We start from the raw sequence: 453793 nt of genomic DNA, 5'->3' as shown, positions 1-453793 counted from the left end.
GACGGCCTTCGAGGCCTCGGTGCCGGTCTTGCCGCCGCCCCCGGCGTTGTCGCTGCCGCTGCCGTTGCTGTTGCCGCCGCCACCGCCGCCGCAGGCGGTGGTGAACAGCAGGGCCGCTCCCAGCAGAAGGGCCGGCAGGCCGGTGCGGGCGCGGCCGCGTATCGGCTGCAGGTTCACTCGTGTTCTCCCCATGTCCCCCGCGCGCGGACAGTCGCGCGCATGTCGACAGGAAATCACACGGGAGGATCACGATGAGCCACGGTCTTGTCACCGTTCCGTCCCAACTGCCGCGAAGGGGCCGTGGCGGCTTGCGGGTCAGTCCTCCGTGCCCGGCTTGACGCCCCAGACGTAGACGGCGTCGCCCTCGGTGAGCAGGTCCCACAGGCGCTTCGCGTCCGGTTCGGTGAGGTTGACGCAGCCTGCGGAACCGCCGGTTCCGTAGAGGGAACCGGGGGAACCGTGCAAGGCCTGGCCGCCGTCGAAGAACTGGGCGTGCGGCATGCGCGTGCCGTACAGCGTGGAGACGTGGTCCTTGTTGCGCCAGTACACGTCGTGCCAGCCGGTCCGGGTCTCCTGGTAGTCGCGGCCGGTGCGGATGGGCACGGGCGGGAAGACGACCCGGCTCCCCCGCTGCACCCACAGCAGCTGGCGGTCGAGGTCGATGCATGTGACGCGGTGGTCGCGCTCGGGGCAGTCGCCCGCGGCGTTGGGGTCGGGGCGGGCCTGGACGACGAGCATCGTGCGGTAGGTGGCGACGCCCGGGTAGCCGTCGGCGGGGCTGACGCCGTTCGCGCGCTGGAAGGCGCGGACCGCGTAGCAGTCCGCGGCGGACTGCACCCCGTCGACCGGCCGGCCCACGTGGTCCTCCAGCTCCCGCTGGTAGGGGCCGGTGCCCGCCACGCAGGCGCTCTCCGGTTCCGCCGGCGCGGCCACCGCCGGGGACGGGTGGGTGCCCGCCAGTGCGAGCAGGGCGCCGAGTACGGCCACCCGCGCTATCGGGCCGGTCCCCTGACGTACGGCCATGCCGGCCTCCTCGGGTCTGTGAGCACAACGGTCACAGCCCAGCCAACCCGTGCGGCCGGGGTACGGCTCGCGCTGCTGCGCCGCCGGGGTGAGGAGGTCACTCCGGCGGCGCACCGGCGCGGGCGGACCGGGGCCCGCGACCGTCGCGGCGGCCCTGGTCCCCGCCCACCTCGGGGATCCGCTCGGCACGTCGGGTGGGGACGGTGAGCAGGAGCCGGCGCCCGGACGCGGCGTCCAGCCGCCAGGGGCCGGCCACCGGCTGCTTCGGCATCACGTAGCCCTCGGGGACGTCCTTGGTGACCAGGAAGTACGCGCCGTCGGCGAGCCCTTCGAAGTCGCAAGTGCCGTCGGCGTCGGTGGCACAGCCGGGCCGGACACGCTGGTCGGCGGCGGTGCCCGCGGTCTGCAGGCCGGTGATGCCGTCGGTCTCCCGCCACAGTTCGAACACCGCGCCGGGCAGCGGGGCACCGGTCTTCCCGTCCTTCGACCGGACCCGGACCCCGCCGCCGTACGCCGCGTCCCGGCGCCGGTTCGGGACGTTGACGACGAGCCCCTTCCGGGCGGCGTCCTCGCCGAAGTCGAAACCGGTGAAGGGTTCGTCCGGCGGTTCGTAGCCGGCCGGGACGGCGACCTGCACCGCGTAGTACGTCTCGCCGGTCGGCGGCGCCATGGTGCACAGGCCCTTCGCGTCGGTCACGCAGCCGTGCGCCACCTTCCGGTCGGCGCCCTGACCGGTGCTCTGGAGCCCGGCCAGGTCGTTGGTCTCGCGCCACAGCTCGAACCGGGCCCCGGAGAGGGGTGCCCCGGTGTCCAGATCGGTGCTGCGCAGCACCACCTCGGCGGTGCCGGCCGGTGCCGCGGGCGGCGCGGCAAGGGCCGGGGCCGCCGTGGCGAGCACCGCCGCGGCGGCGGGGCCGATGAGCCACGCCGTGGTCGTCCTGGCTTTCATGCCGCTCCGTCCGTCGTTTTTGGGCCAGGGGTCAGGCCCGGGGTCCCCGGGCGTCCTTCGGGTGCCCGGGGTGCTTCGGCTTCTGGTGGTGCCCGCCGTCGCCCTTGCCGTGGCCGTGGTCGCCCTTTCCGTGGTCGCCCTTGCCCTTGCCGTGGCTGTCGCGCTCGTTCCGGAGCGTGACCACGAGCCGGCGGTCCGGGGTGGTGGCGTCCAGCACCAGTGGTCCGGTGACCCGGTCCGCGGGCAGCACGTAGCCTTCGGGCACGGCCGTCTCGACCAGGTAGTACGAGCCCACGGGGAACGGGCCGAAGTCGCAGACCCCGCCGCGGTCGGTGGCGCAGCCGTCGGCGGCCCTGCGGTCGGCGTTGATGCCGCGCGTCTGCAGGCCCGCGGTGCCGTTGGTCTCCTGCCATGCCTCGAACACCGCGCCGCGCAGCGGCCGCCCGGTCTTGGCGTCCTGCTTCAGGACCCGGATGAAGCCCTCGTACCGCTCGCTGCTCGTGTTCGGAACGGTGACGACGATGCCGTCCGTCACGTCGCCCCGGATCAGGTCGAAGCGCGTGACCGGGTCGGCCGGCGGTTCGTATCCGGCCGGGACCGCGGTCTCCCGCCAGTAGTACGTCTGTCCGACCGGGAGTTCCACCGTGCAGGTGCCCCGGGCGTCGGTGACGCAGGCGCCGTCCAGCCGGGTGTCAGCGCCCGGGGTGGCGGTCTGGAGGCCGGGGGTGCCGTTGCTCTCCCGCCACAGTTCGAACTCCGCGCCGGGCAGTGCCGCGCCGGTCGCCGCGTCCGTCTTGCGCAGCACCACCCGGGCGCCTTCCGGCGGTTCGGGGCTGCGCCGGTTGTCCGCCTCGTACCGGACTCCGGTCTGCGCGTTCCGGGCGGTCAGGGTCAGCTCGCGCACGGGCTGGGCGGGCAGCTCGTACCCGGGGGGCGCCTGGGTCTCGCGCCAGTAGTACGTGCCGAGCCCGGTGGTCTCCTCGCACAGGCCGCTCGCCGGTGTGGTGCACCGGCTGACCAGGGTGTCGGCATCCGGGCCGGTGGGCTGGAGGCCCGCCGTGCCGTTGCTCTCCCGCCACAGCTCGAACCGGGCTCCCGCGAGCGGCGCGCCCGTCCCGGCGTCCCGCTTGAGGACGGATACCGAGCCCGTCACCGGGGCCGGGCCGGCGCAGTCGGGCAGGTCGCCGTTGAAGGGGTAGGCGTGGAATTCCTGGCCGCCGCCCCCGACGGTCTCGCTGCCGTGGGTGACGGAGCCGGTGGTGAAGAAACGGCCGTTGATGCCGGGCAGGGTGATGGTGGTCTCGGAGCTCTGCTGCCCCATCAGGAAGCTGCCCTGAAACTGGCCGCCTCCGGTCAGCCGTACGGTGGTGGCGTCGGGGAAGTTCCACAGCAGCCGGTCGCGGTAGGCGTTCAGCGGGTCGGTGTCCTGGAGGCCGCCGCTGTAGGTGTTGATGGTGCGGTCGGTGCCCAGGACGTTGACCAGGACGGTGGCCCCGGCCGGGATCCGGTCGAAGCGGATGCCCTGCATGCCGCCGCCGTTGCCGACCATGTCCGCGTCCACGTTGAAGACCTGGAGCTCGGAGGTGCCGTCGCCGGTGAAGAGGGTCTCGTAGCCCCGGTCGGCGACGGTGCCGGTGGCCGGGCGGAGCTGTCCGCCGACCCGGGCGTAGCACTGGCTGGCGGCGCTGAGCCGGTCGCGCAGTCCGGCGTACGGGGTCACGGCGGCGGGGTCGGGGACCAGGCGGCCGGAGACCGTCCCGGTGACGCTGCCCGCGTGCCGGACCACGCCGCCGTCGGCGAGCAGCCGTTCTCCGGGGGCGACGGTGACGTCAGCGCCGGTGGTGACGAAATCGGCCCCGTCGGGCGGCGGTACGAGCGATCCGGCACCGACGATCCCGACGTTGTAGCGGCTGTCGCCGCCGGCCGCCTTGTCCTGGTCGAAGTCGCCGAGGACGACGAGGCGGCCCTCGGCCTCGGAGGCCCGTCCGCGGACCCGGAAGTCGCCGCCGGCGAAGATGTTGATGCCGTTGTCCCGGCCGCGCAGCACGCCGTCGCTGTTGACCGGCGGGTACGGGTCCGGGCAGCGGCCCGGAACGCAGGGACCCAGCCCGTCGGGCAGCGGCGCCCGGGCCGCCGCCACCGGCCGGTCGGCGCCGGGACCGGCGGCGACGGCCGTGGGGGCCGCGGCGGCCAGCACGGCGCCGACCGCGAGCCCGAGGGTCCAGTTCCTTGCTGCCATGACGCTCCGTCCGCTTCCCCTGCTGCCCGATGTGCCCTGGTGCGCGCTGTTGTGCTCCGATGCGCTCTGACAGGCTGGGGGCAGGGGTCGGCGGTGCGGTGCGCGGACACTCTCCGCTACGGCATTCCGATCACACGAATCACTCTTGTGGGGGGCTCGTGGGCCGTTCAGGCGAGGGCGGAGCCGGCCACCCAGTCCGCCCAGGACATGTTCCAGCCGCCGAGCCCGTTGTCCGCGGCGACCACCTTGTCCTGCGAGTTGACGACCTCGATCACGTCGCCGATCAGGGTCCGGTCGAAGAACCAGCCCGCCGGGGTGTCGGAGCCGCCGCCCTTGTCGTCGCGCAGGCCCACGCAGCCGTGGCTCACGTTGGTGCTGCCGAAGGTGTCGGGGCTGGACCAGTAGTTCCCGTGCAGGAAGGTCCCGGAGGAGGTCAGCCGCATGGCGTGGGGGACGTCGGGGATGTCGTACTCGCCGCCGAAGCCCACGGTCTGGCCGTTCATCCGGGTGACGTCGAAGAGCTCCATCACCACCATCTTCCCGTTGTAGGTGGTGGTCTTGGGCGCTCCGGCGCTGATCGGCACGGTCGACAGCAGTTCCCCGTCCCGGCGGACCTCCATGGTGTGGGCGGCCGCGTCCACGGTGGAGATCTGGGAGCGCCCGACGGTGAAGGTGACGGTCTTGGACTGGATCCCGTACGAGCCGGGCGCGCCCTCGACGTCGCGCAGGGCCATCCGCACGGTGACCTTGGTCCCGGGCTTCCAGTACTGCTTGGGCCGGAAGTCGAGGCGTTCCTTGCCGAACCAGTGGGCGGCGATCTCCACCGCCGGCTCCGCGGTGATCCGGATGGCGCGCTCCACGTCGGCGCGGCGTTCGATGGCGCGGCTGAACCTGAAGGAGACGATCATGCCGGTGCCGACGGTGGAGCGGTTCTCGGGCTTGAAGTAGCCGATGAACCGCTCTTCGGGGACGTAGGTGGTGAAGGTGGTGCGGCGGGCCTGGCGGCGGTTGTGCCCGTCGAGGGCGACGGCGTCCACGGTGTACCTGGCGGCGAGGGCGAGCCGGCCCGCCTGCGGGGTGGGACTCCAGCTGAGCCCGTCGGGGGCGATGGCGCCGGGGACCTCCTCCGCTTGCGCGTCCTCGACCTTGGTCACCACGACCCGTTCCAGCCGCCCTTCGGGCACGGTGACCGTCAGCCGCCCGTCGGCCGGGACGTCCTTGGCGTTGTCGTCGGGGGTGATGCGGATGGCCTCGTCCGGCGAGCGGACTCTGCCGGGGAGCTGGATCTCGACGGGCGACTTGCCGTCCTGGGTGCAGCCGGCCAGCCCGCCCAGCAGGCCCGCCCACACCGCCACGGCGGCCAGACCCGCCCCTGCCCGCCTCGTCAGAAGTGTCACGATCCCTCCAACGACCGGGCCCCTCCGGGGGAAACGTGAGCGCGGGCCACGTTCCGGGCAGAACTGTCCGGGCAGAACAGTGGGAAGGACCAGACGGGGGCGGGCCCGGGCCGGGACGCCGGGGCCAGACACTCCCCTTCCCCCGCCGGTACCGAGGAGCCGTGGAGGCGGGCAGTGTCGAGCGCAGCCGAGCAGGAGGCGGTGGAAGCCGTCAGCGACGTCGTCGCGGTGGTACGGAGCGGGCAGGCCGCGCCCGTACCGCACGTCGACGGCCAACCGGGCGGCCCACTGGGCCGTCAGCCGAACGGGCGGCCGGACGGCCGGACGAACGGCCAGGTCAATGGGCAGGCCGCACGGGCGCACACACGCCCGGCCCCGGCGGTGTGGCCGGGGTCCTCGCACCCTCTGGGGGCCCGCTTCCACCACGGTCCGGACGGGACCGCGGGCACGAACTTCGCCGTGTGGGCGCAGGGCGCGGAGGCGGTGGAGGTGTGCCTCTTCGACGAGGGCGGGGCCGAGACGGCTTGCGTGCTCACGGAGCTCACGCACGAGATCTGGCACGGTTTCGTGCCGGGCGTGCGCCCGGGGCAGCGGTACGGCTTCCGGGTGCACGGCCGCTGGGATCCCTGGACGGGGGTCCGGCACAATCCGGCGAAGCTGCTCCTGGACCCGTACGCACGGGCCGTCGACGGGGACTTCACGCTGCCGCCGGAGGTGTACGGGCACGTGCGGGACTGGCCGCAGCAGTACATCGCGGACACCGTGCGCGACGACCGGGACTCCGCTCCGTATGTGCCCAAGGGCGTGGTCGTGCACGATGACGACGACTGGGCGGACGACGTCCGGCCGAAGACCCCCTGGGCCGATTCGGTGATCTACGAGCTGCACGTGCGCGGTTTCACGATGCGCCATCCGGGTGTTCCCGAGGAGCTGCGCGGGACCTATGCGGGCCTGGCCCATCCGGCGGCGGTCGAGCACCTGGTGAAGCTGGGCGTGACGGCGGTCGAGCTGCTGCCGGTGCACCAGTTCGCGCATGAGGACCATCTGCTGCGCAAGGGGCTGCGCAACTACTGGGGCTACAACTCGGTGGGCTATTTCGCCCCGCACGCGGGGTACTCGTCGAGCGGTACGGCCGGGCAGCAGGTCGGCGAGTTCAAGCGGATGGTCCGGGCGCTGCACGCGGCCGGGATCGAGGTGATCCTCGACGTGGTCTACAACCACACGGCGGAGGCCGGTGAGCTGGGGCCCACGCTGTCGCTGCGTGGCTTCGACAACCGGGGCTACTACCGGCTCCAGTCCGACCAGCGGCGGTACGCCGACTACACGGGCTGCGGGAACACCCTGCACGCCGGGCGGCCGCACGTGCTGCGGCTCATCACGGACTCGCTGCGCTACTGGGTCACCGAGATGGGGGTGGACGGCTTCCGCTTCGACCTGGCGGCGGCGCTGGCCCGCTCGATGCACGACGTGGACATGCTGTCGCCGTTCCTGGCGGTGATCGCGCAGGACCCGGTGCTGCGGCGGGTGAAGCTGATCGCCGAGCCGTGGGACGTGGGTTCGGGCGGCTACCAGGTGGGGGCGTTCCCGCCGCTGTGGACGGAGTGGAACGACCGTTACCGGGACGCCGTGCGGGACTTCTGGCGGGGCGCGCTGCCCGACGTACGGGACCTCGGCTACCGGCTGTCGGGGTCGAGCGACCTGTACGCGTGGGGCGGGCGGCGCCCGTACGCCTCGGTGAACTTCGTGACCGCGCACGACGGTTTCACCCTGCGGGACCTGGTGTCCTACGAGCGCAAGCACAACGACGCGAACGGGGAGGCGGGCCGCGACGGGACCAACGACAACCGTTCGTGGAACTGCGGGACGGAGGGGGAGACGGACGACGCCGGCATCGGGGCGCTCCGGCGCCGGCAGCTGCGCAACCTGCTGACCACCCTGCTGCTGTCGACCGGGGTGCCGATGCTGGTGGCGGGCGACGAGTTCGGGCGCACGCAGGGCGGCAACAACAACGCCTACTGCCAGGACAACGAGACGGGGTGGGTGGACTGGTCGCTGCTGGAGGATCCGGCGTGGCAGTCGCTGTTCGCCCTGACGGCCCGGCTGATCTCGCTGCGCCACGCCCATCCGGTGCTGCGCCGGCGGGCGTTCTTCTCGGGGCGGCCGCAGGGCGCGGACGGGCTGCGGGACCTGGCCTGGTTCACGCCGGCGGGCGTGGAGATGACGGAGCGGGACTGGTACGCCCCGGCGGCAGCGCTGGGAATGTACCTGTCGGGGCGGGACATCCCGGGCCGTGACGAGCGGGGCCGGCAGGTGACGGACGACAGCTTCCTCGTGCTGCTGCACACCGGTGACCGGCCGGCGGCGTGGGTGCTGCCGGGGGCGCCGTGGGCCGAGGGGTACGAACTGGTCCTGGACACCTCTCTGGAGGAGCAGGCCGCCGTCCCGGGCACCCGGCACGGCGCCGGTGAGACCCTGACCGTGCCGGCCCGCTCGGTGCTGCTGCTGAGGGTCAGCGGGTCTCGACCGCCAGGAGCATCCGCTTGAGGAGCGCGGCGAGCGCGGCGCGGTCGGCGTCGTCGAGGGGCTCGATCATCCCGGCTTCGGCGATGCCGCGCCGGCGCATGGCCTCGGTCCACCGCCGGTGGCCCTCCCCGGTGAGCTCCACGTCGACCCGGCGGCGGTCGGCGGCGGCGCGCAGCCGGCGGACCAGGCCCGACTTCTCCAGGGTGTCGAGGCGGCCGGTCATCCCGGCCGGGGAGAGGAGCAGTTCGGCGGCGAGTTCGGCGGAGGGGGCCCGCCAGGGTGCGCCGCGGGAGGCGAGCCGGTGCATCGTGTCGAACTCGAAGGCCTGGAGCCCGGTCTCGGCGAGGGCCCGCTCCTTGGCGTGCGACACGTGCTTGGCGAGGAGCTGGATACGGGTGATGACGGCTTCGGTGGGCACGTCGAAGGGCACTTTGCCGGTCCACCGGGCGATGTGCCGGTCGACGGAGTCCGCGGGGTCCTCCACGGGTGCTGTTTCCGACGCCCGTGCCCGGCCCTCGGCCGCCTCTCTGCCCATGCCCGCATTATGTCCCGTTCCCCACCGAACTCCGGGCCAATATTTCGTTGACGAATGATTCGTCGGCGAAATAACGTGCCCGCATGATCACGCCGATACGGCGGCTGGTCGCCGGCCGCACCTTCGCCGCGTTCGCCTCCGCCCTCGTCCCCACCACCCTCACCCTGGCCCTGCTGCAGGCGGGCTCCGCCGGCGACCTGGGCCTCGTACTCTCCAGTGAGCTGCTTCCGATGCTGCTCCTGCTGCCCGTCGCCGGGGTGGCCGCCGACCGGTTCCGGGCGCGGCGGGTGGTGCTGGTGGCCGACCTGGTCCGGGCGGCGGCCCAGCTGGCGACCGGGGCCCTGCTCCTGACCGGGCTCGACGGCCGCGTGCCCGAGCTGGCCGCGCTCGCCGCCGTGACCGGAGCCGCGGTGGCCTTCGGCACGCCCGCCGTCCGCACGCTCGTCGCGGCCGCGGTTCCCGAGGAGGGCCGACTGCGGGTCAACGCCCGGCTCGGGGTGGCCACCGGGCTCGCGAACGTCGCGGCCCCGGCCGCCGCCGGATCGCTGGCGCTGACCGTGGGCGGGGGCTGGGCCTCCCTGCTCACCGCGGGGCTCTTCGTCCTCTCCGCGCTCACCCTCGGCGGCCTGCGCACCACCGCGGCCCCGCGGACCGCGCCGCGCGCCGCCTTCGGCGCGGAGCTGCGCGCGGGCTGGGCCGAGACCCGGCGCCATCCGTGGTTCCTCGCCAACGTGCTGGCCCACGGGGTCTGGCACCTGGCGGCCGGACTGCTCCTCACCCTCGGCCCGGTGATCGCCGCGGAGAGCCTGGGCGGCGAGGGCTCATGGGTGGTCGTCGCCCAGACCGGCACGGTCGGCATGCTCGCCGGGGTCTGGGCGGCGGGGCGCCTGCCGCTGCGCCGGCCGCTGTTCGGCGTGGCCTTCGGGGCGGCCGCCCAGGCCCTGCCCCTCACCGCCTTCGCGCTGCGCCTGCCCCTGCCCGCGACGGCGGCCGCGTTCGGCTGCGCCATGTTCGGCCTGGGGGTGCTGAGTCCGCTGTGGGAGACGGAGATGCAGCGCCGCATCCCGCTGGAGACCCTGGGCCGGGTCGGCTCCTTCGACACCCTCATCTCGTTCGCCGCGCGCCCGTTGGGGCTGGCGGTGGCCGCCCCGCTGGCCGCCGCCGTCGGGGCCACGGTTCCGCTGCTGGTCGCGGCCGCGCTCAGCGCGGCGGCGAACCTGTCCGTACTGCTGCTTCCGGACGTCCGCAGACATCCGGAACGGAACCGCTCAACTGTGCTGCGATGATGTGTTCGACATCGTCGCTGAGGGGAGCCGCTGCATGGGCAGAGTCGGGACCGCGCTGCGGGAACTGCGCGGGGCGCAGAAGTCGGCGAAGGGGGTGTCGCTCTATTCGCGGTTCGTGAACCGGCCCGCCGGGCGCTACCTGGCCGCCGGTTCGTACGCCCTCGGGCTCACCCCGAACCAGGTGACGCTGATCAGCGCCGCCTTCAGCTTCGCCGCGGTGGCCGCGGTCGCGCTGACCGGGCCCTCGTGGGCGTTGGGGCTCGCGGTGTGGGCCGCGCTCGCGGTCGGTTTCGCCTTCGACTCGGCCGACGGACAGCTGGCCCGGCTGCGCGGCGGCGGCAGCGCCGCCGGCGAGTGGCTGGACCACGTCGTGGACGCCGCGAAGCTCACGGCGCTCCACTCGTGCGTGCTGATCGCGTTCTACCGGTTCCCCGAGGAGTACGGCACGACGGCCGACGGCTGGCTCCTGGTGCCGCTCGGCTTCCAGTTCGCCGCCGTCGTCACCTTCTTCGGCGGCCTGCTGACCGAGAAGCTCAAGCCCGGGCCCGCTCCGGGAAGCCCCGCCGCCGCGCCGTCGACGCTGCGCGCGGTGGCGCTGCTGCCCGTGGACTACGGGGTGTTCTGCCTGGTCTTCCTGCTGCTCGGCGGCGGAAGGCTGTTCGCCTGGGCGTACGCCGGACTGGGCGTGGTCGCCGCGCTGTTCCTGCTGGCCTTCCTCGCCAAGTGGTTCCGGGAGCTCAGCGCCGTTCGCCGGTGACCTGCCCCGGCGCCGGGGCGGGTTCGGCGAGCGCGTCCAGCGCCCGGCGCAGCTGGGTGCTGGAGGTGTGGACGGTGTAGGGGAAGTAGACGACGTCGACGCCGTGGGCGGCGAAATCCTTCTCCAGCTTGTCCCCCTTGGGGGTGCCGCGCCAGTCGTCGCCCTTGAAGATGACGTCGAAGCGGACCTGCTTCCAGGTCTCCACCTTGTCCGGGACCGTCTCGACGAAGGCGGCGTCCACGTACTTGACGCTGCGCACGATCTCCAGGCGCTCGACGAGCGGGATCATCGGGCGGCGGCCCTTGGCGAGTTCGGCCATCTCGTCGGAGACCACTCCGGCGACCAGGTAGTCGCACTGACTCCGGGCGTGCCGAAGGATGTTGAGATGCCCGATATGGAACAGGTCGTAGGCGCCCGGCGCGTAGCCGACTCGATACGGTCGGCGCGCAGGCGCTCCAATGTCGGACATGTACCGCCCCGTCATCTCTTCATCCCCAGCGGCCACACCCCCCGGTGCAGCGGATTAGCAGACAATAGCGTGCACGTTCCGCATCACGCGGGTGAACGAATAGGGTGACGTGCGCATCATCCAGGGGAAGAGGGGACGCACGGTGTCCAGATCCGGTCAGCGGCGCATGCTGCTGGTTTCCACCAATTACGCTCCGGAGCACGCGGGCATCGGCCCGTATGCGACGCAGATCGCGGAGCACTGGGCGGATCTCGGCCACGAGACGCACGTCCTCGCCGGCATGCCGCACTACCCGGCGTGGTCGCTCGAGCCGGAGTACAAGGGGGCGCTCCAGCGCACGGAACAGCGCGCGGGAGTCACCGTGCACCGGCGTGCGCACACCGTGCCGCCCCGCCAGACCGCCGTGAAGCGGGCCCTGTTCGAAGGATCGATTCTCCTGCACGGCGCCGTGGCGCCGCCGCGGATGCCCAGGCCCGACGCGGTGCTCGCCCAGATGCCCAGCCTGGCCGGCGGCGTGCTCGCCGCCCGGCTCGCGGCGCGCTGGAAGGTCCCCTACGTCCCCGTGGTCCAGGACCTCATGGGCGCCGCCGCCGCGCAGAGCGGCATCAGTGGCGGCGACAAGGCGGCCGCGATCGCCGGCCGGGCCGAGGCATACGCCCTCAAGCGGGCCACCCTCGTCGGCGTCATCCACGAGACCTTCGTGGAACGGGTCGTCGGCATGGGCGTGGACCCCGGCCGGATCCGCCTGGTCCCCAACTGGTCCCACGTGCCCAGGCCGACCAGGCCGCGCGGCGAGACCCGCCGCCACCTGGGCTGGGGCCCCGGCGAGACCGTCGTCCTGCACTCCGGGAACATGGGCCTCAAGCAGGGACTCGAAGTCCTCGTGGGCGCCGCCAGGCTGGACCCGCAGGTCCGTTTCGTCCTGATGGGCGACGGCAGTCAGCGCTCCGCCCTCGCGGACCTCTCCGCGGACGTGCCGAATCTGGACATCATCCCCCCTGCCGCTGACGGCGAGTTCCCGGATATCCTCGCGGCGGCGGACGTACTCGCGGTCACACAGCACGCCGCCGTGCTGGACATGAGCGTCCCGTCGAAGCTGACCTCCTACTTCCAGACCGGCCGGCCCGTCGTCGCCTCCGTGGCGGCGGAGGGCGGGACCGCCCAGGAGGTGGAGCGCTCGGGCGCAGGGGTGCTCGTACCGCCGGAGGACCCCGAGGCCCTGCTGAAGGCCGTACGGGCCCTGGCGGAGGACCCCGAGGGCGCGGACGCACTGGGAGCGGCCGGACCCCGCCATGTGGCGGCCCACCTGAGCCGTGAAGCGGGCCTGGCCCGCATCGACGCACTGATGGACGAAGCACTTGGGGGAACCCGGCCGTGATCGAGACGAACCGCCCGGCAGCGGCACCGGCCGACGACGAACCCGACCTTCTCAGGGACCAGTTCCGGCAGCTCCTGCGCTACCGCAGGCTGATCGGCGGGGGGATCGCGGTCGGCCTGCTGGGCGGCGTCTACCTCGGCATATCCACCGCCGACACCTACGTCGCCACCGCGGACGTGGTGCTGCGCGCGCCCACCGACGACCCGTTCAACCCGAGCCTCGCCCCGGACAAGGCGATCAACATCGGCTCCGAACGCCAGGTCGCGCTCAGCTCCTCCATCGCCAACGAGGCGGCGAAGAAGCTCGGGGTGTCCGCCAAGGACTTCGCCGCCCTGCGCTCCGGCCTCCAGGTGACCAACCCGCCGCAGACGATGGTGCTGCGCTTCACCTACACCGCGGACTCCCCCAAGGAGGCCGCCAAGCGCGCCAACGCGATGACCGAGGCCTACCTGCTCAAGCGGCAGGAGTCCCTCGACGCCACCCGCGACAAGATGGTCAAGGGCTACAAGGACCAGCGCGACCCGATCGCCAAGCAGCTCGACGAGACGTCCAAGGAGATCGCCCGGATGCCCGCGGGCGCCGGACGCGACGCGGCCAGCTCAGCCAAGACCGACCTGCAGAGCGAGGTCGGCAGCTACAACACCAAGATCACCAAGCTCGAGGCCCTCGACATGACCCCGGGCCGCGTCACCAGCGCCGCGACCGCGCCCACCGCCACCGACGGCCCCGGCATCCTCATGTCCCTCGCGCTCGGCGCGGCCGTGGGCCTCGCGCTCGGCCTGCTGGCCGCCTGGGTCCGGCTGGTCTTCGACCCTGCTCCGCGCTCCGAGGGCGACGTGGCCCGCGCCCTGCGCGCCCCCGTACTGGGCTACCTGCCGCGGGACCGGACGGGCGGCGGACCGCTGCTCGCCGCCGGTGAGGCCGACCCACGGCTCGCCGAGGAGTACCGCTCGGTGGCCTTCCGCCTCGCCTACGACTCCCGCTTCGCCGACCGGCGCCGGCTCCTCGTCGTCGCGCCGCGCGGCAGCAGCGAGACCGCGGCCGCGGTGGCCGTCAACCTCGCCGCCTCCTTCGCGGAGACCGGCAAGGACGTCCTGCTCATCGAGGCCGACCTGCGCACCCCGGTGCTGGCCAGCCAGCTGCCGACCGACGCCGGCGGCCGCCCCCGCTGGAGCCAGGGCCAGGGCGGCGCGCCCGCGCCCGGCCGGCACTCCGACTCCGAGTGGCCCGACGGCCGCCAGCTCGTCGTGGACGCCGGCGAGTCCGGCTCCTTCGACCTCATCCCCGGCGACCGGGCGCGCAACGTGCCGCGTGCGCTGACCTCCGCCCGCGCCACCCGGCTGATCTCCGAGGCCGACGCCCCCAACTCCACCGTCGTCGTGCTGGCGCCGCCCGTGCTCTCGTACGCCGACGCCCTCGCCCTCGTCGACCGTGTCGACGGCGTCCTGGTCGTCAGCGACCCGCGCGCCATACACCGCACCGACCTCATCCGGATCCGCGAACTCATCAGCGGCGCCGGCGGCACCGTGCTCGGTGCGGTGCTGCACGCGCCGCTGCCGGGTGAGAAGCGTGGCAAGGGCAAGAGCGGCAAGGGCAAGGGCGGACCGGCCGCCGCCGGACCGGCGGCCCCCGCGAAGCCGGGGAACTCCGCGCCGCAGCCCCAGCCGATCCCCTACGAGGTGGCCGAGCCCGAGCAGCACATCCCCGGTGACGGCACCGACACCGTCGCGCTGCGCACCGTGCGCATGGGCCGCAGGTGAGCCGACGCGGCCTCGCCGCCGTCGCCTCGGTCCTGGACCAGGCCGCCTCCAGCGCCACCAACATCCTGGTGCTGGTGCTGGCCGCACGACTGTCGTCGGCCTCCGCCTTCGCCGATTTCTCCATGGTGTACGTGGCCTTCAGCGTGCTCCTCGGGCTGAACATGGCCTACGTCGGCCAGAGCCTCGTCCTGGAGAAGGGCGAGGGGCTCGCCGGGGCCTGCCGTTCGGCCGCCGGCTTCACGGCGGCCGTGTCGGCCGCCGCGGGCGCGCTGCTCGCCGCGGTGGGCCTGATGCTCCCCGGGGCCACCGGGCGGGCCTTCCTCGCGCTGGGCCTCGTCCTGCCGCTGGTGCTCCTCCAGGACGGGCTGCGCTACTGCTTCTCCGCGCTGCGGGCCCCCGAGCGGGCGCTGGCCGCGGACGCGCTGCGGCTGGTGTGCGTGGTCGCGGCGCTGGCCCTGCAGCCCGAAGGGGCCTCGGCCGGACGGCTGGTGCTGGCGTGGGGCCTCTCCGCGCTGCCGGCGCTGGGGCTCGGCCTGTGGCTGCTGCGGCCGTACGTACGCGGCTCCCGCACGGACCTGCGTCCGTACCTGCGGCGCGGTCATCTCGGGCAGCGGTTCGTGGTCGAGTTCGCGGTGGGCAACGGCTCCAGCCAGCTCGCCGTGCTGGGGCTCGGCGTCTTCGCCACACCGCTGGCCGTCGGTGCGCTGCGGGGTGCGACCACCCTGTTCGGGCCGCTGAACGTGCTGTTCAACTCGGCGAACGCGTTCGGGCCGCCGGTGCTCGGGCGGCTCGGCGGCAGGCGCGCCACGGTCCGGGCGACGGCGGCGCTGGGCCTGGTCCTCGCCGCGGTCGGCGCGGGCTGGGCGACCGCCCTGTACCTGCTGCCGGACCGGCTGGGCCGGGAACTGCTCGGCGACACCTGGGCGTCGGCGTCCGCACTGCTGCCGGCCACGGGGGCGCAGTACGCGGTGATGGGGCTGGGGACGTGTGCGCTGCTGACCCTGCGGGTGCTCGCCCCGAAGGCGACGCTCTCGCTGCAGGTGGTCTTCTCGCTGCTGTCCGTGGGGCTGCTGCTGGGCGGGTACGCGGTGTGGGGTGTGGCGGGCGCCGCGTGGGCCTTGGCGGCCGGCTCCGCGCTCAAGGCCCTGGCCGCCTGGTGGCGGGTGGCCCGTCTGTCGGCTGCCGTCCCGGCGCCGGCAGAACCCGCTCCGACGCCTGCGGCCTGACCCGCTGCGCGGAGCCTCTCCCCGCCCCGCCCTTTCTCCGTTTCCCGGGCTCTGCCCGGACCCGGTCCTCAAACGCCGGACGGGCTGAAAGCATCGGGCTCCGCCCGGACCCGCGCCTCGAACGCCGGACGGGCTGAAAGGGCTGCGCGTCAGCGGAGGGTGGTGGACTTGTCCGTGCGGTGGGTTGCGACCAGCGCGAGGCAGAGGGCGGCGATCGCCACGCGTCCGGACGCCTGGAGCAGCGGTCCGCGCAGCAGGATGAAGGAGTAGCCCGCGACCAGCGGGACGACCACCGAGATGAGGCTGCCCGGCGGTGACCGCCGCGTGGCCCGTTTCGCGTACCGCCGGTCGACCCGCGCGGCGGCGTAGCCCATGCCCAGCAGACCGGCTCCCATGCCCAGCGGCCCGAAGTCCAGCCACAGCTCCGCCCAGATCGGCGAGGAGAGGTTGGTGTTGACGGTGCCCATCCACTGGCCGACCATCACGCCGGTGTCCCTCGGCTTGCCCTCCCACACCGACCGCGGCACCGCGAAGAAGATCGATCCGGCCAGCTGGCGGCCGTAGAAGTGCCCGGGGCCCGACTCCGAGAAGGTGATGGTGTTCGCGAACATGCCGATCTGGTCGTAGTCCTTGAGCGCCATCGGCTCCAGGAAGGACGTGGTCTCGACCGGCCGGTAGTTCTTCTCGTCGTAGCGGAAGCGGTCCGCGAACGGGAAGATCAGGAGGGCGACGACCACCGCCATCGACAGCGCCACCCGGTACATCGCCGCGCTCACCGGGAAGACGGTGAACAGCAGCGCGAACATGACCGTCAGGAACCAGTACCGCGGGTTCGAGATCGGGTTGTTGACGACCAGGTTGAGTCCGGCGAGCGCCGCCCACGTGACGATGATCGACACCTTGCGGCGGGCGAACTTCGACGTGATCAGCCAGCGGGTGTAGAGGAGCAGCGAGAGCAGGGCCGGCACGGTGCCGAAGCCGCGCAGCAGGGCCTGGCCGGCCTGGCCGTCGCCGTTGGAGACGCCCGCCTCCTGGATGCCGGCGATGATCTCCTGACGGCTGGAGAAGAAGACCGCCGGGCCGCCCAGCTTCATGACGAAGGCGGCGCTGCACAGGAACGACAGGACCGTCAGCACCTGGAGCCGGCGCCGGTGCGCCATGACGGGCCGCGACGCCTTCTGCGAGCCGCCCGCGCGCCCGGCCGGCCGGTGCCGGGCCAGCAGCACGCCGACGTCGAAGGCCGTGCAGCCGAGCAGCACCAGCCCGATGGCGACGGTCAGGTCGGAACGCGGTCCGACGACCGGCGTCGGGACCTGGCCGAGGACGGCCTGTGCGAGCGGGGCCACGCCCATGGCCATGTAGACGAAGAGCCAGAACGAGCCCTGCAGGAGCTTGCGGCGGCTGGTGAGCACCATCGCCGAGAGCCGGGCGCCCGCGTACATGGTGAGCAGGAGCTGGAGCCAGAAGGCCGCGTCGCGGACGCCCGCGCCGGTCTGGACGGCGACGAAGAGCGGCAGGAAGACGGTGAATCCGAGGGCGAGCGGTACGGACAGCGCCCGGGAGAGCAGGGTGCGCGGGAGGGTCTCCCGGCCCCACGTGCTCTCGTCCTCGAAGGGGGACGGGACGACCGGCCGGGGGGGCGCTGCGGAGGGCTTGCGTATGTCCGTCGTCACTGCCGCCCCCACCCGATGTGCCTGGTCCGCGCGCAGTCTAGTCTGAGCGGGCCGCGCCCGGGGAGGCCGCGGCCGAGAGCACGATGGGGGCATCTGTTGCGTGATCTTCCTTCCTTCACGCTGGCCGGGTACGACAAGGGGCGCGGACTGCTGACGCAGGCGCTCTGGTTCGCCGTGATGAACACGGTGTTCATGGCCTGGTTCTGTCCGGCCCGGCTGCGCGTCTCGCTGCTGCGGGCCTTCGGGGCGAAGATCGGCGAGGGGGTGCTGATCCGGCACAAGGTCCGTGTGCTGTGGCCGTGGAAGCTCACCGTCGGGGACCACGCGTGGATCGGCGAGGGTGTCTGGGTGCTCAACCTGGAGCCGGTGACCATCGGTTCGCACGTGTGCCTCTCGCAGGAAGCCATGCTGTGCACCGGCTCGCACGACCACCGGGCCGCCGACTTCCGCTACCGCAACGCGCCGATCACCGTCGAGGACGGCGCCTGGGTGGCGGTACGGGCGACCGTGCTGGCCGGGGTGACCGTCGGCCGGTGCGCCGTCGCGGGCGCGGGGGCCGTGGTCCACCAGGACCTGCCGGAACTGACGCTGCAGACCCAGGACGGGCGGCGCCGCCCGGTGGAGGAGCCCAAGTGAGTGCCGCGATGAGAGTCCTGCACGCCGTCACCCTGCACTCCCCCTCGCACGCCTTCGGCGGCCCGGTGCGGGTCGCGCTGAACCTGTCGAAGGGGCTGCGGGCCCGCGGCCACGAGGCGCGGCTGCTGGCGCTGGGCGACGGCTTCGAGAAGTGGCCCACCGCCGTGGAGGGCGTGCCGGCGAAGCTGTTCCCGGCCCGCCGGCTGCTCCCCCTCGGCTTCAGCGGCATGACCTCGCCGGCGCTGGTGGCCTCGGCCGGCCGCCTGGTGCGCGACGCCGACGTGGTCCATGTCCACCTGGCGCGCGACCTGGTGACCCTGCCGGTGGCGCTGGCGGCGCTGCGCGCGGGCAAGCCGCTGGTGCTCCAGACCCACGGGATGGTGGACCCGAGCGAGAAGCTCCTGGCGAAGGTGCTGGACGCGGTGGCGGTACGCCGGCTGCTGCGCGGCGCGGACACCGTGCTGTACCTGACCCCGCACGAGCGGGAGGGTCTGGACGCGGTGGTCGGCGCGCCGCTGGCGAACACGGTCCGGCTGGTCAACGGGACCCCGGCGCAGGAGGAGCGGCCCGCGCCGCAGGGGGCGCCGCGCATCCTGTACTCCGCGCGCCTGCAGGCCCGTAAGCGGCCGGTGGACTTCGTGGACGCCGCCCCGGCGGTCCTCGCGGAGCATCCGGACGCGCACTTCGTGGTCGCGGGTCCGGACGAGGGCGAACTGGGGGCCGTACGCGCCCGGATCGGGTCGCTGGGTCTGACGGACCGGTTCACGGTCCCCGGGGCGCTGTCCGGCGAGCAGGTGCTCGCGGAACTGCGCCGGGCCCACGTCTACGTCCTGCCCTCGGTGGACGAGCCGTTCCCGATGTCCGTCCTGGAGGCCCTCGCGGTGGGCGTGCCGTCGGTGGTGACCCACTCCAACGGCCTGGCCCGGGACATCGCCCGGGCGGGAGCCGGCCGCGCGATCGAGCCCGGCCCGGAGGGTGTGGCCGCCGCGGTCCTGGACCTGCTGGACCCGGCGGCGAACCGCGGGGCCTCGCTGGCGGCGCGTGAGCTGGCCGACGGGTCGTTCTCCATGGACGCGGTCCTCGACACGCTGCTGCCGGTGTACGGGGCCGCGCTGCGCAGCTGAGGCCCCGCGTCAGATGACGTCCCGGCGGTGCTCCTCCACCACGGGGATCGCGCCGGTGGCCCGGCGCCGCTTGTAGATGCTGGTGTAGACGGCGAGGCCGATCCCGCCCACCGCCATCATGATCAGGCCGACCAGGTCGAGGTTGACGCTCTCCATCTCCCAGTCGCTGGCGAAGGTGAGGATGGCGCCCACCACGATCAGGCCTATGCATCCGCCGATGCCCATGGGTCCGCCTTCCGGTGTGGTGACTGTGTCCGCGCGGCTACCCGGCGATCGGGTACGAAAACGCCCCGCAGGGCCGGAAGTCCGGTCCTGCGGGGCGTTTCGCGACTGCGGCGGTGCGGCGGTGCGGTGGTACGCCGCTGTTACGCGGGGATGGTCACGCGGGGATCCAGGCGTAGCAGCCGGAGGAGTTGAACTCCGCGGTGTTGGCCGGGATGGTGGCCGTGACCTTGTCGCCGGCCTTGGGCGGGGTCTCGGGGCCCGAGGCGAGGACGGAACCGTCCTTGCCCTTGGCCTCCCAGGTGCAGTTCGTGGCCTGGGTCAGCGCGCGGTAGTTGCCGGCCGCGGGAGAGGTGCGGGGCCCCTCGGGGAAGCCCTTCTCCGCCGCGGCGAGGATCGGCTTCTGGTCCGGGCACAGGTGCGTGATCGCGTCCTTGGCGCCCTGGATCTCACCGGTGATGACGGCGCCGGTCGCCGCGTCCTTGTCGCGCTTGGCGGTGCGCGCCACCCGCTGGCAGGCCTCCTGGCCGGTCTGCAGGACGGCCGCCGGGTCCATCTTCTCCGGGACCCGGCCGCTCAGGTACTTCTTCTCCTCCGCCGTGAAACTGCCCGTCTTCGGGGTCAGCTTGGCGTCGGGCAGGACGGGGCCGGTCGGCTTCGCGTCGGGGGCGGGTGCCGACGGGGCCGGGGTGTCCGCCGGATCGGGGGCCGCCGACGAGGCCGGGGGCTTCGGCTTCGCCTGGGCGTCGGCCTCGTCCCCGCCCGAACTGCAGGCGGTCAGCGTCAGGGCGGCGGCGAGCAGGACAGCGGCCGCTGCGGAGCGTCGGTACATCGGGTGGCTCCCGTACTCAAGGGGGTGTGCGGTGGACCGGGGCCGGATCAAGCGGTCCGGCCGTGATCCGTGTGCCCACCCCCGAGGGGGTGTGCACAGGAATGCGGGGCCCGGCCACGCAGCCGGGCCCCGCATTGGCGTCAGGCGGTGCTTCGTACTACTTGGCGCCGAAGGTCAGCACCAGCTGCGGAGTGCCCTCCGCGGCCGTGGACTCCGAGGCCCAGAGCCACAGCGGGTCGCTGCCGTTGCTCGTCAGGCCCAGGCTGTAGCTGCTGCCCAGGACCGCGGTGACCGCGGCGGTGTCCAGTTCGACGTTGTGCACGGCCGAGCCGTCCGGCACGCCCGCGATGCTGCCGAGCGGGGTGGCGCCGAGGGCCGGCTTGGTGTTGAACGACGTGCTCGCGCCGCTCCAGGTACCGGTGACCGGGACCACGGAGACGGTGTCGGCGGTACCGGCGCTCGCCTGGGTGCTCGTCTTGAACTGCAGCGCGGCGGACTTCAGGACCTGGCCGGCCGGGGCGGCCGGCAGGTCGAAGCGCATGTACGCCTGGTACAGCGAGCCGCTGCCGCGGACGGCGAGCGAGGTGGCGGTGCCGTAGGTGGTGCTGGGGGCGCCCTGGTTGATGTAGGTGTCCTCGGTCGTCTTGACCGTGGAGACCGTGTCGGTGGGAGCCTTGGCCAGATCGAAGTGGTTCTTGACCTGGGCCTGGGTGAGCGTCGTCGGGTAGACGGCGGTCTCGTCGAGCTGACCGGCGAAGAAGTTGCTCGTCGGACGGGTCGGCCAGCCGGAGAGGTTGTCACCGCCGGCGTGCCAGTAGCCCGCGTAGTTGCTGGTGCTGGTGGCGTTCAGGGTGCCCTTGCTCTGGCCGTCCACGTACAGCGTGATGCCGCCGGGGCCCTGGGTGCCGACCACGTGGTGCCACTTGTTGTCGTTGTACGTCTCGAACAGGCCGGTGGAGACCGTCCGGGTCGAGCCGTTGTAGACGCCGAACACCAGGCGACCGGTGTTCGTCATGTAGATGTGGCGGTCGTTCGAGCCGCTGTTGCGCGTGGTGTTGTTGCCGAAGCCGATCAGCTTGCCACCGCGCGTGGTGTTGGTCTTGAACCAGGTCTCGATGGTGAAGGTGTTGCCGACCGTCTGGCGGCGGTCGCTGTGCACCTTCTGGCTGGTCCCGTTGAAGCCCATCGCCGTGCTGCCGGGGACGGCACCGGGCGACTGCTTCAGGGCGGGGGCGTTGACCTGGACACCGCTGCGGTTGCCGGACACCGAGGTGTCGGCGACGTAGGGGCTGACCGAGTCGTCGTAGCGCCAGTACAGCTCGGCGCCGTCGGTGCGGACCTGGTTCGGGTAGGACTGGACCGAGGTCGGGACGGTCACCGAGGTGGTGGCCGACAGCGCGCTGGTGTTGCCGGCGGCGTCGGTCGCGGTCACCCGGTAGGTGTACGACTGTCCGGCCTTGACCGTGGTGTCGTTCCAGGAGGCCTGCGGGCGCTCCCACTCCAGCGAGCTCGCGGTGACGGTGGCGGCCGGGGTGGCCGAGCCGTTGCGGTAGATGCGGTACGTCAGCTTGCTGTCGTCCGCGTCGTAGCTGGTCCGCCAGCGGACCTGGGCCTCGCCGGGCTTGACGCTGGAGGCGCTGACCACCGGGGCGGTCGGGGCGCCGACGTCGCCGGTGGAGGAGAAGCGGGTCAGAGCCTGCTGGGCCTTGCCGTTGATGAGGGTGAACTCACCGCCGACCCACATGTACTTCACGTCGTTCTTCTCGGCCACGGCCATCACGCGCGGGCCGATGCCCTCGCCGAGACCGTCGTTGGCCGTGGGGTGCCAGCCGAGCTTGGCCGGGCCGCGTACGAACCCGTCCACGGGCGCGGGGGCGGCACCTTCGTGGTTGGTCGGCTGGGCCAGCAGGAAGTGCCGCTTGCCGTCGGGGAACTCCTGCTCGGTGGAGCAGTCGTGCGCGTGCGAGGAGCTGTAGAGGACGCCCTCGTACGGCAGGACGAACTGCGTGGCGCCGAGGCAGCGGTCGCGCCACTTCTCGGTGAAGTCGCTCAGGCGCAGGCCGATGCGGCCGTCGAAGACACCGCCGCCGGAGCCCTCGTTGCCCGTGTAGAAGCCGGTGTCGTCGGTGGAGATGTCCTTGACGACCGAGTTCGACGGGATGTTGGTGTAGGTCTTCTTCACGGCGCCGGACGTGGCGTCGACGACCGCCAGCGCGTGGCTGCTGGCGTTGTTGACCGTGAAGAAGTCGCCGCCGAGCAGCACGTTCTTGCCGTCGGGGGTGACCTCGACGGCGCGGCCCGGCTCGTCGACGTTGGCGACGAAGGGCTTGAGCGCACCGGAGGCGGCGTCCACGGCGGCGAACCGCTCGCGGGTCTGGCCCTCGACGGTGGTGAAGTCACCGGCCACGTACAGGGTGTCGTCCGTGACGGCGAGTCCGCGCACAGTGGCGGGGAAGCCGGGGTGGAAGGCGGCCTTGGGGGTGCAGCTCGCGATGTCGATGGCCGCGACACTGGAGACCGGGGTGCCGTTGACGGCCCCGAAGTAGCCACCCGCGTAGAGGGTCTTCTTGTCCTTCGAGACGACCAGCGTGCGCACCGTCGCGGTGCCGTCGCCGACGGTGAAGGCCAGCTTGCAGGAGGTGGGGTTGCCCGTCGCGGCGTCGAGCGCGACGAAGTTCACGGCCTCCTGCTGGGCACCCGCCACACCCTCGGGCGGGCGGACGGCGGAGAAGGTGCCGCCGGCGAAGACGGTGCCTTCGGCCTGGGCCATCGCCCAGACGATGCCGTCCGGCTGCCACGTCGGCAGTTCGTCGGCGGTGAATGCCACTGGAGCCGTGATGGCGGACGCCTGCGGCATCAGCACCAGGCCTATACCGGTGCCCGCACCGGCCAGTGACAGTACGAGGGCGGCAGTCAGCCCTCTTGATCTACGCATGAGCCCCCCAGGGCAATCGCCCGGTTTGATGGCTGGAACTATCCGAACAGCCATATGTATCTGGCGCAGACTAGGGCTCACGCGGGGGCCTGGTCACCTCCCTTGACCCATTGCATACCAACTTGGAATCAAAGGTTCAGCGTGGAGGGTGCACTAGGGACATACGGCACGTTTGCACCGGTCACCCTGGCGTGGAACCGCCCGCGTGACCGGAACACGGCAAATCGTAGGGGAAATATAAGCCCTCAGCGGTCGATACGGACCGTCACACCCGCCAGTTGGTCCTCGACTTGGCGAATGTCGGCGTCCACCATGATCTGAGCAAGTTCGGCCACCAGGACCGACGGCTTCCAGCCAAGCAGCTCCTGGGCCTTGGAAGCGTCGCCGATGAGGGCGTCGACCTCGCTGGGGCGCTCGTACTTGGCGTCGTAGCGCACGTGCTCGGTCCAGTCGAGACCGGCGTGCGAGAAGGACGACTCGACGAACTCGCGGACGGTGGCGGCCACACCGGTGGCGACGACGTAGTCGGTGGGCTCGTCCTGCTGCAGCATCCGCCACATGGCGTCGACGTACTCGGGGGCGTAGCCCCAGTCGCGGACGGCGTCGAGGTTGCCGAGGTAGAGGTGGTCCTGCAGACCGGCCTTGATACGGGCGACCGCGCGGGTGATCTTGCGGGTCACGAAGGTCTCGCCGCGGCGCGGGGACTCGTGGTTGAAGAGGATGCCGTTGACGGCGAACATGTCGTACGCCTCGCGGTAGTTCACCGTGGTCCAGTACGCGAAGACCTTCGCGGCGCCGTAGGGGCTGCGCGGGTGGAACGGGGTCTGCTCGTTCTGCGGCGGCGGGGTGGATCCGAACATCTCCGAGGACGAGGCCTGGTAGATGCGGGTGTCGACGCCGCTGGCCCGGATGGCCTCCAGCAGCCGCAGCGCGCCGAGGCCGGTCACGTCGCCCGTGTAGAGCGGGGCGTCGAAGGAGACGCGGACGTGGGACTGGGCGCCGAGGTTGTAGACCTCGTCGGGGCGTATGTCGCGGAGCAGGTTCACCAGCGCGACGCCGTCGGAGAGGTCGGCGTGGTGCAGGACGAAGGACCGGTTGGCCGTCTGCGGGTCCTGGTAGATGTGGTCGACCCGCTCCGTGTTGAAGCTGGAGGACCGCCGCACGAGACCGTGCACCGTGTAGCCCTTGGAGAGCAGGAGCTCGGCGAGGTACGAGCCGTCCTGTCCGGTGACTCCGGTGATCAGTGCGGTCTTGCCCATGGGGTCCCCTTGTTGGTGGTTGCTGTGTGTCGTTGTGTTGCGTCGCCTCGCGGCGGGTGCGCAGCGGGCCCTGCGGAGGCGGCGCACCGAGTGGTCGGGCCGCGGTCGGGCGGCTGGATGCGTACCGTACACGGCTGTTCGCCGGCGCCCCCTGCGGGGCGTCCGCCGCTCTGTGCTCCGGACGCCGCCCGATACGCCCCCGGTTCCGAAGCCGACTGCCGCCCCGGCGCGGCCGGTGGCCGTGTACCGCCCGCCGGGCGGCGCCGGCTCTCCCCGGGCCCGGCCGACGGAGGGCGCCGGGCGCGGACCGGACCCCAGGGCCGGGGCCCCGCGGCCGGGGCGCCGGCCGCGGACCACTGCGCCCCCCGCGGGAGCGGACTGGCATCATCGGCGGTATGACAAGTTCGCAGCCGCTCCTCCCCCCGAACGCCCGCGTCTTCGTCGCGGGCCACCGCGGCCTCGTGGGGTCCGCGGTCGCCCGGCGGCTCACCGCCGACGGCCATGAGGTGCTCACCCGGGGCCGGGCCGACCTCGACCTGCGCGACGCCGCCGCCACCGGTGCGTACCTGAAGGACGTCCGTCCGGACGCCGTCGTGCTGGCCGCCGCCAAGGTCGGCGGCATCATGGCCAACAGCACGTACCCGGTGCAGTTCCTGGAGGAGAACCTGCAGATCCAGCTCAGCGTGATCGGCGGCGCCCACGCCGCCGGTGTGGGCCGGCTGCTGTTCCTCGGATCGTCCTGCATCTACCCGAAGCTCGCGCCGCAGCCGATTCACGAGGACGCCCTGCTGACCGGCCCGCTGGAGCCGACCAACGAGGCCTACGCCCTCGCGAAGATCGCCGGCATCGTCCAGGTGCAGTCGTACCGCAAGCAGTACGGGGCCTCGTACATCTCGGCGATGCCGACGAATCTCTACGGGCCCGGTGACAACTTCGACCTGGAGACCTCGCACGTCCTGCCCGCGCTCATCCGGCGCTTCCACGAGGCCGCCGCCGAGGGCCGCGAGGAGGTCACCCTGTGGGGATCCGGCACCCCCCGGCGGGAGTTCCTGCATGTGGACGACCTGGCCGCGGCCTGCGCCGTGCTGCTGGAGAGCTACGACGGCGACGAGCCCGTCAACATCGGCTGCGGCGAGGACCTCACCATCCGCGAACTGGCCGAGACGGTCGCCGAGGTGACCGGCTTCCGGGGCCGGCTCGCGTGGGACACCTCCAAGCCGGACGGGACGCCCCGCAAGCTGCTGGACGTCGGCCGCCTGACCTCGCTCGGCTGGAAGCCCGGCATCCCGCTGCGGGACGGCATCGCCTCCACGTACAAGTGGTGGCGCGAGCAGAGCTGATCGCACCGGCGGCCTCGGCCCCTCAGTAGGCTCCGCGACCGTCGACGACGGCGCGGAGCGTACGGCCCATCACGTCGACGTCACTGGTGAAGGACCAGTTGTCGACGTACTGCAGGTCCAGCTGGATCGTCTCGTCCCAGGACAGGTCCGACCTGCCGCTGATCTGCCACAGTCCCGTCATCCCGGGCCGCACGGTGAGCCGGCGCAGCTCGACCTCGTCGTACTGGGCCACCTCCTCCGGCAGCGGCGGGCGCGGGCCGACCAGCGACATGTCGCCGATGAGCACGTTGACGAGCTGCGGCAGCTCGTCCAGGGACGTACGGCGCAGGAGCCGGCCCACCCGGGTCACCCGGGGGTCGCGCCGCATCTTGAACATCAGGCCGTCGTTCTCGTTGGACCCGGCCAGTTCGGCCTTGCGGGCGTCGGCGTCCACCACCATCGTGCGGAACTTCCACATGACGAAGGGCACCCCGTCGCGGCCGATGCGCCGCTGCCGGTAAAAGGCCGGGCCGCGCGAGCCGAAGCGGATCGCGAGGACGATCCCGAGGAAGAACGGGGAAAGCAGCAGCAGGCCGGCCGCGGCACCCACCCGGTCCAGCACCGACTTGAGCAGCGTCTGCACGCCGCGGCTGACCGGCGGCGCGACGCGCAGCACGGCGAGTCCGCCCGCGGAGAGGGTCTCCAGACGCTTGACGGAGACCTCCACCAGGCCCGGGAAGACGGCGAGTTCGAGGCCGGCGTCGTGCAGGGCCCAGGCGACGCGGCGCAGCCGTTCCCCCGTGATGCGCACGCCGGGGGCGACCAGCACCAGGTCGGCGTGGTGGCTGAGGACCGCGCCGAGCACGGCCGCGGAGTCGACACCGGGGGCCTCGGGCGCGTCGGCGTCGAGCCGGGCCGCCACGGGGACCCCGCTGGCGAGCGGACCGGTGCCGACCGGGACGACACCGACGACGACGTACGGGTGGTCGGTTCGGGCGGCGAGGTGCGCGATGACGTCCTCGGCCGCGTCGGGCTCCCCTATCACCAGTACGCGGCTCACGGCCTGGGCCTCGCGGCGGGCGGCCGAGAGGTGGCGGTAGGTCAGCTTGTGGCAGGCGACGGTGATCAGGAGCGCGGGCAGCAGCGCCCCGAGGGCGGACAGCCGGGGCGTGTCCTCCTCCGTCACCACGCGCGCCACGGCCAGGACACCGATCAGAATCAGCCAGTCGTGGAGGACCGGAAGCACTCCGCGGGACTCACCGAGCGCCCGGGTGGCGTACCGGCGCCGCAGCGCCTGGATGCCGGTCCACGCCACGGCGGCGGCCAGCGCGCAGTAGACGGGCCGGACCTGCTGGGCGGCGTCGAAGACGAGCCCCACGGGGACGGCCGCGCCGAAGAAGTCGGCGGCTATCGCGGCCGGACGGTACCAGCGGGCCTTGTCCCCGATGCGCCGCGCGGGCACCAGGGTTTCATGGGCCGCCCTGGCCACTCGTTGCGCAGGAAAATGAACATGCCTCATGGGCCCCCCTGGCACGTGGTCTATGTCAGTGGCAAGTGTCCATGGCTTCCCCTGGCGATGAACATCTGCCGCACCGGCAAACAGTACGACAAACACCCGTACGGTAAACGCCGTTTCGGTCAACCCAGTCCCATGTTGCGCAAGTGTTAGCAACCGGTAGCAGGCGTTCCGCATCCCGAAGACCCTGCGTGCACACGAAGGTGAATGGTCCGGATACCGGATACGTATCTTCGGACAACGAACCGTTTCCGGCCAACCTTTTGACGCGGCCCTGACATTCGGCGCGCCAAGTGGCAACCTTCGACCGTTCATCGCACCGCACCTGCTCTGCCCGGAGGCCCACCCAGCCATCCGGAACCCCCCTTGCAGAAGGAGTCTGCGTTGAGGTCCACCCCCCAGAGGCGTGCCACCGCGGCGGGCGCGCTCGTTGCCGCGGCAGCCCTGCTCGCCGTAGGTATACAGACCGGAACCGCCACCGCCGACGCCACCGCGTCACAGGCACCCAAGGCCGCCCAGTCCAACCCGGGCGCGGCCAACCGCGTACTCAGCGCATCGGAGCGTGCGACGCTCCTCGCCGAGGCGAACTCGACCACCGCGCAGGCGGCCAAGGCGCTCGGCCTCGGCAGTGGCGAGAAGCTCGTCGTGCGTGACGTCGTCCAGGATGCGGACGGCACCACGCACACCACGTACGAGCGGACCTACGACGGCCTGCCCGTCCTCGGCGGCGACCTCACCGTTCACGCCAAGAACGGCGTCACCAAGAGCGTGACGAAGGCCACCCACCACGAGATCAAGGTCGCGACCACCGAGGCCTCGGTCACCCCGGCGGCCGCCGAGAGCCAGGCGGTCTCCGCCGCCAACGCCGAGGGCTCCAAGGAGGCCAAGGCCTCCAAGAACGCCCGCAAGGTGATCTGGGCGGCCGAGGGCGCTCCGCGGCTGGCGTTCGAGACGGTCGTCGGCGGACTCCAGCACGACGGCACGCCGAACGAGCTGCACGTGGTGACCGACGCCAGGACCGGCGCCAAGATCACCGAGTGGCAGGCCGTCGAGACCGGCACCGGCAACACGATGTACAGCGGCCAGGTGACCCTGGGCACCACGCAGTCGGGCAGCACCTGGAACCTGACCGACGCCGCGCGCGGCAGCCACAAGACCTACAACCTCAACCGCGGCACGTCGGGGACCGGCACGCTCTTCTCCGGCCCGGACGACATCTGGGGCAACAACCTGCCGTCCAACCTGGAGACGGCCGGCGCCGACGCGCACTACGGCGCCGCGGTCACGTGGGACTACTTCAAGAACGTGCACGGCCGCAACGGCCTGCGCAACGACGGCGTCGCCCCGTACAGCCGGGTCCACTACGGCAACAACTACGTGAACGCCTTCTGGCAGGACTCCTGCTTCTGCATGACCTACGGCGACGGTGACGGCAACGCCAAGCCGCTCACCTCCACCGACGTGGCCGCGCACGAGATGACCCACGGCCTGACCTCGGTCACCGGCAACATGACCTACAGCGGTGAGCCCGGCGGCCTGAACGAGGCCACCTCCGACATCATGGCGGCGGCGGTCGAGTTCTACGCCGACAACCCGCAGGACGTCGGCGACTACCTGGTCGGCGAGAAGATCGACATCCGCGGCAACGGCACCCCGCTGCGTTACATGGACAAGCCCAGCAAGGACGGCTCGTCCAAGGACGCCTGGTACTCGGGCATCGGCTCGATCGACGTCCACTACTCCTCGGGCCCGGCCAACCACTGGTACTACCTGGCCTCCGAGGGCTCCGGCGCCAAGGTCGTCAACGGCGTGAGCTACGACTCGCCGACCTCCGACGGCCTCCCGGTCACCGCGATCGGCCGCGACGCCGCCTCGAAGATCTGGTTCCGCGCGCTGACCACCGGTCTGTTCAAGTCGAACACCAACTACGCGGCCGCCCGTACGGCGACCCTGCAGGCGGCGGCCGACCTGTACGGCGCCGGCTCGACCACCTACAACAACGCGGCGAACGCCTGGGCGGCCATCAACGTCGGCCCGCGCATCGTGAGCGGCGTCTCGGTCACCCCGATCGCCAACCAGAACACCCAGATCAACACCGCGGTGAGCCTGCAGGTCCAGGCCACCAGCACCAACCCGGGTGCGCTGAGCTACGCGGCGACCGGCCTGCCGGCCGGCCTGTCGATCAACGCCTCCACCGGCCTCATCTCCGGTACGGCCACCACCGCGGGCACGTCCAACGTGACCGTCACCGTGACGGACTCGCAGAGCAAGACCGGCACCGCGTCCTTCACCTGGACCGTCGGCAGCGGCGAGCAGAACGTCTTCGAGAACACGGCCGACTACCAGATCAGGGACAACTCCACGGTCGAGTCCCCGATCAACGTGACCCGGTCGGGCAACGCCCCGAGCACGCTGAAGGTGGACGTGAACATCGTCCACACCTACGTCGGTGACCTGGTGGTCGACCTGGTCGCCCCCGACGGCAGCGTGTACAACCTGCGCAACCGCTCCGGCGGCAGCGCGGACAACATCGTCCAGACCTTCACCGTGAACGCCTCGTCCGAGGTCGCGAACGGCAGCTGGAAGCTCCGCGTCCGCGACGCCGCCAGCCTGGACACCGGCTACATCAACAGCTGGAAGCTCACCTTCTGACCCTCCGGGGCATGAGCCACAGCTGAGCCGCAGATGACACGGGGCCGCCCGGGAGAAGACCTCCCCGGGCGGCCCTGTCCCATGAGGGGCGGGCGGCGGTCGGCCGCCGCCCGCTCTCCCCCGCTCACGCCCGCATCGGCGTCAGCGGCGACACGTCAGCGCAGCAGCACCCCGCCCCCGGTGTCCGTGCCCGCCGGAACCGCGACCAGGCCCAGTTCGGCCGGGGTCGCCAGCAGCGGATGCGTCGGCAGGATGCGGACCGTGTAGCCGAAGGGCCCGGTGCGGTCGAGGGCGAGCGGGCCCTCATACACCCAGCGGCCGTCCATGTCGGGGCCGGCGGCCGGCTTGAGCGGGAAGGTCCGCCCGTCCCGGATCACGTCCTGCGGGTCCACCCGGCCCGCGACCGCCTGGACCTCCACGTCCTCGGGCGCCAGCGTGTCCAGCGACACCTGCACCCGCAGCGTCAGGGTGGCCCCGAGTTCCGCCGTGCCGTTCACCGGAGCCGCGGCCAGCGCCTCCACGTGCTCGACGCCCACCCGCGGCCACGACGCCCGGACCCGGCCCTTCCACCAGGCGAGGTCCCGCGCCGCGTCGGCGGTCAGGGAGCGGTGGGCGAGCGCGGCCGGCGCGTACAGCCGCTCCACGTACTCACGCACCATCCGCCCGGCGAGGACCTTCGGCCCCAGCGACACGAGCGTGCGCCGGACCATCTCGATCCACCGCACGGGGAGCCCGGCGCGCCCGGCCCGGTCGTAGAACCGCGGCGCGACCCGGCCCTCGATCAACTCGTAGAGGGCGCTCGCCTCCAGGTGGTCCCGGCGGTCCTCGTCCGCGCCGAGCCCGTCGGCGGTCGGGATGGCCCAGCCGAAGTCCGGCTCGAACCACTCGTCCCACCACCCGTCCAGAACCGACAGGTTGAGACAGCCGTTCAGCGCGGCCTTCATCCCGCTGGTGCCGCACGCCTCCAGCGGGCGCAGCGGGTTGTTCAGCCAGACATCGCAGCCCGGGTAGAGCTTCTGCGCCATGGCCATGCCGTAGTCGGGCAGGAAGACGATCCGGTGCCGCACCCGCGGGTCGTCCGCGAAGCGCACCAGCTCCTGCACGAGCCGCTTGCCTCCGTCGTCGGCCGGGTGCGCCTTGCCCGCGACGACGATCTGCACCGGCCGTTCCGGGTCCAGCAGCAGCCTGCGCAGCCGGTCCGGGTCGCGCAGCATCAGGGTCAGCCGCTTGTACGAGGGCACGCGCCGGGCGAAGCCGATGGTCAGCACGTCGGGGTCGAGTACGGAGTCCACCCAGCCCAGTTCGGCGGCGGCGGCCCCGCGCTGGAGCCACGAGGCCCGCAGCCGGTCCCGTACCTCCTGCACCAGCTGCTCGCGCAGCACCCGGCGCAGGTCCCACACGTCCTGGTCGGGGATGTCGGCGACGGCGTCCCAGCGCCGGGAGCCGCCGACCGACAGGGCGTCCTCGGTACGGCCCGGGCCGATCTGGCGGGCGCCGAGCCGGACGACCTCGGGGGCCACCCAGGTCGGGGCGTGGACCCCGTTGGTCACGGAGGTGATGGGCACGTCGGCCGGGTCGAAGCCGGGCCACAGGCCGGCGAACATCTCCCGGCTGACCGCGCCGTGCAGGGTGGACACGCCGTTGGCCCGCTGGGCCAGCCGCAGCCCCATCACCGCCATGTTGAACACGCCGGGGTCGCCGCCGGGGAAGGACTCGGCGCCCAGTTCCAGGATCCGTTCGACCGGTACGCCGGCCAGTTCCCCGCCGTCGCCGAAGTGCCGGGCGACCAGGCTCCGCTCGAAGCGGTCGATCCCGGCCGGGACGGGGGTGTGCGTGGTGAACACGGTCCCGGCGCGCACCGCCTCGACGGCGGCGTCGAAGCCGAGGCCCTGCTCCCGTTCCAGTTCCCTTATGCGTTCGAGTCCGAGGAACCCGGCGTGGCCCTCGTTGGTGTGGAAGACCTCGGGCGCGGGGTGGCCGCTGATCCCGCAGTACGTGCGCACCGCGCGCACGCCGCCGATGCCCAGCAGCATCTCCTGGAGCAGCCGGTGGTCGCTGCCGCCGCCGTAGAGCCGGTCGGTCACCTCACGGGCCGCGGCGTCGTTGTCCTCGACGTCGGAGTCGAGGAGCAGCAGCGGTACTCGTCCGACGCGTGCCTGCCAGATGTGGGCGTGCAGGGCGCGGCCGCCGGGCAGGGTCAGCGAGACGCGGGCGGGGGTGCCGTCGTCCTGGCGGAGCAGGCCGAGCGGGAGTTCGTTGGGGTCGAGGACGGGATAGTGCTCCTGCTGCCAGCCGTCGCGGGAGAGCGACTGGCGGAAGTAGCCGTGCCGGTAGAGGAGTCCCACGCCGATGAGCGGGACTCCGAGGTCGCTGGCGGCCTTCAGATGGTCCCCGGCGAGGATGCCGAGGCCGCCGGAGTACTGGGGCAGGGCGGCGGTGATCCCGAACTCGGGGGAGAAATAGGCGATGGCGGCGGGCAGTTCCGCGCCGTTCTCGCGGCTCTGGTACCACCTCCCGCCGTTGACGTAGTCATCGAGGTCGGCGGCGGCGACGGCGAGGCGCCGCAGGAAGCGGCGGTCGGCCGCCAGTTCCTCGAGCCTGGCGGCGGAGACGGTGCCGAGCAGCCGGACGGGATCGCCGCCGGCGGCCTGCCAGCCCTCGGGGTCGACGGATTGGAAGAGTTCGCGGGTCTCGGTATGCCACGACCAGCGCAGATTGCGCGCGAGGCCGGTGAGCGGCAGCAGGGACTCCGGGAGGACGGGGCGCACGGTGAATCGACGGATAGCCTTCACACGTTCCACCTTCGCAGGGGATTGCGGATCGGAGCGGCCGCACCACGCTGTGCACCCGCGCATCACCCCGGGAAGGCTAGCGACGCCCCCGCGTTCCGGCCATGGCGCCCGTGGCGGGCACCGCGACGGCGGGCGGCCGGCGAGTGGTGGGGCGCGGACGGCCTCGCGCGGACCGTCGGGGGACCATCTTCGGCCAGATCTCCCAAGCCGCCCTGCATCAGCGGCCACTCCCGCCCCGCGACGGCGCCGCACGTCGTTGACCGTACCCCCGCGCGGGTGGTTCCCCAGGGGCTCCGGAGGCCGGTGTGGCGGGTGTTCCGGGCACCTACCTCACCTGGTCCCGGCCGACTTGACGGAGCCTCGCCGGATGTCGAGCGGGGCCTTGGTATTGCCCGTGCGACTACGTACGAGTAGTTAACCAAGTGCGCGGATTGGGCTGAGGGAGAGTGGGAAGGGCTCCCCGGGTACACGTGGTACACGCACGGCGCACCCGCCCACAAACCCTCTCCCCGCCACCCGAGTGAACGCGGACAGGAGCGGCCATGCCCGCAGCCCAGCCGTCTCTTGAGCGGCTAGAAACAGAGCGAACAGAGCGTGCACTACCAGTCGTGACACCGGCTGGCCTGTTGTCACCGAGCCCTGCGAACTGCCCCCAGGTGATCCCATCATGATCGGTCGCATTCCCGTGCTGGACGTCCGCCCCGCCGTCGACTGCGGCGCCAGACCCGCCAAGGCGGTGGTGGACGAGGTTTTCGAGATCTCCGCCACCGTGTTCCGCGAGGGGCACGACGCCGTCGCCGCCCACCTCGTCCTGCGTGATCCGAAGGGGCGGCTGCGGCCCCCCGTGCCGCTGAGCGAACTCGCTCCCGGCACCGACCGGTGGGGTGCCCGGGTCTCCGCCGATGTCGAGGGGAGGTGGACGTACACCGTCGAGGCGTGGAGCGACCCGGTGGGCACCTGGCGGGCCCATGCCGCGATCAAGATCCCCGCCGGGATCGACACCGGGCTCGTGCTGCTGGAGGGCGCGGAGCTCTACGAGCGGGCCGGCGCCCGGATCCCCAAGCGCGACGGCCGCGAGGCCGTCCTGGCCGCCGCCGCGATCATGCGGGACGAGGACCGCCCGGCCGCCGAGCGGTACGAGGCCGCGCTGGCCCCCGCCGTGGACGCCGCGCTCGCCAGGCGCCCCTACCGGGAGCTGGTCACCGCCTCCAAGCCGCTGCCGCTGCTGGTCGAGCGCAAGCGGGCCCTCTTCGGCTCCTGGTACGAGATGTTCCCGCGCTCCGAGGGAGCGGTGCTGGAACCGGGCGAGGCCCCGGTCAGCGGCACCTTCCGGACCGCTGCGGAGCGGCTGCCCGCGATCGCCGCGATGGGCTTCGACGTGGTCTACCTGCCGCCCATCCACCCTATCGGCAGCACCTACCGCAAGGGCCCCAACAACACCCTGTCCGCGGGGAGTTGGGACCCGGGTGTGCCGTGGGCCATCGGCTCCACCGAGGGCGGCCACGAGGCGGTCCACCCGGAACTCGGCACCATCGAGGACTTCGACGCCTTCGTCGCGCGCGCCCGCGATCTGCACCTGGAGATCGCCCTCGACTTCGCCCTCCAGTGCTCCCCCGACCACCCCTGGGTGGAGAAGCACCCGGAGTGGTTCCGCCACCGGGCCGACGGCACGATCGCGTACGCCGAGAACCCCCCGAAGAAGTACCAGGACATCTACCCGGTCCACTTCGACACCGACATGGCCGGCATCGTCGAGGAGACCTGCCGGATCCTGCGGCACTGGATGGACCACGGGGTGCGGATCTTCCGGGTCGACAACCCGCACACCAAGCCCGTCGTCTTCTGGCAGAAGGTGATCGCGGACATCAACAAGTCCGATCCGGACGTGATCTTCCTGGCGGAGGCCTTCACCCGGCCCGCGATGATGCGCGCGCTCGCCGCCGTCGGCTTCCAGCAGTCGTACACGTACTTCACCTGGCGCAACACCAAGGCCGAGCTGACCGAGTACGTGACCGAGCTCTCCGCCACCCCGTCCGCCTCGGTGATGCGGCCGAATTTCTTCGTCAATACGCCCGACATCCTGCACGAGTACCTCCAGAAGGGCGGCCGCCCCGCCTTCGAGGTGCGCGCGGTCCTCGCCGCGACCCTGTCCCCCACCTGGGGGATCTACGCCGGCTACGAGCTCTGCGAGAACACCCCGGTGCGCGAGGGCAGCGAGGAGTACCTGAACTCCGAGAAGTACGAGTTCCGGCCGCGCGACTGGGCCGCCGCCGACCGCGAGGGCCGCACGATCGCCCCGCTGATCACCGCCCTGAACCGGCTGCGCCGGCGCAACCCGGCGCTCCAGCAGCTGCGCGACATCCACTTCCACTCGACCGACAACGAACAGGTGATCGCCTATTCGAAGCACGCGGGCGCCAATTCCGTACTGGTGGTCGTCAACCTCGATCCGCACCACACCCAGGAGGCGACGGTCTCGTTGGACATGCCGGTACTCGGCCTCGACTGGCACGGGTCCCTCGCGGTGCGCGACGAGCTCACCGGCGAGACCTATCACTGGGGCAGGGCGAACTACGTGCGCCTAGAGCCGGGCCGCACGCCCGCGCACGTTCTGGCCGCTCTGCGACCGTCCCCGCCCACCGGAGGGTCACCCACCACATGATGATCAACGACCCCGTCCACGACACCTTCGAGGACACCCCCGCCAAGGACCGCGATCCCGACTGGTTCAAGCGGGCCGTCTTCTACGAGGTCCTCGTCCGCTCCTTCCACGACAGCAACGGCGACGGCGTCGGGGACCTCAAGGGCCTCACCGCCAAACTGGACTACCTCCAGTGGCTCGGCGTCGACTGTCTCTGGCTGCCGCCGTTCTTCGCCTCGCCCCTGCGCGACGGGGGCTACGACGTCTCCGACTACACCTCCGTGCTCCCCGAGTTCGGCGACCTCGCCGACTTCGTGGAGTTCGTGGACGCCGCGCACACCCGCGGGATGCGGGTGATCATCGACTTCGTCATGAACCACACCAGCGACCAGCACGAGTGGTTCCAGCAGTCGCGCAAGGACCCGGACGGCCCCTACGGCGACTACTACATGTGGGCCGACAACGACAAGCAGTACCAGGACGCCCGGATCATCTTCGTCGACACCGAGACCTCGAACTGGACGTACGACCCGGTCCGCAAGCAGTACTACTGGCACCGCTTCTTCTCCCACCAGCCGGACCTCAACTTCGAGAACCCGGCCGTCCAGGAGGAGATCGTCTCCGCCCTCCGCTTCTGGCTGGACCTCGGCATCGACGGCTTCCGCCTCGACGCCGTGCCCTACCTGTACGCCGAGGAGGGCACCAACTGCGAGAACCTGCCGCGCACCCACCAGCTGCTGAAGAGGGTCCGGGCCGAGATCGACGCCCACTACCCGGACACGGTGCTGCTCGCCGAGGCGAACCAGTGGCCCGAGGACGTCGTCGACTACTTCGGGGACTTCGCCAAGGGCGGGGACGAGTGCCACATGGCCTTCCACTTCCCCGTGATGCCGCGCATCTTCATGGCGGTGCGAAGAGAGTCGCGCTACCCCGTCTCCGAGATCCTGGCCAAGACCCCGGCCATCCCGAAGAACTGCCAGTGGGGCATCTTCCTGCGCAACCACGACGAGCTCACTCTCGAAATGGTCACGGACGAAGAGCGCGACTACATGTACGCCGAGTACGCCAAGGACCCGCGCATGCGGGCCAACATCGGCATCCGGCGCCGGCTCGCCCCGCTCCTGGACAACGACCGCAAGCAGATGGAGCTGTTCACGGCCCTGCTGCTGTCGCTGCCCGGTTCACCGGTGCTCTACTACGGCGACGAGATCGGCATGGGCGACAACATCTGGCTGGGCGACCGCGACGGCGTCCGCACCCCGATGCAGTGGACCCCGGACCGCAACGCCGGTTTCTCCTCGTGCGATCCGGGCAGGCTGAATCTGCCGGTCATCATGGACCCCGTCTACGGGTACCGGGTCACCAACGTCGAGGCCGCGATGTCCTCGCCCTCCTCGCTGCTGCACTGGACCCGCCGGCTGATCGAGGTCCGCAAGGCGAACCCCGCCTTCGGCCTCGGCTCGTACACCGAACTGCAGTCGTCCAACCCGGCGGTGCTCGCGTTCCTGCGCGAGTACGGGGACGACCTGGTGCTGTGCGTGCACAACTTCTCGCGCTTCGCGCAGCCCACCGAGCTGGACCTGCAGTCGTTCGACGGGCGGGTCCCGGTGGAGCTCACGGGCGACGTGCGCTTCCCGCCGATCGGCCAGTGGCCGTACCTGCTGACCCTGGCGGGACACGGCTTCTACTGGTTCCGGCTGCGTGCCGAACAGCGCGGTGACCGCCGCGCCGATTAGCCGGCACGGCCACAGGCGGGACCACGCCTGAACCAGGGGGCGGGCAGCTCGAACGGGTCAATCGCCCGCCCCTGTACGGATCATCCTGACCCGACACTCGCACATGCCGGAGAAGCAACTGCCGCGCATCCGGGACACTCTGCGCATTCTGTGACGGCCCGGGGAAAGGACGCGACGCCATGTCGGAGGCTGCATCCGCCCGGAGCCGGCTCACTGCCGACCGAGCCGCCGGGATCGCCCCACTGGAACCGATACTGCGGGCCTGGCTGCCCGCACAGCGCTGGTTCGCGGGCAAGGGCCGGGCCATCAGCAGACTCACGACCGTCTCGGCGGCCGACCTGCTGCCCCCCGGCTCCACCCCCGGACTGCTGCACGTGCTCCTGGACGTGGACGGGGACTGCTACCAGCTGCTGCTGGGCCTCCGCCCGTCCCTGCCGCCCGCCCTCGCACCCGCCCTGATCGGCCACGCCGAGAACGGGCCGTACGCGGGCCGGGCGGTCTACGAGGCGCTGGGCGACCCACGGCTCGCGGCGATGCTGCTGGAACGGCTGCGCTCCCCCGGCGTGCTCGGCCCACTGCGCTTCGACCGGGACCCCGCCACCCCGGTCCCGGCCGGGCTCACGCCCCGGCCGCTGTCCGGGGAGCAGACGAACTCCTCCCTGATCTACGGAGATTCGTTCATCCTGAAGGTATTCCGCCGGGTCGGTCCCGGGGTCAACCCCGACCTGGAGCTGCCCAGAGCGCTGGCCGCCGCCGGCTGCACACGGGTGCCGGCGCCCGTCGCCTGGTACGAGGCCGAGCCGCCCGGCGGCGAACCGCTGACCCTGGGCGTGCTCCAGCCGTACCTGCGCGGCTCCGACGACGGCTGGCAGCTCGCGCTGCGCCGGCTCGGTGCCGGGGAGGACTTCACCGCCGAGGCGCACGCGCTCGGCCGGGCCACCGCCGAGGTGCACAGCGCGCTCGCCGCGGCCCTGCCCACCGTCGGCCTCGGCCCGGAGCAGACCGCCCGGCTGGCCGCGGGGATGACCGCGCGGCTGGCCGCCACCGCCCGGGAGGTGCCGGCACTGCGGCCCTACGAGGCCGGACTGCGGGGGGCCTTCGACGCCCTGGCCGCGTCCCGGGGGACGGGGGTGGCCGCACAGCGGATCCACGGTGACCTCCATCTGGGGCAGACCCTGCGCACCCTCGACGGCAGCTGGTCGTTGATCGACTTCGAGGGCGAGCCGGCCCGGCCCCTGGCCGACCGGCGCCGCCCCGAACCGGCGGTGCGCGACATCGCCGGGATACTGCGTTCCTTCGACTACGCCGCCCGCTCGCACCGGCCGTTCGCACCGGCCTGGGCGGACGACTGCCGGGCCGCCTTCTGCGAGGGCTACGCCCGCACCACCGGCCGGGACCCGCGCGAGGATCCCGTGCTGCTGCGGGCGTACGAGACCGACAAGGCGGTGTACGAGGCCCGGTACGAGTCCCGGCACCGCCCCGACTGGCTGCACGTCCCGATGGCCGCGATCCGGCGGCTCTCGGAGCCCGCACGGCCCGCCCACCGCGTGCCGCCGACCCTGCCCGCCCCGGGCGCCCTCTCCCCTCACCCCCACCCCCACCCGAAGCCCCCGAGGAGGCCGCTCGCGTGAGCGCCGCACGACAGCCGTCACCGACCGTCCGCGACGAAGCCGTACCCGCCGCCGCCCCGGCGGCGGCCAAGAAGCCCCGCACTCCCCGGGCCCGCCGCGCCGCGCCTCCGCGCGGGGTCCGGCCGGCGCCGGCGCTCGGCGCCGAGGAACGGGCCCGGCTGCTGGAGGGCCGCCATCACGACCCGCACGCGGTACTGGGCGCGCGCACGCAGCGCGGCGGGGTGGCCTTCCGGATGCTGCGACCGTACGCCAGGGCGGTCACGGTCGTCGCCAAGGGGCTGCGGGCCGAGCTCCACGACGACGGCGACGGGCTGTTCTCCGGCCTGCTGCCGCTGACCGCGGTGCCCGACTACCGGCTGCTGGTGGCGTACGACAACGACGAGATCGAGGTCCACGACCCCTACCGGTTCCTGCCCGCCCTCGGCGAGCTGGACCTGCACCTGATCGGCGAGGGCCGCCACGAGCAGCTGTGGACGGCGCTGGGCGCGCAGCCGATGGAGCACCAGGGGGTGGCCGGGACCCGGTTCACGGTGTGGGCGCCGAACGCGCAGGGGGTCCGGGTCACCGGGGACTTCTCGTACTGGGACCGCGTCGCCCACCCGATGCGCTCGCTCGGCGCGAGCGGCGTCTGGGAGCTCTTCCTGCCCGGGGTGGGCGCCGGGGCGCTCTACAAGTACGACATCACGCGCCCGGACGGCAGCCACACGCTGCGGGCCGACCCGATGGCCCGGTCCGCCGAGGTCCCCCCGGCGAACGCCTCGGTGGTCACGGCCTCGGAGTACGAGTGGCAGGACGCGGACTGGATGGCGCGGCGCGGCGCACGCGCCCCGCACCAGGCACCCTTCTCGGTGTACGAGGTGCACCTGGCGTCCTGGCGGCCCGGCCTGTCCTACCGGCAGCTCGCCGAGCAGCTCCCCGCGTACGTCAAGGAGCTGGGCTTCACGCACGTGGAGATGATGCCGGTCGCCGAGCATCCCTTCGGCGGCTCGTGGGGGTACCAGGTCACCGGCTTCTACGCGCCGACCTCGCGGATGGGCACCCCGGACGACTTCCGCTTCCTGGTGGACTCGCTGCACCGGGCCGGGATCGGCGTGATCGTCGACTGGGTGCCGGCGCACTTCCCGCGGGACGACTGGGCGCTCGCGGAGTTCGACGGGCGGCCGCTGTACGAGCACCAGGACCCGCGGCGGGCGGCGCACCCGGACTGGGGGACGCTGGAGTTCGACTACGGGCGCAAGGAGGTCCGCAACTTCCTCGTCGCCAACGCCGTCTACTGGTGCGAGGAGTTCCACGTGGACGGGCTGCGCGTGGACGCGGTGGCCTCGATGCTCTACCTGGACTACTCGCGCAGCGAGGGCGAGTGGACGCCGAACGAGCACGGCGGCCGGGAGAACCTGGACGCGGTGGCGTTCCTGCAGGAGATGAACGCCACCGTGTACCGGCGCTGCCCGGGCGTGGTGACCATCGCGGAGGAGTCCACCGCCTGGAACGGCGTGACCCGGCCGACGGACGGCGGCGGGCTGGGCTTCGGCCTGAAGTGGAACATGGGCTGGATGCACGACACCCTGCGCTACATGTCGAAGGAGTCGGTGCACCGCAAGTACCACCACCACGACATGACCTTCGGGATGATCTACGCCTTCAGCGAGAACTACGTGCTGCCGATCTCGCACGACGAGGTGGTGCACGGCAAGCGCTCGCTGGTGTCGAAGATGCCCGGGGGCGACTGGTGGCAGCAGCGGGCCGCGCACCGGGCGTACCTGGGCTTCATGTGGGCCCACCCGGGCAAGCAACTGCTCTTCATGGGGCAGGAGTTCGCCCAGGGCTCGGAGTGGTCGGAGAGCCACGGGCCGGACTGGTGGCTGCTGGACTCCTCCTACGCGGCGGCCGGCGACCACCGGGGCGTGCGCGAGCTGGTGCGGGACCTGAACCGCGCGTACACCGTGACACCGGCGCTGTGGGAGCGCGACACCGTGCCGGAGGGCTTCGCCTGGGTGGAGGCCGACGCGGCGGAGGACAACGTCTTCGCCTTCCTGCGGTACGCCCAGGACGGTTCGCAGCTGCTGGCGGTGTCCAACTTCTCGCCGGTGGTCCGGCACGGCTACCGGCTCGGGGTGCCGGAGGAGGTCCCGCTGTGGCGTGAGGTCCTCAACACCGACCTGGAGGCGTACGGCGGCAGCGGGGTGCACCATGCCCGGCCGCTGCGGTCCGAGCCGGTGCCGGCCCAGGGCCGCCCGGCGAGCCTGCGGCTGACGCTGCCGCCGCTGGCGACGATCTGGCTCAGGCCGTAGCAGCCGCGGGGACGTGGTGGCGGGGGCGGGGTGGCGGGGGCGGGGCCCTCGCCACCCCCGTATGCGAGGGCCCCACAGGAACCACGTACGGGAAGGGGTTCCGGTTCACATTCCGTGGAGGCCGTGTGAGGGGTATTGCGCGGCGTGGAGTTGGCTGGAACCTTATGCATTACTGGATCTTCAAGTGCACCGATTACCGGACAGTCGCCGGAAAACCCGCCAAAAGACCCCTACTTCATAGGACGTTCCTACGAGGTATGGGCTTGTTTGTTTGGTCTGTAGGCGGCGCAGCCCGGCCACTTCTACGGTGTGCGGTGTGCACTCCAGCCCACCATTCAATGCCCCCGCCGCGCGGCGCCTGCGCGCGGCCCTGGGCATGGCTCCCGGACATGTCGCCTACGGCCTGCGTGCCCAGTACGGACTCGTCGTCGCGCCCGAGACGGTGATGGCCTGGGAGCGTGGCGAGATATCGCCGTCATCCGCCGAGCTCACGGCGCTCGCGGGCGTCCTGTGGTGTTCGCCGGGTGAACTGCTCGCCGAACCGGTCACGTTGCGGGAGCACCGGATGGCCCGCGGGCTGGCCGCGGACGAACTGGCCCGGCGGATCGGCCTGGAGACGAGCTCGTACCAGAGGATGGAGGACACCGGGCGCTGGAAGGGCAACGAGCGGCAGTCCGCCGCCCTGGCCACGGTCCTCGGCCTGACCCTGGCCCAGTTCGTGACGGCGACGGGGAAGCACGAGGAACTGGCCGAGCTGCTGCGCAGCGCGGTCACCACGCGTTGGCAGGCGTACGTGAAGCCGCTCGGCAAGCTGCTGCCGATCCCCAGGCAGCACCTGGAGCGGGTGCTGGAGCAGCTGCACGGGGAGTACCAGTCGCGGATGGTGGCGACGCTCAGCTGGGGCGGCGGCCAGGGCGACGCCGGCAGCGGGGACGCGGGCCGGGAGTTCCTCACCGGCATCGTCGGCCACTTCTGGCAGCTCGCGGGCGGCGCGGGCACTCCTTAGGGGGTGCCGTGCCCGGCCGGGCGGTCAGAAGACCGACTCGGCCTCGTACATGCGGTTCTCGGGGACGGTCTTCAGCTCGGTGACCGCGTGGGCGAGCGGGGCCATCACGATGTCGGTGCCGCGCAGGGCGGTCATGTTGCCGAAGTCGCCGCGGTGGACGGCCTCCACCGCGTGCCAGCCGAAGCGGGTCGCGAGGACGCGGTCGTAGGCGGTGGGGGTGCCGCCGCGCTGGACGTGGCCCAGGATGACCGGCCGGGCCTCCTTGCCCAGGCGGTGCTCCAGTTCGATGGCCAGGCGGTTGCCGATGCCGGCGAAGCGTTCGTGGCCGTAGGCGTCGATCGCGCCCTTCTCGTAGGGCATGGAGCCCTCGGCCGGGTGCGCGCCCTCGGCGACGCAGACGACGGCGAACTTCTTGCCGCGGGCGAAGCGTTCCTCGACCATCTTGACCAGCGCGTCCACCTCGAATCGGCGCTCCGGGAGACAGATCCCGTGGGCTCCGCCGGCCATGCCGGACTCCAGGGCGATCCAGCCCGCGTGGCGGCCCATCACCTCGACGACCATCACGCGCTGGTGCGACTCGGCGGTGGTCTTGAGCCGGTCGATGGCCTCGGTGGCGACCATGACGGCGGTGTCGAAGCCGAAGGTGCGGTCGGTGGAGGAGATGTCGTTGTCGATGGTCTTCGGCACGCCGACGACCGGCATCCCGGCGTCGGACAGCATGCGGGAGGCGGTCAGGGTGCCTTCGCCGCCGATCGGGATGAGGGCGTCGATGCCGTAGCGGGTGGCCAGCTCCTGCGCGTTCTCGGCGGCCTCGTGGAGGCGGGCCCGTTCCATGCGGGCCGAGCCGAGGATCGTGCCGCCGCGGGCCAGGATGCCGCTGACGGCGTTGATGTCGAGGGGGCGGAAGTGACCGTCGAGGAGACCCTTGAAGCCGTCCTCGAAGCCGATGACCTCGTCCCCGTGGCCGACCACGGCCCGGTGTACGACCGACCGGATGACAGCGTTGAGGCCCGGACAGTCGCCGCCCGCGGTGAGAACTCCGATACGCATCGTGCTGTGTCTCCTGCTCCTGGTCGTACCTGGCCGTGCCCGAGGACACCTGCGGCCCGCCGGCCGCACCTCCGAAGGACGCATTTGGTGCCGCCTGTCCGATTGTTCCATGGTCCCGGAGTGGGGCGCGCTGCGCATCACCCGTCCCGGAGCGCCTTGGGATCCCGGACCAGGCCTTTGTTCCGGCGGGCGCCCTACCCATTGGCGGAGGTATTGTCAAGAGGGCAAGCCATCCCAACCGGGTCGACCGACCACACGAAGAGACGGAGAGCACGCGTGACGCGCAGCGTGTACGTGACCGGCATCGAGCGGGGGGACGGCCGGCAGGTCGTCGAACTCGGGATCATGGAGCTCCTGACCCGGCAGACGGGACGGGTCGGCGTCTACCGCCCGTTGCTCCACGACGCACCCGACCGCCTCTTCGATCTGCTCAAGGCCCGCTACCGGATCGACCAGGACGCCTCGACGGCCTACGGGATGGAGTACCGCGAGGCTTCGGCGATCCTGGCCGAGAAGGGCACCGACGAGCTGGTCTCGCAGCTGGTCGACCGCTACCACCGGCTGGCCCGCGACTACGAGGTCGTACTCGTCCTCGGCACCGACTACGCGGAGACCAACCTCCCCGACGAGCTGGCTCTCAACGCCCGCCTCGCCAACGAGCTGGGCGCGGTCGTCGTGCCCGTCGTGGGCGGCACCAAGCACCCCGCCGAGTCCGTCCGCGCCGAGGCCCGCAACGCCTACCGCGCGTACGAGAGCCTGGGCTGCCACGTGGTCGCGATGGTCGTCAACCGGGTGGCCGCGGAGGACCGCGACCTCATAGCCGAGCGGCTCGCCGCCCGCCTCCCCGTGCCCTGCTACGTACTGCCCGACGACAAGTCGCTGTCCGCCCCGACCGTCGCCCAGATCACCCGGGCGCTCGGCGGCGAGGTGCTCCTCGGCGACGAGGCGGGCCTGGCCCGCGACGCCCTGGACTTCGTCTTCGGCGGCGCCATGCTGCCGAACTTCCTGAACGCCCTGACCCCCGGCTGCCTGGTCGTGACCCCCGGAGACCGCGCCGACCTCGTCGTCGGCGCGCTGGCCGCGCACACCTCGGGCACCCCGCCGATCGCCGGCGTCCTGCTCACCCTGAACGAACGCCCGAGCGAGGAGGTCCTGACGCTGGCCTCGAAGCTGGCGCCCGGCACGCCCGTGGTGTCGGTGGCCGGCAACAGCTTCCCGACCGCCGCCGAACTGTTCTCGCTGCAGAGCCGGTTGAACTCGGCGACCCCGCGCAAGCTGGAGACCGCGCTCGGCCTCTTCGAGCGGCACGTGAACACCGGGGAGCTGCGCGGCCTGCTCTCGGTGGCCCGCTCGGAGCGCGTCACCCCGATGATGTTCGAGCACGAGCTGCTGGAGCGGGCCCGCTCCGACCGCCGCCGCGTCGTACTGCCCGAGGGCGCCGAGGAGCGCGTGCTGCGCGCGGCGGACGTGGTGCTGCGCCGGGGCGTCTGCGACCTGACTCTGCTGGGCGACGAGCAGACGATCCTGAAGAAGGCCGGCGACCTCGGCGTCGACATCTCGGGCGCCCAGATCATCGACCCGGCGACCTCGCCGCTGCGGGACGGCTTCTCCGAGTACTACGCGCAGGTCCGCGCGCACAAGGGCATGACCGTCGAGCTGGCGCACGACGTGGTCACCGACGTCAACTACTTCGGCACCCTGATGGTCCAGCGGGGTCTGGCCGACGGCATGGTCTCCGGTTCGGTGCACTCCACCGCGGCCACCATCCGCCCGGCCTTCGAGATCATCAAGACGAAGCCCGACGCCTTCATCGTCTCGTCCGTCTTCTTCATGTGCCTGGCCGACCGGGTCCTCGTGTACGGCGACTGCGCGGTCAACCCGGACCCGAACGCCGAGCAACTCGCGGACATCGCGGTCCAGTCCGCGGCGACCGCGGCCGCATTCGGGGTGGAGCCGCGGATCGCGATGCTCTCGTACTCGACGGGCACCTCGGGCAGCGGCGCCGACGTCGACAAGGTGCGCAAGGCCACCGAGACCGTCCGCGAGCAGCGCCCCGACCTGGCCGTCGAGGGCCCGATCCAGTACGACGCGGCCGTGGAGCCCTCGGTCGCCGCGACCAAGCTGCCCGGGTCCGAGGTGGCCGGCCGCGCGACGGTGCTGATCTTCCCCGACCTCAACACCGGCAACAACACGTACAAGGCCGTGCAGCGTTCGGCGGGCGCGGTCGCGGTCGGTCCGGTGCTCCAGGGTCTGCGCAAGCCGGTCAACGATCTCTCGCGCGGCGCGCTCGTCCAGGACATCGTCACCACCGTGGCCATCACGGCGATCCAGGCGCAGGGCGCTCCGGGCCCCGCCACCGGCGCCTGACCACCCGTCCTCCCTCCCTGCTTCCCGCCCCTCCGCCCCCTCCGCCCCTCCGCCCCTCCGCCCGCGACAAGGAAAGACCCGCACCGTGACCGCATCGCGCGTACTCGTCCTCAACTCCGGCTCCTCGTCCGTCAAGTACCAGCTCCTCGACATGGCCGACCGCTCGCGCCTGGCCACCGGCCTGGTCGAGCGCATCGGCGAGGAGACCTCCCGGCTGGTGCACGAGCCGCTCACCGGGCCCGCCGCGGCCGGCGGCAAGCGCGAGCAGGTCGGCCCGATCGCGGACCACGAGGCCGCGCTGAAGGCCGTGGCGGCCGAGCTCGCCGCCGACGGGACGGGCCTGGACTCTCCCGAGCTGGCCGCGGTGGGGCACCGGGTGGTGCACGGCGGGACGAGGTTCACCCGGCCGACGGTGATCGACGACGAGGTGCTGGCGGAGATCCGGAAGCTGATCCCCCTGGCGCCGCTGCACAACCCGGCGAACGTCACGGGCATCGAGGTGGCGCGCTCGCTGCGCCCGGACATCCCGCAGGTCGCCGTCTTCGACACCGCCTTCCACTCGACGATGCCGGAGCACGTGGCGCGGTACGCGATCGACGCCGGGACCGCCGACGCGTACTCCATCCGGCGGTACGGCTTCCACGGCACCTCCCACGCCTACGTGTCGCGGGCGACGGCCGCGCTGCTCGGCCGGCCGGTGGAGGACGTGAACGTGATCGTGCTGCACCTGGGCAACGGCGCGTCCGCCTCGGCGGTGCGGGGCGGGGTCTGCGTGGAGACGTCGATGGGCATGACCCCGCTGGAGGGTCTGGTCATGGGCACCCGCTCGGGCGATCTGGACCCGGCGGTCGTCTTCCACCTCGCGCGGGTGGGCGGCCTCTCGGTGGACGAGATCGATTCGCTCCTGAACAAGAAGAGCGGTCTGCTGGGCATGTGCGGCGACAACGACATGCGCGAGGTGCTGCGGCGGGCGGGCGAGGGCGACGAGACGGCGCGCCTGGCCTTCGAGGCGTACGTCCACCGGCTGAAGAAGTACATCGGGGCCTACTCGGCGGTGCTCGGGCGGGTGGACGCGGTGGCGTTCACGGCCGGGGTCGGCGAGAACGCCCACCAGGTGCGGGAGGCCGCGCTGGACGGCCTGACCGAACTGGGCCTGGCGCTGGATCTCGAAGCCAACGCGGCGCGTTCCCCGCAGCCGCGCCTGATTTCGGCGGATCATGCCCGTGTGGCCGTGGCGGTCGTCCCGACGGACGAGGAACTGGAGATCGCCACCCAGACGTATGCGCTGGTTACTCGATAGTCACTTGGACTTTCCACCAGCCGGAATATTCCGCTGCGAAACAAACCGATAGGATCCAGTCATGCGCCGTTCCAAAATCGTCTGCACGCTGGGCCCCGCCGTCGACTCGTATGAGCAGCTGAAAGCGCTCATCGAGGCAGGTATGAACGTGGCCCGATTCAACTTCAGCCACGGGTCCCAGGCAGAACACCAGGAGCGGTACGACCGCGTCCGGCAGGTCTCCGAGGACACCGGGCGCGCCGTCGGCGTCCTCGCCGACCTCCAGGGCCCCAAGATCCGGCTGGAGACCTTCGCCGAGGGCCCGGTCGAGCTGGTGCGCGGTGACGAGTTCACCATCACCACCGAGGACGTCCCGGGTGACAAGTCCATCTGCGGCACCACGTACAAGGGTCTCCCCGGTGACGTCGCCAAGGGCGACCAGGTCCTGATCAACGACGGCAACGTCGAGCTCCGCGTGACGGAGGTCGACGGCCCGCGGGTGCGGACCATCGTCATCGAGGGCGGTGTCATCTCGGACCACAAGGGCATCAACCTGCCGGGTGCCGCGGTGAACGTTCCGGCCCTGTCGGAGAAGGACGTCGACGACCTCCGCTTCGCCCTGCGGATGGGCTGCGACATGGTCGCCCTGTCCTTCGTCCGTGACGCCAACGACGTCAAGGACGTCCACCGGGTCATGGACGAGGAGGGCCGCCGGGTCCCCGTCATCGCCAAGGTGGAGAAGCCGCAGGCCGTCGAGAACATGGAGGCCGTGGTCGCCGCCTTCGACGCGGTCATGGTGGCCCGTGGCGACCTGGCCGTCGAGTACCCGCTCGAGAAGGTCCCGATGGTCCAGAAGCGGCTCATCGAGATGTGCCGCCGCAACGCCAAGCCGGTGATCGTCGCGACCCAGATGATGGAGTCGATGATCACCAACTCCCGCCCGACGCGCGCGGAGGCGTCCGACGTCGCCAACGCGATCCTCGACGGCGCGGACGCGGTCATGCTGTCGGCCGAGTCCTCGGTCGGCGCCTACCCGATCGAGACCGTCAAGACGATGTCGAAGATCGTCGCGGCGGCCGAGGAGGAGCTCCTCTCCAAGGGCCTCCAGCCGCTGGTCCCGGGCAAGAAGCCGCGCACCCAGGGCGGCTCCGTGGCCCGTGCGGCGTGCGAGATCGCCGACTTCCTGAACGGCCAGGCGCTCATCGCCTTCACCCAGTCCGGGGACACCGCCCGCCGCCTGTCGCGCTATCGCGCCACGCAGCAGATCCTGGCGTTCACCACGGACGTCAACACCCGCAACCAGCTCACGCTGAGCTGGGGCGTCGAGTCGTACATCGTCCCGCACGTGGACACCACCGACGCGATGGTCGACCTGGTGGACGGCGAGCTGCTGAAGCTGGGCCGCTACAACGAGGGCGACACCATGATCATCACCGCCGGCTCGCCCCCCGGCGTCCCGGGCACCACCAACATGGTCCGGGTGCACCACCTGGGCGGCGTCGACCGCGCCTGACGCCGTCGCACCGCGAAACTCTGCCGCACAGAGACCGAGGGCGGCACCCCGCAGTGATGCGGGGTGCCGCCCTCGGTGCGTGCGGACCGCGTGTGCGGACCGCGTGCGCCTGCTACTCCGGCGGGCCCATGTAGTTCTTCAGGCCCGGGACCGTCAGGGTGCCGCCGAACTGCGCCGCCTGGACGACCTTGACGTCCGTGAAGAACGCGAACGGGACGTTCAGGGGCGGCGGGCTGTTCGGGGTGAACTCGATCGGGATCAGACCGAACAGGTTCCCCTTGAGGCTCTCGGTGTACATCGTCACCGTGCCTCCGCGGATCTTGGAGGTGGAGCCCGGACGGGACTTCAGGTGGGCGACGTTCCCGCCCTTGCCGACCGTCTGGTAGAGGTCCTTGATGTCCAGCGAGTCCGCCGTGAACTTCAGGACCTTCTTGATCTTGCCGCTGCCGGTCTTCACCTCGACGATGCCGTGGTAGTCCAGGCCGTAGAGGGTCAGCAGCGAGCTGTCGAGGTACCAGGGCTCGTCGGGCAGGAGCGGGATGCCCTGCTCCAGGTCGGCGTTGGCCAGGGCCTCGGCGTCGTAGGTCGGGCAGGGAAAGGGTTCCTTCCCGTCCGGGTCCTTCTTCGCCCCGTCCTTGTCCTTGTCGTCCTTGTCCTCGCCCTTGTCCTCGTCGCCCGTGTCCTTGGGCGTCTCGTCCTTGGGCTTGTCGACGGTGTCCTTGACCTCGTCGGGCAGCTCCTCGACCGTGGCACCCGCCTTCTCGGCGGCGTCCCGGATCGCGTCCGCGGCCGGGTCCGGCGCCGGGGCCGGCTTCTCGGTGGTGGACGGCGTGGGCGTCGGGGTCGCCTTGGGCTGCCCCAGCGGCCGGCCGAGCCCGTCGACGAGGTCCTTCAGCTTGTCGCCGACGCCCAGCGGGTCCAGGGGGTTCGTGGACTTGGCCGGATCCGGCGCCGGTGTGGTGGCCGGGGCCGGGGCGTTCGCCGACGGGGACGTGCTCGGCGACGCAGAGGCGCTCGCCTTCGGCTTGGCAGCCGTCGACGGTGCGGGTGACGCACTGGGCGAGGCGCTCGGCGAGGCCGTCTTCGACGGCGTGGGGGACGGGGACTTCGACTCGGTCTCCGCCGGCTCGTCGGACCGCGTCACGCACGGCCCGGGGGCGAAGGGGATCTCCTTGTCGTCGGCGACGGCGAGCTTGGGCGCCATGCCCATCCCGACGAGGACGGCCGTCGGCATCGCCGCCAGCGCCATCGTCTTGCCGACGGGTATCTGGATCTTGTTCAGCAGCGACTTCCTGGGCGCCGCGTGGCGCGGGCCCCTTCTCTCACGGGACTCTGCGCCCGGGGCCACGGCCCGCTGCGTCTCGTCACCCCGCACTGTTCCTCCCGCCATCGGCGTGGGCAGTCGTCTCGGTCGCGTGTGCCGTCTCCGTCTCGCGGGGCGCCGGGATGCCCTGGACGCCCATCACCGCCTCCGCCTTGGTCGGACCGGCGGCGGCCTGCGGCTGACCCGCCGGCTCCTCGTCCGCCGGCTGTCCGGGCGCCCACGACAGCGCGAGGGCGCCGCCGATGAGGGAGAGGATGAAGCCCATCCCGAATCCACCCAGGTTGGACACCGGCAGGGACACCAGGGCCAACAGGATCGAGGCGACTCCGGCGAAGACGCGGATGGTCTGCTGGAACCAGAGGGCGAGGCCCAGCGTGATCAGCAGTACACCGATGATCAGTGCGCCGGCGCCGCCCGTGGTGGCCATCGCGAGACTGACATTGCCCAACCGGAGGTCCGCATAAGGGAAGTACGCGATCGGGAAGCCGCCGAGGAGCGTGAACAGCCCGGCCCAGAAGGGACGGCGACCGCTCCAGGCATGGAAGTGGTAGTACACCACGGTGAGCCAGGCGTCGTCTTCTGCGCGAACGTAAACCGGGGCCTGGGGGTTCATGGACAACAGCTCCCTGGAAACGGTGGTACGGAGAACTCTGTGGAGCCCGGACGGGCGGGCGGGGACGGCCGTCGCCACCCGCCCGTCCGGTCATTCACCGGGACGGACTCAGTCCTTGGAGTCCTGGTAGCACGGCTGGTCGCCGCCCATCAGACGCAGCTTCAGGTCGGGCAGCTTGAACGTGCCGGCGGTGGTCGCCCACGCCTTCTGGCGCACGTTCGTCAGGATCGCCTTGTCCGCGCGCTGCGAGAACGCGTACGGGCTGGTGACCGTGCCGGCCTGCGGCTTCGTCTTGTGGCCCGGGTCGCCGACCGCGACACCGATGTCCAGGTTCTTGAACTCGGCGTCGGTGTCGAGCTCCGCAACATCCAGGTAGATGTTGTCGGCGACGGCCGGCTTGCCCTTGTGGCCGGTGCGCAGCTGCAGCGTGATGTTGCCCAGCGGCGTCGGGGTCACCAGCGACTGGCACATGTTGGTGATCTCGGCGTGGCTGAACCCGGAGATGGTCACCGGGTGGTGCTGCGCGTTGCCCTTGAGGTCGTGCCCCTCGGCGATGCCGCCGTACTGGATGAGGTTGTCACCGTCGAGCTTGTCGGCCGAGACCTTGAAGTCCTGGCCGGAGACGCTGAAGGACGCCGCGAGGGCACCCTGCGCCAGACCCACACCGACCGCGGCGGTGGCCGCGATGCTCGGCACCATGACGAGCGCGAAGCGCTTCCATCTGGTCCCGCCACGAACCTGAGAACTCATTTCGTTCCTCCTTCTCGGACGTACATCTCCGGTCCGGGCCGAGCCCGTCCTGGGATGGGAGAAGTGCTACGTCCTCGGGAAGGAGCGCAGGCGGCCGGGCCGCGGCCGTGCCACGTCCGATTCACCGGCGTTCACCCCCGAGCGACAACCACTGGGCCACGCGTTCGCGCAACCTGAGGACAGGCCCCGCCGGTGCGGCAGAGACCCCCCTGTCCCACGGCCGGTGCCACTGCCACCGGCCGGCCCGGTGGGGACCCTCCACCGCGGCTCCGAGCGAGCGGCTCTGCGGGAAGGACCGAGCGTCGCCGATCGTGGTCCATTCCCGGCCGGGGCACAAGGGGGTTCGTTACTGGCGGGTAACGGCCAGATAACCTGGATGCTGCCTGTAACCGTCCGTCGGCAACGCAGGGTGCCACTCAGGGCCACGACAAAACGGCGAACCGGTGAACACACCGGACAGTTCGCAAGGTTCGATTTACTGCGAGTAACAGCGGCCGCAATTGCCAAGCTTTGGCAAAGTGCGGCCGCTGTTTATCTACGTGTCAACAAATCGGCGGCGACCCGCCGACGTCCGGAAGGCCACGGGGAGCGGGCTCCCGGCGGCCCGGAGCGGGGGCGCGGGGCCCGCCTAGAAGAGCACCCGCGCGAGCGCCGTGCGCGCCGCCGTCACTCTCGGGTCGTCCGCGCCGGTCACTTCGAACAGCTCCAGCAGACGCAGCCGTACGGCATCCCTGTCGTCACCGAACGTGACCTTCACGGTGTCCACCAGGCGCCCGAAGGCGTCCTCCACGTGTCCGCCGACCAGGTCGAGGTCGGCCGCGGCGATCTGCGCCGCCGGATCGCGCGGGTTCTCGGCCGCGGCGGTGCGGACCTGCTGCGGGTTCATGTGCTGGACCCTGGCGAGCAGTTCGGCCTGGGCCAGGCCCAGCTTGGCCTCGGTGTTGCCCGGGTCGTCCGCGAGTACGTTCTTGTACGCCTGCACCGCGCCGCCCAGGTCACCGGCGTCGAGCGCGACGACGGCCGCCTCCAGCAGTGCGTCGTGCGGACCGGCCGGGGCCTCGGCCGGGGCGGACTCGGCGGCACCCTCGGCGTTCGGGTCCACCTCGATGCCGATGATCCCGAACCGCTCCTCGGCGACCTGGACCAGCTGGGCGAGGGTCTCGCGGATCTGCTGCTCGGGGGCGACGCCCTGGAAGAGCGGCAGCACCTGACCGGCGACCACGGCGAAGACCGCCGGGATGCCCTGGATCTGGAACTGCTGCATCAGCATCTGGTTGGCGTCGACGTCCACCTTGGCCAGCACGAGGCGGCCGTTCGCCTCGACGGTCAGGCGTTCCAGGAGGGGGCTGAGCTGCTTGCACGGCTGGCACCACTCGGCCCAGAAGTCCAGGACGACCGGGACTTCCGCGGAGAGCTGGAGCACATCACGTTCGAAGCCGGCCTCGTCTACGTCGATGACGAGCGCGGACGGCGGCACGGCGCCGGCGGACGGGGCGGCCCCGCCGCCCTGGCTCGCCTGGCGGGCCGCCTCGGCGCGGGCCTGCTCGGCCTTGGCCCTGGCCTCGCCGGCCGCCTTCACCGCGGCGAGGTCGACGACGCCGCTCATGGACATGTTTCTGGGCTGCATGCGTACATCCTCCCCCGTGTGCGCGCGCCGACGAAAAAGATCGCGCGAATTGGCCGTACGGTCGTCACCGCCCGGCCGTGCCATCGCATCCGTCGCGATCGTGTTGCTGTGCGGCGCCGGGTCCCCACCTGGCGCCTGTAGCCCTTCGCGTGGTTGTCGCTCTTACGCTACGAGCCGTAGCGTAACTCCCCCGGAGGCCCTCCGCGCCCCTGCGGCGCCCGTGATCTGAACCACAGCCGCCCGTTCGGCTACCGACGGGTATGGTCTCGGCCATGCGCAACGCCAGCCCCGGCCGCACCGGTCGCCCCCGCAGCGCGTCCGCGGACGCCGCCATCCTCGCCGCCACCCGGGACGCGCTGGTCGAACTGGGCTGGTCGAAGCTGACGATGAGCGACGTCTCGGCCCGCGCGGGCGTCGCCAAGACCACCCTCTACCGGCGCTGGGCGGGCAAGAGCGAGCTGGTCGTGGACGCGGTCGCGGAGCTCTTCGACTCGCTCGAACTGCCGGACCGGGGCTCCCTGGAAGCCGACATCGAGTACGTGGTCCTGCGCTTCGCCGAGCTGCTGCGGCGGCCGGAGGCCCGTACCGCCCTGATGGCGGTCGTCTCCGAGTCCACCCGGGACGAGGCCCTGCGTGACCGGATCCGGTCGGCGATCGTGGACCGGCAGAAACGCCTCGTCGTCCTGGGCCGCGAGCGGGCCCAGGCACGCGGCGAACTCCCTTATGAGGAGGACGAGTTCCTCGCGGGCAGCACCACCGACCTGATCTTCGACGTGATCGCGGGCACCGTCGTGCACCGTGCCCTGGTGAGTTCCGAGCCGGTGGACGAGCTCTGGGTGGCCGCCTTCACCGCCCTCCTGATGCACGGCCTGCGCGGTGCGACCGCCGCCTGACCGCGCCCCGGCCCACCCGGCCGCCGCCGCGGTCACAGCCCGCTCGCCGGCTTCGGCCGGGGCTTGCCGGGCCAGTCCACCCTGATCTGCCGGCCCCGGTCCTCGGGCGGCTCCCCCAGGCCGGCGGCCGCCAGCGCCGCAAGCCCCGCGTACCGGCCGGCGACGCCCCGTACGGGCACAGGAAGGCCGGTCATGTCCCCACCGTACGGGGGGCACGACCGGCCGTTCCGGGCCGTGCGGGCCCGAAAAGCGCGGGCTAGAAGCCCGGGGGCTCGGTGTAGGTGCCCCATTCGTCGCGCAGGGTGTTGCAGATCTCGCCCATCGTGGCCTCGGCACGCACCGCGTCCAGCATGGCGGGGATCATGTTCGACCCGTCCCGGGCGGCGTCCAGCATGGCCTTCAGGGACGCGGCGACCTTGGCGTCGTCGCGGCCGGCCTTGCGGTCGGCGAGGACGCGGACCTGCTCGCGCTCCACCTCGTGGCTGACCCGCAGGATCTCCAGGTCACCGGTCACCGACCCGTGGTGGACGTTGACGCCGACGACCCGCTTGTCACCCTTCTCCAGGGAGCGCTGGTACTGGAAGGCCGACTCGGCGATCTCGCCGGTGAACCAGCCGTCCTCGATGCCGCGCAGGATGCCCGAGGTGATCGGCCCGATCGGGTGCTGCCCGTCGGGGTGGGCGCGCAGGCCGCGCTCCTTGATCTGCTCGAAGATCCGCTCGGCGTCGGCCTCGATGCGGTCGGTGAGCTGCTCCACGAACCAGGAGCCGCCCAGCGGGTCCGCCACATTGGCGACGCCGGTCTCCTCCATCAGCACCTGCTGGGTGCGCAGGGCGATCTCGGCGGCCTGCTCGCTGGGCAGCGCGAGGGTCTCGTCGAGGGCGTTGGTGTGCAGGGAGTTGGTGCCGCCGAGGACGGCCGCGAGGGCCTCGACGGCGGTGCGCACGACGTTGTTGTAGGGCTGCTGGGCGGTCAGGGAGACACCGGCGGTCTGCGTGTGGAAGCGCAGCCACATCGACTTCTCGCTCTTGGCCCCGTAGACCTCCTTCATCCAGCGCGCCCAGATCCGGCGGGCGGCGCGGAACTTGGCGATCTCCTCGAAGAAGTCGAGGTGCGCGTCGAAGAAGAAGGAGAGACCGGAGGCGAAGTGGTCCACGTCCAGGCCGCGGGAGAGCCCGAGCTCCACATAGCCGAAGCCGTCGGCGAGGGTGTAGGCGAGCTCCTGCGCGGCCGTGGCCCCGGCCTCGCGGATGTGGTAGCCGGAGACGGAGAGGGGCTTGTAGGCGGGGATGCCCTTCGCGCAGTACTCCATGAGGTCGCCGATGAGGCGCAGGTGCGGCTCCGGTTCGAAGAGCCACTCCTTCTGGGCGATGTACTCCTTGAAGATGTCCGTCTGCAGCGTGCCGTTCAGGACGGCGGGGTCCACGCCCTGGCGCTCGGCGGCGACCAGGTACATGCAGAAGGCGGGCACGGCGGGGCCCGAGATCGTCATGGAGGTGGTGACGTCGCCGAGGGGGATGTCCTTGAAGAGGACCTCCATGTCGGCGGCGGAGTCGATGGCGACGCCGCAGTGGCCCACCTCGCCGAGCGCGCGGGGGTCGTCGGAGTCGCGCCCCATGAGGGTGGGCATGTCGAAGGCGACGGAGAGCCCGCCGCCGCCGGCGGCCAGGATCATCTTGTACCGCTCGTTCGTCTGCTCGGCGTTGCCGAAGCCGGCGAACTGGCGGATGGTCCAGGTCCGGCCGCGGTAGCCGGTGGCGTGCAGGCCGCGCGTGTAGGGGTACTCCCCCGGCCAGCCGATCCGCTCGAAGCCCTCGTAGGTGTCGCCGGGGCGGGGTCCGTAGACCGGTTCGACCTCGTCGCCGGAGAGCGTGGTGAAGTCCGCCTCGCGCTTGCGGGCCTTGTCATAACGGGCCTGCCAGCGGCGGCGGCCCTCCTCGATGGCGTCAGCGTCCATACCCACGAATTTACTAGGACGTCCTAGTAAATGTCGATGGGAAACCCCCGGGAGTCGTCCCGGGGGTGGGTGACGCTCGCCTCTTCGTCAGGCCTTCGCGGTCGCGAGCGGGTCGCTGACCAGCGGTTCCACCTCGGCGCGGATCCCCCGCTCGACGAAGAAGGCCGCCAGCGGAATCGTGCCCGACACGAGCACCCAGAGCAGCTTGCCGAAGGGCCACTTCGCCTTGGAGCCCAGGTCGAAGGCGAAGACGAGGTAGATCATGAAGAGCACACCGTGCGTCTGCGACACCACGAAGGTGAGATCGGCACCGGTGTCGAAGCCGTACTTCGCCACCATGCAGGCGCAGAGGATCAGGAGCATGACCGCGGTCACGTAGGCCATGACGCGGTAGCGGGTCAGCACGCTTCGTTTCATGCGGACGAGCCTAACCGTCCGTTTTGCTCGATCTTGACGCGGCCCCGTGATCGCGGAACGGGTGGGCGGGGCCCTCAGGACTCGTCGAAGTCCGCGGCGGCCACCCGCAGCGGCCGGAGCAGGGCGAAGATCTCCGCGCACTCCTCGGCGTCGTACGCGCCGAGTCCGAAGTCGATCGCCATCAGGTCCTTGGTGGCGGCCTCGACGACCTCCCGGCCCTTCTCCGTGATGGAGGCGAGGGTGCCGCGGCCGTCGTTGGGGTTGGGCCGCTTGGCGACCAGCCCGGACCGCACCAGCCGGTCCACGGTGTTGGTCACCGAGGTGGGGTGGACCATCAGCCTCTCGCCGATCTTCGACATCGGCAGTTCGCCCGCCTTGGAGAAGGTGAGCAGCACCAGAGCCTCGTAGCGCGCGAAGGTCAGCCCGTACGGCTTGACGACCGCGTCGACCTCGCCGAGCAGGATCTGGTGGGCGCGCATGATCGAGGTGATCGCGGCCATCGAGGGCACGGGACCCCAGCGCTGCTGCCAGAGCTCGTCGGCGCGGGCGATGGGGTCGAAGGGAAGGCTGAGCGGCTTGGGCACGCTTCCGACCCTACCGGGAGGTCACTTCCCGGCGGGGGCCGTCTCATCCCTCAGTCGCTCCTCCTGCCGGACGGCGGACCGCAGTTCGGCCAGGAGCGCCAGGACGACGGCGGTGCCGAGCACCCCGGCCCCGGTGACGACCACGTGCACCGGGAGGAATTCGGCGGCGAGACCGGCCAGGGCCATGCCGGCTCCCTGGAGGGTCATCAGACCGGTGCCGAGCAGGGTCATCGCCCGGCCGCGCAGTTCCTCGGGGACGGCGTCCACGTACCACTGGTCCAGCCCCAGGGTGTACGCGTGGGCCAGCCCGGCGAGCAGCAGCGCGCACAGGGCCAGGGGCACGCCCGGCCGGCCGGCGTAGAGGAGGAAGGGCAGCAGTCCGGCGGCGGCCAGCGGGGCCACGATCCGCGAACGGGTCCGCGCGCTGAGCGCGGAGCCCGCCCAGAGCTCCCCGGCGATGGTGCCGACGGGCATGGCGCACATCATCAGCCCGAGGGCGGCGGTCCCCGCGCCGATGCCGTCGGCGTACGCGGCGAGCAGCGCCTCCGGGACGACGAGGAAGACGGGCGGCAGCCAGAACAGGAGGGTGAGCGCCCGCAGCCGGCGCCGGCCCAGGACGGCCCGCATCCCGGCGAGCGGGGAGGTGCGGACGGTCGTCCGCGCGGGACGGGCACGGGTGCCCAGCCGCAGCAGCAGGGCCGAGCCGAGGAATCCGGCGGCCGTCAGCGCGATGGCGCCGCGCGGGGCGAGCACCGTGAGCAGCAGCCCGCCGAGGCCGAAGCCGATGAGCTGGGCGCTCTGGGCGACCATGCGCAGCAGCGACCGGCCCAGGACATAGGCGTCGCCGGAGCCGAGGATGTCGGGGAGGGAGGCGTTGCGCGTGCCCTGGAAGAGGGGGGCTACGAAGGCCAGGGCGCAGCGCAGGACGAGGAGCACCGCGACGGGGGTGCCGGGCAGCACCATGGCCGCCGCGCAGGCCGCGCAGACGAGGTCGCAGGTGACGAGCACCCGCCGGGCGGGGTGGCGGTCGGCGATCCCGGCGAGCAGGGTGCCGCCGAGGGCGTAGGGGAGGAAGCCGAGGGCGAAGGTGAGCGCGCTCATCAGCGGCGAGCCGGTGAGGCGGTAGACGAGGACGGAGAGGGAGATCTCGGCGACGACCAGGCCGAGTACGGACATCAGGTGTGCGGCGAAGACGGCGGGGAACTCCGGTGTCCGCAGCACGGTGCGGTAGCCGGCGGAGCCCGCTTCGGCCGGGGCCGGGGTGAGGGTTGCCATGACGGCAGCGTCGGGGGCCTAGGCTGGCCTGCGTAGAGATTCGGCCTGGGGCGAATGTCGGACGGATGCCGGGCGGATGCCGGGCGGACCGGTCCGGGGAGCGGGAGGGTGCGGCATGGGGTTGCACCATCGTTTCGGGCACGAGGACCTGCTGCGGTGCCGGTTCGCGCTGTCGCCGGCGTGGGAGACGCAGGAGGCGATCCGCACCCTGAGCCGCCCGGACCGGCAGGGCTACCACCTGCCGTGGCTCCGGCGGATCCGGGCCGCCGCCGACGGGCTGGACCTGCGGCCGCTGTGGCTGCTGATGCCGCGCCGGGGGCACAGCACCGACTTCATCAGCCCGCCGCCGAGCGGGCCGGGCGGCTCCTTCGAGGAGGAGCTCGCGGTGATCCGCGCGGCCGACCCGGACGCGGCGCGCGAGGACATGCGCAGGGCGCTGGCCTGTACGCCGGGTGCGCTCGACAGCGATCTGGGCCGGTACCTGCTGGCCGATCCGGCGCGGTCGGTGCGGGAGCTGGCCGATCTGCTGGAACGGGCCTGGGGTGTGCTGGTCGAGCCGCACTGGCCCCGGCTGCGGGCGCTGCTGGAGGCCGACGTCCTCTTCCACACGCGCCGCCTCGCCGCCGGCGGGCTGGAGTCGCTCTTCGACGGCCTGCACCCCGACCTGTCCTGGGACGCCGCCTCGCTCACCCTGACCATCGAGCGGCCCAGCCACCACGACCGCGTCCTGGGCGGCCAGGGGCTGCTGCTGATGCCGAGCGCCTTCGTCTGGCCGGGTATCGCGGGCGGCTTCGACCCGCCCTGGCAGCCGACGGTCGTCTACCCGGCGCGGGGCATCGGCGCCCTGTGGACCCCGGCGGGTGCGGACACGCCGACCGCGCTGGCCCGGCTGCTGGGCCGGGCCCGGGCGGACGTGCTGTGCGCGCTGGACGAGCCGGCGTCCACCACGGCCCTGGCGCACCGCCTGGGGCTGGCCCCGTCCACGGTCTCGGCCCACCTGGGGGTGCTGCACGCGGCGGGCCTGCTGATCTCCGCCCGGCGGGGGCACCAGGTGCTCTACGAACGCACCCCGCTGGCCATCGCCCTCACCACGGGGGACGCCACGGGCTGACCGGTACGGGCCGACAAGGCGCGGGCGGAGCCGCGCGGGCGGCGGGCGGTGTCGCGCGGCCGGGCCGGTTGTCCGCCATGTCACCATATTCCGGTCATGCGGCGTCATGGTCCGCCGCCCGGCCCTTCGCCCCGAGGAAACCGGATGCCACCCGTCGCCGCCCGGCCCGCAGCAGCCCTCGGTCTCGTCCTGCTCCTCGCGGCGGCCACCGCCTGCGGCTCGGCACCGCAGCCCGGTCCCGCCGGCCCCGCCGCGGCTCCCGGGGCCCCCGCCCCGGCCGCCACCGACGGTGCGTCCCCGTTCTGGGTGGACCCGGGCAGCGAAGCCGCCCGGCAGGTCACGGCGTGGGAGGCGACGGGCCGCTACGACGACGCCCAGGTGCTGCGCCGGATCGCCGAGCGCCCGGTCGCGCTGTGGGGGCGGCCGGGCGATCCCGGCCCGGGGATCCGCCGGGCCCGCGCGGCGGCGAAGGCGGCCGGGCGGACCCTGCTGCTCGCCGCGCACAACCTCCCGGGCCGCGACTGCGGGAAGCAGCCGGCCGGGGGCGCCGCCGACGCCCGGGCCTACGGCCGCTGGATCGGCGCCTTCGCCGATGCCATCGGGGACGCCCGGGCCCTCGTCGTCCTGGAACCGCACGCCGTCGCGCACGCCGTCGACGGCTGCGTGCGCGCCGAGCAGCGCGCCGAGCGCTACCGGCTGCTCTCCGAGGCCGTCGACCGGCTGAAGAAGAACCGCAACACGAAGGTCTACCTGGACGCGGGCGATCCGGCGTGGATCCGGGACCCGTCCGACCTCGCCGGCCCCCTCCGCGAGGCGGGCCTCGACCGCGCCGACGGCTTCGCCCTCAACGTCTCCGGTTTCCAGCCGGACGCGGCCGTCCGGGCCTACGGCGCCGAGCTCTCCCGGGCGGTCGGCGGCAGGCACTTCGTCGTCGACACCGGCCGCAACGGCGCGGGGCCGCTGCCCGGCGAACGCACCCCGGCCTCGTGCAACCCTCCGGGCCGCGCCCTCGGCACCCCGCCGACCGACCGGACCGACGACCCGCTCGTCGACGCGTACCTCTGGGTGAAGCGGCCCGGCGAGTCCGACGGGACCTGCCGCGGTGGCCCGCCGGCCGGCACCTGGTGGCCCGAGCAGGCCCTGGGCCTGGCCCGCCGCGCCCACGACTGACCCGCCCCGGAGCCCACGAGGCCCTGGCCGGCCCTCCGGGTCAGGTACGGGTGCCGCGGCGGAGACCGTGGCGGACCGCGCGCTGGCTCAGCGGGCCCAGGCCCTCCAGCAGCGCGGCCAGTCCGGCGAGCTGCTCCAGGGCGTCGAACGCGCGGCCGGCGCCGTGCGGGTCCACCACCTCGTACAGCTCGATGCCGACGAAAGAGGCGGCGGTGGCCCGGGCGAGCCCCGCGGGGTCGGCGAACCCGTCCAGCGGGGTCGCCGCGAGCAGCCGGGTGAGCACCGCCTCCAGCTCCGCGATCCACAGGCCGAGTCCGTCGGCGGTGGCGGCCGCGAGGGCGGGCGAGTTCTGCCCGGCGGCCAGCAGCTGACCGAGCACGGCGACGTGCCCGGCCTCCCGCTCCTCGGCGTGCATCGCGCGGGCGAACTCCACCAGTTCGCCGAGGCCGCCCAGTGCGGCGAGCCGGTCGCGGTAGCGGGCCACCCGCTGCTCGGCCCCGTACCGGCAGGCGGCGGCGAGCAGGTCGTCGACGGAGCCGAAGTGGTAGAAGATCAGGCCCTGGCCGACGCCGGCGGTGGCCGCGATGGTGCGGGCCGAGGCCTTGGCGATCCCCTGCTCGACGAGCGTGCGCAGGGCCCCTTCGAGGAGCTTCTCCTTGGTGGCCGCACTGGCCGCGCTCACGCCCGGACCTCCTCGCGGACCGGCCGCAGGTCGCCGCGGACCCCGTGCGTGCGGACGTCCACGTACTGGGCGGTGAAGGAGCCCTCGTAGCCGAAGAGCGGTCCGAAGCGGCGGTTGACCACCCGCACCCGGATCCGGAACCGGCCGGTGGCGTCGTCGAAGGACTCACGCACCTCGGCGTCGCCGCCGATGAGGTCGGGGACGCGGACGTCGACGGGCCCCTCACGGAAGCGGTGTTCACCGGAGCGGATGAGCAGCGAGCCGTCCGGTTCGGCGCTCATGTGCAGGTCGCTGGCGAGGTGCTGGTGCGTGCCCAGGTAGTCCAGGACGCAGTCGCGTTCGGGGCTGTGGACCATCGTGGCGTCGAACCGGTGCGGCCCGCCGGGCAGCCGGAAGGTCCGCACGAAGGTGACGGTCTCGCGCCCGAAGGAGTCGAGGTACGGGAGGTTCTCGATGACGAAGGGGACGTCGCGGCCCTCGCGCGGCACCAGGATGTTGCGCATCCCGCCGAGCCGGAGGAAGGGCTTCACGAAACTGCCGCCGTGCCAGATCCGGTCCATGGTCCCGCGGCCGACGCAGCCCTCCCCGCTCTCCAGCCCGACCGAGAACCGGCGCTGGATCTGCGGGTGCAAACGGTCGAAGCCGGCGCCCATGTGGGCCCGGAAGATGGAGGTCATGACGGCTCCAGGGTGCTGAGCAGACGGGGGGCCGCGACCGGGGTGCGGCCGGGCGGGGTGCGCAGGCAGCGGCGGGCGGCCGGGGTGCCGGGCAGGGGCGGCAGCAGTACCGCCGCGGCCAGGACGAGCAGGGCCACGGCCGTGGGGGCGTACAGCAGGGCGGCCGCGGACAGCAGGGCGCGCAATGCGCTCTCGCCCGCCGCCCGGGCGAGGGCGAGGCCCGGCGGGGTGCCGCGTTCGCACCACAGCCTCAGCCGGTCGAAGGACCAGGCGGTGGCCCAGCCCATGAGCGGCCGCAGGACGAACCGGTCGGCGAGCGCCCCGAAGCGGCCCCAGCGGGGCCGGTAGTCGTAGCCGGTGAGGAAGCGGATGCCGTCGCCGTCCGGGACGTAGCGCCAGTAGCCGCTGCCCTCGGCGAGCAGCGAGAGCGGGTGGTCCGAGGCGAACCGCAGGGCCGACACCCTCGTCCCGTCCGGCCGGCGGCGCTCCCCCGCGGAGACGCCGGTCCCGTCGACGGAGACGAAGGGCAGCACGCGGGTCGCGTACCGGAACCGCTGCGGCTCGCCCTCGGACCGCGGGAGGTAGTGGATGGAGGTGAACCTCAGGTCCCACCGCTGGTGCCGGTCCGGATCCTGGCTGCGTTCCCACAGCTCGTCCATCCCGGCCCGGACGAACGTCTCGACGTACAGGCCCACGGCCACCCCCCGTTCCCGCGTTTTGAGCGATCGCTCAACCGGGACTGTAGGCGAGTTTGAGCGATCGCTCAACCCTGCCCCTGCGGGGTTGCCCGGCAGTCCGGCTCCGCCCGGGCCGCGCCCTGCGGTGACCCAGCGGTCCGGCTCGGGCCCCTGGCCGGGCGGGGGTGGTCGGGGTCGGGGAGCGGGGCCGGTCCGGGGTGTCTCCTCGGCTCGGCGCGCGCGGGTACGCCCCGGCCAGGCGGCCCTGGTCGCGCGCTCGTCCTGCGGGGACACCCCGCACCGTCCCCCCTCCCCTCGGCCGTGGCTCGCCGGAGCGCTGCCGTGGGGTGGGGACACGCAGGAGGGTCCCCGCAGGACGAGGCGGCACCCGGGCCGCACGGCCGTGACAGGCAGCACGCGCCGAGCCGAGGAGACCCTCGTGCGGGGCACCACCCCACACCACACACCCCCGCCCCACCACACCACCGAACAGCACACCGCCGAGCAACCCCGCAGGGCCACGGCCGAGGAGACCCTCGTGCGGGGCACCACCCCACACCACACACCCCCGCCCCACCACACCACCGAACAGCACACCGCCGAGCAACCCCGCAGGGGAAGGGCACCGGGCCCGGCGAAGCCAGAGCCGGACCGTCGAGCAACCCCGCAGGGGGAACGCGGAAGCGCCCCCGGCCGGGTCGGCCGGGGGCGCTTCGGGCGTACGGGGCGGCCGGTTCAGGCCTGCCCGAGGTGGCGTTCCACCGTCTCCACCTTGGAGGTGATCCCGTCGGTGACGCCGGGGCGGATGTCGGCCTTGAGGATGAAGGAGACGCGCGGCGCCCGCTCCTCGACGGCGGCGACCGCACGCCGGATCACGTCCATCACTTCGTCCCACTCACCCTCGACGGTGGTGAACATGGCGTCGGTGCGGTTCGGCAGCCCGGACTCGCGGACCACGCGGACCGCGTCGGCGACGTACTCGCCCACCTCTTCACCGACCCCCAGCGGGGTCACCGAGAACGCGACGATCACGCCTGGGCCGCCTCACGGGCACGGGCGGCGACCACGCTGTCGGCCTCTTCGCGCTTGAGCAGCTTGTCGCCGTAGAGGCCGCCCAGGGGGACCACCGAGAGGACGAAGAAGAACAGGACCTTCTTGAAGGGCCACTTCGCCTTGTACCACACGTCCAGCAGCAGCACCGAGTAGACCATGAACAGGAACGCGTGCAGGAGACCCAGCGGCAGCAGCAGGTAGTCGATGTCCGAGATCCGGCTGAGCAGCGAGCCGAAGATCAGCAGGGCCGGGAACGACAGCGCCTCCGGCACGGAGACGAGGCGCAGACGGTGCAGGGCGGAGGCGGTCTTGATGTCCACGTGGAACCTTCGGGGTGGAGGCCAGGGTCGCCTCCAGTGTCTCAGCCGCTTTACGGGATCTTGACCCGGCCCCCGCCTCCGGGCCCGCGCCGGGAGGGACCGGGAACGCTCCCAAACGCCCGGGTGTGTCATATATCCGGCCACGGGACTCTGTTCGGGTCCGCCCGCTGCCGATAACGTCTCCCCGTGGCTCAGTTCCGACTCCAAGGCAGCAAGGTGCTGGCCGTCGACCTGACCGGGGACGCCGTGAAAGCGAAGAACGGCTCCATGGTCGCGTACGACGGGCAGATGGCCTTCAAGAAGATGAGCGGCGGCGGCGAAGGCCTCCGCGGCATGGTGACCCGCCGGCTGACCGGCGAACAGATGACGGTGATGGAGGTTCAGGGACACGGCACCTGCTTCTTCGCCGACCGTGCAAGTGAGATCAATCTGGTCAATCTGCACGGCGAGAAGCTCTACGTCGAGTCCAGCAACCTGCTGTGCACCGACGCCGGACTGCGCACCGGCACCACCTTCACCGGGCTGAGGGGCGCCTCGACGGGCAACGGTCTCTTCACCACGACGGTCGAGGGATCGGGCCAGGCCGCGATCATCTCCGACGGCCCGGCCGTGGTGCTGCGCGTGAGCGCCCAGTACCCGCTGTCCGTCGACCCGGGGGCGTACATCGCGCACACCGGCAACCTCCAGCAGTCCTTCCAGTCCGGTGTGACGTTCCGCACGCTCATGGGCGAGGGCTCGGGCGAGGCGTTCCAGATCCGCTTCGAGGGCGAGGGCCTGGTCTACGTGCAGCCCAGCGAGCGCAACACCGTCGGGGGCGACATCTGATGCCGTTCCGCGAGATCAACTCGAAGATGGTCGAGGCCCAGGTCGTCCCGGGCCAGAAGATGTTCAGCCAGCGTGGAGCGATGCTCGCCTACCGCGGCGACGTCTCCTTCACTCCGAGCCTGACGGGCGGTCAGGGCGGGGTGATGGGCATGATCGGGCGCCGCGTGGCGAACGAGCAGACCCCGCTGATGACGGTCGAGGGCAGCGGCACCGTGATGTTCGGCCACGGCGGCCACCACATCCAGGTGATCAACCTGACCGGCGAGACCCTCTACGTCGAGGCCGACCGGCTGCTCGCCTTCGACGGGACCCTCCAGCAGGGCACGATGTTCATGGGCTCGCAGGGCGGGGTCATGGGCATGGTCCGCGGCCAGGTGACCGGCCAGGGCCTGTTCACCACCACCCTGAAGGGCCATGGCTCGGTCGCCGTGATGGCCCACGGCGGGGTCATCGAACTCCCCATCACCCCGAACCGGCCCGTCCACGTGGACCCCCAGGCCTACGTGGCCCACCACGGGGACGTCAGGAACAAGCTCTCCACCGCCCTCGGCTGGCGGGACATGGTGGGACGCGGCTCGGGCGAGGCGTTCCAGCTGGAACTGTCCGGTCAGGGCGCGGTGTACGTACAGGCCTCCGAGGAGAAGCTGTGAACTTTGGCCCCGTGATGGGCGGACCGGGCGGCCCGACGGTCTTCGACCCGTACACCCTGCCCTCCGACGACAACGTGAACGCGTACACCTTCTGCGTGGAGCTCAAGGGGAGCCAGTGGTTCCTGCAGAAGGGCAAGATGATCTCGTACTACGGGCACATCGAGTTCAACGGCATCGGCAACGGCCGCTTCGACCGTCTGCTGCGCACCAGCTTCCACTCGCCGCTGCACGCCAGTGACTGGGTGGTGGCCGAGGGCCAGGGCAAGATGCTGCTGGCCGACCGGGCCTTCGACGTGAACTCGTACGACCTGGACAACGGCAACCTGACGATCCGGTCGGGAAACCTGCTGGCGTACCAGCCCTCGCTGGCCCTGAAGCAGTCGATCGTCCCGGGCTTCCTGACGCTGATCGGCACCGGCAAGTTCGTGGCGGCCTCCAACGGGCCGGTGGTGTTCATGGAGCCGCCGCTGCGGGTGGACCCGCAGGCGCTGGTCGGCTGGGCGGACTGCCCGTCTCCCTGTCACCATTACGATCACGGCTACATGTCCGGCGTGATGGGCGGACTGCGCTCGCTGGCCGGCATCGGGGGCACCTCGGGCGAGGAGCACCAGTTCGAGTTCGTCGGAGCCGGAACCGTGCTCCTGCAGTCCTCGGAGATGCTGATGGCGGAGCAGTCGGTCGGCACGGTGGGCGCCGGGGCGGCCACGGGCAACGCGCAGGGCGTGCCGGGAGCCGGCCAGGGGCCGCTGGGGCAGATCGGTGTGCCGCGGATGCCCGGGCAGCTGGGTGACCTCCAGCGCCGCTTCGGACTGTGACAGCCGGGACCTCCGACCTTTGTACGCAATTCAACTTTTTAGGTAGAGTTCATTCATGGAGACCATGGAGACCGAGACGGCCACGCGCTGGCTGACCGACGCGGAGCAGTGCGCCTGGCGCACCCACCTGGACGTCAGCCGGCTCCTCATGCACCAGCTGGAAAAGGATCTCCAGCCCTTCGGGCTCACCAACAACGACTACGAGATCCTCGTGAACCTCTCGGAGTCGCAGGACCACCGGATGCGCATGAGCGACCTCGCGACCGCCACCCTGCAGTCGAAGAGCCGGCTGTCGCACCAGATCACGCGGATGGAGACGGCGGGCCTGGTCCGCCGGGTCAACTGCGAGTCCGACCGCCGCGGCCTGTACGCGGTGCTCACGGACGAGGGCATGGAGACCATGCGGAAGGTCGCCCCGCACCACGTGGCGTCCGTCCGACGGCACTTCATCGACCTGCTGTCGCCGGAGGCCCTGGCGGCGCTGCGCGCCTCGCTGACCCCGGTCGCGGAGCACCTGCGCGGCACCCGCGGCAAGGTCTGAGCCGGGCGCTCCGCGCGCCCCTCGGGGCGGCGGGCCGGACAGGGGGTGGTGTCCGCCCGCGGACGGCCGCTGCCGAGCACCCGTGAGCGCGGCTCCGGCGCCCGGCCCGTACGGCGTGCCGTACGGGCCTGCGGTGTGCCCCGGCAGGCTCGGCCGGAGGCGGGGACCGGGGGCTCTCAGGCCTCCGTGAGGGTCGCCAGGAGGGCGTCGGCGGCCGCGTACGGGTCCAGGTCGCCCTCGGCGACCCTGGCGGCCAGCGCGCCGAGGTGGGCGTCACCGTGGACGTCCGCCATCCGTGCCCGCAGCGCCGTCACGGCGATCGTCTCGACCTCCCGCGCGGCTCGGGCCGCGCGCCGCTCGGCCAGTACCCCGCGCTCGTCCATCCACGCCCGGTGCTTCTCCAGCGCCTCGACGACCTCGTCGATGCCCTGGCCGCGGGCGGCGACCGTCTTCACGATCGGCGGCCGCCAGTCGTCCCTGCCGCGCGCCTCGCCCAGCCCCAGCATGTGGTTCAGCTCCCGGGCGGTCGCGTCCGCGCCGTCCCGGTCGGCCTTGTTGACCACGTACACGTCGCCGATCTCCAGGATTCCCGCCTTCGCGGCCTGGATCCCGTCGCCCATCCCGGGCGCCAGCAGCACCACCGAGGTGTCGGCCTGCGAGGCGATCTCCACCTCCGACTGCCCGACCCCGACCGTCTCGACGAGGATCACGTCGCAGCCGGCCGCGTCCAGGACCCGGATCGCCTGCGGCGCGGCCCACGCGAGCCCGCCCAGGTGGCCGCGGGTGGCCATGGATCGGATGTAGACCCCCGGGTCGGAGGCGTGGTCCGACATCCGTACGCGGTCGCCGAGCAGCGCCCCGCCCGAGAAGGGCGAGGACGGGTCGACGGCGAGGACGCCCACGCGCTTGCCGGCCCGTCGGTAGGCGGACACCAGCGCCGAGGTCGACGTCGACTTGCCGACGCCCGGCGACCCGGTCAGGCCCACCACGTACGCCCCGCCCGTCAGCGGGGCCAGCGCGGCCATCACCTCGCGCAGCTGCGGGGACGCCCCCTCGACCAGCGAGATCAGCCGGGCCACCGCCCTCGGCCTGCCCTCACGCGCCTGGGCCACCAGCTGGGGGACGTCCACCGCCGTCATACGTGCTGCGCTCCTCGGTTCTCGTACGGGATACGTGGGGGCCGCCGGGCCGGTTGCGGGCCCGGCGGCCGGGCCGCCTACTTGGCGACGCGGACGATCAGCGCGTCGCCCTGGCCGCCGCCGCCGCACAGCGCGGCCGCGCCGACCCCGCCGCCGCGGCGCTTGAGCTCCAGCGCCAGGTGCAGCACCACGCGGGCGCCGGACATGCCGATCGGGTGGCCCAGGGCGATGGCGCCACCGTTGACGTTCACCTTTTCCGGGGTCACGCCCAGGTCCTTCATTGACTGCACGGCGACGGCGGCGAAAGCCTCGTTGATCTCGATGAGGTCCAGGTCGGACACCTCCAGGCCCTCCTTCTTCAGGGCGTGCAGGATCGCGTTCGACGGCTGCGACTGGAGGGAGTTGTCCGGGCCGGCCACGTTGCCGTGGGCGCCGATCTCCGCGATCCACTCCAGGCCGAGCTCCTCGGCCTTGGCCTTGCTCATCACGACCACGGCGGCCGCGCCGTCGCTGATCTGCGAGGAGGTGCCGGCGGTGATCGTGCCGTCCTTGGCGAAGGCGGGACGCAGCTTGCCCAGGGACTCCACCGTGGTCTCGGGGCGGATGCCCTCGTCGGTGGAGAAGATCACCGGGTCGCCCTTGCGCTGCGGGATCTCCACCGGGGTGATCTCGGCCTCGAAGACGCCGTTCTTCCGGGCGGCGGCCGCGCGCTGGTGGGAGGCCGCCGCGAACTCGTCCTGCGGGGCGCGCTCGATGCCCAGGCGGGTGTTGTGCTTCTCGGTGGACTCGCCCATCGCGATGTTCTCGAAGGCGTCCGTGAGGCCGTCGTAGGCCATCGCGTCCAGCATCTCCACCGCGCCGTACTTGTAGCCGTCGCGGGACTTCGGCAGCAGGTGCGGGGCGTTGGTCATCGACTCCTGCCCGCCCGCGACCACGATGTCGAACTCACCGGCGCGGATCAGCTGGTCGGCCAGCGCGATCGCATCCAGGCCCGAGAGGCACACCTTGTTGATGGTCAGGGCGGGCACGTTCATCGGGATGCCGGCCTTGACCGCCGCCTGGCGGGCCGGGATCTGGCCCGCGCCGGCCTGGAGCACCTGGCCCATGATCACGTACTGGACCTGGTCGCCGGAGATCCCGGCCCGCTCCAGCGCGGACTTGATGGCGAAGCCGCCGAGGTCGGCACCCGAGAAGGACTTCAGCGAGCCGAGCAGCCGCCCCATGGGCGTGCGGGCCCCGGCGACGATCACGGAAGTGGTGTTGTTCGATCCGGACATGAGGCACAGCCCCTTGGATGAGGAGTGAACGAGGGTTTACGTGAATGTACTGGGCGGTACCGCAGCGGTCACCGGGCAGCCGGTGTGATCGCGCGCACGTTGCGTGACGACCCCCTTCGGCGGTGCACTGTCCCCATGCTGACAAGAATCGACCACATCGGGATCGCCTGCTTCGACCTGGACAAGACTGTCGAGTTCTACCGTGCCACGTACGGCTTCGAGGTGTTCCACTCCGAGGTCAACGAGGAGCAGGGCGTCCGCGAAGCCATGTTGAAGATCAACGAAACCTCCGACGGCGGCGCCTCCTACATCCAGCTCCTGGAGCCCACCCGCGAGGACTCCGCGGTCGGCAAGTGGCTCGCCAAGAACGGCGAGGGCGTGCACCACATCGCCTTCGGCACCGAGGACGTCCGGGGCGACTCGGAGGCCATCCGCGGCAAGGGCGTCCGCGTGCTCTACGACCAGCCCCGCACCGGTTCGATGGGCTCCTCGATCACCTTCCTGCACCCCAAGGACTGCCACGGAGTCCTGACCGAACTGGTCACCTCGAACCCCGACCATTGATGGACCACTGATGGCCCGATTCCCCGGCCGGTAGAGTGGCCATGGCTCGGCCGGGGTTCGGTGCGGAGAGGGTCGGGGCCTGTGACCCCTGCCCCGGTATCTGACACCATTCCCCCGGGGGCGTCGTTCAGCGGGCGAGCGATGCTCATTGGAGTGAGCTTGCGACCAGGGGACGGATGGGACCGCGCTGTGCGGGGCTACGAAAGCCAGGAGAGCCATCAGGCCGAGGCCGACCATCTCTCGCGCTTCGAGGCCGAGATGGAGCGGCTGAAGAAGGAACGCGGGAAGGCCGTCCAGCACGCTGAGGACCTGGGTTACCAGGTCGAGGTGCTGCGCGCCAAGCTCCACGAGGTACGCCGGGCCCTCGCGTCCCGTCCTGCCTACGACGGCGCGGACATGGGCTACCAGGCGGAGCAGCTGCTCCGCAACGCCCAGATCCAGGCCGACCAGATGCGCTCCGACGCCGAGCGCGAGCTGCGCGACGCCCGGGCGCAGACCCAGCGCATCCTGCAGGAGCACGCCGAGCACCAGGCGCGCCTGCAGGCCGAGCTGCACAGCGAGGCCGTCAACCGGCGCCAGCGGCTGGACCAGGAGCTCAACGAGCGCCGCCAGACCGTCGAGGCGCACGTGAACGAGAACGTGGCCTGGGCCGAGCAGCTGCGCGCCCGTACCGAGGCCCAGGCGCGCCGCCTCATGGAGGAGTCCCGCGCCGAGGCCGAGCAGTCCCTGAACGCGGCCCGCGCCGAGGCCGCCCGGGTCGCCGAGGAGACCCGGCGCCGGATGGCCTCCGACGCCGAGGCCGCCCGCGCGGAGGCCGAGGCCACGCTGCTGCGCGCCCGCAAGGAGGCCGAGCGGCTGCTGACCGCCGCCTCCACGCAGGCGCAGGAGGCCACCCAGCACGCCGAACGGCTGCGTTCCACCACCTCCGCCGAGGCCGAGCAGACCCGGCAGCAGACCCTCGACCTCGGCCGGATCGCCGAATCCCGCGCGCAGGAGGCCGAGTCCGCGCTGCGCGAGGCCCGCGCCGAGGCCGAGAAGGTCCTCGCGGAGGCCAAGGAGAGCGCCGCGCGGCAGCTGGCGTCGGCGGAATCCGTCAACGAGCAGCGCACCCGCACCGCCAAGGAGCAGGTCGCCCGGCTGGTCGGCGAGGCCACCAAGGAGGCCGAACTCCTCAAGGCCGAGGCCGAGCAGACCCTGGCCGACGCCCGCGCGGACGCCGAACGGCAGCGCGCGGAGGCCGGCCAGCAGGCCCGTACCGCCGCGGCCGAGGACATGGCGGCGCAGCTGGCGAAGGCCGCCCGTACCGCCGAGGACGTACTGAACAAGGCCTCGGAGGACGCCCGGGCCACCACCCGGGCAGCGTCCGAGGAGGCCGAGCGGATCCGCCGCGAGGCCGAGTCCGAGGCCGACCGGCTGCGCCTGCAGGCCGCGGCCACGGCCGACGAGCTCAAGGGCGCCGCGAAGGACGACACCGAGGAGTACCGGGCCCGTACGGTCGAGCTCCAGGAGGAGGCCCGGCGGCTGCGCGGCGAGGCCGAGCAGCTGCGTGCGGAGGCCGTCGCCGAGGGCGAACGGATCCGCGGCGAGGCCCGCCGCGAGGCGGTCCAGCAGATCGAGGAGGCGGCCAAGACCGCCGAGGAACTGCTCGGCAAGGCCAAGTCGGACGCGGACGAGCTGCGCGCCGGGGCGACCGCCGAGAGCGAGCGGGTCCGTGCCGAGGCCGTCGAGCGGGCCGGCACCCTGCGCAAGCAGGCCGAGGAGACCCTGGAGCGGACCCGCGCCGAGGCCGAGCGGCTGCGCGGCGAGGCCGAGGAGCAGGCCGAGTCGGTCCGCGCCGAGGCGGACGCGGCGGCGCTCGCACGGCGCGAGGAGACCGAGCAGGCACTGGCCGCGAAGCGCGCCGAGGCCGACGAGGAACTGGTACGGCTGCACACGGAGGCCGAGGGCCGGCTGGCCACGGCCGAGCAGACGCTGCGCGACGCCCGTACCGCCGCGGAGAACATCCGCCGCGAGACGACCGAGGAGAACGACCGGCTGCGCGCCGAGTCGGCGGAACGCATCCGCACGCTCCGGACACAGTCCGAGGCCGAGGCCGACCAGCTGCGCACCGAGGCGGCGCAGGACGCCGGCCGGGTGCGCGCCGAGGCCGAGCAGGTGGCCGTACGGCTGCGCGGCGAGGCCGAGGCCGAGGCGGAGCGCGTGCGCTCCGAGGCCCAGGAGACCGCGGACCGGCTGCGCGCGGAGGCGAAGGCGGCGGCCGAGCGGGTCGCCGCCGAGGCCGCCGAGGCGCTGGCCGCCGCGCAGGAGGAGGCCACCCGGCGCCGCCGGGAGTCCGAGGAGACCCTGGCGTCGGCCCGTACCGACGCCGACCAGGAGCGGGCGCAGGCCCGCGAGCAGAGCGAGGAGCTGCTGGCCGCGGCCCGCCGCCGCTCGGAGGAGGCGCAGGCCGAGGCGGCCCGCCTGACCGAGGAGGCCGAGAGCCGCGCCTCGGAGCTGGTGTCGGCGGCCGAGGCCACCGCCCAGCAGGTGCGCGACGCCGTGGCCGGGCTGCACGAGCAGGCCGAGGAGGAGATCTCCGGGCTGCGCAGCGCCGCCGAGCACGTGGCGGAGCGGACGAAGACGGAGGCCGAGGAAGAGGCCGCCCGGGTCCGCGCCGACGCCCACGCGGAGCGGGAGCGGGCCACCGAGGACGCGGCCCGCATCCGTACCGAGGCGCGCGCCGAGACGGACGCGGCGAAGGCGCTGGCGGAGCGGACCGTCGGCGAGGCGATCGCCGAGGCGGAGCAGCTGCGCGCCGACACCGCCGAGTACGCCCAGCGGCTGCGGACCGAGGCCACGGACGCGCTGGCCGCCTCCGAGCGGGACGCCGCCCGTACCCGGGCCGACGCCCGCAACGACGCGAACCGTATCCGCGGCGAGGCGGCGGAGTCCCTGGAGGCCGCCCGCACCGAGGGTGCCCGGATCACGGCCGAGGCCTCGGCGGAGGCCGAGCGGCTGACCGAGGAGACCCGCGCGGCGAACGCGGCCACGGTCGCCGACGCCGAGGCGGAGGCGGAGCGGATCACCGCGGAGGCGGCGGAGGTCGCCGAGGCCACCCGCACCGCGGCCGCGGCCACGCTGGACGAGGCGCGCGCCGAGGCCAACCGGCTGCGCACCGAGGCCGCGGAGCAGGTCGACCGGCTCATCACCGAGGCCTCGGCGGAGGCGGACCGCCTCATCGAGGAGACCCGCGCGGCGAACGCGGCCACCGTGGGCGAGGCGGCGGCCGAGGCCGAGCGCCTCACCACCCAGGCGGCCCGGCTGAAGTCGCAGGCGGCCGAGACGCTGGCGGGCGCCGAACGCGACGCCGCGAAGATCATGGTCGACTCGCGTGCCGAGGGCGACCGGCTCATCGACGAGACCCGGGTGGCCAACGAGGCCACGGTCGGCGAGGCCGCGGCGGAGGCCGCGCGGCTGCGTGCGGACGCGGACCGGGTCCTGGAGGACGCCCGCGCGGAGGGCGGCCGGATCATCGGCGAGGCCACCGCGGAGGCGGACCGCGTCACGGCCGCGGCGGGCGAGACCCTCGCCGGCGCCGAGCGCGACGCCGAACAGACGCTGGACGAGGCGCGCGCAGAGGCGAACCGGCTGCGCGCCGAGGCGGCCGAGCAGGCGGACCGGCTCATCACGGAGGCGGCGTCCGAGGCGGACAAGCTCACGGAGCAGACCCGCAAGGACAACGAGCGCACGCTCGGCGAGGCGGCGACCGAGGCGGAGCGGCTGCGTGCCGACGCCTCCGAGGCGCTGTCCTCGGCGCAGGAGCACGCGACCCGTACCCGGTCGGAGGCCGAGCGGGTCAAGGCGGAGGCCGCGGCCGCGGCGGAACGTACCCGCGCGGAGGCCCGCAAGGAGTCCGAGCGGCTGCTGGACGAGGCCCGCGAGGAGGCGAACAAGCGCCGCAGCGAGGCGGCGGAGCAGGTCGACCGGCTCATCACCGAGGCGGCGACGGAGGCCGACAACCTCACCGTCGAGGCGCAGAAGCAGGCCCTCGCCGCCACCACGGCGGCCGAGGAGCAGGCCGACGCCATGGTCGACGCGGCCCGCAAGGAGGCGGCGCGGATCACCTCGGAGGCCACCGTCGAGGGCAACTCCCTGGTGGAGAAGGCCCGTACGGACGCCAACGAGCTGCTGGTCGGCGCGCGCACGGACGCCGCCGCCATAAGGGAACGGGCGGAGGAGCTGCGCGGCCGTGTCGAGGGCGAGGTCGAGGAGCTGCACGAGCGGGCCCGCCGGGAGTCGGCCGAGCAGATGAAGTCGGCCGGCGAGCGCGTGGACAAGCTGGTGCGCGCGGCGACCGAGCAGAGCGTCGAGGCCGAGGCGAAGGCCAAGGAGCTGCTGTCGGACGCGAGCAGCGAGGCGAGCAAGGTGCGCATCGCCGCCGTCCGCAAGGCGGAGGCGCTGCTCAAGGAGGCCGAGCAGAAGAAGGCGGAGCTGGCCCGGGAGGCCGAGAGCGCGCTGGCGGAGGCCAAGGCGGAGGCCGAGCGCCTCGTCGAGGAGGGCCGCCGTGAGCTGGAGGTCCTGGTCCGCAGGCGGCAGGACATTCAGGGAGAGATCTCCCGTGTCCAGGACGTTCTTGAGGCGTTGGAATCATTCGAGGCGCCTTCGGGCGGCGGGAAGCCGACGGTCGGCGGGCAGGGCGCGGGGGGCGCCAAGGCCGGAGTGACAGCGGGATCCACTCGTTCGGGTGGCAAGTCGTCGGAGGGCTAGCCAAGGGGACCTGGATGTGTGCACCTGATGAAGGTTCAGGCGAACGGGTGACAAGCATTCCGCCGCCTTGCCACTCAAAAGGGGTGTCATTGTCCAGATCAAACGCGGATTGACTCGATGACACGCCGTCTGGGCGCCTAGGATTCCCCTTAACACCTCACGTAGCACCTCATCGGTCTCATTCGACAGGAACCCCATGAGCGACACTTCCTCCCCCTTCGGCTTCGAGCTCGTGCGGCGTGGTTATGACCGCGGTCAGGTGGACGACCGCATTACCAAGCTGGTCTCCGACCGCGACAGCGCCCTTGGACGTATCAACTCTCTGGAAAAGCGGATCGAGGAGCTGCACCTCGAGACGCAGAACGCCCAGGCCCAGGTGAACGACGCGGAGCCGTCGTACGCGGGTCTCGGCGCCCGGGTCGAGAAGATCCTGCGGCTGGCCGAGGAGGAGGCGAAGGACCTGCGCGAGGAGGCCCGTCGCGCGGCCGAGCAGCACCGTGAGCTCGCCGAGTCGGCCGCCCAGCAGGTGCGCAACGACGCCGAGTCGTTCGCGGCCGACCGGAAGTCGAAGGCGGAGGACGAGGGCGTCCGCATCGTCGAGAAGGCCAAGGGCGACGCCGCCACCCTGCGCGCCGAGGCCCAGAAGGACGCGGCCTCCAAGCGCGAGGAGGCCGACGCGCTGTTCGAGGAGACCCGCGCCAAGGCCGCCCAGGCCGCCGCGGACTTCGAGACCAACCTGGCCAAGCGCCGTGAGCAGTCGGAGCGCGACCTGGCCTCCCGTCAGGCCAAGGCCGAGAAGCGCCTCGCGGAGATCGAGCACCGCGCCGAGCAGCTGCGCCTGGAGGCCGAGAAGCTGCGTACGGACGCCGAGCGCCGGGCCCGCCAGACCGTGGAGACCGCGCAGCGCCAGGCCGAGGACATCGTGGCCGACGCGAACGCCAAGGCGGACCGCATCCGCAGCGAGTCCGAGCGCGAGCTGGCGGCGCTCACCAACCGCCGCGACTCGATCAACGCGCAGCTGACCAACGTCCGCGAGATGCTGGCGACGCTCACCGGTGCGGCCGTCGCGGCGGCCAACCCGATCGCGGACGACGAGCCCGTCACCCGCGGCGTGCCGGCACAGCAGAGCCGCTAGCGCGCAGGCACTACCTGCCGGTAGCGAAAGAGCCTGATCGAGGGCCCTATGTCACCCGTTCGAGGTGGCGTAGGGCCCTCGGGCGTTCTAGCGTGTCGGCATGATCGAGCTCGAGGGACTCACGAAACGATTCGGCGCCAAGACCGCCGTCAACAACCTCAGCTTCCAGGTCAGACCGGGGGTGGTGACCGGCTTCCTCGGCCCCAACGGGGCGGGCAAGTCCACGACCATGCGCATGATGCTCGACCTCGACAATCCGACGAGTGGTCAGGTCCGGATCTACGGGAAGCGCTACCGGGAACTCCAGGAACCGCTGAAGCACGTAGGAGCACTGCTGGACGCGAAGGCCATGCACGGCGGCCGCAGCGCGTACAACAACCTGCTCTGCCTGGCCCAGTCGAACGGCATCCCCGAGCGCCGGGTCGGCGAGGTGCTGGACCTGGTCGGCCTGACCCCCGTGGCCAGGAAGAAGTCCAAAGGATTTTCACTCGGCATGGGACAACGGCTGGGAATCGCCTCCGCTTTGCTGGGCGATCCGCAGATCCTCATGTTCGACGAACCCGTCAACGGTCTGGACCCCGAGGGAATTCTCTGGATCCGCAATCTGATGAAGGGCCTGGCGGCGGAGGGTCGCACGATCTTCGTCTCCTCCCACCTGATGAGCGAAATGGCCCTGACCGCGGACCATTTGATCGTGATCGGTCAAGGAAGGCTGTTGGCCGATACCTCTATGGCTGATTTCATTCACCAGAACTCCCGCAGTTACGTCCGCATGCGTTCACCGCAGCAGGAGCGGCTCAAGGACGTCCTGCACGAGGCCGGGATCGACGCCGTCGGCGTCCCCGCCACCGGCACGCTGGAGATCGACGGCGTGGGCGCCGAGCAGCTCGGCGAGCTGGCCGCCCGGCACCGGATCGTGCTGCACGAACTCAGCCCGCAACGGGCTTCACTGGAGGAAGCGTTCATGCGCATGACGGCGGACTCCGTCGAGTACCACTCCCACGCACCGGGCGCACCCGGTGCGGCGGGCGACAACCCGGCCCGGCCGGCCGACGTCCCCGCCGGGGGCGCCGGCTTCGGCTCCGCCGACGCCGCGCGCAAGGGCGGGCGGTGACCATGGCCTTCACCGCCGTCCTCACTTCCGAGTGGACCAAGATCCGCACCGTCGCCTCCACCAGCTGGACACTCGCCGTGGCCATGATCGTCACCGTCGGCTTCGGCGCCCTGATCTCCGTCGCGGCCGCGTCCGGCCTCGACAGGATGAGCGCGCTCGAACGGGCCACCTTCGACCCGACCCTGGTGAGCTTCACCGGGATGCAGTTCGGCCAGCTGGCGATGATCGTCTTCGGTGTCATGGTGGTCAGCACCGAATACAGCACGGGCATGATCCGCACCTCGCTGGCCGCCGTGCCCGCCCGGGCCGGCTTCCTGTTCGGCAAGCTCACCGTGGCCACGGCCCTGGCCCTGCTGGTCGGACTGCTGACCAGCTTCGTGTCCTTCTTCGTCGGGCAGGCGATCCTGGGCGACCACGGCACCGGCCTCGGTGCGGAGAACGTCCTGCGTGCGGTGATCGGCGCCGGCGTGTACATGGCGCTGCTGGCGCTGTTCTCCATGGGCGTGGCCGCCATGCTGCGCAGCTCGGTCGCCTCGATCAGCATCCTGATCCCGTTCTTCCTGATCGTCTCCAACGCCCTCAACGCCTTCGAGGCGACCCGCACATACGGCCAGTACCTGCCGGACGCGGCCGGATCGAAGATCGTTCAGGTCGTGCCGGACGCCTTCGGCGGGACCGATGCCCCCTACGGTCCGTGGGGCGGACTCGGGATCATGCTCCTGTGGGTGGCCGCCTCGGTACTCGGGGGCTACCTCGTCCTCAGGAAGAGGGACGCCTGACGGCCCGCCCCCTCCGGAAGGACTACGGGTCATGCCAGGGTCGGCCTCGGGGACGGGTCAGGGATCCGGCCCGGGACGGAACCGGAGGATCCTCGTTATCCTCTTAACCCTTACGCGGGCGAGAGTCGTCCCGGCCTGGTAAGGGGCAGCAAGATGATCGAGGCAGTCGGCCTGACCAAGCGCTACGGCGCCAAGACCGCCGTCGACCAGTTGTCCTTCCAGGTCAAGCCGGGTCACGTGACGGGCTTCCTGGGGCCCAACGGCTCCGGGAAGTCCACGACCATGCGCATGATCCTCGGGCTCGACCGGCCCACTTCCGGTCAGGTCACGATCAACGGCCGGCCCTTCCGGGAGCTGCCGAACGCCCAGCGGCACGTCGGGGCCCTGCTCGACGCCAAGGCCGTGCACGGCGGCCGCCGGGCCCGTACCCACCTGCTGTCCATCGCCCAGCTCTCCGGGATCCCGGAGAAGCGGGTGGACGAGGTGCTGGCCGTGGTCGGCCTCCAGGACGCCGCCCGGCAGCGCACGAAGGGCTTCTCGCTCGGCATGGGCCAGCGCCTCGGCATCGCCACGGCGCTGCTCGGCGACCCCCAGGTGCTGCTGTTCGACGAGCCGGTCAACGGGCTCGACCCGGAGGGCATCCTCTGGGTCCGCAACCTCATGCGCCGGCTCGCCGCCGAGGGCCGTACCGTCTTCGTCTCCTCCCACCTGATGAGCGAGATGGCGCTGACCGCCGACCACCTGATCGTCATCGGCCGCGGACGGCTGCTGGCCGACATGGGGACGCAGGAGTTCATCGCGCACAATTCGGCCGGATTCGCTCGGGTGCGTGCGGCCGACACCGATCCCGATGGCCGGGACACGTTGGGCAAGGCCCTCGCCGGTGCGGGCGGCCGGGTCCTCCAGGAGCCCGACGGGGCACTGCGCGTGACCGGGCTGGAGCTCCCCCGCATCTCGGACCTCGCGCACGGGGTGGGCGTACGGCTGTGGGAGCTGTCCCCGCACCGGGCCTCGCTGGAGGAGGCGTACATGCGGATGACCCAGTCCGCCGTCGAGTACACCTCCACCGAGGACCCGCGGGCCGAGCTGTGGGAGCAGGACCCGCTGGCCCTCCCGGCCTGGGAGGACGAGCCGGCCGCCCCCGAGGTCCCGCAGGCGGGCTTCTTCGCCCCGCCCCCGCCCGGAGCGGGCGGGAAGCCCTTCCTGATGCCCAGCAATCCCGGCGAGCTCGCGAGCACCGCCAAGGACTCCACCGAGGACCCCCGATGACCGTGACCCCGACGACCACGACGCCGGACCGGCCGCGGAGCTACACCTCCCCGCTGCCCTCGCCGCGGCCGCACCTGGGACACGCCCTCGCCTCGGAGTGGACCAAGCTGATCTCGATCCGCTCCACCCTGTGGACGCTGGGCTCGCTCGTGGTGACCGTCGTCGGTGTCGGGATGCTCTTCGTCTCGCAGACCACGGACCGGGACTACGAGTCCATCTCCTTCACCACGCCCGCCCTCTTCGGCCTGATGGTCGGCCAGGTCGCGGTGATGGTCCTCGGTGTGCTGACGATCGCCTCGGAGCACGCCACCGGCCTGGTGCGGACCACGTTCACCGCCGCCCCGGACCGCTTCCGTGTGCTGACCGCGAAGTACCTGGTCTTCAGCGTCACGGCCTTCGTCGCCACCGCGCTGTCCGTCTTCGTGGTCGGGATCGCCGCCTCCCTCGCCCACGGCGGGGCGGCTTCCGGTCCGCACACGGCCGACGAGTGGCTGGGCGCCGTGGCCGGCTGCCTCTACGTCACCCTGCTCGGCGTGCTCGCCCTCGCGATCGGCGCACTGGTGCGGCATTCCGCGGGGGCGATCGCCGTCATGCTGGGCGTGGTCACCCTGCCGCCGGTGCTGGGGGCCATGCTCATCGTCTGGGAGGCCGTCGCCCCCATCGGGCGGGAGATCCTCCAGCGCAACGTGCCCGTCGCGCTGAGCCAGCTGTTCGGCATGCGGGAGGGCGGCGACCTGGGCGCGGCGCCCAGCAACTTCTCCAACGTGCTGATCATCCTGTTGATCACGGGAGCGACCGTGGCCGCCTCGTACGTCGTCGTCGGCCGCCGCGACGTCTAGGGGGTGTCCGGCGGGATCCGTCGCCGGGGGTCAGTACTTCGGCGCGTTGCGGGACCGCTGCACCTTCGTGGTGCGGCGGTCCTTCGCGTTCCAGCAGGACTTGTGCCAGTGCCGCCGGTCGTCCACGCCGCCGTACTCCGGCCACGCCACCAGGTGCGGGGTGCCGGAGGGGATCTCCTGGTCGCAGCCGGGGCAGCGGTAGCGCTTGCCGGCCGCGCTCGCGCCCGCGACGTGTCTGACCTTCCAGTCCTCGCCCTGGTACTCCTCGGTGCGCTCCAGCCCGAAGCGGTCCAGACCGATGCCGGGGCGGTCTTCCGGGTTCTCGCCGCCCCTGGGGCGGTTGTTGCGCGGTGACACGTATACCTCACGGATGGGCCGACGGCAGTGACTTTCTTCCAGACTACGCGCAGCGAGGCCGGGTACCCGCAGGGTGTCTACGGGGTGGACGGGCCGATGGCCGGGACTGGCCCGACAATCCCAATAACTTTCCTGTCAGCCCGTGCCTTTGGCACGTGTCAGACGTTGTTGCCATAGGAAGAACCGGCTCACCTGGGGGAGGCCGCGTCAGCCGCGAGGAGGCAAAAGGCGATGCGCGTAGGAGCGTTTGTACTGGCGGCCCAGTTCCCGGGCCAGGGACAGGGCGAGGCACTGCACCGGGCGGTGCGTACCGCGGAGGTGGCCGAGGAGGCCGGGCTCGACTCGGTCTGGCTGGCCGAGCACCACTTCGTGCCGTACGGGGTCTGCCCGTCGGCGGTGACCCTGGCGGGCCTGATGCTGGGCCGGACCCGCCGGCTGCGGGTGGGCACGGCGGTGAGCGTGCTGCCGAGCACGCATCCGGTGGCCCTCGGGGAGCAGGCGGCCCTGCTGCACATGGCCTCGGGCGGCCGTTTCACCCTCGGCGTGGGCCGCGGCGGGCCGTGGGTCGACCTGGAGGTGTTCGGGGGCGGCCTGGACGCCTACGAGAACGGCTTCCCGGAGGCCCTGGACCTGCTGCGGCGATGGCTCACCGAGGCGCGGGTGGGCGCCGACGGCGAGCGGTACTCCTTCCGCGAGGTGGCCGTCGTACCGCAGCCGTCGGAAGCACTGGACGGGGACGGATCGGCCCCGGAGGTCATCGTGGCCTGCACCTCGCCGTCGTCGGTGCGGATGGCCGCGCGGCGGGGGCTGCCGATGCTGCTGGGCATGCACTGCGGCGACGAGAACAAGGCCGAGATGGTGGCGCTGTGGCGCAGCACGGCGCTCGCGGCGGGCCACTCCCCCGAGCACGTGGCCGCGGCCGGGCACGTCTCCGCGGGCGTGTGCCAGATCGCGGACAGCGCCGCGGACGCGCGCGAGACCCTGCTGAAGGCCATGCCGGGCTGGCTCCGGCTGGGCCTGGACGCGCACGTGACCGTGGACGGCCGCGTACGCGCGATGCGGGATCCGGTCGCATACACGGAACTGCTCTGCGACCTGCACCCGGTGGGCACCCCGGAGCTTGCGGCGGACCGTCTGGAGGCGACCTCCGCACGCACCGGGATCACTCGCTTCGCCCTCCTGACGGAGGGCTCCGGAGACCTCGCCGCGACGGAGGAGAACGTACGACGACTGGGCGTCGAGGTCCTGCCCCGTCTCGGCTGAGATCTACCGGCTGCGGCCCTGCTCAGCAGTCGCGCAGTTCCGGCGACTGGTTGAGCAGCTGGCCGCGGATCGAAGTGAACTTGGCCAGCCTGTCGTCCACCGAGGGATCCAGCGGGAAGACCGCCACCCGGTGACAGTTCTGGAACGCCAGGCGCACTCCGAAGTGCCGCTGCAGCGCACCGCGTATCGCGTCACTCGCGAGTGCGCGCAACAGCTGCCCGCGCGCCTGCTCGTCGGGCGGCGGCGTCTGGTTGTCGGCGAACTGTCCGCCGTCCACCTTCAGCTGGGCCACCAGCGAGCTGATCATCTCCCATGCGTAGGGCAGGGAGGTCCGGACGCAGTCGACGAAAGCGGCTTCGTCGACCTCGCCTCGCTCGGCCTGTTCGAGTAGGGCCGGTGAGACGTCGAGCGACATGGGTTCTCCTCTCGCGACCCCGGCTGACTGGTTGCCGGAGTCTTACGGGCAGGGAAGGAGATCGCGACGCAGAGTGCACGCTCGACGACCTCCCGCTCACCACGGTAGGCGCCCCATGGGTGACGCACCAGGAGAATGCGCATACAACGCGCCATCGGCGAACGGGGCTTTCAGGGGCGAATCGCGTGGAGGGCCCTGGGTCGAGTAGCGTTGCCGACCATGCGTCTCGTGATTGCCCGCTGCTCCGTCGACTATGCGGGCCGGCTCACCGCCCATCTGCCCTCGGCACCCCGTCTGATCCTCGTGAAGGCCGACGGCAGTGTCTCGATCCACGCGGACGACCGGGCGTACAAACCGCTCAACTGGATGTCGCCTCCGTGCACCCTCAAAGAGGGGAGCGGTGACGACGCCGGTGTGTGGACGGTCGTCAACAAGGCGGGCGAGAAGCTCATCATCACCATGGAAGAAGTGCTCCACGACTCCTCCCACGAGCTCGGCACCGACCCGGGGCTCATCAAGGACGGCGTCGAGGCACACCTCCAGGAGCTGCTCGCCGACCGCATCGAAACGCTGGGCGAGGGCTACAGCCTGATCCGGCGCGAGTACATGACGGCGATCGGCCCGGTCGACATCCTGTGCCGGGACGCCTCGGGCGCCACGGTGGCCGTGGAGATCAAGCGCCGCGGCGAGATCGACGGAGTGGAGCAGCTGACCCGCTACCTGGAGCTGCTCAACCGCGACCCGCACCTGGCCCCGGTCCGGGGCGTCTTCGCCGCGCAGGAGATCAAGCCGCAGGCGAAGGTGCTGGCGACGGACCGCGGGATGGACTGTGTGGTCCTGGACTACGACGCGCTGCGCGGCATCGAGGACGACAAGCTCCGCCTGTTCTGACCGGTACCGGCCCGCAAGACGCAACGGCTCCGTCCTCGCGGACGGAGCCGTTGCGCGTTCAGGGGCTGGTGACCGGCGAGGTGGCGGTGGCCGTGCCCGTCCCGGTCCCGGTACCGGTCTCCGTGGGCGACGGCGCGACGGTCTCCGTGGGCTGCTGGGTCGGCGCCTGGGAGGTCGCCGAGGGCGAAGAGGACGTCGGCGCCTGGGAGTTCGGGGCCGTCGTGGACGGGCGCTTGGACGGGGTCCGGCCGGGCGTGCGGCCGGGGGCCGGGGAGGCGCTCACGCCCGCGGCCGGGACCGTGGCGTCCTGCGAGGGCGCCGTCGCGGGAGGCTCCGGCGCAGGACCCGTCCCTCCGGTCTGCCGGGCCGTCGTGGGCGTCCCCGGGGTGTCCGGCGTCGAGGACACGGCCGGCCCCTGCGCGGGCGGCTCGGCGTCCGAGGAGCTCATCGCGAGGCTCACGACGGTGCCCAGTGCCACCACCGTCAGCGCTCCCGCCGCGACCAGCAGGACGCGCTTGCGGCGGCCGGCGTCCCGGCCGGGCGGCGCGGCCGGGGCGGGCAACGGGCCGGCCGCCGTGGGCCCGTCCTGCTTCGGCGACAGCGGGAAGGCGTCCTCGAACACCGCCGAGAGCGTCGTGGGCGGCTCCGTGCCCCGGGTCACCGGCACCACCGGGGTCATCCGCGTGACCGCCTCGGCGGAGACGGGCACCGCCGGGCCGGCGGGGGCCGCGGGCGCCGCAGAGGCCGGCGCCGAGGGCGCGACGGCCGGTGCCGGCCGGGCGGCGGGCATCTTGCGGGTGGCGGGCACGGCCGGCGTCGTCCGGGTGGCGGTGGTCTTACGGGCGGCCGGGGTCGCCACGGTCGCCGCCTCGGTCGCCGGCGTCACCGCCTCGGTCGCCGGCGTCGCCGACCCGGCGGCCGGGGTCGCCACGGTCACGGCCTCCGAGGCCGCCGAGGGCGTTCCGGGCGCCTCCAGCCGCAGCGGCGGCGACGCGGCCCCCGCCGCCTCGCGGTCCACGACCAGTGCCAGTGCCCGCCGGCCCGCCACGGTGCCCCGCTTGTCGGCGAGCGCGCCCCGCAGTCCGATCGAGGTCTCCAGCTCGGCGCGGGCCCGGTCCAGGCGCCCCTCGCACAGGGCGAGCACCCCGAGTTCGTGGTGGAAGTACGCCTGCTCGGCGACCTCGCCCGCCTTGCGCGCGGCCTCGGCTCCCGAGCGCAGCACCCGCTCCCAGGCCTCCCAGTGCAGCGAGGCCGCGAAGGCGGGAGCGGCCGTACGCGCCAGCACGGCCGCGGCCACCACGTCCGCGCCGGCCAGCGCCGCGAGCACGGCGTCCGCCTCCGCCGCCACCCGCTCCGGTACCACCGAGGCGTGCCCGGTCCACCAGGCGTAGTGCCGGGCGGCCGTACGGGCCTCCTCCGACACGGTCTCCGCGTAGCCGACGTCCTCCAGCTGGCGTGCGACGCCGGTGGCGAGCCGGTAGCGGCTTCCGACGGGCGTCAGCAGCCCGCAGGCCAGCAGTTCCGCAACCGCCGTGTCGGCGTGGGTGTCGCCCACGAGCGCCGGCAGGTGGGTGTGGTGCGGCAGCTCGCCGCCCAGCGCGCACGCGATCCGCAGGGCCGCTCGCGCCGACTCGCTGACCCGCGAGGCCAGCAGCTCCGCCGGGGCCGCGCCCTCGGCGAGCGTCGGCAGCGGCACCACTGCGTTGTCGCGCGGGCGCTCCTCGAAGACCCCGGGCTCCTCCTCGTCGTCGTCCTCGTCGCCGTGGTTGAGCTCGTCCCGCTGCCGCAGCATGGCGGCGGCCTGTACGAAGCGCAGCGCGAGCCCCTCGGAGGCGAACCGCAGGTCTTCCGCCCAGGCGGTCTCCTCGTCCGTCAGGGGGCGTCCCACGCCCGCCTCCAGCAGGGCCACGCAGTCGGCCCGTCCGAGGCCGGTGAGGAAGACCTCCTCGATGTGGGAGTCGTCGGAGGGGGCCTTGGTGTCGGGGGTGGCCGCCAGCAGGTAGGCGCATTCGGGGGTCGCGCGCAGCAGCTCGTCGAGGGCGCTCCCGCCCATCTCCAGGTCGTCGAGGAGGACGACGGCCCCGATGTCGCGCACGCGGGCGAGCAGCACGTCCTGTTCGGGACGTTCCCGCGGGGCCTCGTAGACGGCCGCGTAGAGCGCGTGGAGCAGTTCCCCGGGCTGCTGGTGTCCGTAGCCGCTGAGGCGGACGATGCCGTCGGGCGCGAGGCCCGTGCAGCGGGTGGCGACCGCGTCGAGCAGTGCGCTGCGTCCGGATCCGGAGGGCCCGGTCAGGCGTACGGAGCGGCCGCGGCCCAGGAGCCGGACGAGCCGCTCCAGCTCCTCGTCCCGTGCGAGCAGGGGCCGGGCGGATATCGCGGGGCCCGGCAGTACGGGCGGGCGGGCGGCCATGTCCCGGGCCGCGCGGGCGGCGGCGTCGCGCTTGGCGGGGCGCCCGCGTTCGGTACCGGGCCGCAGCGGTTCGATCTCGCTGCCGTCGACGGGGTTGACGGTCAGGGTGAAGTCTCCGGCGGTCAGGGTGACCACCCGCGCGGGACCGGCGGAGGCGGGCGACGTCGGCCGGGGGGACCCGGCTGCGGAGGCGGGAGCCGGCGACGCGGGGCCGCCCCTGGCCTGCTCGCCCTGCCCGTTCTGCCCCTGTGTACGGTCCATGACCCACTCCCCCGATCGCGGGCCGCGCGCCTCGCCGTCGTGCCTCCCGGCCGTCGCGCTCCCGCTGTCGCCACTGGTCCGGTTTCCGCCCGAACCCTAGACCGTGGCCGGGCGTGCGGGAAACCGCAGGGGCACGATCACCACCGGACCGTTACTTTCTGCAGGAAATGCAAAGGTCAGCGGCTTGCGGATCGGACCTTGTGTCAGACGCGGGGCAGGGACTCGGCCTCCAGGCCGCCCTCGATCGCGAGGATCCGGTGCAGCCGGGTCGCCACGAGCAGCCGCTGCATCTGCGGCGGCACCCCGCGCAGGACGAGCCGGCGTCCGGTCCGGCCGGCCCTCCGGTGCGCGCCCATGATCACGCCGAGGCCGGTCGCGTCCCAGGAGTCGAGCCCGGTGAGGTCGAGCACGAGGTCGCCCTGCCCGTCGTCGAGGGCGGTGTGGAGGGCCGTACGGGCGTCCGCCGCGCTGCGCACGTCGAGGCGGCCCCCGACAGCGAGTTCGGCGTGGTCGCCCCTGATGTGCATGTGTACTCCCGGCAGTACTGCGTACGTATCAACTGGTCCGTGGTCGGCAACTCTCACTGCAACTGACTGCCGCGCGGGCAGCGAAGTTGCCGACCGTGAGCGAACCGATACCTAATTCACCCTGACGGGTGAAGGCATTCGAACGATGGCGCTCGGTGGCTGAACCGTTCTCAGTGCTTGTAGAAGCCCTGGCCGCTCTTGCGGCCGATGTCCCCGGCGTCGACCATGCGGCGCATGAGCTCCGGCGGCGCGAACTTCTCGTCCTGGGACTCGGTGTAGATGTTGCTGGTGGCGTGCAGCAGGATGTCGACGCCCGTGAGGTCGGCGGTGGCCAGCGGCCCCATGGCGTGCCCGAAGCCGAGCTTGCAGGCGATGTCGATGTCCTCGGCGGAGGCCACGCCCGATTCGTACAGCTTGGCGGCCTCGACGACCAGCGCGGAGATCAGACGGGTCGTCACGAAGCCCGCGACGTCGCGGTTGACGACGATGCAGGTCTTGCCGACGGACTCGGCGAACGCGCGGGTGGCGGCGAGGGTCTCGTCGCTCGTCTTGTAGCCGCGGACGAGCTCGCACAGCTGCATCATCGGGACGGGCGAGAAGAAGTGCGCGCCGACGACCCGCTCCGGACGCTCCGTCACGGCCGCGATCTTGGTGATCGGGATGGCGGAGGTGTTGGAGGCCAGGATGGTGTCCTCGCGCACGATCTTGTCGAGGGCGCGGAAGATCTCGTGCTTGATCTCGATCTTCTCGAAGGCCGCTTCCACCACGATGTCGACGTCGGCGGCCGCGTCCAGGTCCGTGGTGGTCGTGATGCGCGCGAGCGCCGCCTCGGCGTCCTCGGCCGTCAGCCTGCCCTTGGAGACGAACTTGTCGTACGAGGCCTTGATCCCGTCCGTGCCCCGAGTCAGCGCGGCGTCGGTGACATCGCGCAGCACGACGTCCCATCCCGCCTGAGCCGAGACCTGAGCGATCCCGGAACCCATCAGTCCCGCACCGATGACGGCGAGCTTCCCAGCCACTGCACACCCCTCGTTGTTCTCAAATACGGCACGGCTTCGTAGCCACTCCGGCGGAGACTAGCGAACGGGGGGTGCGGTGTGACCGCGAAGTAACACGCGTCACGTCTCAGATGACGGACATCACACCGGTACGGCCCAGCAGCCCTGCCCCGCCGCCCAGTTCATGTGACGTGGGTCCCCACGCACCGTCCGGCCAGTGCGCGCAGCCGGCGCAGCTGCCCGCGCGCGACGCCCGGGCGGCCGAGTTCGACGGCCATGACACCGCGGCCCGCGAGGTAGTGGGCGTCCGCCCTGACCTGCGCGTCCGCCTGGGGCAGCGCACAGATCTGCCGCTGCAGGAAGCGGAGCTGCTGCAGGAGGTCGCGGGCCGTGGTGACGTGCGCCGACCCGGGCCCGTGCTCCGCGCGCAGCGCGTCCTTGGCGTAGTCCCAGACCCGTGCGTCGTGCTCGGCCGCGCCCGGTTCCCCCGGATGGTGCGGGTGCCCGGCCCACCGGGCGGCGTGCTCGCGCAGGTCGTCGACATGGCCGAGGGCCTCCCCCAGGCGCCCGGCGGCCACCGCCGCCCGCCCGGCCGCGGCGCACTCGGCCGGTTCGGCGAGGTGGTCCGGGCCCGGCGCGTGCCGGGTGGCGAGGAAGCCCGCCAGGAGGTCGATCTGCTGGGCGGCCTCGGCCAGCCGCCACAGGTAGTACGTCTCGGCCACGCGGCCCCTTTCCGGCTCCCGGGGCTCCTGCGACCCCATCGGACAGTACGCGGGCAGCGCCGACCGCACCCGGAATTTCCCCGGCGGGCCCGTCTACCCTGGCCGCATGGTGAACCTCACGCGCATCTACACCCGTACCGGCGACAAGGGCACGACCGCCCTGGGCGACATGAGCCGCACGGCCAAGACCGATCTGCGGATCTCCGCGTACGCCGACGCCAACGAGGCCAACGCGGCCATCGGGACGGCCATCGCCCTCGGCGCCCTGCCCGCGGAGGTCGTGAAGGTCCTGGTCCGGGTGCAGAACGACCTCTTCGACGTCGGTGCGGACCTGTGCACCCCGGTGGTCGAGAACCCGGAGTACCCGCCGCTGCGCGTGGAGCAGTTCTACGTCGACAAGCTGGAGGCCGACTGCGACGTGTTCCTGGAGCAGGTGGAGAAGCTGCGCAGCTTCATCCTGCCGGGAGGCGCCCCCGGCGCGGCCCTGCTGCACCAGGCGTGCACGGTGGTCCGGCGTGCCGAGCGGTCGACGTGGGCGGCGCTGGAGGTGCACGGCGAGACGATGAACCCACTCACCGCCACATACCTCAACCGCCTCTCCGACCTCCTGTTCATCCTGGCCCGGGTGGCCAACAAGGAGGTCGGGGACGTGCTGTGGGTGCCGGGCGGCGAGCGGTAGCCCGCACGGGGCGCGGCGGCCGTCAGCGAGATTCAACCGGCGAGCGCCGGTCCTCCTCCGCGTCGGCCGGAGCCTTGCTCGGCCACACCGTGTAGGCGACGGCGACGAGGGCGTGGATGCCGACCACGCGCAGGGCGCCGGCCTGCCAGGCGCGGAGCGAGCTGATGTCGCCCGCATCTCCGACGTACCAGATCGCCGCCTGGAGCAGGACGAGGGCGACGGCGGCGCCGAGGACGGTGCGGGCCCACAGCTTCCACTCGTGGACGGCCCGCGCCTTCCCGTATCCGGCGCCGGCCGGCTTGGGCCCGCCGGCCAGGCGGTGGGCGGCGTGCCCGTCGAGCCACTTGACCGTGTAGTGCCCGAAGGCGACGGTGTAGCCGATGTAGAGCGCGGCGAGTCCGTGCTTCCAGTCCGGTTCGGCGCCGTTCTTGAGGTCGATCGTGGTGACGATCAGCAGGATCAGCTCCATCAGCGGCTCGCACAGCAGGACCGCGGCCCCCAGGCGGGGCATCTTCGCGAGGTAGCGAAGGCCCAGCCCCGCCGCCAGCAGGACCCAGAAGCCGACCTCGCAGGCGATGATCAGAGCGACGATCACGGGATTCTCCGTCCGCTCGGGTGCGTCGTTCCCCCTCAGCCTCCCGTCCGCCGGCGGCCGATACGTCGTCGCCATTGACCATGTGTGCCTGCATCCTTCGATGTAGCCGCGGCTCGGCCGCTCCGCCGACGTGCGGGGGCCGTGCACCCTGTTGGATGGGACCGTGATCGAGAAGAGCCTGCGCCCCCACCGTGACGACGTCCTCCTCGCGGCCGTCAGCGTGGCCGCGGGCCTGGCGTTCTGGTCGCTCGGGGTCTACAGCAGCCCCGGGCGCGGCTCCCTGCCTGCCTGGGCCGCCCTGGTGCCCCTCGTGGCGCTCGGTGCGATGGAGCTGCTGCGGCGCACCGCCCCGCGGGTGACCCTGATCGTCGGCACCGTGGGGGTGATCGCCGACCAGTTCACCGTCGGCAGCCTCGCCACCGTCGTGATCTTCACCGACCTGATGTACGCCGCCGTCGTCTACGGAAAACCGGCCATGGCCCGGCGGCTCCCAGTCACCACCGGCCTGATCACCGTCGTCATCACGATCGCCTCGCTGGCCTGGCTGCGCACCCCGCAGGCCCTGCTGATCGGCGCGGTCACCGGCATCGTGAGCTTCGCCCCGGCCCTGACGGGGGCCACTTTGCGCAACCACCGCGAGGCCGCCGAGGCCGCCCGGCTGCGCGCCGAGCAGACGGCGCTGCTGGCCGAGATGGACCGCAGCCAGGCCGTGGCCGCCGAGCGCGCCCGGATGGCCCGCGAGTTGCACGACATGGTGGCCAACCACCTCTCCGCCATCGCCATCCACTCCACCGCCGCGCTCTCCATCGGCACGGCCGAGACCAGTCGGGAGGCGCTCGGGGTGATCCGCGAGAACAGCGTGCAGGGGCTGGCCGAGATGCGCCGCCTGATCGGGCTGCTGCGCGATGCCGGGGGCGACCAGGAGCCGGTGGCGGTGCCCTCGCTGGACGGCCTCGACGCCCTGATCGGGCAGGCCGGGACCAACGGCTCGGCGAGCGGGCTGACCTTCGTCCTGCACGACGACCGGCGCTCCGGGGAGCCGGCGGCGGCCCCGGTGGAGCTGGCGGCGTACCGGATCGTCCAGGAGTCCCTGACCAACGCCCTCAAGCACGCCGCCCCGGGCACGGTCACGGTCCGTGTGGCGCATGAGGACGGGCTGCTGAGCGTGGTGGTGGATTCGCCCTACGGGGACCGCCCCGGCCCCCGCGCGCCCGGTTCGGGCGCCGGCCTGATCGGCATGAGGGAGCGGACGGAACTGCTGGGCGGGGAGTTCACGGCGGGCCGGGCCGGCACCGTCTGGCACGTGCGGGCGATCCTGCCCGCCGAGGAGAAAGCGGTGGAGATGTGACCATCCGGGTGGTGGTGGCCGAGGACCAGGCCGCGGTGCGGGCCGGGCTGGTGCTCATCCTGCGCAGTGCGGGCGACATCGAGGTGGCGGGCGAGGCGGGCGACGGTGAGGAGGCGGTGCGCCTGGCCCGCGAGCTGCGGCCGGATCTCGTCCTCATGGACGTGCAGATGCCCCGGCTCGACGGGGTGTCCGCGACCCGCCAGGTCGTCGAGGAGGGCCTGGCGGACGTGCTGGTGCTGACCACCTTCGACCTCGACGAGTACGTCTTCGGGGCGCTGCGGGCGGGCGCCGCGGGCTTCCTGCTGAAGAACGCGGACGCGGCCGAGCTGATCGAGGCGGTACGGACCGTCGCGCGCGGGGAGGGGCTGATCGCCCCGGCGGTGACCAGGCGGCTGATCGCCGAGTTCGCCGCGCCGCGCCCGGCGCGGACCGCCCCTGCACCCGAGCGGGCGGCGGCGGTCGCCTCCCTCACGCGGCGCGAGCGGGAGGTGCTGGGCGCACTGGGCGAGGGCCTGTCGAACGCCGAGATCGCCGAACGCCTGGGCATGGCGGAGGCGACGGCGAAGACGCACGTCAGCCGCCTGCTGGGCAAGCTGGAACTGCGCAGCAGGCTCCAAGCGGCGGTGCTGGCCCAGGAGTTGGGGATCTGACGGACGACGGGCGGCACCGGTCTGGACCTCTTGACGGTTGGTCCAGACCTTTCTACTCTCACGGCAACACTGTGGTGAGCGTGCCATGACAAAGCGTGCTCACGGGCGGCGCAGGTCCCACCCCCATGTCGCAGCCGGCCCCACGGCCGCGACGGACCTACGGAGGAGCACCCTTGAGCACAGCATCCCCACCCCCCACCAGGCGCACCCGGTTCTTCACCAGGGTCGCGGCGGTCGTCGCCGCGCTCGCCCTCCCCGTCACCGGGCTCGTGGCCCTGGCCGGCCCGGCCCAGGCCGCCGCCGCGGCGACCGCGACGTACACCAAGGTCTCCGACTGGGGTTCCGGCTTCGAGGGCAAGTGGGTGGTGAAGAACACCGGCACCACCACCCTCAGCAGCTGGACCGTGGAGTGGGACTACCCGGCGGGCACCTCGGTCACCTCGGCCTGGGACGCCACCGTGACCGGCTCGGGCACCCACTGGACCGCCAAGAACGTCGGCTGGAACGGCACCCTCGCCCCCGGGGCCACCGCCAGCTTCGGCTTCAACGGTTCCGGCTCCGGCGCCCCCAGCGGCTGCAGGATCAACGGAGCCTCCTGCGACGGCGGCACCCAGCCCGGCGACACTCCCCCCACCGCTCCCGGCGCCCCCGCCGCGAGCAACGTCGCCGACACCTCGCTGACCCTGACCTGGACCCCGGCCACCGACGACAAGGGCGTCAAGAACTACGACGTCTACCGCGGCTCCGCAAAGGTCGCCACGGTCACCGGCACCAGCTACGCGGACTCGGGCCTGACCAAGGGCACGACGTACACCTACAGCGTCACCGCCCGCGACACCGTCGACCAGACCGGCCCCTCCTCCGGCTCCACCACGGTCACCACGACCGGCGGGGTCATCCCCCCGGACCCGGGCGACAAGGTCAAGCTCGGCTACTTCACCAACTGGGGCGTCTACGGACGTAACTACCACGTGAAGAACCTGGTCACCTCGGGTACCGCCGGCCGGATCACGCACATCAACTACGCCTTCGGCAACGTCCAGAACGGCCAGTGCACGATCGGTGACGCCTACGCCGACTACGACAAGGCCTACACCGCCGACCAGAGCGTCGACGGCGTCGCCGACACCTGGGACCAGCCGCTGCGGGGCAACTTCAACCAGCTGCGCAAGCTGAAGAAGGCGTACCCGAACATCAAGATCCTGTGGTCCTTCGGCGGCTGGACCTGGTCCGGCGGCTTCCCGCAGGCCGCCGCCAACCCGGCCGCCTTCGCCCAGTCCTGCTACAACCTGGTCGAGGACCCGCGCTGGGCCGACGTCTTCGACGGCATCGACCTGGACTGGGAGTACCCGAACGCCTGCGGCCTGTCCTGCGACACCAGCGGCCCGGCGGCCTTCAAGAACCTGATGCAGGCCGTGAAGACCCGCTTCGGCGCGAACAACCTGGTCACCGCCGCCATCACCGCCGACGCCTCGGACGGCGGCAAGATCGACAAGGCGGACTACGCGGGCGCCGCGCAGTACACCGACTTCTACAACGTCATGACCTACGACTTCTTCGGCGCCTGGGCGGCCCAGGGCCCGACCGCCCCGCACTCCCCGCTCACCTCGTACGCCGGCATCCCGCAGGCCGGCTTCAACTCGGCCGACGCCATCGTCAAGCTCAAGGCCAAGGGCGTGCCGGGCTCCAAGCTCAACCTGGGCATCGGCTTCTACGGCCGCGGCTGGACCGGCGTCACCCAGGCGGCCCCCGGCGGCACCGCCACCGGACCGGCCCCGGGCACGTACGAGCAGGGCATCGAGGACTACAAGGTGCTCAAGAACAGCTGCCCGGCCACCGGCACCGTCGCCGGCACGGCCTACGCCAAGTGCGGCAGCAACTGGTGGAGCTACGACACACCCGCCACCATCGCCGGGAAGATGACCTGGGCCAAGCAGCAGGGCCTCAGGGGAGCCTTCTACTGGGAGTTCAGCGGCGACACCGCGAACGGCGAGCTCGCCAACGCCGTCCACACCGGGCTCCGGTAACGGACGGAAGCCGGGGAGACGGGTCCGCCCCCGTCTCCCCGGCTTCTTCATGCCCTCACGTACCCCTCCGGGGTAACGGGCCCGTTCTAGGCGACGTTCACCCGCTGGCCGGGCGGCGCCGCCTCCAGCCATGCCAGGAAGCCCGTCAGCGCGTCCTCGCTCATCGCCAGCTCCAGGCGCGTCCCCCGGTGGAGACAGCCGAGCACGACGGCGTCGGACAGCAGGGCCAGCTCCTCCTCGCCCTCCGGGGCGCGGCGGGCCAGGACCTCGATGGAGGAACGCTCCAGCAGCCGGCGCGGGCGCGGGGAGTACGAGAACACCCGGAACCACTCGATCCGGTCACCGCTGTAGCGGGCGACCCCGTACACCCACCCCTTGCCGGAGATGTCGGGCTCTTCGGCGACACCCCAGCGCATGCTGCAGTCGAAGGTGCCGCCGGACCGCTGGATCAGTCTGCGTCGCAGTCCGAAGACGAACAGCCCGATCACCACCAGGGCTACGACCAGGCCGCTCACAAGCAGAGCGAGGAGCATCTTCACCGACCTCCTCGCTCATCGAATACGCATGAGAAAAAACAGACCTGCATCGCCTCAGCCGCGACCCGGTCTGGAAAATTCCAGAACGGACCGCGGCTGAGGTCTGCCGGGCCCCGGAGGTCGCCCTCCGGGGCCCGGCGGTTGAAACTCCGACGGGCGTTCAGCCCGTTACGGCGCGCAGCCGGACATCCGCGCGACGCTCGGCGGCCGCGTCGGCCTCCGCCTTCGCGCGCTCCAGTGCCCGCTCCGCACGCTGGACATCGATCTCGTCCGCGAGCTCGGCGATCTCGGCCAGCAGCGACAGCTTGTTGTCCGCGAACGAGATGAATCCGCCGTGCACCGCGGCGATGACAGTGCTGCCCTCGCTGGTGCGGATGGTCACCGGGCCCGATTCCAGCACACCGAGAAGCGGCTGGTGACCGGGCATGACGCCGATGTCGCCGGACGTGGTGCGGGCGACAACAAGGGTGGCCTCGCCGGACCAGACATTGCGGTCCGCCGCGACCAGCTCGACGTGCAGCTCAGCAGCCAAGGTGGCTCCTCGGGTCACCACCCGGCGGGTCGGCCGGGTGTTGGGTCAAATTCTAATGGGCGTGGGGAGAGGGACGGGACACACCCGCCCCTCTCCGTCGAACCTGCGAACCGGATGCGCCCCTCGCGGAGCGCGCCGGATCAGGAGACGCCCAGCTCCTTGGCGTTGGCCTTCAGGTCCTCGATGCCACCGCACATGAAGAACGCCTGCTCGGGGAAGTGGTCGTACTCGCCGTCGCAGATCGCGTTGAACGCGGTGATCGACTCGTCGAGCGGAACGTCCGAACCGTCCACGCCGGTGAACTGCTTCGCCACGTGGGTGTTCTGCGACAGGAAGCGCTCGACACGACGGGCACGGTGGACAACGAGCTTGTCCTCCTCGCCCAGCTCGTCGATACCGAGGATCGCGATGATGTCCTGGAGGTCCTTGTACTTCTGCAGGATCCCCTTGACACGCATGGCGGCCGCGTAGTGGTCCGCCGCGATGTACCGCGGGTCGAGGATGCGGGACGTCGAGTCCAGCGGGTCCACGGCCGGGTAGATGCCCTTCTCGGAGATCGGACGGGAGAGAACCGTCGTCGCGTCGAGGTGGGCGAAGGTGGTCGCCGGCGCCGGGTCGGTCAGGTCGTCCGCGGGGACGTAGATCGCCTGCATCGAGGTGATCGAGTGACCACGGGTCGAGGTGATGCGCTCCTGGAGGAGACCCATCTCGTCGGCCAGGTTCGGCTGGTAACCCACCGCGGAGGGCATACGGCCGAGCAGGGTCGACACCTCGGAACCCGCCTGGGTGTACCGGAAGATGTTGTCGATGAAGAAGAGCACGTCCTGCTTCTGAACATCGCGGAAGTACTCCGCCATGGTCAGACCGGCCAGGGCGACGCGCAGACGGGTGCCCGGGGGCTCGTCCATCTGGCCGAAGACAAGGGCGGTCTTGTCGATGACGCCCGAGTCACCCATCTCCTCGATGAGGTCGTTGCCCTCACGGGTACGCTCACCGACGCCCGCGAACACCGACACACCGTCGTGGTTGTTGGCGACGCGGTAGATCATTTCCTGGATCAGAACGGTCTTGCCGACACCGGCACCACCGAACAGACCGATCTTTCCACCCTTGACGTACGGGGTGAGAAGGTCGATGACCTTGACGCCGGTCTCGAACATCTCCGTCTTGGACTCGAGCTCGTCGAAGCTCGGGGCCTTGCGGTGGATGGGCCAGCGCTCGGTGACCTCGGCGTTCGCCTCGGGGTAGTTGAGCACCTCACCCAGGGTGTTGAACACCTTGCCCTTGGTGAAGTCGCCGACGGGGACGGTGATGCCCTCGCCCGTGTCGGTCACCGGGGCCTGGCGGACCAGACCGTCGGTGGGCTGCATCGAGATCGTGCGGACCAGGCCGTCACCCAGGTGCTGGGCGACCTCAAGGGTCAGCGTCTTGAGCGCGCCGTCCTCGGCCGGGTCGGCGACCTGGACCTTCAGCGCGTTGTAGATGTCGGGCATCGCGTCGACGGGGAACTCCACGTCGACGACCGGGCCGATGACCCGGGCGATGCGGCCCGTGGCAGCGGCCGTCTCAACAGAGGTCGTCATTACTTGTCACTCCCCGCGGTCGCGTCGGCCATGGCGCTGGCGCCACCGACGATCTCGCTGATTTCCTGGGTGATTTCGGCCTGGCGGGCCGCGTTGGCAAGCCGGGAGAGGCTCTTGATGAGGTCCCCGGCGTTGTCGGTCGCCGACTTCATCGCGCGGCGGCGGGCGGCGTGCTCGGAAGCGGCCGACTGCAGCAGTGCGTTGTAGATCCGGCTCTCGACGTAGCGCGGCAGAAGGGCGTCGAGGACGTCCTCCGCCGACGGCTCGAACTCGAACAGCGGAAGGATCTCGCCCTTCGCACCGTCCTCCTCCGCAGCCTTGTCGAGGCTGAGCGGCAGCATCCGGCCGTCGACCGCGTTCTGCGTCATCATCGACACGAATTCCGTGTAGACGATGTGCAGCTCGTCGACGCCGCCCTCGGCCGTTTCCAGCTGGATGGCCTCGATCAGCGGACCCGCGACGCGCTTGGCGTCGGCGTAGGCCGGGCTGTCGGTGAAGCCGGTCCACGAGTCCGTGACCTTGCGCTCACGGAAGCCGTAGTAGGCGACACCCTTACGGCCGACGATGTAGCTGTCGACCTCCTTGCCCTCGCCGCGCAGCCGCTCGGTGAGCCGCTCCGCCTGCTTGATGGCGTTCGAGGAGTAGCCGCCGGCCAGACCGCGGTCGCTCGTGATGAGCAGGACCGCGGCGCGGGTCGGCGTCTCCACCTCGGTGGTCAGGGCGTGCTTGTTGTTCGAGCCGGTCGCCACCGCCGTCACCGCACGGGTGAGCTCGGTCGCGTACGGCATCGACGCCGCCACCTTGCGCTGCGCCTTGACGATGCGCGAGGCGGCGATCATCTCCATCGCCTTGGTGATCTTCTTGGTCGCCGTGATGGCACGGATGCGACGCTTGTAGACCCGGAGCTGCGCTCCCATGAGTCAGGTCCCTTCCGTCGTCACTTGGAGACGTTGACGGCCGGCACGTCCTCGCCCAGGAGCTTGCCGTCCGAGGTCTCGAACTGGCGCTTGAAGGCCGCGATGGCGTCGGCGATCGAGCCGAGGGTGTCGTCCGACATCTTGCCGCCGTCGGCGATGGAGGTGAGGAGGTCCTTGCGCTCGCGGCGCAGGTGCTCCAGCAGCTCCGACTCGAAGCGACGGATGTCGGCGACCGGGACGTCGTCCATCTTGCCGGTGGTGCCGGCCCAGACGGAGACGACCTGCTCCTCGACGGGCATCGGCTGGTACTGGCCCTGCTTCAGCAGCTCGACCATGCGCTTGCCGCGCTCCAGCGAGGCCTTCGACGCGGCGTCCAGGTCGGAACCGAAGGCGGCGAACGCCTCCAGCTCGCGGTACTGGGCCAGGTCGACGCGGAGACGACCCGAAACCTGCTTCATGGCCTTGTGCTGGGCGGAGCCACCGACGCGGGAGACGGAGATACCGACGTTCAGCGCCGGGCGCTGGCCCGCGTTGAACAGGTCGGACTCCAGGAAGCACTGGCCGTCGGTGATGGAGATGACGTTGGTCGGGATGAACGCCGACACGTCGTTCGCCTTGGTCTCGACGATCGGCAGACCGGTCATCGAACCGGCGCCCATCTCGTCGGACAGCTTCGCGCAGCGCTCCAGCAGACGGGAGTGCAGGTAGAAGACGTCACCCGGGTAGGCCTCACGGCCCGGCGGGCGGCGCAGCAGCAGCGACACGGCGCGGTAGGCGTCGGCCTGCTTCGACAGGTCGTCGAAGATGATCAGGACGTGCTTGCCGGCGTACATCCAGTGCTGGCCGATGGCGGAACCGGTGTACGGCGCCAGGTACTTGAAGCCGGCCGGGTCGGACGCCGGGGCGGCGACGATCGTCGTGTACTCGAGCGCGCCGGCCTCTTCCAGGGCGCCGCGAACGGACGCGATGGTCGAGCCCTTCTGGCCGATGGCGACGTAGATGCAGCGGACCTGCTTGTTCACGTCGCCGGAGCGCCAGTTGTCGCGCTGGTTGATGATCGTGTCGACGGCCAGAGCGGTCTTGCCGGTCTGACGGTCACCAATGATCAGCTGACGCTGGCCACGGCCGATCGGCACCATCGCGTCGACGGCCTTGTAGCCGGTCTGCATGGGCTCGTGCACCGACTTACGGACCATGACGCCCGGGGCCTGCAGCTCGAGGGCGCGGCGGCCCTCGGTCGCGATCTCGCCGAGGCCGTCGATCGGGTTGCCGAGCGGGTCGACGACACGGCCGAGGTAGCCCTCGCCGACACCTACGGAGAGAACCTCACCGGTGCGCTGCACCGGCTGGCCCTCCTCGATACCGCTGAACTCGCCGAGGACGATCGCACCGATCTCGCGCTCCTCGAGGTTGAGGGCGAGACCGAGGGTGCCGTCCTCGAACTTCAGCAGCTCGTTCGCCATGGCGGAGGGCAGGCCCTCCACCTTCGCGATGCCGTCGCCGGCAACGCTGACCGTTCCGACCTCCTCGCGCGAGGCCGCGTCCGGCTGGTACGACTGGACAAAGTTCTCCAGTGCGTCCCGGATCTCCTCCGGCCGGATCGTGAGCTCCGCCATCTGGGTTCCCTGCTCTCCTTGTTGGGCCTGAAGCTTCTTAGGGGTCTGGGGGCGACCCCCAGGAATCTTCTGCAAGTTCTGCACGGCCCAACCGGGCCGCTAGGAATGCTTTGTACTTTTGGTGGCTGGTCAGCCGGCCATGCGGCGGGACGCCTCTGCGAGGCGGTCCGCGATGGTGCCGTCGATGACCTCGTCGCCGACTCGCACCGAGATCCCGCCGAGGACCTCGGGGTCCACGTCGAGGTTCAGGTGCATCTGGCGGCCGTACAGCTTGGCCAGCACCGCGCCGAGACGCTGCTTCTGCACGTCGCTGAGCGGAACCGCGCTGGTCACGGTGGCGACCATGCGGTCACGGCGCTCGGCGGCGAGCTTGGAAAGGGACTCGAGTCCCGCTTCCAGGCTACGTCCACGCGGGTGGGTGACAAGACGGATCACCAGGCGCTCGGTGACGGCGCTCACCTTGCCGTTGAGCAGGCTGCGCAGCAGCTGGCTCTTGGCGGAGGCGGTCGCCGCGCGGTCGGTCAGCGCGGCACGCAGCTCGGTGTTCGAGGACACGATCCGGCCGAAGCGGAAGATCTCGTCCTCGACGTCGTCGAGCACCTCGGCCTGCTGGGCCGCCGTGAGGTCGGCGGTGGCCGCCAGCTCCTCCAGCGAGTCCACCAGGTCGCGGGACTGCGACCAGCGGGACCGGGCCATGCCGGACACCAGGTCGAGGGCCTCCCCGCCGACCTGACCGCCGAGCAGCCGAGCGACGAGCTCGGCCTTGGCCTCGCCGGACTGCGCCGGGTCCGTGATGACCCGACGCAGCGAGACCTCACGGTCGAGCAGCGCGGTGACAGCGGCCAGCTCACCGGCGAGCTTCGCCGCGTCGACGGACGTGTTGTCCGTCAGCGCGTCGAGACGCTCGCGCGCGGAGGCCAGCGCCTCGCGGCTCGCTCCGTTCATCGGGCCGCCTCGGCCTTCTCCTCAAGCTCGCTGAGGAAGCGGTCGATGGTGCGGCTCTGCCGGGCGTGGTCCTCGAGGGACTCGCCGACGAGCTTGCCGGCCAGGTCGGTGGCGAGCTTGCCGACGTCCTGACGCAGCGCCTGAGAGGCGGCCTTGCGGTCTGCCGCGATCTGGGCGTGGCCGGCAGCGATGATCTCCTCACGCTGCCGCTGGCCCTCTGCGCGCAGTTCTTCCTTCAGCGCAGTGCCCTGCTCCAGCGCTTCCTGGCGCAGGCGCGCGGCCTCGTGCCGGGCTTCGGCGAGCTGGGCCTTGTACTGCTCCAGGACGCTCTGGGCCTCGGTCTGAGCGGCTTCCGCCTTCTCGATACCGCCCTCGATGGCCTCGCGGCGCTCTTCCAGAACCTTGTTGATGTTCGGGAGGAGCTTCTTCGCGAGGAAACCGAAGACGATGACGAAGGCGATCAGACCGATGACGAGCTCGGGGATCGGCGGAACGAGGGGGTTTTGAGGCTCCTCGGCCGCGAGAACCAGGAGGTTCACATCAGTGCCTTTCGTCGATTCGGACTAGTCGTGTTCGTCAGGCGTAGACGAACGGCATGACCAGACCGATGAGGGCGAGCGCCTCACAGAAGGCGAAGCCGAGGATCTGGTTGGCGCGGATCAGACCGGCAGCTTCGGGCTGACGGGCGAGCGCCTGGGTGCCGTTACCGAAGATGATGCCGACGCCGACGCCGGGGCCGATCGCCGCGAGGCCGTAGCCAACGGAGCTGAGGGAACCGGTGACGGCAGCAAGGGTCTGGGACATGCCAGTTCTTCCTTCTCTTTCACGGACCGGTGGGGGTTGGCCACCGGACGACTGGGGGGATTGCTTGGAGCGGGCCGCGCTCAGTGGTGCTCGGCGAGCGCGCCCTGCAGGAAGCTGCAAGCCAGCAGCACGAAGACGTAGGCCTGGACGGCCTGGATGAAGAGCTCGAAGGCGGTCATCACGATGACCATGACGAACGAGACGCCCGCGTAGGCGATGCCGATCCCGTTCAGCAGGTACCAGCTGGCGATCGTGAAGAGCAGCAGCAGGGTGTGACCGGCGAACATGTTCGCGAACAGTCGGACCGCGTGGGTGAAGGGGCGGACCAGGACGTTCGAGAAGAACTCGATCACCATGACCATCGGCAGAACCGGGCCGAGCGTCTTGTCGTAGCCCGTGATGTTCTTGAAGCCGCCGACGAAACCGTGGCGCTTGAAGGTCACCGACATCCACATGACGTAGATGACAAGGGCGAGCCCGGCCGGGTACGCGATGACCGCGGTCACCGGGAACTGGGCGAGCGGGACGATGGACCAGAGGTTCATCATCCAGACGAAGAAGAACGTCGCGACCATGAAGGGGACGTACTTCTCGCCCTCCTTCTTGCCCAGCGTTTCGTAGACGATGCCGCGGCGCACGAAGTCGTAGCCGGCCTCGGCGACCATCTGCAGCTTGCCCGGGACGACCTTCGGCTTCCGGAACGCGGCCCAGAAGAAGGCAACGATGATGACCGAGCCCAGCAGGGCCAGGAGCATCGTCTTGTTGAAGTACAGGCCGTCCGCATCGCCGAACATCGGCTTGAACAGGAACGAGTACAGGGTCGGGCCCGGGAAGCCGCAGCCAGTGCCGTCTTCGAAATGACAATTGATCTCGAAGGCGAGCGTCATGTCAGCAGCACTCACCGCAGGGCTCCTTCAGCGTGGCGCATAGGTACGGCAACCTCGTTGTGTCGGCGCGGCGCGCAGCCGCGGTTCGGCACTGGACTGGTGTAACGGATGGTGGGGCGGCAGTCAGGCATCGAGCCTCGCGATGGAACAGGCGTCAGCTCAGATGCCCGCGCCCGCAGTGCCGCAGTTGGCACCGGACGATAGCAGGATCTCGAACGCCCACTTATCCCGGCCCTACCCTTCACGACTTCGGCCCCGGATTTTCGGGCTTGTCGCCCTTCACCGAGTCCGGTTCGACGTAAAGGATCTTGGCCTTCATGTGGGCACGCGTCTGCGCGGCGATCCACACCAGGGTGGTGGCGACGAGCGTGATGGCGAAGGCCTTGGGGTTGAACAGCGTCGTGTTCTTGAACGCTGCGACAAAGACGAAAAGCAGCAGGATCTGGGCCGTGTAGAGCATGAGCCCCATGGCCTGGAAGAGGTGCGGAAGCGATTTCGCCGTGCGCTGCAGAACGACGAATCCGATGCCCATGAACAGGATCACGACCAGCGTCGCGACGACGGCTCCGACCGCGCCCTTGCCGCCGACGACAAGCCCACTGATCAACGCGGCGAGTGCGCCGGCGATGGCCGTGGGCACGGCGGCTTGCAGAAGGGATCGGACGTCATCTGACCGCATGGCGGTTTGCTCCGCGTGGTGGTGGGGGCACTGGACTCGTACGGGACGAGCGTAAGCCCGGTCCGAGAGAGAACCTCGGGCCAAGGGACCGTCGCACTACGGTCCTTCGGCTCTGTCGCCGGGTTTAGTGAACGGTATCACAAACTATTTGATGAGAGCTTTACCTGCCGGGTGTGCCGACTGTCACACATGAGAGTGACCCTGCGCGTGTGTGCGCGACAGGAGGGTCGACTGTCTGCTAATGGGCGGCGATGTCGGACATGTGCCATGGCCGTCAGCGAGTGGATTCAGCCTTACGCCGCTCGGGGAAGCGCGAACGGGGGCCCACGGCGGTCGCTCCGTTGACGCCCGAGACGCCCGCGGTGATCGGCCTGGCGGGCTGCGGCTCGGCGCCCGAGGCGTCCTGCGCGGCCGCCTCCGCGGCCGCTTCCGCCGCCCGTGTGGCGTGCCGGTAGCGCGGCGGGACCAGGCGCTCGGCCCAGGCCGGGGTGCGCGGTGTGAAGCGCGGCAGGAGGAGCAGGAAGAGGCCCACCGCGCTGAGCACGGCGATCACCAGCACGATCCACATCGCGGCGGAGTGCACGGAGTAGGCCACGGTGCCGAAGGCGATCAGGCCCGACCAGAAGTACATGATCAGGACCGCGCGGCTGTGCGAGTGGCCGAGTTCCAGCAGCCGGTGGTGCAGGTGCCCGCGGTCGGCCGCGAACGGCGACTGGCCCTTCCACGTACGGCGCACGATGGCCAGCACCAGGTCCGCCATCGGGATGGCGATCACCGTCAGCGGCAGGATCAGCGGGATGTACGCGGGGAGCATCGCGTGCGTCGCGTTGCGCTCACCGCCGGCGAACAGGGCCAGCGCGTCCGGGTCCACCTGGCCCGTCAGCGAGATCGCCGCGGCGGCCAGCACCAGCCCGATGAGCATCGAGCCGGAGTCGCCCATGAAGATCCTGGCGGGGTGCATGTTGTGCGGCAGGAAGCCCAGGCACATGCCCATCAGGATGGCCGCGAAGAGGGTGGCGGGCGCCGCGGACTCGATGCCGTAGCCGAACCAGATCCGGTAGGCGTACAGGAAGAGCGCCGCGGCGGCGATGCAGACCATGCCGGCGGCGAGGCCGTCGAGGCCGTCCACGAAGTTCACCGCGTTGATGGTGATGACCACGAGGGCCACGGTGAGCAGGTTGCCCTGCCACTGGGTGAGCGGGACCGTACCGATGAAGGGCACCGGGATCCACAGGATGGTCAGGCCCTGCATGACCATCACACCGGCGGAGATCATCTGCGCGCCGAGCTTGATCAGGGCGTCGATCTCGAACTTGTCGTCCAGGACGCCGATCAGCCAGATCAGGGCGGCTCCGGAGAGCAGTGCGCGCGGTTCGTTCGACTTCTCGAAGACCGCGTTGAGGTTCTGCAGGTGGTCGGCGACCAGCAGCCCCGCGCACAGGCCGCCGAACATCGCGATCCCGCCGAGGCGCGGCGTCGGCTCGCGGTGCACGTCGCGGGCACGGATCTCCGGCATGGCCCCGGCCGCGATCGCGAACTTCCGCACGGGCCCGGTCAGCAGGTAGGTCACCGCGACCGTGACGCAAAGCGTCAGCAGATATTCACGCACTGGCTGCCCCAGATGTATCGCCGGCCATCTCAGCCCCACACATTAGCTGCGATGTCCCCTCTCCCGAGGACGCGAGGGGGCGGTATACCGGTTCCACTACACCCCTCTTGCCCCATTTACTCCCCGTAAGGGGGAAATCCCTCCGTGAGCTCGCCGACCTCCGTACGTGTCTTCGCGGCTTCCCCGCGCAGCGCGGCCGCGAACAACTCCGCGATCCGGTGCATCTGCTCCTCCCGCATGCCCTGGGTGGTCACGGCGGCCGTTCCCAGACGGACGCCCCGCTGGTCCCCGTACGGCAGGACGCAGGTGTCCAGCACCATCCCGGCGGCGGCCAGCCGGCCGCGGGCGGTCGGGCCGTCCACGCCCAGCGGCGCCGGGTCCGCGGTGATCATGTGTGTGTCGGTGCCGCCGGTGGTGACCGTGAAGCCGCGCTCCTCCAGGGCGCCCGCGAGCACCCGGGCATTGGCGACCACACGGTGGGCGTAGGTGGCGAAGGCCGGCCGGGACGCCTCGCCGAAGGCGACGGCCTTGGCGGCGATGGTGTGCATCTGGGCCCCGCCCTGGGTGAAGGGGAACACCGCCCGGTCGATGCGCTCGGCGAACTCGGCGCCGCACAGGATCATCCCGCCGCGCGGCCCGCGCAGCACCTTGTGGGTCGTCGCGCACACGACGTCGGCGTACGGCACCGGACTCGGCGCGGCCCCGCCCGCCACCAGCCCGATGGGATGGGCGGCGTCGGCGATCAGATACGCCCCGACCTCGTCGGCGATCTCCCGGAACGCGGAGTACTCGGGATGGCGGGGGTAGGAGATGGACCCGCACACGATGGCTTTCGGCCGGTGCGCCCGGGCGAGATCCTGCACCTGCCGGTAGTCGATGAGGCCGGTTGCGGCGTCGACCCCGTAGCCGACGAAGGTGAACCACTGCCCGGAGAAGTTGGCGGGCGAGCCGTGGGTGAGGTGTCCCCCGTACGGGAGTCCCATCGCCAGCACGGTGTCCCCCGGCCGCAGCAGCGCCGCGTAGGCGGCCAGGACGGCCGAGGAACCGGAGTGCGGCTGCACGTTCGCGTGCTCGGCCCCGAACAGTGCCGTGGCCCGCTCGATCGCCGCGTTTTCGGCAAGGTCCGCGTACTCGCACCCGCCGTGGTAGCGGGCGCCGGGGTAGCCCTCGGCGTACTTGTTCGCGAGCGGGGACCCCAGCGTCGCCAGTACGGCCGTCGAGGTGAAGTTCTCCGCCGCGCTCAGCTGCAGCGTGCCGGCCTGCCTGCGGGCCTCCCCGTCGAGCACGTCGGCCATCTGCGGGTCCTGTCGGCGCAGCAGGTCCGTGGGCTGGGTGATGACGCTCATGGCGCGACTCCAGGGGGTACCGGGTTACCAGCCACTGTAGGCCCGCACCCCCCGCGACGCCCTGCCGACGCCTCCCGCCGGCCTCCGGCCGCCGGGGTCAGCGGCGGGCGGCCACGCCCGTCAGGGCCGTCACCACGGGGTCCAGCGCCTGGTTGATCTCGTCGCCGATGGAGCGGAAGAAGGTGATCGGCGCGCCGTACGGGTCGTACACCTCGTCCGCGTCGGGCGACGGCGCCAGCAGCCATCCGCGCAGCGCCGCGGCGGCCCGTACGAGCGCCCGCGCCCGCTCCGCCATGCCGTCGTCCAGCGGCGGCAGCGTGGCCGGATCTATGGCCCGGACCAGCCGGGTGAACTCCTTGAGCGTGAAGGTGCGCAGCCCCGCCGAATGCCCCATCGAGATGACCTGCGCACGGTGGTCGCGCGTGGCGGTCAGCACCAGGTCGGCGCGTATGACGTGCTCGTCGAGCAGCTCGCGGCCGGTGAACCCGGTCGTGTCGGCCCCGAAGTCCTCCAGCACGGCCGCCGCGTTCGCCTCCATCGGGGCGCCCTCGTGGCCCCACGTACCGGCGCTCTCCACGATGAGGTCGCCGCCGACGGGGCCGCCGAGGCGGTGCGAGAGGGCGTGCCGGGTGAGCCGCTCGGTGATGGGCGAGCGGCACACGTTGCCCGTGCTGACGTGGAGTATGCGGAAAGTGCTTCCCCCTGCTATGCCACGCCCCTCAGGGCTCACGGGGCCACCTCGAGGTCGGGTACGACCTCCCGCAGCTGGTCGGCGCTGAGCGCCCCCTCGCGCAGCAGCACGGGAACCTTCCCCGTGACGTCGACGATCGACGACGGCTCGATGCCGGGCGTCGGACCGCCGTCCAGGTAGACGGACACCGAGTCGCCGAGCATCTCGCGGGCCGCGTCGCAGTCCTCGGGGGCCGGGTGCCCGGAGAGGTTGGCCGAGGACACCGCCATCGGGCCGACCTCCGTCAGCAGCTCGATGGCGACCGGGTGCAGCGGCATGCGGACGGCGACGGTGCCGTGGGTGTCGCCGAGATCCCACGCCAGGGACGGCTGGTGCTTGGCGACCAGCGTGAGCGCGCCGGGCCAGAAGGCGTCGACGAGCTCCCAGGCCTGCTCGGAGAAGTCCGTGACGAGGCCGTGCAGGGTGTTCGGGGAACCGATGAGCACCGGGGTGGGCATGCCGCGGCCGCGGCCCTTGGCGGCGAGGAGGTCGTGCACGGCCTCCGGGCTGAAGGCGTCCGCGCCGATCCCGTACAGGGTGTCGGTGGGCAGCACGACGAGCTCGCCGCGGCGCACGGCGGATGCGGCTTCACGCAGGCCCGTCTTGCGGTCCGTCGCGTCGTTGCAGTCGTATCGCCGGGCCATCAGCGGGCCTCCTCGTGCAGCAGGGGGGTGGCGGGGTTCGTCGCGCCGGTCACGGCAGCGCCTTACGGGCCGTGGCGAAGCGCGGGCGGTTGTTGAGGTCGGGGTGGTCGGCCGCGTCGGCCCAGCCCTGTTCCTCGGCGAAGATCCACGGGACCTGGCCGCCCTGGGTGTCGGCGTGCTCGACGACGACGATGCCGCCGGGTCGCAGCAGCCGGTGGGCGGTGCGCTCGAGGCCCCGGATGGTGTCGAGTCCGTCCTCGCCGGAGAAAAGCGCCATCTCCGGGTCGTGGTCGCGGGCCTCGGGCGCCACGTACTCCCACTCGGTGAGCGGGATGTACGGCGGGTTGGAGATGACCAGGTCGACCTGGCCGTCGAGCTCGGGCAGCGCGGTCAGGGCGTCGCCCTGGTGGACGGTGACCCGGGAGCCCTCGGCGTTCTTGCGGGTCCAGCGCAGCGCGTCCTCGGACAGCTCGACCGCGTGCACGCGCGAGCGCGGCACCTCCTGCGCCATGGCCAGCGCGATCGCGCCGGACCCGGTGCACAGGTCGACGATCAGCGGCTCGACGACGTCCATCGCCCGGACGGCCTGTATGGCCCAGTCCACGACCGACTCGGTCTCGGGCCGGGGCACGAACACCCCGGGCCCGACCTGGAGCTCCAGGTAGCGGAAGAAGGCGCGGCCGGTGATGTGCTGGAGCGGCTCGCGGGCCTCGCGGCGGGCGACGGCCTCCCAGTAGCGGGCGTCGAAGTCCGCGTCCTTGACGTGGTGCAGTTCCCCCCGTTTGACGCCGTGCACGAAGGCGGCGAGCTCCTCCGCGTCGAAGCGCGGTGAGGGCACGCCGGCGGCGGCCAGCCGCTGGGTGGCCTGGGCCACCTCGGCAAGCAGCAAGTTCACGCTGGTCCTCCGGGCTGCTGTCGTACGGGGGGTGGTGCGGTGTTCGGTCAGTTCGCGGCGGCGAGCTTGGCCGCGGAGTCCGTGTCCACGCAGGCCTGGATGACCGCGTCGAGGTCACCGTCGAGCACCTGGTCCAAGTTGTACGCCTTGAAGCCGGTGCGGTGGTCCGAGATCCGGTTTTCCGGGAAGTTGTACGTACGGATCTTCTCGGACCGGTCGACGGAGCGGACCTGGCTGCGGCGCACGTCCGAGGCCTCCTGCTCGGCGGCCTCCTGGGCGGCGGCCAGCAGGCGCGACCGCAGGATGCGCATGGCCTGCTCCTTGTTCTGGAGCTGGCTCTTCTCGTTCTGGCAGGAGGCGACCACACCGGTCGGGATGTGCGTGATGCGCACGGCCGAGTCGGTGGTGTTGACGGACTGGCCGCCGGGGCCGGAGGAGCGGTACACGTCGATGCGGAGGTCGTTGGCGTTGATCTCGACCTCGACCTCCTCGGCCTCCGGGGTGACGAGCACGCCGGCGGCGGAGGTGTGGATGCGGCCCTGGGACTCGGTGGCGGGAACGCGCTGGACGCGGTGCACGCCGCCCTCGTACTTCAGGCGGGCCCAGACGCCCTGGCCGGGCTCGGTGGCGCCGTTGCCGCCCTTGGTGCGGACGGAGACCTGGACGTCCTTGTAACCGCCGAGCTCGGACTCGGTGGCGTCGATGATCTCGGTCTTCCAGCCCACGCGCTCGGCGTAGCGCAGGTACATGCGCAGCAGGTCGCCGGCGAACAGGGCGGACTCGTCGCCGCCCGCGCCCGCCTTGACCTCCAGGAGCACGTCCTTGTCGTCGCTGGGGTCGCGCGGGACGAGCAGCAGGCGGAGCTTCTCGGTGAGCTCCTCGCGCGCCTGCGTCAGCTCCTTGACCTCGGCGGCGAAGTCCGGGTCGTCGGCCGCGAGCTCCTTCGCCGTCTCGATGTCGTCGCCCGTCTGCTTCCAGGCACGGAAGGTCGCGATGATCGGGGTCAGCTCCGCGTAGCGCTTGTTCAGCTTGCGCGCGTTGGCCTGATCGGAGTGGACCGAAGGGTCGGCGAGCTGCTTCTCGAGGTCGGCATGTTCGCCGACCAGTTCCTCGACCGCCTCGAACATCGGGGGACTCCTGTGGTGAAAGTGCGGGGGGGACTGCACGGGTGACGGGCTTGAACGACGACAAAGGCGCCGGTCCGGCCGCCCCCGAGTGGACAGGGGGCGGCCGGAGACCGGCGCCTGGGTCGCGCTACTTCTTGGCCGCGCCCTTGCCGAAGCGCGCCTCGAAGCGGGCCACACGGCCACCGGTGTCGAGGATCTTCTGCTTGCCCGTGTAGAACGGGTGGCACTCGGAGCAGACCTCGGCACGGATGGTGCCCTCGGTCAGGGTGCTACGGGTCGTGAACGACGCGCCGCAGGTGCAGCTGACCGCGGTCTCGACGTACTCGGGGTGAACATCGCGCTTCAAGGTGTCTCCTAGATTCGGGAGGGCGCCGGGTCGCAGGAGCCGAATTGCTGCTTGCGTGAACCGGGGCCGACAGACCAGTCTGCCAGGACCGGGCCGCCTGTCAAAATTCTGAGGACGCCTCCTTCAACGGGAAGGGGTCCCGGTCTATTCCGGGGTCCGTCCCGGGGCTGTTCCGGGGGTCCGTCCCGGGTCCGTTCCGGGGGTCCGTTCCGGGTCCGTTCCGCCGGTGGGCCTATTGGACGACGGTCCCCGCGGCGCTCTTGTCGCCGGTGGAGTTCACGGTGGCCTCGGCGGGGATCGGCCGGTCGGCCAGCAGGGCGTCCCAGACCATCTTCGACTCCTTCTGCAGGGGTGTGACGCGGTTCGCGTCGAGCGCGTCCGTGGTCACGGGCAGGGTGATCATCTGCAGGTCACCGGCGTCGATGCCCTGGAGGCTCTGGGCGAATCCGGCGAGGGACTTCACGTCGCCGAGCGCCTTGTCGGTGGTGAGAGCCTTGGTGCCGGCGTCGGCGAGGTCGAACAGCTTCTTGGGGTTGTCGAACACCCCGACGCCCTTGACCTGCTTGATCAGCGCCTTGATGAAGGCCTGCTGCAGCTGTATTCGGCCGAGGTCGCCGCCGTCCCCGACGCCGTGGCGGGTCCGGACCAGACCGAGGGCCTGCTCGCCGTTCAGCTTGTTCGGGCCGGCCGGGAGATCGAGGTGGCTGTAGGCGTCCTTGATCGGCTTGGTGGTGGTGACCTCGACGCCGCCGAGGGTGTCGATGATCTTCTTGAAGCCGGTGAAGTCGACCTCGATGTAGTGGTCCATGCGGATCCCCGACATCTTCTCGACGGCCTTGACCGCGCAGGCGGCGCCGCCGACGGTGTAGGCCTCGTTGAACTGCCGGCGCTTGCCGCCGGGGTCGGTCTTCCCCCTGCCCGTGGGGCACTCGGGCCGGGAGGTCATGGTGTCGCGGGGTATGGACACCACACTGGCCCTCTCGTGGCCCTCGTACAGGTGGACGATCATCGCGGTGTCGGAGCGGGCGGAGCCGCCGTCGTCCTGGCCGTACGCGCCGTTGGCTCCGCCGCGGGAGTCGGAGCCGAGGACGAGTATGTCCATCGATCCGTTGTCGACGTCGGCGGGGCGGTCGGTACCCAGCGCCTGGTCGATGTCGACGGTCTTCAGGTTTCCGTTGAGCGTGAAGTAGAAGTAGCCGGCGCCCGCCCCGCCCAGCAGGACCACCCCGGCGGCGCTCCACGCGGCGATGACGAGAGCCCTGCGGCGCGTCGCCGGTTTGCGCCGGCGGCCCGCGGCCCGCCGGCCCCGGCCCTTGCTGTCCTCGGTCATGCGCTCTTCACTCCAGAGTCCGGTCCCCGGGTCCGTACCGGCCCGCCGTCCGCCCCGCGGGTCCTCTGACACAGACGGGCGAATGCCATGAAGAGTTCCATGCCGTACGCAACCCCCGAGCGGCCAGCACTTGCGTACGAACCGGGACAAACTCCGAGTAGCCCGTTCTTCACCTGCGGTTTCGGGGTGCGTGCCCGGGAGCCGCGCGGCGGGTGTGATGTGGCGAAGCTCGCACGGGGCCCGGAGGGCTCCCCAAAGGCCCTCCAGGGGCCGTCCGGAAGCACTCCAGGGCCACTCCGGGACGCGCCGGGGCGTTCCCGCCCGCCGCCGGACGCACGGCAGCCCCCGCCGCGCGGTGCGGACGGGGGCTGCCGTGGCGATGCCTCACCACCGGCGCGGGGCGCCGGACGGGGGACCTCAGTCGTCGTTCTTGCCCGACGGGGTCGTCTTCGCGATCTGCATCAGGAACTCGGCGTTCGACTTCGTCTGCTTCATCTTGTCGAGGAGCAGTTCGATCGCCTGCTGCGAGTCGAGCGCGTGCAGCACCCGGCGCAGCTTCCAGACGATGGCGAGCTCCTCCGCGTTGAGGAGGATCTCCTCCTTGCGGGTGCCCGACGGGTCCACGTCGACGGCCGGGAAGATGCGCTTGTCGGCGAGCTTCCGGTCGAGCTTGAGCTCCATGTTGCCGGTGCCCTTGAACTCCTCGAAGATCACCTCGTCCATGCGCGAGCCGGTGTCGACCAGCGCGGTGGCCAGGATGGTCAGCGAGCCGCCGTCCTCGATGTTGCGCGCGGCACCGAAGAAGCGCTTCGGCGGGTACAGCGCGGTCGAGTCGACACCACCGGACAGGATGCGGCCGGAGGCGGGCGCCGCGAGGTTGTACGCGCGGCCCAGACGGGTGATGGAGTCCAGCAGGACGACCACGTCGTGACCCAGCTCGACGAGACGCTTGGCGCGCTCGATGGCCAGCTCGGCGACAGTGGTGTGGTCCTCGGCCGGGCGGTCGAAGGTCGAGGAGATGACCTCGCCCTTGACCGACCGCTGCATGTCGGTGACCTCTTCCGGACGCTCGTCGACCAGGACGACCATCAGGTGGCACTCGGGGTTGTTGGTGGTGATCGCGTTGGCGATCGCCTGCATGATCATGGTCTTGCCGGTCTTCGGCGGGGCCACGATCAGACCGCGCTGGCCCTTACCGATCGGCGACACGAGGTCGATGATGCGGGTGGTCAGCACGCCCGGGTCGGTCTCCAGGCGCAGCCGGTCCTGCGGGTACAGGGGCGTCAGCTTCTGGAACTCCGGTCGGCCGCGGCCGGATTCGGGCGCCATGCCGTTCACCGAGTCGAGGCGCACCAGGGCGTTGAACTTCTCGCGGCGCTCGCCGTCCTTGGGCTGGCGCACGGCACCCGTGGTGTGGTCGCCCTTGCGCAGACCCGCCTTGCGTACCTGGGCGAGGGAGACGTACACGTCGTTGGGGCCGGGCAGGTAGCCCGAGGTCCGGATGAACGCGTAGTTGTCGAGGATGTCGAGGATGCCCGCGACGGGGATCAGCACGTCGTCGTCGGCGACCTGCGGCTCGTTCGGCGCGAACTCGTCGCGGCCGCGACGGCCACGGCGGTCGCGGTAGCGGCCGCGACGGCCACGGCGGCCGCCCTCGTCGTCGAAGTCGTCCTGCGGGCCGCCGTCCTGGCGGCCCTGCTGGCCCTGGCCCTGACCGCGGCCGCCCTGCTGCTGGCGGTCCTGACGGTCGGCGCGGTCCTGCCGGCCGCCGCCCTGGCCGCCCTGCGCGGGCTGGCCCTGACCCTGGCCGCCCTGGCCCTGGTCGTCGGCCTTGGCGCCGCGCTCACGGCGGTCGCGCTGGCGGTCGCCGCGCTCACGACGGTCGCGGCGGCCGCGGCCCTCGCCGTCCTGGCCCTGGGCCTGGCCCGCGGAGACCGCGGTGGCGGCCTCCGCCTTGGTCTCGGCGGGCGCGGTGGCGGTGGCCGTGTCGGCCTTCTGCTCGACCTGTACGGAGACGGGGGCCGAGCCCTCCGGGCTGCCGGAGGGGGCCGTGGCACGGCGGCGGCGACGCTCGCCGGCCGGCGCGTCGTCGCTGGCGGGCTGGCCCGGGATCTCGATCTGCGCCTGCGCGGCGACGGCGGGCTTCTCGGCGGGGGCCGCGGGGGCCTCCGCCGGTGCGGCGTCGGCGGCGGCCGTACGGGCCTTGCTGGTGGCGCGGCGCTTCGGCTTGGCCTCGGCGGTGTCCGCGGCGGAGGCGGCGGCCTTGGGGGCACCGCTGCCCGCCTGCGCCTCCTTGATGACCTCGATCAGCTGGCTCTTGCGCATCCGCGCGGTGCCCCTGATACCGAGGCCCGACGCGACCTGCTGCAGCTCGGCGAGGACCATGCCGTCAAGGCCGGTGCCGGTGCGACGACGCTTGGGCGCGGCGCCCGCGGCGGGAGCACTGGTGTCGACAGAGGTGTCGGCAGCGCCCATCAGATCGGTGGTGTCGCTCACGAAGGGTCCTTCCCTGGAGCGGACGTCGGCCTGTCTGGCTCGGCGACCGGTTGTGCTGTCCGACGACGGTCCTAGGTGTGGACCGTGCCGGGGCGGTGGTCCGCCGATAAGAGATACGGCGGAGAGAAACGTGCGTGGGTTCCGGCGAGAAGCCCCCGAGCTGAAAGCGTGGGAAAATCACGCCGATTCCGGAGCGTGCTCGAAACTGCTGGAAGTGATCAAAGCAGTCGGGGAGGCTCCCGGAAGAAATGTGGTCCCGGATGGGGACACTGAGCACCGAGCCATGGCGGCTTCCGATGCGCACTTGAGACTAACACTACCGGATCCAATAGATATTCCCCCTCTCAATCACCGGCAACCGCGCACTTCCGCGCGGGCGGCCTGCCCCGGCCGCCCGCCCTGAACCGGCCGGACCTGTCGAAGTACAGGCCTAGCCGCCCTGGGTACCCAGCGGAAGTACGCTCGCGCCCGCGGCGTCGAGGGCGAGCCGGTTGGCCGCCCACCCCTCGCCGGCGAGCTGCGCGACCTTGTCGGCCGCGTCGTTGTCGACCAGCGCGAGGACCGTGGGGCCCGCGCCGGAGATGACCGCGGGGATGCCGTCCGCCCGCAGTCGGTTGACGAGTGCCACGCTCTCGGGCATCGCCGGGGACCGGTACTCCTGGTGGAGCCGGTCTTCGGTGGCCGGCAGCAGCAGCTCGGGACGCCTGGTCAGGGCTTCCACGAGCAGGCCCGCACGGCCCGCGTTGACGGCCGCGTCCACGTGCGGCACGGTGCGCGGCAGCAGGCCGCGCGCCGTCTCCGTGAGGACCGGCCGGGAAGGTACGAAGACCACCGGAACGATGGAGTCGGCGGGCTCCATCCGGATCGCCCGGGCGCTGCCCCCGTCCATCCACGCCAGCGTGAACCCGCCCAGCAGGCAGGCGGCGACGTTGTCGGGGTGGCCCTCGATCTCGGTGGCGAGCTCCAGGAGCGCCGCGTCGTCGAGCTTCGCCTCGCCGCCTATGGTGACGGCGCGGGCGGCGACGATGCCGGCGCAGATGGCTGCGGAGGAGGACCCGAGGCCGCGGCCGTGCGGGATCCGGTTGGCGCAGACGACCTCCAGGCCGCGCGGCTGTCCGCCCAGCAGGTCGAAGGCGGTGCGCATGGAGCGTACGAGCAGGTGGCTCTCGTCCCGCGGGAGGGTGTCGGCGCCCTCTCCCGCGATGTCGATGTTCAGGCCGGAGTCGGCCACCCGGACGACGACGTCGTCGTAGAGCCCCAGGGCCAGGCCCAGAGCGTCGAACCCGGGGCCGAGGTTGGCACTGCTGGCGGGGACGCGCACCCGTACGGCGGCGGCGCGGAACGCTGGACCGGCCATCGTCCGATGACACTCCTTGTGACTGTGCGAGGACTTCGCTCTTCGCTGGCTCGCTGTGAATGTACTGGAGAACGTACGACACCCGAAGGCCCTCGGGGCAGCACCGCAGTCATATGCGCGGTGGCGGATGTAAGTACAGCCTATCGAAGGAAGGTTCTCTCGCGACATAGGGCGCACAGGAGGCGCACGGTGCGTGTCGCGGGCTTCGAGCGGGCTGGACCCGCTTCGGCTGCACTTTTGTCGTCGTACGAGGTGAGTTGCCGGGTTCCGGAGGGCCCCGGGGAGTGCCGTCGGGGCACTCGGAAACCTCCGGAACCCGGCTCACACGATCGTGTGGTCGGACCTGTCGGACCTGTCGGACCTGCCGGACCCGTCAGACCAGGCCGAGGCGCACGGCGGCGGCTTCGGCGTCCACCGGAACGGTGACCGGCTGCGGAGCGCCGGCGACCGCCCAGTCGGGGTCCTTGAGGCCGTTGCCCGTGACGGTGCACACGATCCGCTGGCCCGGGTCCACCAGGCCCAGCTCGGCGGCCTTGAGCAGACCGGCCACGGAGGCGGCCGAGGCGGGCTCGACGAAGACGCCCTCCTGAGCGGCCAACAGCCGGTAGGCGGCCAGGATCTGGCGGTCCGTCACCTCGTCGATGAAGCCGCCCGACTCGTCACGCGCGGCCAGCGCGTGGTCCCAGGAGGCCGGGTTGCCGATACGGATCGCGGTGGCCACGGTGTGCGGCTCCTTGACGACCTCGCCGCGCACGATGGGCGCGGAACCGGAGGCCTGGAAGCCCCACACACGGGGCGTACGGGAGGCCAGGCCGTCGGCCTTGTACTCCTTGAACCCCTTCCAGTACGCGGTGATGTTGCCCGCGTTGCCCACCGGCAGCACGTGCACGTCCGGGGCGTCGCCGAGCGCGTCGACGATCTCGAACGCGGCCGTCTTCTGGCCCTCGATGCGCACCGGGTTGACCGAATTGACCAGCGCCACCGGGTAGTTGTCGGACAGCGCGCGGGCGAGGTCCAGGCAGTCGTCGAAGTTGCCGTCCACCTGCAGGATCTTGGCGCCGTGCACGAGGGCCTGGCCCATCTTGCCGAGCGCGATCTTGCCGCGGGGCACGAGCACCGCGGACACCATCCCGGCGCGCACCGCGTACGCGGCGGCCGAGGCCGAGGTGTTGCCGGTGGAGGCGCAGATGACGGCCTTGGCGCCCTCCTCCTTGGCCTTCGTGATCGCCATGGTCATGCCGCGGTCCTTGAAGGACCCGGTGGGGTTCGCCCCCTCGACCTTGAGGTGCACCTCGCAGCCGGTGCGCTCGGACAGCACCTGCGCGGGGACGAGGGGGGTGCCACCCTCGCGGAGCGTCACCACGGGAGTCGCGTCCGTCACCGGCAGGCGGTCCCGGTACTCCTCGATGATGCCGCGCCACTGGTGGGTGCGATTGCTGCTCATGGGTCCCTACTCCCCTTCAACACGCATGATGCTGGCGACACCGCGCACGGTGTCCAGCTTCCGCAGCGCTTCGACGGTCCCCGAGAGGGCGGCGTCGGCGGCGCGGTGGGTGACGACGACGAGGGAGGCCTCCTTGCCGACCCCGTCCGGACGACCTTGCTGCCGGACGGTGTCGATCGAGACACCGTGCTCCGCGAACGTGGTCGCCACCTGGGCGAGGACGCCCGGCTTGTCCGCCACATCGAGGCTGATGTGGTAGCGGGTGACGACGTCGCCCATGGGGCTGACCGGCAGCTGGGTGTACGCCGACTCGCCGGGCCCCGTTGCCTCGGCGAGCTTGTTGCGGGCGACGGCGACGAGGTCGCCGAGGACCGCGGACGCGGTCGGGGCGCCGCCCGCGCCGGGCCCGTAGAACATGAGCCGCCCGGCGGCCTCCGCCTCGACGAAGACGGCGTTGTACGCCTCGCGGACGGAGGCGAGCGGGTGGCTCAGCGGGATCATCGCCGGGTGGACGCGGGCGGTGACGGACTCGCCGTCCGCGGCGCGCTCCAGGATGGCGAGGAGCTTGATGGTGCAGCCCATCCGCTTGGCGGAGGCGAAGTCGGCGGCGCTGACCTCGGTCATGCCCTCGCGGTAGACGTCGTCGAGGCGCACGCGGGTGTGGAAGGCGATGCCGGCCAGGATCGCGGCCTTGGCGGCGGCGTCGTAGCCCTCGACGTCGGCGGTCGGGTCGGCCTCGGCGTACCCGAGGGCCGTGGCCTCGTCGAGCGCCTCCTGGTAGCCGGCGCCGGTCGAGTCCATCTTGTCGAGGATGAAGTTCGTCGTGCCGTTGACGATGCCCATCACGCGGTTGATCTTGTCGCCGGCGAGGGACTCGCGCATCGGGCGGACCAGCGGGATGGCGCCGGCGACGGCGGCCTCGTAGTACAGGTCGCGCCCCTGCTGCTCGGCGGCGGCGTGCAGCGCGGCGCCGTCCTGGGCGAGCAGTGCCTTGTTCGCGGAGACCACGGAGATGCCGTGCTCGAAAGCGGTGGTGATCAGCGTGCGGGCCGGCTCGATGCCGCCGATGACCTCGATGGCGATGTCGATGTCACCGCGTTTGAGGAGGGCGGTGGCATCGGTGGTGATCAGCGACGGATCGATGCCCTCACGGACCTTGGAGGGGCGGCGCACGGCCACGCCGGCGAGCTCGACGGGCGCGCCGATCCTCTGCGTGAGGTCGTCGGCGTGCGTCGTCATGATGCGAGCCACCTCTGAGCCGACCACTCCACAGCCCAGCAGCGCCACCTTCAGCGGACGCGTACGCATCATTCGACCTACGCCTTTCGATCTTCCATCAATACCCCGCGCGCGGTTTTGCGCGCGGGGTGTGAACCAGTCTCACTCAATGGACAGCACTTTCCATCTTCGGTCCATTTCGTGAGACACCTATTTCATCATCCGAGGTCGAGTCGCAGGAGATCTTCCTCCGTCTCGCGGCGAACGATCACTCGGGCCTGTCCGTCACGCACGGCGACGACCGGCGGGCGGAGCGCGTGGTTGTAGTTGCTGGCCATGGAGCGGCAGTACGCACCGGTCGCGGGCACGGCGAGGAGGTCGCCGGGCGCCAGGTCGGCCGGCAGGAACGCGTCCTTCACGACGATGTCACCGCTCTCGCAGTGCTTGCCGACGACGCGCACGAGCATGGGCTCGGCGTCGGAGGTGCGGGAGACGAGGGCGATGGAGTATTCGGCGTCGTAGAGGGCCGTACGGATGTTGTCGGACATCCCGCCGTCGACGCTGACGTACGTACGCAGCCCCTCCAGCGGCTTGATCGTCCCCACCTCGTACAGCGTGAACGCGGTCGGGCCGACGATGGCGCGGCCGGGCTCGACGGAGATCCGGGGGGCGCGCAGCCCGGCGCTCTCGCACTCGCGGGCCACGATCTCGGTGAGCGCCTTCGCGATCTCGTGCGGCTCGCGGGGGTCGTCGCCGGAGGTGTAGGCGATGCCGAGGCCGCCGCCGAGGTCGATCTCGGGCAGTTCGACGCCGTGCTCGTCGCGGACGGCGGCGAGCAGCCGCACGACGCGCTTGGCGGAGACCTCGAAGCCGGCCATGTCGAAGATCTGCGAGCCGATGTGGGAGTGGACGCCCAGCAGCTCCAGCGAGTCGTGGCCGAGGGCGCGGCGCACGGCCTCGGCGGCGGACCCGTCCGCGACGGCGATGCCGAACTTCTGGTCCTCGTGGGCGGTGGCGATGAACTCGTGCGTGTGCGCCTCGACGCCGACGGTCGCCCGGATCTGCACCGGCTGCCGTACGCCCAGCTCACGGGCGATGTGCGCGACGCGGGCGATCTCCTGGAAGGAGTCCAGGACGATGCGACCGACGCCGGCCCCGACGGCCCGCCGGATCTCGCCCTCGGACTTGTTGTTGCCGTGGAAGGCGATCCGGTCGGCCGGCATCCCGGCGGCGAGGGCGGTCGACAGCTCCCCGCCGGAGCACACGTCGACGTTCAGCCCCTCTTCCTTCAGCCACTTCACGACGGCCTTGGACAGGAACGCCTTCCCGGCGTAGAAGACGTCGGCGTCCTTGCCGAAGGCGTGCGCCCAGGCCCGGCACCGGGCCCGGAAGTCCTCCTCGTCGAGGAAGTAGGCGGGCGTCCCGAACTCCTCGGCGAGCCGGGTGACTTCGATGCCGCCGACGGAGACGACGCCGTCGTCCCCGCGCCGCACGGTGTGGGACCAGACCTTCTCGTCGAGCGCGTTCAGGTCGGCGGGCGGCGGGGAGTAGTGCCCTTCGGGCAGGACGTCGGCGTGGCGGGGCCCGGCGGGGTGCGCGGAACGGCTCATCGGCTTCTCTCTTCGCGGGTCATAGGCGTTCGGGTGCGTCCATGCCGAGCAGGGTCAGGCCGCCGGCCAGCACCGTCCCGGCGGCTTCGGCGAGTGCCAGCCGGGCGCGGTGGGCGGCCGAGGGTTTCTCGTCCCCCTGGGGCAGTACGCGGTACTGGAAGTCGAGCAGCGCGTCGGCCAGCTCGACGAGGTGCCGGGTGAGCCGCTCGGGGGCGCGGTGGTGCGCGGCGGCTTCGAGTACGAGGGGGTGGTCTGCGAGGAGGCGCAGCAGGGCGGGGGCGTCGTCGACGTGGCCGGGCTCGGGACGGAAGCCCAGCTGGGCCGCGTTGCGCAGGAGCGCCCGGCTGCGGGCGTGGGCGTACCGGACGCGGAAGACCTCGCTGGCCTCGCCCTGTACGAGCAGGACGTCGGAGAAGGACGGGGTCTCGCGGGCGGGTACGGCGAGCATCGCCCAGCGGGCGGCGTCGGCGCCGTAGCGGGCGACGACGTCGCCGTCGCGCCTGGCGACGGGGGCAACGGGCAGGTCGGCGACCGTGGCGGCGGCAGGGGCGGCGGGCGGGGCGGCCGCGGCGGCGGTGTGCGGGACGGCGGCAGGAGCGGTGGGCGGAGCGGTGGGCGGGACGGCGAGCGGAGCGGCGGCCGCGGCGGTGGGCGGGACGGCGGCAGGGGCGGCGGGCGGGGCGGCCGCGGCGGTGGGCGGGACGGCGGGCGGAGCGGTGGGCGGGGCGGCCGCGGCGGCGGTGTGCGGGACGGCGGCAGGAGCGGTGGGCGGAGCGGCGGCCGCGGCGGCGGGCGGGGCGGCGGCCGCGGCGATGGGCGGGTCGCCGACCGGGGCGGCGGGCGTGGCGGCGGCCGCAGACAGGGCGACGGGCGGAGCAGTGGCCGGGACGGCGGGCAGGGCGCACTCACTGACGCCGCCCTGGACGTGCAGGAGCCGCAGAATACTCTGGCGCACGACCCGCTCCCGCAGCCGGCGCTCACCCGGCCCGGACCGGCTCTCGTCGGCGGTGAGGGCCCGGCCGGCACCCCGGCACACGTCCCGGATGACGAGGTCGCGCATGACCGCGTCGGCTATGACCGCGGGCGCGGAGGGGGCGGGAAGCACGAAGTTGAGGAATCCTGCCCCGGTGACCTCGACGCGCTCGATGCCGGGCTCCGCGCTGAGCCGGCGGGCCAGTACGCCGGCCACGTCCCGCGGCGGGCACCCGGCGGCCTTGGCGACCTGGAAGGCGACGGGGGTGGCGTAGTCCCCCACCCCGCCGGGCCGGGTCCGCTCGACGACGACCCGCTCGGGCGCGGCCGCGCCGGCGGCCAGCTCCCCGTCCGCGACGGCGCAGCGCACGGCGCGTACGACGCAACGGGAGAGGTCTGCGGGGGTCACGGGACCAGCCTAGGGGAGACGCCCCGTCATCCCGCGAAGGGTTTCGCCATGTGAACAGCGGGCTGAGAAAGAGGCCGCGGCCGGAGAGCCGGAAAGGACGTCACGCGCCGTCAGCCACGCCCTCTCCCGGCGGGAGCCCCTCTCCTCCCGTCGCGCCGGTCCTTGCCCTCGGCCAGCCGCCGCACGATCCGTACCAGCTCGGTGGGCTCGAAGGGCTTGGCCAGGAAGGCATCCACCCCGGCGGCGATGCCGGACTCGACCTCCTGCTGCGTACAGGCGCTGACGATGGCGACGGGCACGTCCCGGGTCCGCGGATCGGCCCGCAACTGCGCGGCGGCCCCGAACCCGTCCAGCCGGGGCATGACCACATCAAGGGTGATCACGTCGGGACACACCCGGTGCACCATGTCCAGGCACTCGGCACCATCGTTCGCGGTCACGACCTCGAAGCCCTCCAGCTCGAGATTGACCTTGATCAGCTGCCGGATGACCTTGTTGTCGTCGACAACGAGGACCCGGCCCGAGACGCCTGGCACAACTCGAGAGTAGGTCGGCGCGGGCCCCCGCGTCCGGGTTTTTGCCACTTCCACCCCGTGCGGGCGACGCACTCACCCCTCCCCCACAAACGGGTTCCTGATCACCCCATGGAAGCTGGTAGTGTTCAACCCGTCGCCGCACCACAAGCGACACGCCCCCGTAGCTCAGGGGATAGAGCAACGGCCTCCGGAGCCGTGTGCGCAGGTTCGAATCCTGCCGGGGGCACTCCAGCAGAGACAGCGCCATCACGCCGCTGACCAGCTGAAGTGCCAAGCATGAAGGCCCGAACTCAGTCCCACTGAGTCCGGGCCTTTGTCGTTGTTACGCACTGCTCCCGTGTGAGGAGCGTGTGGGCCACACGTCAGTCGGACGCCTCCCTGATCACCCGTCGAGCCCGCTCGTAGTACTGCTCACGCGTCCCGTCCAGCCCTGCGGCATCCGGTCGCGTCGTGAGATTCGACAACGCCTCAGCTGTGCCTTCCGCCCACCCGCCGTACGACTCGAAGACGGCATTCGCCCTCCGCCGGAGCTCCAGGTCAGGCATGACCTCGATGACGGGCAGGGCGTCGTCATGGTGCCGGCGGACGATGGCGGAGCACTCGTCGTACAGCAACGTGGCGGCCAACGTGTCCGCCGCCTCGGTGGCCTCACCGATCTTCGCCCGGAAGTCCTGGAGCATCTTCGAGATGGTCGTAGAGGTCGCGATCACCTGCTCCCGAATGCGCTGCTCGTGCGACAGCTTGGCCTCGTGCTCACGCTTGGCCGCCTCCTGGATCTCGGCGTGCTCCTGTCTCCTCCTCTCGGTCCGTCCCGTGAAGTAGTGCGTGATCCAGGCCGCGGCGGCAGAGCTGATGAGGACAGCTCCGGCCGAAATGGCGGCCGTGACCCACTGGCTGTCCTGCACCACCGTCGTGGTCACGGACCCCGTGGTGGTCGTCGTCTGCCGGCCGCCGCAGCCGGCCGTGGTGACCAGAAGCGCAAACAGACCTATTCGTGCTGCCACTTGCCGCATGAACGCAGACTAAAGGCCCCGCGTGCGTCGCAGGCAGATCAGCGCAGCATCAGGCCCACCATCGCAAGGTGGAGGGCTGTCGCGTACTGGGCACATGCGGACGTCCCAACAATGCGACTGAGGAGTGTCCTGTAACTACGGTTGCGGGTGTGGCCAAGCACAGCAGGGGACCCGGATGAACAGCGCAGGTGCGCGCTGGCCGGGCGATCGGCACGAGAAGTAGAGTCTCCCGATCCGATCAAGGGAGGGACGCGGTCCATGAAGGGCGCGCGAAGACACGTCGGCAATATCGTCGGCATTGCGGTGCTGATGGCCGCAATTGGCGGCGGATTCAAGGTCTATGCGGACCGCGAGGAATCATGCAGACCTCACCGGGACGATGCGGCAGGAAGAAACAAACCCGCCTCAGCGCCCGCCCCCGGTCCGAGTTGGGACGGCAACCCCGACACACTTGGGGCTCACCTCGAAGCGGCAACTGCTAGATACAAGGCGACCATGGAAGACCCACGCCGCGCCGAACGCCTGACGATCATGGTCGCTAACCCGTCCTGCTTCGAAGACAACGATGTGGCCATGGCCCGAAGGTCGCTTCGAGAATTGGAGCGTCGGGACGACGACCAACAAGGCTATTGGTACTGCTGGAATTCAGGCGACCTGAGGCCTCATCGGATTGGCCATCGAGTGTCAGGTGACCACCTGTGCACGTGGGGCGAACTACGCAGGGCTGGAGTCGCCGAGTAAAACGTCTTGCAGGAGGCTGCGTCCGGGCAGGCCGGGGCCGACTCTGAGGCTGTCCTACTCACGCGGCCATGCCGATTTTATGCATACAGGCGACGCCACGAAAACAACTCAGCGGCAACGAGCAGCCAAATCCTCCAAAGCCAGTTGCCGCATTCAGTTTCGTTACCTTGGGGTGTTGTCTGCATACCGCCCACCGCAAAGGTGACCCACCCGATGGCCAGGGCCAGGAATCGCGAGGTGGAGGAGTCCGGCGATGCGCGCGGTGGCGCCGACGAGCTTGCCCGCCCACTTGTCGATGTGTCCGAGCCTTCCGCCCTTGGCCCTGAGCTGCGGCTCCAACCGTTCCTCGTAGGCGATCAGGGCCCGATCGGCTTCGGGGGTGAGCTGGATGACGAGAGGGTCGGTCCAGTCGGCCAGCCGCAGGGTGAGGGCGTACACGTTGCGCTCGTACGCTGCCGCCACGACCGGCGGGACCTGCTCCGGATTGATCCTCCGTCGGCCGACCAGGGATTCGGGCAGGCAGTACATGAAGCGGGCCAGCAGGCCACGGCCATCGAAGCCACGGTTCTTGCCGATCTCTTCCAGAATGCTGGGCTGGACGGCCAAGCCCATGGTGAGGGCCGGGGCTTCGATGAACTCCTCACGGCTCCGGCGGTCCACCCGGAGCCGGTCGCCGGCGTGGCCCTTGAGGAAGACCTCCAGGTTGGGGATGCCCGAGTAGCGCCCGGCGATGATGTCGAAGATGCCGCCCTCGGCGGACATGACAGCGAGCCTGCCACCCTGCTCGGCGAGCAGGGTGGTGATGACCTCGGGAGTGGCGTCATCGGCGAGGAGCCGCGGGCTGGCCGGCACGGTCAGGGTTTCCGCGACCTGGGCGAGGCCGATGGCTTCGGCGATCAGGTTGTCCCGCTCCGGACCCTCCGCCTTCGCTGCCTGGACTGCAGCCTTCTCGGCTGCCTCGCGAGCCATCCTCGCGGTGACCTCCGCCTCCACGATCGTGAGGTTCGCCCCCTCCACGAGGCTCTTCTCCGCCTCGTACAGGGGGCGGGTCATCGCGGCAAAGACAGAGGACTTCCGGTTGGCGGGACCGAGCGCGACGACCACGAACAGGTTGGTGGGCTCCCTCCAGCGACCGCGCACCTGGACCACGGCGCGACCCCCGGAGGCAGCGGACAGGACGGAGAGGGCCAAGGCTCCGGCCATATCGGGCGGGGTCTGGGTCTCCTCGGCGACGGCAGCCACGTAGTCGGCGAGCCACCCGGGGAGGGCTTGTGTGGGGAAGGGCGGGAGCTTGGGCTGGACGTTGAGCGGGATGGGTTCCGCCCACGTCGCCGGGATCGTCTCGGCTCCCAGCGCCAGGGCCTCACGCAGGTCGTCGTCCGTGGCATCCGGGGACATGCCGGCCTGGACGATGCGAGTACCGGCTTCGATGCTGCGGCGGCGGCGCGCCAGCTGGTGGACGATGCTGGCGTAGTACTCGGCATTGGCCGTGCTGGGGACGGCCTGGACGAGGGTGTGGAGGTAGAGCCGTCCGCCGACCTTGCCGAGGACGCCGGCGTGGTCGAGGTGGTGGCCGAGGGTGATGGGGTCCGCGGCCTGGCCCCGGCCGTGCAGCTCCAGGATCGCGCGGTGGATCGTCTCGTGCGCCGGGCGGTAGTGGTCGGCGGGGTCCATCGCCGCGGCCACGTGCGCGGTGACCTCGGGGGCCAGCATCAGGGCCCCGACCACGGCCTGTTCGGCCTCCAGGTCGTGCGGCGGGACACGCTCCAGGTTGCCCGCGGGTGCTGCCCGCAGGGGCAGCACGGAGGCGTACTGCTCCGACTCCGGTTCGGGTGTCATGCTGGTGGTCTCCTGTTTCTGTCGAAGGGACGGAGAACCGGGGCGGTCGCGGTCTTTGGCGAGAGGCGACCGCCCCGGGCACAGCTAGTGGTGCCGCTTCCAGAGGGCGTACTCCTGGCGGACGTAGCCGCGGGGGTCGCGGATGCTGTCCGGGTGGTCCGGGGTGTACGGACCGTCGGCGTAGCCGCTGGGGCCGAGGCCGGCGGTCTGGTCGATGTCCATCAGGCGGCGGGCCGCTTCGACGGCGAGGGTGGCGGCGTCGCCGCTCACGGGGTCGTCGTCGGTGAGGGCGATGCGGTCCAGGAGCGCGGCCTTGCGGAGCCAGAACTCGCGGACATGGACGCCGTGCAGGCAGTCGCGGACTCCTCGGGCGGTCCATCCGATCTCGCTGATGACGCTCGGTGCGGCGGCGTAGGCGGCCACGGGTGCGGGCCAGTGGCTCGGCTGCTGCTCGGCGGTGACGTACAGCCGGACGCGCTCGCCGTCGCGGATGGGGTGCCGGCGGACCGGGCCGGTCGTGAACGTCTCGGACAGGGCTTTGGTGATCTCGGGTGCCTCGGCCGGACTGCAGATGATGCGGATCTCGAACATGGCTGGCTCCTTCACCCTCGGAAGTTGTTGCGCTTGAAGACGGCCCGGCGGATGTTGACGACCGTCCCGGCGTTGCCGCGGGCGTTGTTGGTGCCGAGGATCTGGGTGGCGATGAAGCCCCCGAAGATGACGGCGGCCAGGACGACGAGCTGCTGGATGAGCGCGGCGACGGCTGCGATGAAGGTGGTCAGGAGCATCAGTCCGCCGCAGGCCGCGGCGAAACCGATGCCGCCGAGGGCGATGTTGACGGCGAGCGGGTTGATGGCCGGCCGCTCCCGGACCGGCTCGGGGGCCTTGGTGGGGGCGATGGCGTAGCCGGTGATGATGCGGCCGTCGGGGAGCTGGATGGTCTGGATGTCCGGAACGGCGTGCGGGTGGTGGACGGCCAGCGGGGCGGGCGTGAGGGGGACCGGGTGGTGGGTCTCGGTGGTCTCCCAGCGGGCGGCGTCGTGGTGGTTCACGGCGGTGCCTCCTTACTCGGCGATGTCGGTGACCGCGACGGCGGCGGACTTCACGAGGTTGGTGATGGGCTCGTAGGCGCCGGTCCCGGCGGTGAAGAAGCCGAAGAGGAACAGGACGATCGCGGCTCCGGCCCCGGCGGACTTGGACTTGAGGACGAAGAACGATCCGGCGCCGAAGAGCAGGACGGCGGAGATGGTGAAGGTCATGGCGACTCCAGGCGGTATGGGGTTCAGCGGGTGCCGTTGCGGTAGGTGCGGGCCCACAGGTTGTAGAGGTGGCGGCCGACGCGGATGCGGATGCCGTGGCCGTCGCAGCGGCGGCAGTGCTTGCCGCGCTTGGGCCTGCCCTTGCGGTCGTGGGTGAGGGCGAAGCCGAGCCCGTTGCACTTGCGGCAGCGGCCGAACGGCGAGGCCGCACACAGGCCCGCGTAACCGAGCGTGAACAGCAGGGCGAGGACGCTAGCGAGCAGGAAGAGGGTCACGAGAGGCCTCCAGGGCGGGATTCGGTGGTTTCCGCAGGTGGGCCGCTATCTGCTAGCGACCTGATCAGGTGGCGTACGGGCCGCTAGCGGGGTCGCTAGCGCTAGCGACGTCCGCTGCTAGCACCAGCGACCCCGTGGGGCTAGCCCGCGTCCCGCTTCTTGTTGCGCTCCGTAATCGCCTTGGCGATGTGGGCGCGTTCGATGCCTCGCTTGTTGACGGTCTTGCCGTCGATGCGGCGGCCGATCTGGTCGGTGCCGATGCCGTACGGCTTGAGCGCCGCGGTGAGCTGTTCGGCCTTGGGCTTGGGGTCCATCTCGGCCCACGGTCCGTAGACCTCGGGGCGGTGGTCGGCGAGCCGGTCCACGATGGTTTCGGACCAGATCTTGGTCTCGCCCTTGCCGATGACGGCGGCGATGTCGTCCAGGATCGTGGCGAGCGCGGCATCGGCCGGCGCTTCTCCGGCGGCGTCGCCGGAGAGCGTGCCCTCCGACTGCCGGAGGGCCTGGGCGCGGGTGAGGATGGTCTCCGCGTCGCGGCCGTCGGCCAGGTACGTACGGACGATCCCGGCGTCGTCGGACATCCCCTTGAGCAGGCCGACTCCCTTGTGGGACTTGAGGAGCCGGGAGGCGTCCAGGCCCTCGCCGTACGATCCGGCGCCGAGGATGGTCTCCGAGACCTGGTAGGCGCCGACCCGCAGGGCGAATCGGGCCTGGTGCTGGTCGCGGAGTACGGACGGGCAGGCGGTGTCGTCGGGCTTCTGCGTCGCGGTCATCACCGAGACGCCGACGGCCGGCGCGACGCGGGCAAGGAAGACCAGCAGGTCAAGGATGGTCTTCCCGTGGACGGGGTGCATCAGGTACTCCTGCACCTCATCCACCACGAAGAGCACGAGCGGCATGCCGTACTTCTTGTCCCGCGAGATGGTCGGGGTGAGCTTGCCCTCCGGGCAGACGTGCAGGGGGAGTTCGGAGAGCCGGTGGTAGCGGTCCTCCACATCGGCCTTGAGCTCCTGGAGCGAGTTGACCAGGTGCATGACCGGGTCCACCCCGCCCTGCGGCACGGTGCCGAAGCCGACCCGATGGGCGACCATCGAGAACTTCCGCCAGTCCGGAGAGGCCTTGCCGTCGAACACGTACAGGCGGACGTACGGGTCCAGGGCCGCGGCGAGCGCGATGGTGCGGGCGGAGAACGTCTTGCCCTGGCGAGGGACGGCGCCGACGAGGAGCGAGAGCCAGAGCATGCTGATCTCGACCTCGACTCCGCGCTCGTCCCGACCCCACGGGAAGGGCTTCCAGAAGTCCACCCGGTCCGCGCCGAGGAGCGGGGTGCGGCCGGTCGGGACGGCGAGCGGGTCGCGGTTGGCCACCCACATGGAGACCCGGCGTGAGCTGGTCGTATCGCGGTCCAGGAACACCTGGGTCTCGGCGACGTCGATGCCCGAGGCGAGCGCGTCGCGCTTCTTGACCGCGTCGGAGAACGTCTTGCCGTACGGGAGGTCCACGACGACGCGCCAGCCGTCGCCGTCCTGCCGGATGGGCTGCGGGAAGGCGATGCCCTGATCCGGCTTGGTGAGTCCAGCCGCCAGGAAGGCGCGGGTCACGATGTCCGAGGTCAGCTTGCGGTGGCGGAACTTCACCTTGGCCGCATCGATCAGCGGCCGGTCCGCCGGCGCGCCCACCCAGCCGAGCGCCCCGGTCAGTGCGATCAGGGCCAGGGTGAGGAGCCAGGCCGGGGCGAGCACCCACATGGCCAGGGCCGCGCCGAGGCCGATCACGCTGGCCAGGGTGGCGATGATGCTGCGGAGCTTCACCCGGGCGTCCCGCTGCCGGGAGAGCTTGAGGTACTCCCCCGCGTCCTCGGTCCGGACTGCGGCGAGGCGCACCGGGAGGCCCTCGGCGTCGGAGACCCAACGGCCGGTCGCCCCCACCCAGCGGACGGCGCCGCGCGGGGCGTAGGCCAGCAACTTCGCCGAGTACACGGGGGTCCGCACCAGGTGGTAGGCGGTGGTCTGGCCGTAGTGGCCGGCCGCCCACTTGGCGATGGCGGCCCGCTGCTGGGCGCTGGTCAGCCAGTCCGGAAGCACCGGCCGGCGGGCCTTGTCCTTGGCCTCGATCACTTCGGCGATCGAGGGCGGGAACTCGTGCTTGGGCGGGTCGACCGGATCGCCCTCGGCGACGGCACCGTCGTTGTCCGGCTGCTCGTCGGGGAGTTCGGCCTCCCACTCCCCCGGCCTGGCCTCGCCCGGGGCCAGCGGCTCGGTCTTGCCCTTCTTTGCGGGGAACGGCAGGACCGAAGCCGACCCCAGGGAGTTCTGCGTACCGTCCGGCTCTTCACCGGACTGCTCGATGACGTGGATCTCAGACACGATGGATCTGCTCCCTCTGTGGAGGCGGGAAGGGGCCCGGACGACGCTTCGGACGGCCGACCGCCCGGGCCTGTAGCTCGTGATCTGTGCGGTCAGGCGGCGCGCTGTTCTTCGGGGTAGGCGCAGGGCACGCACATGCCGAGCGAGGCCGGGATCACGTATCCGGCGTCGGTGGAGCACTGCGGGCAGGTGCGGCGGGAGAGCATCGCCAGAGCGAGCGCTCCCCACTTGCGCGAGGTCATCGGCCGAACAGGCTTGGCCAGGTCTACGCGGTACAGGTAGGCCACCAGCGGCTCACGCCGGAACCGGGGCCGCAGGAGCTGCGCGGCGATCGGCTGGCCACCGGGCCGCAGCCCCTCGGCGCGGAGTTGGCGGCGGGTGGCCAGGCCCTCGGGGGCCAGGCGCCACGGGTAGGTCGGTATCCCGAATCGGACGCCGTCCGGGTCGAAGCACTTGGCGAACGTCAGCGAGGCCATCAGGCTGCCTCAGGCTCGGCACGCTCAGCCTTGAGCGCGTCTCGCAGCGTCCGGCCGTTGGCGGACGACGTACGGACCGCCTTGCGGATCCCCTCCGCCGTCAACCGGGCGTCGGGCCAGTCGGCCGTGACCGACCGGGCTTCGGCGAGCAGTTCGTCCGGGGTACGAGTCGGTCGGGACGTACGGGCCGACTGCGGCACCCGACCCGTCGCCCGGCGGGGAGCGGACTCGGCGGCCGCGACTGCCCGCGCAGGAGCCGACTGGGGAAGCTCTACCGGCTCGGCTGTCGGCACCGACTCGCCCCGTCCGGCCGCCTCGATCGCGGGAACCGGGTCGGCCGACTCGTGAAGGGATACGTCGGCAGCAACGGTCGGGCTCTCGGCAGTCGACTTGCGCAGGTCAGACCCCAACCGATTTTCGGTGATCTCTGGCGATACATCCTGATCTGCGGTTCCGGTGAACATGGCCGCGAGGGCGGCGTCCGCACCGCTGGTGAGCCGGTCGCGCTGGACGTCAAGGAGCCTGGCACCCAGCGACGCGTCGCCCAGCCCCACCTTCCGGGCCAGCCGCCACGACGTCCGGTCGGACCACTTCCGCACCCAACCCGACGGATGGTTCGCGGCACGACCCCGGTGGTACGCCAGGGCACGTACCACGGCGGCCGCCTTGGCTTCGGCCTCGGCGTCGCGGCCGTCCTGGTGGACCACGATCCGCCGAGCCAGGAACGCCATGCCCTCGGCCGACACGCACATGCCCATCGGCGTCACGGCGTAGATCACAGTGCGGCCCGGGCCATCGGCGGCCATCGCGGCCATCACCGACGCGGCAGCGGGCAAGGCCCACAAGCCCACCCGGATGATCCCCGGGGAGGACTGTCCCAGCATCGTCAGCCCGAGCAGCACCAGCGCCAGAACGGCGGTCGCACCTTCACCAGCCGCCACCGCTCCCAGCGCCGTACCCGAACCGTAGGCACTGCTGATGTTGCTGAAGGTGCCCGCTCCACCAGCGACGCCGGTGGCCACCATGGGCACGAACGCGGCTGTCAGAACGACCCTCTGCACCTTGGTCAGCGACCTGCGAGACGTCATCACGCCGCCTCACCACCGGTGCCACGTCGGCCGTCCCGGCGGCCGTTGACCGTACGCAGCTCCGGCACGGTCAACCGCTGCGCGATGCGCCAGCCCCCTCCGCGCTGCTTGGCCCGGTACATCTGCTCATCGGCACGGCGCAGCAGAGTGGAGAGTTCCGCGGCACCGGCGCGGTAGTAGGCGGCCCCGATCGACGCGTGCACCTCGACCAGGTGGCCGTCGAACGGCACCGGCCGGTCCAGTCGAGCGGTGAGCATGTGCAGGTCTGCGCGGAGCTTGTCGACGCCGCAGCCGGGGATGACGGCGGCGAACTCGTCGCCGCCCAGACGACCGGCGACACCGGCGCGCTCCTCGGCCCACCCGCCCAGCCGCCGGCCGGTGGCGCGGATGACCGCGTCTCCGGCCGCGTGGCCGAGGGTGTCGTTGATTTCCTTGAACCGGTTGAGGTCCAGGACGACGACGGCGAGCTGGCGTTTCCGGGCGAGGCTCTTGCGAGCGCGCTCCTCGAACGGGTCCCGCGTCCACAGGTCGGTCAGCGGGTCGCGGCGGGCGGTTTCGATGCGGCGCCGCATCCACAGGCTGTGAACCGACCAGCCGGACGCGAGCGGTAAGGCGACGGACAGGGCGGTCAGGGCGTGGCTCATGCCGCGGCCCCCTTGCCGCCCTTGCGCGCCGGGCGGCGGCCGGCGGGCCGCCGCACCAGCGGGGTGATGTTGAACAGCTCCGGCGCGTTGGCCTCGATCACCAGGGCGGCGATCCGGCTCACGTCGTCGGGCAGGTTGGGGTTCTCGGCGAGGATGTCGCGGGCCGCGTCCAGGCGGGCCGCGCGCTCCTCCTCGGTCTCCCCCTCCACCCCGAGCCAGAGCTCCAACGGGGTGCCGAGGGCCAGTTCGATGAACTCCTCGACACTGGCGGCCTCCTGGCCGCCGATGTACGTACGCATCGTCGTTCTCCTGAAGTCGAAGGGATACCGAGGCGGTCGCGGTCTTTGGCGAGAGGCGACCGGCCCCGGGGATAGAGCGGGCCTTCCGGGCAGGGCAAACGAGGGTCGATCGCAGCTACCGGCAGGGCAGTTGCGGCCTGTTGATCCGCGCTTCCGCGCTGCTCAGCTCTGCCTCAGAGTGCACTGTGAGGCAGAGTTGCGCAAGCCCTTCTCCGGGGAAGAGCGGGGCGGGCGCTAGCTCTCCCTGTGTCACTTGGGCACACTGAGGCAGTGACGGCGAAGAGACATGAGGTGCAGATGGTCGAGTGGACCGGCAAGCCCGCCTACCAGCAGGTGGCGGAGCAGCTGCGGCGGCGGATCGCGGCCGGCGAGTTCGCGGAGTCCCGCAAGCTGCCGTCCCTGGCGGACCTCCAGGCAACGTACGGCGTCACCGTGACCGTGGCTCGCGACGCCATCCGCCAGCTCAAGACGGACGGCCTCGCGGTCAGCCATCAGGGCAAGGGAGCGTTCCTGACTGCGGAGGCCTCCGACGCCGCGAAGCTCGCCAGCCCGGAGAACGCGATCGCCGAGCTGCGCGACCAGGTTGCCCGACTCCAGGGCGAGGTCGCCGAACTCCGCGAGCGGGTCGCGGGGCTGGAGGAGAAGTAGCTCCTGGCGCCCGCCGCGCCGGCCGTCGCCGGCGGGCCGCGCGATGGGTTCACGGGCGGCAGTTGTTGTCACGATCTTGCCCCCTTCGTTCGGATCGAATGGAGGGCTCCGACCTGCGTCGCTAGGCTGTCGTCCGCCCCTCTGCACCCTTTGTAGACCGGGCAGTTGAGTGACCGACAGGTCTGCTATGTGGCCACCAGGAGGCGGCCACATAGGCCGCATGAGGGGGGACGAGTGGGGCAGCGACCGAACGACCTGACACCGCATGCAAGCCCTCAGCACTACCTCGGCGCCGAAATGCGCGCCTGGCGCACGCAGCGGGGCTTATCACTGGGCAAGCTCAGCCGATCGATCCTGTTCAACACCAGCTACATGGCCCGTGTGGAACGCGGCGGGCAGGCAGCGTCAGCCGACCTGGTCAGGGCGTACGACGACGCACTCGGCGCCAGCGGCTCACTCGTACGGCTCCACTCCTCGATCCTCGAAGGGGCCAGCCTGGACGCCCTTTCCACGGTGGATGTGGCTAAACGAGGGCCCCATGTGGCCAACGGCTCTGTGGCCCTGGCTGAGGAACCGAAGACTCAGGCACCGTCGGAGGAGGGGATGTCCGTCCCCGTTCGTTCCGATGACGGAAGGATCATCTTCGTGTCCCTGTCCCGAAGGGCCCTGATCGGCGCGCTCGGCGCTGGTGCCGCGATCGCTGCGACCCCCGACCTCTCAGCAGCGGCGAGCCCTGCCCCACGCTCCGATCTCATCGCCTCCGGGGCCGACCCGATCGAGCTTCTCCAGGCCACCCGACGGGTGCTGATCGACAACGACAACCTGTTCGGCCCCCATCGGGTGATACCGACGGTGCAGCAGCAGATCGCCGCCATCAAGGAACTGCGTGCGGATCGCCGCGGAACCGACCGCCGCAAGCTCCTCCAGCTGCAGACCCAATACTCGGAACTCTGCGGCTGGCTCTACCAGGACCTCGGGGACTTCCGCGCCGCCCAGCACTGGATGCGCGAGGCCCTGGAGGCCTCCCACATGGCGGGCGACGACGAGCTGACCACGTACATCCTGGCTCGCCGCAGTCAGCTTGCCGGCGACATGAACGACCCGATCGAGGCAGTCGACGTCGCCGAGGCCGCGGAGGACCGAGCCGCGCCGAGGAGTCGTCTGGCGGCAGTGGCCGCAACGTACGGGGCCCACGGGCACGCCCTCCGGAAAGACCCGCTGATGGCTCAGCGGGCGTACGAGCACGCGCGGGAGCTCCTCGCCCGGATGGACCCGGATCCCACCTCTCCGTGGGGTGTCTGGCTCGATGGCGCCTACATAGACGTGCAGCGCGCGCACAGCCTTGCCGCTCTCGGGGACCATCACGGAGCGGCTGCAGGCTTCCGGGATGCCATCAGCCGACTGCCCGCCGGCTACCACCGTGACCGCGGCGTCTACCTGGGGCGGGAGGCCGTCTCCCTGGCACGCGCGGGCGAGGCGGAGCAGGCCGCTTCCGCGGGACTGCAGGCCTTGGCCGTCGCGAAGGAGACCGGGTCTGACCGCATCGCGCGGGAGCTGGCCCAGCTCGATGGAGTACTTGATCAATGGCGTACCGTCCCTGGCGTGAGCGACTTCAAGGACGCTCTGACCGAGGCAGTACTGCGCCAGGCCTGAACAGGCTCCCTCCGCCCTGACCAGCAACTGAAGGAGACCCTCAATGCCCCGCCCGTACGTCCTGCTGAGTGTGGCCACATCCGTAGACGGCTACATCGACGACACCAGCACCGAACGCCTCCTGCTGAGCAACAGCGAGGACTTCGACCGGGTGGACCAGGTGCGCGCCGAGTCGGACGCCATCCTGATCGGCGCCGGCACGATGCGGTCTGACAACCCCCGGCTCCTGGTGAACAGCGACGAGCGGCGCGCCGCACGGGTGGCCGCAGGAAAGCCCGCCTACCCCTTGAAGGTCACCATCTCCGCGAGCGGAGACCTGGACGCCAACCTGAAGTTCTGGCACCACGGTGGAGAGAAGCTCGCCTACACCACGGACGCGGGCGAGGAGAAGCTCCGCGAGCGCCTTGCCGGCCTGGCGGACGTGGTCTCCACGGGCCCGGCCATCGACTTCGGCGCCCTGCTGGACGACCTCGGGGCCCGCGGCATAGAGCGGCTGATGGTGGAGGGCGGCGGACAGATCCACACCGCGTTCCTCTCCCAGGGCCTGGCCGACGAGATCCACCTCGCCATTGCCCCCCTGGTCGTCGGCGACCCGGGCGCCCCCCGCTTCCTGAACCCCGCCACGTACCCCGGCGGATCCACCCGCCGAATGCACCTCGCCGAGGCCAGCACCATCGGAGACGTGGTGCTTCTCCGCTACCTGCCCAAGCAGGAGGGCTCCGCATGACGCACGCCGACGATGTGACCTGGATGGAGCGGGCCATCGAACTCTCCCGCAAGTGCCCGCCGGCCGAAGGCGCCTTCTCCGTCGGCGCCATCATCGTGAGCGCCGACGGAGAGGAGCTGGCCCGCGGCTACTCCCGCGAGACGGACGCACACGTCCACGCCGAGGAATCAGCCCTGGCCAAGCTCCCAACTGACGATCCCCGCCTGGCCGGCGCCACGCTTTACAGCACGCTGGAGCCCTGCTCGGAGCGCAAGTCCCGCCCCCTAACATGCACTCAGCTGATCCTCCGCTCCCCCATCCGCCGCGTGGTCATCGCCTGGCGCGAACCCAGCCTTCTCGTAAACGACTGCGTAGGCGTTGAATCCCTCCGCGAGGCTGGCGCCGAGGTAACTGAACTCCCAGATCTCGCCAACGCAGCCAAAACGGTAAACGCCCACCTCATGACCTAAGGCACATCCCTGCGACAGGCAACCGGCCCGGCCACCTTCCCCTCACCACAGAACCGCCGGGCCGATTGGCACTAAATCACTCGATGGGCCACCTAATCTTCCTCGGGTTCAATCACGAAATCGCGATCCCCTGCACACCAATCAGGGAACCAAGGCGGAACAATTCCACTCTGCCTGAAGGCATTTAGTTCACTTCTAGTGAAGGAACTGGGGGCATCTCGCCGTTTCACACCAACGCCATTTAGTCGCGTTGAGCCCGTTCGGGCAAACCAGTCTCGACCATACACAAAGTCGACGAGCTCGTGAAATTCATGGAGCCCCGGAGCAAGAAACTCGTACAGGAAGCAGCTCAGCCACAGGATCAACTCAAAATCGTGCTGGTCGATCTTAGGTTTACCTACCTCCGACGCTGCGAGCATCGGCAACTCTAGCGCAAATTGCTTACATGCTACCGCGACGGGGTAGCCCAATGTTTCAACGGGGAGGGTTTGCTCGCCGAAAATCCTCGCGACGAGAGAATCCCCGGTCTCGACATTTTCCTCCCAAACCCTCTTGCGAAGGTCTAGCAGGGCGGGGCCTGGGACGTACGAACCGAACGAATATGAGTAGAGCCACCAAGTCGGAGGGACCTCCGAATACTGTCCGATTTCAACAATGCCGTTGTCGATCAAATACGAGAACAACACACTGTCGTCGATTTCAGGAAGATCCAGTTCAGACGCTACGGTGAGCATGTCGTCACCCCATGCCGAATCAAACATGGAGATCTCGTTGCGGCAGTAGAATCTCGCCCACCGTAGAAGCGCCGCTTCGGCACGTTCGGGGTGCTCGCGGAGCATTGAAACGAATCGATTCCGAGGATCTCGATAGAGATCAAATACTGCTATGGCCGTCACATAGTCCGACTCCGGCTTACTCTGACTCCAATGCTGGAACAACGCATCGAAAATGAGGTTCGTAGAGGCGGGAGGTAGCGGTGCGGCATTCATGATTCGGAGGCAGAGCGGGATGTATTTCGAGGCGTGCTTCCATCCCAGCCCCCGAGCCTTTTCCATCAGGCCCGCAACTACCTCGCGCGCGCCACCGTCGTATTTGTCGTCCGCACACTGGAAGATGACATCAGCAAGCACCGAACTCGAATCTTGCTCGTATGCGCGGGTAATCTCTCCCACGATGTCATCGATGGATCGGGACCGCCGCACGATCGCTTCAGCTGCGAAGTACTCCATGAATGTACGATGAGTGAAACCAAAAAGGCGCTGATCCCGATCATCCGTACCCTGGTAAGTCAGCAGCCATGCGCGATCGGCGCAGAAGTCGAGGAAGTCCTGCGCCCGATTGCTCGCGTCCATTTCATCGACTGAGGCCGTGGCGGTGAAGAACTGCGCAATAATCTTTCCGAGTTGCTTCTCCTGCACCCCCGCCTGCGCGGTCTGGCTCTTATAGAAGAAAAGAGCCAGCTCCTGCATGAGGCGCGTCCCATACTGCCTATGATCGACAGGCTGTTCGATCTGGCGCATCGCATCCCAGCGCTGAAAAAGCAGATCGGCGCAAGATTTGTAAACCTCGCGACGGTTTCGAGGGATGTACCCTCGCGCACGATAAAGCGTACAGAGCAGGGAAAGCATCAGCGGATTCGTGCGAACGTCGGGAACGTTCTCAGTCTCCCGAAGAAAGGCGTCTCGCTCTACGACACTTCGCTCCGTGGCTTCGAACCAGTTATTGGCGTACTCGGCTACTTGATCGTCGGAAAAGTCATCCAGTTCATATACGGAGAATTCGCGACTACTGAACGGCGCCTTCCCGTATCCGACCCGCCGCGCCGTCACCAGCATGGGGATTAGAGGGTACCTCGCCGCGAAGGCTTCGATCACCTTGACGAAACGCCGCCTGCGGGTGATGTCGATGATCTCGTCGATTCCATCAAAGATCACGAAACATCGACCCAGCGTTGCGAGGTCGTTGAGGCTTTGCTCGCTAACATCGAGCTGTAGATTTTCCTTTAGCGACCTACTGATGGCCCCGAGGATATAAGTTCCACCATCTGAGTTCGAAACTTCCTTACAGGAGACAACTACCGCAGCATAGGCGTCATGGGACTGGCTATCCTTAGACAGTTGATGCACAAGATGCTGTGTCATTGTGCTCTTCCCGACACCAGGATTGCCCACCACCACGCACCTGGGACGCCCGGTGGGCACCGTCAAGAAGGAGTCGCTGCGCAGAATTTCGGAATTCTGAACTCGGAGCGTGCGCGAGACATAGAGAGCCCCATAGTCGAATCGAAAGTTTTCGACCGAATAGCTGATGGCGTGAGCGAGGTCGAGTTCCGCATAGTGACTCTCAGAAGCGCTGCGGATGTCACCCAGGGAGTTCCTCGCTCGCGAGAATCGTGCCGGATCCCCGAGAATGTCTACAATTTCACGAAATGCAACATTCGCCGGGCGATCCTTCCCCTCGATCTTCTCAGTGGACCCGACGTAGGCCGTGATGCGCTGAATCTCATCATGACTAATAAGGGAGAGGGCTTTCCCATTCGGGAATACGCTCTCCATGTGGGAGGCGACGAGGTCCCACAGATCCTCGGCGAGATCAGCCCAGTTATACCCTTTGCCTGAGCAGAATTCCTCAGCTTGGATGGCAAAGGTTTCGCGATAGTCGGCAATAATGTCATTGAACTGCTCTTGTTCCCGGATTCCCAGTCGAGCAATTAGCATGAACTGGAACAGGGCGACCGACTCGGGGCGTTCGATGAACTTGCTGATCTGCGCGACTTGGTCCTGTGTCAGCAACGTCAGAGGGGTTCCTTGTGCGCTGTTCAGCAGTAGACCGCCGCGCTCGTCAACCTCCTCCTCCCACTCTTCAACGGTCGGTCCTTCGACACGCACTGGAGCTGCCGACCGCTGTACCGCTGCTGCCGCGAGTCGGCTAACAGCCCCCACTACCACCGGGTCTACCATCTAGGCTCCTCTCAAGCCAGGAACATCGTCGCAGCTTCGCAGGGCGCGAGAAGGCGTGTTGAGGACATCTACCACGATCGGGATCGGAACCCGAGATGGGTATGACGACCGGCAAGCTGGCAAGCACGAGGATCCGATCGGCTCATGCTAGGGCCGCCTGCGCCGCGGCAACGGCCGCTCCATCCGGGCCGTTGTGCCAGTCGTGTAGGGCTTCGGCATTACCTGGCGGAAGCGCAACTGCTCCCGCGAGTCGTTGCCGGCGGCCCAACCGTGGGCACGAGGTGTCCGTTCTGTGCGGGCGTCTCGTGAGAGCCTTGGCCCGCCGCACCATCCCCTTCCCACATCAGGCATACCTCCAACAACAGGGTCACCGAGGCAGCTTCGGGCTTCGATGCGTGTGAGCGGCGTGTGGGCCCTTCCATGTCCTGCTCAGTGTCTGACGTTCTCGCAGGTAGGCGCCAGACTGATGCCTGCCGGGGAGAGCCCTCCGGAGCCGTGTGCGCAGGTTCGAATCCTGCCGGGGGCACGCCAGCCAGACAGTGTGCAAGTGTCGCTGACCAGCTGAAGTGCCAAGCATGAAGGCCCGGACTCAGTCCCACTGAGTCCGGGCCTTTGTCGTTCTTACCCACTGGTCCCGTGTGAGGGGGGCGGAGCACTCGTCGTACAGGAGCGTGGCGGCCAACGTGTCCACCGCCTCGGTCGCCTCACCGATCTTCGCCCGGAAGCCTGGAGCATCTTCGAGATGGTCGTAGAGGCAACGTAACCCGGCCTTTCCCGACATGCTCAAGATCGGCTATACCGAAGCGAGCGCGCAGTGCACCGCCTCCTGGCGGGTCACGGGGTCTCCGCCAACCGGGAGTTCTTCCGCGTCTCCCTGGATGTTGCCAAGAAGACGATCCATCATTGCCAGCAAGTCGTGACCGGCATTCGCACGTGGGGGGGGGTCGCTGCCCACCGTCCACCGGCTGCGGGCCGGCGATCGTGTTGCCCTACCCCCAGGTCTTCGCCGCAATTCCATTCATCAGGCATGCCGTTCCTTCTGAACGCTTTGAGAGTGGACCCCACTCCCGCGATGGGTAAGCGTGTGCGGGCAGCGCTCGCTCTGCCCGCACCGCGCACCTGGGCGCCCAGATCTCCACAACCCGACGAGGAATGGGCTGGGTACGCGACACACCCTCAGCCTCCTGAGTACTGGCCGCCCCAGCTGGGCCGACGGACGCGGCGAGCCCCCTGAACGGCCATGGTCAGCACTGATCGGACCCGTCCCCACCCCTGTCGCCCCAGTGCCTTGTGCGCCAGACGTGGGCATCGAAGGCGATGTCTGACGCGCGCGTCCTAGCCGGCCGAGGAGAGTGCGGAGGCCAGCGCGCGGGCGCTCGCGGGGACGCCGCGGGCCGGTTCGCCGTGTACGGGGTGGGCCTGGTCCAGGGTGGGCAGGAGGCTCGGGGCGCGGTCCGCTGGGGCGCGGTCCAGGACGGTGGTGCCCGTTTCGGCTTCCTGGGTTGGGGCGTAGCCGGCTGTGCGGAGGGCTGAGAGGGTCTCCTCCGGCGGGGCCGTGGAGATCAGGACCGTGGGGGCAATCCGGCGCAGGCGAAGTTTGGTCAGGGCTCGGGACTGGGCCACCTCGGTGATCAGGGCGGTGTCGTCCGAGCGGATACAGCAGGCGGAGCGGACGACCTTGAGTTGTCCGTGGGTGCGGGCGGTGTCCTTGATCGTGTAGGCCAGTGGTTGGGGCAGGGGAGTGCCGCGCTCGCTTGCCGTCGTGAGGCGGTCGAGGAGTTCGTCCGCGCTCCAGCCGGCGTCCAGGGCCCGGCGGATGGAGGTTGCCGTGATGCGCCAGACCACCGCGTGGCCCTCGGACTCGATGTCGCCGACCGTGGAGAGCAGGTCGGCGAGGGCGGGCGCGGGTGCGCCGGTGACCGTGGCGGTCAGGTCGCTCTGGAACCGGGCCGTGTCGCTGGGCTCGGGCAGCGCCGCGTACAGCTCCTCGCGGAGGGTGGCCACCGCCTTCGCCAGGGCGGGGCGGAGGGAGAGGTCCTCGCCCAGGCCCTCCGAGCCGCGGGCGGCCGGGTCCGTGCCCGCGCCGGGCACTGCCGGGTAGTGATGGGCGGCTCCCGCCTCCAGCAGTCGGCACAGGGCCCGCCCCACGGGGGTGAGTGCGCCGTGGGCCACCACGCCGAGCAGGGACGCCTCGGTCAGGGTGGCCGCCATGCGGTCGAGGACTCCGTCCAGGCCGGTCGGCTCCCCCGTGGTGTCCGCGGCCAGGTGAGCGCGCAGGGCGGGCTGGAACCATGCGGCCAGGGAGAGCAGTTCGGTGAATCCCCGCGCGTTCCCGGTCAGCCCGTGTCCGACGGGGAGGACGGCGAGCGCTCGCAGGACCCCGCTGCGGAGGGTCACTGCGTCCTCGTCCTGCGGGCTGATGAGCGCGACCGGGGTCTCGTCGGGGTCCGGCCAGTGGCTGAGAATGGCGGGGACCACGGCCCAGGCCGCCAGCAGCGGCAGCAGTTTGCCCGCTGGCGGAGCGGCGGCCCAGGCGTCGTAGCCGTCGCTCGGCAGCAGCCGGGCGGAGGGCTTGGGGGCCTTGGGGTTCCGGCGGCCACGGGAAGCGGGGGCCGGTTCGTCGTCCCGGGGCGCGGCCAGTCCGGCGTTGACCGCGAGGTCCAGCCACAGCCTGGTGCCGGCCTCATCGGCCCCGGCCGCCTTGGCCAGCCGCCGGGTGTCCCGTACAGCGATCCCGCCCGCCTTGCGGATCGCGACCGGTTGGGCGGCCAGTGCCCGCAGTACCAGTTCTGCCCGCCAGGCGGCCGCCGCGGCGGCCGTGCCGCCCTCGCCCTCCCAGCCGGGCGGCAGCGGCGCGATTGCGGTGGCGGTGAACTGCTCCGGTTCCAGCCGGGGGCTAGGCGCCGCGCCCTCATCGCGGAGCGCACGGGCGACCTCGTACGGAAGTTCCACCAGGTCGAGGCCGGCGGGGATCAGGAGTCCGCGCCCGGCCAGCCAGTCGGTGCCCTCGTCGCCGCTGCCTCCCTCCCGGAAGACGTACTTGGCGTCCGGGCCCGCGTACTGCGGCCCGTACCGGTCTACGAAGCAGTGGGTCCGCAGCAGCGGCGGGCCGGGTACCAGGTGGTCCAGCAGCTCCAGCGCCCGGACTGGGGCGTCCGCCACCAGTGCCCGCACCCGGGCGGGATCGGCGAACAGAGCGGTGATCAGCTCCTGGGCCTGGTCGCGCGTACGGGCAGCCCCCTCGCCGAAGAGGTGTGCGGCGATCCGCTTGACCTCGGGGGCGTTGTAGGCGCTGGTCAGCAGCCGGTCGGCCGTACGCCCGTATCCGTCGAACCCGGCGGCGCGGACGTGCAGCAGTGGTGGCAGCGCAAGTCGGCCCTTGGGCGCGGGGAGCAGCAGCGCGCGCTCCCGCAGTCGGGTGAGTGTGCGTTCCGCCCGCTGCCGCTTCTCCCCCGGCTCGAACCAGGACAGTACGTCCCGCTCAGGCACCAATCGGTCCGCGGGTTCCACCGGGGGACCTGGCTTGCGCTGTTGCCAGGGATACCGGGGCCCGTCCTCGACCTCACCGCCGGCTACGGGGCCGTGCCGCTCCAGAGCAAGGGCGGCGATGGAAGCGAGCAGTTCCAGCTCTCCGGCGGTGCCCGCCATCAGGCCCTGGCCCACCGACTCGTCGGTGAGCAGGTGTTCGGCGAGCTCGCGGAAGGTGGTGATCCGCCGGTACCCGGCGGCGAGCGGCAGATCCCGCTCCTCCAGCAAGGCGGTCAGCCGCTGAGGATCCAGGGTCACCAGCCATTTCACAAGGGCGGTACGCGCATTCACCCGGCCAGGCTAGCGTCGTCCGGTCACCCCACGGGGGTGAACCGGCCCCATCACCTCGCCGCCGCGCAGACGGGCTTCGATGTCCGGAAGGTTCTGAGCATGCGGTCGATGTCTCCCGCCACTGGGCGCCCGGGGCATGGGACATGTGGGGGGCAGCAAGCCTGACAACTCATCAGCTAGGGGTCTGAACTGGGCAAACACCTGGGTACGTTCCGGCCTCTGGAGCCGTGTGCGCAGGTTCGAATCCTGCCGGGGGCACTTCGCAGGAAGTACCCAAAGACCCCGCCATCAGCGAGGTCGCTGAGACGGGGTCTTCGCGTATGTGCAGCAACTGCCTTGCTGCGCAGCCGTAGCGACAGACCCTGCGGACATGCGTGGACCGGATCTTGGTCGATCCGCGCAGGTCGGCTCCCTCCTACTTCCGCAGCCGGATCCTCGACCCGTCGGTTGGCGGGTCTGTGGTCACGGGCGGGGGCCCTTGAGGAGGTATGCCGTGACGGCCGTGGCCGTGAGGAGGGCGGTGGCGAGCCAGGCGTAGGTGGTCGTGCCCGGGAGCAGGAGGAGGGACCAGGGCTCCACGCGGGCCTGGGGTTTGGTTCCGACCAGCCACATCACCATCGGGATGGCAACGGGCGGGACCCAGGCCGCCGCCGGCGGCAGGACGCAGCAGCCCGCGAAAGCCAGGCCGGTCAGAAGCAGCGTGTTGCGAAAGGCGACGGCCGGGTCGTTCGTCGCGCCCGCCAGGGCGAGGGCCGCGGCGAGGGCGAGGATCACCCCTGTGGTCCTGGCCCGGAGGCGGGCTGCCGTCGGCGCGATGCGCTCCTGCACATCGGACGCCGTCGCGATGACGGACGGCACGAAGGCCGCAAAAAGGGCGGGGACCATGGGCCAGAGCGCGCCCTGAACGCCGTCCCGCGCCGGTACGTCGTACAGGCGGAGCGGGGTCGCCACCCACAGCAGCGCGCAGAACAGTGCGACGACCGTCTGTCGGCCCAGGCGCCACCGGCGGATGTAGACCAGGCTAGCCATCACACGCGGCCAGGCCCTGGAACGCGGCACGCGCCACGGAGATCCGCTCGGGCGCGGAGCCCGATGTGAGCCGGGGGTCCAGGAGCGGGTCCTCGTACGTGGGAACTCCCGCTGCCGCGGCCAGCCAGTACCGGGCGTTGACGTGGTGGCGTTCCATGGGACTGCCCGGCTCGATGGCGCATGTGGAGCCGTAGTAGGTGCCGAGGAACATGTCGAGCAGCAGCTCACGATCGCCCTTGACGGTGTCCGGGGAGAGCTGGCCCGTGTTCGTGCTGCTCCGCAGGGCGTCCTGGCGGAAGGCGGCTGGAGCGGGGAGGTCCAGCCGGGTCATGGCCGTCACCATCGGCGTGAGCTTGGCCCGCAGCTGCGGCTCGTACGTCGCGTAGCCGCGGCCGAGACAGATCTCGGGCTGGGTGCCGTGGCAGCGGACGTCACCGGGTCGGGCTTCGAGGTAGAGGGGGTCGGCCGACGCGAGGTGGCCGGCCGAGAGTGCGCACAGCACGGCGGTGGCGGCCGCCGCGAGGACGTGGCGCGGTCGCAGGTGGTGGAGGGCGGCGCTCCAGGCCGCGGCGAGCAGTGCGAGGAGGGTGGCCGCCGCGTAGAAGGCGATTTGGGTGCCTTGCGTGCCGGCCTTGGGCCGCAGTCCGACGAGTGAGCTGGTGGCTCCGCCGACCATCACGAACTCGGACAGGTCGCCCGAGTAAAGGAGGAGGAAGACGAGGAACACGGCGATCGCGACCATCGGGGCCGCGACCTTGCCGCCCTCTCCGCTGAGCCAGCCTGCTGCGAGGCCGATGGCGCAGGCGAGGCCGAGGAGTGCGAGCGCGGGCAGCGGAGTGAGCAGTTCGGGCAGACCGAGGGAGGGGAGAGCTCCTGCGCCGGCCACCACACCGAGGACCAGGGCCAGCCCCAGCAGGAACGCGGCGCAGGACCAGGTGAGAAGCGCCGCCCATGCCGCCGCGAGCATGGCGAGGGGGCGATGGTGTGCGGAAAGGAAGGGGGCGGCGCGCGAGAGGCGGTGGCCCTCCCAGGCCGCCAAACCCGCCAGCAGCGGGCCGAGGAGCATCACGGTGAAGTTGTACTGGTAAACGGCCCACATGGGTTCGTACCGCCAGCCCATCGGGCGCAGGAGGGTGTTGAGGACCACGAGGCCGACGAGGAAGGGGAAGGCGGTGCGGCCGAGCGACCGGCGCAGGTGAAGGAGGAGAGCGCTGGTGGTCATCGGGCGCCTCCGTCGGCGTCCTGGCGGGAATTTCCGCCGCTGCTGAGGGCATTGAGGGCCCGTTCCACCGAGCGGGCACCGTCGTCGGTGCCGCCGTCGGCCCGGGCCGTCAGTTCTGCGGGCGTGCCGTCGAAGACGATGCGGCCCTCGCGGAGCGAGACGACCCGGTCGGCCAGCAGCTCGATGTCCTCGGTGTGGTGCGTGCTCAGGACGACGCAGCGCGTGCGGCCCAGGCGCGCCAGGTAGGTGCGCAGCTCCATGCGGTGTTCCACGTCGATGCCGGTCGTGGGTTCGTCGAGGAGCAGGACGGCGGGCTCGTGGACGACCGCCTGGGCGATGTGGGCTCGCTGGCGGTTGCCTCCCGAGAGGCTGCGCAGGCGGGCCTCGGTCACTTCGGTGAGGTTCAGGTCGTCGATCACGCGCCGGACGGTCTCGGCACGTCGCGCGCGTGGCACGCTGCGCAGCCACGCCGCGTAGGTCACCGCTTCGTGGACGGTGAAGTGGCCCGGGAAGTCCGGCGCCTGCGGGAGATAGCCGATGGCCTCGCGGTGACGTCGCAGGTTCGCCCGCTTGTCCGGGTCCGGGCCTCGGTTTCCGAGAGAGACCGATCCGGCCGCCGGGCGGAGGAGGAGTGCGCAGACCTTGAGCAGGGTCGTCTTTCCCGAGCCGTTGGATCCGGTGAGGGCGGTGATGCCCGGCCGGAAGGAGAGGCGGGGGATGTCGAGGGCGGTCCTGGCCCGGTACCGGACCACGAGGTCGCGGACATCGAGTCCGCGGGCGCCGTCGCCGGAGTCGAGGGCGGGACCGGGGTCGTCCGGCGCGTTGTCACTTCGCCGCGGGGTGATCATCGTCGGGTCCTCGGTGTCTCAGTAGTCGAACGAGGGGAGCGCCTGTGCCGAGCAGGTGTCCGGTACCGGCCACCCGAGCTGAACGCATGCCTGCGTGCCCCCTCGGACGGATTTCGCCGTCGGCTGGAGCGGGTGCTTCAGGTAGTGGGTGACGTAGTACGTGTGGTTGTGCTCGGGCGTGTTCAGCGCGTGGACCTCGGCCCCGTTCTCGAAGTACCAGTTCCCCGTGGTGTAGATCGTGTTGCCGTCCGCGGCGAGGTCCTTCGACATGACCTTGTTCTTCGCGTTGATGTTCTGATCGTTGCGAAAGTCTCCGTACGCGGTCGCGCGCGCCTTGCCGTCATAGGACGCCGTGACGCTTCCCCAGCCCACCGCTGACGCCGAACCCGCAAGGACGGTGACGAGCAGAACCCCGCCCGTGGTCAGGGCAGCCGTTCCAGGGGAGGTGCGGAGCATGAACACGCCTTTCGGAGCAGGGACTTCGAGACGCCCGAGCATGGCATGCGGTATGTCGTCGTTTAGGCCGGATGGGATGCCCTGGACCTGATCGACCCCGATCGGGTGACATGGGCGTCAACACGGGGTTCGCGGGTGGCACGGCGTGGCTACGGGCGAGGTTCCGGTGGTCCGCACGAGGGGTGGGGCGGGGATGCTGTGGGTTTGGGGGGTGGGGGCGGGGCACGCGGCTGCCTAAGGTGGGAGTGAGGCCGCATTGTGCCGCTGACCTGGTGCTTTGCGGGAAAGAGTGCGGATGGATGGGGCGGCACGGATGCGTGAGCTGGTGGAGACGGCGCGGCGGTGGGTGGCCGAGGGGCGGGCGGGGTATCTGGCCCGGCCCGTGACCGAGCAGGGTTTCGGGCCGCGGGATCCAGGCGGGGCCGTGCTCGTCGATGCGCGGGGGGAGTGCGTCGGCAGCCTGTACCGGGGGGTCTTCGACGCCGAGCTGGTCGCGGAAGCACTGGCCATGGCGCCCGGGGCCACCGCGCGGGTGTGCGAGGTGTCGGTCGCCGGGGACGAGGCCGTGGCGGCGAAGCTGACCTGTGGCGGGCAGGCCGAGGTGCTGCTCCAGCCGCTCGCCACGATTCCCGCCGAGTGGTGGGAGCTGCTCGGCGAGGGCGTCGGGGTGGCGCTGGTGACCCGGCTGAACGAGGCCGCCGACCAGGCGTCCAGTGAGGTCGTACGGGCCACCGCAGTGCCGGGCGACGATGCCGGGCGGCGGGCCGGCGAGCTGCTGGCCACGCGGCGGGCCGGGCGGGACGCCCTGTACGGGGAGTCGGGCCTGGTGCTGGTGGAGGCGCAGCCGTCGGCCCCGTACCTGGTCATCGGCGGCGGCGGTGAGCTGGCCGCCGTCATCGAGCGGCAGTCGCTGCTGCTGGGCTGGGAGGCCGTACGGGTCGAGGCGGCCGGGCCGGCGGCCGAGGTGATCGAAGCGCGCCGGGACGCCGCGTGCCTGGTCATGCTGAGCCACGACGAGCAGTTCGACGTGCCGACGCTGCGGGCGGCGCTGGCCGCAGGTGTGCCGTACGTCGGGGCGCTCGGGTCGCGGCGTACGACGGCCCGGCGGCGGGAGGGGCTGCTCGCGGCCGGGGTCTCCGAGGCGGAGCTGGCCCGGGTGCACGGGCCGATCGGGCTGGACCTCGGCGCCCGCACGCCGGCGGAGACCGCGCTGGCGATCTGCGCCGAGATCCTCGGAGTGCTGGGGTCGCGCAAGGCGGGTGCGCTGCGGGACGCCGACGGGCCCATCAACACCTGAGCTCCTCCTCGCGCCCCGCCGGTTCCCTTCCGCCCCCGCCGGTTCCCTTCCGACCTGCCAGTTCCCTTGTGCCCTGCCGGTTCTCTTGCACCCCGCCGCCGCGTCCGAAATGCGCGCAACCCGGGGATGTGAGGGAAAATGCTCCGTATGGACATGATCCTGAGCGTGGACCCGGTCGCCCTGGACATCGTGTGGTTCCTCGTCGTCGGCATCGTCGTCGCCGGCATGCTGCTCGGCGGCTTCAAGCTGGGCCAGCGGGTCCGTGCCAAGGAGCCGCCGCCGCCCGCCCCCGAGGAGCAGCCGCATCTGCCGAACGGCGGGGCGGTCTACGAGGTCCGCGAGGAACGCGACCAGGTGGAGATCCCCGAGGGGGGCCTGCGACCGCACGAGATGCAGGGCTACGGGAACTTCGGCTCGACGACCTCCAGCCACCCGGACGAGGTCCGTAAGGAGCGCGAGTCCGGCTACAAGCTGCCGGAAGGGCCCGGTCCGCACCCGCAGCCCGGGGCTCCCCCGGACGCGGGGCGCGGCGCGCACTCCTGAACCGACGATCCATCGGCCGAGGCGCACGACGACCCGGCCACCCTCTGGCCCGCGTCTCCCGCGCGGGTCAGAGGTCCGTCCGCAGCCGGATCACCTCCGGCGGCGGGTGCCTGGCCGAGGTGTGCCGCACCTCCGCCGTGAGCGGCGGGTCCAGGGTGCGGTACGGGACCTCGCCGAGGCCGATGGCGGTGACGGTGGCCCGGGGTTCGGCGGCCCGGGGTTCGGCGGCCCGTCCGGCGGCCCCGCGCGCGGCGGCCGCCTCCGCCACCTCCCGGCGCAGCGCCGCCGTCAGCGGGCTCGACACCAGCGGGGTCTGGTCCCCGACCGGCAGGACGAGGACCAGGGCGAGCGGCCGGCGGGGGGTGCCGGTGTAGCCGACGACCGCCGCGTCCCGGACGTCCGTGTGCCGCAGCTTCTGCCAGCCGCGCCGCCCGGCCGGGTAGGCCTGGTCCAGCCGCTTGACGACGAGGCCCTCGATACCGCTGGCGGGGAGCGTCTCGTACCAGGTGGCGGCCAGTTCCGGGTCGGTGGTCATCGGGACGGGCTGGAGCGGCGGCCCGAGGGGCAGGAGCAGGTCGACGAGGAGGGTCCGGCGGCGTTCGTACGGGCGGGCGCGCACGTCCAGCCCGGCCAGTTCCAGCACGTCGAAGGCGGCGTATGAGGCGGGCAGGCTCTGCGCGAGCACGGCGGCCCGCGCGGCGGTGGCGGCCGCCCGCCGCTGCACCAGTGCGAAGTCCGTCCGGCCCGCGTGCCAGACCACCACCTCGCCGTCGAGGACCGTTCCGGCGGGCAACTGCAGCGCTGCCGCCGCCAGATCGGGGAACGCGCTGGTCACGATCCGGCCGGAGCGGGCCTGGAGCGTCACCTCGGCTGCCGACCGCACAACGACGAGGCGGTGCCCGTCGAACTTCGGCTCGTACGCCAGTCCCGCCGCGCGCGGCAGGTCCCGTACGGCTGCGGCCAGCGCGACGCGGATCATGGCCGGGCCCTGGGGAGCGGCCGGGCCCTGGGGAGCGGGCGGCCCTGCGCGGGATCGGCCAGGGGGGCGAAGAGGTCGCCGTCGCGGACGAGCCGCGGGCCGATGTCGTCGGCGAGGAAGACCAGGTCGTCAGGGGTGCGGCAGGCCTCGACCTCCGCCCAGGTGACGGGTGCGGACACGGTGGGGCGGGCCCGCGCCCGCAGGGTGTAGGCGGCGGCGGTGGTCTTGGCGGCGGCGTTCTGGCTGTGGTCGACGAACACCTTGCCGGGGCGCAGGGCCTTGGCCATGCGGTGGACGACGAAGTCGGGGAGCTCGCGTTCGGCCTCCTGGGCGAGCTGCTTCGCGTACGCGGACACCTGCGCCGAGGGGGTCGGCTCCAGGGGCACGGCCAGGTGCAGGCCCTTGGAGCCGGAGGTCTTTGCGTAGGCGTCGAGGCCGTCGGCGGCGAGGCGCTCGCGCAGCCAGAGGGCGACGGCGCTGCACTCGACGACGGAGGCGGGCGCGCCGGGGTCGAGGTCGAGGACCATGCGGTCGGCGACGGCGGGTCGGCCGGCGGGCCACTGGTGGATGTGGAACTCGACGACGAGGTTGGCGGACCACATGAGGGTGGCCAGGTCGGCGACGACCACCTGTGCGGCGGAGGGGTCCTCGGAGCGGGGCACGGGGGTGGTCCTCACCCAGTCGGGTGCGCCGGGCGGCGGATTCTTGGTGAAGAACAGCTGGCCCTCCGGCCCGTCCGGATAGCGCAGGAAGGACACCGCCCGGTCGTGGATCTGGGCGAGCAGGGGCTCCGCGACGGTGGCGTAGTAGTGGAGGACCTCGCCCTTCGTGAAGCCGGTCTCGGGGTAGAGGACCTTGTCGAGGTTGCTGAGCGCGATGCGACGGCCCTCCACCAATGTGATCGGCGTCATACGATGAGATTGCCACGAAACGGGAGGAACCGTGCGATCCATCTGGAACGGAGCGATCTCCTTCGGCCTCGTCAGCATTCCGATCAAACTCGTGAACGCGACCGAGAGCCATTCGATCTCTTTCCGTCAGATCCACCTCGCCGACGGCGGGCGAATCCGCTACCGCAAGGTGTGCGAGCTGGATGGCGAGGAGGTGTCGGCCGCCGAGATCGGCAAGGGGTACGAGGAGGCGGACGGGTCCGTCATCCCGATCACGGACGAGGATCTGGCGCAGCTGCCGCTGGCCACGGCGAAGACGATCGAGATCATGTCGTTCGTCCCCGCCGAGGAGATCGATCCGCTGCAGATGGACGCGGCGTACTACCTGGCGGCGAACGGGGCGACGGCGGCGAAGCCGTACACGCTGCTGCGGGAGGCGCTGAAGCGCAGCCGGAAGGTCGCGATCGCCAAGTTCGCGCTGCGGGGGCGGGAGCGGCTGGGCATGCTGCGGGTGGTCGACGACGTGATCGCGATGCACGGGCTGTTGTGGCCGGACGAGATCCGGGCGCCGGAGGGGGTCGCTCCGGACGCCGAGGTGACGGTGCGGGACGCCGAGCTGGACCTGGCGGACGCGCTGATGGCGACGCTGGGCGAGGTGGAAATGGAGTCGCTGCACGACGACTACCGGGACGCGGTGGAGGCGATGATCGCGGCGAAGGCGGGTGGGGCGTTCGAGCCGGCGGAGGCCACGGTGGAGCCGGCCGGCGGGCAGGTGATCGACCTGATGGCTGCGCTGGAGAAGAGCGTGCGGGCGGCGAAGGCGTCGCGGGGCGAGGGCGGGGGCGGGGCGGAGGACGAGTCCGGCGCCGGGGCTGGGCCGGGGGCGGGGGGCGAGGTCACGCCGATGCGGCGGCGGAGCGGCGGCGGGGGTCGGAAGACGGCGGCTGCGCCGAAGGCCGTGGGCGGGAAGAAGTCGACGGCGGCCTCGGCGAAGAAGACCGCGGCGTCTGCCGGTGCCGCGTCGAAGAAGAAGACGACGACTGCCAGGTCGGGGACGGCCAAGTCGGGGTCGGGGGCGACCAAATCCGTTACGACCAAGTCGACTTCGACGGCGAGCGCGAAGAAAGCCGCTACGAAGAAGGCCGGTACGGCCGGGGGAGCGAAGAAGGCCGGTACGGCCGCGGGCGCGAAGAAGGCCGCGGCGCCGAGGAAGCGGGCCTCGGCCTGAGGCCGAAGTTCGGCGGGGGGGGTGTGGGCCTGCGGCCGCGGGCGCGAAGAAGCCGCGGCGCCGCGGAAGCGGGCCTCGGCATGAGGCCGGCGGCCCGACAGGGGGTGTGGGCCTGCCGCGCTGTTTCCCCACCCCGCCCTTCCCCCGCCCTTCCCCCGTCCTCCGTCCCCCGCCCCCGTCCCCCGGGGTTCCGCCCCGGGCCCCCGTCCCACGAACGCTGCCTGGCGGCAGCCCGGCACGCCGGAAGGGGCGCCGCCAGGTGCCGGGGTGGGGCACGAACCACCGGCCCGGCCCACCCGGGTTGTGGCGCGGCCCGAACCGCCTTGCGGTTGAGGAGAGTCAGCGGGTTCGGAGGGGGCGGCCCGCGTGGGGCCGGGGAGTTGGGGGTAGCCAGGTTCGGGTGTCGCGGGCTTGGGCGAACAGCGCTTCTACGTCCGGGGGTTTGAGGGCGGCCGGGGAGGCGACGAGGTCCGGTGTCGCCGTCGGCGGCTGGAGGATGCGGATGTCGCGGACCGTCGGCGCCGTCTCCAGACGGGAGGCGTCGACCACCGCCAGGGCCGGCGTGACCTTCGCGGCCAGCAGTGCCGTCGCGCGGGCCGCCGCGCCGCGGATCCAGCGGGGGTCCGGGCGGGGTTCCGTGCGGCCGATCGTGAGCAGCAGGTCACCGACCACCGCACGCTGACGACGCCCCGGCACCGTACGCACGCAGAAGATCCCGGCCGGGCCGATCACCAGGTGGTCGATCCTGCCGAAGCCCGGGAGCGGGACGCAGTGCAACGTGCGCCAGCCCTCCGGTTCCAGGGCGTCGAAGGCGTCGCCCATCCGCTGTTGCGCCGTCAGGTCCTGGCGCAGGCGGTGCCGGGCCCTGCTGCCCGCCGTGCCGTGTTCCAGCTCCGCCAGCAGCGCCTCGGCGGGCCGGTTGGGGGCCAGGTCCGCATCCGGCGGCATGGCCAGGCGGCGCAGGTCGGCCGCGGTGGGGACCGGGGGCGGCCCGATGGACACGGTGCCGCTCAGGTACGGGCGCAGCACCGCCAGGACCGCTTCGCGGTGGTCGTCCGCGAGGACGCTGATCCGGTTGGCCTGGCGGTCGTACCACGCGACCGCCTGCCCGTCGGGCAGGTTGACGTACAGTCGGCCGCGGCCGGGCCGGCCGCTGGGCAGTACCTTGAGTCCGCGCATGCACCCTCACCCCCGCCGTCCATGGGAGCAGCCGGGGCGCCGCACGGCAATCCCTCGGTTGTGTAACGACTCCGACGGAACCTTGCGACTTCGCTGTTACACGAACGGGGTGTCGCCGCAACGGCCGCCGCCTAGGTTGGTCGCACCTGGCGACGCCAGGTCCCGTTCCGGCCGGCACCCCAGTGCCCCCGGTCCCCCACCCCGCATCGAAGGATTTTCCGTGAGCACCGTCCGCCGCCGCACTCTCGTTCGCGCCGCAGCCGTGACCGCCTGTGCCGGCAGCCTCCTGGCGCTGCCCACCGCCGCCGCTCTGGCCGAAGGGGTGCCGGCGGCCTCGTCCGCGCACTCGGCGGCCACGCAGCGGACGCTGGTCAAGAGTCTCGCGCTGGCGGACGGCGTTTCCACGGCGAAGGTCTACCGGACCGCCAAGGGCGGCTACCAGGCCGACATCCTGGCCGCCGACGGCGCCAGGGCCACCACCCTGACCAGCCATGACGGGGTCACCGACTTCGGCGGCTCCGGCGATCTGCACGCCGCGCTGGACCCCGCGGGGCGGCTGACGTCCTGGGTGGGCGGCGCCTCAGCGCAGGCCGGCGGCCACTCCGTCGCGGGCGACGGACACAAGACCGGCACCCGCGACGGGCAGATCGTCCCGGTCTCGGCCGAGCAGCGGGCCGCCGTCGGCGACACGCGCGTACTGGAGGCCGCGTCCGCCGAGGGCCGGCGGCTGAGTACGCTGGCCGACGGGCCGGGCGACGGCATGCTGCTGCTCGCCGCGGGCGGCGGCATCGCGGCCGTGGGTGCGGCCGGGCTCGGCTTCGCCATGCTGCGCCGGGGACGCACGGACGGCTGACCGTCCTACGCAGGCAGGACGGCCCGCACGGACGGGCGGCCCTCCCACCCGCGCCCCGGCCGCCAGGGGCCCATCGACATGGGCAAATGGGGCGCACCTCCGCATATGGTGGATGTGATCGACCATCTTTCGTAACGCGGGCAGAAGGGCACGGGGGCTGTGAGCAGGGGGGCTGTGGGCAAGGGTGCTGCCGGCAAGGGGGCCGGGCGCAGAACGGCCGTGAGCAGAGGCGACGCCCACACGGGGGGCGTACAGGGGTTCGATTCGGGCGGCTCCGCGGGCCGCCGCTCCCCCGTTCCCGGTCGCGCTACCGCTACCGCTACCAATCATGGTCCCGGTTCCGGTTCCGGTTCCGGTTCCGTACGCCGCCCCGTCCTCGCCACGTGGCTGGCGCTCGCGGCGCTTCCGCTGCTTGCGGGCTGCGGAGACACCGGCGGGCTGGTGGGCGCCGGGGCGACCGCGACCGCGAGCGGGCCCGTACACCTGTGGCCCGACCGCGTGGGGGCGACCGTACCGCCGGCCGATCCGGCCGGGGCTCCGCCCGAGTACGTGAAGGGGATTCCGCCCGTCCATGACGAGGACGTGCACGCGGTCGATCCGGTGGCCCTCGTCCAGGCGGAGCTGCGGGTGCATCCGAGGACCAGGGCCGGGGCCGACGGGATACCGGCGGAGACCGCGGCGGCGATCAACGCGTGCAAGAAGGAGAGCGCGGAGCCCGCGTCCTGCCCGGTGCTGGCGCCCTACTACCGGGACCTCACGGGCAACGGCAAGGACGAGCTGATCGTCGGCATCGAGTTCCCGGACAAGATGATGTCCGTACGGGTCTACACGGCGGACGGCGACGGACGGCTCAACCGGATCATGGCGACCACGCAGACCGTGGTCTCGGTGGAACTGGCCGGGCGGGACGTGGTCCTGCGGGTGCCCAGCGGGAACCGCGGCTACGAACTGATCACCGCCTGGTCCTGGGAGGAGAAGCAGCGGACGATGCTGCCGACGCGCGAGCAGATCGTACGGGTGCCGGCGAACCCGCGGGGTCCGGAGGACCGCGGGCCCGGTACGGGGCCCGGCGGCGGGGGCGGGTCCGGCGGCGGGACCGGGCCGGGATCCGGAACCGGCTCGGGCCGCGGCGTGGGACCCGGGACCGGTCCGGGTTCCGGACCCGGGCCGGGGCCCGGTCCCGGCGTTGCGCCGGACCGGCCGTGACCGTGGGAGAGGAGCACGCGCGGGCCGAGCGGCAGCAGCAGGTGCCGCGTCTGCGTCTGCGTCGGTGGCCGCGACTGCGGCGGCCCCTGCTGCGCGTACGGCCGCGGCTGCCCGCCTGGACGGCCACACTGACCTGGAAGTCGGCGTGTTTCATCGTGGTGATGTGCTGCTCGCTGGCAGCCGTGCTCGGCGCGCTCGTGCACGTGGAGGTGACCCGTCAGACGGTGGCCACGGCGCGGGAGAAGGCGCTGGGCAAACTGAGCGACGTCACGGACGCGTACGAGGCGGGCGAGCCCCTGCCGCCCGGTTCCGGCCTGGACCCCGTGGGGCTGCCGCCGGAGCTGCGGGCGCTCGCGGCCGGCGGACAGCGGGGAACGGTCGTGGCGGAGCACCGCGGCCGCCCGACGATGTGGGCGGCCGGTCCGGCGGACGGCAGGGCGCTGGCGACCGTCGTCGACTACGGGCAGAGCGCCCGCACCATCAGCGGCCTGGACAACGCGATCATCGGGTCGTCCGTGCTGGCGATCGGCGGGACGCTGCTCGTGGGCGCCTTCGCGGTGACGCGGGTGACACGACGGCTGCACCAGACGGCGACCGTGGCCCGGCGGATCACGCAGGGCGACCTCGACGCGCGGGTGGACGACCCGCGGACGAAGGACCCTTCGCGCCCCCAGGACGAGGTGGCGACCGTGGCCGGGGCGCTGGACACGATGGCGGGGAGCCTTCAGTCGAAGCTGGAGAGCGAGCGGCGGTTCACGGCGGACGTGGCCCATGAGCTGCGCACGCCGCTGACGGGGCTGCAGGCGGCGTCGGAGCTGCTGCCGGAGGGACGGCCTACGGAGCTGGTGCGCGAACGGGTACGGACGATGCGGCAGCTGACGGAGGACCTGCTGGAGATCTCCCGGCTGGACTCGGGCAGCGAGGCTGTGGAGACGGATCTGCACCAGCTGGGGCGGCTGGCCCGGCGGGTGGTGCGGGCCTCCGGGACGGACACGGAGGTGGTCGTCCGGCGGGACGCCCACGTGGAGACGGACCGGCGCAGGCTGGAGCGGGTCCTGGGGAACCTGGTGGCCAACGCCCATCAGCACGGCCGGTCGCCGGTGGTCCTGACGGTGGAAGGGCCGGTGGTGACCGTACGGGACCACGGGGACGGCTTCCCCGACTACCTGCTGGCGCACGGCCCGCAGCGCTTCCGCAGCGGGGGCAAGGGGCACGGGCTGGGTCTGACCATCGCCGTGGGCCAGGCGGATGCGATCGGCGCGACGCTGCGCTTCCGCACCGCGGAGGGCGGCGGCGGCCTGGCCACCCTCACCCTCCCGGGCTCGTAACTCCCTGCCCTGCCCTGCCCTGGCCGGGCAGGCCAGGGCAGGGCAGGGGCCGGTACCGACGTGCGCCGGGCCGCCCCACCCCGCCCCGCCCCGCCCCGGGTGAAACCCGGGCGCCCAGCGCCGACGGCGTGGCTTCTCGGTCGGCTCCCGGCCGGTGCGGGGCCGGCGCCAACAGGAGCTCGGGGCCCGGCGGGTGAGCTGGCGGGTGCGGGCGCGGCCCGTGCCCGACGCCCGGCCGCAGGCGGGGTGCGGTCCCGGGCCGGAAGGGCCGGTGTCGAGGCCCTCCGGGGTCCAGAGACCCGGCGGTAGGCGGGGCGCGAACCGTCGGCAACCGGGCCTCGGGCCGGCCGCAGGCACGGGGCACGGTCCTTCACCGTGAACCAGGCCGGACCCGGGCGCCCCATGCCGGAGGCGTGGCTTCTCGGCCTGCTCCCGGCCGCAGGTGCCGCAGGTGCCGCAGGTGCCGCAGGCACGGATGCGGTCCCGGATCGCCGAGCGAGGTGCCGGCGTCGCGCCGGGGCCGGACCCCGGCCGGCCAAGGCGCAGACCGGGCCGGTGCCTGGCTTGCCCGGGCGCCGGGCGCGGACGGGGCTCCCTGGTCGGGGTCCGGTCGGGCCCTGGGTAACCGGGCGCTGCCTGGCGGGAGCTGCGCCGCAGGGGTGGGTCGGTCAGGGCTGGGGGCGGGGGGCCTTGGTCCAGGGCCAGCGGGGGCGGGGCTTGGTGCCCGAGGGACGGAACGCGTACTTCCAGCCCTTCTGCAGGCCCAGCCGCTTCGAGTAGCCCGACGGGACACGTTCGTACAGCAGCACCGTCGGCGGGCCGTCCGGCGTCGGGACGGGGATCTCGTACCACTTCGGCGGATGTCCGGTCGGGCCGAGCAGGATCGGGAGGACCCGGCCGTCCATCGGGCCGCCCTCGAACGGAGTCGGTTGGCTTCTCACCCCACCAGTGTCACAGCAGGTGGGCGGCCTCGGAGACCACCGGCATGACGCGCCGGGCCAGGTTCCCGACCGGGCCGTCCGCCGATTCGATGGCCAGGGCGGCCCGGGCGGCAGCCGCGGTCTCCGGATCCGTGGCGGCGGTGGCCGTCAGCAGGGCGATGAACTGGTCGAGCAGCCAGTCCCGGAGGGTGTCGACCTCGGGCTGCTTGCCCTCGTCGATCCATATGAGGGAGGCCGCCTCGACCGCCGTGATCCATGTGCGGACCATCATGCGCAGCCGGGGGCCGGGCGCCGGTACGCCGAGGTGGAGGAGGATCTGGTCGGCCGCGGCCCGGCGGATGCCGTCGACGGTCGCCGTCGTACGCGAGGTCTCGACGACGCTGCCGCCCTGGAGGAGGGCCGCGAAGCCGGTGTCGTGCTCGTCGACGAACGCGAGGTAGCGGTCCAGGGCCCGGGACAGCCGCCGGGTCAGGGGGCCCTGCTGGGGTTCGGCGAAGCAGAGTTCGAGGAGGTCGGCCGCCGAGCGCAGGGCCGCCTCGTAGAGCTGCTGCTTGCCGCCGGGGAAGTAGCGGTAGACGAGCGGGCGCGAGACTCCGGCGGCCTCCGCGACGTCGTCGAGCGAGACCTCCTCCGGAGCCCGGTGCGCGAACAGCGTGAGGGCGGCGTCGAGGAGTTGGGCCCGCCGCTCCTCGACGCTCAGCCTGCGGTACGCGCGTACGGTCATGACCGCAGGGTAGCCCGGGAGCCACCGCTCGCGACCGGCGTCCGCGAAGTCCCGGCCCGATCCGGACCGATGGACGGCCGGACGGCTGGGCAGGCGGCCGGGCGGCCGGACTCATGGGCGGGCGGCCGGGCGGCCGGGCGGATGCCGCAACGTCCCGGCTGTCCGGTGCTGCGCCTCTCCGGCCTTGCGTCCGGGCCTGTGTCCGGACCCGCGTGCGTCCGCCCGTCCCCGCGTCCGGTGCTCCGTCCGCACCTGCGCGGGTGCCTCCGCGCGCCCGTCCCGGCACCGGGCCTCGGCCCGTCCGCCCTTGCGCGCGGGCCCCGGCCGGACCCCTGTCCGCCCTGCGTCCGGCCTCGGCCGCCGCTCCCCCGGCCCGGGCCGTAAGCCAGGAGCCCGACACCTGTCCTGCGCCATGAGCCCGGCCCGCGCCCTACGCCCAGGAGCCCGGCCCGTGCCGTACGGCAGGAGATCGGACCCTGCCCAACGCAAGGAAGCCGGACCCCGCCCTACGCCAGGAGGCCCGAGCTCTGCCAGAGCCTGCGGCCGACTCCGCGCAGGACGCCGATGTCGTCGAGGAAGTCGGTGAGCCGCTTGGCGCCGGTCTGCATGACCTCGCGGCGGTGGCCGCTGGCCCGGACCTGGGCGACCGCCTCGCGGCGGTCCAGCCCGATGTTGTCGTAGACGGCCGGGTTCACGAAGGCGAGGGAGAAGACGCGGGCGGCCTCGCCGCAGCTGATCCGGGTGAGCTCCTGCTCCCAGCGCGGGGCCGTCAGCATCTGGCGGCGCAGTTCCTCGCGGGCGTACCGGACGTGCCGGGCCTCCTCGATCACGTGGATCCGGGTGACGCCGCGGACCAGCGGCTGGATGCGCTCGTCCGGGAAGGTCAGGCGCTGCATCCAGTCGAGGATCTCCTCGCCGAGCAGGGTGCAGGCGAAGGAGCCGGGGGTGGTGGAGACGGTCTTCAGGATCCGCGCGAGGTTGTGGTTGAGCCGGGAGACCGGGTACTCGGGGCTGCCGCTCTTCTGGATCATGCGGGCGAACATCATCGAGTGCCGGCATTCGTCGGCGATCTCGGTGAGGGCGTACCGCACGTGCTTGCTGGTCAGCGACTTGTCGTAAATGTGCCGGACCATCAGCTGCATGAGGATGATCTCGAACCAGATGCCGAGCGAGCCGAGCGCCGCCGCCTCGTGGCGGGAGAGGTCGATGCGCTGCTCCTCGCCCATCTTCTTCCAGAGCGGGGTGTCGTAGAGGGAGAGCAGCTCGGGCGGCCAGTAGTACTTCCCCTCGACCATGGGGGCGTCCCAGTCGAGTTCCTTGTCGGGGTCGAAGGAGTGCTTGGCGGAGGATTCCAGCAGGCGCTCGGCTATCTGCTCCCGGTCCTTGAGGAGGCCGAGGGCGTCCCTGAGCGCGGCTCGTTCGGTCACGGTCGTCATGGCTTCGGACACCTCGTCGTCGAGTTACCGGCGGTCACTGCTTATGAGACTGCCTGTCAGCAAGGTCGTCAATCCCCCGCGCACGACTTGTTGACCCCGCGTCTACCAACGTGTGACTCTGCCAACTGTCCGGTCCTGCACGGCAGTACGCGAGACGAGGGGGCGTCAGTGTCGACGCACGAGCTCTACACCGAGGACCCGGGCGAGGCCGTCTGGCACATCCCCGCCTCCGGCTCCGCCCGCTTCAGCTGGGAGTACGACGACGGCCGCGAACGGCTCCTCGCCCTGTACCAGAAGGGCAAGGACAAGCAGTGGGACGGCGCCAAGCGCATCGACTGGGACATCGAGGTGGACCCCTACGATCCGCTGGGGACCCCCGACGAGGCCCTGCCGCTGTACGGGACCCGGCACTGGGCCAAGCTGACCGCGAAGGACAGGGGTGAGCTGCGCCGGCACTACACCGCCTGGAACTTCAGCCAGTTCCTCCACGGCGAGCAGGGTGCGATGGTGTGCGCGGCGCGCATCGTGGAGTCCGTCCCGGACCTCGACGCGAAGTTCTACTCGGCCACGCAGACCATGGACGAGGCCCGGCACGCGGAGATCTTCGGGCGTTTCCTGCACGAGAAGGTCGGGATGCTGTACCCGGTCAACGACAGCCTCCAGGGGCTGCTGGGCGACACCCTGCGCGACTCCCGGTGGGACATGCCGTACCTGGGCATGCAGGTGCTCATCGAGGGGCTGGCCCTGGCCTCCTTCGGCCTCATCCGGGACACGACCACCGAACCGCTGCCCAAGCAGCTCCTGGCGTACGTCATGCAGGACGAGGCCCGGCACGTGGCCTTCGGGCGGATGGCGCTGCGCGACTACTACCGGCAGCTGACGGACGCCGAGCTGCGCGAGCGCGAGGAGTTCGTGATCGAGGGCTGCTACCTGATGCGGGACCGGCTGCTCGGGGTGGAGGTGCTGGAGAACTTCGGCATCCCGGCGAAGGAGGCGGAGGAGCTCAGCGAGCAGTCCGAGTTCCTGCACCTGTTCCGCAAGCTGCTGTTCAGCCGGATCGTGCCGTGCGTGAAGGACATCGGGCTGTGGGGCGAGCGGCTCCAGAGGGCGTACGTGGACCTGGGCGTCTTCCACATGGGCGACTCGAACCTGGACCTGCTGATGAGCCAGGACGAGGAGATCGCCGAGGCCCTCGACCGCGAGCGCTTCGCGGCCGAGGAGTCGGCGCGGGTGGCGGAGGTCGAGGCCGCCATCGCCGAAGGGCGGGGCCCGACGGAAACGTGACGGCGGTGACCGGGGACAGGTGACCCGCGACGGGTGACGGGTGACGGGTGATGGGTGGCGGGTGATGGGTGGCGGGTGATGGGTGGCGGGTGATGGGTGGCGGGTGACCGCGGCCCGCAGCTGACTGCCGGCGGCTGACGTCCGGCGGCCCGCGGCCCGCGGCCCGCGGCCGGTACGTGCCCCAGGAGATGTGGCGTGAAGATCCATGTCCCCCGGCGGGGGGAGTCGATAAATTCTGCGCCTGATCATCTTCCGTGAGCGCACGACCTGTTGGAGGACGACGATGAAAGTTCGCATGTCCCGGCCCGTGCTCGGAGCCCTGCTCGCCGGCCTGATGACCATCGGTCTGGGATCCGTGACCGCCGCCCCCGCCCAGGCGGCCACCGCCAGCTGCACGGGTTCGGTCTCCGTGTACGGCGCTCTCGCCGACGGCCGGCTGACGTACTCACAGATCGAGCCGTCGACGGGCGACCGGATCAAGACGCTCATCGGGCCGGACCTGGGCTTCACGCCGAAGGCCATGGCCACCCTGAACTTCAACACGGTCCTGGTCACGGACCCGGGCGGGGTGCTCTACCGGGTCGACATCCAGACCAACAACCTCTCGCTCGGCCTGATCGGCCCCCCGGTGCAGATCGGCACCGGCTGGACCCACGACAAGCTCGTCTACGACGGCCACGGCCACCTCTACGGCACGGCCGGCGGCGTGCTCCTCCAGTACCTCGTCTCGCAGGCCAAGCCCGCCGGCTCCCAGCACATCGGCCAGCGGGTGGAGGTCGGCAGCGGTTTCGTCCTGAAGACCCTGGCCTCCTCCGGCGACGACCGGCTCATCGCCAACACCGCGGACGGCCGTCTCCTCGAATACCGGATCGACGGCGGTGGCGGCTGGTCGTCCGCCCAGCTCGCGGCCTCCGGCTGGTCCGCGTTCGACCGGCTCGTCTCCCCCGGCGGTGGCCTCTACTACGGCGTGACCGGGGCCGGTGGCATGTACTGGTACCAGGACGTCGACCCGGACGACCGGTCCGGCAGCGACATCGCCTACCACAACGACGACCCCGTCGACGCCTCCGGCTGGACCCAGACCCTGATCTCCGCCCAGCCCGAGACCGCGACCTGCACGAGCGGGAACTACGCCTACGTCCTGCCCCGCGGCGCCGTACCGCGCAGCGAGCTCGACGACCCGCACCACGACTACGCGGCCATCGACATCCAGGTGCCGACCGGCACCCCGGTCCACGCGGTCACCCGGGGGACCGTCAGCTACATCGACGGCGGCTTCGGCAACGGGATCCAGATCAACGGGGCCGACGGCGCCACCTACATATACGGCCACCTCAGCCAGCGGGGGGTGGCGGCCGGATCGACCGTCTCCCCCGGCCAGTACCTGGGCGAGTCCGGCAACACGGGGCAGTCCACCGGCCCGCACCTGCACTTCGAGATCCGCATCGGAGGCGTGAAGCACTGCCCGCAGCGCATGCTCCTCGACCTCTACGACGGCGTCACCCCGCAGGCTCCCGGCACGCTGCCCACCAGCGGCTGCTCGTACTGAGACCCCGACCCGCCCCCGACCCGACCCCGACCCCGGCCGCGACACCGGGGCCGGGGGCCGGGGTCGGGCTGCCCGGCCGCGACACCGGGGCCGGGGGCCGGGGTCGGGGGGCCGGGGCCGGGGCGCCGGCGCCGACTCACCGCGCCGCCAGCGCGGCCTTCATCACCGCCCGGGCGATCGGCGCGGCCGCGCCGTTGCCGCTGATGTCACCCCGGTCCGCCGACGCGTCCTCCACCACCACCGCGACCGCCACGGCCGGGAGGGCCGCGCCCTCGGTGCGGGCCCAGGAGATGAACCAGGCGTACGGGGTCCCCGCGTTGCCGACACCGTGCTGGGCCGTGCCGGTCTTGCCGCCGACCACCGCGCCGGGGATCGCCGCGTTCCGGCCCGTCCCCTGCTCCACCACCTTCACCATCAGCTCCTGCATCCGCAGCGCGGTGGCCGGGTTCATCGCCCGCCCGAGGCTGCGCCGGTCGCCGCGCCGCACCGGGGAACCGTCGTCCTGGGTCGTCCGTTCCACCAGGTACGGGGAGGCCAGCTCGCCGCCGTTCGCGACGGCCGCGGCCACCATCGCCATCTGCAGCGGTGTCGCCGTGGTGTTGAACTGCCCGATGGAGGAGAGGGCCAGCTGGTCCAGGCTCATGTCCGTGTCGAAGTTCGACCGGGACACCCACGAGGGGACCCGCAGCCCCTCCGTGTTGAAGCCGAAGCGGCGCGCCGCCTCCGTCATCCGGCGCAGCCCGACCTGCACCCCGATCTTCGCCATCACCGTGTTGCACGACCACTGCACGGCCTCGGCCATGGAGGCGTCCTCGCAGCCCGTCGCCGCGTTCGGCAGCAGGGTGCTGGTCCCGGGCAGCGGGTAGGGGTCCGGGGTCCGGGTCGGCGCGTCCACATCGGTGACCACGCCCGCGTCCAGGGCCGCCGCCGCCGTCACGATCTTGAAGGTGGAGCCGGGCGGGTACGTCTCGCGCAGCGCCCGGTTGAGCATCGGCCGGGCGGGGTCCGCGTTGAGCGCCGCCCAGGCCCCGCGCGGCTTCGCCCCCGTACCGGAGAGCACGGCGGGGTCGTACGAGGGGCTGCTGACCAGCGCCAGGATCTTCCCCGTGGCCGGTTCGAGGGCAGCCACCGCCCCGCGCTTCCCGCCGAGCCCGGCGTACGCGGCCCGCTGCACCGCGGCGCGCACGGTGGTGGCGGCGTTCCCGCCGGCCGGGCGGCCGCGGGACAGGTCGTACCAGAGCGGAAACGCCGACAGTCCCGGGTCCGTGCCCGACAGCACGGCGTCCTCGGCGCGCTCCACGAAGCTGGTCCCGTACGTCTGGGAGGAGAAGCCGGTGACGGGCGCGTAGAGCGGACCGTCGGCGTAGGTCCGCTCGTAGCGCAGCAGTTGGCCGCTGTCGCGGGAGCCCGTGACGGGCCGCCCGTCGACGAGGATGTCCCCGCGCGGCTCGGCGTACCGCTCGATCGCGGAGCGCTTGTTGGCCGGGTTCGCGCCGTAGGCGGCGGACTCCCACACCTGTACGCGGGCGATGTTGACCAGCAGGGCGAGGAGCAGCAGCGCGCAGAAGTACGCGCACCAGCGGATGTAGCGGATCATTCGGCCGCCTCCTGCGCGGGTCGTGGTCTGCGGGCGCTGTCGCTGAGCCGGACCAGCAGGGCGACGATGATCCAGTTGGTGACGACGGAGGAGCCGCCCTGGGCGAGGAAGGGCATGGCCATGCCGGTGAGCGGGATCAGCCCGGTGACACCGCCCGCGATGACGAACACCTGGAGCGCGACGATCGAGGCGAGGCCGGTGGCGAGCAGCCGGCCGAAGGGGTCGCGCAGGGCGAGGCCGGCGCGGAACCCGCGGGCGACGAGGAGCCCGTAGAGGAGCAGGATCGCGGTGAGGCCGACGAGGCCGAGTTCCTCCCCGGCGGTGGCGAGGATGAAGTCCGACTTGGCGGCGAACCCGATGAGGAAGGACTGGCCGTGGCCGAGACCGGCCCCGAGGAGGCCGCCGGCGCCGAAGGCGAAGAGTGACTGGGCGAGCTGGCCGGGGCCCTCGCCGCGCTCGATGGAGGCGAAAGGATTCAGCCAGTCGTCCACACGGCTGTTGACGTGCGGTTCCAAGGTCCCGACGGCGTAGGCGCCGAGGGCGGCGAGCAGCAGTCCGATCGCGATCCAGCCGATCCGCCCGGTGGCGGTGAACAGCATGATCACGAACAGGCCGAAGAACAGCAGCGAGGTGCCCAGGTCCCGTTCCAGGACGAGCAGGCCGACGCTGAGCAGCCAGATCGCGAGGATCGGCCCGAGCACCCGGCCCGGCAGGAGGCGCAGCTTCCAGAAGAGCCGGCGGCCGGTCAGGGCCAGGGCGGTGCGGTTCGCTGCGAGGTAGGAGGCGAAGAATACGGCCAGCAGGATCTTGGCGAACTCCCCCGGCTGGAAGGAGAGCCCGGCGAAGCGGATCCAGATGTGCGCGCCGTTGACCGCCGGGAAGAAGACGGGCACCAGCATCAGCACCAGGGCGGTGGCGACGGACAGGTACGCATAGCGCTGGAGCACCCGGTGGTCGCGGAGCAGCACGACGACGAGGACGAAGAGCACCACGCCGAGGGCGGACCACAGGAGCTGGTCGTCCGCGGTGGGGTGGCCCGGGGTGGTCGCGTCGAGGCGCTGGATGAGGACCAGGCCGAGGCCGTTGAGCAGGACGGCGATGGGGAGCACGAGGGGGTCGGCGTACGGGGCCGTGAACCGTACGGCGAGGTGCGCGAGCAGCGCCGCCACCGCGAGGCCGACCGCGTACCGGTCGGCGGGGTCGGGGATGCGGCCGGTGGTCACGAGGCCGACGTGGAGGTGACCGAGTACGGAGATCAGGACGGCCCCCGCGAGGAGCGCCAGCTCGACCCCCCGGCGTTTGGGCGCGCCGGCTTCGGGTGGTGGGGGCGGGGAAGGCTCCGCCACCTTCGCCGTCAGAGCGGTCATACCCCGAAACGTAGCAAGCGGATGGATGCTATGTCCGCTTATGTCATAGTGTGCCGAAGAGTCGTCACAAACGGTCGGAAGTATCGAGAGTGAGGAGCCGAGGCGCATGGGACCTGTGGAATTCATCGTCCTCGCCTTCCCCGAGGAGCAGCTGCGGGTGCCGGCCGTCGAGGCCGTGATGGGGCTGCGCAAGTCGGGGGTGGTCCGGCTGATCGACGGGCTCGTCGCCACGAAGACGGCGTCGGGGGAGGTCCTCGCGGCCGAGTTCGACGAGTTCGTGGAACTGCACGGCCTGCTGACGGGGCGGGACGCGACCCGGCTGATCGGCCCGGAGGACGTGCACGAGGCGGCGGACCTGCTGGAGCGCGGCAGCTGTGCGCTGCTGCTGGTGGTCGAGCACGTATGGGCCGAGGACGCGGCGATCGCCGTACGGGCGGCGGGCGGCCGGATCGTGGGCTCGGTCCGCATCCCGCCGGACCGGGTCCCCTCGGACCCCCGGGCAGGGGTGGCCTGATGTTCATCCGCCCGATGGGAGTGACGGTCCACGCCGCGAACCGCCCGGCGGGATCCCCCCTGCTACGGGGCCTGCTGGCCCGGGCGTCGGGCGCGGTGTCGGAGACGTCGGGCTCGGTCCGCCCGGACGAACCACACCGCCACGAGCGGCCGCGCTGGGCGGCGGAGGCGGAGCCGGACTTCACGGAGGAGCCGGAGCCGATGGACGACCTCGGCCCGGAGCCGACGGACGAGCCCGAGCCGGAGCCGGAGCCCGGACCCGAAACCGACGGCGAGCGGGAACCGCTCGACGCGCTGTATTGGGACACCCGCCCGGAGCCCGGCCCGGCAGCCCCCGCCGGCCTCGCGGCGGAGCTGCGCCAGCTGGCCGACCTGGCCCGCGAGGGCCTGCTGACCCCTCAGGAGTTCACGGCGGCGAAGGCCCGCCTGCTGAACGGCTGACGGCCGTACCGCGCGCCACCGCGAAGGAGGAACGCGGTCGGCCGCGCCCATCGACGCGAGATCACCTCTCGGGCGCGGCGAAGGTTTCGACGGGGCCGAACTCGCTGAAGTCCACCTTGTTGGCGGCCTGCGTACCGCGCATGTCCATGCGCTGCTCGAAACGGACGGTCCGGCCCTGGGCATCGATCCACTGGTCGATGTCGAAGCCGGTGACGCCCTTGCTCTTCATCGAACGGTGCGTGCGCGGATCGACGGAGGCCACCTGGTCGAGGTTGAGGTGTCCGGCGAGGTGGTAGGTGGGGACCCCGTTCCGGGTCTCCATGCCCTTCTTGGCGGAGGGGCCGGTGGCGAGGAGCAGCTTGGCGTAGCCGGCGTAGTTCGCGTCGTTGTCCGGGGAACGCGGCGCCTTCACCCAGCCGCTGCCCTCCTTGGTGCGGTTGCGGATGTAGTTGGCGTCGGTGGTCGTGACGCTCTCGATCCACATGCCGGAGGAACGGATCTCGGCCCGCCCGGTGAACAGCGTGCCGAGGTTGGACCGGCCGGTCATGGTCGACAGCTCTTGCCCGGCGGCCTCGGAAATGGCCTTCATGGACGCCGCGTACGGCGTCTTCTCGGCTTCGGCGAGCGCCTGCTCGGGCTCGAACGCCCCCACTACGGGGGTGGCGGACGCGGCGGAGGCCGCGGGCGCCGGGGCGCCCGCTCCACCAGGAGCGTCCTTGCAGCCCGAGAGCACGGAAAGGCAGACCGCGACAACGGCGGCGGAAACGGTGGTACGGCGTACAGCAGAGGTCATCATCGCCAAGCAGCATCGCACGCCCCACCCCCACCAACCGAACCGATTCCCCAGGCCGGGCGAAGGCGGAAGCCGGGACGGGGGGCAGTGGGGCGGCGGAGGTGCGGTGCGGTGGTCAGAGAGCACAGGGTGGTGTGGGGGCGGGAGCTGCCCGGGCCTTGGTCAGTGACGCGTATGGGGGTTTTCCGTCAGTCCCATCGTCTCTCCGTGTCGTGCCGGTCCGTCAAGGGCGCTCCTTCGTCGCGTCGCTTCGCGATGTCGCTGCGCTCCACCCTTGACCGACCGTCCCGCCCCGGAAATCCGAAAGACTGCCGGGAAACCCCCAAAGGAACGGGCCGGGAGCAGAAAGACACAGACGAGGCGGGAGCGCTGCCCGGGCGGAGCCCGGTGCGCCCAAAATCGCTACGCGCTCCTCGAAGACGGCGTCCGCGAGTCCCTGTGGCTGGTCATAAGCCGCCCATATTCGCTACGCGCTCCTCGAAGACGGCGTCTGCGAGTCCCTATGGTTGGTCATAGGCCGCCATCGATCGCTACGCGCTTCTCGATCACGCGTCTGCGATCCGTCCTTGGCGGACCGTAAGCGCCCTGACGTGAAAGCCCCCGCCGCTCTACGCTCGAAGCCATGAAGATCATCGTGCGACCGGCTGTCTCTGGGGACCTTTCCCCCCTGCTGACGCTTTACAGCGAGCTGAACCCCGACGATGCGCCGCTGCCTCAGGAGAGAGCCGACGCCGTATGGGCGACCATCTCCCACCAGCAGGGACGAACCGTGCTGGTGGCCGACGCCGAAGGCGTCGTGGCCGGCACCGCGGACTGCCTGGTCCTTCCGAACCTCACCCGAGGTGGTCGCGCCATCCTTTTCGTGGAGAACGTCGTGGTCGCGAAGGCATTCCAGCGGCGGGGCGTCGGGCGTCGGTTGATGGATGCCGTCGTGCGACTGGGCGAGTCGGCCGGCTGCTACAAAGTGCAGTTGCTGTCAGCCGACGACGAATACGTCCACCGCTTCTACGAGTCGTGCGGCTTCCTGGCACGCGCGGAAGGCTTCCGTCGCTACATCGAACGTCACGACCAGGTGATGTAACCCCTTCCCAGGGAAGGAAAAGGGCCAGATGACGGCTCAGGCGAATCCCATCCGGGTCTGAGAGAGCGGGCGCCTCAAAGAGCCGTCAATACGCCCCAATTATCCCGGTCTGGGTGCGTGGATGGGATCTCACAGTGGCCCTGCCGGGGATTGAGTTCGGCTGAGCCGATCGATTGGCCTTTCGGGCCTCTCATTCGCTCTGATCAGCCCCCAACTGGGGGCGGACGCCGTCTCGGAGAAGCGCTTAGCGATCGATGGCGGCCTATGGCCGACCGCAGTGGCTCGCAGTCGCCCTCTTCGAGGAGCGCGTAGCGAATGTGGGCGGCCCCTGCCCGACCCACGCGGCTCGCACTCGCCGTCTTCGAGAAGCGCGTAGCCATCTGTGGCGGCCTATGACCAGCCACAGGGGCTTGCAGTCGCCGTCTTTGAGGAGCGCGTAGCGATTGATGGCGGCTTATGTCCAGCCCAAGAGGCTCGCAGGCGCCGTCAGACAGGAGCGCGTAGCGATTGAGGGCGCACCGGGCTTCGCCCGCGCAGGGCACCGCCCCTTAGGTGTCTTGCTCCCCCCGGCCCGTTCCTTTGGGGGTTTCCCGGCAGTCTTTCGGATTTCCGGGGCGGGACGGTCGGTCAAGGGTGGAGCGCAGCGACATCGCGAAGCGACGCGACGAAGGAGCGCCCTTGACGGACCGGCACGACACGGAGAGACGATGGGACTGACGGAAAACCCCCATACACGGCTCTGATGCCGCCCGAGGGGATCCCGCCCCCACACCACCCCGCGCTCTCTGACCACCGCCCCGCCGCACCCCCGCTCCCCCACCCCCGCCAATCGGGTGGCACGTGGCCGGGGGGCGGTTCTGGTGGGGGATTTGTCATACCGGGCGTGGCAGCATCGGGGGTCTCGGAGGTGATCCCATGTCATATCGGGGGCTTCGCGCTGCCTGCGTCGCCGTGGCGCTCCTCGTCGCCGGACCCGTCCCGGGCGCCCGCGCCGAGCCGGTTCTGCCCGAAGGGGAGAACGTGGGCGCGCTGCTCACCCGCCTGCAGGGCCTCTACCAGAAGGCCGAGGAGGCCTCCGAGGCGTACAAGGCCACGGAGGACGCCCTGGAGGCCGGCCGGCGGGAGGAGCGCTCGCGCGCCGCCGAGCTCGGCCGGGCCCGTACGGCCCTCGACTCCGAGCGGGCCATCGCCGGGCGGCTCGCCCGCGAGCAGTACCAGGGCAGCCAGGGCCTGTCCTCCTACGCCCGGATGCTGCTGGCCGGGAACCCGCAGGCGGCCCTGGAGCAGCGTCGGCTCGCCGCCCGCGAGGGCGCCCGCCGGGCCGCGGTGCTCAGCCGCCTCGCGCGCGGCGAGAAGGAGGCCGATGCGCTGGCCGTACGGGCCCGCAAGGCCCTCGACACCCGGCAGACCTTGGCCGCGCAGCAGAAGGTCCACAAGGAGGAGGTCGCCTCGCAGCTCAAGCAGGTGGAGCGGCTGCTGTCCTCGCTGACTCCGGAGCAGCTCGCCCGGCTCGGGGCGCGGGAGGCCGAGAAGACCGCCGCGGCGCAGCGCGAGCTGGTGACCTCCGGGGCCCTCCCCACGCGCACGGGCACGCCCACGGCCGCCGGTGGCGCGGCCCTCCGCTACGCGGCGGCGCAGATCGGGAAGCCGTACGTCTGGGGTGCCGAGGGGCCCGGGTCCTTCGACTGCTCCGGTCTGACCTCGCAGGCCTGGGCGCACGCCGGCCGGAGCATTCCGCGGACCAGCCAGGAGCAGTGGGCCCGGCTGCCGCGGGTGCCGCTGGACCGGTTGCGGCCGGGGGACCTGGTGGTCTACTTCCCCAAGGCCACCCATGTGGGCCTGTACGTGGGCGACGGCAAGGTGATTCAGGCGCCGCGGCCCGGGTCCGTGGTGAAGGTCTCGCCGATCGCCGCGAATCCGCTGCTCGGGGCGGTGCGGCCGGACCCGGACGGGACCCCGCTGGCGGAGTTCACCCCGCCGCCGCTGCCCGAGTCCCCGGGTGCGGCGGCGGGGGACGACGCCGGTTACTCCGCGGAGGAGGCTCCCACGGACGAGGGTTCCGCGGCGGCGGTGACCTCGGCGAGGTAGTCCGCTGCGTCCTCGGGGTCGTAGAAGTAGGCATCGAAGTCGGCCGGGTTGTCGAAGCCATTGGCGAATCGATTCGCCACGGGCTGGAGCTGCCCGGCCGCGCCGATCAGGTTCAGCACGTGCTCGGGCGGTACGCCCAGCATCGCGTTCGTCCACTGGGTCACGGGCTTGCCCGTGGTGAACCAGTACTTGTCGAAGGTGGCCTTCATCCACGCCTCGTCGAACGGCTTGTCCCCGTGCATGAGGATCGAGGACAGGTACGAGGCGGCGCACTTGGACGCGGAGTTCGAGCCCTGGCCGGTGATCGGGTCGTTGGCGACGACCACGTCGGCCACGCCGAGGACGAGCCCGCCGCCGGGGAGGCGTCCGATCGGGTTGCGCACGACCGGCGCGTACCGGCCGGCGAGCGTGCCGCCCGCGTCCGTCAGCTCCACCTTCGTCGCCCGGGCGTACTCCCACGGCGTGTACTTCTCCATCAGCCCCAGCGTCAGCGCCAGGTGCTCCGCCGGGTCCTTGACGCCGTTGAAGACGTCCAGCGGACCGCCGGGGAGGCCCTCCCAGAAGAGGATGTCCGCCCGGCCCGAGGTCGTCAGGGTCGGCATCACGAACAGCTCGCCGACGCCGGGGACCAGGTTGCAGCGGACCGCTTCCGTCTCCGGGTGCTCGGGGCGCGGACCGAGCCCGTGCACGTAGGAGACGGCCAGCGCGCGCTGCGGGGCGTCGTACGGGGAACGCGCCGCGTCCCGCCCGAACATCGACACCAGCTCGCCCTTGCCGGCGGCGACCAGCACCAGGTCGTAGGTGCGGGAGAAGTAGTCGAGGTCGGCGACGGACGCGCCGTGGATGACGAGCTGCCCGCCGCGCTGCGCGAAGGTGTCCAGCCAGCCGGACATCTTCACGCGCTGGTCCACGGACTGGGCGTAGCCCTTGAGCCGGCCGAGCCAGTCGATGGGGCGGCTGCCGTCGGGGGCGGCGACCGAGACGCCGAGGCCCTCGATCTTCGGGGCCTGCTGCTCCCAGAAGTTGATCTCGAGGTCGCGCTCGTGCTGGAGCGCGGTGTCGAACATGCACTGGGTGGACATGACCCGGCCGGTGCGGATCTCCTCCGCGGTCCGGTTGGACATGAGGGTGACCTCGTAGCCCTTGGACTGGAGTCCGAGGGCGAGCTGGAGACCGGACTGGCCGGCTCCGACGACAAGTATCCTGCGCATCTCTCAGTCCTCTATTCGGGAGTGCTGTCCAGGGCGTGGCCCACCAGCGCCAGCAGGGATTCGATCACCGTCCGGCGCTCTCGCGCGTCCATGATCACCACGGGTATGTGCGGCGGGACGCTGAGCGCCTCGCGCACGTCCTCGGGCTCGTACGACTGCGAGCCCTCGAAGTGGTTGACGGCGACGGCGTACGGCAGCCCGGAGCTCTCGAAGTAGTCGAGGGCGGGGAAACAGTCGCGCAGGCGGCGGGTGTCGGCCATGACGAGCCCGCCGATGGCCCCGCGCACCAGGTCGTCCCACATGAACCAGAACCGTTCCTGGCCCGGGGTGCCGTACACGTAGAGGACGAGGTCGTCGTCGAGGGTGATGCGGCCGAAGTCCATCGCGACGGTGGTGGTGTGCTTGTCCGGGGTGCCGGACAGGTCGTCGGTCGGGACGCTGGCCTGGGTCATCACCGCCTCGGTGCGCAGCGGGGTGATCTCGGAGACGGAGGAGACGAAGGTGGTCTTGCCGACCCCGAAGCCACCGGCGACCAGCACCTTGACGGCGACGGGCGCGCGGGAGCGGTCGTACTGCCAGGGCTGGACCGGTTCGTCGTCCAGCTCCGGTCTGTCAGAGACGGCGAAGGCCACCGAGCACCCTTTCCAGCAGCGCGCGTTCGGGCCGGCCGGCGCCGTGGCCCGTTCCGTAGACACGGATCCTGCCCTGGTCGGCGAGGTCGCTGACCAGGACGCGGACCACTCCGAGCGGCAGCTTCAGCAGCGCGGCGATCTCGGCGATCGTGCGCATGCGGCGGCAGACCTCGACGATGGCGGGCATCTCGGGCATGCGGTCGGGCTTCTGCGGCTCGGACGCCTTGGGGTCCAGGGCGGCGACGAAGGTCTCGACGTGCAGGACCTGGGTGAACCGTGTCCGGCCGCCCGTCAGGGAGTACGGGCGGACGCGGGCGGGACGGCGGTCGGCTCCGCGTATCGGGAGTCGGTCGGCGGCCGGTCTCCTCACGGGGTGTTCTCCATCGACTGGCGCAGCTCGCTGCGGACTTCGGGGGTCAGGACGTGGCCGGCGCGGCCGACGAACAGGGCCATGTGGTAGGCGACGACGCTCATGTCGCAGTCGGGCGTGGCGTGCACGCCCAGGAGTGAGCCGTCGCTGATGGCCATGACGAAGACCGAGCCGTGCTCCATCGCCACCATGGTCTGCTTGACGGCGCCGAACTCCATGAGGGCGGCCGCCCCGGTGGTGAGGCTGCCGAGGCCGGAGACGATGGTGGCGAGGTCGGCGGAGGCTCCCCGTGGGCCCTTCGGCCGTGGCGTCGCCTGTGGTTCGCCGGCGCCGCCCGCTCCCGGGTCGGAGGACAGGAGCAGCAGCCCGTCCGAGGAGACGACGGCGACGGAGTTGACGCCGGGCACCTCCTCGACCAGGTCGGTCAGCAGCCACTGCAGGTTGCGGGCCTGGGTGCTCAGTCCGTACGTACTGGGCGCGGTCATGTGCGTGCCTCCTGTGCGCTGTCCCCCTGGTCGGTATTGCTCTGTTCCTGCCCCCGGTCCTGCCCTCGGTCCGGGTCCCGGTCCTGCGCGAGCTCGGCGGCGGCGACCCGCCGGCCGTCCTGGGCTCCCTGGTAGAAGCCTCCGAGCCGGCGTCGCAGTTCTTCGGCGTCGACCCGGCGCGGCGGCTGGGGCGGTACGTCCTCCCTGCGCGGGGCGGCCACGGTGCGCGGGGTCCGCTTCGGCAGGCCCTTGTCGGTGACGGGGCCGCCACCGTCGGCGGGGTCGGCGGGGTGGCTGCCCTGGCGGGGGAGCCAGTCGGCCTCGGCGGGGGCGTGTGCGTGGTCCCCTGCGGGTGGCCCGGCGGGTTCGGCCTCGGCGGGGTCGTTCCCGGCGGGGTCCGGGAGGGTGAAGTCGGCCGGGTCCGTGTCGTGGGTGATGCGGGCGACGAGCGCTTCCCCTGCGGGGGGCTCGGCGGTGAACACCTGGTCCGCGGGCGGGTCCTGCTCGGCCGGGGCAGCCGTGAACACCTGCTCGGCCGGGGGGATCTCATCGGCCGGGGCGGCCGTGAACACCTGCTCGGCCGGGGGGATCTCATCGGCCGGGGCGGCCGTGAAGACCTGGTCGGCCGGGGGGATCTCATCGGCCGGGGACGCGGTGAAGACCTGGTCCGCCGGGGGGATGTCCTCGGCCGGGGCGGCCGTGAAGACCTGGTCGGCCGGGGGGACGTCCTCGGCCGGGGCCGGGGGGAAGGCCTCGGCGGGCGACGGGAGGGCGGTGGCGGGCTCCTGGTCGGATCCGGCCTCGGCGGGGGGCGCCAGGGCCTCGGCCAGGGTGACCGGGGTGACCGGCTCCGCCGGGAGGGCGGGCTCCGGGGCCGGGACCACCGCGTCGGCGGAGCCGGCCGCCCCGGCCTCGGTCTCCGCCTCGGCCTCGGCCTCGGGTGCGGCGTGCGCACCGCGCGGGCGGGCGGGCAGGGTGTTCTCGTTCGCCTCCGCTATCACGCCCGGCAGGTGCAGCGAGGGCGCGCCCGGGGTGGCCAGGGTGTGGACCGGTGACGCCGGCGGGGTGGCGGGCAGCAGCGCCGCGGGGACGACGACCAGGGCCTCGGTCCCGCCGTGCCGCGCGCCGCGCAGCTCCGCAGTGACCCCGTGCCGTGCCGCGAGCCGCCCGGCCACGTACAGGCCGAGGCCCAGGCCGTGCTCCTCCTCGGGCTCCTCGTCGTACGCCTCGGGCGTGGACAGCCGGGCGTTCAGCGCTTCCAGGCGGTCCTCGGTGACGCCGATGCCCTCGTCGACGACGGAGAGCACGACGTCGCCGGAGTCCAGGGTCCAGCCGGACACCTTCACCTTGACCTCGGGCGGGGAGAACGTCGTGGCGTTCTCCAGCAGTTCGGCCAGCACGTGCGAGATGTCGTCGGCGGCGTGCCCGGCGACCTGCGTGTACGAGGGCAGGGCCGCGAGGTCGACGCGCTCGTAGCGCTCGATCTCGCTGACGGCGGCCCGCATCACGTCGACCAGCGCCACCGGCAGCCCCTGCCCGTGGCCGTGCTCCTGCCCGGCGAGGACCAGCAGGTTCTCGTTGTGGCGGCGCATCACGGTCGCCAGGTGGTCCAGCTTGAAGAGGGTCGCGAGCCGGTCGGGGTCCTGTTCCTTGGACTCCAGTTCCTCGATGACGGCGAGCTGGCGTTCCACCAGGCCCAGCGTGCGCAGCGACAGCGAGACGGAGGTCGTCGACATGATGCGGCGGTGCTCCTCCAGCCCGGCGCGCAGTGTCGTCAGCTCCTCCTCCAGCGCCTCCCGGCCGGAGGCGAGCGCCTCGTTGCGGCCGATGATGCGGCGCCGGTCGGCGTCGAGCCCGGCGATCCGGGTGTGCAGGGAGACCGTCTGGTCGCGTACGGCGTTCAGGTGCCGGACGACCTCGGCGAACTCGTCGTTGCGGCCGGTGAACCGCACCGGTTCGACCGAGCCCTCGGGCGTCGCCAGCCGTTCCGCGCCGCGCCGCAGGACCGACAGCGGGCGGGTGAGCGAGCGGGCGACGGCCGTGGAGAAGCCGACGGCGACGAGGAACAGCACGCCCAGCAGGGCGACCATGATCTCCAGCCGGGTCACGTCGTCGTCGCGCAGGGTGGCGAGGGCGGAGGCCCGCTGCCCGGCGAGGGTGGCTTCGACGGTGCGCATCCGGTCGATGCGGGCGGTGAGCGCGGTGCCGACGGCGGCGCCGTCGGTCTTGCGGTCGGGGCCGGTCAGGGTGGGCCGGTCGGTGAGCCGCTTGAGGAAGTCGTCGGCCGCCTTGACCTCGGGGCCGGTGACGGTGGCGGTGAGGGTCTGGCGTACGTCGGGCCGGGCGACCCGGGTGAAGTCGTCGAGGGCGGCCTGCTCCCGTACGCGCGAGCGCTGGGCGGCGGCGGTGAGTTCGTCGACCACGGCTGAGCCCGGAGCCTGTTCACCGCGGGGGACGGCCAGTGCGGCGAGGAGCAGTCCGCGGGTGGCCGAGGCCTGTTCCACGGCCTGGCCGAGCGGGGCCAGGGGGCGGGTGGTGGTGAGGGCGGCCTCGGCGCGCGGCGGGGTGAGGTCGGCGAGCCGGCCGCCCGGCGCGAGGAGTTCCGTGATGACACCGGTGTAGGCCTGGTGGGCGGCGAGGGCGGTGCCCTTGCCGTCGATGGCCTCGGTACGGACGGACGCGACGCGGGCGAGGGCCATGGCGAGGGGTTCGTCGACCTCGGCGGCGGCCTCGGCGATCTGCCGGTCGGTGCGCAGGATGCGTTCCTGGAGGGCGCCCTTGGCGGCGCCGGGGCGGCCCTTGGCGGCGTACTCGACCACGGCGTCACGCTCGTCGGCGAGGACGTGCGTGAGGGTGAGGATCTGCCCGGTCTGCTCCGCGAGGGTGACCAGCCGCTGGGAGTCGTTCAGCTCCCTCGCGGCGGTGACGACGGCGGGGGTGCCGGCCGCGAGGACGGTGAGCCCTGCGACGGCGACGCCGACGACCAGCCGGCTGCGCACGCGGACGCGGCGTCCTTCGGGGGCCGGGCCTTCGGCGGCGGTGCCGTTCTTCCGAGACCGCTTCTTCTGCACCGGTGCTCGCAATCCTGTACGTGTGCTTTTGCTCGTTTACTCGTGTGGCCGAGGTAACGGCCGGTCAACAAGTAAACGCTCCCTGCCCCCTCGTACCGCCTCAGACCTTTGCAGCGTGTTGGGGAGAGAGCCGCACATCGCCCACCCGGCCACTCGAACGAGTGAACATCACGGATGAGTTGGCGACCAACTCGGGAACCCTGCTCCGGAGCGGCTCCGTGGACAGGTGGTTGAAAGATCGATGCGGCCTTTGGCAGTATGCCCGCCCACATCGGCCGTCCCGCGCCGGGGCCTTGCCGGTCCGGAGCCGGACGCTCCGGCTGCGGCGAGTCCCCGCCCCTCCCCGCTTTGGTCCGTACCTGCCCCGGCTCCGGGGGCCCGCCGGGCAGAATGTCCGTATGCGCATCGACCTCGCGACAGCCCCCGGCAACCGGGAACGCCCCAATGAGGACTGGGTGTCGGCCTCGGCGCCCGCTTCGGGCGGCGGGGTGCTGGTGCTCCTGGACGGGGTCACCCCGCCGGCGGGCGAGGACGGGTGCGTGCACGGAGTGCCGTGGTTCACGGCACGGCTCGGCGGCCGATTGACCGAACTGTCCGGATCGCGACGGGACATGCCCCTGGACCGGATCCTGGCCGAGGCCGTCCGCGCCACGGCCGAGGCCCATCGCGACTCGTGTGACCTTTCTCACGTCAGGACCCCGCAGGCGACGGTCGTCGTGGTCCGCTGGGACGAGGCGTACGTGGAGCACCTCGTGCTCTCGGACTCCGTACTCCTCCTCCGGGCGCCCGGCGGCGAGGTGACGGCGGTGCTCGACGACCGGCTGGACCGGTTGCCGCGGGAGGTGCTGCGGTCGGTGGCTGCGACGGACGCCCTGCGCAACGCCGAGGGCGGTTTCTTCACGGCGGCCGCGGACCCGGCGGTGGCGGCCCGGGCGGTCACGGGGCGCACCCCGCGCGGGCGGGTGCAGGCGGTGGCCGCGCTCACGGACGGGGCGAGCCGCTGGACGGACACGTTCGGGGAGGGCGACTGGGCCGCGTGCCTGGAGGTGCTGCGGAAGGAGGGCGCGGAGGGCCTGATCGCCCGGGTCCGCGCCGTCGAGAACGGCCCGGCGCGCCCGTCGGCCCCCCGGTACAAGCGGCACGACGATGCCTCGGCGGTCTACGCGGAGCTCTGAGGCCGCGTCCGGCGGAGCGCCGGGCGAACCGGCCGGACCCGGCGGCGGGCTGCTCGGTGCCGGCGCTCCGTACGGCTGCTCGGTACCGGTGATCGGTGCCGCTATTCGGTGCCGCTATTCGGTGCCGGAGTTCAACTGGTGGAGCAGCCGGGCCAGTTCCGCCACCTCGCCGCGGTCCCAGCCGGCGAGCTTGCGCATGTACTGCTCGCGCCGGGCTCCCCGTACCCGCAGGAAGCGCTCGCGGCCCTCCTCGGTGAGGCCGACGAGGAAGGCCCGCCCGTCGGCGGGGTCCGGCTCGCGGGCCACCAGGCCCAGGACCTCCAGGGCCCGCAGCTGCCGGCTCATGGTGGCCTTGCCGACGCCGAAGTAGGCGGCGAGGTCGGTGGCCCGCTGCCGGCCCGCTGCCTCCAGGCGGACGAGGAGCCCGTACGCGGCGGGCTCCAGCTCCGGGTGGAGCTCGCGGGCCATCTCGCCGGAGGAGGCACGGGCCCGCCGGAGGAAGACGGACAGCTCCCGCTCCAGGGCAAGGAACTCCTGGTCTTCACTCCCGTGCACGTCCCGCTCCTTCTTCGCTGTATGGCACCCCGGTGGGTGGGGGCCAGTATTTCGCAGCGGGTGTGCGGACGGCCCGGGGCCCCGCCGCAGCGGGGGCCCGGGCCGTCCGGCAGCCGTCCGGCCACGGGTCGGCCGCGGCTGGGCAGCCGTCAGGCGACGGCGGTGACCGGCACCTGCGCCCCGTCGAGGGCGAGCTCCAGCACCTGGCGGACGTCCGTCACCGGGTGCACCTCCAGCCCCTCCAGCACCTCCGCCGGGACGTCGTCGAGGTCGGCCTCGTTGCGCTTCGGGATGATCACCCTGGTCAGGCCCGCCCGGTGGGCGGCGAGCAGCTTCTGCTTGACCCCGCCGATCGGCAGCACCCGCCCGGTCAGTGAGACCTCGCCGGTCATGGCCACGTCCGTGCGCACCTGCCGTCCGGAGAGCAGCGAGGCGAGGGCCGTGGTCATGGTGATGCCCGCGCTCGGGCCGTCCTTGGGCACCGCACCGGCCGGGAAGTGGATGTGCACGCCGCGGTCCTTGAGGTCGGCGACCGGGAGTTCCAGTTCGGCGCCGTGCGAGCGCAGGAAGCTCAGGGCGATCTGCGCCGACTCCTTCATCACGTCGCCGAGCTGGCCGGTGAGGGTCAGTCCGGCGGCGCCCGTCTCCGGGTCGGCCAGGGACGCCTCCACGAAGAGCACGTCGCCTCCTGCGCCGGTCACCGCGAGGCCGGTGGCCACGCCGGGGACTGCGGTGCGCCGCTCGGCCGGGTCCTGGGCGGACTCGGGCACGTGGTGCGGGCGTCCGATCAGGCCCCGCAGCTCGCCGGCCCCGATCCGGTACGGGAGTTCGCGCTCGCCCAGTTCGTGCTGGGCGGCGACCTTGCGCAGCAGCCGTGCGACGGCCCGCTCCAGGGTGCGTACGCCCGCCTCGCGGGTGTACTCACCGGCCAGCTTGCGCAGGGCGTCCTCCTCCAGGACCACCTCGTCGGCGGCGAGCCCGGCACGCTCCAGCTGGCGGGGCAGCAGGTGGTCGCGGGCGATGACGACCTTCTCGTCCTCGGTGTAGCCGTCGAGCCGGACGAGCTCCATGCGGTCGGCCAGTGCCTCCGGGATGGCTTCCAGGACGTTGGCGGTGGCCAGGAAGACGACGTCGCTCAGGTCCAGTTCGACCTCCAGGTAGTGGTCCCGGAAGGTGTGGTTCTGGGCCGGGTCGAGGACCTCCAGGAGGGCGGCCGCGGGGTCGCCGCGGAAGTCGGAGCCGACCTTGTCGATCTCGTCCAGCAGCACGACCGGGTTCATCGACCCGGCCTCCTTGATGGCGCGGACGATGCGGCCCGGGAGGGCGCCGACGTAGGTCCGGCGGTGGCCGCGCACCTCGGCCTCGTCCCGTACGCCGCCGAGTGCGACGCGGACGAACTTGCGGCCCATGGCGTGGGCCACGCTCTCGCCCAGCGAGGTCTTTCCGACCCCGGGCGGGCCGACGAGCGCGAGCACGGCGCCCCCGCGCCGGCCCCCGACGACGCCCATGCCGCGCTCGCTGCGGCGCTTGCGCACGGCCAGGTACTCGGTGATGCGGTCCTTGACGTCGCTGAGGCCCGCGTGCTCGGCGTCGAGCACCGCCCGGGCGCCCTGGATGTCGTACCGGTCCTCGGTGCGCTCGTTCCACGGCAGTTCGAGGACGGTGTCGAGCCAGGTGCGGATCCAGGCGCCCTCGGGGCTCTGGTCGCTGGACCGCTCCAGCTTGTCGACCTCCTTGAGGGCGGCCTCGCGGACCTTCTCGGGGAGGTCTGCGGCCTCGACGCGGGCCCGGTAGTCGTCGGACTCCTCGCCCTCCTTCTCGCCGTTCAGCTCGCGCAGTTCCTTGCGCACGGCCTCCAGCTGGCGCCGGAGCAGGAACTCGCGCTGCTGCTTGTCGACGCCGTCCTGGACGTCCTTGGCGATGGACTCGGCCACGTCCTGTTCGGCGAGGTGGTCGCCGAGGGCCTTGACGGCGAGCTTGAGGCGGGCGACGGGGTCGGCCGTCTCCAGCAGCTCCACCTTCTGATCGACCGTCAGGAACGGCGAGTACCCGGAGTTGTCCGCGAGGGCGGAGACCCCTTCGATCTGCTGGACGCGGTCCACGACCTGCCAGGCCCCGCGCTTCTTGAGCCAGCTGGTGGCGAGCGCCTTGTACTCCTTGACGAGCTCGGTGACGGCGCCCGGCAGCGGATCGGGGACGGACTCGTCCACGGTCTCGCCCTCGACCCAGAGCGCGGCGCCGGGCCCGGTGGTGCCGGCGCCGATGCGGATGCGTCCGAGGCCGCGGATGAGGGCGCCCGGGTCGCCGCCGGAGAGCCGGCCGACCTGCTCGACGGTTCCGAGCACACCGGTCGCGGCGTACTTGCCGTCGATCCGCGGCACGAGCAGGACCCGGGGCTTGCCGCTGCTGCCCGCCGCGGCCTGGGCCGCCTCGACGGCTCCCCGCACCTCGGCGTCGGACAGGTCCAGCGGGACCACCATTCCGGGCAGCACGACCTCGTCGTCGAGCGGCAGCACGGGCAGGGTGAGCGTTACGGACGTCGAAGCCATGATCTTCCCTCCGGCAGTGAAGTTGAGCTATGCCGACTCAATGCATCTGCGCCCCCCGATGTTCCCCAACCCCCGTTCGCCGGGGGCGAACGGGGGTTGGGTGGGGGCGGTGTCGCCGCGGTAGTGGACGGTACGGCGGACCGTGACGCCGGGACCGGTCCCGGGGGTGACCTCGATCGACCCGGCCCCGGTACCGGTCAGCTCGACGGCGGTGACCGCCTCGGCGACCGTGGTGTCGGCGCGGGCCGTCCTGCGCGGCCCGTCGACGAACGAGCATCCGGCCATGGCGAGGCCGGCCGTGAGGACGACAGCAGCGGCGCGGGCGGCCCGGGCCGCCGGGGGGTGGGAAGTCTTACCCCGATCCTGCTGCTCCCGCCCCGCGCGGCAGATGGTGCCGGTACCCGGATCCGCTGTCGGGTTGTCCCCCGGGCCGGGCGGGGGCCGGGGCGCCGGCTTCGGCCGTTCGGGCCGAGCAGGGTCGTTTCCTCCTCATCCGTACGCGTGACGCGCGGATGCGGGCCCGGCTCCTGGGCAGAGGTGGCTGCGGCAAACGTTCCCACCCGTAGAAAGACCAGCTGATGCGTCTCCGCTCCGCCTTCACCGCCGCTCTCGGCGCCGCCCTGCTCCTCGTCGCCGTTCCGGCCTCCGCCTCCGCAGCCTCCGGACGGTTCATCTACGAGTACGTGACCGTCGAGGGCAACGAGGCCTCCGGCTTCCTCAACGACCCGGCGGACGACCAGTGCTTCAACCTGCCCGGTGTCGGCCAGGAGAACCCCGAGCCCGGCCACTCGCCGAGGAACCGCACCGACGCCTGGGCCACGGTCTTCGCCGACACCAACTGCGAGGGTCCCTCCTTCCGTCTGCGCCCCTACACCGGTGGGGCGTCAGAGCGGCTGAAGGTCCGGTCGGTGGTCTTCGGCTGATCCGCCCGGCCCGGCGGGGGCGGGGGCGGGGCCGGTGGCGACCGGGCGCAGTGGAGAGGGCAGGCCCCACTCGCTCCAGGACCCGTCGTACACCGCCAGGTCGCGGTAGCCGGCGAGGTCGGCGCCGAGGGCCAGGACGCAGGCGGTCACCCCGGAGCCGCAGCTGAAGCGGAGGCGTTCGCGGTCGCCCGCGGTCGCTTCGAAGACCGCGCGGAGCTGCGCGGCGGGGCGCATCAGGCCGTCGGGGCGCTGGAGTTCGCCGAACGGCAGGCTGACGGCGCCCGGCATATGGCCGCCGCGCAGGCCGGGACGGGGTTCGGGGGCGGTGCCCTCGAAGCGTTCGCGGGTGCGGGCGTCGAGGACGGCCGCGGCCGGGTCGGCGAGGGCGGCGGCCACCTCCTCGGCATCGATCAGCAGGCCCGGACGGGGCCGGGCGGTGAAGGAGCCGCGCGGGCCCTCGTACCGCGGGCCGGCGTCCTCGACGGGCAGGCCGGCGGCCGCCCAGGCGGGGAGTCCGCCGTCGAGTACGGCGGCCCGGTCGAAGCCCATGGCGCGCAGCATCCACCAGGCGCGGGCGCTGGAGTAGATGCCGGCGCCGTCGTAGACGACGACGGTGTCGGTGTCGTCGAGGCCGAGGGACCTCAGCGCCTCGGTGAACTCGGCGGCGCCGGGCATGGTGTGCGGGGCGGCGGCCGCGTGGTCGGAGAGGTCCCCGTCGAGGTCGAAGGGGCGGGCGCCGGGGATGCGCCGGGCGGCGGCGCGGTGGGCGCCGACGGAGGCGTCGAAGACGACCAGTCCGGGCTCGCCCAGCCGGGCGGCCAGCCAGTCGGCCCCGACCAGCGGTCCGGGGTCCGCGGGCCCGGGCTCGCGGGACGCGGGGTGGTCGGACGTGGGCATACGGCACCTCCTGGGTCGGCGGGCCGCGCACGGCCCGCCGGCTGCGCGACGCGGTCGCCCCCATCCTCCGCCCCACCCCCGCCCACCCTGCCACCGGGCCACCGCGTCACCGCGTCACCGCGTCACCGCGTCAGCGGATCAGCGAGCCACGCCCGGCACCGCGGAGCCCCCACAGGCCGGGGGGCGGCTGGGGCCTCGTGGGCGGAGGCCGGGGACGAGCCGCGGCGCCGGGGCCCGCGAGCCCCGCCCGATCGGCGGGACCCCGCATCGCCGTGCCGGCGGCCGACGGGTGCGGCGGGCGGCGGTGCGGGACCGACCGGGCTCACGGGCCCCGGCCCGCCGGGCTGCGCCGTGGGGGCGGGCAGTCGCCTCGGGGGGTGTAGAGGGCGATGCGGGCGCCTCGGACTTCGGTGACCGAGCAGAGGTCGAAGCGGCTCGCCAGTACCTCCCGCTTGGCCGCCTCGCGCGGGTACGGGTCCAGCGGCTGGTCCGCCGGGTCCAGCAGGGCGATCACGCGCGGCGACGCGAGCAGGCCCGCGCGGATCCGCTCCGGGGGGAGCTCGGTGCCCTGAAGGCTGTCCGAGGCGGTCGGGCCGGCGGCGAGGGCGGGGTCGCGCAGGCCCTCGTAGACCTCCGGCGAGGACAGCAGCCACTCGCGCCTGCGGGACGGCATGAAGACGACCGCGTCCCCCGGGCGGGCCCGCTCCCGTACCGCGGCGGCCACCGCGAGGACGTCGTCCTTGCGGCTCTCCGGGGTGCGCAGCCAGGCCGACCAGATACCGAACGGCACGAGGAGGGCGCCCGCCAGCACCCACGGCCACCATCCACGGGCGGCGGCCAGCCGCGCGCCCGCCAGCAGGGCGGGCCCGGCGAGCGCGTAGAGCACGTACCGGTCGACGTACCAGGGGTTGAGCAGGGAGACCGCCATCAGCAGTCCGGGCGGCAGCAGTACGAGCGGCAGCGCCACCCGGACGAGGTCCCTCGGCGCGCCCCGCGCGAGCAGCAGGCAGGCGCCGCCCACCACGGCGTACGCGGCCCAGTCCTGCCAGCTCGGCCGGCCCAGCCAGCCGAGCTGCTGGTGCGCCTGGCGCACGCTCACCGCGGCGAGCGGCAGCAGCAGGGCGACGACGGTCGCGGCGCTCCACCGCCAGCCGCGCGCGTGCCGGGCGGTGAAGGCGTGGGCGAGCAGCGCCAGCGCGGCGAACTCGTGCAGCCAGCAGCCGGCCAGCAGGACGAGGGTGTAGGCGACCCAGCGCTCGCGGAGCATCAGGTACGTCGCCCACACCACGGCGGCCGCGACCAGCGCGTACGAGCGGCCTTCCTGGGCGTACATCTGGACGGGCGGCAGTACGGCGTACACGCAGCCGGCGACGAGCGCGGCCCGCTCCCCCACGAGCCGGTGCGCGACGGCGGCCACCCCGGCGGCGGCGAGGGCGGTGGCGGCGACGGAGGGCAGGCGCAGCGCCCACAGGCCGCCGTCCCAGGCGTGGAACACGCCGTGCATGAGGACGTAGTACAGGCCGTGCACGGCGTCGACCCGGCCGAGGAGGTCCAGGATCGCGCCGGGCGAGCGGTGCGCCACCTGCCAGGTGACGGACTCGTCGCGCCACATGCTGCCGCCCCGTTCCAGGCCCCAGAGACCGAGGGCCGCGGCGAGCAGCGGCGGGAGCAGGCGCCATGGCGCGATGCGGCGGATGGCGGCCTCCTGGAGCTGTCGGAAAGCTGTCGGATCGGGGGTGCGGACTCCATACTCGGGGGTGGACCCGAGTGTCCGCGGAGGTGGGTGTGCGCACGTTGGGGACGGTGGCGGCGGTACTTCTGGGCGCGGTGGTCCTGGCGGGGTGCGGACCGTCCGGTTCCGGAGGCGGCGACGACGTGCCGCCGAAGGGTTCCGGAGGACCGGGCACCATCAGTACGAGCGCCGGCGCCACCGCCGGTACGAGCCCCGGTACGAGTCCGAGCGCGGACCCCACCCCGGGCCAGAGCGCCGGCACGAGCGCCGTACCCGCCCCGGGCGAGACCCTGGTCCGGGTCACCCGCAGCGGCGGCTTCGCCGGCGAGACCCACACCCTCGTCGTGAAGGGCGACGGCTCGTGGTCCCGGCTGGACGCCAAGGCGGGGGCGGAGGGCACCGGGAAGCTGTCGGAGCGGGAGCTGGCGGCCCTGCGCACCGCGCTCCGGGAAGCGGACTTCCCCGGTCGGCCCAGGATCGCGACAGGCGGTCCCAAGATCTACGACGGGTTCTTCTACGCCTTCGCGCACGGCGGGTACGAGGTCGCGGGCGAGCAGGGGTCCCTGCCTCCGGAGCTGGTCAGGGTGGTGGAGGCGCTGCCTCCGTTCACCGCGGGCTGAGTGCGGGCAGCGGCCGGGCCGGGGCCCGCGCAGCCTGGGCCGCATCAGCTCCCGCGTTCCGTGGCGGCCCTCGCCACCAGCCGGCCGACCACCCGGCCGACCAGCCCGGCCGACCAGCCCGGCCCGATGTGCCCGGCCGACCAGCCCGGCCCGATGTGCCGAACGACACTCACGACCCGGTCATCCCGCACGTTCACGGACCGGCCTTGTAGGGCCCCTCCAAGGGGGATCCGACGAGGTCACAGCCGGTGGGGCAGCTGACCGCCCCACCCGCCGGGCGCCGGTCCCGCAGGGGGTCCGACACCCGGTACAACCCATTCCATTTGCTGAGGTCCAGCGCATATGCCGTGTCCGAACCCCACGTAGCCGCAGGCCGGAGCCTCCTCTACGCTGCACCCCATTCAGCGGGATCTTCAGGGGCGGACATGGAACAGACACACACCACCCACACCGGCGCCGCGGCAACGCCCGGCGCCCAGCGGCGTGTGCTCGTCGTCGAGGACGACCGCACCATCGCGGAGGCCATCGCGGCCCGGCTGCGCGCCGAGGGCTTCCAGGTACAGACGGCCACCGACGGTCCCGCGGCCGTCGCCGCGGCGGAGAGCTGGCTGCCCGAGCTGCTGGTCCTCGACGTCATGCTGCCCGGCTTCGACGGGCTGGAGGTCTGCCGCCGGGTCCAGGCGCAGCGCCCGGTCCCGGTGCTGATGCTCACCGCCCGGGACGACGAGACCGACATGCTGGTCGGCCTGGGCGTCGGCGCCGACGACTACATGACGAAGCCGTTCTCCATGCGCGAGCTGGCGGCACGGGTGCACGTCCTGCTGCGGCGGGTGGAGCGGGCCACGATCGCCGCGCACACCCCGCGCGGCGCCACCCTGCGCCTGGGCGACCTGGAGATCGACCACGCGCAGCGCCGGGTCCGGGTGCAGACGGAGGACGTCCACCTGACCCCGACCGAGTTCGACCTGCTGGTGTGTCTGGCCGGGACCCCGCGGGCGGTCCTCTCCCGGGAGCAGCTGCTCGCCGAGGTCTGGGACTGGGCCGACGCCTCCGGGACCCGTACGGTCGACAGCCACATCAAGGCCCTGCGGCGGAAGATCGGCGCCGAGCGGATCCGTACGGTCCACGGCGTCGGGTACGCCCTGGAGACCCCGGCCCAGCCGTGAACGGCCGGGCGGAGGGGCCGCACCAGCGGCAGCGGCCCACCGGGGGGCTGCGGCCCTTCTCGCCGTTCTCGATCAAGACCAAGCTCGGCACGCTCGTGGTGGTCTCGGTCTTCATCACGACCGGCCTGCTGCTGGTGGCCCTGCGCACGGACACCGAGCTGCGGTTCATCACCGTCTTCTCGGTGATCGCCTCGATGCTGATCACCCAGTTCGTGGCGCACAGCCTGACGGCCCCGCTGGACGACATGACGACGGTGGCCCGGGCGATATCCCACGGCGACTACACGCGGCGGGTACGGGGCGCCGGGCGCCGCGACGAGCTGGGCGACCTGGCTTCCACGATCAACCTGATGGCGGACGACCTGGAGGCGGTGGACCGGCACCGCAAGGAGCTCGTCGCCAACGTGTCGCACGAGCTGCGCACACCGATCGCCGCGCTGCGGGCGGTGCTGGAGAACGTGGTCGACGGGGTCTCGGCCGCCGACCCGGAGACCATGCGCACCATGCTGAAGCAGACCGAGCGCCTCGGCCGGCTCGTGGAGACCCTGCTGGACCTGTCCCGGGTGGACAACGGCGTGGTGCCGCTGAAGGCCCGCCGCTTCGAGGTGTGGCCGTACCTGTCCGGGGTGCTGAAGGAGTCGGGGCTGGCGGCCGCCGGGCGGCCGGGGCTGCTCTCCGGTTCCGGCGGGCACACCCGCAACGACGTGCACCTGCACCTGGACGTCTTCCCGCCCGACCTGTGCGCGTACGCGGACGCCGAACGCCTGCACCAGGTGGTGGCCAACCTGATCGACAACGCGGTCAAGCACAGCCCCCCGCACGGCCGGGTCACCGTCCGGGCCCGGGCTGGCGACGTGCCCGGCAGCCTGGCGCTGGAGGTCCGCGACGAGGGCCCCGGCATCCCGGAGGCCGAGCGCCACCGGGTCTTCGAACGGTTCAACCGGGGGAGCGCCCGCGGCGGCGACGGCGGCACCGGACTGGGCCTGGCGATCGCCCGCTGGGCCGTGGAACTGCACGGCGGCCGGATCGGAGTGGCCGAATCGTCACGTGGCTGCCGCATCCTCGTCACGCTTCCGGGCAGCTCGTAGGTCTCGTGTTGACGTAGGGTTCGACTGGGAAGGACATGATCTCGGCCACACGTACCCGGGGTCCGTCAGGGGTGCGAAGCCAAGGGGGCCGCAACCTCGGTGCCCCCTACCCGAACCAGGCTGGTTTCCCGCCATTCCACGTCATGAAACCCGCCGTTCGATGTGACCTGCACGACGTAAGTCCCGCCCGGCCTGCATGCAGCGGCCGAGGAGGCGTAGCCTTTATTCCCGCTGTCCATACCTTGTGAAGCGGAAGAGGGCGGTTGCCGCCGTGTCGCCACAGTCCCCCAGTAACTCGAGCACCACGACCGAAGCAGCAGAGGGCGGGAAGAACCCTGCCTCAGGCTTCGGCGCGAATGAGTGGCTCGTCGACGAGATCTATCAGCAGTACCTCCAGGACCCGCAGTCGGTCGACCGGGCCTGGTGGGACTTCTTCGCCGACTACAAGCCGGGGGGCGCTGCCGCTCCGGTGACGTCGGCCGGTCCCGACAGGTCCACGCCGACGGACGGCGCCTCCGCACAGGCCGCCACCGCCGCCGGGACCCCGCAGGTCGCCGACGCCGCCACGGGGGCGGCGGACGCCGCGCCCGCGCCCACCGCGACGCCGACTCCTCCGCCTGTGTCAGCTCCTGCCCCTGCTCCTGCCATCCCCTCTGGTGCCCCTGCTGTGACTGTCACCTCCCAGGCCCCGGCCGCCGCACCGGCCGCGCCCGCCTCCGCTTCCGTAGCCCCGCAGAAGGCCGCGCCCGCCACCGAGGCCCCCGCGGGCCCCGAGCTGGTGACGCTCCGCGGCCCGGCGGCTGCCGTGGCCAAGAACATGAACGCCTCCCTCGACGTCCCGACGGCCACGTCCGTCCGCGCCGTCCCGGTGAAGCTGCTGTTCGACAACCGCATCGTCATCAACAACCACCTCAAGCGGGCCCGGGGCGGGAAGATCTCCTTCACGCACCTCATCGGCTACGCGATGGTCCAGGCCATCAAGGCCATGCCGTCGATGAACTACTCCTTCGCGGAGAAGGACGGCAAGCCGACCCTGGTCAAGCCCGACCACGTGAACTTCGGCCTCGCCATCGACCTGGTGAAGCCCAACGGCGACCGCCAGCTCGTCGTCGCCGGCATCAAGAAGGCCGAGACCCTCAACTTCTTCGAGTTCTGGCAGGCCTACGAGGACATCGTCCGCCGCGCCCGCGTCGGCAAGCTGACGATGGACGACTTCACCGGCGTGACCTGCTCCCTCACCAACCCCGGCGGCCTGGGCACCGTCCACTCCGTGCCCCGCCTGATGCCCGGACAGTCGGTCATCATGGGCGTCGGCTCCATGGACTACCCCGCCGAGTTCCAGGGCACCTCGCAGGACACCCTGAACAAGCTGGGCATCTCCAAGGTCATGACCCTGACCTCGACCTACGACCACCGGGTCATCCAGGGCGCGGCCTCCGGCGAGTTCCTGCGCATCGTCGCGAACCTGCTGCTCGGCGAGAACGACTTCTACGACTCCGTCTTCGAGTCGCTGCGCATCCCGTACGAGCCGGTCCGCTGGAACCGCGACATCGACGCCAGCCACGACGACGACGTCACCAAGGCCGCCCGCGTCTTCGAGCTGATCCACTCCTACCGGGTCCGCGGCCACGTCATGGCCGACACCGACCCGCTGGAGTACAAGCAGCGCAAGCACCCCGACCTCGACATCACCGAGCACGGGCTCACCCTGTGGGACCTGGAGCGCGAGTTCGCCGTCGGCGGCTTCTCCGGCAAGTCGATGATGAAGCTGCGCGACATCCTCGGCGTGCTGCGCGACTCGTACTGCCGCACCACCGGCGTCGAGTTCATGCACATCCAGGACCCGAAGCAGCGCCGCTGGATCCAGGACCGCATCGAGCGCCCGCACACCAAGCCGGAGCGCGAGGAGCAGCTGCGCATCCTGCGCCGCCTGAACGCCGCCGAGGCCTTCGAGACCTTCCTGCAGACGAAGTACGTCGGCCAGAAGCGCTTCTCCCTGGAGGGCGGCGAGTCCGTCATCCCGCTGCTCGACGCCGTCATCGACTCGGCCGCCGAGGCCCGCCTCGAAGAGGTCGTCATCGGCATGGCCCACCGCGGCCGTCTGAACGTCCTCGCGAACATCGTCGGCAAGTCGTACGCGCAGATCTTCCGCGAGTTCGAGGGCAACCTCGACCCGAAGTCCATGCACGGCTCCGGCGACGTCAAGTACCACCTGGGCGCCGAAGGCACCTTCACCGGCCTCGACGGCGAGCAGATCAAGGTCTCGCTCGTCGCGAACCCCTCCCACCTGGAGGCGGTCGACCCGGTCCTGGAGGGTGTCGCCCGCGCCAAGCAGGACGTCATCAACAAGGGCGGCACGGACTTCACGGTCCTCCCGCTCGCGCTCCACGGCGACGCGGCCTTCGCCGGCCAGGGCGTCGTCGCCGAGACGCTCAACATGTCGCAGCTGCGCGGCTACCGCACCGGCGGCACCGTGCACGTGGTCATCAACAACCAGGTCGGCTTCACCGCCGCCCCGGAGTCCTCGCGTTCCTCGATGTACGCGACCGACGTGGCCCGCATGATCGAGGCGCCGATCTTCCACGTGAACGGCGACGACCCGGAAGCGGTCGTGCGCGTTGCCCGTCTGGCCTTCGAGTTCCGCCAGGCGTTCAACAAGGACGTGGTCATCGACCTCATCTGCTACCGCCGCCGCGGCCACAACGAGTCCGACAACCCGGCCTTCACGCAGCCGCTGATGTACGACCTGATCGACAAGAAGCGCTCGGTGCGCAAGCTGTACACCGAGTCCCTCATCGGTCGTGGCGACATCACCCTGGAAGAGGCCGAGCAGGCACTCCAGGACTTCCAGGGCCAGCTGGAGAAGGTCTTCGCGGAGGTCCGCGAGGCCGCCACGCAGCCCGCGGTCTCCGCGCCGGCCGCCCCGGGCACGTCCGCCGTCTTCCCGGTCGCCGTGAACACCGCGATCTCCCAGGACGTCGTCAAGCGGATCGCCGAGTCGCAGGTCACCATCCCCGAGGGCGTCACCGTCCACCCGCGTCTGCTGCCGCAGCTGCAGCGCCGCGCGGCGATGATCGACGAGGGCACCATCGACTGGGGCATGGGCGAGACCCTCGCCTTCGGCTCGCTGCTGATGGAGGGCACCCCGGTCCGGCTGTCCGGTCAGGACTCCCGCCGCGGCACCTTCGGCCAGCGCCACGCGGTCCTCATCGACCGGGAGACGGGCGAGGACTACACCCCGCTGCTGTACCTGTCGGACGGCCAGGCCCGCTTCAACGTCTACGACTCGCTGCTCTCCGAGTACGCGGCCATGGGCTTCGAGTACGGCTACTCGCTGGCCCGTCCGGACGCGCTGGTCCTCTGGGAGGCCCAGTTCGGTGACTTCGTCAACGGCGCGCAGACCGTCGTCGACGAGTTCATCTCCTCGGCCGAGCAGAAGTGGGGCCAGACCTCCGGCGTCACCCTGCTCCTCCCGCACGGCTACGAGGGCCAGGGCCCGGACCACTCGTCCGCCCGCCCGGAGCGCTTCCTGCAGATGTGCGCGCAGGACAACATGACGGTGGCCATGCCCACGCTCCCGTCGAACTACTTCCACCTCCTGCGCTGGCAGGTCCACAACCCGCACCACAAGCCGCTCATCGTCTTCACGCCGAAGTCGATGCTGCGTCTGAAGGCCGCGGCGTCGAAGGCGGAGGAGTTCACGACCGGTTCGTTCCGTCCGGTCATCGGCGACACCACGGTGGACGCGAACGCGGTCCGCAAGGTCGTCTTCTGCGCCGGCAAGGTCTACTACGACCTGGAGGCCGAGCGCGAGAAGCGCGGCATCACGGACACCGCGATCATCCGCATCGAGCGCCTGTACCCGCTCCCGGGTGCGGAACTCCAGGCCGAGATCGCCAAGTTCCCGAACGCAGCGAAGTACATCTGGGCCCAGGAGGAGCCGGCGAACCAGGGTGCGTGGCCGTTCATCGCGCTGAACCTGATCGACCACCTCGACCTGGCGGTCGGCGCGGACGTCCCGGCGGGCGAGCGCCTGCGGCGCATCTCGCGCCCGCACGGCTCGTCCCCGGCGGTGGGCTCCGCGAAGCGCCACCAGGCGGAGCAGCAGCAGCTGATCAACGAGGTCTTCGAGGCGTAACCCTCGCGGCCGCAGCAGCATCCGGAAGGCCCGGCCCCCGAGGGGGCCGGGCCTTCCGGATGTCGGGCGGGCGGGGGGCGGGGGCGGGAGCTACCGGAACGGCATCAGAGCTGCCCTGGGGGTTTCCCGTCAGTCCCATCGTCTCTCCGTGTCGCGCCGGTCCCTCAAGGGCGCTCCTTCGTCGCGTCGCTTCGCGATGTCGCTGCGCTCCACCCTTGACCGACCGTCCCGCCCCGGAAATCCGAAAGACTGCCGGGAAACCCCCAAAGGAACGGGCCGGGGGCAGAAAGACACAGACGGGCGGCCGGAGGGCCCGGGCGGGGCCCGGCGACGCCCCAGATCGCTACACGCCCCTCCGAGACCGCGTCCGACCCTTGTCGGGGGCTGGACACAAGCCGCCCACGATCGCTACGCACTCCTCCAGGAGGGCGACCGCAGCTTGTCGGGGCTGAGTTCATCTGAGGTGAGGCGCGGGGGCGACCACGGTCTGTCGGGCGTGGTCAGGTGCGCTGACCCGGGTGGATCTCCGCTGACTCGATGTTGCTGAGCGCTGTGGAGAACTCGCGGCCGGACGGGCCACGGACGTAGGCGGGTTCGACCCAGTAGGGGTGAGGGGTGGTCGAGACGTTTTCGTTGATCACGGCCATCAACTCGCCCTCAAAGCCTGACGCGACATCTCGCACACGAGGCGGAGGATCTTCCCGATGTCCTCGCGAACCCACGGGTGTTCGCGCACGTGTTGTGGTGCGTGCTTGCGCGCTTCCTTCAGGCACTTGAAGGCCCCGTCCGGGGCGCCGGACCACAGTCGTGCCCGCGCCACCTCGATCCAGAAGCCGGATAGACGCTCCGCGGGGATCTCCGGGCCCGGGCTCCAGTCACGGGCGACGTCCAGAGCACGCCGGGCGCGCCGCAGAGCGGCGACGCGCTGCCCGATGTGTTCGGCCATGTCCGGACCGTACCCCGCCGAGCGGCTGCCCGTTCCTACTGCCGCACGATTTGGGGGAGTTCGAGGAGGGACCTGATCGACCAGTCTGCTGCGGCACGGACCTCCGGGTCGTCCGCCCACCAGTGACCCCAGGGGCCACGCCGGATGTGTGCGGTGCGCAGGCCTGCGGCTCGCGCCGGGTGGATGTCGTTGGCCGGGTGGTCACCCACGTAGAGGGTTTCCTCAGCGGCACTGTCGGCTACCGCCAACACCTGGTCGAAGAAGGCCTGCGCCGGCTTGGAAACGCCCCACTCACCCGATGTGACGATGAGGTCGGCGGGGAGGTTCAGGGAGCGCAGCAGGTCACCGGCCAGGGGACTCTGGTTGCCCGCAACGATGACTCGTACTCCTGACGTGCGGAGCGCGACCAGCGCCAGCCGGACGTCTTCGTAGAGGTCGCTCTCATCGAGCCGCTCGCCGCGTCCAGCGGCTTCACGTGCGGCGTATTCGACGGAGATGTCGATGCCTGGGCGCAGGAGGCGGATCGCGTCTGCGTTGTCCCGTCCGTCCACGACCACGGCACCGACCAGCGCGGAAAGGGTATGCCGGGGCACGCCCAGCCAGTCCGCCCATGCGGCCCAGTAGCGATCGTCTCGGGTGAGGGTCTCACCGATGTCCAGAACCACGGTCCGAATCATCCCGCCAGCGTACGGCTGTCGTCGGATGCGGATAGCCGTCCACGTCAGCATCCTGGGGCCGGTTGCGGTGCCCACGGGATTCGAACTTGCGGACAGGTGGGAGCAGGTCCGCCCCGTCCCCGTCAGTCGCCGTGGGAGGGACCTCCGCTGGGCCCAGGATAGGTAAGCCGCCATAGGGAAACGGTTACTTTCCCTGACACGCCTCGCGAGCGGTTGGCCTCACCTCAGGTGCACTCAGCCCCCGACAAGCTGCGGTCGCCCTCCTGGAGGAGTGCGTAGCGATCGTGGGCGGCTTGTGTCCAGCCCCCGACAAGGGTCGGACGCGGTCTCGGAGGGGCGTGTAGCGATCTGGGGCGCACCGGGCTTCGCCCGAGCCCTCCGGCCGCCCGTCTGTGTCTTTCTGCTCCCGGTCCGTTCCTTTGGGGGTTTCCCGGCGGTCTTTCGGATTTCCGGGGCGGGACGGTCGGTCAAGGGTGGAGCGCAGCGACATCGCGAAGCGACGCGACGAAGGAGCGCCCTTGAGGGACCGGCGCGACACGGAGAGACGATGGGACTGACGGGAAACCCCCAGCACGTCACTGACTACCGGCCCAGCGGATCCCGCCCCCACACCCCCCGTAGCCCTGGGGGGGAGCTCCCGAACGAAACGAACGGGTGACGGAGCGGCGACGCGGGCCCACTGACCGGGCCGAAACCTGCCCATTTGTGTACTTTTAGCGATCGACTCAGCGCATTGCGTTACCGATGCGCGCGGAAGTACAGCCACGGAGGGCATATGCGCAAGCTTCAGCAGGTCGCGATCGTCGCGCTGGCGGCAGGGGCACTGGCCGCCCTGGGGGCCGGATCCGCCCAGGCGGACCAGGGAAGCGTGGCGGCGCCCACCCATCGGGCAACCCTGCCGCAACTCCCGACCCTTCCCCCACTCCCGCAGCTCCCGCAGCTCACACATCTGGTGCGGCTCGCCCAGGCAGCTCACGCCCAGCACACCCAGGCAACGACGATGAGCACCGGCGCAGCGCCTGCAGCGTACGGCCCCTACGCGCCATACGCCCCCTACGCCCCGTACGCCCCGTACGCGCTCACCGGATCCGACACCCCGAACACCCCCAACACGCCGAACACGCCGAACACGCCGAACACGCCGAACACTCCCAATACTCCCAATACTCCCAATACTCCCAATACGCCGAACACCCCCAACACCCCGAACACACCCAATACGCCGAACACGCCTAATACCCCGAATACGCCCAACACGCCGAACACTCCCAATACGCCAAACGCGTAAGCGAGCGCCACAAGCGCTGCCACACCAGAGCGCCGCGCAGCATATTCACTGCGCGGCGCCGCTGTACGTCTCAAATCACCCAGGGGTGTTCGGGGTGTTGGGCGTGTTCGGGGTGTTCGGAGTGTTACCCACACCGCCCGGGGTGTTCGGGGTGTTGGGCGTGTTCGGAGTGTTCGGAGTGTTACCCACACCGCCCGGAGTGTTCGGGGTGTTGGGCGTGTTCGGGGTGTTCGGAGTGTTACCCACACCGCCCGGGGTGTTCGGGGTGTTGGGCGTGTTCGGAGTGTTCGGAGTGTTACCCACACCGCCCGGAGTGTTCGGGGTGTTGGGCGTGTTCGGAGTGTTCGGAGTGTTACCCACACCACCCGGAGTGTTCGGGGTGTTGGGCGTGTTCGGAGTGTTCGGAGTGTTACCCACACCACCCGGAGTGTTCGGGGTGTTGGGCGTGTTCGGAGTGTTCGGAGTATTCCGAGTGACCACCCTCTTGCATCCGGCCTTTTTATGCTTACAAGGCGTCTTCGTTGTCGAATCCACCGCGCTTACCGCTGTCTGGGATGTGGGAGCGGCAAGGGCTGTTGCCGGCAGAGCCATCCCTCCTGCCAGGGCCACAGAAGCTGCGACCAGGATCGTCTTGCGGGAAATCTTAAACATTGCTTTTCTCCATTCGGAAATGCGGGACTTTTGCGAGTTCACCCCGCAGAATCTGATATCTTCCCGACCCCCGCAGCGGCGGAAGGCCTGATACCAAGAAACCCGATCCCGGAAGTCGACACACGTCACAGCATCACGTGACTTGACACGGCAAATTACTGTGATAGGCGCGCAGTGGGTCGGCCGGTGACCCCCTCCAGGCATACGGCGTCACGCGGCCACGCAGTAGCGGGAGCGACGCCCCCCAGCGGCACGACGAGGGCAACCCCCGAAAGCAGGCCCTGCCGGCCCGGGGCCGTGCCGCCAGGCCGAAACCGTCCGCACCGGCCTGGTGTCCGCCACCCTGGCGCCCGCCCGCGTGTGACAGTGTTGCCCGCCATGGACTGCGTCTTCTGCCGACTCATAGGTGAGGGCACCGCCCATTGGGTGGCCCGCGAGGCCGAGGCCTGTGCCTTCGCCCCACTGGACCCTCTTGCCCCGGGGCACACCCTGGTGGTTCCGACCTCCCACTACGCGGGCGTCTTCGACACGCCGCCCGATGTCCTGGCCAGGTCCATGACCCTGGTCCAACGCGTCGCAACAGCGATGCGGACCACCCTGGGCGCCACGGGCGTCAACATCCTGAGCGCCAGCGGGCCGGGATCCGAACAGTCCGTCCCCCACCTGCACTTCCACGTCGTTCCACGGTGGGCGGACGACGGCATCTCCACCTGGCCCACAGGCGTCTCCAGCCACCGCCCCACCGCCGACCCCCTCACGCACCTGGCCGACGCCCTCCGCTAGGCCCGGCACAAGCCCCGCCCCGGTCGGGGCCAACAGGTCGGACTCGCTCCGCCCCCACCGGGCGGAATTCGCCTACGCATCGGGCCCGTCCGGCCGCGAGTGCTCACAGCCGTCGACATCGGCGACGGCTGCGGCGTCTGCGTCGGCCCGGGGGCGTCGGCGTCGGCCCGTCGACATCGGCGTCGGCGTCGGCGTCGGCGTCGGCTGCGGCGTCGGCCCTGGGGCCACGGGACGCATCGGGGGCCATAGAGCCAACTTGTCGAAAAATAAACATCATTAGCGAGATCTGGCGTAAACCTTCCTGAATTTGACCGAAGTTGCAGGCAATGTGAAGATCATCTCCGGCTGAGGCGCCTCTGACGGCGCGTCAGTTCAGTGACTCCACCGTGGTGGTGGAGCAAACGGAGGGAACCCCTTGCGTACTCGCATGAAGTCGACCATGGCCACGGCAGCGCTCGCCGTCGGGCTCGTCGGCGCGCTCGCACCGAGCGCGTCCGCCGCATACACCCAGGTGAAGAACTTCTCCTTCACCGACGAGGGTGTCGGCGCGGAGACCGGTCGCTGGTCCGCCCCGGGCAACAGCCAGTCGGCGACGCAGGACCGTTGCGCCACGAGCAACGGCGCCCAGGGCCGGGTCGGTTACGACTTCAAGATCGACAAGTCCTGGCAGCCCGACCAGTGGGTCGCCTGGCGTGACTGGTCCTGCGACAACGGCACGTTCTGGAAGGAGTTCAACAACGCGCCCGCCGGCAGCTACTACATGCAGATCGCCAACGCGCCCCACTTCGTCCACTCGTCGGGCCGCGTCGTCTACAACTGGAAGTAATCTCAGACGATGAGCGTCCTTTCCTGTCACGAAGTGACCAAGAGCTTCCGGAAGCACTCCGTGCTGGAAGGGGTCCATCTCAGCCTGGAGGCCGGCGAGATCGTCGGCCTCCTCGGGCTCAACGGCGCGGGCAAGACCACCCTGATGCGGGTGATCACCGGGCTGTCCACCCCCGATTCCGGTGAGGTGCGGCTGTTCGGGGAGGCACTGCCCATGCGGCCGCGGCAGCTCGACCGGCTCGGGGCCGCGCTCGACGCGCCCGCGTTCCACCGCTGGTCCACCGGTCGCGCCATGCTGCGCACCCTGCTCGACACCGCCGGGCTTCCCGACGGTGGACGGATCGCCCGAACGCTCAACCGCGTCGGACTGACCGGTGCCGCCGACCGCCGGGTCGGGACGTACTCGCAGGGCATGCGACAGCGCCTGGCCATCGCAGCGGCGCTGCTCAAGCAGCCCGATCTGCTGATCCTCGACGAGCCCACCAACGGGCTCGACCCCGAGGGTCTGCGCATGGTGCGGCGAATCGTGGCCGAGGAGGCCGAGCGCGGGGCAGCCGTACTCGTCTCCAGCCACCAGCTCGACGAGATCCAGCGCATCTGCCATCGCGTGATCATGCTCGCCCAGGGCCGTGTCGTCGCCGCCGGCACCCTCGACGCGCTCGGCTACGACCCGGAAAGCGGTCCGGCCGCCTTCGAGGACTGGTTCTTCGGACTCGTCGGAAACGGGGTGCGCCCGTGAACCGCCTCGTCCGGGCCGAGACCCGGCGGCTGCTGCGGCACCCGCTCGCCCTCACACTCGCCACTCTGTTCGTCTTCGGCTCCCTGTACTGCGCGTGGGTGAGCCAGAGCATGGCCTCCTACAACATCAAGCAGGTGCAGGCCAACCTCGACTTCCTTCCGCATTCGTGCGAATCCCCGCGCAACAGCCCCGATCAGAAGGCCAAGTGCCTCGCCGAAGTGCCCCTGCAGGCCGTCGGGCTGGAGCGGATCCAGGACAGGTTCACCGCCGAAGGAGTCCGTGCCGCGCAGAGCCAGCACCCGGTGGGCTCGCTCCTGTGGACCGTACGTCTGCTGACGTCCATACCCGGGCTCGCGCTGCTCGTCATGGTGGCGGCCTTCTCCGTCGCCGGGGAGTGGAGCCGGGGCAGCATCGTGCCGCTCCTCCTCTACGAGTCCCGCCTCGGGCGGCTGCTCGCCGCCAAAGCCGTCGCCGTCTGGGTGTGGAGCCTGACGCTGCTGTGCGCGTCCGCCGCCGTGACGGCCGCATTCGGCCTGCTCTACGGTCGTGACGCCTATCCGCTGCCGTCCGCAGGGGCTCTCGGGTCCGTACTCGCCAACACCGCTCTCGGTGTACTCGCCGGCGGCGCCGTGCTGGCCGGGGCGGCAGCCGTCGCGGTCGCTCTGGCCGCACTCCTCCGCCAGCCGCTGCGCACCTTCCTCGCGGGGATGCTGCTGCTCGTCCTCGTGGTCCGCACCTCCGCCGCACCGGGGCTGGGCGCCTGGCTTCCCGGCGGCGCCCTGGCCGACCTCGTCGGCTTCGGCGCGGTGGACGGGGTGTGGGACCACTTCTGGATCTCCACCGATCCCTCCACCGCTCCTGTGCTGCTGCGCGTCCTGCCCACCCTGGCTTTCATCGGCCTGCTGTGGCTCGGTCTCGGCCGCCTCAACCGCACCCGGGACCGCGCCTGATGGCCGGTACCCGACGTCGGCCCACGCGCGCGGAAGGGGCCGCCTGGGCCGGTGAGCTGCGGGCCCTGTGGACCGCCCCGGTCTGGGGAGCCACCGCGATGGCGACGGTGGTGACCCTGGCGCTCGTCGTCCGGCTCTGGATGGCGGGCGCCTCGTACGGGGTCCTCGACCCCTCGGTTTCGGCGCTCACCTCGCTCCCGGCGGCGCTGCGGGCGGCGGCCTGGCAATCCGGAACCCTGCTGGGGCTCCTGCTCACGGCGGTCGTCATCGCGACCGGACTCGGCCAGAGCCTGGAAGGCGGCACCTGGGGCGCCCTGCGCCTGTTCGAGAACCGTGTCGGGGTGCTGTGGGCTCGCAGGATCGGCGCGGTCCTCACCCTGTCGCTCGCCGGTCAGGTCGTCACCGGCGTACTGCTGTGGCTGACCACGTCGGCGCTCGCCCGGCTGTCGCCGGTGCGGCCCCGCACGATCCCCTCGGGGTTCGGCGGCGGCACGATCGAAATCGTGCCTCCCCTGCCCGCCGAGTCCGCGACCTGGAGCCAGGCCATGGGCACGATCGCCGGCGCCCTGCTCGTCCAGCTCCTCTTCATCAGCCTGGCCGGACTCGGGGCAGCCCTGCTGCGCAGCGTCATCGGGACGCTCGCGGTCGGAGCGGGCCCCCTGCTGGTGACAGCGCCGCTCGTCATGCTCCCGGTGGCGCCGTTCCTGCCGCACCGCTGGATCGCCGATCTGCTGAACCTGCCCCCCGAGGCCCAGTACGAGCTGTACGTCTGGAACCAGGTCCCGCCCGACCCGTCGCCTCTCGCCGGCGGTCTCGCCCTCGCCGGGCTCGCAGTGCTGGCCGCCGTTGCCGCATGGGCGGCGCTGCGCTCCGAGCGGGCACTGCGTCCCGTCGACTGAAGGACCGGCGGGGCCGGCTCAGGGCTGGGGTTCGAAGTCCCAGTACGGGCGCGACCGTTGTTTGGCCGAGACCGTGTGGACGTGCTGGGCGCCCAGGGTGCGGGTCAGGCCCTTGATGCCCGCGTCCTCGTGTTTGCCCGCCTCCGTGTCCTCGCGTACCGACCGCAGGTCCGCCGCCAGGGCGATCTGTGCGCTCAGCGTCATCGGGTGGTCCGGGCCCAGGACCCGTTCGGCGGTGCGCAGTGTCTCCCGGCTCAGCTCCAGCGCGTCCTCCAGGCGGCCGGTGATGTTGCGGTGCCCGGTGGCGTTGAGGGCGCAGCCCAGCGTCCAGGGGTGCCGGCCGCCGAGGGCGCCGCGCATGCCGACCAGTGCCTGCTCCGCGAGGGAGAGGCCCTCGGCGCGTTCGCCCTGGGCGCGCAGGACCAGGCCGAGGTTGCCGACGGTGCCGATGCTGTACGGGTGGGCGAGGCCGAGCTGTGACTGGTAGCCGCGGACGACGTCCTCGGAGATCCGGCGGGCCTCGCCGATGTCCCCGTACTCCCTGAGGTACGTGGCGTAGTCGGAGGCGACCATCAGGGTCCAGGGGTAGTCCACGCCGAAGACCCGCGTAGCCCGCTCCCAGACGGTCCGCAGCCGCAGGCCCGCGCCTGGGATGTCGCCGGAGCGGCGCAGGCACAGGCCGAGGTTGTGCTCGGCGCGCAGGGTCTGGGGGTGGCCGAGCCCGAGCACCTGGGTGTTGAGCTTGACGCCCTGCTCCTGCCGGGTCTGGGCCTCCCGGTAGCGCCCCATGAGCCGCAGTCCCATGGCGCAGGCGATGCCGGAGGCGAGGGTGGAGATGTGCAGGGGCATCAGGACCCGCTCGCGGCGGCGCAGGGTGTCCAGGTCGAGGTCGTAGGCGTCCTGGTAGCGGCCGAGCAGCCGGTAGGTGGCGGCGAGGTTGTTCTGGGCGTCGAGGGTGATGGAGTCGTCCTCGCCGAGGAGCTCGCGGTAGGTGGCCAGGCAGTGCTCGAAGATCTCGCGGGCCGGTTCGAACTTGGCGATGCACAGCAGGACACCGCCGTAGGCGCTGGTGGCGCGCAGGCTCTCCAGGTCCTGGTCGCCGCGTTCGCCGGTGATGCGGTCGGCGACGGACCGGGTGAGGATCTCGGCGCGGCGGAACAGCCCGAGGTTGCGCAGGGAGTTGCCGTACTGGTAGCTGAGCTCGCGGACCTTGGGGTGGTCCTCGCCGAGCCTGGCCCGCCAGATCTGGTCGGTCTCCTCGCACAGCCGCAGGCAGGAGCGGTACTCCCCGGCGAGGATCAGGTAGCGCAGGCAGTGCAGCAGGAAGTTCTGGATCCGCGGGTTGCTGCTGGTGATGACCCCGGAAGGGGCCAGGTGCGGTACGAGTTCGGCGTAGCGGGGCCAGAGCCGGGAGTCGGAGGGCCGACCGGGGTCGGCGGCGGCGAGGACCTGGCGGACGGCCCGGGCCAGGGGTTCGGCCTCGTTCTCGGAGAGGTCCTCGCGGACGATGCCGTGGACCATGCGGTGCAGTTGTACGGTTTCCAGCCCGCCGCCGCCCTCCTCCACGGGGAGGTCGGAGTACTCCAGCCGTACGACGGAGAACTGGACGAGTTTGTTGAGGGCGGCGTTCCAGCGGATCTGGTCGTTGATGAGGCCGGCGAGCTGTTCGGGTACGTCGTCGGCGGGGAATTCGCGCAGCAGGCGCAGCGGGACCGGGCCGGGTGCGAAGAAGACGAACAGCCGCAGCAGGGCGAGTGCGTCGGGGAAGTTCTCCCGGACGTTGTTGAGGAGTATGGCGAGGGCCGTGGGGAAGGGCAGCGGGTAGTCCTCGGAGAGGGTGACGGCCTCGCGGGAGTCCATGCGGCGCTGGAGCAGGGCCAGGTAGTCGCCGACGGGCAGCGGGGAGTCGGCGAGCCAGCCGGCGGTCTGGTCGAGGGCGAGCGGGTAGTCCTCCAGGGCCTCGGCGAGCTGGTCGGCCTCGTCGGCGGTGAGGCGCAGGGCGCGGCGGCGGATGAAGGTGATGGACTCGGGGCGGGCGTAGAGGGGGACCTCGACGAGGCTGGTGTGCCGGGCGGCCCATTCGCGGTTGCGGGAGGTGATGATGACGTCGCCGGCGCCGCCGGAGGGCAGCAGGTCGATCAGGTCGTCGGGGTTGTCGCAGCCGTCGAAGACCATCAGCCACCGGCTGTACGGGATGCCGCGGCGCAGCGCTTCGAGGACGGCCCGGATCTGCTCGCCGTAGCTGCCGGCGCCGCGTGGGAGGCCGAGGGCGGGGGCGAGGTCGGCGAGGCGTTCGCGCAGGGTGGGGCGGTCCTCGGCGGGGACCCACCACACGACGTCGTACTCGGAGGCGAAGCGGTAGGCGTATTCGGTGGCGACCTGTGTCTTGCCGACGCCGGAGAGGCCGAGGAGGGTGACGGTGGACGCGCCGGGCGGGGCTTCGGCGAGGGCCTGGCGCAGGGTGCCGATGACGTCGTTGCGGCCGGTGAAGCGGGGGTTGCGGCGCGGGACGCGGCCCCAGATCTCGGGCGGGTCGTTGGGGAAGCGGGGGCCGCGGCGGCCGGTCTCGGTGCCGATGCGTTCGGTGGGCAGTTCGAGGCGGCGCAGCACGCGGTATTCGGCCTCGTATGCGTCCAGGCCCCACAGGTCGGTCTTCTCCAGGACGGCGACGGCGCTGGGCAGGGGTGCGTCGGTGAGGCAGACGGCGGCGAACCGGTCCGGGTGGTCGTCGGTGACGGCGCGCAGGGCGGTGTTCCACTCCTGGTCGGTGTGGGTGCCGGCGGAGAAGTAGCGCTCGCTGAGGACGAGGAGGACGCGGCTGCCGGAGCGGGCGAGGTCGTCGAGGGCCTGGGTGAGGCCGGGGCTGTTCTGCGGGTCCCAGCGCTGGAGGGCGACGCGGTGGCCGTGTTCCTCCAGGCGGTGGGCGATCCATACGGCCCAGGGGCGGTTGAAGCCCGCGAAGCTGATGACGAAACGCTGCGGCGCCTGGGCCGGCCGGGGTGCCTGGGGCTGCTGGGGCTGTTGCGGCTGCTGGGGCTGTAGCGCCGATTCGCGGTCCTGCCTGCTACCGGTGGTCATGCGGCCGTCTCCCTGGGCTGCGGGCAGTGGACGGGACTGAAAAGGTACCGCAGCGGACGGTCCGTCAGACCTGTGCGAACGGGGCGAGTTCGGGGTGCGTCTCGCACCAGGCGCGGCGCTCGCGGTCGACGGCCCGGCGGGCGGCGGCGTGCTGGTCGCCGGGGGGCGGGAGCTCGTCCATGGCCCGTTCGGCGGCGGCCATCGCGTCGGTGAACTCCCGACCCGCGGCCGTCAGTCGGCCGTGTGCCCGCAGTACGGGCAGGACGGCGGCGACCTGGGCCCGGGTCCGGGCGTGCTGGGCCCAGGCACCGCGGGCGCCGTAGAGGGCGGCGCGCTGCCAGTACCCGGCCAGGGCCAAGTGGGCGTAGGCGCCGTGCAGGAGCCCTTCAAGGGGGCGGGGATCGCTGCGCCAGGGGGCCCAGTGGCGGGGCACGGCGTCGGCGGTGTGCAGGGTCAGGACGTCGGCGAGGGCGGTCAGTTTGCCGTGCTGGACCTCGTGGACGAGGGTCGCGGCGAGCGCGGGCGGGGCCTGCGCGCGGGCCAGTACGGAGCCGGCGGCCGCGGGGAGGGTGGCGCCGCTGGACCGGGACCCGCCGGCCAGCGGTACGAGCGATCGCAGCAGTTGCGCGGTCTCCTCGGCCCGTACGGTGTCGTAGCGCTCGAGCAGGGTGAGGGCGCCGGACCACTGGGTGTCCCACCGTTTGTGGCCCTTGGGCGTGAGGCGGCGGGCCGGGCGCAGGGGGGCGGGCTGTGCGGGGCCGGGTGCCCGGTAGGGGTCGAGGTCGTCGAGGGCGGTGCGGCCCCCGGGCAGGGCGTGCAGGGGCAGCGTGCCGGGGTCCTCGGGGTCCCAGGACCGCTCGGTGAGGACGAGCGGACCCGGGCGGTCCGGGCGCAGCAGGCCGAGGGTGGGCAGGACGAGGCGCCCGTGCACGGGCCGCAGGGTGTGCGTGAAGGGAATCCCGGCGCGCAGGGCGGCGGCCGCGGCGAGAGCGCCGAGGTGGGCGAGGTCCGCGGGCGGGCCGTAGGGGGCGTGCAGCCGGCGCAGGGTCTCCTCGGCCCAGACTCCGGTGGCCGGGTAGTGCAGTACGTCCCGTACGGCGGCCGGGTCGCGGCGTTCGGCCTCCTCCAGCAGGGCCCAGTGGTCGGCGGTCCGGCCGGACCGGCCGCAGGGCGCGGCGTCGAGGACGGCGCGGAGCAGGACCAGCCGCTTGGAGCGGCGTACGTCGCGCACCAGGCGCGTGCCTTCCGGGGAGGGCTCGGCGGAGGCGAGGGCGCGCAGGGTGTCGGTGGACACCGTGAAGGCGGCGAGGGCGGCGGTCATGAGGCGGCCGCCGGGGGGCGGGCGGCGCGCTGTACGGCGGTGGCGATGTGCCGGATCAGGACCTGGAGGTCGGCGCAGTAGACGGACGGCTGCCGGAAGCCCTCGCCGGCCCGGTAGCGGTGCGGGTAGTGGCCGCCGCCGCACACTTCGACGAGTTCGCAGGAGCGGCATGCGGCGGCGAGCGCGTCCCGGCCGAGCTGGCGGGCCGCGAACCCGGGGTGGTCGAGGAGCTGGTCGAAGCTGTGGGTGTCGAGGGCCATGCCGGTGGTGGCGGCCCCCTCGTACGCGGATTTCAGCGAATCGGCCTGTTCGATGGAGCCGTCGGTCTCGATGACGGCGGTGGCGGCGGGCGCGAGCCCGAGGGTCTCGGTGGTGGCGGGCAGGCCGAGCAGCAGGGCGATGATCTCCTCGAAGAGCCGGATGCGGGTGCGGTGCCGTCCGTCGTGCCACCAGCGCTCGAAGACGGCGAGGAGCCAGTCGGCGTAGGGGGTCCCGGTCCCGCCGGGGCGGGTCCCGCCGGGGCCGGGCGGCGGGGCGCTCCAGTTGGCGAGCGGGAGCAGCAGTCCGACGGTGGGCGGAGCGAAGGCGAGCAGGGACTCGTAGGTCTCCACCGGGTCCTGGTCGAGGTCGATGACGCAGAGCACCCCGGCGTAGCTGTCCGGGTGGCGCGCCAGCAGGCGCAGGCCGCGGGCGGCGGCGCCGAAGCCGGGGCGTCCGGCGTGGTCGACGCGGCGGGAGTTGTGGGCGGGCAGCCCGCCGTCGAGGCTGACACCGACACGGATCCCGGCGGCGGCGAGGGCGGCGAGACGGCCGCGGGTGAGCAGGGTGCCGTTGGTCTGGACGGTGGCGGTGACCCGGGTACGGGGGGCGGTGGCGGCGAGGGCTTCCCGTACGGCTTCGACGGGCGCGGCCAGCGCGGCGGGGGCGGTGAGGAGGGGCTCGCCGCCGTGCAGGACGAGGTCGACGCGGGGCAGGTCGTGGGCGGCGGCATGCTCGGCGATCCGCTGCGCGGCGCGGGTGGCGGTGGCGGGGGCCATGACGACGGGCTGGTCGCGCCAGCCCTGGTCGGCCATCTCGTAGACGTAGCAGTAGGTGCAGGCGAGGTTGCAGCGGCTGCGGGTCTTGAGCACGAACTGCCGGATGGGATGGGGCGGATGCCCGGCCGCCCGCGCGGCGGCGACATCGAGCCGGGTGTGGGGCCAGGGCGCGTGGCGCGCATGCGCGGACGCCCGGCCGGCTTGGCCGTCCGGAGCCCCACCGCCGGCGGGCGGGGCGGGGGTGGTGGGTCCGGGCAGTGGGGAGGCGCTCGTGATCGCTCGCCGCATCGCCGTGCTCCCTCCCCGCACACCGCCGGGGGCGCCCCGGCGGACGGTCCATCCCTGCCCGTCCGCCGAGCCCGGCTAACGGCGGAAAGTGGTCAACTCGGTTGCGGAGCGGTGCCGGGCGCGGTGCGGTATCCCCTGCGGGGGTGCTCGGCGGGGTTGCTTCGCGGGGCTCCGGCCTGATCGTGCTGTCGGGCGGGGTACGGGTGTGGTGCGGTGTCCCCTGCGGGGTTGCTTCGCGGGGCTCCGGCCGGAGCGTGCGGCTGGGCCGGGGTACGGGTGTGGTGCGGGTCGGTCGGGGTGCCGGGCAGGGGTGTCTCCTCGGCTCGGCGCGTGCTGCCCTGGCCCGGCCAGACGGCTCTGGTCGCGCCTCGTCCTGCGGGGACACCCCTCCCCGTCCCCCCTCCAGCAGTACGAGCCGGTGGAGGGGGCGGGGTGCTGTCCCGGCGGAGCCATACCGCGGGGCGGGGTACGGGCGTGTGCGGGTTGGTCGGGGTGCCGGGCAGGGGTGTCTCCTCGGCTCGGCGCGTGCGGCCCTGGCCCGGCCAGACGGCTCTGGTCGCGCCTCGTCCTGCGGGGACACCCCTCCCCGTCCCCCCTCCAGCAGTACGAGCCGGTGGAGGGGGCGGGGTGCTGTCCCGGCGGAGCCATACCGCGGGGCGGGGTACGGGCGTGTGCGGGTTGGTCGGGGTGCCGGGCAGGGGTGTCTCCTCGGCTCGGCGCGTGCTGCTTTGGCCCGGCCAGACGGCTCTGGTCGCGCCTCGTCCTGCGGGGACACCCCTCCCCGTCCCCCCTCCAGCAGCGCGAGCCGGTGGGGCGGGGACACGGCGGAGTGTCCCCGCAGGACGAGGCGGGACCTGGGCCGACTCGGCACGACAAGGCCGCACGCGCCGAGCCGAGGAGACATTCCGCCGGGGCACCGCCCCACCCTGTGCACTCCTGGCCGGCGCAATCCAGCCCCGCCGGCGATTGAGGCGCGGGGTCCGGGGCGGAGCCCCGGCAGCCCCGGCGGAGCCGAGCGCAGCGGTCAGGTCGCGCTGGAGTCGAACGCGTTGAGGACTTCCGCCGGGTGGGTCACGCGTTCGACCAGGCCCTCGATCACCTCGGCCAGTACGGGATGGTCGATCCCGCGCAGGGCGGCCAGGTCGAGCCCGGAGAGGTCCGGCAGTCGCCCCGGGCATCCCGGGGCGGTGGCCGGTGCCACTTCCTGACGTTTCGTCACCATGTGCCGCCGCTCCCCCTGTCGCGTCCCACGCTCCGCTTCCGGACGGTCCACTGCCCTTTCCCTCCGGCCGGCCGGAGGAAACAGCGGCCCGCCCGTCACGGCCCCGCCTCCAGCACCCGTACCCGCGCGCGCAGCCCCTCGGAGCGGCCGTCGGGGTCGGCGCCGATCCGCTTCCAGAGCTGCAGCGCCGAGCGGTACTCCTCCAGGGCGGCCCGGGGTCGCGCGAGCCGTTCCAGCACCTCCCCGCGGGCCTCCTGCACGCGTGCGGCCAGCCGCAGCGCGGTGTCCTCGCGGCCGGGGAGTCCCCGGTGGTCGTCGTCGCGGCCCTCGTGGTCGTCACGGCCCTCGCGGTCCGCCTCCAGCGCTGCCCGCCACGCCAGCCGGTAGGACTCGACCGCCCGGTCAAGGCGGTCCGCGGCCCGCGTGTGGCCGTGGATCTCCTGCTGCACGTCGCCGTGGTCCCGCCAGGCGCGGGCCCGTTCCAGCGGGCCGCGGCTGTTGCGGACGGCCAGTTCCAGCAGGTACTCGGCCTCCCGCAGGTCCACCGCGTCCCTCTCGTACGCGTGCCGCAGCCGCAGCCCGGTGGCCAGCCGCATCAGCCGGTGCGCGGCTCCCGGGTCGGACTGGGGGACCGCCGCCCGGCTCTCGCGCAGGACGCGTACGGCCGCCCCGGTGAAGCGGCGGCCGCCCGCGGCGCGGGCCCGCTCCAGGAGTACGTCGCCCCACTCGGGCAGGAGTTCGCCGAAGGCTTCCCCGTCGCGGGGCACCAGCCGCCGGGCCCGGCCGTACGCCTCGGCCGCCTCCTCCAGCGCCGCCGGGTCGGCGTCGCGCGCGTACCGCTCGCGGTGCACCCGGGCCAGGCACAGCAGGGCGGCCACCCGCAGCTCCGGGTCCCCGCCCGTCTCCTCCAGCGCGGTGGCCAGCTGTCCGGCGGCCTCCTCCAGCCGCGGGGGCAGGTGCCGCAGCGCGTCGGCCAGCTCCACGCGCACCCGGGCACTCCCGGACCCCGTCCCGGCCGGTGGGCCGGCCAGGACCACCGCGAGGCGGGCCGCGGCCTGTTCGGCCAGGGCGGCCCGCTCGGCCGGGTCGGGGGTGCGGGGCAGCAGGGCCAGCAGGACCCGGCCGAGCGCCAGGTGCAGCTCCGGGTGCGGGCGCGGGGACGCCTCGGGGGGCGCCGGGGGGTGTGCCTCGGCGGCCGGCGGCGCGTCCGGCTCGGGGGGCGCCTCGGGGTCCGGGCCGCCGGGCTCCCCGTCCGGTACGGGGTACGGGCCGGGCACGGGGCCCGCCAGGGGTTCGAGGGCCGCGCGGGCCTCGCGCAGCGCGCCCGGGTCCTCACGCAGCCCGCTGAGCCGGATCAGGGTCTCGGCCCGCCGTACCGCGCAGTCCCGCCGCAGTTCCGCTTCGGCCGTGGCGGCGGCATCGGCCGCCGCCGCGAACTCGCGGTCCGCCGCCACGAGCAGGTCGGGGTCCGGGCCGGCGGCGAGCGCCCGCTCGTACAGCACGCGCCCGCGGACCGCCCGCGCCGCGGCGGTCCGCAGCCCGGTCACGGCGCGCTCCGCCTCGGCGAGGAGCTCCGGGTCGCGTTCGGCCGCCCACAGCCGCAGCAGCGCCCCCGCCAGTTCCGTCTCGGCCTCCTCCGGTGGGTCCGCGGGCCCGGCCGGGGCCGTCACGGCCCGCCGCAGGACCGCCACGGCCTCGTGCAGGGCCCGTGCGCCCGCGTCGCCGGCGGCGTCCGCGTCCGCGAGCCGGTCACGGGCGGCGCGCACCGCCCCGGCCCGGCCGAGCAGGGGGGCCGCCGCTGGTTCGCGTACCGGCTGCCCGTCCCGCGGCATCCCGGGCAGGTAGCGCCGTACGACTTTGGCCGAAACCTGTGCGAATGCCTGCGGGAGCCGGTCCTCGGGGGGCCGTTCCCCGTCGTCGGGTTCGGGGGCCGCCGCCGTCGCCGCCGCCACACCGGTCAGCTGTGCGACCGCGAGTGCGGGAAAGTTGCGTACGCCCGCCCCGAAGTGCGCCCGTACGTACTCCGAGCAGTGTTTGAGCACCAGCGCGGCCTCGTCCCGTCCCAGCGGCCCGAGCAGGACGTCCTGCACGCCGGGGACGAAGGCGTACCAGTGCCCCGGGCCCGGTCCGCTGCGTCGGAGCAGCCCGCTGAGCAGGACCTCCGCCAGGTCGGACGGTTCGGAGTCGGGCAGCATCGTGCGCTGCACGAGCCGCATCACCGGCAGTGTCAGCGGCGCCGCCGACAGGTACACGGCCAGTTGTACGGCGCGGGGCGCGGCCGAGGACCGGAACCGTGCCACGAGTTCGCGCGGCGGGCGGACGGCGGGCGGCGGCGGGACGGGCGCGGCGGGGTGGTCGGCCCGTACGCGGCCCACCTCGGCGGCGACCGGCCCGGTGCCGAGACCGGCGACGAGCCGGGCCCACGCCCCGAGGGCGGTGGGGCTCGGTGGCAGCACCGGCACGGCGAGTCCGCCCGTGGACCGCCCGGGCGGCGGCGGCCGGTCCGGCCGGAACCGCAGCTTCTGCCCGGCGCCCTCCAGCCGGGCGAGGGTGCCCCGCTCGGTCGGCAGCCAGCTGCGGCCCCAGAGCCGCTGCGGCAGTGGCTGGACCACCATGCACGGGGTGCATTCGGCCCAGCGGTGCAGCAGCCGCTGCGCCGCCCCTTCGCGCCAGAGCGGCCCGGCGCAGTCGGAGACGACCATGGTCAGGGCGCGGCCCGTCGGGTCGCGCAGCTGGTCCCCGGAGCGCAGCCCCGGGCCCGGGACGGGACCGCGTCCGAGCGCCGCCGAGCCGTCGGGGCGGCGGTGCAGGTAGTGCACCTGGACGTCCCGGAAGGCGCCCAACCGCTCGCAGACGGAGCGCAGTTCCTCGAACATGTCCTGCCAGACGGCCATCGAGGGGGAGGCGTCCATCACGAGCCGCAGGGTCGCCTCGCGCCGGCGGTCCGGGCGGAGCACCGGGATGAGCAGGCCGAGGGTGCGGGCGCTGGCGTCGGCGGTGGCGCTCTCGTCGATCACCATCCGGGTGGGCGGGGCGGGCGGACGGTGCCGCTGGAGGGCGCGCAGGGCGCGCTGGACGTCGAGGATGCGGGGCAGGGCGGCGGCTCCGGGCACGCGTACGGGGACTCCGTATTCCTCGGGCGACTCCGGCGGGATCCCGCTCTCGGCCTCCCCGGTGTGGTGCGCCCCGGGTGCGTAGAGCCGTACCGGGTCCTCGGTGTCCGTCTCGGCCCGTACGGGTTCGGCGGGTTCCGTGGCCAGGTCCTCGGGGTCCGCCGCCGGGCCGGGCTCGTGGGCGTCGGGCAGGGCGGGGCCGGGGCCGCGGATGTGGCCGGCGAGCCACAGGGCGTCGGCGAGTTCCTCGGCGGACGGGTCGAGTCCGGCGGACCGCAGCAGCGCGGCCAGTTCACGGACACCGACCGCGGCGGGCGGCGGGCCGGCGCAGGAGGGCACGGCAGGCACGGCACAGGAGGGCACGGCGGGATCGGGGGCGGCGGGATCGGGCGCGGCGGGTTCGGGCACGGTGCGTCACCTCGGGCGGTCGAGGCGCTGGATGAGCAGGTCCGCGAGGTCCTCCCGGGTCGCCGGGGAGGCGTAGTGGGTGAGGTAGACGGCGTTGAGGAGCTGGTCGGCGGCGACCAGTTCGGACTGGGAACGGCTCAGGAACTCGCGGATGAGGTCTCCGCCGAGGCGGGCGGCCTCTTCGCCGAGGTGGGCGCGGACCATCGTGGCGAGCCGCCGCTCGCCGGGCTGTCCGAGTTTGAGCTGGATGCAGCGTCTCAGCAGGGCGGCGGGGAAGTCCCGTTCCCCGTTGCTGGTCAGGATGATGAAGGGGAACGCCCGGCAGCGGACCCGGCCTCCGTGCACGGTCGCCTTGGTCCCGTCGTCGGTGAGTACCTCGACGTCGGGCTCGGTGTCGGCGACCCGCTCCAGTTCCGGGAGGGCGAACTCGCCTTCCTCCAGGACGTTCAGGAGGTCGTTGGGGAGGTCGATGTCGCTCTTGTCGAGTTCGTCTATGAGGAGCACGCGGGGCCGTGCGGTGGGCAGCAGGGCGGTGCCCAGGGGGCCGAGCCGGATGTATTTGCCGATGCCGGGGACCGCGGCGGGCGTTCCCGGCGCGGCCTCCCTGACCGCCTCTGCCGCCGCCCCGCCCGCCGCAACGCCGCCTGCCGCCGCCCCGCCGGCCGCCGTTCCGCCCGCCGTGAGCTGCACGTCCTGGAGGCGGGCGAGGGCGTCGTAGCGGTAGAGCCCGTCCTGGAGGACGGTCCGGGACACGACCGGCCAGCGCAGGACGCGCCCGAGCTTCAGCTCGTGGGCGACGGAGTGCGCGAGGGTGGACTTCCCCGTTCCGGGGAATCCGGTCACGAGCAGCGGCCGCCGCAGGTACAGGGCCGCGTTGATGGCCTCCAGCTCCTCCGGCTCCGGCCGGTGCAATTCGGCGGCCTGCCGGTGGGCGCCGAGCCGCCGGGCCACATTGCCCTCGGCGGCCGCGGCGGCCGGGCCCGGCTCCACGACGGGCCCGCCGTCGAAGTTCCGCCAGGGCGGCGGGTCGGGCAGGGCGTCGATCCCGTCGTGGGGTTCGCCGACCCCGCGGTAGATGAGCCAGTCGTCGTTCATGCTGCGTCTTCCCTCCCTCGAATCCGGCGGGCCGGGCTCCGTCACAGGTCGCCGTGGAGCGGCTCGACGTCCGGCAGCGGCCGGGCCGGGTCCTCCCACACCAGCCCCGCTCCGGCCGCCCAGTAGGCGTCGGGGTCCGACCCGTACGCCCGCCCCCGCAACGTCTGCAGCCGTACCGGCAGTACGTCCGCCCGGCCGGCGTCGGCCAGTTCCTCCCGCAGCCCGCGGTGGAACGGCGCGCACGACACCCCGGGGTCCGGTGGCGGCCTGCGGGTCACGGCGACCCCGTAGCCGGCGTCCCGTACGGCGTGCAGCGATCCGAGCGTGGGCTCCTGGTCGGCGGCCCGGCAGTGCACGGGGACGGTGGTGTCGGGCAGGCCCGACAGCCATGCGGCGGAGGGTGCGCGCGGCCGGCCGCCGGCGCAGTCGGCCCGTTCGTCCTGGAGCGGTCCCGCCTGCACCCGGGCCCATCGCGCGGCGGACCGGCCGGCCCCGGGGTCCGCCTCGTGGTCCGCGGGGTGGGTGTCCGGCCCGGCCGGGCCGGTGCCCGGACCGTGGTCGCCGCGGCCGCCGGGGTGGCGCAGCACCACCGGCCGCTGCACGCCGAGCGGTACGCCGCCGGCCACCACCCAGTCCTCCACCGCCAGCCCGAACAGCTCCGGGGCCACGGCCACTTCGAGCAGGGCTGCCGCGACGTGGGTGTCGCACCGCCGGAAGGCCTCGGCGAGCGGGGCCCGCAACCGCTCGGGCAGAGCCGCCACGGTGGCCCGTACACCCGAGTCGACGGGGGTCAGCCGGCCGGGGTGGGCCGGGCCCGCCAGGACGGAGACCCGCCAGTCGTAGAGGTGTTCCCAGCCGTGCGCCCAGACCTCCAGCAGGACCGAGGCACCGGGCGGCAGGCCCCCGGCGCGCCGGGCCGGGCCGCCCGCCGTGCGTCCGGCCGAGGCCCGGCGGCGGCGCTCCCGCTCGGCGAGGCCGCGCTCGTGACGCTCACCCAGTTCGCGGCGCAGTGGCCGCCACAGCCGTTCGGCGGTGGCCCGTACCCAGTCCCACAGTTCCTCGTCGGCGCCCGGTGTCGGGGGTTCGCGGTACTCGGCCACGCTGACGTCGGTCGCGTAGCGGAGCATGGCCGCGGCCTCGCCCGTCCCGCCCGGCGGGTCGTGCAGGAGCCCGAGCCCGTCGCGCCAGCTCAGCGGGGCCGGGGGCTGCGGGTCCGGTTCCTCGCCGCGGACGGCCTCGACCAGGGCCCGGACGGCCTCGGAGGAGCTGGGCGGGGGCAGTTCGGCGAGGAGTCCGCACAGGGTGGTGCGCTCCCCCGGGGTGAGCCGGCCGCGGCCGCCGTACGGGTCGTGCTCCTGCGGCGGGAGTTCGCCGTGCAGGTCGGTCCAGGTGCGGCGGTTGTCGAGGTCGCTGAGGTGCTGGTCGTAGTGGTACAGGTCGTGGGCCTGCATGATCCGCCGGTAGAGCCCGGTCTGGCCGCGGGCGGGCATCGGGAGGGTGCGCAGCTGCACGACGGAGACGGCGAGTCCGCCGCCTCCGGTGTGCCGGCGGGCCTTGACGACGCCGACGACCTCCCCGCGGGCGAGGTCCACGACGGGCCCGCCGGACATGCCGGGGTCGATCTCGTCGTCGTCGGCGAGGCGGATGGCGGCGCCGTTCCCGGCGGTGCCGCGCAGCCGGGTGGTGCGGCCGGTGATCTCGGGGGTGCCGAGGTCCTCGGTGCAGCCGAAGTAGGCGACCTCGTCGAAGCGGGGCCGGGAGCGGTCGGTGAGCCAGACGCAGGTGTGCGACACGGGGGCCAGGACCCTGATCAGTGCCAGGTCGGGCAGGTCCCACAGGGCGTGCCGGCCGGGCCGTCGCTCCTCCAGGCGCTCGGGCAGTACGCACTCCACGCGCCCGGTGACGGTGCCGGTGACGGCGCCGGGCGCGCCGGGTCCGCCGTGGCGGGGTCTGCCGGAGTGGAAGGTGATGCCGACCTCGCGGCCTGTCAGACGCACGGCGGCACCCCCTTCGCCGACCACGTGCGCGCACGTCAGGACCCAGCCGGGGGCGATGAAGAAACCGCTCCCCCAGGTGGGACCGGTCCGATGGCTGCCGGGGTTGTCATACCCGCCGGGCGGGGCGTGGACGCGTACCGTCGCCGCTTGGACGAGGGGTTCGAGGAGCTCGAAGGCGCGCGCCGTCCCGGTCGTGCGCCCGTCGGTCATCCGCGCCCCCCGCCCGCTGGTGAGACGTCCAGGCTAGCGTCGGCACAGCGGGCGACGGGAGGTCTCGCGGCCGCCGCGGATTATCCTGGCGGGAAACGTTCCCTGCACGTCGACATCCCTGTCGACGTCCATATCGGCATCCCCATCCACTTCCCCATCACGGCACGGAGCCCGACTTGTACTTCACCGATCGCGGCATCGAGGAGCTGGAGAAGCGGCGCGGCGAGGAGGAGGTCACCTTCGAGTGGCTCGCCGAGCAGCTGCGCACCTTCGTCGACCTGAACCCGGACTTCGAGGTTCCGGTGGAGCGCCTGGCCACCTGGCTGGCCCGGCTGGACGACGAGGACGACGAGGACGAGTAGTGACGAGTGGTTCGGCCGGATCGGTGACGTCCGCCGGGTGCCGGCCGTGAGGTCGTCTGCGGACGACGCGAGAGGGGCCCGTCCGCTGCTGCGGACGGGCCCCTCTGCGCGGGGTGCGAAGGCTCAGGCGGCCTTGGTCTCCCAGAAGATGCGGTCGATCTCGGCGATGAGATCGAGGGCCTTCTGGCCGGTCGCCGGGTCGTTCGACGCCTTGGCGGCCGAGAGGGCCTTCAGGGTGTCGTTGACCAGGGTGTGCAGCTGCGGGTACTTCTCGAAGTGCGGCGGCTTGAAGTAGTCGCTCCACAGCACCGAGACGTGGTGCTTGGCGAGCTCGGCGCGCTGCTCCTTAATGGTGATGGCGCGCGCGCGGAAGTCGGCGTCGTCGTTGGCCTGGTACTTCTCCTGCACGGCCTTGACGGACTCGGCCTCGATGCGGGCCTGGGCAGGGTCGTACACGCCGCACGGCAGGTCGCAGTGGGCGGAGACCTTCGCCTTGGGGGCGAAGAGGCGGGAAAGCATGGAGTTGTCCTCCTCGTGATCGTCTTCTCAAGGGGGGACATTACTCGCTGGAGAACCGGATTTCGCGGGCGCCCCCATGGGCTTAGGACAAAAGTCCAGGGTCACGGCCGGACCGGTGAGCGAATGTACGGGGCCGTGCGGCAGCATGCGGGAGTGACGAGGAGGACACGCATGGTGGAGAGCGCCCGCCCGCGCAAGCGGTTCGAGGTGGTGGAGGTGACGGGTCCGTCGATGGTGCCCACGCTGCTGGACGGCGACCGGCTCGTGGTCCGTTACGGGGCCGCCGTCCGGCCGGGTGCCGTCGTGGTGCTGCGCCACCCGTTCCAGCAGGACCTGCTCGTGGTCAAACGCGCGGTCGAGCGGCGCCCCGGCGGCTCGTGGTGGGTGCTGGGCGACAACCCGTTCAACGAGACCGGCGACAGCACCGTCTACGGGCCGGTGCCCGCCGAGTTGGTGCTGGCGACGGCGGTGCTGCGTTTCAGGCCGCGCGAGGAGGGTCAGCGCTCGCTGAGGGCCCGGTTGTCCTGGGCGGCCTCGTCGCTGCGCGTGCTGCGCGCCGACTCCTCGGCCTCCAGCCGCTTGCGGGCGCGGTAGGCGGCGACGTTCGCCCGGGTGGCGCAGCGGTCGGAGCAGTAGCGCCGGGAGCGGTTGGTGGAGGTGTCGAGGTAGGCGTTGCGGCAGGGCGTGGCCTGGCACAGGCCGAGGCGGTCGGGGCCGTGCTCGGTGAGGTGGAAGGCCAGGCCGAAGGAGGCGATGGCGGCGTAGCCGGCGGAGGCGTTCGAGGGGTGGTCGGCGAGGTGGATGTGCCAGTCGGGGCGTCCGGTCTCGTCGAGGGTCTGGTGGCCGGAGACCTGCGGGCTGACGGGGAACTCCATGAGCAGGGAGTTGAGCAGGTCGACGGCGAGGACGTGGTCGCCGCCGTCGGCGGCCTCGAAGACGGCCCGCAGCCGGCCGCGGACGTTGCGGAAGCGGGTGACGTCGGTGTCCGTGACGCGGCGTGCCATCTGCTGGCTGTCGCCGAACAGGGCGCGGACGGCGTCCACCGAGGTGAGCGCGTCCTTGTTGCGGGCCGGCTCCTCGGTGTTGACCAGGCGCACGGCGAAGTCCGAGTAATGGGCCAGTTCCACTTGTAGTCCTTACGGCTGCGGATTAATGTCTCGTAACAGCTGAGACGTCTTCGAGGGTATTACGTAGGAAGGGGTTCGGGATGGCTGATGCGACGGACACGGCGGACACGACCGGAGCGGGACGGCCCGGCACGGGACGGCCCGGCACGGAGCCGAACGGCGCGGGACGGCGCGGCACCGACTGGCAGGCCTGGCAGGACAGCTGGGACCGCCAGCAGGAGTGGTACATGCCCGACCGCGAGGAGCGGTTCCGGGTGATGCTGGACATGGTCGAGGCGCTGGTGGGACCCACCCCCCGGGTGCTGGATCTCGCATGCGGTACGGGAAGTATTACGGACCGCGTCCTCAAGCGGTTCCCGGGAGCCACCAGCACGGGCGTCGATCTCGACCCCGCGCTGCTGACCATCGCCCGGGGCCACTTCTCCGGGGACGCGCGCGTCTCCTTCGTGACCGCCGACCTCAAGGACCCCGCCTGGCACGCGGCCCTCCCCCACGCCACCTACGACGTCATCCTGACCGCCACCGCCCTGCACTGGCTGCACAGCGAGGAGCTGGCCGTGCTGTACGGACAGCTCGCACCCCTGCTGGTGCCCGGCGGGGCGTTCCTGAACGCCGACCACATGCCCGACCCGGCCACCCCGCGCATCAACGCCGCCGAGCGCGCCCACCGGCACGCCGGCATGGACCGGGCCAGGGCCGCGGGGGCGGTCGACTGGCGCGAGTGGTGGGCCCTGGCCGCCGCCGACCCGGCGCTGGCCGAGCCCACCGCCCGCCGCTTCGAGATCTACGGGGAGCACGCCGACGGCGACACCCCCTCCGCGGCCTGGCACGCCGAAACGCTGCGCGCCGCGGGCTTCGCGGAGGCCCGTACGGTCTGGCGCTCGCCCTCGGACGCCCTGGTCCTAGGTCTGAAGTAGGGAATCCGGAACGGGGGCGCACGACAGGACGCGGCATGACCGAGGGGCGGTACGGATTCCCGTACCGCCCCTCGGTCGTGTCCGCGTGCGGCGCCCGGCGCCGCCGCCTACAGCACCTTGGAAAGGAAGGCCTTCGTCCGGTCGTGCTGGGGGTTGCCCAGCACGTCGCGGGGGTGACCCGACTCGACCACGACGCCGCCGTCCATGAAGACGAGGTTGTCGCCGACCTCGCGGGCGAAGCCCATCTCGTGGGTGACGACGATCATGGTCATGCCCGACTCGGCGAGGTCCCGCATGACGTCCAGGACGTCACCGACCAGCTCGGGGTCGAGGGCCGAGGTGGGCTCGTCGAAGAGCATCAGCTTCGGCTCCATGGCGAGCGCGCGGGCGATCGCCACGCGCTGCTGCTGACCGCCGGAGAGCTGGGAGGGGTAGTTCCCGCCCTTCTCGCCGAGACCCACCCGGTCCAGGAGGCGGATGGCGCGCTCGCGCGCCACCGCCTTGGACTCGCCCTTCACCATGACCGGCGCTTCCATGACGTTCTCTATGGCCGTCATGTGCGGGAACAGGTTGAAGCGCTGGAAGACCATGCCGATGTCCCGGCGCTGCGCCGCGACCTCGCTGTCCTTCAGCTCGTAGAGCTTGTCGCCCTTCTGGCGGTAGCCGACGAGGTCCCCGTCGACGTAGAGCCGTCCGGCGTTGATCTGCTCCAGGTGGTTGATGCACCGCAGGAAGGTCGACTTGCCGGAGCCGGACGGGCCGACCAGGCAGAACACCTCACGCGGGGCGACCTCCAGGTCGATGCCCTTGAGGATGTGCGCCGCGCCGTAGGACTTGTGGACGCCCTCGGCCTTCACCATGGCAGTCATCAGGCCACCGCCTTGCTGTTCGAGAAGCTGGACAGCTTCGCCTTGATCTTCTGCAGCGGCGTGGGCGGCAGGGTGCGGAGCGCGCCACGGGCGTAACGGCGCTCCAGGTAGTACTGGCCGACGCTGAACACGCTGGTCAGCGCGAGGTACCAGATCGAGGCGACGAAGAACATCTCCATGACCGCGAACGAGGTGGAGGCGATGTCCTGCGCGGCGCGCAGCAGGTCGAAGTACTGCACGGCGACGACGAGCGACGACGTCTTGAGCATGTTGATGAACTCGTTGCCCGTCGGAGGCACGATCACCCGCATGGCCTGCGGCAGGACGACACGGCGCATGGTCTGCGTCCGGGTCATGCCCAGCGCGTGCGAGGCCTCGGTCTGGCCCTCGTCGACGGACTGGATGCCGGCGCGGACGATCTCCGCCATGTACGCGCCCTCGTTGAGGCCGAGGCCCAGCAGGGCGGCCAGGAACGGCGTCATGACCTGGGTCATCTCGTCCTTGTAGAACCCGAGGTTCAGGATCGGGAAGATCAGGGCGAGGTTGAACCAGATGAGGAGCTGCACGTACACCGGGGTGCCGCGGAAGAGCCAGATGTAGAACCAGGCGATGGTGCTGGTCACCGGGTTCTTGGACAGGCGCATGACGGCGAAGAGGACGCCGAGCGCCAGGCCCAGGGCCATCGCGGTGACGCTGATCCAGATCGTGTTGACGACGCCTCGCAGGATCGAGGGGTCGAACAGCTTCTCCGGCACGGTCGCCCAGCGGACGTTGCCCTGGGAGAAGGCGATGATGAGCGCCACGACCAGGCCGATGACGACCACGGCGCTGATCCAGCGGCCGTAGTGGCGGACCGGGATGGCACGGATCGCCTCGGGGGGGAGGGCCCCGGCCGGCGGGGTGTCCGCCGGGCCCGGGCCCTTGTCGAGCTTGTCAGTCACAGTGACTGCCCTTCAGTGTGCTGCGGTGGTACGCGGAGGTCAGGAACCGGCGTTGATCTTGGCCTCGGTGACGGCGCCGGAGCCGGCGTTCCACTTGTCCAGGGCGGCCTTGTAGGTGCCGTCCTTGATGATCGCGTCCAGGGCTTCCTTGAGCGCGTCGCGCAGCTCGGTGTTCTTCTTGTCCACCGCGATGCCGAAGAGGCCGGCGTCGGTCGGGTTGGCGATGGCCTCGAAGTCGTTGCCGCCGCCGGCGGTCTGCGCGATGTACGCGGCGACCGGGGAGTCGTTCAGGTCCGCGGCGGCGCCGCCCGCCTTCACGCGGGTCTGGGCCTCGGCGTCGGTCGGGAAGGACTCGACCTTGAGCTCGCCCTTGCCGTCCGTCTTGCACTTCTCGGCCTGGGTCTTGGCGGACTCCTCGTACGTGGTGCCGCGCTGGACGGCGACCGTCTTGCCGCACAGGTCGTCGAGGGTCTTGATGCCCTGCGGGTTGCCCTTCTTGACCAGGATGCCGGTCGAGGCGGAGAAGTAGTCGACGAAGTCGACACCCGCACCGGTCTTGGCGCCCTTGTCGTCCAGGCCCTCCTGGCGGGCCTTGGTGTCGGTGAGGGAGGACATGACCAGGTCGCTGCGGCCGGTCTGCATGCTGCCGATCAGCGTGTCGAAGGTGCCCGACTCGAACTTGAACTGGACGCCGAGCTGCTTGCTCAGGGCCGCCGCGATGTCGGGGTCGACACCGACGATCTTGCCACCCTCGGTGAACTCCATCGGCGCGTAGGTCGCGTCGGTGCCGACCTTGATGACACCGGCGTCCTGGATCTTCTTCGGGAGCTTCGAGAAGAGCGGCGCGCTGCTGTTGTTCGCCGCACCCGACGGGGTGGAGGACGCCTTGTCGGTCTGGTCCCCACAGCCGGTGAGGATCAGGGCGCCGGCGACCGCGATCGCGCCGACCGCGGCGATCCGGGACCGGGCGGCGGTCGTACGACGGGTGGTGCTAGCGGTCATGGCTTCGTTCCTCCGGCAGGGGTGGAAAAGCATCGAAAAACGGTCGGACACGCACCATCGAGTGTCGCGACCTTGTGTGATTACGGCATCTTGCCATTCGGACTGAGACATTCAGGCTGCCCGTCAGGTCAAAATCGCATAACGGGCGACCCGGGTAGGCCAACAGGACTGCGGGCAAGGGGGTTCGGCACCGCAGATACTGCTGTGACCAGGCCTTTTGGGCGCAGTTTCTCCGGGGCGTCTCGCCCACCGGACGGCAAGGTTTGGACTTTTCGCCAAAAGGCGGGCAGGTGACCTACGGTTGAGCCGGAATCGACTCGTCTGAGCGAGTGTTCTTCGGGTAGAACAGATCCTTACACCCCTCATCCGGGGCTCAGGGCGCGCGTGCGGCGCGCCCGCGCGTACGAACCTCCCCTTCGCGGAGACGGGCCAACCGTCGATGCGGAGTACGGACGCGGTGCCCGCCCACCCCTTAACCAGGAGTGGCCACCCTCAACGAACATAAGGAATTAAGGGGTCACACGAAGTGGCAGCGGAGATCGTCAACCCTCGCAGCGACAGTGCGACGGACAACAACCCCGACGCGGTGTTCGCACTGCACCGGGGCGGCAAGATGGCCATCCAGGCCACGGTTCCGGTCAACGACAAGGACGACCTGTCCCTGGCGTACACCCCGGGCGTGGCGAAGGTGTGCACCGCCATCGCCGAGGAGCCGGAGCTGGTCAACGAGTACACCTGGAAGTCCAACGTGGTCGCCGTCGTCACCGACGGTACGGCCGTGCTCGGCCTCGGTGACATCGGCCCGGAAGCCTCCCTCCCCGTGATGGAGGGCAAGGCCATCCTCTTCAAGCAGTTCGGTGGTGTGGACGCGGTCCCGATCGCGCTCGCCACCAAGGACACGGACGAGATCGTCGAGACGGTCATCCGTCTCGCGCCGTCCTTCGGCGGGGTCAACCTGGAGGACATCTCCGCCCCCCGCTGCTTCGAGATCGAGCGGCGCCTCCAGGAGGCGCTGGACATCCCGATCTTCCACGACGACCAGCACGGCACGGCCATCGTGACGCTGGCCGCGCTGCGCAACGCCGCCAAGCTCACCGGTCGCACCCTCGGCGACCTGCGCGCCGTCATCGCGGGCGCGGGCGCGGCGGGCATCGCCATCGCCAAGATCCTGGTGGACGCCGGCATCGGCGACGTCTGCGTCACGGACCGCAAGGGCGTCGTCTCCGCGGACCGCTCCGACCTGACGGACGTCAAGGCGGAGATCGCGGGCCTGACCAACAAGACGGGCCAGACCGGCTCGCTGGAGCAGGCCCTGGCCGGCGCGGACGTGTTCATCGGCGTCTCCGGCGGCTCCGTCGCCGAGGAGGCGGTGGCCACGATGGCGAAGGACGCGTTCGTCTTCGCCATGGCCAACCCGAACCCGGAGGTCCACCCGGACGTCGCGCACAAGTACGCGGCGGTCGTGGCCACGGGCCGTTCGGACTTCCCGAACCAGATCAACAACGTGCTCGCGTTCCCGGGCATCTTCGCGGGCGCCTTCAAGGTGCGCGCCACCCGGATCACCGAGGGCATGAAGATCGCCGCCGCCGACGCCATCGCCGGTGTCGTGGGTGACGAGCTCGCCGCCGACTACGTGATCCCGTCGCCGTTCGACGCGCGCGTCGCGGAGGCCGTCGCCGCGGCCGTCGCCGCCGCCGCGAAGGCGGACGGCGTGGCCCGCCTGGTCTGACCGGCACCGAGCGGTACGCGAAGAGGCCCGACCGGATCCCTCCGGCCGGGCCTCTTCGCGCGTACGCGGGCCGCTCGCACGGTGCCGCCCCGGCGGCCTGCCGGGGGAACGGCGCGGCGCTCGCGCGGGTGCCGCCCCGGCGGGCCGTGCCGGGTGTATGCGGGCCGCGAACGAGGCCCGTCCGCCGCCGTCCGCCGTCGTCCGCCGCCCCCCGGGCGGGGCGGGTGCGACGAAGGCCTCACCCCCGCGGTCGCGGGAGGTCTGGAACCAGGCCCCTACCCAGCGGTAGCGTCGCGGCATGTTCGCTGCCTACGCCGCCCGAATCGACCGTGACCAGCCGCTGAACGGCCTTGTGCTGGGCGATCGCCCCGCCCCGCAGGCCCGGCCCGGCTGGGTGACCGTGAACGTCAAGGCCGCCTCCCTCAACCACCACGACCTGTGGTCGCTGCGCGGGGTCGGCCTCGGGGAGGAGAGCCTCCCCATGATCCTCGGCTGCGACGCGGCCGGGATCGACCAGGACGGCAACGAGGTCGTCCTGCACTCCGTGATCGGCCAGAGCGGCCACGGGGTCGGCCCGGACGAGCCCCGCTCGATCCTGACCGAGCGCTACCAGGGCACCTTCGCCGAGCAGGTGACCGTCCCCGCCTGGAACGTGCTGCGCAAGCCCGCCGAGCTGTCCTTCGAGGAGGCCGCCTGCCTTCCGACGGCCTGGCTGACCGCCTACCGGATGCTCTTCACCAACGCCGGGGTCCGCCCCGGGGACTCCGTCCTGGTCCAGGGCGCCGGCGGCGGTGTCGCGACCGCCGCGATCGCCCTCGGCAAGGCGGCCGGCCTGCGGGTCTACGCCACCAGCCGGGACGAGGCCAAGCGCAAGCGGGCCGTGGAGCTCGGCGCGGTGGAGGCGTTCGAGCCGGGCGCGCGGCTGCCGCAGCGGGTGGACGCGGTGATCGAGACCGTGGGTGCGGCCACCTGGTCCCACTCGGTGAAGTCACTGCGCCCCGGCGGCACCCTGGTGATCTCCGGCGCCACGAGCGGTGACCGGCCGACGCACGCCGAGCTGACCCGGATCTTCTTCCTGGAGCTGAAGGTCGTCGGTTCGACCATGGGCTCGAAGGACGAGCTGGAGGACCTCCTCGCCTTCTGCGCCACGACGGGGCTGCGACCGGTCATCGACGAGGTGCTGCCGCTGGACCGGGCGCGCGAGGGGTTCGAGAAGCTCGCGGCGGGCGACCTCTTCGGAAAGATCGTCCTGAAGCCGTGACGGCCTGACGTCCTGGCGCACCGATTCATTTGGATGTCAACCAGGGTTGACGACCCTCCCGCGTCAACCTACATTGACATGCATGACCGAAGCCACTGATCTGGCCGAGCGGGCCGGCGACCGTGACCCGCGCGTGGGCCTGCGTGCCGTGGCGGCACTCCGGAGACTGCTGGAGCAGCTGGAGGCCGTACAGGTACGCAGCGCCCGCGCGCAGGGGTGGTCCTGGCAGGAGATCGCGGCCGAGCTGGGCGTGAGCCGGCAGGCCGTCCACAAGAAGTACGGGAGGCTCTGATGTTCGAACGCTTCACCCGTGACGCCCGGTCGACCGTCGTCGGGGCGGTGGCCGAGGCCAGGCAGGCCCGGGCCGCCACCGTCACCGAGGAACACCTGCTGCTGTCCCTGCTGGCCCTGGGCGCCCTGGACCCCTTCGGGGTGGACCGCGAGGCGGTGGCCGCCGACCTCGCGGCGGCCCGCCGCCGGGGCGGTATGTCGCGGGCGGACGAGGAGGCGCTGGCCGGGCTGGGCATCGACCTCGGCGAGATCGTCTCGCGGATCGAGGAGGCCCACGGCGAAGGCGTCCTCGCGGCGCCCGCGCCGCGCCGCCGGACCCTGGGCGGCTCGCTCCGCTCGGCGCTCGGCCGGGACGAGCCGGACGGCCGTGGCGGCAGCCGCCACGTCCCCTTCACGCAGGGCTCGAAGAAGGTCCTAGAGCAGTCGCTGCGGATCGCCCTGGGCCGCAAGGACAAGCACATCGGCACCCTGCACCTGCTGCTGGCCCTGCTCTCCCGCCCCGGCACGGTCGCCGAGGTCCTGACGGACCACGGCATCACCTACGCGACGGCGGAGGCCCACGGCTGACGAACCGCTCCCGCGACGGGTCGCAGGTCAGCGGTGCGCCGCCGGACCGCCGCCGCAGGGGGGCGGGGGCGGGGTGGCGCAGGGGCGGGGTGCCGTCGGCCCCGCGCTCCCGCAGGCTGGCCGGGTGCCGCCAGGTCCGCGCTCCGTCGGGATGGGCGAGGTGTCGCCGGGCGGCCGCTCCCGCAGCGGGGGGGGGCAGGGGCGGGGTGCCGACGGCCCCGCGCTCCCGCAGGCTGGCCGGGTGCCGCCGGGCCCGCGCTCCGTCGGGGTGGGCGAGGTGTCGCCGGGCGGCGGGTGAAAGCGCGGGCGGGGCCGGGCGCGCGCCGGGGTATCTCCTCGGGCGCCGAACCCTGGCGGGCTGAGTGGAAAGTCGGGCGGCACCCGTTCGGCGCCCTGCGGGGACACCCCGGCCCACACCCGACCAACCCGGACCAGCCGCCGCCCGTCTCTTTCGGCCCACCGGCCAACCCGTCGGCCGGCCCGTCCGGCTGGGCACTGTCCAGCCCTCCCGGGCACCATTCCGCCCAGCCCTGCACCATCCAGCCCCCGGCCCGCATTCCGCCCGGCTGGGCACCATCCAGCCCCGCCGCACCATGCAGCCCCGCCGGCGTTTGAGGCGCGGGGTACGGGGCGGAGCCCCGCTCTTTCAGTCCCGCCGGGCGTCATCCTGCCCAGCCACTCACCAACTGGCCCCACCCGCACCATCCAGCCTCGCCGCACCATGCAGCCCCGCCGGCGTTTGAGGCGCGGGGTGCGAGGCGGAGCCCCGCTTCTTCAGCCCCGCCGGGCGCACCATTCCGCCCGGCTGGGCACCATCCAGCCCCGCCGCACCATCCAGCCCCGCCGGCGTTTGAGGCGCGGGGTACGGGGCGGAGCCCCGCTCCTTCAGCCCCGCCGGGCGCACCATTCCGCCCTGCTGGGCACCATCCGGCCCCGCCGCACCATCCAGCCCCGCCGGCGGAGGCGCGGGGTACGGGGCGGGGCCTCGGCGGTGGGCTACGGCCTGGGGGTGAACGTGGTGGCCAGCCGGGCGGCGGCGGCCGCGAGGTGGTCGCGGGCCTCGGCCACCTGGGCCGCGGACACCCCGCGGTCCCGCGCCGCGTCCCGTACCTCGTCGCGGAAGCGGTCCAGCAGCCGGTCCAGGTCTCGGGCCGGGTCACCGGTCGGCGCCAGGTCCGCGGCCCAGCCAGGAGCGGCATCGGCAGCCGCGCCGGCCGGCGTCGCAGCCGTTCCGCCCAGCCAGGCGCCGGCCAGGCTGCCCAGGACGCCGCCGGATCTGGCGAACTGCTCCTGGAGCTGGCCCGCGATCCGCTGGACCTCCTCGCGCGCCCGGTCCTGGGCCTCCTTGGCCTGGCGGCGGGCCGCCTGCGCCTCCTCGCGGGCCCGGCGGCTCTCGTCCTTGGCCCGGCGGGCCTGCTCCTTCCACTCCTGCCGGGCCTTGCGCAGTTCCTCCTTGGCCGCCTTCCAGGAGTCCTCCTCGCCCACCTGGGCCGCCGACGCGGTGGCGGCCGCCCGCATCTCGCGCCGCAGGTCACCCGCCGCTCCCCGGACGTCGCTGCGGATCTCGGCGGCCAGTTCGGTGACGGAGTCGCGGATCTCCAGCTCCAGGTCGGCCAGTTCGCCGCTGCGGTCGGCGAGTTCGGCGCGGCCCGCCTCGGTGATGGAGTACACCTTGCGCCCGCCTTCGGTCGCGTACGTGACCAGGCCCTCCGCCTCCAGCTTGGACAGGCGCGGGTAGACCGTGCCGGCCGAGGGGGCGTACAGGCCCTGGAAGCGCTCCTCCAGCAGGCGGATCACCTCGTACCCGTGGCGCGGGGCCTCGTCCAGCAGCTTGAGGAGGTAGAGGCGGAGGCGGCCGTGGGCGAAGACGGGCGGCATGTCAGAGCACCTTCTTGTCGAGCGCGAGCGGAGCGGCGGCGGCGGCGTCGGCGTCCGCCTGCGGGCGGCGCAGCAGCGCGATGGCGCCGGAGACCGTGGTGGCCCGCAGGGTGCCGGCGCCCGAGCCGAGCGTGCCGGTGATCCGCTTGGCGCCGAGCCGGCCGGAGACCCGCAGGTCCTCGAAGGCGTTGGAGACGCCGCCGGTGGCGGTGTTGGCCTCGACGCGGGCGTCGGCGGGGTGCGGGAGGCGGATCGCGACCTGGCCGGAGACGGAGTTCAGGGCGATGTCCACGGGCCGCTCGGCGGCCGGGCCGGGGTCCAGGTCGATCAGCATGTCGCCGCTGACCGAGTCGGCGCGCACGTTCACGCCCGCGCCGTCGACGACGGTCAGGCCGCCGGAGACCGAGTGGAAGCCGAAGTCGCCGGTGACGGACTGCGCCTCGACGCTGCCGGAGACGGTGTGCGCCTTGACCCGGCCGGAGAGCCCGACCAGCGTGGCGTCGCCGGAGACCCCCTTGACGTCGGTGGCGGCCGAGATGCCGGAGACGAAGGCGGTGGCGTCGACGGTGGCCACGTGGACCCGGGTGGCGGCGGGCACGGTGAGGGTGACGGCCGCGCGGCGCTCCCACGCCTTGCGGCCGGAGGAGGATGCGGACCAGGCCTTCCACGGCTTGTCCTCGAACCACTCCTTGAGGCCCTGGGAGCCGTTCCAGGGCAGGTCCTCGTAGGAGACGGTGAGGACGCCGTCCTCCTGTACGACGTACAGGGGCGGGCCGTCGACCTCGGTCACCTCCAGGCGGGCCGGGCCCTCCTCGGCTGCGACCACGTTGACGGTGCCGCTGACGACGCGCACGCGGAGCTCGGTGACTGGCTCCTCGAAGGTGAGCTTCTGCGGCTCGGCGAAGTGCCACGTCGACCGCGACGGCTGGGACGACTGCTCTGACATGGTGCTGATCCTCCTCGTGCGTTCACGGACGGAGCTCGACGCACGCAACATATCGCGTCTTGTGAAGAACACGATATATCGCGGTCGGGTGAAGTCAAGCAGGGTGTCGCAATCCGCCATTTGGGGGTGATTTGCCTTAGCGTGTGAGCATGTCAATTTCCAGAACCCCGACCGGCGGACTGCTGCTCTGCCGTATCGAACCCGTCGCGGCGCGCTCCCCCGCGCACCTGCTGCGCGTACGCCTGCTGCTCGCCCCGGCCGGCGCGTGGACCGTGCTCGTCCCCGAGGACAAGCCGTGGCTGGAGGGCGGCAGCGCGGCCGAGGTGTTCACCGCCTGGGGAACGGCGCTCGCCACCGGCACCAACTGGCCGGTGCTCGGCCTGTGGTGGGAGGGCGGCCGCGCCGGGTTCGCGCTGGCCGGCGGCTTCCGGCGGACCGTCGCCCAGGAGTGGGACGCGTCCGGACGGGCGGCGGGCGAGCCCGGTGCGATGCGGACCCTGGCCGCCAGGCTCGGGCTGGATCCGGTAATCGACCTGGAGGAGCTGGAGCGGCTCACCCGCCCCGACGCCGCGCCGGGCGTCGACGGCGCTGACCGGCTGCGCGGGCTGACCGCGCTGCTGACGCGCGCCGGTCTGGCCCTGCCACCCGGTCTGACGCCGGGTGAACCGGCCGACCGGCTGCGGGGCGCGGCCCGGGTCGCGCCGGACGTCGAGACGGTGGAGTGGGCGGGCTGGCGCGACGCCGTGCGTGCCGAATGCGACGCGGTGGACGCGGGCCCGCTGGGCCCGTGGGTCCGGGGCCCGAAGGCCCGGCTGCTGGGCGCGGCCCAGATCGCGGCGGGGGCTCCGCTCCTGGTGTGGGCGGCCCGGCGCCGCAGCCCCGCGTGGGCCGCGGCGGGCTCCCTGCTCCTGGCCCAGGGAGCGCTCTCACTGGCCTACGACCGGGCCCGCGCGCGGGTTTAGGGAGCCTTCAAGCGGCCTCCAGCAGGGGGCTGGCGTGGTGGTGCAGCCACGCCCGGTACGGGGGCGTGCGCAGGGCGGCCTCGCGGTAGGCCGCGCGGAGGTCCTCGTAGACCTCGGCGTGCGCGCCCGGGCGGGTCGCCAGCAGCAGCCGTACGGCCAGGGGGTCCCCGCACAGCGGCCGGATCGCCATGTCCTCGCGCGGCCCCGAGGTCGGCTGGCAGGGCGCGACCGCCTCACCGGAGATGATCAGCGAGGTCGCCGTGTGGTAGTCGGTGTGCAGGACCGGCGGGTCGAGCCCGGCCCCGGCGAAGACCCGGCGCAGGCCGTCCCATTCGCCGTCGACCGAGGGGTCCACCGCCCAGCGGTCGGCGGCCAGGTCCCCTAAGGAGACGATCTCCTGCCGCGCGGCGGGGTGGTCCCTCGGCATGGAGACGAACTGCGGCTCGCGTTCCATCAGCACGTGCGTCTGGAGCCCTTCGGGCACCCGCAGCGGGCTGCCCTCCACCTCGTGCACGAACGCCACGTCCAGCTGCCCCGCCGCCACCATCCTGAGCAGCGCGTTCGCGGAGACGTCCACCAGGAGGGAGGTCTCGGTGTCGGGCAGCCTCCGGTGGAGGCGCCGCAGCCATCCGGGCAGCGCCCGGCTGGCCGTCGAGCCGATGCGCAGCCGGGGGCCGTGGGCCTGTGCGCGGGCCTCCGCGACCAGCGCGGCCATCTCGGCGAGGAGGGGGCGGGCCCGGCCGAGGACGGTGCGGCCGAAAGGAGTGGGCCGGCAGCCGGTGCGCTCGCGCAGGAACAGCTCGCCGTCCAGGGCCCGTTCGATGCGGCGTAACTGCGTCGTCAACGAGGGCTGGCTCACGCCGAGTTGCCGGGCGGCCTTGTGCAGGCTGCCGGCGTCGGCGATGGCGCACAGCGCGCGCAGGTGCCTGACCTCAAGCTCCATGCCCCGAGGGTAGGCCGGGCCCGTGGGACCGCACCAGTCACCGATAGCCCCCCGAATCCCGCCATTCTCACGCTAGTTGGGCTGTCGAAATCTCCGCGATAGGCCGGTGCTATCGGCCAGTGACATCATCCGCCGACCCGTTCCGCTCCCGCAGACTCCGGTACCGAACGACCCACCCCCCACCGCACCGGACGAGTAGGAGCTCCCCCACATGCGCCACTCCCGTAAGGCCCTGCTGGCGACCGCCGTCGGCATCGGTCTCGCCGCCACCCTCGGCGCCGTCCCCACCGCCGCCGCCGCGCCCGCCCCCGCCGGCAATGCCGCGAGCTACGCGGCGTACGAGCGTTCGCCGGAGAACCAGGCCGCCAACCGGGCCTTCTTCGAGGCCGTGCAGCGCTCGGTCGCCGAGCAGCGTGCCGCGAACCCGGGCGCCCTGGCCGTCACCGTCACGTACAACACCCGCAACGCGCCCAGCTTCCGTACCCAGATAGCCCGCTCCACGCAGATCTGGAACAGCTCGGTGACCAACGTCAAGCTTCAGGAGGTGTCCTCCGGCGGGAACTTCTCCTACCGCGAGGGCAATGACTCACGCGGCTCGTACGCGAGCACGGACGGGCACGGACGGGGCTACATCTTCCTCGACTACCGGCAGAACCAGCAGTACAACTCCACCCGGGTGACCTCGCACGAGACCGGCCACGTGCTGGGTCTGCCGGACCACTACTCGGGCCCGTGCAGCGAGCTGATGTCGGGCGGCGGCCCGGGCACCTCGTGCCAGAACGCCACCCCGAACTCCACCGAGCGGGCGCGCGTGAACCAGCTGTGGGCCAACGGCTTCGCCTCGGGCCTGGGCGCGAAGGAGCTGGCCCCCGCGGGCTGAGTCACCGCTCCCCGGGCTCCACGTAGTCCGTGCAGTCGGGGTTCCGGCAGGGGCCCCGGCTCCACACGGGGATGAAGACCCCGAGGGACTTGCGCCGCCTGACCACCGTGTCGACGTGGAGCCCGCAGGTCGGGCACGTCCGCTGTTCGTGCCCGGCCTGCGGGGCCACCCGCTCGTGCGCGTGCTGCTGTTCACCGGCCATACCTCCACGGTAGGCCGGTTTCCGGGTGTCCGTCGGGTCAGCGCCGGCGGCGGTAGGTGCTGACGATCTGGCCGCCGCCGAGGGTGGTGACCCCGGTGAGCTCCAGGGGTCGCACACCGAAGCCGGCCCGCGACATCGGCATCCCGGTGCCGGCGAAGACGGGATAGGTCTTGACGACGAACTCGTCGATCTCGTCGATCAGCTGGGTGGCGAGGTCCGCGCCGCCGCACAGCCAGATACCGAGCCCGTCGCGGGCCTTGAGCTCGCGGACGCGGGCGGGGAGGTCGCCGCTGATCAGCCGCACCTGCGGGTCGGGCGGGGTGGTGAGGGAGCGCGAGACGACGTACTGCTCGGGCAGGTGGCCGTAGGGGCTGGTCATGCCCGCCTTGAGGCCCGGCTCGTAGGTGGCCCGGCCCATGAGGACCGCGTCGAAGCGCTTCGGCGGGGCGTCGGCGATCCCCAGCTGCGCGCGCCCCTGGGCCGCGATGGTCTCCGGGTACTCGGCCTTGAGGTGCTCGACGAATTCGGCGTCGAGGTGGCTGTAGAAGAAGTCGCCGTCGCCGTCCGGGGCACCGATGAACCCGTCGACGGTGGTGGCGATGAAGTACGTGAGCTTGCGCAAGCGATTCTCTTCCGTCGGACAGTGCCTCCGCACCGGGGCACGGCGAGTAAAGTACTTCAGGTGAAGTGGTTACGCAAGCTCCCGCCCCTCGGCGCCGTCAGCCCCTGGGCTTGCGCCACATCGGCCACATCAGCGGCCCTTCCGGCAGTCGCACCGCCTCGCCGGTGAACTCCCAGCCGAGCCGCTCGTACAGGCCCCTGCTGCGCTCGCTGCTCGCCTCCAGGTACGCCGGTACGCCTTCGCGGTCGCAGCGCTCCAGCACCGGCCGCATCAGCTCGGTGCCCAGCCCCTCCCCCTGCCGGCCCGGGGCGACGGCGATCATCAGCAGGTACTCGTGCTCCTCCGCGGTGGGGTGCACCGCGCCCGTCAGCCGGCCCACCAGCTCGCACCGCTCGTTGTCCGGGTCGGCCACCGCCCGCATCTTCGCCGGGATCTCGTCCTCGCCCTCCGGCTCGCCCGCCGGGATCCGCAACCACAGGGCGGCCGCCGAGCCGTCCACCGCGTAGTCGATCCGGCCCTCGGCCAGCGCGACGTCCACGAAGACGCCCAGGAACCGTCCGTGCACGGCGGCCCGGTGCTCCGGGTCCGGGAAGACCCAGCTGCTCACCGGGTCGGTGCGGAAGGCCTCGTCGAGCAGCCGCGCCACCGCGTCCCGGTCCGACTGATCCGCCTGACGTATCTCCAGCGCCACTGGTCACACCCTTCGCTCTACGGTCAACAACCGTCAGCGATCCTAGAGTTGGCGCACCCGTGCGGTAAGGCCCGTTCCGGCACCCTGCGGTGCCGGAACGGGCCGCCCCCCGGTCACGCCGGACGCCCGCTCACCTCGTGCGGCGCGTCACGAACTCCGCCAGTGCCAGCAGCCCGCCCGCCGCCCCGAGGTCCGGAACGGCCCGGGACAGCTGCTGGACCGCCCGGCCCATCCGGTCCGCGGCCTGGGCCTGCGCCCAGTCGCGCCCGCCGGCCCGCTCCACCGCGTCGGCCGCCCTGCGGACGTCGTCCCCGGTCATGGATCCCGCGTAGAGGGCGGCCAGCTCCTCGCCCGCCCGGGTCCCCGAGGTGAGGGCGGCCACGACCGGCAGGGACTTCTTGCGGGCGATCAGGTCGGCCCCGGCGGGCTTGCCGGTGTGCGTCGGGTCCCCCCAGATGCCGATCAGGTCGTCGATCAGCTGGAAGGCCAGGCCCGCCTCCCGGCCGAAGGCGTCCATGGCGTCCACCTCGTCCGGTCCGGCCCCCGCGTACAGCGCGCCCAGCGCGCACGCGCAGCCCAGCAGGGCCCCCGTCTTGGCCGTCGCCATGGTCAGGCACTCTTCGAGCGCGACGTCCGGGCGCCGCTCGAAGGCGCAGTCGGCCTGCTGTCCCGCGCACAGCTCGACGAGGCAGGCCGAGAGCCGGGACGAGGCCGCCGCGGCGGCGGGGTGCGGATCGTCCGCGAGCAGCCGCTGGGCGAGCGCCATCATGGCGTCGCCGGTGATGATCGCGTCCGGCGTCCCGAACACCGTCCAGGCCGTGGCGCGGCCGCGGCGGCGGACGTCCTCGTCGATGACGTCGTCGTGCAGCAGCGTGAAGTTGTGCGCCAGCTCCACCGCGACCGCGGCCCGTACGGCCTGGTCGACCGGACCTCCGACCCTACCGCGGCCCGGGCCCTGCAGGGCCTGGGCCGCGGCCAGCACCAGGGCCGGCCGGATGGCCTTGCCGGGGCTGCCCTCGGCCGGGGTGCCGTCCGCGTCCACCCAGCCGAAGTGGTACATCGCCACGCGCCGCATCCCGCCGGGCAGGCTCTCCACGGTGCGGCGCAGTTCCGGGTCGACCGCTTCTCTCGTCCGTTCCAGCAGGGCCGCGGCCTCCTGGCCCTCACCGGTCGCAATGGCGTTCACCTCGATCAGCGCCAGCGGCCGATCTCGACGTTCTCCAGCAGCCCGAGCGCGTCCGGCACCAGCACCGCGGCGGAGAAGTACGCGGTGACCAGGTAGGAGATGATCGCCTGCTCGCTGATCCCCATGAAGCGGACCGACAGGCTCGGCTCGATCTCGTCCGGGATGCCCGGCTGGTGCAGGCCGATCACACCCTGCTCGTCCTCGCCGGTGCGCATGCACAGGATGGAGGTGGTGCGGGCGTCGCTGATCGGGATCTTGTTGCTCGGGAAGATCGGCACCCCGCGCCAGGTGGTCACCCGGGTGCCGTCGACGTCCACCGTCCCCGGGTGGATTCCGCGCTTGTTGCACTCGCGGCCGAAGGCGGCGATCGCCTGGGGGTGCGCGAGGAACAGCTTGGAGCCGCGCCGCATACTGAGCAGCTGGTCCATGTCGTCGGGGGTGGGGCCGCCGTCGTGCGGCTGGATGCGCTGGTCGTAGTCGGCGTTGTGGAGCAGGCCGAAGTCGGGGTTGTTGAGCATCTCGTGCTCCTGGCGCTCGCGCAGCGCCTCGACCGTGAGCCGCAGCTGCTGCTCGGTCTGGTTCATCGGGTGGTTGTAGAGGTCGGCGACGCGCGTGTGCACCCGCAGGACCGTCTGGGCGATGGAGAGCTCGTACTCGCGCGGGCGGGCCTCGTAGTCCACGAAGGCGCCGGGGAGGACGGCCTCGCCCCGGTGGCCGGCCGAGAGGTCGATCTCCGCCTCGCCGTACGCGTTGGTGCGCCGGGCGGGCGCGGAGCGTACCCGGTCCAGGTGCTCGCGCAGCGCGGGAACCCGGTCGGCCAGCAGCTGGAAGTCCTGCCGGGACAGGGCGAGGGCGGTGCCGGGGGTGGCGGCGCGGGCGGTGTACTCCCAAATCGATTCTTCATCGACGAGCGCGTCCTCGCCGAAGTACGCGCCGTCGGCGACGGTCCGCAGGACGGCGTCGTCGCCGTAGGGGCCCGGGCCGATCTGGTCGACGCGGCCGTGCGCGAGCAGGAAGACCTCGTCGGAGGGGCTGCCGAAGGAGGTCAGCTCCTGGCCGGCCTCGAAGTCGATCTGGCGGCACCGCTGGGCGAGTTCGCCGAGGACGTCGAGGTCGTCGTAGTCGCGCAGCAACGGGAGTTCGCCGAGCTCGGCGGGGATCACCTGGACCCGGGTCCCGGTCTTGACGAACTCCACGACGCCGTTGCCGACCGAGTGGCTCAGCCGCCGGTTCACCCGGTAGGCGCCGCCCTGGACCGACACCCACGGCAGCATCTTCAGCAGCCACCGCGAAGTGATCTCCTGCATCTGCGGCGCGGACTTGGTCGTGGTTGCCAAGTTCCGTGCGGCCGCCGTCCCCAGACTGCGCTGCGGTGTCTGGGCATGCGGTGTCTGGGCCTCGGACTCGGAACCTGCCTGGACCGACATGTCTTTCCCTTTCGATCACTCCATGGGTCTGCGGCAGCAGCCTTTCAGCACGCAACGTGGTGGAACCATTACACAAAAGGGTGGGACTACTCCGTCCGGGGGCGGGGCACTCTCTCGGATCGAACTCCCTCGCCCGCGGGGCGCGGGAGCTCCGTACGCCCTATCCGTTTCGGCCAAGTGATGATCCCGTCCGGGTCTTAATTTGTATCTGGGATGCGAGTTTTCTACGGTGACCCCATGCGGCTGACGCGATTCACCGACCTGGCGCTGCGCACCCTGATGCGCCTGGCCGTCGAGGAGGAGGACCTCCCCACCACGCGCGACGTGGCGGCGACGATGGAGGTCCCGTACACCCACACGGCCAAAGTCGTCGCCAGGCTGCAGCATCTCGGCCTGGTCGAGGCGCGCCGCGGCCGCGGCGGAGGGCTCACCCTGACCCCCGCCGGGCGGGCGGCCTCGGTGGGGGCGGTGGTGCGCGAACTGGAGGGCGCGGGCGACGTCGTGGACTGCGACGGCACCACCCCCTGCCCGCTGCGGAGCGCCTGCCTGCTGCGCGGCGCGCTGCGCCGCGCCCAGGAGGCGTTCTTCGCCGCGCTGGACCCGCTGACGGTGAACGACCTGGTGGCGGCCCCGACCGGCCCGCTCCTCCTGGGCATTTCGGGCAGGGCGCCCACCGGGGCCGAAGGTCCCTGACCATCAGGGCCGAATGGCCGGTTACCGCCACCCACCGGACCCCATAGCCTCACCTGCGACGGGAGTTCGAACAGAGGTCCGCACTGCGGTGGACCTCTGCGAGCAAAAATACGCATCTAAGATGCAAATTAATGGACCGGTTCCACCACGCGAGGAGTTCCCCCATGCTGTCCGAGAAGTCGACCGCGACCGTCCGAGCCACCCTGCCCGCCGTCGGAGCGGCCATCGGCGACATAACGGAGCTCTTCTACACCAAGCTCTTCACCGCCCACCCGGAGCTGCTCCGCGACCTCTTCAACCGGGGCAACCAGAACGCCGGCCTCCAGAAGCAGGCGCTCGCCGGCTCCATCGCCACCTTCGCGACCCACCTCGTCGAGCACCCGGACACCCGCCCCGACGTGATGCTGAGCCGCATCGCGCACAAGCACGCCAGCCTCGGGGTCACCCGTGAGCAGTACGCCGTCGTCCACCTGCACCTCTTCGCGGCGATGGCCGAGGTCCTCGGCGAGGCCGTCACGCCCGAGGTCGCCCAGGCCTGGGACGAGGTCTACTGGCTGATGGCGAACGCGCTCGTCGCCATCGAGGAGCGCCTCTACGCCGGGCACCGGATCGCCGCCGGTGACGTCTGGCGCGAGTGGACCGTGACCGGCCGCTCGGAGGAGACGGCCGACTGCACCACCTTCAGCCTCACCCCCGCGGACGGCGCCCCGGCGCCCGCGCACCTGCCCGGCCAGTACGTCTCGGTCCAGGTCGAACTCCCCGACGGGGCCCGGCAGATCCGCCAGTACAGCCTGTCCTCCTCGCCCGGCTCGGCGGTCCGCACGATCACCGTCAAGCGGGTCCACGGCGCGGCCGCCACGGGTCCCGACGGCGAGGTCTCCAACCACCTGCACGCCCACGTCCGTACGGGCCACACCCTGCGCGTCTCGGCCCCGTACGGCGACCTGGTCCTGGAGGACTCCGACGCCCCGCTGCTGCTCGCCTCGGCCGGCATCGGCTGCACCCCGATGCTGTCGATGCTGGAGCACCTGGCCGAGACCGGGCACGCCTCACCGGTGACGGTCCTGCACGCCGACCGCTCCCCCGCGGACCACCCGCTGCGGACGGACCACCGGGCGCTGACCCACAAGCTGGCCGACGCCACGGCCACGTTCTGGTACGAGGAGTCGGCGGAGCCGGGGGACGCCACCGGCCTGATGGACCTGTCCGAGGTGACCGTCGCCCCCGGCGCCCGGGCCTACCTCTGCGGACCGCTCCCCTTCATGCGCTCCGTGCGCGAGCAGCTGATCGCCAAGGGCGTGCCGGCCGCCGACATCCACTACGAGGTCTTCGGCCCCGACCTGTGGCTCGCTTCCGCGTGAGCGGTGTCCGGATCCGCTCGCTAGCCGTACGAAAACACTAGCCGCGGAAGGGCCGCCTCCACTAAACCGGAGCGTGACGATTCGGACACAATGGGTGTCCGTCGCGCACCGCACGAAGGGAGGCGGCCATGGCCGCACCCATGTCCGCGGACCGGTTCATCAACGCACTGAGGAACGAAGGCCTGACCGTCGTCGAGGTCGGCGCCTGGCGCACCCACAACCGCAACCACAAGGGGCCCTGGGGCCCGGTGCACGGGGTGATGATCCACCACACCGTCACGCGCGGCACCGCGTATTCCGTCGAGCTCTGCCGCAACGGCCACAGCGCCCTTCCGGGGCCGCTGTGCCACGGCGTGATCGCCAAGGACGGCCGTGTCCACCTGGTCGGCTACGGCCGCGCCAACCACGCCGGCCTGGGCGACCCCGACGTCCTGGCGGCGGTGATCGCCGAACGGCGGCTCCCCCCGGACAACGAGGCGACCACCGACGGCAACCGCCACTTCTACGGCTTCGAATGCGTGAACCTCGGCGACGGCGAGGACCCGTGGCCCCCGGCCCAGATGGACGCCATAGCCCGCGTGTCGGCGGCCCTGTGCCGGGTCCACCGCTGGACGGCCCGCTCGGTCATCGGCCACCGCGAATGGCAGCCGGGCAAGGTCGACCCCCGCGGCTTCACGATGGACTCCCTCCGCGACCGCATCGCGGAACGCCTGAAGTAGCCATCAGCGACGAAGTGGCGGCCCACCGCCACTTCGTCACCCGAGGTACGGCGAGGCCCGATGCTCCAGGAAGTGCCGCAGGCGCAGGCGTTGCGTGTGGTGCACGGGCAACGCCTTCAGCTCAGCGGGCTCCACGAAGCGGAGTTCCGTGCTCTCGTCCGAGATCGCCAGCGTGCCCCCGACAATGCGGGCCGTGAAGCAGACGTTGAACTGACGGCGGACCTCGCCGTCGCTGTACTCGATGATGTGCTTCGGGTCCGTGTAGGTGCCGACCAGCCCCGTGATCTCCACATCGAGGCCCGTCTCCTCCTTGACCTCTCGGACGGCCGCTCCGGGGAGGGAGTCCGTGAGGTCCATCCCGCCGCCGGGGAGGGCCCACAGGTCGTTGTCACGGCGCCGTTGCAGCAGGATGCGGCCCTGGTCGTCCGTGACGACGGCAGAGGCTGCCACGACCATGCTGTTGGGCTCGGGAGCGTGGGGATCGTCGTAGTACTCGGTCCGGGCCATCGGGTCACTCCTCCACGGGACGGGCCGTCTCCCACACCGCGTTGAAGCTGTCGGCGTAGGTGTCGAACATGCCCCCGGCTTCGTGACGGCGAAGGTGCCACACGGGCGCACCGTACGCGTTCACACCCCAGACGTGGGCATTGACCAGGACTTCGTCGTCCGCCCGGTACAGGCTGTTGTAGAGGGTCGTGCTGTGCGTTCGCAGCTCGATGCCGGGCACGTCGGCCAGGGGTCGGTAGTGCATGAGGGCGAGACGACAGCGGGATTCGATGCCGTGCCCGAATCTCTCTTCCTGTCCACGCTGCCGGACGTTCTCGCTGTCCGCGTCACCGATGGCGATCCGGACCGTGCAGCCGTCCGCCGCGCGTTCCCGAAGGAGGTCGTTCAGGCGGCGATACGCCTCGTGCAGGAACACCGCTGCGTAGACCAGCACGTCGATCCGCTCGCGAGCTGTCGTCAGCAGGTCCACGAATAGGGAGACGGGAAGGTCAGCACGCTGGTCGTACAGCGCCACCAGTTCGGGGCTGACGGCCCGCGCGGCACGGGCCTGTCTCAGCGCCGGCCACAGTGCGTGGACGTGCTCGCCCAGAATCTCGGCAGCCAACAGCGCTGTTGCCCGCCGTGGGGTGCGCCCGAGGTTGACCCAGCGTTCGACGCTCTTCGGATCGACGCCCGTGGCGCTCGCCAGCGATGCATGAGTCCAGCCGCCGGATGCCATCAGGGCCCTTAACCGCTCGTTCTGCATAGGGACGTTCTATAGGCCGTGGGACGTCCCGAAGTGGGAAACGTACGAGGTTCCCCCGTCCTGATCACCACAGCGACGATCCCGGTACCAGCGAGGTACGAAGGGATCCGGAATGGTGCGGGGACTGTGGCGGCAGGTCGAACAGCGTGATCCGTTCCCGGTGCGCGATCCCGATCCGACGGACCCGACGTGCGACGTCTGCGCGGCCCTGGTCGTGCAGCGCACGGAGTGCTACCGGCTGCGGGACCTGTCGGGGGTAGTGGACCGCAACGTCGAGATCCGCCGGCACCCCCACACGGAGGTGCACCGATGACCCGCGCCGTGTGGCGCTACGTCAGCCACACCATCCGGCAGGCCCCGGAAGGCGGGGCGACCTACGAGGCGTTCTGCGTCGCCGCAGGCTGTGGAGCCGAGTCGGGCGCGCACGACGAACAGGAAGGGCCGCAGGACTGGGCGCTCCGGCATGCCGGGCGGACCGGGCACGGCCTGTTCCGGCGGGTGTGCACCGATCACGCCCGCGTCACCCGCGAGACGTAGCCCCCGCCCGTACGACGACACGGGGCGGCTCACAATGGACGGGTGGACCACCCCGAACTGCAGTCGCGGCCGGCGTCTCCGCTCGTCGAGGCGGTGGACGAGCGGTTCGCCGCGCACGGCGTGCGGCTGCTGCTGAAGCGGGACGACCTGGTGCATCCGGAGCTGCCCGGCAACAAGTGGCGCAAGCTCGCGCCGAACCTGCGGGCCGCGCTGGAGGCGGGGCACGAGCAGCTCGTCACCTTCGGCGGGGCGTACTCCAACCACCTGCGGGCCACCGCGGCCGCCGGGCGGCTGCTGGGTATCGCGACGGTCGGCATCGTCCGCGGTGACGAGCTGGCCGCCCGGCCCCTGAACGACTCCCTCGCCCGGTGCGCGGCGGACGGCATGCGCCTGCACTTCGTCACCCGCTCGCGCTACCGCGCCAAGGCCGACCCGCAGGCGCTGGCCGAGCTGCTGGACGAGGCCGGCGCGAGCGGGGCGTACGTCGTCCCGGAGGGCGGCAGCAACGCCCTCGCCCTGGCGGGCTGCGCGGAGCTGGGCCGCGAGCTGCGCGGCGTGACCGACGTGGCCGCGGTGGCCTGCGGCACCGGCGGCACCCTGGCCGGCCTGGCCGCGGGCCTCGCACCCGGGCAGCGGGCGCTGGGCGTCCCCGTGCTGGCCGGCGGCTTCCTGTCCGGGGAGATACGTTCCCTCCAGGCCGAGGCCTACGGCGGCCCGGTCGGCGACTGGACCCTGGCCGAGGACTTCCACCACGGCGGCTACGCCCGCGTCCCGGCCGCCCTGGAGTCCTTCGCCGCCGACTTCGCCTCCCGCCACGGCTTCCCGGTGGAACGGATCTACGTCGCCAAACTCCTCTGGGCCCTGACCACCCTCACCACCGCCGGCGCCTTCCCACGGGGCACGACCGTCACCGCGATCATCACCGGCCGCCCGTAGCGACACCCGCCGGGGACGGGGCCGGGGTGGGGTGATGTCCGGGACGTAAAACGTGATTTGTGGCGCAACACGGCCCGTACGAGCAAACAGGGTTTCGGCGCCATAAATCATGAGTCCCGGACGTCACCCCACCCCGGCACCGGCACCGGCCGAACACCCCGCACCACCGCCCCGCACCGCCGAGCACCCCGCAGGGGCAGGGCTACGTCGACTCGCGGAACGCCGCCGCCTCCTCCAGGTCCAGCCTGCGCAACAGCACCCGCAGCATCTCGTCGTCGATCCGCCGATCGTCCCGCAGCGCCACGAACACCTCCCGCTCCGACTCGATCATCTCGCCCGCGAGCCGCCGGTAGATGTCGTCCGCGGACTCCCCCGTCAGCGGATTGACCTCGCCCAGCCGTTCCCACACCGCGTTGCGCCGCCGTTCCAGCACCGTCCGCAGCCGGTCCGCCAGCGGCGGCGGCAGCGTGGAGTTCTCCGGTTCCTCCAGCAGCTCCGCCAGCCGCTCCTCCGCCGCCCGCGAGGCCTCGCTCTGCGCCTGCGCCTCCGCCAGCGTCTCGGCCTGCACATCCCTCGGCGGCAGCTTCAGCGCCCTGATCAGCAGCGGCAGCGTCAGCCCCTGCACCACCAGCGTCCCGATGACCGTCGTGAAGGTGAGGAACAGGATCAGGTTCCGGTGCGGCACCGAGATCGGCACGGAGAAGGCGATGGCCAGCGAGACCACGCCCCGCATCCCCGCCCAGCCGACGATCACCGGGGACTTCCAGTCGGTCTCCGGCTCCCGCGTCCGGATCCGGGGCGACATCCAGCGCGGCACGAAGGTCGCCGGGAACACCCATACGAAGCGGGCCACCACCACCACGACGAAGACGGCGACCGCGTACCAGGCCGCGTCCACGCCCTGGTACTCCCCCAGCCCCGTGAGGACCACCGGCAGCTGGAGGCCGATCAGCGCGAAGACGACCGACTCCAGGACGAAGGCGACCATCTTCCACACCGCCTCCTCCTGGAGCCGGGTGGCGAAGTCGACCTGCCAGTTGCGGTGCCCGAGGTACAGCGCGACCACGACCACGGCCAGCACACCGGAGGCGTGCACCCGCTCGGCCGCCGCGTACGCCACGAAGGGGATCAGCAGCGAGAGGGTGTTCTGGAGCAGCGGTTCCTTCATCCGTTTGCGCAGCTGGTGGATCGGCACCATCAGCAGCAGGCCGACGCCGACGCCGCCCACCGAGGCCAGCAGGAACTCCGCGATCCCGCCCGCCCAGCCGGCGCTCACCCCGACCGCCGCCGCCAGTGCCACCTTGTACGCGGTGATGGCGGTGGCGTCGTTGACCAGGGACTCGCCCTGCAGGATGGTCGTCAGCCGGTTCGGCAGCCGCAGCTTGCGGGCGATCGCGGTGGCGGCCACCGCGTCGGGCGGCGCGATCACCGCGCCCAGCACCAGCGCCACCGGCAGGGACAGCCCGGGCACCAGCAGGTACGCCGCGTACCCGACGACGACCGTCGCGAAGAGCACGTAGCCGACCGACAGCATCGCGATCGGCCTGATGTTGGCCCGCAGGTCCAGGTACGAGCTGTCCACGGCGGCCGTGTACAGCAGCGGCGGGAGCAGCAGCGGCAGCACGATGTGCGGGTCGAGGGTATACGCGGGCACGCCCGGGACGTACGAGGCCGCCAGGCCGGCGGCGACCAGCAGGAGCGGCGCCGGGACCGGCGTGCGGCGGGCGAGCCCCGCCACCGCCGCGCTGCCCGCGACCAGAGCCACCAGCTGCAATACGTCCATCGAAGATCCGTCCTCCGTCGTCGCGCGCCCGTACCCTGGCCGTACGCTGGCCATCATGAGCGAGTGCACCCACGTTGCCGAACTGCCGCGCCCCGAGCCGGTCCCGTCTGCACAGACCTGCGCCGAATGTCTGGCCGTCGGCAGCCACCCGGTGCAACTGCGGATGTGCCTGGGCTGCGGGCACGTGGCGTGCTGCGATTCCTCGCCCTTCCGGCACGCGACGGCGCACCACGGCGAGACCGGCCATCCGGTCATGCGGAGCTTCGAGCCGGGCGAGACCTGGCGCTGGTGTTTCGTCGACGGTTCGATCGTCTGAGGCGGGGTAGTTCAACCCTCCGCCGGTTCCCCCGATTTGACCCCCGCAGACCCCTAGCCACTGTGCGTACCCAAGGGCTTACCATCAGTCACTGGCCGCAGGGCAGGGTGCTCGGAGCGGGCGTCACGAGGGGTGCCGCGACACAATCGCCCGGATCGCGGTAGCGTCACCGGCGAAAAGAGCTCGTACCACCTTGGAGGTGAGGGTGTCCCAGATCGCAGGCGAGCCCGGGACTCAGGACTTCGTGGAAGTCCGGCTGCCCGCTGCGGGTGCCTACCTGTCGGTGCTGCGGACGGCTACGGCCGGCCTCGCGGCACGTTTGGACTTCACCCTCGACGAGATCGAGGACCTCCGCATCGCGGTGGACGAGGCCTGCGCGATCCTGCTCCAGCAGGCCGTGCCGGGCTCCGTCCTCAGCTGCGTCTTCCGGCTGATCGACGATTCGCTGGAGGTGACCGTCTCGGCACCGACCACGGACGGACGCGCGCCGGAGCGTGACACGTTCGCGTGGACGGTCCTGTCGGCACTGGCCGGCAAGGTCGAGGCCACGGTCGAGGAGAACCAGACGGTGAGCATCAGTCTCTACAAACAACGCGGCGCGGGGCCAGGCCCGGCGTGAGCGGCGGGGAGATCCCGGTGCGGGGCGGGGATCGGCCCCGGGTACGGCACGAGGTCGACGGCGGCATCCCGGAGCAGCTGCACGCCCGGCCGCACCCGGCTGACGCGGATGCGGAAGACGGCTTTTTGGACTCGGCGGAGCGACGGGCGGGCCCTATGAGCGAGAACCAGCACGACCAATCACAGCCGGCGCAGCCGCCGGAGGCCGCCGCGCCGGCCCCGGCGGCGGGTTTCGCGGTGCCTCCGGCCCCGGTGCCCCTGCCCGATCCGCGCGACCGCAGCAGCGCGCGGGCCCTGTTCGTCGAGCTGCGGGCGCTGCCCGACGGCTCGGCGGAGAAGGCGGAGCTGCGCAACCGGCTGGTACGGATGCACCTGCCCCTGGTCGAGCACCTGGCGCGGCGCTTCCGCAACCGCGGTGAGCCCCTGGACGACCTGACCCAGGTCGCGACGATCGGCCTCATCAAGTCGGTGGACCGGTTCGATCCGGACCGCGGGGTCGAGTTCTCCACGTACGCCACGCCCACGGTGGTCGGCGAGATCAAGCGCCACTTCCGTGACAAGGGCTGGGCGGTGCGGGTGCCCCGGCGTCTGCAGGAGCTGCGGCTCTCGCTGACGACGGCCACGGCCGAGCTGTCCCAGCAGCACGGGCGTTCCCCGACGGTGCACGAGCTGGCCGAGCGGCTCGGTATCTCCGAGGAGGAGGTGCTGGAGGGGCTGGAATCGGCCAACGCCTACAGCACGCTGTCCCTGGACGTCCCGGACACCGACGACGAGTCGCCGGCGGTCGCGGACACCCTGGGCGCGGAGGACGAGGCCCTGGAGGGTGTCGAGTACCGCGAGTCCCTCAAGCCGCTGCTGGAGGGGCTGCCGCCCCGAGAGAAGCGGATTCTGCTCCTTCGTTTCTTCGGCAACATGACGCAGTCGCAGATCGCGCAGGAGGTCGGCATCTCGCAGATGCATGTCTCCCGCCTGCTGGCCCGCACCCTGGCCCAGCTCCGCGAGAAGCTCCTCGTCGAGGAGTGAGCCCGGGCCCGGCTCACTCCGCCGGGCTCAGGAGGAGGACGGCTCTCCGATACCGAGGGCCTCGGTCGCCGTCGGGTTCACGAGCAGCGCGACGACGGCCACCGCGGCCACGGCGAGAGCGAAGGCGGCGGCGATCATGGCACCGCCGGTGGTGTAGAGCGTCCAGGCCACCGGCAGCGCCATCAGCTGGGTGATCAGTGCCGGGCCGCGGCTCCAGCGGCGGCCCAGGCGCAGTCCGCGGGCGGCGATCAGCGGCAGCGCGGCGAGCGCGAGCAGGGTGATGCCGCCCGTCTCGGCCTGCTGCGGGGAGTCGGGGTCGCCGGCGATGCCGACGAACAGCATGTACACACCGAGGCCGGCGAGCGCCAGGCCCTCCAGGGCGGTGAGCGCGGCCGCGGCGGTCAGCCGGCGGGGCAGCGCGGTGGGCGCTTCGACGGTGGGGGCGGGTGCCTTCGCGGGCTGCTTCTTACTCACCCAAGCAGGGTAGCGGCGCCCTCCGCGGGCCGGAGGGGACGGGCAGTAGGGTCGGCTCACGAAGGGGTGGGTAGTCTGGCGCTCATGCGTGCACTTCTCGTGGCCAACCCAGCAGCGACGACCACCAGTGCGCGCACGCGCGATGTCCTGATCCATGCCCTGGCCAGCGAGATGAAGCTGGAGGCGGTCACCACCGAGTACCGCGGGCACGCCCGGGACCTGGGGCGCAAGGCCGCGCACGAGGGGCTGGACCTGGTGGTCGCCCTGGGCGGCGACGGCACGGTCAACGAGGTGGTGAACGGGCTCCTGCACAACGGACCCGATCCGGACCGGCTGCCCCGGCTGGCGGTGGTTCCCGGCGGCTCCACCAATGTGTTCGCCCGCGCCCTGGGGCTGCCGAACGACGCGGTCGAGGCGACGGGCGCGCTGCTGGACGCGCTGCGCGAGGAGCGCGAGCGGACGGTCGGCCTGGGACTGGCGGCGGGGACTCCGGGGACCGAGGACGAGTCGGTTCCCGCGCGCTGGTTCACCTTCTGCGCGGGCTTCGGTTTCGACGCGGGTGTCGTGGGGCGGGTCGAGCAGCAGCGGGAGCGCGGCAAGCGTTCGACGCACGCCCTGTATGTACGACAGCTGATGCGCCAGTTCTGGGAGGAGCCCAACCGGCGGCACGGCACGGTCACGCTGGAGCGGCCCGGAGCGGATCCGGTGACGGGCCTGGCGCTGTCCATAGTGTGCAACACCTCACCCTGGACGTATCTGGGGAATCGTCCGCTTTACGCCTCTCCGGAGGCGTCGTTCGATACTGCGCTTGACGTATTGGCGCTCAACCGTTTGTCAACTCCGGCCGTCGCCCGCTACGCGACACAGCTCCTGACCTCCACTCCTGAGCGGGGTCCGCACGGCAAGCATGCGGTGTCTCTGCACGATCTGACCGACTTCACCTTGCATTCGAAGGTTCCCCTCCCGTTCCAGATGGACGGTGATCACCTCGGACTGCGCACCAGCGTTCGGTTCACAGGCGTACGCCGTGCACTGCGTGTGATTGTGTGAGTAGAAGGGCCCATAGGCCTTTCACTCGAACGTTTACACGCCGGTCCACCCTCACGATGTAGGGCTGTGACCTAGTAGACACCGACGAATCAAAAAAAACTTTCCGGAAGGGGTTGTATCCCCGTCCGAGGTTTGCGAATCTCTTCATGGCGATCGGGACAGCCCGCAGGACCCGGCACCCACACAGACCGCCAGAACCCCTCCACGAATCTCAGACTGGCCACCCGCGTGAAACCGGGCGGTCGCCCTTCCCTCACGGGGGGATTCGTGAAAGCGTTCACATTCACAAGCAAAGTGCCCGTAACACAAGGAGATGGAGCAGCCATGGACTGGCGTCACAACGCCGTTTGCCGCGAGGAAGACCCGGAACTCTTCTTCCCCATCGGCAACACCGGTCCTGCGCTGCTGCAGATCGAGGAAGCCAAGGCCGTCTGCCGCCGTTGCCCCGTCATGGAGCAGTGCCTGCAGTGGGCGCTCGAGTCCGGTCAGGACTCCGGCGTCTGGGGCGGTCTCAGCGAGGACGAGCGCCGCGCCATGAAGCGCCGCGCCGCTCGCAACCGGGCGCGCAACGCCAGCGCCTGACAACGACTTTCGAGCCTCGACGCGCAGCGCGCAGTACCGAAGAAGCGCTCAGCAACGTGCTCTTGAGCCCCGGACCGAAGCATTCGGTCCGGGGCTCAGTGCTGCTGTGCGACTACGCTGCGTGCGCGGGGCCTGAAAGCCGCTGCTCACGTTGAGTCACCGTACGGCTGCTACTTCTGGGGGCTGGACGGCAGGTCGAGGACGACCTTGGTGCCGCGCGGCTCGGCCCGGACCATGTCGAAGGTGCCGCCCAGCTCCCCCTCCACGAGGGTCCGGACGATCTGCAGCCCGAGGTTGCCGGCCCGCTGGGGGTCGAACCCCTCGGGCAGGCCGTTGCCGTCGTCGAGAACGGTGATCAGCAGACGCCCGTCCTTGCGCCCGGTCCCGCTGCGCAGCGCGGCCACTTCCACGGTGCCCCGCTCCCCCGGGGTGAAGGCGTGCTCCAGGGCGTTCTGCAGGATCTCGGTCAGCACCATCGACAGCGGGGTGGCGACCTCCGCGTCCAGGATCCCGAAGCGGCCGGTGCGCCGGCAGTCGACCCGGCCCGGTGAGATCTCCGAGACCATCGCGATCACGCGGTCGGCGATCTCGTCGAACTCGACCCGCTCGTCAAGGTTCTGAGAGAGCGTCTCGTGCACGATCGCGATCGAACCGACGCGGCGCACGGCCTCGTTGAGCGCCTCGCGGCCCTGGGGCGAATCCATGCGGCGGGCCTGGAGCCGCAGGAGCGCGGCCACGGTCTGGAGGTTGTTCTTCACCCGGTGGTGGATCTCCCGGATGGTGGCGTCCTTGGTGATGAGTTCACGTTCGCGACGGCGCAGTTCGGTGACGTCGCGGCAGAGGACCAGGGAGCCGATCCGGGTGCCCTTGGGCTTGAGGGGGATGGCGCGCAGCTGGATGACGCCGCCGTTGCCCTCGACCTCGGTCTCGCGGGGGGCCCAGCCGCTGGCGAGTTTGACCAGTGCCTCGTCCACCGGGCCGCGGGAGGGGGCGAGTTCGGCGGTGGTGGCGCCGAGGTCCTGGCCGACCAGGTCGGAGGCGAGGCCGAGGCGGTGGTAGGCGGAGAGGGCGTTCGGGGAGGCGTAGGTGACGACGCCGTCGGCGTCGAGCCGGATCAGGCCGTCACCGACGCGCGGCGAGGCGTCCATGTCGACCTGCTGGCCGGGGAAGGGGAAGGCGCCCGCCGCGATCATCTGTGCGAGGTCGGAGGCGGACTGGAGGTAGGTCAGCTCCAGCCGGCTCGGTGTACGCACAGTGAGCAGGTTGGTGTTGCGGGCGATCACTCCCAGTACCCGTCCCTCGCGGCGGACGGGGATCGATTCGACGCGGACCGGCACCTCCTCGCGCCACTCCGGGTCGCCCTCGCGCACGATGCGGCCCTCGTCGAGCGCGGCGTCGAGCAGGGGACGGCGGCCGCGCGGCACCAGGTGTCCGACCATGTCGTCCTGGTAGGAGGTGGGGCCGGTGTTCGGGCGCATCTGGGCGACCGAGACGTACCGCGTGCCGTCGAGGGTGGGCACCCACAGGACGAGGTCGGCGAAGGACAGGTCGGAGAGCAGCTGCCACTCCGAGACCAACAGGTGGAGCCACTCCAGGTCGGTTTCTCCGAGAGCGGTGTGCTGGCGTACGAGGTCGTTCATGGAGGGCACCTTGCGAGCGTACCCCGGGTACGCACGATGACTTTCCCCACGCGGGTACTCAGGAGTATCCAGGAGGGGCACGGGCCGCGTACTGTTGGAGGAAGTGACGGGTTTCCAGCTACCGTCATTGGATGGACAGAACAGATTGGTCTAGTCCAGAATTGGCTTACAGTCTCCGCCCTCCCCGCACAGGAGGACGGAAGCGAGGTAGCCGCGCGCTCTGCCCTGACCGCGCAGGCACCTCTCACCGGCCGCCGGGAACCGCACACCTGACGGCCGTAAGTACTCCGGGCTACGGTGCCGGACGGGTTGAGGGTCCCGTCCTGCACCGTGGCCCAGAGGAATCCGCGGGGCTCTACGGCCAGGCCAGCAGGGCCCGCTCCGCCACCGCCTCCAGCTCCTCCCGAGTCGCCCCGTCGCGCGACTGCTGGGACATCCCCTGAAGCACGGCCCCGGTGTACCGGGCCAGCGCCCGCGCGTCCGTGTCCGCGGGCAGCGCGCCGGTCGCGACGTCGGCGCGGATCCGGCGCTCGAAGAGTTCCAGGTTGGCGTTGCGGCGCTCGCGCAGGGCCTGGGCCACCTCCTCCGAGGTGGTGTTGATCGCGGCGCTGATCACCATGCAGCCCGGCGGGTGGGCCGGGTCGGTGTAGATCTCGGCCGCCTCGCGCAGGATCCGCTCGACGGCGGCGCGGGCGGTGGGCTCCTCGGCCAGCGCCACGCCGGCGAAGCCCCCGTACCGGCTCCCGTACACCACGACGACCTCGTCGAAGAGCTTGCGCTTGTCGCCGAAGGCCGCGTAGAGGCTGGGTGCGCCGATGCCGATCGAGGCGGTCAGGTCGGAGATCGAGGTCGCCTCGTAGCCGCGCTCCCAGAAGGCCGTCATCGCCTTGTCGAGGGCGGCGTCGCGGTCGAAGGAGCGGGGCCTGCCGCGCTGTCCGGTCACCATCCGAAGATTCTATAGCGGCCGCTAGGGAATCTGGTACGGTCCCTTTCTGTAGCGACCGCTATCGATTTCGAAGGGGGGCGCGTCATGGGCGTGCTCAAGGGGAAGACGGCACTGGTCACGGGTGGCAGCCGGGGCATCGGCCGGGCCGTGGCGCAGCGGCTGGCGCGCGACGGGGCACTGGTCGCGGTGCACTACGGACGCAACGCGGAGGCGGCCGAGGAGACCGTGGCCGCGATCGGGGCGGCCGGCGGCCGGGCCTTCGCCATCGGGGCCGAGCTCGGGGTCCCGGGGGACGCGCAGGCCCTCTGGGCGGCGTACGAGGCCCACCCCGCGCACACCGAGGCCGTGGACATCCTCGTCAACAACGCGGGGGCGGCGGCCTTCGCGGGGATCGGGGACACCGACGAGGAAGCGTACGACCGGGCGCACGCGCTGAACGCGAAGGCGCCGTTCTTCGTGATCCAGCACGGACTGGCGCGACTGCGGGACGGCGGCCGGATCGTGAACGTGACCGGCACCCCGGACCTCGCACTGCCGGCGATCCTGGCTACGGTCATGGCGAAGGGCGCGGTGAACGCCATGACGCGCTCGCTGGCCGCCGAGCTGGCTCCGCGGGGGATCACCGTGAACTCGGTGGGGCCGGGGATCACCGAGACGGACCTGAACGCGGCCCTGCTCGCCGATCCCGCGACCCGGGCCCACCTGGCCTCCCGCTCGGTCTTCCACCGGGTGGGCACGGCGGAGGAGGTGGCGGACGTGGTGGCCTTCCTGGCCTCGGCGGACTCCCGCTGGGTCACCGGCCAACACCTGGACGCCACGGGCGGTCTGCAGCTGGCACTGGTGTAGCGGAGGCCGGACGGCGCTACGGCCGTTCGGAGGGGATGGAGCTGGGGACGGTCGGGAGCACGATGCCCCGCGGGGCGTCGGGCTCCTCGCCGGCCGCCTCGACCGCCATGAGGTCGGGCAGCTCGTAGGGCTCCGCGCCGTCGAGGTCGACCGTGTAGCCGAGGTCCTCGAGGCTCGCCGCCGTCAGCCGGCTCAGCGGGTTGCCGGCACTGGCGATGGTCGGTGTCATCAGCTCGGTGCGGAAGACCCTCTCGCGCCAGTGGCTGCCCGCACTGCCCGGCCCGCCGACGTTCGCGACCGGCACCGGTCGGGGCTCTCCGGCTCCCAGGAGGGTTCCGAACTCCGCCATCGCGGCGGGGCCGACGAAGGTCGGGTTGGCGCCGGGGAAGTCCTTCAGCAGGCCGAAGGCGCTCCAGACCGGTCCGGTGATCCCCAGGCAGTGGCCCATCTCGTGGGTGATGACGTCGAGCAGCGAGCCGTCGTCTTCCATCTGGCCGAGGTCGGCCTTGTCGAACCGCATGACGGCCTTCGCCGGGAGACCCGCCCCGGCGAGCGCCGTCTGCGGCCGGAAGATGCGGGGCCCGGCTTCGCCGAGGACGCCGAAGACGCCGTCGAGGAAGACTCCTTCGGCGTCGATGAGGACGTCGTCGACGATCACTTCGCCGCTGAAGTCGTGGATGACCGCGGTTTCCAGGTCACCGACGATGACCCGGGCCCAGCGCTCGGCCGCCTCGGCGAAGACGTCCTTCTGGCCGTTCGACAGCCCTCCGATGAAACGGACCTCGATCTGGAACGGGGAGGTGGTCTCCGCGAGGTCCGCGGCCCGCGTGGCGCTCGCCACGGCTTTGTAACTCTCGAAGGCGTAGGTCGGATTTCTGGCCATGACCACCACTCCCATCGCATATAGCATGATTTCTGTCTCAAAGCCACCTTATGCGACAAAGGAGTTGTAGACAGGGCAACCAATCGCAGGTCAGACCGGCCGTAGCACCGTGCACCGCAGCGGCCTCCCGGGTGACATCCCAGGAGGCCGGACGGCCGGATCGGGATCAGCATGGAAAGTGGCGGGACCCCCGCCGGACCCGGCCCGCTCTGCTAGATTGGTCTATACCACATCACCCACTCCAGATCGGCAGGCCCCGCGTGGAAGTTGTCATCGTCCCGGACGCCAAGGCAGGCGGCGAGCTCATCGCGGAGGCCATGGCCGCCCTGGTGCGCCGCAAGCCCGACGCCCTGCTCGGCGTGGCGACCGGCTCTACCCCGCTGCCCGTCTACGAGGCCCTCACGCGCAAGGTCGGGGCGGGTGAGGCCGACGTCTCCCGGGCCCGGATATGCCAGCTCGACGAGTACGTGGGCCTGCCCGCCGGGCACCCGGAGTCCTACCGGGCCGTCGTCCTGCGCGAGGTCGTCGAGCCCCTCGGCCTGACCGAGGCCTCCTTCATGGGCCCCGACGGTGCGGCCGAGGACCTCGTCGCCGCGTGCGAGGCCTACGACCGGGCCCTGGCCGAGGCCGGCGGCGTCGACCTCCAGCTGCTGGGCATCGGCACGGACGGGCACATCGGCTTCAACGAGCCCTGCTCGTCCCTGGCCTCGCGCACCCGCATCAAGACGCTGACGGAGCAGACCCGCGTGGACAACGCGCGCTTCTTCGACGACGACCTGGAGCAGGTGCCGCACCACGTCATCACCCAGGGCATCGGCACCATCCTCGACGCCCGCCACCTGGTGCTGCTGGCCACCGGCGAGGGCAAGGCCGAGGCCGTCGCGCAGACCGTCGAGGGGCCGCTGTCCGCCCTGGTGCCGGCGTCCGCGCTGCAGCTGCACCGGCACGCGACCGTCGTCGTGGACGAGGCGGCAGCCTCGAAGCTCAAGCTGGCCGACTACTTCCGCCACGCCTACGCCAACAAGCCGTCCTGGCAGGGGCTGTAGCAGCTGTAGCACCCGGAACGGACGAAGGGCCGGGCTCCCGCTGGGAGTCCGGCCCTTCGCCGTGGGCGGCGGAGCCGGGCACCACCCCTGTGTCGGGTGCCCGGCTCCGGTACCGCGGCGTCACACCCCTGTGACGGCTTTCGCGACGACCTCGGCGGCGGCGCGTCCGCAGACGCGCGCGGCGCCGTGCGTCGCGATGTGCAGGGCCCCGCGCGGCTCGGCGCGGGGCAGCCCCATCTCGACCACGACCGTGTCCGGCCGGGCTTCGACCAGGGCGTCCAGTACCTCGGTCATCCACGGGTGGCGGTGCGCGTCGCGGACCACCGCGACGACGGTGCGCTCCCCCGCCGCCGCCAGGATCTCCCCGGCCGTGGCGCCCTGCGGGTAGAGGCCCGAGGCGGTGCCCGGCAGCAGCTCGGCCAGTTCGGCGGCCGGGCCCCACGGGGTCTCGTCGCCGACCGCGATGTTCGCGACCGGGGTCAGGGTCGCGACGTACGGGCGGCCGGCCGACGGGCCCGCCGAGCCGGTGACGACCAGGGCCCGGCGGGCGGCGGTCAGGCCGATGCCGGACGCGCGGCTCCCCTCCGGCCGCGCGTCGGGCCGGGCCGCCCGGGTCCAGGAGGCCAGCGCCCGGACCCGGGCGGCGGCGTCGGCGAGGCGCTCCTGCGGGAGCGTGCCCTCGCGGACGGCCGCGACCAGGGCGTCGCGCAGCCGCAGGACGGTGGCCTCGTCGGCGAGTCCGCCGCCGACGCAGATGGCGTCGGCGCCCGCCGCGATGGCGAGGACCGAGCCGCGCTCGATCCCGTACGTCCCGGCGATGGCGTGCATCTCCATGCCGTCGGTGACGATGAGGCCCTCGTAGCCGAGTTCCTTGCGCAGCAGGCCGGTCAGGATCTGCGGGCTGAGCGTGGCCGGCCGGGTCGGGTCGAGGGCGGGCACCAGGATGTGCGCGCTCATCACGGCCTTGGTCCCGGCCTCGATGGCGGCCCGGAACGGTACGAGTTCCCGTGCGGCGAGGGTGTCGAGGTCCACGTCGATGCGCGGCAGGGCGTGGTGGGAGTCGACGTTGGTGTCGCCGTGGCCCGGGAAGTGCTTGGTGCAGGCGGCGACGCCGGCGGCCTGGAGGCCCTCGACGTAGGCGGCGGTGTGCCGGGCGGCGAGGTGGGTGTCGGCGCCGAAGGACCGTACGCCGATGACCGGGTTGTCCGGGTTGGAGTTGACGTCGGCGGAGGGCGCCCAGTTGAGGTTGACGCCGCATTCGGCGAGGCGGCGGCCCAGCTCGTGGGCGACGTCCCGGGTCAGACCGGTGTCGTCGACGGAGCCGAGGGCCAGGTTGCCGGGGAAGGACGACCCGCCCCTGACCTCCAGGCGGGTGACGTCGCCGCCCTCCTCGTCGATGGCGACGAGGACGTCGTCCCGCTCGGTTCGCAGCTGCGCGGTCAGCGCGGCGAGTTGCTCGGGCGAGGCGATGTTGCGGCCGAACAGGCCCACCGAGGCGAGGCCTTCGCCGATCCTGCGGAGCAGCCAGGCGGGGGCGGTGGTGCCCTCGAAGCCGGGCTGGAGGACGGCGAGTGCGTCGCGGGTCACCTCGTCGGAGGCGGTGGCGCGGTGCGCAAGGACAGTCATGACGTTCGTCATCCCTTCACTGCGCCGGAGGTCATGCCGCCGACGGCCTTGCGCTGGAGGAAGATGAAGATCAGCAGGACCGGGAGCGCGAAGAGCGAGGACGCGGCCATGGTGGCGCCCCAGTCGTTGCCGAAGGCGGACATGAACTCGGTCAGCCACAGCGGCAGGGTCTGCGCGGTCTTGTCCTTGTTGAGGATCAGGACCATGGCGAACTCGTTCCAGGCGGTGATGAAGCCGAAGAGCGAGGTGGACATCAGGCCGGGGGCCAGCAGCGGGAAGATCACCTTGCGGAAGGCCTGGCCGCGGGTGCAGCCGTCGATCTGGGCGGCCTCCTCCAGGGTCACCGGGACGGCGGCGATGAAGCCGCGCAGGGTCCAGATGGTGAAGGGCAGGATCATCACGAAGTAGATCGCGGTGAGCAGCGGGAGGCTGTTCAGCATCTCGGCGTCGCGGGCGATCATGTACATCGCGATGACCATGACCTCCCAGGGGGCCATCTGGGCCATCATCACGGTGAGGACCAGGCCCTTGCGGCCCTTGAACCTCATGCGGGCGATGGCGAAGCTCGCGGCGAGGGCGACGAGCAGGGCCAGCAGGACGGCGCCGACGGTGACCAGGACGCTGTTGGTGACGTACGTCCAGAAGTTCTCGACCCCGGTGGCCTTGCCGAAGTTGTCCAGCGTCGGCGTGAAGACGAAGACGGGGTCCTTCGTGAGCATCTGGTCGGCCGGCTTGAGGGCCGAGGAGAACATCCAGTACACGGGGAAGACGAAGACCAGGGCCAGCAGGAGGGCGCCGAGGTTCTTGGCCACGGCTGCGGGGCGCACCGGGCGGCGGGTGCGGAGCCGTTGTGCGGGCCTCTGGGGAGCCGCGGGCTCCGGGGCGGTGGTGGTGCTCACTGCTCCTCCTCCTGCTTCAGGATCAGGCGGAAGTAGAAGGACATGACGACCACGAGGATCACGATCGTCAGGACGGAGATCGCGGCGGCGAGGCCGTAGTGGGCCTGGCTCTGGCCCTCGACGTAGGCGAAGACCGGGAGGATCTCGGAGGCGCGGTCCGGGCCGCCCTTGTTCATCGCGTAGACCTGGGTGAAGGCCTTGAACACCCAGATCACCTCGAGGAAGGTGGTGATGAGGAAGAAGGGCTTCAGGTTCGGGAAGACGATCTTCCAGAAGGTCTGCCAGCCGTTGGCGCCGTCCATGCGGGCGGCCTCGTACAGCTCGGCGCCGACCGTGGTGAGGCCGGCGTACATGTTGAGGGCGACGAAGGGGATGGAGCCCCAGACCACCAGGATCGTGATGATCACCATGGTGGAGAGGCCGGTCTCCATCCAGTTGTGCTGTTCGTAGCCGGAGAAGCCGGCGGTGCGCATGACCCAGTTCATGACGCCGAACTGCTCGTCGAACAGCCAGTGGAAGACCTGTACCGAGGCGACGATCGGCATGGCCCAGGCCATCACCAGCGCCATCGAGAGGACCAGGCGCATCTTCTTGCCGAGCTTGTTCAGCAGGATGCCGATGAGGCTTCCCAGCGCCATGATCAGCGCGACGTTGGCCAGGGTGAAGGCGAAGCTGCGGACGACGACGGTCCAGAAGGTCGAGTCGCCGAGCAGTTCGGTGTAGTTGGCGAGTCCCGCGAAGGGGTACTTACGCTGGATGAACTCGACCTTGTTGATGTCCTGGAGGGACAGGATCACGTTCTTGATCAGCGGGTACAGCAGGAGCGTCGCGAGGGCGAGCACCGCGGGCGCGACCAGCAGATAGGGCAGCCACCCCGTGGGGAGCGGCTTCCCGCCCGCGCGAGGCGGCGTGGGGCCGGTGCCGGTTGCTGGGGCCGGCGTCTCGGGCAGTCCGGCGGACTTCGGTGGTGCGTCCTGTGGAGCGCTGGTCACCGCTCCCTGGGAGTGCACGGTCATGGCTTGGCTTCCTCGCGGTTGACTGTGGAGTCAAATGCGCGACCGGGGGCGCGGCGGGTGTCCGGGCACCTGCCGCACTCCCCGGTGCGATCACACTGCTGGGTCGTGCGGGTACTGCGGGGCGGGACTACTTGTTGATGCGCTTCGCGATCTCCGCGTCCGCCTCGGCGCCGGCCTTGGCCGCGTCCTCACCCTTCAGGACCTTGGTCATGAACTCCTTGATGGGGTTCGGCTCGGTCTCGACGTTCGCCCAGCCCGCGGTGACCGGGGTGATCCTGCCGTTGACGCCGGCCTTGCCCATGGCCTCGGCGAAGGAGCCGGCGGCGGGGGTGAAGTTGGCGGCGGCCTGGTTCGGGAGCAGCGCGCCCTTGGTCTCGGCCGCGTACTTGGTCATCTGGTCCTTGCCGGCGGCGAGGGCCAGCCATTCCTTGGCGAGCTCCTTGTTCTTGGAGCGCTCGGCCACGGCGAGGTTGGAGCCGCCGAGGAAGACGGTGCTGGTCTTGTCGGCCGTCTTGCCCGGGATCGGGAAGTAGCCGAAGTCGGCTTCCTTGCCCGCCTCCTTCAGGGCCTTCTCGGCACCGCCGGCCTCCCAGCCCAGACCGATCCAGGAGGCGACGCCGCCCTTGGGGACGATGTCGGTGGACTGCTGCGGGTTGGCCTCGTCCTTGTCCTTGGGGGCGGTGGAGTAGGACTGGAGCTTCTTGTAGAACTCCATCGCGGCGCCGGCCTGCGGGGTGCCGAGGCCGCCCTTCCACTTGGAGCCGTCCTTGACGGCGAGGTCGCCGCCCTCGTCCCAGATGAGACCGGCGAGGACGTACCAGCTCTGGCCGGGGAGGTAGATGGGCTGGGTGGCCGGGTCGGCCGCCTTCAGCTTCTCCAGGCCGGCGATCCACTCGTCGCGGGTGGTGGGCGGGGTGACGCCGGCCTTGGCGAAGGCCTTCTTGTCGTAGACGACGACGCGGTTGGCGGCGTACCAGGGGGCGGAGTAGAGCTTGCCGTCGACCTCGGCCGAGGCGAGCATGCTCTTCTGCCAGGCGTCGGCGCCGAGGGCGGCCCTGTCCTTGGTCAGGTCGGCGAGGCCGCCGGTGACCGCGTAGCCGGCGGTCTGGGTGTTGCCGAGCTCAAGGACGTCCGGAGGGTTGTTCTCGGAGAGGGCCGTGGTGACCTTCTCCTGGATGCCGGTCCACTTCTGCTCCTCGACCTTGACCGTCACACCGGGGTGCTTGGCCGAGAACTCCTTGTTGACCTCGTCGATCCAGGCCTTCGGCGCGGAGCCGTCCATGACCCAGACGGTGATCTCCTTGGGACCCGCGTCGGCCTTGGCCTTGTCGTCGTCCCCATTGCCACACGCCGCGACACCGACCATCATGCCCGCGACACCGACCGCCGCGATGAGCTTGCGCTTCACGCCACCCTCCTCAGGGATGCCTGCCTGCACTTCCCTTGCCCGCCGCGGTGACATACGCGAAGTACTGCCGTGGGGCTGGGATCTGATCCATATTGGTGTAGACCAGTAGCTGGAGCTTGGCCTAGACCTTTAGGGGTGTCAAGGGTCTAATGAGCGGGTGCCCGGTCCGTTATCGGACCGACACCTGGGGAGAGAGAAGGCCTGTCCCCCCACTCGTGTCACCATGTGACCGCACATATCGGAGGAGCCGGTGACGGCAGCGAAACTGGAGTCGGGAAGGCGGGCGGCGATGGCCACCGAAGGGGCACTCACGGAGCCGGACGGCGGGGCGGCCACCCGGACGGCGCGTGTACCCAAGTACTACCGACTCAAGCGGCACTTGCTCGACATGACCGAGACGCTTCCGCCCGGCACCCCGGTACCGCCGGAGCGCACGCTCGCGGCCGAATTCGACACCTCGCGGACCACGGTCCGCCAGGCCCTCCAGGAACTGGTCGTGGAGGGACGACTGGAGCGGATCCAGGGCAAAGGCACCTTCGTCGCCAAGCCCAAGGTCTCCCAGGCCCTGCAACTGACCTCGTACACGGAGGACATGCGAGCCCAGGGCCTGGAGCCGACCTCGCAGCTCCTCGACATCGGCTACGTGACCGCCGACGACACCCTCGCCGGACTCCTCAAGATCAACACCGGTGGGCGGGTGCTGCGCATCGAGCGGCTGCGGCTGGCCAGCGGCGAGCCCATGGCCATCGAGACCACCCACCTCTCCGCCAAGCGGTTCCCCGCGCTGCGCCGCTCGCTCGCCAAGTACACCTCCCTCTACACCGCCCTCGCCGAGGTGTACGACGTCCACCTGGCCGAGGCCGAGGAGACGATCGAGACCTCGCTGGCCACCCCGCGCGAGGCCGGCCTGCTCGGCACGGACGTCGGGCTGCCGATGCTGATGCTCTCCCGGCACTCCCTGGACGCCGACGGCGAACCGGTGGAGTGGGTGCGCTCGGTGTACCGCGGCGACCGCTACAAGTTCGTCGCCAGGCTCAAGCGCCCCGCCGTCTGAACACACCCTCCACGAACCCGCACCCCGCCCGAGTACCGGAATTCCACGACCGGAATACGGACGGGGTCTTACGTTCACCAGGCAATTCCCCGTAGATTCCGCCTGCTTACGCAGATGATCGACGAGGGGACGAGAGATCATGCCTGAACCGGAAGCAACAGGGACACAACGGGACACGGCGGGTCCGGGAACCCCATCGGGCCCGCCCTCCCCCAAGTCCATCGCCGTGTGGGTGCTCGTCGGCCTCGTGGGCGCCCTCGGGTGGGGCGTGCTGGCGCTCTCGCGCGGCGAGGAGATCTCCGCGGCCTGGCTGCTCGCCGCCGCCCTGGGCTCGTACGCCATCGGCTACCGCTTCTACGCGCGCTTCATCGCGCACCGCGTGCTGAAGGTCGACGCCACGCGAGCCACCCCCGCCGAACGCCTCGACAACGGTGTCGACTTCCATCCCACCGACCGCCGGGTGCTCTTCGGCCACCACTTCGCCGCCGTCGCCGGCGCGGGCCCGCTCGTCGGCCCCGTGCTCGCCGCGCAGATGGGCTACCTGCCCGGGACCATCTGGATCGTCGCGGGCGTGATCTTCGCCGGCGCCGTCCAGGACATGGTGACGCTGTTCTTCTCCACCCGCCGCGACGGCCGCTCGCTCGGCCAGATGGCGCGGGACGAGATCGGCCCCGTCGGCGGAGCCGCCGCCCTGGTCGCCGTGTTCGCCATCATGATCATCCTGCTGGCGGTGCTGGCGCTGGTCATCGTCAACGCCCTCGCCCACTCCCCGTGGGGCGTCTTCTCCATCGGCATGACCATCCCGATCGCCGTCTTCATGGGCTTCTACCTGCGCGTCCTGCGTCCGGGCCGGGTCACCGAGGTCTCCCTCATCGGCGTCGCCCTGCTGCTGCTCGCCATCGTCGCGGGCGGCTGGGTCGCCGAGTCCTCCTTCGCCGGGACCTTCACCCTGGAGAAGGAGACGCTCGTCATCTGGATGGTGGTGTACGGCTTCCTGGCGTCGGTCCTGCCGGTGTGGATGCTGCTCGCGCCCCGCGACTACCTGTCCACCTTCATGAAGATCGGCACCATCGCCCTCCTCGCGATCGGCGTGGTCATCGCGATGCCGACGCTGAAGATGCCGTCGATCACCGACTTCGCGGCCCGCGGGGACGGCCCGGTCTTCGCCGGGTCGATGTTCCCGTTCGTCTTCATCACCATCGCGTGCGGCGCACTGTCGGGCTTCCACGCCCTGGTCTCCTCGGGCACCACCCCGAAGATGATCCAGAAGGAGACCCAGGTCCGCATGATCGGCTACGGCGCCATGCTGACCGAGTCGTTCGTCGCCGTCATGGCGATCATCGCGGCCTGCATCATCGAGCCGGGCCTCTTCTTCGCGGTCAACTCCCCGCCCGGGATCATCGGCACCACGGTCGAGTCCGCCTCGCAGGCGGTGACGAACTTCGGCTTCGCCATCTCGCCCGAGGCGCTCACCCAGGCCGCGAAGGACGTCGAGGAAGCCAGCCTGCTGTCCCGCACCGGCGGCGCGCCGACCTTCGCACTCGGAATGTCGGAGATCTTCTCCTCCGTCATCGGCGGCGCCGGGATGAAGGCCTTCTGGTACCACTTCGCGATCATGTTCGAGGCCCTCTTCATCCTGACGACGCTCGACGCGGGCACCCGCGTGGGCCGGTTCATGCTCCAGGACACCCTCGGCAACGTCCACAAGTCCTTCAAGGACGTCAGCTGGAAGCCCGGCGTGTGGTTCGCGAGCGCGATCGTGGTCGGCGCGTGGGGCTACTTCCTGTGGGTCGGCATCAAGGACCCGCTGGGCGGGATCAACCAGCTCTTCCCGCTCTTCGGCATCGCCAACCAGCTGCTCGCCGCGGTGGCGCTGGCCGTCTGCACCACGCTGCTGGTGAAGTCCGGCCGGCTCAAGTGGGCGTGGGTGACGGGCGTCCCGCTGGTCTGGGACGCCACGGTGACCCTCACCGCCAGCTACCAGAAGGTCTTCTCCGAGGACGTGAAGGTCGGCTTCTTCGCCCAGCGCGACAAGTACCAGGCGGGCATCGACGCCGACAAGGTGCTGGCCCCCGCGAAGAACATGGACGACATGCACACGATCGTCACCAACGCCACGGTCGACGGCGTGCTGTGCGCCCTGTTCGCCGTCCTGATCATCGTGGTCCTCGCGGACGCCGCCCGGACCTGCCTCAAGGCCGTCCGTGACCCGGGCTCGGCGAAGCTCTCCGAGACCCCGTGGACCGAGTCGAAGATCGTCGCCCCGGCCGGCCTGATCGCGACCGCCGAGGAGCGGGCCCAGCTCGCCGCCGCAGGGGCGGACCGCGACTCCGGCGGCGGGCAGGTCAAGGAGCCGGTGGGGTGAGCACCGTACGCGCCGTGCTGGCCCGGGCCAGGTATTACGTACGGGAGTTCTCGGGAGAGGCCGCCTACGACCGCTACGTGGCCCACGCCCGCTCCCACGACCCGGACGCGGAGGTCCTCACCCGCCGCGCGTTCGAACGCGCCCGCACGGATGCCCGCGAGGCGGACCCCCGCGAGGGCTTCCGCTGCTGCTGACACACGCCGAAGGGGCCCCGCCGCGTCCGGCGGGGCCCCTTCGGCGCTCCTCAGCGCACCCAGTCCTTGAGAACCTCGGTCCGGAGGGTGACGTTGACCGGATCGGGGAGCTCAACGTCGTTCCCGAACTCCACCGTACGGGTGTTCGCATACCTGCGGCCGTCCGGTTCACTGAACACGGTCACGTCGCACGCCTCCCGGTCGATGAGCAGGTATACAGGGATGCCCGTCCGGGCGTAGGCGAGGGGCTTCTCGACGCGGTCACGGCGGTCGTGATCTCCGTCCGGCACTGCCTTGCTCCTGATGACCCCGTCGATGAACTCCAGCCGCAGACCTTCGACCTCTCTGGCGGCTACGCGCGCGACGGCTTCGAAGTCCTCGGTCAGCATGTGGGGCCTGTCGGTCATCACGGTCACGCCTCGCTCACCTTCCTCGACGGTGCTGCCTCCGACGATAGCGCCGCCCGCCGGGAGGCGTCCTGCACACTCGACCGCATGGACATGGTGATCAGAACGGCGGTGCCCGCCGACTACACGGAGCTGGGCGAGATCACGGCGCGGGCCTACCTCGCCGACGGACACCTGGACTTCAACGAGGACGACGCGTACCTGAAGGTGCTGCGCGACGTGGCCGGGCGGGCCGTCCTGGCCGAGGTGCTCGTCGCCGAGCACGACGGCCAGGTGCTCGGCGGCGTGACCTTCGCCGCACCCGGCAGCCCGCTCGCCGACATCGCCGGCCCCGACGAGGCCGAGTTCCGGATGCTCGCGGTGGACCACGCGGCCCGCGGCCGGGGCGTCGGCGAGGCCCTGGTGCGGGGCTGCATCGAACGGGCGCGGGCGATCGAGGGCGTCACGGGCCTCGTGCTCTCCACCCAGCGCAGCATGGCCGGGGCCCACCGGATCTACGTACGGCTGGGCTTCGAGCGCACTCCGGAGCGGGACTGGGCGCCCATCGAGGGCCTGAAACTCCTCACGTACCGACTCAAGCTGTAGCCGCGCCGACACTACATGTTGGGGGTGCCGCACAAGGGCGCCCCCACATGTATGCTCATGCCTGCTGTCGCCGCAGGGGAATCCGGTGGGAATCCGGAACTGTCCCGCAACGGTATGAAGTGTCCGGCATCCGGACACCAAGTCCGATGACCTGCCGTCAGCGCGCCCGGATCGACCGAACCGGGTGCCGACACGTCCGGGCCTCGCGGTTGGGCCGGTGGACGCCATGCGGTGTGCCCGTTCCTGCCACGCCCGCATGCGCCCGCGCCCGCCCGCCGATGACCGGGCCGAGCGAGGGAGAGCTCCCGCCGTGACCATCGCGCCTTCCGCACCGCGCGCCGAGTCCGTTTCTGGCGACAACACCGAGGGCCCGGGGGCCACGCTGCTGCGTACCCTCACCGAACTGACGGCGGACCTCCCCGACACCGACCCCGGCCGCGTCGCCGCCGCCGCGCTCCGCGGCCGCAGCTCCGCCGCCGACGACGCCGAACTGCGGGGGCTGGCCACCGAGTCCGCCGCGGGCCTCATCTCCGAGGACCCGGCCTACTCCAAGCTCGCCGCCCGCCTGCTGACGCTGGCCGTGCGCGACGAGGCCGCGAGCCAGGGCTCCACCTCCTTCTCCGCCTCCGTCGAGGTCGGCCACCGCGAGGGCCTCATCGCCGACCGCACCGCCGAGTTCGTGCGGGCGCACGCGAGCCGTCTGGACGCGCTGGTCGAGCACACCCTCGCCGAGGGCGCCGACGACCGCTTCGGCTTCTTCGGCCTGCGCACCCTGCACAGCCGCTACCTGCTGCGCCACCCCATCACCCGTCAGGTCATCGAGACCCCGCAGTACTTCATGCTGCGCGTGGCCTGCGGTCTCGCCGCGGACGAGAGCGTCCAGGCCGTCGAGGAAGTCGCCTCGCTGTACCGGCTGATGAGCCGCCTCGACTACCTGCCCTCCTCCCCCACCCTCTTCAACTCCGGCACCCGGCACCCGCAGATGTCCTCCTGCTACCTGCTGGACTCCCCGCTGGACGAGCTCGACTCGATCTACGACCGCTACCACCAGGTCGCGCGCCTGTCGAAGCACGCCGGCGGCATCGGCCTGTCGTACTCCCGCATCCGCGCCCGCGGTTCGCTGATCCGCGGCACCAACGGCCACTCCAACGGCATCGTGCCGTTCCTGAAGACCCTCGACGCCTCCGTCGCCGCCGTGAACCAGGGCGGCCGCCGCAAGGGCGCCGCCGCCGTCTACCTGGAGACCTGGCACGCGGACATCGAGGAGTTCCTGGAGCTCCGCGACAACACCGGTGAGGACCAGCGCCGTACGCACAACCTGAACCTCGCCCACTGGGTGCCGGACGAGTTCATGCGCCGCGTGAACGCCGACGCCGAGTGGTCGCTGTTCTCCCCGGCCGACGTCCCCGAGCTGGTCGACCTGTGGGGCGACGACTTCGACGCCGCCTACCGCAAGGCCGAGGCCGACGGCCTGGCCCGCAAGACCATGCCCGCCCGCGACCTGTACGGCCGGATGATGCGCACCCTCGCGCAGACCGGCCAGGGCTGGATGACCTTCAAGGACGCCTCCAACCGCACGGCCAACCAGACCGCCGAGCCGGGCACCGTCGTCCACTCCTCGAACCTGTGCACCGAGATCATCGAGGTCACCGACGACGGTGAGACGGCCGTCTGCAACCTCGGCTCGGTCAACCTGGGCGCCTTCGTCCTGACGGAGACCGGCGAGATCGACTGGGAGCGCCTGGACGAGACCGTCCGCACCGCCGTCACCTTCCTCGACCGCGTGGTGGACATCAACTTCTACCCGACCGAGCAGGCCGGCCGCTCCAACGCCCGCTGGCGCCCGGTGGGCCTGGGCGCGATGGGCCTCCAGGACGTCTTCTTCAAGCTGAAGCTGCCCTTCGACTCCCCCGAGGCGAAGGCCCTGTCCACCAAGCTCTCCGAGCGCATCATGCTGGCCGCGTACGAGGCCTCCTGCGACCTCGCCGAGCGCAGCGGCCCGCTGCCGGCCTGGGAGCAGACCCGCACCGCGCGCGGCGTGCTGCACCCGGACCACTACGACACCGAGCTGAACTGGCCGGAGCGCTGGGACGCGCTGCGCACCCGCGTCGCCGAGACCGGCATGCGCAACTCCCTGCTCCTCGCCATCGCCCCGACGGCCACGATCGCCTCGATCGCCGGCGTGTACGAGTGCATCGAGCCGCAGGTCTCCAACCTGTTCAAGCGCGAGACGCTGTCGGGTGAGTTCCTCCAGGTGAACGGCTACCTGGTGGAGGAGCTGAAGCAGCTCGGCGTGTGGGACGCCCAGACCCGTGAGGCGCTGCGCGACTCCTCGGGCTCGGTGCAGGGCTTCGGCTGGATCCCGGCCGAGGTACGCGCGCTGTACCGCACGGCGTGGGAGATCCCGCAGCGCGGCCTGATCGACATGGCGGCGGCCCGTACCCCGTTCCTGGACCAGTCGCAGTCACTGAACCTGTTCCTGGAGACGCCCACCATCGGCAAGCTCAGCTCGATGTACGCGTACGCCTGGAAGCAGGGCCTGAAGACCACGTACTACCTGCGCTCGCGCCCGGCGACGAAGATCGCCCGCGCCGCCCAGGCCGCCACCGCCGCTCCGGTGGCCCTCCCGCAGGCCGTCGACGCCGACGCGCTGGCCTGCTCCCTTGAGAACCCCGAGTCCTGCGAGGCCTGCCAGTAATGAGCTCCACCGACAAGAAGAACCTCCTGGACCCGGGCTTCGAGCTCACGCTCCGTCCGATGCGCTACCCGGACTTCTACGAGCGCTACCGGGACGCGATCAAGAACACCTGGACGGTGGAGGAGGTCGACCTCCACTCGGACGTCGCCGACCTCGCGAAGCTGACGCCCGCCGAGCAGCACATGATCGGCCGGCTGGTCGCGTTCTTCGCGACGGGCGACTCGATCGTCTCGAACAACCTGGTGCTGACGCTGTACAAGCACATCAACTCCCCGGAGGCGCGCCTGTACCTGTCGCGCCAGCTGTTCGAGGAGGCCGTGCACGTCCAGTTCTATCTGACGCTGCTCGACACCTACCTGCCCGACCCGGACGACCGCGCGGCGGCGTTCGACGCGGTGGAGGAGATCCCCTCCATCCGTGAGAAGGCGCAGTTCTGCTTCAAGTGGATGGACTCGGTCGAGAAGATCGAACGGCTGGAGACGCAGGCCGACCGCCGCCGCTTCCTGCTGAACCTGATCTGCTTCGCGGCGTGCATCGAGGGCCTGTTCTTCTACGGCGCCTTCGCGTACGTGTACTGGTTCCGCTCGCGCGGTCTGCTGCACGGCCTGGCCACCGGCACCAACTGGGTGTTCCGTGATGAGACCATGCACATGAACTTCGCGTTCGAGGTCGTCGACACGGTCCGCAAGGAGGAGCCCGAGCTCTTCGACGACGCGCTCCAGCAGCAGGTCACCGACATGCTGAAGGAGGCCGTGGAGGCGGAGCTGCAGTTCGGCCGGGACCTGTGCGGTGACGGCCTGCCGGGGATGAACACCGAGTCGATGCGCGAGTACCTGGAGTGCGTCGCGGACCAGCGCCTGGTCCGTCTCGGCTTCCCGCCGGTGTACGGCTCGCAGAACCCGTTCTCCTTCATGGAGCTGCAGGGTGTCCAGGAGCTGACGAACTTCTTCGAGCGCCGCCCGTCGGCCTACCAGGTCGCGGTCGAGGGCACGGTCGACCTGGACGAGGACTTCTGAGCCCCCTCTGAAAACCCCTCCGAAGCCCCTCTGAGAACCCCTCGGAAGCACCGAGAGCCGGGACGCGAGCCGATCGCGTCCCGGCTCTTCGCGTTCCCGGGGCGGTGCGTGCGCCGTGGGGGCTCAGTGGGCGAGAGGGCCCCGGCGCCAGGCGGCGGACCGGATGCCGTGCCGGGGGCCCGGGGTGGGCGGCATGCCGCCCGCCTTCTGCCGCGGCAGCCACACGAGCCGTGTCTCGACGGCCCGCAGCTCTCGGTCGGTCCGCCGGTCCCGCAGAACCCCGTACAGGCTGGGGGCGAGCAGCAGGGCGGCGACGGCGAGGACGGCGAGGTAGCTCAGGAACGTGTTCATGTATCCACTGTCGCCCCGTTCACCCGACCCGGCCACTGGCAGGACTGCCATGAAAGAACGAATTACTGCCACACTGGGTGCATGCTGACCAACGTGGCCGTGGCCCTCCTCGACGAAGTGGCCCCCTTCGAGTTCGGAATCTTCTGCGAAGTCTTCGGGATCGACCGCAGCGACCATGGACTGCCGGTGTACGACTACGCCGTGTGCGCGGCGGAGGACGGCCCGCTGACCATGGCCGGAACGGGTTTCGCCTTCGCCCCCGCCCACGGGCTGGAGCGGCTGGAGAGCGCGGACCTGATCTGCGTGCCCGCCTTCCGCAACGCCTCGGAACGCACCTACCCGGAGCCGCTCATGGCCGCGCTGCGCCGCGGTGCGGAGCGCGGCGCGCGGGTGCTCAGCGTGTGCAGCGGGGCCTATGTGCTGGGCGCGGCGGGGCTGCTGGACGGCCGGCGCTGCACCACGCACTGGATGCACGCCCCGGCCCTGGCCCGGCGCTTCCCGCGGGCGCTGGTCGACCCGGACGTGCTCTACGTCGACGAGGGCCCGGTGATCACCTCGGCCGGCACCGCCTCCGGGATCGACGCCTGCCTCCACGTGGTCCGCCAGGAGCACGGCGCCGAGGTGGCCAACGCGATCGCGCGGCGGATGGTCGTACCGCCGCACCGGGACGGCGGGCAGGCGCAGTACATCCAGCGGCCGCTGCCGCGCACGTCCTGCGACACGGTGGGCGAGGTGATCGGGTGGATGGGCCGCCACCTGGCGGAGGAGATCACCGTCGAGCAGCTCGCGGAGCGGGCGCACATGTCGCCGCGCACCTTCGCCCGCCGCTTCCTGCAGGAGACCGGCACCACCCCCTACCAGTGGGTGCTGCGCCAGCGGGTCCTGCTGGCGCAGGAGTTGCTGGAGTCCACCGACGAGACGGTCGACGCGATCGCCGGCCGCTCGGGCTTCGGCAACGCGGCCGCCCTGCGCCACCACTTCCTGCGGACCCTGGGCACCACGCCGAACTCCTTCAGACGGACGTTCCGGGGCCCGCAGGCCGCCTGAAGCCCGTCGTGCCGGTCGGGCGGTCCCAGCCGTACTCCACGATGCGTCCGTCGAACGTCCCGGCCAGCAACCGCCCCTGCGGCGTCACGGCGAGGGACAGCGCACAGGTCGGGACCCCGTCGACGGCGAGGGCGGTCCGCAGGCGCACCTCGCCGGTCTCGGCGTCCAGGACCGTCAGGGCCCCGGAGACGTCCGCGGCGTAGACGTTCGTCCCGTCCGAGTCCAGGGCCGTCGCGCGGTGGTCGCCGCGGTGCTCCCACAGCACCTCGCCGTCCAGGGAGCGCCGTACGACGTAGCAGCTGCCCGGCCTGCGCGCGTGCGGCTCGTGGACGGACCCGGCGTACACCAGGGATTGCGCGATCTCCACCGCCGGACCGCCGAAGTGGTCCTCCTCCGGCGGCCGGCCGTGCGGGAAGAGCGGCCGCGGCGTGCCGTCCTTGTCCACCGCGCTGACCCACAGGTCCCGGTGCGACCACTGCGCACGGGTGCCCAGCAGTACGTAGGGCCGGCTCGGACGGCGCACCGGGAACGGGTGGTTGAACAGGGCGAAGTCCCCGGCCCCGGTCCCCTGCCGCACGTCGGCGCCGGCGGCGCCGTCCAGCTCGCACATCGACAGCCGTTCGCGTCCCGCGCTCGGCTCCCCCACCGGCCGCAGGACCATCCGCCGGCCGCCGCCCGGCACCAGGACCGCGTACCCGTCGGGTCGCACGGTCTCCAGCACCCGGCCGGTGTCGACCTCGATGCGGGCGATCCGGGCCCCGCCCTGCTTCCAGCCGGGCGGAGCGTGGCGCCGGAGCCGCTCGGCGTTGGCCCACACGGACGCCGCGTCGCCGGACATCACCAGCTGACGGCCGCCCTCCTCGTCCGCGACCACCCACTGCCGTTCCCCCGAGGGCAGCCACGACTCGGCGAGGACCCCGTCCAGTGCGGCCAGCACCCGGCCGTCCGGCAGTCCCTCGACCGCCCACACCCGCCGCCGCAGGGCCCACCCCCGGCCGGCCGCCCCCGCCAGCTCCGTCAGCAGCCGGCGGGCCTCCGGGCCGCGGTCCGGGCGGTCGTACGGCGCCGCGGGCACGTCCAGTTCCTCGCCGAGAACGTCCCCCGGCCCGACCGCGCACCAGTCCGCGCGGTGCACGACGGCCACGTGCCCCTGCTCGTGCGCCACCGGGCCCTCCCAGTCCTCGGACGGGCTCAGCACCAGGCGCAGTTCGGTCCCGCCGCGCCACGCGAGGTCGAGGACCTCCCGTTCATACTCCAGGGCGGACACGGCGTCGCCGGTGTCCAGGCGGACGAGCAGCAGCTCACCCTCGAAGAAGTAGCCGCCGTCGTAGCATCCGGTGCCCACGGCCAGCAGGGGCAGGACCGGGTGGAAGGCGAGCGCCCGCACGGGCTTGCCGGAACGCAGCACGTACCGGCACCGCAGGCCGTCCCGCTCGTACACGCCGATGCGGTGGCCGGACCACCCCGTGCCCCGGGGTCCGCCGGTCCACTGGGCCGAGCCCACGTCGCCGCCGACCGCGAGCAGCCCCGAGCGGTCGTCGGCGACGGCCACGGCGGGGTCCCCGATCTCGGCGAACGGCCCGCCGCCGAGCAAGCGCCGCACGGTCGGCTCGGGGATCTCAGGGACTTCACGGGCCATACGGATCCCCCCGGGAGGCGCGCCTAGGCGTTGGGGACGGTCTCGTAGCGCGGGGTGCCTTCCGCCATCTGGCGCAGGGCGTCCTTGCGGTCCCGCTTCGAGAGCCGGTCGATGTACAGGTAGCCGTACAGGTGGTCGGTCTCGTGCTGCAGGCAGCGGGCGAAGTAGCCGGTGCCGCGGACCTTGATCGGGTTGCCCTGGGCGTCCTGGCCCTCGACCTCGGCGTAGTCCGGGCGGGCGAGCGAGGCGTACGCCGTCGGGACGGACAGGCAGCCCTCGTTGGAGTCGTCCAGCACCCGCGAGCCCGCCGGGAGCTCGACGAGCCTGGGGTTGACGACGACACCGGTGTGGCGCACGCCGTCGTCGTCCGGGCAGTCGTAGACGAAGACCTTGGCGTCCACGCCGATCTGGTTCGCGGCCAGGCCGACGCCCTCGGCCGCCTTCTGGCTGGCGAACATGTCGTCGATCAGCCGGGCCAGCTCGTCGCCGAACTCGGTGACGTCCTTGCACTCGCGGTGCAGGACCGGGTTGCCGACGACCGTGATCGGGCGGGCGGTGCCGCGCTCCCGATGGGCCAGCTCGCGCGCCGCGCAGTCCTCGGTGTCCACGACGTACCCGTCGTTCACGACCTCGCCACCATCGACAACCTGGTTCTCCTGCTGCGCCATGTCCGCCGTACGCCTTCCGTAAGTCCCGTTCACCGGTGGTCGCCGATGGCCACCGATGTGCCCGTACAGCCTACGGCCCCGGCTCAGCAGACTTCTTCGAGATCCCGCCACTCGCGGCTGTCGGGGCTGTCGGCGACCCAGCTGTCGAGGAGGCCGCGGACCAGTCCGGCCGGTGCCGCGATGCCGCATTCGCGCTCGGGCACCCACAGGGAACCGGAGCCCGCCGTACGGTGCCCCAGCGGCCCGGGGTGGCCCGGCTCGCTGTGGTCGTGCGGATCGAGGTGCTCGCCGTCGCCCTCGTCGCTCGGCATCTCGCTCTCCGAGCAGGTCCGGCACAGCAGCCGCACCGACGAGGACCAGTCCTCGGCGGCGAAGCCCGCGTCCGAGGCCAGCTGCTCCAGCGCGTCACGGTCCGCCTCGGTGGCCGCCTCCAGCAGCACCACCCAGGTCGGCACCGGGGACGGCGCCCAGAGCTCGATCTCGTCGAACACCGGGTAGGAGGGTCCGGCCGCGGTCACCCGCTCGCCGTGCGGGACGCCGTCGTGGAGGACGACCTCGCCCCAGCGCCGCCCCGAGGAGGGCAGCGGGATCGACAGGACCTCCAGCCGCGCCGGGTCCAGCCTGCGGCCCCACACCACCTCGGCCTCGCCCTCGGGCGAGAGCCGCACGGCGGCGCTGCCGAGTTCCATGCCGACCGGCTCACCGTTCCCGCCGCCGTTCGCGCCGTGGGGGTCTCCGGGCACCTTCAGCCCGTACGCCTGCCAGGCCCGCCGGGCCAGCGGCCAGTCCTGGAGCGCGGTGGCGGCGATCCCGACGTTCCACCAGTCGGGGGCCCCGGTCTCGCGGTCCAGCAGGGCCACGGCGCGCAGTCCGGCGGCCCTCGCCTGCTCCCAGTCGTGCCGGAACTTGTGCAGCAGGGCCAGGTTGAACCAGGACTCGGAGAGCCACGGCTCCAGGTCCGCGGCTCTGGTCAGCAGCGCCCCGGCGTCCTCGTACCGCCCGTCACCGATCAGCGTGAACGCGCGGTCGGTGGCCTGCCGCCACGAGGCGGAGGGCCGATGCCGTACCTTCCCGAAGATCCTCACGATTCCCGCCTGCCTGGGGGCACCCTCCCAGCGGTGGCTGGGGGACTACGGTGCAGCCTTGCGGACACTCTTACTGGCATCCAACCATGCCCACTCGGACGGCCGCTCATTACCCATGGGTTACCCCGGTGGGACGGGCACCACTCTGCCACGTCCGCCCCTGGCCAGAACCCTCGCCAGGCATTCCACGACCTCCGGCTGGTAATCGTGCCCGGTGCCCAGGCGGAGCTGTTCCAGGGCTGCCAGTGGGCCGCCCGGGTGACGGCTCCCGCCGACGAGGTCGTCGTACGCGTTGACCACGCGCACGATCCGGGCCAGCGCGGGCTGCTCCCGGTACGGGTCCGCCTGCCGCTCCACGATCACGGCGACCTCGGCGGGGACCCCGGTCTGCCGGGCCACCTCCCCGCCCAGCCCGGCGATCCTGCGGGCCTCGGCCGCGGGCAGCTCGGCGGTGGCCCCGTCGGGGACCGGGTCGACCAGGGAGAGCTGGCCGATGTCGTGCATCAGGGCCGCGTACTCCAGCACCGTGAGCTCCCGCTCCGACAGGCCCAACTCCCGGCCGACGGCGCAGCTCAGGGCCGCCACCCGGCGGGCGTGTCCGGGCGGGGTGCAGCCGGCGATCTCGGTGGCCCGGGCCAGGGAGGTGATGGTCTGGCGGTAGGTGGTGCGGATCGCGGTGATCCGGTGGAAGGACAGCTGGGTCAGCAGCAGCGGCACGCTGAGGACGGGGACGGCCCACAGCCCCGCGGCGGCCGCGCCGAGCGCCATGACGACGCCGGTGGCACAGATCGCGGGGCCGATGCCGAGCTGGGCGCGCAGCCCGTCGCGCAGCAGCGGCCCGTACGGGCGGCCCGTGCGGGCCCCCGCGAGGGCGGCGGCGAGCACGGCGTCGCACAGGGCGACGAGGACCAGCAGGAGCAGCAGGAAGACGACGAGGTCCGGCCCCTGGCCCAGCCGCTGCTCCAGCCGGCCGGAGTGGTGGAGCGGCTGGAAGCAGGCGGCGGCGAAGGCGACGGTGAGCACCCTGCGGGACAGGTGGTCGAGGGCGGGGCCGCAGCCACGGGCGACGTGCGGGACGATCCCGGCGAGGGCGGCCGCGGCGACGACGGCGACGGTCTCCAGCACCCCGTGGTGGGTCGGCAGGCCCGCGTTCCGGCCGAGCAGGGCGTAGGCGAGGGCGCCGGCCGCGCCGAGCGGCGCGCCCAGATGGTCGGGCGCACCCGGCCGGTCCCTGCGGGCGAGCTCGCCGACGGCGACCAGGGCGCCGAAGGCCAGGGCGACGCCGGGCTCGGTCAGGCCGTTCCACAGGGTGTGGGCGAGGCCGACGGCGGCGAGCACGGCCGCGGCCCCGCGTACCGCCCACGCGCCCGCGGCCCTCATGCGCCCGCCCCGGCACCGTCCGCGTCGCGGCCGGGTCGTTCGCCCGAGGGCGGGGCCTGGCTGCCGGAGCCGTCGGCGCCGGGAGGCGCGGCGTCCTGCGCGGGCAGGGCGCGCAGCGCCGTCCGCGCCGCCGGCCGGGCGGTGAGCGGACCCCGGGGGCCGAGGCCGCCGCCCCGGCCGACGGCCGGAGCGGGCGCGGCCGGAGCGGGCGCGGCCGGAGCCCGGCCGTTCCGGGCCGCCGGCCCCCGCACCCCGGGGCCGGGTACCCCGGCGGGAGCGGGGTCGCCGATCACCTGGAGGTCGTCGTCCGAGGTGACCACCGGATGCCAGCCGTGCCGGCCGACGGCGTCCGTCAGGGCCCGTACCATCGCCGGATCGAACTGTGCTCCCGCGCACCGCTCCAGCTCGGCGAGGGCGGTGGCCACCGGCCGGGCCCGGCTGTACGAGCGGGTGGAGGTCATGGCGTCGAAGGCGTCGGCCACCGCCACCACCCGGGCCAGTACCGGGATCTGCTCACCGGTCAGCCCGTACGGATAGCCGGTGCCGTCGACGCGTTCGTGGTGGTGCAGGATCGCGGACCTGGCCTCCCCCAGGAAGCCGATGCCGCGCACCATCTCGTGCCCGTACTCGGGGTGCAGTTCGATGATCCGGCGCTCCTGCGGGGTGAGCGGCCCGTCCTTGCGCAGCAGCCGGGTGGGGACGCCGATCTTGCCGACGTCGTGCAGGATGCCGGCGAAACGGACCACTTCCAGCCGGTCCTCGGCCATCCCCAGCTCGCGGGCGATCATCATGGAGGCCTGGCCGACCCGTTCGCTGTGGCCGCGCGTGTAGCGGTCCTTGATGTCGACGGCCTGGACGAGGGCCCGGATGGTGGCCTGGTGGGCGGCGTGCTCGCGGTGGTACTGGGCGAAGACCCAGCAGGAGACGTACATCGGGAGCAGGACGAGCAGCGCGGCCGGGACCCCGTACGGGCTGCGCCACATGACGGCCATCATCAGTCCGGCGAGGCCGTGGACGCAGTGCGCGGCGAGGGCGAGGGGGACCAGGCCGTGCCAGGCGGTGGCGGCGGGCCTGCGTTCGGCGGCGGCCAGGATGCCCCCGTCGAGGGCGGTGATCACCAGGCAGAAGACGGCGGCCGCCGCCGTCGCGGGGAGCATCGCGCCGAGGAGGTCGGCGGGCCACGCGGGGGGCGCGGACCCGGCGGCGGGGACCCGGCCGAGGGCGGCCGGGCCGCCGAGCAGCCCGAACACCTGCCCGGCCGCCCAGGCGCCCAGGGACTGCTGGGCCCCGTGCCACACCCGGCGCACCCCGGCGGGCCGCTGGGCCACGGTGGCGGCGAGCCCTCCGGGCAGCGCCACGAGCGCGGCGGCGGCGGGCGGCAGCAGGAAGACGGCGGCGAGCACCACGGGGAAGAAGGAGCCGATGCCCTGGGGGGCCCGGCGGCCCGGCAGCGGGCCGTGCCGGACGAGTTCGCAGCCGGGGTGGAGCACGGCGAGCAGGGTCACGGCCGGCCAGGGCGTAACGGAATCAGTGAGGGCCGGGGCGGTGCAGGCGAGTGCCGCCAGTACGGCGCAGAGGACGAATCCGCGGGCGGCCGGCGGAAGACCCCGCATGGCACTCTCCTCCCCTGGGCCGTGCAAGCCGGGCACCGGATCGGACCGGTACCGATTGGGGAGAATAGGTGGGGCCCCGAGCGGGGTGGGCCACATTTTCGTATTGCGCCATGCGGACGCCCCCGGATTAGCACATTCGGGTGAATGAACTGATCTTCCGGGGGCGGGCGTTCAGCAGTTCGACCGATTTCGCAGCGGTCAGCCGGACGCGGGGTTGTCGGCGGTGACGTCATGGTCGGGGACGGCCTGCCCCGACCGGATCAGCTCGATCCGGTCCATCACCTTCGACCGCAGGTCGGACGGCACGTCGTCCGACCCGCAGCAGCGCTTGACCAGCTTCTTCACGGCCTGTTCCAGGCCGTACTTCTCCAGACAGGGATTGCACTCGCCGAAGTGGGTCTCGAACTTCGTGCAGTCGCTGTCGGGCATCTCATGGTCGAGGAACTCGTACAGGTGGTCCAGGACCTCAGAGCACTCTGTCTCGTGCGGCTCTCCGCAACTCATGAGCCCGTGCCTTTCCGGTCGTTCGCCTCTCCAGCACCCGCGGGAACCAGCCCGCGCTCGCGGGCGTAGTCCTCCAGCATTCCGCGGAGCTGACGGCGGCCACGGTGCAGTCGCGACATGACCGTTCCGATGGGTGTACCCATGATGTCCGCGATCTCCTTGTACGCAAAGCCCTCTACGTCGGCAAGATAGACCGCGATGCGGAACTCTTCCGGAATGGCCTGCAGGGCTTCCTTCACGTCCGAGTCGGGCAGATGGTCGAGCGCCTGCGACTCGGCCGAGCGCAGTCCGGTCGACATGTGCGACTCGGCGCGCGCCAGCTGCCAGTCCTCGATCTCCTCCGCGGCGCTGCGCTGGGGCTCGCGCTGCTTCTTGCGGTAGGAGTTGATGAAGGTGTTGGTGAGGATGCGGTACAGCCACGCCTTCAGGTTGGTGCCTTCGCGGAACTGGTGGAAGGACGCGTATGCCTTCGCGTACGTCTCCTGGACCAGGTCCTCGGCGTCGGCCGGGTTGCGCGTCATGCGCAGCGCGGCCGAGTACATCTGGTCGAGGTAGCCGAGGGCGTCCCGTTCGAAGCGCGCGTTGCGCTCCGGGGTCGTCTCCTCCGCGTGGCCTTCGTCGGTCCCAGCGACAGGACCCACCTCCTCCGACTGCGTGGCGGCTCCGAAAGCGGATCCGCTCGAATCGGAGAATAGTCGACCTTCCCGGCCCCCCGCCGCCCGGAGCGAGCTGCGCTTGGGGGCGGGCAGCACCGTCCAGTCCAGGTCAGCGGCCTGCGGACGGTTCTGGCTGATGACCTGGGTCATGCGCTCCCTCTCCTCCGACGTTCCGTGTGTACCGACATGTGGGACAACAGAGAGACGGGGCGGCGCATTCCCGGGAACACCACGGGTTTCCGGCCTTTCCGGGGCCGGCGGCGGGCGGTGCGGCCCGGGTCACCCGGGGAGCCGTGCGAGCCACTCCCCGACCGCCTCGGTGATCGTCCGCAGGGCCTCCTCCTGGGTGGTGGCGGCCTTCTTCGGCACCGCGAAGCCGTGGTCGCCGTGGGCCACCTCCACGAGCTCGTACGGGTGCTCCCCGGCCGGCTCCGGGAACTCCTCGGGGCGGCCGAAGGGGTCCCGGCCGCCCTGGACCACGAGGGCGGGCCGGCCGGCCCCGGTGAGTTCCGCGGCGCGGGACTTCTCGGGCCGGCCCGGCGGGTGCAGCGGGAAGGCCAGGGCGAGGACCCCGGCGGCGCCCAGTTCTCCGGCGGTGCGGCAGGCCACGCGGGCGCCGGCGCTGCGTCCGCCCGCGACCACCGGCAGCCCGGGCCCCGTGAGCGCCGGCCACAGCCCGCGCCAGCCCTCGTCCAGCACCTTGGGCGCGGCGGCGACCTTCTTCCCGGCGACCCGCCAGGGCTGTTCGACGAGCGCCACCGTGATCCCGCGGGCGGGCAGGGCGGCGGCCAGCGCCTGGAGGTCGCGGGCCTCGATGCCGCCGCCCGCGCCGTGGCTCACGGCGAGCACGAGCCGGGCCTTCGGGGCGGTGTGCCAGGTGATGCGGGCCTCGCCCGCCGGGGTGTCGACGCTCTCGGTACGCGTGGTCATGCCCCCATCGTGCCGTGCGGGCCGGTCGGGACACGCCTGGGAAGCCGGTCGGGACGCGCCTCAAAAAAGAGTGCCCTCCTCCGGCGCGGCCAGCTCCGTCAGCAGCTCCGGACCGTTGTTGCGCACGTTGCTCACGGCGGTGGACACCGGGTAGGCGCGCATCAGTCCGCCGGGCGGCGGCGCGAGCAGTTCCCGCAGGGCGCCCTCGGTGTCGGTGTTCGCGGGGTCCAGCCAGGCGTCCCAGCGGTCGGGGGTGAGCATCAGCGGCATCCGGGGGTGGATCTCGGACAGCGAGCGCGGTCCCTCGGCGGGGGCCACCCCCAGCGGGCCGGTCTCCGCCTCGGTGGTGATCACCGAGCAGGTCACCCACCAGGCGAGGGGGTGCTCGTCGGGCAGGGTCCGGTCGCGCCAGAACTCGTATATGCCGGCCATGGCGAAGAGCGAGCCGTCGGAGGGGAGCACGAAGTAGGGCTGCTTGCGGGCCCGCTTCTTCTTCCCCTCCACCTCCAGCTGCCGCTCGTCGTGGGCGGTGACCCACTCGTAGTACCCGTCGGCGGGGACGATGCAGCGGCGCTGCGCGAACGCGCGGCGGAAGGACGGCTTCTCGTGCAGGGTCTCCGACCGGGCGTTGATCATGCGGGCGGCGCCGTCGGGGTTCTTGGCCCAGGAGGGCACGAGTCCCCATTTCAGAACGCGCAGCTGGCGAACCGGACGCGGGTGCGAAGCGTCCTTCAGAGGACGGTCGAGGACGACGTGGACCTCCTTCGTCGGCGCCACGTTGAAGTCGGGGGCCAGGGCCTCCTCCGGCTCCCACCGCTCGATGCCGAAGGCCTCCACGAGGTCCTGCGGTCCACGACTCGCTGCATACCGTCCGCACATGGCTGCCACACTGCCATGTCCACCGCACCTCACCGCAAGGAGTCCGCCACCTCATGGACAGCAGCACGACCGCCGGCCTGTGGGACCGGCTCACGGGCATGCAGACGGCCCCGGACCAGTGGCTGGTGATCGCGACCGGGCTGGTCGCGCTGGCCGCCGTGGGCCCCCGCCCGCTGTGGCGGCTCTCGCGCAACGCCATCACCATCGCGCACGAGGGTGGGCACGGCCTGCTGGCTCTGCTCACCGGCCGTCGGCTGAGCGGGATACGCCTGCACTCCGACACCAGCGGCGTCACCGTCAGCCGGGGCAAGCCGACGGGGCTGGGGATGATCCTGACCGCGGCCGGCGGGTACACCGCGCCCTCGCTGCTCGGTCTGGGCGGGGCGGCCCTGCTGTCCGCGCACCGCATCACGCTGCTCCTGTGGGCGGCCACGGCCCTGCTCCTGGTGATGCTGGTGATGATCCGGAACGCGTACGGGGCGCTGACGGTGGTGCTGACCGGCGGAACCTTCCTGCTGGTGTCGTGGCTGACCCCGGCCGAGGTGCAGGCGGGCTTCGCCTACCTCGTCGTGTGGTTCCTGCTGCTCGGCGGGGTCCGGCCGGTCTTCGAGCTGGGCGCCAAGCGGCGGGGCGGCGGGGCGCCCGATTCCGACGCCGACCAGCTGGGGCGTCTCACCCACCTGCACCCCGTGGTGTGGCTGCTCTTCTTCCACGTCGTCGCGCTGTGCTCGCTGGTCGGCGGCGGCCGCTGGCTGCTCGGCCTGTGACCACCCTCTGAGACCGGACGGCGATCAAGATCCGGGCCCGGAGGAAGCCACTAAAGTGGGGGCCATGACCCAGACCCCCGCCCCTGCCCTCTGGCCCGCTCCGCTCGCCGATGGGACCGTCCACGCCACTGTCACGGTGCCGGGGTCCAAATCGGTCACCAACCGTGCCCTCGTGCTCGCCGCCCTCGCCTCCGAGCCGGGCTGGGTGCGCCGCCCGCTGCGCTCGCGCGACTCCCAGCTGATGTCGGACGCGCTGCGCGCGATGGGCGTGGGTATCGAGGAGACCGTCTCCTCCAGCTCTGCGGGCGCCGGCGCGAGCGGCGAGGCCTGGCGGATCATCCCGGCGGCCCTGCACGGACCGACGACGGTGGACGTCGGCAACGCGGGCACGGTCATGCGTTTCCTGCCGCCCGTCGCCACCCTCGCCGACGGCGACATCCGCTTCGACGGCGACCCGCGTTCCTACGAGCGTCCGCTCGGCCAGGTCATCACCGCCCTGCGCACGCTCGGCGCCCGGATCGACGACGACGGCCGCGGCGCGCTGCCCATGACCGTCCAGGGCGGCGGGGCGCTGGAGGGCGGCACGGTGGAGATCGACGCCAGCAACTCCTCCCAGTTCGTCTCCGCGCTGCTGCTCTCCGCCCCGCGGTTCAACCAGGGCGTCGAGGTCCGGCACGTGGGCGGCAACCTGCCGTCGATGCCGCACATCCGGATGACCGTGGAGATGCTGCGCGCCGCGGGCGCCCAGGTGGACACCCCCGAGGCCGGCGGCGAGAAGGACGTGTGGCGGGTCGCCCCGGGCGCCCTGCTCGGCCGCGACATGGTCGTGGAGCCGGACCTGTCCAACGCGCAGCCCTTCCTGGCCGCGGCCCTGATCACGGGCGGCACGGTCACCGTTCCCGACTGGCCGCGCCGCACCACGCAGCCCGGTGACGCGCTGCGCCGGATCTTCACGGAGATGGGCGGCTCCTGCGAACTGACCGACGCGGGCCTGGTCTTCACCGGCAGCGGGAAGATCCACGGCATCGACGTGGACCTGAGCGAGGTCGGCGAGCTCACCCCGGGCATCGCGGCGGTGGCGGCCCTGGCCGACTCCGAGTCGGTGCTGCGGGGCGTCGCCCACCTGCGGCTGCACGAGACGGACCGGCTGGCCGCGCTGACCAAGGAGATCAACGCGCTCGGCGGTGACGTCACCGAGACCGAGGACGGCCTGCGGATCCGGCCGCGCCGCATGCACGGCGGGGTGTTCCACACGTACGAGGACCACCGGATGGCCACCGCCGGCGCGGTGATCGGCCTCGCCGTGGAGGGCGTGCAGATCGAGAACGTCGCCACGACCGCGAAGACCCTGCCAGACTTCCCGAAGATGTGGACGGACATGCTGGCCGGGGACGCGGGACCCGGAGCGGGTGCGGGAGCGTAGGGCACGTCATGCGCAGGTACGGCAAGCACACCGACGAGGACGACATCCGCCAGCGCCCGAACCCCAAGGGCAACCGGCCCCGGACGAACATCCGGCCCAAGCACGAGGACGCCTCCGAGGGCTTCGTCCTGACCGTCGACCGAGGCCGGCTGACCTGCCTGGTCGACGGCCGCACGATCACCGCGATGAAGTCCCGGGAGCTGGGCCGCAAGGCCGCGGTCGTCGGCGACCGGGTCTGGATCGTCGGTGACCTGTCCGGAAGGAAGGACACCCTGGCGCGGATCGTGCGGATCGAGGAGCGCAAGTCCGTCCTGCGGCGCACCGCGGACGACGACGACCCGTACGAGCGGGTGGTCGTCGCCAACGCCGACCAGCTGGCGATCGTCACGGCCCTGGCCGATCCGGAGCCGCGGCCCCGGATGATCGACCGCTGTCTGGTGGCGGCGTACGACGCCGGGCTGGAGCCGCTGCTGGTGCTCACCAAGTCCGACCTGACCTCCGCGGACAAGATCCTGGAGATCTACGCGACGCTGGGCCTGAACTACGTGGTCACCAACCGCGAGGAGCTGGCCGCCGGTGACGCGGCCGAGCGGGTCCGCGAGCGGCTGACCGGCCGGATCACCGCCTTCGTCGGCCACTCCGGCGTCGGGAAGACCACCCTGGTCAACTCGCTGGTCGCCGAGGGCCGCCAGCGCGCCACCGGGCACGTGAACGCGGTCACCGGCCGCGGCCGGCACACGACCACCTCCGCGCTGGCGCTGCCGCTGCCCTCGGGCGACGGCTGGGTCATCGACACCCCCGGTGTGCGTTCCTTCGGTCTGCACCACGTGGACCCGTCCCGGGTGATCCTGGCCTTCCCGGACCTGGTCCCCGGTACGGAGGAGTGCCCGCGCGCCTGCAGTCATGACGAGCAGGACTGCGCGCTCGACCAGTGGGTGCAGGACGGCCACGCGGATCCGGCGCGGCTGTATTCGCTGCGGCGGCTGCTGGAGACGCGGGAGCGGCGCGAGGGCGACTGACCGACCCGGCGGCCGTGCCGTGTTTGTCCGGGGACCTGTCGGGAAAAGTGCATAATCGCACCAAGTGACGCGATGTCACATGACGCGGGGAGGCATTCGCCATGGCGTGGCTGCTGGTCGTCGTCGCCGGACTCCTGGAGACGGGTTTCGCGGTCTGCCTCAAGCTCTCCCACGGATTCACCCGGCTCTGGCCGACGATCGCCTTCGCGTGCTTCGCGCTCGGCAGCTTCGGCCTGCTGACCCTGGCCCTCAAGAAGCTGGACGTGGGTCCGGCGTACGCGGTCTGGACGGGCATCGGCGCGGCCGGCACGGCGATCTACGGCATGATCTTCCTGGGCGACGTGGTCTCCACCCTCAAACTCGTCTCGATCACGCTGGTCATCCTGGGGGTCGTCGGGCTCCAGCTGTCCGGTTCGGCGCACTGAGCAGGCCGAGCAGCTCCCCCGCGCCCGGCTCCTCCCCCGGGGCGATCACGTAGGAGAGGGCGAGCCGCACCGCCAGCTCGCACCGCTGCGGGCCCTCCCCCGGCGTGAGCGCGGCGGCGGCCCGGTCGCGCACGGCCCGGGCGAGGTCGCCGGGCCCCGGTTCGCTCCGGCTCGCGGCGGGCAGGCCCGGCCCCCAGCTGCCGGTGAGCAGGGCCCGTACGAGGGGCTGCGCGCGGGCCGCCCGTACGGTCCACTCGGCGACCGCGACGAGCCGTTCGGGGGCCCGCAGCGGGGCGGACAGGGCCCGGTCCACCCCGTCCAGGTACCGGTCGGCCTCGCGCCGCACCAGGGCGCGCCCCAGCCCCGCCTTGCCGCCGAACTCGTTGTAGAGGGTCTGCCGCGACACCCCGGCCGCGGCGGCCACGTCGACCATTCTCACGTCCGGCCAGGGGCGCGCAGCGAGCGCCGCCCCCGCCGCGTCCAGCAAGGACTCCCGCGCTGCCGGCATCCGCACCTCCCCGCTCGGCTCTCCGGCCAGAGTTGACGGGGCGACAGGCCCTGTCAAGGGCGCGCCCGCTGTCAAGAGGGCCCTCCCGGCCGAGCTGTGGACGTCGTTGGCCGGGGTCCCGGAGTCTCGCTACTGTTCGGGCATGCCCGAATATGACGATGACCTGCGCCTCGCCCTCGAACTCGCCGACGCGGCGGACGTCGCCACGATGGAGCGGTTCCGCGCCCTGGACCTGAAGGTCGAGACGAAGCCGGACATGACCCCGGTGAGCGAGGCGGACAAGGCCGCGGAGGAGGTCGTCCGGGCGGGCATCACCGCGGCCCGGCCCGATGACGCCATCCTGGGCGAGGAGTACGGGCTCAAGGGCAGCGGCCCGCGCCGCTGGGTCGTGGACCCGATCGACGGTACGAAGAACTACGTGCGCGGGGTCCCCGTCTGGGCGACCCTGATCTCCCTGATGGCGGAGGGCGAGGACGGGGAGTTCCGCCCCGTGGTCGGCGTGGTGTCCGCACCCGCGCTGGGCCGCCGCTGGTGGGCGGCGCAGGGCTCCGGCGCGTACTCGGGCGGCGCGCTCGGCGAGCCCACCCCGATCGGCGTGTCCCGGGTGGGCGTGCTGGGCGACGCCTCGTTCGCGTACTCCTCGCTGAGCGGCTGGGAGGAGCAGGGGCGACTGCCCGGCTTCCTGGACCTGACGCGGGCGTGCTGGCGCACCCGCGGCTACGGCGACTTCTGGCCGTACATGATGGTCGCGGAGGGCTCCCTGGATCTGTGCGCCGAGCCGGAGCTGAACCTGTGGGACATGGCCGCCGTCGCGGTGGTGGTGCAGGAGGCGGGCGGCCGCTTCACCAGCCTCGACGGCGCCGACGGCGTGCACGGCGGGAACGCCGCGGCGTCGAACGGACTGCTCCACGAGGAGATGCTCGGTCTGCTCCGCCCGCGCGCCTGACGCGCCCGGGCGCCGGGCGCGCTCCTTTCGCACGCCTCCTTGCTGGCCCTCCCGGTCCGTGGGAATCTGACAATCCCCACGCTTGTGCGCTTGTGAAACGTTTCTCTTGAGACGTTCCACCGGTCGCACCCACCCCGGCGCGGGGGCTCACCCCCAGGAGGTGGCTCTCTTCATGCTCGTCCGTGACGCAATGAGCACCGTGATCCTCACCCTCGGACCCGCACACACCCTCCGGCAGGCGGCCTGCCTGATGTCCGGCCGGCGCGTCGGCGCGGCCGTCGTCCACGACCCCGACCACAGCGGAATCGGCATCCTGACCGAGCGCGACATCCTCAACTCGATCGGCGCGGGCCACGACCCCGACCGGGAGTCGGTGGCCGCGCACACCACCAACAACGTCGTCTTCTGCACCCCGGACGCCACCCTGCAGGAGGCCGCGGAGGCGATGGCCCACGGCGGTTTCCGGCACCTGATCGTCCTGGAGGACGGCGGACCGGTGGGCATCGTGTCCGTGCGCGACGTCATACGCTGCTGGGTTCCGGCGCGGCGCACGGTGTCCGCGTGAAACGGCGCCGGGCCGCGGCCCTTTCGAAGAGGACCGCGGCCCGGCGTCCCGCCCCGGCAGGCGGTGTCCGTCAGCCGCGGAGGGCCTGGACCGCGGCGTCCAGCCGCTTGCCGAAGTCCCCGTCCGCCCGGCGGAAGTTGTCGATCGCGCGCTCGACGATGTCGTCGCGGGAGACCTTGGCGATGAAGCCGGAGAGGTTCTCGATCAGACGGGTCTTCTCGTCCTCGGAGTACAGGCGGTAGAGATTGCCCGCCTGGACGAAGTCGTCGTCCTCGCTGTGCACGGGGGCGGCGTGGTTGCCCGTGCCGCCGGTGACCGGGACCGGCTGCCACAGCGGACGGCCGGTCTCGTGCGGGCCGCCGAAGCTGTTCGGCTCGTAGTTCTTCGCACCCTTGTGACGGCCGTCGTAGAGGTACCCGTCACGGGAGTTGGTGCGGGCCTCGGTGGCGTGCGGACGGTTGACCGGCAGGTGGTCGGCGTTGATGCCGACGCGGTAGCGGTGGGCGTCACCGTAGCCGAAAAGACGGCCCTGGAGCATCTTGTCCGGGGACGGACCGATGCCGGGAACGAAGTGCGCCGGGGAGAAGATGGACTGCTCGACCTCGGCGAAGACGTTCTCCGGGTTGCGGTTGAGCTCCAGCTTGCCGATCTCGATCGGCGGGTAGTCCGCGTGCGGCCACACCTTGGTGAGGTCGAACGGGTTGAAGCGGTAGGTCGCCGCGTCGGCCGCCGGCATGATCTGGACCTGCACGGTCCAGGTCGGGAAGTCCCCGCGCTCGATGGCCTCGCGCAGGTCGCGCTGGTGGCTGTCGGGGTCCTCACCGGCGAGAGCGTTGGCCTCGGCCTGGGTGAGGTTCTTGATGCCCTGGTCGGTCTTGAAGTGGTACTTGACCCAGAAGACCTCTCCGGCCTCGTTGTTCCACTGGAACGTGTGCGAGCCGTAGCCGTTCATGTGGCGGTAGGACGCCGGGATGCCGCGGTCGCCGAACAGCCAGGTCACCTGGTGGGTGGACTCGGGCGACAGCCCCCAGAAGTCCCAGACGTTGTCCGCCTCCTGCGAGCCCGTGTACGGGTCGCGCTTCTGGGTGTGGATGAAGTCGGGGAACTTGATGGCGTCCTTGATGAAGAACACCGGGGTGTTGTTGCCGACGAGGTCGTAGTTGCCCTCCTCGGTGTAGAACTTCAGCGCCCAGCCGCGGGGGTCGCGCACCGCGTCGGCGCTGCCCAGGTTGCCCGCGACGGTGGAGAACCGCAGGAAGGTCTCGGTCTGCTTGCCGACCTCGGAGAGGAACTTGGCGCGCGTCCACTGCGAGACGTCGCGGGTCAGCGTGAAGGTGCCGTACGCACCGGCGCCGCGGGCGTGCACCACGCGCTCCGGGATGCGCTCACGGTTGAAGTGGGCGAGCTTTTCCAGCAGGAGCTGGTCCTGGACCAGAACGGGACCGCCGACGCCGGCCGTCTCGCTGTTCTGGTTGTCGGCCACCGGCGCCCCGGCCTCCGTGGTGAGCGGTCCCTGCGTCACGTGCGCCTCCTGCGTCATTGCTGCGTGTCCTGTCCTTGGCGTTCGCCGTACTCGATCCTACAATGGACTTTGTCCAAGTCAAGCAAGCATCCAAGTCCACACCGGTTCGGGAGTTACACCGAATCCCCTCGCTGTTAGGCTGATGTCCATGAGTGACCTGCTGGAACGACTTCGCGGACGCGGCTGGCGCATGACGGCACAGCGGCGCGTCGTGGCCGAGGTGCTCGACGGTGACCACGTGCACCTGACGGCCGACGAGGTGCACGCGCGTGCCGTGGCGAAGCTGCCCGAGATCTCGCGCGCCACCGTCTATAACACGCTGGGCGAGCTCGTCTCCCTCGGCGAGGTCCTGGAAGTCGCCACGGACCGGCGCGCCAAGCGGTACGACCCGAACGCCCACCGGCCCCACCAGCACCTGGTGTGCGCCCGGTGCGGCGCCATCCGCGACGTCCACCCGGCCGGAAACCCGCTGGCGGACCTGCCCGACTCCGAGCGCTTCGGCTTCGTCGTGTCGGCGGCCGAGGTCACCTACCGCGGCGTCTGCCCGAACTGCGCGGGCGCCTGACCCCGGACGCACGACGGCCCGGCCCCCCTGGGGAGCCGGGCCTCTTCTCTCTCTGGGGCGCTTCGCCGGTGAAAACGACCCCGGAAACGCCTCAGGGCCCGGATCCAGTGGATCCGGGCCCTGAGGCTTCAGTAGCGGGGACAGGATTTGAACCTGCGACCTCTGGGTTATGAGCCCAGCGAGCTACCGAGCTGCTCCACCCCGCGTCGGTGAACCCAACGTTACGTGAAGGCCCCCGGCGGATGCAAATCGGTTAACCGGGGCCGACGGTGGGACCGGGGCCGGCGGGTGGGATCGGAACCGGGGCCGACAGGCGGGACCGGGACCGGCGGGTGGGACCGCCCGCCGGTTCACCGGTCACGCCGAGAGTTCCTCCGCCAGCGCCTCCCGCAGCCGGGCCGCACGCTCGGAGACCTCCGCCGGTCCCAGCTCCATGGCGCGGGCGCACCACTTCTGGCCCTCCGCGAGGTCACCGTGGCGGGCCGCCAGCAGGCCGAGGCGCAGGGCGGCGCGGCCGTGGCCGGCCACCGCCGCGCGGGTCCACCACAGGGCGGCCTCCGGCTCGCTCCCCTCGCGGGCCAGCAGCAGCCCCAGGTTGAACGCTCCGTTGCGGGACCCGGCCTCGGCCGCCTCCCGGTACCAGCGGGCGGCCGCCTCCATGTCGCCGCGGGCCGCGGCCAGCATGCCGACGCGCACCTGGGCCCGGCGGTGCCCCAGCTCGGCGGCCCGCTCGTACCACTCCTCACTCTCGGTGCGCGGGGCGCTGCCGACCGGCTCGCCCAGCGCCGGCGGCTCCGGCGGCGGGGCCAGCGACTCCAGCAGCGCGGCCAGGCGGAACGCCGCCTCCGCGCTGCCGCCGCCCGCCGCGCACCGCAGGTGCCGCTCGGCGGCCCGCTCCTCGCCGTCGCGCACCAGGGCGATCCCGACCTGGAGCGCCGCGTCGGTGTGGCCGGCCGAGGCGGCCCGCTCGTACCACTTCAGCGCCGTGCGGTCCTCGTCCCGGCTGGCAAAGAGGATCCCGAGGTTGAACGCGGCGTCGACACTGCCCGCCTCCGCGGCCTTCGAGAACCACGGCTCGGCGCCCGCCGCGTCGCCGACCTGGAGCAGCATGATGGCCAGCGCGTTGGCCGCCTCGCGGTGTCCGGCGTAGGCGGCGCGCCGGTACCACTGCTCGGCCTGCGCGGTCCGGTCCTGTGCCGCGCACAGCAGAGCAAGGTTGTACGCCCCGTTTTGATCGCCCGCGTCCATGGCGGTGCGGTACCAGCGCTCGGCGGTCTGGGTCTCGCCGCGCGCCGCGTGCAGCGCGCCCAGGGCGTTCGCGGCGTTGCCGTCGCCGTCCTGCGCGGCGCGGTGCCACCAGGCCGCCGCGCTGTCCTCGTCGCCGGCGTCGCGCAGCAGGAAGCCGAGCGCGCACGCGGCCCGTGCCTCGCCCTGCTTGGCCGAGGTCAGGTACCAGCGCCCGGCCTCCTTGAGCTCCCCGCGCGCCTCCAGCAGGGCGCCGAGGTGCAGCGCCGCGCGCCGGTGCCCGCGCGCGGCGGCCTGCCGGTACCACTGCTCGGCCTCGGCGGGGTCGCCCTTGCGCAGGTGCCGCGCCAGCCGGTAGGCGGCCTCGCGGTGGCCCTGTTCGGCGGCGGCGCGGAACCACCGCTCCACACCCTTGTCGCCGCGGTGCTCCAGCAGGTCGGCCAGCCCGTACGCGCCCAGCGCATGGCCGGATTCGGCCGCCTGGCGCAGCCAGTACTCGGCGGCCGGCTCGTCGCCGCGCTCGCGGAAGTGACGGCCCAGGGCATGCGCGGCGGGCGCGGATCCGGCCACGGCGGCGACCCGCCACCAGCCGGCGGCCTCGTCGGGGTAGCCACGCTGGAGCAGCAGGACGCCCAGGTTGTTGGCGGCGGCGCGGTCCCCCTCGCCGGTGGCCCCGCGCAGGTACGGCTCGGCGCCGTCCAGGTCCCCGCGGCGCAGCAGCAGCGCGCCGAGCACGCTCATGGCACCGGGGTCGCCCTTGTCGGCGGCCACCCGGTGCCGGGCTTCCAGCTCGGCGTCGCTCGCCGCGTCGGTCTCGGCGAACATCTCCTGCGCGAAATCTGCATCGGTCAGCGCGGACTGCGTGTCGGCCACCGGTGCCGACTCGTTGGCTTCTTCGCCCGCTTCGGCCTGCGCCCTCACAAACCGCCCTGTCTCCAGCAGAGTTGACCTGTCCCCCATAAATCCCATCGTCGCATCACCTGCTACCCGCGTACACCTGGTATGTCGCAGTCAGTGAGGTCACTACAGCGTTTTGTCGACATGCCCACAGTGAGGTAAGTCAAACACGCTCCTGCCCCAACTCACCCGCCCCAGCTACCGCGTGTCCCGTCCGGACATGACGAAGGCCCGGATCCCATGGATCCGGGCCTTCGTCTTCAGTAGCGGGGACAGGATTTGAACCTGCGACCTCTGGGTTATGAGCCCAGCGAGCTACCGAGCTGCTCCACCCCGCGTCGGTGAAACAACAGTATCACGACGCGGGACGGAGCCCTCACCCTTTGATCATCAGCCGCCCGACGGAGGGGGCGTGGCCTTCGCCTCGGCCTCGATCGCCCTCTTCAGCGCGGCCTTGATGTCGTCCTGGGCCTTGCCGAAGGCCGCCCAGTCACCGGCCTGCCTGGCCTTCTCGGCCTCCTCGATCGCCTTCTGGGCGTCGGAGAGGGCCGCCTTGACCGTCGGGTCCTGGTTGGTCGGGGGCGTGACGGTGCCCTCGCCCGGCGGCTGCGCCGGCGGCACCGGCGTGGTCGGGGCCTCGGCCCCGAAGACCACGTTCAGCGCCTTCTCCAGGGTGTCCTCGAAGGCGGTCTGGTTGCCGTAGGTCACCAGCACCTTGCGCAGCAGCGGGTACTTGAGGCCGGAGCTGCGGACGTAGACCGGCTCGACGTAGAGCATCCCGCCGTCGAGCGGCACCGCGAGCAGGTTGCCGTACTCGATCTCCGAGTCGCCACCGCGCAGCAGGCGGATGGATTCGGCGATCTTCGGCTCCGACTGGAACTTGCTCTGCACCTGGCCGGGGCCCTCCGGCGGCTTGCTGGTCGGCATCTTCAGGATGCGGATCTTGCCGTAGTCCGGGGTGCCGGGATCGGCGTTGACCGCCATGAAGGCACTGAGGTTGGGCCGCTCGTTCGGCGTGAACGTCGTGGTGAGCGAGAAGACCTGGTCCTTCTCCTTCTGGTCCGGCATCTTCATCGACAGGTAGTACGGCGGAACCGCCGTGCCGGCCTTGGTCGTCGGGTCGTCCGGGACGGCCCAGGCCTCACTGCCGCTCAGGAAGGTCTGCGGGTCCGTGACGTGGTACCGGGTCAGCAGCTCGCGCTGGACCTTGAAGAGGTCCTGCGGGTAGCGGAGGTGGTCCATGAGCGGCTTGGCGATCTCGCCCTTGGGCTTCACCGTGCCCGGGAAGGCCTTCATCCAGGTCTTCAGGACCGGGTCCTGGGTGTCCCACTGGTACAGGTCGACGGAGCCGTCGTACGCGTCGACGGTGGCCTTCACCGAGTTGCGGATGTAGTTGACCTGGTTCTCCTGGGCCACCACCGCGCGCTGGCTGTTGGTGAGGGAGTCCGCGGTGCTCTGGCCCAGCGTGGTGCGCGAGGCGTACGGGTAGCCGTTGGTCGTCGTGTAGGCGTCGACGATCCACTTGATCCGGCCGTCGATCACCGCCGGGTACGGGGCCCCGTCGATCGTCAGCCACGGCGCGACGGCCTCGACGCGCTGCTTGGGCGTGCGGTTGTAGAGGATCCGCGAGCCCTCGCCGATGGCGCCCGAGTAGAGGATCTGCGGCTCGCTGAAGGTCAGCGCGTAGGCGGCCCGGTTGACCGGGTTGGCGAGGTTGACGCCGGAGTCGCCCTGGTAGCTGGTCTCCTTCTCACCCTTGTCGTCGGAGTAGTCGAGCTCCTTCTGCGGGCCGCCGACGATCGAGTACTGCTTCGTCTGCTCGCCGTAGTAGATGCGCTGCTCGAAGTTCGTGCCGAACATCCCCTTGGAGGGGAGGTCGGACTGGGTGAAGTCGGGAGCGCCGTCCTTGACGGTGGTGCCCTTGGCCGCGACCACGCCGTAGCCGTGCGTGTACTTGAAGTGGTCGTTGATCCAGTTGTTCTTCGGGATGCCGCCGATGTTCAGCTCGCGCAGCCCGATCACCGTGTCCTGACCGCTGTACCGGTCGACGGCCAGCGTGGACGGGAAGGCGTAGTAGCCCTTGACCTGCTGCAGCTGCTGGAAGGCCGGCGAGACGATGTTCGGGTCGAGGAGGCGCAGGCTGGCCGTGGTGTCGGCGGCGGACCGCAGCTTGGTGCGGTCCTCGGTCTGCGGCACGCCCGGGTAGTCCTTGACCTCGGCCCCGGCGATCCCGTAGGCGTCGCGCGTGGCCTTGATGTTCTTCTGGACGTACGGGGATTCCTTGGCCTGCTCGTTCGGCTGGACCTGGAACTTCTGGACGATCGCCGGGTAGAGCCCGCCGATCAGGATCGCCGAGAGCACCATCAGGCCGAAGCCGATCACCGGCAGCTGCCAGGTGCGGCGCCACAGCGTCGCGAAGAACAGCACGGCGCAGATCGCGGCGATGGCCACGAGGATCGTCTTCGCCGGCAGGTAGGCGTTCGCGTCGACGTACCGCAGGCCCGTCCAGTTGTCTGAGGCCTTGAAGTCACTGGACTTCACGGCGAGCCCGTACCGGTCGAGCCAGTAGGCGACCGCCTTGAGCGTCACGAAGAGGCCGAGCAGCACCGAGAGGTGCCCGGTCGCGGCCGCGGTGGCCCGCGCGCCCGGGCTGGTGACGCGCAGTCCGCCGTACAGGTAGTGCACGACGGTCGCGGCGATCACCGACAGGACGACGGCGGCGAAGCCGAAGCCGAGCAGGAAGCGGTACCAGGGCAGGTCGAAGGTGTAGAAGGACACGTCCATGCGGAACTGGGGGTCCTTCGTGCCGAAGGGCACCCCGTTCACGTACATGAGCCAGGTCTTCCACTGGCCGGCCGCCGAGGCTCCGGCGATCAGTCCGACGAGCACCGAGATGCCCAGGAGCAGCCACTTCTTGTACGGGGCGATGCTCATCCGGTAGCGATCGAGGCTCTGCTGCTCCATCGACATCGCGCTGAGCGGCGGCCGCAGCCGGTGCGCCAGCCAGATGTTCAGCCCGACCGCACCCGCCATCAGCAGACCGAAGACGGCGAAGAGCCCGATCTTGGTCCACAGCGTGGTGGTGAAGACGGTGGAGTACTTCACGGAGCGGAACCAGAGCCAGTCCGTCCAGAAGCCCGCGAACATGATGAAAAGCATTCCCAGGACCGCGAGCACGCCCAAGGTCATGAGGAGAGTGCGAGCACGCCGGGAGGGGCGTCCGACTCTCATCCGTGGCCCGGAAGGGCCTCCGCCGCGGTCCGGCATCTGGAAAGCCAAGGTGCGCACCTCGAAAGTCGCTGAGTACTGGTATTGAACGGACCCCCGATCGTAGAGCCCATTCATGCAACTTACGCAGGCTCCGGTCAGTTCCCGGTATGGGACGGAAAGGAGGCAGGATGTTGTCCATGTCCAACGTTTCGCCTTCCCCCGGCACACCCATGGCGGCCAGCCCGCTGACCCGCGCCTGTCTCGAGATCGACGAGTACGCGGCCGGCCTCGGCTGGGACAAGCCCGCGCGGCTGTTCGCGCTGGTCGACACCGCCCGGCTCAAGAAGCAGGAGCCGCGCCTGGCCTCCCAGCTCGGCCTCGACACGGACGACGCCGGCAAGAGCTCCCTCACCCCGATCGAGCAGGACACCGTCCCGTCCGGGACCCCGCTCGACAAGTTCCTGGGCACCATCGCCTGGCCCGACGCCGTCGTCGGGTGTGCGCTGACCGTCGAGCGCCTGATGCTGCCGCCGTCCGCGGAGGCCTCCGTACCGGAGGGGCTGAGCGACAAGCAGCTGTCGAAGTGGGTCGCCGGGCACCCGGAGCGGCAGGAGGTCCGGATCACCGTGGCCGTGCTGCGCGACGGCTCGCGCGAGTCCGCCGTACGGCTGCGGGAGAAGGACTCCTCGACGGAGGTCCTCACCGGCGGGGGTCTGGTCCCGGGTCTCGCCGAGGCCCTGGCCGCCACCTTCGCCTAGCGGACCGGGGGGCGGACCGGTCAGGGCCTGGCGCTGCACTGCGGCAGCCCGGCCGTGTCCCCCTTGCGGATCTTCTCCAGCGACTTCGTGGCGTCCTCAATGGTGGAGACCTTCACCAGCGTCAGCCCGTCCGGCACGTTGGAGGCGGCGGAGGCGCAGTTGTCGGCGGGCGTCAGGAAGTACTCCGCGCCGGCCTGGCGGGCCCCGATGGTCTTCATCTGGATGCCGCCGATGGGACCGACCTTGCCGGCGTCGTCGATGGTGCCGGTTCCGGCGATGAACTTCCCGCCGGTCAGGTCCTCGGGGGTCAGCTTGTCGACGATGCCGAGGGCGAACATCAGCCCGGCGCTCGGACCGCCGACGTCGGCGAGCTTGATGTCGATCGTGAACGGGAAGGTGTGGTCGCTGCCGGCCCGGATGCCGACGATGGCACGGCCGTCGCCCTCCGCCTTGCCCGCGGTGATCGTGACCTTGGAGGTGCCGGAGGGCTCGCGGCCCGCCTTGGCGGCCGCGGCGACGTCGGCGGCGGGAATGATGGTGAATTCGACCGGTTCGCCGGGCTTGTGCTTCGTGACGAGCTTGGCCACGTCCTCGGGGGCGGTGACGGGGGCGCCGTCGACGGCCTTGACCACGTCACCGGCGTGCAGCCGGCCCTCGGAGGGGCTGTCCTTGACCACGGAGGCGACGATCACCCGGGCGGTGACCGGGATGCCGAGCTGCTTGAGGGCCGCGACCTTGGCGCTCTGCTGCGACTGGCTGAACTCCTCGGCGTTCTCCTGCGTGGACTCCGCGTCGGTCTTGCCGTTCGGGTAGAGGTTCTCGTGCGGTACGACGATGTTGTCGCCGGCCAGCCAGCCGTAGACGGCCTCCACCAGGTTCATGTCGTAGTCGGCGCCCGTGACGCGGACCGTCGTCATGTTGAGGTGACCGCTGGTCGGATACGTCTTGCGCCCCGAGATGTTGAGAACGGGCTCGCCGTGCGAGTCCCCGAGCGTGTTCACGGTCGGTCCGGGGCTCATCTCGGAGTACGGGACCTTGATGAACACCCCCGCGCAGAGCAGCGCGAACAGCACCAGGGTGGAGGCGAGCATCGTCGCGGTGCGGCGTGGCATGGATCCGACAGTACGGGACGGCCCCGGCGAGCGGCCCTCGGGGCCGGTCCGTACGGGGTCCGTGCGCGAAACTCTCAGCGGATTCTCACGGGTGCGCGGTGCGGAGCGCGGGTGGGGAGCGAGCGGGGCGGGCGCCCCGCGCCGGTTCGGGCGGCGTCGGACGACGTCAGACGGCGTCGGAGGCGGAGTTGGCCTCGGCCTTGGCCCGGACCTGATCGGCACTGCCATGACCCTGGCCGTTGCCCATGGCTTCACGGAACCGTGCGTATCCCGCGAGCTCGGATATGTCCCCCTGCGTGCGGTCACGTGCCGCCCAGCTGCCCCATATCGCCGCGCCGATCGCGGCGAACAGCGGAATCAGCAACCACGCCAGAGATGCCATGGGCGTGCCTCCCTACCCCGAAGTACGTTCCGTTGGTGGCTTCAACGCTCGTGCCCGTGGGGGGGTTACGCAAATCGAGGGCGTGTTGCGCGGCCGAACGGGTGTGAGGCTACCCGCCGGCCGACGCCGCCCCGAGACCGGGGTCGGCCCGTCCGGACCACAGCCGTCGGCAGGCGCCGGCCCACTCCTGCGAGCCGTCCTCGAAGGCCCCCTGCCCCACGGTCCCCCTCGCGCAGTTCGGCGCCGGGGCGCCTCCGGGGCCGCCGGGGCCGCCGGTGAGCGCGCCGCGCGTCAGCAGGCGCCGACCCACTCCTCCGAGCCGTCGGCGAAGGTCTGGTGCTTCCAGATGGGGACCTCGTGCTTGAGGTCGTCGATCAGCATCCGGCAGGCCTCGAAGGCCTCCCCGCGGTGCGGGCAGGAGACCGCGACGACCACGGCGAGGTCACCGACGGCGAGGTCGCCCACGCGGTGCACCGCGGCCAGCGCGCGGACCGGGTACTTCGCCACGACGCGCTCGGCGACCCGGCGCATCTCGGCCTCCGCCGTCGGGTGGCAGGAGTAGCCGAGCGACTCGACGTCCGCCCCGCCGTCGTGGTTGCGCACCGTGCCGACGAAGAGCGTCGTCCCGCCCGTGGCGTCGTCGCCGACGGCCCGGAAGACCTCGTCGATCGAGAGCGGCGTGTCACGGATCTCGAGCAGCCGGACCGGGTCCTGCGCAGCCTGCTCGCCGGGGTGGTCGAAGTGCGGTGCCATACCGTCCATCGTGCCCTAGCCGCCGACCCGGCGAAATAGCTGATTCGCCCGGCCCGCGGCCCCCGCCTTGGGAGCCTCCTACAGGATCCGGCGCCGCGGGATCAGATCCCGCGGCGCTTGCGGGCCAGCCGGACCGCCGCCGCCGCGCCCAGCAGGGCCACCGTCGCGCCCGCCGCGCCGGCGGCCGTGGCGGCGTCCCTGCGGCCCAGCCGGCGGCCCGCGACCGTGTGGCGGCCCGCGACCTCCTGGAGGAGCTCGGCGAGGACCTCCTCGTTGGTCCAGCGCGGCCGCCAGCCCGCCGCGTGCAGGCCGCTGACGCTGACCACCCACGGGTGCATCGTGTACGCGAGGTCGCCGGCCGGGGACGGGGTCAGGCCGATCCGGTGCAGACGGGCCGCGGCGCCCAGCGCCACCGCCGAGGGCAGCTCCATGCGGCGGATGCCGCTCAGCTCCTCGACCTCCTCCTGCTCCAGCCACCCCTCGCAGCCCACGGCCAGCTCGCCCTCGACCTTCTCCAGGGCCGCGTACTCCAGGGCGCTGACCAGGTCCTCCACGTGGCAGAACTGCCAGGTGGGACGGGATCCCGCGACGACGAGCAGGCGCGGGGACTCGAAGTAGCGGGTCAGGGCGGTGTCGGTGCCGCCGACCAGGACCGCGGGGCGGACCACGGTGACGTTGAGCCCGGGGTGGGCGCGGGGTGCCCGGCGGCCGAGGCGCTCGATCTCCAGCAGGTCCCCGACGCCGGTCGCCTCGGCGGTGGCGCGCAGTTCGGAGTCCTCCGACAGCGGGATGTCGTTGTCGGGCAGGGCCCCGTAGACCATCGCGGACGTGCAGAGCACGACCCGGTGGACGCCGGCCGCGGCGGCTGCCGTGAGGACGGTCTGGGTCCCGCGCACGTTGTACGCCGTACGGGCCGCCGGGTCCGTCTCCAGGTCGAGGTCCAGGGCGAGGTGGACCACGACGTCGGCGCCGCGCAGCTTCTCGGCGATCGCGGGGTCGCGTACGTCGAGCACGTGCCACTGCGCGGCCGCGCAGTCCCCGCGCCGCTCGTCGATGGCGACGACCTGCTTGACCTCGTCGGAGGCGGCGAGGCGGCTCACGAGGGCCGCGCCGACGCCCGAGGCGGCGCCGGTCACGGCGATCACGGGGCTGGGCCGACGGGGCCCGTCCGGGTTTCGCGGCTGGCGAACGCCGGGGGCGCCGTCACCCTGCTCGGGGCGGTCGTCGTCCTGCGTCGCGCGGCTGCGCTTATCCGAAACGTGCGGATCTGGGGAACTCACCGGGCGTCTCCAGCGGTTGTCTTCAGTAGGGACGCGCCGTGACGCGTACCCACCAGGTGATGTCCATCCTGCCGCAGCCCAGGAGTCGGCGGAGCACCGAGCCCGGATGCGGGCCGCGGTGTCTACGCTGGGTGGTGTTGTCGGACCATTGCCCGCCGGTACCCGCCGGCGGCCCTACGAGCCGAGGAAACCCGTGAGCGACACCCCATTCGGATTCGGCCTTCCGCCGGAGGAGCCGGACAACGGCGACGAAGGCAAGAAGAAGGGCAACCAGGGCGGTCAGGGCGGCCCGAATCCGTTCGGGTTCCCCGGTATGGGCCTGCCCGGCGGCCTCGGCGGCCCGGGCGGCCCCGGCGGCGCGGACAACCCGTTCGCCGCGATGTTCGGTTCGATGAACCCGAACGACCTCGGCGCGGCCTTCCAGCAGCTCGGCCAGATGCTCAGCTACGAGGGCGGTCCCGTGAACTGGGACATGGCCAAGGACATCGCGCGCCAGACCGTCGCGCAGGGCACGGCGGACGGCGTGAAGGACACCAGCGTCGGCATCGCCGAGAAGTCGGCCGTCGAGGAGGCCGTGCGCCTGGCCGACCACTGGCTGGACGGCGTGACCTCGCTGCCGTCGGGTGCCACCACGGCCGTGGCGTGGAGCCGGGCCGAGTGGGTCGAGGCCACCCTGCCGGTGTGGAAGGAGCTCGTCGACCCGGTCGCCGAGCGCGTCGGCGCGGCCATGGGCGGCGTGCTGCCGGAGGAGATGCAGGCCATGGCGGGCCCGCTGCTCGGCATGATGCGCTCCATGGGCGGGGCCATGTTCGGCCAGCAGATCGGGCAGGCCGTCGGTGTCCTGGCCGGCGAGGTCGTCGGCTCGACCGACATCGGGCTGCCCCTGGGTCCGGCGGGCAAGGCCGCGCTGCTCCCGCTGAACATCGAGGGCTTCGGCAAGGACCTGGGAGTGCCCTCGGACGAGGTACGGCTGTACCTGGCGCTGCGCGAGGCGGCGCACGCCCGCCTGTTCGCGCACGTGCCGTGGCTGCGTTCGCACCTGTTCGGGGCCGTCGAGGGCTACGCCCGCGGCATCAAGGTGGACACCTCGAAGCTGGAGGACGTGGTCGGGCAGCTGGACCCGTCCAACCCGGAGCAGCTGCAGGAGGCCCTGCAGGGCGGCATGTTCCAGCCGCAGGACACCCCCGAGCAGAAGGCCGCCCTGGCCCGTCTGGAGACGGCGCTCGCGCTGGTCGAGGGCTGGGTCGACGCGGTGGTGCACGAGGCCGCCAAGCCGCGGCTGACCTCGGCGGACGCGATGCGCGAGACCATGCGCCGGCGGCGCGCCTCGGGCGGCCCGGCGGAGCAGACCTTCGCGACGCTGATCGGTCTGGAGCTGCGTCCGCGCCGGCTGCGCGACGCCTCCCGCCTGTGGGCGTCGCTGACCGACGCGCGCGGTGTGGACGGCCGCGACGGGCTGTGGGAGCACCCGGACATGCTGCCGACGGCATCCGACCTGGACGACCCGGACGGCTTCGTGCACCGCGAGCAGCTGGACTTCTCCGAGATCGACAAGATGCTCGGCGAGGCCGCCGAGAAGCGTGAGCAGCAGGGCGACGGCGAGGGCGAAGAGAAGAAGTGAGCCTCCACGACGACGCGGTCCTGGTCCTGAAGGACTACGAGGACCAGACCGAGCTGCGCGACCTGTACCTGGAGCACCTGGCCTCCCACCCGGACGGGGTCTACAAGCCCTGCACTGCGGGGCACGTCACGGGCAGCGCGCTCGTGATCGACCCGGTGGGGAAGCGGGTGCTGCTGACCCTGCACAAGAAGCTGGGCATGTGGCTGCAGATGGGCGGCCACTGCGAGCCCGGTGACACGACGATGGCGGAGGTGGCCCTGCGCGAGGCCCGCGAGGAGTCCGGCATCGAGCACGGTCTGACCCTGGTGCCCGGCGGCCCGGTGCGGCTGGACCGGCACCCCATCCCGGCGCCCTGCAACTGGCACCTGGACGTGCAGTACGCGGCGCTGGCCCCGGCCGGCGCGGTGGCGGAGGTCAGCGAGGAGTCCCTGGACGTGCGCTGGTTCCCGTACGAGGAGGTGGCCTCGGTGGCCGACACCTCGGTCGTACTGCTGCTGGAGGCGACCCTGGCGCGGCTCGACGCCACGGGCTGAGCCGGCGGGCCGAGCCCGCCGGCCGGGCCGGGCATGACGAAGGGGCGGTCCCGTACGGGGCCGCCCCTTCCGCCGTCCCGGATCAGTTCCAGGCGTTGTTCTGGTTCTGGGCGTGGGAGCCGTGCTGGCCCATGCCGAACTGCGCGGCGACGCCCTGTCCGACCTGGGCGTTCTGCGGCGGCAGCGCCTCGCTGGGCTGTACCAGCGCGATGCCGGTGCCGAGGAAGCTCAGCTCCCAGCCCTCGCCGGTGTTGCCGCGCCGCCGCCAGACGCCGCTGGAGTGCGTCTGGGCCTGCATCTGCACCCGCAGCGAGGTGGACCAGGCGACGATGGCGTCCGCGTCGACGTTGACGTACTTGTCGGGCGTGACGTGCATCATCAGCGGCTGCCCGGAGGTCATCAGGGCGACCTTGCCGCGGCCGGAGATGTTGAGCTGGTACTTGCCGGAACCGGAGATCCCGTACTGGCTGTCCACCGCGATGACCTCGGTGTGCAGGGTGGAGTCCAGGGCCAGGACGTAGCTGCTGTCGACCGTGAGGCCCTCCTGGTCCACGTCCACGACGTGGACGTACTGGGCCAGGTTGGCGAGGTAGACGGTGCCCTGCCCGGAGCAGCGCATGAGGTCCAGGCCCTCGCCGGTGCGGCGGCGGGCGCCCCGCTGGCTCGAGGTCTGGTACTCGCCGTCGAAGTCGATGAGCCCCTGGTAGGCGACCATCGCGCCCTTGCGGGCGAGTACGTCGTCGGTGCCCGTCAGCGAGACCCGCAGCAGCTGCGGGTTCTGGACGGTGTAGCGGTCCTGGGACTGCGCCTCGGCGTGGGCGAAAAGTGCGCTCTGCATGATGTGTCCGCTCCCCCTCAGCCCCGGACCCGGAGCCGGTCGGTGCTGTCCTCGCTGGGCTGTACGACGACGATGCCCTGGCCTGAGAAGGCCATCTGGTAGGCCTCTCCACTGCCGCGGCCGAGCATCGACGAGGCCTTGAAGCTGCGCTTGCCCTTGACCTTCAGGTTCGGCGACCAGGCGACGAGCGCGTCGGGGTCGACGTACGTCTCGTCCTCGCCGCGGCCGCAGTCGACCACGATCGGGGTGCCGCGCGAGGTCAGGGCGACCCAGCCGGTGCCGGCGACCTCGACGTTGAAGAGGCCCTGGCCGGCGAACTTCGCCAGGCCCTTGACGCGCTCGACGCCCCACTGGAGGTGCGCGTCGAAGGCGAGCAGGTTGGTGCCGTTGACGGAGAGCGAGTCGTTGTTGAGGTTGATGACGACGACGTCGGCGCCGTAGTCGGCGAGGTAGAGGAGGCCGTCGCCGGTGCACTTCATCAGGGGTGCGCCCTCGCCCGTGGCCCACTGCGAGGCCATCTGGCGGACGGCCGGCGGGTTGGGCTCGTACTGCACGAAGCCCTCGTAGGCGACCATCGAGCCGGTGCGGGCGAAGAGGTCCTGGCCGCTCTGCATGGCGACCTTGAGCATGGACCGCCCGTGGTTCTCCATGCGGGCCGTGACGGGGGTCGGGGCGAAGCCCGCGAGCTGCTGGTTCATTGCGTTCATGTCGGGCTCCCTCAGACCTCGTACGGCTGGACGACGATGAAGTTGCCGGGAGCACCGCGGAACTGGAGGTTCACGGTCTCCCCGCTGTGGCCGGGGTAGGCGTTGCGCCGCAGCCGGACCTGGCTGGAGAGGATCACCTGCGAGGCGGCCGACCACGCCACGATGGCGTTGCTGTCCGCGAAGGTGGTCGGGGTGACGGGCAGGACGACCGGGGTGCCGTGGGTCTTGACGATCACCGTGCCGGTGCCCTGGAACTGCATGGTGAACAGGGCGCCGCCGGGGATGCCGTGGCCCTCGATCCGGCGGACCTCGTGCTGGAGGGACTCGTCGAAGGCGAGGACGTTCTCCGCGGAGACGCAGATGGCGTCGCCCTGGAGCTCGATGGCGTGCAGGTGCGCGCCGTTCTCGGCGAGGAAGACCTGGCCGCGGCCGGTGCAGCGCATCAGCTGCATCTCCTGGCCGGTGGCGTTGCCGACGATGCGGCCGGCGAAACCGGCGCCCTTGTAGCTGAAGTCGACCTTGCCCTGGTACAGGACCATGCTGCCCTGGCGGGCGAGGACGGCCTGGCCGCCCATCGAGAGGTCCACGCGCATGAGCTGCTGGTTCTGCGGGGTCCAGCGGGAGCCGGTCGGGGCCTCCTTGTACGGCTGGAGCGCCGCGGCGAGGCCGGCCGCGGGGGCGGCGGCCTGCGGGGCGTAGCCGGGCTGCTGTCCCGGGACCTGGCCGTAGCCGGGCTGCTGGCCGTAGGGGGCGGGGGCCGGGGCGGGCGGCGGCACCTGGCCCGGGTACTGGCCGGGGACCTGGCCCGGGACCTGGCCGTACGAGGGCTGCTGCGGCGGCTGGCCGTACGGCGCGGGGGCCGGCGGGGCGATCGGCGCGGCCATGGTGGGCGCGGCGTGCACCGGGGCGGGGGCCGGGGCCTGCGGGTACTGCGGCGGCTGGGGGGCGGCCGGTGCGGGGGCCGCGGGGGGCGCGCCGAAGGAGGGGGCGGGAGCCGGGGCCTGCGGGGCCGGAGCCGGGGCGGGGGCGCCGAAGGACGGCGCCGGAGCCGGGGCGGCCGCCTGCGGCGGCGGGGCGAAGCCGGGGGCGCCGGCCGCCGGGGCCTGCTGCTGCGGCTGCTCCTGCTCCTCGGCGACCTCGCCGCCGAAGTTCTTCAGCAGGGCGTCCAGCCCGCCGTCGAAGCCCTGGCCGACGGCGGCGAAGCGCCACACGTCCTTCAGGTAGAAGTCGCCGAGCATCACGGCCCGCTCGGTGCTGAACTCCGCGCCGGTGAACGCGTACCGGACGACTTCTTCGCCGCCGGCCACGATCCGGATGTAACCCGGGCCGATCTGCGACATCTGTCCGGCGCCGTCGATCGTGGCGGTGAAGGACAGCTTGTGGATGGACGCCGGGACACGGTCCAGGGTCACCCGGAAGGATTCCGTGTCACCGGACTGCGCGCCGAGCAGCTGGATGGACTCTTCCGGTGACTTCGGCTGATTGAAGAAGACGAAGTAACGGTCGTCCGAGAGCTGCTCGTTGGCGTCGAGTCCGAAACAGCTGATGTCGAAGGTGAGTCCGGGCCCGGCGATCTGGACGCCTACGTACAGATCGGTGCCCGCTGTGAGATCACTGACCTTGGCCTTGTGGCCGCGTTGGAATTCCCTTGCCATGCGTTACGACGTCCCCCATCCCGACTGAGCATTCGTGCCGCTCAGGCTAACGGCATCTGCCGACATCCGGCCAAGCCGGTACCAACCCGGTACACATCACGCTGTGTGACACGACGGGGGTCCGGCCGGCCTGCGTGTGTCATTCCTCGCGGGCGGCGGGCACCTTCGGCAGGCGGTCGGCCGCGACCACGCCCTCCAGGTAGCCCCGGGCCCGCTCGGTGCGCGGGTAGGCCTCCAGCAGCTCCCAGAAGCGGGGGCCGTGGCCGGGCACGAGGAGGTGGGCCAACTCGTGCAGGAGCACGTAGTCGACGACGTACTCCGGCATGCCCTGGAGGCGGTGCGAGAGCCGGATGCTGCCTTCGGCCGGGGTGCAGGAGCCCCAGCGGGTGTTCTGGTTGGTGACCCAGCGGACCGAGCGGGGGCGGGCGCGGCCGTCGAAGTACTGCTCGGACAAACGCTCGGCGCGTTCGGTGAGTTCCGCGTCCCCGAGGGTGCGTCTGCTCTCCTGGGCGGCCAGCTTGTCGAGCATGACACCCACCCAGCGCCGCTCCTCCGCCTCGGACATCCGGGCAGGGATGAGGACGACCGTACGGTCACCCTCGCGGTAGGCGGATACGGTCCTGCGGCGGCGCGCGCTCCGGCGGACTTCGACGGCGCGCGGCGGTGGGTCGGCGGACACGCCACGACGGTACCCGGTGACGGCGGCGGAAGTCCCGCTCGTCCGGCGTTCGAACACGGGCGGTTCGCGGTCGGCGCCCGAAGCGGCATTCCTCTTCATCTCATATGCCGAATACCTCCTGCCTGTGGACAAATTCCTGCACGGATTCCGGCAGGGGGGCACTGTTGCCGGGGAGCGGGAAATACGGCGGCGCGGTCCGCACGGATATCGAGGGGGGGTCGGACATGTTTCCGAGGGTGAAGCCGGCGCTGGCGCGGGCATGGCGGGATCTGCAGACGGTGCAGTTCGGGGTGACGCCGGCGCACGCGGTGGTGCTCGGGCCCGTGGACACGGCGACGGGCACGCTCGTCGACCGGATGGACGGGACCCGGGGGATGGAGCTGCTGCGGGCGGAGGCCACGAGGATGGGACTGCCGGACGGCCTCGCCGACGCCCTGGTCCGACGGCTGGCGGGGGCCGGTCTGCTCGACGACGCGACGGCGGGCGGGCCGCGGGCGCAGGCCCTGCGCCGGCATCCGGAGACCCTGGAGCGGCTGGGCCCGGACCTGGGGTCGCTCTCGCTGGTACACCGGGAGCCCGGCGGGGACCTGCGGGGGGTCGCGGCGCGCCGGGCGATACGGGTCCGGGTGCGCGGGAGCGGCCGGGTGGGCACCGTGATCGCGACGGTGCTGGCGGGAGCGGGCGTGGGGCGGGTCGAGGTGCTCGACGGGGGCCGGGTGGAGCCGGCCGATGTGGCACCGGGCGGACTGGGACCGGGGAGCGTGGGCCGGATGCGGGCGGAGGCCGCGGCGGGAGCGGTCCGTTCCGCGGCCCCGGGGGCCGGCCCGCGGGCCGGGGAGGAGGAGGGGACGGAGCCAGGGCTGTCCCTGGTGGTGGTCGCGCCGCGGGACGGGCTGCAGGCCTGGGCCCCGGATCCGGACACCGCCGCCGACTGGGTCGCCTCGGGCATTCCGCACCTGTACGCGGGGGTGTTGGAGGGGACGGGTCTGGTGGGGCCGCTGGTGCTGCCGGGCACGACGGCGTGCGCCGGGTGCATGGAGCGCGACCGCGTGGACCGGGACCCGGCCTGGCCGAGGATGCTCGTGCAGTGGCGCTCGTCCCACCGCCGCCGTGGGAGCGCCGCCTGCGACCTGGGTCTGTCCACGGCGGTGGCCGGGCTGGCCGCGGCCCACGCACTCGCCTTCCTCGACGGGCAGCTGCCCGCCTCCACGGGCTCGCGCTGGGAGGCGGCCCTGCCCACTCTGCACTGGGAGCCGGCTCCGCTTCGCCCCCACCCCGGCTGTCCCTGCGGGGCGGCCTCGGAGCCCGCGGAACCGCTCCGGGCGGCGGGGCGGGCCCCGGGGAGCGGATCGGGCGGCAACCCGCCGGGAGGGCCGTGACAGGATGCTCGGGGACCGAGGGGTTTCAGCCGAACCGCCGCGGGCGGCGCAGCTGTCTGGGAATTGGAGGGGCTCATGTCTGATCTTCCCCGGAAGGCGGTCACCCGTACCGTCAAGCTGGCCGCGCTGCCGCTCGGCATCGCGGGCCGGGTCACCTGGGGGCTGGGCAAGCGGATCGGGGGCAAGTCCGCGGAGATCGTGGCGCGCGAGCTCCAGCAGCGCACCGCCGAGCAGTTGTTCCGCACCCTCGGGGAACTGAAGGGCGGTGCCATGAAGTTCGGGCAGGCCCTGTCGGTCTTCGAGTCGGCTCTGCCCGAGGAGGTCGCGGGGCCCTACCGGGCGGCGCTGACCAAGCTCCAGGAGGCGGCCCCGCCGCTGCCCGCGGGGACGGTGCACCAGGTGCTGGCGGAGCGGCTGGGGGCGGACTGGCGGGACCTGTTCGAGGAGTTCGAGGACAAGCCTGCCGCGGCGGCCTCGATCGGGCAGGTGCACCGGGCGGTGTGGCACGACGGCCGGCAGGTGGCGGTGAAGGTCCAGTACCCGGGGGCCGGTGAGGCGTTGCTGTCGGACCTGAAGCAACTGGGCCGGTTCGCGGGGCTGCTGGGACCGCTGGTTCCCGGTATGGAGCTCAAGCCGCTGATCAAGGAGTTGCGCGACCGGGTGTCGGAGGAGCTCGACTACGAGCTGGAGGCCGAGGCCCAGCGGACCCATGCGGACGCCTTCGTGGACGATCCGGACGTGATCGTCCCGGACGTGGTGCACCAGGGCGACCAGGTGCTGGTGACCGAGTGGATGGACGGGACCCCGCTGTCGGAGGTGATCGCCGACGGCTCCGAGGAGGAACGCGACCGCGCCGGACAGCTGCTGGCCCGGTTCCTCTTCTCCGGTCCCGCGCGGACGGGTCTGCTGCACGCGGATCCGCACCCGGGCAACTTCCGGCTGATACCGGGGGCGGACGGCCGGATGCGGCTGGGCGTACTGGACTTCGGCACGGTCGACCGGCTGCCCGGGGGCTGGCCGAGGCCCATCGGCCGGTCCCTGCGGATGACGCTGGACGGCGACGCCGAAGGGGTCTACGGCCATCTGTGCGCCGAGGGGTTCGTGCGGGAGTCCGTCGAGCTGGACCCGGATGCCGTGCTGGACTATCTGAAGCCGATCATCGAGCCCGCCGAGGCCGAGGAGTTCACCTTCACCCGGCCGTGGCTGCGCGGCCAGGCGGCGCGGATCGCCGATCCCCGCTCCCCCGCACACCAGTTGGGCCGGCAGATCAACCTGCCGCCCTCGTACCTGCTGATCCACCGGGTGACGCTGAGCACCATCGGAGTGCTGTGCCAGCTGGGCGCGACGGTGCGGCTGCGCGACGAACTGGACACCTGGCTGCCCGGGTTCGCGTCGGAAGAGTGACGGCCCGGGCCGTCACCACCGGCCGTACCACCGGCCGTCACCACCAGGATGAGTCGAGCCTGCCTTCGATCGCCCGGAGGTTGGCGCGGGCGCATTCGACGCAGAAGTACTCTCTGGTCCCGTTCTCCACCGAACAGGTCCAGGTGGGCGGGGCTCCGCCGGGGGACTGTGTGCCGCAGCGCGCGCAGACGACGACGGGCTGGGCCTCGGATCCCGACGGGTCGGGCTGGGGAGTCGGCTGGTCCACCTCCAGACGGTACCTCCGCCGGGGTGCGCGGGCCCACGCAACGCACCGGGGGACCGGTCCGAACGGACCGGTCCCCCGGGAGGCTGCATCCAGTTCCTGGAGCGTGACCTCTTAGTGCATGACGGCCATGGCCAGTGCGCGCCGGGCGCGCAGCGAGACGCGCTCGGCTCGCCGCTGCATGCGGCGGGCGGCGACCAGGCGGAGGGCGTGACGCTCGGCGTCGGCCTCTCGCATGCGGTCGTTCATATGGGCGCGAGCCAGGGCTTCTGGGATGAGTTGCATTTCGCGGGTCCTGTTCTGACGCGAGGTGATCGCGCCGGCGGTGATGAAGTCTGCGTGGGCGGCGCCGTGGGGCTGCTCGCTCGTGGTGTGGGCGGTCATGAGGGCCTGCTTCAGGGGGTCGTGCGTCAGGGGGCGGTCGATGGTTCCGGTGGCGGTCATGCCGAGACAACCGGGTTCTTGCGCGGACGGCCACGGGGCCGCTTGCGGGCTACGACGACACCCTGGACGAAGAGCTCGCCACCCCAGACACCCCAGGGCTCGCGGCGCTCGACCGCTCCGGCGAGGCAGGCCTCGACCAGCGGGCAGGTCCGGCAGAGGGACTTGGCGTACTCGACGTCGGCCGGGGACTCGGCGAAGAAGACCTCGGGGTCGAAGGTGCGGCAGGGAACCGGGACGCCGAGGTTCTCGATGGCGTCGTCGAGCGCGGTCAGCGCGGTGAGCGGGGTCAAGGTGTGGTCCTCCGGGACTGCGGGCGGGGAGATCGTTTGGGTCTGCGGTACGGACGGGGCGTGCGCTTCGAGTTGCACGGTGGTTTCTTCCTCGTCTTGTTCGGCTAGTCGTTCCGGCCGGTCGGCCGGGTTCGGCTGGTACCTGGTTCTGCCAGTCCCGAGGCCCCTTCTCTGTCGTCGCCCCCGGTCGGGGACAAACAGAAGGGCCGCGGATCCCGGGTGGGGTTCCGCGGCCCTGAAGGCGCCGGCCTGATCATGCGATCAGGCTGGATCACTCCAGGGTTCGAGCCCACGGAAGGCCCACATCAGGTGGTGCTGCTGCTTCGTCTGCTTCTTCAGGGATCCGGCACCGGCCGCGGCGGCAAATCCATAGGCGCCGTGCGCCTGTGCTTCTGCTGCCAGTACTGCCACCGGTGCCTGGGTCGGTCGCTCATTGCGCTCGCTGACCGCGAGGGTCGCGAGAAGGGTGGCGGGACGGCCGGCGGAAATCGCGGACGCACCCGTACCCAGAGCGGAGACGGAACCGAGCAGGCAGGAAGCATCGACCGAGCGATCGGTCATTTCGGTGAAGGTCATGAAGCTGGTCACTGGTCTCGCCTCCTCTCGGCGTCTCGGGGACCCGGCCCGAGGGCCTGTCCCATGCGTATTCGGATAAGTACAGCACGGAACCAGGGCTTCGGAGAAGCCACCGTTTCCGTTGCTAAGAACCTATGGGTCTTCGCTGGGCATGTGCAAACTATTTTTCCGACGATTTTCTACGCGTCGTCAGGATCCTCGCCCCCAGGCTCCTGACCTGCACAGATGGCCAGCACATCGGCTCCGTACCGGTCGAACTTGCGCCGGCCCACCCCGGAGATCATCGAGAGCTCCTCGGCCTCGGAGGGCGAGGCCTCCGCGATCGCCGTCAAGGTCTTGTCCGTGAAGACGCAGTAGGCGGGCAGGCCCTGCCGATCCGCCTGTGCGGCACGCCACTCCCGCAGCCGCTCGTAGAGACCCGCGTCCATGTCGGAGGGGCAGTCCTCGCAGCGCATCAGCTTCAGCTCGCCGGCCTCGGTCAGCGTCCTGCCGCAGACCCGGCACAGCGCCGGGCCGCGGCGGCGGCGCGGCCGCGCCACCCGCTCGCCCGCGGAGCCGGGCCGGCTCGGGGCGGCGGAGCCCGGTCGCAGGCCGTTCAGGAAGCGGCTGGGGCGCCGGGAGGCCCTTCCCCCGGGGGCGCGGGAGAGGGCCCAGGAGAGCGTCAGGTGCAGCCGGGCCCGGGTGACGCCCACGTAGAGCAGCCGCCGCTCCTCCTCGACCTGGTCGTCGGTCTTGGCGTAGGTGATCGGCAGCATGCCGTCGGTGAGGCCGACGAGGAAGACGGCGTCCCACTCCAGGCCCTTCGCCGCGTGCAGCGAGGCCAGGGTGACCCCCTGGACGGTCGGGGCGTGCTGGGCCGCCTTGCGCTCGTCCAGCTCGACCACGAGGTCCGCCAGGGTGGCCGCGGGCCGGCCGCGGGCGAAGTCCTCGGCGAGCCGGACGAGCGCGGCCACCGATTCCCACTGGTCGCGCACGGCGCCGGAGCCGGCGGGCGGCTCGGTGGTCCAGCCGATGGAGCTGAGCACCGCCCGGACCTGGGAGCCCAGGCCGACGAGGTCCTCGAGCAGCGGGTCGTTCCCGCCGGAACGGGCCGTTCCGCGCAGCGCGAGGAGGGCCTTCTGGACCTCCTGGCGCTCGAAGAACCGCTCGGCCCCGCGGAGCTGATACGGAACCCCGGCGTCGGCGAGGGCCTGCTCGTAGACCTCGGACTGGGCGTTGATGCGGAAGAGCACGGCGATCTCACCGGCGGGGACGCCCGCGGCGATCAGGTCACGGATCCGGCGGGCGACCCCCTCGGCCTCGGCGGGCTCGTCCGCGTACTCGGCGTAGACCGGGTCGGGGCCGCCCTCACGCTGGGAGACGAGCTCGAGACGGTGCTCGGCGGCCCGCCCCTTGGCCTGGTTCAGGAGCCCGTTGGCGAGGTGCACCACCTGGGGCGTGGAGCGGTAGTCGCGGACCAGCTTGACCACGCTGGCCTGCGGGTAGCGCGTGCGGAAGTTCAGCAGGTGGTCGGGGGTGGCGCCGGTGAAGGAGTAGATGGTCTGGCTGGCGTCACCGACGACGCAGAGGCTGTCGCGCTCACCGAGCCACAGCTCCAGCAGCCGCTGCTGGAGCGGGCTGACGTCCTGGTACTCGTCGACGACGAAGTGCTGGTACTGGGCGCGGATCTGCTCGGCGATGTCGTGGCGGTCCTGGAGGATGCCGACGGTCAGGAGCAGCACGTCCTCGAAGTCGATCATTCCGCGGTCGCGCTTGAGCTGCTCGTACGTCCCGTAGATCTGGGCGATCTCGGCCATGTCCCGCGGGGCCTCGCGGCCCGCCTTGCGAGCGGCCGCCGGATAGTCGGCGGGCACCGTCTGGGTGACCTTGGCCCACTCGATCTCACCGGTGACGTCGCGCAGCTCCCCGCGGTCGAGACGGATGCGGCAGCGCGCGCCGGCCTCCGCGACGAACTGGATCTTGCGTTCCAGCAGCCGGGGCACCTCCCCGCCGACGGCCCGGGGCCAGAAGTACTGGAGCTGGCGCAGGGCGGCGGAGTGGAAGGTCCGGGCCTGGACCCCTTCCGCGCCGAGCGAGCGCAGCCGGCCGCGCATCTCGCCGGCGGCCCGGTTGGTGAAGGTGACGGCGAGCACGCTGGCCGGCATGAGCTGCCCGGTCCGGACGCCGTAGGCGATGCGGTGGGTGATCGCCCGGGTCTTGCCCGTACCGGCGCCGGCCAGCACGCACACCGGTCCGCGCAGGGTCGTCGCGACCTCGCGCTGCTCCGGGTCGAGGCCCAGGAGCACCGCGTCGGCCGAGTCTGCGGCGGCGGAGAAGGAGGAGGAGTGCGTTGCTGCTGTCACTCCAACATGCTGCCAGGTCGTGTGCGCCGGGCGGGAAGTCCGTCCACAGGCGGTGCGGATTCGTCATATCGGTCACACCGGAGGTGCGGATGCGCACGTACGGGAATGGCCCTGCGGTCGCGTACGTTCGAGTCTTCGGACCACCGAGCCTTCACGAAGGAGAGCGCAGCATGCAGGACACGGGCACCGTCACGATGTACAGCACGACCTGGTGCGGCTACTGCCGTCGGCTGAAGACGCAGCTGGACCGGGAAGGCATCGCGTACAACGAGATCAACATCGAGCTCGACCCGGAGTCCGCGGCGTTCGTCGAGAAGGCCAACGGCGGGAACCAGACGGTGCCCACCGTGCTCGTGAAGTCCGCCGCCGGCAACGAGTCCGTCATGACGAACCCGAGCCTGGCCCAGGTCAAGCAGGCGCTCGCCGTCTGAGCGGGCTCCCCCGCCCGCGGAAGGCCCCCGTCCCTGCCGGGCGGGGGCCTTCCGCGTCCGCGGGGTGACGGACGTCACGCCGCGGACTTCGGCAGCGGCTCGCCGTACCAGAGCTCGACCAGCCGGGCCGCGATGGAGATGCCCGACGGGGGCAGCACCTCGCCCGACGCGAACGCCGCGCGCAGCTCGTCGCGGGAGAACCAGCGGGCCTCCTGGATCTCCTCGCCGTCCACGGTGATCTCGGAGCTGGTGGCGCGGGCGTTGAAGCCCAGCATCAGGCTGTACGGGAACGGCCACGGCTGGCTGGCCACGTACTCGACCCGGCCGACCCTGACGCCGGCCTCCTCCCACACCTCGCGGACGACGGACTGCTCTATCGACTCGCCCGGCTCCACGAACCCTGCGAGGGTCGAGAAGCGGCCCTCCGGCCAGTGCACCTGGCGGCCCAGCAGCGCGCGGTCGTGCTCGTCGGTGACCAGCATGATCACGGCCGGGTCGGTGCGCGGGTAGTGCTCGGCGCCGCAGCCCGGGCAGCGCCGGATGTGGCCGGCGGCCGCGACCACCGTGCGCTCTCCGCAGCGGGAGCAGAAGCGGTGCATCCGCTGCCAGTTCTCCAGTGCCACGGCGTTGACCATCAGCCCGGCGTCGCGGTCGTTCAGCAGCAGTCCGGCCTCGCGCAGGCCGGCCGGGCGGGCCGACTGGTCCATGCGGCCGGGCAGGGCGTCCTTCTGCAGCGCGAAGTACCGTACGCCGTCCTCGTCGGTGCCCAGGAAGTAGCGGTGGGTCTCGGTGACCGGAGCCTCGAAGGCCGGGGTCATGACGATGCCGGTGCCGCCGTCGGGGGTGTCGTCGATCAGGACCTGGCCCCCGGAGACGACGAAGACACGGGTCGTCGGGTGGCTCCAGGCGGCGGCCAGCCATGCCTCGTCGAGGCGGTGGTGCGCGGCACGGTCGATACCGCTGGGCGCGGTGAGCGAGAGAGGTCGCTCGGTATGGGTGCTCACTGGTACTTCCATCTCCCCCGGTGGTGGGACAGGCAGGCTCGGTACGACAGGTGTGTGCGCCGGGTCGGGCGGGTGTGCGGGGTCAGGCGGGTGTGCGGGGCGTGCGGTGGGCGGCGGCCAGGTCACCCCAGAGGTAGGCGGCCGTTTCGACGCCCTTGAGCAGCAGGTCCAGCTCGACCTTCTCGTTCGGCGCGTGCCAGCCGTCCGACGGTACCGAGATGCCGAGGAAGAGGACGGGCGCGTCCAGGACGTCCTGGAGGTCGGCCGCGGGTCCGGAGCCGCCCTCGCGGGTGAAGCGGATCTTCTGGCCGAAGGCGCGGCCCATGGACCGTACGACGGACTGCAGGGCCGGGTGGCCCAGCGGGGTCAGGCACGGGCGGGTCGGTGCGCCGAAGGTGATGGAGTGGCGGATCCCGTCCGGGATCCGGGCGGCGACCCAGTCCTTGACGGCGGCCTCGATCTCGTACGGGTCCTGTCCGGACACCAGCCGGAACGACAGCTTCACATGGGCGGAGGACGGGACGATGGTCTTCCCGCCGGGGCCCTGGTAGCCGCCGCCGATGCCGTTGACCTCGGCCGTCGGGCGGGCCCAGACGCGCTCCAGGGTGGAGTACCCGGCCTCGCCGGCGGCCGCGTGGGACTTGGCCGTGCGCAGCCACTCGGACTCGTCGAAGGGCAGCTCGGCGATGAGCGCGCGCTCCGCGTCGGTGAGTTCGGCGATGCCGTCGTAGAAGCCGGGGACGGTGACCCGGCCGTCGGCGTCGTGCAGGGCGGCGACCAGGCGGGCGGCGGCGGTGGCCGGGTTGGGCACGGCCCCGCCGAACGCGCCGGAGTGGATGTCCTGGTCGGGACCGTGCAGGTCGATCTCGCAGTCGGCGACGCCGCGCATGCCGGTGCAGACGGTGGGGGTGGTCTCGGACCACATGCCGGTGTCGGAGACGATCACGACGTCGGCGGCGAGTTCGGCGGCGCGGGTCTCGACGAGCTCGCGGAAGTGCGGGGAGCCGGACTCCTCCTCGCCCTCGATGAGGAGCTTGAGGTGCACGGCGGGGGCGGCGGCGCCGGTGGCCGCCAGGTGGGCCCGTACGCCCAGGGTGTGGAAGAACACCTGGCCCTTGTCGTCGGCGGCGCCCCGCGCGTACATGCGGCCGCCTCGGACCACCGGCTCGAACGGGTCGGTGTGCCAGCCGTCGGCCACGGCGGCGGGCTGCACGTCGTGGTGGCCGTACACGAGGACGGTCGGGGCGCCGGGGTCCTCGCTCGGCCAGTGGGCGTGCACGGCGGGGGCGCCGTCGGTCTCCCAGACCTCGGCGACCGGGAACCCGGTCTCCTTGAGCTTCGCCGCGAGCCATTCGGCGCTGCGGCGTACGTCGTCCGCGTGCTCGGGCTGGGCCGAGACGGAGGGGATGCGCAGCCACTCGGCCAGGTCGTCGAGGAACGCGGCGCGGTGGGTGTCGATGTACGTGCGGACGACGCTGTCCGGCTGGGGGTCGCTCATGCCCCGAGCCTAGCCGTCCGCCGGGTGGTCACCGTCGGGGCCCGATTCGCCTTGGAGGATCCGCTCAAGACGGGCCCTGCCGGGGAGGTTGCGGGGGCGGATCACCCGGCCGCTGCGGACGTGCAGGAAGGCGGCGGTGACCCGGTCGAGCGGGGTGTTCGTGGCCTCGGCCCAGGCCAGGCGGTAGACGGCGAGCTGGAGCGGATCGGCCTCGGTGGTCCGGCCGGTCTTCCAGTCGACGATCTCGTAGCTGTCGACGCCGTTCTCGTCGGTGGTCCGGTAGACGGCGTCGATCCGGCCGCGGATGACGCGGCCGGCGAGGGTGAGCTGGACCGGGGCCTCCATGCGGTGGGGCGGGCGGTCGGCGTACGGGCTGCGCTCGAAGGCGGCCTTGAGGTCGGCGAGGTCGGCCTCGTCCGCGATGTCCTGGCCGGCGGCGAAGCCGGTGTCGGCGCCGGGGAGGTCGGCGACGGGGTCGAGGACGTCGAGGAAGGGGAGCGGGAGCTCGTCGAAGCGGGACTCGACCCAGGCGTGGAAGCGGGTGCCCTGGCGGGCCGCGGGCTGCGGGGGCTTGGGCATGGGGCGGGCGAGGTCGCGTGCGAAGCCCTGCTCGTCGGCGGCGAGCCGGAGCAGCTGGCTGGCGGAGAGGGCGGAGGGCAGCACCACGTCGCGGACGGCCGCGCGGGCCCGGCGGAGCTCGCCCTCCAGAGCGTCGAGGTCCCGGTCCCAGGAGGCGATGGTCCGCGCCTCCTCAGGCGCGAGCGGGCCGCCTCCGGCGAGGTCGGCCCCCGGGAGGCGCGGCTCGGCCGCCGGGTCGGCCCTGCGGGCGCCGGGCTCCGCCGCCCAGGCCTCGTCGGCCCACCCGTCCTGCGGCACGGCGTACGGATCACCCTGCGGGTCGGCGGCAGAAGAGGCGGGCCTGCGCGCGCCGGAGCGCGGCTCGGCCGCCGCGTCGGCCCCGCGCACGCCGGGCTCCGCCGCCCAGGCCTCGTCGGCCCACCCGTCCTGCGGCACGGCGTACGGATCACCCTGCGGGTCGGCCGCAGGGGCGGGCCTGCGCGCGCCGGAGCGCGGCTCGGCCGCCGCGTCGGCACCGCGCACGCCGGGCTCCGCCGCCCAGGCCTCGTCGGCCCACCCGTCCTGCGGCACGGCGTACGGATCACCCTGCGGGTCGGCGGCAGAAGAGGCGGGCCTGCGCGCGCCGGAGCGCGGCTCGGGCGCCGCGTCGGCCCCGCGCACGCCGGGCTCCGCCGCCCAGGCCTCGTCGGCCCACCCGTCCTGCGGCACGGCGTACGGATCACCCTGCGGCTCCGCCGCCGGGTCTGCCTCGCGGGCGCCGGGGTGTGTCGGCGGGGTGGCGGGGCGTGCGTCGCGCGGCTGGGGTACGGCAACGGCGCGGGGGCTCGGGCCCGTGGGCCGGTCGGCTTCGGCCCAGAGGCCGTCGCGGCCCTCGGGCCAGTGGTCGGGCTCGGGCTCGCCGGGCCCGCCGGACCAGAGGAGGTCGGGGTCCGGGAGCCAGGGTTCGGTGTCGTAGGACGGGTCTTCGCAGTCCGGGGGCCAGAGGTAGGCGTCCTCCTGCGGCGGCGGGGCGGCCAGGTAGGACTCGACCAGGGCGGCCGCCGCACGGCGCAGGGTGAGGGAGTGCGGGTCGAGCGGCAGCGGCCAGGAGTGGTCGGCCGCGGACTCGCCCGCGAGGGCCGGGTTCTCCGCGGTCGGCTCGGGCTCGTCGGCCCAGGCCTCGATCTCGCCGAAGCCGGCCGCGCAGTGCTCGTAGAGGGCCTGCAGGAACTGCGACGGGCCGCGGCGCTTCTTCTGGGTCGGGCCCCACCAGTGGCCCGAGACCAGCAGCAGGGACCGCGGGCGGGTGAAGGTCACATAGCCGAGGCGGAGCTCCTCCACCGACTTGTGGTGCTTGAGGGCGGCCTTGAAGGACTTCAGGCCGGCCGAGGTCCAGGCCGGGTCCGCCGGCAGGGTGGAGGCGTCGCCGCGCAGCGCGTAGGGAAGGACCTTCGCGTACGAGGTCCAGGCCTCCGGCGGCTTCTCTTTAGGGAAGGACCCCGCGCACAGGTCCGGGACCACCACCACGTCCCACTCCAGGCCCTTGGACTTGTGGGCGGTGAGGACCTTCACGGTGTTCTCGCCGCCGGGCAGGGCGTGGTCGAGGCCCTTCTCGTACTGGGCGGCCGTGCGCAGGAACGCCAGGAAGGCCAGCAGCGTGGCCTCCCCGTCGAGCGCGGCGAAACCGGCCGCGACGTCCATGAAGTTCGACAGGGTCTCGCGCCGGCGGGCCGCCAGCGCGTGGGGGGACGCGGACAGCTCCACCTCCAGCCCGGTGGTGGACAGCACCCGGTGCAGGACGTCCATCAGCGGGTCGGCGAGGGAACGCCGCAGGTCACGCAGCTCTTGCGCGAGGTGCGCGAAGCGGACCCGGGCCTCGGCGGAGAAAGGGAGGTCATCCGGGGTCTGTCCGCCGCCGTCGAGGAAGGTCTCCAGGGCGTCGGCCAGGGACACGATCTCCGCCGGGTCCACGCCTTCCACGGCCGCCGCGAGCCGCTCGTCCGGGTCCGCCCCGTCGGGGGCCGCGCGGCCCACCAGGAGCCGCGCCCGGCGGCCCAGCAGGGCCAGGTCGCGCGCGCCGATCCGCCAGCGCGGGCCGATGAGGAGCCGGACGAGGGAGGCGTTGGCGCCCGGGTCCTGGAGGACCTCGCAGACGGCCACGAGGTCGGCGACCTCGGGCAGGTGCAGCAGCCCGGACAGGCCGACGACCTCCACCGGCACGTCCCGGTCCACGAGCACGGCCTGGATCTGCGCGAAGTCCCCGGCGGACCGGCACAGGACGGCGATCTCGCGCGGCTCCGTGCCCGTGCGCACCAAGTGGGCGACGGAGTCGGCGAGCCAGTCGAGCTCCTGGGCGTGAGTCTCCAACAGGGCGACGCGGACCTGGCCCGCGCCCTCCGCCCCCGGCGCGGGGCGCAGCGCCTCCACGCCTTCGTGCATGTCCCGCAGCGGGGCGGCGAGCCCGTTGGCGAGGTCCAGGAGGCGGCCGCCGCTGCGCCGGTTCTCGCTGAGCGAGAGCCGGGTGGCGGGGGTGCCGTCGGCGTGCGGGAAGTGCTCGGGGAAGTCGTCGAGGTTGGCCACGGAGGCCCCGCGCCAGCCGTAGATCGCCTGGCAGGGGTCGCCGACGGCGGTCACGGCGTGGCCGGTGCCCGCGCCGAACAGGCCGGACAGCAGCAGGCGCTGTGCGACCGAGGTGTCCTGGTACTCGTCGAGGAGGACCACCCGGAACTCCTCGCGCAGCAGCGCGCCCACCTCGGGCCGGGTGGTGGCGAGCTGTGCGGAGAGGGCTATCTGGTCGCTGAAGTCGAAGAGGTCGCGGGAGCGTTTGGCGGCCCGGTAGCGGCCGACGAGCTCCAGCAGTTCGAGGCGGCCGCGCACGGCCTCGGGGACCTTGCGCAGGTCCTCGTTGGTGAGCCTGGTACCGGCGAGGGTGTCCAGGAGCTCGGTGTCGTGGGCGCGCAGGGCGTCGGGGCCGACCAGGTGCTCGGAGAGCTCGGCGTCGAGCGCGAGGAGGTCTCCGACCAGGTCGGGAACGGACTTGGTGAGCGAGGGGTACGGGCCGGGGGCGTCGCGCAGCACCTTCGCGGCGAGCTGGAAGCGGGTGGCGTCGGCGAGGAGCCGGGAGCTCGGCTCCAGGCCGATGCGCAGGCCGTGGTCCTTGAGGAGCTGGCCGGCGAAGGCGTGGTACGTGGAGATGCGCGGCTCGCCGCCGACGGCCGCGGCGTCGGCCGGGGAGGGGTCCGGGTCGGTGATGCCGGCCCGGGCCAGGGCGCCCCGTACGCGCTCGGACAGTTCCCCGGCGGCCTTGTTGGTGAAGGTGAGGCCGAGGACCTGCTCGGGTGCGACGGCGCCGGTGCCGACGAGCCAGACCACGCGGGCGGCCATGACGGTGGTCTTGCCGGATCCGGCGCCGGCGACGACGACCTGCGGGGCGGCCGGGGCGGTGACGCAGGCCATCTGTTCGGGCGTGAAGGGGATCCCGAGGAGCTCTTTGAGCTGCTCGGGATCGCTCAGTACGGACGCACGCGCGGACACGTGAAAAGGCTAGCCGCCCCCACCGACAGCCCCGACCGCCGAGCGCGCGACCGCCGGGCTCAAGCCTCGGGCTGCTCGGGCGGCGGCCGGGCTCGTGCGTAGCCTCCTGGGCTCGGGCGGCCGGGCTCACTCGACCGTCTGGCGGCCCTCCGGGCGGGCGCTGCACGAGCTGCGGAAGGAGCAGTGGTCGCAGTGGCGGCCCGCGGCGGGCGCGAACCGCTCGTCCAGGACCCGGCCCGCGGCGGTCGCGAGCAGGTCGCCGACCCACTCCCCGTCGAGCGGCTCCTGGGCCTGCACCTTGGGGACCGCGTCGCCGCCCTCGCGGACCGCGGCGCCCTGGCGGAGCTGGACGAGCTCGGCGCCGCCGGGGGTGGGGCGCAGTCCGTCGAAGACCTCGTCGACGGCGCCCTCGCGGACGGCGAGCTGGTACACGGCGAGCTGGGGGTGGCGGGCGACCTCGTCCTTGGTGGGCGCGGACTTCCCCGTCTTGAAGTCGACGACGTACGCGCGGCCCTGCGGGTCGGTCTCGACCCGGTCCATGGAGCCGCGGACGCGAACGGCGACGTCGCCGGCTTCGAGCGTGACGTCGAACTCGTGCTCGGTGGCCACGGCCGCCCGGCCCCCGCGGTCGGTGGTGTGCCAGCGCAGGAAGCGTTCGAGGGCGGCGCGGGCGTTGTCCTTCTCCTGGGCCGACTTCCACGGCGCGTCGAAGGCGAGGGCGTCCCAGACCGAGTCGAGGCGTTCCATGAGGACGGCCAGGTCGGCGGGGGTGCGGCCGGAGGCGACCTCGTCGGCGAGGACGTGGACGACGTTGCCGAAGCCCTGGGCGGCGGTGGAGGGGGCGTCGGCCTTGACCTCGCGGCCGAGGAACCACTGCAGGGAGCAGGTGTTGGCGAGCTGGTCCAGGGCGCTGCCGGAGAGGGCGACGGGCCGGTCCCGGTCGCGCAGCGGGACGCTGCTGCGGGTGGGCTCGTACAGGCCCCACCAGCGCTGCGGGTGCGCGGCGGGCACCAGGGGGCGGTCCTCGTCGTCGGTGAGCGCGGCGAGGCGGGCGAGGCGGCGGGCGGCCGCGTCGCGCAGGGCGGGCGAGGCGTCCGGGTCGACGGTGGTGGCGCGCAGCTCGGCGACGAGCGCCGGGACGGCGAGGGGGCGGCGGGGCCGGCCGGTGACGTCCTTCGGGGTGACGCCGAGCTCGGTGAGGAGGCGGGAGGGCTGGTCGCCGTCCTCGGCGGGGGCCTTGACGGCGGTGACGACGAGGCGGTCGCGGGCGCGGGTGGCGGCGACGTAGAAGAGGCGGCGTTCCTCGGCGAGGAGGGCGCCGGGGGTGAGCGGTTCGGCGAGGCCGTCGCGGCCGATCCGGTCGGCCTCCAGGAGGGAGCCGCGGCGGCGGAGGTCGGGCCACAGGCCCTCCTGGACGCCGGCGACGACGACGAGGGACCACTCCAGGCCCTTGGAGCGGTGGGCGGTCATCAGCCGGACGGCGTCGGGGCGGGTGGTGCGGGTCGTCAACGTGTCGGCGGCGATGTCCTCCGCCTCCAGTTGTTCGAGGAAGTTGAGCGCGCCGCTGCCGCCGGTACGGTCCTCGGCGCGGGCGGCGGTGTCGAAGAGGGCGCAGACGGCGTCGAGGTCCCGGTCGGCGTTGCGGCCGGCCGGGCCGCCGCGGCGGGCCTGGCGTTCGAGGCGGTCGGGCCAGGGGGTGCCGTCCCAGAGGATCCACAGGGCCTCTTCGGCGGTGCCGCCGCCCTGGAGGAGCTCGCGGGCCTTGCGCAGGAGCAGGCCGAGGCGCTGCGCGCCGCGGGCGTACGCCGGGTCGTGCGCGGTGAGGCGCTCGGGCTCGGCGAGGGCGCGGGCGAGCAGTACGTCGGAGGGTGCGGGCACCTTGACGCCTGCGGCGCGCTCCTCGTCACGCAGGGCGCGGCCGAGCCGCCGCAGGTCGGCGGTGTCCATGCCGCCGAGGGGGGAGGTGAGCAGGGTGAGCGCCGCCTCGACGCCTCCGGCGTGGTCGGCGGATTCTCCGTGGCCCGCCCCGGATCCCGTTCCGCGGTCCGCGGTGTCCTCGGGCAGTCCGCCCGTGCCCGCGTCGGCTTCGCCGGGGTACGCCCCCGAACCGTCGGCGGGGTCCGCGGCCGCCTCCGGCGCACGGGCCGCAGGCGGCACGGGGCCCGCTGCCGGGGCCGTGTCCGCGTGCTGCGGCTGCCGGCCGGGCTCGCCCTCGGCGACGGCCTCGGCGGCAGGTCCCGTGGCATCGGCGGCCGGGGACCCGCCGGCGGAGCCCGTCGCCGGGGCCGCCCCGCCGGGGGCGGTGGCGGCCGGTGCGCCGCCCGCGGGTGCAGCGGGCTCGCCCGAGGCCGGCCCGGTGTCCTGGGCCGGCGGGACGGCGTGCTGCTCGCCGCCGGACTCACCTGCGGCGGCAGCCGGCGGCGGGCCGGCGGCCGGGGCCGGCTCCGCAGGAGCGGTCTGCGCGGCGGGCTCGGCTGCGGGAGCGTCCGCAGGGTGGGGCTGCGGGCCGGGCTCGCCCGGGAGACCCGCCGGCCAGGTGGCCGTGAGGCGGAGGGCTGTGAGGAGGGGGGCCACTGCCGGTTCGTGGCGGAGGGGGGTGTCCGTGCCGTCCGTCTCGACCGGGACTCCCGCCGCGATCAGGGCGCGGCGCATCGCCGGCAGGGTGCGGCCGCCCGCGCGGACCAGGACGGCCATGTCCTGCCAGGGCACGCCGTCCTCCAGGTGGGCCCGGCGCAGGATGTCGGCGATGTTGTCCAGTTCGGCGCCGGCCGTCGGGTAGGTGAAGACCTCCACCCGGCCGCCCTCCCGCGTGGCCCGCAGGGCGCGGTGCGCGCGGACCGCGTCCGCGGGGAGGCGGGGCAGCGGCATGCGGGTGGTGAGGAGGCGGGTCGCCTCCAGGATGGCGGCGCGCGAGCGGCGGCCCACCGTCAGGGCCCTGACCTGCGCGCCCGGGAAGGCGGACGCGAAGTCCAGCACGTTGTTGATGTCGGCGCCGCGGAAGGCGTAGATCGACTGGTCCGGGTCGCCGAAGGCGACCAGTGTGCCGCCGCGCCCGGCCAGGGCCCGCAGCAGCCGCAGCTGCGAGGCGTCCGTGTCCTGGTACTCGTCGACGAAGATCGCGTCGTAGGCCGAGGCCAGTGACGGCGTGCGCTCCGCGAGGAGGACCGCGCGGTGCAGGAGTTCCGCGTAGTCCAGCGTGCCCTGTATGTCCAGGACGTCCAGGTATTCGGAGAGGAAGGCCGCCGCCGCCTTCCAGTCGGGGCGGCCGATGCGCTCCGCGAAGTCGGCGAGGGCCGTCGGGCCCAGACCCAGCTCGCGGGCGCGGGCGAGGACCGCCCGGACCTCGTCGGCGAACCCGCGCGTGGTCAGCGCGGCCCGCAGGTCGTCCGGCCAGCGGATCGAGCGGATCCGGCGCTGGCCCTCCAGCAGGGTGCGGACCATCACGTCCTGCTCGGGGCCGGACAGCAGCCGCAGCGGGTCGGCGAAGAGGTCGGTGTCCTGGTGGGCCCGGACCAGGCCGTAGCAGAAGGAGTGGAAGGTGGTGGCCTGCGGGGCGCGGGCACCTCCGAGCCGCAGGGCGGCCCGGTCGCGCAGTTCGACCGCCGCCTTGCGGCTGAAGGTGAGGATCAGGATCCGGGAGGGGTCCGTACCCGCTTCCACCCGGGCGGCGACGGCCTCGACCAGCGTGGTCGTCTTCCCGGTGCCCGGTCCGGCCAGCACCAGCAGTGGTCCGCCGGGGTGGTCAACCACCGCCCGCTGCGCTGCGTCCAGCACAGGGGGATCCACCCGTTCCGGCCCGGTGCGCACGAGGCGGTACGCGTCGGAGGTCCGCGTACGCCGCCGTTCGGTGCGGCCGGAGGAAGAGGTGATCACGTGAGGTGCCGGTCCTGGTGGGTCTGCGTGGTGGGGCGGTGGTGCGGTGCCGGCTCGCGCGGAAGCCGAAGAGGCAACGCTACGGCAACCGGCGCGCGCCGCGCAGTCCCCCCGGCTACCCCGGACGGGCGTTCGCACCGCCGTCCGACCGCCCGCCCCGGCGCCGCATGGCCGAAGCTGTCAGGTGTGAGCCTCGTCGCGCCCGCCGTCCGGTCCGCCGGGTCCGCCACCCTGTCCGCCGGGTCCGCCGTCCGGTCCGCCGTCCGGTCCGGAGTACCCGTCCCAGCGTGCCCGGCGCATGTCCAGGCGCGGCTCGCCGCCGGCGGTCGGACGCAGCGGCGTCGCCTCGGTCCGGTAGTGCTCCAGGGCCCGCGCCTCGTGCCCGGGCAGCGGCATGCCGTCCGCCCGCACCACGCGCCACCAGGGCACGGCTCCGCCGTACAGGGCCATGACGCGCCCGACCTGGCGCGGCCCTCCCTCGCCGAGCCATTCGGCGACGTCCCCGTATGTCATCACCCGGCCGGGCGGAATACTCTCGACGGCCTCCAGTACGCGCTCCGCGTACGCGGGCAGCTCATCACTCATTCGGCACATGGTGCAGTACGCCGGCCCCCCGTCGGTGGAAGTTGTGGTTCCGGACCGGCGCGCACCCTGATGCCCCGAGGGCCCCTCGGTCCGTGCCACCATCTTCCGGGCGGTGACTGGTGATACGTGATCAAGAAGAGACGGATGTGACGACGAAGGAGCAGGGTGTGAGCCCTCCGGAAGGCGCGGCGGGGGACGATGGCGCGCGCCCTGGCGACGGCCCCGCCTCCCTCCCGCAGGACCACGCACAGGACCATCCGCAGAACCGCCCCCATGACCCCCTGCCGGACAGCCCCCGGGACCACCCCCTGCCGGACCGCCCGCAGGACCGTCTCCGGGACCTCGCGCCGGGCCATGCCCCGGGACTCCCGGCCGGCCGCACCCGCGGCGCGGCCGCCGACGGCACGGAGGCCGCCGGGGACCCGGAGGACACCGAGGCCCCGCACGGGCACGCCCCCACCGCCGCCGACCGGGTCGAGGTCGACGAACCGCTGCTCGCCGCCCGCGTGCACCGGCCCTCCGACCTCGTACGCCTCCTCGTCGGCATCCTCGGCATCGCCGTGCTGCTGGGCATCGCCGCCTTCGCCCACGGCACCACCGTCGGCCTGGAGGAGGACATCAGCAAGGGCACCGGCCAGGCTCCGGACCTGCTGATCAAGGTCGCGGCGCTGGTCTCCAGCATCGCGGTGCTGCTGCTCCCCGTGGCCTTTGCCATCGAACGGCTGATCAAACGCGACGGGCTGCGCATCGCCGACGGCGTGCTCGCCGCCGTCCTCGCGCACGGCGTCACCCTCGCCACCGACCTGTGGGTCTCCCAGGCCGCCCCCGACACCATCCAGGACGCCCTCACCCGTCCTGCGGGCGGCGGGACCCTCACCGACCCCGTGCACGGCTACCTCGCGCCGGTGATCGCCTACATGACCGCGGTGGGCATGACCCGCAGACCCCACTGGCGCGTCGCGCTGTGGGTGGTCCTGCTGCTCAACGCGTTCACCATGCTGGTCAACGGCTACACCACCCCCTTCTCGATCATCCTCACCGTGCTGATCGGCTGGAGCGTGGCCTACGGCACCCTGTACGCCGTCGGCTCCCCGAACGTGCGCCCCACCGGGCAGAACCTCCTCGCCGGGCTGCGCCGCGTCGGCTTCCAGCCGGTCAGCGCGATGCGCGCCGAGATGCCCGACGGCCCCGAGGCGTCCGAGACCGGCGACCGCGGCCGCCGCTACCACGTCACCCTGGAGGACGGTCCCCCGCTCGACGTGACCGTCGTCGACCGGGAACAGCAGGCCCAGGGCTTCTTCTACCGGGTCTGGCGCCGGCTCACCCTGCGCGGTATCACCACCCGCCGCAGCCTGCAGTCACTGCGGCAGGCCCTGGAGCAGGAGGCACTCCTCGCGTACGCGGCCATCGCGGCCGGGGCGAACGCGCCGAAGCTGATCGCGACATCCGAGCTGGGTCCGGACGCGGTGATGCTCGTCTACGAGCACCTGGACGGCCGGACCCTGGACTCCCTGTCCGACGAGGAGATCACCGACGACCTGATCCGCAACGCGTGGGAGCAGGTGCACGCCCTGCAGTCGCGGCGGATCGCGCACCGCAGGCTCACCGGCGACGCACTGGTGGTGGATCGTTCCGGCAATGTCATCCTGACCGACCTGCGCGGCGGCGAGATCGCGGCAGGTGACCTGGTGCTCCGGATGGACGTCGCGCAGCTGCTGGCCACCCTGGGCCTGCGGGTCGGGGCGGAGCGCGCGGTGGCCTCGGCGGTGTCGGTGCTCGGCCCGGACATCGTGGCGGACTGCCTGCCGCTGCTCCAGCCGATCGCGCTGAGCCGTTCCACCCGGGCGACGCTGCGCAAGCGGGCCCGGGAGCGGGCGGAGCGCGAGCGGGAGGCCGTACTGGAGTCCTCGCGGGCGGCGAAGGCCGCGCGCGAGGCGGGATCCGCGGCCGGCTCGGCCCCGACCTCGGCCGCCGCCGAGCGCAAGGCCGAGAAGCGGGCCCTCGACGACGCGATGGACGAGGTCCGCGAGGAGGACCTGCTGAGCCAGATCCGCCGGCAGGTGCTGCTGATCCGCCCGCAGGCGCCGGTGGAGCCGGCCCGGCTGGAGCGGATCCGGCCGCGCACCCTGGTGTCGTTCATCGCGGGCGCGTTCGGTGCGTACTTCCTGCTCACGCAGCTCGCGCACGTGGATTTCGGGACCATCATCGGCGACGCGCAGTGGGGCTGGGTCGGGGCGGCGCTCGCCTTCTCGGCGCTCAGCTACTTCGCGGCGGCGATGAGCCTGCTGGGCTTCGTGCCGGAGCGGGTGTCGTTCCTGCGGACGGTCGTCGCGCAGGTGGCCGGGTCGTTCGTGAAGCTGGTGGCCCCGGCGGCGGTCGGCGGCGTCGCGCTGAACACGCGCTTCCTGCAGCGGGCGGGCGTCCGGCCGGGGCTGGCGGTCGCGAGCGTGGGCGCCTCGCAGCTGTTCGGTCTGGCCAGCCACATCCTGCTGCTGCTGTCCTTCGGCTACCTGACCGGGACCGAGAAGACCCCGGAGATGACCCCGTCCCGGGCGGTCATCGCGGGGCTGCTGACGGTGGCGGTCCTCGTGCTGGTGGTGACGGCGGTGCCGTTCATGCGGAAGTTCGTGGTCACGCGGGTGCGGGCGCTGTTCGCGGGCGTGGTGCCGCGCATGCTGGACGTGCTCCAGCGGCCGAAGAAGCTGATGACCGGCATCGGCGGGATGCTGCTGCTGACCGGCTGTTTCGTGATGTGCCTGGACGCGTCGATCAGGGCGTTCGGGGGCGGCGAGGCCATCAGCTACGCGAGCATCGCGGTGGTGTTCCTCGCGGGCAACGCGCTGGGGTCGGCGGCGCCGACGCCGGGCGGCATGGGCGCGGTGGAGACCACCCTGACGCTGGGGCTGATCGCGGCGGGGCTGGAGAAGGAGGTCGCGATCTCGGCGGTGCTGCTGTTCCGTCTGATGACGTTCTGGCTGCCGGTGCTGCCGGGGTGGATCTCGTTCAACTTCCTGACCCGCAAGGAAGCGATCTAGCCTCCGGCTCGGTCTGCGGGGGGTACGGGGCCCGCGCCCCGTACCCCGGCGTTTCGCTACGGGGTGCCCCCGTACCCCCGACGGCGCTCGGCGCCCGCGCCCGCCGGGAGGTCCTGGCGCAGGGCGGGGGCAAACGCGGGCGGGCTCCGGGCTACCCGAACGGGTCAGCGCGCGGGCGGGGCACGGCGGGGACGCGCAGGATGGTGACATGCCCAAATACCTCCTGCGGGTCGCCGTCGCCGTCGCTCTCCTGGCCGGTGCGGCCGGTACCGGTGGCTGTTCCGACAGCGGGGAGGAGAAGACGCCCAAGGCCGGCGGCACCGAAGGGGCGCCCCCTCTGAAGTGGGGGGACTGCGAGGCCCCGACGGTTACCGAGGGGGGCGGGCAGGCCCCGCCCAAGGGCTGGCAGTGCGCCACGCTCCATGTGCCGCTCGACTACGCGGACCCCGAAGGAGAAACGATTCCTCTCGCTCTGATCCGGGCGAAGGCCAGGAAGCAGGACGAGCGCCTCGGCTCGCTCGTGTTCAACTTCGGCGGCCCCGGCGGGTCCGGGATCACCACCCTGCCCGGCGCCGCCAAGGAGTACGAGGCGCTGCGCGAGCGCTACGACCTGGTGAGCTTTGACCCGCGCGGGGTGGGGCGCAGCGCCCCCGTCCTGTGCCTGGACGACAAGCAGCTCGACGCGTACTACGCCTCGGAGTCCTCCCCCGACACCCCGGAGGCGGTGAAGGCGTACCTCGACAACACCCGCAGGTACCAGCAGGCCTGCGAGGCGAAGTCCGGGAAGGTGCTCCCGTACGTCGGCACCGAGAACGCCGCCCGCGACCTCGACCGGATCCGCCAGGCCCTCGGCGACGAGAAGCTCAACTACTTCGGGATCTCCTACGGGACCGAGCTCGGCGGCGTCTACGCCCACCTCTTCCCGGAGAAAGTCGGCCGGGCCGTCTTCGACGCCGTCGTCGACCCGACCGCGACCTCCGAGGAGGGGGCGCTCGGCCAGGCCAAGGGCTTCCAGCTGGCCCTCGGCAACTTCGCGCAGGACTGTGTGGACCGCGGCGACGAGTGCCGGCTGCAGGGCAGCACCGTCAAGGAGATCGAGGACAACATCATCAAGCTGCAGAAGCAGCTGGCCGCCAAACCCATCCCGGGGATCGGGGACCGGATGCTCACCGAGTCCTCGGCGACCAACGGCATCGCCCAGGCCCTCTACTCGCAGGAGCTGTGGCCGCTGCTGGAACAGGGGCTGGACGAGGCGGAGGGCGGCCAGGGGCAGCTGCTGATGGCGCTGTCCGACGCCCTCAACGGCCGCGACCAGCACGGCAACTACAGCAACATCGGCGCCGCCAACACGGCGATCAACTGCGTCGACTCCAAGGACCGGTACACCCTGGAGCAGACCAGGGCGAAGCTGCCGGAGTTCCGCGCCGCCTCGCCGGTCTTCGGGGACTTCCTCGGCTGGGCCATGATGGGCTGCACCGGCTGGCCGGTGCCCGGCACCTCCTCGACGCCGGACGTCTCCGCCCCGGGCGCCGACCCGATCCTGGTGATCGGCAACACCGGCGACCCGGCCACCCCCTACGAGGGCGCCCGCAAGATGGTCGAGCGGCTCGGCCCCGGTGTCGGCGTGGAGCTCACGTACAAGGGCGAGGGGCACGGGGCGTACAACAGCGGCGACCCGTGCGTGCAGGGGGCGGTGAACTCCTACCTGCTGGACGGGAAGGTCCCCGCCGCGAACACCGTCTGCACCCCGCCGCCGGACGCCACGCAGCCCCCCGCACAGCCGTCGGCCCCGGTGGAACCCCTCGGCGCCTGAGGCAGCACGAAGGGGCCGTACCCGCGACGAGCGTGCGGGTACGGCCCCTTCGTGAACGGATCAGTCTCGCGAACGGATCAGTAGACCGGCTTCTCGGGCTCGATCTGGTGGACCCAGCCGATGACGCCGCCGCCGACGTGGACCGCGTCGGCGAAGCCCGCGGACTTCAGGACCGCGAGGACTTCCGCACTGCGGACACCCGTCTTGCAGTGCAAGACGATGCGCTTGTCCTGCGGGAGGTCCTGGAGGGCGCCGCCCATCAGGAACTCGCCCTTGGGGATCAGCTTCGCGCCCGGGATCGAGACGATCTCGTACTCGTTGACCTCACGGACGTCGATGATCTCGATCGGCTCGTCGGTGTCGATCCACTCCTTGAGCTGCTTCGGGGTGATCGTGGAGCCGGCGGCCGCCTCCTGGGCCTCCTCCGACACGACGCCGCAGAAGGCCTCGTAGTCGATGAGTTCCTTGACGGTCGCGTTCGGACCGCAGACCGCGCAGTCGGGGTCCTTGCGGACCTTGACCTGGCGGTACTGCATCTCCAGGGCGTCGTAGATCATCAGTCGGCCGACCAGCGGCTCGCCGACACCCGTGAGGACCTTGATGGCCTCGGTGACCTGGATGGAGCCGATGGACGCGCAGAGCACGCCCAGGACGCCGCCCTCGGCGCAGCTCGGGACCATGCCCGGCGGCGGGGGCTCCGGGTAGAGGCAGCGGTAGCACGGGCCGTGCTCGGACCAGAAGACCGAGGCCTGGCCGTCGAAGCGGTAGATCGAACCCCACACGTACGGCTTGTTCAGCAGCACGCAGGCGTCGTTGACGAGGTAGCGCGTGGCGAAGTTGTCCGTGCCGTCGACGATGAGGTCGTACTGGCTGAAGATCTCCATCACGTTCTCGGCCTCGAGCCGCTCTTCGTGAAGGACCACGTTCACGTACGGATTGATGCCCAGCACGCTGTCGCGGGCGGACTCGGCCTTGGAGCGGCCGATGTCCGACTGGCTGTGGATGATCTGGCGCTGCAGGTTCGACTCGTCGACCTCGTCGAACTCCACGATGCCCAGCGTGCCGACGCCGGCCGCGGCCAGGTACATGAGGGCGGGCGAACCGAGGCCGCCCGCGCCCACGGCCAGCACCTTGGCGTTCTTGAGGCGCTTCTGACCGTCCATCCCGACATCCGGGATGATCAGGTGGCGGGAGTACCGACGGACCTCGTCAACGGTGAGCTCAGCAGCCGGCTCGACCAGGGGTGGCAGCGACACGGGGACTCCGTAGATGGGTTACGACTTAACGGTGGTTCTCTCCGTAACACTGCCACGCCCGTCTTCATTCCAAGACACCTGTTCCGACACGTGAGACGATTTCGTCCCAGTACCCGGGCATGGACGCCCACGGGTCGCGGTCCCCGACGGCGCGGCGGTCGGTGAACCAGATGGTGCCGGCGCCCTGCCAGCGGGCGATCCGCATCGCCTCCTCCAGATGGGTGCGCGGCACCCCGTGGACCAGGTGGCAGAACCGCTCGGGCGGATGGTCCGCGGTCCACTCCGCCACCTGCGACCAGCGGTAGTCGGTCCAGGCCCCGGAGAAGGTGACCAGCTGGTCGGCGGCCTCCGCGTAGCCCTCGTACGGGTGCGTGCCGTGTCCCAGCACGATCCACAGGTCCTCGCCCAGGCCGCGCAGGCTGTCGACGACCCGCCGCACCGAGGCCAGGTCCGCCCGGTAGGACGGGGTCCCGGCGAGGTAGAAGCCGCCGACCCCGTACCAGTCCCGGAAGCGGTGGGCGTCGGAGACCAGCTCCCCGAAGGACCTCGATCCGTCCCGCATCGCGAGATGGCCGAGGACCGTGCCGCCCGCGCCGTGCAGCTTGGCGGCCGCCTCGGTGCAGTGCGGGTCGGGCCGCCCGCCCGGGCCGTCCGCGACGTTCAGCACGGCCCAGTGCAGCGGGGTGCCGGGGCGGGTCAGCTCGGCCCATTCCACGGGGGCGAGCAGCGGGTGCGCGTAGCCGGGGATACCCAGCCCGAGGCGGCCGGCCCCGGTGGCGGCCGCCGCGAGCGCTCCGGGAGGCGTGGTCAGATGCGGCACGCCGCCTCCATCCAGATGTCCGCGAGGGACTCCTCCAGCCCGATCCGGGGACGCCAGCCGAGCCGGTCGCGGGCGGTGCGCACGTCCGCCTGCTGCCAGGCCCCGCAGCCGTCGGGGTACGGGAAGGGCTGAGGGCCCGTGGCGGCGAGCTGCTCGACGGTGGCCTCGGAGCGGGGCGACCCGATGGAGGCGAGCCCGGCCGGGCGGCCGGGGTGTCCGTGACCCTGCTGGGGTCCGCCGTGCGGTACGTCCAGCTCGTGCAGGGCTCCGCCGTACCCGGCGACCCGGGCCAGGACGGCGGCCGCGTCGCGCAGCCGGACCGCGCGGCCGGTGCCGATGTTCACCACGCCCTGAGCGGCTGACAGGGATGCGGCGTGCACGGCCCGTGCCACGTCCCGTACGTCGACGAAGTCGCGCTGCACGCCGAGCCCGCTGAGCTTCAGCTCGCCGTCGCCCGCCTGCATCGCACGGCGCATGGCCTCGGCGAGCCGGCCGAGCGGTGATCCGGCGGGGGTGCCGGGGCCGACGGGCGAGAAGATCCGCAGTACGACGGCGTCCAGCCCGGAGCCCAGCACCAGCTCGGTGGCGGCCAGCTTGCTGACGCCGTACGGTCCGCCGGGTCTCGGCACGGCGTCCTCGGCCGTGGAGGATCCGGGCTGGCTGGGTCCGTACTCCGCGGCGCAGCCGAGCTGCACGAGCCGGGCCCCGCAGCCGCTGCGGCGCAGCGACTCGCAGATCGTCGCGACGGCGACGGTGTTGTGCCGGGTGAGTTCGCGGGCCCCGCCCCGGGTGGCTCCGGCGCAGTTGATGACGACGCCCGGGTGGACGGCGTCGAGGAAGCGGGTGAGGGCTCCGGGGCTGCCGGTGGCGAGGTCGAAGCGGACGTCGGCGTCGTCGCCGCGGCCGAGCGCGGTGAGCTGGACGGCGGGGTCGGCGAGCAGCCGGTCGGCGACGTAGCGGCCGAGGTATCCGTTGGCTCCGATCAGCAACACCCTCATCGCGTGACCCCTTGGTCGGTTGGCTGGCCGGTCATGTCTGTTTCTCCTTGCGGACGGGTGGACGAGTGGACGGACGGGGTACGGCCAGGACTCCTCGGCGTCGGCTCCGAAGGGCTGGCTGCGGTCCCGGGGGCGTCAGGGCCTCGCGTGCGCGGATGCGCGGGACAGGGCGAGGACGGCGTGGACGAGGAGGGCGGCCGCGGCGGCGGGGGCCGCCGCCGGGACCGGGATCAGGGCGAGGGCGAGTGCGGCGGCGACGGGTCCGCGACGGGATCCGTGCCGCAGCAGGAGCCGGGTCAGGAAGAGCAGCAGGGCGAGCGGCGCGGCCGCCGTGAGGGGTGCGCCGGCGACCGCGGCCGCCGCGGCGGCGGCCGCGGTGAAGCCGGCGACGGCCGTGAACAGCAGCGGCCGGACCCGGTCGGCGAAGTCCTCCAGGGCGCGGCTCGCATCGAGCCGGGCCCGGGCCCCGGCGGCGAAGCCGGCGGCGAGCAGGTGCCCGGGACCCACGGCCAGCGCGAGGCCGACCGCGAGGGCGGTGCCGTACCGGTACGCCGCCCAGCCGGTGACGGCTGCGGCGAGCAGGTGCGCGAGCCAGGGGAACCGGCCCCCGGCGGCCCGCCCCGGCCACACCAGCGCGGCGACGGTGACGGCCACCGCGGCGGGCCCGGCCCAGCTCTGGGCCGCGGCGGCCGCACCGGTGGCGAGGGCTCCGGGCAGCAGCGCGCAGCCGAAACGGCGGTAGGCGGCCGGTCCGGGCGGGACCAGGGCCGGCGCGGCGGCGGGCGCCTCTCCGCGCGGGCTGCGGGCGTACAGCTCCTCGGCGAGGGAGAAGACGTCGCGGTGGCGGAAGCGGGCGGCGGTGCGGTCGGTGATGCCGTGGGCCTCCAGGCCGGCGGCGATCTCCAGGGGGTCCACGGCCCGCTCGCACAGCTCGCGGTGCCGGTGCAGCAGGGCCTTGACGGGATCCCCCGCGACCCGCGGTCGCGCCTGCGGTGTCGCTGCCCGCGGGCTGCCGGCCCGGTCGGGGGAGTTCGGCGAGCCGGATCCGGGGCGGTGGCCCGGCGACGCCGCGCCCGCGGTGCCGTCCTGCGGAGCCCGGTCCGGCGCTGCGGCGGGGGCGCTGTCGCCGGAGGCCCGGGATCCGGGTGCCGGCGGGGCCGCGGTGTCGGGGTCGACGGTGGTCATACGGCAGCCTCCGAGGTCGGGTCCGGTGCGGGCTTGGCCCAGGTCGGGCTGGTCCAGTGGCCGGGCACCCGCGCCTCCGGGGGCCGGGCGAAGGGGACGCCACCGTCGGGCCGTTCGGAGCCCTTGGCCAGCAGCCGCAGGTAGATCTCCTGGAAGGCGGTGATGTTCTGCTCGACGGTGAACAGCTCCAGGGCCCGTGCCCGGGCGGCCGCGCCGAGGCGCTCGGCCCGCTCGGTGTCCCCGAGCAGGGACAGGCAGGCCTCGGCGAGCGCCCGTGGGTTGCGGGGCGGGACGACGAGTCCGGTGCCGCCGATGACCTCGCGCACCGCGCCCACGTCGGTGGAGACGGTGGCGCGGCCGCAGAGCATCGCCTCGGCCAGGGTCACGGGGAAGCCCTCGATCACGGAGGACAGCACGACGATCCGTCCGGCGCCGTACGCCTCGGCCGCGGAGGGCGCCTCGGGTCCGCCGATCTCCTCGAAGGCGACCGGGTTCTCGCCGACGGTGACGCAGTCGGCGGCCTCGTCGGGGAACAGCTGCGCGGCGAGGGAGCGGCAGTCGGCGAGGTAGCCGGGGTCGGCGGCCGTGGTGAAGATCCGCAGCCGGGCGCGCGGCTCGGCCCTGCGGACCTCGGCGAAGGCGTGCAGCAGGGCGATGAGGTCCTTGGCGGGCTCCACCCGGCCGGCCCAGACGAGCGTGTCGGGGTCTCCGCGGTCGGCGGCCTCCCCGACGGTGGCGAATCGGTCCGCCTCCATCCCGGGGTGGACCGTCCGCAGCCGGTCGCGGGTGGCGCCGCAGCGCTCCTGCCAGCGCCGGGCGTGGGCGTTGCCGGGGGTCAGGAAGTCGGCGCGGGCGTAGATCTCGGAGGCGAGCCGCAGGTGGAAGGCGCCGAGCAGGGCCCGCACGGCGGGGCGGGGCTCCTCGCCCTCCCCCGCGCCGAAATGGGTCAGGTAGTGGGCGCGCAGCTGGACCCCGTACTCGGTGACCAGCAGCGGGACCCCGAAGAAGCGTTTGGCCAGAAGACCGGGGAGCGCCGCCACCCCGCCCGCGGCGGCGTGGCAGACGTCGACCGCGCCGAGGCCCTCGCCCCGGGCGTTCTCCTCGTACCAGTCGAGGGACAGCGGCCGCAGCATGGCCTCCAGTTCGTCCACGAACCGGAGCAGGTCGGTCACCTGCGCCGCCTGTACGGAGCGGCTCGCGCCCGGGGCCCGGCAGGCGGCCTCCAGCGCCCGCACCGCGGACTCGGAGCGCAGGGCCGCGTACAGCCCGCCCTGTTCGCGGGCGAGGTCGGCGAGTCCGTACAGTCCGGTGGCGAAGGCCTCCGGCGCTGCGGCGCAGATGCCGTGGACCAGCTCCTTGAAGCAGTCGGCGAAACGCCGCCGCTCGCGCCGGGAGTAGGTCCGCCCGTCGTCGGCGGGGGCCCACAGGGCGGCCGTGCGGACCCGGGTGACGTGCTCGGGCAGCGGGATCCGGGTGCGCTCCTGCTCGGCGCTGCGGCTCAGCGCGTAGAGCTCGAACTCGTGCTGCGGGAGTCCGCGCACGAGCCGGTCGCACCACAGCCTGGCCTCGCCCGTCGCATACGGATAACCACCTTCCGTGAGCAGTCCGATCCGCACGAGTGGCACCCCCGATCTCCCGGTTCAGGCGGTCGCCGTCGGTCAGGCGACCCGCCGCTGGAGAACTCAAGCGGATCTGCCGGTGGCGCGACGGACGGTTGTCCGTCGCGCCACCGGAAGGGGTGAAGAGTCGTAACTTTCCCGTACGGTTCGCGTTCGAGCACGCTAGAAGTACAGCCTCGAAAGCGCCGCGGCACAGGGGCCGGGGCCGCCGGGCGGGGAAGCCGGGCGGGGTGCGTCAGCTCTCCGGGAACGCCCAGGGGTTGGGCTTGCACTGGATGCCGTCGATGTTGAGGGACTTGGTCTGCTGCTGCATGACCGGGGCGAGCGCTCCGGGGGTGCGGCAGTTGACGTGGTCGTGTCCGAGCCGGTGCCCGACCTCGTGGTTGATCAGCATCTGACGGTAGGTCAGCATCTGGTCCGGGCCGTAGGTCTCGGAACCCTGGGCCCAGCGGAAGGCGTTGATCATCACCCGCTCGGTGCTTGCCGAGTCGCAGGAGACGTTGCCGACGACGGTGTCGAGATTCGACTTGGCACACCAGATCCCGGTGGTGCCGGGACTGGCGAGGGTGATCACGAAGTCGGCCTTGCCGCCCGGCACCCGTTCGAAGGTCCTGGTGCCGCCGTGGCCCCAGCTGCGGTCGTCGTTGAGGGTGCGGTGCACGGCCTCGGCGAAGAGCTGCGGGTCCAGGCCCAGGCCCTGCTCGACGTCGACGCGGTAGCGCACGATCTTGCCCTTGCCGGGGGCCTTGGCGACGCCGGGCACGGTGTCGAAGGTCCCGGGGCCGGCGAGTTTCGGGTCGAGTGGCAGCTGCGCGGCCATCTGCTGCTCGTAGGTCAGCTCGGGAGCGGGCGCGACGGCGGGCGGTGCGACGGGCACGGCCGCGCCGCCGTTCGGGGTCGGGCGCCCGTCGGAGCGGGAGGCGGCCGGGTCGCTGCGGTCCTTGTCGGTGGCGGCGGGCCCGCCGGCCCTGGTCTCGTCGGTGTCGCCGTCGAGGAACGTCTGGCCCCCGACGACCACCGCGAGAACGGTGGTGACCGCGGCCGCGGCCATGGCCATGCCGGTGTACGCGAGGGCCTTCTTGCCGCGGCCGGACTTCTCGGCGGCGGACTCACCCTCGACGGGCTCGGCGGCGAACTCGGCGGGCTCGACGGGCTCGACGAGCTCGGCGGCCACCGTCCCGGCGTCGGCCGGCCTGCGCGGGCCGGGCACCCGGCGGTGCGATCCGGTGGAGGTGAAGGCGTCGGCCTCCGGCCCCCCGTACGCGGGGACCTGCTCCGGCGGCGTCAGGGTGACCTGCGGGAAGCCCACGGCGGGTGTGCCGAAGGCAGGGGTGCCGGAGTCCAGGAGCGCGGCCGGAGCCGCCGCCCCGGCCACGGGGGCCTCGGGGCGGGAACGCGGCACTCCGCGCCAGTCCCCGTACACGGCACCGGAGTCGGAGCCCGCGTCGGGCCGGGCGCCCCAGGCGCCGCCCGATCCGTAACTCTGCTCGTAACTCTGCGGGTGGCCGCCGGCCCGCTCACCGGCGGCGGGCAGGTACTGCGACACATATCCCTGGTGGGTCACGGTCGGCTCGGGCCACCCGGCGTACGGGGCCCCGTTGCCGAACACGTCGTCACCGAAGACGTCACCGCCGTGGACGTCGCCGGCGAACGCCTCGTTGCCGAACGCGTCGTACGGGTACGGATCCTCGTACGGGGCGGGATCCGGCTGCGCCTGCGGGCGCGCTGCGGCGGGCGCCTGTGCCGGAGCGGACTCCGGAGCGGGCGCCCCGGATTTTCGACTGTGTCGTCCCACGACCCCTCAGCCCCTGCCGTCTTCGGTGTCCCGGTCCGCAGCCCCCGCGCCGGTGTCGCGCAGCAGCTCCGTGAAGGCGGCGGCCACCACCTCGGGGTACTCCATCATCGCCACGTGCCCGGCCTCCGGCAGACACAGCAGCCGCGATCCCCGGAAGGCCGCTGCCGCCTTGTGCGCCATACGGTACGAGACGAGTTGGTCCCGGCCACCGTAGACCAGCAGGGACGGGGCGAGCACCCGCTGCGCCTGCCGCCACAGTCCGTGCTGGCCGCCGAGGGTGTAGGCGTCGACGATGCCGCGCGAGGTGCGGGTCATCACGTCCCAGAAGTACGGGAGCGCCATCCGGCGCTCCATCTCCTCCACCGCGTTGCGGAACCCTTCGGGAGTCACCCGGGAGGGGTCTCCGTAACAGAGTTCCGTCACTCCCCGGGTGCGCTGCTCGGCGCTGAGGGCCTGGGTCATGCGGCTGAAGAGCGCGGCCACCCCGGGCAGGGCCAGGAGCGCCGTCGGCACGGTCGCCCGCTGCACACGCAGCTCGGGGAGGGCCGGCGAGACGAGCGTCAGGGTGCGCACGAGGTCGGGGCGGACGGCCGCGACCCGGGTGGAGACGGCTCCGCCGAGGGAGTTGCCGAAGAGGTGCACCGGCCCGCGCCCCGCGGCGTCGAGGTGGCGGATGACGGCGCGGGCGAACGCGGTGACGGAGTAGTCGCGGTCGGCGGGCGGCGGGGACCAGCCGAAGCCGGGCAGGTCCACGGCCTCGCCGTCGACGGTGTCCGCCAGCTGCGCCATGAGCGCGGACCAGTTCTGCGAGGAACCGCCCAGCCCGTGCACGAACAGGGCGGGCGGCAGGTCGGCGCGCTGTGGCGGGCGGACCCGGACGGCCAGTTCCAGGCCGGGCAGCACCGCGGTGCGCAGCTGCTCCCCGTCGGCCAGCCGGACCGCTCCCGCGGAGGAGGGCGGTGCGACGGTGGACCGTACGCCAGGCAGCTCGGTCGAAGACATGCGGGCAATGTTACGAGAGGATCACGTTCCACTTGTTGTGTTCGCGGTCACAGTCTCGTCGCGGACGTACTGCTGTACGGATCCGCATAGCGGTGCATCCGCGATCCTCCTAGGCTCGTAAGTGACACAAGGAAGCGAGGGGAGCGGCATGACTGTCGACCCTGCGGAGCCGGACACCTTCCGGGAGCGGTTTCCGGAATCCCCCGATCCTGAGGCCCCCGAGGCGGATGTGGCGGAGCAGCAGGCGGATCTCCGACCGGGCGACGACGACCCCGCCACGGGCCGCGAGGCGGACCAGGCCGCGGACGGCGACGCCGCCGAGCAGGCGCGCGTGGTGCAGCTCGACGAGGACGACTACCGCTGACCGACTGTCGACCGACCGCTGACCAGCGCCTCCGGGCCGTCCGTACCGCGAGAAAACTCGGCTTGGACCCCCCAGAACGGGTTACCGAAAAGTACGATGGCGGCGCGGCGCAGAGCGCCTGTGTTCCGAGAGAAAGTGGGAGGCGGCGTGACAGCCATCGAGCAGACCGAGGCAGCGCGTCCGCGGGGCACGCGACTGCCGCGCCGGGCCCGGCGCAACCAGCTGCTGGGCGCGGCCCAGGAGGTCTTCGTCGCCCAGGGTTACCACGCGGCCGCGATGGACGACATCGCCGAGCGGGCCGGGGTCAGCAAGCCGGTGCTGTACCAGCACTTCCCCGGCAAGCTCGACCTGTACCTGGCCCTGCTGGACCAGCACTGCGAGGCGCTGCTGCTGGCCGTGCGCACGGCGCTCGCGTCGACGACCGACAACAAGCTGCGCGTGGCCGCCACGATGGACGCCTACTTCGCGTACGTGGAGGACGAGGGCGGCGCCTTCCGGCTGGTCTTCGAGTCCGACCTGACGAACGAGCCGGCGGTGCGCGAGCGCGTCGACCGCGTCTCGCTGCAGTGCGCGGAGGCCATCTCCGACGTCATCGCCGAGGACACCGGCCTGTCCAAGGACGAGTCGATGCTGCTGGCCGTGGGCCTGGGCGGGGTCTCGCAGGTCGTGGCCCGCTACTGGCTCTCCAGCGAGAGCCCGGTCGCCCGCGAGACGGCGGTCGGTCTGCTGACCTCGCTCGCCTGGCGCGGCATCGCCGGGTTCCCGCTGCACGGCACCGAGTCTGCCGCGGAGTCCTGACCCCTGCCGGGGCGCCACCCCCTCGCCGGGGGCGCCACCCCCTCCTGGGGGCGTCACCTCCGGTGTTCGCTGCCAGCGTGTCCGCTCTGCGCGGTCCGCATCCCCTCTCCGGGCTAATGTGGACCGCGTACGGCGCGGCTGATCGCGCGAACCGGATCGTCGGAGGGACAAAGCCGTGGAGGTCAAGATCGGCGTGCAGCACGCACCCCGGGAGATCGTGCTGGAGAGCGACCTGAGCGCCGAGGAGCTGGAGAGCATCGTCAGCGCCGCGCTGTCCGGCAACGAGCCGCTGCTGAGCCTCACCGACAGCAAGGGCCGCAAGGTCCTGGTGCCGTCCGACCGCCTGTCGTACGTCGACCTGGGTGAGCCGACCGCACGCAAGGTCGGCTTCGGAGCGCTCTGAGAAGCTCTGACACGTTCTGAGAACTGTCCGAAACGGCCCGGTGGTTGATTCCACCGGGCCGTTTCTCTTTCTTCCGCTTCGGGTAGGACCGCAGTGACCCGGTTTGCCCTGACGTATGGGAGAGACCCGATGCTGCTGATGGAAGTGCTCGGCTCCGCGCTGTTGGGCCTCGCCCTGTCCGCCGCAGCCGTCCGAGCGCTCGCGCCCCGACTCCCCTCCCGGAGGGTGGTGCTGGTCAGCGGGGTGCTGGGGGCGCTGTTCGGGGCGTATCTCACCCATTTCGCGCTCGGCCCGGGGCAGTACACCCTGATGGCTTCCTTCATCGGGGCGGTGCTGGTGTCGGCCGTGGTGCTGTCCCTGCTGCTCCGTCCGGCCCACGCGTCGCGCCGACGCCCCCACAGGACTCCGTTTTCGCTCCCGTCGCGAGGATGACTCCTGAGGGCGGGACACCATGAGCCTGCTTTTTCCCCGGTGACCACGTACGTCGGCCCCGGCGCGCACACGGCGCGCCGGGGCCGACGGCGTACGGGACCGTCCGGTCAGGCGGCGAGGCCGAGGGCCGCCATCCGCTTGGTGTGGGCCTTGGTGATCCGGGTGAACATCTCGCCGACGGCCGCGAGGTCGAAGCCCGCCGCCATCCCGTCGACGCCGCCGACCAGCATGGTCGAGAGCGCGTCGCGCTCGGCGACCACCCGCTGGGCCTGCGAGAGGGCCTCGCCCATCAGGCGGCGGGCCCACAGGGCGAGCCGGCCGCCGCAGCGCGGGTCGGCCTCGATCGCGGCGCGCACCTTCTCGACGGCGAAGTTGCCGTGGCCGGTGTCGTCGAGCACGCCGAGGACCAGCGCGCGGGTGTCGGTGTCCAGGTGGGAGGCGACCTCACGGTAGAAGTCGCTGGCGATGGAGTCGCCGACGTACGCCTTGACCAGACCCTCCAGCCAGTCCGACGGGGCGGTCTGGCGGTGGAAGTCGTCGACGCCCTGGGCGAAGGGCTGCATGGCGGCGGTGGGCTCGGCCTCGATCTTCGCGAGGCGGTCGCGGAGCCGCTCGAAGTGGTGGAATTCGGCGGAGGCCATCGCGGCGAGCTCGGCCTTGTCGTCCAGGGTGGGCGCGAGCTTCGCGTCCTCCGCGAGGCGCTCGAAGGCCGCGAGCTCCCCGTACGCGAGCGCGCCGAGCAGGTCCACGACGGCGGCCCGGTACTGCGGCGAGGCAGATGCGGTCGCCCAGTCCTGCGAGGCGATCCCCGTGGCCTCGGCGGGGTTGCTGTCGTCGGCGGGCGAGGCGTTTTCTACGGTCGGCATGCTCCGCACAATAGCCCGCCGAAAGGCGTCTCAAGTCACCACGTCTACTCACAGCCTGTCCACCTAAACCCACCGGCCCGGTGAATTCACCCGACACACCTGCGCGATTCCGAGGTACAGTGGTAATGCGCCTGCCGAATACTCGGCGGGCCATCCGAATGAGGATGCCCGGTCGGTGGCCCGATCGGCTCCAACCGACCGCCCTCGGTGTGGTGCGTACGCACATGCGTACCGCCTCCCACGAGGGGCCCCCTCAGCGGCAGAGCGCTTGAGCGAAGGCCAGAGGTCCCGCGCAGCTTCGTACGTGGCAGTACTGCAAGCACAGCACGGTAGGACCCCCCTCGCCGCCTCGCGCCGCGTCTCACAGAAGAGGCAGCACCCTGACTACGTTCCGAGACCTCGGGATCTTTCCCGAGACGGCCGAAGCCCTTGAAGCCGTCGGCATTGTGTCCCCCTTCCCGATCCAGGAGATGACCCTCCCCGTCGCCCTTTCCGGCACGGACGTCATCGGCCAGGCCAAGACCGGAACCGGCAAAACGCTCGGTTTCGGGCTTCCGCTGCTGGAGCGGGTCGTCGTCCCCGCGGACGTCGAGGCCGGCCGGGCCACGCCCGACCAGCTGACCGACGCCCCGCAGGCCCTCGTGGTGGTTCCGACCCGCGAGCTGTGCACCCAGGTCACCAACGACCTGCTCACCGCCGGCAAGGTCCGCAACGTCCGTGTCCTGGCCATATACGGCGGCCGCGCCTACGAGCCGCAGGTCGAGGCCCTGAACAAGGGCGTCGACGTGATCGTCGGCACCCCGGGCCGCCTGCTCGACCTGGCCGGCCAGCGCAAGCTCGACCTGTCGCGCGTCCGGGCCCTCGTCCTGGACGAGGCCGACGAGATGCTCGACCTGGGCTTCCTGCCCGACGTCGAGAAGATCATGGCCTACCTGCCCGCGAAGCGTCAGACGATGCTGTTCTCGGCGACCATGCCGGGCGCGGTCATCGGCCTGGCCCGCCGGTACATGACGCAGCCGACGCACATCCGCGCCGTCTCCGAGGACGGCGAGGGCGCGACCGTCGCCAACATCACGCAGCACGTCTTCCGTGCGCACAACATGGACAAGCCGGAGCTGGTCTCCCGCATCCTGCAGGCCGAGGGCCGCGGCCTGGCCATGATCTTCTGCCGTACCAAGCGCACGGCGGCCGACATCGCCGAGCAGCTGGAGCGGCGTGGCTTCGCGTCCGGCGCCGTCCACGGCGACCTGGGCCAGGGCGCCCGCGAGCAGGCCCTGCGCGCGTTCCGCAACGGCAAGGTCGACGTGCTGGTGTGCACCGACGTCGCCGCGCGCGGTATCGACGTCGAGGGTGTGACCCACGTCATCAACTACCAGACGCCGGAGGACGAGAAGACCTTCCTGCACCGTGTGGGCCGTACCGGCCGCGCGGGCAACAAGGGCACCGCCGTCACCCTGGTCGACTGGGACGACATCCCGCGCTGGCAGCTGATCAACAAGGCGCTGGAGCTGGACTTCCATGAGCCGGTCGAGACGTACTCCACGTCGCCGCACCTGTTCGAGCAGCTGAACATCCCGGCCGGCACCAAGGGCATCCTGCCGCGCGCCGAGCGCACGCGGGCCGGCCTGAAGGCCGAGGAGCTCGAGGACCTGGGCGAGACCGGCGGCCGCGGTGGCCGTGGCGGCCGCGCCGCGCAGGCCGCCGCGACGGAGGAGCGTCCGGCCCGTACCCGTACGCCGCGCCAGCGCCGCCGTACGCGGGGCGGGTCCGAGGTCGCCGCCGAGCAGGCCGCAGTGTCCCCCGTGGCCGAGGCCGAGGCCTCGCAGGCCCCGGCCGGTGACGAGCCGCGCAGGCCGCGCCGCCGCCGGACCCGGGTGGGTGCGGTGCCGGTGCAGTCCGCTCCGGCCGTGGCGGCCGAGGCTCCCGTGGCCCCTGTGGCCCCTGTGACCCCCGTGGTCGAGGCGCCCGCCGTGGCCGCTCCGGCGGCGGTGACCCCGGTCGCCGAGGAGGCCCCGGCCAAGCCGCGGCGCGCCCGCGTCCGCAAGGCCGTGCAGAGCGCCCCGGAGCCGGACTTCCAGATGGCCCCGCTCGTCGAGCCGGCGCCCCTCCGGCCGCGGCGCCCGCGCCGGATCGTGGAGACGGCGCCCGAGCCCGACTTCCAGATGGCCCCGCCGGTCGAGCCGGTCAGGGCGCGGCGCCCCCGCAAGGCCGCGGCCGCGCCGGTGACCCCGGTCGCCGAGGCCCCGGCGGTGGCCGTGGCCGAGGAGGCTCCGGCCAAGCCGAAGCGCACCCGTACCCGCAAGGCAGCGGAGGCGGCTCCGGTCGCCGCCGAGGCCGTCGCGGTGGCGGAGGAAGCTCCGGCGAAGCCGAAGCGGACCCGTACCCGCAAGGCCGCCGCCGCTCCGGTCACCGCCGAGACGGTCCCGGTGGCCGAGGAGGCCCCCGCGAAGCCGAAGCGGACCCGTACCCGCAAGGCCGCGGCCGCGCCCGAGGCATAGGACGCGGCAGTACGCCCGACGGCCCCGTCCCCCTTCCGAGGGGGCCGGGGCCGTCGGCGTACCCGGGCCACACCGGAAGCTACGGGCCGGTAACCTCGGGTCATGAGCAAGCCCCCGCGTCTCACACTGCCGTCCGCCGCCCGTGCGTACCACCTGTCCACCGACCGTGGTTCCTTCGCCGTGCACGAGGCCGGCGAGCCGGTCCGCGGCACCGCCCTGCTGGTCCCCGGCTTCACGGGCAGCAAGGAGGACTTCATCGCCCTGCTGGAGCCGCTGGCGGCGGCCGGCTACCGGGTGGTCGCCGTCGACGGACGCGGCCAGTACGAGACGCCCGGCCCGCGCGAGGAGTCGGCGTACGGCCTGGAGGAGCTGGCCCGCGACGTTCTCGCGCAGGCCCGCGCCCTGGGCCCGGACCGCGTGCACCTGGTCGGTCACTCGCTCGGCGGGCTGGTCTCGCGCGCCGCCGTGCTGCGCGACGCCTCGCCCTTCGCCTCGCTCACCCTGCTGAGCAGCGGCCCGGCGGCGATCGCCGAGGAGCAGCAGGCGCGCACGAAGCTGCTGGTCGCCGCACTGGAGGCGATGGGCGACGACATGCCGGGCATCTGGGCGGCGATGCGGGCGCACGACGCGCAGGACGCGGCCCAGGACTCCCCCGAGCTGACGCACTTCCTGCGCGAGCGGTGGCTGGCCACCGTCCCGGAGCAGCTGATCGTCACGGGCCGGGCGCTGATCTGCGAGCCCGACCGGGTGGACGAGCTGGCCCGGGTGGCGCTGCCGAAGCTGGTGCTGTCGGGGGCCGTGGACTATGCCTGGCCGGTCCCGCTGATGGACGCGATGGCCCGGCGGCTGGACGCGCGGAGGGTGATCGTCCCGGAGACCGAGCACTCCCCGAACGCCGAGGACCCGGCGACCACGGCCGCGGCGCTGGCCTCGTTCTGGGACTCCACCACCGGCGTGTAGTTAGCCAGTGAAAAAATTTCCTTAGCGTAGGGAATGATTGCGGCACACACTTCGTTGACCCTGTGCAAGGAGAACACTGACGAAGGGAGAAGCCCGTGCGCTTCGAGATTCTGCGCCTGGACGACGTCGACGGGACCGCCGTGGACAGCACCGTCGTGGACGCGGCCTCCGTCAACCGGATCGTGCAGCAGGCCGCGTCGATCGGCCAGCGCATCCTGATCCGACCGGCCGAGAGTGCGTCCTCCTGACGCTCCGCGCGAAACGTTCACGCCCCCGCACCGGGACCGGTGCGGGGGCGTTCGCGTACGCGGGGTCCCGGGCCGTCAGGCCCCCTGGACCACCTGGAGCACGCCGTTGATGATCTGCTGGACGGCGATCGCCGACAGCATCATGCCGGCGAGCCGGGTGACGAGGACGACGCCGCCGTCCTTGATGACCCGGATGATCACCAGCGAGTAGCGCATCGTGATCCACAGCACGGCGTGCATGGCGATGATCGCGGCCCAGACGGAGACCTGGGCGGCCGCCCCGTCGGCCTTCTGGACGGCCAGGATGACGGAGACGATCGCACCGGGCCCGGCCAGCAGCGGCATGCCGAGCGGCACCAGGGCGACGTTCACATCCTTGGTCTGCTTGGGCTCGTCGGTCTTCCCCGTGAGCAGGTCGAGCGCGATCAGCAGGAGCAGCAGACCACCGGCGATCATCAGCGCCGGGACGGAGACGTGCAGGTAGTCGAGGATCTGCTGACCGCAGAGACCGAAGACCGCGATGACCCCGAAGGCCACGCAGACGGCCTGCCAGGCCATGCGGCGCTGCACCTTGACGGGACGGCCGGAGGTCAGCGCCAGGAAGATCGGCGTGATACCCGGCGGGTCCATAATCACAAAAAGGGTGAGAAAAAGGGATCCGAAGACGGCGAAGTCGAACACAGTGATGCCTTGCAGGAGAGAGGGGTGTCGCGAAGAAGAAGTGTGGGACGGGTCGAGCGGGCCGCGAAGTGGCCGGTCAGCGCTCGCGTCCGCCGGCGCCGGGCACCGGGAAGGCCCCGGTCGCGCGGCGCGTGATCTCGCCGTAGACCTCGGGGTCGGTCGTGTACTCGCCCAGACGGCAGGTCTTGCGGCTGCCGTGGTAGTCGCTGGAGCCGGTGGTCAGCAGCCCGAGGTCCGCCGCCAGTCCGCGCAGCCGCGCGCGGGTGTCGGCGTCGTGGTCCATGTGGTCCACCTCGATGCCGTCCAGGCCCGCGGCCGCCAGCTCGGCTATCGCGGACTCCGGCACGCACCGGCCGCGCTTGACCGCGGCGGGGTGCGCGAGGACGGTGACGCCGCCGGCCGCCTTGACCAGGCGTACGGCGTCGAAGGGGTCGAGCTCGTGCTTCTCGGCGTACGCGCGGCCACCGTCGGCGAGCCAGTCCGGCGTGAACGCGTCCGAGACGGTGGCCACGACGCCCAGCTCCACCAGGGCGGTGGCGATGTGCGGCCGCCCGACCGAACCGTCCCCGGCGATCCGCGCCACCTGCTCCCAGGTGACGTCCACGCCGAGATCCCGCAGCTTTCCGACCATGGTCCGGGCCCGCGGGACCCGGTCGTCCCGGACGAGTTCCCGCTCGCGGGCGAGCTCGGGCTCCTCGGGGTCGAAGAGATAGGCGAGCATGTGCACGCCGGTCCCGTCGAGCCGGCAGGACAGCTCGGCGCCGGTCACCAGCGTCAGTCGGGCGGGCAGCGCCGCGAGGGCCTCGCCGTACCCGCCCACGGTGTCGTGGTCGGTCAGCGCGACCACGTCCAGCCCGGCGTCGGCGGCGTTGCGCACCAGCTCGGCGGGGCTGTCCGTACCGTCGGACGCCGTGGAGTGGGCGTGCAGGTCGATGCGCACAGCCGGACTCCATGGGTCGTACGGACGGGGGGACACCTCAGGATAACCGGGTGGAAGGTCCGCTTTCGCCGGAAGGATCTCCACGCGGACGGCTGCGGTGATCTAGAGGGGACCCAGGATGCGCGGGCTCAGCGCCCCGCAGGGCAGGAGTTCGACCTCGGCACCGCCCTCGCGCAGGTCGGTCAGGACCAGCTCGTCGTACAGCAGGAGGCCGGACTGCTGCGGCCAGACGATCGCCCACAGCCACAGGCCGCGCGCCTCGCCGGCGAAGACGGCCCGGTCGTCCGGGCCGCCGCCGACGTTCCACAGCGGTGTCGGCCGCCCCGCCGCGACCACCTTGGTGTGCGGCGGCCCGTCCATGTTGATGGCCCGTCCGGGGTCCAGGCCGTCGATGCCCGCGTACCGGGCGCCCAGGCCGACGCCCAGCTCCTCCGCGATCAGCAGCAGCTCCCCCATGCCTCCCACCGGTCCGGGACCCGAGCAGGCGACCACCGTCGCCCGGCCCCCGCTGCGGTCGTCACCGGCGGACGCCACCCCCGTGAACAGCCATCCGAGCGGCAGCGGCCACGGCATCCACACCGGCACCCGCGCCCGGTGCACGACCACGCCCAGACCCTCCACGCTCGGCGGGATCACGGGTTGCAGGGGGTGGACAGCGCCGTGCACCGCGCACTGCCAGGAGTCGGAGAAGAGTCCGGGCGCCCTGACCCGGCCACCGCACTTCGGGCAAGTTGGTTCACCCCTCATAGGTAGCCACGCTCCTCCCCGCCCGGCCGCCCGTCAAGGCATGGTCACCCGTCCGGGCTGTCAGTCCAGTGCGACGGCGCTGCGCAGAGGGTCCCGCAGGTCCGTTCCGCGCGCGAGCCAGCGCTCCTGGAGGGCGGCCGCTCCGTGGACCCGCTTCCAGGCCGCTTCGTTCGCGGTCATCGGCAGCAGCGGCAGGAACCGCACCGCCTCCATGGGGTCGTCGAGCTCCAGGTCCTCGACCAGGCCGCCCGGTTCCGCCACGAGGACGGAGCTGAACGGCGCCCCCTCCCACAGCGGCTCGCCCACGTCGAGCGAGGCCCCGGGGGCCACGACCAGCCCCTCCACCTGCGGGGAGGCGGCCAGCACCGCGAGCGGCCTGAGCAGTTTGTCGGTGTCCGCCAGTCCTGCCCGTACGGTCAGCACCAGTTCGGCGCGCGGGCCCCGTACGGGGTCGGCCACCACGGCGGTCGGATCGGTCATCGGGTTCGCGGACATGCCGAGGGTCGCGTACCGCACGAGGTCGCCCTCGGCGAAACGGAGTACCTCGATGCGGTCGGTGCCCAGGAAGGTGACGGCGGCGCGGGCGTCGGGCTCACCGAACGCGGTGCGCAGCCGGGCCTCCACGAGGGCCAGAATTTCTGCCATGAAACGAGCATAGAACTCGTATCCGCCGGGTAAAGGGCGGGTCTTGACCATCCGTCGGCTGATAGTGTTGACAGCTGTTCGGGGCCGCACGCAGAAGCGTTGTTTCAAGGCCCCGGAGACAGGACGTCCCCTACGGGGGACCGGCCGGAGGAGGTGGGGCTGCGGTGGACCGAAGTCGATCGTGCAGTACCAATCGCTCTTCCGCTTCTCCGGCGGGCGTCGTTTCCCGCCCCCTGTGATCTTCTGATCAGTAGAAGAGCGACGGCAGAACGTTGTCCTCCCGTCCTGTTCCCTCCCGCCTGCCCGGGCCTGCCCGCCTGCGGCGCCGGAGGGTCTCCCACCCGTGCGGTCCGCAGCCGTGCGTGCGAAGGAGCCTGCCATGTCGATGCTGCCCTACCTGCGTGCGGCCGTCCGCCCGTCCCTGCGCAAGTCCACTCCCGTACAGCCCGGCTACGACGCGACCCGCGACCCGTCGGCGAGCAGCGCGGTGGTCGACTGCGCCGTGTACCGCGACGGCCGCCGGGTGCTGGGGCCCGTGTGTCTGACGCCCCGTGAGGCGATCCGCCGGGTCCGCGAGGACGGCGGCTTCGCCTGGATCGGCCTGCACGAGCCGACGGAGGCCGAGTTCGCGGGGATCGCCGCGACCTTCGGACTGCACCCGCTGGCCGTGGAGGACGCGGTGCACGCGCACCAGCGGCCGAAGCTGGAGCGGTACGACGACACCCTCTTCACCGTCTTCAAGACGATCCACTACGTGGAGCACGCCGAACTGACCGCCACCAGCGAGGTGGTGGAGACCGGCGAGGTGATGTGCTTCACCGGCCCCGACTTCGTCATCACCGTCCGGCACGGCGGGCAGGGCTCCCTGAAGGGCCTGCGCCACCGTCTCCAGGACGACCCCGAGCTGCTGTCGAAGGGCCCCTCGGCCGTTCTGCACTCCATCGCCGACCACGTCGTCGACGGCTACATCGCGGTCGCCGCGGCGATGCAGGACGACATCGACGAGGTGGAGAGCGATGTCTTCGCGGCGCCCGCCAAGGGCCGTGCGCGCGGCGGCGACGCGGGCCGGATCTACCAGCTCAAGCGCGAGGTGCTGGAGTTCAAGCGGGCGGTGTCGCCGCTGCTGCGGCCGATGGAGCTGCTGAGCGAGCGGCCGATGCGGCTGGTGGACCCGGACATCCAGAAGTACTTCCGGGACGTCGCCGACCACCTCGCGCGGGTGCACGAGCAGGTGGTGGGCTTCGACGAGCTGCTGAATTCCATCCTGCAGGCCAACCTCGCGCAGGCGACGGTCGCGCAGAACGAGGACATGCGCAAGATCACCTCCTGGGCGGCCATCATCGCCGTGCCGACGATGATCTGCGGGGTGTACGGGATGAACTTCGACCACATGCCCGAGCTCCGGTGGGAGTACGGCTACCCGATGGTGATGGCGACGATCTTCGGTGCGTGTTTCACCATCCACCGGGCCCTGCGCCGCCACGGCTGGCTGTAGGGGGCGCGCGGGCACCCCCTACCCTGTGCCCATGACTCTCAGCACGCTCGACCTGGCCCTCGTCGAGGAGGCCACCAAGAAGTCCGGCCTGATCTGGGTCCGCGGCGCCGGGTCCGACCGCGCCCTGTGGCACGCCTGGGTGGACGGCGCGGCCCACGTACTGGGCGACGGGCCCGGCGAGCAGCCGTTCCCGGGGCTGGTGGACGGCGCGGGCGCCGAGGTGACGGTGCGGAGCAAGGACAAGGGCGGCCGGCTGGTGGCCTGGACGGCGACCGTACGCGAGCTCGCGCCCCGCGGCGAGGAGTGGCAGGCGGCCGTCGCCGAGCTCAAGGGCAAGCGGCTGAACGCGCCGGACTCCGAGGAGATGACCGAGCGGTGGGCGCGGGAGTGCCGGCTGCTGCGGCTGGAGCCGGAGTCGGTACGGGCCGAGCTGCCGGACGGCTCGCTGGCCGCGGCCCCGCTGGGCTCCCCGGCGACGACCCGCCGCCCGGTCCCGGCGGCCCTGCCCAAGCTCCTGCTGAAGCGGAAGAAGGCCGCGCGGGGCTGACCCGCCCGCGGCCCTACGGCTTGGTGGGGTTCGCGCCCTGGCCCGAGCCCTTCGAGGGGGCCGGGGCGGGCTCTCCGCCCTCCCCCTTGGTCGTCGGCAGCTGACTGCCGTAGTCGACCGTCTGGTCCTGCGCGGGCGGATCGAGCTGGAACGGTTTGCCCCACTCGGCGAGTTCCACCCGGCCGGCGCCGCCGGCGCGCTCCATGAGCAGCGGGTACGGGGTCCCCTCCAGGGACACCGAGAGCTTGCCGCCCTTGCCCTCGTCGGCCGTGACCTGCACCGCGCGGGTGTGCCCGACCTTGGTGTAGGAGCCCTTGGCGAGCTTGCCCTCCAGGCCCAGCAGCCCGTCCAGCAGGACGTCCATGTCGGTGAAGCCGCGGAACTGCTTGTAGGAGGGGTCGCCCTCGGGCACCTTCACGTACTTGTCGCCGAGCTTGCCGGCCGAGTCGGTCTGGCCCCAGAAGGCCGCGCTGGCCTTCAGGTAGAGCTGCTCGCCCACGCGCAGCAGCTGGAAGGTGTCCTCCTTCGACTTCACCTCGCCGGAGCCGCCGTCCGACTTGAGCCGCATGTCGACGGTGAAGGCCTTGCCGCCGCTCACCAGGGTGCCGGACAGGTGCACCGAGTCGGCCTCGGTCGCGGCCGCCTTCGCCTTCGCCTCGATCTTCTCTGCGGAGAGCTTGCCGACGCCGTTCGTGCCCTCGTCCGGGTCGTCCCCGCAACCCGTACCGGTCACGGCGAGACCCGCGCACAGCACACCGATGAAGGCGGCTCGGCGCAGCCGCGCGGCGGGGAAGTAGGCGGTCACGGGCAGGTGCCTCTCGTCGTTCGTCTGCGGGCAGCAGGCAGCGTACCCGCCCGTGTGCCGCGGCCCGCGACCGCTCCCCGCGCTCCGCCGGGCCCCGGCCGGACCTCCCCACCAGGACGCTTTCACGGGGCACGGGCTAGCCTGAGGGGCGGCACGACTCACGATGAACGCTCTAGGAGGCGCTCGGATGGCTGCAGGCGCCCCGCGGATCTTCGTCTCGCATCTGTCGGGTGTGCCCGTCTTCGATCCCAACGGCGACCAGGTCGGCCGGGTCCGCGACCTCGTCGCGATGCTCCGGGTCGGCGGCCGCCCGCCGCGGCTGCTGGGCCTGGTGGTCGAGGTGGTCAGCCGGCGCCGGATCTTCCTGCCGATGACCCGGGTCACCGGAGTCGAGTCCGGCCAGGTCATCACCACCGGCGTCATCAACATGCGGCGCTTCGAGCAGCGCCCCACCGAGCGGCTGGTCCTGGGCGAGCTGCTGGACCGGCGGGTGACGCTGGTCTCCAGCGGCGAGGAGGTCACCGTCCTGGACGTGGCCATCCAGCAGCTGCCGGCCCGCCGCGACTGGGAGATCGACCGGATCTTCGTCCGCAAGGGCAAGTCGGGTGCGCTGCGCCGGCGCGGCGAGGCCCTGACGGTGGAGTGGTCGGCGGTGACGGGCTTCTCGCTGGAGGAGCACGGGCAGGGCGCCGAGAACCTGGTCGCCACCTTCGAGCAGATGCGCCCGGCCGACGTGGCGAACGTGCTGCACCACCTGACGCCGAAGCGGCGCGCCGAGGTGGCCAACGCCCTCGACGACGACCGGCTCGCGGACGTGCTGGAGGAGCTGCCCGAGGACGAGCAGGTGGAGATCCTCGGCAAGCTGAAGGAGGAACGCGCCGCGGACGTCCTGGAGGCCATGGACCCCGACGACGCCGCCGACCTGCTCTCGGAACTGCCGGAGGACGACAAGGAGCGGCTGCTGACGCTGATGCAGCCCGACGACGCGGCCGACGTGCGCCGCCTGCTGTCCTACGAGGAGAACACCGCCGGCGGTCTGATGACCACCGAGCCGATCGTGCTGCGCCCGGACGCGACGGTCGCGGACGCGCTGGCCCGGGTACGGCAGGCGGACCTGTCGCCGGCGCTGGCGGCGCAGGTGTACGTGTGCCGGCCGCCGGACGAGACGCCGACGGGCAAGTACCTGGGCACGGTGCATTTCCAGCGGCTGCTGCGGGACCCCCCGTTCACCCTGGTCAGCTCGATCGTGGACACCGACCTGCCGCCGCTGCGGCCGGACGCCTCGCTGCCGGCGGTCACCACGCACCTGGCGGCCTACAACATGGTGGCGGTGCCGGTGGTCGACGAGAGCGGGTCGCTGCTGGGCGCGGTGACGGTCGACGACGTACTGGACCACCTGCTGCCGGACGACTGGCGCGAGACGGACTTCCACTCGGAGGAGGCGCTGCGTGGGCACTGAGCGCGGGCGCGGCGAGCAGGCGCGCGAGCGGCGCCGTGAGCAGATCCGGGAGCGGCGCGAGCAGGCGCGGCCGCATTCGGCGCGCGAGCACGGGCAGGCGGCGGAGGCGGCGGAACGTTCCGGCGAGCGGGCGGGGAAGTCCGCGCCGACCGGGGCGAGCGCGCTGACGCGCCCGCGGGTCCGGCTGGACCTGCCGCGGGCGCCGCGGCGGTCCCTGCTGCCCGAATACGACCCGGAGGCCTTCGGACGGCTCTCCGAGCGGGTGGCGCGGTTCCTGGGCACGGGCCGGTTCATCGTCTGGATGACGCTGGTCATCATCCTCTGGGTGCTGTGGAACGTCTTCGCGCCGGACGACCTGCGGTTCGACAAGTACCCGTTCATCTTCCTGACGCTGATGCTGTCGCTCCAGGCCTCCTACGCCGCTCCGCTGATCCTGCTCGCGCAGAACCGGCAGGACGACCGCGACCGCGTCACCCACGAGCAGGACCGCAAGCAGAACGAGCGCTCCATCGCCGACACCGAGTACCTGACCCGGGAGATCGCGGCCCTGCGCATGGGCCTGGGCGAGGTCGCCACGCGTGACTGGATCAGGTCGGAGTTCCAGGACCTGATCAAGGAGATGGACGAGCGGCGTCTATTCCCGCCGGAACGTGACGAAGGCGACCGCTGACGGGCTTTCCTGAGCCGTGCTACCGAGCCGTACCATCGGGGCATGGCTACCGACACAAGCTCCGCCGCCGTGCCTGAGCAGGACGCGATCCTGGACGCTCTGGCGACGGTGAACGACCCCGAGATCCACCGGCCGATCACCGAGCTCGGCATGGTCAAATCGGTGGAGATCGGCGACGGCGGCGAGGTCGCGGTCACGGTCTACCTGACCGTGTCGGGCTGCCCCATGCGCGAGACGATCACCAAGAACGTCACCGAGGCCGTCGAGAAGGTCGCCGGGGTCACCTCGGTCAGCGTGTCGCTCGACGTGATGAGCGACGAGCAGCGCAAGGACCTGGCGGCCACGCTGCGCGGCGGCACCGCCGAGCGCGAGGTGCCCTTCGCCAAGCCGGGCTCGCTGACCCGCGTGTACGCGGTCGCCTCCGGCAAGGGCGGCGTCGGCAAGTCCTCGGTCACGGTCAATCTGGCCGCGGCGATGGCGGCGGACGGCCTGAAGGTCGGCGTGGTCGACGCGGACATCTACGGCCACAGCGTGCCGCGCATGCTGGGCGTGGACGGCCGTCCCACCCAGGTCGAGAACATGATCATGCCGCCGTCCGCGAACGGCGTGAAGGTCATCTCCATCGGCATGTTCACCCCGGGCAACGCGCCCGTCGTGTGGCGCGGGCCGATGCTGCACCGCGCGCTGCAGCAGTTCCTGGCCGACGTCTTCTGGGGCGACCTGGACGTGCTGCTGCTGGACCTGCCGCCGGGCACGGGCGACATCGCGATCTCCGTGGCCCAGCTCGTGCCGAACGCGGAGATCCTCGTCGTCACCACCCCGCAGCAGGCCGCGGCCGAGGTGGCCGAGCGGGCCGGTTCCATCGCCGTGCAGACCCACCAGAAGATCGTCGGCGTGGTCGAGAACATGTCGGGCCTGCCGTGCCCGCACTGCGACGAGATGGTGGACGTCTTCGGCTCGGGCGGCGGCCAGAAGGTCGCCGACGGGCTGACCAAGACGGTCGGCGCGACGGTGCCGGTGCTCGGCTCGATCCCGATCGACGTCCGGCTGCGCGAGGGCGGCGACGAGGGCAAGCCCGTCGTCCTGTCCGACCCGGACTCGCCGGCCGGTGCGGCCCTGCGCACCATCGCGGGCAAGCTGGGCGGCCGGGCGCGCGGCCTGTCGGGCATGTCCCTGGGCATCACCCCGCGCAACAAGTTCTAGGCCCCTCCGGGGCACACGCGAAAGGGCACCGCCGGCCGGCGGTGCCCTTTCGCGTACCGTGCCCGTGGCCGGGGCGTACGGCTACTCGTACGTGCCGAGGTCCGAGATGGCCGAGAAGCCGAGGCCGTAGGCGCTCATGCCGCGGCCGTAGGCGCCCAGGTGGACGCCGCTGCCGGTGGAGCCGGCGAGCACCCATCCGAACTCGGACTCGCGGTAGTGGAAGGTCGTCGGCTCGCCGTCCACCGGCAGCGACAGCGTGGACCAGTCCTCGCCGTCGAGGTCGTCGGCGAGCTCCCACGCGGCCTCGGTCTGCTGGTCGAGCCAGTCGTTGCGCAGGGCGTGGTCCATCTGTCCGGGCCAGCTGTAGGCCAGCAGCCCCGAGCCGGCCAGCCAGGCCGCCGAGGAGACCGAGGTGGCCTCCAGGACGCCCGTACCGTCGCCGCTGCGGCGCAGCGGGTTGCTCGCCACGGTGATGACCACCGCGAAGCGCTCCTTCTCGCCGGTGGCGATCTCGCCCCGGGCGGAGGGCTCGTCGCCGTGGCCGGTGGAGCCGTGCTCCACCGTGCCGTCGGCGGCGGTGCCCACCTGCATGAGCCAGCGGGGCCCGGTGAAGGCTCCGTCCAGCCCGTACCAGGGGAAATCCGCGGCCAGGAAGCCCTCGGCCGTCCGGCGGGCCGCCGGCACGGGTGCGGCGGCCTCCGGCGCTTGCGACCCGGCCGGGTCGCCGGTATGCGACCCCGTGTGCGGGCTCGTATGCGGTTCCTGCGCGGCGTCCGCGGCGGCGGGTGCCTCGGCGGTCTGCGCCCCTACCAGGCTGCTGCTCGTCGTCTCCATCTGGGCGGCCTCTCGTTCCGTGGGGTCCGGAACGGCCCTCCCCCTCGCTGCGCTGGGGGGACCCCCTCCCTCGGGCGTCCCGCGATCCGGACAGATGGAGGATAGCCATCCGACCGCGGATCCCCGGGCAGGCTGGGTCAGGTGGCGTCGGCGTCGAAGCGCACGCGCTGTTCTGCGGCCGGGGCCTCGGGCTTCTTCAGCAGGTCCGGACCAGCGGCGCCGGACGGGGCGGCCGGTGCCTGGTCGGGCTCCGGGCGGTTGACGGCGTCCGAGACCTCGTTCATCTCCTTGCGGAGGTCGAAGCTGCTGCGGATCTCCTTGAGGTCCTCGTTCTCCGCGAGCTGCTTGCGGATGAAGGTCTTCGGATTCAGGTCCTCGAACTCGAAGTCCTTGAAGTCGGGACCGAGCTCGGAGCGGATGTCCTGCTTGGCGCTGTCGGAGAAGGCGCGGACCTTGCGGACGAAGCCCGTGACGTCCTGGATGACCTTGGGCAGCTTGTCCGGACCGAAGACGAGAATGGCCAGAACCACGATCGTGACGAGTTCGAGTGCGCCTATGTCGTTGAACACCTTGCCGCTCCTCGGCTCTCTGTCACTTCGGGCCCCACCACACGGTACCCGGCCTTGCCCGCGGGCCCCTACACGCGTACCGGGCCGGCCGGGGTTTCATCCCCCGGCCATCACATGATCATGAACCGTTCGCCGATCCGAGGACAACGTCCAGGGTGCGTTCCCGGCCGTCGCGCAGCACGGTGAGGGTGAGCGGATCGCCCGGGCGGTGGGCCCGGATCTTGATGATCAGCTCGTCGCCGCCGCGGACCCGCTGTCCGTCCACCTTGGTGATCACGTCACCGGGCCTGATCCCGGCGCGCGCGCCGGGCCCGCCGGCGGTCACGGACGGTTTGCCGTCCTCCCCCTTGTCCCCCACCCGGGCTCCGTCGCCGGTGTAGTCCATATCGAGGGTGACCCCGATGACGGGGTGCGTGGCGTGGCCCGTGGCGATGAGTTCCTCGGCGACGCGCTTGCCCTGGTTGATGGGGATGGCGAAGCCCAGGCCGATGGAGCCGCCCTGCCGGGTGGGATCGTCCTTGTCGGCGCCGCGGATCGCGCTGTTGATGCCGACCACGTGCGCCCTGGCGTCCAGGAGGGGGCCGCCGGAGTTCCCGGGGTTGATGGGGGCGTCGGTCTGCAGCGCGTCGACGTAGCTGATGTCACTGCCGTCGCCCTTGTCGCCGCCCGCGGTGACGGGCCTGCCGGTGGCGCTGATGATGCCGGCGGTGACGGTGTTGGAGAGGTCGAAGGGTGCGCCGATGGCCACCACCGGGTCGCCGACCTTCACGTTCTCGGAGTTGCCCAGGCTGAGCGGCCGCAGCCCGCGCACCCCGCTGACCTTGACCACGGCCAGGTCGTAGCCGGAGTCACGGCCGACCAGCTCGGCGGTGACGCTCTCGCCGGTGCTGAAGGTGACCGCTATCTCCTTCGCGTCGGCGACCACGTGGTTGTTGGTCAGGATGTGTCCCTGGGGGTCCAGCACGAAGCCGGTGCCCGTGCCGCTGCCCTTCGCGCCCCGCACGTGCAGGGTGACCACCCCGGGCAGTGCGGTCGCCGCGATCCCGGCCACGCTGTCGGGTGCCCGGCCCTTGTCCGCGACGGCCGCCTGCGGCAGCTCCAGCCGGGTGCCGCTCTGCCGCTCGGCGAGCACGCCCACGTAGCCGCCGATCCCGCCGGCGAACAGGGCCGTGGCGGCGGCGAGGGCCGCGACCTGCCACAGCCGGAACCCCGGGCGGTCCCGGCCCCGGTCCACGACCTGGAGGGGCCGCGCACCCCACGGGTCGTAGCGCACCGCGTCGGCCGGCGCTCCGGGGGCGCCGGCCGCCTGCCCGTCGCCCCCGCTCCTCTCGTCCCCGCTCCCGCCCTCGCCGGCCTCGGGCCGCGGGGCCGGGACCCCGTCACGGCGGCTGTCGGCCGTGCCCTCGGGCCGGCTCCACCACTGCGGAGCCGGGTCGGTCTGCTGGCTGTCGGACATGGGAGCTCCCCGCGTACCTGTGCGCATGTCCGGCCGATTCAACCAGGTCCCGGGTCAGCGCAGCAGGGAGACCGGACGGGCCGAGGCGGACGGGGAGGGCTGCAGCGGCGCCGGCGGGCTCGCCACGGCCGTCAGGAGGGACGGTACGGCGGCGGGAGTGGGCAGCCGGTCACGCACCGCCGCATCGGACACGGGCAGGGCGGGGCCGGGTCTGGAGGCGGGCGCCGGGGAATCACCCCGGCCGTTCGGCTCCGTGCCCTCCAGGGGCAGCGTGCCGCCCAGCGCGAGGGCCGCCAGCGACACCGCTCCCGCGGCGACGAAGGCGAACCGGCGGCGCGGACGGCCCACCTCGTGGATGCGGAAGCCCTCCTGCTGCGGCCGGGCGGCGGCCACGGGCAGCCCGTACGCGAAGGCCTCGAAGGGGTCGCGCTCGGCGGCTCCCGGCCCCGGTGGACCCATGGGGCCGGCCGGGCCGTCGGGACCGCCCGCCGGGAGGCCCTGGAGACGCGCCAGCAGGCCCGCGGACAGCGGTGGTGGCGCGCTCTCCACGAACATGGTCTTCAGACGGCGCTGGGCATCGGCCTCGGCCTTGCACTTGGCGCAGGTCGCCAGGTGGGCCAGGACGCGCTCGCGCGCGTCGTGCTTCAGCTCCCCGTCCACGAGGGCGGCGAGCCGGTCACCCAGGTGCTGTTCGGCAGGGGAAGGACTGGCTGCGGTCACTCGGCTCCGCCCTCTCTCCCGGCGACCGGCGCGCCCGTCGCCACACCCGCCAGCGCGCGCTGCTCGGCCCGGGCCGCGGGGGACCTGTGCTTGAGCGCCTTGCGCAGGTGCGAACGGCCCCGGTGGATACGGCTGCGCACGGTGCCGAGCTTCACGCCCAGCGTCGCGGCGATCTCCTCGTAGGACAGGCCCTCGATGTCGCACAGCACCACGGCCGCGCGGAACTCGGGGGCGAGGGTGTCCAGCGCCTGCTGGACGTCCGCGTCGAAGTGCGTGTCGTGGAGGACCTGCTGGGGGGACGGCTCACGGCTCGGCAGCCGCTCGGCGGCGTCGTCGGCGAGCGCGTCGAAGCGGATCCGCTGCTTGCGGCGCACCATGTCCAGGAACAGGTTCGTGGTGATGCGGTGCAGCCAGCCCTCGAACGTGCCGGGCGTGTAGGTGGACAGCGAGCGGAAGACGCGGACGAAGACCTCCTGGGTCAGGTCCTCGGCGTCGTGCTGGTTGCCCGTCAGACGGTAGGCAAGGCGGTAGACCCGCGCGCTGTGCGTGCTGACGATCTCCTCCCACGAGGGAGGGGTCCACGCCTGCGATCCCGCATCTGCGGCAAAGGTCGCGGTGGTTGCGGTGTCTGCGGTGTGGAAGCGGTCAGCAGTGTAGGTCACGGATTTCGGCTCACCCGCCGACCGGAAGAGGCGTCTGAACACGCCCCGACGATCCACAGGCGCAGCCGCACCTCCCCTGTCGGCTCTGGTGGTGTCCAGTGGAGTCCCTACCATAGCCACCCCCTCTGTCAGCTCCGGATAAGGGTTTTTGCAGTATCTTTACGCAAGCCTTAGGCCCTGGGGCGGTCCCCGCCGCCGATCTGCCCGGCGCCGTCCTTCTCGTCCCGCCTCCACCCCTCACAACGCCCGGTCCCATCTGCGGGTTCCCGACGTCAACGGATACAGTCACCGTTGCGCCAACTATGGGGACAGGAGAGGGTCATTACCGGCAACCGGCAGACGAGCTGGGCGTTCGCCGACGCGTTTGTCGCCGAGGACGACGCTCTGCGATGGGCCCGCGACCGGTCCAGGGAAGCGGGCCTGCGCTCCGTCTCCCCCGGGACCGGCGCCGCGCTGCGCCTGCTGGCCGCGACCGCGGACGCCAAGGCGGTCGCCGAGATCGGCACCGGGACCGGTGTCTCCGGCATCCACCTCCTGCACGGGATGCGCCCGGACGGGGTGCTGACCACGGTCGATCCCGAGGCCGACCGGCAGGCCTTCGCCCGCCAGGCCTTCCGCGCCGCCGGCTTCGCGGGCAACCGCGCCCGCTTCATCCCCGGCCGCGCCCTCGACGTCCTGCCCCGCCTCGCCGACGGCGGGTACGACCTCGTCTTCTGCGACGGAGACCCGACCGAGTCCCTCGACTACCTCGCTGAATCGTTGCGCCTGCTGCGCCCCGGGGGGCTGGTGTGCTTCGAGGGGGTCTTCTCCGACGGCCGTACGGTCGACTCCGCGGCCCAGCCGGTGGAGGTGCTCCGCGTCCGCGAACTGCTGCGGAGCGTCCGGGAGAGCCCGGCGCTGGAGGCCGCGCTGCTCCCCGTGGGCGACGGGCTGCTGTGCGCCGTGCGCCGCTGACCGCGTAACGGTCCGGGGGCGTGCCCGGGCGGGGCGGGTCAGCTCAGGAGCGCGAAGGTGAGGGCCGCCGTACCGCCGAGCGCGCTGCCGGCGAGCAGCTGGGCCGGCGTGTGGGCCCGCAGCTCCAGACGGGACCAGCCGACGGCGGCGGCCACCGCGGCCGCCGGGAGCACCACCGGGCCGAAGACGAGCCACAGGATCATCACGGTGCCGCCGGCCACCGACATGTGGATGGATATCTGCCAGACCACCGTCACCAGCAGGGACGAAACCAGACCGACGAGCATCGCGACGACGAGCGCGAAGACCGCCGCCGGGGCGCCCAGGACGCGCAGGAGGGCGACCCCGGCGAGAACGGACACCAGGCTCAGGGCCATCGGCAGGACCCGCTGGCGCCGGACCCGTATGTGCTGGTCGGTCAGGGCGCCCCGGCGCACCCCGACGGTGATGATGCCGATCGGGACGACCCCGCAGAACAGGGCGGCGAGCAGGCCCCAGCCGAGCCCCGTCCACGACCCGGTGCTGTGCCCTCCGACGACCAGGAGCAGGGCGACCACCAGGTTCGCCGGCGCCAGCACGTCGGACAGGACGCGGGCCGCCTTCTGGCGGGGGGTGCAGTCGGCGAAGGCCGGCGGCGCGGGCGGGGAGAAGGTCACGTGCGGCTCCGCCGGGATGGTGGGGACAGGGGTTCCAGGGACACGGCACGGCCCCGGGACACGACACAACGCTGCCCCGGCCGCTGATCGCGGTCGGGGCAGCGCAGAGAATGCGAAAGCAGAAGGTGGAAGTGCTGTCAGCGGGTCAGCCGACGACCTTCTTCAGGGCGTCACCCAGGGCGTCCGCCTCATCGGGGGTCAGCTCGACGACAAGCCGACCGCCGCCCTCGAGCGGTACGCGCATGACGATGCCCCGCCCCTCCTTGGTGACCTCGAGCGGGCCGTCGCCCGTCCGCGGCTTCATGGCCGCCATGCTCGTTCCCCTTCCTGAAACCAGCTCATCGTCAGCCGACGGCCCCGTTCAGGCGCCTAATACCCGGCATCGAACACATTGCTTCCCAGCCATTATCCCGCATGTCAGGACCCGATGACCAACATCACCCGGGAACGCTTGGGCAACGCGCTCGACCAAAACCACTCATTTCGGGGATCCGCCTGCGATACTTCGCCGCCGCACCCGGGGAAACGGCTCCGAGTTCGTTTGACGCACATCACATGTGCGCTCCCGGTCCGGTCCGCCATGCTGACCCTTGCACCGGCCGGTACCGGCCGGTAGCCAAGCCCGCGACGAAGGGGGACCCCCCGCCATGGCCGACAGTGTGCTCTACGAAGTGACCGACGGACTCGCGACCATCACGATCAACCGTCCCGACGCGATGAACGCGATGAACACCGAGGCCAAGGTCGCCCTGCGCGACGCGGCGCAGGCGGCGGCCGAGGACAGCGCGGTGCGTGCGGTCCTGCTCACCGCCGCCGGCAACCGGGCCTTCTGCGTCGGCCAGGACCTCAAGGAGCACATCGGGAATCTCGTCTCGGACCGCGAGACCGGCTCCTCGCTGACCATGAACACGGTCAAGGAGCACTACAACCCGATCGTGCGGACGCTCACCGAGATGCCGAAGCCCGTGGTGGCCGGCGTCAACGGCGTCGCGGCCGGGGCCGGCTTCGGTTTCGCCCTGGCGGCCGACTTCCGGGTGGTCGCCGACACCGCCTCCTTCAACACCTCCTTCGCCGGCGTGGCCCTGACCGCCGACTCCGGGGTCTCGTGGACCCTGCCCCGCCTGATCGGCGCCTCCCGCGCCTGTGACCTGCTGCTCTTCCCGCGTTCGATCAAGGCGCAGGAGGCGTACGAGCTCGGCATCGTCAACCGCCTGGTGCCCTCGGACTCCCTGCACGCCGAGGCCGAGGCCGTGGCCCGCGCACTGGCGGAGGGCCCGACGGTCGCCTACGCCGCCGTGAAGGAGTCCCTGGCGTACGGGGCCTCCCACACCCTGGCGGACTCCCTGGTCCGTGAGGACGTCCTGCAGACCCGTGCGGGGGCCTCCGAGGACCACGCCATCGCCGTCCAGGCCTTCCTCGCCAAGCAGCCCCCGAAGTACCTCGGCCGCTGAGCCGCGCGGCCGCGCGGCCCGGTCAGGCCGGGTCGCGCAGCGCGCAGGCGGCCAGGTGGTCGTTGACCAGCCCGCAGGCCTGCATCAGGGCGTAGGCGGTCGTCGGGCCGACGAAACGGATGCCGGCCTTCTTGAGGGCCTTGGCTAGGGCCGTCGACTGCGCGGTGACCGCCGGGACCTCGGTGACCGTGAGCGGGGCGGGGCCGGGCTCCTCGGGGGCGTGGGACCAGATCAGGGCGTCCAGCTCGCCGGCCTCCCAGCCCGCGAGGACCTTCGCGTTGGCCAGGGTCGCCTCGATCTTGGCCCGGTTGCGGATGATCCCCTCGTCGGCCAGCAGCCGCTCCGCGTCGGCCGTGCCGAACTCCGCGACCGCGGCGATGGAGAAGTCGGAGAAGGCTTTGCGGAAGCCCTCGCGGCGGCGCAGGATCGTCAGCCAGGACAGCCCCGACTGGAAGGCCTCCAGGCACAGCCGCTCGTACAGGGCGTCGTCGCCGTGGACCGGACGGCCCCATTCGGAGTCGTGGTAGGCGATGTACTCGCCGGTGGCGCCCGTGGACAGCGCCCACGGGCAGCGCAGCAGCCCGTCGGGGCCCGCGACCGCTCCGCTCACCGGTCACCGCCCTTGCTGAGGTCGACCCGGTCGGCCGGGCCGGACGCGTCCGTGGAGGCCGTCAGCTGCGCGATCCGCGCGTCCCGCTCGGCGAGTTCCGCGGCGAGCCGCTCCAGCACGTCGTCCACCTCGGCCATCCGGTAACCGCGCGGCGCGACCGGCAGCCGCAGCGCGTCGATGTCCTCCCGCACCACGGGCCGGCTCTCCGGCAGCCCGTCCGCCACCCGGTCCGGCTCCGCCTCCGGCAGGACGGCCTCCGAGCCGCCGCCGATCACCGCGAGAGTGACCGCTGCCACGACCACGACCAGCGCGATCATCAAGAAGAAGAACACGATCAACTCCCCTGAGAGACTCCGGCCACCAGGTTAAGGTCGCAGGCGAGGCGCGAGGGCCGCCGAAGGAGGAAAGAGCAGGATGCTGCGACTGGGCAGGCGCGAGTTCGACACCCACGAGCCGGTGATCATGGCCATCGTGAACCGGACTCCGGACTCCTTCTACGACCAGGGCGCGACGTTCCGCGACGAGCCGGCGCTGGACCGGGTGGAGCAGGCGGTCGCCGAGGGCGCGGCGATCATCGACATCGGCGGGGTCAAGGCGGGCCCGGGCGAGCACGTGGACGCGGCCGAGGAGGCGCGGCGCACGGTCGGTTTCGTGGCCGAGGTCCGCCGCCGCCACCCGGACGTGGTGATCAGTGTGGACACCTGGCGGCACGAGGTCGGCGAGGCCGTGTGCGAGGCCGGGGCGGACCTGCTGAACGACGCCTGGGGCGGGGTGGACCCCCGGCTCGCCGAGGTCGCGGCGCGCCACGGCGTCGGCCTGGTCTGTACGCACGCCGGCGAGGTCGAGCCGCGCACCCGGCCGCACCGGATCGCGTACGAGGACGTGATGGAGGACATTTTGCGCGTCACGGTCGGGCTCGCCGAACGTGCGGTCGCCCTCGGTGTCCGCCGGGACGCGATCATGATCGACCCGGGTCACGACTTCGGGAAGAACACCCGTCACTCGCTGGAGGCGACCCGGCGGCTGGCGGAGATGACGGATACGGGCTGGCCGGTGCTGGTCTCCCTGTCCAACAAGGACTTCGTCGGCGAGACCCTCGACAAGCCGGTCAAGGAGCGACTGCTGGGCACCCTGGCCACCACGGCCGTCTCGGCCTGGCTGGGCGCCCAGGTCTACCGCGTGCACGAGGTCGCCGAGACCCGGCAGATCCTGGACATGGTCCGGTCCATCCAGGGCCACCGCCCCCCGGCGGTCGCCCGCCGCGGCCTGGCCTGACGCCCGGCGGTCGCCCTCCGCGGCCTGGCCTGACGCCCGGCGGTCGCTCGCCGCGGGCCGGCCGCTGCCGGCCCGCGGCGGTGGTGCTACTTGCCGACTTCCTTCGTCACCAGGGCGATCGCCTCGTCCACGTCGTCGGTGACGTGGAAGAGGTACAGGTCCTTCTCCGAGGCCTTGCCCTGGGCGATCACCGTGCCCCGCAGCCAGTCGACCAGCCCGCTCCAGTACTCCGTGCCGAACAGCACGATGGGGAAGCGGGTGATCTTCTGGGTCTGGACCAGGGTCAGCGCCTCGAACAGCTCGTCCAGCGTGCCGAGGCCGCCGGGCAGCACGACGAAGCCCTGGCTGTACTTCACGAACATCGTCTTGCGGACGAAGAAGTACCGGAAGTTCAGGCCCAGATCGACGTGCTGGTTGAGCCCCTGCTCGAAGGGGAGCTCGATGCCGAGGCCGACCGAGATCCCGTTGGCCTCCCGGGCGCCCTTGTTGGCCGCCTCCATCGCTCCCGGACCGCCGCCGGTGATCACCGCGAACCCGGCGTCGACGAGCGCGCCGCCGATCCGCACGCCCGCCTCGTACTCGGGCGAGCCCTCCGGGGTGCGGGCCGAGCCGAACACGCTGATCGCGGGCGGCAGCTCGGCCAGCGTGCCGAAGCCCTCGATGAACTCCGACTGGATGCGCAGGACCCGCCAGGGATCGGTGTGCACCCACTCGGAGGGCCCCGCGGAGTCCAGCAGCCGCTGGTCCGTCGTACTGCCGGCCTGCACCTGGCTGCGCCGCCTCAGCACCGGCCCGAGCTGCTGCTCCTCGGGCCGACGACGAGCGTTGCCTTCGGGGTTGCCCATGATGTGCTCCCTCCTGCTGATCGTTGGATCAGGGTAGGCGCACGAAGGTGACGGGAAGCGGAATTCAGGAGGTCAGCCAGGCGCGGAGTCGTTCCTCGCAGTGCAGGATCGCCTTCGTCTCCACGCGCTCGTCCACCTTGTGGGCCAGCAGGGCGTCGCCCGGGCCGTAGTTCACCGCCGGGACGCCGAGCGCGCTGAACCGGGAGACGTCCGTCCAGCCGAACTTCGGCATGGCACGGCCGCCGACCGCCTCCATGAACGCGGCCGCGGCCGGGTGGGAGAGGCCGGGGAGGGCGCCGCCGGAGAAGTCGTCGATCACGAACTCGTCCACGCCGCAGTCCGCGAAGACCTCCCGGACGTGACCGATCGCGTCGTCCATGCTGCGGTCCGGGGCGAAGCGGAAGTTGACCGTCACGGTGCAGGCGTCGGGGATGACGTTGTTGGCGACGCCGCCCTCGATACGGACCGCGTTGAGGCCCTCGTGGTACTCCAGGCCGTCGATGACGGGCTTGCGGGCCTCGTACGCCGCGAGCCGGGCCAGGATCGGGCTCGCCGCGTGGATGGCGTTGGAGCCCATCCAGCTGCGGGCGGAGTGGGCGCGCTCGCCGGACATGCGCAGCAGGACCCGCAGGGTGCCCTGGCAGCCGCCCTCGACCTCGGCGTTGGAGGGCTCCAGGAGGACCGCGAAATCGCCCGTGAGCCAGTCGGGGTGGGCCTCGGCGACCTTGCCGAGGCCGTTGAGGTCGGCTGCGACCTCCTCCTGGTCGTAGAAGACGAAGGTGAGGTCCCGGTTCGGCTCGGGCACGGTCGCGGCGATGCGCAGCTGCACGGCGACGCCGGACTTCATGTCGGTGGTGCCGCAGCCCCACAGGACGCCGTTCTCGTCGAGGCGCGACGGGACGTTCCCGGCGATCGGCACGGTGTCGAGGTGGCCGGCCAGTACGACGCGCTCGGCGCGGCCGAGGTTCGTACGGGCGACGACGTTGTTGCCGAAGCGGTCCACGGTGAGGTGGGGCAGGCCGCGCAACGCTTCTTCCACGAGGTCGGCGAGTACCTTCTCGTCGCCGCTCACGGAAGGGATGTCGACGAGCCGGGCGGTCAGCTCGGCGGCGTCCAGGGTGAGGTTCAGCTCGGATTCGGACATGGAACTGACCCTAACGCCCCGGGGTGTGGCGAAGCGTCCCTCGTCCGCCCGGTGGACGCGCCATATGCCTCAAGTACGGTGGGCCGCGTGTCCGAGATCCGTGAACCCCGTCCTCGCCGCCGCAGGCTGCTGCGTGTGGTCGTCGGCCTGCTCGTTCTCCTTTCGGTGATCGGGTACTTCGCCGTGCAGCGCGCCTCGGTCGGCGGTGGCGCGCCCTTCTGTGTCGCCAGTGCGGACGCCTCCGGTCGTGACGGCGGCTCCGACAAGTACGAGATGTCCCCGGAGCAGGCGGCGAACGCGGCGACGATAGCCGCCGTCGGCATCGCCAAGGGGCTGCCCGACCGGGCCGTCACCATCGCCCTGGCGACCGCCATGCAGGAGTCCGCCCTGCGCAACCTCGACCACGGCGACCGCGACTCGCTGGGCCTCTTCCAGCAGCGGCCGTCGATGGGCTGGGGCACGCCGGAGCAGATCACGGACCCGGTCTACTCGGCCGCGATCTTCTACGACCATCTCGTCGACGTGCCCGGGTACTCGCGGCTGCCGCTGACGGTGGCCGCGCAGAAGGTGCAGCGCAGCGGTTACCCGCAGGCCTACGCCAAACACGAGCCGGACGCGACCGTGCTGACGGCGGCCTTCGCCGGCGGCGGCGTCCTGGACTGCGGCGGGCCGGCGCCCACGGAGCCCGGCGACCCGGAGAAGGTGCGGGAGGGCCTGGTACGGATCTTCGGCAAGGACGGGATGCACACCTTCGGGCCGGAGGGCGGTCAGGGCGGCCAGGGCGGTCAGGGCGGTCAGGCGGGCCGCAACGGCGGCGGTGGCCGGGTGGTCCAGGAGCCCGAGGTCGCGATGGTGGAGAAGAAGGAGGCGGGCGAGGCCGCGACGCGCCGCAGCCGGGCGATGGCCCACTGGGCGGTGGCCAACTCCCGCGAGCTGGGGATCGCCAGGGTCTCCTACGACCTGCGCGGCTGGGTCGCGGGCAAGGACCGGGGCCGGTGGCAGGACAAGGGCGGCGCGGGCGCGAAGAACGGCGACGCCGATCCCTACGGCGCGGCCCCCGGCGAGGTCCGGATCTTCCTGGCCCGCTGATCCGCGCGGGCCGTGCGGACGCCGGGCGGAGCCCGCACGGGGCGCGCGGAGGCGTCCGGGAGCACCAGGGAGCACCCGGCCGCCCGTACGAGTGATCACTCCTGCGGGGGTGATCACCACAGCCCCCGCCGGCCCCGCAAACGCACGGAACCCCTGGTCGGCGCGATCCGGTGCGCTTGTCGCGGAAGCCGATTAAACGATGCGTTACCGATCCTTTACCCGGCGGTGCCGCAACTCCACCCGCCCCGCGAGCGGTTAGGCAGGCCGTACTCAGCCGCTACCGCTTAGGAGCATCATGTCCCTCCCCCTGACCCGTCGGATCGCCCGTGCCGCGCTGCTCGTCGCAGCCGGGGCAGCTCCCGTGGTCGGTGCGGCCGGCGCGGCCAACGCCGCCGGTCTGGAGTCCGTGCCGCAGCTGGGCGCACTCACCGCCACGGACGCCCCCGGGGCGACCGCCGAAACGGCCACGGGAACGGCCACCGACGCCCTCGGCAACGCGGGTGCCGCCACCAAGTCCCTGCCGGCTCCCGCGTCCGACCTGGCCGGCCAGGCCGGCGGCCTGCTCGGCGGCCTGCCCACGACCCAGGAGCTGCCGGTCTCCTCGCTGCCCCTGGGCGGTGGCCTGCCCGGCGGCCTGCCGCTGGGCGGCTGACGCCCGGAGAACACCGAGGGGGCCGGGAGTGGCGGACACTCCCGGCCCCCTCGGGCATGTCACCGGTCAGCCGAGGCGCTTGACCGCCGCCTCCACGCGCTCGTCGGTGGCGGTGAAGGCGACGCGCACGAAGCGCGCGCCCGCCTCGCCGTAGAAGTCGCCGGGCGCCACCAGGATGCCCAGGTCCGCGAGGTGGGCGACGGTGTCCCAGCAGGGCTCGTCCCGGGTGACCCACAGGTAGAGGCTCGCCTCGCTGTGCTCGACCCGGAAGCCGTGGGCCTCCAGGGCCGTCCGGAGCGCCGCACGGCGGGCCGCGTAGCGTCCGCGCTGCTCGGCCACGTGCAGGTCGTCGCCGAGCGCCGCCACGGTGGCCGCCTGGACCGGCGCGGGGGTCATCATGCCGCCGTGCTTGCGGATCTCCAGCAGCTCACCGAGCACGTCCGCGTCGCCCGCGACGAAGGCCGCCCGGTAGCCCGCCAGGTTGGAGCGCTTGGAGAGGGAGTGGACCGCCACGATCCCTTCGTAGGAGCCGCCGCACACGTCGTCGTGGAGGACGGAGACGGGCTCGGCCTCCCAGCCCAGCTCCAGGTAGCACTCGTCGCTGAAGAGCAGGATCCCGTGCTCCCGCGCCCAGGCCACGATCCGGACCAGTTCGTCCTTGTCGAGGACCTTGCCGGTCGGGTTCGACGGGGAGTTGAGCCACAGCAGCCTGACCCCGGCCGGGTCGAGCTCGGTGGGGTCGTCGTAGACCACCGCCTCGGCGCCGCACAGCCGCGCGCCGACCTCGTACGTCGGGTAGGCGAGCCGGGGGTAGGCGACCTTGTCGCCGGCGCCGAGGCCGAGCTGGGTCGGCAGCCAGGCCACCAGCTCCTTGGAGCCGACGACCGGCAGGACGTTGCGGTGCTCGGCGGCGCTCGCGCGGAGCCGGCCGCGCAGCCAGCCCGTGATGGCGTCGCGCAGCTCCTTCGTGCCCCACACCGTCGGGTAGCCCGGGGAGTCGGCCGCGTCGATCAGGGCCTGCCGGACCAGCTGCGGGACCGGGTCCACGGGCGTGCCGACGGACAGGTCGACGATGCCGTCCGGGTGGGCCGCCGCCGTCTTCTTGTACGGCTCCAGCTTGTCCCAGGGGAAGGCGGGAAGACGGTCGGATACTGCGGCCACGGTGGTCTCTGCTCTCTGTGCGTACGGGTGGGACGGGTCGGAAAACACCGCGGTCCCGTGCGGCGGGAAGGCCGTACGGGACCGGGGGTCGCTTCTGCCGTGAAAGGTCAGTGCTCGCCGTTGATACCGGCGGGCAGCCCCGCGACGAAGGGGTGGTCGCGCTCGATCAGGCCCAGCTTGGAGGCACCACCGGGCGAGCCGAGCTCGTCGAAGAACTCGACGTTCGCCTTGTAGTAGTCCTTCCACTCCTCCGGAGTGTCGTCCTCGTAGAAGATGGCCTCGACCGGGCAGACCGGCTCACACGCACCACAGTCGACGCACTCGTCCGGGTGGATGTACAGGGACCGCTGGCCCTCGTAGATGCAGTCGACGGGGCACTCTTCGATGCATGCCTTGTCCTTGACGTCGACACAAGGCTCCGCGATGACGTAGGTCACGCTCTCGTTCCTCCTCGGTAGGGCTTTCCATATCGCGCGGGAGCGCGGCGTCGTCGATGCCCGCACCTAGTATCTCCGTTCCCGGGCACGATCCGAACAGGAGGGGCGGACAGAGCTGTGGAAATCACTGCCGGAGGACTGCTGGAGGTCCGAATCACCCCGGCTGACGTGGGTAAACGTGTCTCTGTACGACGGGTGGAGACCGGACTGAGCGGATCACCCGAGTTCACGGACACGGTCGGAGTTCTCACATCCTGGGACCAGGGTGTGCTGCTGATCACAAAGAAGAACGGCCAGTCGGTCCGGATGACGCAATCGTCGCTGGTGGCGGGCAAGGTCGTGCCCGCGGCGCCGGCCCGGCGGCGGGGGCCGGCTGCCTCCTTCGAGGAGCTGTCGAGGGTCTGCGCACGGTCCTGGCAGCCGCTGGAGAGCGAGCCGCTGGGCGGGTGGACGCTGCGGGCGGCCGCGGGCTTCACCCGGCGGGCCAACTCCGTACTGCCGGCCGGCGACCCGGGGATACCGCTGGACGATGCACTCGCGCGAGTGACCTCCTGGTACGCGGAACGAGGACTTCCGGCCTTTGTGCAGGCCGCCACGGGAGCCGCCGGAACGCAGGAGCTGCTCTGCGCGGAGCTGGAGCGCCGCGGCTGGGCGTCCGAGGCGTCGGCGGAGGTACGGATCGGGGCGCTGGCCCCGGTGGGCGACGTGGACGCGCCCGCGAGCGGCTCCGTACGGCTGACCCGTGTCCCGGACGAGGAGTGGCTCGGGCGCTACGGGAGGGTCTCCGACCCGGACGTGGCCCGGCGGGTCCTGGTCGAGGGGCCGTCGGTCTGGTTCGCCTCGCTGCCCGGCGGGCGGGCGATCGGACGGTGCGTGGTGGACGGCCGGTGGGCCGGCTTCGCGGCGGTGACGGTCGACCCGGAGCACCGGCGGGAGGGGCTCGCGACGGCGGTGATGGCCGCCCTGGCGCGGCGGGCGCTGGAGGAGGGCGCCTCGGCGGCGTGGCTGCAGGTGGAGACGGACAACGCGGGGGCGCTGGCGCTGTACGACGGGCTGGGCTTCGCGGCGCACCACTCCTACCACCACTTCCGGGCGGCCCGGTGAGCACGCCGGCCCGGCGGGAGCAGTTCGCCGAGCAGGCCCGGTCGGAGCGGCCGGACCTGGCGCTGATGTGCCTGCTGCTGGCGGCGGAGGCGGACCCGGAGCTGGACGAACGCGCCATGGACCGGGCGCAGATCGAGCTGGACCGGCTGGCCGGGATGCTGCCGTACGGTCTGCGGGGCGGCCGGGCGTGGGCCACGGCGGTGACGGAACTGCTGGGCGGGCGCCTGGGGTTCCACGGCACCCCGGCGGACTACGAGCGGCTGTCGTCCTCGCTGCTGCACGAGGTGCTGCGGCGCCGGCGCGGGCTGCCGATCCTGCTGTCGGTGGTGTGGCTGGAGGTCGCCCGGCGGGCGGGCGCGCCGGTGTACGGGCTGGGGCTGCCGGGGCACTTCGTGGTGGGCTTCGGCGACCCCGAGGAGGGCGTGGTCGTGGACCCGTTCGCCGGGGGCGCCTCCCTGGGCGCGGGGCCGGCGGAGCTGGCGTCGGGGCCCCGTACGCCCGCCAGGACGCTGGACATCGTGCTGCGGATCCTGACCAACATCCGGGCGTGGGCCTCGACCCGTCCGGAGCACTCGGGCGTGGCCCTGTGGGCGCTGGAGCTGTCGCTGCTGCTGCCGTCGCATCCGGCGTCGCTGCGGTACGAGCGGGCGCGGCTGCTGGTGGAGCGGGGCTCCTTCCGGGAGGGGGCGGCCGAGCTGGACGCGTACGCGGAGGTGGTCGCCGCGGTGGACGACGACGCGGCGGCCCGCATCCGGGCCGAGGCCGTCTCGGCGCGCGCCCTGCTGAACTGACCGCCTGCCGCTCCCGCCGGGGGGCGGGGGTGCGGGGGTCACGCCGGGGCCGGGTGTATGCCGGGGTGTCTCCTCGGGCGCCGAACGGTACTCGGGGCCAGAACGGGGTGCGGTGGTGCGTTCGGCGCCCTGCGGGGATCACCCCGGCATACACCCGGCCCCGACGTGACCGGGCAGGGTGCGCCCGTGGACACGGGCTTCGGGGCGGCACGGCCGAACAGGAGTTCCGGTGGGGCCGGGTGTGTGTGTCGGGGCGATCCCCGCAGGGCGCCGAACGCACCGCTGCCGCGCGTTCCGGCCCCGGGCTCCGTTCGGCGGCCGAGGAGACGCCCCGGCGCGCGCCCGGCCCCGCCGGAACGGCCCCGGCCCTCGGTCCATGGCGGCGCCCCCGGCAGGGCGCAGGACGCACCGCCGGAGCAGGCCGTCCGGCGGGCATGACGGGGCCCCCGCCCGGGATCCGGGTGGGGGCCTCGTCGTGCCGGGTGTCAGCTGGGGTTGGTGTCGATGACCACGGTCCGCTCGGCCGGGGTCTTGCCGCGCAGGGCCTTGCCGAGCGCGCCGGCGACGTCCTGCGGGGTGACCGGCGTCTTGGCACCGGTGCCGCGGGTGATCAGGACGCCGTCGAAGGTGTTGCCGTAGGTCGACTTGAGCGCCTCCAGGTCGAACTTCTCCGTGAGGCGGCCGTCCACGGCCTGCATGCTGAGGATCTTGGGCAGCGACAGCTTGCCGAACGCGATGGACTTGGCGCCCGCCTTGACGGTGGCGTTGGCGGACATCGCGGGCTCGGCGAACTCCTTCATCGCACGGTCCAGTTCGGCCTGGCCCACGACCGGTTCCCTGGTGGCGGTCGGCAGCTGCACGACGGCCGCCTTGCCGGTGCCGACCTGGTCGCGGAAGGCCTTGGTGACGAGGTCGACCGAGCCGTCCACGTCCAGGCCGGTGCCTGCCTTGCCGGGGACGGCGACGGCCTTGCCGCCCTCGAAGGTGATCGTGCCCTCGGTGACCGAGCCCGCGGTGCCCGCGAGTTCCTGCAGCGCGACCCGGAGCTTCTCCTCGTCGACGGGCATCACGGCGTCGGCGACCCGCTCGTTGCCGAGGAGCGAGCCGATGACCGTGACGGGGTTGTAGTCGCTGCCGGCCGCGTTGCGGACGGTGGTCTGGGCGTCCAGGGTCAGGCCGGCCTTGTCGGGCTTCAGCTCGACCGGCTTGCCGCCGACGCTCAGCTGGATCGGGGCCGCGGCGCGGGTGCCGAAGGCCGTCTGCAGCTTCGCGGCGGCCTCGTCGCGGCTGCCGCTGATGTCGACGCCGAGGACGGTGGTGCCCTTGGGGACGTCGGAGTGGTTCAGGAGCAGCCCGGCGCCGTAGGCCACGCCGAGGAGTGCCACGATGCCGCCGCCGACGAGGACCAGCTTGGAGCGGCCCTTCTTGGCGGGCTTGGCGGCGGGCTTCTTGTCAGCGGGCGGCGCGGGCCGCGGCGCGGGCGGCGCGGGCGCGGGTACCGGTGTGGACAGCGGGCCGTCCAGGTCGGGACCGGGCCAGCCCGTGGCCGCCGGACCGCCCGCGGCGGGGCCGGAGCCGAAGCCGGGGCCGCCGGTGGGGCCGGCGGGAGCGTCGGCGTGGCTGTCGTAGACGGGGAACGCCTCGGTGGACGGGCCGCCGTCGCCGTGGTCGGTGCCGTAGGCCGGGAAGCCCTGGGTCGCTCCGACGCCGGGACCCCCGGGCATCGGGGCCGCCGGGGCGGGCGCCTGCGGCTGGGCGTAGCCCGTGCCGTAGTCGGCGACGGGCGGCGGCGGGGTGGTGCGCGGCGGCGCGTACCCGGCGTCCTGCGCCGGCGGGGCGTACCCGGCGTCCGGCGCGGGCGGCGCCTGGACGTGCGGCGGGTATGCGGCGCCGGGCGCGGGAGGCGTCGGCGTCGCGCCGGGCACCCGCTTGGCGAGCGGCGGCGCCGGGGCGGCCGACGGCATCTGCGCGGCGGCGGGCGCCGCGGGCGCGGGCGCGGCGGCGGGCGGCTTGCGCGGCGCGAACCAGTTGTTGGCGGCCGGCTCCTCGGCCTGTGGCGGGGCAGGGTCCGGCTCCGGCTCCGGCGCGGCCTCGACACGGGTCGGCCGGGGCCCCGGACGCTGCGCGAGCGGGGGCTTGTCCTGCTGCCCGGGCTCCGGCTCCGGCGGGGTCTGCGCCCCGGTGCCGGACGTGCCGGAGTTGGTGCCCATCGGCTTGCGCACGACCACCGGCGGGATCGGCCGCGAGCCCGGAATGTTGATCCGGATCCGGGTCGTCAGGGTGGTCTCGGTCTTGGGCCCGTCGGATTCGGGCGTGGACGGATTCGAGGTCACAGGGTTCTCCTCCGGGGCGGTCGCCGCGCCAGGCCCGGGTGGCACAGTCGTGGACGGGTACTGGCCGGTTCCGTACGGCGGTGTACCCGAGGGGTAAGCGGCTCCACCGGACCCCTTGGGCCCGGAGGACGAACTGTCGGTTTCACGACTCAAGGCAGGTTCTCCCGGTTGGCTCCGCCGCCCGTCATACCGTGCGCGGGCAGCTCGGCGGCCCGTCCACCATACTGGCCGCCGCCCGCACGCAACTGACTGCCGGGGATCAGGGGTTCCTCAGGCAGCCCGCCGAACCGCCCCGGAGCGCCGTACGGGACCCCGTCCGCACACCTCGGCCGGACTCCCTACGAGGTCCGACACCACGTCACTTGACGGACCGTGCGGCCGAAACCGGCCGGTCCGCCGGAAGGGTGACCGTGGCACACATCACAGCCAGCACCGCCCCACCCAAAAGGTAGGCGTACATGCCGATTCCGGACGAACTGAGCAGGAAGTCCCCCTCGGGGCGCGGGACGCCGAGCATCACGTAGGAGAGGAACCAGCCGAGGACGCCGGCGCCCACCCCGAGGCCGGTCCCGAGGGCGATCCGGCCGCCGAGGAACAGCCCGAAGAGGGCCAGCAGCGCGAGCAGCAGCCCGCCGGGGAACCACAGGTCCACGACCAGCCAGCCGGCCAGGCCGGTCAGTACGCCCAGCACCAGCAGGCCCAGGCAGCCGGCGATCCGGCCCGCCGTCAGGGCGCCGGTCACGCCTCCACCCCCGCGAAGAGGTCGTGTTCGCGCTCGCCCGCCGCCGCGCCCGGCCGGCCCTCGACCAGTTCGTAGTACTCGCGCGCGAACAGCGGCTGCGCCAGGTCGTTGGAGAGCGCGAAGAAGGACCCGTCCACGGCGATCTGGGTGGCGTGGGCCCGCATGGCGGCCGTCTTGGCCGCCACCAGGGCCTCGTCGGCGTCGATCTCGGCGGTGATCCGCTCGTCGTCGACGACGCCGGGGACGTCACGCGGCGAGGCCAGTCCGGGGAAGGACATCTCGGTCCGGGCGGCGCCCAGCCGGGCGAAACCCTCCTCGACCACCGAGAGCGGCACGCGGTTCCAGTAGATCTTGCCGATCGTGTGGGGGTCGCCGAGGTCGCGCCGGTAGGCGGTCTCCGCGGCCAGTTCGGCGGCGCGCATGGCGACCCGGTGGGCCTGGATGTGGTCCGGGTGGCCGTAGCCGCCGTCGGGGTCGTAGGTGACGAGCACCTGCGGGCGCAGCTCGCGGATCACCTCCACGAGGTACGCGGCGGCCTCGTCCACGTCGGCGGACCAGAAGGCCTCCGGGCGGCGGTTCTGCGGGGCGCCCATCATCCCGGAGTCGCGGAAGCGGCCGGGGCCGCCGAGGAACCGGTGGTCGTGGACGCCCAGTTCGGCCATGGCGGCGGCGAGTTCGCCGATCCGGTGCGGGCCGAGGGTGTCGTCGCGGTCGGCCGTCAGGTGGGCGAGTGCGGGCGGGATGACCTCGCCCTCCTCGCCCAGGGTGCAGGTCACCAGCGCGACGTGGGCACCCTGGGCCGCGTACTTGGCCATGGTGACGCCGTTGTTGATCGACTCGTCGTCGGGGTGCGCGTGCACGAAGAGCAGACGACGGGCGGGAAGACCGTTCATGGGCCTAGCGTAGGGGGTGCCCCGCGCAGGTCCCGGCCTGCCCGCTCCGCCCGGCGGGCCCCGGCGGCGACCGCCGGGGCGCGGCCTAGAACTTGATGCCGCTGATCATGCTGGCCACGTTCGAGGTGAGCTGGCTGAGCGTCGGAGCGATGGTGGAACTCGCCAGGTAGAAGCCGAGGAGCACACAGACCACCGCGTGTCCCGCTTTCAGGCCCGCACGGCGGACCAGCAGGAAAACGATGATCGCCAGCAGCACCACGGCAGAGATCGAGAGTGCCACGGCGTTTCACCTCCACGTCGAGCGGACATCGGTACGCGTATTCGTGCTCGGCGAGAGTCATACCCACCGTGCGCTACGGATCATAACTATCCGTGCCAGCGCATCGATCGAAATCCGGCAGCACAAGGGGCGCATGCCGCGCACGGTCGGGGTCACACGCGGGCCGGCCGGGAGGCGTTTGCGCCCCCCGGCCGGCTGTCGGCACCCGCACGGCCGCACAGCACCCAGGCTGCCTGCCCCAGATCTCGGGGCAGAAACGGTCAAGTTGCCCGCAGGTAAACCGAGTTGTGATTCGACGCCCGCCCTTGCAGCCGGGCCGCCACGGGTGGCCGGAAATGATCGGTCGCCGTGGGGATCGTCTCAGTCCGTGTCCTTTCCGACGGGCCGCCCGCCCTCCTGCGGCGGCATGTGCGGGACCACCCGCTTCTCCGCCGCGAAGTGACACGCCGAGGGATGCGCGGCCGGGCCGGAGGTGAAGACCTCCGGGACCGCGAGCAGCGGGACCTCCGTCGTGCAGCGCTCCTGGGCCTTCCAGCAGCGGGTGCGGAAGCGGCAGCCCGACGGCGGGGCGGCCGGGGAGGGGACGTCACCGGAGAGGATGATCCGCTCACGGTGGGCGCGAGCCTGCGGGTCGGGGACCGGCACGGCCGAAAGCAACGCCTGGGTGTACGGATGGGTCGGGTGCTCGTAGATCTCGGCGTCGGTGCCGATCTCGACGATCCGGCCGAGGTACATGACGCCGACCCGGTCGGAGATGTGCCGCACGATCGAGAGGTCGTGCGCGATGAAGACGTAGGACAGGCCGAACTCGTCCTGCAGCTTCTCCAGCAGGTTGACGACCTGCGCCTGGACGGAGACGTCCAGGGCGGAGACCGGCTCGTCGGCGACGATGATCTCGGGCTGGAGGGCCAGGCCGCGGGCGATGCCGATGCGCTGGCGCTGGCCGCCGGAGAACTGGTGCGGATAGCGGTTGATGTACTCCGGGTTCAGGCCCACGACGTCCAGGAGCTCCTGGACCCTGCGGCGCCGGTCGCCCTTCGGGGCCACCTCGGGGTGGATCTCGTACGGCTCGCCGATGATGTCGCCGACCGTCATGCGCGGGTTCAGCGAGGTGTACGGGTCCTGGAACACCATCTGGATGTTGCGGCGGACCGCCTTCAGCGCGCGCCCCGACAGCCGGCTGATGTCCTCGCCCTTGTACGTGATCGAGCCCGCGGTCGGCCGTTCCAGGTTGACCAGCATCCTGGCCACGGTGGACTTGCCGCAGCCGGACTCCCCGACGATGCCCAGCGTCTCGCCGGCGCGCAGACGGAAGGAGACCCCGTCGACGGCCTTGACCGCGCCGACCTGCTTCCTGAACAGGACGCCCTGGGTCAGCGGGTAGTACTTGACCAGGTCCTTCACTTCGAGAAGCGACTCAGCCATGCAGGCACTCCTTCCAGAAGTGGCAGGCACTGGCCCGCGCCACGGGCGACTCCGTCACCGGGTACAGCGGCGGGACGTCGCTGCGGCAGACCTCCTGCGCCATCGGGCAGCGCGGGTTGAAGGCGCAGCCGGGCGGGATGCGGAGCAGGTTGGGCGGCAGGCCCTTGATCGCGTACAGCTCCTGGCCCTTCTGGTCCAGCCGCGGGATCGAGTCGAGCAGGCCGCGCGTGTACGGGTGCGCGGGCGCCTTGTAGATCTCGTGGACGGGGGCCGCCTCGACGATCCGGCCCGCGTACATGACCGCGATCTTGTCGGCGACGTCGGCGACCACGCCGAGGTCGTGGGTGATCAGGATGAGGCCCATGTTGAGCTCTCGCCGGAGCTCGGCCAGCAGGTCCATCACCTGCGCCTGGACGGTGACGTCCAGGGCCGTCGTCGGCTCGTCCGCGATGATCAGCGAGGGTTCCAGGGCCAGCGCCATGGCGATCATGATGCGCTGGCGCATGCCGCCGGAGAACTGGTGCGGGTAGTCCCCCACCCGCTGCTTCGCCGCCGGGATCCGCACCCGGTCCATCAGCTCGACGGCCCTGGCCCGGGCGTCCTTGCGGGACATCCCGCGGTGGACCTCGTACATCTCACCGAGCTGTCTGCCGACGGTCAGCACCGGGTTCAGGGCGGACAGCGCGTCCTGGAAGATCATCGCCATCTCGGCGCCGCGGATCCTGCGCCGTTCCTCCTCCTTCATCCTCAGCAGGTCACGGCCCTTGAAGAGGATCTCGCCGCCGGCGATCCGGCCCGGCGGTACGTCCAGGATCCCCATCACGGCCTGGGCGGTCACGGACTTGCCGGAGCCGGACTCGCCGAGCACGGCGAGGGTCTCGCCCTCCTCCACCGAGTAGTCGACCCCGTTGACCGCCTTCGCGACACCGTCGCGCGTCGTGAATTCCACGTGCAGGTCGCGGACTTCGAGCAGCATGTACGGGGCTCCTCAGCGCAGCTTGGGGTCGAGGGCGTCGCGCACCGCGTCGCCGAGCATGATGAAGGCGAGCACCGTGATGCTCAGCGCGCCGGCCGGCCAGAGCAGCATGTGCGGGGCGTTGCGGATCTGCGAGGCCGCGTTGGAGATGTCGATGCCCCAGGAGACCGTGGGCGGGCGCAGGCCGACGCCGAGGAAGGACAGGGTCGCCTCCAGGGCGATGTACGTGCCGAGCGCGATCGTGGCGACGACGATGACGGGCGCGACGGCGTTGGGCGCCACGTGCCGCAGCAGCATCCGGGCGTTCCCGGCGCCCAGGGCCCTGGCGGCCTGGACGTAGTCGTTCTGTTTGGCGGTGATCACCGAGCCGCGGGCGATGCGGGCGATCTGCGGCCAGCCCAGGAGCACGATGAACCCGACCACGGGCCAGACGGTGGTGCTGGTGACGACGGACAGGAAGACCAGGCCGCCGAGGACGACCGGGATGCCGAAGAAGATGTCGGCGACCCGGGAGAGCAGGGAGTCGCCCCAGCCGCCGAAGAAGCCGGCGAGGCCGCCGAGGGCGGAGCCGAGCAGGGCGGCGCCGAGGGTGGCACAGACGCCGACGGTGATGGAGGCACGGGCTCCGTGGACGGTGCGGGTGTAGACGTCGCAGCCCTGGGTGTCGTAGCCGAAGGGGTGGCCGGGGGCGGAGCCCTGCTGGGACTTGGAGAGGTCGCACTGCAGGGGGTCGCCGCTCGCGATGAGCTGCGGCCAGATCGCGATGAGGACGAGGAAGAGGATCAGAGCCGCGGAGACGATGAAGACGGGATTGCGGCGCAGCTGGTGCCAGGCGTCGGACCACAGGGAGCGGGCTCGCTCCCGGGGGCCGCAGGCGCCGGGTCCGGCGGTCTTCTCGATGCCCTCGACGCTCTCGGCCTCGTCCAGTGCCAGATCCATGGGTCCCCCTTGGCCCGTGGGTGAGACCGCCTCCTTGGGGCGGGGGCCGACCGGGTCGTAGCCGGCGGGTTCGGGGCGCTCGGGATCAGGCATAGCGGATCCTCGGGTCCAGGACCGCGTAGAGCAGGTCGACGAGCAGGTTCGCCAGCAGGAAGACGATGACGAGGATGGTCACGAAGCCGACGACCGTGGGCGAGTTGTTGCGCAGGATGCCCTGGTAGAGCTGGTAGCCGACGCCGTGGATGTTGAAGATCCGCTCGGTGACGATGGCGCCGCCCATCAGGGCGCCGATGTCGGTCCCGATGAAGGTGACCACCGGGATCAGGGAGTTGCGCAGCAGGTGGCGGGTGACGACCCGGCTGCGCGGCAGGCCCTTGGCGGTGGCGGTGCGGACGTAGTCGGCCTTGACGTTCTCGGCGATGGAGGTGCGGGACAGACGCGTGACGTAGGCGAGGGAGACCAGCGCGAGGACGATGCCGGGCAGGATCAGCTCGTTCAGCGGTGCGTCCGGGGAGACGGTGGGCCGTACCCAGCCCCATTGGACGCCGAAGAGGTACTGCAGGAGGTAGCCCGTCACGAAGGTGGGCACCGAGATGACCACGAGGGTCATCACCAGCACCGTGGTGTCGACGGTCCGGCCGCGGCGCAGGCCGCTGATCACGCCGAGGGTGATGCCGATGACGATCTCGAAGAAGATCGCGACCAGGGTCAGACGCAGGGTGACGGGGAAGGCGCTGGCCATCAGGTCGGTGACGGACTGTCCGTTGAAGGCGGTGCCGAAGTCGCCCTGGAAGATGGCTCCCATGTAGTGGAGGTACTGCTTCCACAGGGGCTGGTCGAGGTAGAGGTCCTTGCGGATGCGGGCGGCGGTGGCGGGGTCGGGGGCCTTGTCGCCGAAGAGGGCCGCGACCGGGTCACCGAGCGCGTACACCATGAAGAAGATCAGGAACGTGCTGCCGATGAACACCGGGATCATCTGGAGCAGCCGCCGGATCACATAACGTCCCATGGAGTGCTCCATGCTGTGGGCGGGCGCGGCGGGCGGCCCCCGCGGGCCGGGGGGCCGCCCCGCGGGGGGCCGGGATCCGGGTGGGGGTCAGATCACCTTGATCTGGTCGTAGACGGGGACGCTGAACTGGTTGAGGGCCACGTCCTCCAGGCGCTCGGAGTAGCCGGCGCTGCCGTTCTGGTACCAGAGCGGGATGGACGGCATCTGCTCGGCGAGGATCTTCTCCGACTCCTGGAAGCCGGCGATCGCCTTGGCCGCGTCGCTCTCCCGGTTCGCCTGGTCGACGAGGTCGTCGAACTGCTTGTTGCTGAACTTCCCGTAGTTGGAGGAGGCGCCGGTGTAGTAGAGCGGCTGCAGGAAGTTCTGGATCAGCGGGTAGTCGGCCTGCCAGCCGGAGCGGAAGGGGCCGGTCAGCTTGTAACTGCTCTGCTGGTTGCGGAAGTCGGCGAACGTGCCGACCGGGTTGACCGTGCAGACCGGTCCCTCCCCCAGCGCGTTGTTGATGCTGTTGCAGACGGCGTCCATCCAGTCGCGGTGCGAGCCGGTGTCCACGTTGGAGGTCAGCGTGACCTTGCCGCCCGGCAGACCGCCGCCCTCCTGGATCAGCTTCTTCGCCTCGGCCGGGTCGTAGACGCAGGCGTCGCCGCAGGCCGTGGATGAGAAGCCGCCCTTCTCCCCGAGCGCCGGCGAGGTCCAGTCCTTGGCGGGCGTCCGGGTCTCCCGGAAGATCTGCTTGGTGATCTCGTCACGGTTGATGGCCCGCGAGATGCCCTGGCGGACCTTCTCCATGCCCGGCTTGCTCCACTGCGGGTCGTACAGCGGGAAGGTGAGGGTCTGGATGATCAGGGCCGGCTGGTTGATGTACCGGTCGCCGAGGTCGTTCTTGACGTTCTTCAGCTGCTGCGCCGGGACGTCGTCGACGAGGTCGAGGTTGCCGGAGATCAGGTCGGTGTAGGCGGTGTTGTTGTCGGTGTAGACCTTCAGGTCCACGCCGCCGTTCTGCGCCTTGTCCGCACCGGGGTACGCGTCCCACTTGCGCAGCTTCATCCCGGTGCCCTTGCTGTACGAGTCCACCGTGTACGGGCCGTTGCCGACGGGCTTGTCCAGCCATCCGCTGTGGTCGGTGAAGAAGGACTTCGGGAGCGGGGAGAAGGCCTGGTAGCCGAGGGTCTCCGGCCAGGTGGAGAACTTGTCCTTGAGGGCGACGGTGAAGGTCTTGGGATCCTTGACCACCAGTCCGGACATCGTCTTCGCCCTGGGCTCCCCCGACGCCGGGTGCACGTCGTCGTAGCCGACGATGTCGGAGAAGAACGGCGAGTTGTTCTGCTTGTTGCGCACGTCCGCGCCGTAGTTCCAGGCGTCCACGAAGGACTGCGCGGTGACCGGCTCGTCGTTGCTGAACTTCCAGCCGTCCTTCAGCGTGATGGTGAAGTTCTGGCTGTCCGTCGTCTGGATGGACTCGGCGAGCATGTTCGTGGCCTCGCCGGTTTCGGGGTCGTAGCGCTTGAGGCCGCGGAAGAGCATGTCGAGGACCTTGCCGCCCTGCACCTCGTTGGTGTTGGCGGGCTCCAGCGGGTTCTGCGGGTCGCCCCACGAGGAGCTGATGATGCCCGCCTCGCCGCCTCCGCCGCTGTCGCTCCCGCCGCCGCAGGCCGTCGCCGCGAGGGCGACGGCCACCGCACATGCGGCCCACTGGGCGTGGGTGGCTCCGCGCATGGAGTGCCTCCTATGGCTCCCAAGACTCACTTAGGGGCCAATGTCACCCTATGAGGGGTGCGGCACACGCCTCGTTGGACCGATTGCACCCGCGCGTTGCGCCCCTGTCACCCCTGGGGGTGCAAAGCCAGCTCCCACGCGTCGACGCCGTAGTGCCGGGTCATGCCGTGCGCCTCGTAGAGCGCGAGTGCGCCGGTCGCGTTGAGGGTGTCGACCCCCAGGCCGATGGTGTCCCGGCCGCGCGCCGCGTAGGTGGCGAAGCCGTGGCGCAGCAGGAAGCCGCCGACGCCCCGGCCGCGCGCCTCCTTGCGTACGCCTATGTGGCTGACCCAGGCCATGCTCGTCCGGTCGTCCCGGGTGAGCAGTACGGCCACGTCGCCCTCGCCCGGCAGGCTCGCGATCCACACCAGCGACCAGTCGAGCGACCGGCCCTCGATGTGGTCGAGCCATGTCTCGTACGGGCGGTCCACATGGCCGAAGTGGGCGGCGAAGGTCTCCTCGACCAGGGCGTGGGCCCGGTGGCGGTCGGCCTCGTCGTCGCCGCAGTGGCGCAGGGCGAGTCCGGCGGGCGCCGCGGGCGCGGGGTCGGCGGCCGCGGACAGGGGGCGTGTCATGACCTGGTAGCGGCGGACGGTGCGGTAGCCGCGGTCCGCGAGGAGGCCGAGGTCGATGGTGGGCTTCACGTTGAGCTGGATCTTGAGGGTGCCGGTCCCGCCGGTGATCTCGCGGGCGCGGGCCTCCATCCGCTCCAGCAGCAGCGTCGCGGCCTCGTCGTGGCCGGGCAGGACGTAGTGGTCCCCGTCGACGCGGCCGGGTCCGGAGTCCGCCCAGACCATGGCGTAGGCCAGGAGCCGGCCGTCCTCGAAGGCGAGCCAGGAGTCGGTGGCCAGGTCCACGTCGGGTGCGTTGAGGTCGGACTCGACGGTGCCGAGGTCGGTTTCGGGCCGGCCTATCTCGATCACGTCGACGGCGTTGAGGAGGGCACAGATGTCGGCCGCGTCCCCCGGGCCGGCGGGTCGTACGGTGATGGTCATGGCGTCACTCTCGGGCCCGCGCTCCCGGGGTCGCAACCGGTTTCCGCGAGGCCGGGGCGCACCTCACCGGGTACGGCGAACGGCCGGTCCCCGGCGCCGTGGGGCGCCGGGGACCGGCCGTTCGGGCAGAGCGCGTACGTCAGACGGCCAGGATGGCCTTCTCCTCCGCGAAGTGGCACGCGGAGTCGTGCGCGGCCAGGGTGTCCTGGCCCTTGAAGCGCTCGGGAACGGCGAGCAGCGGCTCCTCGGTGGAGCACTTGTCCTGGGCCTTCCAGCAGCGGGTGCGGAAGCGGCAGCCCGACGGCGGGTTGGCCGGGGACGGGACGTCACCGGTGAGGATGATGCGCTCGCGGGACTCCCGGACCTCGGGGTCCGGGACCGGGACCGCCGACAGCAGCGCCTGGGTGTAGGGGTGCGTCGGGTGGTCGTAGATCTGGGCGTCGGTGCCGATCTCGGCCATCTTGCCGAGGTACATGACGCCGACGCGGTCCGAGATGTGCCGGACGATCGACAGGTCGTGCGCGATGAAGATGTAGGACAGGTTGAACTCGTCCTGCAGCTTCTCCATCAGGTTGATGACCTGCGCCTGCACCGACACGTCGAGCGCGGAGACCGGCTCGTCGCAGATGATGATCTCCGGGTTGAGCGCGAGGCCGCGGGCGATGCCGATGCGCTGGCGCTGGCCGCCGGAGAACTGGTGCGGGTAGCGGTTGATGTACTCCGGGTTCAGGCCCACGACGTCCAGGAGTTCCTGGACCTTGCGGCGCCGGTCGCCCTTCGGGGCCACCTCGGGGTGGATCTCGAAGGTCTCCCCGATGATGTCGCCGACCGTCATGCGCGGGTTCAGCGAGGTGTACGGGTCCTGGAAGACCATCTGGATGTTGCGGCGGACGGCCTTCAGCGCACGCCCGGACAGCTTGGTGATGTCCTGGCCCTTGTAGAAGACCTCGCCGGCGGTGGCCCGCTCCAGGTTCATCAGGAGCTTGGCGACCGTGGACTTGCCACAGCCGGACTCACCGACGATGCCGAGGGTCTCGCCCTGGTAGAGGTCGAAGGAGACCCCGTCGACGGCCTTGACCGCACCGACCTGCTTCTTGAACAGGATTCCCTGGGTCAGCGGGAAGTGCTTGACCAGGTTGCGGACCTGGAGGATCGGCTCGCGCTCGGTGGTCGTCTTGCTGAGCTCAGCCATGGATCTGGTCCTTCCAGAAGTGGCACGCGCTGCCGCGGCCGGGCAGTTCGGTGCCGTCCTGCTCGGTGACCGGGTGCAGGACCGGGATCTCCGTACGGCAGATGTCCTGCACCTTGGGGCACCGGGGGCTGAAGGCACAGCCCGTCGGGATGCGGAGCAGGTTGGGCGGCAGGCCCTTGATCGCGTAGAGCTCCTGGCCCTTCTGGTCCAGGCGCGGGATCGAGTCCAGCAGGCCCCGGGTGTACGGGTGCGAGGGGCGCTTGTAGATCTCGTGGACCGGAGCGGTCTCGACGATCCGGCCCGCGTACATGACCGCGATCTTGTCCGCGACGTCGGCGACGACGCCGAGGTCGTGGGTGATCAGGATCAGACCCATGTTCATCTCGCGCTGGAGCTCCGCGAGCAGGTCCATGACCTGGGCCTGGACGGTCACGTCGAGAGCCGTGGTGGGCTCGTCGGCGATGATCAGGTCCGGCTCCAGGGCCAGCGCCATGGCGATCATGATGCGCTGGCGCATACCGCCGGAGAACTGGTGCGGGTAGTCGCCCACGCGCGCCTTGGCGGCGGGGATCTTCACGCGGTCCATGAGCTCGATGGCCTTGACCTTCGAGTCCTTCTTGGACATGCCGCGGTGGACGCGGAACATCTCGCCGAGCTGGTCGCCCACCGAGTAGACCGGGTTCAGGGAGGACAGCGCGTCCTGGAAGATCATCGCCATCTTGTCGCCGCGGAGCTTGCGGCGCTCCTCGTCGGACATCTTGAGGATGTCCCTGCCGTGGAAGCGCACCTCGCCGCCCGCGATACGGCCGGGCGGGGAGTCGAGGATGCCCATGATCGCCTGCGCGGTGACCGACTTGCCGGAGCCGGACTCGCCGAGCACGGCGAGGGTCTCGCCGGCGCTGACGCTGTAGCTCACGCCGTTGACGGCCTTGGCGACCCCGTCACGGGTCTTGAACTCGACCTGGAGGTTGTCCACCTCCAGCAGCGGCACGGCGGTCCCGCCGCCCGTCTCCGCAACGCTGAGAATCTCCGACGTCGTCACGCCGCCACCTTCGTCCTGCTTGCTGATGTTGTCTCGGAGCATCGGGCGGCCCTACCGCAGCTTCGGGTCGAGCGCGTCGCGCAGGCCGTCACCGACGAAGGCGAAGCCGAGCACGGTGACGACCACGAAGAGGCTGGGGTACAGCCACAGGTAGTCGTGGACGCCGATGAAGGCCTGACCGGCCGCCAGCATGTTGCCCCACTCCGGGACGTCGACCGGGACACCGGCGCCGAGGAAGGAGAGGGCCGCGACGCCGATGATCGTGGTGCCGACGTTGAACGTCGCGTAGACCAGAACGGGCGTCAGCGAGTTGGGCAGGATGTGCGTGCGGACGATCCGGCCGCCGCTGGCGCCGAGCGCCTTGGCCGCGTGGACGTAGTCCATCTCGCGCACCGACAGGATCGAGCTGCGCAGCAGTCGGGACACGGTCGCCCACGAGAAGACCGCGAGCGAGATGATCACCGGGGTGATGCCGCGGCCGGTGACCAGGATGATGACGACGGCACCGATCATCAGCGGGAACGCGAGGAAGACGTCCGCGATGCGCATGACGAGGGTGTCGGCGAAGCCGGCGAAGTAACCGGCGATGGCGCCGAGGGCGACACCGATCAGCACGGCGAAGAAGATCGAGGCGAGGCCGACGAACATGGCCACGCGGGTACCGGCGATGAGGCGCGAGAACATGTCGCGGCCCAGGGCGTCGGTGCCCATCCAGTGCGCGGCGTTGGGCGACGCGAGGGTGTTCTCCAGGTCCTGCGCACCCGGATCGTACGGCGTGAACATGTTGCCGAAGATCGCGGTGATGAACAGCAGGGTGATGATCACGAGACCGACGACGGCCAGCTTGTTCTGGACGAAGCGGTGGCGGATCTCGCCCCACTGGGTGAGCTGCTTGGGGGTTGCTTCGGGGGCGGCCGAGGTGGCCGGCACGGGGCTCTCGTCCCCGATCGCCGGGCTCTTGACGAGCTCAGACATGAGGAAATCCTCCTTGGGGGCGGTCAGCTGAGGCGGATACGCGGGTCGAGGGCCGCGTACAGCAGGTCCACGATGAGGCTGAGGACGACGAAGATGGCGACGCTGTAGGTCACTACACCGATCACGATCGGGTTGTTCTGCTGCTGGATCGCCTGAACCAGTGCCAGACCGACACCGTCCCAGTTGAAGATCGCCTCGGTGATGAGCGCGCCACCGAGAAGTGCGCCGAACGAGATGCCCAGGTAGGTGACGACCGGGATGGACGAGTTGCGGAGCACGTGCTTGAAGAGCACGCGACGGCGCGGAAGTCCCTTGGCCACGGCGGTCTTCACGTAGTCCGCGCGCAGCACCTCGAGCATCGTGCCGCGGGTGAGGCGGGCGACGAACGCGATGTCGGTGATGGCGAGGGTGACCGCCGGCAGGATCATGCCTTCGAGCTTGTCTCCGCCGAGTTGCGGGAACCACTGGAGCTCCACCGCGAACCACTTCATGAGCAGCATGCCGATCACGAAGGTCGGGAATCCGACCATCATGGTCGTGAAGAATGTCGTGGCCATGTCCAAGATGCTGTATCTGTACAGGGCGGCGATGATGCCGACGCCCATACCGAACACCGTGACGAGAGCGATGGCCAGCAGGGCCAGCTTCGCGGTGTTCGCCAGCTTGGGGCCGAGGATCTCGGACACCTCGCGGCGCTGGATGAAGTCCTCGCCGAGGTCTCCGGTCGCGACCTTCGACACGTAGTTCACATACTGCTCGGGCAGCGACTTGTCGAGCCCGTACCGCGCCTTGAGCTCCGCGACCACCGCTGGGTCACGAGCCTTGTCGCTGCCTGCGATCGAGCCCACGGGGTCACCGGGGAGAACGAAAAGACAAGCGAACAGAACCATGGTCGCGCCGATGAGGACTATGACCATCTGCCCGAGGCGACGGGCGACGTACCTTCCCATGTTTGTGCCTCTCTACCTGGCCGCTTCTGGGAGCAGCGGCCTCCGGCCCGACGAAAGGGGCCGGCTCTCGGCCGGCGGGGATTGCCCGCGGATGTGAGGGGTGCCGAAGTAAAAACGGCCTGCCGAGCGGGGCCGCGGCCCACCGGTCACCCGGGGGCCGCGGCACGTTCGCTCCTGACGGATATACCGTCCGAACCGATTACTTCTTGAGCGAGATCTTCTCGAGGATCGGGTCCTCGTTGAAGTTGATGTCGTCCAGACCGTTGAACTTGTCGGTCGCCATCAGGCGGAACTGGGAACGGTTGAAGGTCGGGATGAGGGCCATGTCCTCCATGGCCATCTTCTCGGCCTGCTTGTACATCGCGGTACGCGCGGCCTCGTCCTTCGTGGCGCGGGCCGTGTCGACCAGCTTGTCGAACTCGGGGTTGTTGTAACGGGCGCGGTTGTCACCGACCACGTTGCCCTCGGCGTCCTTGTTCATCGAGGCCGAGTGCAGCAGCGGGAAGAGGAAGTTCTCCGGGGTCGGGTAGTCCGCACCCCACGCGAAGCGGTAGACGCCGGTGGCGGTGGCACCCTGCTGCTCCTTGAGCAGACCCGGGAAGTCCTTGCCGTCCAGCTTGACCTTCAGGCCGAGGACGTCCTCGAGCTGACGCGCGACGGCCTGGACCCACTCTTCGTGGCCCGCACCGGTGTTGAAGGAGAACTTGATCTCGGTGCCCGGCTTCAGGCCCGCCTTCTCGGCGTGCTCCTTGGCCTTGGCGACGTCCTGCTTGACGCAGGAGCCGCACAGGTCCTTCTGGTACGCCTTCGGGAACGCCGGCGGCACGATGGTCGTCGACGGGGTCTGGAAGCCCTGGAAGACACCCTTGGCGATGGCCTGACGGTCGATCGCGTAGGAGATCGCCAGACGGGCGTCCTTGCTGTTGGTCGGACCGTTGTCACCGATCGGCAGAACGAAGTTCATGCCGTTGGTGTCCTTGGCGAACCACTTGTTCTGCGGCTTGAACTTCGCCTCGGCCGTCTTCAGCATCGGCGTCGGGATGTGCGCGTAGTCGAAGGTGCCGGCCTGGAAGCCGTCGTACTCGAGCTGGTGCGCGGTCTTGTCGTTGAGGAGGGTGACCTGGACCTTGTCCAGCTTCGCCTTCGTCAGGCCGTAGTCGTCGTTGCGGACGAGGTTGATGGCCTTGTTGTGCTCCCAGCTGCCGTCCATCTTGAACGGGCCGTTGCCGACGGGGGCCTCGCCGAACGCCTTGTCCTCTTCGCCGACCTTGGCGACCTTCGGGACCGGGCTGTAGGCGGTGTGCGCCGTCTTCAGCACGAACTCGCAGTCGGCCTTGGCCAGGTCGACCTTGATGGTGTGCGGGTCCGGGGTGGTGACACCGGAGAAGGTCTTGGCGGAGCCGTCCTGCAGCTGCTCGTAACCCTTGATGCCGGCGAGGTGGTACGCCACGTCGGACGCGGCGGCCTTGTGCGCGGCACGCGCCCAGCCGCGGGCGAACGCCTCGGCGTCGACGGGCTCGCCGTTGGAGAACTTGGTGTCCGGCTTGACCTTGAAGGTCCAGGAAGTGCAGCCCTCGTCCGAGCTGGCCGACTCGGCCAGCGCGGGCTCGGCCAGACCGTCCGGCGTGTTCGAGTACAGGCCGGTGAACAGGGCGTTGGAGAGCAGGATGCCCGTGGACTCGTGGGCGCGCCCCGGGTCGATGGTGTCCGGCTCCGTGCTGCCCAGGCGGAACGTGCCGCCGCCGGCAGCGTTGCCCTTGTCCTTGCTGTCACCGTCACCGCCGCCACAGGCGGTAGCGGCCAGGGCGACGACAACCGCGCCCACGACCCACTTGGCGCTCTTGGCACCGCGCATGGGTTTCCTCCTCATGAGTCCACTGATCGACTTGAGGGGCATGAAAACCTCGCCGACACCCCTGACGGCGAGTGGTTTCCTGCCCGTAGTGTGCTCGTGAGTCGGCGCGATCCCCACATCGCGTGACCCATTGACCCGAGCTCAATGGAGCCATCCTCAGGGACTGCTAGTCCGTAAACCACACTTAAGTGGTCTCGTTTTCACAACATCGATCCGCGGCAGAAACCCGAAATCCGGACAAACGGATAGGAGACAGACACGTGCGAAACGGACGGTTAGCTCATCATCCGGAGTGTCACGGTCGGTATGCGGACACCTGAACGCAAAAATCCGCTTGACAGATGCGAACAGCCCCTTCCCGCACGGAGTCCGTGACGGAAAGGGGCTGCTGTTGCACCGCACCCGCGCGGCCCGGCCGGGCCGCTCGGCCGCCGCCCGGGCGAACCCGGGGCCGGCGGCCCGAACGCGGTTACTACTTGGCGGACTTGGCGCGCGACGCGGTGCGCGAGCGCTCCTTCTGGTCCAGGACGACCTTGCGGATGCGGACGGCCTCCGGGGTCACCTCGACGCACTCGTCGTCGCGGCAGAACTCCAGGGACTGCTCCAGGGAGAGCTTGCGCGGCGGGACGATCGCCTCGAACGAGTCGGCCGACGAGGACCGCATGTTCGTGAGCTTCTTCTCCTTGGTGATGTTCACGTCCATGTCGTCGGCGCGCGAGTTCTCGCCGACGATCATGCCCTCGTACACCTCGGTGCCGGGGTCGGTGAACAGGACACCCCGCTCCTGCAGGTTGGTCATCGCGAACGCGGTGACCGCACCGGCGCGGTCGGCGACCAGGGAGCCGTTGTTACGGGTGACCAGCTGGCCGAACCACGGCTCGTGGCCCTCGTGGATGGAGTGGCCGATACCGGTGCCGCGGGTCTGCGTCAGGAACTCCGTACGGAAGCCGATGAGGCCACGGGACGGAACGACGAACTCCATGCGGACCCAGCCGGAGCCGTGGTTCGACATGTTGTCCATGCGGCCCTTGCGGACGCCCATGAGCTGGGTGACGGCGCCCATGTGCTCCTCGGGCACGTCGATCGTCATGCGCTCGACCGGCTCGTAGGTCTTGCCGTCGACCTCCTTGGTGACGACCTGCGGCTTGCCGATGGTCAGCTCGAAGCCCTCGCGGCGCATCTGCTCGACGAGGATCGCCAGCGCGAGCTCACCGCGGCCCTGGACCTCCCAGGCGTCCGGGCGCTCGGTGTCGAGCACGCGCAGCGAGACGTTACCGATCAGCTCGCGGTCCAGACGGTCCTTGACCTGACGGGCGGTGACCTTGCGGTCCTTGACCGCGGCCTTGGCGTCCGCGCCCTTGCCGGAGCCGCCGCGGCCGACCATCGGGGAGGTGTTGGTGCCGATGACCATGGAGATGGCCGGCTCGTCCACCGTGATGAGCGGCAGGGCGATCGGGTTCTCCGGGTCGGCCAGGGTCTCACCGATCATGATCTCGGGGATACCGGCGACCGCGCAGATGTCACCGGGGCCGGCGACCTCGGCCGGCTTGCGGGTGAGCGCCTCGGTCATCATCAGCTCGGTGATGCGGACGTTCGAGATCGAGCCGTCACGCTTGATCCACGCGACGGTCTGGCCCTTGCGCAGCTCGCCCTGCTCGACGCGCAGCAGCGCGATACGGCCGAGGAAGTTGTCGGCGTCCAGGTTGGTGACGTGCGCCTGGAGGGGGGCCTCCTCGTCGTACACCGGGGCCGGGACGTGCTCCAGGATGGTGGAGAAGAACGGCTCCAGGTTCTCGCTGTCGGCGGGGACGGTGCCGTCCTCCGGCTTGGTCAGCGAGGCGATGCCGTCACGGCCGCAGGCGTAGACGATCGGGAACTCGATCTGGTCCTCGTCGGCGTCCAGGTCCAGGAAGAGGTCGTAGGTCTCGTTGACGACCTCGTCGATCCGGGAGTCCGGGCGGTCCGTCTTGTTGATGCAGAGAATGACCGGCTTCCGCTGCTGGAGCGCCTTGCGGAGCACGAAGCGGGTCTGGGGCAGCGGACCCTCGGAGGCGTCCACCAGCAGAACGACGGCGTCGACCATCGACAGACCGCGCTCGACCTCACCACCGAAGTCGGCGTGGCCGGGGGTGTCGATGATGTTGATCGTGATCGGGGCCCCGCCGTCCTTGGGGTGATACTTCACCGCCGTGTTCTTGGCGAGGATCGTGATGCCCTTCTCACGCTCCAGGTCGTTCGAGTCCATCATGCGGTCGTCGAGCTGCTGGTGGGCGGCGAAGGCACCGGCCTGCTTGAGCATGGCATCGACGATGGTCGTCTTGCCATGGTCGACGTGGGCGACGATGGCGACGTTACGGATGTCGTGGCGCGTGGGCACTTCGGCGCTTCTCCCGGGATCGTGGATGGCGTCACGTACGGCCTGGCACGCGCGCCTCGACCGGGCGAAAACCTGCCACGGCCTTACCCCATGGTACGTCGAATGGCGGGAACCGCCTGCCGGGGGGTCTGTCAAGAGGCCGGAGGAATGATCGCGGCCGAGCGCGTGGTGGGGTGCCCGGGCCGCCGTTCCTGCGGGAAATCATGCGGGTCAACGGGTATCCACGACCTTGCCCGCCGGACATCCGGCGGGCAAGGGACTTGAGTCACATCTGAGCTTGTGACCCGCGGGTCAACCTGACAGGCACCGCTTTGTCACCACATCTTCGCCAGGGTTACTTCTTCTTCCTGTCCTTGGCGGTCGGCGCCTTCTTCCAGCCGATGTCCTGGTAGCGGGGTGCCCCGAGACCGAAGGCGCCGGCATTGACCAGACCGGGTTTGACGGCCACCAGCTCGGGGCGCTGGAAGAGCGGGATCGATCCGGCCGCGGCCCAGATCCGGGCGTCGGCCTTGCGCACCAGCTCACGGGACTGCGCCTCGTCGAGCTCCCCGAGCGCCTGGTCGAACAGCTGGTCGATGTGGTCCGTACCGACCCGCGTGTAGTTCTGTTCGACGAGGAGCGAGCCGTCCGCCGCCGGCTCCGGCTTGGCGAAGATCGGCCGGGCGTCGGTGGCGGGGAAGGCCGTCGCCGGCCACGAGTACAGCGCCAGGTCGTACTGGCCCGAGGCGATGTGGTCCTTGAAGAAGCTGTCGTCGGCCACCTTGGTCGTCTCGGTGTTCACCCCGAGCTTGCGCAGCATCCGGGAGATCCGCTCGCCGACGGCGCGCAGGGACTCCGAGCCGGGTCCGGCCGGGAGGACGAACCGCAGGGTGAGCGCCTTGCCGTCCTTGGCGAGCATGTTCCCCGAGGTACGGACGACCGGCTTGGCCGGGGCCGGGGCCGGGGAGCCCTGGGCGGGGTCGGCTCCGTCGCCGTCGCGGGCCGCGCTGCGCTTGGCGTCGTCGACGGGGCGGACCCGGGCCGCCTGGGCCAGCAGGGAGGCCTGCTGCTGGGCACCGAACGGGGCGGGGGCCAGCACCGGGGAGACCCCCCTCCCGTCGCCCGCCGAGGAGGCGGCGGTGCCGGCGGCCGCGCCTGCGGCCTCGCCGCCGGCCGCGCCCGGGTGCTCGCCGTTGGCCCCGTCGTCCTGGCCCACGACGTAGAGGCCGTCGTTCCCGGTGCCCGGGCCCGCGGGGGTCTTGCCGTCGTCCTGCGGCGCGCTCTCCGGTCCGGCCTTGGCGCCGGCCGGTTCGCTGAGCCTGCCGCCGCGGCGCCAGCCGGCATCGGCGAGGAGGGCCTGGGCCGCCTTGGCGTCCTGGCCGCCGAGCGCGCCGCTGTTGTCGGCGTACGCCTGCTGCCCGGCCAGGGCCACATGGCTGCCGACCGGCTTGGCCGGCAGGCCGAGCGGCTTCAGTACGAGGTCGGCCAGTGCCTGGCGGTCCAGGGCGCGGGCCACCGCCCGGCGCACCCGCTCGTCCGCCAGCGGGCCGGACGCCCCGTTCATCGCCAGCTGCGTGTAGGCCGGCTCCAGGGACTTGCGGACCGTGAAGCCCCGCAGGGCCTTCTGCTCGTCCGCGTACCGCTTCACCGACTCGGTGTGCTTGGTGCGGTTCTCCTTCTCCTGTTCCGCCTTCTCCTCGTCCGTGCCGTACGCGGTCGCCCAGGACAGCGTGGCCTGCGCCGGGGTCAGCGCGGCGCCCGGGCCGTGCGCCGGGGCCCCGCCCGCGCCCGTGGCGACCGCGCTGCCCGCGCCGCCCGGGCCCGGGGCGCCCTTGCCGGAGGTGCCCTTGCCGGCGGCGTCCCGGCGGGCCAGTGCGATGCGGTCCGCCCCGGACCGGTCGATCTCCGCCAGGTCCAGCTTCCCGGCGGCCAGCGCCGCGGGCCGCTCGGCCCGCGCAACCGCCGTCAGGACCAGCGTGTCCAGCTTGGCCGGCTGCCCCCACCAGCGCGGATTGCGATTCAGGGCGGCGGTGCCGGTCTTCTTGTCGATCGCCCCGAGGCCGAAGGGCCCGGCGGTGACCTTCAGGGCGCCGCGGGCCCCCTCGTTGAAGGCGTCCGGGGTGCCGGTGACCTGCTTGGGGTACAGCGGGGAGAACAGCGAGCGCCAGTCCGCGTACGGCTTGCCGAAGGTGACCCTGACCTCCAGGTCGGTCTTGCCCTTCTCGATCTTCTCGATGCGCTCGTAGCCGGCGTTGCGCGCCGTCCAGTAGGCCGAGTCCTTGCCGTTCAGGGCCCGCCACTGGGCCACGAAGTCGGGGGCGCCGATCTCCCGCCCGTCGCTCCACACGGCCTGCTGGTTCAGCTTGTACAGGACGACCTGCTTCGGCTCCCGCTCGATGACCTCGGCCTTCTCCAGGTAGTCGGGATTGGCCACCGGCCGTCCCCTGGCGTCCAGCACGAACAGGTGCGGCAGCACGGCCCCCGCGATCCTGTTGGTGGCGGCGTCCGCGTCGGCCTGGAAGGCGTTGAGGGTGTCCGGGAGGGCGTCCACCGCCCACCGCAGCACACCGCCGTCCGCGACCTTGTCTCGTCCGGTCGTCGCGATGTCCTGCCCGGCGGCGGCCGGGCCGCCCTCGTCGTCACCCGCGCCGCAGCCCGTGAGCAGCGGCAGTGCGAGGACTCCCGAGGTCAGGAGCGCCAAGGACCTGCGCCTTCTCTGGGACATGGGTGGTACCTCCGGGGCGGGGCGTGGGGGAAGCATGATCACGTTCGGCGGTATATGGGCTGATCACACCGGTTGCCGGAATCCACTGAAATCGACACCGCTCCGCACCCTCAGCAGCCGCCTCTCGCCACGCCGCGAACCCCACCCGTGCGGACCAATCCCGCTTGCGCGGCAAGAGGGCGATCCACCGGGAGAGGGACGAGAATGGGGGCAGGGAGGGGCGCACGGTTCGCGCCTGCGCGCCCGCAATCGCTGCACGTCCCTTCACAACCGGGGACGGGAAGCGCGACACTCGCAGGCGCACATGAGCGTTGCCACCGCACCCTGGCGGAAATGAGGGCAAATCATGTCCCTGAACGACGATCTGACTGCTGTACGACGCAACCTGGACGAGCTGACGCGGAAGGTCGAGCGGCTGGAGCAGCAGGCCGCGGCAGCGCGCCGGCAGCCCGCGTCGGCGGCGCCGGACCAGTCCCGGATGGTTCCCGTCCCGGACACCCCCTACGACAGCGCGCTGTGGACGGACTCCGACGACGAGGGCCTGGGCGCCCGCGACCGCCGCGCGCCCTGACGCCGCGCCCGCGCGTCCCGTACGCCGTCCGCGTCCCGTACGCCGTCCGGGTCCCGCACGCCGTCCACCGCGCTCCCCCGTCCGGCCCGGCCGCCCCGCGGCCGGGCCCCGCGGGAGCGGCCCCTCACCACTCCTACCGGAGTCCTCTTTGGCCACAGGCACGGAACGACCCCAGCAGCGGCCCGGCGGCGTCCACGACGCCTCGCGGGCCGCGATCACGGCCCGGCACCTGCGGACCGACCGGTGGTGGCTGGCCCCCGCCGGCACCGCGGCCGGGCTGCTCGCCTTCATCGTCTACTCGACCTGGCGCGCCTTCGCGAACGCCGACTACTACGCGGCCCCCTACGTCTCCCCCTTCTACTCCCCGTGCCTGGCGGAGAACTGCGTGGAGATGCGCGGCGGCCCCAACTGGGACCTCTTCGGCAGCTGGTGGGGCCTGTCCCCCGCCCTGCTGATCCTGGTCTTCCCGCTCGGCTTCCGGCTGACCTGCTACTACTACCGCAAGGCCTACTACCGGGGCTTCTGGGCCTCGCCGCCCGCCTGCGCCGTCGCCGAACCGCATACGAAGTACACCGGCGAGACCCGCTTCCCGCTCATCCTCCAGAACGCCCACCGGTACTTCTTCTACGCGGCCGTCCCCGTCGCGGGCATCCTCACCTACGACACCGTGCTGACCTTCCGCGACGAGCACTACGCGTGGGGCCACATGGGCCTGGGAACCCTGCTGTTCCTGGTCAACATCACCCTGATCTGGGCGTACACGCTGTCCTGCCACTCCTGCCGCCACATCATGGGCGGCCGCCTCAAGCACTTCTCCGAGCACCCGGTGCGCTACCGCCTCTGGGGCTGGATCAGCCGGCTCAACTCCCGCCACATGCAACTGGCCTGGGCCTCCCTGATCAGCGTGGCCCTGTGCGACTTCTACGTGTACCTGCTGGCCAGCGGCGCCTTCACCGACCCGAGGATCTTCTGAGATGGCTCAAGTGGAACGGCAGCAGTGGGACGTGGTCGTCGTCGGCGCCGGCGGGGCGGGGCTGCGGGCCGCGATCGAGGCCCGTGAGCGGGGCGCCCGTACGGCCGTGATCTGCAAGTCCCTGTTCGGCAAGGCCCATACGGTGATGGCGGAGGGCGGGATCGCCGCCTCCATGGGCAACGTCAACGACGGCGACAACTGGCAGGTGCACTTCCGCGACACCATGCGCGGAGGGAAGTTCCTCAATCAGTGGCGGATGGCGGAGCTCCACGCCAAGGAGGCCCCGGACCGGGTCTGGGAGCTGGAGACCTGGGGCGCGCTCTTCGACCGCACCCCCGACGGGAGGATCTCCCAGCGCAACTTCGGCGGACACGAGTACCCCCGCCTCGCGCACGTCGGCGACCGGACCGGCCTGGAACTGATCCGCACCCTGCAGCAGAAGATCGTCGCCCTCCAGCAGGAGGACTTCAAGGAGCACGGGGACTACGAGGCCCGGCTCAAGGTCTTCCAGGAGTGCACCGTCACGAGGGTCCTCAAGGACGGACCGCAGGTCTCGGGGGCCTTCTGCTACGAACGCGAGTCCGGCCGCTTCTTCGTGCTGGAGGCCCCGGCCGTGGTCCTGGCCACGGGCGGCATCGGCAAGTCCTTCAAGACCACCTCCAACTCCTGGGAGTACACCGGCGACGGCCACGCGCTGGCCCTCCTCGCGGGTGCGCCCCTGCTCAACATGGAGTTCGTGCAGTTCCACCCGACCGGTATGGTCTGGCCGCCGTCCGTGAAGGGGATCCTCGTCACCGAGTCCGTGCGCGGCGACGGCGGGGTACTGCGCAACTCCGAGGGCAAACGGTTCATGTTCGACTACGTCCCCGACGTCTTCAAGGAGAAGTACGCGGAGTCGGAGGAGGAGGGCGACCGCTGGTACGAGGACCCCGACCACAACCGGCGCCCGCCCGAGCTGCTGCCCCGCGACGAGGTGGCGCGGGCCATCAACTCCGAGGTGAAGGCCGGCCGCGGCTCCCCGCACGGCGGGGTCTTCCTCGACGTGTCCACCCGGATGCCCGCCGAGCGGATCAGGCGGCGGCTGCCGTCCATGTACCACCAGTTCAAGGAGCTGGCGGACGTGGACATCACCGCGGAGCCGATGGAGGTCGGCCCGACCTGCCACTACGTGATGGGCGGGATCGCGGTCGACTCCGAGACCGCGGCCACCGTCGGGGTACCGGGGCTGTTCGCGGCGGGCGAGGTCGCCGGCGGGATGCACGGCTCGAACCGGCTCGGCGGGAACTCCCTGTCCGACCTGCTGGTCTTCGGCCGGCGGGCGGGGCTGCACGCCGCCGAGTACGCGGCCGCGCCCTCGGGGCGCCCGGCCGTCTCCCAGGCCGAGATCGACGCGGCGGCCGCGGAGGCGCTGGCCCCGTTCCACGCCGCCGACGGCGCGGAGAACCCGTACACCCTGCACCAGGAACTCCAGACGACCATGAACGACCTCGTCGGCATCATCCGCCGGGAGGGCGAGATGGCCGAGGCCCTGGAACGGCTCGCGACCCTGCGCGTACGGGCCTCCCGGGCCGGCGTCGAGGGCCACCGGCAGTTCAACCCGGGCTGGCACCTGGCCCTGGACCTGCGCAACATGCTGCTGGTCAGCGAGTGCGTGGCCCGCGCGGCCCTGGAGCGCACCGAGAGCCGGGGCGGGCACACCCGCGAGGACTGCCCGGCGATGGAGCGGACCTGGCGCCCGGTGAACCTGCTGTGCCGGCCCGTGGACCCCGTACCGGCGGACCCGGCGGCCGACCGGATCGAGCTGATCCGGACCCGCACCGACCCCATCCGCCCCGACCTGCTCGCGCTGTTCGACAAGGAAGAGCTGGTCAAGTACCTCGCCGAAGAGGAGCTGCACCCATGAGCACGTACGACGCGAGCTTCCGGATCTGGCGGGGCGACGCGGAAGGCGGGGCGCTCGGGGACTTCACCGTCGAGGTGCACGACGGCGAGGTGGTCCTGGACATCGTCCACCGGCTCCAGGCCACGCAGGCCCCGGACCTGGCGGTGCGCTGGAACTGCAAGGCGGGCAAGTGCGGCTCGTGCAGCGCGGAGGTCAACGGCCGGCCGCGGCTGATGTGCATGACGCGCATGTCCACCTTCGAGCGGGCCGAGACGATCACGATCACGCCGCTGCGCGCCTTCCCCGTCGTCCGGGACCTGGTCACGGACGTGTCCTTCAACTATCAGAAGGCACGGGAGGTGCCGGCCTTCGTGCCGCCGGAGGGGGTGGCCCCGGGCGCGTACCGGATGCAGCAGATCGACGTGGAGCGCTCGCAGGAGTTCCGCAAGTGCATCGAGTGCTTCCTGTGCCAGGACACCTGTCATGTGGTGCGTGACCACGAGGAGAACAAGCCGGCCTTCGCCGGTCCGCGCTTCCTGATGCGGGTGGCGGAGCTGGACATGCACCCCCTGGACGCGGCCTCGGAAGCGGGTCTGGACCGCAAGCGGGCCGCGCAGGAGGAGCACGGGCTCGGCTACTGCAACATCACCAAGTGCTGTACGGAGGTCTGCCCCGAGGGCATCAGGATCACCGACAACGCGCTGATCCCGCTGAAGGAGCGGGCGGTGGACCGCAAGTACGACCCGCTGGTGTGGCTGGGCAGCCGGATCGGCCGCCGGAAGGGCTGAGGAGCGGCGGCCGGGGTCCTCCGGCGGAGGGCCCCGGCTCCCGGTCGGGCCGGCGGCCGGACCGGCGTCAGGTCCGGCGGCGGGACCGGCGGCAGGTCCGCTCCGGGTGCGGGCGGGGGGAAGCACTCATACCCTCCCAAATGTGATGCCGCCGAGGAGCAGGACGCAGAGGCGCACCGCCGCCGTGATGTCCGTACGGGCCGGGCTCGCGCTCGCCGCGGCGCTGCTGGCCTTCGGCGGGACGGTCGTGGCCGGGACCCCGGCGGCGCGGGCCGAAGATCCCGTCGCCCTGTCGCAGCAGGGACAGATCACCGATCTCGTCGGTGCGCTGGGCGACCGGAAGTCCGCCGTCACCGCCGCCCTCGACGAGCTGTACGCCGACCGGAGGATCCAGCTCTTCGTGGTGTACGTGCAGGACTTCTCCGGGCGCTCCGCCCAGAGCTGGGCGGACGCCACCGCGCAGCGCAACGGCCTCGGGCAGGAGGACGTCCTGCTGGCCGTGGCCACCGGGGCCCGTCAGTACGCCTATTCGGCCGATGTCGATTCCGGCTTCACCGAGGGGCAGCTGGCGGAGGTGGCGCGGACCGCGATCGAGCCGCCCCTGCGGCAGAACGACTGGGCGGGCGCGGCGATCGGCGCGGCGAACGGCTACAACGCGGTCCTCGGCGGGCAGCCGGTGCCGGCGCCGACCATCACCCCGGGCCCGGCCGACCCCGGTGGCGGAAGCGGCGGGAGCGGCGCCGGGGACTATGTGCTGCCGGTGGTCGCGGTGGGCGCGGCCGGGGCGCTCGGCGTGTACGCGTACACCCGGCGCAGGCGCCGGGACGACGCGGCCGGCGGCCGGGGCACGACGACCGGGCCGGGCTGGCCCGAGGGGGCGCCGGACCGCCTGCCGCTGCCGGAGCTGGACGGCCGGGCGAAGTCCCTGCTGGTGGAGACCGACGACGCGGTCCGCACCAGCACCGAGGAACTCGGTTTCGCCACCGCGCAGTTCGGCGAGGAGGCGGCGGCCCCCTTCACCGCGGCGGTGGAATACGCCAAGGGCGAGCTGACGCACGCCTTCCGGCTGCGCCAGCAGCTCGACGACGCATATCCCGAGGACGACGCGACCCGGCGGCGGATGCTGGACGAGATCGTCGCCCGCTGTACGGAGGCGAGCCGGCGGCTGGACGCGCAGGCGGCGGACTTCGACCGGCTGCGGGACCTGGAGAAGAACGCCCCGCAGGCGCTGGCGGCCGTGGAGCAGCGCTACCTGGAGCTGACCGGGCGCACCACCACCGCCGAGGCGACCCTGACCGCGCTGACCCGGCGGTACGCGGATTCCGCATCCGCGCCGGTCGCCTCCGGCCCCGAACAGGCCAAGGAACGGCTGCTGTTCGCGGCGACCAACCTGGGGCTGGCCCATGCGGCCGTCGACGCCGGGGAGAACGGTACGGCGGCCGTGCACGTACGGTCCGCCGAGGGTGCGGTGGACCAGGCGGCGACCCTGATGGACGCGGTGGAGCGGCGGGCGCAGGAGCTGGCGGAGGCGGCCGGGAAGCTGCCGGGCGCGCTGACCGAGACGGAGACCGACCTCGCGGACGCCCACGGGCTGCTGACCGGTACGGCGGAGGGCACCTCCACGGCGGACCTGCGCGGGCGCATCGGCCGGGCGGAGGCCGTACTGGCCGATGTACGGCGGGAGGAGACGGCCGGCCGCTACGACCCGATCGACGCCCTGCGCCGGGTGGAGGAGGCCGACGCGGCCCTGGACGAGGCGCTGGCCGGGGCCCGGGAGCGGGAGTCGGGCCGGCAGCGGGCCGCGGCCCTGCTGGACCGGGCCATGCTGGCGGCGCGCAGTGAGATCGGTGCGGCGACGGACTACATCACCACGGCCCGGGGCGCCGTGGGCAGCCCAGCGCGTACGCGGCTTGCGGAGGCGGGCCGGCACCTGGAGCGGGCGGGGGCGCTGGCGGCGGGCGACCCGTCTGAGGCGCTGGCGGAGGCCCAGCAGGCCGACGCGCTCGCGCGGCAGGCACAGCAGCTGGCGGAGCAGGACGTACGGGGGTACCGGGACCCGTACGAGGGCCGGGGCGGCGGCCAGGGCGGCGCCGTGCTGGGCGGGATCATCCTCGGCGAGATCCTGCGGGGCGGCCGGGGCGGCGGCTTCGGCGGGGGCGGTGGGGGGTTCGGCGGTTTCGGCGGTTTCGGGGGCGGCGGTGGCAGCGGCCCGGGCTCCTTCGGGGGCGGCGGGACCCGGGGCCGCATGGGCGGTGGCGGCCGCTTCTGAACGCCCGCGGCGCGGGCCCCGTACCGGACAGAGTCCATCCCTGATCAGGAGAGAACCGTCATGAGCAAGCAGACCATCCTCGGCCGGGTCACCCAGCTCGCCAAGGCCAACATCAACGCGCTGCTGGACCAGGCGGAGGACCCGCAGAAGATGCTGGACCAGCTGATCCGGGACTACAGCAACAACATCTCGGAGGCGGAGCAGGCGGTCGCGACGACGATCGGCAATCTGCGGATGCTGGAGGCGGACCACAAGGAGGACGTGGACGCGGCCGCCGAGTGGGGTTCCAAGGCCCTGGCGGCGAGCCGGAAGGCGGACGAGCTGAGGGCGGCGGGGTCGGCGGCGGAGGCCGACCGGTTCGACAACCTGGCGAAGGTGGCGCTGGGCCGGCAGCTGCAGTCGGAGAGGGAGGCGCAGACGGCCGAGCCGACGATCGCCGCGCAGACGGCGGTCGTCGACAAGCTGAAGTCGGGCCTGGACGCGATGAGGAACAAGCTGACGGAGCTCCAGGCGAAGCGGGACGAGCTGGTGGCGCGGGCACGGACCGCCGAGGCGCAGAACACCATGCTGGACGCGGTGAAGAACATCGACGTCATGGACCCGACGAGCGATCTCCACCGCTTCGAGGAGAAGGTGCGGCGCGAGGAGGCGATGGCGCTCGGCAAGCAGGAGCTGGCCGCCTCCTCGCTGGACGCGCAGTTCGAGTCCCTGGAGGACCTCGGCAGGGCCTCGGAGATCGAGGCCCGCCTGGCCGCCCTCAAGCAGGGCCGGGCCGCCTGAGGGCTGTCCCGTCATCCCCGGTGGCCCTTGGCTCGGGCCGGGCCGCGGGGGTGGAGCCCCGCGGCCCGGCGCGGTCAGCCGTACATGTTGAGGAGCTGCTCCGCGGAGAGTTCCGTGACGGCCTCCTCCGCTCCGCCCGGCAGGGGCAGTTCGAACCACACGGTCTTGCCCCGGTGGGTGCGCCGGGTGCCCCACCCGGCGGAGAGCAGGCCCACCAGCTGCAGGCCCCGGCCGCCCTCGTCGGTGTCGCGGGCGCGCCGGCGCCGCGGCTGGACCAGGTTCGCGTCCCACACCTCGCACACGAGCGTCCGGTCCAGCAGCAGCCGGAGCCGGATCTCGCCCTCGCCGTAGCGCAGGGCGTTGGTGACGAGTTCGCTGACCAGGAGTTCGGTGGTGTCCAGCAGGCCTTCCAGGCCCCACGCCGGCAGCTTGGCCCGGGCCAGTTCCCGTGCCCGGCCCACCGAGCGGGCCTCGCGCGGCAGCTGCCAGTCGCCGACGGCGTCCACGGGCAGCCCCTGCACCCGGGCCATCAGCAGGGCGATGTCGTCCTCGCCGTGCCGGGTGTCCAGGGTGTTCAGCACGTGGTCGCAGACGTCCTCCAGCGGGCGGACGGGGTCCGCGAGCGCCGCGCGCAGGCCGCGCAGGCCCTCCTCCAGGGGATGGTCCCGGGATTCCACGAGCCCGTCGGTGTAGAGGGCGAGCAGGGCGCCCTCGGGGAGCTCGACCTCGACCTCCTCGAACGGTTCGCCGCCGACTCCGAGCGGCAGCCCGGGAGGCACCTCCAGCAGCAGGGCGGGCATCGGTTCCCGGTCCTCGCCGGGTCCGGCGTGGTTCGGCGACACCAGCACCGGGGGCATGTGGCCCGCGTTGGCGATGGTGCAGCGCCGCGTGACCGGGTCGTAGACCGCGTACACGCAGGTGGCGAGGTACACCTCCGAGCGGTCCGCGTCCCGTGAGTGCAGGGCGGCCCGGGAGGCCTGCTGGGAGCCGCCGGGGGCGCCGAGTCCGCGCGCGATCTCGTCGAGTGCGGTCAGTACCTCCGCCGGTTCGAGGTCCAGCAGGGCCAGGGTCCGTACGGCGGTGCGCAGTTCGCCCATGGCGACGGCGGCGCGCAGGCCGCGGCCCATGACGTCGCCGACGACCAGTGCGGTGCGGTGGCCGGGGAGTTCGATGACGTCGAACCAGTCGCCGCCGACCTCGGTCGCCGCGTTGCCGGGCAGGTACCGGCAGGCGATGTCCAGGCCGGCCGCCTCCGGATCGCCGGGGGGCAGCAGGCTGCGTTGCAGGATGAGGGCCCGTTCGTGCTCGCGCCGGTACAGCCGGGCGTTGTCGATGCAGACGGCGGCCCGGGCGGCCAGTTCCACGGCCACCGCCCGGTCCCGTTCGCCGAAGGGCTCGCTGCCCTTGGTACGGGAGAACTGCGCGAGGCCGACCACGGTGTCGTGGGCGACCATCGGCACCACCAGGGTGGACTGCACGAGGTCCTCCGGCCCGCCGCCCTCGATCAGCCTCGGCCGTGCCGTGCGCAGGGCGAGCGCGCCCGGTGAGGCCGCCGGGTAGCGGTGGATGTCGCCCACGGCGACCAGGGCGCCGGGGCCGGACAGCGGTGCGTCCGAGACGGCGGAGGCGAAGGCCACCCGGCGCAGCGCGGCGGAGGGGGTACGGGCCGGCCCCTGGCCGGGCAGGCTGGGGACCCCGGGGCCCTGGGGCCGTGCGGGGCGGTCGTCGTCGCCGAGGAGCAGCCCCTGGTAGAGGTCGACGGCGGCGAGGTCGCAGAAGCCGGGGACGGTGACGTCGAGGAGCTCCCGGGCGGTGGTCTCCAGGTCGAGGGAGTTCCCGATGCGGTGCCCGGCCTCGTTGAGCAGGGCGAGATTGCGCCGTACCCCGGCGGCTTCGCGGGCGGCGAGGTGGCGGCGGGTGACGTCGGTGCCGATGCCGGCGACGCCGATGGGGCGGCCGCTGCCGCCGTGCACGCGGTAGAGGTTGATGGACCAGTGGCGGTTCTCCCGGCTGCGCGGGGTGGATCCGGTGATGCGCAGGTCGGTGACCGCGTCGCCGGTGTCCAGCACCCGGCGCAGGGCGTCCGCCATCCGGTCGGCCTCGTGCGCGGGCAGGTAGTCGTGCACGGTGCGGCCGCGGTGCGTCTCGGCGGTGCCGCCGAAGACGGTGGCGAAGCGGCGGTTGGCCCGCTGCACGGTGAGGTCGGTGCCGAACAGCAGGAAGCCGAAGGGAGATTGGCCGAATATGGCTTGTGAGGCGGCAAGGTCGGATTCGATGCGGCGCAGCGCGCGTACGTCGACGACGACGCAGAGGGCGGCCCGTTGCGCGGTTTCGGTCTGGGTGGGCATGACATAGATCTCGGCCACGCCGTGCGCACCGTTCCCGCCCGGGATCCGGAAGGGGATCAGGCCGGTCCACTCCTTGCCGTCGAGGATCTCGGCGACCTTGCGGTGGGCGTCGGGCCGCAACTCGGGGGGCATGAAGGCGTCGACCGGGTCGCGCCCCACGGTCTGGGCGGCCGTCAGCCCGAAGAGCTCCTCGGCGCGCAGGCTCCATTGGTCGATGTACCCGTCGGGTCCGATCGAGAAGGATGCGACCTTTATGTAGTCATATATCGAGCCAGGCGGACTGCTGTGCCACAGGGCGTCGTGCCATGTCTCCCGAGGCACGTCGGCCTGATGTGCCTGCGCAGGTATTTCGCTCACGCGACCGTCCCCTCCAGCTCACCGCAACCGGACCGGCCATGACGGAAGTATTCAGCACCACGACCCCGGACGGCACGGCGTTCACGATCACAGCACGGTCTCGATGATTTCGAGCCATGTCGCGCGATCTCCCCCGGCCCCCTTCCGGCCACCGCCGGAAGGCGCCGCGGGGGGGTCTCCCGCCACCGCTCACCTTGTTACTCACCAGGAAGAGCCAACTCGAACCACACAGTCTTCCCTGTTTTCCCGTGACGCGTTCCCCATCGCTGGGAGGAGACGGCGACGAGGTGCAGGCCACGACCCCCCTCGTCCTCCGAGTCCGCCACCCTCTCACGGGGCGGATCCGGAAGCGGATCGGAGATCTCCACCAGCAGTGCGGGGCCTGCGGCGAGGGTGTCCGCGGTGCCGTCCGCGGCCGGATTCCGCCGTACGAGGCGGACGCCGATGGGGCCGGAGGCGTAGCGCAGGGAATTGGTCACGAGCTCGCTGACCAGCAGGACGGTGACGTCACCGACGGCTTCGAGACCCCAGTCGTGCAGGGTTCCGAGCACGGCGTGGCGAGCGGTGCGGACGGCGCCGGGCTCGGCGGGGAAGGCCCACTCGGCACACTCACCGTCTGTGTCGATCACGCCGATCACTTCCCGGGCCAACAGGGACCCCAGTCCGGTTCGTCGGGGACGAAAGGGGGACGAGATAGGGATTAATAGCGACATACCCGATATTCGGGGCGCCGTACCACTCGATCCCGAACCCACCGGCGCACTGTGGCGCAGACGGCCTAGAAGAGCGACGTCACACGCCCCCACGGGCGGCCGGCCGGCCGTGGGGCCCGTCCGCGCGCAGCCGGCGCCCGGCCTCGGCGACCGCGGGGCGGTCCTGGTCGAGCCAGTCCACCGACTCCAGCTCCTCCGGCCCCAGCCAGCGCAGTTCGTCGTGGTCCTCCAGCGGCGCCGGCACCCCGGAGACCAGCCGGGCCGTCCACACGTGCAGGACCAGCCCGGGCCTCAGCGGCCACTCCCCCGGGATCCGCTCCAGTGGCTCGGTCTCCACGCCGAGCTCCTCGCGCAGTTCGCGCACCAGCGCCTCGGGTACGGATTCGCCCGGCTCGGCCTTGCCCCCCGGCAGCTCCCAGCGTCCGGCGAGCTCCGGCGGCGCGCTGCGGCGGGCGGCCAGCAGGCGCCCCTCATGGCAAAGGGCTCCGCCCACGACCACTCGTTCATTCATGGGCGGAGCCTATGCCAGCGCCGCGAGGCGCCGCTGAGCTCAGTTCATCGTGGCGGTCTGGCCGATCCGCTCGACCCAGTAGAGCTGCTTGTGTCCTCGGTCGTCGAGACTGTCGGCGACCTTCTGGGCCTCGGCCCGGGTGGCGTACCGGCCCACCCGGTAGCGGTTGCCGTTGTCGTCCTGACGTATGACCAGCCACGGGAGCAGGGCACCGCTGTCGTTCATCGCGTTTCACCCTCCGCCGACGTATCTGCCCGGGAAACCGCATTGCGCATATGCCCGACCTTACGCCCGACCTTTACGGAGCGGATACGGTTTTTCACGAAGAGATACCTGGCAGGCGTACGCATCCGGCCACGCGTACGAGTGCGCCGCGCGCGCCGGTCCACAGTGGGCGCACGCGCAATGCAGGGGAGCGCGACCGCGCGCTCACTACTCCCTACGGGCAGGTATACCCGCAGGTAGCTTCGGGGGAACGGGCTGTCGGGCTGCTCCGGAGCCCGGGAGCACGGCGGTTCCGGCCGGCGCGGCAGCGCCCGCCGACGGCGGGCGCGACCGCCCGCCGCCCCGCGGAATGCGCCTTTCGGGGCAGCCGGGACGATCACCATCGCGCCGAAACCCGCCGTCGGGGAACACCTGGGGGTGTCCGGCGGATCAGGGTCGGACAGCCCGGGCGGCCCGGGCCCGGCCCTGATCCGCCGGACGCCCCCTAGCGCACCGGGAGGTGGTACGAGAGGCGGTAGCGGTCGGCCGGGACGACCACGTCGGCTGTTTCCACCGCACGGCCGGAGGCGTAGTAGGTGCGGCCGATCACCAGCACCACGTGCCCCGGGACCCCGCCGAGCAGGAGGATCTCCTCCGCCAGCCCGGGCCGCGCGCCGACCTCCTCCACCATGTTGTCGACGACGACGTCGATCGCGGCCATCCGGTCGACGACTCCTGAGCCGCCCAGCGGGCCCTCCTCGGGCAGCATCACCGGGGTGCGCCCGGTCACGGCGAGGGGCTCCCAGGAGGTCGAGAGCATCATCACCTCCCCCCCGTCGCGGAACACGTACCGCGTCCGCATCACCCGCTCGCCCGGCTCGATGCCGAGCCGCTTCGCGATCTCCGCGGGCGCGCCCGCCTGTTCGCTGCTCGACTCCCACGTCCCCCGCGCGCCGGAGTCGGCCTGCTCCTGCCGGAACGGCGTCGAGGCGCCGCCCGTGCGGTAGCCGGAGCGGGCCACCCGCCGCGGTACCGGCTGCTCGCGCACATACGTACCGGACCCGGACCGGCCCTCGACCAGCCCCTCCGCCATGAGGACCTTGCGCGCCTCCAGGGCCACGGTGTCGGAGACCCCGTACTCCTCGCGGATGCGGGCCTGGGACGGGAGCCGGGCGTGCGGGGGCAGAGAACCGTCGACGATCTGCCGTCGAAGATCCCCGGCCACGCGAAGATAGGCCGGCTGCTCACCGAAAGTCACTGGCCACTCCCATCAGGTTGACAGACAGCTACACCCTGGCAACCGACGGTTGAAGACCGCAAGCAAGGGCCAGAGTTTCACCCGAAGTGATGAAGCCAGGTCACTCAAACCCGTTACCGCGCGTTACCCCGGCGCCTTCGCCCCGCCCTCGCGCCGACCTCACACCGCCCCGGACGAGGGCTTCCCGCCGGCACCGTCCTCCGACTCCTCCGACTCCGCCTCCTCCGAGCTGCGCTGGTTGTCCTCCAGCCACTGCGGAATCTCCGTCGACAGCCCGTACGCGCCGCGCAGCGCCTTCTCCGTCTCCAGGGACATCGCGGCGACGGCCCGGTCCCACCACCGGTCGAACTCGCCCCCCGTCCGTGCCTGGGAGGCGCGCTGCCAGGCCGCGCGGGCCACCTCGATCTCCTTGAGCTGCGCCGGCAGGGCCGTCTCCAGCCCGGGCCGGGTCGCGTCCTGCTGCAGGACCTTCGCCTCCTCGCCCAGCGCCGCGTACATCTCGCGCGCCCACGTCTGGTGCTTCTGCAGCGCGTCCGCCGCGTCCTCCTCGGGCGGCCGGCTCATGACGAACTCGACGCCGTTGGCCGCCCGCAGGAAGGCCGCCTGCTCCGGCTTCAGCATCGCGGCGTCCCGGCGGAGGCTGCCGCGCCACTCCTCCTCCGTCGTGCCGATCACGCAGAGCAGCAGCCGGTCCCCCTGCAGCCAGGACTCGCGCGAGGGCGCGTAGTAGAACATCTCCGCGAACTCGGGCAGGGCCCAGGTGTCCATCGCGTACTCGTCCTGCGCCTTCCAGCAGGTGTCCTCCGACGCCCGGTCGGCCATCTCCGAATCGGGGTCGTCCACGGTGCCCGCCGTCTTCGCCGCGGTCACCTCGCCGTGGTGCACCTGCGCACAGTCGACCGCGTACATCAGGGGCCGCTCGTCGAACAGGTCGCCGCCGGGGACGTTGAAGCAGTCGCCCGCCTTCAGGTCGTCGAGGTCCCTGAGCTCGCCCTCGACCTCGGTGTACTCGGCCGGCGCCGGGAACCGGCTGCCGACCCCCTCCACGAAACGGCCGACCGCGAAGACCATCACGCCGGTCATGACGACGGACACCACGAGTCCCGTGATCGCCAGGACCCTGCCCCGGTCCCCCTTCTTGGCGATCTGCACGAGGGCCGCGATACCGAAGGCGACGCCGAGCGGCGGGAAGCACAGCAGGCCGGAGAGGAGCGAGGCGAGGGCGAAGCCGTTGAGCGCCGGCGGCTGCGGCCCCTGGTCGAGCGGTGGCGCCCATCCCCACCCCGGCTGCGGTGACGGCGGCGGCCAGGAGTGGCCCGGTCCGGGAGGAGGACTCGGCGGGATGCTCAAGGGGTCGGACTCCATCGCAGGTGGCAGTGGCATCGCGGGGCACCAGGAGGCACCACGGGGGGGCGCGAACGGATGCGCGAATAGTACGCAGCGGGGGCGACCGTCACTCGGTCGCCCCCGCTGTCATCTCATGGCCCGGTCATCGCCGGCGGCCCGTTCCTCAGAACTGGAGCGCCCACGAGTCGAGCTTCCCGGTGTCGCCGTTGGCGTTGTCGTGGACCCGGAGCTTCCACGTGCCGTTCGGTGCCGCCTCGGAGGAGGCGTTCACGGTGAAGGTCCTGACGATGTTGTCGGCACTGCCGCCGGAGCGGTTGTGCAGGTTGTAGACGCTGCCGTCGGGCGCGATCAGGTCGACCCTCAGGTCACCGATGTAGGTGTGCTTGATGTCGACCGGGACCTTCAGCGTCGTCGGGGCGTTGCCGACGACACCGCTGACGGCGATCGGGGACTCGACGGTCGCCTGGTCGCCGATCGCGTGGTCGGTGGTGTTCTCGAAGCGCTTGCCCGGCGGGACGGGGCCCAGGGCGGTGACGTGCAGCAGACGGTTCGGCGAACCGGTGCCGGGGTTCGTGACCAGATTCGGGGTGGAGGACCCGATCAGTGCCGTCGCCACCTGGGCCGGGGTGCTGGCCGGGTTCTGCGAGAGGTACACGGCGGCAGCGCCGGCGACGTGCGGCGTGGCCATCGAGGTGCCGTTGATGGTGTTCATCGCGTAGTCGCCCGTGCTCCACGCGGAGGTGATGGCGGAGCCAGGGGCGAAGATGTCCAGGGCGGGGCCGTAGTTGGAGTAGCTCGCCCGGGCGTCGGAGCTGGTGGTGGCACCGACGGTGATGGCCTCGGCGACGCGCGCCGGGGACTTGGTGGAGGCGTTCTGCGACTCGTTGCCCGCGGCCACGGCGTAGGTGATGCCGGAGGCTATGGAGTTGCGGACGGCCGTGTCGAGCGCGGTGTCCGCGCCGCCGCCGAGCGACATGTTGGCGACGGCCGGCTTGACGGCGTTGCGGGTCACCCAGTCGATGCCCGCGACGACCTGGGCGGTCGTGCCGGTGCCGGTGTTGTCGAGGACGCGGACGCCGACGATCTTGGCCTTCTTGGCCACGCCGTACGAGTCACCCGCGACGGTACCGGCGACGTGCGTGCCGTGGCCGTGACCGTCCTGGGCGGTGGTGTCGTTGTCGATGGCGTCGTAGCCGTAGGTGGCACGGCCGCCGAAGTCCTCGTGCGTGATGCGGACACCGGTGTCGATGACGTACGCGGTGACGCCCTCGCCCGCCTTGTCCGGGTAGGTGTAGCTCTGGTTCAGCGGCAGCGTCCGCTGGTCGACGCGGTCCAGGCCCCAGGACGGCGGGGACGGCTGGACGGCGCTGACGGTGAAGGTGCGGTTCTGCACGACCGACTGGACCGCCGGGTCGGCGGCGAGCTTCTCGGCCTGCGCCTGCGACAGCTCCACCGAGTAGCCGTTGAGAGCCGCGCTGTAGGTCCGGTCGATCTTCGCGCCGTACTTCTTCGCGACGAGCTTGCCGCTCACCGTGGTCGACCGGGGCGCGGTGTCCTTCAGGGTCACGATGTAGCTGTTGGGCACGGAACCGGGGGCCCCGGCGTTCTGGACCACGCCCCGCGCACCGCTGCCGGCGGCCGAGGCGGGCAGCGCGACGGCCGCGCCCAGCGCGAGGGCCACGACCGCGGTCGCGCTGATGCCGGTGATCTTCCGGCGCGTATGACGCATCACTGGCACGTGACGGTCCTCCTCCTAGGTGGTGCACTGCGGGGGGCGCAGCGGGGCCTCGTCGCACATGTGGCCATGCCCATGCGTACGGCCCGCCGGGCGGTCGCCCCCGAAAGGCCGACCCGCCCTCGGCGGGACCCTCAGGAGGACGGACGAACGCGTAACATCCGTGCCATACACCGGCCATGACCGAGCAAAGGCGCTCTGCACATGACGCACGCACCCCCCGGTTACGTCTGCTCCGAGGACGGTACACGCGCCGACGTCCGGACCGCTCCCTGGGGGTGCCCTCTGTGCGGCGGGCCCTGGGACCTCGATTTCACGCCGGACCCGGACGCGGAGCTCGACCCGTCCGCCGGACCGAATTCGCTGTGGCGGTACGGGCCGGTGCTGCCGCTGCCGGGGGCGTTCTCCCTCTCCCTGGCGGAGGGTCACACTCCGCTGATCCCGCTGGGGGAACGGATCCACGCCAAGCTCGACTTCCTGATGCCGACGCTGTCCTTCAAGGACCGGGGCGCCGTGATGCTCGTGGAACTCGCCCGGCGGCTGGCACCGCAGCGCGTCGTGGCGGACAGCAGCGGCAACGCGGGCACGTCGGTGGCGGCGTACTGCGCACGGGCCGGGCTCGACTGCGAAATCTTCGTACCGGAGGGGACATCGGATAAGAAAACCGAACAGATGCGGGCGCACGGGGCGGTCGTCCGCGTGATCCCGGGCGGCCGCGAGGCCGCGGCCCTGGCCGCCCGCAAGGAGGCGGACGCCCCCGGCGTCTTCTACGCCAGTCACGTCTTCAACCCGTACTTCCTGCACGGGACCAAGACCTACGTGTACGAGGTGTGGGAGGAGATGGGCCGACGGCTCCCCGAGGCGCTGGTGGTGCCGGTGGGCAACGGCACCCTGCTGCTCGGCGCCGCGCTGGCGACGCAGGAGCTGGCCCGACGCGGCGTCAGGCCGCCCGCCCTGATCGCGGTCCAGTCGGAAGCGGTGGCCCCGCTGGCGGAGGCGTTCGCGGCGGGCGCGGAGGATGCCGCGCCGGTGGACCAGCGGCCCACCCTGGCCGAGGGGATCGCGATCCCGGCGCCACCGCGCGCCCGCCAGATCCTGGCCGCGGTCCGCGCGTCCGGCGGCACCTTCGTGACGGTCCCGGACGCCCGGCTGCGCGAGGCCCAGCGGGACCTGGCCCGGCGCGGCCTGTTCGTGGAACCGACGGCCGCCGCCTGCTGGGCCGCGGTGGGGCCCTCCTCCATCACCGACCCCTTGCAGGGCCGCACAGCAGTGATCCCCCTCTGCGGCGCAGGCGCGAAAGCCGGCCTGGCCCCTTGACCCCACCCGTCATCCGTCCCCGCTCCCCCGACCCCCGTGCACACCCCAGCCCCACCGCACCCTCCAGCCCCGCCGCCCCCGCCGGCGTTTGAGGCGCGGGGTCCCCGGGGGCAACGCCCCCCGCAACGGCGCCGCACCCGCACCACACGACAGCACCCCCTTAGGGCAGACACAGAGGTCGGAAATCCGCGAGCCCGCACCCGTCGAGCTCTGGTCAACTGACCCCATGAGCACCCACGTCGGCCTCGCCGCCAAAGCCACCGCGTTCACCGCGCTGCACACCCCCACCGCTCCCCTCGCCCTCGCGAACGCCTGGGACGTCGCCAGTGCCCGCATCGTGGAGGCAACCGGCGCCCCCGCCGTCGCCACCACCAGCGCGGGCGTCGCCTGGTCCCTCGGCTCGCCGGACGGCGACGCGCTCGCCCGCGACCGCGCCCTCGACCTGATCGCCCGGGTGGCGGCCGCCGTGTCCGTCCCCGTCACCGCCGACATCGAGGGCGGCTTCGGCGCCGACCCGGACGCCGTCGGCGAGACCGTCACCGGCGTCATCGCCGCCGGTGCGGTCGGGATCAACATCGAGGACGGCACCCGCGACCCCGCCGAACAGACCGAACACCTGGCGGCCGCCCGCGCCGCGGCCGACGCCGCCGGGGTCCCGCTCTACATCAACGCCCGGGTCGACACCTACCTCAAGGGCCTCGGCGAGCCCGAGGCGCGCCTCGACGAGACCCTCGCCCGCGCCGCCGCCTACGTCCGGGCGGGCGCCACCGGCGTCTTCGTGCCCGGTGTCCTCGACCCGGCCGTCGTGGCCGAGCTGGCCAAGGGCATCGACGCCCCGCTCAACATCCTGCTCGGTCCCGACGCCCCGACCGTCGCCGCCCTCGGCGACCTCGGCGTCTGCCGCGTCAGCCTCGGCTCCTGGGTGGCCGAAGCCGCGTACGCCGTGGTCCGGCGCGCCGCCGAGGAGCTGATCGCCGACGGGACCTACGGCGCGCTCGCACACGCGCTCCCGTACGGCGAGCTGAACAACCTGCTCAAGGACTGAGACACCCAGATGCCTGCATGGGCCAACGACCATAGGATCCGGGCATGAGCACCTCAAAGCCGGACTCGCCCCCGCCCGCGACACCGGCCTCGGACCCGGCCCCTGGCTCGGACCCGATCCCGGGCTCGGACCCGATCCCGGTGGACGGCGGGCCCACGCCCACCGCGCCCGGCAGAATCACCGGCGCGGTGTGGACCGCGCTGGCCCTGGTCTACGTCGTGTGGGGTTCGACCTACCTCGGCATCCGGATCGTCGTCGAGACGATGCCGCCCTTCCTCTCCGCCGGGGCCCGCTTCATCACCGCCGGCCTGCTGCTCGCCGCCGTGGTCGCCTGGCGGCACGGTACGGCCGCGCTCCGGGCCACCCGGGCGCAGGTCGGCTCGGCGGTCCTGGTCGGCCTGCTGCTGGTCCTCGGCGGCAACGGCCTGGTCGTGCTCGCCGAGACCTCCGTACCGTCCGGCCTGGCCGCACTGCTGGTGGCGGCGGTACCCATGTGGGTGGTGGTGCTGCGCGCGGCCACCGGGGACCGGCCCCCGGGCCGCACCCTGGCCGGGGTGCTCGTCGGCCTCGCAGGTCTCGCGGTACTGACCAGCCCCGGACTGAGCGGCACCGTACGGCTGTCGGGGGTGCTGCTGGTGGTGGCCGCGTCGATGCTGTGGTCGCTGGGCTCCTTCTCGGCATCGAAGCTGTCCCTGCCCGGCAACCCGTTCACGGGCAGTGCCTACCAGATGCTCGCGGGCGGCGTCGCGGGCGTGATCGTCGGCCTGATGCGCGGCGAGCACCGCGGTCTGGACCCGACGGCCTTCTCCACCGCCTCCTGGCTGGCCCTGGGCTATCTGGTCCTCTTCGGCTCGCTCGTCGGCTTCACCGCGTACGTATGGCTCCTCCAGGCCGCACCGCTGTCGCTGGTGGCCACGTACGCGTACGTCAACCCCGTCGTCGCCGTCGCACTCGGCGCACTGATCCTCGACGAGGCCCTGACCTGGCCGATCGTGGTCGGCGGTGCCATCGTCGTGGCGGCGGTCGTCGTGATCGTCAGCACGGAACGGCGGAAGAAATAGCGGCGGCGCAGGAACAAGTGGCGGCGGCGCAGGCGCTCAGTCCCGCGCGGCCCGCTCGTACAAAGCCTTCGCACGCTCGTCGAACAGCGCGGCCGTGGAGTCCACATCGGTGTCCCCGCCGCTCAGCACCCCGATGAGGTGCCCGGCGGGATCCGCCCCGCCCCGGTCGGCGATCCAGGGGCTGCCGCTGGTGCCCGTCCAGAAGCCCGCGCAGCTCATGTAGAGCATGTCGGGGTCGTCATCGTCGTGGCGGGTCTGCGTCGTACAGGAAACGGGCCTGTTCTCCGGGTTGTGCTCGGACTCCGGGTAGCCGACGACGGTGACGTCCCGTTCGTAGCCGGAGGTCCATTCGGGCCGCGGCGCCTCGGCGCGGCCGCCGACGGCCTCCTGCACGCTGCGCCCGTCCTCGTCCGGCTCGACGGTGAGGAAGGCGAAGTCGGCCGTGTCCTCGCCCCACTTGGTCCAGCGGTCGTCGACGTGGATCGCCTTGACCTTCCACACCCCCAGGGGCTGGGTGCCGTCGCCCTCGCCGGAGAAGGCGGGGGCGAAGGAGAGCTCGCCGATGGCCAGGCCGTCGTGGGCCACCTCACCCGGCTGACCGTCCTCGCCGGCGGGGGCGACGCAGTGCGCGGCGGTGGCGACGACATTGCCCTTCGGGCTGTCGACGACGCTCGCGGTGCACCAGTGCTCGCCGCCCGCCATGAGCACGCCGACGGTGGGGAAGGGGAGCACCGGACGCTCGCCGGGGGCCTTCATGAAGGCCACGGCGCACACCGCCGCGATACCCGCGGCGGCGGCCGCCGATGTTCCCTTCACCACCGTGCTCATCGCACGCCGGGATCGGGTGTCGGTCCCTTCATCACCTTGCTGATCCACTCCAGGGAGCCCTCCCTCATGCCGCGCACATACGACTTTCCGTTGTGCTCACCATCCTGGATCACCTGGAGGGAAGTGTGCACGGGGCCCTTGCCGTACTCCTTCATGAACTTCTCGGCCTGCTCGCGGCCGGTCTCCTTGGTCCCGATCTGGAAGTTGATGTAGACCTCGGGACCGCCCGCGTCGATCAGCTTCGCGGCGAGCTTCTCGGGGTTGTTCGCGTCCATGGCCTGCGTGTTCCCGTTCCACAGCGGGGAGTCGGGGACGATGTCGGTCCCGCTCGCGATGGCCGCCTTGAACCGGTCGGGGTACTTCAGGAGCTGCTTGAAGCCGTTGAATCCGCCGGCCGACGAGCCCATGAAGGCCCACCCGTCGCGGGAGGTGAAGGTGCGGAAATTGGCCTTCGCGAAATCGGGGACGTCATCGGCCATCCAGGTGCCCATCTTGGGCTGGCCGGGGATGTCAGAGCCGTCGAAGTGGTGCTTCGTGTCCGCGTTGGTCACCGGCATGATCAGGATGAAGGGCAGGCTCTTGCCCGACTTGGCCCCGTCGGCGACGGCCTGCTGGAGACCGAGGCCGGGGCCCGTGCCCCAGTAGTTCGTGGGGTAGCCGCGGCCGCCGGGAAGGGAGATCAGGACCGGGAAGCCGCTCTTGGCGTACTTCGGGTCGTCGTACTCCTTCGGTACCCACACCCACACGTCACCCGTGAAGCCGGACTTCTTGCCGGTGAGGGTGGCCTTGCCGATCTGGGTGCCGTCGGGGAGCCGGCTGGTGCGGACGAACGAAGCCGCCGGCCCCGTCGGCATGAGCACCTCCGGCAGCGCCTCGGAGGCGGTGGCCGTCTTCTCCTGCACCTGGACCTTGCCGAAGGAGACCGGATCCCCTATGTCCGAGAAGAGGCCGAACTTGTACGCTGCTCCGCCCCCGGCGAGGGCGAGCGCCAGACCGCCGCTGATCAGAAGCAGGCGCCGGCGGGTGGGGCGGCGGCGTCCCGTGGTCATGGGGCTGCCATCGCCTTGCTGGTCATGCTGCACGCTTGTTGTCCCGTTCCTTCTCCGGCGCTCACCTCGGAGCGCGGGCCGGACCGCTCGGTCCCCCTTACACCCCTTACAGAGGTATGAACGACGGCCCGGGTTGCCTGAGACGGGGGTGACGTGGCGAGCACCACGCACCGGGGCGGGGGCGGGCGGAAGGCGGGGCGGGGGTGCGGGAGCGGTGGTGCGGCGGGGCAGCGGGGGATCGCGAAGCGGGGGTAGGGAAAAGCGGCGGCTGCGCGGGGCGGTGGTGTGAGGCGCGGGGACGGTTTCGGAGAGCGGCGGCGACGCGGGGCCTTGGCCAGTGACGCGTATGGGGGTTTTCCGTCAGTCCCATCGTCTCTCCGGTTTGGGCCGGTCCGTCAAGGGCGCTCCTTCGTCGCGTCGCTTCGCGATGTCGCTGCGCTCCACCCTTGACCGACCGTCCCGCCCCGGAAATCCGAAAGACTGCCGGGAAACCCCCAAAGGAACGGGCCGGGAGCAGAAAGACACAGGCGAGGCGGTGCGCCGCGCGGGCGAAGCCCGGAGCGCCCCAAATCGCTACGCGCTCCTGCCTGACGGCGACTGCGAGCCTCTTGGGCTGGTCATAAGCCGCCCACATTCGCTACGCGCTCCTGCCTGACGGCGTCCGCGAGTCCCTGTGGCTGGTCATAGGCCGCCATCGATCGCTACGCGCTTCTCAATCACGCGTCCGCAGACCGTCTGGGGCCGGTCATAGGCCGCAGAGGCCGGAATCGCCTCCCAGGGACGGCGCCTGGAGGCCGTCGCGGGGCGGAAAGGCGCCGGATGACGGCTGAGACGAACCCAATCCGGGCCTGGGAGGGTGGGCGCTTCAAAGAGGCGTCAATATGCCCTAATTACCCCCATCTGGGCGGGGGGATGGGATCTCAAGGAGGCCCTGACGGGGATTGAGTTCGGCTGAGCCGATGGATTGGCCTTTCGGGCCTCTCGTTCGCCCCGATCAACCCCAGACTGGGGCGGACGCCGCCTCGGAGGAGCGTGTGATGCTCGATGGCGGCCCATGACCGACCACAGAGACTCGCAGTCGCGCGATCGAGAAACGGGTAGCGAATGTGGGCGGCTTAGGACCAGCCCCAAGGGCCCGCAGACGCCGTCTCCGTGAAGCGCGTAGCGAATTTGGGCGGCCTATGACCAGCCACAGGGACTCGCAGACGCCTCCCGGCAGGAGCGCGTAGCGCATTTGGGCGGCCTATGACCGACCCAAGGGGCTCGCAGACGCCGCCCGACGGGAGCGCGTAGCGATCTGTGGCGGCTTATGTCCAGCCCAAGGGGCTCGCAGACGCCGTCGGGCAGGAGCGCGTAGCGATTGGGGGCGCACCGGGCTTCGCCCGCGCAGGGCACCGCCCCTTAGGTGTCTTGCTCCCCCCGGCCCGTCCTTTTGGGGGTTTCCCGGCAGTCTTTCGGATTTCCGGGGCGGGACGGTCGGTCAAGGGGGGCCGAAGGCCCTCGCGAAGCGACGCGACCGGAGGGAGCGCCCTTGAGGGACCGGCACGACACGGAGAGACGATGGGACTGACGGAAAACCCCCATACCGTCACTGGCCAAGGCCCCGCGTCGCCGCCGCTCTCCGAAACCGTCCCCGCGCCTCACACCACCGCCCCGCGCAGCCGCCGCTTTTCCCTACCCCCGCTTCGCGATCCCCCGCTGCCCCGCGCAGCCGCCGCTTCCCCCTGCCCGCCGCGCCTCACGCCACCGCCCCGCGCGAACCGCCGCTTCCCCTACACCCGCCGCGCCTTCCGGCCGCGCCCCGCGCAACCGCCGCGCCTCACGCCACCGCCCCGCGCGGGCACCGCACCGCTTCCCCGCGCCGCCCCGTCGGCTCGCGCCGGGCTCCGGCCGTGCCGCGGTCCTGAGGTGGGTGGGCAGCCACCGGCCCGCTGGGCGGGGCCGCGGAGGTGGGGGCCCGCCCGCGCGTGCCCCCGTACGTACCGCCCGGCTCAGCCCGCTTCCGGCTTCGGCGCCTTCAGGACCTTGCTGACCCATTCCAGGGAGCCTTCCTTCATGCCCCGGACGTAGTGCCAGCCGTTGTGCTCACCGTTCTGGATGTCGCGGATGGTGGTCTTGATCGGCCCCTTGCCGTACTGCTGCTGGAACTTCGTCATCCGCTCCTTCCCGGACTCCTTGGTGCCGATCTGGAAGTTGATGTAGACCTCGGGACCCTTGGTGTCGATCAGCTTCTGGGCGAGCTTCTCGGGGTTGTTCGCGTCCATCTCCGCCTGGTGGCCCTTCCACAGCGGGGAGTCGGGGACGATCTCGCCACCGCTGGCGATGACGGCCTTGAACTTGTCCGGGTGCTGGAGGACCGTCTTCATGCCGACGAACGCGCCCGAGGAGGAGCCCATGAAGGCCCAGCCGTCACGGGACTTGTACGTACGGAAGTTGGCCTTGGCGAAGGCCGGGACGTCCTCGGCGATCCAGGTTCCCATCTTGGCCTGGCCGGGGATGTCGGAGCCGTCGTAGTAGTACTTGGCGTCCGGGTTGAGCACCGGCATGATCACGATGTACGGGAGGCTGGTGCCCGCCTTGACGCCCTCGTTGATGGCCTTCTGCAGGCCGAGGCTGGTGTCGGCCCAGTAGTTGTTCGGGAAGCCGTTGCCGCCCGGGAGCGCGATGAGGACCGGGAAGCCGCTCTTGGCGTACTTCGGGTCGTCGTACTGCTTGGGGGCCCACACCCACACGTCGCCCTCGAAGCCCGACTTCGCGCCCGCGACGCGGGTCTTGGCGATGATCGTGCCGTCGTCGAGCTTGGCGGTCTGCTTGAAGTCCGACCTCGGACCGGTCGGCATGAGCACGTCCGGGTCGCCGGAGGGCTTGGCCTCGGCCGACGGCGAGCCCGCGTCCGACGTGCCCTCGGCCGGCGGCGGGTTCTTGCCGAAGGTCACGGCCTCGCCGTTGCCCGAGAACCAGTCGAGCTTCCAGGCGGCGAACCCACCGCCGCCGAGGAGCAGCGCGAGGGCGACCACGGCGCTGATCCATATTCGGCGCCGGGACCGCTTGGGCTGCGGGGGCTCGATGTCGTGCGGGTGCCCGGCCGGGGCGGGCGGGTAGCCGTACGGCGCCTCGTACGACTGGTGCTGCGGGTGCTGCTGGTGCTGCTGGTGCTCCGCGCGCTGAGGCTGCTGCGGGTGCTGGTACTGCTGGTGGCCGCCCTGCCCCTGGGGCGGGTGGTCCTGGTACGACTGCTGGTCATCAGGCCGCGGGCGCTGCGGGTACTGGTGCACGAACTTCGCTCCGAACGGTCTTGACTGCCCCCGAGGGCAGAACGGCTTGTCTCCCCTAAGTCCTGATGAGCAAACCACCCGCACAGTTCCAAATTCGAGCAAAAAACATACGGCGATGCGTGCACGGGCGCGACCTCACCGCTGGGCGTCGAGCACCTCCGCGCACCGCCCGAGCAGCTCGATGAGCAACTCCCGCTCCTCCTCGGTGAATGCGGCGGCGAGCGCCCGTTCCACGCGCACCGCGCCCGCGTCCGCGAGTTCCATGACCGCGCGCCCCTCGTCGGTGAGCCGGGTCTCCAGCACGTTGCGGTGCCACTCGTGCGGGGTCCGCTCGATGAGCCCGCGTTCGTGGAGGTTCTTCAGGACGGTGTTCATGGTCGGCGGCGTCACCCCGCACAGGCGGGCGAGCGCGGCGGCCGAGATGCCGGGCTTCTCGGCCAGCCAGAGCAGCGCGGCGTACTGCGGAACCGTTACGGCGGCCGGCTTGCAGGCCGCGTTCTTCGCCGCGAGAAGTGCCTGCTCGGCGCGCTTCACATGAGAGCCGATGCGCTCCTCGGGGGCCATGGAGGTCATGTCGGCATCCTATGACCCTTGCATACATTAGAGCTCTAACATAGATTCGCCTTCACTCAGTCAGTAGAGGACGTTCAGTGGGGGATGCGATGACGCGGCAGACGACGCAGGCGGAGACGAAGGCAGGGGCGACGACCACGCTGAAGAAGCAGAAGAAGCAGAAGAAGGCCACGCGGCCGTTGCTGGTCGCGGCCGTGGCCGGGGTGCTCGCCCTCGGGGCGGCGGGGCCGGCTCCGGCGGCGGCCCAGACCGCGGGCCCGTCGGGCGAGCCCCGGATATCCACCGCCTTCTCGCTGCCCGGCGCGAAGGTCTACCCGGAGGGCATCGCCGCGGATCCGCGCACGCACACGGTCTACGTCGGCTCGTACGCGGACGGCACGGTCTACCGGGCCCGGCCCGGCCGGTCCGAGGCCGAGGTGTTCCTGCCCGCCGGTACCGATGGCCGCCGCACGGCCAACGGCCTGCGGGTCGACGCCCGCGGCCGGCTGTGGGTCACGGACTCGACCAAGGGCGTGGCCGTCTACGACACCGTGACCGGGACCCGGCTGGCCCACTTCGAAGTGGCCTCGGGGACCTCCGCACGCTTCGTGAACGACCTGACCATCACCCCGGACGGCACCGCGTACCTGACGGACAGCATCCGCGGCGTGATCTACCGCGTGACCCCGCGGCAACTGGCCTCCGGCAGCGGTGTCCTGACCGAGGCCTTCGACCTCACTCCGGCCCTGCATCCCCGCCCGGCCGGGGGATTCAGCCTCAACGGCATCACCTCCGACCGCACGGGCCGCTATCTCCTCACCGTGGACATGCCGACCGGCGACCTCTACCGCGTGGACCTGCGTACGGGGGCCGTCCGCCGGGTCACCCTCACCGGCGGTGACATGAAGGCCGCCGACGGCCTCGACCTGGCCCCGGACGGGACCCTGCGCGTGGCGCACAACACCACCAACACGCTGACCCGCTGGCAGCTCGGCGCGGACGGCACCCGCGCCCGGCTGACCCGTACGATCACGGACCCGTCCCTGCAGATCCCCACGACCCTGGCACGCGTCCCGGGCCGCACCCTGGTGGTCCGCTCGCAGTTCGACAAGGGCGGCCCGATGCACCCCGGCGAGGGCACCCCGACCACCTTCACGGTGGCCTCGGTACGCGGCCTCTGACGGCCCGGGACCCTACCCGCGCCCCCGCCGTCAGGCCTGGACGGCGGCGGCGGCGTTCCTACGGGCCCGCATGTCGGCGACGGCGTACGGCAGCCCGGGCAGCAGCAGGAGCGGCGCCACCCACAACGGCGCCGTGAACACCGGAGCCTCACCCGCCAGCCGGGCGGTCAGGAGGGCTACGGGCAGGGCGACACAGAGGCCGATCGCCCAGCTCCGGAGCATGCCCAGGCTGCCCCGCCGCAGCTCCCAGACGACCGTGGCCACGCCGAGGACCGCCCAAAAGGCGATCTTGCCGGGGGTCACGGCCGTCTCGGTGGTCCACCGGCTCAGGCACACCACCAGCAGGAGGCAGCCGAGCATGAAGCTGCCCAGGCAGGCCATGCGCAGCACGCGGCGCGGGAGCGGCGCCCGCGCCCGGGCCCAGGCCGCGGCGAAGGTGCGTACGTCGTGGCCGACGACGTCCCGCCCGGTGCGGCCCGCGGCCTCCGCGTCCTCCAGGTGCGCGGAGAGCTCGTCGAGCATCTCCCGCAGGGACGCGTCGTCAATCCCGCGGTACTCCCAGTTGCTGCGGCAGGCGGCGAGTATCTGCGCGTTCGTCATGGCGTGGTCTCCCCCGTGGATGGCGTGGTGGCGGTGAGGATACGGCCGACGGACCCGGCGAAGGCGTGCCAGTCGGCGCGGCCGCGGCCGAGTTCGGCCTGGCCCGCTTCGGTCAGCCGGTAGTACTTGCGCGGGGCGCCGCCGGTCGGGGACGGGGCGCGGTACGAGGAGATGAGCCCCGCCCGCTCCATCCGGGCGAGCAGCGGATAGATGCTGCCGTCGCTGACGAGCTCCAGCCCGCCGGCGGCGAGCGCCTCGGCGAACTCGAAGCCGTACCTGGGCCGTTCGGCGATCAGGGACAGCAGGCAGAGGTCGAGCACTCCGCGCAGGAGCTGACTGCGCCGTTGATCACCGGTCGTCTGCGGCCCCGTTGTCATGCGGTACAAGATAGTGGCCGACTATCTTGTACCGCAAGACAACATGGGAGGAGACGGCAGACGGCCGGCCTACCTGGACGCGGCGACCCGGCGGGTGGCGGAACGCATGACCAGGGCCATCACCACTTCGAACACGCCGAGCAGCACGAGCCACAGTCCGAGCAGCCGGGTCAGGGCGACCGCGGAGTCCACCGGGAAGCAGAGCACGACGATTCCGGCGACGGTGCCGAGCGCGCCCAGGCCGAAAAGCAGACCTCGATGGAGGAGGAGGCGGTCGGCGATGGCGACGTAGGTCGTGAGCAGCCCTGTGATCAGCCAGAACACTCCGACGATCAGGGACAGCGCACCGATCGTCTGCATCGGATGGCGCAGCACGAGGACGCCGGCCAGGAAGGCCAGGATCGCGATCAGCACGCTCGCCAGCCTGCTGCCGCCGGCGTCGTTGCTGTGCGAGAAGGCCCCGACGAAGCGGAACCCACCCGCCACCAGGAGCTGCAGGCCGATGATCACGGCCAGGATGTGCAGCGTCTCGTCGGGCCAGACGAGCACGAGGATGCCCGGGATCAGGGTGGCGAGGGCGACGCCGAGCGCCCAGTGCCACGAACTCCCGAGCTGGTTGAGCGTGTCTTCGGGGTCATGCTGCGTGCGCTGCGGTGCCGCGTCGGGATGTACGGACATCACACCTCCCGGACTCACCTGGAGTACCTTTACGCCCATTTTATGCTGATACATCCAAACCCGCGGCCCTGGCCGGCGCCGCGGGTTCCCGGACTCAGGCCCTGGGCGACCGCCGTCTCACTTGAGGTACGCGATGACCGCGAGCACCCTCCGGTTGTCCGCATCCGACGGGGGCAGGTCGAGCTTGGCGAAGATGTTCGACGTGTGCTTGATGACCGCGCGTTCGGTGATCACCAGTTCCTGGGCGATCGCGGCGTTCGAGCGGCCCTCGGCCATCAGGCCGAGCACCTCGCGCTCGCGTGGGGTGAGGCGGGAGAGGGGGCCGTCGCGGTGGAACTCCTTGGCGAAGAGCTTGGCGACGACGTCGGGGTCCATGGCGGTGCCGCCGGACGCGACACGGCGGACCGCGTCCACGAAGCCGTCGGGGTCGAAGACCCGGTCCTTGAGCAGGTAGCCGATGCCCCCGCTGCCGTCGGCGAGGAGTTCGCGGGCGTAGAGCTGCTCCACGTACTGGGAGAGGACCAGGACCGGCAGGCCGGGGACCTGGCGCCGGGCCTCCAGGGCGGCCCGCAGTCCCTCGTCGGTGAACGTCGGCGGGAGCCGGACGTCGACGACGGCGACGTCCGGCTTGTGGTCGAGGAGGGCCTGGAGCAGTCCGGGCCCGTTGTCCACGGCGGCGACCACCTCGAAGTCGTACGACTCCAGCAGGCGGACCAGACCGTCCCGCAGCAGGAACAGGTCTTCGGCTAGGACAACGCGCACGGCAGCTCCATGGTGAGGGTGGTCGGTCCGCCCGGCTTGCTGTTGATCGCGAGGAGCCCGTCGAAGGCGGCCAGGCGGCGTTCGATGCCGCGCAGCCCGGTGCCGCGCGAGGGGTCCGCGCCGCCCTGGCCGTCGTCGACGACCTGGCTGCGCAGCGCGCCGCCCTCGTGCCAGATGTCGATGCTCACGGTCGTCGGCGAGGCGTGCTTGGCGGCGTTGGTGAGGGCTTCGGCGACCGCGAAGTACATCGCGGACTCGACGGGCGCCTCCAGCCGGCCGGTCAGGTCGGCGTTGACGGTGACGTCGAGCGGGCTGTCCAGGGCCAGGGCGCGCACCGCGTCCGCGAGGCCCCGGTCGGCGAGCACCGGCGGGTGGATGCCGCGGACGAGGTCGCGCAGCTCGGTCAGCGCGGCGGCGGAGGCCTTGCGGGTGTCGGCCAGGATGGCGCGTACGGCTTCCGGGTCCTTGGCGAGCAGCTGCTCGGCGACGCCGAGATTCATCCCGAGGGCCACCAGACGGGCCTGCGCGCCGTCGTGCAGGTCCCGCTCGATGCGGCGCAGTTCGGCCGCGGAGCTGTTGACGGCGTCGCTGCGGCTGTCGGTGAGGCGGCGGACGCGCTCGGCGGTGCGCGTCGGGGTGAGCAGCGTACGGGCCAGGGAGGCATGGGCGCGCAGCAGCGCGGGGCCGGCGGCGAGACCGGCGAGCAGGGTCACGAGGCCGAGGGCGGCGGCGTACCAGGCGGAGGTCAGGTCGCTGATCTCGACCCACAGGTAGTAGTTCTCGCCGGCGTCGGCGATGGGCCGGTAGATCGCCGGCATCAGCATGCCGCCGAGTCCGCCGACGACGAGGACGAGCGGCAACAGCGCGAGCACCACCCCCACCACCGGGTTGACCAGCATCCACGCGAGGTCCCGCCAGGTCGCCGGGTCGGTCAGCACCCAGTGCGTGCGCTGCCACTGTCCCTTGAGACCCGGCTCGGCGGCGGGCGCGGGAAGGTACGGCTCCTCGACCGCGCGGCCCGACCACCGTGCCGCGGTCCTGCGGGAGTTGTTCACCACGGCCCGTACGGCGACGGCGAGCGCCGGGACGAGCAGGACGCCCAGGCCGATGCCGATCAGGGAGACCGCCGTCACGAAGAGGCAGAACAGGACGAGTTCCCCGATCGCGAGGAAGAGAACGGGCAGCCCTCTGCCGAGGGAGCGGAAGCCGGTACGTACATCCAGGTTGTTCACGATCGTCCCATTCCCCTCTGCGCACGGCACGCTGCCGTGGTGATGTCCCTAGTCTTCTCGGCGTCGGCCCACCACGCACGGGACGTGTGTGCCGTGTGCGGTGGTGTACCCAGGTCCCCCCTCGGACGCCACCGAGGTGTCTGTTTCGGCGCTGTCGTGGCGACTTGACTGTATACATGACGATGCGACTGCGACTGCGGCTCCTGCTCCTTCCGCTGTGTGTCCTGCTGCTCCTGGCGGGTGGCACCAGCGCCGCCTGGGCGGGGCCGGCACACCGGACGGGGGCCCGCTCCGCGGCCGGGCCGTCCGAACCGGCCCTGCTTTCGGGGGCGGTCGACGCCCTCGTGCGCCGGCAGCTCACCGACTACCGCATCCCCGGCGCCTCCGTGGTGGTCGTCGAGAACGGCGAGCCGGTCCTCACCCAGGGGTACGGCGTCGCGGACGCCACCTCGGGGACACCGGTGGATCCCCGGCGCACCGGCTTCTTCATGGCCTCCGACGCCAAGCTGTTCACGGCGATCGCGGTCCTTCAGCAGGTCGAGCGGGGGCGTCTGGACCTGGGATCCGACGTCAACCGCTACCTCTCCGCCTTCAAGGTGAAGGACACGTATCCGGGGCACCCGGTGACCGTACGCGATCTCCTCACGCACACGGCGGGTTTCGACAACAACATCATCGGGCGGGCCGCCACCCGGCCCGAGGACGTGCGCCCGCTCGGCGAGAGCCTCGCCGACCACCAGCCGCGCCGGGTGCGCCCGCCGGGCGGGGTCGCGAGCTACGACAACTACGGTGTGGCGCTCGCCGGTCACCTCGTCGAGACGGTGACGGGCACCCCCTTCGCCGCGTACGTGGACCAGTCGATCCTGCGGCCCCTCGGCATGAACCGTACGAGCTTCGCGCAGCCGCACACCCCGGCGATCGAGGCGGACCTCGCCCGCGGTCACCGCCCGGACGGCGGGCACCAGCGCGTCCAGGACGGTCAGTACGGCGACTGGTCCCCGACCGGCGCCGGCGCCGTCACCACGGCGGCGGACATGGGGGAGCTGCTGCGCGCCCTGCTCGGCGGCGGTGGTCCGATCCTGACCGAACGCTCCGACTCCGCTCTGCTGGCACGGCAGTTCGGCAATGACGACCGGCTGCCCGGCCTCGGTTACATCCTCGAGGAGCGCGTCCGCGGCGGGCAGCGGATGCTGGTCAAGGACGGCGACCTGCCCGGCTTCCACGGCAATCTGGCACTGCTGCCCGAGCGGAACGCCGCGGTGTACGTCGTCTACAACGGCGACGGCGAGAACGGGCGCGCCACCTATGCGGGGCAGGAGCTGGCCGACCTCGTCGCCGACCACTTCGGTGGGCCCGCCGCCGTGCGGCGCTCCACGTCGCTCGCCGATGTCGGGCAGTACGAGGGCGACTACCGTTCCACGCGCACCAGTTCCTCGGAGCTGACCCGGGTCAGCGCGCTGACCGGTTCGGTGCGGGTGAGCGCGGGCGCAGGGGCGACGCTGACCACCACGGGGCTGTCGCGCGACCCGGACGTGAGCGAGCGTCACTGGGTGCAGCTGAGCCCGGGGCTCTTCCAGGAGGAGGGCGGCGAGGACCGGATCGCCTTCCGTGACGGTCGCCTCTCCGTCGCCTCCGAGGTCTCCGTCGCGTACGAGCGGCTGCCCTGGTACCTCTCCCCCACGCTGCACCAGCGGGTGCTGCTCGGCTCGCTCGCGTTCCTCGCCCTGACGGTACTCGCGCTGCCGGTGCTCGCCCTGCTGCGCCGCCGCTCGCCGGGTGCGCCGGCCGGGGCGCGCGCCGCCAAGCTGCTGCTGTGGACGTCCGGCGCGCTGATCACCGCGGCGACGGTCTGCTTCCTGCTGCTGTCCGCCGACCCCAATGCCCTCAACCGCACGATCATCGTGGGTGACTCGCCGCTCCTGACCGCGGTACCGGCCCTGACCGGCATCGCGCTCGCGACCACGGGCGCCATGGTCGTGTGCGCGTTCCTTTCCTGGCGGCGGCGCTGGTGGCACCTGTCCGGCCGGCTCCACTACTCGTGCAGCACGCTGGCCGCACTGATCTTCCTCGGGGTGTGCGCCTCGTACCGGCTGGTGGGTTAGACCGTCCCTGTCGGATCCTGCCGGGGCCGGCAGGATCCGAAGGAGTCGGCCCGGGGGGCGGCTGCCCCGCGGTATAGGGGTCACGATCGTTCCTCCGTCGGACGTGGGGCGGCCCGGGCAGGAGCTCCTGCCCGGGCCGCGTGGGCAAGGGGCCGGCGACTACCAGCGGGTCGTCTCGCCGAAGAAGTCCGCGATCTCCACGGCCTCGCCCGAGGCCCGCGCCGCGCGGAAGACGTGCAGGCCGACCGCCAGGTCGAGGACGCCCAGGCCGAACGGTGAGAAGATCACCGGCTTGTCGCCACCGATGGTCACCTCGCCCTTGACGAACTGGGCGAGCGTGCCGGTGACGAAGTGCCGGTCGCCGTACTTCTGCTCCGCGAGGTGCGGCGAGGTGTTGGCCTTCATGCAGTGCTCGACGTCGTCGAGGATGTTGTACGCGCCCTCGATCAGCTCCGGGCCGATGTCCCGCAGCGAGATGTTGAGGACGGTCTGACCGGGTGCGAAGGCCTGGGGGTCGAGGATGTACGGCTCGGCGGCGGTCGTCGCGAGGACCACCACGTCGGCGCCGGCGATGGCCGCGGCGAGGTCCTGCCACCGCGTACTGGACCAGCGCGTCGTGCTTGTCCTCGGAGAACGCGCCGGTCTCGTACGGGTCGCCGATGTTCTGCGGGAGGCCGGTGCCGTCCACGGCCGCGATCGCGGCGGCGACGGCCTTCTTGAACTCGGGCTCCCCGGCGGCCGGTCGGTCGCTGTGGACGAGGATCATCTCGGGCGCCGGGGTCTTGATGCCGGCGTCGACGAGGATGCGCGTGACGCGGCCCGACTCCCCCGTACCGTAGTCGGCCTCGGTCAGGCTCTTCTGTCTTGTCAGGCCTCCGAGGACTGTGAGCGCGATGACAGCGTAGAGCCATCCGAAGAGTGCGGTCTTGCGGTGCCGGGCGCACCAGGCTCCCAGTGAAGCCGCCAGTTTCGTTGCCTTGCCATTACCTCTCCCCACGTGGTCGACTCGCGGACCAATCTCGCGACGCGCAAGTCCCCGACCTGGAGCGCTGTTCATCGGCGCCGGCACCACGGGCACCCTGATGGGCTGCGCCCGCTATTTCAAGGAGCTGCCGCGGCCGGTGACGGTCGTCGCGGTCGACAGGGTCGGCTCCGTCACCTTCGGCGGACCGGAGGGTCCGCGCATGCTCCCCGGACTCGGCACGGGGGTACGGCCCGCGCTGCTCGACACCTCGTACGTCGACGACGTCGTGCACGTTCCCGAGGCGGACACCGTGCGCGCCTGCAGCACCCTGGCGCGCGGGGGATTCCTCTTCGGCGGCTCCACCGGGACGGTGGTGAGCGGTGCGCTGCGCCGGCTCGCCGAGCACCGTCCGAGCCAGAACGTCACGGCGGTCGCCATCGCCCCGGACCTGGGCGAGCGCTACATCGACACCGTCTACCAGCCGAGCTGGGTGCGTGACATGTACGGCATCGAATCGTCCGAACTTCCCACTGGAGCAGTGCAGTCATGATCCCCGCACCCCCCGCCCGGCAGAGCCCGGGTTCTTGATGTGGCGCCAGAGTCCCGCTCCGCCGAAGCCGGTCCGGGTGTGCCCGGTGTCAGCCGGACGAGGACGGCCTCCGGAGCCCCCGCGTGTCACGGCACCGGGGGCGGACTCTCCCGGGACGGCGGGGCCCCGGGGCCGCGCGCGTCGCCGCCCTCCTCGGCGAGCAGGCCCGAGCCGGCGAGCAAGTAGCCCAGCTGCGCACGGCTGTTGCTGCCGAACCGCTCCGCCACCTTGCGGATGTGGGACACGACCGTACGGCGGCTCAGACCGATCCGGCGGGCGATGCGCTCGTCGGTCTCACCCTCCACCATGGCCCGCAGGATCGTCCGCTGGAGGTCGTCGAGGAACGGGCGGTCCTCCTGGCGGGACGCCGACGGCTCCACCGGTTCGGCCCGCGCCCAGGAGCGTTCGAACATCGCCCTGAGGTACCGCACCAGGTCCGGGTGTTTGACGATCATCATCGCGTGCCCCCCGTCCTCACCGGCCGGGAGGAACGCCACGTCCCGGTCGCAGACGAGCAGCTGGTCGGGCGTCTCCGCCAGGGTGCGGACCTCTGCGCCGTGGCCGAGAAGCCGTTCGATGTGGGCCAGCGTCGGTTTGTGGCTCCGCGCCGAGTGCTGGTACAGCGTGCGCTGACGCACGCCCCGCTCCAGCAGCGGCAGGCTCAGCCCGAGACTCCGGTGCAGCAGCCGGACCGGCAGGCCGCCGCCCGGCTGGGAGACGAGCAGCTCCTCGGCGCAGGTCTTCACGGCGGCCTGGAGGGCGTGGTGAATGGCGCGTTCGCCGTAGATGACGGTGAGGGTCTCCTCGCCCCGGCTCCTGGCCTCGGAGTAGACCGCGTCGTAGGACGCCATGGCCGCACGGATGCGGGCCGCCTCGCGCCGCAGCCGGGACATCTCCTCCTCCACCGGCCGGAGGGCCGCCTCGGCGGCGACCGGCGGCGGAACCGCGTACGCCGGGCCGTCCTCCTGCCCCGACGTTATGAGCAGGTGAAGTTTTCGCAGGCAATCGGGTACGTCGTCAATGAAGTTGTCCTTTTCAACTACCGCTTGTCGGTACAGCTCCCTGGCCCAATCGCAGGGCGCCTGTGGATTGGCTCCTCCGCAATGGGGTGCTGTCTCGCATTTTTGATGCCGCTTCACAGATGTGAAATGTAACATCAGGCAACTGTCCTCCATGGCCTTGCACATGGCGGTCGGGTAAGGATGGAGAACGAGGATCGCCGTGCGGGGGGACGGGGTCGTCTTGCCATACCCTCGCCCGATCTGTGCACCGATTCACGTTCACATCGGCAGGGCAGGTGGCTCCATGCGCACATCTCTTTCCGGCCATACCTGGCGCCGTGTTGACGTACCGGTCGCCGGATCGCTCTGACAGCGGGAGTGCACCCGCGGGTGGCCGCCTCAACCCGCCGCCGGTCTTCGACAGATGGCACACCGGGGGAGCTTCCCCGGCGTGCGGCTCGTATGCGGTTCGCCGCTGGAACATGAACAACGGGGGAGCGAAGTGGGCGATATCGTCCGACTTCAGGTAGGAACAAACGTGGACATACCGGTATCGGTTTCCGTACAGCCGGGCATGTCCGTCATCTCACTGCTGGCAGACACCTTCGGGATGCCCCAGGGTGTGCCGGTGAACCTGCGCAGGTCGCTCAGGGCGGTGAGCCCGGGCTACCTGTCCGACGCGGCGGGAACCCTCACTTCGACGGGTTCCTTCCACATCCCGTCCCTGCTCTGGATGCGTGGGGACGCGGGCGGCGAAAGTATTCGCCACGAGACGCAACGAATTGCCGAAACGGCGCCGCAGGCGCTACTGGCCGACATCGGCCGAATGTACGACGGAAAGGTGCCACTTATATGGCGCAAAGTCATCGACAGTCCCTCCACATTCCTCCTCGCGTACGCCGCCATGGCCCGCGCGGTGTGGGAGCAGCTGTCCGGGACCTGGCATCGGAGTAAACCACTCCTCGAAAGGGAGATCGGGCGCATCGGTGTGGCATCCGTCACCGGAGCCATGGCATCCGTTCTGGCCGATCTCAGCCCCAGGATCTCCTTCGCGGACGGGAACCTCGTCCTCCCCGCCAATACGCCGGTGGCCGCGCCCGTCGCACTCCGGCGCCTGACGCTCACGCCCCTCGTCTCGGGCACCCGCGCCTGCGTCGCCCGTGTCGACGCGGACGGCCACGCCCACATCGGATACCCGCTGGCCGGCGCGGCCAGGCTGCTCCGGGGGACCGACGGCGAGGAGCGCACCCCGTCCGACCCGCTGGCCCTGACGCTCGGTGAACTGCGGGCCGTCATCCTGCGCAAGGGCACCCAGTCCGTGTCCATGGGGACGCTGGCCGACCTGCTGCACTGCACCGCCGGCACGGTGACGTACCACTGCCGGCAGCTGGAGCAGGCCGGGCTGCTCTGCCGCGAGCGGCAGGGGCGCGAGGTGCGGATCTGCCGCACCCTGCGCGGAGACGCACTGGTGGATGCCCTGTCATGACACCTCACCTTGCCACCCGCCTGGTCGTCCTCGTCTCCGGCGGCGGTACGAACCTGCAAGCCCTCCTCGACGCCGCGGCCCGCGACCCGAAGGAGTTCGGCGCGACCGTCGTCGCCGTCGGCGCCGACCGGCCCGGTGTCGCCGGCCTGGAGCGTGCCGAACGGGCCGGGGTGCCGACCTTCGTGTGCCAGGTGCGGGACCACGCTTCCCGGGAGGCGTGGGACGCCGCGCTCGCCGACCACGTCGCCGCGTACGAGCCCGATCTCGTCGTGTCGGCCGGCTTCATGAAGATCCTCGGAAAGGAGTTCCTGACCCGGTTCGGCGGCCGGGTCGTCAACACCCATCCCGCCCTGCTGCCGAGCTTCCCGGGCGCCCACGGAGTGCGCGACGCGCTCGCCTACGGCGTCAAGGTCACCGGCTGCACGGTCCACTTCGTGGACGAGGGCGTCGACACCGGCCCCGTCATCGCCCAGGGCGTGGTCGACGTCCGGGACGAGGACGACGAGGCCCTCCTGCACGAGCGGATCAAGGAAGTCGAACGCACACTGCTGGTCGACGTCGTCGGGCGCCTCGCCCGGCACGGACACCGCCTGGTAGGACGCAGGGTCCTCATTCCCTGAGCGGTGCCCGGGCTGTGACCGTCTCCCACCGTGGGAAACGGTCACAGCCCTCTTTCAGCTCACGAGACCCGGGAGGGTGGTTTCGTGGGCGGTGCGCAGGTCGCTCAGGGGGATGCTGAACTGGTTTTGGATGTCGACGGCGTGGCCGTCGGTGACACCGATGCGGGTGGCGGGCAGGCCGCGTGCGCCGCACATGTCGGTGAAGCGGAGTTCCTCGCTGCGCGGGACGGCGACGACGGCGCGGCCCGCGGACTCGGAGAAGAGGAAGGTGAAGGCGTCGAGGGTGTCGGGGACGATGAGGCGGGCGCCGGTGTTGCCGCGCAGGCAGGACTCGGTGATGGCCTGGATCAGTCCGCCGTCGGACAGGTCGTGTGCGGCGTCGATCATGCCGTCGCGGGAGGCGGAGATGAGGATGTCTCCGAGGAGCTTTTCGCGGTCGAGGTCCACGGCCGGCGGCATGCCGCCCAGGTGCTGGTGGATGACCTGGGACCAGGCCGAGCCGCCGAACTCCTCGCGCGTGTCGCCGAGGAGGTAGAGGAGCCGGCCCGGTTCGGTGAAGGCGATCGGGGTGCGGCGGTTGACGTCGTCGATCACGCCGAGGACGGCCACGACCGGGGTCGGGTGGATCGCGACGTCGCCGGTCTGGTTGTAGAGCGAGACGTTGCCGCCGGTGACGGGTGTGCCGAGCTGGAGGCAGCCGTCCGCGAGACCGCGGGTGGCCTCGGCGAACTGCCACATGACGCCCGGGTCCTCGGGGGAGCCGAAGTTCAGGCAGTCGGAGATCGCCAGGGGCTTGGCGCCGGTCGCGGCGACGTTGCGGTACGCCTCGGCCAGGGCCAGCTGCGCGCCCGTGTACGGGTCGAGCTTGGCGTAGCGGCCGTTGCCGTCGGTCGCCATGGCCACGCCGAGGTTGGACTCCTCGTCGATGCGGACCATGCCCGCGTCCTCGGGCTGGGCCAGAACGGTGTTGCCCTGCACGAACCGGTCGTACTGGTCGGTGACCCAGGACTTCGACGCCTGGTTCGGCGAGGCGACCAGGGCCAGGACCTGCGCGCGCAGCTCCTCACCGGTCTGCGGTCGGGGCAGTTTGCCGGCGTCGTCGGCCTGGAGGGCGTCCTGCCAGTCGGGGCGGGCGTAGGGACGGTGGTAGACCGGGCCCTCGTGGGCGACGGTGCCCGGGGGCACGTCCACGATCTGCTCGCCGTGCCAGAAGATCTCCAGGCGCTCGCCGTCGGTCACCTCACCGATGACGGTGGCGATGACGTCCCACTTCTCGCAGATCTCCATGAAGCGGTCGACGTGCTGCGGCTCGACGATCGCGCACATCCGCTCCTGCGACTCGCTCATGAGGATCTCCTCGGGCGAGAGCGTCGCGTCGCGCAGCGGGACGGTGTCGAGCTCGACGCGCATGCCGCCGGAGCCGGCCGAGGCCAGCTCGGAGGTGGCGCAGGACAGGCCGGCGCCGCCGAGGTCCTGGATGCCCGCGACCAGCTTCTCCTTGAAGATCTCCAGGGTGCACTCGATGAGGAGCTTCTCCTGGAAGGGGTCACCGACCTGGACGGCGGGGCGCTTCTTGGGCTTGCCCGTGCCATCGGCACTGTCAGACGCAGCGTCGAACGTCTCCGAGGCCAGCACGGACACCCCGCCGATGCCGTCCCCGCCGGTGCGGGCGCCGTAGAGGATGACCTTGTTGCCGGGGCCGGAGGCCTGGGCGAGGTGGATGTCCTCGTGCTTCATCACGCCGATGCAGCCGGCGTTGACCAGCGGGTTGCCCTGGTAGCAGGCGTCGAAGACGACCTCGCCGCCGATGTTGGGCAGGCCCAGGCAGTTGCCGTAGCCGCCGATGCCCGCCACCACGCCCGGCAGGACGCGCTTGGTGTCGGGGTGGTCGGCCGCGCCGAAGCGCAGCGGGTCCACCACCGCGACCGGGCGGGCACCCATCGCCAGGATGTCGCGGACGATGCCGCCGATGCCGGTGGCCGCGCCCTGGTAGGGCTCGATGTAGGAGGGGTGGTTGTGCGACTCCACCTTGAAGGTGACCGCGTAGCCCTGGCCCACGTCCACCACGCCCGCGTTCTCACCGATGCCGACGAGCAGGGCATCGTTCTGCGGGGCCTTCTCGCCGAACTGCTTCAGGTGGACCTTGCTGCTCTTGTACGAGCAGTGCTCGGACCACATGACCGAGTACATGGCGAGCTCGGCGCCGGTCGGGCGGCGGCCGAGGATCTCCCGGATCCGGGCGTACTCGTCCTCCTTGAGGCCGAGCTCCTTCCAGGGCTGGGAGGCGTCCGGCGTCTCACTCGCGTGCTTGACGGTATCGAGAGTCATCAGGCGTTGACCAGCTTCTTGAGAATCGACGTGAAGAAACCCAGGCCGTCCGTCTTCCCCGTACCGACCAGCGGCTCGACCGCGTGCTCGGGGTGCGGCATCAGACCGACGACATTGCCCTCGGCGTTGGTGATGCCCGCGATGTCCCGCAGCGAGCCGTTGGGGTTGACGTCCAGGTAGCGAAACGCCACCCGGCCCTCCGCCTCCAGCTCATCCAGCGTGCGCTCGTCGGCGACGTACCGGCCGTCCATGTTCTTGAGCGGGACCTCGATCTCCTGCCCCCGCGCATAGTCCGAGGTCCAGGCGGTCTGCGCGTTCTCCACCCGCAGCTTCTGATCGCGGCAGACGAAGTGCAGATGGTTGTTACGCAGCATCGCCCCCGGCAGCAGATGCGACTCGGTCAGCACCTGGAAACCGTTGCAGATCCCCAGAACCGGCATCCCGGCCCGTGCCTGCGCGATGACCGTCTCCATCACCGGCGAGAAGCGGGAGATCGCGCCGGCCCGCAGATAGTCCCCGTAGGAGAAGCCACCCGGCAGCACGACAGCGTCGACCTGCTGCAGACCCTTGTCCCGGTGCCACAGCGACACCGGCTCCCCGCCCGCCAGCCGGACCGCACGCAGAGCGTCCCGGTCGTCCAGCGTCCCCGGAAAGGTCACGACCCCGATCCGAGCGGTCACGACTCGACCCTCACGACGAAGTCCTCGATGACGGTGTTGGCGAGGAACGTCTCGGCCATCTCATGGATACGGGCAAGGGCGGCGTAATCCACCGGCCCCTCCACGTCCAGCTCGAAACGCTTCCCCTGACGGACATCCGCGATCCCCTCGAACCCCAGGCGGGGCAGTGCGCGCTGCACCGCCTGCCCCTGCGGGTCGAGGATCTCCGGCTTGAGCGTGACGTCGACTACGACGCGTGCCACTGGCACTCCTAACGCGAGAGTCTTCAGAAGGTTCAATCGGAAGAGGAAAAGTGACGCAATTCACTCTTCATCGAAGCCTGGAGGTAGCCATTAGGCGGAGGCCGGCGCCGGGAAGTCAAGCTTCTGCCGGGCGTTCGCCCCTCGCTTCAAAGTCCTTGAAAGTCACTGGAGTCGGGCCGGAGCCGTGCGGCACGCTTCATGCATCCGACGTCGCACGGTGTGCGTGGCGTAGGTCATGAAATCAACGGGGGAATTGACGCACATGGCAGAACCACAGAACGATTCACGTCCGGTCGCAGTGATCGGAGCAGGGCCTTCCGGCCTGGCTTCACTGAAGAGCCTCACCGATCTCGGCATCTCCTGCGTGGCCTACGAGTCCCACTCCGGTGTCGGCGGCATCTGGGACATCGGCAACGCGCGAAGCTCGGTGTACCAGAACACGCACACCATCACGTCCCGGGAGGTGACCGGGTACGCGGACCTCCCGATGGACCGGGCGCTCCCGGCGTACCCACGCCACGATCAGGTGCTCGGGTACCTCCGCCAGTACGCGGAGCGGTTCGACCTGCTGAAGCTGATCCGGTTCAACTCCGACGTCACCGGCGTCGAGCGGCTCACCGACGGCTGGCGGGTCACCACCGGCGACGGCGAGCAGCACGAGCACAGCGCGCTGATCATCGCCAACGGGCACAACTGGCACCCCTATCTCCCCGCCTTCTCCGGTAAGTTCGACGGGGAGCTCCTGCACAGCCGCGACTACACCAACGCGGCGGCGCTCACCGGCAAGCGCGTGCTGGTCGTCGGCGCCGGCAACTCCGGTTGCGACATCGCCGTCGAGGCCGCCGGGGTCGCGGACCACGTCGCCATCAGCATGCGTCGCGGCTACCACTTCTTCCCCAAGTTCATCTTCGGGAAGCCGGCGGACCAGGTCTCCGAGTCGAGCCAGCACCTGCGCCTGCCGCCCCCGGTGGCGCGCGCGGTGTACCGCACCATGCTCAAGCTGAGCATCGGGCGCCCGGAGCAGTTCGGGCTGCCGAAGCCCGACCACGAGCCGCTGGAATCGCCGCCGATCGTCAACTCGCTGCTGCCGTACTACTGCGCGCACGGCCGGGTGAAGGTCCGCAAGGCGCCCGTGCGTTTCGACGGGAAGTTCGTCGAATTCTCCGACGGGACCTCGGAGGAATACGACACCGTCATTCTCGCCACCGGTTTCCGGATTCACATTCCGTTCGTCGGCGAGGAACACCTCGACTGGGTCAAGGAGCGTCCGGACTTCTACCTCCTGGCCTTCTCGCCGCGCTACGACGACCTGTTCATCGCCGGTATGACCGACGGTACGGGAGGTCATTTCCCCACCGTGGAACTCCAGTCGCGCGTGATCGCCGGATATCTGGCGGCACGGAGGCGGGACCCCGAGGCGGCCCGCCGGTTCGACGACCTGAAGCGCAGCCGGAGCGTGGACATCACCGGCGGCATCAATTTCCTCGACTCCCGGCGCAACCTCACCCAGTTCGAACTCACCACGTATCTGCGCATCCTGCGCGACCACCTGGCGGTGCTGGGGGGCCAGGACACCACGTACGCACGGCGGCCCTCGCTGCTTCAGCAGGCGGCCGAGCTCCTCCAGGGAGGTCGCAAGTGAACACCGTCGGTGCGGCGCTGCTGAGCGACGTGCAGAAGGAGGTCCTCGACGAGGTCCTCGTGGGCGTCCCCTACAACAGCGCCTCCCAGTTCCACGAGTACTTCGGCACCAAGGCTGCCCCGCCGCGTTTCGGCCTGTCCTGCGCCTGGCAGTCCTTCACGGCCGGTCGCATGGTCATGGAGCGCTCCGGCATCACCGCCGAGTACCTGATCGACGGCCGCCATGTGGCCGCCGTCTACCGCACGCCGGACGGCCTGGTCATCCTCGACCCCTACCTGCTGCACGGCGAACCGTTGCGGCTCGACCGGGGCGCGGCCGTCGACGGCAGCGTACGGACGACGGTCGACGCCTATCCCTTCCGTGTGAAGGCGGACGGCACCCCCGCGCCGAGCCGGGTGCGGGCCACATGGAACCTGGCCGACGACTCCATCCGCCTCGACTACCTGCGGTACAGCCCGAGCCGCGGCCACAACACGGCCTCCCGGTCCTTCCTGCTGCGTCCCGAGTCCCGGCTCGGCACGGTGCCGCCGGCGGCCGACTTCGTACGGCGGCTGCTGGTCCACCCCGAGCAGCACAGCGTCTCCGTCCGGGTCCTGCACCCGGTCACCCGCGGGATGGCCGAGCTGATCCTCCCGCTGGCGGGACGCCCCGCAGGCCTCGCCGAGGACAGCCGCCTGATGCTGACCAAGGACAACCAGGGTGCCGTCGCCACCCACGGCGACGCCCGCTTCCAGCGCGATCTGGAGGTCGTCGCGGACGCCGTCGCGGCCTCCACCGACGATGTGGTCGCCTTCCTGCTGGAGGCGGCGGCCATCCACCGCGCCGCCGCCCCCGCCGGGCTCGACCTGGCCCCGTACTCCCTGGAGGACGAGTGACCGCCCTCGAAGCTCCGGGCGCGCCCCCGCTGACCCGCTCCTACTTCCTCGCGGGCACCATGCAGGGCGCCCGCACCGGATCGGACCTCGTCGACCAGACCTACCGCGAACGGCTGACCGAGGCCCTGCTGGCCCGCCGGCCCGGAGCCGTCGTCAACGACCCGGGCGTGGTGATGGCCGAGTGGCTGGCCGCCCACCCCGGCGCCCGCCCCGCACACGCGGCGCTCGCGGACCGCGCGGTGCTGCACCACGACCGGCTCGCTCCCGAACTGCGCCAGCTGACCGAGCTGTTCCACCACCTCACCGAGCTGGCCGCCGCCAGCGACGTGTGCGTGGCGTGGCTGCCGGGCCACGAGGCCAGCATGGGCACCGCGGCCGAGATGCTGTCGGCCCACCGCGCCGGGCGCACGGTCGTCTCGATCACCGACATGCGCCAGAACCTGGCGGTGCTCTCCTGCTCAACGGTCATCCTGCCGGATCTGGACGCCTTCACCGACTGGCTCGACGCGGGCGGGGACACGTCGTGAACGGCGACCGTATGGACGCGGACAAGCCCAGGGAAGCCTGCGGTGTCGCGGGCGTCTGGGGCCCCGCGGGCCACCACGCCGCCGTGGTGCGGGAGATGCTCGTCGCGCTCCAGCACCGCGGGCAGGAGAGCGCGGGCATCGCCGTCGGCACCGGGGACGCCCTGGTCGCCCGGCACGGCGCCGGGACCGTCTCCGAGGCCCTGCCGGACCTCGAGGGGCTGCCCCTCGGCCCGGTGGCGGTCGGCCACGTCCGGTACGCCACCCACGGCACGCGCGACGCGCTGGCCGGGGCGCAGCCGGTCGTGCTCGACCGGCCGCCGCTGGCCCTCGCCCACAACGGCACGCTCGTCGACCCGCACACCGCGCCGGGGGCGGACGCCGTCGACCTGGGCGAGTGGTTCACCGACAGCGAGCTGCTGACCCGTCTGCTGCTGGCCGCCCGCGCGCAGAAGGGCCTCGACACCGTGGCCGCGCTCCACGCGGTGCTCCCCGGGCTGAAGGGCGCCTACGCCCTGGTGGTGTCCGACGGGCACCGGCTGTACGGGGTCCGCGACCCGCACGGCTTCCGGCCGCTCGCGGTGGGCCGGCGGGGCGACACCTGGCTGCTGGCCTCGGAGACCGCCGCGATCACCGCCGTCGGCGGCGACGTGGTGCGGGAACTGGAGCCCGGCGAGGTGCTGTCGATCGGCCCGCAGGGCACGGCGAGCAGCCGGCTCGAGGTGCCCGACGCCAAGACCGCCGCCTGCCTCTTCGAGTACGTGTACTTCGCCCGCGCCGACTCCCACCTGTCCGGGCGCAGCGTCTACCAGGCGCGCTTCCGGGCCGGCCAGGCGCTCGCGGACCACGCCCCGGTGGACGGCTCGCCGCGGCCGGTGGTCGTAGCCACCCCGGAGACCGCGCGCGTCGCGGCCGACGGGTACGCCGAGCGCGCCGGACTGACCGTCGTCCAGGGGCTGTTACGGCCCGGCCAGGGCGGGCGCAGCTTCATCGCCCGCGACCAGGAGGCCCGCCACCACGCCGTACGGCGCAAGCTCAGTCCCGTCCCGGCGGCGGTCGCCGGCCGCCGGGTGGTCCTGGTGGACGACTCGCTGGTCCGCGGCACCACCATGCGCACCGTGGCGCGGATGCTCCGCGACGCCGGGGCGCTGGAGGTCCACCTGCGCGTCGCCTCACCGCCGTACCGCTGGCCCTGCTTCTACGGCATCGACACCGGGCGCCCCGAGGAACTGCTCGCCGCCCGGCTGTCGATGACGGAGCTGGCCGGGCAACTGGACTGCGACAGCGTGGCGTTCCTGTCGCTGGACCGGTTGCTCGAAGCCGCCGGGGGCGACCGCTCCGGCTACTGCACCGCCTGCCTGACCGGCCGCTACCCGACCGCCACCCCCGCCGGGGCCTTCCCCGCGCCGGCCTGCGCCACCGGGCCGGTGGCCGCCGCGCCGGGCGCCGGCACCACCACCGCCCTTGCGTCCCAAGGCACCGCCGAATGAGGAGAACCCCAGCAGTGAACACGCCCACCGAGGCGACCGCCACCCGCGCGCCGGCCGAGGCGCACACCGGCCGGGATGCCCGCACCATCGTCGAAGCCCTCATCGCCCGCGCCCAGGGCCCGGACGCCGACCGCGCCCTGGTCACCGCCCTGGACGCGGCCGGCGAGGTGATCGAGACCCTGACCCCCGTCGAACTCGACCGGCACGCCCGCGCACTCGCCGCCGCACTGCGCCGGACCGGCCGCCCCGGCGACCGGGTGATCGTCCCCGCCCTGCCGGGGCTGGACTTCCACATCGGCTTCCTGGGCTGCCTGTACGCCGGCATGATCGCCGTACCGGTGCCCGCCTTCCGCGCCGCGGCCAGGACCGGCACCACCTCCCGCGCCGAGCGGCTCTCCGCGATCTGCGGCGACTGCACGCCGTGCGCGGTGCTCGTCTCCACCCAGCAGGACGCCCAGGACGCCGGCGACGATCTGGCGCCCGGCGTGGAGTGGGTCGCCGTGCGCCGCCCGGAGGGCGAGCCGGGCGACACCTCCGCCCTGCCCGACCCGCTGGCGCTCGACCCGGCGGCCACCGCGCTCCTCCAGTACACCTCCGGATCCACCGGCGACCCGCGCGGTGTCGTCGTCGGCCACGGCAACCTGGTGGCGAACCAGGCCGCCATGCGCGACCGCTGCGAGGTGGAGCCCACCACCACCATCGTCAGCTGGCTGCCGTTCTTCCACGACATGGGCCTGTGCACGGCGGTCGTCCTGCCGCTGGTGTCCGGTGCCACCACCGTCACCATGGAACCGGCCACCTTCGTGCGCGACCCCCGGGTGTGGCTGCGCGCCATCTCCGCCGAGGACGACGTCTTCACCGCCGCGCCCGACTTCGCGTACGACATCTGCGTCAACCGGATACCGGCGCAGGAGCGTGCCACGATCGATCTGTCGACGTGGCGGGTCGCCGTCAACGGCTCCGAGCCCGTGCGCGCCGCCACCCAGCGCCGGTTCGCCGAGGCGTTCCGGCCGAGCTTCTTCCGCGAGGAGGTCTTCTCGCCCGGCTTCGGCCTCGCCGAGTGCACTCTCGCGGTGAGCCTGACGCCCTCGCTGGTGCCGACCGTCGTGGGCCTCTACGACCGCGAGGCGCTGGCCGAGGGCAAGGCGGTGGTGACCACCGTCGCGGACGAGGGCATCGAGCTCGTCGGCTGCGGGACGGTGGTGGACGACGTGCGCGTCGCCATCGTGGACCCGCAGACGCACCGGCCGCTGGCCGACCGGGTCGTCGGCGAGATCTGGGTGGACTCCCCGGGCAACTGCGGCGGCTACTGGCGCCGCGAGGAGGAGTCGGCGGGTATCTTCGCCGCCCGCCTCGCCGGTACGGACGGTGACGAGTCCGGGCGGACCTACGTCCGTACCGGCGACCTCGGGTTCCTCGACGGCGGCGAGCTGTTCATCACCGGCCGGATCAAGGACGTGCTGATCATCGGCGGCGAGAACTACTTCCCGCAGGACGCCGAGGCCGTCGCGCTGGACGCGCACCCCGCCTTCGCCCAGCAGCGGGCCGCCGCCTGGCCGTTGAGCGAGGACGACAAGGGCGTGGCGGTGGTCGTGGAGACCATCGAGCGCGACCCGGAGGTTTTGGCCGTCGCCGTACGGGCGGCCGGCATCGCTGTGGCGAAGGTCCTGCCCACCGCGGTCAGCGTCTACGCCGTACCACGCAACAAGGTGCCCCGCACCACCAGTGGCAAGATCCGCCGGCGGGCCTGCGCCGAGCAGGTGACGTCCGGCCGCCTCCAGCCCCTGGCCCAGTGGTCCAGCCGGCGCACGGGCGGTGCCGCGTGAGCGCCGTACGGAGCACCGAGCGGGAGGCCTTCACCCGGGAGGCCGTGACGGAACGGCTGAAGCAACTGCTCGCCGAGCTGCTGGAGATGGAGCCCTCGGATCTCGACGACGAGGTGCCGCTGAGCGCCTTCGGCATCGACTCCATGACCAGCTCCGTCCTCGTCTCCGGCGTGGAGAAGTGGTGCGGCGCACAGTTGGAGAGCGCCGGCGCCCTGGGCAGCCTGACCCTGACCGAAGTGGCAGACGAGGTCGTGGCCCTGCTGCGACCGCTTCCCGAAAGGAATTGACACCATGGCACTCGACGCATTCGGGTTCCTCTTCACCGGACGCGGGCTCGACCCGGAGCGCGACCGCACGGTGATCGAGCGGGACGGGTTCCGTGCCGTGATCGTCGGTATGGCCGACCCGGCACAGGGGCCCGAGGTCGCGGCCGCGCTGGTGGACGAGGGCATTCAGCTCATCGAGCTGTGCGGTGGCTTCGGACCGGTGTGGACGGCCAAGGTCATCGAGGCCACCAAGTCCCGGATCCCGGTCGGTTCGGTCGGGTACGGACCGGAGTCCATCGACGGCATGGCCGCGCTCTTCCCGCCGCAGACCGGCTGAGCCCGGCCGCACACCCGCCCCGGGGCGGCGCCCACGCGCCGCGCCCCCACCCCGGGGCCGGGCACCGGCGGCGGCGCGGGGGGACCCGCCCACGCTCCCCCCGCGCCGCCCGGCCGCACCGGAGCCGCCGCACCCGAGCCGCCACGCCCGGCGCCGCCCGACCACCCGGGCCGCCCCTCCACCCGGGCCGCCGTGCTCGTCCGCACCCGAGCCGCCGCGCCCGTCCGCACCCCACCGCACCCGAGCCGCCACCCGGCGCCGCCCGACCACCTGGGCCGCCGTGCTCGGCCCACCCGGCCTCCAGCCGGGCCGCCCGCTCCGGCCGCCCGCCCGGTCCGCCCTGCTCCCCGTACCGCCAGGACGCCCCGGGCCCCGGGGCCCGATCTCCTGCCGGACCTCCTCCACGCGACCTTCCCCCGGGCCCCGGAGGAGGCCCGGCAGGCCCTTCGCCGTGTCCGCCGCCCCGCGCAACGACGAGATGGATCACCATGAACCGCGCCGAATTCCACGAACTGCGCGTGCTGGCAGCCAGCCGTCCCGCGCTGCCCCTGCTGCTGCACGCCGGCCGATTGGCCCGCCCCCTGAAGCGCATCCCGCGCATCGGCTGGGTGACCGCCGACGCGGCGACGGCGCGGTCCGTCCTCACCGACCCCGAGCACTTCACCGTCCTGGACCGCGGCGGCGTCGGCCGGCTGTGGGCCCAGCTCCTCGGCGACTGGGTCGACGACCTCTTCGAAGGCGAAGGCCACCGTGCCCTGCGCACCGCCACCCGCGACCTGTTCGGCGAGACGACCGCCCGCGCCCTGGTGGACCGCGTCATCGGAGCCAGGCTGGCCGAGACCCGCATCCGGCTCGCCTCCGGCCGCCCCGTCGACGTCGCCGCCCTGGGCCGTACGCTCGTCGGCCGCATCGTCACCGAGCTGCTGCGGGTCCCCGTGGCCGGCACCGACGACGCCGCGTACGAGAAGGTCTTCGCCACCGCCCGCGAACTCGCCGCCATCTCCCTGGAGGCCGCCGGCGGTGCCGAACTCACCGACGAGACCGTCGCCCGGGGCCGCCGCGTCGTCGCCCGCCTCACCGGACACGTCGAGGACGAGTGGCGCACAGGCTCCACCGAGCACCTCGTCGGCCGCTGCCGCGAAGCCGGCCTGGACGCCCACCAGACCGCTGGGATGGCCGCCCTCGTCGGGGTCGCCGCGACCGAAACGGCGGCCAGCGCCATCACCCGCACCGTCGCCCTGCTGCACGACACCGGCGATCAGCACCGCCTGCTCGCCTCACCCGAACTCGTCCCCGACGCGGTCCGCGAAGGACTGCGCGTGACGGCCCCCGCTCCCGTCATCGGCAGAACCGTACGCGGTGACGTCCGCCTCGCCGGCCGCACGCTCCGGGCCGGAGAACGCATCACCCTGCTCAACTACACCGCCAACAGCCTCACCGGAGGCTTCCGGCTCGGCCGGCCACCGGAGCCGGCCAACCGGGAGCTGTGGTTCGGCGCCGGACGGCACCGCTGCCTCGGCTCCGCGATCGCCCAGGCGGAGATCGGCCGGACGCTGGAGACCCTCGCCGGCGTCGGCCGTCCCTGGCGGATCGTCGAGCGACGCTACAGCCGCCGCGTGGTCATCCCCACGTACGAGCGGCTCACCGTGACACTCGTCTGACGGGAGACCAGTCCATGCCCGCATCCCACGCCCGGCTCGCCGGAGTCGCCGTACACCTGCCGGAGACCCTGCGCACGGTGGCCGACACCGAGAGCCTCGTCGCCGCCGCCTCCACCGGCTTCCGCCCGCCGCCCGGCCTCGTCACCCGGCTGACCGGCGTACGGCAGACCCATGTCATGCCCGACGACTGGCAGGCGTCCGACGTCGCCGCCGCCGCCGCGCGCAAGCTGCTCGCCGACACCGGCACCGACCCCGGCGACATCGACCTGCTCCTGTTCGCCGCGGCCAGCCAGGACATGATCGAGCCCGCCACCTCGCACATGACCGCCGACCGTCTCGGCCTGCGCTGCCCCGCCTTCGACGTCAAGAACGCCTGCAACAGTGTGCTCAACGCGCTGGAGACCGCGCACGCGCTCATCGCCCAGGGCCGCTACCGCCGCATCCTCATCGCCTGCGGCGAGTCCCCCTCCCGGGCGGTGCGCTGGTCGGTGCCCGACCTGCGCACCTACCTCACCTCGATACCGGGCTACACCCTGTCCGACGCGGGCGCCGCCCTGCTCGTCGAGGCGTCCGCCGAACCGGGCGTCATCGGCTGCGGGTTCGCCGCCGACTCCGCCTCCTGGAGCGTCGGCACCCTGCCCTCCGGGGGCTCCGCCCACCCGCGCGGCGAGGAGCACACCTACTTCCGCCTCGACGGCGTGGGCCTGCGCCGCGCCTTCGAACGGCTCGGCTCCCAGGTTCTCGACGACACCCTGGAGCGGCTCGGTCTCGGCTGGCACGACATGGCCGCCATCTGCGTCCACCAGGTGTCCGAGCCGTACCTCGAACAGCTCGCCGACCGGTTCGGCCTGCCCCTCGACAAGATCCCCGTCACCATCACCGAACACGGCAACGCCGCCTCCGCGAGCCTGCCCCTCCAGCTGCTGCGGGCGCGCGAGAGCGGCCGGGCCGCCCCCGGCGACCTGGTCGCCCTGGTGGGTCTCGCCGGCGGCATCAGCATGGGAATGAGCGTGATCCGGCTGTGAATCTCTGGGTGGTGGTCCCCGCGTACAACGAGGCCCACGGCATCACGGCGACGCTCCGCGCGCTCGCCTCCCAGACCGACGGGGACTTCTCCCTCGTCGTCGTGGACAACAACTCCACGGACGGCACCGCCGATGTCGTCCGGTCCTTCCCGTTCCCCGGCGACGTGCACGTCGTCCACGAGACCCGCAAGGGCACCGGCGCCGCGGCCGACACCGGCATGCGGTACGCCATCGCCCACGGTGCCACGCACCTCGCCCGCACCGACGCCGACTGCCTTCCGGCGCCCGACTGGACCGCCCGCATCCGCGTCGCCTTCGGCACCGGACTGCAACTGATCGCAGGGCGGTTGAGGCCCCGCACCGACGAGTCGCCGCTCCCCCCGCTGCGCCGCACCGCGCTCGTCGCCGCCACCGAGGTCGCCGCCCTGTTCGGCCGGTTCCGGCCCGGGAACCGGGGCGCCGGCTACCTCGGCCCGTACATCATGGCCCCCGGCTGCAACATGGCGATCACCGCCCGGTTGTACGTCCGCGCCGGAGGCTTCCCCCGCACCGCCATCGAGGAGGTCCACGAGGACCGGGCCCTGGTCAACGCGGTACGGCTGCTGACGACGGCGTACGGCCTGCGCAGGGACGTACGGGTCAGGGGCTCCGCCCGCCGGGTGCGCGAATGGGGCCTGCGCCGGACCCTGGGCTGGTACGCGGACCACCGCTACCGCCCCGAGGTGGTGGACATCCGATGACCACGCTCGCCACCGTCCCCGACGCCGGCTGGCAGCGGTGGGAGCACCGGGTGCAGACCTCCGCCCACCCGGTCGCCTACCGCCTGCTCCGCTCCATCGCGGCCCGCGGCCCGGTGGTACGCGTCCCGCGCGTCGGCGTCGTCGTCAGCGACGCGGCCCTCGCACGCGACGTCCTCTGCGACACCACGCACTTCACCAAGACCGGGCCCGGCTCCCCGTCCGACCTGTGGACCCCGGTCCTCGGGCCCGCCGTGCTGCTCAACATGGAGGGACCCGACCACACCGCGCTGCGCCGCCGCCTCTCGGGCCTCTTCACCCCCGGGTACGTCACCGGGCTCTGCGACCGGGTGCTGGCCCAGCCGCTCGCCGGCCTCACCCGGCGGCTCGCGGCGGGCGAGGAGGCCGACCTCGTCGCCGTCGCCAAGTCCTGCGCGGGCGCCGCCATCTGCGAGATCACCGGCATGCCGGCCGAGCCGGAGCGGTTCGCCGCCGCCCACGCGGACGCCTCGGAGGTCACCAAGGCGGTACGGCTGTGGCGGCACTCCCTGCCCCCGCGGCAGATCCGGCACGCCCGCGAGGTGCTGGGGCGCCTCACCGCCTCCGCCGTGGACGCCTACCGGCGCGGGGGCGACGACACCCTGCCCGGCCGGCTGCGCGGCCTCGGCCTCACCGAGGAGGAAGCGCGCGGCGCGGTCGGCGCGTTCCTGCTCACCGGCACCGAGACCCTGGTGTCCTTCATCCCCCGGCTCATCGCGATCTGCCACGACACCGGCCTCCTCGACCGGCTCCGCGACGGCACGGCCGACACCGCCGCCGTGATCGAGGAGGCCCTCCGGGTCACCGTCCCCTCGCCCGTGATGCTCCGCAGCGTCGCCCGGGCCACCGAGGTCGGCGGAGTGCCCGTGGCCCCCGGCGACCGGGTCGTCGTCGCGACCCTGCTGTGCGCCGCCGCGTACGGCGGGTTCGACCCCGGCCGGCCCCACCCGCCGGAGCTGCGCCGGCTGTGGTTCGGCGCCGGACCCCACTTCTGCATCGGCATGCCGCTGGCCATGGCGCAGATCCGCGCGGTACTGGACGCGGTCCTCGCCGCCGGGCCGGTCGTGGTCGCCGGCCGCCGCACCGCCCGCCGGGTGCTGATCCCCGGATACGCCCGGCTCACCCTGACCCGACGGAGCGCGCCGTGACCGACACCCCGCACACCACCGGACCCGGCACCACCGATGTGCTCACCGCGCTGATGGACACTGCCCGCCGGCGCGGCGACGCCCCGGCGCTCACCGGCCCCGGCGGGCCCACGCTCAGCCACCGTCAACTCGCCGACGCCGTGCTGGCCACCGCGCACGGGCTGCGCGAGGCGGGCATGGCACCCGGGGAGCGAGTGCTGTTCTCCGTACGCCCCGGTCCCGATGGCGTCGTCCTCGCCCTGGGCATCATCGCGGCGGGCGCCACCGTCGTCTTCATCGACCCGGGCGCCGGTCCCGAACTGTTCGCCGCCCGCAAGGAGCTGGCCGCCCCCCGCTGGGCCGCCGCCGAGTCACTGCTGTACGCCGCCGCCCGCTACGGCCGCCCGCTGGCCCGCCGCCGGGGACTGCTGCTGCCGGACTACCACCGGCTCGGCCTGCGCCACATCCACGCCGGCCGCAGACTGCCCGGCGTGCCCGCCGGAGCGCTCTCCGCGCGGCGGCTCGCCGCCGGACCGGCCGGGGCCTTCCGGCCGCGACCCGCGCCCGGCCAGGAGGCGCTGGTCGTCTTCACCTCGGGCACCACCAGCGCCCCCAAGGCCGTGGTGCACACCCGCGGTTCCCTCGGCGCCGGCCTGGCCGGCTGCGGACACGCCCTGCGGATGGGCGACGGCGACACCGTGCACACCGACCAGCTGATGCTGGGCATCCCCGCCCTCATCACCGGCGCCCACTGGACCATGCCCCCGTACGGCTTCGCGCCCGCCGCCGACCCCGTGCGGTACGCCGCCGGGCTGCACGGCGCCACCCACACCTTCTGCGTACCGGCCGACCTGCCCACCGTCCTCGACGCCGTCGAGCGGGGCGAGGCGACCGTGCCCACGACCCTCCGGTACCTGGTCCTCGGCGGCGCCCCGGTCCTTCCCGGGCTGCTCCGCCGCGCCGCCCGCACCCTGCCGGGCGTCACCGTCCTCGCCGTGTACGGGATGACCGAGATCCTGCCCGTCGCCGTCGCCACCGGTGCGGACAAGCTCGCTTACGACGGCCCCGGTGACCTGCTCGGCACCCCGCTGCCCTCGGTGACCGTCCGCACCGCCCCGGACGGCGAACTGCTGGTGTCCGGACCCAACCTGTGCCGCGGCTACCTCGGCCGTCCCCCCATGGAACAGCACGCCACCGGCGACCTCGCCCGGCTGGAGGACGGGCGACTGGTCCTGCACGGCCGCAAGAAGGACATGCTCATCCGGGGCCGCACCAACATCTACCCCGGCCTGTACGAACCCGCCATCACCGCCCTGCCCGGGGTGGCCGAGGCGGTCATCGTCGGTGTCCCCGACGACTACGGCGACGAACGCGTCGTCCTCGTCCTCGTCCCCGAACGGCCGGGCACCGCACCGGAGTCGCTCGCCGACCGGGTCCGCAGCCGGCTCCCCGCGCTGCTCGACGCCGCCGTGCTCCCCGACGACGTGGTGGTCCTGGACCGCGTCCCCGTCGCCGGCCGCTCCCGCAAACCGGACCGCGACGCGCTCCGCGACCGGCTGCGCCGCGGCGCCGCCCGGGGGACGGAGCCGGTGCGATGAGGATCGCCGTCACCGGCGCACGCGGCTTCGTAGGCGGCGCGGTCTGCCGCGCGGCGGCCGAGCGCGGCTGGACCGTCCACGCCCTCACCCGCGCCGACTGGGACCTCACCACCGGCCGGTGGGCCGACGCCCCCCGGGTCGACGCGGTGGTGCACGCGGCGGCTGCCGTGAGCGACTGGGGCGCCCCCGGCCCGGTGTGGAGGGCCAACCTCGCCGGCACCCGGCACGTCGCCGCATCCTTCCCCGGCACCCGGCTGGTCCACATCTCCACCGCAAGCGTGTACGACCCCTTCCGTCCGACCGTCCACGCCGACGAGTCCGAGGCCCCCGTCCGCCGCTACCTCACCCCGTACGCCGCGTCCAAAGCCGCCGCCGAACGCGCCCTCGACGGGCGCCCCGACACCGTGGTGCTGCGCCCGCACGCCGTGTACGGCCCGGGCGACCGGACCCTGCTGCCCCGGGTGCTCGGCGCCGTGCGCGGCGGCTCCCTGTTCCTGCCCGGCGACGGCACGGCCGCGCAGTCCCTCACGCACATCGGCAACCTCACCGCCGCCGCGCTGCGTGCCTGCGACCCCGCCGCCCCGCCCGGCACCTACAACGTCGCGGACGCCGAGCCGGTACCCGTGGGAGAGGCGCTGCGCGAGCTGCTGGCCGCGCGCGGCATCCGGGTACGCCTGCGATGCCTGCCCGCCCGGGCCGCGGACGCCGCCGCCGTGGCAGCCGAGACCGCGTGGCGGCTCGCCCGGCGGCCCAGCCCGCCGCGGCTCACCCGCTACGCGATCAGCCATCTCGCGGTGGAACGCACCCTCGCCCTGGGCGCCGCGCGCCGGGACCTCGGCTTCGACCCGGCGCCCACCTCCTTCGACGGCGCCGGCGCGTGGTGACCCGCCGTCCCGCACTCCCCCGAAAGGCATGACCGTGACCTCTGACACCGGTGCGAGCTACGCGGCCGCGGGCGTCGACATCGAAGCGGGAGACCGCGCCGTCGAGCTGATGAAGGAGTGGGTGAAGAAGACGCAGCGCCCCGAGGTCCTCGGCGGCCTCGGCGGTTTCGCCGGCCTCTTCGACGCCTCCGCCCTCAAGCGGTACGAGCGCCCGCTGCTGGCCTCGGCCACCGACGGGGTCGGCACCAAGGTGGACATCGCCCGCCAGCTGGGCGTGTACGACACCATCGGCCACGACCTGGTCGCGATGGTCATGGACGACATCGTCGTCTGCGGCGCCGAACCGCTCTTCATGACCGACTACATCTGCGTCGGCAAGGTGCACCCCGAGCGTGTCGCCGCGATCGTCAAGGGCATCGCCGAGGGCTGTGTCCTCGCCGGCTGCGCCCTGGTGGGCGGCGAGACCGCCGAGCACCCCGGTCTGCTGGGCCCGGACGACTTCGACGTCGCCGGTGCGGGCACGGGCGTCGTCGAGTACGACCGCCTGCTCGGCGCCGATCGCATCCGTACGGGGGACTCGGTGATCGCGATGGCGGCCTCCGGTCTTCACTCCAACGGGTACTCGCTGGTGCGGCACGTGCTGCTGGAGCGGGCGGGGATGCGTCTGGAGCAGCGGGTGGAGGAGCTCGGCCGGACCCTCGGCGAGGAGCTGCTGGAGCCCACCAAGATCTACTCGCTGGACTGCATGGCCCTCACCCGGACGGCCGAGGTGCACGCGTACTCGCACATCACCGGCGGCGGCCTCGCGGCCAACCTGGCCCGGGTGATCCCGGACCACCTGCACGCCACCGTCGACCGTGCGACCTGGACGCCCGGCGCGATCTTCGACCTGGTCGGCAAGGCCGGGCAGGTGGAGCAGCTGGAGCTGGAGAAGACCCTGAACATGGGCGTCGGCATGATGGCCGTGGTCCCGCAGGAGTCGGTGGACGTGGCCCTGACCGCGCTGGCCGACCGGGGCGTGGACGCCTGGGTGGCGGGCGAGATCCTGGACCGCGGCGACCACACCACCGGAGCGTCCCTCACCGGCGCCCACCCGGCCTGACGCGAACCGCCGCCGGGAAATGCCCCGCAACCTCCGTCAGTTGCCCGGTAGGGACTGATGGCGGGAGTTCTGATGTCGACGATGACGTACGGCTCCGCCTGCTCACGGTGCGCCTTCTCTGTGAGGGCGTTGGCTTGGGCAACTGAGAGCCGCCACGGAGATGACCACCGGGGCGACCTGGACCGATGAGTCACTCATGGCCGGATGCTGGGCGCGTGGCCGGTCATGGCGCGGCAAGTTGCCGAAAGCCACCGGACCGGTTTCATTGGCTCTCCGGGTTGGGCTGCGGCCCGCTACCGTGAAGCCATGACCGCACTGCCCGACTGGATGCGCCCGCCGCGCGCGGAAGGCTGGTTCGCGGAGGACCTCGACCGCCTCCCCGAGGCACCCCGCCACACCGAGCTGATCGACGGAGCCCTCGTCTTCATGATGTCGCCACAGAGGTGGTGGCACGGCCACCTCGTCACTATGCTCACGGTCGCCCTCATGGAACAGGTGCCCGCCGACACCAGAGTCGGCCGCGAGATGACCATCAAACTCGACCCGCGCAACCGTCCCGAACCGGACCTGCTGGTGACGACGGCCGACTTCGACGGTGACCGCACCTGGTTCGCGCCAGAGGACGTCCAGCTTGTCATCGAAGTCGTCTCCCCCGAGTCCGCCCATCGCGATCGCACAGTAAAGCTCCGCAAGTACGCGGAGGCCGGCATCCCGCACTACTGGTGCATCGAGGACGAGGACGGAGCACCCGTCGTCCACGTCTACGAGCTCGACGAACCCACCGGCGCCTACGCGCCCGCCGGGATCTTCCGGGGCACCCTCCAGCGCCCGGTGCCCTTCGAGATCAGCCTGGACCTCGACAAACTCACGCCGCCCCGAAGCAGCTGAGAGTCAGCACGGGAATGCAGAAGGGGGCGGACTCGAACGGAGTCCGACCCCTTCTGCTGCAGAGCTGCGACCTGCGGAAACGTCGTTTCGGAGGGCCCCTCCCAGTACCATCACGGCACGGCGGTCAGTAGTGGTACCGAGCCGCAAGGATGATGATCTCTTTCTCCGTCACCAGGTAGACGAGGCGATGCTCGTCGTCGATCCGCCGCGACCACGCGCCGGGCAGGTGGTATTTCAAAGGTTCGGGCTTGCCGATCCCTGAGAACGGGTCACGTCTGACGTCCTCGATGAGCTTGTTGATCCGGGCGAGCATCTTGCGGTCGCTCTTGAGCCCGGACGTGTAGTCCTCCCAGCCCTGATCCTCAAAGACAAGCCTCACGCGGCACCGGCACCCGCGTCCGCCGAGTCCGGATCGATCAGCTCGCGCTCCGACACATTGATGTTTGCCAGGGCGTTCTCGTACGCCTTGAGCAGCCGGCGGGCGTTCACCGGAGAGCGCAGCAGGTACGACCCCTCACGCAGGGCCGCGTAGTCCTCGGCCGAGACGAGCACGGCGTTGCCGTGCTTCGAGACGATCTCGATGGCCTCGTGGTTCTCGTTGACCTTCTTGATCAGCGGAAAGAGTTCCCTGCGGGCTTCGCTGGCGGTTATGGACATGACCTGACCTCTTCCCCGAAGTGGTACCTAATGACGTACCAGTACCGACACCCCTCGCGCAGGGTGATCCAGCCAGGGATGGCGCTGCACATCCTGGCCAAGCCGACCGAGCTGGAGACCGACCCTCTCGGCTTCACCACCACCGCACTCGTGTCACAGCCGGAACGGCGCCGTCTTCGCGTCGGCGACTACCGCGTCGTCCACACGATCGACAACGGCGAGCTGGTGATCTGGATCGTTCACGTGGGACGCCGGTCCACCGTGAACGAGACCTGATCACCTGCTGACTCCGCGTCAGAATATCCAGCACCCACCCAGCACGGTGACGACGAAGGGGCCGGACTCGACGGAGTCCGACCCCTTCATCTGCACACTCGATCGATCACATCATGTGCAGTGAGTGCACGACTACACGTTGAAGCGGAACGTTCAGGACAGCGCTCCCACCTGCGAAAACGCGGTTCTCGGAGCCCTTATCCAGCACCCATCCAGCACGGTGCAAGTTCATCCAGCACATCCAGCACGCACGAGCGCGACGAACGCCCGCGGCCCGCGAAGCGTTGTGTACACATGCGACACTCGGTACGCTTGAGCGCATGACGCAGCCTCTACCCATAGAGTCCATCCGAGACGTGCGGGCACACCTCGCCGAGGTCGTGGAGCGCGCCGACCGCGACGACGTACCCACCGTGATCACGCGCCGCGGCAAGGAAGTCGCCGCCGTCGTCTCCATCGAGGTGCTGCGCAAGTACCAGGAGTGGGAAGAGCGCGAGATCAATCGGATCATCGACGAGCGCATGGCCAACCCCGCACCCGGCATCCCGATCGAGGACATCATGAGGGAGACGCTGGCTCGCAGTGAGTGAGTACCGAACCGTCTTCCGCCCCGAGGCGCAGGCTGAGCTTCGGAAGATCCCGCGCGAGATGGCACTGCGCATCCTGGCCAAGCTGACCGAGCTGGAAAGCGATCCGCTCGGCTTCAACACCACCGCACTCGTGTCCCAGCCAGACCGCCGGCGACTACGGGTTGGCGACTACCGCGTCGTCTACACGATCGACAACGGGGAACTGGTGGTCTGGGTCGTTCACGTGGGGCACCGGTCCACCGTTTACGACACCTGACCACCGCTGACCACACGTCAGAATATCCAGCACCCATCCGGCACGGTGATGACGAAGGGGTCGGACTCGACAGAGCCCGACCCCTTCTGACTTGCACGTTTGCCTCAGCACCTCACGTGCAGTATGCGTACGACTACACGTTGAAGCGGAATGTCTGCGGCCCGATCGTGACCTGCGACGGAGCCCCCTCCAGGGCTCTGACCTGGGATTTCCCAGTTGGCATGCGTTGGCTCCCGACGGCCGTTTACGAGTGTCCCGCGGACTGGCTGCGGACTGGCCGGGCCTGCGGAGGCCGAGAAATCCATGGCGCACCGGCCGGACCTGCAACGAGACTGCGCAGGTGAGCGACCGCTACCCCTGTCCCTGCTGCGGGCACCTCGTGCTCGACGCCATGCCCGGCTCCTACGAGATCTGCCCCGTCTGCTTCTGGGAGGACGACGGGGTCCAGTTCCGCTGGCCGACCATGGACGGCGGAGCGAACAAGGTCTCCCTGATCGAGGCCCAGCGGAACTACCAGGACTTCGGCGCCTGCAAGCAGCGCGTCCGGCAGTACGTCCGCCCTCCCGCCGAGGACGAGTCACTCGACCCCGCCTGGCGCCCCATCGACCTGACGCGCGACTCCTTCGAGGACTGGGACTCGGACGAACGCGCCCCGTGGCCCGACGACCGCTCGGTGCTCTGCTGGTGGCTCCACACCTTCTGGCGCCGCGACCATCCGACGTCATGACCTCCCACATCGAGCGACTCGTCCAGCAGCTCGACGGCGATGCCGGCGTGTCCTACGACGCCCGCGCGGAACTGATCTGGCTCGGCTCCGCCGCCACCCCCGCCATCGTCGACGGCCTGCCCTCCCTCGGCGGCTTCGGACAGCTGACCGCCATCGAGGTCTTCCAGGAGGTGAGCGACCCGCGCTGCGGACCCGCCCTCATCAGACTGCTGGACAGCGACAACCCGACCGTCCGCGAATGGGCGGCCGTGGCCCTGGCGGGCCTGGAGATCGACGGTGCGGTCGAGCCCCTCCGTCGCGCCTACCGCGCCTGCCTGGAGCGGGCCACCCCGCCGGACTGGACCGAGCCCGACGGCATCCGCTGGGCCCTGACGGAACTCGGTGCCCGCAGCCCTGTCGTCCCCTCCCTGACCGCCCGCCTGCGCGCCCATGCCAGAGCGGACTGCCCCGGCTGGCCCTCCGCCCACTTCACGGCGATCATCAACGACCTGGCCGACCACGCCCAGCTGATCCTCTACTCCCAGTTCTGGCGGGTGGACGCCGGCCGCACGTACTGCGTCTCCGGCCCGGGCATCGACTGGCAGCTCGACTGGAGCGCGCCCTGGGAGCACCTGGTAGAAGAGGCCCGCGCCTGGTCCCTGCTGGAAGCCTCCGAAGCCCCCGTTGGCGACAACGTCTTCGTCGCCCCCACCTGGATCGACCGTACCGACCTATACCCGGAGAGGTGACGATGCCATCCCAGCACCCCAAGGAAACCGGCTACGGCTACGTGATCGAGCGCTACGTCACGAGGAAGGACTCGGACCACCCGCGCTACCTCGAACTGAACAGCGCGCGCGTCCTGCGGCCGGGGTGGCCGCACGCCAAACGCTTCGCCCGCCACCTGATCGACGACGCCGCCACCATCACCGACGCCGAACTGGAAGCCCTACTCGCCTACGAATGGCGCTCGCGCCTCACAGCCGCCTGGCTGATCGGTATCGATCGCCGCGAATCGTTCCGCAAGCGCATCGGCGACCTGCTCCTGGCCAGCGAGGTCTGCTACTCCGGCGGCGCCTACTGCTTCGCCTTGGCCCGCTTCGGCACGCACGCGGACGCCGAGATCCTGACTACCTACCTCGACCGCTATCTCCCCCGCACCGACCTGCACTACGACCAGCCCGACGCACTTGGCGCCCTCCTCCACCTCGACGCCCGCCTCGGGACCAACCACGCCGACCGCTTCACGGAGCCCGACGGCCTCTGGGACCACTGGGGCAAGGGCGTGGGACGCCTCGGCTACCCCAGCCACACCCCGGCCGAGCTGCGCCGCTGGACAGACCTCCACTGCGACTTCGCCAACGGCTGGTCCCGCCCGTAATCGGGGTGCATCGGCCCCCGAGCCCTCCATTGGCCATGCCACCGCTCATTCCACACCAGGTAAGAGCGGTATTGAGCCAAACCCACACCAGGAGGAACGCTCTGTCAGACGATGGAGGTAGGCGAGAGCGGCGACATGTGGAGACAGGGGAAACCATGCGCGTTGACGTACGGGTGACGGCAGAAGCTGACGAGCTGCGCTCACTGCACAGTTGGCTTCGGGAAGATATAAATATCCGCAGGTCGTCCTCACTGACGCTCCGGGAGCAGCCTCCCGCGCCCGGGCAGATGGGCGGTCTGGTGGACGTCATCCAATTGGTGACCGACAACGGCTGGAGCGCCGCCTCCTTCGTGGTGGCGCTGGCGGCTTGGAAACGAACGAGGCCCCAGGACCCGCGGATCGAGATCAGGCGAGGTGACACCGTGATCGTTCTTACCCAGTGCAGCGATGACGAGATCGACCGTGTCGTCCGAGCTCTTGAAACTCCGGCCGAAGATGAGGCACCAGAGGCGTGAGCGCCCTGCCTGATCCTGGCGCGACCCGCGCTGTGCTGATAGGCACCAGTCGCTATGACCACCTTGAGCCACTGCCTGCGGTGTCCAACAACCTGACGGCTTTGGCCGCGGCACTGGCAGAACCCTCCTCCTGGGGTTTGCCGCCGGAACACTGCGTGACCCTCTCCAACCCCACGACTGCTGAGATGACCATGGCCGCGGTGCGGGCGGCAGCCGAGCAAGCGCGTGACACCGTGCTCGTCTACTTCGCGGGTCATGGGCTGGTCGACCCGGAACATGACCTCTATCTGGCCATGCCGCAGTCCAGGCAGCAACAGGTCGAGACCGGGCTGCCATATCGGTGGCTACGGCAGGCGCTCCTGACCGGCCGGGCCGAGCGATGTGTTGTCATCCTCGACTGCTGCTACAGCGGCCGTGCCCTCGGGTCGATGGGTGGCCCGGCAGATCTGGCCGATCAGGCATCCGTCGAGGGAACATTCCTGCTGGCCGCTGCCGCAGAAACGCGCCCAGCGCTTGCCCCACCCGGTGAGCCGTTCACCGCCTTCACCGGAGAGCTCCTGGACACCCTTCAGATGGGCATACCCCACGGACCTGAGCTGCTGGAGTTCGGCGCCCTGTACCGACACATGCGCATCAGCTTGGCGGCCAAGGGGCGTCCCGCACCACAGGCGAGAGACAGGAACACGGGAGCGCAACTGGCTCTCGGCCGCAACCCTGCTTACCTGCCGGCAACGGGGTCCGCTCCTCCCGCCGACAAGAACCGCGCGTCAGAACGCTCCTGGCCCAGTCCCTCGGGCATTCGCACTGTCAAGGGCTTCTTCAAGGCGTTGTCAGACGTTCGCGTCACGAGCGGTCTCACCCATCAGACGGTCAGCCAACGTTCTGGTGGGCGCGTCTCAGCCGGCACCGTCAGTCGGCTCTTGAATCGCGAGAGCCTGCCCAAGACCTGGCAGACCACAGCGGCGTACCTGTCTGCCTGCGGCGTACCGGATACGCAGGTCGCGGAGTGGCAAGCCGTGTGGATGCGGTTGCTAACAGAGACAACGATCGATGCAGCGGACCGGCCCACCGTCCCCCGGCCGAGTCAGAAACACACCACGCTGCTGGAGCGATTGGCGGGGCGAGTATCCCGACGAAACGACCGCAGCTGAGATACCCGTTCAGGGAGTAGCTGCGGCGGTCGGGAGCGGCTGCTGCGGAGCCGGAGCAGGCGCCGCGCTGTCATCACCGAAGACCGTGTTCCAAGCAGCGATGGCCAGCAACGCAGCGACGACGATGACACCCGTCGCAGGCTTCTTCACCTGCTTGACGGCTGATGGCCGCACCCAGTGCCCTGCCCGGTAGTAAGGCTTGTCGCTCTTCTGCGCCACTGCGCTCTCCCCCGACGAGACTGCTTCTCTGAACCTTCGCCAGTGTGGCAGCGTCCAGCCCAACGAGGGGGCAAACGATTACGTGCGGCTGATTCTGAACCAACCGGGTCCGGCTCAACTGGCCTGCCATGGGGTCCCTGTTGTCCAGTGACACTCACGGCCAGGCCAGCGTCAGGAGGTACGTAGCGCCTCCGGCAAGAAGCGATCAATCTCCGCGCTACTGAAGGTCATGTCCTCGTCGATCTGCAGGGCTCGCTGAGCGGCCCGGTAGGCACGGCTCGACGTGTCGGGCGCCAGCCGATAGATGTGGTTCAACTTCTCGAGCAGTTCGTCCCTGCGGCGCGGGATGTCCACCACCTGCGGATCGCTTTGTATGTCGGTGAGCAGGTGCAGGTAAAGCTCCCGGATGTACCAGAGTTCCTTGGCAGCAGCCCTATGCTGCTCAGCGACCTTCTCCGGCGTGAAGCTGAGCTGGAAGATGGTGAAGGCCAACGCCAGGGCAGATGCAAAACTGCTGATGTAGAGAAGGGTCCGCTCGTTCGTGATCACGGAGGTCAGCAGCGTCCCGGAGGTCAGCGTCAGCAGAATGATGTTGATCCACTTCGCCCGCTCAGCCTTGGTGGCCTCCAGCTCCCGGGCCTTCTCGTGGGTCTTGTGTGAGTAGACGACGCGGCCGAAGCCTTCCCGGATGGACTGGACGTTCGCTGCGTGTCCAGTAGCCGAGCTAGAACTCATACTGACCCCCGAAAATCTTGCGCCACTCCATTGCGGCGCTGAGCTGCTTGTCGGCCAGCTCATACTCACATGCCTTGACCGCCCGCCCGTGGGCGCTCTGCGCCTTGCTCAGCCAGGCGTCACCGTACTGCTTCTTTTCACTGGTACCGGGGATCGTGTGCCAGGAGTTGGCCTTCTTGATGAGCTCAGCAAAGAAGTCCCGCACCATCCAGTCGTAGTAGGTCGTGGACGACTGGGCGTGCTCCCACCCCTTCAGGAACTCCACGCCTCGAAGTTCCAGGACCAGCGACTTGATGGGGACCGAGCAGTGGGTCTGCCACACCTTCATCATCTGGATGAGATTGCGGGTGTTGCCGTTGGTCTTGGCGTCGGAGTCTTGAACGAAGGCGATCTCTGCGTTGTGGTCGACATGCTGCCAGCTGCCACCGTCGTGGGTATTGGGCACGATCATCCCGCCACCTCGCCGATGCCAGCCGGGCAGGACCTCCACCTTGTGTCCGGTGGAGAAGTCGACGACTACAACCTGGCCGTCGCCGCCGATTTCGGTCCGCGGATAGCGCTGCAGGAGAAGGCGCCGAACGTCTTGCAGAAGCGCCGACTGCCCGTTGTAGGTGTACTTGGTATATCGGTCGTACTCGTGGACGGGCATGAAGAACAGGACGTCGACATCCCTCGGCGGGCGTACCGCCGTGCCCTTCCCGTACGAGCCGATGACCATCCGCCAGGCATCGGTGTACGGTGCGTTGCTGTAGTGCCCTTGCAGTTTGCGGGCGATAGCGTTCACGCTCGTCAGGGCGGCTGCGCGGTGATCATTCGTCACGTTGATGTTCTTCAGAAAACTGTCGAACCTGCTCGCCGTACTCAAGGGCCCCCCTTGCTCGCACTGGAGGAATGAGCGTAGAGCGCGCTACTGACAGATGGACGGGCATTTCTGCGAGACGGTCAGGCGCTACACCCACCCATTCAGTGACACCGGAGGCCCGTCCGTGAGGTAGCTGTGGAGTGCGCTGGCGGTTGTCTCGACGAACTCGTCGGGAAGGGCGTCGGCGTCGATCCAGCGGACCTGGGAGTGCTTGCGGGGTTCGCGGTTCTCGGGTTCGCCGGTCCATTCGTGGGCGGCGAAGACGACCGTGAGGAAGCCGTTGGGGGCTTCAACGCCCCAGGCACCGTGGATGATGTGGGCGACCTTGAGGGACTCGGGCTTCACGGTGAGGCCTGTCTCCTCGTAGAGCTCGCGGACCGCGGTCTCCGTGATGGGCTCGCCCGGCTCGCTCTTGCCGACGGGGAGGTCCCACATGCCCTGGGCGAACTTGGCGTTCTCGCTGCGCTGGAGCAGGACGACGCGGTTGGTGGCCTTGTCGTGGACGATGACAGCCGCGACCAGCAGGGTCATGGATTCGAGCGCTGGCTTGAGGGCTTGGGAGCGGTCGTCGGTCTGCTGGGCCACGGTGTTCCCTTCGTCGGGCGGGTTGTTGGGCATGTTAGGCGAGGGCCTCGCGAGCGCGGCGGGCGAGATCGGCGGCACCGGGAACGCGGCGGCGCTGGTAGACCGCGAGCGTGGAGCGGATTGAGGTGATTGCCTTACGGGTCCGGTCGGAGGTCATGCCCTCCATGAGGACCAGGGCCTGGGTCCAGGCGGCGACAGCCTCGTCGGCGCGGGCCTGGGCGGCGAGGCTGTCGCCGAGGTCGGCGTGGGTGAGGGAGTGGACCCGCTTGTACTTCTCGGGGTCCCAGCGGGTGAGGGCGTCGCGGTGCTGCTGTTCGGTGCCGATGTGGTCGGCGAGATCGGTCAGGGTGCGGGCGGTGTGGCTGGCCACGGTGCCGGCGGCGGGGCCGCTTACGCGGGAGTAGCTGGGTTGGGGGCCGTCGTCCCGGAGGAGGGCGTCCTCGGCGGCGAGGAGGGCACGGGCGGCCGAGGGGCTCTCGCCGGTGGCGGCGTAGGCGCGGGCGTGGGTGATGTGGAGGAGGGCTTCGGTCTGGCCGTCTACGTGGCCGAGGCCGCGGGTGAGGGCGCCTTCGACGAGGTCAACGCAGTGGTGGGGTTGCTTGAGGCTGAGGGCCTGGTGGGCAAGGGCGCGCATCATCCAGGCGGCGTGGCCGTGGGGGTCGGCTTCGCAGGCGAGCTGATAGCCGACCTGGTAGTAACGCTGGGCTGCGCCTTCGTGGCCGAGGTCGTGGTGTTTCCAGCCTGCGAGGTAGGCGAGTTCGGCGACGGCACCGAAGGCGGCCTGGCGTAACGGCTCCGAAGGGAAGCGTCCGCGGAGCATCGGGGCAGCAGTGTCTGCGAGGTACGCGGTGACGGTGGTCAGGCCGTGGCCACCGCCGAGGCGTTCGTCGGCTGCGCTGAAGGCCGCAGTGATCTGGCGTACAACGTCGATGTCCTCAGCCCCGACGAGGGAGCGGCCCGTGCGGGCGCGGAGCATTCGGGAGGTGGCTTCGTGGTCGTGGAGGAGCGGCATGGCGACGCCGGCCGTGGTGAAGGCGGCGATGGTGAGGAAACGGCGGCGTTCGACGTCGGCACGGCCGAGGTCGGTGACGGTCACGACCGGGTCGCCGTTCGAGGTGGCTTCGGTGTCGCCGGGGTGGAGGCCGATCTCGGTCGGGGTGACGATGCGGCCGAGGCGGCGGGAGAGGGCTTCGGCGAGGTACTGGCCGGCCTGGCCTGAGGGCGCACGGGTGCCGTTGGCCCAGTGGGAGATCGCGGACTTGTTGGTCTGGAGCAGTTCGCCGTTCTCGGCGGCGATGCGGCGGACGTCCTTGGCGAGGGCTTCGTACGTGCATCCAGCTGCGTGGATCGTCTCGCGCAGGCGGGAGTTGAGGTCGGTCGGCGCTGGCACGTTCCTCCGTCCCGGAGCTGTAAACCGCGTATACCGCTTGGGCTCGGTCACACGGTACCCACTCTGCGTAGCGGGCGGTTCACTTATCGACAGCCGCCCCACTCTCGGGCCGGGCGGCCCCCAAGTTCCGTACGCCCCTACCGGGCTCGGGCATTCCTATGCCCGAGCCCGGACGATCAGAGACGGAGACACGGTGACCACCATCGACACCGCGACCATCACGGTCGAGCTGCCCGACGCCTTCGACCCGCGCTGGAGCCGCCTGCCCGGCATCCAGGTCGACGGCCGGCACATCACGATTGACCCGGCCGAGTACTTCTTCCGCTTCGAATCGAACAGCTGGCTCGTCGCCGACTGGGAGCTGGTCAAGTCCCAGCTCCTGGACGTGGAGGAGACGACCGAGAGCGCGGTCGAGCAGCTCGCGCTCGACTTCATCAAGAACCACAGCGAGTCCACGTCGGATGCCGCCCGCGTGCTGGCGACGGCGTACGGGGTCTACTCGTACCTCTTCCGCGAGGAGCACCTGGCCGGCCTCGGCCTGCCGCAGATCACCGCCGATCACCTGCGCATGCTGCGCGAGGCCGCCACGCTGATGGCGCTCAACAAGGTCGAGCTGGACGGGCACATCTCCAACGTCGGCCCGTGCTGGTTCTTCCCCGCCGCCACCTCCGTCGTCTTCGACCTGGACGACGAGACGGGCGGAATGCTGGACGAGGTCTACCACGGCGGCTGGTTCAACGAGCACCGCCGGATCGAGTCCATCAAGGCCCACGCCGCCCTCGGTGGCCGGCTCGTGCACGGCTGCCAGTCCGTGCCGGACCAGTCCGGCGGCGTGGTCGCGCCCTACGGTGCCTCGATGGCCAACTTCCGTGACGACCTCGCCGCGTTCAAGGCGGGCTGGATCGAGCAGGTCTACGCCCACCGCGTAACCGCGGCCGAGTAGCCCCCCACCCCCGTACGGCTCCGGGGCGGGCTGACACGCTCGCCCGTCCCGGAGCCCACCAGCCCCTGGAGACACCCACATGGATCAGAGCCTGACCGCCGCCCTGCTGAACGACCTGTGCGCCCTCATCCGCAAGCCCCTCCCCGAACGCACGGAGATCCGCGTCTGGGGCATGTCCGGCGTCGAGCGCGTCACCTTCCCCGACGGCACCACGGCCGTCTTCAAGTACGCCAAAGAGCCCTTCGACCGCGAAGCCCAGGCCCTGCGGATCGCCCACCAGCGCAGGCTGCCGGTCCCCGAGCTCCACTCCACCGCCATGCAGGACAAGTGGCTCGGGATGCTCATGGACGACCTCGGCACCCCGGTACGGGACGCCGACGACCTCGACGGCGTCGCCGCCGCCGTGATGCTCCACGCCGCCCGCCCGGCCAGCGGTCTGCCCTTCCTCGACGGCACGGGCCTCGCGGCCCTGCCCGGGCGGGCCCTCGACCACCTCCAGCGGCTGCGGAAGGCCGACCGGTGGACGGACTGCGACGACATCGAGACCGTGCTGGGGAAGATCTCCGCAGCATCCGAGGCCCGCGCCCAGGGGGCGACGCTCGACCCCTTCGGCTGGGTGCACTCCGAGTTCCACCCCACGAGCGTCCACATCGGGGAGGAGGGCTGGCACCTCCTCGACTTCGCCCGCGCCTTCACCGGCCCCGGCCTGATCGACCTCGCCTCGTACCACGGCACCACCGAGGCGCCCAGCCCTGTCCGGCTGAGGGTGTTCCTGGAGCAGTACGTCGCCGCCGGAGGGCACGAGGACGCCCTCGCCGCCCGGGGCGGCCTGACCGCCGAGGCATGGGCCCTGGGTTGGCACCGCATGTGGGCCGTCGAGTGGTTCATGGAGCAGGCGATCCGCTGGATCAACGACCCGACCAGGGACTTCGCGTACATCCCCGTCGTCCGCCGCCACCTGAACGACGTGGTCCAACTCCTGGAGGTCTAGGTGCTCGCCCAGGTCTCCCCCTGGTACGCCCACGCCGCCCAGCGTCTCGTCACCGCACCGGCCCACGCGCTCGTTCCTCCGGCACGGATGGAGTGGAGTACCCACCCCGGTCTGGGCCCCGGCGCGGAGATCCTCGGCCGGGACCTGCGCGGCAAGCGCCTCCTGGAGCTCGGGTGCGGTCCGGGCCACAACGTGGCTCACCTTGCCCGACACCACCAGGCCCGCGTCACCGGAGTCGACCTGGTGGGCCTCCAGGTACGGCGAGCGCGGTCGCACTACGGTCACATCGAGGGCGCCGCCTTCTCCACCGGCCATGCGGTGCACCAGCTCCAGGCCACCGGCCAGACCTTCGACGCGGTCTACTCGGTCTTCGGCGCCGTCGGCCTGGTCGCTCCGGAGCTTCTGCTCGCCGCGATCTCCCACCGCCTGGTGCCCGGCGGCGTACTGGCCTTCTCCGTCCCCCACCCGGCACGGGCAGGAAGACATCCTTCGGCGGACGACCGTCCCCGCAAGGACTACGTCACCATGCCTGACCGCACCCGGCTGCCCATCGCCCGCTGGGAGTTCGACGCCCACCGCTGGGCCGCTCATCTCTCCCGGACCGGCCTGCGGATCACCTCGGCCATCGAGCTGCGGCACCCGCGTCTCGACCCGTGGCCCACCACTCTCCTGATCACCGCCCGGAAACGCTGACCGACGGAGGCAACGATGCCCTTGCCCTACCTCCTGCTCGACATCGACGGCGTCCTCATACCGTTCCCGGCGTCCGACGGCAGCACCCCACCCACCCACGTCCGCCACACCGTCCTGCCCGCAGGACGCGACCCCGACAACCCGGTACCGATCTGGCTCAACCCCGCCCACGGCCCGTTGCTCGCTGGCTTCCTTGCCCGCACTCTCGTCGCCCCCGTGTGGTGCACGAGCTGGCGCAAGGACGCCACCACCATCGTCGGGCCGCTCCTCGGGCTGCCGGAGTTCCCGTACCTCGATCTCCCCCGCCCCGAGATCACCACCAGCCACCCCAACGGCTACCTCTGGAAGCGCGACCACGTCGAACCGTGGCTCGGCGGGTCGGCGGTCGCCTGGGTTGACGACGACTTCACCGACCTCGATCACGCCTGGGCGGCGGAGCGGACCGCCAAGGGAACGCCGACTCTCCTCGTTCAGCCCGACTCACACCACGGGCTGCAACCCGGGCATCTGACCGAGCTCACGACGTGGGTCTCGCAGTTACCTGCAGCCCGCGCCGCCTGACGACTGATGTCCTCGCTGCCACGAGCAGCGAGGACATCAGAGTGCTGCTCGAGCGTGAGCTGTCTGCGGCCTATGGCAGGCATCGGCGCCCCTGATGTCGGAGTCGGCTGGAACACTGCGGTCGTGATCAACGAGATGACCCCAGACCTTCCTGATGCTCCCGGCGGCTGCCTGCCACACAGAGCACAGGCAGAGCTCGCAGGCACCGCCTGGGAGAAGCTGCCGCACGTCTGTCCGGGCCTGCACGGTGTGCCTGACACACCGGACGTCCTCGGTGCTGTGCTCGCCGCCGACCCGGCCCACCGAGTACGGGCGGTGGGCGATCTGTATCGGCTGCTCCTCAATCAGGAACAGGTCTTTCCAGCGACCGCTCCGGCGGCCTTGGTCCTCGCCTGTCTTCTCGACGATCCGCGCACCCTCGCCGAAGACCGGTGGGAGCGCAGGGCCGGTGTGCGGTCGCTTCGCGCCGAACTGCTGAACTGGCTGGCTTCGTTCGCCGACATCGCCCGCCTGGACGTCGAGGACGGCGTCGGCCCGGCGCGAGATCTGGCCGCCGCCCGTGCGGCACGGCCAATGCTCCACGACCGCATCGCGGACTTCTGCGACGACGACGATCCACTCGTGAGGGAGGCCGCGCTCGCGGCCACCGCCCTGCTCCGGGCCGACCCCGCCCTCGCCTCGTCCGTACCCCGGTACGCGCCCGCCGTTCGCGAGGTCCTGGCCGTGAGCGCGGACTCGTACTACCGATGGATCGCCCGGGAACGGCTGGCTGCCTGGGGGGAGGATGTCACCGGTCTCGTCACTGCGGAGAAGGAGCGCCGCGCGGCCCTGGACCGGGCAGGCGAGCTGGCGGAGGACCCGTTCGGCGGCCAGGAGCAGGAGCAGGCGATCCGCTGGCTGGAAGAGCAACCCGAGGACACCGCAGCTCCGGAACAGCTCGGCCGCCGACGTGAGGACCGGGCCGCGCCCATACCGGCCGCCCCGCACGAGCCGGCACCCGAGCCGCCCGTGGCCGCCCTGTGGAACGAGGCTGGATACCGCGGCCCGTGGCGGATCGCCCGGAAGGAGGAGCGCGCCGAGTGGACGTTCACGCCGTACGTAGGAGTCGGCCCCCTGCACTTCGGGATGACCGTGAAAGAGATCACCCACGTCCTCGGCGAAGAACCGGCCGTATCATCCTATTCCCACCACGGCGAAGCCCAGAAGCTCAACTATGCCGACTTCGCTGAGAGCGGGATCAGGGCCCTCTTCCACGACGGCCGCCTGGGGTGCGTCGCCGCAGACGCCCTCACGGGCCCCCAGGTGAGATTGGACGCAGCCCGCTGACCGGCTGCGTACCTTCCCACGTGGAGGACTGGCTCGTCCACCGCACAACAGGGCCCGGCAGCCTGGCGTACAGCGTCGCCGGCGATCCGGTCTTCGCCGACCTCGGCCTGGCGATCCGCTCCCAGCGGGCCGGCGACGTCGTCCTGACCCGCCCCCTCTTCCTGCTCCACGGCTGGCTCGACCTATGGCACTCCCTGCCCAGCGAAGAGTGGAACTGCTCCTGAACCGTGGTTCGCCGGCCGGCCCCACCCGAGTGCGAGGGTGACCGGAGCACACACATGTCCACTGGAGCGGATGGGGACTCAGCGCGAGCAGCATTGTGGCTGGCAAGCAGTCGGCCGAAGAACCGACCGGACGCCCCCGCCACAACGCGAGGAGGGGACGTCGGGCTCCGCCCCGGCGGGCTCTTCGGCCTCCAGCTCCGGCACGTCGACCTGCTGCAGGCGACCGTCTCGGTCGAGCAGCAGATCCGGCAGACCACCGAGCACGGCGTGTACGTCTGCCCGCCCAAGACCGCCCGCTCGCACCGCACGGTTCCGCTCCCCCGCGTGGCGGTGGATGCGATGAAGGCCCACCTGCGGGACTTCCCCGCCGATGGGCCCGAGAGCTGGATCTTCACGGCGCCGCAGGGCGGACCCGTGGTCTACACGCACTTCATGGACGGGGCCTGGCGGCCCGCCTGCGCGAAGGCCGGCATACCGAAGGGCACCGGACCCCACGCCCCTTCGGCACCACTACGCCAGCCTGCTGATCAAGCACGGCGAGTCCGTGAAGACGGTCTCCGAGCGCCTCGGCCACACCAACGCGGCCATGACGCTGAACATCTACACCCACTTGTGGCCCGACTCCGAGGAGCGGACCCGAGCGGCAGTCGACAAGGCGTACGCGGACCGGTCCGCAGATGCCCAGCCGCAGGTCGACGAAGCGGCGTAGCCGCTACCCCCGCGAGCTGACCGAGGTCAGCACGCTGCGGACTCTGTGCGGACCGCAAAGGCCGCCCAACCCGCTCCGTCGCAGGTCAGACGGCCTTTCACCGGACGTATTAGACGTTGAAGCGGAACTCGACCACGTCGCCGTCCTGCATGACGTAGTCCTTGCCCTCCATGCGGGCCTTGCCCTTGGCGCGGGCCTCGGCGACCGAGCCGCACTCGACCAGGTCCGCGAAGGAGATGACTTCGGCCTTGATGAAGCCGCGCTGGAAGTCGGTGTGGATCACGCCGGCCGCCTCGGGGGCGGTCGCGCCCTGCTTGATGGTCCAGGCGCGGGTTTCCTTCGGGCCGGCCGTCAGGTAGGTCTGCAGGCCCAGCGTGGCGAAGCCGACGCGGCCGAGGGTGGCGAGGCCGGGCTCGTCCTGGCCGACCGACTGGAGGAGCTCCAGGGCCTCCTCGTCGTCCAGCTCGGAGAGGTCCTGCTCCAGCTTGGCGTTGAGGAAGATCGCCTCGGCCGGGGCGACCAGGGCCGACTGCTCCGCCTTGAAGGCGTCGTCCGTCAGCTCGTCCTCGTCGACGTTGAAGACGTAGAGGAAGGGCTTCGTGGTGAGCAGGTGGAGCTCGTGCAGGAGGTCGCCCTGCTCCGTGCCCTTCGTGATGCCCTTCGAGAAGAGGGTGTCGCCGGCTTCGAGGATCTTCTTGGCCTCGACGACGGCCGCGAGGACCGCGACCTTGTCCTTCTGGAGGCGGGACTCCTTCGTCAGGCGCGGCTCGGCCTTCTCGATGGACTGGAGGTCGGCGAGGATCAGCTCGGTGTTGATCGTCTCGATGTCGTCCTTGGGCGAGACCTTGCCGTCGACGTGGACGACGTTCTCGTCCTTGAAGGCGCGGATGACCTGGCAGATGGCGTCCGACTCGCGGATGTTCGCGAGGAACTTGTTGCCCAGGCCCTCACCCTCCGAGGCGCCGCGCACGATGCCCGCGATGTCGACGAAGTCGACCGTCGCCGGGAGGACCTTCGCCGAGCCGAAGATGCCCGCGAGGACGGCGAGGCGCGGGTCCGGGACGCCGACGACGCCGACGTTCGGCTCGATGGTGGCGAACGGGTAGTTGGCCGCCAGCACGTCGTTCTTGGTCAGGGCGTTGAACAGGGTCGACTTGCCGACATTCGGCAGGCCGACGATTCCGATCGTGAGCGACACGTTGGCGACTTCCCGTAGCTGGAGGGGGCGGCGGCCCGGGAGTGGGCCACCGAACAGTTTACTTTCCGATGAGTGGCGGTCGATGTACGCGTGTCCGGGCCCGGATCCAGGCGCCCTCCCGCCTAATTTGGTGGGGTGGAGCAATACAGGACGCGACCGGCCCCTCACCCGCAGCGACCCCCGGCCCAGCGCCGGGGCCCGCGGCCCACGGGCGTGCCCGCCCAGGGCGGTGGCGCCCCCCGGCCCGCGCCCGTACGCCGTGTGCGCATGCCCCGCCCCCGGCTGACCGGCCTGGGCGGCGGGCTCTTCGCGTGCACCTCCATGGCGCTCGTCGCCGGGATCTGCTGGCTGCTGTTCGGCTCCTCGCTGTTCGTCTACGGGCTGCTCTTCCCGCCCGTGGCGGCCGCCACCGCGCTCTGGGTACGGCCCGCCGACCTGATCACCGCACCGATCGGCGTCCCCATCGCCTTCGCCGCCGGAGTGTGGCCCATCTCGGGCGGCTCCGGCGGCTTCGGCGGGCAGCTGATGGGGCTGGTCTCCGCGCTGTCCCTGCACGCCGGCTGGCTGTACGCGGGGACGCTCGTGGCCGCCCTCATCGCGGTGGTGCGCAAAGCGGTGCTCATCGGCCGGCGCCGGCTCCCCCGTCGCGTCGCCTGAGGAGGCCGTCGCCCGAGTACGCGGGGCACCTTCCTGGCCTTTCGCCTGCCTGCCGCTTCCTCCGCCTTCCGGCCGCTCCGCCTTCCGGCCTCGTCGCCCGCCTGCCGCTTCGCCCGCCTACCTCTTCGCCGCCATCGCCGCTCCGACGATGCCCGCGTTGTTCTGCAGCGCCGCCGGGACGATCTCGGCCCGCACGCCCTCGATCAGCGGCAGGAACTTCTCCGGCTTGCGGCTGACGCCGCCGCCGATGATGAAGAGGTCCGGGGAGAACAGCATCTCCACATGCTGCATGTACCTGCGCAGCCGGTGCGCCCAGCGTTCCCAGGTGAGGTTCCCGTCCTCCTTGGCCTTCACCGAGGCCCGCGTCTCCGCGTCGTGCCCCTTCAGCTCCAGGTGGCCCAGCTCCGTGTTCGGGACCAGCCGTCCGTTCGTGAAGAGCGCGCTCCCGATGCCCGTACCCAGGGTGAGCAGGATGACCGTCCCGCCGCGCCCGCGCCCGGCCCCGTACGTCATCTCCGCGACGCCCGCCGCGTCCGCGTCGTTCAGGACGGTGACCGGCTGCTGCCCGCCGAGCTCGCGCGAGAGCAGCGTCGCCGTGTCGACGCCGATCCAGGCCTTGTCCATGTTGGCCGCCGTGCGGGTGACCCCGCCCGTGACCACGCCGGGGAAGGTCACCCCGACCGGGCCGTCCCAGCCGAAGTGGCGCACCACCTCGACGACACGGCCGGCCACCCCGTCGGGGGTGGCCGGCTGCGGTGTCAGTACTTTGTGGCGCTCCTGTGCCAGGTCGCCGCGCTCCAGGTCCACGGGAGCGCCCTTGATCCCGGATCCGCCGATGTCCACGCCGAAGATCTGCATGGACATACCGTACGAAAGGAGTTACTTGTCGGCGACCAGTTCCGCGGCCTCGGCGCGCAGGTCGCGGCGGAGTTCCTTGGGCAGGGAGAAGGTGATGTGCTCCTCGGCCGTCTTGACGATCTCCACGTCGGCGTAGCCGCGCGCGGCCAGCCACTCCAGGACCTCCTCGACCAGGACCTCCGGCACCGAGGCGCCCGAGGTGAGGCCGACGGTGGTGACGCCCTCCAGCCAGGCCTCGTCGATCTCGCTGGCGAAGTCGACGAGGTACGCGGCCTTGGCGCCGGCGTCCTTGGCGACCTCGACCAGCCGGATCGAGTTCGAGGAGTTCTTCGAGCCGACGACGATGACCAGGTCGGAGTCGGCGCCCATCACCTTGACGGCGGCCTGCCGGTTCGAGGTGGCGTAGCAGATGTCGTCGCTCGGCGGCGAGACGAGCAGCGGGAACTTGGTCTTCAGCGCGTCGACGGTCTCCATGGTCTCGTCGACCGACAGCGTGGTCTGCGAGAGCCAGACGACCTTCGACTCGTCGCGGACGGTGACCTTCTCCACGTCGTGCGGGCCATCGACGATGGTGATGTGGTCCGGGGCCTCGCCGGAGGTGCCGATGACCTCCTCGTGGCCCTCGTGGCCGATGAGGAGGATGTCGAAGTCCTCGTTGGCGTACCGGATGGCTTCCTTGTGCACCTTGGTGACCAGCGGGCACGTGGCGTCGATCGTCGCGAGCTTGCCGCGGGCCGCCTCCTCGTGGACGACCGGGGCGACGCCGTGGGCGGAGAACATCACGATGTTGCCCTCGGGCACCTCCTCCGTCCGCTCGACGAAGATGGCGCCCTTCCGCTCCAGGGTCTGGACGACGTACTTGTTGTGCACGATCTCGTGCCGGACGTACACCGGCGCCCCGTACTGCTCAAGGGCTTTCTCGACGGCGATCACGGCTCGGTCCACGCCCGCGCAGTAGCCGCGGGGCGCGGCGAGCAGGACACGGCGGGAAGCGGGAGCAGGGGCGGGAGCAGTCATGTGCTCCATCGTACGGGGGTCTCCAGCAGGCCGAACGTCGCCCGTACGGCACAGACTGGCCGGGAGGTCCCGTAAGAACGTCCCGAGAAGTCCCCGCGAAGTCGCCGAGCAGTCCCCGAGAAGTTCCCGAGAACGTCCCACCCGTCACCCGGAGGACTGATGGTGTCCGCGACGGATTCCGGCCGGGCCCCGGTGCCCGCGGCGCTGCGGCGGAGTCTCGGCTTCCGGGACCTGGTCGTCTACGGGCTGCTGTTCATCGCCCCGATGGCGCCGGTCGGGGTCTTCGGCGCGCTCGACGCCGCGTCGCACGGTGCCGTCGCGCTCGTCTACCTCGTCGCGACGGTCGCGATGGCCTTCACGGCGTTCTCCTACGCGCAGATGGTGCGGGTCGCCCCGCAGGCCGGCTCGGTCTTCACCTACGCCCGCAAGGGTTTGGGCGAGGGGCCGGGGCTGATCGCGGGGTGGATGGCGATGCTGGACTACCTGCTGATCCCGGCGGTCGCCTACCTCTTCTCGGGGATCGCGATGAACGCGCTGGTCCCGGAGGTCTCCCGGTGGGTGTGGACGGCCCTGGCCGTGGTGGTGACCACCGGGCTGAACCTGTGGGGCGTACGGGTGGCAGCGCGGGTGGGGTTCGCCGTGCTGGTCATGGAGGTGCTGGTCCTGCTGGTGTTCGTGGTGGCGGCGATGGTGGTCCTGGTCCAGGACGGCCCCCGGCGCGGCTGGCTGTCACCGCTGACCGGAGACGGCGCGCTCGGCTTCAGTACGACCGCGGTGCTGGGCGCGGTGTCGGTGGCGGTCCTGTCCTACCTCGGCTTCGACGCCGTCGCCTCCTTCGCCGAGGAGGTGACGGGCGGATCGGAGCGGGTGGCACGGGCGCTGCTGTGCTGTCTGGCGCTGGCCGGGACGCTGTTCGTCGCGCAGAGCTACCTGGCGGCGCTGCTGATGCCGGTGTCCTCGGCGGAGCTGGCGGCGGATCCGGTGGGGCAGGGCCCTGCCTTCTACACGGCGGCGGAGGCCTCGGTCGGCTTCTGGCTGCACGACCTGGTGGCGGTGAGCAAGGCGGTCGGGGCGGCGTTCGCCGCGCTGGCGGGGCAGGCGGCGGCCGGCCGGCTGCTGTTCGCGATGGCCCGGGAGCGGCGGCTGCCGCGGGCGCTGGCGCGGACCTCGGACGGCACCCCGCGGGCGGCCCTGCTGCTGGCGGCGACGGTCACGCTGGTCGCCGCCGTGTGGGCGGCGCGGCGCGACGACGGGCTCGACCACCTGGTCTCCGTCGTGGACGTCGGGGCGCTGGTGGCCTTCACCCTGCTGCACGCCTCGGTGGTGGGCTGGTTCGTGGTCCGGCGGCGGGAGGGCCGGCCGAACTGGTGGAAGCACCTGGTGGTACCGGTGCTCGGGGCGGTGGTGACGGTGGCGGTGATCGTCGAGGCGTCCCGCGCGGCGCAGGCGGTGGGCGCGGCATGGCTGGCGGCGGGTTTGGCGGTGCTCTGCGCCCAGCAGGGCCGACGGACCGGCGACCCGGCCGGGTCCGAGGGGTAGGCCGGGGCCGCGGGGGGGGTGTCTCTATGTCCTTCGTCAAGGACGTGGTGCCGGGTATGGGGATGTTTGGGGTGGTCATGCGGCGAGGGTGATGGTGGGGGTTCGGGATTCGTAGAAGGTGCCGTCTCGGAGCATGGCGAACAGGACGCTGATGCGTTGGCGGGCGAGTCGCAGGAGTGCCTGAGTGTGGGTTTTGCCGCGGGCTCGTTGCCGGTCGTAGTAGATGCGGGAGGCCGGGTCGGCGTTCATGCAGGCGAAGGCGGAGAGGAACATCGCGCGTTTGAGCTGCCGGTTTCCGCCTCGTGGCGCGTGTTCGCCGTGGATCGAGGTCCCCGACGATTTCGTGGTGGGGGCGAGGCCGGCGTAGGAGGCGAGGTGGCCGGCGGTGGGAAAGCCGGTGCCGTCGCCGACGGTGACCAGCAGGACGGCCGCGGTCCTGACCCCGACTCCCGGCAT

The 453793-nt window shown here is 71.9% G+C and carries 417 protein-coding genes, 3 tRNA genes, 1 pseudogene and 1 riboswitch (2 of these 422 running past the window's edge); of the genes and pseudogenes, 176 read left to right on the top strand and 245 right to left on the bottom strand.

From position 1 onward, the window contains the following. The 5 genes from NRK68_RS23900 to NRK68_RS23880 form a co-directional block, all read right to left on the bottom strand. A protein-coding gene (locus NRK68_RS23900; protein WP_183067403.1) for a L,D-transpeptidase crosses the window boundary here: on the bottom strand, positions 1-192 show its beginning. It extends 1050 nt beyond the left edge of the window; only the first 192 of its 1242 coding nucleotides appear in the window; it begins with the start codon at positions 190-192; its stop codon lies beyond the left edge, outside the window. Between the two features lie 123 nt (positions 193-315). Continuing rightward, positions 316-1023, bottom strand: coding sequence for a L,D-transpeptidase family protein (locus NRK68_RS23895; RefSeq protein ID WP_257856669.1), 708 nt, complete (start codon positions 1021-1023; stop codon positions 316-318). Positions 1024-1120: 97 nt separating this feature from the next. After that, positions 1121-1972, bottom strand: a complete 852-nt coding sequence (locus NRK68_RS23890) for an MSCRAMM family protein (RefSeq protein ID WP_257856668.1) — start codon at positions 1970-1972, stop codon at positions 1121-1123. Between the two features lie 31 nt (positions 1973-2003). Continuing rightward, entirely contained in the window at positions 2004-4211 is a 2208-nt protein-coding gene (locus NRK68_RS23885; protein ID WP_257856667.1) for a choice-of-anchor A family protein, read from the bottom strand. A 167-nt stretch (positions 4212-4378) separates the two neighbouring features. Further along, positions 4379-5599, bottom strand: coding sequence for a L,D-transpeptidase (locus NRK68_RS23880; RefSeq protein WP_257857911.1), 1221 nt, complete (start codon positions 5597-5599; stop codon positions 4379-4381). A gap of 297 nt (positions 5600-5896) precedes the next feature. Between NRK68_RS23880 and glgX the strand changes: the two genes are divergently transcribed. Beyond that, positions 5897-8152: a glycogen debranching protein GlgX gene (gene glgX / locus NRK68_RS23875; protein WP_259656707.1), complete on the top strand. Its 2256-nt coding sequence runs from the start codon at positions 5897-5899 to the stop codon at positions 8150-8152. Here glgX and NRK68_RS23870 read toward each other — a convergent pair. Further along, positions 8118-8666 carry a MarR family transcriptional regulator gene (locus tag NRK68_RS23870; RefSeq protein WP_183067398.1) on the bottom strand — a complete coding sequence of 183 codons (549 nt, stop codon included), beginning with the start codon at positions 8664-8666 and terminating at the stop codon, positions 8118-8120. The genes glgX and NRK68_RS23870 overlap by 35 nt on opposite strands. Positions 8667-8749: 83 nt before the next feature. Here NRK68_RS23870 and NRK68_RS23865 point away from each other — a divergent pair, with 83 nt between their 5' ends. Together NRK68_RS23865 and NRK68_RS23860 are read left to right on the top strand one after the other, a co-directional pair. Continuing rightward, a complete protein-coding gene (locus tag NRK68_RS23865; RefSeq protein ID WP_183067397.1) occupies positions 8750-9952 on the top strand; it encodes an MFS transporter in 1203 nt (400 codons plus the stop codon). Between the two features lie 34 nt (positions 9953-9986). Further along, complete coding sequence (locus tag NRK68_RS23860) at positions 9987-10709, top strand: CDP-alcohol phosphatidyltransferase family protein (RefSeq protein ID WP_183067396.1); 723 nt, start codon at positions 9987-9989, stop codon at positions 10707-10709. Here NRK68_RS23860 and NRK68_RS23855 read toward each other — a convergent pair. Further along, the gene (locus NRK68_RS23855; protein ID WP_046777194.1) at positions 10690-11178 is read right to left on the bottom strand and encodes an FAD synthase family protein; all 489 of its coding nucleotides are present in this window, start codon (positions 11176-11178) and stop codon (positions 10690-10692) included. The genes NRK68_RS23860 and NRK68_RS23855 overlap by 20 nt on opposite strands. Before the next feature lie 166 nt (positions 11179-11344). On the opposite strand from NRK68_RS23855, the gene NRK68_RS23850 reads away from it, so the two are divergent. The 3 genes from NRK68_RS23850 to NRK68_RS23840 are packed head-to-tail and all read left to right on the top strand — an operon-like array spanning position 11345 to position 15542. Beyond that, the gene (locus NRK68_RS23850; RefSeq protein WP_183067462.1) at positions 11345-12556 is read left to right on the top strand and encodes a glycosyltransferase family 4 protein; all 1212 of its coding nucleotides are present in this window, start codon (positions 11345-11347) and stop codon (positions 12554-12556) included. Continuing rightward, complete coding sequence (locus NRK68_RS23845; RefSeq protein ID WP_183067395.1) at positions 12553-14316, top strand: lipopolysaccharide biosynthesis protein; 1764 nt, start codon at positions 12553-12555, stop codon at positions 14314-14316. Before NRK68_RS23850 ends, NRK68_RS23845 begins: the two co-directional genes overlap by 4 nt. Then, positions 14313-15542 carry an MATE family efflux transporter gene (locus tag NRK68_RS23840; RefSeq protein ID WP_257856666.1) on the top strand — a complete coding sequence of 410 codons (1230 nt, stop codon included), beginning with the start codon at positions 14313-14315 and terminating at the stop codon, positions 15540-15542. Before NRK68_RS23845 ends, NRK68_RS23840 begins: the two co-directional genes overlap by 4 nt. A gap of 149 nt (positions 15543-15691) precedes the next feature. Here the strand turns inward: NRK68_RS23840 and NRK68_RS23835 are convergent, their stop codons facing one another. Then, a complete protein-coding gene (locus NRK68_RS23835; protein WP_373023640.1) occupies positions 15692-17215 on the bottom strand; it encodes a hypothetical protein in 1524 nt (507 codons plus the stop codon). A 96-nt stretch (positions 17216-17311) separates the two neighbouring features. Here NRK68_RS23835 and NRK68_RS23830 point away from each other — a divergent pair, with 96 nt between their 5' ends. After that, positions 17312-17851 (top strand): WcaF family extracellular polysaccharide biosynthesis acetyltransferase, encoded by a 540-nt coding sequence (locus NRK68_RS23830; RefSeq protein ID WP_183067393.1) that lies wholly within the window; start codon positions 17312-17314, stop codon positions 17849-17851. 8 nt (positions 17852-17859) lie between these two features. Then, on the top strand, positions 17860-18975 hold the full coding sequence (locus NRK68_RS23825; RefSeq protein ID WP_257857909.1) for a glycosyltransferase: 1116 nt from the start codon (positions 17860-17862) through the stop codon (positions 18973-18975). Positions 18976-18984: 9 nt separating this feature from the next. Here the strand turns inward: NRK68_RS23825 and NRK68_RS23820 are convergent, their stop codons facing one another. The 4 genes from NRK68_RS23820 to gmd all read right to left on the bottom strand — a co-directional run bounded on the left by NRK68_RS23820 (position 18985) and on the right by gmd (position 24223). Further along, complete coding sequence (locus NRK68_RS23820; RefSeq protein WP_030961345.1) at positions 18985-19200, bottom strand: DUF6458 family protein; 216 nt, start codon at positions 19198-19200, stop codon at positions 18985-18987. Between the two features lie 154 nt (positions 19201-19354). Next, entirely contained in the window at positions 19355-20029 is a 675-nt protein-coding gene (locus NRK68_RS23815; protein ID WP_257856665.1) for a hypothetical protein, read from the bottom strand. A gap of 157 nt (positions 20030-20186) precedes the next feature. Then, positions 20187-22964 (bottom strand): CBM96 family carbohydrate-binding protein, encoded by a 2778-nt coding sequence (locus NRK68_RS23810; protein WP_257856664.1) that lies wholly within the window; start codon positions 22962-22964, stop codon positions 20187-20189. A gap of 245 nt (positions 22965-23209) precedes the next feature. After that, the gene (gene gmd, locus NRK68_RS23805) at positions 23210-24223 is read right to left on the bottom strand and encodes a GDP-mannose 4,6-dehydratase (protein WP_030961348.1); all 1014 of its coding nucleotides are present in this window, start codon (positions 24221-24223) and stop codon (positions 23210-23212) included. Between the two features lie 395 nt (positions 24224-24618). On the opposite strand from gmd, the gene NRK68_RS23800 reads away from it, so the two are divergent. Continuing rightward, on the top strand, positions 24619-25563 hold the full coding sequence (locus NRK68_RS23800) for a GDP-L-fucose synthase family protein (RefSeq protein WP_257856663.1): 945 nt from the start codon (positions 24619-24621) through the stop codon (positions 25561-25563). A 22-nt stretch (positions 25564-25585) separates the two neighbouring features. Here the strand turns inward: NRK68_RS23800 and NRK68_RS23795 are convergent, their stop codons facing one another. Next, a complete protein-coding gene (locus tag NRK68_RS23795; RefSeq protein ID WP_183067389.1) occupies positions 25586-27061 on the bottom strand; it encodes a sugar transferase in 1476 nt (491 codons plus the stop codon). A 381-nt stretch (positions 27062-27442) separates the two neighbouring features. On the opposite strand from NRK68_RS23795, the gene NRK68_RS23790 reads away from it, so the two are divergent. Next, positions 27443-29710, top strand: a complete 2268-nt coding sequence (locus NRK68_RS23790) for a M4 family metallopeptidase (RefSeq protein WP_183067388.1) — start codon at positions 27443-27445, stop codon at positions 29708-29710. A gap of 155 nt (positions 29711-29865) precedes the next feature. Here NRK68_RS23790 and glgP read toward each other — a convergent pair whose 3' ends face one another. Further along, positions 29866-32502 carry an alpha-glucan family phosphorylase gene (glgP, locus tag NRK68_RS23785; protein ID WP_183067387.1) on the bottom strand — a complete coding sequence of 879 codons (2637 nt, stop codon included), beginning with the start codon at positions 32500-32502 and terminating at the stop codon, positions 29866-29868. 667 nt (positions 32503-33169) lie between these two features. Between glgP and NRK68_RS23780 the strand changes: the two genes are divergently transcribed. The 5 genes from NRK68_RS23780 to NRK68_RS23760 all read left to right on the top strand — a co-directional run bounded on the left by NRK68_RS23780 (position 33170) and on the right by NRK68_RS23760 (position 41807). After that, entirely contained in the window at positions 33170-35164 is a 1995-nt protein-coding gene (locus tag NRK68_RS23780; protein ID WP_183067386.1) for an alpha-1,4-glucan--maltose-1-phosphate maltosyltransferase, read from the top strand. After that, positions 35161-36879, top strand: a complete 1719-nt coding sequence (treS, locus tag NRK68_RS23775; RefSeq protein ID WP_183067385.1) for a maltose alpha-D-glucosyltransferase — start codon at positions 35161-35163, stop codon at positions 36877-36879. Before NRK68_RS23780 ends, treS begins: the two co-directional genes overlap by 4 nt. 179 nt (positions 36880-37058) lie before the next feature. Continuing rightward, positions 37059-38510, top strand: coding sequence for a maltokinase N-terminal cap-like domain-containing protein (locus NRK68_RS23770; protein ID WP_257856661.1), 1452 nt, complete (start codon positions 37059-37061; stop codon positions 38508-38510). Next, the gene (glgB, locus tag NRK68_RS23765) at positions 38507-40801 is read left to right on the top strand and encodes a 1,4-alpha-glucan branching enzyme (RefSeq protein WP_183067383.1); all 2295 of its coding nucleotides are present in this window, start codon (positions 38507-38509) and stop codon (positions 40799-40801) included. Before NRK68_RS23770 ends, glgB begins: the two co-directional genes overlap by 4 nt. Positions 40802-41177: 376 nt before the next feature. Beyond that, complete coding sequence (locus NRK68_RS23760) at positions 41178-41807, top strand: helix-turn-helix domain-containing protein (RefSeq protein WP_183067382.1); 630 nt, start codon at positions 41178-41180, stop codon at positions 41805-41807. 24 nt (positions 41808-41831) lie between these two features. On the opposite strand, the gene NRK68_RS23755 is transcribed toward NRK68_RS23760, so the two are convergent. Next, positions 41832-42857, bottom strand: a complete 1026-nt coding sequence (locus NRK68_RS23755; RefSeq protein ID WP_183067381.1) for an ATP-dependent 6-phosphofructokinase — start codon at positions 42855-42857, stop codon at positions 41832-41834. A 276-nt stretch (positions 42858-43133) separates the two neighbouring features. Here NRK68_RS23755 and pta point away from each other — a divergent pair, with 276 nt between their 5' ends. The 3 genes from pta to pyk all read left to right on the top strand — a co-directional run bounded on the left by pta (position 43134) and on the right by pyk (position 48016). Next, a complete protein-coding gene (pta, locus tag NRK68_RS23750; protein WP_257856659.1) occupies positions 43134-45224 on the top strand; it encodes a phosphate acetyltransferase in 2091 nt (696 codons plus the stop codon). A gap of 85 nt (positions 45225-45309) precedes the next feature. Further along, entirely contained in the window at positions 45310-46524 is a 1215-nt protein-coding gene (locus tag NRK68_RS23745; RefSeq protein ID WP_257856658.1) for an acetate kinase, read from the top strand. Between the two features lie 61 nt (positions 46525-46585). Beyond that, positions 46586-48016 carry a pyruvate kinase gene (gene pyk / locus NRK68_RS23740; RefSeq protein ID WP_183067378.1) on the top strand — a complete coding sequence of 477 codons (1431 nt, stop codon included), beginning with the start codon at positions 46586-46588 and terminating at the stop codon, positions 48014-48016. 112 nt (positions 48017-48128) lie between these two features. Here pyk and NRK68_RS23735 read toward each other — a convergent pair whose 3' ends face one another. From NRK68_RS23735 to NRK68_RS23720, 4 genes are all read right to left on the bottom strand, one after another. After that, entirely contained in the window at positions 48129-49391 is a 1263-nt protein-coding gene (locus NRK68_RS23735) for a hypothetical protein (protein ID WP_257856657.1), read from the bottom strand. Beyond that, a complete protein-coding gene (locus NRK68_RS23730) occupies positions 49381-49953 on the bottom strand; it encodes a DUF6114 domain-containing protein (protein WP_183067376.1) in 573 nt (190 codons plus the stop codon). Before NRK68_RS23730 ends, NRK68_RS23735 begins: the two co-directional genes overlap by 11 nt. Positions 49954-50061: 108 nt before the next feature. Next, positions 50062-50703, bottom strand: coding sequence for a DUF6230 family protein (locus NRK68_RS23725; RefSeq protein WP_046776202.1), 642 nt, complete (start codon positions 50701-50703; stop codon positions 50062-50064). Between the two features lie 628 nt (positions 50704-51331). Then, the gene (locus NRK68_RS23720) at positions 51332-52330 is read right to left on the bottom strand and encodes a tetratricopeptide repeat protein (protein ID WP_257856654.1); all 999 of its coding nucleotides are present in this window, start codon (positions 52328-52330) and stop codon (positions 51332-51334) included. Positions 52331-52602: 272 nt separating this feature from the next. On the opposite strand from NRK68_RS23720, the gene NRK68_RS23715 reads away from it, so the two are divergent. Then, on the top strand, positions 52603-53223 hold the full coding sequence (locus NRK68_RS23715; protein ID WP_046777187.1) for a TetR/AcrR family transcriptional regulator: 621 nt from the start codon (positions 52603-52605) through the stop codon (positions 53221-53223). Positions 53224-53255: 32 nt separating this feature from the next. Here NRK68_RS23715 and NRK68_RS23710 read toward each other — a convergent pair whose 3' ends face one another. The 5 genes from NRK68_RS23710 to NRK68_RS23690 all read right to left on the bottom strand — a co-directional run bounded on the left by NRK68_RS23710 (position 53256) and on the right by NRK68_RS23690 (position 57456). Next, the gene (locus NRK68_RS23710; protein ID WP_183067374.1) at positions 53256-53417 is read right to left on the bottom strand and encodes a hypothetical protein; all 162 of its coding nucleotides are present in this window, start codon (positions 53415-53417) and stop codon (positions 53256-53258) included. Positions 53418-53479: 62 nt separating this feature from the next. Next, positions 53480-55180 (bottom strand): coenzyme B12-dependent isobutyryl-CoA mutase large subunit, encoded by a 1701-nt coding sequence (gene icmA, locus NRK68_RS23705; protein ID WP_046776199.1) that lies wholly within the window; start codon positions 55178-55180, stop codon positions 53480-53482. 87 nt (positions 55181-55267) lie between these two features. Beyond that, entirely contained in the window at positions 55268-55597 is a 330-nt protein-coding gene (locus NRK68_RS23700; RefSeq protein WP_257856653.1) for a DUF3817 domain-containing protein, read from the bottom strand. Positions 55598-55671: 74 nt separating this feature from the next. After that, the gene (locus tag NRK68_RS23695; RefSeq protein ID WP_183067372.1) at positions 55672-56181 is read right to left on the bottom strand and encodes a MarR family winged helix-turn-helix transcriptional regulator; all 510 of its coding nucleotides are present in this window, start codon (positions 56179-56181) and stop codon (positions 55672-55674) included. 21 nt (positions 56182-56202) lie between these two features. Continuing rightward, entirely contained in the window at positions 56203-57456 is a 1254-nt protein-coding gene (locus NRK68_RS23690) for an MFS transporter (protein ID WP_183067371.1), read from the bottom strand. 115 nt (positions 57457-57571) lie between these two features. On the opposite strand from NRK68_RS23690, the gene NRK68_RS23685 reads away from it, so the two are divergent. After that, positions 57572-58567: an ArsR/SmtB family transcription factor gene (locus NRK68_RS23685; protein WP_183067370.1), complete on the top strand. Its 996-nt coding sequence runs from the start codon at positions 57572-57574 to the stop codon at positions 58565-58567. A gap of 144 nt (positions 58568-58711) precedes the next feature. Further along, positions 58712-59737, top strand: a complete 1026-nt coding sequence (locus NRK68_RS23680) for a glycoside hydrolase family 6 protein (protein ID WP_183067369.1) — start codon at positions 58712-58714, stop codon at positions 59735-59737. 40 nt (positions 59738-59777) lie between these two features. On the opposite strand, the gene NRK68_RS23675 is transcribed toward NRK68_RS23680, so the two are convergent. The 5 genes from NRK68_RS23675 to NRK68_RS23655 all read right to left on the bottom strand — a co-directional run bounded on the left by NRK68_RS23675 (position 59778) and on the right by NRK68_RS23655 (position 63146). After that, positions 59778-60419, bottom strand: coding sequence for a TetR/AcrR family transcriptional regulator (locus NRK68_RS23675; protein ID WP_257856652.1), 642 nt, complete (start codon positions 60417-60419; stop codon positions 59778-59780). Next, positions 60416-61096, bottom strand: coding sequence for a DUF4166 domain-containing protein (locus NRK68_RS23670; protein WP_257856651.1), 681 nt, complete (start codon positions 61094-61096; stop codon positions 60416-60418). The genes NRK68_RS23675 and NRK68_RS23670 overlap by 4 nt, the downstream gene beginning before the upstream one ends. After that, positions 61093-61791: a hypothetical protein gene (locus NRK68_RS23665; RefSeq protein ID WP_183067459.1), complete on the bottom strand. Its 699-nt coding sequence runs from the start codon at positions 61789-61791 to the stop codon at positions 61093-61095. The genes NRK68_RS23670 and NRK68_RS23665 overlap by 4 nt, the downstream gene beginning before the upstream one ends. 717 nt (positions 61792-62508) lie before the next feature. Continuing rightward, a complete protein-coding gene (locus NRK68_RS23660) occupies positions 62509-62805 on the bottom strand; it encodes an MTH1187 family thiamine-binding protein (protein WP_183067366.1) in 297 nt (98 codons plus the stop codon). Next, on the bottom strand, positions 62802-63146 hold the full coding sequence (locus NRK68_RS23655; protein ID WP_046776190.1) for a DUF3817 domain-containing protein: 345 nt from the start codon (positions 63144-63146) through the stop codon (positions 62802-62804). The genes NRK68_RS23660 and NRK68_RS23655 overlap by 4 nt, the downstream gene beginning before the upstream one ends. A gap of 186 nt (positions 63147-63332) precedes the next feature. Between NRK68_RS23655 and NRK68_RS23650 the strand changes: the two genes are divergently transcribed. From NRK68_RS23650 to NRK68_RS23635, 4 genes are all read left to right on the top strand, one after another. Beyond that, positions 63333-63971, top strand: coding sequence for an AIM24 family protein (locus NRK68_RS23650; protein ID WP_079025529.1), 639 nt, complete (start codon positions 63333-63335; stop codon positions 63969-63971). Next, positions 63971-64621, top strand: coding sequence for an AIM24 family protein (locus tag NRK68_RS23645; RefSeq protein ID WP_046776188.1), 651 nt, complete (start codon positions 63971-63973; stop codon positions 64619-64621). The genes NRK68_RS23650 and NRK68_RS23645 overlap by 1 nt, the downstream gene beginning before the upstream one ends. A 14-nt stretch (positions 64622-64635) precedes the next feature. Continuing rightward, positions 64636-65436 (top strand): AIM24 family protein, encoded by an 801-nt coding sequence (locus tag NRK68_RS23640; protein ID WP_046776187.1) that lies wholly within the window; start codon positions 64636-64638, stop codon positions 65434-65436. Between the two features lie 64 nt (positions 65437-65500). After that, positions 65501-65977, top strand: a complete 477-nt coding sequence (locus tag NRK68_RS23635; RefSeq protein ID WP_183067458.1) for a MarR family winged helix-turn-helix transcriptional regulator — start codon at positions 65501-65503, stop codon at positions 65975-65977. Between the two features lie 176 nt (positions 65978-66153). On the opposite strand, the gene meaB is transcribed toward NRK68_RS23635, so the two are convergent. Beyond that, entirely contained in the window at positions 66154-67116 is a 963-nt protein-coding gene (gene meaB / locus NRK68_RS23630; protein WP_030964224.1) for a methylmalonyl Co-A mutase-associated GTPase MeaB, read from the bottom strand. A gap of 77 nt (positions 67117-67193) precedes the next feature. Then, the gene (locus tag NRK68_RS23625) at positions 67194-68393 is read right to left on the bottom strand and encodes an acetyl-CoA C-acetyltransferase (RefSeq protein WP_257856650.1); all 1200 of its coding nucleotides are present in this window, start codon (positions 68391-68393) and stop codon (positions 67194-67196) included. Positions 68394-68528: 135 nt separating this feature from the next. Here NRK68_RS23625 and mce point away from each other — a divergent pair, with 135 nt between their 5' ends. From mce to NRK68_RS23590, 7 genes are all read left to right on the top strand, one after another. Then, complete coding sequence (gene mce, locus NRK68_RS23620; protein WP_046776186.1) at positions 68529-68957, top strand: methylmalonyl-CoA epimerase; 429 nt, start codon at positions 68529-68531, stop codon at positions 68955-68957. A 189-nt stretch (positions 68958-69146) separates the two neighbouring features. After that, a complete protein-coding gene (gene scy / locus NRK68_RS23615; RefSeq protein WP_183067364.1) occupies positions 69147-73703 on the top strand; it encodes a polarized growth protein Scy in 4557 nt (1518 codons plus the stop codon). A 196-nt stretch (positions 73704-73899) separates the two neighbouring features. After that, the gene (locus NRK68_RS23610; RefSeq protein ID WP_030964228.1) at positions 73900-74838 is read left to right on the top strand and encodes a coiled-coil domain-containing protein; all 939 of its coding nucleotides are present in this window, start codon (positions 73900-73902) and stop codon (positions 74836-74838) included. Positions 74839-74938: 100 nt separating this feature from the next. Further along, positions 74939-75952, top strand: a complete 1014-nt coding sequence (locus tag NRK68_RS23605) for an ABC transporter ATP-binding protein (protein WP_257856649.1) — start codon at positions 74939-74941, stop codon at positions 75950-75952. Between the two features lie 2 nt (positions 75953-75954). After that, positions 75955-76731 (top strand): ABC transporter permease, encoded by a 777-nt coding sequence (locus tag NRK68_RS23600; RefSeq protein WP_257857908.1) that lies wholly within the window; start codon positions 75955-75957, stop codon positions 76729-76731. A gap of 153 nt (positions 76732-76884) precedes the next feature. Beyond that, the gene (locus NRK68_RS23595; protein ID WP_257856648.1) at positions 76885-78000 is read left to right on the top strand and encodes an ABC transporter ATP-binding protein; all 1116 of its coding nucleotides are present in this window, start codon (positions 76885-76887) and stop codon (positions 77998-78000) included. Continuing rightward, positions 77997-78839: an ABC-2 transporter permease gene (locus NRK68_RS23590; RefSeq protein WP_183067361.1), complete on the top strand. Its 843-nt coding sequence runs from the start codon at positions 77997-77999 to the stop codon at positions 78837-78839. Before NRK68_RS23595 ends, NRK68_RS23590 begins: the two co-directional genes overlap by 4 nt. A gap of 30 nt (positions 78840-78869) precedes the next feature. On the opposite strand, the gene NRK68_RS23585 is transcribed toward NRK68_RS23590, so the two are convergent. Beyond that, complete coding sequence (locus tag NRK68_RS23585) at positions 78870-79196, bottom strand: Rv1322 family protein (protein WP_183067360.1); 327 nt, start codon at positions 79194-79196, stop codon at positions 78870-78872. 231 nt (positions 79197-79427) lie between these two features. On the opposite strand from NRK68_RS23585, the gene NRK68_RS23580 reads away from it, so the two are divergent. After that, entirely contained in the window at positions 79428-80459 is a 1032-nt protein-coding gene (locus NRK68_RS23580) for an LLM class flavin-dependent oxidoreductase (RefSeq protein ID WP_257856646.1), read from the top strand. Between the two features lie 22 nt (positions 80460-80481). On the opposite strand, the gene NRK68_RS23575 is transcribed toward NRK68_RS23580, so the two are convergent. Continuing rightward, complete coding sequence (locus NRK68_RS23575; RefSeq protein WP_030660337.1) at positions 80482-80874, bottom strand: SCO5389 family protein; 393 nt, start codon at positions 80872-80874, stop codon at positions 80482-80484. Between the two features lie 219 nt (positions 80875-81093). Here NRK68_RS23575 and nucS point away from each other — a divergent pair, with 219 nt between their 5' ends. Beyond that, positions 81094-81765 carry an endonuclease NucS gene (gene nucS, locus NRK68_RS23570; protein WP_183067358.1) on the top strand — a complete coding sequence of 224 codons (672 nt, stop codon included), beginning with the start codon at positions 81094-81096 and terminating at the stop codon, positions 81763-81765. A 58-nt stretch (positions 81766-81823) separates the two neighbouring features. Here the strand turns inward: nucS and NRK68_RS23565 are convergent, their stop codons facing one another. From NRK68_RS23565 to NRK68_RS23550, 4 genes are all read right to left on the bottom strand, one after another. Next, positions 81824-84436, bottom strand: coding sequence for an ATP-binding protein (locus tag NRK68_RS23565; protein ID WP_257856644.1), 2613 nt, complete (start codon positions 84434-84436; stop codon positions 81824-81826). A 203-nt stretch (positions 84437-84639) separates the two neighbouring features. Continuing rightward, complete coding sequence (locus NRK68_RS23560) at positions 84640-84963, bottom strand: STAS domain-containing protein (protein ID WP_030386930.1); 324 nt, start codon at positions 84961-84963, stop codon at positions 84640-84642. 170 nt (positions 84964-85133) lie between these two features. Further along, positions 85134-85982, bottom strand: a complete 849-nt coding sequence (locus NRK68_RS23555) for a 3-hydroxyacyl-CoA dehydrogenase family protein (protein ID WP_046776177.1) — start codon at positions 85980-85982, stop codon at positions 85134-85136. A gap of 161 nt (positions 85983-86143) precedes the next feature. Then, positions 86144-86683, bottom strand: coding sequence for a hypothetical protein (locus tag NRK68_RS23550; RefSeq protein WP_183067356.1), 540 nt, complete (start codon positions 86681-86683; stop codon positions 86144-86146). Between the two features lie 106 nt (positions 86684-86789). On the opposite strand from NRK68_RS23550, the gene NRK68_RS23545 reads away from it, so the two are divergent. Further along, positions 86790-87362: a cob(I)yrinic acid a,c-diamide adenosyltransferase gene (locus NRK68_RS23545; protein WP_183067355.1), complete on the top strand. Its 573-nt coding sequence runs from the start codon at positions 86790-86792 to the stop codon at positions 87360-87362. 22 nt (positions 87363-87384) lie between these two features. On the opposite strand, the gene NRK68_RS23540 is transcribed toward NRK68_RS23545, so the two are convergent. Further along, complete coding sequence (locus tag NRK68_RS23540) at positions 87385-87957, bottom strand: hypothetical protein (RefSeq protein ID WP_183067354.1); 573 nt, start codon at positions 87955-87957, stop codon at positions 87385-87387. A gap of 166 nt (positions 87958-88123) precedes the next feature. Here NRK68_RS23540 and NRK68_RS23535 point away from each other — a divergent pair, with 166 nt between their 5' ends. From NRK68_RS23535 to NRK68_RS23525, 3 genes are all read left to right on the top strand, one after another. Beyond that, positions 88124-89305 (top strand): sensor histidine kinase, encoded by a 1182-nt coding sequence (locus NRK68_RS23535; protein WP_373024509.1) that lies wholly within the window; start codon positions 88124-88126, stop codon positions 89303-89305. After that, positions 89302-89955 (top strand): response regulator, encoded by a 654-nt coding sequence (locus NRK68_RS23530; protein WP_046776174.1) that lies wholly within the window; start codon positions 89302-89304, stop codon positions 89953-89955. The genes NRK68_RS23535 and NRK68_RS23530 overlap by 4 nt, the downstream gene beginning before the upstream one ends. 125 nt (positions 89956-90080) lie before the next feature. After that, the gene (locus NRK68_RS23525) at positions 90081-91982 is read left to right on the top strand and encodes a glycoside hydrolase family 18 chitinase (protein ID WP_183067352.1); all 1902 of its coding nucleotides are present in this window, start codon (positions 90081-90083) and stop codon (positions 91980-91982) included. An 86-nt stretch (positions 91983-92068) separates the two neighbouring features. Here NRK68_RS23525 and NRK68_RS23520 read toward each other — a convergent pair whose 3' ends face one another. The 25 genes from NRK68_RS23520 to NRK68_RS23400 all read right to left on the bottom strand — a co-directional run bounded on the left by NRK68_RS23520 (position 92069) and on the right by NRK68_RS23400 (position 118598). Beyond that, on the bottom strand, positions 92069-92515 hold the full coding sequence (locus tag NRK68_RS23520; RefSeq protein ID WP_030826849.1) for a DUF2550 domain-containing protein: 447 nt from the start codon (positions 92513-92515) through the stop codon (positions 92069-92071). A 163-nt stretch (positions 92516-92678) separates the two neighbouring features. After that, positions 92679-93050, bottom strand: coding sequence for a F0F1 ATP synthase subunit epsilon (locus tag NRK68_RS23515; protein ID WP_183067351.1), 372 nt, complete (start codon positions 93048-93050; stop codon positions 92679-92681). A gap of 140 nt (positions 93051-93190) precedes the next feature. Beyond that, complete coding sequence (gene atpD / locus NRK68_RS23510) at positions 93191-94633, bottom strand: F0F1 ATP synthase subunit beta (protein WP_183067350.1); 1443 nt, start codon at positions 94631-94633, stop codon at positions 93191-93193. Then, positions 94633-95550 carry a F0F1 ATP synthase subunit gamma gene (locus NRK68_RS23505; protein ID WP_030853614.1) on the bottom strand — a complete coding sequence of 306 codons (918 nt, stop codon included), beginning with the start codon at positions 95548-95550 and terminating at the stop codon, positions 94633-94635. Before NRK68_RS23505 ends, atpD begins: the two co-directional genes overlap by 1 nt. Positions 95551-95570: 20 nt before the next feature. After that, the gene (gene atpA / locus NRK68_RS23500) at positions 95571-97166 is read right to left on the bottom strand and encodes a F0F1 ATP synthase subunit alpha (RefSeq protein ID WP_030660299.1); all 1596 of its coding nucleotides are present in this window, start codon (positions 97164-97166) and stop codon (positions 95571-95573) included. A gap of 129 nt (positions 97167-97295) precedes the next feature. Beyond that, positions 97296-98111: a F0F1 ATP synthase subunit delta gene (locus NRK68_RS23495; protein ID WP_183067349.1), complete on the bottom strand. Its 816-nt coding sequence runs from the start codon at positions 98109-98111 to the stop codon at positions 97296-97298. Beyond that, positions 98108-98650: a F0F1 ATP synthase subunit B gene (locus NRK68_RS23490; protein WP_030826858.1), complete on the bottom strand. Its 543-nt coding sequence runs from the start codon at positions 98648-98650 to the stop codon at positions 98108-98110. Before NRK68_RS23490 ends, NRK68_RS23495 begins: the two co-directional genes overlap by 4 nt. A 37-nt stretch (positions 98651-98687) precedes the next feature. Further along, the gene (locus NRK68_RS23485) at positions 98688-98915 is read right to left on the bottom strand and encodes an ATP synthase subunit C-like protein (RefSeq protein ID WP_046776171.1); all 228 of its coding nucleotides are present in this window, start codon (positions 98913-98915) and stop codon (positions 98688-98690) included. A gap of 80 nt (positions 98916-98995) precedes the next feature. After that, the gene (atpB, locus tag NRK68_RS23480) at positions 98996-99802 is read right to left on the bottom strand and encodes a F0F1 ATP synthase subunit A (RefSeq protein WP_046776170.1); all 807 of its coding nucleotides are present in this window, start codon (positions 99800-99802) and stop codon (positions 98996-98998) included. Between the two features lie 241 nt (positions 99803-100043). After that, entirely contained in the window at positions 100044-100481 is a 438-nt protein-coding gene (locus tag NRK68_RS23475; protein WP_183067348.1) for a Cg1360 family ATP-synthase-associated protein, read from the bottom strand. A 274-nt stretch (positions 100482-100755) separates the two neighbouring features. Further along, complete coding sequence (locus tag NRK68_RS23470) at positions 100756-102090, bottom strand: MraY family glycosyltransferase (RefSeq protein WP_183067347.1); 1335 nt, start codon at positions 102088-102090, stop codon at positions 100756-100758. A gap of 116 nt (positions 102091-102206) precedes the next feature. After that, on the bottom strand, positions 102207-103436 hold the full coding sequence (gene glyA, locus NRK68_RS23465; protein ID WP_183067346.1) for a serine hydroxymethyltransferase: 1230 nt from the start codon (positions 103434-103436) through the stop codon (positions 102207-102209). A 97-nt stretch (positions 103437-103533) separates the two neighbouring features. Further along, positions 103534-104166 (bottom strand): arsenate reductase/protein-tyrosine-phosphatase family protein, encoded by a 633-nt coding sequence (locus NRK68_RS23460; RefSeq protein ID WP_183067345.1) that lies wholly within the window; start codon positions 104164-104166, stop codon positions 103534-103536. Beyond that, entirely contained in the window at positions 104163-104810 is a 648-nt protein-coding gene (locus NRK68_RS23455) for an L-threonylcarbamoyladenylate synthase (protein WP_030964254.1), read from the bottom strand. Before NRK68_RS23455 ends, NRK68_RS23460 begins: the two co-directional genes overlap by 4 nt. 49 nt (positions 104811-104859) lie before the next feature. Continuing rightward, on the bottom strand, positions 104860-105705 hold the full coding sequence (prmC, locus tag NRK68_RS23450; protein WP_183067344.1) for a peptide chain release factor N(5)-glutamine methyltransferase: 846 nt from the start codon (positions 105703-105705) through the stop codon (positions 104860-104862). A 47-nt stretch (positions 105706-105752) separates the two neighbouring features. Continuing rightward, entirely contained in the window at positions 105753-106832 is a 1080-nt protein-coding gene (gene prfA / locus NRK68_RS23445) for a peptide chain release factor 1 (protein WP_046776164.1), read from the bottom strand. A 127-nt stretch (positions 106833-106959) separates the two neighbouring features. After that, positions 106960-107178: a 50S ribosomal protein L31 gene (gene rpmE, locus NRK68_RS23440; protein ID WP_030008686.1), complete on the bottom strand. Its 219-nt coding sequence runs from the start codon at positions 107176-107178 to the stop codon at positions 106960-106962. 232 nt (positions 107179-107410) lie between these two features. Further along, on the bottom strand, positions 107411-108508 hold the full coding sequence (locus NRK68_RS23435) for an LCP family protein (protein WP_257856639.1): 1098 nt from the start codon (positions 108506-108508) through the stop codon (positions 107411-107413). A gap of 417 nt (positions 108509-108925) precedes the next feature. Beyond that, complete coding sequence (gene rho / locus NRK68_RS23430; RefSeq protein WP_183067342.1) at positions 108926-111004, bottom strand: transcription termination factor Rho; 2079 nt, start codon at positions 111002-111004, stop codon at positions 108926-108928. A 430-nt stretch (positions 111005-111434) separates the two neighbouring features. After that, complete coding sequence (thrB, locus tag NRK68_RS23425) at positions 111435-112361, bottom strand: homoserine kinase (RefSeq protein ID WP_030768872.1); 927 nt, start codon at positions 112359-112361, stop codon at positions 111435-111437. Positions 112362-112734: 373 nt separating this feature from the next. Beyond that, entirely contained in the window at positions 112735-113805 is a 1071-nt protein-coding gene (gene thrC, locus NRK68_RS23420) for a threonine synthase (protein ID WP_183067341.1), read from the bottom strand. Between the two features lie 6 nt (positions 113806-113811). Next, positions 113812-115116, bottom strand: coding sequence for a homoserine dehydrogenase (locus NRK68_RS23415; protein WP_183067340.1), 1305 nt, complete (start codon positions 115114-115116; stop codon positions 113812-113814). A gap of 125 nt (positions 115117-115241) precedes the next feature. Then, complete coding sequence (gene lysA, locus NRK68_RS23410; protein WP_257856637.1) at positions 115242-116633, bottom strand: diaminopimelate decarboxylase; 1392 nt, start codon at positions 116631-116633, stop codon at positions 115242-115244. 19 nt (positions 116634-116652) lie between these two features. Further along, on the bottom strand, positions 116653-118014 hold the full coding sequence (nrtL, locus tag NRK68_RS23405; protein WP_257856636.1) for an ArgS-related anticodon-binding protein NrtL: 1362 nt from the start codon (positions 118012-118014) through the stop codon (positions 116653-116655). Positions 118015-118124: 110 nt separating this feature from the next. Next, positions 118125-118598, bottom strand: coding sequence for a response regulator (locus NRK68_RS23400; RefSeq protein WP_257856635.1), 474 nt, complete (start codon positions 118596-118598; stop codon positions 118125-118127). Positions 118599-118704: 106 nt separating this feature from the next. Here NRK68_RS23400 and NRK68_RS23395 point away from each other — a divergent pair. After that, a tRNA-Arg gene (locus NRK68_RS23395) sits at positions 118705-118776 on the top strand. Between the two features lie 136 nt (positions 118777-118912). Here NRK68_RS23395 and NRK68_RS23390 read toward each other — a convergent pair. From NRK68_RS23390 to NRK68_RS23340, 11 genes are all read right to left on the bottom strand, one after another. Next, positions 118913-119470 carry a hypothetical protein gene (locus NRK68_RS23390; RefSeq protein ID WP_257856634.1) on the bottom strand — a complete coding sequence of 186 codons (558 nt, stop codon included), beginning with the start codon at positions 119468-119470 and terminating at the stop codon, positions 118913-118915. Positions 119471-120466: 996 nt separating this feature from the next. Continuing rightward, positions 120467-122143 (bottom strand): DUF3987 domain-containing protein, encoded by a 1677-nt coding sequence (locus NRK68_RS23385; protein WP_257856633.1) that lies wholly within the window; start codon positions 122141-122143, stop codon positions 120467-120469. 84 nt (positions 122144-122227) lie between these two features. Further along, a complete protein-coding gene (locus tag NRK68_RS23380; protein ID WP_257856632.1) occupies positions 122228-122734 on the bottom strand; it encodes a hypothetical protein in 507 nt (168 codons plus the stop codon). A gap of 11 nt (positions 122735-122745) precedes the next feature. Beyond that, positions 122746-123195 carry a hypothetical protein gene (locus NRK68_RS23375; protein ID WP_257856631.1) on the bottom strand — a complete coding sequence of 150 codons (450 nt, stop codon included), beginning with the start codon at positions 123193-123195 and terminating at the stop codon, positions 122746-122748. A gap of 12 nt (positions 123196-123207) precedes the next feature. Next, positions 123208-123402 carry a hypothetical protein gene (locus NRK68_RS23370; RefSeq protein WP_257856630.1) on the bottom strand — a complete coding sequence of 65 codons (195 nt, stop codon included), beginning with the start codon at positions 123400-123402 and terminating at the stop codon, positions 123208-123210. Between the two features lie 23 nt (positions 123403-123425). Next, positions 123426-123677 (bottom strand): hypothetical protein, encoded by a 252-nt coding sequence (locus tag NRK68_RS23365; RefSeq protein ID WP_030768817.1) that lies wholly within the window; start codon positions 123675-123677, stop codon positions 123426-123428. Positions 123678-123817: 140 nt separating this feature from the next. Then, entirely contained in the window at positions 123818-126043 is a 2226-nt protein-coding gene (locus tag NRK68_RS23360; protein ID WP_257856629.1) for a cell division protein FtsK, read from the bottom strand. Between the two features lie 92 nt (positions 126044-126135). Further along, the gene (locus NRK68_RS23355; RefSeq protein ID WP_257856628.1) at positions 126136-126519 is read right to left on the bottom strand and encodes an RRQRL motif-containing zinc-binding protein; all 384 of its coding nucleotides are present in this window, start codon (positions 126517-126519) and stop codon (positions 126136-126138) included. Then, positions 126519-127607, bottom strand: coding sequence for a conjugal transfer protein (locus tag NRK68_RS23350; RefSeq protein ID WP_257856627.1), 1089 nt, complete (start codon positions 127605-127607; stop codon positions 126519-126521). Before NRK68_RS23350 ends, NRK68_RS23355 begins: the two co-directional genes overlap by 1 nt. Continuing rightward, the gene (locus NRK68_RS23345) at positions 127607-128251 is read right to left on the bottom strand and encodes a GGDEF domain-containing protein (RefSeq protein ID WP_257856626.1); all 645 of its coding nucleotides are present in this window, start codon (positions 128249-128251) and stop codon (positions 127607-127609) included. Before NRK68_RS23345 ends, NRK68_RS23350 begins: the two co-directional genes overlap by 1 nt. After that, positions 128248-128550 carry a hypothetical protein gene (locus NRK68_RS23340; protein ID WP_257856625.1) on the bottom strand — a complete coding sequence of 101 codons (303 nt, stop codon included), beginning with the start codon at positions 128548-128550 and terminating at the stop codon, positions 128248-128250. Before NRK68_RS23340 ends, NRK68_RS23345 begins: the two co-directional genes overlap by 4 nt. Positions 128551-128820: 270 nt before the next feature. Between NRK68_RS23340 and NRK68_RS23335 the strand changes: the two genes are divergently transcribed. The 4 genes from NRK68_RS23335 (at position 128821) to NRK68_RS36780 (ending at position 132027) form a co-directional block, all read left to right on the top strand. Then, on the top strand, positions 128821-129198 hold the full coding sequence (locus NRK68_RS23335; RefSeq protein ID WP_257856624.1) for a winged helix-turn-helix domain-containing protein: 378 nt from the start codon (positions 128821-128823) through the stop codon (positions 129196-129198). A 234-nt stretch (positions 129199-129432) separates the two neighbouring features. Then, positions 129433-130851, top strand: a complete 1419-nt coding sequence (locus tag NRK68_RS23330) for a helix-turn-helix domain-containing protein (protein WP_257856623.1) — start codon at positions 129433-129435, stop codon at positions 130849-130851. Positions 130852-130894: 43 nt separating this feature from the next. After that, on the top strand, positions 130895-131578 hold the full coding sequence (locus NRK68_RS36785; RefSeq protein ID WP_308296259.1) for a RibD family protein: 684 nt from the start codon (positions 130895-130897) through the stop codon (positions 131576-131578). Beyond that, positions 131575-132027 (top strand): cytidine/deoxycytidylate deaminase family protein, encoded by a 453-nt coding sequence (locus tag NRK68_RS36780; protein WP_308296258.1) that lies wholly within the window; start codon positions 131575-131577, stop codon positions 132025-132027. The genes NRK68_RS36785 and NRK68_RS36780 overlap by 4 nt, the downstream gene beginning before the upstream one ends. Before the next feature lie 92 nt (positions 132028-132119). Here NRK68_RS36780 and NRK68_RS23320 read toward each other — a convergent pair whose 3' ends face one another. The 6 genes from NRK68_RS23320 to NRK68_RS23295 form a co-directional block, all read right to left on the bottom strand. After that, entirely contained in the window at positions 132120-134987 is a 2868-nt protein-coding gene (locus NRK68_RS23320; protein WP_257856622.1) for an NACHT domain-containing protein, read from the bottom strand. 1335 nt (positions 134988-136322) lie between these two features. Beyond that, on the bottom strand, positions 136323-138806 hold the full coding sequence (locus tag NRK68_RS23315) for a helicase-associated domain-containing protein (protein ID WP_257856621.1): 2484 nt from the start codon (positions 138804-138806) through the stop codon (positions 136323-136325). Positions 138807-139268: 462 nt separating this feature from the next. Further along, a complete protein-coding gene (locus NRK68_RS23310) occupies positions 139269-139835 on the bottom strand; it encodes a hypothetical protein (RefSeq protein ID WP_257856620.1) in 567 nt (188 codons plus the stop codon). Continuing rightward, complete coding sequence (locus NRK68_RS23305) at positions 139828-141057, bottom strand: hypothetical protein (RefSeq protein ID WP_257856619.1); 1230 nt, start codon at positions 141055-141057, stop codon at positions 139828-139830. Before NRK68_RS23305 ends, NRK68_RS23310 begins: the two co-directional genes overlap by 8 nt. Next, the gene (locus NRK68_RS23300) at positions 141054-141905 is read right to left on the bottom strand and encodes an ABC transporter ATP-binding protein (protein WP_257856618.1); all 852 of its coding nucleotides are present in this window, start codon (positions 141903-141905) and stop codon (positions 141054-141056) included. Before NRK68_RS23300 ends, NRK68_RS23305 begins: the two co-directional genes overlap by 4 nt. Before the next feature lie 18 nt (positions 141906-141923). Further along, positions 141924-142361, bottom strand: coding sequence for a hypothetical protein (locus tag NRK68_RS23295; protein WP_257856617.1), 438 nt, complete (start codon positions 142359-142361; stop codon positions 141924-141926). Between the two features lie 313 nt (positions 142362-142674). Between NRK68_RS23295 and NRK68_RS23290 the strand changes: the two genes are divergently transcribed. Continuing rightward, on the top strand, positions 142675-143658 hold the full coding sequence (locus tag NRK68_RS23290) for an XdhC family protein (RefSeq protein WP_257856616.1): 984 nt from the start codon (positions 142675-142677) through the stop codon (positions 143656-143658). A gap of 147 nt (positions 143659-143805) precedes the next feature. Next, the gene (locus NRK68_RS23285) at positions 143806-144201 is read left to right on the top strand and encodes a DUF6479 family protein (protein ID WP_257856615.1); all 396 of its coding nucleotides are present in this window, start codon (positions 143806-143808) and stop codon (positions 144199-144201) included. 67 nt (positions 144202-144268) lie between these two features. On the opposite strand, the gene NRK68_RS23280 is transcribed toward NRK68_RS23285, so the two are convergent. Beyond that, on the bottom strand, positions 144269-145180 hold the full coding sequence (locus NRK68_RS23280) for an ATP-dependent DNA ligase (protein ID WP_257856614.1): 912 nt from the start codon (positions 145178-145180) through the stop codon (positions 144269-144271). Beyond that, positions 145177-146091 carry a non-homologous end-joining DNA ligase gene (ligD, locus tag NRK68_RS23275; RefSeq protein ID WP_257856613.1) on the bottom strand — a complete coding sequence of 305 codons (915 nt, stop codon included), beginning with the start codon at positions 146089-146091 and terminating at the stop codon, positions 145177-145179. The genes NRK68_RS23280 and ligD overlap by 4 nt, the downstream gene beginning before the upstream one ends. A 31-nt stretch (positions 146092-146122) precedes the next feature. On the opposite strand from ligD, the gene ku reads away from it, so the two are divergent. Further along, positions 146123-147298: a non-homologous end joining protein Ku gene (gene ku, locus NRK68_RS23270; RefSeq protein ID WP_257856612.1), complete on the top strand. Its 1176-nt coding sequence runs from the start codon at positions 146123-146125 to the stop codon at positions 147296-147298. A 339-nt stretch (positions 147299-147637) separates the two neighbouring features. Here the strand turns inward: ku and NRK68_RS23265 are convergent, their stop codons facing one another. Further along, a complete protein-coding gene (locus NRK68_RS23265; RefSeq protein WP_257856611.1) occupies positions 147638-148477 on the bottom strand; it encodes a nuclease-related domain-containing protein in 840 nt (279 codons plus the stop codon). A 220-nt stretch (positions 148478-148697) separates the two neighbouring features. Here NRK68_RS23265 and NRK68_RS23260 point away from each other — a divergent pair, with 220 nt between their 5' ends. The 3 genes from NRK68_RS23260 to NRK68_RS23250 all read left to right on the top strand — a co-directional run bounded on the left by NRK68_RS23260 (position 148698) and on the right by NRK68_RS23250 (position 151864). Further along, the gene (locus tag NRK68_RS23260) at positions 148698-149330 is read left to right on the top strand and encodes a hypothetical protein (RefSeq protein WP_183067329.1); all 633 of its coding nucleotides are present in this window, start codon (positions 148698-148700) and stop codon (positions 149328-149330) included. A gap of 498 nt (positions 149331-149828) precedes the next feature. Then, positions 149829-150536, top strand: a complete 708-nt coding sequence (locus NRK68_RS23255; protein ID WP_183067328.1) for a hypothetical protein — start codon at positions 149829-149831, stop codon at positions 150534-150536. A gap of 89 nt (positions 150537-150625) precedes the next feature. Continuing rightward, positions 150626-151864 carry a histidine kinase dimerization/phospho-acceptor domain-containing protein gene (locus tag NRK68_RS23250; protein WP_183067456.1) on the top strand — a complete coding sequence of 413 codons (1239 nt, stop codon included), beginning with the start codon at positions 150626-150628 and terminating at the stop codon, positions 151862-151864. A gap of 668 nt (positions 151865-152532) precedes the next feature. Here the strand turns inward: NRK68_RS23250 and NRK68_RS23245 are convergent. From NRK68_RS23245 to NRK68_RS23235, 3 genes are all read right to left on the bottom strand, one after another. Continuing rightward, a complete protein-coding gene (locus NRK68_RS23245; RefSeq protein ID WP_183067327.1) occupies positions 152533-152805 on the bottom strand; it encodes a DUF8847 domain-containing protein in 273 nt (90 codons plus the stop codon). Between the two features lie 10 nt (positions 152806-152815). Beyond that, positions 152816-153529, bottom strand: coding sequence for a TetR/AcrR family transcriptional regulator (locus NRK68_RS23240; RefSeq protein WP_183067326.1), 714 nt, complete (start codon positions 153527-153529; stop codon positions 152816-152818). Between the two features lie 506 nt (positions 153530-154035). Continuing rightward, on the bottom strand, positions 154036-154965 hold the full coding sequence (locus NRK68_RS23235; RefSeq protein ID WP_046776145.1) for an AurF N-oxygenase family protein: 930 nt from the start codon (positions 154963-154965) through the stop codon (positions 154036-154038). 168 nt (positions 154966-155133) lie between these two features. Between NRK68_RS23235 and NRK68_RS23230 the strand changes: the two genes are divergently transcribed. Together NRK68_RS23230 and NRK68_RS23225 are read left to right on the top strand one after the other, a co-directional pair. Further along, complete coding sequence (locus NRK68_RS23230) at positions 155134-156249, top strand: ferritin-like domain-containing protein (protein ID WP_183067324.1); 1116 nt, start codon at positions 155134-155136, stop codon at positions 156247-156249. Between the two features lie 283 nt (positions 156250-156532). Further along, on the top strand, positions 156533-157798 hold the full coding sequence (locus NRK68_RS23225; RefSeq protein WP_257856610.1) for a M23 family metallopeptidase: 1266 nt from the start codon (positions 156533-156535) through the stop codon (positions 157796-157798). Between the two features lie 136 nt (positions 157799-157934). Here NRK68_RS23225 and NRK68_RS23220 read toward each other — a convergent pair whose 3' ends face one another. Next, positions 157935-159395 (bottom strand): penicillin-binding transpeptidase domain-containing protein, encoded by a 1461-nt coding sequence (locus tag NRK68_RS23220; RefSeq protein WP_183067322.1) that lies wholly within the window; start codon positions 159393-159395, stop codon positions 157935-157937. Then, positions 159392-160762, bottom strand: a complete 1371-nt coding sequence (locus NRK68_RS23215; protein WP_183067321.1) for an FtsW/RodA/SpoVE family cell cycle protein — start codon at positions 160760-160762, stop codon at positions 159392-159394. The genes NRK68_RS23220 and NRK68_RS23215 overlap by 4 nt, the downstream gene beginning before the upstream one ends. Before the next feature lie 106 nt (positions 160763-160868). Between NRK68_RS23215 and NRK68_RS23210 the strand changes: the two genes are divergently transcribed. Both NRK68_RS23210 and NRK68_RS23205 read left to right on the top strand, forming a co-directional pair. Continuing rightward, positions 160869-161276 (top strand): DUF6325 family protein, encoded by a 408-nt coding sequence (locus NRK68_RS23210; protein WP_257856609.1) that lies wholly within the window; start codon positions 160869-160871, stop codon positions 161274-161276. Next, positions 161276-161716 (top strand): SHOCT domain-containing protein, encoded by a 441-nt coding sequence (locus NRK68_RS23205; protein ID WP_257856608.1) that lies wholly within the window; start codon positions 161276-161278, stop codon positions 161714-161716. The genes NRK68_RS23210 and NRK68_RS23205 overlap by 1 nt, the downstream gene beginning before the upstream one ends. 61 nt (positions 161717-161777) lie before the next feature. On the opposite strand, the gene NRK68_RS23200 is transcribed toward NRK68_RS23205, so the two are convergent. Next, entirely contained in the window at positions 161778-162512 is a 735-nt protein-coding gene (locus NRK68_RS23200) for a LolA-like protein (protein ID WP_257856607.1), read from the bottom strand. A 619-nt stretch (positions 162513-163131) separates the two neighbouring features. Between NRK68_RS23200 and NRK68_RS23195 the strand changes: the two genes are divergently transcribed. Together NRK68_RS23195 and NRK68_RS23190 are read left to right on the top strand one after the other, a co-directional pair. Next, the gene (locus tag NRK68_RS23195; protein WP_183067317.1) at positions 163132-163590 is read left to right on the top strand and encodes a GNAT family N-acetyltransferase; all 459 of its coding nucleotides are present in this window, start codon (positions 163132-163134) and stop codon (positions 163588-163590) included. 915 nt (positions 163591-164505) lie between these two features. Continuing rightward, the gene (locus NRK68_RS23190; RefSeq protein ID WP_257856605.1) at positions 164506-165678 is read left to right on the top strand and encodes a C40 family peptidase; all 1173 of its coding nucleotides are present in this window, start codon (positions 164506-164508) and stop codon (positions 165676-165678) included. Here NRK68_RS23190 and NRK68_RS23185 read toward each other — a convergent pair. The 5 genes from NRK68_RS23185 to NRK68_RS23165 are packed head-to-tail and all read right to left on the bottom strand — an operon-like array spanning position 165615 to position 171447. Next, complete coding sequence (locus NRK68_RS23185) at positions 165615-166889, bottom strand: styrene monooxygenase/indole monooxygenase family protein (protein WP_183067315.1); 1275 nt, start codon at positions 166887-166889, stop codon at positions 165615-165617. The two genes, NRK68_RS23190 and NRK68_RS23185, sit on opposite strands and share 64 nt — an antisense overlap. Positions 166890-166900: 11 nt before the next feature. Continuing rightward, positions 166901-167521 (bottom strand): GTP-binding protein, encoded by a 621-nt coding sequence (locus tag NRK68_RS23180; RefSeq protein ID WP_183067314.1) that lies wholly within the window; start codon positions 167519-167521, stop codon positions 166901-166903. Further along, positions 167502-167891 (bottom strand): DUF742 domain-containing protein, encoded by a 390-nt coding sequence (locus NRK68_RS23175; RefSeq protein ID WP_183067313.1) that lies wholly within the window; start codon positions 167889-167891, stop codon positions 167502-167504. The genes NRK68_RS23180 and NRK68_RS23175 overlap by 20 nt, the downstream gene beginning before the upstream one ends. Continuing rightward, entirely contained in the window at positions 167888-168376 is a 489-nt protein-coding gene (locus tag NRK68_RS23170) for a roadblock/LC7 domain-containing protein (RefSeq protein ID WP_030658957.1), read from the bottom strand. The genes NRK68_RS23175 and NRK68_RS23170 overlap by 4 nt, the downstream gene beginning before the upstream one ends. Beyond that, the gene (locus tag NRK68_RS23165) at positions 168373-171447 is read right to left on the bottom strand and encodes a sensor histidine kinase (protein ID WP_257856604.1); all 3075 of its coding nucleotides are present in this window, start codon (positions 171445-171447) and stop codon (positions 168373-168375) included. The genes NRK68_RS23170 and NRK68_RS23165 overlap by 4 nt, the downstream gene beginning before the upstream one ends. Before the next feature lie 398 nt (positions 171448-171845). Between NRK68_RS23165 and NRK68_RS23160 the strand changes: the two genes are divergently transcribed. Next, positions 171846-172622: a protein phosphatase 2C domain-containing protein gene (locus NRK68_RS23160; protein ID WP_257856603.1), complete on the top strand. Its 777-nt coding sequence runs from the start codon at positions 171846-171848 to the stop codon at positions 172620-172622. 114 nt (positions 172623-172736) lie between these two features. On the opposite strand, the gene NRK68_RS23155 is transcribed toward NRK68_RS23160, so the two are convergent. The 3 genes from NRK68_RS23155 to NRK68_RS23145 form a co-directional block, all read right to left on the bottom strand. Beyond that, on the bottom strand, positions 172737-173177 hold the full coding sequence (locus tag NRK68_RS23155; protein ID WP_183067310.1) for a MarR family winged helix-turn-helix transcriptional regulator: 441 nt from the start codon (positions 173175-173177) through the stop codon (positions 172737-172739). A 149-nt stretch (positions 173178-173326) separates the two neighbouring features. Then, complete coding sequence (gene lon / locus NRK68_RS23150) at positions 173327-175726, bottom strand: endopeptidase La (RefSeq protein ID WP_257856602.1); 2400 nt, start codon at positions 175724-175726, stop codon at positions 173327-173329. Between the two features lie 27 nt (positions 175727-175753). Then, complete coding sequence (locus NRK68_RS23145; protein ID WP_257856601.1) at positions 175754-176011, bottom strand: hypothetical protein; 258 nt, start codon at positions 176009-176011, stop codon at positions 175754-175756. Between the two features lie 293 nt (positions 176012-176304). On the opposite strand from NRK68_RS23145, the gene NRK68_RS23140 reads away from it, so the two are divergent. Continuing rightward, entirely contained in the window at positions 176305-176649 is a 345-nt protein-coding gene (locus NRK68_RS23140; protein ID WP_183067307.1) for a hypothetical protein, read from the top strand. Here the strand turns inward: NRK68_RS23140 and NRK68_RS23135 are convergent. Then, positions 176611-177546, bottom strand: a complete 936-nt coding sequence (locus NRK68_RS23135; RefSeq protein ID WP_257856600.1) for a sulfurtransferase — start codon at positions 177544-177546, stop codon at positions 176611-176613. The two genes, NRK68_RS23140 and NRK68_RS23135, sit on opposite strands and share 39 nt — an antisense overlap. Before the next feature lie 322 nt (positions 177547-177868). Continuing rightward, positions 177869-179158 carry a glycosyltransferase family protein gene (locus tag NRK68_RS23130; RefSeq protein WP_257856599.1) on the bottom strand — a complete coding sequence of 430 codons (1290 nt, stop codon included), beginning with the start codon at positions 179156-179158 and terminating at the stop codon, positions 177869-177871. A 191-nt stretch (positions 179159-179349) separates the two neighbouring features. On the opposite strand from NRK68_RS23130, the gene NRK68_RS23125 reads away from it, so the two are divergent. Continuing rightward, on the top strand, positions 179350-179898 hold the full coding sequence (locus tag NRK68_RS23125; RefSeq protein ID WP_257856598.1) for a hypothetical protein: 549 nt from the start codon (positions 179350-179352) through the stop codon (positions 179896-179898). 44 nt (positions 179899-179942) lie between these two features. On the opposite strand, the gene NRK68_RS23120 is transcribed toward NRK68_RS23125, so the two are convergent. Continuing rightward, positions 179943-180071, bottom strand: a complete 129-nt coding sequence (locus NRK68_RS23120; RefSeq protein WP_257856597.1) for a hypothetical protein — start codon at positions 180069-180071, stop codon at positions 179943-179945. A gap of 252 nt (positions 180072-180323) precedes the next feature. On the opposite strand from NRK68_RS23120, the gene NRK68_RS23115 reads away from it, so the two are divergent. The 3 genes from NRK68_RS23115 to NRK68_RS23105 all read left to right on the top strand — a co-directional run bounded on the left by NRK68_RS23115 (position 180324) and on the right by NRK68_RS23105 (position 186290). Continuing rightward, entirely contained in the window at positions 180324-181064 is a 741-nt protein-coding gene (locus tag NRK68_RS23115; RefSeq protein WP_030028984.1) for a response regulator transcription factor, read from the top strand. Beyond that, positions 181061-182152, top strand: coding sequence for a HAMP domain-containing sensor histidine kinase (locus NRK68_RS23110; protein ID WP_373023639.1), 1092 nt, complete (start codon positions 181061-181063; stop codon positions 182150-182152). Before NRK68_RS23115 ends, NRK68_RS23110 begins: the two co-directional genes overlap by 4 nt. A 271-nt stretch (positions 182153-182423) precedes the next feature. After that, entirely contained in the window at positions 182424-186290 is a 3867-nt protein-coding gene (locus NRK68_RS23105; protein WP_257856596.1) for a multifunctional oxoglutarate decarboxylase/oxoglutarate dehydrogenase thiamine pyrophosphate-binding subunit/dihydrolipoyllysine-residue succinyltransferase subunit, read from the top strand. A gap of 500 nt (positions 186291-186790) precedes the next feature. Here the strand turns inward: NRK68_RS23105 and NRK68_RS23100 are convergent, their stop codons facing one another. The 4 genes from NRK68_RS23100 to NRK68_RS23085 all read right to left on the bottom strand — a co-directional run bounded on the left by NRK68_RS23100 (position 186791) and on the right by NRK68_RS23085 (position 189224). After that, positions 186791-186937 carry a hypothetical protein gene (locus NRK68_RS23100; RefSeq protein WP_373023638.1) on the bottom strand — a complete coding sequence of 49 codons (147 nt, stop codon included), beginning with the start codon at positions 186935-186937 and terminating at the stop codon, positions 186791-186793. Continuing rightward, on the bottom strand, positions 186937-187236 hold the full coding sequence (locus NRK68_RS23095; protein WP_373023637.1) for a hypothetical protein: 300 nt from the start codon (positions 187234-187236) through the stop codon (positions 186937-186939). Before NRK68_RS23095 ends, NRK68_RS23100 begins: the two co-directional genes overlap by 1 nt. A gap of 35 nt (positions 187237-187271) precedes the next feature. Next, entirely contained in the window at positions 187272-187913 is a 642-nt protein-coding gene (locus tag NRK68_RS23090) for an HAD family hydrolase (protein ID WP_257856593.1), read from the bottom strand. A gap of 1053 nt (positions 187914-188966) precedes the next feature. Continuing rightward, positions 188967-189224, bottom strand: a complete 258-nt coding sequence (locus NRK68_RS23085; RefSeq protein WP_257856592.1) for a hypothetical protein — start codon at positions 189222-189224, stop codon at positions 188967-188969. An 80-nt stretch (positions 189225-189304) separates the two neighbouring features. On the opposite strand from NRK68_RS23085, the gene NRK68_RS23080 reads away from it, so the two are divergent. From NRK68_RS23080 to NRK68_RS23055, 6 genes are all read left to right on the top strand, one after another. Further along, positions 189305-189943 carry a hypothetical protein gene (locus tag NRK68_RS23080; RefSeq protein WP_257856590.1) on the top strand — a complete coding sequence of 213 codons (639 nt, stop codon included), beginning with the start codon at positions 189305-189307 and terminating at the stop codon, positions 189941-189943. 269 nt (positions 189944-190212) lie between these two features. After that, positions 190213-190635 carry an HIT family protein gene (locus tag NRK68_RS23075; RefSeq protein WP_257856589.1) on the top strand — a complete coding sequence of 141 codons (423 nt, stop codon included), beginning with the start codon at positions 190213-190215 and terminating at the stop codon, positions 190633-190635. A 427-nt stretch (positions 190636-191062) separates the two neighbouring features. Then, positions 191063-191461, top strand: a complete 399-nt coding sequence (locus NRK68_RS23070) for a hypothetical protein (protein ID WP_257856588.1) — start codon at positions 191063-191065, stop codon at positions 191459-191461. Between the two features lie 9 nt (positions 191462-191470). Further along, positions 191471-192199 carry an ABC transporter ATP-binding protein gene (locus NRK68_RS23065; RefSeq protein ID WP_257856587.1) on the top strand — a complete coding sequence of 243 codons (729 nt, stop codon included), beginning with the start codon at positions 191471-191473 and terminating at the stop codon, positions 192197-192199. Next, a complete protein-coding gene (locus tag NRK68_RS23060) occupies positions 192196-193149 on the top strand; it encodes an ABC transporter permease subunit (RefSeq protein WP_257856585.1) in 954 nt (317 codons plus the stop codon). Before NRK68_RS23065 ends, NRK68_RS23060 begins: the two co-directional genes overlap by 4 nt. Beyond that, a complete protein-coding gene (locus NRK68_RS23055) occupies positions 193149-194048 on the top strand; it encodes a hypothetical protein (protein WP_257856584.1) in 900 nt (299 codons plus the stop codon). The genes NRK68_RS23060 and NRK68_RS23055 overlap by 1 nt, the downstream gene beginning before the upstream one ends. Positions 194049-194066: 18 nt before the next feature. Here NRK68_RS23055 and fxsT read toward each other — a convergent pair whose 3' ends face one another. From fxsT to NRK68_RS23020, 7 genes are all read right to left on the bottom strand, one after another. Then, the gene (gene fxsT / locus NRK68_RS23050; RefSeq protein WP_257856583.1) at positions 194067-197126 is read right to left on the bottom strand and encodes an FxSxx-COOH system tetratricopeptide repeat protein; all 3060 of its coding nucleotides are present in this window, start codon (positions 197124-197126) and stop codon (positions 194067-194069) included. A 64-nt stretch (positions 197127-197190) separates the two neighbouring features. Next, a complete protein-coding gene (locus NRK68_RS23045; RefSeq protein ID WP_183067299.1) occupies positions 197191-198447 on the bottom strand; it encodes an HEXXH motif domain-containing protein in 1257 nt (418 codons plus the stop codon). Next, the gene (locus NRK68_RS23040; protein WP_183067298.1) at positions 198444-199772 is read right to left on the bottom strand and encodes an FxsB family cyclophane-forming radical SAM/SPASM peptide maturase; all 1329 of its coding nucleotides are present in this window, start codon (positions 199770-199772) and stop codon (positions 198444-198446) included. The genes NRK68_RS23045 and NRK68_RS23040 overlap by 4 nt, the downstream gene beginning before the upstream one ends. 1024 nt (positions 199773-200796) lie before the next feature. Further along, entirely contained in the window at positions 200797-200994 is a 198-nt protein-coding gene (gene fxsA, locus NRK68_RS23035) for an FxSxx-COOH cyclophane-containing RiPP peptide (RefSeq protein WP_183067297.1), read from the bottom strand. A 95-nt stretch (positions 200995-201089) separates the two neighbouring features. Beyond that, positions 201090-204515 carry an SAV_2336 N-terminal domain-related protein gene (locus tag NRK68_RS23030; RefSeq protein ID WP_257856581.1) on the bottom strand — a complete coding sequence of 1142 codons (3426 nt, stop codon included), beginning with the start codon at positions 204513-204515 and terminating at the stop codon, positions 201090-201092. 6 nt (positions 204516-204521) lie between these two features. Continuing rightward, positions 204522-205610, bottom strand: coding sequence for an AAA family ATPase (locus NRK68_RS23025; protein ID WP_257856580.1), 1089 nt, complete (start codon positions 205608-205610; stop codon positions 204522-204524). A 41-nt stretch (positions 205611-205651) separates the two neighbouring features. After that, positions 205652-207817 carry a VMAP-C domain-containing protein gene (locus NRK68_RS23020; protein ID WP_183067294.1) on the bottom strand — a complete coding sequence of 722 codons (2166 nt, stop codon included), beginning with the start codon at positions 207815-207817 and terminating at the stop codon, positions 205652-205654. Between the two features lie 176 nt (positions 207818-207993). Between NRK68_RS23020 and NRK68_RS23015 the strand changes: the two genes are divergently transcribed. Beyond that, positions 207994-208179, top strand: coding sequence for a DUF6104 family protein (locus NRK68_RS23015; RefSeq protein WP_010061466.1), 186 nt, complete (start codon positions 207994-207996; stop codon positions 208177-208179). Positions 208180-208302: 123 nt separating this feature from the next. Here the strand turns inward: NRK68_RS23015 and sodN are convergent, their stop codons facing one another. Continuing rightward, entirely contained in the window at positions 208303-208698 is a 396-nt protein-coding gene (gene sodN / locus NRK68_RS23010; RefSeq protein ID WP_030036761.1) for a superoxide dismutase, Ni, read from the bottom strand. A 171-nt stretch (positions 208699-208869) separates the two neighbouring features. Between sodN and sodX the strand changes: the two genes are divergently transcribed. Next, entirely contained in the window at positions 208870-209292 is a 423-nt protein-coding gene (gene sodX, locus NRK68_RS23005; RefSeq protein WP_257856578.1) for a nickel-type superoxide dismutase maturation protease, read from the top strand. Here the strand turns inward: sodX and NRK68_RS23000 are convergent. Continuing rightward, positions 209196-209825: a CGNR zinc finger domain-containing protein gene (locus tag NRK68_RS23000; RefSeq protein ID WP_183067292.1), complete on the bottom strand. Its 630-nt coding sequence runs from the start codon at positions 209823-209825 to the stop codon at positions 209196-209198. The genes sodX and NRK68_RS23000 overlap by 97 nt on opposite strands. A gap of 80 nt (positions 209826-209905) precedes the next feature. On the opposite strand from NRK68_RS23000, the gene NRK68_RS22995 reads away from it, so the two are divergent. Continuing rightward, positions 209906-210742, top strand: a complete 837-nt coding sequence (locus tag NRK68_RS22995; RefSeq protein ID WP_257856577.1) for a class I SAM-dependent methyltransferase — start codon at positions 209906-209908, stop codon at positions 210740-210742. 107 nt (positions 210743-210849) lie between these two features. On the opposite strand, the gene NRK68_RS22990 is transcribed toward NRK68_RS22995, so the two are convergent. Genes NRK68_RS22990 through NRK68_RS22980 form a run of 3 tightly spaced genes read right to left on the bottom strand, consistent with a single transcriptional unit; the run spans position 210850 to position 213554 of the window. Then, complete coding sequence (locus NRK68_RS22990; protein ID WP_030036769.1) at positions 210850-211611, bottom strand: amino acid ABC transporter ATP-binding protein; 762 nt, start codon at positions 211609-211611, stop codon at positions 210850-210852. Continuing rightward, a complete protein-coding gene (locus NRK68_RS22985) occupies positions 211611-212552 on the bottom strand; it encodes an amino acid ABC transporter permease (RefSeq protein WP_046776118.1) in 942 nt (313 codons plus the stop codon). The genes NRK68_RS22990 and NRK68_RS22985 overlap by 1 nt, the downstream gene beginning before the upstream one ends. A gap of 39 nt (positions 212553-212591) precedes the next feature. Continuing rightward, entirely contained in the window at positions 212592-213554 is a 963-nt protein-coding gene (locus tag NRK68_RS22980) for an ABC transporter substrate-binding protein (protein WP_046776117.1), read from the bottom strand. A 526-nt stretch (positions 213555-214080) separates the two neighbouring features. Here NRK68_RS22980 and NRK68_RS22975 point away from each other — a divergent pair. The 4 genes from NRK68_RS22975 to NRK68_RS22960 all read left to right on the top strand — a co-directional run bounded on the left by NRK68_RS22975 (position 214081) and on the right by NRK68_RS22960 (position 217402). After that, positions 214081-215283: an NAD(P)-dependent malic enzyme gene (locus NRK68_RS22975; protein ID WP_183067290.1), complete on the top strand. Its 1203-nt coding sequence runs from the start codon at positions 214081-214083 to the stop codon at positions 215281-215283. 298 nt (positions 215284-215581) lie between these two features. Next, complete coding sequence (locus NRK68_RS22970) at positions 215582-216544, top strand: zinc-binding dehydrogenase (protein ID WP_183067289.1); 963 nt, start codon at positions 215582-215584, stop codon at positions 216542-216544. Between the two features lie 82 nt (positions 216545-216626). Next, complete coding sequence (locus NRK68_RS22965) at positions 216627-216836, top strand: helix-turn-helix domain-containing protein (protein ID WP_030013034.1); 210 nt, start codon at positions 216627-216629, stop codon at positions 216834-216836. Continuing rightward, positions 216836-217402: a Clp protease N-terminal domain-containing protein gene (locus NRK68_RS22960; protein ID WP_183067288.1), complete on the top strand. Its 567-nt coding sequence runs from the start codon at positions 216836-216838 to the stop codon at positions 217400-217402. The genes NRK68_RS22965 and NRK68_RS22960 overlap by 1 nt, the downstream gene beginning before the upstream one ends. 996 nt (positions 217403-218398) lie before the next feature. Here the strand turns inward: NRK68_RS22960 and NRK68_RS22955 are convergent. Together NRK68_RS22955 and NRK68_RS22950 are read right to left on the bottom strand one after the other, a co-directional pair. Then, positions 218399-219280, bottom strand: a complete 882-nt coding sequence (locus tag NRK68_RS22955) for a PadR family transcriptional regulator (RefSeq protein ID WP_183067287.1) — start codon at positions 219278-219280, stop codon at positions 218399-218401. A gap of 1 nt (position 219281) precedes the next feature. After that, the gene (locus tag NRK68_RS22950) at positions 219282-220226 is read right to left on the bottom strand and encodes a DUF4097 family beta strand repeat-containing protein (protein ID WP_257856576.1); all 945 of its coding nucleotides are present in this window, start codon (positions 220224-220226) and stop codon (positions 219282-219284) included. Positions 220227-220381: 155 nt separating this feature from the next. On the opposite strand from NRK68_RS22950, the gene NRK68_RS22945 reads away from it, so the two are divergent. After that, positions 220382-221188, top strand: a complete 807-nt coding sequence (locus tag NRK68_RS22945) for a hypothetical protein (protein ID WP_257857906.1) — start codon at positions 220382-220384, stop codon at positions 221186-221188. A 7-nt stretch (positions 221189-221195) separates the two neighbouring features. On the opposite strand, the gene NRK68_RS22940 is transcribed toward NRK68_RS22945, so the two are convergent. Beyond that, a complete protein-coding gene (locus NRK68_RS22940) occupies positions 221196-222131 on the bottom strand; it encodes a LysR family transcriptional regulator (RefSeq protein ID WP_183067285.1) in 936 nt (311 codons plus the stop codon). Between the two features lie 211 nt (positions 222132-222342). Here NRK68_RS22940 and snpA point away from each other — a divergent pair, with 211 nt between their 5' ends. Next, on the top strand, positions 222343-223011 hold the full coding sequence (snpA, locus tag NRK68_RS22935) for a snapalysin (RefSeq protein ID WP_257856575.1): 669 nt from the start codon (positions 222343-222345) through the stop codon (positions 223009-223011). Between the two features lies 1 nt (position 223012). Here the strand turns inward: snpA and NRK68_RS22930 are convergent, their stop codons facing one another. The 5 genes from NRK68_RS22930 to NRK68_RS22910 all read right to left on the bottom strand — a co-directional run bounded on the left by NRK68_RS22930 (position 223013) and on the right by NRK68_RS22910 (position 227139). Continuing rightward, a complete protein-coding gene (locus NRK68_RS22930; protein ID WP_183067283.1) occupies positions 223013-223213 on the bottom strand; it encodes a hypothetical protein in 201 nt (66 codons plus the stop codon). Positions 223214-223250: 37 nt separating this feature from the next. Beyond that, positions 223251-223835, bottom strand: a complete 585-nt coding sequence (locus tag NRK68_RS22925) for a dihydrofolate reductase family protein (RefSeq protein WP_257856574.1) — start codon at positions 223833-223835, stop codon at positions 223251-223253. 97 nt (positions 223836-223932) lie between these two features. Beyond that, complete coding sequence (locus NRK68_RS22920; RefSeq protein ID WP_257856572.1) at positions 223933-224526, bottom strand: GNAT family N-acetyltransferase; 594 nt, start codon at positions 224524-224526, stop codon at positions 223933-223935. A 130-nt stretch (positions 224527-224656) separates the two neighbouring features. Then, on the bottom strand, positions 224657-225721 hold the full coding sequence (locus NRK68_RS22915) for a family 2 encapsulin nanocompartment cargo protein polyprenyl transferase (RefSeq protein ID WP_373024506.1): 1065 nt from the start codon (positions 225719-225721) through the stop codon (positions 224657-224659). Further along, positions 225718-227139: a family 2B encapsulin nanocompartment shell protein gene (locus NRK68_RS22910; RefSeq protein WP_257856570.1), complete on the bottom strand. Its 1422-nt coding sequence runs from the start codon at positions 227137-227139 to the stop codon at positions 225718-225720. Before NRK68_RS22910 ends, NRK68_RS22915 begins: the two co-directional genes overlap by 4 nt. Before the next feature lie 237 nt (positions 227140-227376). Between NRK68_RS22910 and NRK68_RS22905 the strand changes: the two genes are divergently transcribed. The 3 genes from NRK68_RS22905 (at position 227377) to NRK68_RS22895 (ending at position 229912) form a co-directional block, all read left to right on the top strand. Continuing rightward, positions 227377-227832: an RrF2 family transcriptional regulator gene (locus NRK68_RS22905; protein ID WP_183067279.1), complete on the top strand. Its 456-nt coding sequence runs from the start codon at positions 227377-227379 to the stop codon at positions 227830-227832. Positions 227833-227996: 164 nt separating this feature from the next. Beyond that, positions 227997-229193, top strand: coding sequence for a globin domain-containing protein (locus NRK68_RS22900; protein ID WP_257856569.1), 1197 nt, complete (start codon positions 227997-227999; stop codon positions 229191-229193). A 128-nt stretch (positions 229194-229321) separates the two neighbouring features. After that, complete coding sequence (locus NRK68_RS22895; RefSeq protein WP_183067277.1) at positions 229322-229912, top strand: N-acetylmuramoyl-L-alanine amidase; 591 nt, start codon at positions 229322-229324, stop codon at positions 229910-229912. A gap of 36 nt (positions 229913-229948) precedes the next feature. Here NRK68_RS22895 and NRK68_RS22890 read toward each other — a convergent pair whose 3' ends face one another. Both NRK68_RS22890 and NRK68_RS22885 read right to left on the bottom strand, forming a co-directional pair. Continuing rightward, positions 229949-230419, bottom strand: a complete 471-nt coding sequence (locus NRK68_RS22890) for an NUDIX domain-containing protein (protein ID WP_183067276.1) — start codon at positions 230417-230419, stop codon at positions 229949-229951. A 4-nt stretch (positions 230420-230423) separates the two neighbouring features. Then, on the bottom strand, positions 230424-231164 hold the full coding sequence (locus NRK68_RS22885) for a DUF5919 domain-containing protein (RefSeq protein ID WP_257856568.1): 741 nt from the start codon (positions 231162-231164) through the stop codon (positions 230424-230426). 112 nt (positions 231165-231276) lie between these two features. On the opposite strand from NRK68_RS22885, the gene NRK68_RS22880 reads away from it, so the two are divergent. From NRK68_RS22880 to NRK68_RS22870, 3 genes are read left to right on the top strand one after another with little or no spacing between them, the layout of a single operon-like run. Next, positions 231277-231477, top strand: coding sequence for a hypothetical protein (locus tag NRK68_RS22880; protein WP_183067274.1), 201 nt, complete (start codon positions 231277-231279; stop codon positions 231475-231477). Continuing rightward, entirely contained in the window at positions 231474-231701 is a 228-nt protein-coding gene (locus NRK68_RS22875; protein WP_183067273.1) for a DUF7848 domain-containing protein, read from the top strand. Before NRK68_RS22880 ends, NRK68_RS22875 begins: the two co-directional genes overlap by 4 nt. A 42-nt stretch (positions 231702-231743) precedes the next feature. Beyond that, the gene (locus tag NRK68_RS22870) at positions 231744-232637 is read left to right on the top strand and encodes a 1-aminocyclopropane-1-carboxylate deaminase/D-cysteine desulfhydrase (RefSeq protein ID WP_183067272.1); all 894 of its coding nucleotides are present in this window, start codon (positions 231744-231746) and stop codon (positions 232635-232637) included. A gap of 202 nt (positions 232638-232839) precedes the next feature. Here the strand turns inward: NRK68_RS22870 and NRK68_RS22865 are convergent, their stop codons facing one another. Next, complete coding sequence (locus tag NRK68_RS22865; protein ID WP_257856567.1) at positions 232840-234420, bottom strand: Na+/H+ antiporter; 1581 nt, start codon at positions 234418-234420, stop codon at positions 232840-232842. Between the two features lie 55 nt (positions 234421-234475). Here NRK68_RS22865 and NRK68_RS22860 point away from each other — a divergent pair, with 55 nt between their 5' ends. The 3 genes from NRK68_RS22860 to NRK68_RS22850 all read left to right on the top strand — a co-directional run bounded on the left by NRK68_RS22860 (position 234476) and on the right by NRK68_RS22850 (position 236377). Continuing rightward, positions 234476-234736, top strand: a complete 261-nt coding sequence (locus NRK68_RS22860; protein ID WP_030963467.1) for a UBP-type zinc finger domain-containing protein — start codon at positions 234476-234478, stop codon at positions 234734-234736. A gap of 205 nt (positions 234737-234941) precedes the next feature. Further along, positions 234942-235355, top strand: coding sequence for an ATP-binding protein (locus tag NRK68_RS22855; protein WP_030963468.1), 414 nt, complete (start codon positions 234942-234944; stop codon positions 235353-235355). Positions 235356-235366: 11 nt separating this feature from the next. Then, positions 235367-236377, top strand: coding sequence for an RNA polymerase sigma factor SigF (locus NRK68_RS22850; RefSeq protein WP_373024504.1), 1011 nt, complete (start codon positions 235367-235369; stop codon positions 236375-236377). A 27-nt stretch (positions 236378-236404) separates the two neighbouring features. On the opposite strand, the gene NRK68_RS22845 is transcribed toward NRK68_RS22850, so the two are convergent. Then, complete coding sequence (locus NRK68_RS22845) at positions 236405-236851, bottom strand: hypothetical protein (RefSeq protein ID WP_183067269.1); 447 nt, start codon at positions 236849-236851, stop codon at positions 236405-236407. Positions 236852-236935: 84 nt separating this feature from the next. On the opposite strand from NRK68_RS22845, the gene NRK68_RS22840 reads away from it, so the two are divergent. Together NRK68_RS22840 and NRK68_RS22835 are read left to right on the top strand one after the other, a co-directional pair. Beyond that, complete coding sequence (locus NRK68_RS22840; protein ID WP_183067268.1) at positions 236936-237901, top strand: diacylglycerol/lipid kinase family protein; 966 nt, start codon at positions 236936-236938, stop codon at positions 237899-237901. A gap of 324 nt (positions 237902-238225) precedes the next feature. Then, positions 238226-238483, top strand: coding sequence for a WhiB family transcriptional regulator (locus NRK68_RS22835; RefSeq protein WP_003953983.1), 258 nt, complete (start codon positions 238226-238228; stop codon positions 238481-238483). 170 nt (positions 238484-238653) lie between these two features. Here the strand turns inward: NRK68_RS22835 and NRK68_RS22830 are convergent, their stop codons facing one another. Together NRK68_RS22830 and NRK68_RS22825 are read right to left on the bottom strand one after the other, a co-directional pair. Next, positions 238654-240123, bottom strand: a complete 1470-nt coding sequence (locus NRK68_RS22830; protein ID WP_030963473.1) for a sensor histidine kinase — start codon at positions 240121-240123, stop codon at positions 238654-238656. 355 nt (positions 240124-240478) lie between these two features. Further along, complete coding sequence (locus NRK68_RS22825; protein ID WP_183067267.1) at positions 240479-241069, bottom strand: TetR/AcrR family transcriptional regulator; 591 nt, start codon at positions 241067-241069, stop codon at positions 240479-240481. Positions 241070-241153: 84 nt separating this feature from the next. Between NRK68_RS22825 and NRK68_RS22820 the strand changes: the two genes are divergently transcribed. Then, complete coding sequence (locus NRK68_RS22820) at positions 241154-241915, top strand: SDR family oxidoreductase (protein ID WP_183067266.1); 762 nt, start codon at positions 241154-241156, stop codon at positions 241913-241915. 16 nt (positions 241916-241931) lie between these two features. Here NRK68_RS22820 and NRK68_RS22815 read toward each other — a convergent pair whose 3' ends face one another. Continuing rightward, positions 241932-242798: a leishmanolysin-related zinc metalloendopeptidase gene (locus NRK68_RS22815; RefSeq protein WP_183067265.1), complete on the bottom strand. Its 867-nt coding sequence runs from the start codon at positions 242796-242798 to the stop codon at positions 241932-241934. A 260-nt stretch (positions 242799-243058) separates the two neighbouring features. Here NRK68_RS22815 and nagB point away from each other — a divergent pair, with 260 nt between their 5' ends. Next, positions 243059-243844: a glucosamine-6-phosphate deaminase gene (nagB, locus tag NRK68_RS22810; protein WP_183067264.1), complete on the top strand. Its 786-nt coding sequence runs from the start codon at positions 243059-243061 to the stop codon at positions 243842-243844. 120 nt (positions 243845-243964) lie between these two features. Here nagB and NRK68_RS22805 read toward each other — a convergent pair whose 3' ends face one another. The 4 genes from NRK68_RS22805 to NRK68_RS22790 form a co-directional block, all read right to left on the bottom strand. Next, positions 243965-245470, bottom strand: coding sequence for a glycoside hydrolase family 3 protein (locus NRK68_RS22805; RefSeq protein ID WP_257856564.1), 1506 nt, complete (start codon positions 245468-245470; stop codon positions 243965-243967). 8 nt (positions 245471-245478) lie between these two features. Then, on the bottom strand, positions 245479-246369 hold the full coding sequence (locus NRK68_RS22800) for a carbohydrate ABC transporter permease (RefSeq protein ID WP_373023636.1): 891 nt from the start codon (positions 246367-246369) through the stop codon (positions 245479-245481). Beyond that, entirely contained in the window at positions 246366-247385 is a 1020-nt protein-coding gene (locus NRK68_RS22795; RefSeq protein WP_257856563.1) for a carbohydrate ABC transporter permease, read from the bottom strand. Before NRK68_RS22795 ends, NRK68_RS22800 begins: the two co-directional genes overlap by 4 nt. A 127-nt stretch (positions 247386-247512) precedes the next feature. Next, positions 247513-248793: an extracellular solute-binding protein gene (locus NRK68_RS22790; protein ID WP_183067260.1), complete on the bottom strand. Its 1281-nt coding sequence runs from the start codon at positions 248791-248793 to the stop codon at positions 247513-247515. A 289-nt stretch (positions 248794-249082) separates the two neighbouring features. Between NRK68_RS22790 and NRK68_RS22785 the strand changes: the two genes are divergently transcribed. The 3 genes from NRK68_RS22785 to NRK68_RS22775 all read left to right on the top strand — a co-directional run bounded on the left by NRK68_RS22785 (position 249083) and on the right by NRK68_RS22775 (position 252406). Further along, a complete protein-coding gene (locus NRK68_RS22785; RefSeq protein WP_030026774.1) occupies positions 249083-249847 on the top strand; it encodes a GntR family transcriptional regulator in 765 nt (254 codons plus the stop codon). Positions 249848-249986: 139 nt separating this feature from the next. Then, on the top strand, positions 249987-252212 hold the full coding sequence (locus NRK68_RS22780) for a carbon starvation CstA family protein (protein ID WP_257856562.1): 2226 nt from the start codon (positions 249987-249989) through the stop codon (positions 252210-252212). Further along, positions 252209-252406: a CstA-like transporter-associated (seleno)protein gene (locus tag NRK68_RS22775; RefSeq protein ID WP_183067258.1), complete on the top strand. Its 198-nt coding sequence runs from the start codon at positions 252209-252211 to the stop codon at positions 252404-252406. Before NRK68_RS22780 ends, NRK68_RS22775 begins: the two co-directional genes overlap by 4 nt. A 50-nt stretch (positions 252407-252456) precedes the next feature. Here NRK68_RS22775 and NRK68_RS22770 read toward each other — a convergent pair whose 3' ends face one another. Next, a complete protein-coding gene (locus NRK68_RS22770) occupies positions 252457-252822 on the bottom strand; it encodes a Uma2 family endonuclease (RefSeq protein ID WP_183067257.1) in 366 nt (121 codons plus the stop codon). Between the two features lie 78 nt (positions 252823-252900). Between NRK68_RS22770 and NRK68_RS22765 the strand changes: the two genes are divergently transcribed. The 3 genes from NRK68_RS22765 to NRK68_RS22755 all read left to right on the top strand — a co-directional run bounded on the left by NRK68_RS22765 (position 252901) and on the right by NRK68_RS22755 (position 257112). Continuing rightward, a complete protein-coding gene (locus NRK68_RS22765) occupies positions 252901-253398 on the top strand; it encodes a GNAT family N-acetyltransferase (protein ID WP_257856561.1) in 498 nt (165 codons plus the stop codon). A gap of 51 nt (positions 253399-253449) precedes the next feature. Then, positions 253450-253571, top strand: a riboswitch (cobalamin riboswitch). Between the two features lie 137 nt (positions 253572-253708). Further along, positions 253709-256096 carry a ribonucleoside-diphosphate reductase subunit alpha gene (locus tag NRK68_RS22760; protein ID WP_257856560.1) on the top strand — a complete coding sequence of 796 codons (2388 nt, stop codon included), beginning with the start codon at positions 253709-253711 and terminating at the stop codon, positions 256094-256096. Further along, entirely contained in the window at positions 256096-257112 is a 1017-nt protein-coding gene (locus NRK68_RS22755; RefSeq protein ID WP_046776083.1) for a ribonucleotide-diphosphate reductase subunit beta, read from the top strand. Before NRK68_RS22760 ends, NRK68_RS22755 begins: the two co-directional genes overlap by 1 nt. 123 nt (positions 257113-257235) lie before the next feature. On the opposite strand, the gene NRK68_RS22750 is transcribed toward NRK68_RS22755, so the two are convergent. Next, the gene (locus tag NRK68_RS22750) at positions 257236-257463 is read right to left on the bottom strand and encodes a hypothetical protein (RefSeq protein ID WP_257856559.1); all 228 of its coding nucleotides are present in this window, start codon (positions 257461-257463) and stop codon (positions 257236-257238) included. Between the two features lie 81 nt (positions 257464-257544). Between NRK68_RS22750 and NRK68_RS22745 the strand changes: the two genes are divergently transcribed. After that, positions 257545-258510: a helix-turn-helix domain-containing protein gene (locus NRK68_RS22745; RefSeq protein WP_183067253.1), complete on the top strand. Its 966-nt coding sequence runs from the start codon at positions 257545-257547 to the stop codon at positions 258508-258510. On the opposite strand, the gene NRK68_RS22740 is transcribed toward NRK68_RS22745, so the two are convergent. The 9 genes from NRK68_RS22740 to NRK68_RS22700 form a co-directional block, all read right to left on the bottom strand. Beyond that, a complete protein-coding gene (locus NRK68_RS22740; RefSeq protein WP_183067252.1) occupies positions 258476-260149 on the bottom strand; it encodes a hypothetical protein in 1674 nt (557 codons plus the stop codon). The genes NRK68_RS22745 and NRK68_RS22740 overlap by 35 nt on opposite strands. A gap of 23 nt (positions 260150-260172) precedes the next feature. Continuing rightward, positions 260173-260817, bottom strand: a complete 645-nt coding sequence (def, locus tag NRK68_RS22735; protein ID WP_183067251.1) for a peptide deformylase — start codon at positions 260815-260817, stop codon at positions 260173-260175. Positions 260818-260900: 83 nt separating this feature from the next. Beyond that, positions 260901-261902: a tetratricopeptide repeat protein gene (locus NRK68_RS22730; protein ID WP_183067250.1), complete on the bottom strand. Its 1002-nt coding sequence runs from the start codon at positions 261900-261902 to the stop codon at positions 260901-260903. 120 nt (positions 261903-262022) lie between these two features. Beyond that, the gene (locus tag NRK68_RS22725) at positions 262023-263282 is read right to left on the bottom strand and encodes an HD-GYP domain-containing protein (protein ID WP_183067249.1); all 1260 of its coding nucleotides are present in this window, start codon (positions 263280-263282) and stop codon (positions 262023-262025) included. After that, positions 263279-264895, bottom strand: a complete 1617-nt coding sequence (locus NRK68_RS22720) for an HD-GYP domain-containing protein (protein WP_257856558.1) — start codon at positions 264893-264895, stop codon at positions 263279-263281. Before NRK68_RS22720 ends, NRK68_RS22725 begins: the two co-directional genes overlap by 4 nt. 198 nt (positions 264896-265093) lie before the next feature. Beyond that, the gene (gene rsrA / locus NRK68_RS22715) at positions 265094-265399 is read right to left on the bottom strand and encodes a mycothiol system anti-sigma-R factor (RefSeq protein WP_183067247.1); all 306 of its coding nucleotides are present in this window, start codon (positions 265397-265399) and stop codon (positions 265094-265096) included. After that, positions 265396-266040, bottom strand: coding sequence for a sigma-70 family RNA polymerase sigma factor (locus NRK68_RS22710; RefSeq protein WP_183067450.1), 645 nt, complete (start codon positions 266038-266040; stop codon positions 265396-265398). The genes rsrA and NRK68_RS22710 overlap by 4 nt, the downstream gene beginning before the upstream one ends. A 294-nt stretch (positions 266041-266334) precedes the next feature. Then, the gene (locus NRK68_RS22705) at positions 266335-266985 is read right to left on the bottom strand and encodes an alpha/beta hydrolase family protein (RefSeq protein ID WP_257856557.1); all 651 of its coding nucleotides are present in this window, start codon (positions 266983-266985) and stop codon (positions 266335-266337) included. Positions 266986-267045: 60 nt separating this feature from the next. Continuing rightward, a complete protein-coding gene (locus NRK68_RS22700) occupies positions 267046-267864 on the bottom strand; it encodes an SOS response-associated peptidase (protein ID WP_183067245.1) in 819 nt (272 codons plus the stop codon). Positions 267865-267917: 53 nt separating this feature from the next. Between NRK68_RS22700 and NRK68_RS22695 the strand changes: the two genes are divergently transcribed. From NRK68_RS22695 to NRK68_RS22680, 4 genes are all read left to right on the top strand, one after another. Continuing rightward, the gene (locus NRK68_RS22695; RefSeq protein ID WP_183067244.1) at positions 267918-268631 is read left to right on the top strand and encodes a M50 family metallopeptidase; all 714 of its coding nucleotides are present in this window, start codon (positions 267918-267920) and stop codon (positions 268629-268631) included. A 64-nt stretch (positions 268632-268695) separates the two neighbouring features. After that, positions 268696-270054, top strand: a complete 1359-nt coding sequence (gene aroA / locus NRK68_RS22690) for a 3-phosphoshikimate 1-carboxyvinyltransferase (RefSeq protein ID WP_183067243.1) — start codon at positions 268696-268698, stop codon at positions 270052-270054. A gap of 8 nt (positions 270055-270062) precedes the next feature. After that, on the top strand, positions 270063-271073 hold the full coding sequence (rsgA, locus tag NRK68_RS22685) for a ribosome small subunit-dependent GTPase A (protein WP_183067242.1): 1011 nt from the start codon (positions 270063-270065) through the stop codon (positions 271071-271073). Positions 271074-271174: 101 nt separating this feature from the next. Further along, positions 271175-271498 carry a DMT family transporter gene (locus NRK68_RS22680; protein ID WP_183067241.1) on the top strand — a complete coding sequence of 108 codons (324 nt, stop codon included), beginning with the start codon at positions 271175-271177 and terminating at the stop codon, positions 271496-271498. On the opposite strand, the gene NRK68_RS22675 is transcribed toward NRK68_RS22680, so the two are convergent. After that, a complete protein-coding gene (locus tag NRK68_RS22675) occupies positions 271452-272006 on the bottom strand; it encodes a TetR/AcrR family transcriptional regulator (RefSeq protein ID WP_183067240.1) in 555 nt (184 codons plus the stop codon). The two genes, NRK68_RS22680 and NRK68_RS22675, sit on opposite strands and share 47 nt — an antisense overlap. A 142-nt stretch (positions 272007-272148) precedes the next feature. Here NRK68_RS22675 and hisN point away from each other — a divergent pair, with 142 nt between their 5' ends. Both hisN and NRK68_RS22665 read left to right on the top strand, forming a co-directional pair. After that, entirely contained in the window at positions 272149-272952 is an 804-nt protein-coding gene (gene hisN / locus NRK68_RS22670; RefSeq protein WP_183067239.1) for a histidinol-phosphatase, read from the top strand. Between the two features lie 172 nt (positions 272953-273124). After that, complete coding sequence (locus NRK68_RS22665) at positions 273125-273517, top strand: CBS domain-containing protein (RefSeq protein ID WP_183067238.1); 393 nt, start codon at positions 273125-273127, stop codon at positions 273515-273517. Between the two features lie 70 nt (positions 273518-273587). Here the strand turns inward: NRK68_RS22665 and NRK68_RS22660 are convergent, their stop codons facing one another. Beyond that, a complete protein-coding gene (locus NRK68_RS22660; RefSeq protein ID WP_183067237.1) occupies positions 273588-275057 on the bottom strand; it encodes a catalase in 1470 nt (489 codons plus the stop codon). A gap of 130 nt (positions 275058-275187) precedes the next feature. Between NRK68_RS22660 and NRK68_RS22655 the strand changes: the two genes are divergently transcribed. Then, on the top strand, positions 275188-275604 hold the full coding sequence (locus NRK68_RS22655) for a Fur family transcriptional regulator (protein WP_183067236.1): 417 nt from the start codon (positions 275188-275190) through the stop codon (positions 275602-275604). 132 nt (positions 275605-275736) lie between these two features. Here NRK68_RS22655 and NRK68_RS22650 read toward each other — a convergent pair. The 4 genes from NRK68_RS22650 to NRK68_RS22635 form a co-directional block, all read right to left on the bottom strand. Next, positions 275737-275810: transfer RNA gene (locus tag NRK68_RS22650), tRNA-Met, on the bottom strand. Positions 275811-275961: 151 nt separating this feature from the next. Beyond that, positions 275962-277818: a tetratricopeptide repeat protein gene (locus tag NRK68_RS22645; protein ID WP_183067235.1), complete on the bottom strand. Its 1857-nt coding sequence runs from the start codon at positions 277816-277818 to the stop codon at positions 275962-275964. Positions 277819-278010: 192 nt separating this feature from the next. After that, positions 278011-278084, bottom strand: a tRNA-Met gene (locus tag NRK68_RS22640). A gap of 52 nt (positions 278085-278136) precedes the next feature. Continuing rightward, positions 278137-281013 (bottom strand): UPF0182 family membrane protein, encoded by a 2877-nt coding sequence (locus NRK68_RS22635; RefSeq protein ID WP_220819137.1) that lies wholly within the window; start codon positions 281011-281013, stop codon positions 278137-278139. Positions 281014-281144: 131 nt separating this feature from the next. Here NRK68_RS22635 and NRK68_RS22630 point away from each other — a divergent pair, with 131 nt between their 5' ends. Then, entirely contained in the window at positions 281145-281714 is a 570-nt protein-coding gene (locus tag NRK68_RS22630; RefSeq protein ID WP_183067233.1) for a PPA1309 family protein, read from the top strand. A gap of 20 nt (positions 281715-281734) precedes the next feature. Here the strand turns inward: NRK68_RS22630 and NRK68_RS22625 are convergent, their stop codons facing one another. The 4 genes from NRK68_RS22625 to NRK68_RS22610 form a co-directional block, all read right to left on the bottom strand. Next, positions 281735-282826 carry a YlbL family protein gene (locus NRK68_RS22625; RefSeq protein ID WP_183067232.1) on the bottom strand — a complete coding sequence of 364 codons (1092 nt, stop codon included), beginning with the start codon at positions 282824-282826 and terminating at the stop codon, positions 281735-281737. A gap of 166 nt (positions 282827-282992) precedes the next feature. Continuing rightward, positions 282993-283208 (bottom strand): hypothetical protein, encoded by a 216-nt coding sequence (locus tag NRK68_RS22620; protein WP_183067467.1) that lies wholly within the window; start codon positions 283206-283208, stop codon positions 282993-282995. Positions 283209-283499: 291 nt separating this feature from the next. After that, entirely contained in the window at positions 283500-283961 is a 462-nt protein-coding gene (locus NRK68_RS22615) for a molybdenum cofactor biosynthesis protein MoaE (RefSeq protein ID WP_183067231.1), read from the bottom strand. Between the two features lie 101 nt (positions 283962-284062). Further along, a complete protein-coding gene (locus NRK68_RS22610) occupies positions 284063-285241 on the bottom strand; it encodes an SDR family oxidoreductase (RefSeq protein WP_079025510.1) in 1179 nt (392 codons plus the stop codon). Between the two features lie 193 nt (positions 285242-285434). Here NRK68_RS22610 and NRK68_RS22605 point away from each other — a divergent pair, with 193 nt between their 5' ends. Further along, positions 285435-286862, top strand: coding sequence for a zinc-dependent metalloprotease (locus NRK68_RS22605; protein WP_183067230.1), 1428 nt, complete (start codon positions 285435-285437; stop codon positions 286860-286862). Then, positions 286859-287395 carry an NUDIX hydrolase gene (locus tag NRK68_RS22600; protein WP_183067229.1) on the top strand — a complete coding sequence of 179 codons (537 nt, stop codon included), beginning with the start codon at positions 286859-286861 and terminating at the stop codon, positions 287393-287395. The genes NRK68_RS22605 and NRK68_RS22600 overlap by 4 nt, the downstream gene beginning before the upstream one ends. 82 nt (positions 287396-287477) lie before the next feature. Here the strand turns inward: NRK68_RS22600 and NRK68_RS22595 are convergent, their stop codons facing one another. From NRK68_RS22595 to NRK68_RS22580, 4 genes are all read right to left on the bottom strand, one after another. Next, complete coding sequence (locus tag NRK68_RS22595) at positions 287478-288233, bottom strand: AIM24 family protein (protein WP_257856555.1); 756 nt, start codon at positions 288231-288233, stop codon at positions 287478-287480. A gap of 17 nt (positions 288234-288250) precedes the next feature. Beyond that, positions 288251-288931, bottom strand: a complete 681-nt coding sequence (locus NRK68_RS22590) for an AIM24 family protein (RefSeq protein WP_030963531.1) — start codon at positions 288929-288931, stop codon at positions 288251-288253. Positions 288932-288951: 20 nt separating this feature from the next. Beyond that, entirely contained in the window at positions 288952-290595 is a 1644-nt protein-coding gene (locus NRK68_RS22585) for a TerD family protein (protein WP_257856554.1), read from the bottom strand. 139 nt (positions 290596-290734) lie between these two features. Then, positions 290735-291373 carry a M48 metallopeptidase family protein gene (locus NRK68_RS22580; RefSeq protein ID WP_373023635.1) on the bottom strand — a complete coding sequence of 213 codons (639 nt, stop codon included), beginning with the start codon at positions 291371-291373 and terminating at the stop codon, positions 290735-290737. A gap of 125 nt (positions 291374-291498) precedes the next feature. Between NRK68_RS22580 and NRK68_RS22575 the strand changes: the two genes are divergently transcribed. Together NRK68_RS22575 and NRK68_RS22570 are read left to right on the top strand one after the other, a co-directional pair. Then, positions 291499-292653: a TOMM precursor leader peptide-binding protein gene (locus NRK68_RS22575; protein ID WP_257856553.1), complete on the top strand. Its 1155-nt coding sequence runs from the start codon at positions 291499-291501 to the stop codon at positions 292651-292653. A 75-nt stretch (positions 292654-292728) separates the two neighbouring features. Further along, complete coding sequence (locus NRK68_RS22570) at positions 292729-294057, top strand: ABC1 kinase family protein (RefSeq protein WP_183067224.1); 1329 nt, start codon at positions 292729-292731, stop codon at positions 294055-294057. Between the two features lie 37 nt (positions 294058-294094). On the opposite strand, the gene NRK68_RS22565 is transcribed toward NRK68_RS22570, so the two are convergent. From NRK68_RS22565 to NRK68_RS22545, 5 genes are all read right to left on the bottom strand, one after another. Further along, complete coding sequence (locus NRK68_RS22565) at positions 294095-294304, bottom strand: ADP-ribosylation factor GTPase-activating family protein (protein ID WP_030962492.1); 210 nt, start codon at positions 294302-294304, stop codon at positions 294095-294097. Positions 294305-294415: 111 nt separating this feature from the next. Further along, a complete protein-coding gene (locus NRK68_RS22560) occupies positions 294416-294745 on the bottom strand; it encodes a putative WhiB-interacting protein (RefSeq protein ID WP_183067223.1) in 330 nt (109 codons plus the stop codon). Continuing rightward, positions 294742-295113 carry a WhiB family transcriptional regulator gene (locus tag NRK68_RS22555; RefSeq protein ID WP_030029453.1) on the bottom strand — a complete coding sequence of 124 codons (372 nt, stop codon included), beginning with the start codon at positions 295111-295113 and terminating at the stop codon, positions 294742-294744. Before NRK68_RS22555 ends, NRK68_RS22560 begins: the two co-directional genes overlap by 4 nt. Positions 295114-295296: 183 nt before the next feature. Further along, positions 295297-295623: a hypothetical protein gene (locus NRK68_RS22550; RefSeq protein ID WP_373023634.1), complete on the bottom strand. Its 327-nt coding sequence runs from the start codon at positions 295621-295623 to the stop codon at positions 295297-295299. A gap of 167 nt (positions 295624-295790) precedes the next feature. Further along, on the bottom strand, positions 295791-297953 hold the full coding sequence (locus tag NRK68_RS22545; protein ID WP_183067222.1) for an ATP-dependent DNA helicase UvrD2: 2163 nt from the start codon (positions 297951-297953) through the stop codon (positions 295791-295793). Between the two features lie 170 nt (positions 297954-298123). Between NRK68_RS22545 and NRK68_RS22540 the strand changes: the two genes are divergently transcribed. After that, complete coding sequence (locus tag NRK68_RS22540; protein ID WP_030772737.1) at positions 298124-298384, top strand: mycoredoxin; 261 nt, start codon at positions 298124-298126, stop codon at positions 298382-298384. Positions 298385-298458: 74 nt separating this feature from the next. Here NRK68_RS22540 and nudC read toward each other — a convergent pair whose 3' ends face one another. The 5 genes from nudC to NRK68_RS22515 form a co-directional block, all read right to left on the bottom strand. Next, positions 298459-299400, bottom strand: a complete 942-nt coding sequence (gene nudC, locus NRK68_RS22535) for an NAD(+) diphosphatase (RefSeq protein WP_183067221.1) — start codon at positions 299398-299400, stop codon at positions 298459-298461. Between the two features lie 70 nt (positions 299401-299470). After that, the gene (locus tag NRK68_RS22530) at positions 299471-300886 is read right to left on the bottom strand and encodes a dipeptidase (RefSeq protein ID WP_257856549.1); all 1416 of its coding nucleotides are present in this window, start codon (positions 300884-300886) and stop codon (positions 299471-299473) included. 9 nt (positions 300887-300895) lie between these two features. Next, on the bottom strand, positions 300896-304978 hold the full coding sequence (locus NRK68_RS22525; RefSeq protein ID WP_257856548.1) for a UvrD-helicase domain-containing protein: 4083 nt from the start codon (positions 304976-304978) through the stop codon (positions 300896-300898). 126 nt (positions 304979-305104) lie between these two features. Continuing rightward, positions 305105-308785, bottom strand: a complete 3681-nt coding sequence (locus NRK68_RS22520; protein WP_373024498.1) for an ATP-dependent helicase — start codon at positions 308783-308785, stop codon at positions 305105-305107. 246 nt (positions 308786-309031) lie between these two features. Continuing rightward, positions 309032-309538 carry an MGMT family protein gene (locus NRK68_RS22515; RefSeq protein WP_373023633.1) on the bottom strand — a complete coding sequence of 169 codons (507 nt, stop codon included), beginning with the start codon at positions 309536-309538 and terminating at the stop codon, positions 309032-309034. A 65-nt stretch (positions 309539-309603) separates the two neighbouring features. On the opposite strand from NRK68_RS22515, the gene NRK68_RS22510 reads away from it, so the two are divergent. Both NRK68_RS22510 and NRK68_RS22505 read left to right on the top strand, forming a co-directional pair. Next, positions 309604-312471 (top strand): lysylphosphatidylglycerol synthase transmembrane domain-containing protein, encoded by a 2868-nt coding sequence (locus NRK68_RS22510; protein ID WP_373023632.1) that lies wholly within the window; start codon positions 309604-309606, stop codon positions 312469-312471. Positions 312472-312679: 208 nt separating this feature from the next. Then, positions 312680-314284, top strand: coding sequence for an alpha/beta hydrolase (locus NRK68_RS22505; protein ID WP_257856543.1), 1605 nt, complete (start codon positions 312680-312682; stop codon positions 314282-314284). A 77-nt stretch (positions 314285-314361) separates the two neighbouring features. Here the strand turns inward: NRK68_RS22505 and moeZ are convergent, their stop codons facing one another. The 7 genes from moeZ to NRK68_RS22470 form a co-directional block, all read right to left on the bottom strand. Continuing rightward, a complete protein-coding gene (gene moeZ / locus NRK68_RS22500) occupies positions 314362-315540 on the bottom strand; it encodes an adenylyltransferase/sulfurtransferase MoeZ (protein WP_183067214.1) in 1179 nt (392 codons plus the stop codon). Positions 315541-315604: 64 nt separating this feature from the next. Beyond that, positions 315605-316360 carry a spherulation-specific family 4 protein gene (locus tag NRK68_RS22495; RefSeq protein WP_257856542.1) on the bottom strand — a complete coding sequence of 252 codons (756 nt, stop codon included), beginning with the start codon at positions 316358-316360 and terminating at the stop codon, positions 315605-315607. After that, on the bottom strand, positions 316348-317358 hold the full coding sequence (locus NRK68_RS22490) for an NAD-dependent epimerase/dehydratase (protein ID WP_183067212.1): 1011 nt from the start codon (positions 317356-317358) through the stop codon (positions 316348-316350). The genes NRK68_RS22495 and NRK68_RS22490 overlap by 13 nt, the downstream gene beginning before the upstream one ends. Positions 317359-317493: 135 nt before the next feature. Further along, positions 317494-318543, bottom strand: coding sequence for a hypothetical protein (locus tag NRK68_RS22485; RefSeq protein WP_257856541.1), 1050 nt, complete (start codon positions 318541-318543; stop codon positions 317494-317496). Beyond that, entirely contained in the window at positions 318540-320159 is a 1620-nt protein-coding gene (gene pelF / locus NRK68_RS22480; RefSeq protein ID WP_183067448.1) for a GT4 family glycosyltransferase PelF, read from the bottom strand. The genes NRK68_RS22485 and pelF overlap by 4 nt, the downstream gene beginning before the upstream one ends. A gap of 238 nt (positions 320160-320397) precedes the next feature. After that, complete coding sequence (locus NRK68_RS22475; protein WP_257856540.1) at positions 320398-321957, bottom strand: DUF3152 domain-containing protein; 1560 nt, start codon at positions 321955-321957, stop codon at positions 320398-320400. A gap of 6 nt (positions 321958-321963) precedes the next feature. Beyond that, a complete protein-coding gene (locus NRK68_RS22470; protein ID WP_183067210.1) occupies positions 321964-322959 on the bottom strand; it encodes an alpha/beta fold hydrolase in 996 nt (331 codons plus the stop codon). Between the two features lie 148 nt (positions 322960-323107). Between NRK68_RS22470 and NRK68_RS22465 the strand changes: the two genes are divergently transcribed. The 4 genes from NRK68_RS22465 (at position 323108) to NRK68_RS22450 (ending at position 324956) form a co-directional block, all read left to right on the top strand. Further along, positions 323108-323323 (top strand): hypothetical protein, encoded by a 216-nt coding sequence (locus NRK68_RS22465; RefSeq protein WP_183067209.1) that lies wholly within the window; start codon positions 323108-323110, stop codon positions 323321-323323. 147 nt (positions 323324-323470) lie between these two features. Then, on the top strand, positions 323471-324121 hold the full coding sequence (locus NRK68_RS22460) for a TetR/AcrR family transcriptional regulator (protein ID WP_183067208.1): 651 nt from the start codon (positions 323471-323473) through the stop codon (positions 324119-324121). Between the two features lie 175 nt (positions 324122-324296). Further along, positions 324297-324524, top strand: a complete 228-nt coding sequence (locus tag NRK68_RS22455) for a DUF3107 domain-containing protein (RefSeq protein WP_030029459.1) — start codon at positions 324297-324299, stop codon at positions 324522-324524. A 129-nt stretch (positions 324525-324653) separates the two neighbouring features. Beyond that, positions 324654-324956: a hypothetical protein gene (locus NRK68_RS22450; RefSeq protein ID WP_183067207.1), complete on the top strand. Its 303-nt coding sequence runs from the start codon at positions 324654-324656 to the stop codon at positions 324954-324956. 107 nt (positions 324957-325063) lie between these two features. Here the strand turns inward: NRK68_RS22450 and NRK68_RS22445 are convergent, their stop codons facing one another. Further along, on the bottom strand, positions 325064-325822 hold the full coding sequence (locus tag NRK68_RS22445) for a ferritin-like fold-containing protein (RefSeq protein ID WP_046776038.1): 759 nt from the start codon (positions 325820-325822) through the stop codon (positions 325064-325066). Positions 325823-326292: 470 nt separating this feature from the next. Between NRK68_RS22445 and NRK68_RS22440 the strand changes: the two genes are divergently transcribed. The 3 genes from NRK68_RS22440 to NRK68_RS22430 all read left to right on the top strand — a co-directional run bounded on the left by NRK68_RS22440 (position 326293) and on the right by NRK68_RS22430 (position 329528). Beyond that, complete coding sequence (locus NRK68_RS22440) at positions 326293-328320, top strand: DEAD/DEAH box helicase (protein ID WP_257856539.1); 2028 nt, start codon at positions 326293-326295, stop codon at positions 328318-328320. 102 nt (positions 328321-328422) lie between these two features. Further along, the gene (locus tag NRK68_RS22435; protein WP_257856538.1) at positions 328423-329280 is read left to right on the top strand and encodes an alpha/beta fold hydrolase; all 858 of its coding nucleotides are present in this window, start codon (positions 328423-328425) and stop codon (positions 329278-329280) included. 95 nt (positions 329281-329375) lie between these two features. Beyond that, positions 329376-329528: a DUF8834 family protein gene (locus NRK68_RS22430; protein ID WP_183067205.1), complete on the top strand. Its 153-nt coding sequence runs from the start codon at positions 329376-329378 to the stop codon at positions 329526-329528. 75 nt (positions 329529-329603) lie between these two features. On the opposite strand, the gene NRK68_RS22425 is transcribed toward NRK68_RS22430, so the two are convergent. From NRK68_RS22425 to NRK68_RS22410, 4 genes are all read right to left on the bottom strand, one after another. Further along, positions 329604-330209 carry a MarC family protein gene (locus tag NRK68_RS22425; RefSeq protein ID WP_030962530.1) on the bottom strand — a complete coding sequence of 202 codons (606 nt, stop codon included), beginning with the start codon at positions 330207-330209 and terminating at the stop codon, positions 329604-329606. 76 nt (positions 330210-330285) lie between these two features. Beyond that, a complete protein-coding gene (locus NRK68_RS22420; RefSeq protein WP_183067204.1) occupies positions 330286-331149 on the bottom strand; it encodes a PHP domain-containing protein in 864 nt (287 codons plus the stop codon). A 102-nt stretch (positions 331150-331251) separates the two neighbouring features. Then, on the bottom strand, positions 331252-331896 hold the full coding sequence (locus NRK68_RS22415) for a DUF6758 family protein (protein ID WP_183067203.1): 645 nt from the start codon (positions 331894-331896) through the stop codon (positions 331252-331254). A gap of 60 nt (positions 331897-331956) precedes the next feature. Further along, positions 331957-332541, bottom strand: coding sequence for a suppressor of fused domain protein (locus NRK68_RS22410; protein ID WP_183067202.1), 585 nt, complete (start codon positions 332539-332541; stop codon positions 331957-331959). A gap of 379 nt (positions 332542-332920) precedes the next feature. Between NRK68_RS22410 and NRK68_RS22405 the strand changes: the two genes are divergently transcribed. Then, the gene (locus tag NRK68_RS22405) at positions 332921-334036 is read left to right on the top strand and encodes a magnesium and cobalt transport protein CorA (protein WP_183067201.1); all 1116 of its coding nucleotides are present in this window, start codon (positions 332921-332923) and stop codon (positions 334034-334036) included. Positions 334037-334067: 31 nt separating this feature from the next. After that, positions 334068-334583 (top strand): hypothetical protein, encoded by a 516-nt coding sequence (locus NRK68_RS22400; RefSeq protein WP_183067200.1) that lies wholly within the window; start codon positions 334068-334070, stop codon positions 334581-334583. 13 nt (positions 334584-334596) lie between these two features. Here the strand turns inward: NRK68_RS22400 and NRK68_RS22395 are convergent, their stop codons facing one another. Beyond that, complete coding sequence (locus NRK68_RS22395) at positions 334597-335388, bottom strand: hypothetical protein (protein WP_046776030.1); 792 nt, start codon at positions 335386-335388, stop codon at positions 334597-334599. Positions 335389-335575: 187 nt separating this feature from the next. On the opposite strand from NRK68_RS22395, the gene NRK68_RS22390 reads away from it, so the two are divergent. From NRK68_RS22390 to NRK68_RS22380, 3 genes are all read left to right on the top strand, one after another. Then, the gene (locus NRK68_RS22390; protein ID WP_183067199.1) at positions 335576-336847 is read left to right on the top strand and encodes a magnesium transporter MgtE N-terminal domain-containing protein; all 1272 of its coding nucleotides are present in this window, start codon (positions 335576-335578) and stop codon (positions 336845-336847) included. A 163-nt stretch (positions 336848-337010) separates the two neighbouring features. Beyond that, entirely contained in the window at positions 337011-337517 is a 507-nt protein-coding gene (locus NRK68_RS22385) for a DUF1003 domain-containing protein (RefSeq protein ID WP_220819123.1), read from the top strand. 42 nt (positions 337518-337559) lie between these two features. After that, the gene (locus NRK68_RS22380; protein ID WP_046776028.1) at positions 337560-338720 is read left to right on the top strand and encodes an Mrp/NBP35 family ATP-binding protein; all 1161 of its coding nucleotides are present in this window, start codon (positions 337560-337562) and stop codon (positions 338718-338720) included. Positions 338721-338801: 81 nt separating this feature from the next. Here NRK68_RS22380 and NRK68_RS22375 read toward each other — a convergent pair whose 3' ends face one another. The 5 genes from NRK68_RS22375 to sigE form a co-directional block, all read right to left on the bottom strand. Next, positions 338802-339554: a hypothetical protein gene (locus NRK68_RS22375; protein WP_183067198.1), complete on the bottom strand. Its 753-nt coding sequence runs from the start codon at positions 339552-339554 to the stop codon at positions 338802-338804. Positions 339555-339691: 137 nt separating this feature from the next. Beyond that, entirely contained in the window at positions 339692-340123 is a 432-nt protein-coding gene (locus tag NRK68_RS22370) for a sec-independent translocase (protein WP_183067197.1), read from the bottom strand. A gap of 118 nt (positions 340124-340241) precedes the next feature. After that, positions 340242-341579, bottom strand: a complete 1338-nt coding sequence (locus NRK68_RS22365; protein ID WP_183067196.1) for a S1C family serine protease — start codon at positions 341577-341579, stop codon at positions 340242-340244. A gap of 54 nt (positions 341580-341633) precedes the next feature. Further along, positions 341634-342299 carry a zf-HC2 domain-containing protein gene (locus NRK68_RS22360; RefSeq protein WP_183067195.1) on the bottom strand — a complete coding sequence of 222 codons (666 nt, stop codon included), beginning with the start codon at positions 342297-342299 and terminating at the stop codon, positions 341634-341636. Then, positions 342296-343075: an RNA polymerase sigma factor SigE gene (gene sigE, locus NRK68_RS22355; protein ID WP_079025505.1), complete on the bottom strand. Its 780-nt coding sequence runs from the start codon at positions 343073-343075 to the stop codon at positions 342296-342298. The genes NRK68_RS22360 and sigE overlap by 4 nt, the downstream gene beginning before the upstream one ends. 177 nt (positions 343076-343252) lie before the next feature. Between sigE and NRK68_RS22350 the strand changes: the two genes are divergently transcribed. Beyond that, the gene (locus NRK68_RS22350) at positions 343253-343915 is read left to right on the top strand and encodes an O-methyltransferase (RefSeq protein ID WP_030032218.1); all 663 of its coding nucleotides are present in this window, start codon (positions 343253-343255) and stop codon (positions 343913-343915) included. A 38-nt stretch (positions 343916-343953) separates the two neighbouring features. Here NRK68_RS22350 and NRK68_RS22345 read toward each other — a convergent pair whose 3' ends face one another. After that, positions 343954-344571, bottom strand: a complete 618-nt coding sequence (locus NRK68_RS22345; RefSeq protein WP_183067194.1) for a hypothetical protein — start codon at positions 344569-344571, stop codon at positions 343954-343956. Positions 344572-344716: 145 nt separating this feature from the next. Further along, positions 344717-344884 (bottom strand): DUF3117 domain-containing protein, encoded by a 168-nt coding sequence (locus tag NRK68_RS22340; protein ID WP_003966491.1) that lies wholly within the window; start codon positions 344882-344884, stop codon positions 344717-344719. Positions 344885-345218: 334 nt separating this feature from the next. On the opposite strand from NRK68_RS22340, the gene chcB reads away from it, so the two are divergent. Then, complete coding sequence (gene chcB / locus NRK68_RS22335) at positions 345219-346022, top strand: 2-cyclohexenylcarbonyl CoA isomerase (protein WP_183067193.1); 804 nt, start codon at positions 345219-345221, stop codon at positions 346020-346022. Positions 346023-346044: 22 nt separating this feature from the next. Here the strand turns inward: chcB and NRK68_RS22330 are convergent, their stop codons facing one another. Both NRK68_RS22330 and NRK68_RS22325 read right to left on the bottom strand, forming a co-directional pair. After that, positions 346045-346632 carry a DNA-3-methyladenine glycosylase I gene (locus NRK68_RS22330; RefSeq protein ID WP_257856534.1) on the bottom strand — a complete coding sequence of 196 codons (588 nt, stop codon included), beginning with the start codon at positions 346630-346632 and terminating at the stop codon, positions 346045-346047. After that, entirely contained in the window at positions 346629-346970 is a 342-nt protein-coding gene (locus NRK68_RS22325) for a DivIVA domain-containing protein (RefSeq protein WP_183067191.1), read from the bottom strand. Before NRK68_RS22325 ends, NRK68_RS22330 begins: the two co-directional genes overlap by 4 nt. Positions 346971-347046: 76 nt before the next feature. On the opposite strand from NRK68_RS22325, the gene folP reads away from it, so the two are divergent. Next, positions 347047-347907, top strand: coding sequence for a dihydropteroate synthase (folP, locus tag NRK68_RS22320; RefSeq protein WP_183067190.1), 861 nt, complete (start codon positions 347047-347049; stop codon positions 347905-347907). A gap of 86 nt (positions 347908-347993) precedes the next feature. Here folP and NRK68_RS22315 read toward each other — a convergent pair whose 3' ends face one another. Both NRK68_RS22315 and dapE read right to left on the bottom strand, forming a co-directional pair. Next, a complete protein-coding gene (locus NRK68_RS22315) occupies positions 347994-348752 on the bottom strand; it encodes an LOG family protein (protein WP_183067189.1) in 759 nt (252 codons plus the stop codon). A 64-nt stretch (positions 348753-348816) separates the two neighbouring features. Further along, complete coding sequence (gene dapE / locus NRK68_RS22310; protein WP_183067188.1) at positions 348817-349896, bottom strand: succinyl-diaminopimelate desuccinylase; 1080 nt, start codon at positions 349894-349896, stop codon at positions 348817-348819. Between the two features lie 78 nt (positions 349897-349974). Here dapE and NRK68_RS22305 point away from each other — a divergent pair, with 78 nt between their 5' ends. Next, the gene (locus tag NRK68_RS22305; protein ID WP_373023631.1) at positions 349975-350985 is read left to right on the top strand and encodes a hypothetical protein; all 1011 of its coding nucleotides are present in this window, start codon (positions 349975-349977) and stop codon (positions 350983-350985) included. Between the two features lie 295 nt (positions 350986-351280). Next, positions 351281-351637: an ATP-binding protein gene (locus NRK68_RS22300; protein WP_257856532.1), complete on the top strand. Its 357-nt coding sequence runs from the start codon at positions 351281-351283 to the stop codon at positions 351635-351637. 66 nt (positions 351638-351703) lie between these two features. Here NRK68_RS22300 and dapC read toward each other — a convergent pair whose 3' ends face one another. Together dapC and fdxA are read right to left on the bottom strand one after the other, a co-directional pair. Next, positions 351704-352798, bottom strand: coding sequence for a succinyldiaminopimelate transaminase (dapC, locus tag NRK68_RS22295; RefSeq protein WP_183067185.1), 1095 nt, complete (start codon positions 352796-352798; stop codon positions 351704-351706). Positions 352799-352905: 107 nt separating this feature from the next. Continuing rightward, positions 352906-353235 (bottom strand): ferredoxin, encoded by a 330-nt coding sequence (fdxA, locus tag NRK68_RS22290; protein ID WP_030027294.1) that lies wholly within the window; start codon positions 353233-353235, stop codon positions 352906-352908. A gap of 117 nt (positions 353236-353352) precedes the next feature. Here fdxA and NRK68_RS22285 point away from each other — a divergent pair, with 117 nt between their 5' ends. Together NRK68_RS22285 and NRK68_RS22280 are read left to right on the top strand one after the other, a co-directional pair. Then, a complete protein-coding gene (locus tag NRK68_RS22285) occupies positions 353353-354339 on the top strand; it encodes a GNAT family N-acetyltransferase (RefSeq protein WP_257856531.1) in 987 nt (328 codons plus the stop codon). 65 nt (positions 354340-354404) lie between these two features. Then, complete coding sequence (locus tag NRK68_RS22280; RefSeq protein ID WP_183067444.1) at positions 354405-355130, top strand: transglutaminase family protein; 726 nt, start codon at positions 354405-354407, stop codon at positions 355128-355130. Positions 355131-355615: 485 nt separating this feature from the next. Here NRK68_RS22280 and NRK68_RS22275 read toward each other — a convergent pair whose 3' ends face one another. The 17 genes from NRK68_RS22275 to NRK68_RS22195 all read right to left on the bottom strand — a co-directional run bounded on the left by NRK68_RS22275 (position 355616) and on the right by NRK68_RS22195 (position 377572). Then, complete coding sequence (locus NRK68_RS22275) at positions 355616-357616, bottom strand: peptidoglycan binding domain-containing protein (RefSeq protein WP_183067183.1); 2001 nt, start codon at positions 357614-357616, stop codon at positions 355616-355618. A gap of 205 nt (positions 357617-357821) precedes the next feature. Beyond that, a complete protein-coding gene (locus NRK68_RS22270; protein ID WP_257856530.1) occupies positions 357822-358205 on the bottom strand; it encodes a DUF6113 family protein in 384 nt (127 codons plus the stop codon). After that, positions 358202-359098 carry an N-acetyl-1-D-myo-inositol-2-amino-2-deoxy-alpha-D-glucopyranoside deacetylase gene (gene mshB / locus NRK68_RS22265; protein ID WP_257856529.1) on the bottom strand — a complete coding sequence of 299 codons (897 nt, stop codon included), beginning with the start codon at positions 359096-359098 and terminating at the stop codon, positions 358202-358204. The genes NRK68_RS22270 and mshB overlap by 4 nt, the downstream gene beginning before the upstream one ends. Positions 359099-359183: 85 nt before the next feature. Beyond that, positions 359184-359378, bottom strand: coding sequence for a hypothetical protein (locus tag NRK68_RS22260; RefSeq protein WP_030036986.1), 195 nt, complete (start codon positions 359376-359378; stop codon positions 359184-359186). 360 nt (positions 359379-359738) lie between these two features. After that, positions 359739-360803: an ABC transporter ATP-binding protein gene (locus tag NRK68_RS22255; protein ID WP_257856528.1), complete on the bottom strand. Its 1065-nt coding sequence runs from the start codon at positions 360801-360803 to the stop codon at positions 359739-359741. Then, positions 360796-361779, bottom strand: coding sequence for an ABC transporter ATP-binding protein (locus NRK68_RS22250; protein WP_183067179.1), 984 nt, complete (start codon positions 361777-361779; stop codon positions 360796-360798). Before NRK68_RS22250 ends, NRK68_RS22255 begins: the two co-directional genes overlap by 8 nt. Positions 361780-361791: 12 nt before the next feature. Beyond that, positions 361792-362718 (bottom strand): ABC transporter permease, encoded by a 927-nt coding sequence (locus NRK68_RS22245; RefSeq protein ID WP_183067443.1) that lies wholly within the window; start codon positions 362716-362718, stop codon positions 361792-361794. Between the two features lie 85 nt (positions 362719-362803). Beyond that, complete coding sequence (locus NRK68_RS22240; RefSeq protein ID WP_183067178.1) at positions 362804-363727, bottom strand: ABC transporter permease; 924 nt, start codon at positions 363725-363727, stop codon at positions 362804-362806. A gap of 87 nt (positions 363728-363814) precedes the next feature. Continuing rightward, positions 363815-365443 (bottom strand): peptide ABC transporter substrate-binding protein, encoded by a 1629-nt coding sequence (locus tag NRK68_RS22235; RefSeq protein WP_183067177.1) that lies wholly within the window; start codon positions 365441-365443, stop codon positions 363815-363817. A gap of 107 nt (positions 365444-365550) precedes the next feature. Continuing rightward, on the bottom strand, positions 365551-366477 hold the full coding sequence (locus NRK68_RS22230; RefSeq protein WP_183067176.1) for a GNAT family N-acetyltransferase: 927 nt from the start codon (positions 366475-366477) through the stop codon (positions 365551-365553). 139 nt (positions 366478-366616) lie between these two features. Then, complete coding sequence (locus tag NRK68_RS22225; RefSeq protein WP_183067175.1) at positions 366617-367669, bottom strand: ABC transporter ATP-binding protein; 1053 nt, start codon at positions 367667-367669, stop codon at positions 366617-366619. After that, on the bottom strand, positions 367662-368753 hold the full coding sequence (locus tag NRK68_RS22220; RefSeq protein WP_183067174.1) for an ABC transporter ATP-binding protein: 1092 nt from the start codon (positions 368751-368753) through the stop codon (positions 367662-367664). Before NRK68_RS22220 ends, NRK68_RS22225 begins: the two co-directional genes overlap by 8 nt. A gap of 9 nt (positions 368754-368762) precedes the next feature. Beyond that, positions 368763-369686 carry an ABC transporter permease gene (locus NRK68_RS22215; protein ID WP_183067173.1) on the bottom strand — a complete coding sequence of 308 codons (924 nt, stop codon included), beginning with the start codon at positions 369684-369686 and terminating at the stop codon, positions 368763-368765. 23 nt (positions 369687-369709) lie between these two features. Further along, positions 369710-370636, bottom strand: coding sequence for an ABC transporter permease (locus tag NRK68_RS22210; protein WP_046775999.1), 927 nt, complete (start codon positions 370634-370636; stop codon positions 369710-369712). Positions 370637-370835: 199 nt separating this feature from the next. Beyond that, positions 370836-372491, bottom strand: coding sequence for a peptide ABC transporter substrate-binding protein (locus tag NRK68_RS22205; RefSeq protein WP_257856526.1), 1656 nt, complete (start codon positions 372489-372491; stop codon positions 370836-370838). 472 nt (positions 372492-372963) lie between these two features. After that, positions 372964-374868, bottom strand: a complete 1905-nt coding sequence (gene typA / locus NRK68_RS22200; RefSeq protein ID WP_030853325.1) for a translational GTPase TypA — start codon at positions 374866-374868, stop codon at positions 372964-372966. A 334-nt stretch (positions 374869-375202) separates the two neighbouring features. After that, positions 375203-377572 carry an ABC transporter family substrate-binding protein gene (locus NRK68_RS22195; protein ID WP_257856524.1) on the bottom strand — a complete coding sequence of 790 codons (2370 nt, stop codon included), beginning with the start codon at positions 377570-377572 and terminating at the stop codon, positions 375203-375205. A 346-nt stretch (positions 377573-377918) separates the two neighbouring features. On the opposite strand from NRK68_RS22195, the gene NRK68_RS22190 reads away from it, so the two are divergent. From NRK68_RS22190 to NRK68_RS22165, 6 genes are all read left to right on the top strand, one after another. Continuing rightward, entirely contained in the window at positions 377919-378143 is a 225-nt protein-coding gene (locus NRK68_RS22190; RefSeq protein WP_183067171.1) for an Rv0250c family protein, read from the top strand. A gap of 148 nt (positions 378144-378291) precedes the next feature. Next, complete coding sequence (sdhC, locus tag NRK68_RS22185) at positions 378292-379116, top strand: succinate dehydrogenase subunit SdhC (protein ID WP_183067170.1); 825 nt, start codon at positions 378292-378294, stop codon at positions 379114-379116. A gap of 1 nt (position 379117) precedes the next feature. Continuing rightward, positions 379118-381019: a fumarate reductase/succinate dehydrogenase flavoprotein subunit gene (locus tag NRK68_RS22180; RefSeq protein WP_183067169.1), complete on the top strand. Its 1902-nt coding sequence runs from the start codon at positions 379118-379120 to the stop codon at positions 381017-381019. Next, entirely contained in the window at positions 381016-381786 is a 771-nt protein-coding gene (locus NRK68_RS22175; protein ID WP_183067168.1) for a succinate dehydrogenase/fumarate reductase iron-sulfur subunit, read from the top strand. The genes NRK68_RS22180 and NRK68_RS22175 overlap by 4 nt, the downstream gene beginning before the upstream one ends. A 187-nt stretch (positions 381787-381973) precedes the next feature. Beyond that, the gene (locus NRK68_RS22170; protein ID WP_183067441.1) at positions 381974-384055 is read left to right on the top strand and encodes a TPM domain-containing protein; all 2082 of its coding nucleotides are present in this window, start codon (positions 381974-381976) and stop codon (positions 384053-384055) included. Between the two features lie 60 nt (positions 384056-384115). After that, complete coding sequence (locus NRK68_RS22165) at positions 384116-384835, top strand: PspA/IM30 family protein (protein ID WP_183067167.1); 720 nt, start codon at positions 384116-384118, stop codon at positions 384833-384835. 74 nt (positions 384836-384909) lie between these two features. On the opposite strand, the gene NRK68_RS22160 is transcribed toward NRK68_RS22165, so the two are convergent. The 7 genes from NRK68_RS22160 to NRK68_RS22130 form a co-directional block, all read right to left on the bottom strand. Then, positions 384910-387540 (bottom strand): SpoIIE family protein phosphatase, encoded by a 2631-nt coding sequence (locus NRK68_RS22160; RefSeq protein WP_183067166.1) that lies wholly within the window; start codon positions 387538-387540, stop codon positions 384910-384912. Between the two features lie 197 nt (positions 387541-387737). Continuing rightward, on the bottom strand, positions 387738-388178 hold the full coding sequence (locus NRK68_RS22155; RefSeq protein WP_183067440.1) for an ATP-binding protein: 441 nt from the start codon (positions 388176-388178) through the stop codon (positions 387738-387740). A gap of 154 nt (positions 388179-388332) precedes the next feature. Beyond that, positions 388333-388764: a (deoxy)nucleoside triphosphate pyrophosphohydrolase gene (locus NRK68_RS22150; protein ID WP_257856522.1), complete on the bottom strand. Its 432-nt coding sequence runs from the start codon at positions 388762-388764 to the stop codon at positions 388333-388335. 39 nt (positions 388765-388803) lie between these two features. Continuing rightward, positions 388804-388989: an SPOR domain-containing protein gene (locus NRK68_RS22145; protein WP_030664389.1), complete on the bottom strand. Its 186-nt coding sequence runs from the start codon at positions 388987-388989 to the stop codon at positions 388804-388806. Between the two features lie 484 nt (positions 388990-389473). Beyond that, complete coding sequence (locus tag NRK68_RS22140; protein ID WP_183067164.1) at positions 389474-390226, bottom strand: GntR family transcriptional regulator; 753 nt, start codon at positions 390224-390226, stop codon at positions 389474-389476. 159 nt (positions 390227-390385) lie between these two features. Then, positions 390386-391576 (bottom strand): DUF4190 domain-containing protein, encoded by a 1191-nt coding sequence (locus tag NRK68_RS22135; RefSeq protein WP_257856520.1) that lies wholly within the window; start codon positions 391574-391576, stop codon positions 390386-390388. A 160-nt stretch (positions 391577-391736) separates the two neighbouring features. Then, entirely contained in the window at positions 391737-393311 is a 1575-nt protein-coding gene (locus NRK68_RS22130; RefSeq protein WP_308296246.1) for a S8 family peptidase, read from the bottom strand. Between the two features lie 201 nt (positions 393312-393512). Here NRK68_RS22130 and NRK68_RS22125 point away from each other — a divergent pair, with 201 nt between their 5' ends. The 3 genes from NRK68_RS22125 to NRK68_RS22115 all read left to right on the top strand — a co-directional run bounded on the left by NRK68_RS22125 (position 393513) and on the right by NRK68_RS22115 (position 396731). Further along, entirely contained in the window at positions 393513-394625 is a 1113-nt protein-coding gene (locus NRK68_RS22125) for a threonine synthase (protein WP_183067162.1), read from the top strand. Positions 394626-394851: 226 nt separating this feature from the next. Next, a complete protein-coding gene (locus tag NRK68_RS22120) occupies positions 394852-395670 on the top strand; it encodes an isocitrate lyase/PEP mutase family protein (RefSeq protein ID WP_183067161.1) in 819 nt (272 codons plus the stop codon). A gap of 44 nt (positions 395671-395714) precedes the next feature. Continuing rightward, a complete protein-coding gene (locus NRK68_RS22115) occupies positions 395715-396731 on the top strand; it encodes an EamA family transporter (protein ID WP_257856519.1) in 1017 nt (338 codons plus the stop codon). A 36-nt stretch (positions 396732-396767) separates the two neighbouring features. Here the strand turns inward: NRK68_RS22115 and NRK68_RS22110 are convergent, their stop codons facing one another. The 4 genes from NRK68_RS22110 to NRK68_RS22095 all read right to left on the bottom strand — a co-directional run bounded on the left by NRK68_RS22110 (position 396768) and on the right by NRK68_RS22095 (position 402456). Beyond that, positions 396768-397559 (bottom strand): trypsin-like serine peptidase, encoded by a 792-nt coding sequence (locus NRK68_RS22110; RefSeq protein ID WP_183067159.1) that lies wholly within the window; start codon positions 397557-397559, stop codon positions 396768-396770. Next, a complete protein-coding gene (locus NRK68_RS22105; RefSeq protein ID WP_257856518.1) occupies positions 397556-398608 on the bottom strand; it encodes an alpha/beta hydrolase in 1053 nt (350 codons plus the stop codon). The genes NRK68_RS22110 and NRK68_RS22105 overlap by 4 nt, the downstream gene beginning before the upstream one ends. 1991 nt (positions 398609-400599) lie before the next feature. Further along, entirely contained in the window at positions 400600-401676 is a 1077-nt protein-coding gene (locus NRK68_RS22100) for an alpha/beta hydrolase (protein WP_308296342.1), read from the bottom strand. Between the two features lie 342 nt (positions 401677-402018). After that, positions 402019-402456 (bottom strand): MarR family winged helix-turn-helix transcriptional regulator, encoded by a 438-nt coding sequence (locus tag NRK68_RS22095; RefSeq protein WP_183067157.1) that lies wholly within the window; start codon positions 402454-402456, stop codon positions 402019-402021. An 89-nt stretch (positions 402457-402545) separates the two neighbouring features. Here NRK68_RS22095 and NRK68_RS22090 point away from each other — a divergent pair, with 89 nt between their 5' ends. Further along, on the top strand, positions 402546-403616 hold the full coding sequence (locus NRK68_RS22090; protein ID WP_183067156.1) for an SMP-30/gluconolactonase/LRE family protein: 1071 nt from the start codon (positions 402546-402548) through the stop codon (positions 403614-403616). A gap of 30 nt (positions 403617-403646) precedes the next feature. Here the strand turns inward: NRK68_RS22090 and NRK68_RS22085 are convergent, their stop codons facing one another. From NRK68_RS22085 to NRK68_RS22065, 5 genes are all read right to left on the bottom strand, one after another. After that, positions 403647-404216, bottom strand: coding sequence for a hypothetical protein (locus NRK68_RS22085; protein WP_257856516.1), 570 nt, complete (start codon positions 404214-404216; stop codon positions 403647-403649). Further along, the gene (locus tag NRK68_RS22080; RefSeq protein ID WP_257856514.1) at positions 404213-404593 is read right to left on the bottom strand and encodes a PadR family transcriptional regulator; all 381 of its coding nucleotides are present in this window, start codon (positions 404591-404593) and stop codon (positions 404213-404215) included. The genes NRK68_RS22085 and NRK68_RS22080 overlap by 4 nt, the downstream gene beginning before the upstream one ends. Positions 404594-404662: 69 nt before the next feature. Next, positions 404663-405271 carry an HdeD family acid-resistance protein gene (locus NRK68_RS22075; protein ID WP_183067153.1) on the bottom strand — a complete coding sequence of 203 codons (609 nt, stop codon included), beginning with the start codon at positions 405269-405271 and terminating at the stop codon, positions 404663-404665. 117 nt (positions 405272-405388) lie between these two features. After that, positions 405389-406033, bottom strand: a complete 645-nt coding sequence (locus NRK68_RS22070) for a LuxR C-terminal-related transcriptional regulator (RefSeq protein ID WP_183067152.1) — start codon at positions 406031-406033, stop codon at positions 405389-405391. Then, positions 406018-407265: a sensor histidine kinase gene (locus NRK68_RS22065; RefSeq protein WP_220819096.1), complete on the bottom strand. Its 1248-nt coding sequence runs from the start codon at positions 407263-407265 to the stop codon at positions 406018-406020. Before NRK68_RS22065 ends, NRK68_RS22070 begins: the two co-directional genes overlap by 16 nt. 176 nt (positions 407266-407441) lie before the next feature. Here NRK68_RS22065 and NRK68_RS22060 point away from each other — a divergent pair, with 176 nt between their 5' ends. Further along, positions 407442-409367, top strand: coding sequence for a serine hydrolase domain-containing protein (locus NRK68_RS22060; protein ID WP_257856513.1), 1926 nt, complete (start codon positions 407442-407444; stop codon positions 409365-409367). 159 nt (positions 409368-409526) lie between these two features. Here NRK68_RS22060 and NRK68_RS22055 read toward each other — a convergent pair whose 3' ends face one another. Further along, positions 409527-409925: a hypothetical protein gene (locus NRK68_RS22055; protein WP_257856512.1), complete on the bottom strand. Its 399-nt coding sequence runs from the start codon at positions 409923-409925 to the stop codon at positions 409527-409529. Between the two features lie 476 nt (positions 409926-410401). On the opposite strand from NRK68_RS22055, the pseudogene NRK68_RS22050 reads away from it, so the two are divergent. After that, a pseudogene (locus NRK68_RS22050) lies at positions 410402-410881 on the top strand (pyridoxal-phosphate dependent enzyme); the annotation flags it as partial. A 125-nt stretch (positions 410882-411006) separates the two neighbouring features. On the opposite strand, the gene NRK68_RS22045 reads toward NRK68_RS22050, so the two are convergent. Further along, positions 411007-411813 (bottom strand): LuxR C-terminal-related transcriptional regulator, encoded by an 807-nt coding sequence (locus NRK68_RS22045; RefSeq protein WP_183067129.1) that lies wholly within the window; start codon positions 411811-411813, stop codon positions 411007-411009. 646 nt (positions 411814-412459) lie between these two features. On the opposite strand from NRK68_RS22045, the gene NRK68_RS22040 reads away from it, so the two are divergent. Further along, positions 412460-413407, top strand: a complete 948-nt coding sequence (locus tag NRK68_RS22040; protein WP_183067128.1) for an ArsR/SmtB family transcription factor — start codon at positions 412460-412462, stop codon at positions 413405-413407. Further along, on the top strand, positions 413404-414027 hold the full coding sequence (gene purN / locus NRK68_RS22035; RefSeq protein WP_183067127.1) for a phosphoribosylglycinamide formyltransferase: 624 nt from the start codon (positions 413404-413406) through the stop codon (positions 414025-414027). Before NRK68_RS22040 ends, purN begins: the two co-directional genes overlap by 4 nt. Before the next feature lie 54 nt (positions 414028-414081). On the opposite strand, the gene purL is transcribed toward purN, so the two are convergent. From purL to purS, 3 genes are read right to left on the bottom strand one after another with little or no spacing between them, the layout of a single operon-like run. Continuing rightward, the gene (gene purL / locus NRK68_RS22030; RefSeq protein WP_257856511.1) at positions 414082-416355 is read right to left on the bottom strand and encodes a phosphoribosylformylglycinamidine synthase subunit PurL; all 2274 of its coding nucleotides are present in this window, start codon (positions 416353-416355) and stop codon (positions 414082-414084) included. Beyond that, positions 416355-417035, bottom strand: coding sequence for a phosphoribosylformylglycinamidine synthase subunit PurQ (purQ, locus tag NRK68_RS22025; RefSeq protein ID WP_257856510.1), 681 nt, complete (start codon positions 417033-417035; stop codon positions 416355-416357). The genes purL and purQ overlap by 1 nt, the downstream gene beginning before the upstream one ends. After that, entirely contained in the window at positions 417032-417277 is a 246-nt protein-coding gene (gene purS / locus NRK68_RS22020) for a phosphoribosylformylglycinamidine synthase subunit PurS (RefSeq protein WP_183069777.1), read from the bottom strand. Before purS ends, purQ begins: the two co-directional genes overlap by 4 nt. 262 nt (positions 417278-417539) lie before the next feature. Between purS and NRK68_RS22015 the strand changes: the two genes are divergently transcribed. The 15 genes from NRK68_RS22015 to NRK68_RS21945 all read left to right on the top strand — a co-directional run bounded on the left by NRK68_RS22015 (position 417540) and on the right by NRK68_RS21945 (position 433298). After that, on the top strand, positions 417540-418919 hold the full coding sequence (locus tag NRK68_RS22015) for a flavin-containing monooxygenase (RefSeq protein WP_183069778.1): 1380 nt from the start codon (positions 417540-417542) through the stop codon (positions 418917-418919). Next, complete coding sequence (locus tag NRK68_RS22010; RefSeq protein WP_257856509.1) at positions 418916-419794, top strand: hypothetical protein; 879 nt, start codon at positions 418916-418918, stop codon at positions 419792-419794. The genes NRK68_RS22015 and NRK68_RS22010 overlap by 4 nt, the downstream gene beginning before the upstream one ends. Further along, positions 419791-420321 carry a hypothetical protein gene (locus NRK68_RS22005; RefSeq protein WP_183069780.1) on the top strand — a complete coding sequence of 177 codons (531 nt, stop codon included), beginning with the start codon at positions 419791-419793 and terminating at the stop codon, positions 420319-420321. Before NRK68_RS22010 ends, NRK68_RS22005 begins: the two co-directional genes overlap by 4 nt. Beyond that, positions 420318-421808 (top strand): amidophosphoribosyltransferase, encoded by a 1491-nt coding sequence (gene purF, locus NRK68_RS22000; RefSeq protein WP_257856508.1) that lies wholly within the window; start codon positions 420318-420320, stop codon positions 421806-421808. Before NRK68_RS22005 ends, purF begins: the two co-directional genes overlap by 4 nt. A 14-nt stretch (positions 421809-421822) precedes the next feature. Further along, positions 421823-423634: a fatty acyl-AMP ligase gene (locus tag NRK68_RS21995; RefSeq protein ID WP_257856507.1), complete on the top strand. Its 1812-nt coding sequence runs from the start codon at positions 421823-421825 to the stop codon at positions 423632-423634. Continuing rightward, the gene (locus NRK68_RS21990; protein ID WP_183069783.1) at positions 423631-423921 is read left to right on the top strand and encodes an acyl carrier protein; all 291 of its coding nucleotides are present in this window, start codon (positions 423631-423633) and stop codon (positions 423919-423921) included. Before NRK68_RS21995 ends, NRK68_RS21990 begins: the two co-directional genes overlap by 4 nt. Positions 423922-423925: 4 nt before the next feature. Continuing rightward, positions 423926-424237, top strand: a complete 312-nt coding sequence (locus NRK68_RS21985; protein ID WP_183069784.1) for a DUF6506 family protein — start codon at positions 423926-423928, stop codon at positions 424235-424237. A 488-nt stretch (positions 424238-424725) separates the two neighbouring features. Then, complete coding sequence (locus NRK68_RS21980) at positions 424726-425898, top strand: cytochrome P450 (protein ID WP_257856506.1); 1173 nt, start codon at positions 424726-424728, stop codon at positions 425896-425898. 14 nt (positions 425899-425912) lie between these two features. Continuing rightward, positions 425913-426923 carry a 3-oxoacyl-ACP synthase III family protein gene (locus tag NRK68_RS21975; protein ID WP_257856505.1) on the top strand — a complete coding sequence of 337 codons (1011 nt, stop codon included), beginning with the start codon at positions 425913-425915 and terminating at the stop codon, positions 426921-426923. Further along, positions 426920-427663 (top strand): glycosyltransferase family 2 protein, encoded by a 744-nt coding sequence (locus NRK68_RS21970; RefSeq protein WP_183069787.1) that lies wholly within the window; start codon positions 426920-426922, stop codon positions 427661-427663. Before NRK68_RS21975 ends, NRK68_RS21970 begins: the two co-directional genes overlap by 4 nt. Further along, complete coding sequence (locus NRK68_RS21965; RefSeq protein ID WP_183069788.1) at positions 427660-428847, top strand: cytochrome P450; 1188 nt, start codon at positions 427660-427662, stop codon at positions 428845-428847. Before NRK68_RS21970 ends, NRK68_RS21965 begins: the two co-directional genes overlap by 4 nt. Then, positions 428844-430424: a class I adenylate-forming enzyme family protein gene (locus NRK68_RS21960; RefSeq protein ID WP_257856504.1), complete on the top strand. Its 1581-nt coding sequence runs from the start codon at positions 428844-428846 to the stop codon at positions 430422-430424. Before NRK68_RS21965 ends, NRK68_RS21960 begins: the two co-directional genes overlap by 4 nt. Continuing rightward, a complete protein-coding gene (locus tag NRK68_RS21955; RefSeq protein ID WP_183069789.1) occupies positions 430421-431308 on the top strand; it encodes an NAD-dependent epimerase/dehydratase family protein in 888 nt (295 codons plus the stop codon). Before NRK68_RS21960 ends, NRK68_RS21955 begins: the two co-directional genes overlap by 4 nt. 34 nt (positions 431309-431342) lie before the next feature. After that, positions 431343-432410, top strand: coding sequence for a phosphoribosylformylglycinamidine cyclo-ligase (gene purM, locus NRK68_RS21950; RefSeq protein WP_257856503.1), 1068 nt, complete (start codon positions 431343-431345; stop codon positions 432408-432410). Positions 432411-432716: 306 nt separating this feature from the next. After that, the gene (locus NRK68_RS21945; protein WP_183069748.1) at positions 432717-433298 is read left to right on the top strand and encodes a Uma2 family endonuclease; all 582 of its coding nucleotides are present in this window, start codon (positions 432717-432719) and stop codon (positions 433296-433298) included. 124 nt (positions 433299-433422) lie between these two features. Here NRK68_RS21945 and NRK68_RS21940 read toward each other — a convergent pair whose 3' ends face one another. After that, on the bottom strand, positions 433423-433677 hold the full coding sequence (locus tag NRK68_RS21940; RefSeq protein ID WP_183069749.1) for a Txe/YoeB family addiction module toxin: 255 nt from the start codon (positions 433675-433677) through the stop codon (positions 433423-433425). Further along, on the bottom strand, positions 433674-433955 hold the full coding sequence (locus NRK68_RS21935; protein WP_183069750.1) for a type II toxin-antitoxin system Phd/YefM family antitoxin: 282 nt from the start codon (positions 433953-433955) through the stop codon (positions 433674-433676). The genes NRK68_RS21940 and NRK68_RS21935 overlap by 4 nt, the downstream gene beginning before the upstream one ends. A 30-nt stretch (positions 433956-433985) precedes the next feature. Here NRK68_RS21935 and NRK68_RS21930 point away from each other — a divergent pair, with 30 nt between their 5' ends. The 8 genes from NRK68_RS21930 to NRK68_RS21895 all read left to right on the top strand — a co-directional run bounded on the left by NRK68_RS21930 (position 433986) and on the right by NRK68_RS21895 (position 438830). Continuing rightward, positions 433986-434231: a type II toxin-antitoxin system RelE family toxin gene (locus NRK68_RS21930; RefSeq protein WP_183069751.1), complete on the top strand. Its 246-nt coding sequence runs from the start codon at positions 433986-433988 to the stop codon at positions 434229-434231. A gap of 320 nt (positions 434232-434551) precedes the next feature. Beyond that, positions 434552-434821 carry a type II toxin-antitoxin system Phd/YefM family antitoxin gene (locus NRK68_RS21925; protein WP_007266282.1) on the top strand — a complete coding sequence of 90 codons (270 nt, stop codon included), beginning with the start codon at positions 434552-434554 and terminating at the stop codon, positions 434819-434821. After that, positions 434814-435077 (top strand): type II toxin-antitoxin system RelE family toxin, encoded by a 264-nt coding sequence (locus tag NRK68_RS21920; RefSeq protein WP_144381307.1) that lies wholly within the window; start codon positions 434814-434816, stop codon positions 435075-435077. The genes NRK68_RS21925 and NRK68_RS21920 overlap by 8 nt, the downstream gene beginning before the upstream one ends. Before the next feature lie 340 nt (positions 435078-435417). Then, on the top strand, positions 435418-435804 hold the full coding sequence (locus NRK68_RS21915; protein WP_257856501.1) for a CPCC family cysteine-rich protein: 387 nt from the start codon (positions 435418-435420) through the stop codon (positions 435802-435804). After that, positions 435801-436532: a HEAT repeat domain-containing protein gene (locus NRK68_RS21910; protein ID WP_257856500.1), complete on the top strand. Its 732-nt coding sequence runs from the start codon at positions 435801-435803 to the stop codon at positions 436530-436532. Before NRK68_RS21915 ends, NRK68_RS21910 begins: the two co-directional genes overlap by 4 nt. A 2-nt stretch (positions 436533-436534) precedes the next feature. Further along, on the top strand, positions 436535-437164 hold the full coding sequence (locus NRK68_RS21905) for a DUF6000 family protein (RefSeq protein ID WP_257857902.1): 630 nt from the start codon (positions 436535-436537) through the stop codon (positions 437162-437164). 155 nt (positions 437165-437319) lie between these two features. Continuing rightward, positions 437320-437679, top strand: a complete 360-nt coding sequence (locus NRK68_RS21900; protein WP_257856499.1) for an effector-associated constant component EACC1 — start codon at positions 437320-437322, stop codon at positions 437677-437679. Beyond that, the gene (locus NRK68_RS21895; protein WP_257856498.1) at positions 437676-438830 is read left to right on the top strand and encodes a caspase, EACC1-associated type; all 1155 of its coding nucleotides are present in this window, start codon (positions 437676-437678) and stop codon (positions 438828-438830) included. The genes NRK68_RS21900 and NRK68_RS21895 overlap by 4 nt, the downstream gene beginning before the upstream one ends. A gap of 9 nt (positions 438831-438839) precedes the next feature. On the opposite strand, the gene NRK68_RS21890 is transcribed toward NRK68_RS21895, so the two are convergent. The 5 genes from NRK68_RS21890 to NRK68_RS21870 form a co-directional block, all read right to left on the bottom strand. Further along, positions 438840-439049, bottom strand: a complete 210-nt coding sequence (locus tag NRK68_RS21890) for a hypothetical protein (protein ID WP_159041215.1) — start codon at positions 439047-439049, stop codon at positions 438840-438842. A gap of 171 nt (positions 439050-439220) precedes the next feature. Next, on the bottom strand, positions 439221-439784 hold the full coding sequence (locus tag NRK68_RS21885; RefSeq protein WP_257856497.1) for an SLATT domain-containing protein: 564 nt from the start codon (positions 439782-439784) through the stop codon (positions 439221-439223). Further along, entirely contained in the window at positions 439774-440649 is an 876-nt protein-coding gene (locus NRK68_RS21880) for an SMODS domain-containing nucleotidyltransferase (protein ID WP_257856496.1), read from the bottom strand. The genes NRK68_RS21885 and NRK68_RS21880 overlap by 11 nt, the downstream gene beginning before the upstream one ends. Before the next feature lie 84 nt (positions 440650-440733). After that, positions 440734-441264, bottom strand: a complete 531-nt coding sequence (locus tag NRK68_RS21875) for an NUDIX domain-containing protein (protein ID WP_257856495.1) — start codon at positions 441262-441264, stop codon at positions 440734-440736. A gap of 1 nt (position 441265) precedes the next feature. Beyond that, a complete protein-coding gene (locus tag NRK68_RS21870; protein ID WP_257856494.1) occupies positions 441266-442621 on the bottom strand; it encodes an NsdA family TPR-like regulatory protein in 1356 nt (451 codons plus the stop codon). 193 nt (positions 442622-442814) lie between these two features. On the opposite strand from NRK68_RS21870, the gene NRK68_RS21865 reads away from it, so the two are divergent. From NRK68_RS21865 to NRK68_RS21835, 7 genes are all read left to right on the top strand, one after another. Further along, a complete protein-coding gene (locus tag NRK68_RS21865) occupies positions 442815-443564 on the top strand; it encodes a hypothetical protein (protein ID WP_257856493.1) in 750 nt (249 codons plus the stop codon). Positions 443565-443643: 79 nt separating this feature from the next. Beyond that, a complete protein-coding gene (locus tag NRK68_RS21860; RefSeq protein WP_257856492.1) occupies positions 443644-444555 on the top strand; it encodes a phosphotransferase family protein in 912 nt (303 codons plus the stop codon). Beyond that, positions 444556-445248 (top strand): class I SAM-dependent methyltransferase, encoded by a 693-nt coding sequence (locus NRK68_RS21855; RefSeq protein ID WP_257856491.1) that lies wholly within the window; start codon positions 444556-444558, stop codon positions 445246-445248. A 15-nt stretch (positions 445249-445263) separates the two neighbouring features. Continuing rightward, on the top strand, positions 445264-445809 hold the full coding sequence (locus NRK68_RS21850; RefSeq protein ID WP_257856490.1) for an HAD domain-containing protein: 546 nt from the start codon (positions 445264-445266) through the stop codon (positions 445807-445809). A gap of 249 nt (positions 445810-446058) precedes the next feature. Then, complete coding sequence (locus NRK68_RS21845) at positions 446059-447135, top strand: hypothetical protein (RefSeq protein WP_257856489.1); 1077 nt, start codon at positions 446059-446061, stop codon at positions 447133-447135. 20 nt (positions 447136-447155) lie between these two features. Continuing rightward, positions 447156-447359 carry a hypothetical protein gene (locus NRK68_RS21840; RefSeq protein WP_257856488.1) on the top strand — a complete coding sequence of 68 codons (204 nt, stop codon included), beginning with the start codon at positions 447156-447158 and terminating at the stop codon, positions 447357-447359. Between the two features lie 544 nt (positions 447360-447903). Continuing rightward, a complete protein-coding gene (locus NRK68_RS21835) occupies positions 447904-448068 on the top strand; it encodes a hypothetical protein (protein WP_257856487.1) in 165 nt (54 codons plus the stop codon). A 109-nt stretch (positions 448069-448177) separates the two neighbouring features. Here the strand turns inward: NRK68_RS21835 and ychF are convergent, their stop codons facing one another. Then, positions 448178-449266, bottom strand: a complete 1089-nt coding sequence (gene ychF, locus NRK68_RS21830; protein ID WP_183069752.1) for a redox-regulated ATPase YchF — start codon at positions 449264-449266, stop codon at positions 448178-448180. A 267-nt stretch (positions 449267-449533) separates the two neighbouring features. On the opposite strand from ychF, the gene NRK68_RS21825 reads away from it, so the two are divergent. After that, complete coding sequence (locus NRK68_RS21825) at positions 449534-449923, top strand: DUF6542 domain-containing protein (RefSeq protein ID WP_257856486.1); 390 nt, start codon at positions 449534-449536, stop codon at positions 449921-449923. A 117-nt stretch (positions 449924-450040) separates the two neighbouring features. On the opposite strand, the gene ppgK is transcribed toward NRK68_RS21825, so the two are convergent. Then, complete coding sequence (gene ppgK / locus NRK68_RS21820) at positions 450041-450781, bottom strand: polyphosphate--glucose phosphotransferase (RefSeq protein ID WP_183069754.1); 741 nt, start codon at positions 450779-450781, stop codon at positions 450041-450043. A 21-nt stretch (positions 450782-450802) separates the two neighbouring features. Then, a complete protein-coding gene (locus NRK68_RS21815) occupies positions 450803-451807 on the bottom strand; it encodes a 4-hydroxy-3-methylbut-2-enyl diphosphate reductase (protein ID WP_373023630.1) in 1005 nt (334 codons plus the stop codon). 150 nt (positions 451808-451957) lie between these two features. On the opposite strand from NRK68_RS21815, the gene NRK68_RS21810 reads away from it, so the two are divergent. Beyond that, the gene (locus NRK68_RS21810) at positions 451958-453337 is read left to right on the top strand and encodes an APC family permease (RefSeq protein ID WP_257856485.1); all 1380 of its coding nucleotides are present in this window, start codon (positions 451958-451960) and stop codon (positions 453335-453337) included. A gap of 75 nt (positions 453338-453412) precedes the next feature. On the opposite strand, the gene NRK68_RS21805 is transcribed toward NRK68_RS21810, so the two are convergent. Next, positions 453413-453793, bottom strand: partial view of an IS110 family RNA-guided transposase gene (locus NRK68_RS21805; protein WP_257854401.1) — the 3' portion only. 834 nt of this gene lie beyond the right edge of the window; only the last 381 of its 1215 coding nucleotides appear in the window; its start codon lies off the right edge, out of view — the gene reads right to left on this strand; its stop codon occupies positions 453413-453415.

The sequence above is a fragment of the Streptomyces yangpuensis genome (genome assembly GCF_024666385.1).
GTDB lineage: Bacteria > Actinomycetota > Actinomycetes > Streptomycetales > Streptomycetaceae > Streptomyces > Streptomyces yangpuensis.
The sequence above is the reverse complement of the archived record's forward strand: the minus strand, read 5'-3'. Positions and strand labels throughout refer to the sequence as shown.

What these genes read in the sequence shown, in the direction of transcription:
- NRK68_RS23895 (WP_257856669.1), bottom strand. Translation starts at nt 1,023, where the DNA reads ATGGCCGTACGTCAGGGGACCGGCCCGATAGCGCGGGTGGCCGTACTC.
- NRK68_RS23890 (WP_257856668.1), bottom strand. Translation starts at nt 1,972, where the DNA reads ATGAAAGCCAGGACGACCACGGCGTGGCTCATCGGCCCCGCCGCCGCG.
- NRK68_RS23885 (WP_257856667.1), bottom strand. Translation starts at nt 4,211, where the DNA reads ATGGCAGCAAGGAACTGGACCCTCGGGCTCGCGGTCGGCGCCGTGCTG.
- NRK68_RS23870 (WP_183067398.1), bottom strand. Translation starts at nt 8,666, where the DNA reads ATGGGCAGAGAGGCGGCCGAGGGCCGGGCACGGGCGTCGGAAACAGCA.
- NRK68_RS23865 (WP_183067397.1), top strand. Translation starts at nt 8,750, where the DNA reads ATGATCACGCCGATACGGCGGCTGGTCGCCGGCCGCACCTTCGCCGCG.
- NRK68_RS23860 (WP_183067396.1), top strand. Translation starts at nt 9,987, where the DNA reads ATGGGCAGAGTCGGGACCGCGCTGCGGGAACTGCGCGGGGCGCAGAAG.
- NRK68_RS23855 (WP_046777194.1), bottom strand. Translation starts at nt 11,178, where the DNA reads ATGTCCGACATTGGAGCGCCTGCGCGCCGACCGTATCGAGTCGGCTAC.
- NRK68_RS23850 (WP_183067462.1), top strand. Translation starts at nt 11,345, where the DNA reads ATGCTGCTGGTTTCCACCAATTACGCTCCGGAGCACGCGGGCATCGGC.
- NRK68_RS23825 (WP_257857909.1), top strand. Translation starts at nt 17,860, where the DNA reads ATGAGAGTCCTGCACGCCGTCACCCTGCACTCCCCCTCGCACGCCTTC.
- NRK68_RS23820 (WP_030961345.1), bottom strand. Translation starts at nt 19,200, where the DNA reads ATGGGCATCGGCGGATGCATAGGCCTGATCGTGGTGGGCGCCATCCTC.
- NRK68_RS23815 (WP_257856665.1), bottom strand. Translation starts at nt 20,029, where the DNA reads ATGTACCGACGCTCCGCAGCGGCCGCTGTCCTGCTCGCCGCCGCCCTG.
- NRK68_RS23810 (WP_257856664.1), bottom strand. Translation starts at nt 22,964, where the DNA reads ATGCGTAGATCAAGAGGGCTGACTGCCGCCCTCGTACTGTCACTGGCC.
- gmd (WP_030961348.1), bottom strand. Translation starts at nt 24,223, where the DNA reads ATGGGCAAGACCGCACTGATCACCGGAGTCACCGGACAGGACGGCTCG.
- NRK68_RS23800 (WP_257856663.1), top strand. Translation starts at nt 24,619, where the DNA reads ATGACAAGTTCGCAGCCGCTCCTCCCCCCGAACGCCCGCGTCTTCGTC.
- NRK68_RS23795 (WP_183067389.1), bottom strand. Translation starts at nt 27,061, where the DNA reads ATGAGGCATGTTCATTTTCCTGCGCAACGAGTGGCCAGGGCGGCCCAT.
- NRK68_RS23780 (WP_183067386.1), top strand. Translation starts at nt 33,170, where the DNA reads ATGATCGGTCGCATTCCCGTGCTGGACGTCCGCCCCGCCGTCGACTGC.
- treS (WP_183067385.1), top strand. Translation starts at nt 35,161, where the DNA reads ATGATGATCAACGACCCCGTCCACGACACCTTCGAGGACACCCCCGCC.
- NRK68_RS23770 (WP_257856661.1), top strand. Translation starts at nt 37,059, where the DNA reads ATGTCGGAGGCTGCATCCGCCCGGAGCCGGCTCACTGCCGACCGAGCC.
- NRK68_RS23760 (WP_183067382.1), top strand. Translation starts at nt 41,178, where the DNA reads ATGGCTCCCGGACATGTCGCCTACGGCCTGCGTGCCCAGTACGGACTC.
- NRK68_RS23755 (WP_183067381.1), bottom strand. Translation starts at nt 42,857, where the DNA reads ATGCGTATCGGAGTTCTCACCGCGGGCGGCGACTGTCCGGGCCTCAAC.
- pyk (WP_183067378.1), top strand. Translation starts at nt 46,586, where the DNA reads ATGCGCCGTTCCAAAATCGTCTGCACGCTGGGCCCCGCCGTCGACTCG.
- NRK68_RS23730 (WP_183067376.1), bottom strand. Translation starts at nt 49,953, where the DNA reads ATGAACCCCCAGGCCCCGGTTTACGTTCGCGCAGAAGACGACGCCTGG.
- NRK68_RS23725 (WP_046776202.1), bottom strand. Translation starts at nt 50,703, where the DNA reads ATGAGTTCTCAGGTTCGTGGCGGGACCAGATGGAAGCGCTTCGCGCTC.
- NRK68_RS23720 (WP_257856654.1), bottom strand. Translation starts at nt 52,330, where the DNA reads ATGCAGCCCAGAAACATGTCCATGAGCGGCGTCGTCGACCTCGCCGCG.
- NRK68_RS23715 (WP_046777187.1), top strand. Translation starts at nt 52,603, where the DNA reads ATGCGCAACGCCAGCCCCGGCCGCACCGGTCGCCCCCGCAGCGCGTCC.
- NRK68_RS23710 (WP_183067374.1), bottom strand. Translation starts at nt 53,417, where the DNA reads ATGACCGGCCTTCCTGTGCCCGTACGGGGCGTCGCCGGCCGGTACGCG.
- icmA (WP_046776199.1), bottom strand. Translation starts at nt 55,180, where the DNA reads ATGGACGCTGACGCCATCGAGGAGGGCCGCCGCCGCTGGCAGGCCCGT.
- NRK68_RS23700 (WP_257856653.1), bottom strand. Translation starts at nt 55,597, where the DNA reads ATGAAACGAAGCGTGCTGACCCGCTACCGCGTCATGGCCTACGTGACC.
- NRK68_RS23690 (WP_183067371.1), bottom strand. Translation starts at nt 57,456, where the DNA reads ATGGCAACCCTCACCCCGGCCCCGGCCGAAGCGGGCTCCGCCGGCTAC.
- NRK68_RS23685 (WP_183067370.1), top strand. Translation starts at nt 57,572, where the DNA reads ATGGGGTTGCACCATCGTTTCGGGCACGAGGACCTGCTGCGGTGCCGG.
- NRK68_RS23680 (WP_183067369.1), top strand. Translation starts at nt 58,712, where the DNA reads ATGCCACCCGTCGCCGCCCGGCCCGCAGCAGCCCTCGGTCTCGTCCTG.
- NRK68_RS23670 (WP_257856651.1), bottom strand. Translation starts at nt 61,096, where the DNA reads ATGACCTCCATCTTCCGGGCCCACATGGGCGCCGGCTTCGACCGTTTG.
- NRK68_RS23645 (WP_046776188.1), top strand. Translation starts at nt 63,971, where the DNA reads ATGCCGTTCCGCGAGATCAACTCGAAGATGGTCGAGGCCCAGGTCGTC.
- NRK68_RS23640 (WP_046776187.1), top strand. Translation starts at nt 64,636, where the DNA reads ATGGGCGGACCGGGCGGCCCGACGGTCTTCGACCCGTACACCCTGCCC.
- NRK68_RS23635 (WP_183067458.1), top strand. Translation starts at nt 65,501, where the DNA reads ATGGAGACCGAGACGGCCACGCGCTGGCTGACCGACGCGGAGCAGTGC.
- meaB (WP_030964224.1), bottom strand. Translation starts at nt 67,116, where the DNA reads ATGACGGCGGTGGACGTCCCCCAGCTGGTGGCCCAGGCGCGTGAGGGC.
- NRK68_RS23625 (WP_257856650.1), bottom strand. Translation starts at nt 68,393, where the DNA reads ATGTCCGGATCGAACAACACCACTTCCGTGATCGTCGCCGGGGCCCGC.
- mce (WP_046776186.1), top strand. Translation starts at nt 68,529, where the DNA reads ATGCTGACAAGAATCGACCACATCGGGATCGCCTGCTTCGACCTGGAC.
- NRK68_RS23610 (WP_030964228.1), top strand. Translation starts at nt 73,900, where the DNA reads ATGAGCGACACTTCCTCCCCCTTCGGCTTCGAGCTCGTGCGGCGTGGT.
- NRK68_RS23605 (WP_257856649.1), top strand. Translation starts at nt 74,939, where the DNA reads ATGATCGAGCTCGAGGGACTCACGAAACGATTCGGCGCCAAGACCGCC.
- NRK68_RS23600 (WP_257857908.1), top strand. Translation starts at nt 75,955, where the DNA reads ATGGCCTTCACCGCCGTCCTCACTTCCGAGTGGACCAAGATCCGCACC.
- NRK68_RS23595 (WP_257856648.1), top strand. Translation starts at nt 76,885, where the DNA reads ATGATCGAGGCAGTCGGCCTGACCAAGCGCTACGGCGCCAAGACCGCC.
- NRK68_RS23590 (WP_183067361.1), top strand. Translation starts at nt 77,997, where the DNA reads ATGACCGTGACCCCGACGACCACGACGCCGGACCGGCCGCGGAGCTAC.
- NRK68_RS23580 (WP_257856646.1), top strand. Translation starts at nt 79,428, where the DNA reads ATGCGCGTAGGAGCGTTTGTACTGGCGGCCCAGTTCCCGGGCCAGGGA.
- NRK68_RS23575 (WP_030660337.1), bottom strand. Translation starts at nt 80,874, where the DNA reads ATGTCGCTCGACGTCTCACCGGCCCTACTCGAACAGGCCGAGCGAGGC.
- nucS (WP_183067358.1), top strand. Translation starts at nt 81,094, where the DNA reads ATGCGTCTCGTGATTGCCCGCTGCTCCGTCGACTATGCGGGCCGGCTC.
- NRK68_RS23565 (WP_257856644.1), bottom strand. Translation starts at nt 84,436, where the DNA reads ATGGACCGTACACAGGGGCAGAACGGGCAGGGCGAGCAGGCCAGGGGC.
- NRK68_RS23560 (WP_030386930.1), bottom strand. Translation starts at nt 84,963, where the DNA reads ATGCACATCAGGGGCGACCACGCCGAACTCGCTGTCGGGGGCCGCCTC.
- NRK68_RS23545 (WP_183067355.1), top strand. Translation starts at nt 86,790, where the DNA reads ATGGTGAACCTCACGCGCATCTACACCCGTACCGGCGACAAGGGCACG.
- NRK68_RS23525 (WP_183067352.1), top strand. Translation starts at nt 90,081, where the DNA reads ATGTCGCAGCCGGCCCCACGGCCGCGACGGACCTACGGAGGAGCACCC.
- NRK68_RS23520 (WP_030826849.1), bottom strand. Translation starts at nt 92,515, where the DNA reads ATGCTCCTCGCTCTGCTTGTGAGCGGCCTGGTCGTAGCCCTGGTGGTG.
- atpD (WP_183067350.1), bottom strand. Translation starts at nt 94,633, where the DNA reads ATGACGACCTCTGTTGAGACGGCCGCTGCCACGGGCCGCATCGCCCGG.
- NRK68_RS23505 (WP_030853614.1), bottom strand. Translation starts at nt 95,550, where the DNA reads ATGGGAGCGCAGCTCCGGGTCTACAAGCGTCGCATCCGTGCCATCACG.
- atpA (WP_030660299.1), bottom strand. Translation starts at nt 97,166, where the DNA reads ATGGCGGAGCTCACGATCCGGCCGGAGGAGATCCGGGACGCACTGGAG.
- NRK68_RS23495 (WP_183067349.1), bottom strand. Translation starts at nt 98,111, where the DNA reads ATGAACGGAGCGAGCCGCGAGGCGCTGGCCTCCGCGCGCGAGCGTCTC.
- NRK68_RS23485 (WP_046776171.1), bottom strand. Translation starts at nt 98,915, where the DNA reads ATGTCCCAGACCCTTGCTGCCGTCACCGGTTCCCTCAGCTCCGTTGGC.
- atpB (WP_046776170.1), bottom strand. Translation starts at nt 99,802, where the DNA reads ATGACGCTCGCCTTCGAGATCAATTGTCATTTCGAAGACGGCACTGGC.
- NRK68_RS23475 (WP_183067348.1), bottom strand. Translation starts at nt 100,481, where the DNA reads ATGCGGTCAGATGACGTCCGATCCCTTCTGCAAGCCGCCGTGCCCACG.
- glyA (WP_183067346.1), bottom strand. Translation starts at nt 103,436, where the DNA reads ATGAGCGTCATCACCCAGCCCACGGACCTGCTGCGCCGACAGGACCCG.
- NRK68_RS23455 (WP_030964254.1), bottom strand. Translation starts at nt 104,810, where the DNA reads ATGGCCCGGCGATACGACTGCAACGACGCGACGGACCGCAAGACGGGC.
- prfA (WP_046776164.1), bottom strand. Translation starts at nt 106,832, where the DNA reads ATGTTCGAGGCGGTCGAGGAACTGGTCGGCGAACATGCCGACCTCGAG.
- NRK68_RS23435 (WP_257856639.1), bottom strand. Translation starts at nt 108,508, where the DNA reads ATGACCGAGGACAGCAAGGGCCGGGGCCGGCGGGCCGCGGGCCGCCGG.
- thrB (WP_030768872.1), bottom strand. Translation starts at nt 112,361, where the DNA reads ATGGCCGGTCCAGCGTTCCGCGCCGCCGCCGTACGGGTGCGCGTCCCC.
- thrC (WP_183067341.1), bottom strand. Translation starts at nt 113,805, where the DNA reads ATGAGCAGCAATCGCACCCACCAGTGGCGCGGCATCATCGAGGAGTAC.
- NRK68_RS23415 (WP_183067340.1), bottom strand. Translation starts at nt 115,116, where the DNA reads ATGATGCGTACGCGTCCGCTGAAGGTGGCGCTGCTGGGCTGTGGAGTG.
- lysA (WP_257856637.1), bottom strand. Translation starts at nt 116,633, where the DNA reads ATGAGCCGTTCCGCGCACCCCGCCGGGCCCCGCCACGCCGACGTCCTG.
- NRK68_RS23385 (WP_257856633.1), bottom strand. Translation starts at nt 122,143, where the DNA reads ATGACACCCGAACCGGAGTCGGAGCAGTACGCCTCCGTGCTGCCCCTG.
- NRK68_RS23380 (WP_257856632.1), bottom strand. Translation starts at nt 122,734, where the DNA reads ATGTTCGAGATCCGCATCATCTGCAGTCCGGCCGAGGCACCCGAGATC.
- NRK68_RS23370 (WP_257856630.1), bottom strand. Translation starts at nt 123,402, where the DNA reads ATGACCTTCACCATCTCCGCCGTCCTGCTCTTCGGCGCCGGATCGTTC.
- NRK68_RS23355 (WP_257856628.1), bottom strand. Translation starts at nt 126,519, where the DNA reads ATGGCCTCGCTGACGTTCGCCAAGTGCTTCGACCCGGACGGCGTCCGA.
- NRK68_RS23350 (WP_257856627.1), bottom strand. Translation starts at nt 127,607, where the DNA reads ATGACGTCTCGCAGGTCGCTGACCAAGGTGCAGAGGGTCGTTCTGACA.
- NRK68_RS23345 (WP_257856626.1), bottom strand. Translation starts at nt 128,251, where the DNA reads ATGAGCCACGCCCTGACCGCCCTGTCCGTCGCCTTACCGCTCGCGTCC.
- NRK68_RS23340 (WP_257856625.1), bottom strand. Translation starts at nt 128,550, where the DNA reads ATGCGTACGTACATCGGCGGCCAGGAGGCCGCCAGTGTCGAGGAGTTC.
- NRK68_RS36785 (WP_308296259.1), top strand. Translation starts at nt 130,895, where the DNA reads ATGCCCCGCCCGTACGTCCTGCTGAGTGTGGCCACATCCGTAGACGGC.
- NRK68_RS36780 (WP_308296258.1), top strand. Translation starts at nt 131,575, where the DNA reads ATGACGCACGCCGACGATGTGACCTGGATGGAGCGGGCCATCGAACTC.
- NRK68_RS23320 (WP_257856622.1), bottom strand. Translation starts at nt 134,987, where the DNA reads ATGGTAGACCCGGTGGTAGTGGGGGCTGTTAGCCGACTCGCGGCAGCA.
- NRK68_RS23310 (WP_257856620.1), bottom strand. Translation starts at nt 139,835, where the DNA reads ATGGCTAGCCTGGTCTACATCCGCCGGTGGCGCCTGGGCCGACAGACG.
- NRK68_RS23305 (WP_257856619.1), bottom strand. Translation starts at nt 141,057, where the DNA reads ATGACCACCAGCGCTCTCCTCCTTCACCTGCGCCGGTCGCTCGGCCGC.
- NRK68_RS23300 (WP_257856618.1), bottom strand. Translation starts at nt 141,905, where the DNA reads ATGATCACCCCGCGGCGAAGTGACAACGCGCCGGACGACCCCGGTCCC.
- NRK68_RS23295 (WP_257856617.1), bottom strand. Translation starts at nt 142,361, where the DNA reads ATGCTCCGCACCTCCCCTGGAACGGCTGCCCTGACCACGGGCGGGGTT.
- NRK68_RS23290 (WP_257856616.1), top strand. Translation starts at nt 142,675, where the DNA reads ATGCGTGAGCTGGTGGAGACGGCGCGGCGGTGGGTGGCCGAGGGGCGG.
- NRK68_RS23285 (WP_257856615.1), top strand. Translation starts at nt 143,806, where the DNA reads ATGGACATGATCCTGAGCGTGGACCCGGTCGCCCTGGACATCGTGTGG.
- NRK68_RS23280 (WP_257856614.1), bottom strand. Translation starts at nt 145,180, where the DNA reads ATGATCCGCGTCGCGCTGGCCGCAGCCGTACGGGACCTGCCGCGCGCG.
- ligD (WP_257856613.1), bottom strand. Translation starts at nt 146,091, where the DNA reads ATGACGCCGATCACATTGGTGGAGGGCCGTCGCATCGCGCTCAGCAAC.
- NRK68_RS23265 (WP_257856611.1), bottom strand. Translation starts at nt 148,477, where the DNA reads ATGCGCGGACTCAAGGTACTGCCCAGCGGCCGGCCCGGCCGCGGCCGA.
- NRK68_RS23240 (WP_183067326.1), bottom strand. Translation starts at nt 153,529, where the DNA reads ATGACCGTACGCGCGTACCGCAGGCTGAGCGTCGAGGAGCGGCGGGCC.
- NRK68_RS23235 (WP_046776145.1), bottom strand. Translation starts at nt 154,965, where the DNA reads ATGACGACCGTGACCGAACGAGCCGCGCTCAGGGACGCCCTCGGCCTC.
- NRK68_RS23225 (WP_257856610.1), top strand. Translation starts at nt 156,533, where the DNA reads ATGAAAGTTCGCATGTCCCGGCCCGTGCTCGGAGCCCTGCTCGCCGGC.
- NRK68_RS23220 (WP_183067322.1), bottom strand. Translation starts at nt 159,395, where the DNA reads ATGATCCGCTACATCCGCTGGTGCGCGTACTTCTGCGCGCTGCTGCTC.
- NRK68_RS23215 (WP_183067321.1), bottom strand. Translation starts at nt 160,762, where the DNA reads ATGACCGCTCTGACGGCGAAGGTGGCGGAGCCTTCCCCGCCCCCACCA.
- NRK68_RS23210 (WP_257856609.1), top strand. Translation starts at nt 160,869, where the DNA reads ATGGGACCTGTGGAATTCATCGTCCTCGCCTTCCCCGAGGAGCAGCTG.
- NRK68_RS23205 (WP_257856608.1), top strand. Translation starts at nt 161,276, where the DNA reads ATGTTCATCCGCCCGATGGGAGTGACGGTCCACGCCGCGAACCGCCCG.
- NRK68_RS23200 (WP_257856607.1), bottom strand. Translation starts at nt 162,512, where the DNA reads ATGATGACCTCTGCTGTACGCCGTACCACCGTTTCCGCCGCCGTTGTC.
- NRK68_RS23195 (WP_183067317.1), top strand. Translation starts at nt 163,132, where the DNA reads ATGAAGATCATCGTGCGACCGGCTGTCTCTGGGGACCTTTCCCCCCTG.
- NRK68_RS23190 (WP_257856605.1), top strand. Translation starts at nt 164,506, where the DNA reads ATGTCATATCGGGGGCTTCGCGCTGCCTGCGTCGCCGTGGCGCTCCTC.
- NRK68_RS23185 (WP_183067315.1), bottom strand. Translation starts at nt 166,889, where the DNA reads ATGCGCAGGATACTTGTCGTCGGAGCCGGCCAGTCCGGTCTCCAGCTC.
- NRK68_RS23170 (WP_030658957.1), bottom strand. Translation starts at nt 168,376, where the DNA reads ATGACCGCGCCCAGTACGTACGGACTGAGCACCCAGGCCCGCAACCTG.
- NRK68_RS23160 (WP_257856603.1), top strand. Translation starts at nt 171,846, where the DNA reads ATGCGCATCGACCTCGCGACAGCCCCCGGCAACCGGGAACGCCCCAAT.
- lon (WP_257856602.1), bottom strand. Translation starts at nt 175,726, where the DNA reads ATGGCTTCGACGTCCGTAACGCTCACCCTGCCCGTGCTGCCGCTCGAC.
- NRK68_RS23145 (WP_257856601.1), bottom strand. Translation starts at nt 176,011, where the DNA reads ATGGCCGGATGCTCGTTCGTCGACGGGCCGCGCAGGACGGCCCGCGCC.
- NRK68_RS23140 (WP_183067307.1), top strand. Translation starts at nt 176,305, where the DNA reads ATGCGTCTCCGCTCCGCCTTCACCGCCGCTCTCGGCGCCGCCCTGCTC.
- NRK68_RS23135 (WP_257856600.1), bottom strand. Translation starts at nt 177,546, where the DNA reads ATGCCCACGTCCGACCACCCCGCGTCCCGCGAGCCCGGGCCCGCGGAC.
- NRK68_RS23130 (WP_257856599.1), bottom strand. Translation starts at nt 179,158, where the DNA reads ATGTGGCGCGACGAGTCCGTCACCTGGCAGGTGGCGCACCGCTCGCCC.
- NRK68_RS23115 (WP_030028984.1), top strand. Translation starts at nt 180,324, where the DNA reads ATGGAACAGACACACACCACCCACACCGGCGCCGCGGCAACGCCCGGC.
- NRK68_RS23100 (WP_373023638.1), bottom strand. Translation starts at nt 186,937, where the DNA reads ATGGCCGTGATCAACGAAAACGTCTCGACCACCCCTCACCCCTACTGG.
- NRK68_RS23095 (WP_373023637.1), bottom strand. Translation starts at nt 187,236, where the DNA reads ATGGCCGAACACATCGGGCAGCGCGTCGCCGCTCTGCGGCGCGCCCGG.
- NRK68_RS23090 (WP_257856593.1), bottom strand. Translation starts at nt 187,913, where the DNA reads ATGATTCGGACCGTGGTTCTGGACATCGGTGAGACCCTCACCCGAGAC.
- NRK68_RS23070 (WP_257856588.1), top strand. Translation starts at nt 191,063, where the DNA reads ATGAAGTCGACCATGGCCACGGCAGCGCTCGCCGTCGGGCTCGTCGGC.
- NRK68_RS23065 (WP_257856587.1), top strand. Translation starts at nt 191,471, where the DNA reads ATGAGCGTCCTTTCCTGTCACGAAGTGACCAAGAGCTTCCGGAAGCAC.
- NRK68_RS23055 (WP_257856584.1), top strand. Translation starts at nt 193,149, where the DNA reads ATGGCCGGTACCCGACGTCGGCCCACGCGCGCGGAAGGGGCCGCCTGG.
- fxsT (WP_257856583.1), bottom strand. Translation starts at nt 197,126, where the DNA reads ATGACCACCGGTAGCAGGCAGGACCGCGAATCGGCGCTACAGCCCCAG.
- NRK68_RS23045 (WP_183067299.1), bottom strand. Translation starts at nt 198,447, where the DNA reads ATGACCGCCGCCCTCGCCGCCTTCACGGTGTCCACCGACACCCTGCGC.
- NRK68_RS23040 (WP_183067298.1), bottom strand. Translation starts at nt 199,772, where the DNA reads ATGCGGCGAGCGATCACGAGCGCCTCCCCACTGCCCGGACCCACCACC.
- fxsA (WP_183067297.1), bottom strand. Translation starts at nt 200,994, where the DNA reads ATGGTGACGAAACGTCAGGAAGTGGCACCGGCCACCGCCCCGGGATGC.
- NRK68_RS23025 (WP_257856580.1), bottom strand. Translation starts at nt 205,610, where the DNA reads ATGAACGACGACTGGCTCATCTACCGCGGGGTCGGCGAACCCCACGAC.
- NRK68_RS23020 (WP_183067294.1), bottom strand. Translation starts at nt 207,817, where the DNA reads ATGACCGACGGGCGCACGACCGGGACGGCGCGCGCCTTCGAGCTCCTC.
- sodN (WP_030036761.1), bottom strand. Translation starts at nt 208,698, where the DNA reads ATGCTTTCCCGCCTCTTCGCCCCCAAGGCGAAGGTCTCCGCCCACTGC.
- sodX (WP_257856578.1), top strand. Translation starts at nt 208,870, where the DNA reads ATGGTGGAGAGCGCCCGCCCGCGCAAGCGGTTCGAGGTGGTGGAGGTG.
- NRK68_RS22995 (WP_257856577.1), top strand. Translation starts at nt 209,906, where the DNA reads ATGGCTGATGCGACGGACACGGCGGACACGACCGGAGCGGGACGGCCC.
- NRK68_RS22990 (WP_030036769.1), bottom strand. Translation starts at nt 211,611, where the DNA reads ATGACTGCCATGGTGAAGGCCGAGGGCGTCCACAAGTCCTACGGCGCG.
- NRK68_RS22980 (WP_046776117.1), bottom strand. Translation starts at nt 213,554, where the DNA reads ATGACCGCTAGCACCACCCGTCGTACGACCGCCGCCCGGTCCCGGATC.
- NRK68_RS22970 (WP_183067289.1), top strand. Translation starts at nt 215,582, where the DNA reads ATGTTCGCTGCCTACGCCGCCCGAATCGACCGTGACCAGCCGCTGAAC.
- NRK68_RS22965 (WP_030013034.1), top strand. Translation starts at nt 216,627, where the DNA reads ATGACCGAAGCCACTGATCTGGCCGAGCGGGCCGGCGACCGTGACCCG.
- NRK68_RS22960 (WP_183067288.1), top strand. Translation starts at nt 216,836, where the DNA reads ATGTTCGAACGCTTCACCCGTGACGCCCGGTCGACCGTCGTCGGGGCG.
- NRK68_RS22955 (WP_183067287.1), bottom strand. Translation starts at nt 219,280, where the DNA reads ATGCCGCCCGTCTTCGCCCACGGCCGCCTCCGCCTCTACCTCCTCAAG.
- NRK68_RS22950 (WP_257856576.1), bottom strand. Translation starts at nt 220,226, where the DNA reads ATGTCAGAGCAGTCGTCCCAGCCGTCGCGGTCGACGTGGCACTTCGCC.
- NRK68_RS22940 (WP_183067285.1), bottom strand. Translation starts at nt 222,131, where the DNA reads ATGGAGCTTGAGGTCAGGCACCTGCGCGCGCTGTGCGCCATCGCCGAC.
- snpA (WP_257856575.1), top strand. Translation starts at nt 222,343, where the DNA reads ATGCGCCACTCCCGTAAGGCCCTGCTGGCGACCGCCGTCGGCATCGGT.
- NRK68_RS22930 (WP_183067283.1), bottom strand. Translation starts at nt 223,213, where the DNA reads ATGGCCGGTGAACAGCAGCACGCGCACGAGCGGGTGGCCCCGCAGGCC.
- NRK68_RS22910 (WP_257856570.1), bottom strand. Translation starts at nt 227,139, where the DNA reads ATGTCGGTCCAGGCAGGTTCCGAGTCCGAGGCCCAGACACCGCATGCC.
- NRK68_RS22905 (WP_183067279.1), top strand. Translation starts at nt 227,377, where the DNA reads ATGCGGCTGACGCGATTCACCGACCTGGCGCTGCGCACCCTGATGCGC.
- NRK68_RS22900 (WP_257856569.1), top strand. Translation starts at nt 227,997, where the DNA reads ATGCTGTCCGAGAAGTCGACCGCGACCGTCCGAGCCACCCTGCCCGCC.
- NRK68_RS22895 (WP_183067277.1), top strand. Translation starts at nt 229,322, where the DNA reads ATGGCCGCACCCATGTCCGCGGACCGGTTCATCAACGCACTGAGGAAC.
- NRK68_RS22890 (WP_183067276.1), bottom strand. Translation starts at nt 230,419, where the DNA reads ATGGCCCGGACCGAGTACTACGACGATCCCCACGCTCCCGAGCCCAAC.
- NRK68_RS22885 (WP_257856568.1), bottom strand. Translation starts at nt 231,164, where the DNA reads ATGCAGAACGAGCGGTTAAGGGCCCTGATGGCATCCGGCGGCTGGACT.
- NRK68_RS22880 (WP_183067274.1), top strand. Translation starts at nt 231,277, where the DNA reads ATGGTGCGGGGACTGTGGCGGCAGGTCGAACAGCGTGATCCGTTCCCG.
- NRK68_RS22875 (WP_183067273.1), top strand. Translation starts at nt 231,474, where the DNA reads ATGACCCGCGCCGTGTGGCGCTACGTCAGCCACACCATCCGGCAGGCC.
- NRK68_RS22865 (WP_257856567.1), bottom strand. Translation starts at nt 234,420, where the DNA reads ATGGACGTATTGCAGCTGGTGGCTCTGGTCGCGGGCAGCGCGGCGGTG.
- NRK68_RS22860 (WP_030963467.1), top strand. Translation starts at nt 234,476, where the DNA reads ATGAGCGAGTGCACCCACGTTGCCGAACTGCCGCGCCCCGAGCCGGTC.
- NRK68_RS22840 (WP_183067268.1), top strand. Translation starts at nt 236,936, where the DNA reads ATGCGTGCACTTCTCGTGGCCAACCCAGCAGCGACGACCACCAGTGCG.
- NRK68_RS22835 (WP_003953983.1), top strand. Translation starts at nt 238,226, where the DNA reads ATGGACTGGCGTCACAACGCCGTTTGCCGCGAGGAAGACCCGGAACTC.
- NRK68_RS22830 (WP_030963473.1), bottom strand. Translation starts at nt 240,123, where the DNA reads ATGAACGACCTCGTACGCCAGCACACCGCTCTCGGAGAAACCGACCTG.
- NRK68_RS22825 (WP_183067267.1), bottom strand. Translation starts at nt 241,069, where the DNA reads ATGGTGACCGGACAGCGCGGCAGGCCCCGCTCCTTCGACCGCGACGCC.
- NRK68_RS22820 (WP_183067266.1), top strand. Translation starts at nt 241,154, where the DNA reads ATGGGCGTGCTCAAGGGGAAGACGGCACTGGTCACGGGTGGCAGCCGG.
- NRK68_RS22815 (WP_183067265.1), bottom strand. Translation starts at nt 242,798, where the DNA reads ATGGCCAGAAATCCGACCTACGCCTTCGAGAGTTACAAAGCCGTGGCG.
- NRK68_RS22805 (WP_257856564.1), bottom strand. Translation starts at nt 245,470, where the DNA reads ATGACTGTCCTTGCGCACCGCGCCACCGCCTCCGACGAGGTGACCCGC.
- NRK68_RS22795 (WP_257856563.1), bottom strand. Translation starts at nt 247,385, where the DNA reads ATGACCGTGCACTCCCAGGGAGCGGTGACCAGCGCTCCACAGGACGCA.
- NRK68_RS22785 (WP_030026774.1), top strand. Translation starts at nt 249,083, where the DNA reads ATGGCCACCGAAGGGGCACTCACGGAGCCGGACGGCGGGGCGGCCACC.
- NRK68_RS22780 (WP_257856562.1), top strand. Translation starts at nt 249,987, where the DNA reads ATGCCTGAACCGGAAGCAACAGGGACACAACGGGACACGGCGGGTCCG.
- NRK68_RS22765 (WP_257856561.1), top strand. Translation starts at nt 252,901, where the DNA reads ATGGACATGGTGATCAGAACGGCGGTGCCCGCCGACTACACGGAGCTG.
- NRK68_RS22755 (WP_046776083.1), top strand. Translation starts at nt 256,096, where the DNA reads ATGAGCTCCACCGACAAGAAGAACCTCCTGGACCCGGGCTTCGAGCTC.
- NRK68_RS22750 (WP_257856559.1), bottom strand. Translation starts at nt 257,463, where the DNA reads ATGAACACGTTCCTGAGCTACCTCGCCGTCCTCGCCGTCGCCGCCCTG.
- NRK68_RS22745 (WP_183067253.1), top strand. Translation starts at nt 257,545, where the DNA reads ATGCTGACCAACGTGGCCGTGGCCCTCCTCGACGAAGTGGCCCCCTTC.
- NRK68_RS22740 (WP_183067252.1), bottom strand. Translation starts at nt 260,149, where the DNA reads ATGGCCCGTGAAGTCCCTGAGATCCCCGAGCCGACCGTGCGGCGCTTG.
- def (WP_183067251.1), bottom strand. Translation starts at nt 260,817, where the DNA reads ATGGCGCAGCAGGAGAACCAGGTTGTCGATGGTGGCGAGGTCGTGAAC.
- NRK68_RS22725 (WP_183067249.1), bottom strand. Translation starts at nt 263,282, where the DNA reads ATGAGGGCCGCGGGCGCGTGGGCGGTACGCGGGGCCGCGGCCGTGCTC.
- NRK68_RS22720 (WP_257856558.1), bottom strand. Translation starts at nt 264,895, where the DNA reads ATGCGGGGTCTTCCGCCGGCCGCCCGCGGATTCGTCCTCTGCGCCGTA.
- rsrA (WP_183067247.1), bottom strand. Translation starts at nt 265,399, where the DNA reads ATGAGTTGCGGAGAGCCGCACGAGACAGAGTGCTCTGAGGTCCTGGAC.
- NRK68_RS22705 (WP_257856557.1), bottom strand. Translation starts at nt 266,985, where the DNA reads ATGACCACGCGTACCGAGAGCGTCGACACCCCGGCGGGCGAGGCCCGC.
- NRK68_RS22700 (WP_183067245.1), bottom strand. Translation starts at nt 267,864, where the DNA reads ATGTGCGGACGGTATGCAGCGAGTCGTGGACCGCAGGACCTCGTGGAG.
- NRK68_RS22695 (WP_183067244.1), top strand. Translation starts at nt 267,918, where the DNA reads ATGGACAGCAGCACGACCGCCGGCCTGTGGGACCGGCTCACGGGCATG.
- aroA (WP_183067243.1), top strand. Translation starts at nt 268,696, where the DNA reads ATGACCCAGACCCCCGCCCCTGCCCTCTGGCCCGCTCCGCTCGCCGAT.
- rsgA (WP_183067242.1), top strand. Translation starts at nt 270,063, where the DNA reads ATGCGCAGGTACGGCAAGCACACCGACGAGGACGACATCCGCCAGCGC.
- NRK68_RS22680 (WP_183067241.1), top strand. Translation starts at nt 271,175, where the DNA reads ATGGCGTGGCTGCTGGTCGTCGTCGCCGGACTCCTGGAGACGGGTTTC.
- NRK68_RS22675 (WP_183067240.1), bottom strand. Translation starts at nt 272,006, where the DNA reads ATGCCGGCAGCGCGGGAGTCCTTGCTGGACGCGGCGGGGGCGGCGCTC.
- hisN (WP_183067239.1), top strand. Translation starts at nt 272,149, where the DNA reads ATGCCCGAATATGACGATGACCTGCGCCTCGCCCTCGAACTCGCCGAC.
- NRK68_RS22665 (WP_183067238.1), top strand. Translation starts at nt 273,125, where the DNA reads ATGCTCGTCCGTGACGCAATGAGCACCGTGATCCTCACCCTCGGACCC.
- NRK68_RS22660 (WP_183067237.1), bottom strand. Translation starts at nt 275,057, where the DNA reads ATGACGCAGGAGGCGCACGTGACGCAGGGACCGCTCACCACGGAGGCC.
- NRK68_RS22655 (WP_183067236.1), top strand. Translation starts at nt 275,188, where the DNA reads ATGAGTGACCTGCTGGAACGACTTCGCGGACGCGGCTGGCGCATGACG.
- NRK68_RS22645 (WP_183067235.1), bottom strand. Translation starts at nt 277,818, where the DNA reads ATGGGATTTATGGGGGACAGGTCAACTCTGCTGGAGACAGGGCGGTTT.
- NRK68_RS22635 (WP_220819137.1), bottom strand. Translation starts at nt 281,013, where the DNA reads ATGCCGGACCGCGGCGGAGGCCCTTCCGGGCCACGGATGAGAGTCGGA.
- NRK68_RS22630 (WP_183067233.1), top strand. Translation starts at nt 281,145, where the DNA reads ATGTTGTCCATGTCCAACGTTTCGCCTTCCCCCGGCACACCCATGGCG.
- NRK68_RS22625 (WP_183067232.1), bottom strand. Translation starts at nt 282,826, where the DNA reads ATGCCACGCCGCACCGCGACGATGCTCGCCTCCACCCTGGTGCTGTTC.
- NRK68_RS22620 (WP_183067467.1), bottom strand. Translation starts at nt 283,208, where the DNA reads ATGGCATCTCTGGCGTGGTTGCTGATTCCGCTGTTCGCCGCGATCGGC.
- NRK68_RS22615 (WP_183067231.1), bottom strand. Translation starts at nt 283,961, where the DNA reads ATGGCACCGCACTTCGACCACCCCGGCGAGCAGGCTGCGCAGGACCCG.
- NRK68_RS22595 (WP_257856555.1), bottom strand. Translation starts at nt 288,233, where the DNA reads ATGCAGAGCGCACTTTTCGCCCACGCCGAGGCGCAGTCCCAGGACCGC.
- NRK68_RS22590 (WP_030963531.1), bottom strand. Translation starts at nt 288,931, where the DNA reads ATGAACCAGCAGCTCGCGGGCTTCGCCCCGACCCCCGTCACGGCCCGC.
- NRK68_RS22585 (WP_257856554.1), bottom strand. Translation starts at nt 290,595, where the DNA reads ATGGCAAGGGAATTCCAACGCGGCCACAAGGCCAAGGTCAGTGATCTC.
- NRK68_RS22580 (WP_373023635.1), bottom strand. Translation starts at nt 291,373, where the DNA reads ATGAAGAGGAATGCCGCTTCGGGCGCCGACCGCGAACCGCCCGTGTTC.
- NRK68_RS22575 (WP_257856553.1), top strand. Translation starts at nt 291,499, where the DNA reads ATGTTTCCGAGGGTGAAGCCGGCGCTGGCGCGGGCATGGCGGGATCTG.
- NRK68_RS22570 (WP_183067224.1), top strand. Translation starts at nt 292,729, where the DNA reads ATGTCTGATCTTCCCCGGAAGGCGGTCACCCGTACCGTCAAGCTGGCC.
- NRK68_RS22560 (WP_183067223.1), bottom strand. Translation starts at nt 294,745, where the DNA reads ATGACCGCCACCGGAACCATCGACCGCCCCCTGACGCACGACCCCCTG.
- NRK68_RS22540 (WP_030772737.1), top strand. Translation starts at nt 298,124, where the DNA reads ATGCAGGACACGGGCACCGTCACGATGTACAGCACGACCTGGTGCGGC.
- nudC (WP_183067221.1), bottom strand. Translation starts at nt 299,400, where the DNA reads ATGGAAGTACCAGTGAGCACCCATACCGAGCGACCTCTCTCGCTCACC.
- NRK68_RS22530 (WP_257856549.1), bottom strand. Translation starts at nt 300,886, where the DNA reads ATGAGCGACCCCCAGCCGGACAGCGTCGTCCGCACGTACATCGACACC.
- NRK68_RS22515 (WP_373023633.1), bottom strand. Translation starts at nt 309,538, where the DNA reads ATGGTGGCACGGACCGAGGGGCCCTCGGGGCATCAGGGTGCGCGCCGG.
- NRK68_RS22505 (WP_257856543.1), top strand. Translation starts at nt 312,680, where the DNA reads ATGCCCAAATACCTCCTGCGGGTCGCCGTCGCCGTCGCTCTCCTGGCC.
- NRK68_RS22490 (WP_183067212.1), bottom strand. Translation starts at nt 317,358, where the DNA reads ATGAGGGTGTTGCTGATCGGAGCCAACGGATACCTCGGCCGCTACGTC.
- NRK68_RS22485 (WP_257856541.1), bottom strand. Translation starts at nt 318,543, where the DNA reads ATGACCACCGTCGACCCCGACACCGCGGCCCCGCCGGCACCCGGATCC.
- NRK68_RS22470 (WP_183067210.1), bottom strand. Translation starts at nt 322,959, where the DNA reads ATGTCTTCGACCGAGCTGCCTGGCGTACGGTCCACCGTCGCACCGCCC.
- NRK68_RS22465 (WP_183067209.1), top strand. Translation starts at nt 323,108, where the DNA reads ATGACTGTCGACCCTGCGGAGCCGGACACCTTCCGGGAGCGGTTTCCG.
- NRK68_RS22450 (WP_183067207.1), top strand. Translation starts at nt 324,654, where the DNA reads ATGCTGCTGATGGAAGTGCTCGGCTCCGCGCTGTTGGGCCTCGCCCTG.
- NRK68_RS22445 (WP_046776038.1), bottom strand. Translation starts at nt 325,822, where the DNA reads ATGCCGACCGTAGAAAACGCCTCGCCCGCCGACGACAGCAACCCCGCC.
- NRK68_RS22440 (WP_257856539.1), top strand. Translation starts at nt 326,293, where the DNA reads ATGACCCTCCCCGTCGCCCTTTCCGGCACGGACGTCATCGGCCAGGCC.
- NRK68_RS22435 (WP_257856538.1), top strand. Translation starts at nt 328,423, where the DNA reads ATGAGCAAGCCCCCGCGTCTCACACTGCCGTCCGCCGCCCGTGCGTAC.
- NRK68_RS22415 (WP_183067203.1), bottom strand. Translation starts at nt 331,896, where the DNA reads ATGAGGGGTGAACCAACTTGCCCGAAGTGCGGTGGCCGGGTCAGGGCG.
- NRK68_RS22410 (WP_183067202.1), bottom strand. Translation starts at nt 332,541, where the DNA reads ATGGCAGAAATTCTGGCCCTCGTGGAGGCCCGGCTGCGCACCGCGTTC.
- NRK68_RS22405 (WP_183067201.1), top strand. Translation starts at nt 332,921, where the DNA reads ATGTCGATGCTGCCCTACCTGCGTGCGGCCGTCCGCCCGTCCCTGCGC.
- NRK68_RS22400 (WP_183067200.1), top strand. Translation starts at nt 334,068, where the DNA reads ATGACTCTCAGCACGCTCGACCTGGCCCTCGTCGAGGAGGCCACCAAG.
- NRK68_RS22390 (WP_183067199.1), top strand. Translation starts at nt 335,576, where the DNA reads ATGGCTGCAGGCGCCCCGCGGATCTTCGTCTCGCATCTGTCGGGTGTG.
- NRK68_RS22380 (WP_046776028.1), top strand. Translation starts at nt 337,560, where the DNA reads ATGGCTACCGACACAAGCTCCGCCGCCGTGCCTGAGCAGGACGCGATC.
- NRK68_RS22375 (WP_183067198.1), bottom strand. Translation starts at nt 339,554, where the DNA reads ATGGAGACGACGAGCAGCAGCCTGGTAGGGGCGCAGACCGCCGAGGCA.
- NRK68_RS22365 (WP_183067196.1), bottom strand. Translation starts at nt 341,579, where the DNA reads ATGTCCGACAGCCAGCAGACCGACCCGGCTCCGCAGTGGTGGAGCCGG.
- sigE (WP_079025505.1), bottom strand. Translation starts at nt 343,075, where the DNA reads ATGGTAGGGACTCCACTGGACACCACCAGAGCCGACAGGGGAGGTGCG.
- NRK68_RS22340 (WP_003966491.1), bottom strand. Translation starts at nt 344,884, where the DNA reads ATGGCGGCCATGAAGCCGCGGACGGGCGACGGCCCGCTCGAGGTCACC.
- chcB (WP_183067193.1), top strand. Translation starts at nt 345,219, where the DNA reads ATGGCCGACAGTGTGCTCTACGAAGTGACCGACGGACTCGCGACCATC.
- folP (WP_183067190.1), top strand. Translation starts at nt 347,047, where the DNA reads ATGCTGCGACTGGGCAGGCGCGAGTTCGACACCCACGAGCCGGTGATC.
- NRK68_RS22315 (WP_183067189.1), bottom strand. Translation starts at nt 348,752, where the DNA reads ATGGGCAACCCCGAAGGCAACGCTCGTCGTCGGCCCGAGGAGCAGCAG.
- dapE (WP_183067188.1), bottom strand. Translation starts at nt 349,896, where the DNA reads ATGTCCGAATCCGAGCTGAACCTCACCCTGGACGCCGCCGAGCTGACC.
- NRK68_RS22300 (WP_257856532.1), top strand. Translation starts at nt 351,281, where the DNA reads ATGTCCCTCCCCCTGACCCGTCGGATCGCCCGTGCCGCGCTGCTCGTC.
- NRK68_RS22280 (WP_183067444.1), top strand. Translation starts at nt 354,405, where the DNA reads ATGTGCCTGCTGCTGGCGGCGGAGGCGGACCCGGAGCTGGACGAACGC.
- mshB (WP_257856529.1), bottom strand. Translation starts at nt 359,098, where the DNA reads ATGAACGGTCTTCCCGCCCGTCGTCTGCTCTTCGTGCACGCGCACCCC.
- NRK68_RS22255 (WP_257856528.1), bottom strand. Translation starts at nt 360,803, where the DNA reads ATGGCTGAGTCGCTTCTCGAAGTGAAGGACCTGGTCAAGTACTACCCG.
- NRK68_RS22250 (WP_183067179.1), bottom strand. Translation starts at nt 361,779, where the DNA reads ATGCTGCTCGAAGTCCGCGACCTGCACGTGGAATTCACGACGCGCGAC.
- NRK68_RS22245 (WP_183067443.1), bottom strand. Translation starts at nt 362,718, where the DNA reads ATGGATCTGGCACTGGACGAGGCCGAGAGCGTCGAGGGCATCGAGAAG.
- NRK68_RS22240 (WP_183067178.1), bottom strand. Translation starts at nt 363,727, where the DNA reads ATGGGACGTTATGTGATCCGGCGGCTGCTCCAGATGATCCCGGTGTTC.
- NRK68_RS22235 (WP_183067177.1), bottom strand. Translation starts at nt 365,443, where the DNA reads ATGCGCGGAGCCACCCACGCCCAGTGGGCCGCATGTGCGGTGGCCGTC.
- NRK68_RS22230 (WP_183067176.1), bottom strand. Translation starts at nt 366,477, where the DNA reads ATGACCATCACCGTACGACCCGCCGGCCCGGGGGACGCGGCCGACATC.
- NRK68_RS22225 (WP_183067175.1), bottom strand. Translation starts at nt 367,669, where the DNA reads ATGGCTGAGCTCAGCAAGACGACCACCGAGCGCGAGCCGATCCTCCAG.
- NRK68_RS22220 (WP_183067174.1), bottom strand. Translation starts at nt 368,753, where the DNA reads ATGCTCCGAGACAACATCAGCAAGCAGGACGAAGGTGGCGGCGTGACG.
- NRK68_RS22215 (WP_183067173.1), bottom strand. Translation starts at nt 369,686, where the DNA reads ATGTCTGAGCTCGTCAAGAGCCCGGCGATCGGGGACGAGAGCCCCGTG.
- NRK68_RS22210 (WP_046775999.1), bottom strand. Translation starts at nt 370,636, where the DNA reads ATGGGAAGGTACGTCGCCCGTCGCCTCGGGCAGATGGTCATAGTCCTC.
- NRK68_RS22205 (WP_257856526.1), bottom strand. Translation starts at nt 372,491, where the DNA reads ATGCGCGGTGCCAAGAGCGCCAAGTGGGTCGTGGGCGCGGTTGTCGTC.
- NRK68_RS22195 (WP_257856524.1), bottom strand. Translation starts at nt 377,572, where the DNA reads ATGTCCCAGAGAAGGCGCAGGTCCTTGGCGCTCCTGACCTCGGGAGTC.
- NRK68_RS22190 (WP_183067171.1), top strand. Translation starts at nt 377,919, where the DNA reads ATGTCCCTGAACGACGATCTGACTGCTGTACGACGCAACCTGGACGAG.
- NRK68_RS22180 (WP_183067169.1), top strand. Translation starts at nt 379,118, where the DNA reads ATGGCTCAAGTGGAACGGCAGCAGTGGGACGTGGTCGTCGTCGGCGCC.
- NRK68_RS22175 (WP_183067168.1), top strand. Translation starts at nt 381,016, where the DNA reads ATGAGCACGTACGACGCGAGCTTCCGGATCTGGCGGGGCGACGCGGAA.
- NRK68_RS22170 (WP_183067441.1), top strand. Translation starts at nt 381,974, where the DNA reads ATGTCCGTACGGGCCGGGCTCGCGCTCGCCGCGGCGCTGCTGGCCTTC.
- NRK68_RS22165 (WP_183067167.1), top strand. Translation starts at nt 384,116, where the DNA reads ATGAGCAAGCAGACCATCCTCGGCCGGGTCACCCAGCTCGCCAAGGCC.
- NRK68_RS22150 (WP_257856522.1), bottom strand. Translation starts at nt 388,764, where the DNA reads ATGAATGAACGAGTGGTCGTGGGCGGAGCCCTTTGCCATGAGGGGCGC.
- NRK68_RS22145 (WP_030664389.1), bottom strand. Translation starts at nt 388,989, where the DNA reads ATGAACGACAGCGGTGCCCTGCTCCCGTGGCTGGTCATACGTCAGGAC.
- NRK68_RS22125 (WP_183067162.1), top strand. Translation starts at nt 393,513, where the DNA reads ATGACGCACGCACCCCCCGGTTACGTCTGCTCCGAGGACGGTACACGC.
- NRK68_RS22120 (WP_183067161.1), top strand. Translation starts at nt 394,852, where the DNA reads ATGAGCACCCACGTCGGCCTCGCCGCCAAAGCCACCGCGTTCACCGCG.
- NRK68_RS22115 (WP_257856519.1), top strand. Translation starts at nt 395,715, where the DNA reads ATGAGCACCTCAAAGCCGGACTCGCCCCCGCCCGCGACACCGGCCTCG.
- NRK68_RS22110 (WP_183067159.1), bottom strand. Translation starts at nt 397,559, where the DNA reads ATGAGCACGGTGGTGAAGGGAACATCGGCGGCCGCCGCCGCGGGTATC.
- NRK68_RS22105 (WP_257856518.1), bottom strand. Translation starts at nt 398,608, where the DNA reads ATGACCACGGGACGCCGCCGCCCCACCCGCCGGCGCCTGCTTCTGATC.
- NRK68_RS22095 (WP_183067157.1), bottom strand. Translation starts at nt 402,456, where the DNA reads ATGACCTCCATGGCCCCCGAGGAGCGCATCGGCTCTCATGTGAAGCGC.
- NRK68_RS22090 (WP_183067156.1), top strand. Translation starts at nt 402,546, where the DNA reads ATGACGCGGCAGACGACGCAGGCGGAGACGAAGGCAGGGGCGACGACC.
- NRK68_RS22085 (WP_257856516.1), bottom strand. Translation starts at nt 404,216, where the DNA reads ATGACGAACGCGCAGATACTCGCCGCCTGCCGCAGCAACTGGGAGTAC.
- NRK68_RS22080 (WP_257856514.1), bottom strand. Translation starts at nt 404,593, where the DNA reads ATGACAACGGGGCCGCAGACGACCGGTGATCAACGGCGCAGTCAGCTC.
- NRK68_RS22075 (WP_183067153.1), bottom strand. Translation starts at nt 405,271, where the DNA reads ATGTCCGTACATCCCGACGCGGCACCGCAGCGCACGCAGCATGACCCC.
- NRK68_RS22060 (WP_257856513.1), top strand. Translation starts at nt 407,442, where the DNA reads ATGACGATGCGACTGCGACTGCGGCTCCTGCTCCTTCCGCTGTGTGTC.
- NRK68_RS22045 (WP_183067129.1), bottom strand. Translation starts at nt 411,813, where the DNA reads ATGTCCCGGCTGCGGCGCGAGGCGGCCCGCATCCGTGCGGCCATGGCG.
- purN (WP_183067127.1), top strand. Translation starts at nt 413,404, where the DNA reads ATGACACCTCACCTTGCCACCCGCCTGGTCGTCCTCGTCTCCGGCGGC.
- purL (WP_257856511.1), bottom strand. Translation starts at nt 416,355, where the DNA reads ATGACTCTCGATACCGTCAAGCACGCGAGTGAGACGCCGGACGCCTCC.
- NRK68_RS22015 (WP_183069778.1), top strand. Translation starts at nt 417,540, where the DNA reads ATGGCAGAACCACAGAACGATTCACGTCCGGTCGCAGTGATCGGAGCA.
- NRK68_RS21985 (WP_183069784.1), top strand. Translation starts at nt 423,926, where the DNA reads ATGGCACTCGACGCATTCGGGTTCCTCTTCACCGGACGCGGGCTCGAC.
- NRK68_RS21980 (WP_257856506.1), top strand. Translation starts at nt 424,726, where the DNA reads ATGAACCGCGCCGAATTCCACGAACTGCGCGTGCTGGCAGCCAGCCGT.
- NRK68_RS21975 (WP_257856505.1), top strand. Translation starts at nt 425,913, where the DNA reads ATGCCCGCATCCCACGCCCGGCTCGCCGGAGTCGCCGTACACCTGCCG.
- NRK68_RS21965 (WP_183069788.1), top strand. Translation starts at nt 427,660, where the DNA reads ATGACCACGCTCGCCACCGTCCCCGACGCCGGCTGGCAGCGGTGGGAG.
- NRK68_RS21955 (WP_183069789.1), top strand. Translation starts at nt 430,421, where the DNA reads ATGAGGATCGCCGTCACCGGCGCACGCGGCTTCGTAGGCGGCGCGGTC.
- NRK68_RS21945 (WP_183069748.1), top strand. Translation starts at nt 432,717, where the DNA reads ATGACCGCACTGCCCGACTGGATGCGCCCGCCGCGCGCGGAAGGCTGG.
- NRK68_RS21935 (WP_183069750.1), bottom strand. Translation starts at nt 433,955, where the DNA reads ATGTCCATAACCGCCAGCGAAGCCCGCAGGGAACTCTTTCCGCTGATC.
- NRK68_RS21930 (WP_183069751.1), top strand. Translation starts at nt 433,986, where the DNA reads ATGACGTACCAGTACCGACACCCCTCGCGCAGGGTGATCCAGCCAGGG.
- NRK68_RS21925 (WP_007266282.1), top strand. Translation starts at nt 434,552, where the DNA reads ATGACGCAGCCTCTACCCATAGAGTCCATCCGAGACGTGCGGGCACAC.
- NRK68_RS21910 (WP_257856500.1), top strand. Translation starts at nt 435,801, where the DNA reads ATGACCTCCCACATCGAGCGACTCGTCCAGCAGCTCGACGGCGATGCC.
- NRK68_RS21905 (WP_257857902.1), top strand. Translation starts at nt 436,535, where the DNA reads ATGCCATCCCAGCACCCCAAGGAAACCGGCTACGGCTACGTGATCGAG.
- NRK68_RS21900 (WP_257856499.1), top strand. Translation starts at nt 437,320, where the DNA reads ATGCGCGTTGACGTACGGGTGACGGCAGAAGCTGACGAGCTGCGCTCA.
- NRK68_RS21885 (WP_257856497.1), bottom strand. Translation starts at nt 439,784, where the DNA reads ATGAGTTCTAGCTCGGCTACTGGACACGCAGCGAACGTCCAGTCCATC.
- NRK68_RS21875 (WP_257856495.1), bottom strand. Translation starts at nt 441,264, where the DNA reads ATGCCCAACAACCCGCCCGACGAAGGGAACACCGTGGCCCAGCAGACC.
- NRK68_RS21860 (WP_257856492.1), top strand. Translation starts at nt 443,644, where the DNA reads ATGGATCAGAGCCTGACCGCCGCCCTGCTGAACGACCTGTGCGCCCTC.
- NRK68_RS21850 (WP_257856490.1), top strand. Translation starts at nt 445,264, where the DNA reads ATGCCCTTGCCCTACCTCCTGCTCGACATCGACGGCGTCCTCATACCG.
- NRK68_RS21825 (WP_257856486.1), top strand. Translation starts at nt 449,534, where the DNA reads ATGCCCCGCCCCCGGCTGACCGGCCTGGGCGGCGGGCTCTTCGCGTGC.
- ppgK (WP_183069754.1), bottom strand. Translation starts at nt 450,781, where the DNA reads ATGCAGATCTTCGGCGTGGACATCGGCGGATCCGGGATCAAGGGCGCT.
- NRK68_RS21815 (WP_373023630.1), bottom strand. Translation starts at nt 451,807, where the DNA reads ATGGAGCACATGACTGCTCCCGCCCCTGCTCCCGCTTCCCGCCGTGTC.
- NRK68_RS21810 (WP_257856485.1), top strand. Translation starts at nt 451,958, where the DNA reads ATGGTGTCCGCGACGGATTCCGGCCGGGCCCCGGTGCCCGCGGCGCTG.